This is a genomic window from Faecalimonas nexilis, assembly GCF_059731825.1.
In genome coordinates this window covers 1672474-2133846 of sequence record NZ_AP029189.1, presented here as the reverse complement: position 1 = coordinate 2133846, position 461373 = coordinate 1672474, and the positions used below count along the sequence as shown (strand labels likewise).

The window sequence follows — 461373 nt, the reverse complement described above, 5'->3', positions numbered from 1 at the left end:
AGAACGAGAATGTAATATACAAAAAGAAAATGCAGGTTGCCTTTCTTGTGATGAAGTCTTCCAGGCGTCTGCCGAACACTTCGGTAGATTTTCTGCTGCGAAATGTCGTGATGACAGAAAGAACCAAAACGGCAAAAGTTGTTGTTTTGATTCCGCCGGCGGTAGAGCCAGGGGAACCGCCAATCAGCATCAGACTGATAATCAGAAATCGACCAGTCTGAGTCAGAGCAGACAGGTTAACACTGTTGAATCCGGCAGTTCTTGCACTGACAGACTGAAAAGCTGATGCTGCGACCTGTTCGGAAAGTGTCAGATCCTGATAGGCACCTGTCCCACGTTCACATACAAAAAGCAAAAGCGTGCCGGCTGCGATCAGGAAAAGTGAGACACTCAAAACAAGTTTGGTGTGAAGCTGCATTTTGTGAAAATGTAATTTTGTTGCTAATATGTCCCGCCAAACGAAGAAACCAAGTCCCCCGATGATAATAAGCGCCATAATGATAAGATTCACATACCAGTTTCCAACTTCTCCTGTCAGTGAGGAAAATGGCTGTACACTCCCCATTAAATCAAATCCTGCATTGCAAAATGCGGAGATGCTGTGGAAAATGGAGAACCAGATTCCTTTTGAGAGCCCAAACTTGGGACAAAAGTGAAAGGCAAGTAAAAAAGCCCCTAAAAATTCAATAGAAAACGTACCTATTATGATAAAGCGTGTCATTTTTACAATTCCGCCAATTTGTGGAGCAGAGACCGAGTTCTGCATCAATGATCTGGATACCAAACCAATCTTTCGCTTCGTGAGTGTCATGATCGAAATGCAAAGTGTCATGAATCCGATTCCGCCAATCTGAATCAGACAGAGAATGACACCCTGACCGAAGAAAGACCAATGGGTGTATGTATCAACCTGGATCAGACCGGTCACGCACGTTGCAGACGTGGCTGTGAAAAAACCGGTAAATAAATTGGCTGCATCCGGATTTCTTGTAGAAATAGGAAGAGCCAAAAGTATAGAACCGATACATATGATCGCGCAGTATCCAAATAAAATAATCTTCATAGGCGAAAGGTGAAGAAAATGATGATAAAGTTTTTGTATAGAAGATATAAAAATCACCTCTTTGATTATTTATAAACTATATAGATTATAAGAGATAGTAAATTAAAAACACATTAAGAAAGAAAAATTAATATAAAGATTATATAAAGAAAAAAATGTTTTAATACAATCTTTACGGAAACAGATTTGTTTTTATCAGATTTTAACAAGAGGATTGCTAGAATACAGTGTAGAAGAAGAGGTGAGTGAGAATGAGAAACTTTATATTAATTTTAGCATTGATTCTTTTGTTTGTGATTGGATTTGTCATCATGAGAAGTATAGACAATTTTATTGAAAGTGGCGGATTTAAAACTGAATAAAATGCAAAAATTACGAAAAAATATAAAATAAAAACAAAAGTACGTGACTTATGGACAGAAAGGTGCTATAATGCTTTGTGGAGATAAAGCATTAAAATAATAAAGAATGGGAGAGAAAAGGATGGATAACAAAAAAGATTTTAAACCATTTATTTCCGCTGACAAAATAGTACCAGAGTTCACATTTACATCGCTGTTCATTGGTATTCTTTTGGCGGTAGTCTTTGGTGCGGCGAATGCGTACCTTGGATTGAGAGTTGGAATGACTGTGTCTGCATCAATTCCTGCGGCAGTTCTTTCCATGGGAATTATTCGTGTGATTCTCAGAAGAGATTCTATCTTAGAGAATAACATGGTACAGACAATCGGTTCAGCTGGTGAATCAGTTGCGGCCGGAGCAATTTTTACATTGCCTGCATTATTCTTGTGGGCAGCAGATGGTGTGGAAGGAATTGAAGCACCTGGACTTTTTGAGATTTTCTTGATAGCACTTGTCGGTGGTACATTGGGTGTTTTATTCATGATTCCGCTTCGTAAAGCGTTGATTGTTGAAGAACACGGTGTGCTTCCATATCCGGAAGGAACTGCCTGTGCAGAAGTACTTCTTGCAGGTGAAGAGGGAGGATCAAAAGCATCTGTCGTATTTTCCGGACTTGGGATTGCGGCAGTATACAAATTTGTGGCTGACGGTTTGGGAGTGTTCCCAAGCAGTGTAAACTATGATATTAAGGCATACAAAGGGTCGGCAGTCGGTATGGATGTGCTTCCTGCACTTGTAGGCGTTGGTTACATCTGTGGACCAAGAATTGCAAGCTACATGTTCTCCGGTAGTGTGCTCAGCTGGTTCGTATTGATGCCATTGATCAGCTTGTTTGCAGGGGATGCGATCATCTTCCCTGGAACAAAACCAATCAGTTCGCTTGCGCCAAGTGAGTTATGGGGAACTTACATTAAGTACATAGGTGCCGGTGCAGTTGCAACAGGTGGTATCATCAGTTTGATCAAATCATTGCCATTGATTGTAAAGACGTTCTCTCAGGCAATGAAGAGTATGTCTAATAATAAGGGAAAAGCAGCAAGTGGACTGAGAACAGATCAGGATATGCCGATGCCGGTTATCTTAATCGGTGTTGGAGTCATTGCAATTGCAATTTGGTTGCTTCCTACATTCCCAATCAATTTATTGGGAGCAGTTATCGTCGTAATCTTTGGTTTCTTCTTTGCGACAGTATCATCTAGAATGGTTGGTCTGATCGGAAGCAGTAATAACCCGGTATCCGGTATGGCAATCGCAACACTTTTGATTGCGACAATCTTATTAAAAGCAACAGGTCTCGATGGTGCGACAGGTATGAAAGGTGCAATCGCAATCGGTTCTATTATCTGTATCGTAGCAGCAATTGCGGGTGATACATCTCAGGATTTGAAGACTGGATTTATCGTTGGTGCCACACCAAAGAAACAGCAGTGGGGAGAATTGATCGGTGTTCTTACATCTTCACTTGCAATCGGTGGAGTACTTTACCTGCTCAACGAAGCATGGGGATATGGTTCAACAGAACTTCCGGCAGCGCAGGCTACAATGATGAGAATGATCGTGGAAGGTGTTATGAATGCAGATCTTCCTTGGGGATTGATCGGAGCCGGTGCAGCAATCGCAATTGTAGTTGAGATTTTGAGAATTCCGGTACTTCCGTTTGCAGTAGGTATGTACTTACCACTTTCTTTAAATGCCGGTATCATGGCAGGTGGTCTTGTAAGACTTGTTGTTGAAAAGAAACGCGGTCTTTCAGAAGAAAAGAAAAAAGCTGCTATCGACAGAGGTATTCTCTATACTTCAGGTATGATTGCCGGTGAAGGTCTTGTCGGAATTTTACTTGCGGTATTCGCTGTAGTGGAACTTGATCTGACAAAATTGTTAGGAGGATTCTCACTTGGACAGATTGGCGCGATTCTCATCTTCTTAGTTGTAGTTATCGGTTCACTGTTCAAAGTAACACTGTTTTCAAAAGAAAATAAAAATTAATTAGAAGAGTAAAGTGTTCATGCAGCCTTTTGACAGGCTGCATGAAATTTGTTATGATATAAAAAACTCTATTTTAACGGAAAGGCTGATAGAGCTATGGGACGGAAGAAAGAAAAGAAAGAGAATTATTTGGATTATGTGTTTATGAAGAATCCGGCTTATGCATGGAAGGAAAAAGAGGATGGTTTGGTATGCCTGATCATTGAGTGGAAAGGATTCTATCATTGGCTTGCACAGAAAGTATTTCACAGACCAAAGCAGAGCGAGATTGCGATGGATGCACTCGGAAGCTTTGTGTGGAAACAGTTAGACGGAAAAAGAGATATGCATGAGGTTGCCGAGCTGGTGAGGCAGGAGTTTGGGAAAAAAGCGGATCCGGTTTATGAAAGACTGATTAAATTTGTTGAGATTATGAGGGACAATAAGTTTGTGTTGTTGAAAGAGGAAAGAAAAGATGCTTAGTAGATATGTAATCTATATTTTAATGTTTGCGGTTCTTGGGGCAGTTCTCTATGCGTGGGGACTGAAAAAAGCACAGAGCCAGTCACAGGAGCTTGCAAGGATGCTATATGCAAAGTGCTGCAAGATTGTGAAAAAGGAACTGAAAAAGAAAGAATATCTTCGGAAAAATGAGATTGAACAGTTGATCAAGGATGTTCAGGTGGGACAGTTTTACAGTAAAAATAAGATGGGTGTGACGAATCCGAAAGAGTTTATCAATCCGTTTCTTGAATACATGACAAAGAACGAGATTTTGAGAGAGGATATGATAAAAGGAAAAAAAGTATATTATCTAAAAAAATCTTGACTTTCATAGGACAACACGTTATACTGATAAAGTGTAATGAGGCAATGGGGCCGTGCAGATGGATTCTGTGCGGCTAATTTTATTATTTAGGAGGAAAACAATATGTCATATGTAGATGAGGTAATTGCATTAGTTGTGAAAAAAAACCCAGCAGAACCTGAATTTCATCAGGCTGTAAAAGAGGTGTTGGAATCTCTTAGAGTTGTTGTGGAAGCGAATGAAGAGAAATTCAGAAAGGACGCGCTTTTAGAAAGACTTGTTGAACCAGAAAGACAGTTCAAATTCCGAGTGCCTTGGGTAGATGATAACGGACAGGTTCAGGTTAACACAGGATACCGTGTACAGTTCAACAGTGCGATCGGACCATACAAAGGTGGATTACGTCTTCATCCTTCTGTAAACTTAGGTATTATCAAATTCTTAGGTTTTGAACAAATTTTCAAAAACTCATTGACTGGACTTCCAATCGGTGGAGGAAAAGGTGGTTCTGATTTTGATCCAAAAGGAAAATCAGACAGAGAAGTAATGGCATTCTGCCAAAGCTTTATGACAGAATTGTGTAAATATATTGGAGCAGATACAGACGTTCCAGCAGGAGATATCGGAACAGGAGCAAGAGAGATCGGTTACATGTTCGGACAGTACAAACGCATTCGCGGAGTATACGAAGGTGTGCTTACAGGAAAAGGATTAAGTTATGGTGGATCTCTTGCGAGAACAGAAGCAACAGGATATGGTCTGTTATATCTGACAGAAGAGATGCTGAAATTAAATGGAATCGAACTTGCAGGCAAGACAGTTGCAGTGTCAGGTTCTGGTAATGTTGCAATCTACGCAACACAAAAAGCACAGGAGCTTGGAGCAAAAGTTGTGACAGTGAGTGATTCTACAGGATGGGTATACGATCCGGAAGGAATTGATGTTGCGGCATTGAAAGAGATCAAAGAAGTAAAACGTGCGCGTTTGACAGAATATAAAAATTATCGTCCAAACTCTGAATATCATGAAGGACGAGGCGTATGGAATGTGAAAGTGGATATCGCTCTTCCATGTGCAACTCAGAACGAATTACATTTAGAGGATGCAAAAGCGTTAGTTGCCAACGGTGTTATTGCAGTGGCAGAAGGTGCAAACATGCCTACAACAATGGAAGCTACGGAATATCTTCAGGCAAATGGTGTATTGTTCGCACCAGGTAAGGCTGCAAATGCTGGTGGAGTTGCTACATCTGCGCTTGAGATGTCACAGAACAGCGAACGTCTGAGCTGGACATTCGAAGAAGTTGACAGCAAGTTGAAAGGTATTATGGTAAATATTTGCCACAATATGGCAGATGCTGCTGAGAAATACGGAGCAAAAGGAAATTACGTAGTAGGTGCCAATATCGCCGGATTTGAGAAGGTTGTAGAGGCTATGACAGCACAGGGAATTGTGTAAAAATTTGAAAAAATAAAAAAAATTAAAAAAAGTGTTGACATTTTGTCGAAGATGATAGTATAATAGCAGAGCGGGTTAGAGATAACCCGCAAGCATATGGGATCATAGCTCAGCTGGGAGAGCATCTGCCTTACAAGCAGAGGGTCATAGGTTCGAGCCCTATTGGTCCCATGATATTACCATCATATTATCGAATGTGGTAATATAGCATCGACTACTAAGTTCGAAAGAACCTCACTAAGGGCGTCGATGTGCATCGCACGTAAGTGACAAGAGAACTGTCACTAAGTGTTCACAGCAAGGCGGGATAGCTCAGTTGGCTAGAGCACACGGTTCATACCCGTGGTGTCGCTGGTTCAAATCCAGTTCCCGCTACTATATGGGATCATAGCTCAGCTGGGAGAGCATCTGCCTTACAAGCAGAGGGTCATAGGTTCGAGCCCTATTGGTCCCATAACATTTCACTTAGCAGTGAGGTGTATTTCAAACAGAATATGGCGGGATAGCTCAGTTGGCTAGAGCACACGGTTCATACCCGTGGTGTCGCTGGTTCAAATCCAGTTCCCGCTACTAAGAAGAAGGGGTTGATGCTGGTGCGTTAGCCTCTTTTTGCGTAATAAAAAATTCCATAAAAAGGAGAGTGGCATAGATGAGAGTAGGATTAGGATATGATGTGCATAAATTGACAGAGGGAAGAGATTTAATTTTAGGGGGCGTGAATATTCCATACGAGAAAGGACTGCTCGGTCATTCTGATGCGGATGTGCTTGTTCATGCAATTATGGATGCACTTTTGGGAGCAGCGGCACTTGGAGATATCGGAAAGCATTTTCCGGACAGCGATGAGCGATATAGAGGAATTTCCAGTATTCTCCTGCTTCAGCATGTGGGAAAACTTTTGGACGAGCATCTTTATGTGATTGAGAATATTGATGCTACGATTATTGCACAGCGCCCAAAGATGCTGCCGCATATAGAGATGATGAGAAAAAATATTGCCGAGGCGTTGAAAATCGAGGTGGATCAGGTAAATGTAAAGGCGACGACAGAAGAAGGTCTTGGATTTACAGGGAATGGAGATGGAATTTCTTCTCAGGCAATCTGTGCGATTGAAAAGATTACAAATCTTGCCAGCTATAAAGTGGCTGACAGTGAAGAAAAAAATTGCGTCGGTTGCAGAGGGTGTGTAAGAAGCAATGGTAAGGAAGCGTAAAGAATGAATCTGAGAAAATTAGAAAAGACGGAACATGAGAAGACGCGGAGACTTTGGGAGGAGATTTTTACCGAAGATACGGAGGCGTTTTTGGATTATTATTATAGTATTAAAACAGCTGAAAATGAGATTTTTGTCATGGAAGAAGATCAAACGATTCGGTCAATGCTCCAACTGAATCCTTACCGGCTGCGTGTGAACAAAGCCAGCTTTTCTACGAACTACATTATTGCGGTTGCGACAGATGAAAAATACCGGAAACGTGGGCTGATGGGACGGCTTTTAAAACATGTGATGCGAGAAATGTATGACAGAAAAGAACCATTTACGTTTTTGATGCCGGCTGCGGAGGCAATATACTATCCGTATGATTTTCGATTTGTCTACAATCAAGGGCAATGTGAAGTGTCGGGGAGAGAGAAAAAAGAAGAGACGCTAAAGATTGTCCTTGCAGATGAGAAGGACTGTGTAAAACTTGCAGAATTTGCAAATCAATTTCTGGAGGATGAGCAGGTTGTGGCAGTGCGGGATGAGAAGTATTATAGAACGGTTCTCGCAGAGCAGAAAAGTGAACAAGGTGGAATTGTCATGGCAAAGAGAGATGATCACATCGTGGGAATGTACTGTTATGCGAAAGGGGAGCGGTATGAGATTCGTGAACCACTGTTTTTGAGAGAAGAAGATTTTTTGCATGCCGTTTATACATTAACTGGAAATGAACAGGAACGTGTAAAATGCGGTGCATATGGAACAGAAAAAGAAGTGCCGATGATCATGGTGCGGATTTTGCATTTAGAGACCTTCTTAAAATGCTTTTCTTTAAAAGAAGATGTGGATTTTTATGTACAAGTTATAGATTCATTTTTGGAAGAGAACCATCATATCTTTCATATTGTTGGAGATGCACTGAACGGCGTGACTGTTGTGGGAAGATGTGAAACACCGGAGCATTCCTGCGGAGCAATTTCTGTTGGAGAACTCACAAATTTCATGTTTGGCTATCCCTCCAAAGAAGATAGGCATCTCGAAAAAGAATTAAAAGAAAATCTTAAAAAATTTATTCCGTTGTCAAAAGTTTTTTTGAATGAAGTAGTATAAAGGTTGACAAAACAAAAAAATTTTCATAAACTGTATAAATATAGTGAGAAAGACTTAGAACGAAAAGAGTAGTATATTTGGAACTGACAGAGAGAGATTGCCATCGGCTGAAAGCAATTTTGAGGAAAGAATATATGAAGTGCATTCGGGAGTTGGTTTGGCGAACAGACAGTAGCCGAATTCGGGCAGCATACGTTACATGCATCAAGTGAAGGAAGGAGATTCCTTTATTAGAGTGGAACCGCGGATTGAACTTCGTCTCTAGAGTATTAGAGGCGAAGTTTTTTATTGCACAGGAAATTTCGCCTGTGCAATAATTGCGACATAGAAGATCTGTGAATTTGGGAGGAACGTTGATGGGAATGATATCATATATAAAAGAGGAATTAAACGTAATCAAAGAACGAGATCCTGCCATCAAGACAGGGATGGAGGTGCTTCTTTATTCCAGTTTTAAAGCCATATTGAGTTATCGGGTGGCACATAAGCTGTTTTTGAACAAACACTATTTTCTTGCGAGATGGGTTTCGCAGCGTGCTGCCAGAAAGACCGGGATAGAGATTCATCCGGGGGCGACCATCGGAAAAGGGCTCTTTATCGATCACGGAAGCGGTGTGATCATAGGAGAGACGACGGTGATCGGTGACAATGTGACACTGTATCAGGGAGTCACACTTGGAGGAACCGGAAAGGAAAAGGGGAAACGGCATCCGACGTTGGAAGACAATGTTATGGTGAGCGCCGGAGCGAAGATTCTTGGCTCTTTCACGATAGGGGAGAACTCAAAGATAGGTGCAGGCTCAGTTGTTCTGGAAGAAGTCCCGCCAAATTGTACGGTGGTCGGTGTACCGGGAAGAATTGTGAGAATGGGTGATAAAAAAATCCCGAGAACAGATATGGATCAGGTGCATTTACCGGATCCGGTACTGAATGACCTAAGAGAACTTCATCAGGATAATCTGAAATTGAAAAAACAATTAAAAGAATTAGAAAGTCAGCTCAGATGTGTCACTAAGAAGGACGCAGATGATGCACAAGAAGGAGGACATTATGAAATTATATAACACATTATCAAGAAGAAAAGAAGAATTTATTCCGTTGGAAGAAGGAAAAGTTAAGATGTATGTCTGCGGTCCGACGGTATACAATTTTATCCATATCGGAAATGCAAGACCGATGATTGTATTTGATACAGTGAGACGTTATTTTGAGTACAAAGGCTATGATGTGAACTTTGTATCAAACTTTACAGACGTCGATGATAAGATTATCAAAAAAGCGATTGAGGAAGGTGTATCTGCAAATGAGATTTCGCAGAGATACATTGCAGAATGCAAAAAAGATATGGCTGGGATGAACGTGAAGCCTGCCACAAAGCATCCGCTTGCAACAGAAGAAATCTGTGGCATGATCGAGATGATTCAGGAATTGATCGATAAGGGGTATGCTTACGAAAAGAATGGTACGGTGTATTTCCGCACAAGAAAGTTTGATGAGTATGGAAAGCTTTCTCATAAGAATTTGGATGATCTGCAGTCAGGAGGACGCTCTCTGTTAGTGTCAGGGGAAGCTGAAAAAGAAGACCCATTGGATTTTGTTCTTTGGAAACCGAAAAAAGAAGGAGAGCCGGCGTGGGAGTCGCCTTGGTGCGACGGACGTCCTGGATGGCATATTGAGTGTTCTGTGATGTCGAAAAAATATCTCGGAGATCAGATTGACATCCATGCGGGAGGGGAGGACCTTGTATTCCCGCACCATGAAAACGAGATTGCACAAAGTGAGGCGGCAAATGGAAAAGAGTTTGCAAGGTATTGGATGCACAATGCATTTTTAAATATTGATAACCGTAAGATGTCAAAATCGCTTGGTAACTTCAGAACAGTGAGAGAGATCAGCGAACAGTATGACCTTCAGGTGCTTCGTTTCTTTATGCTGAGCGCACATTACAGAAGCCCGTTGAACTTTAGTGCTGATTTAATGGAAGCATCAAAAAATGGTCTCACACGTATCGTGACCGCTGTGGACAATCTGAAACATTTGGAAAATGCAACTTCGGCTGAGGCGATGACAGATGTGGAGAAGGAAACCTTCGAAAAGACGAAAGAATTCGTGGAAGGCTTTGAGACGGCGATGGAAGATGATTTTAATACTGCCGATGCAATTGCTTCTATTTTTGAACTTGTAAAATTTGCAAATACGACTGCGACAGCAGAAAGTTCAAAAGAGTATTTGAAAGGACTTCATGATCTGATTGTGAAGCTGGCAGATGTACTTGGATTGATCGTAGAAAAAGAAGAGGAGCTGCTTGCGGAAGATATTGAAAAGCTGATCGAGGAGCGCCAGGCGGCGAGAAAAGAAAAGAATTTTAAACGTGCAGATGAGATTCGTAACGAGTTGTTGGAAAAAGGAATTATTTTAGAGGATACACGTGAAGGAGTAAAATGGAAAAGAGCATAGGGTTTGAATTTGATTCCTATATGCAAGAAGTTTTTCAAATGAAAGAGGTGGATGTTAACAGTTATTCACCTCTTACATTGGCATATATAGGAGATAGTATATACGATTTGATTATCAAAAGCCTTGTGATCAATCAAGGCAACCGCCAGGTGAATAAGCTGCACAAGGAGACCAGCATGTATGTTCAGGCGTCCACCCAGTCTCTCATGATGCGCGCGATGCAGGAAGAGCTGACAGAAGAAGAACATGCTGTTTACAAGCGTGGAAGAAACGCAAAATCGGTATCTCCGGCAAAAAATCAATCGATTACCGATTATAGAAGAGCAACCGGATTCGAGGCGTTGCTCGGATATCTGTATTTGAAAAAAGAATGGAAACGAATGTTGGATTTGGTGAAAATCGGTCTGGACAGTTTGAAAGAAAAAGAAGTGTAGGAGGCTTATATGAGCGAAGAGATAAAGGTAGAAAATTTGATGGTTGAGGGACGCAATGCAGTGATTGAGGCATTTCGCTCCGGTAAACCTGTGGATAAGCTGTTTGTGCTTGACGGCTGTCAGGATGGTCCGGTCCGCACAATTATCAGAGAGGCGAAAAAACATGATACTATCATTAATTTTGTGACAAAAGAACGATTGGATCAGATTTCTGAGACAAAGAAACATCAAGGTGTGATTGCATATGCAGCGGCCTATGAGTATTCAGAAGTGGAAGACATGTTGGAACTGGCAAAGAAGAAGGGCGAAGATCCGTTTTTGATTTTGCTTGATAACATTGAAGATCCACATAATCTTGGTGCGATCATCCGTACCGCAAACCTTGCAGGGGCACATGGCGTGATCATTCCAAAGAGACGTGCAGTCGGGCTTACAGCTACTGTTGCAAAGACATCTGCGGGAGCGCTTAATTATACTCCGGTCGCAAAGGTGACAAATCTCGCAAAAACAATGGAAGAGCTGAAAGAAAAAGGGTTATGGTTTGTCTGTGCAGATATGGGCGGCGAATCCATGTACCGACTGAATCTGACAGGTCCAATCGGGATGGTTATTGGAAATGAAGGAGATGGAGTAAGCCGGCTTGTGAAAGAAAAATGTGATTTCATCGCATCTATTCCGATGAAAGGTGACATTGATTCTTTGAATGCATCTGTGGCGGCAGGTGTATTAGCATATGAGATTGTAAGACAGCGTTTGCAGTAGTTTTAGGAGAAAAAGAATGTCTGATTATGGAAAAATGACAGATGAGCAGCTAATCTGCAATCTGCGGGCAGGGGAACAGGAAATTACCGATTATGTCATGGATAAGTATAAATTTCTTGTGAAGAAAAAGGCGAAAGAGATGTATCTTCTCGGTGGGGAAAACGATGACTTGATTCAGGAGGGGATGATCGGACTTTTCAAAGCGGTGCGTGATTATGACAGTGAGCAGGGAACGTCCTTTGCAAGTTTTGCGGATCTTTGTATATCAAGACAGATGTACAGTGCAATCAAAGCGTCTCAGAGGCAGAAACATATGCCGTTGAACTCTTACATTTCCCTGTATGAGCAGGGAGAGGATACACAGGAAGAAAAACAGCAGCCTCTGATCGAGACGATTCAGACAATGAAAGACAATAATCCAGAGGAGTTGTTCCTGAATAAAGAATATCTGCAGATGATTGAGCAGGAGTTAAAACAAAGGTTGAGTGATCTGGAAAATCGGGTACTGCATTTGCATTTGTTGGGAATCGATTATCAGACGATTGCAAAGCTTTTGGATAAAAGCCCGAAATCCATTGATAATGCACTGCAGCGAATTAAAGCGAAAATGGCAGGGATTGTGCAGATATAGAAGCTACCCGGCGAAATATGTATTACAGAATAGCGCTACACTTTGCGGGTGTGGCGCTATTTTTGCGTTTGTTGTTAGTTACAAGGGTAATCACTGCACAAAGCATAGCAATAAAGGAAAACAAATCAGACCATGTTACCATAAGCACCAACCCCCTTTCTACTGGGTGGCTGGCATAGCACCTCATCAGCTCCCTGGGTAAGTATACTATTACCAATGTACAGTATTTCTTATATTGTAAAAAATCGTGGAATTTTGAATTTGATATGATAAAAAGAAAAGAACCATTGAAAAATCAAAGGTTCTGAGTACAGCTGCTGGCGGGACTTGAACCCGTGACCTCCGCCTTACCAAGGCGACGCGCTACCGACTGCGCCACAGCAGCATATATTTTTACAACAAATTTATATTACTATAGCTTGTTTCATCTGTCAATGTTATTTTTAGTAAAAAATTTTCGAAGTGAAACCATTTTAGGGAATTCGCTGTCTAATAGATGAAGACAATTTTATGGAGCATGGATGTACCTACGTGAAAGTTACAGAGAAATCATAGCAAAATGCAGATTACGTGTTGTTCCAAACTTTATTTTATGGTATCCTATAGAATAAAGTGAATCTTCTGTGAAGTGGTCTTGGATTTTACGGAAGAAGAATAGATAGTGGAGGAATGACATGGAAAACGAAGTAGTTTCAAAAAATTTTATAGAACAGGAAATTGAAAAAGATTTAAGAGAAGGTGTATATGATACGGTATGCACAAGATTCCCGCCGGAGCCGAATGGATATCTTCATATCGGACATGCAAAATCTATTTTGCTGAACTATGGATTGGCACAGAAATATAACGGTACATTCCATATGCGTTTTGATGATACGAATCCAACAAAAGAGAAAGTGGAATTTGTAGAGTCTATTAAAGAAGATATCAAATGGCTTGGAGCAGACTGGAAAGACAATCTGTTTTTTGCATCAGATTATTTTGACCAGATGTATGAATGTGCTGTGAAATTAATCAAAAAAGGAAAAGCATATGTATGTGATCTGACAGCGGAAGAGATTCGCGAGTACAGAGGAACTTTGACAGAACCGGGAAGAAACAGCCCGTACCGTGAACGTACGGTGGAAGAGAATTTAGAGCTGTTCGAGGCGATGAAAAATGGAGAGTTTGAAGATGGGGAGAGAGTGCTCCGTGCAAAAATCGATATGGCATCACCGAACATCAACATGCGTGACCCGATCATTTACCGTGTGGCACATATGACGCATCACAATACAGGTGATAAATGGTGTATTTACCCAATGTACGATTTCGCACATCCGATTGAAGATGCGATTGAGAAAATCACACATTCTATCTGTACATTAGAGTTTGAAGATCACAGACCACTGTATGACTGGGTTGTAAGAGAATGTGAGTTTGAACCGGCACCAAGACAGATTGAGTTTGCAAAATTATATTTGACAAATGTGGTGACAGGAAAGAGATATATCAAAAAATTAGTCGAAGACGGTATTGTAGATGGATGGGATGATCCAAGACTTGTATCAATTGCGGCACTTAGAAGACGTGGATTTACACCGGAATCATTGAAGATGTTCGTAGATCTCTGCGGAGTGTCTAAGAGCAACAGCTCTGTGGACTACGCAATGTTAGAATACTGTATCCGTGAAGATTTGAAGATGAAAAAATCACGTATGATGGCAGTGCTTGATCCGATCAAGCTGATCATCGACAATTATCCGGAAGGACAGGTTGAATATTTGGATGTGGCAAATAATTTGGAAAATGAAGAATTAGGATACCGTAAAGTACCTTTCTGCAGAGAGCTTTACATTGAGAGAGAAGACTTTATGGAAGAGCCACCGAAAAAATATTTCCGTTTGTTCCCAGGAAACGAAGTGCGCCTGATGCATGCGTATTTTGTAAAATGTGAAAGCTTTGTAAAAGATGAAAACGGTAATATCACAGAGATTCACTGTACGTATGATCCAGAGACAAAATGTGGAAGTGGATTTACAGGAAGAAAAGTAAAAGGTACGATTCACTGGGTACCAGCTCCATATGCAGTGAAAGCAGAAGTACGTCTTTATGAAAATATTGTTGACGAAGAAAAAGGTGTTTACAATAAAGAGGACGGTTCTTTGAACTTGAATCCAAATTCATTGACAATCTTGAAAGACTGCTATTTAGAGCCAAGCTTTGACGATGCAAAAGCATATGACAGCTTCCAGTTTGTGAGAAACGGATATTTCTGTATTGATGCGAAAGATTCAAAACCGGATGCGCTTGTATTTAACCGTATCGTATCCTTGAAGAGCTCTTTCAAACTGCCAAAATAAACAGATGAATGAATTGACAATCAATTTGAAGACAAAATCGGATGTGCCACTGTATGAGCAGATTTACCGGCATATTAAGACAGAGATTCAAAGTGGGCGGATTGCCTGCAGAGAAAAACTGCCTTCTACACGGGCTCTCTCCAGACATTTGGAGGTGAGCCGAAGTACGGTAGAGCTGGCATATGAACAGCTTTTGTCGGAAGGGTATATTGAGTCGGAGCCGTGTAAAGGCTTTTTTGCCGCGCAATTGGAAGGATTGTATCAATTTGCGGAGCTTAACATGGTATCAAAAGCAGGAGAGAAAACCGAGAAGAAAAAATATCGTTATGATTTCAGCCCGCGTGGAATTGATTTAAGCAGCTTCCCGTATAATGTGTGGAGAAAATTATCAAAAGAAATATTGGTGGACGATCGAACGGACTTGTTCCGTCTCGGAAATTCACAGGGAGAAGAGGGGCTTCGAAATGCAATCCGTAACTACCTGTATCAGGCACGTGGAGTGAATTGTCAGCCGGAACAGATTATTGTCGGTGCGGGAAATGATTATCTGCTTATGCTGCTTAGCATGGTGATGGGAGAGCAACGAAAGGTTGCATTTGAGAATCCTACTTACAAGCAGGCGTATCGTTTGTTTCGAAATCTTTCCTGTGAAGTGATGACGATTGATATGGATAAATATGGAATGGAAGTCTCAAAATTGTGTGAATCGAATGCAGACACCGCATATGTTATGCCGTCTCACCAATATCCGCTTGGTATCGTTATGCCGATCAAAAGAAGAATGGAACTGCTCAGATGGGCGGGAGAATCCGAAGAAAGATATATTATAGAAGACGATTATGACAGTGAGTTTCGGTACAAAGGAAGACCGATTCCGGCATTGCAGGGATATGATATGAATGATAAAGTGATTTATCTTGGGACTTTTTCAAAGTCGCTGGCGCCGGCAATCCGAATCAGTTACATGGTACTTCCAAAACGACTTCTTACAGCATATAATGAAAAGTGCAGATTTTTAAGCTCGACGGTCTCAAAAGTCGATCAGTTTATTATCCAACGGTTTATCGAAGAAGGATATTATGAGCGTCATCTGAATAAAATGAGAGCACTTTATAAAAACAGACATGATATATTAATGGCTGGGTTAAAACCGTTGCTTACGAGATGCAGCATTTCGGGAGAGCATGCAGGAGTACATTTACTTTTAACGTTTCCATCGGGAGAAAAAGAAAAAGAACTGATCAGACAGGCGGAAGAAAAAGAAATCAGAGTTTATGGATTGTCAGAATATGATATTGATGAACAAAAAAACGCAAAAGCAACGATATTGCTCGGATATGCAAATATGAGTGAAGAAGCGATTCGAGATGCGAGCAACATCCTGTGTGAGATATGGAAATAAAAGGAGTTCCAACTGTGGAACTCCTTTTATTTCTTTTATACTTCTGCGTCCTGTTCAGATGAGGTTTCTTCCTCGGCGGGTGTCTCCTCTGTCTCCTGATTGAGCGAAACATAAGATCTTTGGGTGACTGGTTCTAAGTCACTGTCCAGATCAAAATCCTCATCTTCAAAATCATCTGAAAATTCACTGTTATCGTCAAGTGTATGTTGCTTTTTCTTGAAAAATGCAATTCCAATGCCGATTGCAGCACCAATGCCTGCAAGTGCTAATAAAAATTTACTCCATTTTTTTGACATATGATGACTCCTTTCTGAAAATAATATGATTCATTGAAAAACATTATAATACTTTTGTCGGAAAAATGAAAGGGGAATTCAGCCGATTGTTGTTTCTGTATCAGAATTGTGTTAGACTAACTCTTATATAGTAGAAAAGGAAGTGAGAGTATTGAACAAAGAACCTGTAAAAAAAGCGAAAAAGGGAATATTGAGTATTGTATTTAGCAGAATTTCGTTGCTTGCGGTATTATTGATCATCCAGATTGCTTTGATTGTAGGGACAGTCACATATTTGGAAGACTATGCAACTTACATTTATGTGATTTTTATCGTGTTGGAAGTGATTTCTGTCGTTTATATTATAAACAGTAAAAGCAATCCTGCGTTTAAGACTTCGTGGATATTGTTTATCCTTTTAATTCCGATTGTGGGAACAGTGTTTTATCTGTTTATGAAAATACAGCCTGGAACAAGTTATTTGGACCATCGCCTCAGGACATTGAATGATGCGACATCGCCATTTATGAAACAGGATAAGGAGACGGTGGAGGCGCTTCGTGTATCGAAGCCTGCCAATGCCAATCTTGCACATTATCTGACACATCAGGCGGCATTTCCTGTGCATCGCAATACAGAAGTGACGTATTTTCCCCTTGGTGAAAATAAATTCAAGGAGATGAAAAAGCAGTTAAGACTTGCAGAAAAATATATTTTTCTAGAGTATTTTATAGTGGAAGAAGGTATCATGTGGAATGAGATACTGGATATTCTCATTGATAAGGTCTCGAAAGGTGTGGAGGTCCGTTTCATGTATGACGGAATGTGCAGTATGGTACAACTGCCTTACCATTATCCGAAGACGATGAAAAAATATGGAATTAAATGTAAGATGTTCAGCCCGATCAAACCGGTTCTCTCTTCACATCAGAATAACAGAGATCACAGGAAAATATGTGTGATCGATGGACGTGTTGCGTTTACTGGGGGAATCAATCTGGCGGATGAGTATATTAATCAGAAAGTCCGTTTCGGACACTGGAAGGATACGGCAGTCATGTTAAAGGGAGAGGCAGTTCAGAACTTTACGATGATGTTTCTTCAGATGTGGAATGTCAGCGAGCGGGGAAAGGAAGATTATGCGAAATATCTTACCCCTAAGTCACTTGACATCAGAAGAGAACTTGGTTTTGTGCTTCCGTATGCAGACAGCCCATTTGATCATGAAAATATTGGAGAGCAGGTGTACTTTCATTTGCTGAATCATGCAAAAAAATACGTGCACATTATGACGCCATACCTGATTTTAGATAATGAGATGGTGACAAATCTTACTTATACAGCAAAATGTGGAATTGAAGTTATCATTATTATGCCGCATATTCCGGATAAGTGGTATGCGTTTGCAGTAGCGCAGACCTATTATGAAGAACTGATCAGTGCGGGAGTGCAGATTTATGAATATACACCGGGATTTGTACATGCGAAAGTGTTTGTGTCCGACAATGATACTGCGACGGTCGGGACGATCAATCTTGATTATCGCAGTTTGTATCACCATTTTGAATGTGGTACATTCATTTATAACAATCCGGTCGTGTGGGAGATTGAACGTGATTTCCAAAATACTTTAAAAGCATGTCAGAAGATTACGATGCTTGATGTGAAAGCAAGAAGAATCGGTATGAAGATGGTCGGAAGAGTTTTAAGACTGATTGCACCTTTGATGTAAACAAATATCGAAAAAAATATTGCATAACACGGAGAAAGTATAGTATAATTCTATCGGTGCTTTATAAGCAGTGCTAAAGTATTTTATAAGAAGACACAATAATAAAGTGATTTGTAAATGCGTGACATTACAAAGTAAGATGGGAGAGAAAAACACATGGAAAGAAAAGTTGGAACAATTTCAAGAGGAGTTCGTTGTCCAATCATTAGAGAAAATGATAATTTAGCTGATATTGTAGTAGAAAGCGTATTGGACGCTGCAAAAAGCGAAGGATTTGAACTGAGAGACAGAGATGTTATTTCTGTTACAGAGTCAATTGTAGCAAGAGCACAGGGAAATTACGCTTCTATTGATGCCATTGCAGAAGATGTAAAAGCAAAATTAGGCGGAGAGACAATCGGAGTAATCTTCCCAATCTTATCAAGAAATAGATTTGCTATCTGTCTCAGAGGAATCGCTGCCGGAGCAAAAAAAGTTGTTTTGATGTTAAGCTACCCAAGTGATGAAGTGGGAAATGAACTTGTATCATTGGATAAATTAGATGAGGCAGGAATCAACCCATACAGCGATGTTCTTACATTGGAAAAATACAGAGAATTATTTGGCGAGAACAAGCACGAATTTACAGGTGTAGATTATGTAGATTACTATGCAAATATCATCAAAGAAGCAGGGGCAGAAGTAGAAGTTATTTTTGCGAACAATCCAAGAACAATCTTAAACTATACAAAGAATGTGTTGAACTGTGATATTCATACACGCGTTAGAACAAAACGTATTTTACGGGAGAATGGCGCAGAAAGAGTATGCGGATTAGACGATATTTTGAATGCATCGGTAAATGGAAGCGGATACAATACAAAATATGGATTATTGGGATCTAATAAATCGACAGAAGACAAAATTAAATTATTCCCGAATGAGTGTTTTGATTTAGTAGAAGATATTCAGAAACAGATTTTGGATAAGACTGGAAAGCATGTAGAGGTTATGGTATATGGAGATGGTGCGTTCAAAGATCCACAAGGAAAGATCTGGGAACTTGCTGATCCGGTTGTATCACCAGCTTACACAGAAGGTCTGATTGGAACACCGAATGAAGTGAAGTTAAAATATCTTGCAGATAATGATTTCAAAGATTTAAGTGGGGAAGCATTGAAAGAAGCAATTTCAAAGCGTATCAGAGAAAAGAGCGATAATCTTGTTGGAGATATGGCGTCTCAGGGAACAACTCCGAGACAGTTGACAGATCTTATCGGTTCTTTGTGTGACCTTACAAGTGGCTCAGGAGATAAAGGAACACCGGTTGTATTGGTTCAGGGATATTTTGATAATTATACAAACTAATAAAAAAATGGTGCTGCATAATATATGCAGCACCATTTTTAGGTGTACCAGAAATTATAATAACCGAATTCCGTTAGCAAAAGCTGTGTCTACAATCTCTTCCGGCCATGTAGAAGACTGTACTTCTCCGATATGAGCTTTTCTTAGGCAGTACATACAAATACGGGACTGTCCAAGACCTCCGCCGATTGTATATGGAAGTTCATGATTCAAAAGAGCTTTTTGGAAATCAAGTTCCGCCCGTTCCGGACAGCCGGCCAAGCCAAGCTGACGTTCTAATGCTTCCTCATCAACACGGATTCCCATGGAAGAAAGTTCTAATGCAATGTCAAGAACCGGATAATATACAATGATATCGCCGTTCAATTCCCAGTCGTCATAATCCGGTGCACGCCCATCATGCTTCTCGCCGGAAATCAATTCTTTTCCGATCTGAGAGATGAAGACAGCTCCCTTTTCTTTGACAATCTTATATTCTCTTTCCTTAGGAGTGGAAGAAGGATATAGATTTTCCAATTCCTGTGAAGTGATGAAAGTGATCTCTTCCGGAAGAATCGGATCTATGTAGTTATATCTTCTCGAGATATATTCTTCTGTCTCGCGAAGCGCAGCGTATACTTTGCGGACAGTGTACTGCAATGTCTCCATATTGCGTTCTTCTTTAGAAATTACTTTTTCCCAATCCCATTGATCGACATAAATCGAATGTATGTTATCGGTATCCTCGTCTCTTCTGATTGCATTCATATCTGTATATAAACCCTCACCTGAGTGAAAACCGTAGCGCTTTAATGCATAGCGTTTCCATTTTGCAAGGGAATGTACAATTTCCACCGGGGTATCGTTCTGCTCTTTGATTCCAAACGCTACTGGACGTTCCACACCATTTAAGTTGTCGTTCAGTCCAGACTCCGGTTTGACAAAAAGTGGAGCGGATACACGTGTCAGATGCAGTGATTTTGCGAGGGCACGCTCAAAGTGGTCTTTGATTTCTTTGATTGCAACTTCTGTCTCACGAATCGTAAGTGGTGCAGTGTATCCTTCAGGGATGATTAAATGTTCCATATGCAAGTCTCCTTTTTACTAAGATTATCGAACGTGTGGATTTGAATTACACAAACGATAGTAATAGTGTAGTGTCAGTAATGGCAATGTGTCAAGAGAAAATAAGGAATTCGCATAGAAAAACTTAAGAATTGAGTTAGAAAGATTTTATATAACTGACACAAGTTAGTCATGAATTGTTGTTAAAATAAAATTGTTTCAAAAAGGAATATAAATGTAAGAGTATGAATATAATGATAAAGTTGGAAATAGATATAGATGGAGGAATTTAGTATGCAGAAAGAAAAGAAACAGAAATATCAGGAAATGATATCGATTGAGGAATACCTGATGAAGAGACGAAAACAAAAAGAAATCGAAGACAGACAATTCAGACAAGAAGAAAGCCCTGCCTTTTTTGCGGCAGAGCTATATGTGTAACACAGAGTTAGTCATCCTTATTCTTGTGCGACAATCTGTAAAACAGTGAGTATGCATATAAAAGAACCGGAAGCAGGATTGTCGCAGCAATAGAAGCTTTGAATAGCCACATTGTATTTGGTGAATCAAAAATTGCAAAGAAAAGAGTGCTCAGATAAAGCGCTGCTAACAGAATAACGCCTAAGAGCGCAAGAATTCGTTTTGTCTTACTCATAACTATCGTCTCCTCATATATGATAGTTTGATTATAGCGATAGATTTTCAAAAATGCAAATAGAAACTATTGACCAGAAAGTTGTATGGTGATATTCTATAAAAAAGAAGCTTTTAAATGATGAAAAACTATACAAAATGGTGAAAATGTAAAGAATCAAGGAGGTTTCGACAATGAAAAAAATTATGAACAATGTGGATGCGGTAGAGAATGAAATGGTTTTGGGAATGGTAAAAGCATATCCGCAATATATAAAAAAATTAGATTGCGGAAATGTAGTAGTAAGAGCCAGAAAAAAAGAAGGAAAAGTTGCTCTGATCAGTGGTGGCGGAAGCGGGCATGAGCCGGCACATGGTGGATTTGTAGGAGAAGGTATGCTGGATGCTGCCGTTGCAGGACCGGTCTTTACTTCTCCGACACCGGATCAGATTTATGAAGGTATCAAAGCGATAGAGACGGACAAAGGTGTCTTTATGGTTGTAAAGAACTACACCGGGGATGTTATGAATTTTGAGATGGCAGCAGAGATGGCGGAGATGGACGGTATTCCAGTCAAATATGTTGTTACGAATGATGATGTTGCGGTTCAGGACAGTTTGTATACAGTTGGGCGCCGTGGTGTGGCAGGAACAATTTTTGTACATAAAATAGCAGGCGCGAAAGCGGAGGAAGGTGCAGAGCTTGAAGCGGTACAGGCAGTTGCACAAAAAGTGGTCGACAATGTGAGAACCATGGGAATGGCAATCAAGCCTTGCACGGTTCCGGCAGCAGGGAAACCGGGATTTGAGCTGAGTGACGATGAGATGGAGGTAGGAATCGGAATTCACGGGGAACCGGGGACGCACAGGGAATCGTTGAAAAAGGCAGATGAGATTGTAGATATGCTGTTGGAAAAGATTCTGGCGGATATCGATTATGCGGATAGCGAAGTGGCTGTTTTGATCAACGGCGCAGGAGGAACTCCTCTTATGGAATTATTTATTGTAAACAACCATGTGTCAGATGTACTTGCTGCGAAAGGAATCAAAGTATATAAGACGTTTGTCGGAAATTATATGACATCGATTGAAATGGACGGATTTTCAATTTCTCTGTTGAGATTGGATGACGAGATGAAGAAACTGCTGGATGCAAAGGCAGATACACCCGCATTTAAGGCATAATGTAGAAAGAAGGAACGACTTATGGTAAATCAACAAAAGGTAATTGAAATTTTAAGAAACATCGGAGAGACGATTGAGAAAGAAAAACTGTTTTTGACGGAACTTGATAATGTAATCGGTGATGGGGATCATGGAATTAACCTTTCACGCGGTTTTCAGGAGGTGGAAAAAAAGTTAGATACGCTTGCTGATAAAGACATTGGAACGATTTTAAAGACGGTTGGAATGACACTTGTATCTACGGTGGGAGGCGCATCAGGACCACTTTATGGGACTGCATTTATGAAGGCAGGGCAATTGATGGCAGGAAAAGATGCGGTGGACATCAATGATTTTGTGGAAATTCTAAGGGTTTCCATAGAGGGAATTAAAATGCGCGGCAAATCCACAACCGGTGAAAAGACGATGCTGGATGCAATGGTTCCGGCGCTTGCTGCAATGGAAGGTGCTCTTAAGGCGGCAAAAGATCCGAAAGAAATATTGTTGGAAGGAGTGGAGGCAGCAGAGGATGGTGTCGCATATACGAAGACTATCATTGCCACAAAGGGAAGAGCAAGCTATTTGGGAGAACGCAGTATTGGGCATCAGGATCCGGGAGCTACTTCGTTTACATTAATGCTAAGCGTGATTGCCAAAAGTTTGTAAGGAGGGTAAGTATGGTAGGAATTGTAATTGTATCTCATAGTCGGGAGTTGGCGGACAGCATTGTGGAGTTTACAAAGATGATGGCTCCGGAAGCGCTTATCCGTGCGGCGGGAGGTATGGATGACGGAACACTCGGGACGAGTTATGAAAAAATATATCAGGCAATCGAGGACGTTTATTCCGAAGACGGAGTGCTTGTGATGATGGACATGGGCAGTGCTGTTATGACAACAGAGATGGTTCTGGAGGAGATGTCTGACAAGAAAATTGAGATGATAGACTGCCCGATTGTAGAAGGAGCAGTGGCGGCCACGGTTGCAGCATCCGCAGGAGCTGATTTTGAAGAAGTGAAACAAAATGCATTGGAAGCAAAAACAGCTGCTAAATTTTGAAGTGTAAAACAAAGCATACTGAGAAAAAACAGTTTCGGTATGCTTGTTTTATGAAGAAAAATGAGATATAATAAAGCGATAAGAATGAAAATACAAAGGAGTTATAAACATGGCATTATTAGAAGAATGGAGAGCAGTTGCATATTCAAAGGAGATGGATCGTGCAGCATTACAAAAATTTTGGGGAACCTATTTTCAAATTGAAAAAAATATCTATGAGAAATTATTGACAAATCCGGATGAGGAAGTAAAAGGAACAGTCAAAGAACTTGCAGAAAAGTATGAAATTGACGTGTTTACAATGACAGGATTTTTGGATGGAATCAATGAAAGCTTAAAAGAAGAGAATCCAATTGAGACAATGGAAGAAGATACAGTTGTAAACCTGATCTTTGACAAAGAAAAGTTATATAAGAATATGGTGGATGCAAAAGCTGACTGGCTGTATGAATTACCACAGTGGAATAACATCTTTACACCAGAACGCAAGAGAGAATTGTATAAAGAACAGAAAAATTCGGGAACAGTCCGCAAAGAAAAGAAAGTTGGAAGAAATGATCCTTGTCCATGTGGAAGCGGGAAAAAGTATAAAAAATGCTGCGGTAAATAGTCCATGGCATCAGGATTCATTGCACTTGGAATTTTAAGTATCCTGTATTATGGATTTGTTGTATGGTATACGAAGCGATGGAATGGAACGTTTACATGGTTCTGGGCGGTGTTTGGATTGGCGAATATCGGAATCGGAATACTGACCAGGGGAATTCCGGTTTGGCTTGAGTATATTTTAACCGGTATTTTTATTGTTCTGTGGATGATTTTTTTCTGTGTGGAAGTGTTGATTCTTTGTGCGATGATATCAGTTGCTCCGAAAAATATGAAATACATTATTATTTTAGGGGCACAGATTCGCGGGAAAAGAGTGACTGAGGCATTGAAAAGAAGACTTGACCGTGGAATTCGTTATCTCAATGAGAATCCAGAGACGATTGTAATCGTATCGGGAGGCAGAGGGAAAGGTGAGGATATCACGGAGGCAGAAGCGATGGCAGAATATTTGGAAAATTGTGGGATTGATGCAAACAGAATCTGCCTGGAAGAAAAATCGACGTCAACATATGAGAATCTGAAAAAAAGTCTTGCTTTTATAGATGATGAGCGACGGGATAAAATAGGAATTGTTACAAATAACTTTCATATTTACCGAGCTGTGAAATTGGCAAAATCAATCGGATACAGAAAAGTTTACGCGATTACAGCAAGCAGTAATCTTGCTGTATTTCCAAATTATATGGTGAGAGAATTCTTTGCAGTGCTCGCTCTGTTTCTGAGACTGCGAAAGCACAAGACAGAAGAATAGATGTATAAAATAAAAACAGGTGTGAAATACTATCTCTGATAGAATTAGAAAAAATATAAGGAGGTATGATCATGCCAGAGTTGAAATGTACAGTACAGACATGTACGCACAATAAGCAATTTTATTGTGACCTTGATGCTATCGAGGTTCAGGGGGATTCTGCAAGAAAGTCAGATGAGACATGTTGTGGAAGCTTCGTGAAGCGAAAAGGAGATTCTTACAGCAATGTAACAGGAGAGGCGTCTCCGACAAGCAATGTCGACTGCAAAGCAGTTGAATGCATGTATAACAATGCGTGCAGATGCCATGCGGGTAAGATCAGCGTGGAGGGCAGCAACGCATGCAAATGCGGCGAGACCGAATGTGCAAGTTTTGAATGCAGTAAATAGTGAATAAGGTTGGGCGCAGTAAAGGTTTGAAACTTTTGCTGCGCCCTTAACTGTGTTCTTGTTGACGTTTTTAAGAAGGTAGCGTTATAATGAAACATAGATGTAAATTGAGCGAGGAAAGGATTCGAATACATATTATGGAAAATTCAAAGGAAACGAAAACTTATCATGATAAAAGACCTCAGTTTCGAAATAAAGGTCCTTCAAAATTAAGACAGCAGTTTGGAAAAGGAATGACAGCATTTCTTGTTGTTGCAGCAAGCATTGTTTTTTATTTTGCATTTTTGCGTTTTAATGGAATTTCTAATATTTTTGAAAAGATATTTCAGATATTAAAACCAATTATATATGGTCTTGTGATTGCATATCTTCTGAATCCGATTGTGAAATTGGTGGAAAGACATCTTACTCCTTTTTTGGAGAAAAAACTAAAGAAAAAAGAGACGGCACATAAAATTGGGCGGGGGAGCGGAATTTTCGCAGCTTTGATTTTTTCGGTGTTTGTGATTGTGGCACTGTGCAACATGCTGATTCCGGAATTATATAAAAGTATCCGAGATTTGATTGTGACACTTCCAGAGCAGATGAATAGCTGGGCACAAGATATGAATGCATTTTTAATCAGTAACTCAACTTTGGATACGATGCTGAAGAATATCATTACAGAGGGAACAGATACGGTGGAAAACTGGCTGAAGACGGATTTACTCCAACAGGCGAACACTTTAATGTCGAATCTGACGGTAGGAGTAATCAATGTTGTGAGTGAGATTATGAATGTGTTGATCGGGTTTATTGTCTCTGTCTATGTACTGTTTAGTAAGGAACTGTTTTCCGGTCAGTGCAAAAAGATTGTATATGCACTGATGAAACCGGATCACGCAAACATGACACTTCATATTACGAAAAAGAGCAATGAGATTTTTGGCGGGTTTATCATTGGAAAAATCATTGATTCTGCGATTATCGGAGTATTGTGTTTTATAGCACTTAGCATTATGAAGATGCCATACACCCTTATTGTCAGCGTGATTGTCGGAGTGACGAACGTAATTCCGTTTTTCGGACCTTATATCGGAGCAATACCGAGTACGATTCTGATTATGATTGCAGAACCGATACAGGGGCTGTATTTTGCTATTTTTATATTGATTTTGCAGCAGATTGACGGGAATATCATTGGACCGAAGATTTTGGGAGACTCTACCGGTCTGTCCGCTTTCTGGGTTGTCTTTTCCATACTGCTTGGAGGAGGACTTTTCGGGTTTGTCGGAATGATCATGGGAGTGCCGACTTTCGCTGTCCTATATTATATTGCGCAAATGTTTATCAACCAAAAGTTGGAGCGCAAAAAACTTCCAACATCATCTGAAAGGTATGGCAGTGAAAGCTATGTGAATGATGAAGGAGAATTTATTGAATGTGAAGAAAAAGGAGAATAATTTATGCCGATTCGTGTACAAAATGATTTGCCGGTAAAAGAAATACTGGAACAAGAAAATATATTTGTGATGGATGAACATCGTGCGATGCATCAGGACATCCGTCCGATCAAGATTGGTCTGTTGAATCTGATGCCCTTGAAGGAGGATACAGAACTTCAGATTTTAAGATCACTGTCAAATACACCATTGCAGGTAGATGTGGTTTTTGTGAATGTGTCCAGCCATAAATCGAAAAATACATCGACCAGCCATCTCAACAAGTTTTATGTGTCGTTTGAAGAAATCAAAGACCAGAGATTTGATGGCTTTATCATCACAGGCGCTCCGGTAGAACAGATGCCGTTTGAGGAGGTTGACTACTGGGAAGAACTGAAAGAGATTATGGAATGGACAAAGACACATGTGACTTCTACAATGCACTTGTGCTGGGGAGCGCAGGCGGGACTTTACTATCATTATGGAATTGAAAAAGTACAGTTGGATGAAAAGGTATTTGGCGTGTTTGAACATCGTGTAAAAAATCGGAAAACACCATTGGTGAGGGGATTTGATGATGTGTTTTATGCACCGCATTCTCGTCATACAACGGTTCCGACAGAAGCAATTGAGAGTGAAGAACAGCTGATCATTCTTGCGGAATCAGAAGAAGCCGGAGTATTTCTGACGATGTCATTGGATGGAAAACAGATCTTTGTGATGGGTCATCCGGAATATGACCGTGTGACATTGAATAACGAATACATGCGAGATAAGAATAAGGGATTGGAGATTGCACTTCCTAAAAATTATTATCCAGATGACAATTTTGAGAACAGACCGCTTTTGACATGGCGCTCACATGCAAATAACTTATATACAAACTGGGTGAATTATTATGTATATCAGGTGACGCCGTATGACTTGTACGGAACACCGTTTTAATGCGGGATCTACGGGATTTGTTGAAAAGTCAAAGTATCGTAAAATGATGTTAAATATCGGGCAGTATTGCAAAATTGGGAGTACAAAGGGAGTATAAAAAAGCCCTTATGGGAGTACAAAAAGTATGATATAAACTGTCTTTTGGAACAATATTATGAGGGCGTATTGTGTAAGTGCAATATGCCCTTAAATTTATGAGAAAAGTAATGCTAAAGACTAGGAAATGTGATAGAATGGCAGGAATAAACAGATTTGAAATTATGGAGGTGTAGTAATGCACAAAACTATATTGATTGAAGAAATTACCATTGAGAATGTAACAGAAAAAATAAATGAAAAAGTACAAGAAATGGGAAAAGACGGTTATCAGATTAAAACCATGTCCTTTTGGGGAACAGATAAAGTTGTGTTGATTTTCAAAAAAGGGCTAAAAGGAAGTTTGCTATAACTTCCAGCTTGTAGAACTGAAAAGCATAAAATTATAGAGAAAAGTACCTGTCAAAGAATCTTTGCGTAACTATATATGTAATGTAAGATGTTGATTGCTTTACTTTAGATATTATTTTGGGGATAATAATATTCAAAGGAGGACGAAAATATGAACAAGGTAACAACACAGGAAAGGGCGAGATATTATGAATATAGGAAATCAAATATTGAATATTCGTAAAGAAAAACAATTAACACAAGAGGAGTTTGGCAGATTATTTCATGTTACTCGACAAACTGTTTCAAATTGGGAAAACGGAAAAAGTTATCCTGATCTGCAAATTCTTGTAAGCATGAGTAATCAATTTGATATTTCTCTTGATACATTATTAAAGGAGGATTCGAAGATGGTACAATCTATGGATAAAGAAAGAGCAATGGGCATAATAAAACATGAAAAATCAATTGTAGATTTTTTTACAGGTGCTGGAACAGGAATTGCTGTATCTTGTTTATTTTCCCCAGATTCATCGATAAGAACTACAGTCATTATTGTTGCAATTATAATGATAGGTATAGGTTGGTATAAAAAATCAAAGAATGATAAAAAGGTATTTCAATATATTAAAGAACATGATTAAATGAATTTTGGTAATAACAAATTTCAGTTGTAGCAGACAGTTTTTTGATTGACTGTCTGCTTTTCTCTTTTTAATCATAATTGATAGTGGTGCTATAAAATGGTTCATATCCGTTGTGAAAAGACCATTTAGAGTGATATAGATTGATTGCAAGGATAGTGGGAGTTCCATTGATTTGGTTATGTTCTGCTTCGATTTCCGCTACCACTTCATCGGTATTCCAGTATTGATATACGATAACTTGTAATTCGGTATCACGATTAGCGCCAGAGCATGGGAGTACAAAGAACTTCAAAATAGGCTGTCAATAGATGACGGCCTATTTTTTTATCCAAAAATATGGAAGAGAGAATCTGATATTTTTGTCTATTATTCCGATTTGACGAAAGACCATCAGAGTGATAGTATTAGTATTACACGGAAATACTGTATATAGTGATTTGAAATTGGATTAACACTAAATATAGATGATAATATAAAATGGAAAGGAAGAGACGGATGATCAGAGTAATCAAAAAAGATGGGACAAAAGAAGAGTTTAACGTACAGAAAGTGGTTGTTGCGGTCAATAAGTCAGCATATCGTGCGTTGATCAAGTTTACAGATGAGGAGCTGCAATTTATCTGCCAGTTTGTAGAAGAAGAAGTAGAAAAGATGGACACAGAAGAGATCCGTATCGCACAGATGCACAATGTTGTGGAGGGAGCTCTTGAAAAGGTCAACCCGACTGTTGCAAAAAGTTATAGAGATTACCGCAATTATAAGCAGGATTTTGTTCAGATGTTAGATGAGGTTTACAAAAAAAGCCAGTCTATCATGTATATCGGAGATAAAGAGAACAGTAATACAGACAGTGCGCTTGTGTCTACAAAAAGAAGTTTGATTTTTAACGAACTGAATAAAGAGCTTTATAAGAAATTTTTCCTGACAGTGGAAGAAATTCAGGCAATCCGTGAAGGTTATATTTATATTCATGATATGTCTGCGAGAAGAGATACAATGAACTGTTGCCTGTTTGATGTGCAGAATGTTTTGAGCGGCGGATTTGAGATGGGTAATCTTTGGTATAATGAGCCGAAGACATTGGATACAGCATTTGATGTAATTGGAGATATCGTGTTAAGTGCTGCGAGTCAGCAGTACGGCGGATTTACAGTGCCAAGCGTAGATGATATTTTAGAGCCATATGCAGAAAAATCTTATAAAAGACATTTGGAAAAATATATATCTTTAGGACTTCCGCAAGAAAAAGCTGAGGAAGTAGCGTGGAAAGATCTGGAAAAAGAGATGGAGCAGGGATTCCAGGGATGGGAATATAAATTTAATTCCGTGTCATCCAGCCGTGGGGATTATCCGTTTATCACTGTGACAGCAGGGACAAACACTTCAAAATATGGAAAACTTGCCACGATCAAGATGCTTCAGGTGCGTCAGGAAGGACAGGGCAAGGAAGGACATAAGAAGCCGGTTCTTTTCCCGAAACTTGTATTTTTATATGATGAGAATCTTCATGGACCGGGGAAACCGTTGGAAGATGTGTTTGAAGCGGGAATCGAATGCTCCAGAAAAACAATGTATCCGGATTGGCTGAGTCTGACAGGAAAAGGGTATGTTGCAAGTATGTACAAGCAATACGGAAAGATTATCAGCCCGATGGGATGCCGTGCATTCCTTTCACCATGGTATGAAAGAGGAGGCATGACTCCGGCGGATGAAAAAGATACACCAGTATTTGTGGGACGATTTAATATTGGTGCGGTAAGTCTGCATCTGCCTATGATTTATGCAAAAGCAAAACAGGAAAGCAGAGATTTCTATGAGGTGCTGGATTATTATTTGGAACTGATTCGTCAGCTTCATATCCGCACATATGATTATCTTGGAGAGATGAAGGCATCAACGAACCCGCTTGCATATTGTGAAGGCGGTTTCTATGGCGGACATTTGGGGCTGTATGACAAAATCAAGCCGTTGTTAAAATCAGCAACTGCATCTTTCGGAATCACAGCATTCAACGAATTGCAACAGCTGCACAATAAAAAATCATTGGTAGAAGATGGGGCATTTGCACTTGAGGTGCTGGAATATATTAATAAGAAAGTCAATCAGTTCAAAGAGGAAGATGGTCACTTATATGCAATTTATGGAACACCGGCAGAAAATCTGTGTGGAGTGCAGGTTCAGCAGTTCCGTAAAAAATACGGCATTATCGAGAATGTATCTGACAGAGAATATGTAAGTAACAGTTTTCACTGTCATGTAACGGAAGATATTACGCCGATTGAAAAACAGGATTTAGAAGGACGTTTTTGGGATTTGAGTAACGGTGGTAAGATCCAGTATGTCAAATATCCGATTAACTATAATAAGGAAGCAATCAAATCGCTTGTAAGAAGAGCGATGGATATGGGCTTCTATGAGGGGGTTAATCTGTCGCTTGCATATTGTGATGACTGCGGACATGAAGAGTTGTCGATGGATGTATGTCCGGAATGCGGAAGTACTAACTTGACAAAGATTGAGCGTATGAATGGATATTTATCTTACTCCCGCGTCAAGGGAGATACACGTCTGAACGACGCAAAAATGGCGGAAATAGCGGAAAGGAAGAGCATGTAATATGCGTTATCATAATATTACAAAAGATGATATGTTAAACGGAGATGGTCTTCGTGTTGTACTATGGGTATCTGGTTGTGTGCATTGCTGTAAGGAATGCCATAATCCTATCACCTGGGATCCGAATGGAGGATTGGAATTTGATGAGTCGGCAAAACAGGAGATTTTTGATGAATTAGAGAAAAGTTATGTCAGCGGTATCACTTTTAGTGGAGGTGATCCGCTTCATATCAACAACGTGTATGAAGTGACAGCGCTTGCAAAAGAAATCAAAGAAAAATATCCGACAAAGACAATTTGGTTATATACCGGATCTACGTGGGAACAGATTCAGACGATGAAACTGATGAAATATGTAGATGTGCTTGTGGATGGAGAGTTTGAAGTAGATAAAAAGGATGCTACGCTACATTGGAAGGGAAGTTCCAATCAGAAGGTGATTGATGTACAAAAGACATTAGAAAAAGGAGAAATTGTATTACATGAAGAGGATTGCTAAGTTTCACAAAGTAAGTTTTGAACAATTTAAAGAAGGATGGATAGATACATTTGGTGAGGCGGGAGAAAGCGAGATCCAAAAGATTTATGATGCTGTCAAACTGCCGAAAAGAGCAACTTCGGGTTCGGCGGGATATGATTTCTATACCCCGATATCGTTGACAATTCAACCGGGAGAGACAGTGAAGATTCCGACCGGAATCCGTGTGGAGATGGAAGAAAACTGGGTTTTAAAATGTTATCCGAGAAGTGGACTTGGTTTTAAATTTCGTCTGCAGCTTAATAATACGGTTGGTATTATCGACAGTGATTACTTTTATTCGGACAATGAAGGGCATATTTTTGCAAAACTGACAAATGATACGAATGAAGGAAAGATTGTAGAACTTTCTGAGGGAACCGGATTTATGCAGGGAATCTTCGTAGAATATGGGATTACAATAGATGATGATGTGACCGAAGTAAGAAACGGTGGATTTGGAAGCACAACAAAATAAGAGGAATGCAGTATAAAACCTCCACATTTGGGAATTCTAACCAAGAGATGACAAATGTGGAGGTTTTTGTATGGTAGATAAAAAAGTGACAAAACAGGTGAAAGCATCGCTTCAGGAAAATGTGACGTATTTAAACAGCATACTTCCGGTCAGTGAAAGTTTTGACCTGATTCAGCGTGATATGATTATCGGAGAAAAGCAGAGTACATTTTACTTCATTGATGGATTTACGAAAGATGAGACAATGCTTAAAATCATGACATCTTTTTTTGCGTTGAAAAAAGACGATATGCCAAGTAATGCAACCGGGTTTTCAAAGATGGCGCTTCCGTATGTGGAAGTGGACATTATTGCTGATTTTGATATGATCATCCGAAATATATTGTCCGGAGTCACCTGTCTGTTTATTGACGGATATGAGGCTTGCATTGCGATTGACTGTCGCACATATCCGGCAAGAGGAGTAGAAGAGCCAGATAAGGATAAATCACTCCGTGGATCAAGAGATGGGTTCGTGGAGACGATCGTGTTTAATACGGCGTTGATGAGGAGGAGAATACGAGATCCTCATCTTGTGATGAAGATGATAGAGATTGGAAATAGTTCGCGAACCGATGTAGCAGTCTGCTATATGTCGGACAGAGTGGACCAGGAACTGTTAGACAATTTATTGAAAAGGCTTGATACAATCAATGTGGATGCGCTGCGGATGAATCAGCAAAGTCTTGCGGAAGAATTGTTCAAACGAAAATGGTTCAACCCGTTCCCGAAATTTAAGTTTACAGAGAGACCAGATACGGCGTCCGTGTGTTTGCTAGAAGGGAAAGTCGTACTTTTAGTTGACAATTCACCGTCTGCGATGATTCTTCCGACTTCGATTTTAGACATTATTGAGGAGGCAAACGACTATTATTTTCCAACTCTTACGAATGTATATTTGAAGGTATCGAGGGCGATTATTACCTTTGCAACAGTTTTTCTGACACCGGCATTTTTGTTGTTTATGCAAAATCTCAATTGGCTTCCGGAGGCATTTCAGTTTGTGTCATTGAAAGATACGGTCAATATTCCGCTTATTTTCCAATTGCTGATATTGGAGCTTGCAATCGATGGTCTTCGACTTGCGGCGATGAACACGCCAAGTATGTTAAGTACGCCGCTCAGTGTAATTGCCGGTATCGTTATGGGGGAATTTTCGGTCAAATCAGGATGGTTCAACTCAGAGGTTATGCTCTATATGGCGTTTGTCGCTGTGGCGAATTATACACAGCCGAATTTTGAGCTTGGATATGCGTTGAAATTTATGCGTCTGTTGCTTTTGGTTCTTACAGCGTGCTTTAACTGGATTGGATTTTTGGCGGGAACAATCATTATTATCTGCTCTATTGCATTTAACAAAACATTATCAGGAAGAAGTTATTTGAATATTAAATTGAATTAAAAGTACGCTTCGGCGTACTTTTTGCGAAAATCTCTTATTTACACCATGAAAAACTTTTTGCGAAAGAAAAGAAAAAGTGATAGAATAGAGAAATAAATATTGGCAAACAGGAGGGAAAAAGATGAATGAGTTTGTAATTGTATCAGACAGTACTGTGGATTTACCAAAAGAATATTTACAGTCCAAACAAGTTCCGATCATCTCACTGTCTTACATTATGGACGGAGTTACATATGAAGAGATGGATGGGCTGTCGCATAAAGAATTTTTTGAAAAGCTGAGGGCGGGTTCGCTTCCCACAACGTCTCAGATTAATCCGGAACAGGCGCGCGAAGCGCTGGAGCCGTTTGCAAAAGAAGGAAAAGATATTCTTTATATCGGCTTTTCTTCCGGATTGAGTGGAAGTTATAACAGTGTACGGATGGCGGCAGAGGACTTGAAAGAAGAATATCCGGACATCAACATTATTGCTATAGACAGTCTATGTGCATGCATGGGAGAAGGATTACTTCTATATAAAGCGTTAGAATTGAAGGAACACGGGATGTCAATGGAAGAGATTGCAAAATGGGTGGAAGCGAATAAGCTTCATATCTGTCACAATGTAACTGTGGATGACCTTAATCATCTTCACAGAGGAGGACGTATCTCTAAGACGACTGCGGTTGTTGGCTCTATGATTAAGATTAAGCCGATCATCCATATGAGCGATGAGGGAAAGCTGGTTGTCATTGGCAAAGAGCGAGGAAGAAAGAAGTCATTGGTTTCGATTGTAGACCGTATGGAAAAGCAGATGCAGGGATATGATAACGATATCGTGATGATTACGCATGGTGATTGTATAGAGGACGCTGAATTTGTGAAGAAACAGGTAGAAGAACGCTTTGGGATTCACAACGTGATGATTAACGGAATCGGTTCGGTTATTGGAAGCCACACCGGTGCCGGTGTTGTGGCCGTATTCTTTATGGGGGATAAGCGTTGAGTGCAGTATGGGAAATCTGTAAAGATGTGCTGATTGATGGGGCGAGGATGATCCCGTTTTTGCTTTTTGCATTTTTACTGATTGAATTAGTAGAAAAGTATACAGGAGAGAAACGAGACCGGATTCTGATGAAGGGAAACAAAGCAGGACCGATCATCGGAGCGCTGTTTGGGTGTATACCGCAATGTGGATTTTCCGTGGTGGCGGCAAATCTGTATGCAGAGCGGCTTGTCTCGGTTGGAACGCTTCTTGCTGTGTTTATGTCAACATCAGATGAGGCAATCATTGTTATGTTGGGATATCCGAAGAGTGGAGGTAAGATTCTTACAATTTTAGGTCTCAAAGTTGTCATTGCAATTGTTGTTGGATATCTCGTAGATTTATTTTGCAAAAGAAAGCGCTTTTCTGTAAAACAAGAAAGCGTATGGGAAGAGCGGGGATGTTCCTGCTGTGGCGGACATGACGGAATCTTGAAAGCGGTCGTATCTCATTCTTTGAAAACACTTTTGTACATTATGTTGTTTTCGATGGTATTGAATGTGGTTATCGAGGGAATTGGAATTGAAAGAATTCAAGAGATCTTGATGAATGACTCGCCGTTTCAGATTATTCTAAGCGCATCGGTAGGCCTGATTCCGAATTGTGCCTCATCGATACTGATTACAGAGCTATATATGAAAGGAGTTCTTGCGCTTCCGGCTGTGATGGCAGGACTGTTGGCAAGCGGCGGAATGGGACTGATTGTATTGTGGAAAAATAATCGGGACAAAAAAGAAAATTTAAAAATAACAGCAATGTTGTATATTGGTTCGATTGTGATCGGTGTGATCTTACAGATTTTATTTATCGGCATGAAATATTAAAAGGAGAAATTCAAATGAATTTCTCCTTTTTAATGGAATATTAAATTGTCCACCATCCCATTGCATTTCCTACGGAACTTACAAGGATTGCAATTAAGCAAATCGGTGCGATCCATTTGATCATAACTACGAATAACTTCTCGCCTTTGAATGTTCCGTCTGAGCTTTTTACTTCGTCGATAACAACTTTTGGCTTGATGACAAATCCGACAAAAATACAAGTGAAGAATGCAAGGATTGGCATCAATATGCTGTTGCTGAGGAAATCGAATGCATCCAGGATTGACAAGTTAAGGAATGTGATGTCGCTCCAGATTCCAAATCCTAAAGAAGATGGGATACCCATTATCAATGCAATTACCGTAACGATAATACAAGTAAATTTACGGCTCCAGTGGAATTTATCTCTTAAAATAGAAACAATTGTCTCCATCAGTGAGATGGAAGAGGTCAGTGCAGCAAAAAATACCAGAATAAAGAAAAGAGTTCCGATTGCACCACCCATTGGCATGCTGTTAAATACTTTTGGAAGCATTACAAACATAAGTCCAGGTCCTTGTCCCAATTGCTCTGCTGTTCCGCCTGAGAAAGCGAATACTGCAGGGATGATCATAAGTCCTGCCATAAATGCAATACCGGTATCAAAAACCTCGATTTGGCGAACAGAACTTTCCAAATTATTATCTTTTTTCATATAAGAACCATATGTAATCATAATTCCCATCGCAAGAGACATTGAGTAGAATAATTGTCCCATTGCTGCTATGACAGTCATTCCGGAGAAGTTTTCCATACTTGGTTTTACGTAATAAATCAGACCATCAATTGCTCCGTCCACTGTAAGTCCGTATCCTGCGATAATGACAGTTAAGACAACTAATACAGGCATCATAAATTTACTCACTGTCTCGATTCCTTTTTCTACACCGAGAAGAACGATGATCGAAGTGAATGCAATAAAGAGACAGAACCATCCAATTGGTTCCCCTGTAGTGCCGATGAAATTATTAAAATAAGCATCATCGGCAGCTGCCTGTACATTACCTGTTACAAATGTAACAAAATACTTGATTACCCATCCGCCGATTACACTATAATAAGGAAAGATGATAATCGGTATGATTGCGGCGAGTACTCCTAGAAAACCAAAGCGTTTATCTAATTTTTTGAAAGCGCCAATTGCGCTGAGCCCTGTCTTTCTTCCGATTGCGATTTCAGCAATCATTAATGAAAAACCGAATGTGACTGCAAGAATCAGATATACAAGAAGAAATGTTCCTCCTCCATATTTTGCTGCGAGATACGGGAATCTCCAAAGGTTACCAAGCCCTACAGCAGACCCGGCAGCAGCAAGTACAAATCCAATCTTGCTGGAAAAATTACTTCTTTGTGACATAAAAAATCCTCCTCAAAATTCATTTAGACTAAGTTAAGTAGCCTTATTATTGCATAAAAGTGAAAAGAATGCAAGAAAAAAAGAGCGCAATCTGTTTTTTAATGCGAACAATTTTGAGAATGGTGTAAGAATAATAAGAAAAAATGAAAAAAACGTTGACAAAAATGGTGAGCTGTGATATGTTAATACATGCGTAAGGCAAAAAGAAAGCAGAGTTCCACTCTCACCTTAGCACAAGTGGGTGACTAATGGTTGATATTGAAGCATAAAAATAGAATTTCTATTTTGTGTGCAGAAATGGAGTGGATAGCTGTGAGCTATTCATTTTTTTTACGCATCAATTATATGAAAAAATTAGAGTAAAGTAAAGATTATTTTATTTATGGAGGTGCACTACAATTAGCGATTTAATGATCAACGAGCAAATCAGAGACAAGGAAGTACGTTTAATAGGAGAGAATGGTGACCAGTTAGGCGTTATGTCTGCAAGGGAAGCTTTGAAGCTGGCAGAAGAGGAAGAATTGGATTTGGTTAAAATTGCTCCAACAGCAAAACCACCAGTTTGTAAGATTATTGATTATGGTAAATACAGATATGAACTGGCGAGAAAAGAAAAAGAAGCGAAGAAAAAACAAAAAACTGTTGAGGTAAAGGAAGTGCGTCTTTCGCCGAACATCGATACGAATGATTTGAACACGAAAGTGAACAACGCAAAGAAATTTATCCAAAAAGGAAATAAAGTAAAAGTTACTTTACGTTTTCGAGGAAGAGAGATGGCTCATATGCAGACGAGCAAACATATTCTGGATGATTTTGCAGAGATGTTAAAAGATGTTGCAGCCATTGAAAAACCTGCAAAACTCGAAGGCAGGAGCATTAGTATGGTTTTAACTGAAAAACGTTAAAAATAAATACCTAAATATTAAGGAGGAACATATCATGCCAAAAATTAAAACAAATAGAGCTGCTGCAAAGCGCTTCAAAAAAACAGCTACAGGTAAATTAAAAAGAAACAAAGCTTACAAGAGCCATATCTTAACTAAGAAATCTACAAAAAGAAAAAGAAATCTTAGACAGGCAACTATTACAGATGCTACAAATGTAAAGAACATGAAAAAAGTTTTACCATATCTGTAAGATTTTGGAAGAATTGAAGGAGGATTAGAAGGACATGGCAAGAATTAAAGGCGGAATGAACGCTAAAAAGAAACACAACAGAACATTAAAACTGGCAAAAGGTTACAGAGGAGCCAGATCAAAACAATATAGAGTTGCAAAACAATCAGTAATGAGAGCTTTAACATCTTCATATGCTGGTAGAAAACAACGTAAACGTCAGATGAGACAGTTATGGATTGCTCGTATCAATGCAGCAGCTAGAATGAATGGTTTATCATACAGTAAGATGATGCACGGTTTAAAATTAGCAGGTGTTGAGATGAACAGAAAAATCTTAGCAGATATGGCAGTAAATGATGCAGCAGGATTTGCTACATTAGCAGAAGTTGCAAAGTCTAAATTAGCTTAGGAAAAAATCATATCCCCGGAAACCTTGAGTTTTCGGGGATTCTTTTATGCGTAAATGGCTTGAAAACGTACTGATTTTTTGCGGTAATATACTGGTGAATAAATGTGTATAATGTGTGGGAAATAGAAAAAATAAGAAAAATAGCAAAATAAGTGAAAAAAATAACAAAATTGCTTGACAAAAAGGAAAGAATTGGTTATACTTGTACTTGTCTTTGAGAGATGCAAAGAATGATAACGGGGTGTGGCTCAGCTTGGCTAGAGCGCCTGGTTTGGGACCAGGAGGTCGCAGGTTCGAATCCTGTCACCCCGATTGGAAGATTAATAATTGTAATGAAAATTCAATAAAGTAACGGGGTGTGGCTCAGCTTGGCTAGAGCGCCTGGTTTGGGACCAGGAGGTCGCAGGTTCGAATCCTGTCACCCCGATTAAAAAAGAATAGCGAATGCTATTCTTTTTGAGTTATAAAAAGGGAAAATAGTATCAGTTAAAAGAGAGTACAAAAAAGAAATCTTTCTTTGAAAGATTTCTTTTAAGATGCAGGAGATGGGACTTGAACCCACACAAGCGCATTGCTTACAAGATCCTTAGTCTTGCTCGTCTGCCAGTTCCGACACTCCTGCGTAACAGCTCCTTGCTACTTGATTATAATACTATGATTTGTGTGAAATGTCAACACTTTTTTTAAAATTTATTAAATATAGATAATTATGGAAAAGAAAAGATAATTGTTATATAATTGTATAATAAATCGCGTAATTGCATAAAAATATCTGTAATGGGAGGAATATTTATGCTGGAAAAGATAGATTTGACAAAGAAAATGGAGAAAGACGAATATCAAAGAAGAATCAGTGTGCTGGAGAGAAAGCTTGCACAGTTACAACGAGTGTGCAGAAATTTAAATATTCCGATTATGATTGCCTTTGAAGGATTTGGCGCATCTGGAAAAGGAATTCAGATTGCAGAATTGATTCGTCCATTAGATCCGAGAGGATTTGAAGTGTATGCAGTAAAGAATGAAAGTGAGGAAGAAAAGAAATATCCGTTTTTATGGAGATTTTGGACAAAAATGCCGGAAAAAGGAAGAATCGCAATTTATGACAGCAGTTGGTACCGTAAAGTCCTGATTGATCGGTTTGAAAAGAAAGCAGGAGAAAAAGAGGTTCTGTCTGCGTATGATTCGATTCAGTCTTTTGAGCGGCAGTTGACAGACGATGGTATGGTTTTGATCAAAATATTTTTGTGTATCAGCCAAGAGGAACAGAAAAAGCGATTCGATAAATTATTGGCTAGGAAAGAGACAGCGTGGCGAGTGAGCAAAAAAGATCTGAAGCGGAATCGAGAGTTTAAAAAGTATAAAAGAATGAATGAGGAGATGCTGCAGAAAACCGATACAGACTATGCACCGTGGACAATCGTGGAAGCGACAGACCGAAGATTTGCAACAATAAAAATCTACACGACAGTAATCAATTGCCTTTCGGCGGAAATAGAGAAAAGAAAACAGGAAAAACAAGAAGAAATCATGCCGGATAAAGTGCTTGTAAACAATGAAATATCGGAGACAGTCTTGGCAAAAGCCAATTTGGATTGTTCTTATACGAAGGCGGAATATAAGAAGAGATTAAAGAAACTGCAGAAAGAGATAGAAAAACTGCATGGAGAACTATACCGGAAAGGTATTCCGGTTGTATTAGGATTTGAGGGGTGGGATGCGGCTGGCAAGGGTGGCGCAATCAAGAGACTGACGGAAAAAATGGATCCGAGAGGATATGTGGTGCATCCGACAGCGTCACCGAATGATATGGAGCGGTCACATCATTATCTTTGGCGATTTTGGAGAGCAATGCCAAAAGCAGGGCATATTGCTATTTTTGACAGAACGTGGTACGGAAGGGTACTGGTGGAACGGATTGAAGGATTTTGCAGTAAAAAAGAGTGGCAGAGAGCGTATAAGGAAATCAATGACATGGAACGGGATTTGGTGAATGCCGGTACGGTTGTCCTGAAATTCTGGCTTCATATTGATAAGGAAGAACAGGAGAGAAGGTTCAGGGCACGTGAGAAAAATCCGGACAAGCAGTGGAAGATCACGGAGGAAGACTGGAGAAACCGAGAAAAATGGGATCAGTACGAAGAAGCTGTAAATGAGATGCTGATTCGAACTTCCACAGAAAAAGCACCTTGGATTGTAGTGGAAGGAAACTGCAAGTATTATGCGAGAATCAAGGTGCTTGAGACGGTTGTAAATGCGATAGAGGAACGACTGAAAAATAAGGGAGAGTAAGATGACGATTCGAGAACAATTAGAATTACGAGAAATTGAGTATTTGAGTCCATATGCGACGTTGAGCAAGGATTCCAAAGGAAGAAAGGCAAAAGAAGAGGAATGTGATATCCGACCGGTATTTCAAAGAGACAGGGATCGAATTTTGCACTGTAAGGCATTTCGAAGAATGAAACAAAAGACACAGGTGTTTTTGCTCCCGAAAGGAGATCATTATCGGACGAGACTGACGCATACGCTGGAAGTCTCGCAGAATGCCCGCACGATTGCAAAAGCACTTCGCTTAAATGAAGATTTGGCAGAAGCCATCAGTCTCGGACATGACCTTGGGCATACCCCGTTTGGTCATGCCGGAGAGCGGGCGCTCAACCAGATCTGTCCGCTTGGGTTCAAGCATAATGAGCAGAGTGTTCGTGTTGTAGAATGCATAGAAAAACGAGGAGAGGGACTGAATCTGACGGAGGAGGTTGTTGACGGAATTCGAAATCATCAGACATCGGGAAAGCCATTTACTTTGGAAGGGCAGATTGTGAGATTATCTGATAAGATTGCATATATCAATCATGATATTGATGATGCGATACGCGGCGGGATACTGAGTGAAGCAGACATTCCGCCAAAATATCGGAAAATATTAGGGAACACAACCCGAGCAAGATTAAATACGATGATACACGATGTGATCATACATAGTATGGATCAACCAAAGATTCAGATGTCAGAAGAAGTAGAAGCGGCACTTATGGGACTGCGTAAATTTATGTTTGAAAATGTCTACAGGAATCCTCTCGCAAAAAGCGAGGAGGAAAAAGCAATCAAATTGGTACAGAATCTCTATGAGTACTATTCGGAGCATTTCGAAAAACTTCCTGAGCCGGAGTTGCAACGTGCAGTGCTGAGAGGTGACGGCAAAGAACAGATTATCTGTGATTATATAGCTGGGATGACCGATAATTATGCGGTAAAAAAGTTTCAGGAAATTTTTGTGCCGGAATCTTGGAAAATTTAAAGGAAATCAAAAGGATTTGTCGAATAAGTATAAATGTAGGGTAATTTATTTGGAAGGAAGGACAACATGTACTTTTCAGAAGACTTAATAGAAGAAGTAAGACAAAAAAATGATATTGTGGACGTCATTTCCGGATATGTAAAGTTACAGAAAAAAGGAAGTTCTTATTTTGGACTTTGTCCGTTTCACAATGAGAAATCCCCATCTTTTTCAGTCAACCGCGGAAAGCAGATGTATTATTGCTTCGGATGTGGTGCGGGAGGCAATGTATTTACGTTTATTATGGAATATGAGAATTATTCTTTCGTGGAAGCGTTTAAGATGCTTGCTGAGCGGGCAGGAGTGGATATTCCGGAAGTGGAGTATTCTAAAGAAGCAAAAGAGAGAGCTGATCTGAAGGCGACACTGCTGGAGATCAATAAGCTTGCTGCAAAATATTTTTATGCCCAGTTAAAGACCGAGCAGGGGAAACTGGCACATACCTATTTGACTGGCAGAGGACTGAGTGAGGAGACGATCACCGCTTTTGGTCTGGGATATTCGAATAAATACAGTGATGATCTGTATCGGTATTTAAAGACAAAAGGCTATAAAGATGAACTGCTTGTAAAAGCGGGGTTAATCAGTGTTGATGAAAGGCATGGGGCACACGACAAATTTTGGAATCGTGTGATGTTCCCGATCATGGACGTCAATAACCGGGTGATTGGATTTGGCGGAAGAGTTATGGGAGATGCAAAGCCGAAATATTTGAACTCGCCGGAGACGGAAGTGTTTGACAAGAGCAGGAATCTCTATGGATTGAATCGCGCCAGAACATCCAGAAAACCTTATTTTTTGATCTGTGAGGGATATATGGATGTGATTTCGCTTCATCAGGCAGGATTTACGAATGCGGTTGCATCGCTTGGGACAGCGCTGACTACCGGACATGCATCGCTGATCAAGCGGTATGTGAATGAAGTTTATCTGACCTATGACAGCGATGAGGCCGGAACAAGAGCAGCACTTCGTGCAATGCCGATTTTAAAAGAAGCAGGCATTACAGCTAAGATTATCCGGATGGAGCCGTATAAAGACCCGGACGAGTTTATCAAGAATCTTGGAACAGAGGCGTTTGAGGAGAGGATCAATAAAGCAAGAAATGGATTTTTGTTCTCCCTGGAGATTCTGGAAAAAGAGTATGATATGAACTCACCGGAGGGAAAGACTGCGTTTCATAAAGAAGCAGCAAAACGTCTCACCATGTTTGAGGAAGAGATTGAGCGCAACAATTACATAGAAGCAGTTGCTGAAAAATATCGGATTGGATATGAGGAATTGAAAAAACTGGTGGGTAAGATGGCGATCCAAATGGGGCAGGCGACACCTGCGGAGCGGCCAAAACAGACGGCGAACAGGGAAAAGCAAAAAGAAGATGGGAATCTGAAGTCTCAGAAGATATTACTGACGTGGCTGATAGAGAATGAGGCGTTGTTTGCACAGATTAAAAAGTATATTGTACCGGAAGATTTTACAAAAGAACTTTACCGCACAGTTGCTGAGATTCTGTATGAGCAGTATGAAGCGGGAGAGGTCAATCCGGCAAAGGTGATGAATCATTTTACAGATGAGGAAGAACACCGGGAAGTGGCAGAGTTGTTCCATACGAAGATTCGAGAACTCACCACGAAAGAAGAGCAGGAGAAAGCGTTGAAGGAGACGATTATCCGCGTAAAATACAACAGCATCGAGTTTGCGACAAAGATGTTGAACCCTACGGATATTGTGGGGCTGCAGAGACTGATGGAGGCAAAGAAATCTCTTCAGGACTTGCAAAAAATGCATATTTCTATTGATTAAGGATAAAATATAAACAAGCTATGAGAGGATGGACACTACATGGAAGAAAGAGCTATAAAATTTGAGGAAAAATTGAAAAATCTGGTTGCTTTAGGGAAGAAGAAGAAAAGTATTCTTGAGATACAGGAGATCAATGAAGTTTTCTCAGATATGGAGCTGGAAGCAGAACAGATGGAGAAAATATTCGAGTATTTGGAATCGCAGAATATTGATGTACTCAGAATCAGTCCGGACACGGATGATGCAGATGATGTGGAGATTTTGTTGACGGATGAAGATGAAGTTGACATGGAAAAGATTGATTTGTCTGTGCCGGATGGAATCAGCATCGAAGATCCGGTGCGTATGTATCTGAAAGAAATCGGTAAAGTGCCATTGTTGAGTGCAGAGGAAGAAATTGAACTGGCGAAACGGATGGCAGAAGGTGATGAAGATGCGAAAAAGAGGCTTGCAGAGGCAAATCTTCGTCTTGTTGTCAGCATTGCGAAACGCTATGTGGGACGTGGAATGTTATTTCTTGACTTGATTCAGGAAGGAAATTTGGGATTGATCAAAGCGGTTGAAAAGTTTGATTATCAGAAAGGATTCAAATTCAGTACGTATGCGACATGGTGGATCAGACAGGCAATTACGAGAGCGATTGCAGATCAGGCGAGAACCATTCGTATTCCGGTTCATATGGTGGAGACAATTAACAAATTGATTCGCGTATCAAGACAGCTGCTGCAGGAATTGGGGCGTGAGCCGTTGCCGGAGGAGATTGCAGAAGAACTGGACATGCCGGTGGAAAGAGTACGCGAGATTTTGAAGATTTCTCAGGAACCTGTATCTTTGGAAACACCGATCGGTGAAGAAGAGGACAGTCATTTGGGAGATTTTATTCAGGATGACAATGTTCCGGTGCCGGCTGAGGCAGCAGCAGCAACGTTGCTGAAAGAGCAATTGGGAGAAGTGTTGGATACGTTGACTGACAGAGAACAGAAAGTATTGCGTCTTCGTTTTGGTATGAACGATGGACGTGCACGTACATTGGAAGAAGTCGGAAAAGAATTTGACGTCACCCGTGAAAGAATCCGTCAGATTGAGGCGAAAGCGCTTCGAAAACTCCGTCATCCAAGCAGAAGCCGTAAACTTCGTGATTATTTGGATTAGGGTATTTGTATGGAGCTATCAAAGAGATTACAGGCAGTTGCAGATCTTGTGAGCAATGGAGTGACAGTCGCGGATGTCGGAACAGACCATGGTTATATTCCAATCTATCTGGTAGAGTCTGGAAAAAATAAATGCGCGATTGCGATGGATATCAATCGGGGACCTTTGGACCGTGCAGAAGCACATATTCGGATGCACGGTTTGGGGGAGCAGATTAAGACTAGACTGTCAGACGGGGTTCAAAAACTACAGATAGGAGAATGTGACTGTGTCATTGTCGCCGGAATGGGTGGTGGTCTTGTCATAAAGATCATGGAGGATGGAGAAGAGATTTTCAGAAATCTGACGGAATTCATTCTGCAGCCACAGTCTGAAATTGCAAAGGTGCGCCAGTATCTGTGTGAACATAATTACCGCATTATAGCAGAAGATATGGTTTTGGAGGATGGAAAATTTTATCCGATGATGAAGGTGGCAAACGGGTCTGCTGAGGAATACAGTACATTAGAACTGCGGTATGGGAAGTTGTTACTCAGAGAAAAACATCCTGTTTTAAAATTGTTTTTAGAAAAGGAAGAAAAGACAAAAGAGCAAATTTGCAGACAGCTAAGGAAGGAAGAAGGAATACATATTGCATCCCGGATAGCGGAACTTGAAAATGAGACAGCACAGACAAAAGAGGCGCTTGGAATTTATTAAGAGAGGGAAACATATGCTTTGTAGAGAGATAATTGATGTGATTGAGGGTACATATCCAAAAGAGGCAGCGTTGGCTTGGGATAACGTCGGACTTTTGGTGGGACGCACTGAAAAAGAAGTAAAGCGTATTTATGTGGCGCTGGATGCGACCGATGAGATTATTGAGGCGGCGATAAGGGGAAATGCAGATATGCTTGTCACGCATCATCCACTTATTTTTTCGCCGTTGAAAACGGTTACGGATGAGCATTTTATCAGCAATCGCGTTGTGAAATTGTTACAGCATGACATATCATATTATGCAATGCACACGAATTACGATGTGCTTGGCATGGCGGAGCTGTCGGGAAAAATGATGGAACTTGTGCAGGCGGAGCCTTTGGAGGTGACGATTCCGGAAAATAATCAGGGGATTGGAAGAGTAGGGCTTTTAAAACATGAGATGACTTTGGGTGAGTGCTGTGAACTGGTAAAAGAGAAGTTTCATCTGCCTGATGTAAAGGTATTTGGTGATATAGAAAGGAAAGTGACACGTGCAGCAATTTCTCCGGGGTCGGGTAAGAGTATGATTGACACTGCACTTCAGACGGGAGCAGAGGTACTTGTGACTGGAGATATTGGACATCATGAGGGAATTGACGCAGTTGCAAGAGGACTTGACATAATAGATGCAGGGCACTATGGATTGGAGCATATTTTCATAGAAGATATGGCGATGTTTTTAGAGAGTCATCTGTCGTGCGTTAAGATAGAAAAAGCAGAGATTGTACAGCCGTTTCAGACAGTATAGCTGTAAGAAAGGAGTAGCACATGGATAGAAAGGTATATCAGGTAAAAGTAGGGAATGAAGTAAAGCAGTATGAGGAAGGGACGACTTTTGCGAAAATTGCAAAGGAATACCAAAAACAATATGAAAATGAGATTGTCTTAGTGTTTGAAGATAAAAAGCTTCAGGAGTTAAGAAAAGGAGTCACAAAAGACTGTACTTTACGATTTGTTACGACGGGGGATTCCGTGGGAAACCAGACATATCGAAGAAGCATGTGTTTGATGCTTGTAAAAGCAATCTATGATGTCTGTGAACATAAAGATATTTGGAAGGTACGTATTCATTTTTCTTTGAGCAAGGGGTATTATTGCACAATCGAAGGGGATGTCGCAGTAGATCAGCGGTTCCTTGACAAGGTGAAGAGCCGCATGTTAGAGATGGTTGTGGAAAAGATGCCGATTGACAAACGTACGATTCATACGGATGAGGCAATTGCTTTATTCCACAAACATGGAATGCACGATAAAGAAAGACTTTTTGAATACCGAAGAGTGTCAAAAGTCAATATTTATAGTATGAATGAGTTTGAGGACTATTATTATGGATATATGGTGCCGGATGCATCGTACCTGCCATACTTTGAACTGCATCTGTATGATGAAGGCTTTGTAATTCAGATGCCGGAAAAAGATGCGCCGACAGTCGTTCCGCCTTTCAGACCACAGCATAAATTATTTCAGGTTCTGAAAGAATCGACCAAGTGGGGAGACATACAAAATATTGAGACAGTAGGCGCGCTGAATGACAAGATTACTAATGGGGATATTCAGGATATGATCCTTGTGCAGGAAGCGATGCAGGAGAAGAAGATTGCGGAGATAGCGGAGATGATTGCAAATAAATCAGACATCAAATTTGTGCTGATCGCAGGGCCGTCTTCTTCAGGAAAAACAACCTTTTCGCATCGGCTTTCGATTCAGCTGCGGGCGAACGGACTTGTTCCGCATCCAATCGCCGTAGACAATTATTTTGTTGAACGGGAAAAGACTCCGAAAGACAAAGATGGCAATTATAACTTTGAATGTTTGGAAGCGATTGATGCGGAATTGTTCAATCAGGATATGTTAGATCTTTTGTCAGGAAAAGAAGTGGCGCTCCCTACATTTAATTTTAAAACAGGAAAAAGAGAATATTCCGGCGAGACTAAAAAGCTTGGGGAACAGGATGTGCTTGTGATTGAGGGGATTCATTGTCTGAATGATGCCATGACGTATAAACTCTCCAAAGAAAATAAGTTTAAGATTTATATCAGTGCATTGACACAGTTGAATATCGATGAACACAATCGCATTCCGACAACGGATGGGCGCCTGATACGGCGCATGGTCAGAGATGCAAGAACCCGTGGCGCTTCTGCAAAACAGACAATCGCGATGTGGCCTTCCGTGAGAAAAGGGGAGGAAGAGAATATTTTTCCTTATCAGGAGGATGCAGATGTAATGTTTAATTCTGCGCTCATTTATGAGTTGGCAGTGTTGAAATTATATGCGGAACCGATTTTGTTTGGAATTGAGAAAGACTGCGAGGAATATGTGGAAGCGAAACGTCTGTTGAAGTTTTTGGACTATTTTATTGGTGTGGGAAGTGAAAATATTCCGGCGAATTCTCTTTTGCGGGAATTTGTTGGTGGAGGATGTTTTAACGTATAAAAATATAAGAAATATAGTTGGGAGACAGTCAATTGACTGTCTCCTGATTTGTATTATTGAAAAAAATTGCCATATCATCTGGAAGAGGAGAGGAGAATGTCAGCGGTTCTTTGGTGATTGGATGTTCGAATGACAGACAGTGAGAATGCAGCGCCTGACGTTTGATGACGTGGTAGTTGGGATTGTATAAGAAATCACCGGGAAGCGGATGACCAATGTGTTTCATATGTACGCGTATCTGGTGGGTACGGCCGGTCTTTAATGTCAGGGATACAAGTGAATATCCGTTTTTATAGCAAAGACGTTTGTAATGAGTGCAGGCATAGTCACCTTGTTCATAGTCAACCTGACGCTCGATAGTGGAACCGTCTACTCTTCTGATTGGCGCATCAATGATGCCGGATGAAGGGGTCTTGCCTTCCGCAACTGCGAGATATTCCCGGTGGATTTTTCGGTTTTTTACCATGTCCGAGAGGAGGGAGGCACTATACATATGTTTTGCGAGAATTAAAAGTCCGGTTGTATCACGATCTAAGCGGTTGATACAGCGGTAAGTGAAAGGCTCCCCTTTTTGTGCATAATAGTAAGCGACTGCATTGGCAAGCGTGTTGTCGTAATTGCCCTGTGAAGGGTGGATCGGCATATCTGCCGGTTTATTTATAACCATCAAATCTTCATCTTCATAGACGATATGAAGTGGAAGAGGCGATGCAACGATATTTTCAGAAGAAGTCTTTTCTTCTAATGTGATGGTTAAAATATCATCTGTGTGCAGGATATCGCGGACTCTTGCCCAGGTCTTGTTTAATAAAATTCCGTTCTCTGTGTGTTTTAAATGTGTGATCACCTGACTGGAATACCCTGATTCCTTTAGAAAAGAAATCAGGGTACAATTGTTGTATTTAGCCGAGATGGTATAGGAAAAAATTCGTTTCATAAAAACTCTCTTTCTGCCTCAAAAGAAGCTATTGGGATTTGATTTCGCGCCAAAGCTTATTATAAATGGCATCGTTTTTATCTCCCAGGAACTGAAAGGTCTCGCAGCGTTCCAGTTCGCTTGCATCAGGAAATGCGATTTTGCTGTTTCGGATAGCCGGATCTTCGATCAGTTCTCGAGCAGCGGTGTTTGGTGTGGAATAGGTAATATAATCAAAATTCATTTTGGCGATGTCCGGTCGACATAAAAAGTTGATGAAAGCTTCTGCATTTTCTTTGTGCTTAGCATTTTTTGGAATTACCCAGGAGTCGATCCAAACATTGGAACCCTCCTTTGGAATGACATATTCCAAATTTGGATTTTCCAGTTGTGTATAAATTGCTTCGCCGGAATAAATTACTCCGATAGCCGCTTCGTTTCCAATCATTTTGTCGCGAACCTGATCGATTACATAAGCCTGCACGAGTGGTTTCTGTTCGATCAGAAGTTCTTTTGCCTCCTCTAATTCGTCGAGATCTGTCGAATTTAAAGGGTGCCCTTTATATTTAAGAGCTACAGCAAAGGCGTCACGGACGCTGTCCTGCATTAAAATGTTATCTATATATTTTTCATCCCACAGAACGCTCCAACTGTCGATTGGCTCATCAACCATTGTTTTATTGTAGAGAATTCCAACAGTTCCCCAGCAATAAGGCACCGAATATTTATTTTCGGAGTCAAACTGTCTGGATTGCTTGAAATATTCTTGACCAATGTTTTTGACGTTCGGAATGTTATCAAAGTTCAGTTCTGCTAGAAGATCATTTTCAATCATACGTTGGATCATATAGTCAGATGGGCATACCACATCGTATGCGATAGCGCCGGACTGTACTTTGGGGTACATGATCTCATTTGTCTCAAATTCTTCATATACGACATTGATCCCGGTCTCTTTTTCAAACAGAGTGATAACTTCCGGATCGAGATATTCTCCCCAGTTATAGACGATGACCTGATTGGTTCCGCTTAAATCTTCTTTGGAACTATAGAAAATTCCACCGGCAATGACCACGACTGCCATAATCGCCGGAACAACTTTGCGAAGTACAAAGTGAACGGCTTTCTGAGATTTTTTCACATTCAGTGTTTTGTCGGTGCTGCCTTTTTTGTTTGGTGATACGTTGATCAGAATCAGCAGAATCAGCACGGACACAAACAACAAAGTGGAAAGTGCATACATTTCCGGTTTGATTCCTTTGCGGACTTCACTGTAAATTTTGGTTGATAACGTATCGACACCCGGACCTTTTGTAAAGTGGGTGATGACAAAATCGTCCAAAGACATGGTAAATGCCAGCAAAAATCCTGAGAACACGCCCGGCAGAATATCCGGAAATACAACTTTAAAAAAGGCGTAAATCGGAGATGCGCCGAGGTCGAGTGCGGCTTCATAAGTGCTGCGTTTGGTTTGTTTGAGCTTTGGCATAACACTCAAAATGACGTATGGAATATTAAACGTTATGTGTGCGATCAGCACAGTTGCAAATCCCAGTGAAAAATTAATACCCAGATATTTTAAGCCGGATCCGACAGCGATAAATAAAAGCATCAATGAGATACCGGTCACGATATCTGCATTTAACATCGGAATATTGGTGATTCCCATTGCAATCGTGCGGGATTTTCTCTTCATTCCCTGAATGCCGATCGCAGCGGCAGTGCCGATCAGGGTTGCAATAAGAGCAGACAACAGTGCGATGACAAGCGTTGTATAAAGAGCGCTCATAATCTGCTCGTTTTGGAAAAGGGAAATATACCATTTTCCGGTAAAGCCTCCCCATTTTGCACGTGTCTTTGAGTTGTTAAAGGACAAAACAACAAGTGTCACGATTGGGGCGTATAACAAAAAGATGATTAGTGATAAGTAAATATTTTGTAATGTCTTTTTCATTAGAATGCGGTTCCCTCTCCATCTTTATCGTATTTGGCAATCAGTGCCATGCTTGCGATAATGAATATCATCAGCACAAGTGAAAGCCCGGAACCGACGTTCCAGTTACTGCTCTGCTTAAATTCCTGCTCGATGACATTTCCAATCAACAGAATCTTACTTCCGCCGAGCAAATCCGAGATAACAAAGGTAGTGAGAGCAGGCACAAATACCATCGTAATCCCACTGATGATCCCAGAAGTAGTAAGCGGCAGTATGATTTTCAAAAAAGTCTGTACATTGTTTGCGCCTAGATCTTTTGCCGCAGAAATGACATCTTTGTCAATTTTTACAATGACATTATAAATTGGAAGCACCATAAACGGCAAAAAATTATATACCATACCAAGAATGATCGCAGAAGGCGTATTGATCATGGACTGCGTCGGCAGATGTAAAAAAGACAATACGCTGTTGATAACTCCGTTTTTCTCAAGCAATGTCTGCCATGCAAGGGTACGAAGCAGGAAATTCATCCACATCGGGAGGATGAAGATCAAGACGATAAAGCTTGTCTGATTCATGCTTTTTGAAGCGAGTATCATAGCAAGCGGATACGCCAGGATCAGACAGATCGCAGTGCTGACAAGCGACAGCAGAAGCGCCAGACCAAGTGCTTTTAAATTTTCCGGAGTCGTTATTTTTGCAAGATTCAGTAAGGTGAATTCTTTCTTTTCATTTGTCAGACCATAATAAAGTATCATAAACAATGGAATGATAATGAATGAGACAGCCCAGAATAAGTAAGGTCCTGTCAAAAGTTTTTTCTTATTCTTCAATGATAACAGCCTCCTCATCTTTGGATTCTGGTTTTTTCATAATCTGGATATCGAACGGATCCACTTTAATGCCGACCGGTGTTCCGACAGGAACCATATCTGTACTGTGCACCAGCCATTCGAAATTATTTGCAGTGACTTCCATCTCATAATGGACACCTTTGAAAATCAAATGTGTGACAATTCCTTCCAAAATACCTTCTTCCGGCTTGACTAAATCAATATCTTCCGGACGGATGACCGCATCTACCGGTTTATTTTTTCCAAACCCAGTATCCACGCATGGAAAATTCACGCCGAGAATTTTTACCAGTTTATCTTCAACCATGATTGCAGGGAGAATATTACTTTCACCAATAAAATCTGCAACAAATGCATTTTCCGGCTCGTTGTAGATGTCTTCCGGTGTCCCGATCTGTTGGATGTAACCCTGATTCATGACGACAATAGTGTCAGACATCGTAAGCGCCTCTTCCTGATCATGTGTGACATAGACAAATGTTATGCCGAGTTCGTTCTTTAAGCGGATTAACTCATACTGCATATCCTGGCGAAGTTTTAAATCCAGTGCGCCTAAAGGCTCATCCAACAGTAGTACTTTCGGTTCGTTTACAATTGCCCGTGCAATGGCAATTCGCTGCTGCTGACCTCCGCTTAGAGAATCCGGAGTTCGATTTTCAAATCCATCTAAATTTACAAGTTTTAATGCATACTTGATTTTATCGTTGATATAAGCTTTTGATTTGCCTTTGATTTTCAATCCAAATGCAATATTATCAGCAATAGACATATGGGAAAACAATGCGTATTTTTGAAATACCGTATTAAGCTGGCGTTTATTTGGGGCAAGGTTGGTGATATCCTTTCCGTCAAAAATAATTTTCCCGTTGTCCGGAGTCTCAAATCCTCCCAGGATACGGAGCAGTGTAGTCTTTCCGCAGCCGCTTGGTCCCAACAGTGTTAAAAATTTGTTTTCATTAATATATAGGTTCAAATCGTCCAACACAAGGTTGTCTCCGTACGATTTCGAAATGTGTGAAATGTCAATTAATTTTCTCGCCATATAAAATCCTCCTTGTATTAAAAACTCGGTGGGGTTGTCACCCATATAATCTTTGCACCGTTTGTTTTATTTGCTGTTATATAATGTTCCGAATGGGGAATGAAGTAAAAAGATTCCCCTTTTTTGGCAGTGTGTACTTTCCTGCCCACATGGATCTGAATGCTTCCCTGCAGAACATAACCGAATTCTTCCCCTTCGTGGGGGACGTCTAAGTAAGTGGAGCCTCCAGCTTCCAATGTAAGCAGGATTGGTTCCATCATATTCTTTTGAGCGTTTGGAATGATCCATTCAATGGTGTTGCGAAGTTCTGTGTCCTTTTTTACAAAAAAATCATCTTTGCGAAAGACGATCTGTTCATCGGACTCTTCGGCAAAGAATTCGGTCAGATTTGTACCGAGGCACTGAAGAATATCAATTAAAGTTGCGATAGAAGGGGAAGTCAGATTTCGCTCTAACTGTGAGATGAATCCCTTCGACAGTTCTGCTCGATTAGCTAATTCTTCCTGTGTCAAATTTCTTTCGATTCGAAGTTCTTTGATCTTATTTCCGATATTCATAAAGTAATCCTTTCTAATCTGCAACAGAGTAGTAGAGTGCGCCTGTAAAAGTAAAAATAAACAAAAAGTTTAGTATTTCTTAACTGAAGGCACACAAATATTATTATACATGAATTGGAGAAAAAAGCAATTGTTGTTCGTGAAATGTAACAATTTTATTAAGTATTATTAATGATTTTGTACTGTACTTTTCCATATGTTCGTATTATAATATCAACATATGGATTAAGGATAAGAGGAGTTATACTAAATGAGCGATAAAGAACGACAAAAAGAAGAAAGATCATCAGACGAGATCGTAGAAGAAACTATGAAAGAAATCATGGAAAGCATTGCTGACTCAGAGGACGAAGAGACGCCAAAAGCTTCGGAATCAGAGGAGACTGCCGAGTCGAAAGAAGAGGAAGAATCAGAGGAAGAGACGGAGAGTGAGATTTTCTTCTTGAATGATGACACAAGCTTCGATAAGGAAGTCAAAAACCATGGGGAAAAGCATGGAAAAAAGAAACGTGGCAGAATCATTATCGCAGGCATCTTAGGAGCAATAGGTCTTATTTATTTGGGATTTTCCCTCTTTTTTATCAACCATTTTTACTTTGAAACAAAGATCAATGATGTCAGTTTTTCAGGAAAGACTGTGAAAGACGTAGAAAACTATATGAAGAAACAGGTGAGTGATTATACGCTGACATTAAAAGAAAGAGATGGAAAGACCGAGACCATTCAGGGAAGTGCGATTGATCTGCAATACAAGAATGGAAAAGGTGTCGAAGAAGTAAAGGAGAATCAGAATCCATTTTTATGGTTTACGGCATTTTTTGGAAATGACAGCGCACAGGCAACGGTGGAAGTAAGCTACAATGAAGACAAGCTGAACCAGGCAATGGCATCTCTGGACTGTTTGAAAGAAGAGAACCAGACAGCGCCGGTTTCGGCACAGCCGGTTTTTAACGGGGAGCAGTTTGAGATTCAGGCTGAGACGCTTGGAACGCAGATTGATCAGGAAACATTTTCAAAAGTTTTACATGATTATGTAGGACAATTTAGAGCAACATTAGATTTGGACAAAGAGAAGTGCTATGTGGCACCGAAGTTCACTACGGAATCAAAAGAAGTTATTTCTGCAAAAGACAGCATGAATAGTTATTTGAACGCTTCTGTTACATATACGGTAGAACCGAAAACAGTTGTAGATAAATCTCTGATCTCACAGTGGATGACGGTAGATGAGAATATGAATGTCACATTCTCGGAAGATGCGATGAGAGCGTACATTGATGAACTGTGCAATCAGTATAATACGGTTGGAAAAGTCAGAACGATTACAACGCCGACGGGAAAGACTGCAGAGGTGTCCGGCGGAGGATATGGCTGGGAGATTGATAAAGACGCGGAATACGAGACTTTGGTGAATAATATCAAGTCCGGTGAAGGGGTAGAAAGAGAGCCGGTGTATTCGCAGACAGCGGCATCACATGGAGCACAAGATTTTGGAACGACATATTTGGAAGTAGATTTGACGACACAACATATGTGGTATATCGTGGATGGAACTGTGAAGCTTGAGACGGATGTAGTGACCGGAATCCCAGTGCCGGAACGTGTGACGCCACAGGGTACATATACTATTTTGGAGAAGATGAGAAATAAAACACTTCGCGGTGACAAAAAACCGGATGGAACTTATGAATATGAGACACCGGTAGAGTACTGGATGCGAGTTACATGGACGGGAATTGGGTTCCATGATGCCAAATGGCAGACAGCGTTTGGCGGTGAGATTTATAAGACGAGAAAAGGTTCTCACGGCTGTATCAATATGCCGCCGGCTTTGGCAGGACAATTGTATGATATGCTTCAAGTGGGGTGCCCGGTCGTGATTCATTATTAAAAGTAAAGAGGTAAAGACATGTATAAATTATTAAAACGAGATGGACTCGCAAAACGAGGCGAGTTCCATACAGTGCACGGGGTCATTCAGACCCCTGTATTTATGAATGTAGGAACTGCGGCGGCAATCAAAGGCGCCGTATCTACAGAAGATTTACAAGGAATTAAGACGCAGGTAGAGTTATCCAATACGTATCATCTGCATGTGAGACCCGGAGATCAAGTGGTGAAAAAGTTAGGCGGTCTTCATAAATTTATGGTATGGGATAAGCCGATTCTGACAGATTCCGGTGGGTTCCAGGTGTTTTCGCTTGCGGGACTTCGTAAGATTAAAGAAGAAGGTGTGTACTTTAACTCTCACATTGATGGCAAAAAAATCTTTATGGGACCGGAGGAAAGTATGCAGATTCAGTCCAATCTGGCTTCTACGATTGCAATGGCATTTGATGAGTGCCCATCCAGTGTGGCGACAAGAGAATATATTCAGAACTCAGTGGAACGTACAACAAGATGGCTTGCAAGATGCAAAGCCGAGATGGCAAGATTGAATACGCTTCCGGATACGATCAACCAGCACCAGATGCTATTTGGAATTAATCAAGGCGGAATTTATGAAGATATTCGTATTGAACATGCGAAAGAGATTGCAAAGATGGATTTGGATGGATACGCAGTCGGAGGGCTTGCGGTAGGAGAATCCCATGAGGAGATGTATCGCATTTTGGAGGCGGTTGTGCCGTATCTTCCGATTGAGAAACCTACGTATCTGATGGGTGTAGGGACTCCGGCAAATATTTTGGAAGCGGTTGACAGGGGTGTTGACTTTTTTGACTGTGTATATCCGAGCCGAAACGGAAGACATGGACATGTATATACAAATCAGGGGAAATTAAACTTGTTCAATGCAAAATATGAGCTGGATGACGCGCCGATTGAAGAGGGCTGCCAGTGTCCTGCATGCCGCACATACAGCAGAGCGTACATCAGACATCTTTTGAAAGCAAAAGAGATGCTTGGAATGAGACTCTGTGTGCTGCATAATTTGTATTTCTATAACAATATGATGGAAGAGATCAGAGCTGCGATTGAAGCAGGACGCTATAAAGAATACAAAAGAGAAAAACTTGCAGGAATGGGAATTCAGGAAGTATAAAAAAATTATGAAATCTAAAAAAACACTTGATGTATGTCTATAGATTGTGTATGATGGTCATAGTGTTTAAAAATAGTAGGAGGAAATAAGATGAATAATCCAATATTTTTGCTTATTTTTTATGCAGTAATTCTTGGGGGATTTTGGTTCTTACTGATGCGTCCGCAAAAGAAAGAACAGAAGAGAATACAGTTGATGTTATCTGAACTGGCAGTAGGTGATACTGTGTTGACAACAAGTGGATTCTACGGAGTAATCATTGATATTACAGACGAGGATGTAATTGTAGAGTTTGGTAATAACAAGAACTGCCGTATTCCGATGCAGAAAGCAGCGATTACGCAGGTAGAAAAAGCAAATACAGAAGAATAAGTGAATGTAAAGGGAAGGCTTAGCCTTCTCTTTTTTTGGCCTTAAAACAGAGTATACTCTAAAAAAATACACTTTTCCGTATTAAAGGGTTGAAACGTGAATAAAAATACGATATGATTAGACCTATAAACTTTTGCAAGAGAAGGGAAGAGATATATGGAATTGAAAGTTGGAATTATCAAAGGGGATGGGATTGGTCCTGAAATTGTAGAAGAGGCAATGAAAGTATTAGATAAGGTCGGAGAAGTGTACGGCCATACATACAGATATAAAGAGTTATTGCTTGGAGGCGCCTCGATTGATGTACATGGGATACCATTGACAGATGAGACTGTAGCGGAAGCAAAATCATGTGACGCTGTTTTGATGGGCTCTATCGGAGGAGATGCAAAAGTTTCACCGTGGTATCAGTTGGAACCAAACAGACGCCCGGAGGCAGGACTTTTAAAGATTCGAAAAGAATTGAATCTCTTTGCAAACTTAAGACCGGCAGTGCTGTATGATGAATTGAAAGGAGCATGCCCGTTAAAAGAAGAGATTACCGAAGGTGGATTTGATATGATGATCATGCGAGAACTAACGGGTGGATTGTATTTTGGAAATCGAAAGACGGAAGAGATAGATGGTGTTATGACCGCATGTGACGAACTTACCTACAATGAGAATGAGATTCGAAGAATTGCAAAGAGAGCATTTGAGATCGCGATGAAACGAAGAAAAAAAGTGATCAGTGTGGATAAAGCGAATGTCCTTGATTCTTCCAGATTATGGAGAAAGATTGTTGAGGAGATTGCAAAAGAATATCCAGAAGTTGCTTTGGAACATATGCTTGTCGACAACTGTGCGATGCAGCTTGTAAAAGATCCAAAGCAGTTTGATGTGATTTTGACAGAAAACATGTTTGGAGACATTTTGTCCGATGAGGCAAGCATGGTGACAGGTTCAATCGGAATGCTTGCCTCGGCAAGTTTGAACGATACAAAATTCGGTCTATATGAGCCAAGCGGCGGTTCGGCACCGGATATTGCAGGCAAAGGAATTGCTAATCCGATTGCCACAATACTGTCTGCGGCGATGATGTTAAGATTTTCATTTGACTTAGATAAAGAGGCGGATGCAATTGAGAAAGCAGTCAGTCAGGTATTAAAAGATGGGTACCGTACCATCGATATCATGTCAGAAGGAAAAGAACAGGTTGGCACTGCGAAAATCGGTGATCTGATCTGTGAAAGAATTGCGTAACGAAGGGAGAGACAGATATGAGAAGTGATACAGTAACAAAAGGAATGCAGCAGGCACCGCACCGTTCGTTGTTCAATGCATTAGGATATACAGAAGAAGAGTTGGAAAAACCGTTAGTGGGAATCGTGTGTTCTTACAATGAGATTGTGCCGGGGCATATGAATCTTGACAAGATTGCCAATGCGGTAAAAATGGGTGTGGCAATGGCTGGTGGAACGCCTGTTATGTTTCCGGCAATTGCAGTCTGTGACGGAATTGCAATGGGGCATATCGGTATGAAATATTCTCTTGTCACAAGAGACCTGATCGCAGATTCCACGGAAGCGATGGCTATGGCACATCAGTTTGATGCGCTTGTCATGATTCCGAACTGTGATAAAAATGTACCGGGACTTTTGATGGCAGCAGCAAGAATCAATGTGCCGACGATTTTTGTGAGCGGAGGTCCGATGCTTGCGGGGAGAGTGAAGGGATGCAAGACAAGCCTTTCGAGTATGTTTGAGGCAGTTGGTTCCTATGCGGCGGGAACGATGACTGCAGAAGATGTACAGGAATTTGAGAGCAAAGCATGTCCGACTTGTGGTTCCTGCTCCGGTATGTACACGGCAAACAGCATGAACTGTCTGACGGAAGTGCTTGGTATGGGATTGAAAGGAAATGGAACGATTCCGGCGGTGTATTCCGAACGAATCCGCCTTGCAAAACACGCAGGAATGAAAGTGATGGAGCTGTGGGAGAAAAATATCAGGCCAAGAGATATTATGACAGAAAAGGCGATTTTGAATGCACTTACTGTGGATATGGCGCTGGGCTGTTCGACAAACAGTATGTTACATCTTCCGGCGATTGCACATGAGATTGGAATGGATTTTGATATCACATTTGCAAATGAGATCAGTGCAAAGACCCCGAACCTCTGTCATCTCGCACCGGCAGGACACACGTATATGGAAGACCTGAACGAGGCAGGCGGTGTGTATGCAGTGATGAATGAGTTAAATAAAAAGAATCTTTTATATACAGAGTGCATGACCGTAACTGGAAAAACAGTTGGTGAGAACATTGAGGGCTGTGTCAACAAAGATCCGGATGTCATAAGACAAATTGAAAATCCATACAGTGAAACAGGTGGTCTTGCAGTGCTCACAGGAAACCTTGCACCACATGGCGGCGTTGTAAAACGTTCGGCGGTTGTGGAAGAGATGATGGTACATGAAGGTCCGGCGAGAGTGTTTGACTGTGAGGAAGATGCGATTGCCGCAATCAAAGGCGGAAAAATTGTCGCAGGTGATGTGGTTGTCATTCGCTATGAGGGACCGAAAGGAGGACCTGGAATGAGGGAGATGCTCAATCCGACATCGGCAATTGCCGGTATGGGACTCGGCTCCAGTGTGGCGTTGATTACGGATGGGCGTTTCAGTGGCGCATCAAGAGGTGCATCCATCGGACACGTGTCTCCGGAAGCAGCAGTGGGAGGTCCAATTGCGTTAGTGGAAGAAGGCGATATCATTAAGATCAATATCCCGGAAAATAAAATAGAGCTGGCTGTTTCGGATGAGCTGCTTGCAAAAAGGAAAGCAGAGTGGAAACCAAGAAAACCAAAGGTTACAACAGGTTATTTGGCAAGATATGCGGCGCTGGTGACATCCGGAAACAGAGGAGCTGTATTAGAAATCCCAAGATAAAGAGAAGGAGAAAGACAGATGCAATTAACAGGAGCAGAAATCGTGATCGAATGTTTGAAAGAGCAGGGAGTGGATACTGTATTTGGATATCCGGGAGGTGCGATTTTAAATGTATACGATGCGTTATATAAACATAGCGATGAGATTTGTCATATATTGACTTCCCACGAACAGGGAGCTGCACATGCAGCAGACGGATATGCAAGAGCAACCGGGAAAGTAGGTGTCTGCCTTGCAACAAGTGGACCGGGAGCCACGAATCTTGTAACCGGGATTGCGACGGCGTATATGGATTCCATTCCGGTAGTGGCGATTACCTGTAACGTAGGTGTTTCCCTGCTTGGAAAAGATAGTTTTCAGGAAATAGATATCGCAGGCATTACAATGCCGATTACAAAGCACAATTATATCGTCAAAGATGTCGATAAATTGGCGGATACGATTCGAAAAGCGTTTTTGATTGCAAGGACAGGAAGACCGGGACCAGTTCTGATCGATATTCCGAAAGATGTGACTGCAAATCTGAGTGAATATCAAAAAGTAGAAATTGACGTCACAGATATTCAGAGAAAGAAAATCGATGAAGATGAGATTGAAACAGCGGTGAAAATGATTCAGAGAGCCAAGAAACCATATATTTTTGTGGGTGGCGGAGCAGTTTTGTCAGGAGCAAGTGAGTCTTTAGTGGAATTTGCACATAAAATTGATGCGCCTGTGGCGGATTCTCTGATGGGAAAAGGAGCATTTCCGGGAACAGATGAGCTGTACTCTGGAATGCTTGGAATGCATGGAACGAAAGCGTCGAATTTTGGAGTGAGCCAATGTGACCTTTTGGTCGTGGTCGGTGCAAGGTTCAGTGACCGTGTGACTGGAAATGCAAAGAAATTTGCACATCATGCGAAAATTCTGCAAATTGATATTGATCCGGCAGAAATAGATAAAAATATTCTCACAGATGCGAGTGTGACCGGAGATATCAAAGAAGTTCTGATAATCCTGAATGAAAAGGTGGAACAGCAAAGTCATGAGGAATGGAAACAGCAGATTGAGGAATATAAAGAGAAACATCCTCTGACGTATCATCCGGAAGGACTTACAGGACCGTATATTGTGGAAGAAATATACAGACAGACTAACGGAGACGCAATCATTACAACAGAAGTCGGACAGCATCAGATGTGGGCTGCACAATTTTATAAATACACAAAACCGAGAACGTTTTTAACTTCGGGAGGTCTTGGGACAATGGGCTATGGACTTGGCGCTTCGCTCGGAGCAAAGATGGGGATGCCGGACAAGACCGTGGTCAATGTTGCCGGAGATGGATGTTTCCGAATGAATATGAATGAGATTGCAACAGCGGCAAGATACAATATTCCGATCATTCAAGTCGTGGTAAATAACCATGTACTTGGCATGGTGCGTCAGTGGCAGACGCTGTTTTATGAAAAGCGTTATTCTGCAACCGTGTTAAATGATGCGGTAGACTTTGTAAAATTGGCAGAAGCAATGGGGGCGGTCGGAATACGTGCGGCGACACGGGAAGAGTTTCAAAAAGCTTTCCAGGAGGCGCTGGCTATGGGGAGACCGGTTGTGATTGACTGCCAGATCGACAGTGATGAAAAAGTATGGCCGATGGTTGCACCAGGGGCTGCGATCAGCGAGGCATTTAGTGAAGAAGATTTAGAAAAATAAAAATGAAGTGGAGGAATAAAAAATGAGCAGAGTGTATAATTTTTCAGCAGGACCGGCAGTATTGCCAGAAAGTGTTCTAAAATCAGCAGCAGAAGAGATGTTAGATTACAAGGGATGCGGAATGTCGGTTATGGAGATGAGTCATAGATCGAAAGCATTTGAGGAGATTATCAAAACGGCGGAGTCGGATTTAAGAGAGCTCATGCATATTCCGGATAACTATAAAGTGCTGTTTTTGCAGGGAGGAGCGTCACAGCAGTTTGCGATGATTCCGATGAACTTGATGAAAAACAAGGTGGCGGACTACATTGTGACTGGACAATGGGCAAAAAAAGCATACCAGGAAGCAGCAAAATATGGTAAGGTCAATAAAATTGCTTCTTCAGAAGATAAAACATTTTCTTACATACCAGATTGTTCAGATCTTCCAATCTCAGAAGATGCAGACTATGTGTATATTTGTGAAAATAATACGATTTATGGAACCAAATTTAAGGAACTGCCAAATACAAAAGGAAAGACACTTGTAGCCGATGTATCATCCTGCTTTTTATCAGAGCCGGTAGATGTCAGCAAATATGGAATTATTTATGGTGGTGTACAAAAGAATATCGGACCTGCAGGTGTAGTTATTGTGATTATCCGCGAAGATTTGATTACAGAAGATGTGCTCCCGGGAACACCTACGATGCTCACATATAAGACACATGCTGATGCAGATTCTCTTTACAACACTCCGCCTGCTTATGGAATTTATATCTGTGGAAAAGTATTTCAGTGGCTGAAAGAGATGGGTGGTCTGGAAGCGATGAAAGAGAGAAATGAAAGAAAAGCAAAGATTCTTTACGATTTTCTTGATCAAAGTAAATTGTTCAAAGGAACAGTGGAAAAGAAAGATCGCTCTCTTATGAATGTGCCGTTTGTTACAGGAAGTGACGAGTTAGATGCAAAATTTGTAAAAGAAGCAAAGGCGGCAGGACTTGAGAATTTAAAAGGTCACAGAAGTGTTGGAGGTATGAGAGCAAGTATCTATAATGCGATGCCGGAAGAAGGCGTTCAGGCACTGGTGGACTTTATGAAAAAATTTGAGGAGGAGAATCTGTAGATATGTATAAATTTCATTGTTTAAATCCAATTGCAGAAGTAGGCTTAAACCAGTTTACAGGCGAGTATGAAGCTGAAGGAAAGTTAGAAGGTGTAGACGCAGTGCTTGTGAGAAGCGCTGCAATGCATGAGTTGGAATTTGATAAAGAGTTAAAAGTAATCGCACGTGCAGGAGCAGGCGTGAATAACATTCCACTTGACAGATGTGCAGAAGAAGGAATTGTTGTATTTAATACACCGGGAGCAAATGCAAATGGTGTAAAGGAACTTGTGATTGCAGGTATGCTGCTCGCATCCAGAGATATTATCGGGGGAATCAACTGGGTGCAGGAGCACGAGGAAGACGGTGATGTGGCAAAACATGCGGAGAAACAAAAAAAGGCATTTGCGGGCTGTGAATTGGAAGGAAAGAAACTTGGAGTGATCGGTCTTGGCGCAATTGGTGTTCTCGTTGCAAACGCAGCAGCTCATCTTGGCATGGATGTATACGGTTATGACCCTTATATTTCGGTAGATGCAGCCTGGAAATTATCAAGAAATATTTATCATGCAAAAACAGTGGATGAATTGTATAAAGAATGTGATTACATTACAATTCATGTTCCGGCACTGGAGAGCACAAAAGGAATGATCAATAAAGATGCGATCAGTTTGATGAAAAAAGATGTGGTTGTATTGAACTTCGCACGAGATGTGCTTGTGAACGAAGAAGATATGATCGACGCACTGGAAAGCGGAAAGGTGAAACGGTATGTCACAGATTTCCCGAATCCATTGGTAGCAGGCGTGAAAGGAACGATTGTGATTCCGCATTTAGGGGCATCTACAGAGGAATCGGAGGATAATTGTGCAAAGATGGCAGTAAAAGAAGTGATGGATTTCCTGGAAAACGGGAATATTAGAAATTCTGTCAACTATCCGAACTGCGATATGGGATACCGTGATGGAAAGACAAGAATCACGATTCTCCATCACAATGTACCGAATATGATTGGTCAGTTCACAACCTTGCTTGCAGAGGCAGGAGTGAATATTTCTGACATGACAAATAAGAGTAAGAAGGAATACGCTTATACGATGATTGATATTGAAGGCGGATTGAACGAAGAGATTAAAGAAAAATTGGGCACGATAAAGGATGTTTTAAGAGTTCGTGTGATTGAATAGGAAAAAGGCTGCAAGTTCAGAGATGGATTTGCAGTCTTCTTTTTTTACAACAAAATTGTAGCAAAACGTAGCAAATACGTAACATTTTTTTAAGGGGTTCTTAAATTTGCATGGATTTCTAAAAAACCCGTGGTTGACTGGAAAAATGCAACAAACCTGTCAACCACGCCGTTTTCAAGTGATAAGATTTCACAAAATACAGTGGTATATAATGATATATAACGAAACGGTTTACAACACGTTTACAACAAATCTACTTTTATCTTTTCGATTTGCTCTCTCAGATCTTCTGATTCTCTGTGGCCGTATTTTTTATTTGTTATGTCTTTAAAGGAATGACCAAGCATTCTCTTCCTGTCATTTTCTCTTATACCGTATTTTTCACACAGCGCTGAAAATGTGTGCCGGCAGTCATGTGGTGTGTGTTTTTCAATTCCGAGGGGTTCTAGTGTATTATACATTTGCGTCCTGAATTTATGAATTTCAATCTCCATTAATCTACCGCGCCGTTTCATCCGGCGTTTGACGAGTGGAAGAATGGCAGAGTGGATTGGAACAATTCTATCTTTTCCGGCAGCGGTCTTTACACCACCGCGGAAGTAATTATCCTTTAAATTAACTTCTAACGTCTCGTAGGCGGATATGCGGAACCCGGAATAGCACATGATCAGTAGGAACTCAACGATTTCATCATCCTTGTTTTCCCATAATATTTTCAAGTCATTTGCGGAAAATGGAACTCCATTTTCATCGTCATCCGGTTTTTCGATGCTAATAAATTGTGAGTAGTCCTTTTCGCAAATATCATTTGCGAGAGCGTATCGGTACATTTGATGATATAGAGTTACGATCAGTTCGAGAGAGGAGTGTTTCAGATTACACTCATCCACGATTTTTTGCAGATCATTTTTCGTAAGAGATATAAATTCCCTGTCATGCAGTTCTGCGCAGTTCTTATAAGCTGCGATCATGCTGTACTCCATGCTCTTTTTCTTTCCACTATGTCCGTATTCCAGCTTAAATTTGTCTAAATAGTATTCTTTAAAGATTTCCCCGAACGTCTTGCCTTTTTCCTGCTTTTCCTCGATTCCCTGCATTAGATTGTAATTTGCAAGGAGCGCCTGTATAAAAGTATCTGCATTCTGCTTGTTGTCGATGGCAGCAATGTCCTTTTCCATTCCCTGTATGTATGTGCCAGCTCTATAGGCTGTCAGGACTGCAAAGCCTGTTGGCCAGTCAGGCACGTAGCAGAGTGCTTTCTGTGGCTTCATTTGGCCATTAGGGTATTCTTCTGTTGCCGGAGGATAAACACCGTAGGGATTACGCCGATTAGAGCCTAAATAGCGAATTTGCCCGTAGCCGTTTGGTAATTTTGGATATTTCTTTCTTTTTCTTGGCATGAAATCATCTCCTTTTGAATTTTGGGTATAAAAATAACAGCTAACAAACAGAATGCATGTTCTGATTGTTAAACTGTCTCGAAGATGATACAATATAACTTGCAATATGGATGTACATCTTCGGGTGTATGTTGACCGTTCGGTATTGGCGTGCCGGGCGGTTTTTAGTTATCTAGGTAAAAATATTGTTTTGTTGTTTCTCTACATGCCGTGGAGAACCTTAGATAGCTTTATTGAAATATATATATTCTTGTGATATATTAAAGTTGACAGTCAACAATATGTATTTAAGGTACTAATTTTCGAACTGCATTAACTATGGAAGATGTATTCCATCGAACCATTTCATCTGCCGCGTTAGTTACTGCTATAGGTGCACGATCTTGTCCCCAAGGGTAAATACCTAAAATAGGTTTTCCCATTCGAACAGATTCACTGATTTCATACTGCATCCAATCGCTATATGCAGCATACATTCCGGAAATCACGATTGTAATTTGAGATGGTCGTATTTTTGCTGTAATTAGCTCTTGTATTTCTAAATTGGTTTTTGGAGTTCCTGGTGGGAACAATGGCTTTTGGGTTGGTGCTGAATAATTAAAATAGGAGAAATAAGATGCATTATCTAGTAAATCAATTAATCGGTTATAGTTTTCTCCGTATTTCCATGCGTGACTAATAAATAAACGATAATCATATAAATTTGGCATATAAATCAATCCTTTCTATGTGAGGTGATACTGTGAATAAAGTTAAAAAAAAATTTATAAAACGACCTGTAATCATCGAGGCTTATCAGACTGATAAGGAAATGGTGATTCATACTCTTGAAGGTGATATGAAAGCATCTCCAGGAGACTGGATTATAACAGGTGTAGAAGGGGAACAATACCCTTGCAAGCCGGATATTTTTGAAAAAACATATCAAAGAATTAATTAGTGGGTGGAGTGTCATTTGATTCTTCTTTCATAGTATTTATATTTTTCCACTGATTATTTTCCGATGATATGATATTTTCGATATTACGAATAAAAATATTTTCAATAGTTTCATCTTCTTTATTGTAAGGTGCAGATCCGGTTATATATAAATGCTTTTGATATCGAAGCATTTCACAGGTAGACCGGTATTGTATCCAATTTTCATGAAATTTGTAAAGCTTTGATACAGATTCAATTATTGCAATAATTGCTCCAAATAATCCTATAATAATGGATAGTTTTTTACAAGAAGATGTATATCCGGATAATAATGGTATAAGTGAAGCAAGTATAATTTCTATGATTTGCAGAAGCTTATACCATTTTTGTGCTTCTTGAGATTTTTTGTCATACCAGTTTATTTGGTCGTCTACTCGTTTTACGATGTATTCATTTATGTTCAATACAAATTCTCACTCTCTTTCTCTTTAGCTCACATCTAAGGGGAACCAACCCTTTATATAACGCCGTAGCGGTTATATCATTTGTTACTATTGTGTTCTGTTATAACACTGTAATGCAGATCAATAGCAGATTCTCCTTTTTTCGATACTTTCATTTCAGATGTCAAATACCCTTGCTTGTACAAAAAGTCTTGCTCGTCTGTAAAGTTTATTCCATATTTATACTCAAAATAAGATGGAATTCTTTTTCTATGAATTTCTCTAATCCAATACAGCATATATACATGTCCCGGAAGAAGTCCATCGGAATATCGTGTCATCATTTCCTTGGTAGGGCTTGCGCCAAACATTTGCGCCTGATTAATCCAATTAGTGTTCAATTCACGATCTTGTGAAATGAACGGCATCTCTGGATAACCCTTGTAAAACATTTTATAAAGTTTATCGCAGTAATGCTTACTGGCTTTAATTCGTTGCATGGCATCAATCTGTTCAGAAGGAATTGATTTACGACTATTTGCAGGTGTTATCTTATTTTCTGATTCTGAATATGATTGTTCAGAGGTTTCATTTTGAAAGCTATTCATCAAAGAAGTTTCTTCTTTGGAAGCGTCTCTTCCAGCTTTAGAAATCATAGATTTCATTCTAGCTGTTTCATTTATTCCTAAATTGCATGCAAGTTTGCAAGCTGTAATAGATTTTTCGTAATTTTTTTGACGTTCATATAAAATTGCAAGACGTTTAAATACTTTCGATCCAGACATGGGTGTTTCCCCGTATTTCAAATCAATTTCACGGAGTTTTCCAAACAATTTAATAGCTTCATAACACTCTTTTTCAATTTCACAAGCTAATTTACAGGTATAATCTTTGGAATGATATACAGTAGACCATTTAGTTTCAATCTTATTTATCAAATCATAGTATTTGTTAAATACAGGACGGAACTCTTTTTCGTGTTTCATGTGCTTTTCTACCGGATCTGACTTGAAAGTCCATTTATTTTGTTTCTTTAAAATTTTCCATTTTTCTGTGGTTCCGCCTTGACTTAAATATTCAAGCCAATTATCATATTCTGTTTTGGAAAAATGCGGTTGGAATGAAAATGCATTTTTAGTAAATAGTTTAGATAACAATCCCATTAAACACCCCTCCAATTATTGGGTTTTTGTAAACTTATGTGAATTCCATAACTGCTAAATTTGGAATAAAATAAATAACATAGTTATCTACAGTGATATACTCTCCATATTTTCCTTTGTAACAGTCAATGGCTTCTTGCAGGTATTCTTCCGTGACATGTAGATGTTCTGCAACTTCATATCTATTCTGGCATCCAGCATTAAAAGCTGATATGATGCCACGCAATCCGATCATCCGATTGTATGCGTGCAATCTTCCTTTTTGCTCTTGCTTCATATTTTCAATATCTTGCAGATTGAATATATCACCGACAGCAGTATGGTGATGTCCGATTTCTTCAGCTAAGACGCAAGCCTTTTCTGCGGATGTTTTCAACCTGTTGGATATCGCAATTCTATTTTTATAGATCAATCCGTCACTACCGGAAAGAGCCTTTTCGCGGACAATCAGCCCGCTGCTATTCGCCTCTTCCAATAGTTCTTCATAAACTGTCATTGTATCACTCCCATTCAGAGTCATCCATCATGATGTCTTTATCGTGTTTTCTCATTTCATCGGTTACTTTAATATCGGTGCGCTCATGAGCTGCTAATACTTCTAAATGATCGTTGGATTCTATAAAGTTCGGATTTCCAAGTAATATTTCAGAATAGTTCAAAAGACTTTTCTTTCCGTTATTATTCAACTTTCTCATGTTCTCTAAAAGTCTATATTCTAATCTATTTTTTCTGAGCACACTTTGATCGTAAGCTTTCTTGAATTCCTCTACATTATTAAATGATAGGTTGTCAGGACCAATCGTATCTTTAAATTCGTAGTCATTACGTCCCATCGGTACGTCAAATCCCATCAGCCATGACTCGCTTACATTCAATGCTTTTCCTAAAACGAACAATTTTTCTTGATTAGGTTCATTTTTTCCGGAACAGTATTGACTTATATCTGATTTGTTCATTTTTATCCCATATTGTTTGCAGTATGGTGCAGTCAATTTCAGAACATCTACTTGTCTAAGTCCCTTTGTCTCCATAATCTTTTTTAGCCTAGTAGCAGTGCTTTCTTTCTTCATATAAATGTACCGCCTTTCTGATTATAAATATATCACACACTTAACAAAAGTTCAATATGAAAAACAAAAAAGTTCAAAAAAATTAACTTTTGTATTGACAAGGGTACAAGTGGGTGTTAAGATACAAGTAGTTCAAATATTTGAACAAAGCGGAAGGAGGATAATATGGCATTCAATTATGACAAATTAAAAGGTCGGATAATTGAGAAGTTTGGAACTCAGTATAGGTTTGCGGAAGCTATGAAATGGTCGGAAAGAACGCTTTGCTTGAAATTAAGTAGTGAGAGACCGTGGAAGCAGACAGATATCTGTAAAGCAGTAGAACTTCTAGATTTGGCACAGGAAGACATACCTAAATATTTTTTTAAAGAAGAAGTTCAAAATATTGAACTTTGAAAGGATGGTCAAATGAACGATTTAAAAATTACAGAGTACAAAAATATTCGTGTACTAACAACACAACAGATTGCAGAGGCATACGAAACAGAGCCACAAACTATTACAAATAACTTCAATAGGAATAAAGACCGGTATATCGAGGGGAAACATTTTATCTGTTTAACTGGGGAAGAGAAAATGGAGTTTATCAAGAAAAATCAAAATGAGTTTTCTTCTTTCATAAGAGCAAAAGCAATTTATCTTTGGACAGAAAAAGGAGCATTCTTACATGCGAAGTCATTAAATACAGATGTTGCATGGGAAGTGTATGACAGGCTGATAGATACATACTTTGAGGTCAAGAAACCTCTAACACAGCTTGAAATCTTGCAACAGTCTGTTGAAATTTTAAATCGACATGATAAGGAACTGCGACAAATTGACAGCCGTATGGATAAGTTGGAATTTGACATTCCCTTATACGGAAGTGAAGCAGATGAGCTTTCCAACCATGTAAAACGAAAAGGCGTGTCGGTACTAGGTGGAAAGAAATCAGACGCATACAAGGATAATAATATCCGTTCCAAAGTATACCGAGATATTTACGACCAAATCAAAAGAGAGTTCGGTATTTATTCGGATGACGGAAAGCCGAAATCATACAAAGCGTTGAAGCGTAAGTATCTCTATGAAGCTCACGAATGTATTGATATGTACGAAGTACCTACATATCTGAAAGAAATGATTGATAATGCAAATGCACAGATTTCATTAAATGAAATTGCGTAGCTGATTACTTCGGAGTAAGCATTGAGTATTTCTTAGAGTAGGGAGGTGATAAGCGTGAGCGAAATCATACAAGCACCGGCAATCGCAAAAATAGTAGGGTGCGACAAAAATAAAGTTCGTTACAATATGAAAAATGGTTTTTGGGAATTTGGTCGAGTTATTAAAACCGGACCGAAGAAGCACAGATACGAAGCTACAATAACCGAAGTGGCAAGATATATCGAGATTAGCAGAGAAGAGGCAATTCGTAGGCTTGAAGGGAGGTGAGAAAGAACTGTGACATACAAAGAATACCAGCGTTACAAACGCAATAAAAACAGGGCGAAGAAAAGGAGAAGGAAAGATGGAAGAAATTAGAACAGAGGAGCAGATGAAGAAGATTCAGGAGGCGATTACATATTATCATGAATTGCTTGAGCGTAATGAGATGTTAGAGAAGAGAAATCAAACAATGTTGAAAAAGATACGACAGGAAAAGAGGGACAAGCTCAAAGCCGAGTTATGCTGCAAGATATATGCAATCATAGCAGTTGTGGCTACGATATTTGGATTTGGAATGGCGGTTGGAAGATGCCTTGCATTTTTAACTACAATGGGATTCTAAAAAAGTGCCCAAGGTTTGCAGACCTTTTTCGGGCACAAGTTTAAAAACACAGTTAAATTGTAAAACAGAAGAGAGGGAAAGTCAAATGGCAAAATATAAATTTAATGATGATATTCCAGCAGAAGAAGCTACTGCAACTATTCGCGCAGTAGAACGATATGCAAACGCAGCGGGATATGTTGACGCAGGCATAGTATTGGCGATTCTAGGAATAGAGGAAGTAGAGGGGAAAAACAATGAAGAATAAGAAAGCGAAAGAATTAGTTGTTGGAGATGTGATTCGCATCGAATACGGAGATTATGACAATTTCGTAAATTTCGAAGTTGACGAAGTTGTTAATAAAGAAAATAAAACAGAGGTAAAGTGCCATAAGGGCAGAGTTGAAAATACTTTTTGCTTTGACGCAGAACAGGAAATGGAGTGCGTGTAATGGGTGATGGAAAGATACATATTCCAGCAAGGAAGAAGAAAATGGTAGAGGAGCAAGCGATTATCCGGTTGACTCCACAGGCTTATAATGCTTTGGTGGAAATCTACAACGAATCCACTCTCTCTATGAAAGAGATTGCAAGTTTAATCATTTTAGAATCAGTAGACAGAGTGGTTTATGACAAGGAGGAATCATAAATGAGCAAGGTGATTTGCATCGCCGGAGAATCAGGATCCGGCAAAACAACAAGTATGAGAAATTTAGATCCAAAGACGACAATGTATATAGATTGCGACAAAAAAGGGTTGTCTTGGAAAGGTTGGAGAGAACAGTATAACTCTGAAAATCAGAATTACATTAAGACAGACTTTGCGCAAGTTGTACAGCAAACGCTTCAAAAAATCGATAAAGTCGAAAAATGGAAGCATATTAAAGTTGTTGTTGTCGATACGATTAACGGTCTCATGGTTGCTGACGAGATGAGGCGGAGTAAGGAGAAGGGATACGACAAGTGGGTAGATTTAGCAGCATGTGTTTGGGATCTAGTGAATGAAGCTTATGAATATCGTGATGACTTAACTGTTATTTTTACAGCTCACACCCAAACAGATCATGACGAGAATGGCTATATGTTCACTCGTATTAAGACATCCGGCAAAAAGTTGGACAAGATTGTGCTTGAAAGCAAATTTACGACCGTCCTTTTGAGCAAATGTGTGGATGGACAATATAAATTTGAGACACAAGCGAATAACAGCACGGCAAAATCTCCACTTGGAGCATTTGAGCAGATGGAGATTGACAACGACATCGTAGAAGTAATTAAAGCATTGGAGGAATTTTAATATGCAGAAACCTAACAATTTTGAAACCACACAAGCACAAGGAGAGTTTACTCCAGTAGAGCTTGGAGGTCACTATCTTGTAATCAAGGAAGTGTCGGAAATGAAGTCCAAGAATGGGAAAGATATGATTAAAGTATCTTTCGATTTTGCAAAGAATGATAAGCAACCGGGATATTTTGAAAAAGCATTCAGAGACGATATCAGACCGGAAAAGAAGTGGCCGAATCAGGCAACTCAATACATCTTAACAGAAGATGCTGAAGGAAACTGTAGCAGATCATTCAAAACATTTATCACTTGCGTGGAGCATTCCAACAAGATGGAAGTACAGTGGGGAGACAACTTTGAACAGCAGTTTAAGAATAAGGTAATTGGTGGTGTATTTGGACCGCAGATGGATTATTACAATGGCAAAGAAATTGAAAAACGAGTTCTAAGATGGTTTATATCTACAGACAAGGTGAATGATGCACAGGTACCGGATATGTCAGAAACGCAAGCTTATAAAAACCGTACGAATGGATATCATCCAAGTGCTACACCTGCAGGAGATGGATTCATGAATATTCCGGACGGAATTGATGAGGAATTGCCATTTAGTTAGGAGTGATTTTTGTGGATATACAGATTGACAGCAGGGAAAAAGCCCGGGCAATCAGAAAGATTATTAAGACATTCGATGAGCAGGGCGTAAATCATTTTTCAAGCAAATTATTAGTTGGGGATTATATGTCTTTAGACAATCCCCGGCTGATTATCGATAGGAAACAAAACCTGCAGGAGTTATGCGGAAATGTCTGCCAGCAACATGAACGTTTCAAGAAAGAGCTGATCAAGGCGATGCAGGCAAATATTCAGTTGATCGTTTTGATTGAGCATGGACCGGATGTACAGAGCTTGGAAGATGTTTATTTTTGGAAGAATCCACGAAAGCATGAAGTCCGGTGGAGAATAGTGAACGGGAAGAGGGAAAAATATATTGTCTCTGCCAAGGCGGTGGACGGGAATCAATTATACAAATCTCTTTGTACAATCCGGGACCGATATAATGTCCGGTTTGAATTTTGCGAGAAAAAGGATACCGGAAAGAAAATCATTGAACTACTCGGAGAAACGGTATGAATAAGGACGAAGTAAAGCAATCACATAACATGAGGAATGTAGTGGAGAGTTATGGCTTTCGGGTAAACAGGGCGGGGTTTATTCCCTGTCCGTTCCATAAAGGCGATCGGGAACCTTCTATGAAAATCTATAAAGATTCGTATCATTGTTTTGGCTGCGGAGCGAGTGGGGATATCTTCTCATTCGTACAGCAGATGGATCATTGTGATTTTAAGACGGCGTTTTATAGTCTTGGCGGAACTTATGAAGAACCTACTTTCCATTCAAGGTTGTCAGTTTACAAAGCAAAGAAGCAGGCAGCGCAACGCGAAAAAACTAAAGAAAAACTAAGAAGAAAAAAAGAGCTTAATAATATACTGATTGATATTTATAGAGACTATATGAAGAAATCAGAACCCTACAGTGATGTATGGTGTGATTGTTACAATGCTCTACAATATCAGTTATACATACATGAGATATTGAACAGAGAAGAGGTGATGACGTGAAGGAATTGAATGAACTGGATGCAGATTCCATTTTGGACGATGAGGTTTTCATTGAACTGTATGAAATTGAAGACCCTATTGAACACTCAAAGAGAAAAGTTCAGCTTGGAAGGAGGGCGAAAGCGCTTGGTGTTAAATCCGATTTCGATGAGATGATAAAGGGATATAATCAGGCAGATCGAGAGATGAAGCGTCAGGAAAAAGAGACAAGAGCGGTGTGCTCTCTTGACAATTTCACAAATTTTTCAGGTAAGTACGACAACATGTTTTGTGGCGGTTGGATTGCAAATGACACAGGGATATATGCTCAGACATCCGGTGGAATCGAAGAAGTGGCGTGTTATCATCCAATTCTCCCAGTAGAGCGGTTAAAAAATCTTGAAACAGGAGAAGAGCAGATAAAGCTTGCATACAAAAGGAACGGCAGATGGAACGAAATTGTAGTTCCAAAGATTATGATCACATCGGCAAGTAAAATTGTAGCATTGTCAGGAAGAGGAATTGCAGTTACTTCTGAGAATGCAAAGCTACTGGTTAAATATCTTGCAGATGTAGAGAATGGAAACGATGATTACATAGATGTGCAGTATTCTACCAGTAAACTTGGTTGGATAGAGAATGAGTTTATCCCTTATGACACGGACATTATATTCGATGGAGATTCGCGATTTAAACAGACGTTTGAGAGTGTTTCGGAACGTGGAAACTATGAGACATGGTTGGATCACGTGAAAGAGTTGCGAAAAAGCGGAAGAATCGAAGTGAAATTTCTTCTCGCTGCATCGTTTGCGAGCGTGCTTGTGCACTTACTTGGTGGACTTCCGTTTTTTGTAGACTTATGGGGCGAGACAGAGGGTGGAAAGACAGTGTCTTTAATGGTAGCAGCATCTGTTTGGGCAAATCCTGATGAGAGCAGGTACATAGGAGACTTTAAAACTACGGACGTTGCACTGGAGGCGAAGGCGGATATGCTGAATCATTTACCTATGTTTTTAGATGATACAAGTAAAACATCAGCGCGGATCAGAGACAATTTTGAGGGAATTGTTTATGACCTCTGTTCCGGAAAGGGGAAGAGCCGTTCCAATAAGGACCTTGGAATTAATCGGGAAAACCGTTGGCGAAACGTTATGATCTGCAATGGTGAGCGACCTTTGAACAGCTACGTCAATCAAGGCGGTGCAATCAACAGGATCCTTGAGGTAGAGTGTGGAGAAAAAGTATATGAAAATCCACAGAAAACGGCTGACATTGTAAAGAAAAATTATGGGTTTGCAGGCAAGAGATTCATTGAGATTATCAGGAATCTTGGAGTAGACCGCATTAGGGAAATACAAGCAGAGTTTCAAAAGAAGCTGTTTAATACCGACAAAATGCAGAAACAAAGTCTGTCACTTGCAATTGTCCTTACGGCGGATAAAATCGCCACAGAATACATTTTTGAGGACGGACAATACATTTCAATAGAAGATGCAAAAAAGGTTCTAATAGACCGAAATGAGCTTTCAGACAATGAAAGGTGTTATCATTTTATACAAGACAAAGTTGGAATGAACAACCAGCGCTTTGATACTGTGACAAATTGTGAGAAATGGGGAGTGATAGACGGTGGATATGCAATTTTTTATAACTCTGCATTCGATCAAATATGTAGAGAAGGCGGATTTTCAAAGAAATCATTCTTATCATGGGCAGATAAGAAATGCTTGATTCAGACACAGGGAGGACAGCAGACGAAGGTTAAAAAAATCAATGGAACGGCTGCGAGATGCGTGTGGTTGAAGATAGATGAAAGCATGGATAATGACGGATTTAAGCCTGTTGACGAGGGACGGGAAGAGCTGCCGTTTAAATAAGCGGTTACAAGTTACACGAGTTACACGGCTTTTTTACGCTATATATTAGAGAAAAAGTGTGAATGAAATCCATACACCGAGGGTGCTCTATATAAGAAAAGTGCTTGTAACTTTGTAACCTAGATGTAAAAACGCTTACAAACGCAGTAAATACAAGGGATTCAGCGGATACAAAAAAATGTAACTGGAATAAGATTTTTGTATCTTCTGTAACGAAAGGTGGATAAATGTGGACATAGATGAATTAGATGAGAGAATAAAGACGCTATATAATGCATGTTGGAATTCGTTCCGGCAATACACAAGAGATCATGATGTTAATGCTTACTCGGAAAGATGCCAGCAATTGCTTACGAAGAATAAAGACAGTGTCTTAATGAGCAATGTGTGCGAGGGCATTAATTGGGAACTGGCAAAGGTAGTGAATGCGATGCATGAAAAACACCTAGAAAGAAGGACAGGATAAATGATGCGAACGGAATTATTAAAAGGCAGATTCGACTCCCTCGAAGACTATGAGAAATTCGCAGCAGAATGGACAGAGGTATGCTGTATGGTGAATCAGAATAGTCGGAATATGGGGAACAGGGAGCGATTTAAGAAGATTGTAGAAATACGGAAGAGGAGGATTGAGGATGAGTAGATTAACACATAAGCGGAATAATGGAATAAAAGAGGGATACTGGTCTCCGAATAAGAAAGAGGAACTTGTACAACGACTGGCGGAATACGAAGATACAGGTTTGGATCCGGAGCAGGTGCAGCAGTTAAAAGAACGTGATACGGCGAAGAAACCGATTATCATCGGGGTGAATGGAGCCATTGGATGCAGAGTGGGGAAATGTCCAAAATGCGAAGGAATACTTAGAAGTTATATGAGGTTTTGCGACGAGTGCGGACAGAGATTAGATTGGTCATAATTAGTTGAGTTATCTTGCGAGTCAACTCAAAAGAAAACTCGCAAGGGAATCGGAAAGGAAAAGAGGAAGAATGCGAGAAATACTTTTTAAAGCAAAGCGGTTGGATAACGGCGAATGGGTGGAAGGGTATTATGTTAAAACAAGACTTGGCACAGATATAAAACCAAGCGATGTAATCTTTGTTCCGTTTAAAATAAACAGGAATGAAGAATGGGGATGGATGAAAGTAGACCCGAATACCCTCTGCCAGTACACAGGACTTATGGACAAGAACGGTCAGAAGGTTTGGGAGAATGATATTTGTGAAATGGTATATGACGGGAAAATACATATATATGTTGTTGTTTGGGATAAAACAGAACTTGATTTTAAAGGAACAAATGGAAAAGAAAACTATGGACGTAATTTTGAGTATCTCGGATGCTGTGAAGAAATTGTTGTAATCGGAAACATTTTCGATAATGCAGATTTGTTGGAGGTGGAGTAGGAAATGGATAAAGAACAATTTAAAAGAGAAGAGTGGAAGGAAGAAAAGAGAAAGAAAAAGGCAAGGTTTACAGCCATGCAGAATCTGCCTTACGAAGTTAAAGTAAAACGAGCAGAATTAAGAGCGATAGAGTTTGTAAATGAACTTGACAATCGAGGTCTGAATGCTCATGTAAGCGTTGGCGGATTAGATAGTATTGTGCTGTTATGTTTCCTTAGGAAAATTGGAATAGATATACCTGCGGTATCTGTTTCGTCTTTGGAAGATAAAAGTATCCAAAATGTGCATAAGGAATTAGGAGTAATTTCAATTGCACCCGGAAAGTCGAAAGTTGAGATTCTAAACGAAGTAGGATTTCCGGTAATATCGAAAAAGATAGCCGGAAGAATAGATACATTGCAGCATCCGACAGATCGGAACAAAACAGTACGACACGCGATTATTACAGGAGAGTGCGGAGCACAGGGGCATTATGCGAAGAATAGTAGGATGAAGTTGCCGAATAAATGGTTAGAGTTATTTGGAGGATATGAGAATGAAAATGAAGGAGTAAATTACCAAATAGCACCATTTAAGGTATCTAACAAGTGCTGCAAATACATGAAAGAAGACCCTTGCAATAAATGGGCGAAAGAACATAATAGCCGTCCGTTTTTAGGATTAATGGCATCGGAGGGAGGACAAAGGGAAGAAGCACTAGTGGAGCATGGTTGCAACTATTTTGGAAAAACGGTTATTCGAAGTGCTCCGTTCGCACCATTTCTTCGACAGGATCTGTTGCAGTTAGCACTTGATCTAAATGTACCAGTGCCGGAAATATATGGAACGATAGAACGAAAAGAAGATGGAACACTTTATACTACAAAGGCACAAAGAACAGGATGTAGCATGTGTGGATTCGGAATCCATATGGAAAAACGACCACATAGATTTGACCAATTAAGAGAACGCAATCCGAAAGAATGGGAATTTTGGATGTATCGTTGTTGCACGGATCCGGAAACGGGAGAGAAGTTTGGATGGGGGCGCGTCTTAGATTACATAGGAGTTGAGTGGGGAGACCTTCCGACAGATATGATTCCAGGACAAATGAACATAGAAGACTTTTTGTAGTAGAGGACAGCGGAGCACGGTCTTAAGTGCCGTTGCCCCGACCTCAAACTTATTTTCTCCTCTACTATATATACACATAAGTCGAGGGAAACTAACGCTATTTTTAAAAAAATATAAAATTTGAAGGGAAGTGATAATTTGAGCTATGGAAGAACACGGAAACAAGCAAAGCTGGACGAAGAAAATACCTTTGATGATATTATAAAGCGAGGACCGAGTGAAACTGCAAAGTGGCACATGCAGCACGAAGCATATCAGAGTATCGAGGTAATGGATTACATCAGGAAAATACATAAGGGAGGTGGTGCCGGTGGACAAGTTAAAACTAAAAAAGTATATACCGAACAAAGCAAGACTTAAAAGAATTGATGCGAGGATATCAGAACTCTGTGAGACTGAGCCGGCAGGAGAAGTGATGGGAAAGGTTCGTGGGTCAAGTAAAGATTTTCCCTATACGGAAGTTAGGACATCTGTGATGATACCTGATCCGGATGAGCAGGAGCGAATAAACAAGCAGATCAGGAAAAAAGAAGCGGAACGCCTGCAGGTAGTAACAGAGATTCAAGAGGTGGAGGAATTCCTTGCAGGGATAAAAGATATTGAGATTAAGGAGATTTTTGAATTGCTGTACGTGGATGGGAAGAAGCAGAGAGATGTTGCAGACATCATTGGATATAGCAGAGGAAGAATTTCGCAAATAACAAGTGAATACTTGAAAGATTAACACAATTAACATTTTAGATATGTTATAATTATTCTAGAAAAGTTATAATTAATTTTGACTTTTCTCCCCAAAACACACTTATATATCGAAAAGGGCGCCTTGCAAATTGTGAGGTGTCTTTTTTGTGGATTTTGTCAATAGACAAAATAGAACAAATGTTCTATAATGAATTTACTTCATATGTGAAATAAATGTCAAACCATGTTGAATGATATCGAAAAATCTTGTATTATGTTTATAGGGTTTTGTTTATGTAAGTGTGTGGAGGAAATAGTATGGGAATTACGGTGTATTTTGGTAAAGTGAATTTGAAATCTGAGCATATTTATGATGTGTATTCTGGTAAGATTAATATACGAGATTTGCTAATAAATACGTTGATCAGTTTTTATGATGGATTAGAATTGCAAGAGGAATATTCCTATATCGGAAATGATGGAGAAGTTTATAGTGATGTTATAGATTATCACGTGAGTTTAAAAGAAAAAACAGATACATATTTGTATGGAACACTTTATAAAAAATCAAAATTGTATTATAAGGAGCTTAATTCTGCAACTAATGAGCTGGAGACTAAAGCGGTTTCCAATACGGATGGAATCACATTTTATTTTGATGTTTTTAATGAAATTGTTGGATATAATACCACAAAGAGATTTGGTCACAAAAAATTTTTAGATATTTTTGCAAAATTAATTAATAAGTGCGTGACAGAAAAGGGATATGATTATGAGTTTTCAGTGAATAGATATGTAAATGGTTTGAACATTTCCGAAATAGAAGATGAGTTACGCAAGATTAAAAGTATTCAAAAATTAACATTCTCTTTTCAACCGGCTAATCCTAATGAGAGTATTTTAAAATCTATTGAAAAAAATGGAAAGGGACAGTTGCAAGAGTTCGAAGATGCAAATTTGTCGACAAAAAGTGTTATTTTAACTTCATCAAATAAATTGGGATTAAATATAAATGCTCAAATTATACAAGAACAAATCGCGTCTGTAGATAATTTGCAGAAAAGTATTTCATCAAGAATTGCAACTCAAAATGGATATGTAAAGGTAGAGGCTGTTGGAAGAGATGGAGTTGTACATAGTACAGCAGACAAAGCACCAGTCAAGAAAAGTATTAATCGAATAGTAGAATTTAAATCTGCATGTGAAGAAATAATAAAAAGAAGGATAGCCACAAGTATTTCAGAAAATGAAAAGGAATGATGGGTGTGAAAAAGAGAAATAGAATTTATGATTTGATTGATATAAGAGAGTGGGAAGTTAAAGTATCAATCCTTATTACAATAATTTTTATTATGTACTTCTGTTGGTTAAAGTTGTATACGGATTTTGAAACTTTTGAAAATACCTTACCAGATTTAATGCTTTGTATTTTGGGAGCCATGTTTGGAATGTTGGGATTTTCATTAAGCGGGGTTGCCATTATTGTTAGTTTATTTAGTAATAACGAGATTAAAAAAATAGATGAAATTAATGGAACTGGAACAATAGAATATATTTTATCAAGTTATATTTTTCTTGCTATAAATATTGCAGTGCAATGTACAGGGATAATATTAATATATATGACTTTTTCTAGTAATAGGTTTTTAGTAAATGAGGTGGCTTTTTGGGTTATAACTACTATTGAAATTTACCATGTAGTTTTTATAATATTTTATACGGTAGCATTGATAAAAAATTGCATAGATTTATATAAAATCAAAAAGATTTATGCGGAAATTATTAATAAGGATAAAACCATTTATAATGTTGTAAATGAAATAAAAATAGATTTTATATTTACGACATTAATGAATATCTATGGATTCAGTTTAGAAGATATAAAGGGAAATTTATTATCTTTTGTTCAGAATTCGGAGTTGAAAAATAAAGACGAAATTATGGAATATATAAAAAAACAATATGAAAATTAAGTTAAGGCGTCCATTAGGGCGTCTTTTCTAATGCGGAAATTTAAGAATTGCTTTCTTACAAAATGTATTGACATATGGTAAACCATATAGTATAATATAATTGTAAGGAGGTGAAAGACAGATGAGTAAAAAACGAAAGAAAAAGAAACACTCCATTGATTGGATTGAAGTGCTGGTTCAAACAATCGCAGGAGTGGTTTCGGGAGTGATAGCCGGAATTATCACATGGCTAATCACAAAATAACACGGAAGGGCGAAAGCCCTTCTATCAAGAAAAATATAACATAAATACTCATCTGTGTAAAGCTATGAGGATAGAGATAATTATAGCGGTAGTAGTTGCTGTGGTTGCAAGTATCATAGCAGGAAGAATGTATCGAAAATGGAGGGATAAAGATGCCAAAAGGTAGTCCGAAGCCTCAGACGATTGCGTCAGAGAAGTACCAAAAGAAAGCCGGTTGGATGACAAAAGGCTTTAAATTAAAAAGAGAGTTGGTAGAAGAATTTGAAGCAGCATGTGAGAATGCCGGAGTAAGTCAGGCAGGGCAGATAACAGCTATGATGAAACAATTCATCGAAGAAGTGAATAAGGAACGGGGAGAGACGTCTGAATAGGGCGTCTTTTCTTTATTGAATTTTGAAAGGAGTGTTGCGGAATGGGAATGACCGCAAAACAAAAGAGATTTTGTGATGAATACCTGATTGACCTGAACGCAACACAGGCGGCAATAAGATCAGGGTATTCGAAGAAAACGGCGAGTGTTATCGGAATGGAGAACCTAACGAAACCTTATTTGAAAGAATATATTGCAGAACGCATGGCAGAAAAGGAATCTGAACTGATAGCAACGCAAGACGAGGTACTTAAGTATTTAACGAGTGTACTCCGAGGAACGTCTACATCTGAAATCGTAGTCGTGGAAGGAATCGGAGAAGGAATGTCACGGGCAAGCCGTATGGAGAAAGCACCTGACGAAAGGGAACGTCTGAAAGCTGCGGAACTCCTTGGAAAACGCTATGGACTCTACACGGAGAAAGTCGAGCAGGCGGTTGATATGGAGTTAAGCATCAATATTGATTATGGAGAAGAGCAATGAAAAAAGTAAATGTTTTAGGAACTGAATACAAGATTGTCCAGAAGAAAGCGGAAGAAGATGAAATTTTAAAAGCAGCAGATGGTTATATCGACAGGACAACGAAAGAAATAGTACTTCTTGAACTTACAGAGAATAACTGTGAAATTAAGAATATTGATTGGTACAAAAAGAAAGTATTAAGGCATGAAATCATCCATGCATTTTTCTATGAATCAGGACTTGCGGAATCAAGTAACAATGTTGATTCGTGGGCGTTAAATGAAGAAATGGTGGATTTCTTTGCATATCAATTCCCAAAGATGTTAAAAGCATTTGAAGAAGTTGATTGCTTATGAACATAACCGTACAAATGAATCCCGGCTTCAAAGAAGTTGATGCATGTAAAAAGCGCTATATCATCATGAAAGGCTCTGCCGGGTCGGGTAAGAGCGTAGACACGGCGCAGCATTACATATTAAGACTTATGAAGGACAAAGGGAGAAACCTTCTATGCGTCAGAAAATCAGATATCACGAACAGAGACAGCACTTTTGCAGAATTGCAAGGTGCTCTTTTTCGTATGTTTGGAGATAAATACAACCTGTATTGGGACATTAAGCAATCGCCTTTAATGCTTGAATGCAAGCACAATGGGAATCAGATTATATTCCGAGGAGTGAATGACGAGAAGCAGCGTGAGAAGTTGAAATCTATTACATTCAAGAAAGGAAAGCTGACTGATGTATGGATAGAAGAAGCAACAGAGATTACACAATCCGATTTTGAAATCATAGATGATCGTTTAAGGGGACAATTGCCGGATGGACAATTTTATCAAATTCGGTGCACTTTCAATCCAGTCAATAAAAATCACTGGATTAAGAAAGTGTTTTTTGATATTCCCGACCAAAATGTTATGACGCATCACAGCACGTATTTAGAGAATAGATTTATTGATGATGCATATCGGCAGCGTATGGAAAGAAGAAAGATTGTAGACCCAGAAGGCTATCAGATTTATGGCCTGGGTGAATGGGGTGAAATTGGTGGACTTATCTTGTCGAACTACATCATAGAAAAGTTTGACACATCCCCGGAGCGTTTTGATTACATGGTAAACTCTCAGGATTTTGGCTTCAACCATGCGAACTGTATCGGAGAGGTAGGATTTAAAGACGGTGAATTGTATTTGTGCCGTGAAATCTATGAATTTGAAAAAGACACGTCTGAACTGATTAAGATTGCCGACAAAAAGGGAATAAGAAAAGATATAAAGATGTGGTGCGACAGCGCAGAGCCTGACCGAATAAAGATGTGGAAAAAGGCGGGGTACAGGGCGATACCAGTAAAGAAACACCCAAACAGCGTAAAAGCACAGATTGATTATCTGAAGCAGCACACGATCCACATTCACCCGTCTTGCGTGAACACAATAAAAGAGATTCAGCAATGGAAATGGCAGAAGAACGAAAAGACAGGGGAGTATTTAGATGAACCTGTGAATTTCTTTGATGATGCTATGGCTATGCTGCGTTATTCTATTGAGGATGAGCGAAGAGGAAAGCCGAAAATGAACAGAAGTTTATTAGGAGGAATATAATAGATGTTTAAACTACCGAAAGGAACAGAAATGACAAAAGTGTTGCTTGCGCAATTTTTGGACAAGCACCAAAGAGAAATAAATGATAGATATGAAAAGTTGTATGATGCATATACAAGCAATCACGAAATATTGCATGAGCCAGTAAAGCCAGCTTACAAGCCCGACAACCGTATCGTTGTGAATTTCCCGAAGTACATCGTGGACACAATGAACGGTTTTTTTATTGGAAATCCGATTAAAATAACATGTGATGATGAAAAAGTGTCGGAATTTGTAGAGTACATTGAGCAATACAATGATCAGGACGACAACAACGCAGAACTATCAAAGATATGCAGTATCTACGGAAAAGGGTATGAAATGTATTATACAGATGAAGAATCGGAATTATGCATCACATACCTTTCGCCGCTTGAAGCATTTATGATTTATGACGAATCTATCATTGAGCGCCCTATGTTCTTTGTGCGTAGATATACAGATAATGACAACACAGAGTGGGGAAGTATTTCAGACGGATATGGCGTGCGAAACTTTAAAATCACAGGCGGTATCAATTGGTTAGAAGATGACTGGAAACCACACTATTTTGACAGTGTCCCAGCTACAGAGTACATAGAGAACACAGAGCGACAAGGAATTTTTGAGCCTGTGATGTCGATGGTAAACGCTTTTAATAAAGCGATATCGGAAAAATCCAATGATGTAGATTATTTTGCAGACTGTTACTTAAAGGTTCTTGGCGCAGAAGTAGAAAATGATGACGTGCGTTTTATTCGCGATAGTCGGATTGTGAACTTTTACGGTGATGATGTCGAAAAAATTGTCGCGGAGTTTATGGACAAGCCTTCAAATGATACTTCACAAGAAAACCTGCTAAACAGGTTGGAACGGCTCATCTTTCAAATTAGCATGGTAGCGAATATTTCAGACGAAAACTTCGGTGCAAGTTCCGGCATTGCTTTGAAATACAAACTGCAGGCTATGAGTAATCTTGAAAAAACCAAGGAAAGAAAGTTTACAAGCGGAATGAATCGCAGATATAAGCTGCTTTTTGGACATCCTGCTTCTAAAGTTCCGTCGGATGCATGGGTGAAACTGAAATACACATTCACACCTAACTACCCGGCAAACTTACTTGAAGAAACGCAGATTGCCGCACAGATGGAAGGAATCACAAGTCACGAAACACAGTTGAAGGTAATTTCTGTTGTTGACAATGTGAAAGAAGAGATGGACAGAATCGAGGGAGAGAACGCACCGCAGGAAGAAACTGTTGTTGATCGTGTGATGTTTGGTAATACCGGATATTTGGAAAATGATCCTGATAGCAAGAATGGTGTAGGGGGTGTAACGGAAGTGCAAGGAAAGATGCTGAACGGCGCACAGACGCAAAGCCTTCTTGCTATAATGTCGCAGTTTGTTGGTGGCAAGATTACGGAAGGGCAGGCGGTAAAACTTATAAAGACCGCTATTGGAATCAGCAAGGAAGAAGCAAAGGCAATATTGAAAGGTGAAATGAATGAGCAGTAGAGATTACTGGAATAAACGTGAAGCGGAAGCCTTGAAGCACTACATAACAGATGAAAAGGAATATGACAAACGCATAAATGAAATTTATGACAATATGTTAGACGCTATTCAGAAAGAGATAGACGGCTTTTTTGGACGTTATGCAAAGGCGGAGAGTATTTCTATAGCTGAAGCAAAGAAACGTGCTTCGGCGCTTGACGTAAAGGGATATGAGCGTAAAGCAAAGCAGTATGTAAAGAACAGAGAGTTTTCAAAAACAGCAAATGAAGAGATGCGTCTTTACAATCTAACTATGAAAGTGAATAGGTTGGAACTCTTAAAGGCGAACATCGGCATCGAACTGATAAAGGGGTATGACGAGTTAGAGAAGTTTATGCAAGAAATCTTGCAAGGCAGAACAATAGAAGAACTGGAACGGCAAGCCGGGATTCTCGGTGCGACAATAGGAAACAATAGCAAATTGGCAGAATCAATTGTAAATGCTTCTTTCCACAACGCCAAATTTTCGGATCGAATATGGATGTATCAAGACCTTTTGAAAGCAGACCTTGCCAAATTGCTACAAAGCGGACTGATACAAGGCAAGAACCCACGTGTACTTGCGAAAGAAATACGAAAAAAATTCGGGGCAAGCAAACACAATGCAGAACGCCTTATGCGAACAGAACTTGCAAGAGTACAGACAGCAGCACAAAAGAAGTCGTTTGAAGAAAATGATTTTGAATTGTATGAGTTTGTTGCAAATGCGAACTGTTGTCCTATATGTGCAAAGCTGGACGGTAAACATTTTAAAGTAAAAGACATGATGCCCGGAGAAAATGTTGCACCGATGCATCCACATTGCCGATGCAGTACAGCAGCATATATGGACGATAAAGAGTATAGTGAGTGGTTGGATGGGGATTCTAAACATAGAATGAGTTTTGAAGAATGGAAGAAGTTGAAAAAACATAAGAAAAGAAGTATACTAGAAATAGATGACAAGGAAGATTTATATACAAATCTTAATAGTATGTCAGATGATTTGTCAGAGAAATCCTTACAAGTAAACCGTTATTTAGACACACTTAATCTACCAAAAAGTAAATGGAGTGGCATCACAAAGATTGTAACCAGTGATGAGTTGCCACATTCCCTTGGAAGGACAAAATCAAATGGAGACATACTTCTTAGAAAAGATGCAAGCACTAAAACGATAGTACATGAGCATTTGCATACTCGTTCGGTTTTACATAACAAAGGTGCGTATCGAAGGAATAAATGGTTTGAAGAAAATGCTTGTGAAATGCTTGCTGAGGAATTGTGCAATAAAAATGGCATAAGATACAAACGGACATATAAAAATGTGACAGAGCCACTTAGGGATATAGCAAGTGTTACGAGTCAGTATATATCAGATTATGATTTTGCATTAGATTATTTTAACGCTGGAATCGAGAACAGAGAGCAGTGGTTGATAGAATTGGCAAATAGAGAAACTGATAACTCCATAAGAAGGCGCATTTTGGATTTGATAGGAGAGATTAAAAATGCTTAGAAACCTAAATGAGTTGAAAGAAATTATATTTGGCGAAGATATGACGGATAAGGAATGGTTAGAGTTAAGCAAAGAAGTGGATGATGCTTGGAAAAATGCAACAGACAATGAAAAACAGGAATTTGAGGACAGTGGAGCCGGAGATATGCTGGGACAGATATTAGAATTTATGGATTGACCATCAGTCAAAAATGATTGGTGGTTTTCTTATGCAAATTTTTAGGAAAGGAGTGATGCAAATTGATTGAGGTACATATCATGCAGGACAGTTTGATGGTAAAAGGTCATGCTGGATATGCGCCAAGCGGGCAAGATATCGTCTGCGCTGCCATATCCACGCTTGTACAAGTTTTTATTGCTTCGGTGGAACAATTAACCACGGATAATTTAAAATGCGATATATCGGCAGGAAATGCCGTTATACGATATAGGAATTTAACAGAGAGTGCGCATATTCTGTTAGATTCCTTTTTTATCGGGATTCGAGCCGTAGCGGACGAGTACCCGGACTATGTAAAGATTGAGCAGGCTTGTAACTCATAAAAAGGTAAGGATGACAAAGAAGCAAAACTTTTAAAAATATGGAGCAAAACAAAAAAACAAGGAGAAACAATATGAAGAAGAAATTGTTTTTACAGCTTTTTGCGGAAACAGGAAGCGAGACGAAAGGAACTGACCCAAACGGTATGGGAACAGAAGGAAAAGAAACGGAAGAAATCAACTCAAAAGGTGAAGGCGATGAAAAGAAGTACACGGACGCAGACATTGATGAAATCATCAGCAGAAAGTTTGCGAAGTGGCAGAAAGAGCAGCAGAAAAAGACGGATGAAGCAGCAAAGCTTGCAGAAATGAATGCAACAGAGAAAGCGAAGTACGAAAAAGATAAACTTGAAAAAGAATTGAACGAGTACAAGCGCAAAGATTCTATTGCAAAAATGACGAAAACGGCAAGAGGTATGCTTACAGAAAGCAATATTTCTGTGTCTGATGATTTGCTCGCAATGCTTGTTAGTACAGACGCAGAACAGACTAAAGCAGCAGTAGAAGCATTCGCAGACAGTTTTTCGAAAGCTGTCGAAAACGCAGTGAAAGAGCGTTTGAAAGGTGAACCGCCACGCAAGGGGACCGGCGAAACAGCCAAAATGACGAAAGAAGAGATTATGAAGATTCGTGATCCTGAACTCCGTCAGCAGAAAATGCTTGAAAACAGAGAATTATTTAATTTTTAAGGAGAGAACAACATGAACAGAAACAGAAAATTAAACTTACAGTTATTCGCAGTTGATGCGAACATGCAGAAATCAGCAGATTTTGCAAAAGTGAGAGACGTAGATTTTACGGAAAGATTTGTGTCCGGCATCCAAACTTTACTTAAAATGCTCGGCACAACTCGTAAAATTGAGAAAAAAGCCGGAGAAAATTTGAAGGTTTACAAAGTAACAGGAACGCTTGCAAGCGGAACTGTAGCAGAAGGAGAAGTAATCCCACTCTCTAAATACAAAACCACATACACTTCCATCGGCGAAGCGGTGTTGAAAAAATGGAGAAAGCAGACAACAGCGGAATCTATCTCTGAAAAGGGATATGGACAGGCTGTGAATGATACAAACAGCAAAATGCTGAAAGATATCCAGCAGGGAATCCGCAAAGATTTTGTTGCAATGTTGGGAAAAGGAACAGGGAAAGCGACAGGAGAAGGCTTGCAAGCTGCAATGGCGCAAGTTTGGGGACAAATGCAGGTGTTATATGAAGATACAGCAGTTGAAACAGTGTATTTTATGAATCCGCTTGACGTTGCTGACTACCTTGGAAAAGCGCAGATTACGACACAGACAGCGTTCGGAATGTCTTACATCGAGAATTTCCTCGGAATGGGAACTGCAATCCTCGCATCTGATATTCCGAAAGGCAAGATTTATGCAACAGCAGCAGAGAACATTGTGCTCTATTACATCCCTGTTACATCGCAGGACATGGGTCTTGCTTTTAACCTTACAGCTGACACAACAGGACTGATTGGTATCCACACAGAAGCGGTGTACAACAACCTAACAGCAGAGACGGTTGCAGCTTCCGGCGTTGGATTATTTGCAGAAAATCTTGGTGGAATTATAATCGGAACAATTACTGCACCTGCAGCAGCCGCAAACACAGGAGCGTAGGAGGTAATTAAGTATGCACAAAGTGATTAAATACTTTACAGATTTACAAGACAAAAACCATCCGTACAACGTGGGAGATACATTCCCACGTGAAGGAATAGAGGTAACAGAAGAACGTCTTGCAGAACTTGCCGGAAGTGGCAACAAGCAAGGTGTACCACTTATTGAGAAGGTGGAAGAAGAAAAAGTTCCTGTAAAAAAAGCCGCAAGAAAAGCACCTGCAAAAAAGAAAGAAGAATCTGCCGGAAAGTAGGTATTGTGATGGATAATAATTCGATTTTAGAAGAATTAAAAAAATTGCTGGGATTTGATCAAGCGGATAAAGATGAAGAGCGAGATGAAAGGCTTTTGCTAATCATACAAAACGTGATTGCAAGGCTTAAAATTCTTCTTGGTGGAATCGAACCTCCCAAGGAAATGCAGTACATTGTTGTAGATGTTTCTGTTAAGCGGTTTAATCGCATCGGTTCAGAAGGTCTTTCAAGTCATTCTGTGGAAGGTGAAAGCACAAGCTATGCAACGAATGATTTTGATGAATTTAAGGATGATATTGAAGCATTTCTTGAGCAGCAGAAAGACAGCAGCCGAGGAAAGTTGAGGTTTTTATAATGAGATACGACACACCAGTCTATTTCCAACACAGCACACCAGGCGCATATGATCCAGACACCGGAGATTATGCGTCTGATACAGTAAAAGAAGTGAAGCGTTACGCATCTGTGACGGATTCCGGTGATGAAACAAAACTGCAACTATATGGCAGCATCAAGGAAAAATCCGTTACAATCCGATTGCAAAATCATTATAAAGAGACGTTTAACTATATCCGTGTAGGAAACACGGTATATCGTGTGGATCAAGAGCGCAAATTGCGGACAAAACACACGTTCATAGCGAGCGAGGTGCAGTGATGGCGAAGATTAAACTGGAAGGACTTACTGAGCTACAGAATAAGCTGAAAAAGAATGTGAAAATGGATGATGTGAGAAAAGTTGTCCGTAAAAACGGCGCAGATATGGCTAACAAAATGATAAAAAGCGCAGATTTTGATAAAGGCTATCAGACAGGGGCAACCAAACGAAGTATTGAACTGAGTGTATCAAGCAACGGTTTAACAGTAATGGCAGAACCTACGACGGAATATTCGCCTTATTTGGAATATGGTACAAGATTTATGGATGCACAACCATTTGTAAAACCAGCATTTGACGAGCAGAAAGAAAAGTTTAAAAAAGATATGGCAAAATTAACAAAATAGGGGGTGAAAACGTGGAATATGTTGACCCACAACAGGAGTTATTTTCAAAATTGAAAATTGAAATTGAATCATTAGGATATGACGTATATGACGGTTTCTTACCGCCGGAAGGTACGCCGTATCCTTTTGTTTATCTAGGAGACATGACACAGACAGACGACACAAATAAAAGTGCCGTGCTTGGTAATGTGTTCCAAACAATGCATGTGTGGAGCAACACTCCACGCAATCGTGGAACAGTGTCAAAAATGCTATACAGCATTAAAAATATTTGCAGAAACATCGAGCATACAAAAACATATGCTTGGGATTTGCTACATGTGACACAAAGAATCATACCCGATAAAACAACCAAAACTCCTCTTCTTCATGGCGTTTTGGAAGTGGAGTTTAAATTAACAGGAGGACAATAAAATGAAAAAGTTAGATTTACAACTTTTTGCCGAAGCAGTTTCCGGCAAGAAAATTGTATATTTGTACAGAATTGCAAGTAAAGCATCTACAACAGACGGTGCAGTGCTTGCGTTTACAACGGAAAACAGCCGTACAAAATCGAAAGATTCTGATGCAACTGTAACAAAGGATGGTTCTATTAGAACACCGGGAGCAGCAGAGACAGAAATTACAGCAACATCTATTCTTGCGAAGGGCGATAAATTTATTGATGAATTGGAAGCTGCAATGGATGCAGACGAATTAATCGAAATTTGGGAAGCGAACTTGGCAGAACCAGCACAATCAGGTGGCAACAAGTTTAAAGGCATGTATTTTCAGGGATATTTGACAGAAATGGAAAAATCCTCAAACGCCGAAGACATGGTCGAAATCTCTCTGACATTTGGCGTGAATGGATCAGGTGCAAAAGGAGATGTAACGGTATCTTTAGAGCAACAGGAAGTTGCAAACTATGTCTTTAAAGATACAAAGAAAACAGGTGCTTAATCGAAAGGAGCAAAAACATGTTAGACGGTAAGAAAAGTATTACAATCGAAGAGAAATCTGTTGTAAACGGCGTAGAAATTGCAAGATTACGAGCAATTATAGAAGAACAAGGAGGCAAAAAATGTTTGAATTAACAATCAATGATGCAGTGTACCAATTTAATTTTGGTATGGGGTTTTTACGGGAATTGAACAAAAGAGTAAGCACCCCGGTAGATGGATTGCCGGACGTGAAGAAAAACATCGGCTTGCAATACGTGATTGCAGGAGTGATTGACGGAGATTTAGAGGACTTGGTTGACGTGCTTGACTGTGCAAATAAAGGACAGTCGCCACGTGTAACAAGAACACTGTTAGACTCTTATATCGATAGCGAAGAAACAGACATCGATGTTCTGTTTGAAAGTGTGATCGATTTTTTAAAGAGAACGAATGCTACCAAAAAAGTGACAATGAATCTGCTGGAAGAAGTAGCGAAGCAGAAAGAGAAAATGAGAAAGGAACAAGAAACAGCATAGAAGAACTGTATAACGAAGTTGCTTTAAATTGCTTCCGCTATCTTGATTACAAAAGTTTTGCGGAAGTAGACAGTCTTACAATCCCGGAATACAAAATGCTTATGCAAGGTGTACGATTAAAGCAAGTAGATTGCGACTATAGAGTGCACCAGCAAGCATTTTTAAACTTTGCCGTAAAAGCAGAGAAGAAGGCGGGTAAGAACAAAACGAAGCCTATTTACTCTACGTTCGAAAAATTCTTTGATTACGACAAGGCGATTAGGCAGGCAAAGGGGGAAAGTAAGAAAGAAAGCAAGTTTGTAGGTCTTAGTAGGTTTTTAAAAGAAAGGGGAGAAAAATGTCAGAAAGCTACTCAGTAAGAGCAATATTATCGGCACAAGATAGAGGATTTTCTTCCACGATAAAAGGAGCTGTAAGTGCTACAAAGGCACTAGGAAATGAACTTAAAAGCGGTCTTGCGTTTGGAGTTTTTGCAGGAATAGGGCAAAAGGCATTTGATACTGTAACAAAAGGGGCAAGAGATTTAATCGGAGAAATTGACACATCAAATGCTGCTTGGAAAACATTTAACTCTAACATGAGTATGTTTGGGAAAAATTCAGACGAGATCAACAAGGTAAAAAGCGAATTACAGTCTTTTGCACAAGATACAATTTATAGTTCTTCTGATATGGCTTCTACATTCGCACAGTTGGAAGCTGTCGGCACAAAGAACACATTAAGCCTTGTGAAAGGTTTTGGCGGTCTTGCGGCTGCGGCAGAAAACCCGACACAGGCAATGAAAACCTTATCCATGCAAGCTACACAGATGGCGGCAAAACCAAAGGTAGCATGGGAAGACTTTAAATTGATTTTGGAACAGACACCTGCCGGAGTTGCGGCTGTTGCAAAAGAAATGGGAATGAGTACGCAGGAAATGGTAACAGCTGTTCAGGATGGGAAAGTAAAGACGGAAGAGTTTTTCGATGCAATCTCAACAGTTGGAACAAATGATGCATTTACAAAGCTTGCAACGGAAGCTAAAACAACAGGACAGGCAATGGACGGATTAAAAGAGACGTTGGGGAATAAGTTAACGCCTGCTTTTGATGTCTTGTCACAAAAAGGCATAACAGCGATCGAAGGAATTACAAGTAAGCTGGAAGGCATAGATGGTGAAGCACTAGCAGCAAAAGTATCTGCTGGGATCAAAGCAGCGCAGCCATATTGGGAATCATTTAAAAAAGTGGCTTCTGAGGTTGGAGACATTATTAAAAAAGTTGCCGGATTTTTTGTGGAACATGCAGATGCTATATCGGCGGCGTTACCATATTTGCTTAAGGCAGCAGTGGCATATAAAGCATTTAAGATTGTAAAATCAGTAGCTCCGTTTGTAGGCGCATTCACCAGTGCGATCGCAGGACTTGCTGGGAAAGGAATTTCAAAATTAGGCTCAAAATTATTTGGAATTTCAAAAGGACAGGAAGCTTTAGGGAAAAGCAGTGCCGGGAGTTCTAAAAAGATATTGGCATCAGCAAAATCTTTTATGGTACTAGGTGCCGGAGTAGCTTTAATCAGTGGTGGATTCTTTCTCCTTGCAAAAGGGGCAAAGGCGGTAGCAGATTCGGGGCCATTGGCTGCGGGAGTTTTGGCAGGAATGGCAGGTGCAGTGTTGGCTTTAAGTTTTGGTTTTATGAGTTTCTTGAAGAATATTAAGACATCGCCCCAAAAGATGAATGCTGCCTCCAAATCATTCGTAAAGATGGCAGGTGCGGTGGCTCTTGTATTAGCTGCACTTGCCGGTGTGGCATTGGCACTTGTCCCACTTGGAAAATTAGGAGATACTGCAGTTCCGGCACTTGCAGCGTTTGGAATAGTAATCGGTGGATTAACGGCGATATTTGGAGTGTTTGGGAAGAAGTTGCAGGAAAGTGCTATGGGAATTGGGGTGTTTGCAGTATCTGTCGCAGCAATGGCTTTAGCGATGGCTCCTATCGCTAAAACAGGGACAGATGGTGCAATCGCAATGGCTGCGTTTGGTGTGGTGGTTGCTGCTTTAGTGGCAGTGTTTGCAATTTTTGGAACGGCTTTAACGGCTGCAATACCAGCTATGCTTTCGTTCGGAGCTACAATACTTATGGTTGGTGCCGGAATGAATCTAGCATCTTCTCTCATTAGCGCCTTGATTCCGTTTGTAAGGCAGTTAGGCGATACGGTTTCACAGGTCGCCACATCAATTGCGTTTTCAATCTCGATGATATTATCGGCATTTGGAGATTTGGTTTCCACTGTAGCAGATGCAGTAGGGACAATTGTGGCAACAGTCGGGAATACGCTTGTGAATGTGGTAAAAACAGCAGGGGATGTCATAAGTGATGTGGTGGAATCGATCAGTGACGGATTCCGCACGATTACGGATGGTATATCAGGTGTGATTGATGCAATAGGAGGTGCTTTTAGCAGTGTATTGGAATCAGTGGCAGATGTCATAAATTCCATTGGAAATTCGGCGAAAAATGCTGGAAAAGGATTTAAAAGTGTTGCAGAGGGAATTCAGATCATCTCGGAACTATCCATTATTGATATTGCGAAGTCTCTCGGAGCAGTTGCAATAGGTTTGGGAGAAATTTCGTCAAAAGGAAAGGGACTGAAAGAAGCGGCAGCCGGTGTTGAGGTTATGGTTGTCTCTATCACATCGGCATCTACACAGCTAGCCTTATTCAATGTGTCTTTACAGAAGATGGGTTCGTTGTCGGTATCAGTCGCTTCTGGTATTACGGCAATCAAAAAAGCATTTGCCGGGTTTTCAGTTCCACCAGTTGATACAAGTAGGATTACAGCGTCATTTCGTTCCATTGTTTCGAGTGCCAATATGGTAGCGGTTCAGGTGTCAGCAACAGGTAAAAACACTGCAAACAATTATGCAAGTGCGATGGCTTTTGGTTTCAGGAAGGCTGCTACGGAAACGATGAGCGGGGTAAGCAAGATAAAAGATGCTGCAGGTAAACTGGCTACCTTGTTGCCGAAAACAGCTGTACAGGCTATGAATGGATTTAATAATGCATTTTCTTCTGGAAAGACGAAAGCGATATCCATTGCGAAAGCAATGGCAACTTCCGTTGTATCTGCTATGAAGTCGGCACAGGAAGGAGCGTATAACAGTGGATATTATATTGGTGTAGGTCTTGCGAACGGCATGGAGGCTTCTTTGGGGCGAGTACGGAGTATTGCAGCACAGCTGGCCGAGGCGGCAGAAAAGGCAATCCGTGCAAAAGCGAAAATTCATAGTCCTTCAAGAGTTTCGGAGGAGCTTGGGGAATACTATGGCGATGGCTGGATTGGCGGAATTCAGCGGAGAATGAAGGAAGCATATCATGTTGTGAAGGAATTGGTGTCAATTCCAGCAGTGGATGAGCCAAGGCTCGCTGTTGCTGGATATGGAACTGTTAAAGACTTGGATGAGGGGTACAGTTATAACAGGAATGCGACATATACAATTGTTGTTCCAGTTGAGGTGGATGGTCGGGAAATCGCAAAAGTGACAGCACCATACACACAGGAAGAACTGAATAAATTGGAAAAGAGAAATAACAGAAAAAGGGGATTTAGATAAGGAGGGCAAATGTACAATTTTATAGACACGACAGAAAGTCAGAGTGGCGGTACACTGCCCTCTGAGGCCCTGAATTTTGATGGGGAATATATAGAGAATCTGATTCCTGGCTACCGGACATTGTATGTATCTGGCAGGGAAGTGATTGATACAGAACTTTTGACGGATGAAGTAGGTGTGAGGGACGGAACAAGGTACCGGAGAAAAAGATACCCGGAAAGGATTATCACAGTAGGCTATCAGTTGATTGCAAAAGATGTATTATCGTTCCGAGCAGCTTACAATAAGTTGAATGCAATCTTAGATACAGATGAAGCAAAACTGATATTTGCGGATGAACCCGACAAGTATTTTATAGGGACCAAGGAAGGGACTGATGATGTTCCGACTGGAGTCAATGCAGTAAAAAGTGAACTGACATTTCATTGTGCTGATCCATTTAAGTATTCTGTGAAAGAAAAAGAAGTCATTCCGACAATGGATGAAGATACGACCTTTGTGGTTGATTACAGAGGAACACATAAATGTTTTCCAGTGCTGGAAGCGGAAGCAAATGGCGATATTGGATTTGTTGGATTTATAAAGCAGAATGGGAAAGTTATACAGATCGGGAATGCAGATGAGCTTGACGGAGAAAATTATGAGATGTCACAGACTTTGGTGGACGAAGAATTTGTATCCATTTCACCAGAATGGAAATTAAATTCCGCAAAAATTATAGAATTTACGAATAGTTCAGGTGGAACAGTGAGCACGATACAGACTGGAACGGTAACAGTTGGAAAAGATAGGAGTGGAAAAACTATTTTAGGTCCATCTAGTTACGGGAATATTGTTGCGTATGGTGGTCCAAGCGTAACCCGGCAGATACCCGCTGATCAAAGTGGTCATGTCGGTGCAAAGAATTGGACGTTTTCGTGGCATCATAACTTCACGCTTACCCATGCAAAGCAGTTGGGAGCGGTGGAATTCCTTGTGACCGGTCTTAAAAATGGGAAAAAGGTCACAATTGCATCTGTGACATACTCACGAAATGCGATGAATACGAAAGCGTGGGGATGGTTTTATGTAAATAATAAATGTGTAAAATCGTATATCACAATCGATGATGTGACTGCGGAAAACAAAGTGACTGGATACAGCGGAGGGCGTTCCGGCATCCGGAAATTTGGTACGAAAGTTGCGTTTGATTTTGCGGGTCAGGTATTTGAGTTTACAGACCCGGAAATTGTGGATGTAGAAGCAACTGAAATAAGTGTTTTTTTCCTGGCAACAAAGGGGTATGACAGTATGAACTTAAATGGTGTTTATTCTGTAAAATTTGTTTCGCATTCCGTAGAGTCTTGGCGAAATGTACCGAATAAATTCGGGGAAGGCGATGTAATATTAGCGAACTGTAAAGCAGGAACTATTTTAGTAAACGGTGTGGAGATGCAGGGGCTTGGGGCTCTTGGAAATGATTGGGAACAGTTTTTTCTTCATCCAGGTACAAATCAGATCAACTGTGTATATTCCAATTGGGCAGAAAAACCGCATTTCAAGTTGAAATATAGAGAGGTATGGCTATGATCTTTTATTTCGCAGACAGACATATGAATATATTAGGACAAGCAAGTACAAATCTTCCTGATGGAATCCTAGTTCGGGATGACAAGAAGGTAGAAGAGATTGATACCGGTGTGGCGACGTTGGAATGTTATATTTCTGCTACTGGAAAAGACAAAAAAGGGGCGGAAATATATACAACAGTAGGAAACTATATATTAAAGAAAGATCGAGATGAGACAAGAGCATATACCATTATCGAGCGTGAAAAGGATACAAAAAACGAAGAAATTTGTATTTACGCAGAGGATGCAGGGCTGGATCTTCTGAATGAGGTTGTTGGAGAGTATGAAGCAGATCGGGATTATCCAGTCGTGTATTATACTGAAAAATTTGTTGGAAATAGTGGATTTGAAATCGGTCTGAATGAGATTAGTGATCGCTCCAGGAAACTGAAATGGGAAGGTGAAGCGACTGCGACAGAAAGACTTGCAAGTGTAGCAACACAGTTTGATGCGGAAATCTCATATAGTTTTGAAATAACTGGACTTCAAATTTCGAAAAAATATATCAACTTTTATAAAAAACGTGGAAAGGATATTGGTACAGAATTACGCTTGAATCGAGATATAGACAGGATTCGTACGAAAGAGTCTATTGCGAATATTGCGACAGCCCTTGAAGTGACTGGGGGAACACCGGAAGATTCCGAAGAGCCTATTACGTTACAAGGATATCAATATGATGATGGTGATATTTATATTGACGGAACAAAGGTGAAATCACGAGAAGCATTGAAGCTTTGGGGACGTTATATGATGAAAGATAGCGATATTGTAGGGCATATCACAAAAACGTATAGTTATGATACGATGAGTCAATCGGAGCTTTGTACTAGATCTGTAAATGAATTGAAAAAAGCTTGCAAAATGGAAGTGAATTATGAAATTGATATCAGCAGACTGCCAGAATGTGCACGGGTAGGAGATTATATTAACATCGTAGATGATGAAGGTGGATTGTATTTAAAGGCAAGAATTTTGAAACTGGAAAGTTCTGAGACAAACGATGAACATGTGGCAACTTTGGGAGAATATCTGATAAAGGATAACGGGATATCACAACTTCTTGAGGATTTGGCAGAGCAGTTTAAACAGTTGGCGGCAAATAGAACATTTTATACTTGGATTGCTTATGCGGACGATAATAAGGGAAATGGAATTTCTTTGAACCCGGATGGCAAGAAATATATTGGAACAGCAGCAAACAGAACAACGAAAACACCGGATTTGAGTGACGCAACAATATATTTATGGATGCTGGCAAAAGGAGATGATGCTGTTACGCTCCACATTGATTCGAGCAATGGAAGCATCTTTAAAAATAGCGGGGTGGCAACAACTCTGACAGTAACAATTCTTGTTGCAGATGAGAGAATTGATACATCTAAAAAAATGAAAGATTATTTCGGACAAGCAGCTTATTTAGAGTGGGAATGTAAGCGATTAGGAGAGACGGAATTTAAACCGATTTCACATACTGACAAGAGATTATCAGATGAAGGTTTTATTTTCACATTGACGCCCGAAGACGTGGATGTCAAATCAACATTTAATTGTAGTTTGAATTATTAGGAGGATTTAAAATGGCAAAAAAAGCAAGTAATCAGGTAGACTTACTCGATCTTACAGATGGGTATTCAATCATAATGACAAATGACTCATATACATTTTTGGGAACAGAAACAAGCGTAAATGGGACACAGACAACATCGACACAGATTATGGCTCTTTGTGGTGCAGAACAAGTGGCTTGTAAAATAGGTGCGATAGAGTGTCCAGAAGGGTTAAGTGCAGTTTCTGATGGAAAGACACCAACTCCAACGGTTACGATTACAGCAACATCAGCACTAAAAAAGACAGGATCCATTACAATACCGGTTGTTATCGGGGAGATTACGGTTAATAAGGTGTTTAGTTTTTCCATTGCATTTAAGGGGCAAAACGGTCAGGATGGTACAAGTGTTACAGTAAAAAGTACATCGGTCACTTATCAGATTTCAGCTTCGGGGACGACGACGCCAACAGGAGAGTGGCTGACTTCTGTACCTAATGTGCCGGCGGGGCAATACTTATGGACTAAAACAGTTGTAACTTATAGTGATGGAAAATCTACGACAGCATATAGTGTATCGCGTAGCGGAACGAATGGTTCAAATGGATCAAGTATTACTGTTACGAGTCAGGAAGTAACTTATCAAAAAGGAAACTCAGGAACAACACCGCCTACTGGAGAGTGGTTATCTACCATTCCAGCAACAAATCCGGGAGAATTTCTGTGGACTAAAACGGTTGTAACTTATAGTGATGGAAAATCTACAATTTCCTATAGTGTTTCGCGGAACGGAACGAATGGCACGGATGGACAGGATGCGCTTAATCTTGTTATAGAGTCCTCAGCTGGAACAATTTTTAAAAATACAGCAATTGCAACTACATTGACAGCACATGTCTATAAAGGAGGTACTGAGGTGATTGGCGGTGCACTTTCGGCACTTGGAACAATTAAATGGTATAAAGATGGTGGATCTGTGCCAATTGCTACAGGCTCTACATTTACAGTGTCAGCGGGAGATGTATCAAATAAAGCCACTTATACAGCGATACTGGAGGGATAGGTATGGCTATAAAGTCAATAGCTGAAATTACTTTAATCCGTGTGAATGATGGCTCTGACGGAAAAGGGATTAAGAGCATAATGGAATATTATATGGTATCTACCGTTAATTCTGGAATCACAACTGGAAACAGTGGGTGGAGTACGGAAATTCCTACTATGACAACTATAAATAAATATTTATGGAATTATGAGATTGTTGTATATACAGATGGGAGCAAATACACATCTGCTCCATGCATCATAGGGGTATACGGTGACAAAGGAGCCGCAGGAGAAAATGGAATGAGTGGAATTATTGTATCAGATACAGCACCATCAAATCCAGAAGTAGGTCAATTATGGCAGAAAGCATCCGGTCAACCAATACAACGCTGGGATGGAAAGAAGTGGACTATTCATTATATTTCGGTAGATAATTTGGATGTGGATACATTGAGTGCCATTTCAGCAAATCTAGGAGATGTTTCGTTCGGAACAATTACAAATTATGTGGAAGGAAAAAGGGCACTTGCAGTAGGAAATAATAGTGTTGATTTTTATAATTCAAATGCTGAAAGAGAGCATATTGGATATATAAGACCGTACACGGATGGAGGTTATGACAAATATGGAATTGAGATTGTAGGAGACAACAGATTTCTATTTGGAGTAGCTGGCAATATCGTACATATGGATAATCAGACATTGAACTATGATGGATTGTTTAATTTAGGTGGCAAGCCAATGAATTATGAAATTATAACATTATCAAATACAATCGCCATAAAGTATGCGAACGGATTGTTGATATGTGCTGGACACACTTCTTTTGCAGCTACAACAGCTATTACAGCAAAAGCGGATGTGGTATTCCCGGTTCCGTTTAAAGATACAGGCTATTATTTTGTGTCAAACGTGCAAAGAAATGGAAGTATTGTTACGTCTTACTGGGAGGGAGATGTTGGTGGAAACAATATACGTACAACAGCAAAAACCAGTATTTCTCACTCGAAAACAAATGGAAATTATGGAATTGCCTACAACTGGTTTGCAATAGGATTTTGGAAATAGTGAAGGAAAATTTATAAATGAAGAATGAAGAAATCAGAGTGAGACCGTAAGGGTCTTTTTATTTTTGTTGCATAAAAATAGTAAAGGAGATGAAGAATTGGAGACGATTATTTCAGCGTGCATATCAGCATGCGTGACGTTATTGGTGTGTATCATAAGCAATCGTGCACAACAGGAGAAAACAAGAGCGTTAATGCAGTACAAGCTCGATGAGCTTACGAAAAAAGTCGAAAAGCATAATTCAGTTGTGGAAAGGACTTTTTTATTGGAAGAAAAAATTAAGGTAGCAAATCATAGAATTGAAGATTTAGAGGGAAAGGTAGGATAAGACTATGGAACAACTTATTATGAATACAACATTGATTATTGGAATTATTGGAGTACTTGCGTTTGCGGTATCCGTCATTACACAGGTATTTAAAGGAGTATCGGGGCTTAAGAAGATTCCTACAGACATCTTAGTATTTGTACTGTCTATCGGAATCACGGTGATGGCGTTTATTGCATATATGCAGTACATACAACAAGCGATTTTGTGGTACATGATCATTGCTGCTATTATGGCAGGATTCTTGGTGGCATTTGTGGCTATGTACGGATGGGAAAAAGCAGCAGAGCTTTGGAAGAGATTTTACAAGGGTAGCGTAGACAGATAATTCAGAGGGCGAGTAATCGTCCTCTTTTGTGAAAGGAGATTTAATATGGAAAGAAAGATTATTGATGTAAGCTATCATAACGGTACAATTGACTGGAATGCAGTAAAAGTCAGTGGAATTGAAGGAGCAATTCTCCGATGTGGATATGGAGATGATATTGTCGGACAAGACGATAGTCAGTGGTTTCGTAATGCAGACGAATGTACAAGGCTTGGAATTCCATTTGGGGTGTATATTTACTCTTATGCAAAATCAGAAGCGCAGAGTAGGAGTGAAGCAGCACATGTGTTACGTCTGATCAGCGGATACAAGTTAAGCTATCCAGTCTATTTGGACTTGGAGGAATCAGGCACTGAAAGCCATGCAGTTGCTGGTGCGAAAATTTTCTGTGATATTATTGAAAAAGCTGGATACGTGGTCGGTATCTACGCGAATCAAAATTGGTTTCAGAATATCATCGGAAATCAGCTTGATAGATACACAAAATGGATTGCAAGATACTCATCAAATAAACCGACCGTAGCGTGTGATATTTGGCAGCACACAAGTGATGGAACAGTAAGTGGAATTAACGGAAGAGTGGACATGAATATCTGCTACAGAGATTTTCCGGCAGAAATCAAAGGAGGTACAAACAATATGAGCAAGAGACAATTTTATCCAGGAGAAGCCTACACTGCAAATCAAGCAAATGTATATACTACAGGCGATTGTAATGCAGTAAGACAGACATTGGCGCAGGGAAGTAAGGTGAAAGTGTTAGACACCGGAACAGAAGTGGTAACTGTAGAAATCACACAGAAGGGATACATGAAATGCAATGATTTATTGCCATTGTTCAAAAAAGGGGATAAAGCGAAACTGGTGGAAGATGTAACAGTTACAATTCCAAAAGGAACGGTAATCACATCGGACGACAGCGGATATGGAGGAATTAAAGCAACAGTACAGGGTGTTGTTGATTGTAGGAAAATCGAGCATGTAAAACATTAAATTAACAGCCCCACCTCTTCGGAGATGGGGCGAAAATATTGTATCATCTTACAAAACTTAATAGAATATAATAAAACCGTTTACAACACGTTTACAACAAAATTGTAGCAAAACGTAGCAAATACGTAACATTTTTTTAAGGGGTTCTTAAGGGCAGAAACATTGCAATACAAACAGAAGTGGACTATAATAAATTTTGCAAACAAAAGTAGGAGTACGAGTGATATGTTTAGGGTGAGAAAAGGAATAAGGTACAGAAGAAGAAAAAAGATTGCAGTTGGGATTGTATTGGTTACAATATTGCTTATCTTGTTAGGGGGACTGATTTTTAGAATCGCAAAGAGAACGATTCCGGAAGTGATTTTAAAAGTGAAAAATGTGTCAATTCTTCAAGATGAGGAGATTCCGCAGATTCAGGCTGCCGCTTCTTGTAAGGACGAAAAATACAGTGAGAAAGAACTGGAAAAAGGATATACTGTGAAAGATTTTGTGAAGGATTTGAATGCGGGGAAAGGATATCGGCTAACATATGAGATTGATCAGACAAAAGAAGGAGAGTATCCAATTACCATTTCTTTTGAAAAAGATTTGAAGAAAAAAATAGATAAGAAATGGAGAAAAAAGCTAAAGGTTCAGGTGAAAAACGGCACTTGCCAAGTTAAGAATAAATACGGGACTTGGGAAGATAAAAAATTTAAAAAGTGGGACGGTACCTATGCGGCATCAGAATTTGTTCTTTCAAAAGAGAAGACATATTACATAGATGAGAATGGAGAGATGGTAACAGGATGGAAAGATATCGATAATTTCCGCTATTTTTTCGATGAGAATGGAGAGATGAGTATTGGTTGGAAAGAGACAAAGGAAGGTACTTACTATTTTCAGGAAGATGGGAAGATGAGTGTTGGCTGGCAAAAGATAGGGGAAGATACTTATTACTTTGACAAAGAGGGAAAGATGCTGACAGGAAAGCAGAGAGTATTTCAGTTGGACTGCGTATTTGGCAAAGATGGGAAATTACAGTCAAAGGCGAGCAAGGTGGATCCGGAGAAACCGATGGTTGCGTTGACATTTGATGATGGACCGGGAAAATACACGGATTCTCTTTTGGATAAATTGGAGGAGTATGGTGCAAGGGCTACCTTCTTTATGGTTGGAACGAATGCGGCGAAGTATCCGGATACCATTAAGCGAATGGAAGAGATTGGATGCGAAATTGGTAATCATACGACGAATCATAAAAATCTCGTCAAACTAGATGATGCAAGTGTCAAAGAAGAGATTCAGTCTACAGATGCAGCGATTGCGGCAGCAGTGGGACATGGAGCAAGTCTGTTGCGTCCGCCGTTTGGCTCTTATAACGACAAGGTGAAGAGTTTGGCAGGAAAGCCGGTCATCATGTGGTCTTTAGATACGCTTGACTGGAAGAAAAAGGATGCGGCATTGATTAGAGATTACGTCCTTGAGACGGTCAGTGATGGAGATGTGATTTTGCTTCATGATATACATGACTTTTCCGTAAATGCGGCATTTGAGTTAATCCCAAAACTGATTGAACAAGGATATCAGCTGGTGACAGTGAGTGAGCTTGCAGAAGCAAGAGGAATCTCGCTGGAAAATGGAGTGCGTTATTCACAGTTTTATAAACAATAGAAAAAGCTTGTAAGTATGTTTGAGGTACTTACAAGCTTTTGCTTAATTATTGTTGATCTTTCTGATGTTTTTCAAGCAATTTATGAATCTTATCGGTTGGATTCATGACAGAACCGATGGTAATGTCATGATTCAAAGAATCAATGATAAGTGCAAGGAATTTGCTCATATCTGCCATAACAAAATATGGTTTTTCATATAATTCGGATGGAAGGTATGTCAAGTTCGTTGTAATGACACGATCGATGTAGCCTTTTTCGTAATAATCGTCAAATTTTGCAAAGCCATCTGTAAATAATCCAAAGGTTGTGCAGACAAATACACGGTTAGCGCCGCGTTCTTTAATCTGTTTTGCAACATCTAACATACTTTCTCCGGAAGAAATCATATCATCGATAATGATTGCATTCTTTCCGGCAAGATCATCACCTAAAAATTCATGTGCCACGATTGGATTTTTTCCATTTACAATTGTAGAGTAGTCGCGACGTTTGTAGAACATACCCATATCTACGCCTAAAACGTTTGAAAAATAAACGGCACGGTGCATAGCGCCTTCATCCGGACTGATGATCATCAGGTGATCCTTGTCCACTTTCAAATCCGGCTCTGCGCGGAGCAAAGCTTTCATAAACTGATATGGCGGTGTAAAGTTATCGAATCCTTTGAGCGGAATTGCATTTTGTACACGTGGGTCGTGCGCATCAAATGTGATGATATTCGATACACCCATTGCTGTAAGTTCTTCTAATGCAAATGCACAGTCAAGAGACTCTCTCTTTGTCCGTTTGTGTTGACGACTTTCATACAAGAATGGCATAATAACGTTGATGCGGCGTGCTTTTCCGGTAGCAGCCGAGATAATACGTTTTAAATCCTGATAATGGTCATCTGGTGACATGTGGTTTTTATGTCCGTTTACAGAGTATGTAAGGCTGTAGTTACATACATCTACCATGATGAATAAGTCTGTGCCGCGGATGGATTCGCGAAGCATACCTTTTGCTTCACCTGAACCAAAACGAGGGCACGCGCTGTCGACTAAATAGTTCTCCAGACGGTAATTTGCAATTGAAGCGGAATCCGGCCATTTTTCAACTGCATTCTGGCGAAAGGAAACGATGTAGTCATTTACTTTTTGACCAAGTTCTTTGCAACTATCCAATGCGGCTATTTTAAGAGGAGCAATTGGAAGTGCTTTTTCTAATAATGTGATATTTGCCATAGGGGCCTCCATAAAAATAAATTCTTTTAACATACCCATATTAGCAAAAAAAATCATTTGCTTCAAGAATTTCATGTGGAAATTGCTTTTTTTCGAAAAATTTAGTATGATAGAGATTAGAATTAGTATAAATAGTAATTAATAGGAGAAAAAATATGAGTAAACCAATTGTAGCAATCGTCGGAAGACCGAATGTAGGGAAGTCGACATTATTTAATGCACTGGCGGGAGAGATGATTTCCATCGTAAAAGATACGCCGGGTGTGACAAGAGATAGAATCTATGCAGAAGTAACATGGCTGGATAAAGAATTTACAATGATTGATACCGGAGGAATCGAACCGGACAGCAAAGATATTATTTTATCGCAGATGAGAGAACAGGCTCAGATTGCCATTGATACAGCTGATGTCATTGTTTTTATTACAGATGTGAGACAGGGACTTGTAGATGCAGATTCCAAGGTTGCAGATATGCTAAGACGCTCCGGAAAGCCGGTTGTGCTTGTTGTCAATAAAGTGGACAGCTTCCAGAAGCTTATGCCGGATGTGTACGAATTTTATAATTTAGGAATCGGTGACCCAATCCCGATTTCGGCAGCATCCAGACTTGGTATCGGTGATATGCTTGATGAAGTAGTGAAATTCTTCCCGGAGAGAAATGCGACGGAAGAAGAGGATGAAAGACCAAGAATTGCAATTGTGGGTAAACCAAATGTTGGAAAATCTTCTATTGTCAATAAATTGCTTGGTGAGAACCGTGTGATTGTATCCGATGTTGCAGGCACGACACGTGATGCAATTGATACTGCAATCAAATATCATGGAAAAGAATATGTGTTTATTGATACAGCAGGTCTGCGAAGAAAGAATAAGATTAAAGAAGAGCTGGAGCGATATAGTATCATTCGTACTGTGACAGCGGTGGAACGTGCCGACGTTGTCTTAATGGTGATCGATGCGGTAGAAGGAATCACAGAGCAGGATGCAAAGATCGCCGGAATTGCCCATGAAAGAGGAAAAGGAATTATCATTGTTGTCAATAAATGGGATGCGATTGAGAAACATGATAAGACAATGTACGAGTATGAGAAAAAGATTCGTCAGACATTGGCGTATATGCCATATGCAGAGATTATGTATGTGTCTGCAGCGACAGGACAGCGCCTGAACAAGCTTTATGAGATGATTGATGTCGTGATGGAGAATCAGACGCTTCGTGTGGCTACAGGTGTTCTCAATGAGATCATGGCAGAGGCAGTTGCGATGCAGCAGCCGCCGTCGGATAAAGGAAAGCGTTTGAAATTGTACTATATTACACAGGTAGCGGTAAAACCGCCGACATTTGTTATCTTTGTGAATGATAAGGAATTGATGCACTTTTCATATACAAGATATTTGGAGAATAAGATTAGAGAAGCGTTTGGCTTTAAGGGAACTTCACTGAAATTTTTCATCCGCGAGCGAAAGGAAAAGGAGCGTTAGTAGTATGGAACGTTTGATTTGTGTTGTAATCGGATATCTGTTTGGCTTGTTTCAGACAGGGTACTTTTATGGAAAATTAAAACACATTGACATCAGACAACATGGAAGCGGCAATGCCGGGACGACAAACGCTCTCAGAACGTTAGGGTGGACCGCGGGGGCAATCACCTTTTTGGGCGATTGCCTGAAATGTGTTGCAGCAGTTGCAGTTGTGTACTGGCTGTACGGCTCTACACATGATAATATCAGTCTGCTTGCAATGTATGCCGGGATGGGCGCAGTACTTGGACACAATTTTCCCTTTTATTTAAAATTCAAAGGAGGAAAAGGAATTGCGGCGACAGCAGGATTGATTCTTGCTACGAATCCGATTATGATGCTGATTGCGGCTATTGTATTTATTTTGGTTGTGGCAGTGACCCGATACGTTTCGTTGGGGTCACTTATTCTAGTGGTATTGTTTTTGGCTGAAGTGATTGTGTATGGTCAGATGGGAGGATTTTCTCTGACACAGCCAGAATTATATGAAATGTATATGATTGCGTTTGTTTTGATGCTGATGGCATTTTACAGACATCGTGCAAACATCAAGCGTCTTTTGAACGGGACGGAAAATAAATTTGGAGCAGACAGGAAAACGAAATAGAGGCAGGAGGATATGGCATGGCAAAAGCAGGCATCATGGGAGCCGGAAGCTGGGGAACAGCGTTGGCGTTATTACTGTATAAAAATGGGCATGAGGTTACTTTGTGGTCAATCAACAATGACGAGGTAGAGGAATTAAAAAAAGAAAGGGAACACAAGAGCAAATTGCCGGGGGTGAAGATTCCAGAAGATTTGAGGATTACAAACAGTATGGAAGAAGCCGTTGCAGAGAAGGATTTTGTTGTCCTTGCAGTACCTTCACCATTTATCCGAAGCACAGCGAGAAATATGAAGCCGTATGTGGTTAAACATCAAAAGCTTATCAATGTGGCAAAAGGAATTGAGGAGACGACGCTTAAGACCCTTTCGGAACAGATTGAGGAAGAACTTCCGATGGCGGATGTAGCTGTGTTATCAGGACCGAGTCATGCAGAGGAAGTGGGCAGAGGACTTCCGACAACATGTGTTGTAGGCGCGAAGACAAAAGAGACAGCTGAATATCTTCAGAAGATGTTTATGAACGAAACATTCCGTGTGTATACAAGCCCGGATATTCTCGGAATAGAGGTAGGTGGAGCACTGAAAAATGTCATTGCACTCGCGGCTGGAATTGCGGATGGTCTCGGATACGGTGATAATACAAAGGCGGCGCTTATCACTCGTGGAATTGCGGAGATTGGAAGACTTGGTATCCAGATGGGCGGTAAGATGGAAAGCTTTACCGGACTTACCGGAATTGGAGATTTGATCGTGACCTGTGCAAGTGTACACAGTCGAAACCGAAAAGCCGGATACCTGATTGGACAGGGAAAGACGATGCAGGAAGCAATGGACGAAGTAAAGATGGTCGTGGAAGGTGTTTATTCTGCGAAGGCAGCAATGAAACTTGCAGAAAAATATGAGGTGTCCATGCCGATCATTGAGCAGGTAAATCAAGTGCTCTTTAAAGGAAAAGATGCCGCAAAGGCAGTTAACGAATTGATGTTAAGAGATGGAAAAATTGAACATAGTGACTTGCCGTGGGAGTAAAAGGAATTAAAAACAAGAGAATATAGTACATATCAAACCAATTGGCTGCATACACTGTACAAGTGAATAGCAGGAGGGATCATATGGAAGTATTCGATGTTTATAAAGATATACAGGCGAGAACCAACGGAGAAATTTATCTTGGGGTGGTGGGACCGGTAAGAACCGGAAAATCTACTTTTATCAAACGATTTATGGACTTGTTAGTTTTGCCAAAGATAGAGGATGAACATAGTAGACAGCGGACAAAAGATGAGTTGCCTCAGTCTGCATCCGGGAAAACAATCATGACGACGGAACCGAAATTTGTACCGAAAGAGGCAGCGGAAATTTCACTCATGGATGATGTGACAGTAAAAGTACGCCTGATAGACTGTGTCGGCTATATGGTGAAAGGTGCGGCGGGACACACAGAGAATGAGGAAGAACGCCAGGTAAAGACACCGTGGTTTGACTATGAGATTCCATTTACAAAAGCAGCAAGCATTGGAACACAGAAAGTGATTCATGATCATGCCACGATTGGAATCATAATCACAACAGACGGAACAATCTGTGATCTTAAGAGAGAGAATTATATCGAGGCAGAAGATAAGACAATCCGGGAACTGCAATCTATCGGGAAACCGTTTGTCGTACTTGTAAATTCAAAAAGACCATATGGGGAAGAGGCAAAGCAGGCGGCGGAAAGTATAAGGCAAAAGCATGGGGTTACGGCGATGGCGCTTAACTGTGAACAACTGCGGGAGGAGGATATTCACCGGATCATGGAAAATGTACTGTTTGAATTTCCTATTTCGGAAGTGGAGTTTTATATTCCAAAGTGGGTGGAGATGTTGTCTCGGGAACATAAGATCAAAGCGGATCTGCTTTGGCATATAAAAGAGATGATGAAAGATTTTTCGGAAATCAAAGATGCGGTAAGAGGAATAGCAAGACCAGACAGCATGTACATAAAAGAGATGAAGGTAGATGATGTGGCGTTGGATACCGGATGTGTAAAAGTACGGATTCAGGTGGCGGATAATTATTACTACGAGATGTTAAGTGAGTTGACTGGAACGTCTATTGAAGGAGAATACGAACTGATCCGTACGATGAAGGAGATGGCGGCTCTTCGCAAAGAATATGAAGGCGTAAAAGATGCGATGGAATCGGTAAAAATGAAGGGTTATGGCGTGGTGAGCCCGAGAAAAGAAGAAATCCAATTGGAGGAACCGGTTATTATCAAGCAGGGGAATAAATATGGTGTGAAAATTCATTCCGAAGCACCGTCGATTCATATGATCCGGGCAAATATAGAGACGGAGATTGCACCGATTGTGGGCAGTGAGCAGCAGGCAAATGATTTAGTCAATTATATCAAAGATGCAAGTGCAACAGAAGAAGGTGTGTGGGGCACTAACATTTTCGGAAAATCCATTGAAGAGCTTGTGACGGATGGCATGCGTAATAAGCTTATCGCAATCAACGATGAGAGCCAGTCGAAATTGCAGGATACAATGCAGAAAATTGTAAACGACAGCAATGGGGGAATGGTTTGTATTATCATTTGAGATAAAGCTCTTGACGTTTGCGGCAATAAAAGTAAAAAAACACACTTAAAGACGGGGGAAAAAAGTTTTCTCCCGTCTTTAAGTGTGTTATACTATAAAAACAGGAGGATGAAAAAGATGATTCGTTTTAATTGTGATTATAATGAGGGAGCACACCCTCGTGTTTTAGAGGCACTTGTAAAAACTAATATGGAGCAGACACCGGGATATGGTGAAGATCCATATTGCGAAAAGGCAGCAAAAGTAATCAAGGATTTGTGTAAAAAGGAAGATGCAGCAGTGCATTTTCTTGTGGGAGGCACACAGGCAAATCTGACGGTAATTTCATCAATTCTTCGCCCGTATCAGGCAGTGCTTTGTGTGGAAGAAGGTCATATCAATGTGCATGAGACAGGAGCTATTGAGGCATGTGGGCACAAGGTAATGACAGTTTCGGGGAAAGATGGAAAGATTGATGCAGAACAGATTAAAGAAGTATATACACAGCACTGGTCCGACAGTTCACATGAACATATGACACAGCCAAAGCTTGTGTATATTTCCAACCCGACAGAACTTGGAACGATGTACAGCAAGGCGGAACTGGAAGCAATACGAAATGCATGCAATGAATGTGGACTGTATTTGTTTTTAGACGGTGCAAGACTTGGATATGGGCTGATGGCAGAAGGAAATGATCTGACATTGGAAGTATTGGCAGAGAATTGTGATGTGTTTTACATCGGCGGAACGAAAGTGGGAGCATTGTTCGGAGAAGCGGTTGTTATCTGCAATAAAGCGCTTCAGGAAGATTTTAGATATCTGATCAAGCAGAAGGGTGGTATGCTTGCAAAGGGAAGATTGCTGGGAATCCAGTTTTTAGAACTTTTAAAAGATGGCTTGTATTTTGAAATCGCAGGGCATGCAATCCGAATGGCAATGATCCTGAAAAAAGGACTTGAGGAAGCCGGATATTCATTTTTCATCGACAGTGAAACCAACCAGCAGTTCGTGATTGTGTCTGATGAAAAATTGGAACAGCTGAAAGAAAAATATGCATATACATATCAGCAGCGATACGATGCGACATCCAGCGTGATTCGTCTTTGCACAAGCTGGGCGACAAAAGAGGAAGATGTTTATCAATTACTAGAGGATATGAGGTAGGGAGACAAAAGATGCGTGAAAAGCTGACACATTTTGATGAAAAAGGAAATGCAGTGATGGTAGATGTCTCAGAAAAAGAGGTGACATCAAGAGTCGCGGTGGCGTCTGGAAAGATCCGTGTCAATGCAAAGGTGATGGAGGCGGTTAAAAAGGGTACTTCCAAAAAGGGAGATGTGCTTGGGGTGGCACGTGTGGCGGGAATCATGGCGGTCAAGCAGACGGCGAATCTGATTCCAATGTGTCATACACTTCTGATCAGCAAATGCGAGATTGCCTATGAGATTTCAGAAGATACTTTGGAAATTCTGGCAAGATGTACTGTGAAAGTAGAAGGGAAGACCGGAGTTGAGATGGAAGCGCTGACCGGAGTCAGTGTCACGTTGTTGACGATTTATGATATGTGCAAGGCAATTGATCGTACCATGGAATTGTCAGAGATACATTTGGAAGAAAAAAAAGGCGGAAAAAGCGGACATTTTAGGAGGGAAAATAATATGAGAGTTGCAATTATAACAGCAAGTACTTTAGGATACAAAGGGGAAAGAGAAGACAAAAGCGGACCATATATTAAAAAAGTCGTAGAAAATGCAGGATTTGAAGTAAAGGTGATGAAGGTGCTTCCGGATGACCGCAGGATTTTGGGAGAAGTGATGAAACGGCTGGCAGACAGTAATATTGTCGACTTAATCATCACGACAGGTGGAACTGGATTTTCAGAAAGCGACATAACACCTGAGGCGACGTTGGATATTGTAGAGCGACAGGTGCCTGGAATACCGGAGGCAATGCGTGCCTACAGTATGCAGTTTACAAAACGGGCAATGCTGTCAAGGGCCGCGGCTGGAATCCGCAAACAGACATTGATCGTAAACTTTCCGGGAAGTCCGAAATCTCTGAAAGAATCACTGGAATATATTTTGCCTGAACTAATACACGGCGTAGAGATTTTACAGGGAATTGCGAAAGAGTGTGCAGCTCCAAAGGAAGCGTAAAAGATGAAAAAGATTGAGACAAAAGATGCGGTAGGTCATGTGATTTGTCATGATATTACAATTATTGTAAAAGATCAGATTAAAGATACTGCATTTCGAAAAGGACATATTGTGCGGGAAGAAGATATTCCCAAACTGTTATCTATTGGAAAAGACCATCTTTATGTGTGGGAGAAAGAAGAGGGAATGCTGCACGAGAATGAGGCGGCAGAGATTCTGGCATCTGTATGCGAAAGCGCATATATGAAGCGGAGCCCGGTAAAAGAAGGAAAGATTGAGTTGTCGGCAACACAGAGAGGACTTTTTCAAATTGATTTGGAAAAGCTTTCTGCCATCAATGAGCTGGAAGATATCATGATTGCATCCAGACATCATAACCAGCCGGTGAATGTCGGGGACAAACTGGTTGGGACAAGGGTGATTCCGCTGGTCATTTCGGAAGAGAAGATGAAGCAAGTTAAAGAAATCGGTGGAAAAGAGCCATTATTTCGGATTTTACCATATAAGCGAAAAACAGCCGGAGTGGTGACGACTGGAAATGAAGTGTACTATGGGCGGATACAGGACACATTTACTCCGGTTATTCGAGAAAAACTGAAAGCATATGATGTGGAAGTGTTGGTTCATAAAACCGTACCGGATAAAAGAGAAAAGATTGTGGAAGCAATTCGGGAGATAAAAGGCAAAGGAGTAGATATGGTACTTTGTACCGGAGGAATGAGTGTCGATCCGGATGATATGACACCGAGTGCAATCAAAGAAAGTGGAGCGCAGATTATTTCCTACGGGGCTCCGGTTCTTCCGGGGGCGATGTTCCTGCTTGGCTGTTTTTCGGATGGAACACCGGTTATAGGACTGCCAGGATGCGTGATGTATGCAAAAGCGACCATTTTTGATTTGCTTCTTCCACGGATACTTGCAGATGTACCGATTACGAAGAAGGATTTGGCAAAGATGGGAGCAGGAGGCTTATGTCTTGGCTGCGATATCTGTACGTATCCGAACTGTGGATTTGGAAAAGGAGTATAGAGATTTATGGGAGTTGTGAGAGCTGTTTGTATCAGTGAAAAGAAAGGAACAGAAAAGCAAAATGTACATAAGGCAAAGCTGGTTGCGGATTCTGGTCTGAAAGGAGATGCGCATGCAGGTAACTGGCATAGACAGGTGAGTCTGTTGTCTTATGAGCAGATAGAAGCGTTTCGGCAAAGAGGGGCACAGATAGAATTCGGTGCGTTTGGAGAGAATCTTGTCGTAGAGGGATTTGATTTAAAAACCCTTCCGATTGGAACAAGATTTCGCTGCAACGATGTGATTCTTGAGATGACGCAGATAGGAAAGGAATGCCATCACGGGTGCAGGATTTTTCAGACGATGGGAGACTGCATCATGCCAAGAGAAGGTGTGTTTGCAGTTGTAATTCACGGCGGGGAGATTTCAGAGGGTGACTGTATAGAGATTTTGACAGATAAGGAGGAGTAAATGAAAATCACATATATTTCACACAGTGGGTTTGCGGTGGAACTGGAAAACCATATTTTTCTGTTTGATTATTACAAAGGGGAGATACCAAAGTTTGATCCGAAAAAAAGTATAGTTGTATTTGCAAGCCATGTCCATCATGATCATTATGTAGAAGAAATTTTTGAATTGAGAGAACAATATCCGGATGTGCACTATGTTCTGTCTTCGGATATTCGAAGGTCAGCGAAAAAAATTTTGGAAGAAAAGCAAATCGAAGCTCAGGTCTCTTTTTTGAGAATCCATCAGGAGCTTGAACTGGGAAAGGTGCGGATTCAGACTTTGAAGTCAACAGATGCAGGTGTTGCTTTTTTGGTGGAGTGCGAAGGAAGAACAATTTACCATGCAGGAGATTTAAATTGGTGGCATTGGGAAGGAGAGCCGGATGCGTATAATGAACATATGAAGATGGCATATCTGAAGGAAATTGAAAAATTGAAGGACACACCGATCGATGTGGCATTTGTGCCCGTAGATCCAAGGCTTGGCGAGCAGTATTATTATGGAATAGATGGATTTGCAAAACGGGTGGATGCAAAAGCATTGATTCCGATGCATTGCTGGGGGGACTATACAGTTTGTGAAAAACTGATGCATCAGGAGGAGACAAAGGAGTATCGAGAGCGGATTTATCCGATCACAAAAGAAGGAGAGGAAATATGTCTCAAGATATCATAGTCGTAGCAGGATTGTTTGCTGTTCTTGCCGGCATTTGGGTGGTGAACATGGTAAGTCGTAAAAATCGAATGGGATGTATACAGGCAATGCTGAAAGAAGAGTGGGGCAGTGGACATCCAAAAGAATATACATATGAGGAATTTGAATGGATTTCACATTATTACAAGAACCGACAGGAGAGAAGATGTGCCAAAGGGGCGTTTATCGATGATATCACATGGAATGATCTGGAGATGGATGATGTATTCTTAAAGTTAAATCATACTTATTCCAATATTGGCGAGGACTATTTGTATGATCTTTTGAGGAGACCACAAACGGAGGAATCTGTGCTGAGAGAGCGAGAGCGTCTGATTACTTATTTTGCAGAGCATGAAAAAGAACGCAGAATTTTTCAGACCAAATTCTATGAAATTGGGAAATTATTAAAAGTTCCGGTCAGTGATTATATTTACCGTTTATCTGAAGTGAAAAAGAAAAGCAACACACCGCACTATCTGGCGATTGGAGGGATTTTTGCCGCCATTGTTTTGGCAATTTTCAACATTACTGCCGGAGTGATTGCGTTACTTGTGGTGATGGGTGTAAATATCAACAGTTATTATAGAGAGAAGAAAGAAATCGAGGCGTATATCAGTACATTTTCTTATATCATGAAACTGCTTGATATCAGCGATCAGTTTGAACATGTTGATATTCCTGAAGTGGAACAATATGTGCAGGAGATTATCAGAGCAAAGAAACAGTTTGGCAAGTTCAAAAAGGGTTCCTCTTTGGTGGTGTCCGGACGGCATATGGGAGCATCTGTTACAGAATCCATCATGGATTATTTCCGTATGCTGTTTCATGTGGATTTAATTAAATTCAATTCGATGCTGGAAGAGTTTCAAAAAAATTTGGATGCGATTGAGTGTATGATGGAAAATCTTGGACTTTTGGACAGTATGATCGCAATCGCCTCTTATCGGGAGTCATTGTCATATTATTCTGTGCCGGAACTTGTGAAGCAGGAAAAGGCATTTTTAGAAAGTGAAGACATGTATCATCCTATGCTTGAGAATCCGGTTGCAAATACGATCAAAGAAGAACGAGGCGTGTTGGTGACGGGCTCCAATGCATCTGGAAAATCAACATTTTTAAAGACGGTGGCAATCAGTGCGGTTTTTGCACAGACGATCCACACCTGCCCGGCAAGACAGTATCGCGCCTGCTATTTTCAGATTTATTCATCTATGGCGCTCAAAGATAATCTTCAGGGGAATGAGAGCTACTACATTGTGGAAATCAAATCTTTAAAAAGAATCTTGAACCGCGTAGAGGAGAAGACACCGCTCTTATGTTTTGTGGATGAGGTGCTTCGGGGAACGAACACGATTGAGCGTATTTCAGCATCGGCTCAGATTTTAAAGAGTCTGGCAAAAGTGCATGTAATGTGTTTTGCGGCAACACATGATATTGAGTTGACACATCTTTTGGAAGAGTTTTATAGTAATTATCATTTTCAGGAAGAGGTAAAAGAAAATGATATTTTGTTTAATTACATGTTGTACAGAGGAAGAGCGGTATCCAGAAATGCTATTAAGCTGCTTGGGATTATCGGATATGACGGGGAAATTATCAAAGAGGCTGAGAAGACGGCAGAGAATTTTGTAAATACCGGAATATGGAGTTTGTAGAGAAAGTGAGAGCGATATGAAAGTAAAGATTTATACAGATGGTGCGGCACGAGGAAACCCGGATGGACCGGGAGGATACGGCACTGTGTTGGAATTTATAGATTCAAAAGGGCAGCTTCATACAAAAGAGTTGTCCTGCGGATATAAGAAGACGACGAACAACCGTATGGAATTGATGGCGGTGATCGCAGGGCTGGAGGCGTTGAACCGTCCCTGTGAGATTGAGTTATATTCGGATTCAAAATATGTGGTCGATGCATTTAATCAGCACTGGATTGATGGCTGGCTGAAAAAAGGCTGGAAACGCGGAAAAAACGAACCGGTCAAAAATGTGGATTTGTGGAAACGATTATTAAAGGCGAAAGAACCGCATCAGATTACGTTTATTTGGGTAAAAGGACATGATGGACATCCGCAGAATGAGCGCTGTGATACACTTGCAACGACAGCGGCGGACGGCGGAAATCTTTTGGATGATGTAATCGGGGGATAAAAGTACTTTACAAGTTTTGAAGAAAATGATAAAATCACAGAGGTGTAAAAGTAAGACAGACGGTCGCAGCTGCAAGTGTCGAAAGACCGCAGGTGAGGAAAGTCCGGGCTTCATAGGGCAGGATGCCGGATAACGTCCGGTGGAGGCGACTCCAAGGCTAGTGCAACAGAAATGTACCGCCCAGATTGACTCTGGGTAAGGGTGGAAGGGCAGTGTAAGAGACTACCGCCCCTTTGGTAACAAAGGGGGCATATGTAAACCCCATTCGAAGCAAGACCGAACGAAAACGATGTGGCGGCCCGTCACGTTTTAGGTAGGTTGCTTGATCTTACTGGCGACAGTAAGGCTAGATAGATGACCGTTCAACGACATAACCCGGCTTATCGTTTTGCTTTTACACGATATATTTTTAGAATTTATGAGACAATCGCTTTGAAGTGATTGTCTTTTTGCTATTAAAAGTTGCTACATATACTATAATCAGAAATATTAAATTTAAACAAACTATTGACTGATAAATTTGAAAGGAGTAGTATAAAGATAACAATAGAAGTAAACAGAAAGGGGCGTTTTTTATGACAACGTATTTCATGATTTTTTTAACAATTGTCACAGTTTTTGTTGTTGCAGCAGGATTGATTAAAGTTGGAAAAGTACCGAAAATGCCTGCTTTCTACCGCAACATGATTAGAGAAGGTGTTTTCAACCGATTGATTTTCAAGAATTATTTTTTCAGAAAAGTGTTAGAACATGGAAAACAATTGCCGGAAACAGAGATTGAAAATGTGTGTAGTTTATACAGAGGAGGGGACTGTGGGGAAAAAGAAAATTTAGCGAATATGTAAAATATTTTTTAGCAAAGGACTGGGTGGCAAATTAGCCATCCAGTCCTTAAATAATGCTTGTCTTTATTATCTGCTATACTTTTCTTCACAATATTTGCAGCGGTATACTTCGTTTTCAGGATCGGTCAACACGAACACGTGATCCAGTTCCTGCTCAATAGAAGTGATGCAGCGAGGATTTTTGCATTTGATTACGTTTGTGATTTCTTTTGGAAGTTTCAAACGTTTTTTCTCAACAATTTTTTCATCCTGAATGATGTTGATTGTGATATTGTGATCAATAAAGCCGAGGATATCCAAATCGATTACGTCGATTGGGCATTCGATTTTCATAATGTCTTTTTTCCCCATCTTATTGCTTTTTGCATTTTTGATGATTGCAACGCAGCAATCTAATTTATCCAGTCTCAAATAGTGATAGATGTCCATGCTTTTTCCGGCCTGAATATGGTCAAGTACAAAGCCTTCGGAAATACCACTGACATTCAATGTATTTTTTACCATGATATATTTCCTTTCTCTCTATGGTTAATTATTATTATGAAACTTTGATCTCCAGCAAAGTGAGTATGAGTGCCATACGTACATACACACCGTATTGTACCTGTTTAAAATAAGCGGCACGTGGGTCTTTGTCTACTTCGACAGAAATCTCGTTGACACGTGGAAGTGGATGAAGCACAAGCATATCCTTTGGTGCAAGTTCCATCTTTTTCACATCCAATATATAAAAATCTTTCATACGAACGTAATCATCTTCGTTAAAGAAACGTTCTTTTTGCACCCTTGTCATGTAGAGCAGATCCAGTTCCGGAAGCGCTTCTTCCATACGAACTACCTCTTTGTAAGGCACGTTTTGTTTGTCTAACACATCTTTGCGGATATAACTTGGCAGACGCAGCTCTTCCGGTGAAATCAAAACAAATTTGATGTTCGGGTAACGTACCAGTGCGTGAATGAGAGAGTGAACCGTACGTCCGAATTTCAAATCACCACAAAGACCGATTGTGAGATTGTCAAGTCTGCCTTTTAAAGAACGGATTGTCAAAAGGTCGGTTAAAGTCTGTGTCGGATGTTGATGTCCGCCGTCACCGGCATTGATGACAGGGATAGAAGAATGTCTGCAGGCAACCATAGGCGCACCTTCCTTTGGATGTCTCATCGCACAGATATCTGCATAGCAGGAAATCATGCGGATTGTGTCAGATACGCTCTCCCCCTTGGCGGCGGAACTGGAATTCGCGGAAGAAAATCCTAAAATACTTCCCCCCAAATTTAACATTGCGGCTTCGTGACTAAGTCTTGTTCGAGTGCTCGGTTCGTAGAATAAAGTTGCAAGCTTTTTGCCGTCGCAGGCGTGTGCATATTTTTCAGGATTGGCTTCAATATCGTCTGCCAAATCCAAAATTTCATCTAATTCTTCGACTGTAAAGTCTAATGGACTCATTAAGTGTCTCATGGTAACCTCCTAGTTTATCGATAAGTTAATAAATCTTGTACAGATTTTCGCTTTGGAGCTTCGGGAGCAACATCAGGATAACCGATGGCAATCAAGGCAGCCAGTTCCTGTCCTTCCGGGATGTCCAACAATTCTGTGATTGCATCTTCGTCCCAGATTCCCATGATTACAGTGCCAAGACCGGCTTCATGTGCAGCAAGACAAAATGTCTGGCAGGCAGCACCGACATCGAACATCTGCCAACGGTCTTCCTTTTTGGTTGAAAAAGAACCATCTCGCTCATAACCGCAGCGCCCTTTGATAAAAGTTACAGCAATTAATGTTGAAACTTGTCTGATAATATTCGAGTTATAGTCTGGGGTGAATTCATCGGCAATTTTATTGAGAATAGAAGTGTCTTCAATTGCGATGTAACGAGTAATCTGAGTGTTTTTCCAGGAAGGAGAATAAGATGCTGTAGAGATAATAGATTCTAATAATGAATGGTCAATACAGCCTTTCTTGTACTTACGAATACTTCTTCGCCCTTTAATACATTCTGTTGCGTTCATATAAAATATCCTCCTATTTGAAAATCTATTTTTATTATCATATAATAAACAGATTTTTTTTTCAACTCTTATATTTATCAAATATAGATTTTGTCTGAAAAATGTATTATAATAATTTTTAATTTGGGCAGGAGGAGAGAAGGATGGCGACTTTAGAAGAGTTAAGAGCACAGTTAGATGGAATTGATAATGAGATCATCGAATTATATAAAAAGAGAATGGATGTCTGTATGGAGATTGGAGACATCAAGATCAGCGAGGGCAATAAAGTGTTTGACAAGCAAAGGGAGCGGGAAAAACTGGCAGCAGTTGCCGCAAAGGTGACGGAGGAGTTTCACAAAAAAGGAGTGCAGGAACTGTTTGAACAACTGATGTCTTTAAGCCGCAAGCTGCAGTATCAGCTTTTGACAAAACGGGGGGGACTAGGAAGGCTGCCGTTTATCGGCGTGGACAAATTAGATTGGGAGAATTCCAGAATTGTCTTTCAGGGAACGGAAGGAGCATATAGCCAGGCGGCGATGGAGATGTATTTTGGAAAAGATACCAATAGTTTTCATGTGCAGACTTTTCGAGATGCGATGGAGGCAATCGAAGAGGGATCGGCCGACTTTGCGGTACTTCCGATTGAGAACTCTTCTGCGGGTGCAGTCAATGAGGTGTATGATCTGCTTGTGGAATTTGAAAACTATATCGTAGGAGAAGTGGTTCTCCCAATCAATCATACATTATCAGGATTGAAGGGAACGACATTAGACCAGATTGAACGTGTATATTCTCATCCACAGGCATTGATGCAGAGTGCAAAATTTTTGGACGCACACAGAGACTGGCAGCAGATCAGCGTGGCAAATACTGCTGTTGCCGCAAAAAAAGTACTGGAAGATCAAGATCAGAGAAAGGCTGCAATTTGCAGCGAATATGCAGCGCGCCTGTATGGATTGGAAATTTTGGAGGAGAAGATTAATCATAATGATAATAATTCCACGCGTTTTATTATCGTGACGAACCAAAAGATTTTTTTGAAGGATGCATCGAAGATCAGTATTTGCTTTGAAGTGTCACATGAAAGCGGAACGCTGTATCATCTGTTATCTCATTTTATTTATAATAATCTGAGCATGACAAAGATTGAGTCAAGACCGGTGGAAGGACGTACCTGGGAATATCGGTTCTTTGTGGATTTTGAAGGAAATATGGCAGATGGGGCTGTGAAAAATGCGATCCGGGGGTTGCGCGAGGAGTCTAAAAGCTTGAAAATTTTAGGAAATTATTCATCGAAAGAAGGCGTATAAAATGAGAACAAAGGAACTGATGCTGTACAAACATATGGAACATGAAGAGCTTTTGCGTGATATGACATTTTTAATGGAAAATTGTGACAGCGACTATTACAATAAAGAAGATATGGCAGGACTTTTATTTGAATGTGTGAATGAACTGCTGGAGCTGGCAGCGGGATATGGGTTTGAAGGAAACCTTTGGCATAATTACCTGACATTTCTTTTGGTAAATGACGAGAATGCATACAGTACAGAGTGTGAGATTGTAGGCGAAATTGAGGGAAGCATCAACACGATCACGCTGCATGATTTTGAGATTTTCCGAGAGCTGTTTGCATATGATTTTACTATTTTAGAGAAGGCGCTGGGGGTGAACTGCCTTTCTGTACTGATGCATTATGAGAATGTCAAAGGACATGGGAAGGTATTCAATAAAAGAATCCGAGACCGTATCTGTGAGCTGAGCGAAAAGCTTGGAACATGTGAGAATGCAGAGGAATTCAAATGTACGATGACACAGTTTTATAAAGAATTCGGAGTGGGTAAGTTTGGGCTGCACAAGGCATTTCGTATCGAGCATACAGAAGCTGGGGCAGATATTGTCCCGATCACGAAGATTGCCCATGTACATCTGGATGACCTTGTGGGATATGAAATTGCAAAAAAGAAACTGATTGAGAATACAGAGGCATTTGTGAAAGGGAAAAAGGCGAATAACTGCCTGCTGTTCGGAGATGCAGGAACAGGAAAGTCTACTTCAATCAAGGCAATATTGAATCAGTATTATGATCAGGGACTTCGAATGATTGAGGTGTATAAACATCAGTTTCAGGATTTAAACGATGTGATTGCTCAGATAAAAAACAGAAACTATAAGTTCATTATCTATATGGACGATCTGTCTTTTGAGGAGTTTGAAATTGAATATAAATATCTCAAAGCAGTGATTGAGGGCGGATTGGAAAAGAAACCGGATAACATTTTAATCTATGCGACTTCAAACAGGCGGCATCTTGTGAGAGAAACATTTCGCGATAAGTCTGACCGAGATGAGGAATTGCATACGAACGATACTGTTCAGGAAAAATTATCACTGGTGGCAAGATTTGGAGTGACAATCTATTTTGGAGGTCCGAGTAAGAAAGAATTTCAGCAGATTGTGAAGACATTAGCTGAGAAAAATCAAATTAAGATGCCGGAGGAAGAGCTTCTTCTAGAAGCCAATAAATGGGAGTTAAGTCACGGTGGCCTGTCAGGCAGAACAGCGCAGCAGTTCATAGATTATCTTCTTGGGAAATAAAGAAAGGGGTGAAAGTTTCGAATGGCTTTCACCCTTTTAAATGCTTTAATCAATCTGTTGAATTCCGGAAATATCGGAATCGATCATCAGAGAATAGTTGGTGTAATATACGACAAATCCAGGTTTTCCGCCGGACGGTTTTTTGACATGTTTTTTCTCAATGTAGTCAATCTCTACTTTTTCATTTCCGCGGTTCTTAGAGTAGTAGGCAGCAAGTTTTCCAGCTTCCTCAAAAGTCCGGTCTGGCAGCTCCTCGCCATTGGTTTTCACGATGACATGAGATCCCGGACAGCCTTTTGCGTGGAACCACCAGTCGTTTCCAACAGCGAAATGGAAAGTCAGTTCGTCGTTTTGCAGATTATTTTTTCCAACATACATATGATAGCCATCGCTGGAAATATAGTGGAATGGTTTACTTGTAATCTTTACTTTTTTCTTTGTGAATTTTCGCCTTACATATCCGGCGCCGATTAATTCTTCTTTAATCTGAGTCAGATCGTCTTCACTCAATGCAATGTCAAGTGCGTTGCTGACAGATTCAAGATAAGTGATATCTTCCTGCGTTTCCTGAATTAGAGAGGAAAGCACCTCGAAAGTTCGTTTCTGTTTATTATACTTGTCAAAATATTTTTGCGCATTTTCGCCAGGTGTCTTTGTAGGATCAAGTGGGATTTTCACCATCTCATTTGTATAGTAGTTCAAAGCATCCAGCTGTTTTGCACCGGGCTCTAAATTGTAGCCGTAGGTGTTGATCAATTCTCCGTATATGCGGTATTTATCACGGTTCAGAGTGTCTTTGAGTTGTTTGGACTGCAAATCATATTTTTTCCGGTTTCGTTCTAATGCGGTCTGCACAATTTTCCGAAGGTCTACCGATTTTTGGCGAATGCGGGTCAACGTGTTTTTGGAAGCATAATAAGTCTCCAGTACATTTGACATGGAGTCGAATATTTTTGCCTCATACATCGGAAAATGCGATAATGGCAGTGCACAGAATTCTTTTGGTTCCGCACCGTCATAGTAGATTACCGGATGAAAATCACCTTTGATTACCGGGTCAAAAAATAAAGTAAATTGTTTATATAAATGAATCAATACATCTTCTGACAGCTCTTTTGGTGTGATTTCAGAATCAATTCCGGCAATATAGCAGATTTCTTCTGCTACAACAGGGCTGATGCCGGTAAAGCTTGTGTAGATCGCTTTTCCAAGAGGGGTAGGCTTTGCAATCAAAGTTGATACAAAGTCGGCGAAAGAAATATCCAGTGGATCTGATTTTTCCATCGTATCCGGAATGAAATACTCGCGCCCCGGAAGTACTTCGCGAACAGAACTCATCTGTGCGGAGACGTGTTTGATACTGTCGATAATCTTGTTGTCTTCCGTACAGAAAATGATGTTGCTATGTTTTCCCATAATCTCAATGATCAGATATTTTTTGCACAAATCACCAAGTTCATCCAGATGTTCGACTTCAAACCGAATGATACGTTCTAATTTAGGTTGTGTAATTGCCGTAATTCGCCCGTTATTAATGTGTTTTCTTAAAAGCATACAGAAATTCGGTGCGGTCATTGGACTTGGCTTGTTGGTCTCAGTTAGATAAATAAGCGGAAGTGAAGCACTTGCGGATATGGAAAGCCTCTTTTGCCCTTTGGGTGTCTTGATTGTCAGAAGAAGCTCATCGGTCTCAGGCTGTGCAATCTTATTGATTCTGCCGTCTAATAGGTTCTCTCTTAATTCATGTACGATATTTGCAATTGTAATTCCGTCAAAAGCCATAATGTAAATCGTCCTTTCATATTTTAGAGGTACTGTTCACTCCTAACCACCATATGCGCACTCGTCGTGCTTTCGCACTCCAGTCCCGCACTTTGTGCTAAGACTGCTTATTGGGTGGCGGTTACGAGTTACACTTCGTAGCAAAAACAGAAATTCGCCTTTTACATGCAGGCATGACAATGCAAATCTCTGTTTTAGCTGCGGAGTGAACAGTAACCATATAGATGTTAGTATACACGAAATGAAGGGGAGTTTCAATTGACGTTTGTTTTTAAATGACTTATAATGAAATGTAACATAAAAAGACAAGCAAAGAGGTTAACAATATGATGAAAAGTATGACAGGCTTTGGAAGATGTGAGGTGTCTGAAGGACAACGTAAATTTACGGTAGAGCTAAAGGGCGTGAACCACAGATACTTAGATGTCAATATCCGTATGCCGAAGAAATTGAATTTTTTTGATGCCTCCATCCGCAGCCTGCTGAAGCAGTATGCACAGCGAGGGAAAGTAGATATTTTTATTACATATGAAGACATGTCAGAGAATCAGGCCGCATTAAAATATAACGCTGCATTGGCTGAGGAGTATCTGCGGTATTTTAAGCAGATGGAAGAGGCATTTTCATTGGAGAATGATATTCGTGTTTCTACCTTGTCGCGTTGTCCGGAAGTACTTACGATGGAAGAGCAACCGGAGAATGAGGAAGAACTTTGGAACGGATTGAAGAAGGCCTTGGAAGGAGCGTTTACACAATTTGTGGAGACAAGAATTGTGGAAGGCGAGAATCTGAAAAAAGACATTAATGTGAAATTGGATGAATTGCTTGCATTAGTTGAAGCAATCGAAGAGCGCTCACCGGAGATCATTTCTGAATATCGTGCGAAGCTGGAATTGAAAGTGAAGGAACTTTTGGAAGATGTACAGATGGATGAGAGCAGACTGGCTGCCGAGGTGATTCTGTTTGCGGACAAGATCTGCACAGATGAGGAGACGGTCAGACTGAGAAGTCACATTGAACATATGAGAACCACATTAGAAGCGGGAGAGGGAATCGGTCGAAAACTGGACTTTATTGCACAGGAGATGAACCGTGAAGCGAACACGATTTTGTCAAAGGCGAATGATATTGAAGTATCGAATCATGCGATTGATCTGAAGACAGGAATTGAAAAGATCAGAGAGCAGATTCAGAATATCGAATAAAGGGAAAGGATAAGAAGGATGAAAAAGAGAGGAATTTTGATCGTAGTCTCAGGATTTTCAGGAGCAGGGAAAGGGACTGTGATGCGAGCGCTGCTTGAAAAATATGATAATTACGCATTATCTATCTCAGCAACTACAAGAAATCCGCGAGAAGGAGAAGTAGATGGAAGGGAATATTTTTTCAAAACGACAGAAGAATTTGAAAAAATGATTGCACAAGATGAGTTAATAGAGTATGCTAGATACGTGAATAATTATTATGGCACACCAAAAGCCTATGTGGAAGAACAGCTTGCAGCCGGAAAAGACGTGATTCTGGAGATTGAGATTCAGGGTGCTTTGAAAGTGAAAGAAAAATTTCCACAGACACTGTTGTTGTTTATAACTCCACCGAATGCTTCGATTTTGAGAGAGCGTTTGATTGGAAGAGGAACGGAGACGATGGATGTCATTGAATCCAGAATGCAAAGAGCAGCAGAAGAGGCTGAGGGAATGCAGGAGTATGACTATCTGATCATCAACGATGATTTGGATACCTGCGTGCAGGAGATGCATAATATTATTGAGGGTGAACACAACAGAAGTTTCCGCAATGGAAATTTTATGTGTCAGATAAAAGAAGAATTAAATGGGAATTTGAAAGGAGAATAATACATGTTACATCCATCTTACACAGATTTGATGAAAGTAGTCAATCAAGACGTAGAGGAAGGGGCAACTAAGATTGTAAACAGCCGTTATTCGATTGTTTTGGCAACTTCAAAAAGAGCAAGACAGATTATCGGCGGAGAATTACCTTTAGTACCAACAAAGCATGGTGAGAAACCACTTTCGATTGCAATTGATGAATTGAATAATGGAAAGATTAAGATCATTGCAGAAGATACAGAAGAATAGATAAAAGATATGATGAGGCGGATGCGTAGTGGAGTATCTGCCTCAATAACTATATAGGAGAAATGAGACTATGAATATATTATTTGTATCACTAGGATGTGATAAGAATCTTGTCGATACGGAGGTGATGCTTGGACTGTTGGCGTCTAGAGGACACCAGATGGTGGACAGCGAAGAGATCGCAGATGTCATTGTCATTAATACATGCTGCTTTATCCACGATGCAAAAGAGGAGAGTATCCAGACGATTCTTGAGATGGCAGAATATAAGAAAGCCGGTTCATGCAAGGCGTTAATTGTCACAGGTTGTCTTGCACAGCGATATAAGCAGGAGATCATCGATGAGATTGAGGAAGTGGATGCAGTGCTTGGAACGACTTCTTACGATAAGATTGTGGAAGCGATTGACGAGGCACTTGCAGGGCACACAAGTGTGGAGATGACTGACATTGATGCGCTTCCGCTTGTGGAGAGCAAGCGCCTTGTGACGACAGGAGGACATTTTGCTTATCTGAAGATTGCAGAAGGGTGTGATAAACACTGTACATATTGTATCATTCCCAAAATCCGCGGAAACTTTAGAAGTGTTCCTATCGAACGACTTCTGAAAGAGGCGGAAGATCTGGTGGCACAGGGAGTAAAAGAGATTATTCTAGTGGCACAGGAGACAACACTTTATGGAAAAGATCTCTATGGTGAAAAATCATTGCACAAGTTGCTGAGAGAGCTTTGCAAAATCAGTGGATTACGCTGGATCCGTATTTTATACTGCTATCCGGAAGAGATTACAGATGAATTGATTCAGGTAATCAAAGAAGAGGATAAGATCTGTAACTACCTGGATCTTCCGATTCAGCATGCAAGTGATGGAATCTTAAAACGAATGGGCAGAAGGACTTCAAAAGAACAGCTGGTTGAAATTATTGGAAAACTGCGAAAAGAAATACCGGATATCGCAATCCGTACTACATTGATTACCGGTTTCCCGGGAGAGACACAGGAACAACACGAAGAATTGATGGAGTTTGTAGATGAGATGGAATTTGACCGCCTTGGTGTGTTTACATATTCACCGGAAGAAGATACGCCGGCTGCTGTGATGCCGGATCAGATTCCAGAGGACGTCAAGGAAGACCGTCAGGCAGAACTGATGGAATTGCAGCAGGAGATTGCGTTTGATCTTGCGGAAGAGATGATCGGGCGGGAAGTGCTTGTCATGATCGAGGGAAAAGTGGCAGATGAAAATGCATATGTAGGAAGAACTTACAAGGATGCTCCAAATGTAGATGGGCTTATCTTTGTAGAATCAGAAGAGGAATTAATGTCGGGAGATTTCGCACGTGTCAGAATCACCGGCGCATTAGAATATGATTTGATGGGAGAGATTATATAATGAATTTACCAAATAAGCTGACGGTACTGAGAGTTTTAATGATTCCATTTTTTGTTGTATTTATGATCACACCTTTGGCAGAAGGGAATGGAAAGTATATTGCACTTGCACTGTTTTGTATTGCAAGCCTGACAGATATGCTGGATGGAAAGATTGCCAGAAAGCATAATCTTGTGACGAATTTTGGAAAATTTATGGATCCGCTTGCGGATAAATTACTAGTATGTTCTGCGATGATCTGCCTGATCGAGACAGGAAAGTTGCAGGCATGGATTGTTTTGATCATCATTGCACGTGAGTTTATCATCAGCGGTTTCCGACTTGTAGCATCTGATAATGGGATTGTCATTGCCGCAAGCTATTGGGGAAAATTTAAAACAGTATCTCATATGGCGATGATCATTCTCTTGATATTGGATATTCAAAATCCGATTATGCAGACAATTACAACTGTTGTTGTATGGATTGGACTGATTTTGACAGTGGTTTCTCTTTTGGATTACATTGTGAAGAATAAACAGGTATTGACACAGGGTGGAATGTAAAAGAAGGATGAAGATCATGTTGGAAGAAGAAATTGTAAAAAAATTATTGGAAAAGCAGTATACAGTGACAACGGCAGAATCCTGTACGGGCGGTCTTCTGGCAGGAAGAATTTTGAATGTTCCGGGAGCATCGTCTGTGTATAACGAAGGACACATTACCTATTCCAATGAGGCAAAAGAGCGCCTGTTGGGGGTTTCGCATGAGACACTCGTAAGATACGGAGCGGTCAGCAGGCAGACAGCCGAGGAGATGGCACGTGGAGCAGCGAGGGCGGCGAAGGCAGAGATAGGACTTAGCACGACCGGAATTGCGGGCCCGGGAGGCGGAACAAAAGAAAAGCCGGTTGGTCTTATCTATGTGGGATGTTGTATTGGTACAGAGACCTATGTCAAAGAATGTCGTTTTCATGGAACAAGAGAAGAAAACAGAAATGCGGCTGTGGAAGCGGCGCTGAAATTGTTGGAGGAAAATTTATAGTCATATTCAACAAGGAAAGTGTTTTTACAGAAAAACAATGTTTTATAATGTCGAATTATAAAAAATATGAAAAAAAATATAGACGAAAAGAGAAGTTTGTGAGAAAATAAGAATATATATGGCGTTAAAGTTCTAACAAACACCATAGAGAAAAAATCATACATATTTGAAAGGAGTTTTATCATGATTTATTCACATGAAGTACAAACTATGTGTCCAGTAGCTCAAGGCGTTAATCACGGACCAGCTCCAATCCCAGAAGAAGCAAAATGGGTAAAAGCAAAAGAAGTAAAAGATATCTCAGGCTTAACACACGGTGTGGGCTGGTGTGCACCACAGCAGGGAGCCTGTAAATTAACATTAAATGTAAAAGATGGTATCATTCAAGAAGCATTGGTTGAGACAATCGGATGTTCAGGAATGACACACTCAGCAGCTATGGCATCTGAGATTCTTCCAGGAAAAACAATTTTGGAAGCTTTAAATACAGACTTAGTATGTGACGCTATCAATACAGCTATGAGAGAATTATTCTTACAGATCGTATATGGTAGAACACAGAGTGCGTTCTCAGAAGACGGACTTCCAGTAGGAGCAGGTCTTGAAGATTTAGGAAAAGGACTTCGTTCACAGGTTGGTACAATGTACGGAACATTAGCAAAAGGTCCTCGTTACCTTGAGATGGCTGAAGGATATGTAACAGGTATCGCTTTAGATGCAGACAATGAGATCATCGGATACCAATTCGTAAGTCTTGGAAAATTAACAGATTTCATCAAAAAAGGTGATGACCCTAACACAGCTTGGGAAAAAGCTAAAGGACAATATGGCCGCGTAGATGACGCTGTTAAGATTATTGACCCAAGAGCAGAGTAAGAGAAGGAGGACGTAAAAAATGGCTTTATTTGAATCATATGAAAGACGTATTGATAAAATCAATAGCGTGTTAAATAGCTATGGAATCGCTTCTATCGAAGAAGCTGAAAAAATCACAAAAGACGCTGGACTGAACGTTTACGATCAGATCAAAGGAATCCAGCCAATTTGTTTTGAAAACGCTTGCTGGGCTTACATCGTAGGTGCTGCAATCGCAATCAAAAAAGACTGCAGAAGAGCTGCTGATGCTGCTGCAGCAATCGGTGAAGGTCTTCAGGCTTTCTGTATCCCAGGTTCTGTTGCTGACCAGCGTAAAGTAGGTCTTGGACATGGTAACTTAGGAAAAATGTTATTAGAAGAAGAGACAGATTGTTTCGCATTCTTAGCAGGTCACGAATCATTCGCAGCAGCTGAAGGTGCTATCGGTATCGCTGAAAAAGCTAACAAAGTACGTAAAAAACCTTTACGTGTTATCTTAAACGGTCTTGGAAAAGACGCTGCGCAGATCATCTCAAGAATCAATGGATTTACATATGTTGAGACAGAGATGGATTACTACACAGGAGAAGTAAAAGAAGTATTCAGAAAAGCATACTCTGACGGACTTCGTTCAAAAGTTAACTGCTACGGCGCTAACGATGTAACAGAAGGTGTTGCAATCATGCACAAAGAAGGTGTTGATGTTTCTATCACAGGTAACTCAACAAACCCAACACGTTTCCAACATCCAGTAGCTGGTACATACAAAAAAGAATGTATCGAACAAGGTAAAAAATACTTCTCAGTAGCTTCAGGTGGTGGTACAGGACGTACACTTCACCCAGATAACATGGCAGCTGGTCCAGCTTCTTATGGTATGACAGATACTATGGGACGTATGCACTCTGATGCACAGTTTGCTGGTTCTTCATCAGTTCCTGCTCACGTAGAGATGATGGGATTAATCGGCGCTGGTAACAACCCAATGGTTGGTATGACAGTAGCTGTTGCAGTTTCTATCCAGGAAGCAGCAGAAAGCGGAAAATTCTAAGAAACCGCGTAAATACGGGATTCTTAAATGCAATAAAAAGTGATAAAGCAGGCAGAGTGATAAACTCTGCCTGCTTTGCTTTTCAATATCTTTTCAGTCGATTATAGCTCTATTTTTTCAGGAAATGCTTCTTCTCTTAGAATTCCCCACATTTTTTCAATATAAGAAAGTGTATAGAAATTTTCATAATAATGATAATAAAAGGCTCCTTTTAAAGTCATCGTGTAAATACCGTTTTCTTCTGTAAGAAAACCTAAAAGCTTTGCTAAGTTCAATTCAATCCCATAGACACTTTTTAGGGATACACCAAAGAAGTTTTCAAAATCTTTGGGATTTATTTTGGTACTGTAGGCAGTCCAAAATAAATAATACAGCATTCGTTGACGCAAAGAAAATCGAGTTGTTAATGAAGTTGGAAGTTTGTTTTCTTTACATCTTTCGCAATAAGCTTCTACAGAAAACGTGTTGATTTTGAATTGGTCATCTAATAAAGTTGCGGCAGAGCACCCAAAGCCTAAAAAATTATCTCTGGTCATGGAAGAATAGGATGCCTTTTTCTCATTTGAGAATGTCCAAATGGAAGTGCGGATATACCCTTTGTCTAAACAGTAATGTGTAACAGCATTTAAAAGTAGTTGTTTTTCCTTTTTAGACATCGCTGCTACTGAACTTGACGTAAAAGCAAAATCAATGAACGGATAAATGGCTATATGATTCGCTCCGCTTTGAAATGCTTTGTCGATATCAGATTTTAAATCATCAAACGTTTGATTTGGAAGTGCAAAAATAAAATCCATTGAAACTGTTTCAAATGGAACTTCCGATAGTGTTTCTTTTAGTTTGACAGCATCAACAGTTGTTCGACCTAAAATATTTTGGAATTTATTTTGGAAGGATTGGATTCCAATGCTGATTTTTGTTACTCCGGCATCTCTTAGAGTCTGTAAAACTGTCGGAGTTACATTATCAGGATGTAATTCGACGCCAATTCCTTCTGTGATGATAAAATGTTCTTGGACAGCATCAATGATTTCTTTGATCCGTTCTACTGTAAGAGCCGGTGTGCCGCCACCAAAGTATAAGCTGGTAGCCTTTTTTCTTCCGATATGTTGACTTCCGACAAGATGAATTTCATGGAGCAGAGAATCGATATACCGGTCACATAGTTTTGCTGAATACAGAGTTTTGCAATAAGGGCAGAAATTGCAAATGCTTCTGCAAAATGGAATATGTACGTATAGTCCTAAATTTTGACAGTCAGAATAGGGTAGCTTTTGATCATACTCATTTTGAAAGATAAATGGTTTTGTTGACCGAGTCAGCCACATTCTGGTGAGGGTTGTTATTGTTTTCATATTACTCCTAAATATATTTTAAATAAGTTTTCAGCATTTCAAAAATAATTTTTGGTGTTCCTTTAAATAAAAGAGTGTATTCTGCAACAAAGAAATATCCACATTCGTTACAAAGTCCCGGAATATCAATACAGCGTCCGCAGGTTGAAAGTTTGCCGTTCTCTATGACAACACATTGGTCGCACGGTGTTGGAAAGTTATTGTTGATTAAATATGGAAAGGCACTTTGTAAATTAAATACGGGCACGTTTTCTTTCATCATTTTTTTAATGACTTCACAGCAGTCTGCTTTTTCTTTTTTGGAAAGAGCCAATTCTTTTGTATCAGGATACGGTGTATGAAAGTTAAAAGAAACCGCACGGACATTTTTAGTATCGCGTGCGGCAATACAAACATCTTGCACCGTATTTTTGTTTATTTGGTTGATTGCCATATAAAAGCAGATATTGTCGAAAGTTGCATTTTTAATATTTTCCATGATGATGTCATAAGTGTTCCCGCGAATTGCATTATGGTGTTCTCTATCGTCATCAATACTGAGTAAAATTAAATCGGCTTCCGGCAAATCTAAAGGGAATGTTCCATTTGTAACTACGTTTACAATTAAGAATCCCATTTCCTTTGCTTCTATGACTAAATCCCGCAAACAACGGGTTCCGTCTTTCCACAGAAATGTTTCTCCTCCGCAGAAAAAAAGTATACGGATTCCCATATCATACAGCTGCTGCATTTCCTTTCGAATTTGCGAGTAAGGATGAATGATTGCTGTGACGTTATTGACAGAACAATGTTTGCATTTTAAATTACATTTATCTGTAACAATAATCGTGCCGAGGATAGGCTCTTTTTTCTTGAATAGGATAGTTTTGATACCAAAATTTGCGAAATATATAAAGGAAGAAAGTTTCATATCATTTCTCGCTTTCTTAGTGTCTGTTTCGTTCAGGCATACAGTGCGGACAATCGTTTCTGGTTACAGCAAGCATGGACGCAAAAAGAACCGCTTCTGTATAGGTGTCGCAGCTAAAAATATGTTCTGGATTAATTTCATCGATATGGCAATCCGGTGTCTCACGGTCCAGATCATGGATTTCTCCGGTGTTTTTGTTTAAAATAAATTGTTTTCCATTAAAAGGTGTGTGATTTCGTCTCATATAAAATAGTCCTCTTTCTCTTTTGTTTGGCATTGAAGATGCATATAAATAAATTATAGGAGATTTCAAGAAAGAAAACAAGAAAAAGTATTTAGAAAAACTTCTAAATACCTATTGCAAATGAAACGAAAAGGTGTTATTGTATTCGTAAGCTATTTAGAAAAAAATCTAAATGCTTGCGAAAGAAAGGTGGGATGTCATGAGTTTTGCAGAAACATTCAAAGCGCTTTCAGATCCTGTTCGACGAGAAATTTTAATATTGTTGAAGAAAGGAACATTATCCGCCGGAGAAATCGGCAGTCATTTTGATATGACAGGTGCAACTATTTCTTATCATTTGGGAATTTTGAAAAAGGCAGATCTGATATGTGAGACAAAGTATAAAAACTATGTGTATTATGAGTTGAATATTTCAGCAGTGGAAGACATTATGCTCTGGCTGGCAGATTTGAAAGGAGAGGTGTAGTGTGAAAGAGTACAGAGGAAAAATTATTTTAACAAGTGTAGTGACGGTTCTTCCGATTGTAATCGGATTGCTTTTATGGAACCGGCTTCCGGATACGATAGCGACGCATTTTACGTTTGATAATGTCGCAAATGGGTGGAGCAGTAAGCCATTTACTGTTTTGGGCCTTCCAATTATTTTGACAGTACTTCACTTGGTTGCAGTGACAGTTTCGTTAAATGATCCGAAGCGAAAAAATATTGGCGGAAAGATGCTTTCGGTTGTATTTTGGATTGTACCGATTGTTTCGTGGGTTATGTTTTTGTCTATTTATACAAATGCATTAAATATGTCAATTAATATCAGCATGATTTCGGGAGTTTTGGTCGGTACGATTTTTCTTGTTACGGGAAATTATATGTCTAAGAATCGACAAAATTATACAGTCGGAATCAAGCTTCCGTGGACTTTGAACAGTACGGAAAACTGGAATCGGACAAACCGGTTTGCCGGAAGATTATGGCTGGTAGCAGGTGCTATTATGCTTGTCAACATATTCTTGAATCAAACTGCAATTTTGATTGGAATGATTGTTGTGATTGGGGTTGCTCCTGTCATTTATTCATTTGTATTATATAAAAAGGGAATTTAAAAGAGATGTCTGTGCCAAGAATGGTACAGACATTTTTGCTGGTAAAATCGAAACAGATAGGATATAATGAAAGCAGAGATATTGTGAAAAAGTAAGGGGTAATTATGCTGGATAAAAAGAGATTTTTGGAAGAATATAATATTACAGAAGAAGCTTTTCGGGAAGCAGATATTGAATGGGAAGAACTTGCGAAAATTTATGAGAGCTATCAGAAGATTGAGGGGGATTTGCGAGATATCGGAAAGGATTTTGTAGATGACTACCTGTATGATATCGAAAAAGCGGGAATCCATTCTTATCGTTATCGAACGAAAGCGCCGGGGCATCTGATTGAAAAAGTCATTCGGAAACGAAGAGAAGCTCCGGAAAAATTTGCGTTTTTGAATCATGAAAACTACTATAAATATTTTACCGATTTAATCGGAATACGTGTGTTTTTCCTGTATCGTGAGGATTGGATTTATTTTCACAATTATATTACAAAGGTGTTTGAGAATAATCCGGATATCTATGTGGAGAACAGATTAGAGGATTTTGATGAAAATCCGGCACATTATTATATTGCAGAGCGGCCGAAGGTATATAAACGTTCAGGGGACAGTAAGATTTATGATGAACGATTAATCGATATTAAAGCGGGAGGAATTTATCGGTCTCTTCACTACATTATTAAGTACAAAGGATATTATGTGGAAGTGCAGGGAAGAACGCTGTTTGAAGAGGGCTGGAGTGAGATTGACCATGATATTGTCTATCCGTATTTAAAAAATGATCCAATGTTGTGTGATTTTTCAACATTGCTGAACCGTTTGTCCGGAATGGCGGACGAGATGAGTTCTTATTTTCGAAGAATGAAAGAAGAAAAAGTAAATATGGAGCGTGAAAAAGCGCGTGAGAAAGAATAGGATGTAGGAAACTACATTCTATTTTATTAGAGGAAATTCTTTTTACACCGATAAAGAAATTTGTGCATATGATAAACAAAAAAGGAAATTTGATCGTTGAGAACAGATTTATATCAGTTTGCTGTTGTGGGAGGAGATTTGCGGCAGTGGTATCTTGCGGATATTTTGGCTTCAAAAGGGCATGGTGTATTGGCATATGGTTTGTGTAAAGATGAGAAGATTGAAAATGTAAAATATGTTTCATCGGTAAAAGAACTGATACAGGAAGCAGAGGTATTAGTGTATCCGATTCCCTTTTTGAGTCCAAATCGAATGTCTGGGGCAGAATTAAAAGAGCGAAAGGAAATGTTGTCCTGCCTTCGGAAAGGACAGATTTTTTTTGCGGGGTGCATTCCAAGAACGGTCATGCAACAAATGGAAAGTCAGAAAGTTCGTGTTTTTGACTTGATGGAAGACCATTGTCTGGCAGTGGAAAATAGTGTTGCAACAGCAGAAGGAATGATAGCAGAAGCGATGATACGAAGTCCTAAAAATCTTCGGGGGAGCAGGTGTCTGATATTGGGATATGGAGTTTGCGGAAGAATGCTTGCTTCTTATTTGAAAGGGATTCGATGTGAAGTCGGAGTCGTAGATAAAAGCCAAACAGCCTGCGCCTGTGCAAGAGCTGATGGAATGTATGTTGTAGAAACAGATCGTTTTTTGCAGGAAATGAAAACAGCAGATATTATTTTTAATACCATTCCGGAAAGGATTTTATCGGCAAAACAACTGTCGTATGTGAGAAAGAGTGCATGGATTTTGGATATTGCTTCCGGAGATGGCGGAGTGGATTATGCGGCTGCACGAAAAATGGGCGTGCAGGCGGTGAAACTTCCGGGGCTTCCGGGAAAATATGCACCGTATACTTCTGCCCGGATTATTGCGGATACGATTTTTCAAAAATTGAGAGAGTCTGTTGCTCAATAGAAGATTTGAGGGAGGGGATATAATGGAATTGGCCGGAAAAACGATAGGGGTTGCCATGAGTGGCTCCTTTTGTACTTATGAGAATGCATTTCAGGAACTTCAGAAACTGGTGGAGGCGGGGGCAAAGGTGCAGACCATTTTTTCAGAGGCGGCTCAGACGATTGACAGTCGGTTTGGAAAGGCAGAGGAGTTTGTGCGAAGAGCGGAGATTCTGACCGGAAGAACACCAATGCTTACAATTGCAGAAGCGGAGCCGATTGGGCCCAAAAGTCTTTTGGATCTTTTGATTGTTTTGCCATGTACAGGAAATACGATTGCAAAACTTGCAAATGGAATCACCGATACGCCGGTATTGATGGCGGCAAAGGCGCATCTTCGAAGCGAAAAACCACTGCTGTTATCTATATCTACCAACGATGCACTTGGTATGAACATGAAAAATATCGGTCTGCTCTTGAATGCGAAACACGTTTATTTTGTGCCGTTTGGGCAGGATAATCCGGAAAAGAAGCCAAATTCGATGATTGCACATACCGAATTACTGCGTGAAGCGGCGGAAGCGGCATTGGACGGGAAACAGTACCAGCCGATTCTTCAATAAGGTTGGAAATGCTCTGAAAAACTCGCTGCAGTTCAGGGCATTTTACATATTTTGTACTAGAAAAAATGAAAAGAGAGCGATATAATGAAATACATATGAAAAAAGGGGGAATACGATGGCGAAAAATATGACAGAAGGGAAACCTTTAAAATTGATACTGGCTTTTATGTTTCCGGTTTTATGCGGAAATCTATTTCAGAATTTTTATAATATTGTAGATTCAATGATTGTCGGAAGATTTTTAGGAGTAGATGCGCTGGCGGCAGTTGGAAGCACCACTTCTTTAAATTTTCTTGTAGTCGGCTGGATTACCGGAATGACGAGTGGCTTTGGAATTTTGATTTCACAGGCGTATGGTGCAAAAGATGAAAAACGGTTAAGACATTATGTGGCGATGTCGACTTATTTGTGTGTAATACTGGCAATTATTATGACAACAGGATTGCTGCTGGCGAATGGCTGGATCTTGACGACAATGAATACACCGGAAAAAATTTATGCAGATACATGGAAATATATTGCGATTATTTATGCGGGACTTCCGGCAACGATTCTTTACAATATGCTTGCTGCGATTGCAAGATCTTTGGGAGACAGCAAGACACCGCTTGTTTTTCTTGTGTTATCTTCTATTTTAAATATCGGGCTTGATTTTCTTTTGGTGGCGGTAATTCCGCTTGGAGTATCAGGCGCTGCTTATGCGACAGTCGCAGCTCAGGCAGTATCTGGTGTTTTGTGTTTGGTTTATGTATGGAAAAAATATGAGATTGTACATTTCGGAAAAGAGGAGAGAGCGATTTCATTGCGGAGTATTCTGAAACTTTTGGCGATGGGAGTTCCGATGGCACTGCAGTTTTCTATTACAGCGATTGGAACGATGATTGTACAGTCTTCGTTGAATCTGCTAGGCTCTATGTACATTGCATCTTATTCTGCAACAAGTAAGATTCAGAATATTGTAATGCAGGTATATATGGCGTTGGGAGCAGCGCTTGCTACATATGCAGGACAGAATTATGGAGCGGGAAAAGTTGACAGAATCAAAAAAGGATTGAATGTCAGTATTGGCGTGACTGCTGTTTACAGTATTGTCATTATGGTCGTGGCATTTTTCTGGCTGCCTTCTTTTGTCAAGATATTTGTGGCAGATCCAACGGGGGAACTTCGGGCGATTGCGGAGCAGATGTTTCATATCAGTCTTTGGTTTTATTTCCCGCTTGGGCTTATTTTCTTATATCGAAATACACTTCAGGGTATTGGAAATGGGTTGGTGCCGATGCTTGGAGGTGTGTTTGAATTACTTGCAAGGGGACTTGCTGTATTCTTACTGTTTGAACCGCTTCAGTTTACCGGAATCTGTATCTGCGATCCGGCTGCATGGGTAAGTGCATTGATTCCGCTTATCCCGTATTATTATTGGTATGTGCGGAAAATGACGTCAGGCGCGAAAAAATAAGTGAAGACACTTACGCTTTTTTTACAGAAGGTATATACAAGTTTTACTGTTCAGTGATATACTTTTATAATAAAAACAAGTGAGGAGTGATCATATGCCTGCATTTTATGCACACGAACGATTCGGGAAAAAAGTCTGGCAACAGACAGAGGGGGATCTTAAGGAAATTATTCGGAGTCATTATCCGCAGTTCCGGATTGGACTTCAAGGTCCGGATATTTTTTTCTTTTATCGTTTATATACGAATAATAAAGTTTCAAAATACGGAACAGATATGCATGCGGTTTCGGCATACCCATTCTTTTTACGAGCGTTGGAAATCGTGCGCCGAAAAGGGAGAGAGACGAAAGAATATGCATATCTCTTAGGTTTTCTTTGCCATTATATTTTAGACAGCGAAAGCCACTCCTATGTAGATGAGATGATTCGAAAGACGGGAGTGGAACATGTGGAAATCGAAGAAGAGTTTGAAAAGAAACTGCTTCGTATTGATAACAAAGATCCACTTGCTTATCCGATTGCAAAACTTGTTCCAACAGATTGGAATACGGTGGAAGCAATTGCGCCATTTCATCCGGCAGTTGATAAAAAGCAGATTCGAAATTCGTTGTTTTATTTAAAAGGTTTAAAGCACCTTTTCACAGCGCCTGGAGCAGTTAAGCAGACAGCAATTAATTCGGTGCTAAAGCTTACCGGAAAGTATGCTTCGCTGAAAGGAATTATGAACCAGCGGATTGACAATCAAAAATGTGTTGAGAGTAATATAGGACTTTTGCGTCGATTTGACAATGCTGTTTCTGTGGCGGTTCAGATGATACAAAGTTTTGATGAGAGTGTGAAAATGGGAAAGGAACTGGATGAGCGATTCGAACGTACATTTGAGTAAAAGGGAGAGCGTATGGAAAAACAAAAACTGACGAACAAGGAAAAGTATTGGATTCTTTATGATGTGGGAAACTCTGCATTTGTATTGCTTGTTTCCACGATCATACCGATTTATTTTAATTATTTGACCGGAACTGCAGGCGTATCAGAAGTTAATTCTTTGGCTTATTGGGGATATGCGGCTTCCGCGGCAACTATCATAGTAGCATTGATTGGACCGATTCTTGGAACAATTGCAGATACAAAGAATTATAAGAAGCCGCTGTTTACGATCAGTATGATGGTCGGTGTGATTGGTTGTGCGGCGTTAGCATTTCCGACTTCGTGGGTTGTGTTTTTAGCTGTTTTTGTCATTGCAAAAGTCGGATATAATGCAAGTTTAATTTTTTATGATTCTATGCTGGTTGATGTTACAGAGCATGACCGAATGGATGTGGTATCTTCTTACGGATATGCGTGGGGATACATCGGAAGCTGTGTACCGTTTATTATTTCGCTTGTCTTCGTGCTGATGTACGATAAAATCGGAATTACGATGGGGACAGCTATGATGATTGCCTTTTTCTTAAATGCCGCATGGTGGTTTATCGTGACGATTCCGCTGCTGAAAAATTATGAACAGGTGAATTTTGCACAGATGCCGGCGCATCCGGTGAGTGACAGTTTTCAGCGATTGGGTCATACTTTAAAAGATATTAAGAGAGAAAAAAATATCTTTTTATACTTGCTTGCTTTTTTCTTCTTTATTGATGGGGTGTACACGATCATTGAGATGGCTACTGCGTATGGAAGTGCGTTGGGACTTGATTCTACCGGATTGCTGCTTGCACTTTTAGTTACACAGATTGTAGCGTTTCCGTTTGCACTTATTTTTGCAAAATGTTCTAAGAAATATGCGACTGATTTATTGATTAAAATTTGTATTTTGGCGTATACGGGAATTGCATTGTTTGCGATTCAATTGGATAAGCAGTGGGAGTTTTGGCTTCTTGCTGTTTTGGTAGGAATGTTTCAAGGAGCAATTCAGGCATTGTCACGTTCTTACTTTGCAAAAATCATTCCGGCTGAAAAAGCAGGGGAGTATTTCGGCATTTATGATATTTGCGGAAAAGGAGCGTCTTTTCTTGGGACGACGCTCGTGGGAGTGATTGCTCAGCTTACAAACACAGCGAATGCGGGAGTTGCCATGATTACGATTTTGTTTGTCATTGGTTTTATATTATTCTGCAAAGCTGCAAAATTGAATAAATAAGAGGGTTGATGAAAATGATTAAATTACTTGCAGTGGATATGGATGAGACTGCTGTAAATAGCAGACACAGAATGACAAAGGTAACGAAAGAGGCTTTGCGTGAGGTGTATGCGAAAGGAATCCACGTTGTTCCGGTAACCGGACGATGTCTGGAAGGGCTGCCTGCAAATATGCGGGGAATGGAGGAACTTTCGTATATTATTACGTCAAACGGTGCAAAAGTTTATGACTGGAAAGAGAAAGAGGTTTTATACCGGAAACTTATTTCCAATGAAACAGCGTGTGATGTTTTGAAAATTTGTCAACAAGACGCACTTGGGATTGCCATTCATCAGGAGGGGAAATGTTATGACAATTCCAAAGTGCAGGCGCTTTATCGAAAGCTGGCATATCACGGAGATTTTAAAATGCGTGAGGCAATCAAAGATTTGTGTGGGTTTGTGAAAAAAAGCGGAAAGCCGATTGAGAAGATTCAAGTATTTTCTGGAAAGAAAGAAAAATTAGAGAGTATCAAAAATAAATTGGAGCCGTTTGATGATCTGGAATTGGCGATTTCTACCAGTGGCTATATAGAAATTACACAGAAAGATGCACAAAAAGGGAAAGCGTTGGAGCATCTTTGCAGATATTTGGGAATCCACATGGAGGAAGTGATGGCAATTGGTGATAATGAGAATGATCATTCTATGCTGGTGAGAGCCGGATATCCAATTGCGATGGGAAATGCCAATGAAGAAATCAAGAAGATTGCAAAATATGTGACGGCAAGTAATGATGAAAGCGGGGTTGCCAAAGCGATTTATGAAAAATTGTTATAAGAAAAAGTGGTGCCTTGGAGTTCTTTTGTATATTTTGGTATTGTTGTTTGTTGCGAATGATGCGTGGATTTATAAAACACCGATTGCAAAAATCACGCATGTGAAAGAAGAACAGACCGCATCTAGAAAGGCAGTGCGGGGCGGAAAAGAACTCTATTATAAACAGACTATGGAAGCCAGAATACTAAATGGAACAGAAAAAGGACAGAATATCGTATTGAAAAATACATATACCTCTTCGATGATTACCGGACAAAAGTATCATAAAGGGGACAAGGTGCTGCTTAATTCAAATGGCGGGAAGGCAACCGGCACGATTAAAACATTAAAGAGAGATACGTATCTGGCGGCAATTTTCGGTGTGATTTTATTCTTGCTTATTGGAATTACAAAAAAGCAAGGGCTGCGAACGATCTTTACAATGATTGTCAATCTGGTGATTTATAGCGCCGGATTTTTGTTGTATTTGCGGGGATATGATATTTTAAGAGTCTGCAATGTGCTTGCGGTTGTGTTTACACTGGTCACGATATTTTTTTTAACCGGACTGGACAGAAAAACAGTGGCGGCTATATTATCGACGCTTTGTGTTCTGGCGCTGATTATGGGAATTTTCCTATTTACTATGAATCATACCGCGGCGCTTGATTATTCCATGATGGAGTATCTTGGAAGTACGGAGCATCCGGAAGATGTGTTTGTCGCAGAAGTTCTGTTTGCGGGGCTTGGTGCTATTATGGACGTTGCTGTTACATTGTCGGCGGCAATGGGAGAACTGATTCGGAAAAAGCCGGATATCTCTATAAAAAAACTGTATCTTTCCGGAAGGGAAGTAGGATACGATATCATGGGAACTATGATCAGTGTTCTTCTATTTACGTTTGCAGCTGGTTTGATTCCATCTTTTTTGATTCGCATGAACAACGAAGTTGCGTTTTTCACAAATGTAAGATTGTATATTCCGTTTGAGATTTCAAGATTTTTGATTGAGAGTATCGGAATTGTGGCAGCGATACCGATTTCAATCGTAGTTGCTTCCGCTTTGTTCAAACTGCAGATTAGAAAGGGGAGAGAAAAATGATAGGAGTACTTGCACTTGTATTGTTCCTTCTCCTGATTTTAATCGGAGGAGACCGAGGCGCGGTGGCTGTACTTGCACTGTGCGGCAATATTGCTGTACTTGCGTTTACCGTGATATTATTGGCAAATGGAGCGCCTCCGTTTTTGGTGATTTTTGCGGCGACACTCAGCATCAGTTATATTACTTTGCTGAAACAGAATGGAAATAATTTGAAAACTCGTTCGGCATTGTTGTCGGTTGCTTTGATTATGTTTGCTTTATCCATCTGTATTTATCTGGGTGTATGGAAAACAGGAAGCGGTGGACTAAACGAGATTCAAATGATACAGGAAGATGTTCAGCTCTATTATACGATGGATATTGATATTCATATGCAGCAGATTGCAGCAGGCATTGTTATTTTAAGTGCATTGGGAGCTGTGATGGATACAGCGCTTTCTGTGACTTCGGCTGTTTATGAAGTGTCTGTGCATAAAAGCGGGCTTGACCGGAGGGAATATTTTCATTCCGGACTTCAAGTTGGAAAAGACATCATCGGAACAACCGTTAATACGTTGCTGTTTGCATATTTTGGGGAGTCGATGATGATGTTTGCGTATTTACAACAGGGGAAATATAATTTAGAAATGGTTCTAAACTCTAAATTTTTATTTCAAGGTCTGGCGATGATGTTTGTCGGGGTAATCGCATGTCTTTTGGCGGTTCCGATTTCTGCCTGGACGGTGTCTCAGATGTTGACAAAAGAGGAGGAAAAAAATGATAAAAGCAGTGCTGTTTGATATGGATGGAGTTTTGATTGATACAGAGAAATATTTGACGCAGTTCTGGCAGCAGGCGGCAGCAGAAGCAGGATTGTCTTTGACGATGGAAGACTGTTATCAATTTCGAAGTTTTGCAAGTAAGTTCGCATCTGTGGCGTTTCAGGAAAAATACGGAAAAGAATATGATTATTTTTCAATTCGTGCACGAAGAAAAAAATTGATGAAAGACCATATTGAGAAGAATGGGATTGAGATAAAACCGGAAGTGAAAGAGACACTTCAAAAGCTCAAGGAAAAAGGACTGCAGCTTGCAGTTGTAACGGCGACAGATGAAGAGCGGACCAAACAATATTTGACAGAAATCGGAATTTACGATTGGTTTGATTCGATTATCTGTGCGACGATGGTAGAACGGGGAAAACCGTTTCCAGATGTATATCTTTACGCGTGTGAAAAAATCGGATATCGTCCGGAAGAATGTATGGCGGTAGAAGATTCGCCGAATGGGATTCGGTCCGCATCAGATGCCGGGTGTAAAACGGTAATGGTACCGGATTTGACAGAACCTGATGCGGAAAGCCAGAAAAGAGTTGTTGGCGTAGCAGACACATTGTGTGGTGTGCTTAAATATATTGATTAAGACTTAGCTATTTTGTTTTTTCATATCTGCTAGGATTTCTCTGGCAAATGTATCAAGCATGTGAATCGTTGTGCGCATATCATCTCGAGTCGTTTCGGGATGGAGTGCGCAGATTCGCAATACTTTTTTCCCATTTAAGACAGTTGTAAATACGGCAGCATATCCGCTTGCGAGAATGCGTTCAGAAATACGTTCGTGTAACAAATCTAAAGCTTCTTCGCTTATTTCATCGGAAGTATAACGGAAATTTATCATAGCAAGCTGAGACTTAGAGACAATTTCCCAGTGATCTAATTCACGGAGAGCTTCTTCTGCCCAAGTGGCAAGTTCAAAACCATGTTCAATTGCACTTCCAATTAAATCTGTTCCTAAAACCTGAAGAGTCAGCCATAATTTTAAACCGCGCGCAGGGCGGGTGAGTTCCATTCCGATATCCCATGGATTGATGTGTTCCGCATCGCCTTCGATGTCTTTTAAATATTCCGGATTTACATGAAAGCTTTTAAAAAGGTGTTTGATGTCTTTGACAAGAACCATTGCACAGCCGTATGTTTGAAACAGCCATTTGTGTGCGTCCCAGCTCATACTGTCAGCAAGTTCTGTGCCTTTCAATAAATGGCGGTATTTTGGACTTAATAAGACAGAAGCACCATAGGCGCCGTCAATATGGAACCATAGATTGTATTTGGAACAAATTTGGGAGATTTTTTCCAAAGGATCAATGCTTCCGGTGTTTGTTGTTCCGGCTGTTCCAATGACGACAAAAGGGAGTAAACCGTTTTCGAGATCTTTTTGAATTTGGGATTCAAGAAGGTCTGTTTTTAATTGGAAATTGGAATTGGTAGGGATTTTGCGAATCCTTGTATTCGGAATTCCAATAATACGAAGACCTTTTGCAACAGAACTATGTGTTTGATCTGAGATATACGCAACACCAAGATGCAGTGTCTCCTCATTTAATTTATTGTCTCGTGCGGCAGTTAAAGCAGTAATATTTGCCATAGAACCTCCGCTGACAAATACACCACCCGGATTTTCGCAAAAACCGGCTTGGTGACAAAGCCATTGGATTACTTCCTGCTCAATACAATTGACGGTTGGTGCCAATTTACTTCCGCCGGCGTGGATGTTATATGCAGAGGTCATAATATCTCCAAGCCAGGATACGGAAGAGGCAGGCCCCGGAACAAATCCGAAAAAGCGAGGGTGGTTAGCATCTCCTCGGTAACGGTAAACTTCTTTCACCATTTCTGTAATCACATCATCTACAGGGCGTCCGTCTTTCGGGATTCCGATTTGCTTGATTTTTTCTGCCTGTCCTTCGTCGGTATGCCATGTTACTTTTTGGGAATGTATATCGTGTTTTTCTAAACAAAAAGTATGTACAAATTTTTGAATTGCTTCTTCTAATTGCGTACTATTTAATACATTTTCGCTGTTAATCATAGGTATCGTTCCTTTCTGTAATTTTATATAATCAAAAGCTTTACGCTTACGAGAGATTATTGTATACTACTTTCATATATTTGTTAAATTCATAAATTTCATTATATATATAAAAAATATTTATTTATCTTTGAATAGATATGTAAAGAATTGAGGGATTGAATGGAACTTAGAAATATCAATACATTTTTAAAAGTGGCAGCAACACAAAATTTTTCAAAGGCAGCAGAACAATTGGGATACTCTCAATCTGCTGTGACGATTCAAATACGGCAATTGGAAAAAGAACTTGGGATATCACTGTTTGAAAGGATTGGAAAACGGGTGTATTTAACAGAAAGAGGTGCGGAATTTACTTCTTATGCGAATGAAATTATGCGAGTGACAAGTCGGGCTTCTTTGTTTGCCAAAGATAAAAAAGAAGTGAGCGGAACAATCCGGATTGGAGGGGTGGAATCTGTCTGCACAGCATTGCTTCCGGAACTATTGCTTTCTTTTCACAAACAATATCCGAAAGTGAAAACGGTTATAAAATCAGGGACAACAGAAAAATTGATGGAGATGGCAAAAAGTAATGCGATTGATTTTGTATTTACCCTAGATCGAAAGATATGCAGTGCGGAATGGGTAAAAGCAGTGCAGAAAAAAGAAAGAATATCATTTGTGACTTTAACTGAAGAGGGAACATATGAGAAAGAACAGATGACGATTCAAGAACTCGTAGAAAAACCATTTTTATTAACCGAACAGGGAGCTGCGTATCGATATGAGCTTGAGAGATTATTAGCTGATCGAGATTTAGAAATTTTTCCGATTTTAGAAATTGGAAATACAGAAACGATTATCCATCTGTTAAAAAAAGGAATGGGGTATTCTTTTTTGCCGGAATTTACAGTCAGAGAAGAATTGAGGAAAAAGCGTTTATCAGAAATTCAGACAGATATTCCTACAGTTGAGATGTATAGTCAGTTGTTATACTGTCGAAATAAATGGGTAACACAGGAGATGGAAAGATTTATTGAACTGGTAAAACAATATGAAGGGCAGAAAACGAAAATAGATTGACAATAAAACATTCGTTCTGTATCATGTCTTTATAAAAGAATGAGAGACAGGAATTAAGAAGTTAAGAGAAGGAGAAAAGAATTGGAATTTTTAAAAGAGGTCTTTTCACTTTATGGAGAGCGAAAAGAATGGTTTATCCAGTTGATTTTAGAACATATTGGTTTGTCTATGACAGCTATTTGTTTAGCCGGAATTATTGGATTGCTTTTGGGAATATGGATTTCCGAGCATGAATGGGCAGCAGCTCCAATTTTAGGTATAGCCAATATATTTTATACAATTCCGGCTATTTCACTTTTAGGAATGCTGATACCATTATTTGGGATTGGAAATACTACGGCAGTGATTGCACTGACACTCTATGGAATTATGCCGATGGTAAGAAACACCTATGCAGGAATGAAAGGTGTGAGCAGCGAAATAATCAGCGCGGCAGAAGGAATGGGCAGCACAAAGCTTCAATTGATGATGAAAATTAAGCTTCCGCTCGCACTAGATGTGATTATTGCAGGGATTCGCAATATGGTTGTTATGACTATTTCAGTTGCAGCGATTGCATCGTTTATTGGAGCAGGCGGGCTTGGAGTTGCCATTTATCGCGGGATTACGATGTATGACACGGCGATGACTTTTGGAGGAAGCCTTGTGATTGCCGCAGTTGCTTTGCTAAGTGATTTACTACTTGGACAATTAGAAAAATATATTAAAAGAAGGAGAAAAATGTAAAATGAGAATATTAAAAAAAGTGGCTGCATGTCTGTTAGTTGTAGTGATGACAGTTTCGGCAGCAGGATGTGGAAGTGAAAAAAAAGAAACAGGAAAGGGGATAACAGGAACGATAAAAATTGCTACTAAACCGATGACAGAGCAGTATATTTTAGGGGAAATGTTAAAGCAATTGATTGAAAACAAAACGGATTATAAAGTTGAAGTGACAAAAGGAATTGGAGGAGGAACGAGTAATATTCATCCGGCAATGGAAAAAGGTGAGTTTGATCTGTATCCGGAATATACTTCAAGTGGCTGGGTAATGGTACTGGGAAATCAGGCAGGCGAGGTGTCAGATGACGAAATACTTGAAAAATTACAGAAAGAATATCAGGAAAAGTTTCAAATGACATGGCTTGGACTTTACGGATTTAATAACACATATGCTCTTGCAGTTAGCAAAAAGGTTGCAGATAAATATCAGTTAAAGAACTGTTCTGATCTTGCGAAAGTTTCAAAAGATCTGGTGTTTGGAGGAAATCCGGACTATATTGAAAGAGAAGATGGTTTTCCGGGTGTGTGCAAAGCATATGGATTGGAATTTAAAAATGTAAAAGATATTGATATCGGATTGAAATATAAAGCAATGGAAAATGATGACATTCAGGTGACGAATGGATTTACGACAGATGCTCAGATTTCTAAAGATAATATAGTGGTGCTTGAAGATGACAAAGGATATCAAGTGAACTATTTTTGTTCTACAGTTGTAAGAGAAGAGACATTAGAAAAATATCCTGATTTAGAGAAAACGCTTATGTTGATGAACGGAATTTTATCTGATCAGGAGATGGCAGAATTGAATTATCAGGTGGAAATAGATGGAAAAGATGAAGCGGTTGTTGCAAAAGATTTCCTTATCAAAAAAGGACTGATCGAGGAGTAGAACTATGGAAATGATAAGACTGGAACATGTAACAAAAAGCTTTGGAGAGCATACGGTATTAGATGATTTTTCTATTTCTATTCCGGAAGGTGAGTTTTTAACGGTAATCGGACGTTCTGGCTGCGGAAAGACTACGATGTTAAAAATGATCAATGGTTTGAATTGTCCGGAAAAAGGGAAAGTTTATATTGGTGGAAAAGATATTGGCGAAGAGAACATCATTGAGCTTCGGAGAAAGATTGGCTATGTGATTCAAAATAAGGGGCTTTTCCCTCATATGACAGTGGAAAAGAATATAACGTATGTTCCGGTAATTAGTGGAAAGAAAGATAAAAAGACAAATCATGAATTGGCGTGCAGATTGATTGAGACAGTAGGGCTGGATCAATCGATGCTCTCAAGATACCCTTCTGAACTGTCGGGAGGACAGCAGCAAAGAGTTGGGATTGCACGTGCTCTTGCAGCAAATGCAAGAATTATGCTGATGGACGAGCCTTTTGGAGCTTTGGACGAAATTACCAAACAGGCAATGCAGGACGAAATTTTAAAACTTCATCGTAAACTTGGTATTACGATTGTTTTTATTACGCATGATATCAGAGAAGCGATGAAACTTGGTGACAGGGTGCTTGTGATGGATCAAGGGAAAATCGTTCAGCTTGATACACCGGAGAAGATAAAGAAAGAACCGGCGAATGAGTTTGTTTATCAGTTAGTGGGACAGAATTTGTTGTAAAAAATTAGAAGGTCTATGTGGTGAAAGTTTGAAAAAGAAAGAGACAGATTCAGATATACTTGAGTGGTGTGTTTTGAATTTGTCTTTTTTGATTCTGTAAAAGCATTATAATAGAGTTGCAAATTTAAAAAGCAATGAAAAAAGATTGCTATTTAAAAAAGCAATTAAAATCAGTTGCTTTTGTACTGTAAATGCGATATGATTTACGTAGAAAAAGGGGTGATTTGTATGAGATATGCTGCTGTTATGTTTGATGTGATAGAATCACGAAAATATAGTGAGCGATATGAAGTGCAACAGATGTTAATGAATTGTATCGATTATCTAAATGGTATATATCGCGATAGCATAAAAAAAGAAGTGGTATCTAGTGCGGGAGATGAATTCCAAGGATTATTTTTAGATCTGCAATCGGCATTTGTATATATTCGAAAACTACAGATTTTGATTTATCCAATTAAAATAAGATGTGGAATAGGGTATGGAGAAATAAAGTATGATGTGGAAGAATGGACATCGGCTGCATTTGATGGAGAAGCATATTATCTGGCAAGGGCTGCAATTGTTTCAATTGGCAAACAAAAAAATAATGCGATATGTTTTCATACAAAATCTTTATATGACAAATATTTAAATGTTTTGTGTTCCTCAGATATGCAGGTGAAAACAAGTCAATCACAGACTGCGCAGCTCATAGAACTTGTTGCAGATATTATGTTACCGCTTGTCTATCGGGAAGAAGATAAAAAATTTTATGAATTCATATTGGAAAGCAGGCAGATTTTGATAGAACAAGGGCAGAAAAATAAGGGGAAAGACAAATATAGAGAAAATATGATCTTAAACGTAGAGTATGCTTTTGCTTTTGAAAACAGGGAGCACTATATGAAGAAAGAGAATAAAGAAGTAACGTTTTGTATGGATGAATTCTGGGCATTTGGAATGGCGACAGAGATTGCCCGAATTATGAATACAACACGTCAAAATATCGATAGATATATTTCTTCGGGAAAGATAAAAGAAAGTAGAACAATGGATAAAGCGATATTTGAATTGCTTGGGGAGGATATATGGTAAATTATTTACTCTTGATAGTTTTGCATTTGTTAGGTGATTTTTATTTGCAGACAACTAAGGTTGCACGGTGCAAAAATGCGAAAAAGAGCTCGGCTTGCGGGAAATGTAAGAAATGTGGAAAACACTCATGGGTAAACTGGAAGTATCTGATGCTGCATTCGTTGTTATACATAGCACCTTTTGTTGTTTTATACTTTATTATGGGGGCTGTATATGCAACTGCTATGATTACTGTATTATGGGTAACACATATATTGATTGATACCGGAACTTGTTATTTTAATCGAAAGAATAAGCAAACGTTAGTGTTTTTGGCTGATCAGGCATTGTATATCGGAATGATAGGTCTGCTCCTTCGATTTGTAACATTCAGCTGTTATATTGACGATTATTACGTAGCCTTAAAAGTAGTGTTTGTCGGTCTTATGTTGTTGATGCCTTGTTCAATTTTAATTAATAAATTGCTGCAAGATATATATCCAGAGAGCGAGGAGATGGGTATATTTGATATTGGATCGATGATTGGAATTATGGAAAGAATTTTGACTGTAATTTTCGCGTATTTTGACAATTTTCCGGCAGTAGCAATTATTATTACAATAAAAACCTGGGCTAGAACAAATGATCTTAAAGAATCAGAGTTCAGAAATAAATACTTATTGGGAACTTTAACAAGTATGGTTTTAGCTCTGGTAATCTTTATCATTTATAAATTATTGTAGAAAAGAGAGGATTAAAATTATGAATATTCAAATATTTGGAACTAATAAATGCTTTGATACGAAAAAAGCGATGCGTTATTTTAAGGAACGGAATATTAAGTATCAATTTGTTGATATGAAAGAAAAGGGACTTAGTAAGGGAGAATATAATAGTATCAAACAGGCAGTAGGCGGATTGGAAAAAATGCTGAATCCTAAATGTAAGGACAAAGATGCACTGGCAATGATTCAGTACATTGCAGATGAAGATAAAGATGAGAAGGTGTTAGAGAATCAGAAAGTTTTATTGACGCCAATTGTAAGGAATGGGAAACAGGCAACAGTTGGATATCAGCCGGAAGTTTGGAAAGAGTGGAAATAGATTGGAAAAAGTTGAAGAAAGACGAAAGGAACTGAAAACCATCGAAAAACTATCTATGACAGAGATTCATAAATTAGCTGATCTTGCTTTAAAGGTCATTTCAGTGAAAGTAAAGCATTATGCCGGTTTGATGAATGTTCAGTATGGGCGAATTACAATTCGAAATCAGAAAACCAGATGGGGAAGTTGCAGCAGCAAAGGGAATCTGAATTTTAATTGTTTATTGATGTTGGCGCCGGATGAAGTGGTAGATTATGTGGTGATACATGAATTGTGTCATTTGATAGAAATGAATCATTCCAAAGCATTTTGGAAACAGGTGGAGCAGATGATGCCGGATTATAAGAAGCATAGGAAATGGCTTAAGGATCATGGGAATGAAATAATGGAACGGATGAGTTGAAAAGGTACTATTAGCGCTTGAGATTAAATTATAGGCACCATGGGTTATTTATTGAAAGAAAATTATCAAATCATCGTTACTGGAGTAGGGGCTATTGTAGTCCATCAGGCACAGGCTAATAGCATGGCAGAAGAGAAGGTAAATGAGGTATATCGGTTTGAAGATTGGATATGAGATAAAGTGGAAAAAGAAGATTTTAGAAATTAGAAAAAGACAAGATTATATTTTGTAATATTGAGAAATTCAAAAGTTAAATATGACTTTGCTTTGGGTTAATGTTTATAGAGATGACTGGTAAGAGATAAAAAATGCTTGAGTTATATCAGACGTAATGATTGATAGTTTGATGAGAAGGGAGAGGAAAAGGGTGATATACAGAATTGGTTCATTTAACATGTATAAGTTTCAGGCATATCGGTCTGACAAAGAAATAAGTAAAGACTTAAATAAAATAGCGGAGATTATTAGAACAGAACAGTTTGATATTATTGCGCTTCAAGAAATTTTTAGTAAAACAGCAATGAATATGCTTCTTAGTAGGCTTGGGCGGAATTGGAATGGAAGTTGGGAAAGTCCTCAGTCAACATCAATACAAGCAGCAGAAGGATATGCTTTTTTATGGAATACAGATCGCATTGAACTTGCGAAAAGTGTAACTGTAAATGGGAAAAGAACATATTATCCTAGAATTTATAATCAGTATCGAGTAGATAGAACGAAAGGTCAACATGCTTTGGTTAGAAATCCGTATTACGGTCGATTCCATCCAATTCATACATTTTTAGAAATAAGGTTGATTAATATTCATATCATGTATTCGAAAAAGCGTGATAGTACGAGTGAGAATTTAGGAGATGTGATAATGCGCAAAAATGAACTGGATACTGTAGTAAAAAGTATTTATGTAAAAGAAGCAGATAAAAGATATGGAAATAATATGCCTGCATATACATTTATTTTAGGAGATTATAATCTTAATTTAGAGAGTAGTATGGCATCATGGCCATATGTAGATGAAATTATAGAAGTAATCTCCAACTTGCGTATAAGTACCGCCCATTTGTTCAAATAATGACTTTTCCATAGTATTTTCCTCCTGTATTTTAGTGTACTTTTATTTTAAATAAAGACAGGTAATAACACCAATGTGCCGATAAAAAATACAGCGTACCTGCTATATCACAGATACGCTGTATTTTCATATATTTATTTCGGGATATGTATTTACTAATTGCCGAAACATTTTTCTTGACGGCTGTCGTGAACCGCCCTCCCACTTAGAATAGATACTCAAACTAATACCTGCTTTTTCAGCAAAAGTTGCTTGATTTAATCTGTGTGCTTTTCTGATTTCACGAAGTCTATCTGTACTGTGCCGACTGTGGCAGGAGAATGACTTTGCAAACGCATTATAGCAAGAAAGACGGTTCTGTTCAGTATTCTTACCGTTGCGGCGGGTATGCAAGCAGGGTTAATTCCTGTACTTCCCATACGATTAGTGCTGATAATGTTGAAGCCTTGATATTATCGGCAGTTAAACGCTTTTCAAGATTTGTTCTGAATGATGAAAAAGCCTTTGCTTTGGAACTGCAATCCCTTTGGAAAGATAAGCAAGAGGAAAAGCCGAAGCACAATCAATCGGAGTTGAAACGCTGTCAGAAACGCTATGACGAACTCTCTACGCTCATTCGTGGCTTGTATGAAAATCTTATATCGGGATTGCTACCCGAAAGACAATACAAGCAACTGATGAAGCAGTATGACGATGAACAGGCTGAATTGGAAGCGAAAATGGAAACGATGAAAAAGGAACTTTCTGAAGAAAAAGACAGCACTATGGATATTCAGCATTTTATATCGCTGATACGCAAGTACAAAAATCCTACGGAAGTTTCTGATTTGATGTTTACCGAACTCATTGACAAGATTGTGGTGTATGAAGCCGAGGGTGTGGGAAAAGCAAAGACACAAAAGGCAGGATAAGACAAAAGCCGATAGAGAAGCGGAAAAAGGAAGTCATTATTATCGTCAGCGTGTATGTGCTGTGTGTGGCAGTACTTACTGGCCTACACACAGTCAGCAGAAATTCTGTTCCGAGGAATGTAAAAAGGTAAATCACAATAAGAAAACCTTGGAGTTTTACTACAAGAAGCAAAAGGAGAAAGAACTATGCAAAGATTTATTACAGACGAAAGAACAGGTATCCGATACGAACTCATCGGAGATTACTATTATCCCTGCCTGACAGTAGAGAAAAGTCCTCCCCTTTCAAAATATGGTCGATTGCGGCAACGATATTTGAGGGAACATAAGCGTGTGCTATATTTTAATCTGCTGACAAGCGGAAAGTTATATGAACACCTTGCCGAAATTGATACTTCGGCTCGTGATATGGCGGAATATCTGATAAAGGAAATGGCAAAGAAGCAGGGTGTAACGGAAGAACTGAAAGCAACGGATATGATGAGATGGATAGGATTGATGAATAACATTCGAACCTGTGCCGATGAGATTGTATTGAATGATATTGTGTATTCCTAACGGATACCAACCGAAGAAGAACTGCTGTCAAACCGATGGCAGTTTTTCTTTTTCGGCAAGTATTCAAGAAGTCATTAAGTCGTGAGTATAATCGAAGTGGTAGAAAAATTCGTAAAGATGTGGTACAATACTTTTGCTTGTGAGCGACAAATCGGAAGTTGAGGTGATGAAACTATGGCTAAAATGCAAATTGCATGGTTAGAATTGATGACAGTTGGAGGTCTTGGTGTAATATTAGTTCTACTAGGAGTTACTTTCAATATCATTGTAAAAAGACAGAATAAATTGTGTACAAAAAAGACAGACGGTATTGTTAAACAATATGGGCTTCCTGGAAATGGAAGAGTGTACCCAATCGTTGAGTACTTTGTGAATGGAACTTGTTATAAAGCAAAGAAAAAATTTCGAGGAATTATAACAACGCAACTATCAGGAGTACCTGTACCGATGAAATCAGAAGTCTATGAAGATGAAAAAGGATGGCTACATGTAAAAACTGGAGCTATTGCAAATTTGCGTCAATTTGCGGAGCAGTTGTGGCCTATCAACAGTAAGATGACAGTTTATTATAATCCAAACAATCCTAAAAAGTGTTATGTTGATAGACCAATTTCAAAAAGTTTTACTTCCATGATGTTTATCATAATGGGGACAGTAACAATACTCTCGAGTGTACTGGTATTCTTTTTGATGCAGTTATAAATTGCAAAAGATAATTGCTAATCAGACAACTTCAAGTTTGGAGAATTGAGAAAATCGGAAGTTGAGGAAAAGAAAGAATGGAAGATAAAAAGATATTGCTTGATAATATTGATAAAATTCATACAACCGAAATGGGAATTGATAGAATTAAAAGAAACCTAAAAATAGATACAGCAGATGTTGTTGAGTATTGCAAAAATAAGGTATTAGATAAAAATTGCAATATATACAAACAGGGTAAAAATTGGTATTGCGAGGTTGAAAATATCAAAATTACTATCAATTCATATAGCTATACAATCATTACAGCACATATTGTTAAGTAATTTCAAGTTTTTGAAACTGAGAAATATGAATTTGAGGTGGAAATATGGCATCAAGCAAGGAATACTTAGAGTTTATTTTAGGGCAGCTATCTGAGTTAGAAGAAATTACTTATCGAGCTATGATGGGAGAATTTATTATTTATTATCGTGGCAAGATTGTAGGCGGTATCTATGATGATAGATTACTTGTTAAACCAGTAAAATCAGCAATTAGTTATATGCCGACAGCTCCGTATGAATTACCCTATGAGGGAGCAAAAGAGATGTTGTTGGTAGATGAAGTTGATAATAGGGAATTTTTGACAGGCTTGTTTCATGCAATGTATGATGAACTGCCAGCCCCAAAACCGAAAAAGAAGAAATAAACAACTTCAAGTTTGGAGAATTGAGAAAATCGAAGATTGTGATGGTAGATAATATGGAATGGTTTAATGTTTTTGGGCTGATTTTTATTGCAGTCATTATGATACCCAATGTTGTATTTGCGATTAAGTGCAAAGATGGATTTGATAATAAGTGGAACAATAAATATGTTGAGGTCACAGAACAAGTAGGGAGATTGGGTTGTTTCGGATTCATGATAATCAATATTCCGGGAACTTGGTTCGGGTGGTGGTCTGACGAAGCATTTGTACTATATTTGATTGTAGATACCATATTGGTAATGCTTTATTGTGCTATTTGGATTATATGTTTTAAGAAAAACAGCGTTTTCAGAGCATTAGCACTTTCTATTATTCCTTCAATGTTGTTCTTGTTTAGTGGGATTATGAGTAGGTCAGTGCTATTGATTATTGCATCAGTATTATTTGCACCAAGTCATATTGTAATTTCATATAAAAATGTAAAATGATATTTACAACTTCCAGTTGTGCCAGTATCTTAGACAGAATATGAACAACGAAAAACATCGTAGCAATACGGTGTTTTTTTGTTACCTAAAACCAACAAATTCATACATAACCACAGGTTAGTACAAATACCTTGTGTGATTTTTTGAAAGGCTTAGAACGGGGATTTTCTCCGATTTTCGCCCCTAAAAGATACACAAAAAGGTTTCAAGTATCTTTCCTGTGGTTTTTTTATTTTCAAACGGAAAGGTGGATTGATATGCCAAGATGAAAAGTCTTTATCCTTTGGGGATAACCGTATTCGTGAAGCGATTGAGATGTACCACGCAAAACTTTTAATTCTTGACCCGATGAGTTCCTATATCGGAGAAATCTGTTCGATGAACAATGCCAACGAAACACGAGCCGAGTTTAATCATCTGATAGCGGTTGCGAAAGATACTGGCTGTGCGATTGTGATTATCGCTCATGGAAAGATAACCATTTCCATTATACTCACGACTTAATGACTTCTTGATATATTGAAAATCTGCGGTTACTGGGTGCTCTAATGTGAATGCCCAGCAATCAAATTTTATGAAAGAGAGGAACTGACTATATGAAAGAACAGAAATATTCTTATTCACAGCGAATTGGAAAGACAACATTCATCGTAAATGTAAAGCAGTCCGAAAGTGCCAAAAAGCCTTTGAATACGGTGTTTCAAGACATCTGCAAGCACGAGGTTTTGGGCGATTTCTTTACGGACAAATCATTTAATTTAGAAAATCCACAAAAAGTATCTTGACAAACTCGACCCCGATGGAACAGGATACCGTACTAAGATGATATTTGTTAAAGAGAAACTATTGATGGATAGAATGTCGGATATTCAGTTACGATTTTTCAATATAGGGTTAGAAAGTTTTTTTGATGAAGTGTAATAATATGTGGTTATATGCTTCGTAGAAAAATCCGTAGGAATTAAAATTTTTTGTTTTGTGGAAAGATTATAATTATGATATACTGAAAGAAAATGATAAATTAGAATTTTTGAGGAGATAGATATAAAATGACCTTCCAATTAGTTTGTATAGAACCAAAAGAATTAACGCAATACAAGGCGGATATGCAGGAAGCATTTCAGAAAGGTTTTGAAGATGCTTTTGGGAAAACAGATGCTGTTATTCTGCCTGAAAAGGACATTGACCAGTCGCTGAATGCGGAGGGTTCTGCTGTCTATAAAGCCGTTGTCGATGGAGAAATGGTGGGCGGTGCTGTTGTTATTATCAATGAGAGTACACAGCATAACCATCTTGACCTGCTTTTTGTAAAGAACGGAGTTCAGAGCAATGGTATCGGTAAGAAGATATGGTTTGAATTGGAACGAATATATCCGAACACGAAAGTATGGGAAACCTGTACGCCGTACTTTGATAAGCGCAACATTCATTTTTATGTGAATGTCTGCGGCTTTCATATTACAGAATTTTTTAATGAAAAACATCCTATGCCGGATACACCGGACGATTTTGTCGGTGATGGCAATGAGGGAATGTTTGCGTTTAAGAAGCAAATGCGTTTATGAAATTCCAGTTTGGAGAATTGAAAAAAACGGAATTTACCTATTAGGATATATAAACTGTTGACAATAAAGCTCCTATATAGTATGTTTTTGGTAAACTACTATATAGGAGCTTTTGTATGGAAATGAATGGAGGATTTCTTGTCACCAAAATAAAACAGCTTGGAGACCGGATTTTCGAGAAGATTCTCAGTGAAAAGAATATTGATGCGTTTAATGGAGCACAGGGGCGTATTCTTTATGTGCTGTGGCAGGAGGATGGTATCTCAATCAGGTCACTCTCGACTAAATGCGGATTAGCGATAACATCTCTTACTACGATGCTGGAAAGAATGGAAAATCAAGGGCTGATAAGCCGTGTTCAGTCTGAAACGGACAAAAGGAAAACACTCCTGTTTCTGACTGAGAAAGCACATGCCTTAAAGGGTGAGTACGATTCTGTATCTGATGAGATGGGCAGTATTTACTACAAAGATTTTTCAGAGGAAGAAATTACCTGGTTTGAGGAATGCCTCGACCGCATCAGAAAGAATCTTGAGGAGTGGCAGAAGTCATGAGTATTTGTATCAAAGATCAGATTCAGAACATGAATATCGTCATTGGCTGCACAGTGGGGTGTGCATATTGCTATGCCCGCAACAACGTGAAACGCTGGCATATGATTGATGACTTCGCTGACCCTGAATTCTTTCCGGGTAAGCTTAAGATGATGGAAAAGAAACGTCCGCAGAACTTTCTTCTTACCGGCATGAGCGATCTCTCCGGATGGAAGCCGGAATGGAGAGAAGAGGTATTTGTAAAGATCCGTGAAAATCCGCAGCATCAGTTCCTGTTCCTTACCAAGCGACCTGATTCGCTGGATTTTGATACCGATCTGGAAAACGCATGGTTTGGCGTTACGGTGACGAGGAAAGCAGAACTGTGGCGTATCGACGCCCTTCGGAAAAACGTCAGAGCAAAACATTACCATGTTACCTTTGAGCCGTTATTTGATGATCCCGGCACAGTTGACCTTTCCGGAATCAATTGGATCGTTGTCGGCACCATGACCGGAGCTCAGAGCAGGAAGATTCATACGGAGCCGGAATGGGCATGGTCTCTGACGGATCAGGCACATAAGCTCGGCATTCCGGTGTTTATGAAGGAAGACCTTGTCCCTATCATAGGGGATGAAAATATGATTCAGGAAATGCCGGAAGAATTTAATAAAGTGTTAGAGGTACAGAAATCATGGAAGAAGTAATGAAAGGAATCCTCGTTCGTGAGGTGGAAACAAAGAACATCATGACTAAGTCTAGTCTGCCGGTAGGCGGTTACTCGGTCAATCCCTATGTGGGCTGTACACATGCCTGCAAGTATTGCTATGCTTCTTTTATGAAGCGCTTTACCGGGCACAAGGAGGAATGGGGCACTTTCCTTGATGTGAAGCATTGGCCGGAAATTAAAAATCCGAAGAAATATGCCGGACAGCGGGTGGTCATCGGTTCTGTGACAGATGGCTACAATCCACAGGAGGAGCAATTCGGGAATACCAGAAAACTTCTGGAGCAGCTGATCGGCAGTGACGCAGATATTCTGATCTGCACAAAGTCGGATCTTGTGGTACGGGATATTGATCTGTTGAAGAAGCTTGGACGTGTAACCGTTTCATGGTCGATCAACACACTAGATGAAAATTTCAAGAACGATATGGATTCTGCTTCGAGCATTGAGCACCGTATCGCTGCTATGAAGCAGGTATATGAGGCAGGTATCCGTACAGTCTGTTTCGTATCCCCGGTATTCCCTGGTATCACGGATTTTGAAGCAATCTTTGAGCGGGTAAAGGATCAGTGCGATCTGTTCTGGCTCGAAAATCTCAATCTTCGAGGCGATTTCAAAAAGACAATTATGGATTATATCGCCGGAAAATATCCTGATCTTGTACCACTTTACGACGAGATCTATAATAAGCATAACCGCAGCTACTTTGAAGCACTTGAAGTAAAAGCTGAGAAAATGGCTAAGAAGTATGATTGTGCCTTTGTGGATAATGAAATGCCTTATGGCAGAGTCCCGCAGGGGCATCCGGTGATCGTAGATTATTTCTATCATGAGGAAATCCGTGGGACAGAGAATACCGGAAAAAGAAATCGCTAAATTCAAGTTTGTTAAATTGGAAAACTAGAATTTATCAAGCTGTTAATTTTGAAAATTTCTTTGAAAAACTATTGACTCCTACGCAACGTAATAGTTTACGATATGTTTATCGAGAGGAGGAAATGACAATGATGACAGTGAATGAGGTAAGTAAATTAACAGGAGTGAGTATACGCACTCTGCAGTATTATGATACCATTGGTCTCTTAAAACCTATTGAATATACAGAGTCAGGTTATAGGTTGTATGACGATACATCCTTGGAAAGGCTGCAACAAATTTTACTGTTTAAAGAATTGGAATTTCCGCTTAAGGAGATTAAAAAGATAATTGATGCCCCTAACTTTGACAGGAACAAAGCATTAGAGCAGCAGATTGAATTGCTAACTATGAAAAAAGAGCATCTTGAAAATCTTATTATTTTCGCTCGAGGAATAAAAGGAATAGGAGTGAAATATATGGATTTTAAAGTATTTGATACAACAAAGATTGATGAGTATTCTAAACGAGCAAAAGAACAATGGGGACAAACCTCTGAGTATAAGGAGTTTGAAGAGAAAACAAAGAACTGGACGAAAGACGATGAAGCTACTGTTGCAAATGAGTTTATGCAATTATTTGTTGAATTCGGACAAATGAAAGAAATGGACCCAGAAGATGAACAGGTGCAGTTGCAGGTAAGGAAACTTCAGGATTACATTACAGATCATTTTTATACATGTTCTGATAAGATTTTATGCGGTCTTGGAAGAATGTATGCCGGTGGAGGAGAACTTACGGAAAATATTGATGATGTTGGAGGAGTTGGCACAGCAGAGTTTGCAAGTAAAGCTATTGATATATTTTATATGAGCAGAAGGTAAATTCCAGCTGTGCGCCCAGCTAAGGGTGTGTAACCAAGTCGGTGGGAATCCGATTTATCCAAGGTCTAGCCAGCCAGATAATAGCGAGTCTTGGGATGTTGTTGGTAACAGCAACTGACAAGCGTAGACAGCAAGAAAGCAGGGTTGCAATGCTATTGAGCCTCGAAAAGTTAACTTCAGTAGGCCGACGTCTTAACTGGTGCGGAAGGCAACAGCACACAAGTCATTATGGCGAGAATTGTGTGGCGCTGCGGGGTCAAAGGGCCAATCATGCTTGACATTGTGGGTACACATCAACTGGGGAGAACCTGTTGTCTCTCGTATAAGAGTATGAAGTATCAACTGAAAATGGAGAGCTTCAAATGGATAACAGGTAGTCGGACAGTCTCATAGTACTGATGAAATCGGGTAATGCCGATGGAGGGAAGGGGACTGCATAGTAACGGTCTTTCTGAGGACACATTATCCGTACTCAGGGACGGAGGAAATAATGGGAACGAAATTAGAAAGAATAGCTGAAATATCGGCAGAAACAAAGAAACCTGTATTCACATCCATATATCACTTGATAAATGCAGAATTGCTGAAACAATGCCATAAAGAATTAGATGGCAAAAAGGCAGTTGGTGTTGATAAGGTGACAAAGGAAGAATACGGAAAGAACCTCGATAGAAATATCGAAGACTTAGTACAGAGGTTAAAGAACAAATCTTTTAAACCACTCCCATCATTGAGGGTATATATTCCAAAGGGAAATGGAAAAATGCGACCGCTGGGAATAGCCTCTTACGAGGATAAGATTGTCCAAATGGCAGTAAAGAAAGTACTAGAAGCAATTTACGAGCCAAGATTTCTGAACTGTATGTATGGATTTAGACCAAACAGAGGTTGTCACGAAGCGGTAAAAGAAGTATATCAGAGAATCAGTTATGGGAAAATCAGCTACATAGTGGACGCTGATATTAAAGGATTTTTCGATCACATTAACCATGACTGGATGATGAGATTTCTGGAATGGCATATTCAAGACCCAAATCTGCTCTGGCTGATAAAGAAATATTTAAAAGCTGGAATAATGGAAGATGGAAAATTTGAATCAACAGAGGAAGGTTCAGCACAGGGTTCAGTCATGAGTCCGATGCTAGCAAATATATACATGCATAACGTGTTAACGCTGTGGTTTAAATTTGTGGTGAAAAAGACGTTAAAAGGAGACTGTTTTCTGGTGAATTTTGCAGATGATTTTGTAGCTGGATTCCAGTATAAATCAGAAGCAGAGTGGTATTATTCAGCCCTGAAAGAGAGGATGGAACAATTCAATCTTGAGCTGGAAAGCAGTAAAAGCAGGTTGATTGAATTTGGGAGATTTGCAGAAACCAACAGACTATCCAGAGGAATAGGTAAGCCAGAAGCATTCGATTTTCTAGGTTTTACTTTCTATTGCGGGAAAACAAGAAAGGGAACATTTGCATTAAAGTTGCAGACATCTCGAAAGAAGTTTGAACGTAAGCTGAAAGAATATAAACTATGGATATATGATAATCGGAACCGTCCGGTCAGAGAAATCATAAAAGAGCTGAATGTAAAGCTTGTAGGTCACTATCGCTATTATGGAGTAACATGGAATTATAGAAGATTATGTGCATTCTTACACAGAGTACAACAATTCCTGTTTAAAGCGGTAAATCGTCGAGGTTGCAGAAGAGCCTATACATGGGGTGGTTTTTGGGAAATGCTAAAGTGTTATCCGCTTGCGAAACCAAAGACGTACTATTGCTTATATTAAAGTGAATGTTATTATGAGGAGCCGTATGCGGGAAAGCCGCACGTACGGATCTGTGAGGGGCTAAAGTTGCAAGGCTTTAGTCTACTCGACTGTCGAACTGAAAAACACTGTAATAACATGTGTAAAACAAAATGTAAAACACCCCACTGAGTAGGTAGGACTAAATACTCCTATGATTTCGATTTTGAAGTCATAGGGGTATTTTTTGTGCAGAAAAATAAAAAAATTCATTTTCCACCCTGTATTTTCCCCTCTGAGCCTTTCGTTATATGAGAGCAAAAAAATAAAATTCCTTTTTTATTTGTAAAAAGCCCTCTCTACGTTCTGATATATGAGGAACAAATTACATTTGCCTTAAAAGAATCGGGCCTGATTCAAGAACAAACAAAAACGAAAAGAGAAAGGAGAAACTACATGAACAAAACAATCTTAATGGGAAGGCTGACAAAAGATCCGGAGGTGAAATATCTCCAGGATGAAAACAGTACTGCAATGGCAAGATACACGCTGGCAGTAGACAGGCGATATCGAAAGGATGGAAAGGCAGAAACAGATTTTATTTCTTGTGTTACCTTTGGGAAGAATGCTGAGTTTGCAGAAAAATATCTGCAAAAAGGTTTGAAGATTTTAGTAAGCGGACGGATCCAAACAGGAAGCTATGTGAATCAGGAGGGGAATAAAGTTTATACCATCAATGTGATCGTAGAAGAACATTATTTCGCAGAAGGGAAGAATCCAGAGGAAAAGGACAGTCTGCCATTGCCAGTGCTGCTTACCGAGCCGGTACAAAACTGGAATGTACGTATTATGGAGAAGTAAGTGATTATACGAGAAAAGGCGGTGTGGTATTAGCGGAGATCCATCTTCCCAAACAGGCTCTGGAGAGATTCAAAGACAGGGAGACCCTTTGGAATGAGGTGGAATGGATCGAAGGGAATAAGAAAGCACAGCTGGCACACAGCTTTGATATTGCCTTGATGAATGAGTTTTCCATGGAAGAAAATATTGAGCTTGCAAGAAGATTTGTAGAAGAACAGTTAGTCGCAAGAGGGATGATCGCAGATCTGGCGATCCATGATCCGAAGAAGGCAAAGGATAAAATACCCAATCCACATATGCACATCATGGTTCCCATCCGCCCTTTACAGGAAGATGGTACCTGGGGACAAAAACAAAAAAAGATTCCAGTACTGACACCGGATGGACAGCCGGTTTTGAATCAGAAAGGACAACCGGTATTTCGGGCGGTACATACAACGGATTGGAGTAGGAAAGAAACCTTGGAAGAATTGAGAAGTGCCTGGGCGAAGATGTGTAACGAACTGTATGAAGAAAAAGGACTTACAGAAAGAGTCGATGCCAGGTCTTATGAGGAACGGGGGATTGATAAGATCCCGATGGTGCATGAAGGACCGAATGTACAGGCAATGGAAGCAAGAGGGATTTCCACTGCACTGGGAAGTTTAAACCGGCTCATCCGTGCCTTGAATGATATGAAGGAACGGGCAAAGAATCTTCTTCAATGGTCGTTGCTTCGACAAAGCCAGTTGATGGAACGGATGCTGTCCTTACATCAGCCAACCTTAGCGGATTATCTAAGAAACTATTACGACAAGAGAAATGCAGTTGCAGAATCCTACGCTTATGGAACACAAAAGGCGAAGAATACAAATCTGAAACAATTTGCAGAGACGATTCGCTTTCTGGAAGAGCAGGATGTGAGAACCCCAGAACAGCTGACAGAGAAAATCCAGGAATTAGATACTCAGCTAAAAGAGGTAAGTCAGCGGTTGAATCAACAACTGTCTGCTCTGAGAAGTGTCAACACCAACCTTTATGCAATGAAAGAGTATTTTGAAATGAGACCTGTTTATCTGGAATTAAAGAACAAATATTTTGGCAGGGGAAAATTCAAAGAGGAACATAAGAAGGAACTTAGCGGATATTATCGTTCGGAAAGAATCTTAAAAGAAAATCTAGACCCAAGTGGGAAGATTCCGGAAGGACAATGGAAACGAGAAGCCGCTCGTTTATCAGAAGAGATAGCTGCTTTACGAAAAGAAGATAAACGGATCCATGCCATGTTACGAAAGTATGAGGGAATCAAAAATAATGTGGAAGCTTTGATGGCAGAGGAAGGAGAAGGTGTCTCTCTTCCAGAAACAAACAAACGGGAGCAATCCACAGAAACAAAAGAAGCAGTGAGAACCATGAAACCAAAGAAGAAACATCATGGAATGGAGTTATAGGAGGAATTTTAGAAGATGGAAGAATATACAAGAGAACAGATTCAAAGAGCAGATGATACTGATTTATATGTTTTTCTTTCTGGGAGAGGAGAACAGTTCAAACGATGTGGGAAGGAATACCGATGGTTGCGACATGACAGTGTGATGATCAACAAGAACGAATGGTATCGTTTTAGTCAGAATAAAGGTGGTCATGCCATTGATTTTATGAAAGAATTCTACGGTCTTTCTTTTGCAGAGGCAGTTAAAGAATTATTAGGAGAAGAGGGAGTTGGAGACACCAACAGAAGAACGGCGAAGGAAGATGCAGGCAGACAGAAGGTCTGCCCCATCCCCTTGCCTGGATTGGAACTGCCAGAAAGAAATGAAAGCTGTGAGATTGCAAGGAAGTATCTCATTGAACAGAGAAAACTATCGGAATATTTGGTGGATCAGATGATCGAAAAGGGAGATATTTATGAAAGCAAAGCATATCACAATGTGGTGTTTGTTGGAAGAGACAAAGAACAGAATCCCAGATATGCAGCTATGCGGGGAACTGATGAGAACCGATATCGTGGGGAGGCAAGAGGTTCAGAAAAAGCCTATGGATTTGGCCATATAGGAACGGATGAAAAACTATTTGTGTTTGAATCCCCCATTGATCTCTTGTCTTATATCACTGCAGTTCCGGAAGAATGGGAAAAGCATAGTTATATTTCCCTGGGAGGATTGAGTGAAAAGGCAATGAAACGGATGTATACAGAATATCCTCATATCCATTCCATCTACTTGTGTCTGGATAATGATGAGTCTGGAAATGAGAGATGCAGGCAGTTTGTTTCCATGATTCCAGAGGAATTTTGTGTATTTCGTTTAGAGTCAGCCAAAAAAGACTGGAATGAATGTCTGGTGGAAGGCCTACCTGTAAAAGAAATGGCAAAACAAATCTGCTTGCGAGACAACAGGGAAAATCTGATTCCAGTCACTAAGATGTCGGAGGTTGAGGAAACGGTGGTTCAGTGGTTATGGTATCCCTTCATTCCTTTTGGAAAGGTTACTTTGATCCAGGGGAATCCGGGAAAAGGAAAAACATGGCTTGCAATGGCAATTGCCGCATACTGTACGAATGGAAAAGAACTTCCCAATGCACTTCCCATAGAACCTTTTAATGTGTTGTATCAAACAGCAGAGGATGGGATTGCAGATACCATTAAGCCTAGATTAGCAAAATGTGGTGCAGATATGACAAGGGTGCGATTCATCAATGAAGATGAAAAACAGCTTTCTATGACGGACGATCGGATTGAAAAAGCAATCCGCCAGAATAATGTACGACTCATGATCATGGATCCCATACAGGCTTATCTGGGAGCCAATGTGGATATGAACCGGGCAAATGAGATCCGGCCCTTATTTCGACATCTCAGTACGATTGCAGAGAGAACTGGATGTGCCATTGTTCTCATTGGACATTTGAATAAGTCATCGGGAAGTCAGAGCGATTACCGTTCCCTGGGATCCATTGATATCGCAGCGGCAGTACGAAGCATCTTATTTGTAGAAAAGGTGGAAAAAGAGAAGGAACAGGATATCCGAGTGGTATATCAGCAAAAGGATTCTCTTGCTAAAAAAGAAAATCCGGTAGCGTTTTCTTTAGAAGAAGAAGGCTTAAAATGGTTAGGAGAATACGATATATCCATTGAAGATTTGCTAATGGGGAAAGCAGGAACGAAAAAGGAAACGAAACTGGAAAAGGCACAGAAATTGATCCTGGAGTTATTAACCAAACGGAAAGTAATGTGTTTAGAAGAATTAGAGGCAGAACTACTAGCCTATGGGATTTCTTCTAGAACAGGAAGAGATGCAAGAAAGCAGCTGGAAAACAGATTGAGCTACGACTGGTGTCAGGGAAGAAAAACAGTTGCGTTAATCACAGAATAAAAGATGACATTGTCAAAAAAATACTTTGGCATTGGCAGTCTTTATAGATACCTTTGCCAGCCGCCAATGTCAAAAACAAAGATAATAGAAGGAGGCATACAAATGACAAGTTATGATATACCTTATTGGAAGAAGTATACATTATCCATTGAAGAGGCAGCATCCTATTTTCGTATTGGAGAAGGAAAGCTTCGTAAGTTAGTCAGTGACAATCCAAATGCAGAGTATTTGCTTTGGAATGGGAATCGTGTACAGATAAAACGAACAAGATTTGAAAATTTTATTGATACACTCAGTGCGATATAAAATGAAATTTAAAAGAAGGAGGTGTTCGAATTAGGGGTTACATGATATACTAACAATATCATGTTGCGTCCCCTTGGAGGTAGGATATGATTTCAAAGAGACGTGATGATAAAGGCAGAGTTCTCCAGCAAGGAGAATGGCAGGAACCAAGTGGACGTTACCGCTATAAATATACAGATTCACTTGGTAAGCGTAAAATATTATATAGTTGGAGATTGACAGAAGCAGATAAGATGCCGGAAGGTAAACGGGCAGATCTTTCTCTCAGGGAAAAAGAAAGAAAAGTTCAGTCCTTACAGATGCAAGGGATTACAGGAAGTAACATTACAGTGCTTGAACTTGTGGAACGATATCTTTCCCTGAAAACAGGAGTAAAGCATAATACTTTAGCGAATTACAAATTTGTGGTGAATGTATTGAAAAAGGAAGAATTCGCTTATAAGAAAGTGGATGATGTGAAACTTTCTGACGCAAAGATTTTTCTGATAAAACTACAAAGAGATGGTAGAGGATATAGTTCCATTCATTCCATCAGAGGTGTTTTAAGACCTGCTTTTCAAATGGCTGTGGATGATGACTTGATTCTAAAAAATCCATTTGGATTTGAATTAGGTACAGTACTTGTTAATGACAGTCAGAAAAGACAAGCTGTTTCTCCGGAAGATGAAACTAAATTTCTTGATTTTGTAAAGAATGATCCGCATTATAATCAGTATTATGATGCATTTTATATCTTATTCAAGACAGGTCTTAGAATATCTGAATTTTGTGGACTTACTGTAAAAGACTTGGACTTTAAAGAAGATATTATCAATGTGAATCATCAGTTGCAAAGAACTCGAGAAATGAAGTATATCATCGTATCTACAAAGACAACAAGTGGTACGCGGTTACTTCCAATGGAAGCGGATGTAAAAGAAGCATTTCTTCGAATCTTGAAGAATAGAAGGAAACCAAAACGTGAGCCGATGGTGGATGGATATGGAGGATTTCTGTTTCTGGACAAGAATGGAAGGCCAATGGTTGCACTTCATTGGGAAAAGTACATGCAGCATGCAAGAGAAAAATATAATCGTGAGAATTTGTTGCAATTGCCGCCAGTTACTCCACATATATGCAGGCATACTTATTGTACAAATATGGCCAATTCAGGGATGAACCTAAAGACACTGCAATATCTGATGGGGCATTCAGATGTATCTGTAACACTTAATATTTATACGCATACCGGCTATGATGATGCAAAGAAAGAACTTGCCAGATTAAAAGAAGCAAGGGATGAACTGGAAAAGAAAAAGTTTATAACCCAAAAACATGCACAAACAACTCATGTAAGCCTTATCTCATAAGGAATTTGGGACTTTAAAAATAACCCATTTGTACCACAAATGCCCGAAAAAACATGAGAAAATACAAGAATTTATAAGAAAAAGAACCTTTCAAGTAAAAAATGCACAAAGGCTGAAAAGCCAGTATTAGCAAGGCTTTGATAAGGATGGTAGTAGAAAACCAGTAAAATCAAGGCTTTGCAGACAGCAGGCAGACGGTGCTTTTATAAAAAATGAATATGAAGATGGAAAAAGACGCATTTTGAGATTTGCGTCTTTTTCTATTGGGCTTTCTGCTTTACCTTGAGAAATGAGCAGACAACAGCAAACGCCATTGAATGGACTTCCATTGATGGTGTTTTTTTATTGTCTGGAAAGGAGCAGAAAAATGGAAACAACACATGAAAAAGCAAAACGAAAGGCGGTCTATGTGTGCCCTTAAATTAGGAAGCCTGTTTGACGGAATCGGCGTGTTCCCTCTTGCGGCTTCCCGTAATGGAATTATTCCCGTTTGGGCAAGCGAGATTGAAAAATCCCCGATAGCCATAACCAAACGCCACTTCCCAGACATGGAACATTTAGGGGATATTACAAAGATACACGGAGGAAACATCTCTCCTGTTCACATTATTACATTCGGTTCGCCCTGCCAGAACCTTTCTAAAATCGGAAAGCGTGAGGGACTGGCCGGAAGCAAATCAGGACTGTTTTTTCAGGCTATCAGAATTATAGAAGAAATGAGGTGTGCTACAAATGGGTTATATCCAGTTATCGCTGTTTGGGAAAACGTCATGGGAGCGTTTTCTTCAAATGACCGGATGGATTTTAGAGCCGTGCTGCAATCATTTTCCGATACCGAAATTTCAATGCCTCCTACTGGAGGATGGGCTAACGCCGGTATGGTGCGAGGGGGAAAGACTGACCTGTGCTGGCGGCTCATGGATGCCCAGTATTGGGGAAAGCCCCGGCTTGTTCAGCGAAGAAAAAGAATCTTCCTTGTGGCAGATTTTAGAGGACAGCGTTCCGCAGAAATACTATTTAAGCCCCGCGATATGTTCCCGCTTCCTCCGCCTTGCACAGACTACGGGCTGCCCACCGCCGGAGCCAGTCGAATATCTCTTGATAAAACAAGGGGGAAAATACCCGTCATCCGCCCCTTTCAGGAACGGCGTATGCGGAGTGCCGCAAAATCAGGAAATCAGTCTGCTTTCCTCACAAGTTTCGGACGACCAGATGAACCTTTTCCAACTCTGTTGGCAAAAGCAGTCAATATGATTTCATTCTGGTATGAGGGAGAAGAAAAAGACGGAGTTCTCCGAAATTTGACACCCGTAGAGTGTGAGCGTTTGATGGGATTACCGGATGGGTGGACAGCATATGGAAATTTAGGACAGCCCATTAGCGATAATGCACGGTGCAAAGCACTTGGAAACGCAATCGCCCTGCCGTGTGCTGATTACATCATGGCAGGAATAGCAGAAACCATACATGAATAAGAAAGGCGGTCTTGTATGACAGAGAAGAATCGTTCCCCTCCGCTGTCGGATGGAACATCAACAGAAACTATCGAACCAACTATATTATTTCAGAAAGGACAGGTACATCTATATGGAATTAAAATTCGTTATCCCCAACATGGAAAAGACATTCGGCAACTTGGAGTTTGCCGGAGAAGACAAAACAGAACAGAGAAGAATCAACGGACGCATGGCGGTACTCTCCCGAAGCTTCAACCTTTATTCAGACGTACAGAGGGCGGATGATATTGTGGTTATCCTCCCTGCCGAAGCCGGAGAAAAACATTTTGACTTTGAGGAACGTGTGAAGCTCGTCAATCCCCGTATCACCGCAGAGGGCTATAAAATCGGCACAAGGGGCTTTACCAACTACATTTTACACGCTGACGATATGGTAAAAGCATAAGGAAAAGGAGGACATCAGACTATGAGATTAGCAAACGGAATCGTGATTGACAAGGAAGCAACATTCGGGGCATTGAAATTTTCTGCCCTCCGCCGTGAGGTTCACCTCCAGAATGAAGACGGCTCGGTATCAGAAGAAATCAAGGAGCGTACCTATGACTTAAAATCCAGAGGACAGGGGCGTATGATTCAGGTTTCTATCCCTGCCAGCGTGCCGTTAAAGGAGTTCGATTACAACGCAGAGGTGGAACTTATCAATCCAGTGGCAGATACCGTGGCAACGGCTACCTTTCAGGGAGCAGAGGTGGACTGGTACATCAAAGCAGAGGATATTGTCCTGAAAAAAGGGGCTGCCATGAATCCCCAGACACCGAAGAAAGACGTTCCCCCTGTAAAATAGCAGCTAAATAAGAGAAAAGCGAAAGGAGGATTGTTCCCATGAAGCAGCTTTTCCCCCGTGGAAAACGTATCCGCCCCACGGATAAAGACCTTGTGTTCCATACTGCCCTTGCCGCCCTGTTCCCTGTCTTCCTGCTGGTTGTCCTGCTGTTTCATATCCGGCAAATTGCCGGAACCGACTGGCAGGAAGTGTCCCTCTCCCAGATAGTACAGGATGTAAATATCCCTTACCTGTTATTCAGCATGGGCGTGGCAGGGCTGGTGTGCCTTACAGCAGTTCTTCTGTTCTGGCGATACCGCAGGGATGAAGTAAAGCAACTCATCCACCGCCAAAAGCTGGCAAGGATGGTGTTGGAAAACAAGTGGTATGAATCGGAGCAGAGAAAGGAGGACGCTTTTTTCAAGGACTTGTCTTCCAGCCGTTCCAAGGAAACCATCACTTACTTTCCAAAAATCTATTACCGGATGAAACAGGGTTTGCTCCATATCCGTGTGGAAATCACCTTGGGTAAATATCAGGAACAGCTCTTAAACTTGGAGAAAAAGCTGGAAAGCGGCTTGTACTGTGAGCTGACGGATAAAGAATTAAAGGATTCCTACGTGGAGTACACCCTGCTCTATGATACCATTGGAGGCCGTATCTCCATTGAGGACGTACAGGCAAAGGACGGCAGGCTCCGGCTCATGGAAAATGTCTGGTGGGAGTATGACAAGCTCCCCCATATGCTCATTGCCGGAGGAACCGGCGGCGGAAAGACCTACTTTATCCTGACCCTCATTGAAGCCCTGCTCCGCACCAACGCCGTCCTGTCCGTGTTAGACCCGAAGAACGCCGACCTTGCGGATTTACAGGCGGTTATGCCAGATGTGTACTACAAAAAGGAAGATATGCTCGCCTGCATTGACCGTTTCTATGAAGAAATGATGAAACGCAGCGAAGACATGAAGCTCATGGAGAATTACCGGACAGGGGAAAACTACGCTTACTTGGGGCTTCCTGCAAATTTCCTTATCTTTGATGAATATGTAGCATTTATGGAAATGCTCGGCACAAAGGAAAACGCCGCTGTCCTCAACAAATTAAAGCAAATCGTTATGCTTGGGCGGCAGGCTGGTTTCTTCCTGATTCTCGCCTGCCAGCGTCCGGACGCAAAGTATCTGGGGGACGGAATCCGTGACCAGTTTAATTTCCGTGTAGCTCTGGGGCGAATGTCGGAAATGGGTTATGGAATGATGTTCGGGGAAACCACAAAGGACTTCTTCCTCAAGCAGATAAAAGGGCGTGGCTATGTGGATGTGGGAACCAGCGTTATCTCGGAGTTTTACACGCCCCTTGTCCCAAAAGGACACGATTTCCTCAAAGAAATAAAAAAACTGACAGACAGCAGGCAGGGAGTGCAGGCGGCGTGCGAAGCGAAAGCCGCAGAAACGGACTGACCTGCTGTGGCTGGTGTGCCGCAAGGCACGCCAGCATAAACCCCTCGTATCTAACAGAGGGGTACAAATCGACAGGCAACAACCAAACAACAGGGCAAAATCCCACGGTACACAAGGGATTTTCCCCATATCCGGCGTGTGTCAACAAGGCTCTGAAAGTTGACATACGCTTTTTTAGACAGGAGGGATTTTCACTGAATGAAGAAACATGGGTACGGGACATCAAAGAAAAACGGGAAATTTATGGTATCTCACAACAGAAACTTGCGTTAGCTGCCGGAATCACACGTCCGTACCTGAGCGATATTGAAACGGGCAAGGCTCACCCGTCCGAAGCATTACAGGAAGCCATCACGGAAGCTCTGGAACGTTTCAATCCAGACACTCCCCTTGAAATGCTCTTTGATTATGTGCGGATTCGTTTTCCCACTACGGATGTGAAGCATATCGTGGAAGACGTGCTTCGGCTAAGGCTTCCCTACTTTATCCATGAAGACTACGGCTTCTACTCTTACACAGAACATTACTATCTTGGGGATATTTTCGTTTTGGTATCGCCGGAACTGGAAAAAGGGGTGCTGCTGGAACTGAAAGGGCGTGGCTGCCGCCAGTTTGAAAGCTATCTGCTGGCACAGGAACGGAGCTGGTATGAGTTTTTCATGGACGTTCTCATGGAGGACGGCGTGATGAAGCGGCTTGACCTCGCCATCAATGACAAAACGGGAATCCTGAACATTCCCCATCTGACAGAGAAGTGCCGGAATGAGGAATGTATCTCGGTCTTCCGCAGCTTCAAAAGCTACCGCAGCGGCGAACTGGTACGGCGTGAGGAAAAAGAATGTATGGGGAACACCCTGTATATCGGCTCCCTCCAAAGTGAGGTGTACTTCTGCATTTACGAAAAAGACTATGAGCAGTACAAAAAGCATGATATTCCCATTGAAGACGCAGAGGTAAAGAACCGTTTTGAAATCCGGCTGAAAAATGAGCGTGCCTTTTACGCCATCCGTGACCTGTTAGAACATGACAATCCAGAACGGACAGCCTTTCAAATCATCAACCGTTATGTCCGGTTCGTGGATAGGGACGATACGAAGCCCCGTTCTGACTGGCGTATCAATGAGGAATGGGCGTGGTTCATTGGAGAACACAGAGGAATCCTGAAACTGACAACCAAACCGGAACCCTATTCCTTTGAACGTACCCTGCACTGGCTCTCCCATCAGGTAGCCCCCACGTTAAAGCTGGCTCTCCGTCTGGATAAGATGAACCACACCCAGATTGTCCATGACATCATCACCCATGCAAAGCTGACGGAGAAACACGAAAAAATCCTGAAGCAGCAAGCCGCCGCTGCAAAGGAGGTGGTGCTTTAACGGCGGCAATCTTGGAACCTAAGAACTCTTACAGGAAAGAAAGGAGCTTTTATGAATTTCGGACAGAATCTTTATAACTGGTTTTTATCCAACGCCCAGTCCCTTGTGCTGCTGGCAATCGTGGTGATTGGACTGTACCTCGGATTTAAGAGGGAATTTTCCAAACTTATCGGTTTTCTGGTGGTGTCCCTTGTAGCGGTCGGTCTGGTCTTCAATGCGGACGGTGTAAAGGACATCTTACTGGAACTGTTCAATAAGATTATCGGTGCATAGGAAACCCTTGTTACACTTCCGTTATGGAGCAAGCTCTGATTGCTTCATGGCGGAAGTCCACTAGGGGCTTGGGGAGCGTAACTCCCCAAAAGAAGCATGACAGAGAATGAAGGTGACACTATGGAAGAAATGCGGATTTACATTGCCAACTTAGGCAAATACAATGAGGGCGAACTGGTAGGGGCATGGTTCACGCCGCCTGTGGATTTTGAGGAAGTCAAGGAACGTATCGGCTTGAATGATGAGTATGAGGAATACGCCATCCATGATTATGAGCTGCCTTTTGAGATTGACGAATATACCCCCATTGAGGAAGTCAACCGCCTGTGTGAAATGGTGGAGGACTTACCGGAGTACATTCAGGAGGAACTATCAGAGCTGCAATCCTATTTTGGCAGTATCGAAGAACTCTGTGAGCATGAAGACGATATTATCTGCCATTCCGGCTGTGACGATATGGCGGATGTGGCTCGCTGCTATCTGGAAGAAAGCGGACAACTTGGAGAACTTCCGGCACACTTACAAAACTATATCGACTACGCCGCCTATGGGCGTGACATGGAATTGGAGGGAACCTTTGTTGTCACGAACCACGGCGTATATGAAATCATACGGTAGACCCGTCTGTATCTCTTTCAGGAAATACAGGCGGATTTTTTATTCAGGGGCGGCTCTTTTGCTGTCCCCATCTTTTAGAAAGGACGGACAACATGAAGAAAATACGAAGCTATACCAGTATCTGGTCGGTGGAAAAGGTACTCTATTCCATCAATGATTTTAAGCTGCCATTCCCCATCACGTTCACACAGATGGCGTGGTTCGTGGTATCGGTGTTTGCAGTTATGCTCTTGGGGAACCTCCCTCCCCTTTCGTTCATTGACGGGGCATTTTTAAAATACTTCGGCGTACCCTTTGCCCTCACTTGGTTCATGTGCCAGAAGACCTTTGACGGGAAGAAGCCTTACGGCTTCCTGAAATCCGTACTGGCATATCTGGTACGCCCGAAACTGACCTATGCAGGAAAGCCCGTGAAGCTGGAAAAGAAATATCCGGCACAGCCCATCACGGCAGTAAGGAGTGATATTTATGGCATATCCGATTAAATATATCGAAAATAACCTTGTGTTCAACCATGACGGGGAGTGCTTCGCTTACTATGAGCTGCTTCCCTACAACTATTCCTTTTTAAGCCCTGAACAGAAATATCAGGTACACGATTCGTTCCGGCAGCTTATCGCCCAGAACAGGGACGGAAAGATTCATGCCCTGCAAATCAGCACCGAATCCAGCATACGGGCGTCACAGGAACGCTCCAAACAGGAAGTGACGGGCAAGTTAAAGGATGTTGCCTGTGCAAAGATTGACGCACAGACCGAAGCCCTGATTTCCATGATAGGGGAAAATCAGGTGGACTACCGCTTTTTTATCGGCTTCAAGCTGCTTGTCAATGAGCAGGAAGTCACCATGAAACAGTTTGGCAGGGAAGCAAAGACCGCCGTTTCCGATTTCCTCCATGAAGTCAACCACAAACTCATGGGGGATTTTGTTTCCATGAGCAATGAAGAAATCTGGCGGTTTCAGAAGATGGAAAAGCTGCTGGAAAGTAAAATCTCACGCCGCTTCAAAGTCCGGCGGCTTAACAAGGACGATTTTGGCTATCTGATTGAGCATTTATACGGGCAGACCGGAACCGCCTACGAAGATTATGAGTATTATCTTCCGAAGAAACGGTTTCAGGAGGAAACGCTGGTGAAATACTATGACCTCATCAAACCCACCCGTTGTCTGATAGAGGAAAACCAGCGGTATCTGAAAATCGAACAGGAAGACGGGACAGTTTATGCCGCCTACTTTACCATCAACAGCATTGTAGGGGAACTGGACTTTCCATCTTCGGAAATCTTTTACTATCAGCAGCAGCAATTCACTTTTCCCATTGATACCTCTATGAATGTGGAGATTGTGACAAACCGGAAAGCCCTCTCCACGGTGCGGAACAAGAAAAAAGAGCTGAAAGATTTGGACAACCACGCATGGCAGAATGACAGTGAAACCAGTACAAACGTGGTGGACGCTTTAGACAGCGTAAATGAGCTGGAATCCACCTTAGACCAGAGCAAGGAATCTATGTATAAGCTGTCCTATGTGGTGCGCGTGACGGCTACCGATTTGGAAGAACTGAAACGCCGCTGCAATGAGGTGAAAGATTTTTATGACGATTTGAACGTGAAGCTGGTTCGCCCCTTTGGGGATATGCTGGGGCTGCATGGGGAATTTCTCCCTGCCAGCAAACGGTATCTGAACGATTACATCCAGTATGTCACCAGTGACTTCCTTGCTGGTCTTGGCTTCGGGGCAACCCAGATGTTAGGGGAACCGGAGGGCATTTATATCGGGTACAGCCTTGATACAGGAAGAAACGTCTACTTAAAGCCTGCCCTTGCCAGTCAAGGGGTAAAAGGCTCCGTCACCAACGCCCTTGCTGCCGCTTTTGTCGGCTCCCTCGGCGGTGGAAAATCATTCAGCAACAACATGATTGTCTATTATTCCGTATTATTTGGGGCACAGGCTCTCATTGTTGACCCGAAAGCGGGTGCGAAACGTTCCTACTTGAAAAGAGTAGGCACAGCACTTCATTAAATCAATATTTAATGTGTGTTGGAGAACTAAACACACGAATAGTCGAATGACGGGGTAACGCCCTGAAAGGCTACTTTAATACTCCGACTGGCAGAAACTTGAGTAAACAAGGCTCTGTCAGAAGCTCGGTGAAGTCGGCAGACAGACACCGTAACAGATAATGCTGACGAAAGATTCCCAGAGGTGGGCGTTGTGTCCTATATGCCGGAAGTCTATAAAATATCTATGGTTAGAATGTAGATGAGAGGTCTACTGACGAATCCTTGAATGTACAGGTCTATATCGGGGCTGGATAGAAATGTCCAGTGACACAAACAGTGTCGCTACTGTGGGTGAGTAAGACTCCGCATTTATGAAAATCCATATAACGTTAAAGGCGTTATCAAGGTAGCAGGCTTATAGAGGAAACCTAAGGATATATGTACAGATAGTGTGTTTGGAACGTTGAAAGCTGACAACATGGAGATTTTACTGTCTGTGAAGTGTTCACATCAGAAAGTTATTGTGAGATTAGCAATGATATAAGGTGTGTTAATGTCAGTGAGAGTGGTGGCACAGTACCTATGAAACCGTGATAACAAGCGGTGGAGGGATAGCCACTAGTCATATGAAGAATAGAATTACTAAGAAAAATGGTATGGGTTCGAGTAAGACTAAGAGATGTACTTGCTCCTGCAAACAAGGAGGGTACAGACCATGCTAAAGAAAAACAAGCTCCGCTATAACGAGTATTATGATATGCAACATATTTATGACGAGTTATACGCACAGAGCAAGAACGGTAATAACTTTTATAAGTTACTTGAAATTATTGGTTCGGAACAAAATATTTGTTTAGCTTACCGTAATCTGAAATCAAACAGTGGCAGTAAAACGGCTGGAACGGATGGAATGACGATAGACGATATAAAACAACTCAGCAATGCTGAGATTGTTGCTACCGTTCGGGAAAGCCTTAGCAACTACCGCCCCAAATCAGTCAGACGTGTTTTCATTCCAAAAGCTGGGAGCGATAAAATGCGTCCATTGGGGATTCCGTGTATCTGGGACAGGCTGGTACAACAATGTATCCTGCAAGTCCTAGAGCCGATATGCGAACCAAAGTTCCATAATCATTCCTATGGATTCCGTGCGAATCGAAGTGCCCACCATGCAGTCAGCAGAGTAACGACACTGATAAATTTATCAAAATATCATTACTGTGTTGACGTAGACATTAAAGGATTTTTCGATAATGTCAATCATGGAAAACTATTAAAACAAATCTGGACACTTGGTATTCGGGATAAAAGATTGATTTGCATTATCAGCAAAATGCTGAAAGCCGAAATTGACGGCGAGGGTGTCCCAGAAAAAGGAACGCCACAAGGCGGTCTGTTAAGTCCACTGCTCTCCCTCATAGTCCTTAATGAATTAGACTGGTGGGTAAGCAGTCAGTGGGAAACATTCCAGCCGAAGAACCGCAGTAAAAATGGGTGGCTTCAATACGCAAAGAAATATACCAAACTGAAAAGCGGTTTTATTGTACGTTACGCTGATGATTTTAAAATCATGTGTTCAACCTATGGAGAAGCACAAAGATTTTACCACAGTACCGTAGATTTTCTTAATAAAAGGCTGAAATTAGAAATCAGTCCAGAGAAATCAAAGGTAGTAAATCTGAAGAAAAATTCATCAGATTTTCTGGGGTTCAAAATCAAAGTCATTCCAAAAGGAAGAACGAAACACGGTTATGTTGCCAAAACAGATATGAACCAAAAAGCATTAAAGAAAGCGAAAACAAATCTAAAGTTAAAGGTAAAAGATATAGCCAGACATACGACTGGCTTCAATATCAGCAGATATAATCTGACAGTTATCGGTATGCAGAATTACTACTGCATAGCAACTAACGTATATAACAACCTGACAGAAGTAAGTTACGCTCTCTTACCGACCATACGAATCCGTTTAAGGAACATTGCAAAATCAGTTCCATTTGAAAGTACAAGTTCAGAATTTCAGAGCAGGACAAAAGGAATCAGACCAAAAACAAAAATAGTGATGATTGCGGATAATCCGCTATTGCCGATTCAAGGAGTACAACACAAAAATCCTATGAATTTCTCGCAAGATATTTGTAATTTTACAAAGCAAGGGAGAAACAAGGTGCATGAGGACGTTGTAGTTGTAACAAAAGAAGAAATCCGAGCGTTGTTGGAAAATGAAAACCCTGCCGATAGCGTAGAGTTTAACGACAATCGTATTTCGGCATATATCGCACAACAAGGCAACTGCTATGTAATGAATCGTCGAGGAACTCCGTCCACTCTGATATGTATTCACAAATCAGACAAAGGAGATAACCTTGACAGATATTCTAATCTGGCATTTGTGGAAATTCCCATTGCAAAGGCAATCCTAACAGAATCAGCAGACGAAGCAAAATCACTGTTAAAAGGTTATGTTCTTAATAGTCAGCAGAAGAAAAAACTGAACAGAATACGGACGAATTACGGATACCAGACAATAACTGGGAAATAACTTATAAATCTATTTGGATATGATGGAACGCCGTATGAAGCGAAAGTTTCATGTACGGTGTGAAGCGGGGGAAAACTTGGAGATAACATCAAAAAGTTACCTATCGCTATAACGGGGACGCTGGAAAGAAACCCTGCCGGAAATCGCCCATGAAATCAATATCGTAAACCTGACCTCAGAGGAACAGAACAGGGGCTTGCTCGACCCCTATGTGATTATGGAGAACCCAAAGGATTCCGAATCACTGGCAATCGACATCCTGACCTTTTTAACAGGCATTTCCAGCCGTGACGGGGAAAAGTTCCCTGTTCTTCGGAAAGCCATCCGTGCAGTAACAAACAGTGAGGAACGGGGGCTTTTCAAAGTGATTGAGGAACTTCGGGCGGAGGGAACCACCATCAGCACCAGCATAGCCGACCATATCGAATCCTTTACGGACTATGACTTTGCACACCTGCTCTTTTCGGATGGGGATGTCACACAGTCCATCAGCCTTGAAAAGCAGCTCAACATCATTCAGGTGGCGGATTTGGTGCTGCCGGATAAGGAAACCTCGTTTGAAGAATACACCACAATGGAACTGCTTTCCGTGGCAATGCTCATTGTAATCAGCACCTTTGCCCTCGACTTCATCCATACAGACCGCAGCGTGTTTAAGATTGTGGATTTGGATGAAGCATGGAGCTTCTTACAGGTGGCACAGGGCAAGACCCTTTCTATGAAACTGGTTCGTGCCGGACGTGCCATGAACGCAGGCGTTTACTTTGTCACCCAGAACACGGACGATTTGCTGGATGAAAAGCTGAAAAATAATCTGGGCTTGAAGTTTGCGTTCCGTTCCACGGACATCAACGAAATCAAGAAGACCCTCGCCTTTTTCGGGGTGGATTCCGAAGATGAAAACAACCAGAAGCGGCTCCGTGACTTGGAAAACGGGCAGTGCCTTATCAGTGATTTGTACGGGCGTGTGGGAGTGATACAGTTCCATCCTATCTTTGAAGACCTGTTCCATGCCTTTGATACCAGACCGCCCGTAAGAAAAGAGGTGGAGGTATGAAGATAAGAAAGCCCATCCAGCAGGGGACAGCCCTTGTCCCTTGCCGGACAAAGGGAGAAAACTCTTTTAAAAAAATCGGGAGTATAGCAGGAAAAGTGCTTCTGGCACTCCTGCTCATCCTCCTGCTGCTGGCAGTCTTCGGCACAGCCGCCCACGCTGCCGGACTGGTGGATGATACGGTGGACGCTGCCAACGAATACAGCAAATATCCTCTGGACAACTACCAGCTTGATTTTTATGTGGACAGCGGATGGGACTGGCTCCCGTGGAACTGGCTGGACGGTATCGGAAAACAGGTGATGTACGGGCTGTATGCCATCACAAATTTTATCTGGACAATCAGCCTGTACCTTTCCAACGCCACGGGGTATCTGATTCAGGAAGCCTACTCGCTGGACTTTATTTCCTCTACGGCGGATTCTATCGGGAAAAATATGCAGACCCTTGCAGGCGTTACCACAGGCGGCTTGTCCTCGGAGGGATTTTATATCGGGTTCCTGCTGATTCTCATTCTGGTGGTGGGGATTTACGTTGCCTACACAGGACTTATCAAACGGGAAACCACAAAAGCCATCCATGCCGTTGTGAATTTCGTGGTGGTGTTCGTGCTGTCCGCTGCCTTTATCGCTTATGCTCCTGATTATATTGGGAAAATCAATGAATTTTCCGCAGACATCAGCAATGCCAGCCTGACCCTTGGCACAAAGATTGTGCTGCCGAACTCGGAAAGCCAGGGAAAAGACAGCGTGGATTTGATACGGGACAGCCTGTTTTCCATTCAGGTCAAGCAGCCGTGGCTCCTGCTGCAATACGGCAACTCGGATGTGGAAAGCCTTGGGGCTGACCGTGTGGAACGCCTGCTCTCAACCAGTCCAGACGAAAACAACGGGCAGGACAGGGAAGAAATCGTAGTGGAGGAAATCGAAGACAGGGAAAATACCAACCTTACCATCACAAAGACCATCAACCGCTTGGGAACCGTATTCTTCCTGTTTATGTTCAATATCGGTATCTCCGTTTTTGTATTCCTGCTCACGGGGATAATGATTTTTTCACAGGTGCTTTTTATCATCTACGCCATGTTCCTGCCTGTGAGCTTCCTCCTCAGCATGGTTCCCTCTTTTGAGGGGATGTCCAAACGTGCCATTACAAAACTGTTCAATACCATCCTTACCAGAGCCGGAATCACCCTGATTATCACGGTAGCGTTCAGCATTTCCACCATGCTCTACAACCTGTCTGGGGAATATCCGTTCTTCCTGACGGCGTTCTTGCAGATAGTGACCTTTGCCGGAATTTATTTCAAGCTGGGGGATTTGATGGGGATGTTCTCCTTGCAGAGTGGGGATTCCCAAAGCATGGGGAGCCGTATCATGCGAAGACCCCGTATGCTCATGCACGCCCATATGCACCGTTTACAGCATAAGTTAGGACGTTCTGTGGCAGCTCTTGGGGCTGGTACGGCTGCCTACCATGCAGGAAAACAGGCTGGCTCAGACCAGAGAACTGCTTCCAGCTCCGGTTCTTCCAAACGGACACAGGCAGACCACAGCAGACCAGACGGGCAGGCAGCACCGGAAAAGGAATCTGCATGGAAACGGGCTGGCTCTGCGGTAGGTGCGGTGGCAGATACCAAAGATAAGATAGCCGATACTGCCGGACAGCTTCGGGAGCAGGCAAAGGATTTGCCCGTCAATGCAAAGTATGCCCTTTACCACGGGAAAACACAGGTATCAGAGGGAGTACGGGACTTTACTTCCAGCGTGACCCAGACCCGAACTGCCAGAGCCGAACAGCGGAACGCACAGGCAGAACGCCGCAGACAGACCATTGCAGAACGCAGGGCGGAACTGGAACAGGCAAAACAGCCGCAAAAGACAGCTTCCGAATCCCCCAAAGGGGCGGCTCCCGTCCATGAACGCCCTGTTACTGCAAAGCAGCCGGAAGATTTCCGAAACCATACCATTCATGTAGGAAAACCAGCCATGCAGCCAGCTTCCCCATCCATCAGGGAACAGGGACAGGTTCCTTATGGGGGAACTGTGGCAGAACGGGCTTCGGTTCCGGTGGTAAAAGCGGCTTCCATCCACCATGAACAGACACCGCCTGTAAGGACAGAACACCAGATAGTCCCTCCGGCTTTCCCAGACAAACCAGAGGAAAGACAAAAGACAACTACTACACCTGCTGCTCCCCATCCGGCAAGACCTGTCCAGAACGATACGGCTCCTGTGATACCGGAAAGAAAACGGGCTGCCCCTGCGGTAAAAGAATCGAACTTTACCATCCGGCGTACCACCGCCAGAAAGGAGTGGACAAAAACGGTAACAGCGGCTGCCAAACAAAAGAAAGGGGAGAAACCATGAAGTTAAGACACCTTTTCTTTGCCTGTTCCGGCGTGTTCGTGATGATGTTCTCCCTGCTCCTTTTGGTGGTGATTGTCTTCTCGGATGAGGAAGACGGCGGAAGCGGCGGAAACCTTATCTATGGGGGCGTGAGCGTATCACAGGAAGTCCTCGCCCATAAGCCTATGCTGGAAAAGTATGCAAGGGAATATGGCATAGAGGAATACTTAAATGTGCTGCTCGCCATCATTCAGGTGGAATCCGGCGGCACGCTGGAAGACGTTATGCAGTCCTCGGAATCTCTGGGGCTTCCCCCGAACTCCCTTAGCACAGAGGAATCCATCAAACAGGGCTGCAAATATTTCTCGGAACTGCTCGCAGCGGCAGAAACAAAGGGCTGTGACTTAAACAGTGTGATTCAGTCCTACAACTACGGCGGCGGTTTCCTAGACTATGTGGCAGGACGTGGAAAAAAATACACCTTTGAACTGGCAGAGAGCTTCGCAAGGGACAAATCCGGCGGAAAGAAAGTCACCTACACTAACCCTGTTGCGGTAGAGAAAAACGGGGGCTGGCGGTATTCCTACGGGAATATGTTCTATGTCCTCTTGGTATCGCAATACCTGACCGTGGCACAGTTTGATAATGAAACGGTACAGGCTATCATGGACGAAGCCTTAAAGTATGAGGGCTGGACGTATGTGTATGGGGGCGATTCCCCCTCCACTTCCTTTGACTGTTCGGGACTGGTGCAGTGGTGCTATGGCAAGGCAGGAATCGCCCTGCCACGGACAGCACAGGAACAGTACAATGTGACGCAGCACATCCCCCTGTCCGAAGCAAAAGCAGGGGATTTAGTCTTTTTCCACTCCACCTACAACGCCGGAACCTACATCACCCATGTGGGGCTGTATGTGGGAAATAACCGGATGTACCATGCCGGAAATCCCATTGGTTACGCAGACCTGACAGGCTCCTACTGGCAACAGCACCTTGCCGGAGCCGGACGAATCAAACAATAAGAAAGGATGACCCGATATGATTCAGATTAGAAAAGAGGAAAACCAGAAAAAGCAGAAAGAAAAGAAACTGAAAGTCTACAAAGTCAATACCCATAAAAAAACCGTGATTGCCCTGTGGGTGCTGCTGGCAGTGAGCTTCCTGTTTGCCGTCTATAAGAATTTCACGGCGATAGACATTCATACTGTCCATGAAACCAAAGTAATTGAGGAAACCATCCTCGACACCCACAAGATAGAGAATTTTGTGGAGAATTTCGCAGAAGTCTACTATTCATGGGAACAGTCCGCTGCTTCCATTGATAACCGGACAAATGCTTTAAAAGGCTATCTCACCGGAGAACTGCAAGCCCTGAATGTAGATACTGTCCGAAAAGACATCCCCGTATCGTCTGCCCTGACCGATTTTCAGATATGGGAAATCACAGAAGAAAAGGAGCAGCATTATCAAGTGACCTATACGGTGGAACAGCGTATCACAGCGGGAGAATCCAGTAAAAACGTCCGTTCCGCCTATCAGGTGACGGTCTATGTGGACGGCTCTGGAAACCTGACGATTATCCAGAACCCAACCATCACCAGCGTTCCCGTAAAATCCGGCTATACGCCAAAAGCAGTACAAAGTGACGGTACGGTGGATTCCATCACCACGGAGGACATCAACGAATTTCTCACTACCTTTTTCAAGCTGTACCCTACGGCAACCGCAAAGGAGCTGACCTATTATGTAAATGAGGGTGTGCTGAAACCTGTGGGAAAAGAATATATTTTCTCCGAACTGGTAAATCCGGTCTACAATCGAAACGGAAATCAGGTGACCGCTTCCCTTGCAGTGAAATATCTGGATAACCAGACCATGACAACACAGGTATCACAGTTTGACCTTGTGCTGGAAAAGAACGGGGAAAACTGGAAGATTGTTGGATAACATTAAATAATAAAGGCTTGTATCTTGCTTTTTAGTGGCATACAAGCCTTTTTATAAAACTAAAAATAGTTGGAAATTTATTTTTTATCGTGTTATTTTATGTGTAAATGGAGGATAGCATATAGAATTATCACATTGACTTTACCCTTACGGCAAGGTGTACTATAAGTGTGGAAGTAGTAAATTGAAAGGATGAGATTTATGTTATCTATTGGTGAATTTTCAAAGATATGTAAAGTTTCTACAAAAACACTTCGTTATTATGATGAAATCGGACTTATAAATCCCAGTAAAATCAATCAAGAGAACGGTTATAGATATTATTCCATTGAGCAATTAGAAACCATGTTATTTGTTAACCGTCTAAAACAATATAATTTTTCTTTGGAAGAAATTAGAGCAATTATTACATCTGAAGAAATACCAAATGAAAAATTATCCATAGAACTTTATAAGAAAAAGGTAGAATTAGAAAAACAAATACAGATATATTCGCAAATTACAGAACGATTAAATGAAGATATAGCGGCTTTGAAACAAGGAAAATCAATTATGTCTTATTTGAATAAGATTGATGTACAACTTGTTGAATTACCGGTTATGTATTTGGTTTCTATTCGTAAAATGGTTTATAAGTTTGAAATGGAAGAACAATACGCTTATTGTTTTAATTCAATATTAAGGAAAATTCAATATGACAAATTAACCGCCACTGCTCCGCCTATGGTACTTTTTCATAGTGATGAGTTTACTCCTTTGGGATTAGATACCGAATTTGCTATTCCAGTAAAGCAATTTGTCACGGGAACAAGAGATTTTTATCCGGGACTATGTTTAAAAACAACTCTACATGGCGGATATTCTAATTTGCCATCTATTTATACGAAACAATGTAAATGGGCAGAACAGAATGGTTATGAAAACAATGGTCCCCTTTATGAAGTTTATATTACTGACCCAACACAAACTTCAAACGAAGATGAATTTATAACTGAAATTTATTATCCAGTAAAAAAGAAATAGGTATACATCAAAGATTAAAATTTTTGTGAATAGAAGTTTCAGATACGATAACGTGAAATGGAGATGAGATTGATACTATGAATAGAAAAGAACTACACGATTTTATTGAAGAAAAACAGCCTAATATCTGTCAAATATCATGCTATAAAGACGGTAAAGAAGTTTATTCTGATGAATGGAATAATTATAAAAAAATAGATACTTGCCATGTTATGTCTGCAACCAAAAGTATCGTAGCACTACTTGTAGGGATAGCACTTGATAAAGGATTTATAAAAAGCACAGACCAACCTGTACTAGATTTCTTCCCTGAATACAAAATTAAAAGAGGAGAAAAAACAATTCAAAAAGTTACAATCAAACATTTACTGACTATGACTGCACCATATAAGTATAAGTACGAACCGTGGACTAAAATTTGTTCAAGTGATGATTGGACGGTTTCAGCTTTAGATTTTCTAGGTGGAAGAAAAGGATTGACTGGACAATTCAAATATTCAACTTTAGGCATACATATACTAACTGGTATTATATCAAAAACGAGTGGTCTGAAAGTCGTGGACTTTGCAAATAAGTTTTTATTTGAACCTATTGGAGTAGAAAAACATATAAATTATTTAGCAGAAACTGCCGAAGAACATAAACATTTTACTATATGTAAAGAACCGCAAAAAAATATATGGTTTTGTGACCCAAAAGGAATAGGTACGGCTGGATATGGTTTATGCTTTTCTGCAATAGATATGGCGAAAATTGGACAACTTTGTTTAGATAAAGGTGTTCATAATGGAAAACAACTTGTATCATCTAAATGGATTGAAGAAATAACAAAACCAAATTATAAATGCGGAGAAGAATTTAGAAATATGTCTTATGGGTATCTTTGGTGGATTGTGAATGAAAATGTATATGCAGCCATAGGAAATAGTGGGAATGTTATATATGTAAATTCATTAGAAAATATAGTGATAGCAGTTACATCATATTTTAAGCCAACCATATTCGACCGTATAGATTTTATACAAAAGTATATTGAGCCGTTTATTTCAATTTAATTCTGAACTGCTGAATCCGGTTTGCACCCGAAGCGGAAATTAGGTAGCATCTTACTTTTCAAGTGAAATATTTGTGATAATTTTAACTTGCCTATTGACTTTAACGTTACGTCATAGTATATGATAAAATCAAAAGGAGGAACTAGAATTATGAAAATATCCGCTATCCGTTCTGACAAAGTTTATTCAAAAATTATGAGTGCACCGTTAGACAAAAAAAATGACATTTATAGATATGAACTTATGAAGCCTTTTGAAAAAAAGTGGGCTTGTTATAGTGTTCCTATGAAAGCTCTAACGCCTAATGGATATGATGTAATTATGGCAAGCGAAATGCTTGGACATATCGCCCCAACCGCTGTTGACCAAAAGCAACAAAATAATATTAAGCTAATTTCTGATAATACACTCTGGGAAAAATGTGAGTTATCCATTCAGCAGTCGTTGAATTGCTTTGTTGAACACGGTGTTAATCTACCCATTAAAGAATATGCGTTTACAATTTTACTTGCAAATGCTAAAAATCCTTACATTATTTTAAATGATGGTTACTGTGGTGATGGTGGTATTCCAGGATATATTTTTTCTTGGTTACTACCTAATGAATACACTTTATCACATCTTCATGTAGCATTAGCACATGAAACTAATCACAACGTACGATTTCAATTTATTAAATGGAAGAATGACATCACTCTTGGTGAAATGATAGTCAATGAGGGATTGGCAGAAAACTTTGCAACATTTCTGTATGGTGAAGATAAAGCAGGTCCTTGGGTAACAAAAACTGATATAGAAACCTTAAATGAATATATTAAGCCTATTATTCGGGACGGTTTAAATGTTCAAGGATTAGAAAATCTGAATGCATACCTTTATGGTGATGAAATGGCAGCATTACAAAACTATCCTCAGGTCGGATTACCCTATTGTTCCGGATATGCGTGTGGCTATCACTTGATTAAACACTACTTGCAAAAGACTGGAAAAAACATTGTCGAAGCAACTCTATTACCTGCAAAAGAAATTTTAAATGCTACGGAGGATTTTTGGAATGAATGAAAAAGCTAAAACAGTCCATGAAGTTGCTAAATTAACAGGTATTACTGCTCGAACACTACATTATTATGATGAAATTGGTTTATTAAAACCATCTATTATAACCGAAGCAAAATACCGTCAGTATACAGACGACGATTTAACTAGGCTTCAGGAAATTTTGTTTTTTAGAGAAGTTGGATTCGCCCTAAAAGAAATTAAGGAACTGCTGGATTCACCTCATTATGTTCGTTCAGAAGCATTAGAGCGTCATGTACTGATTTTGGAAGCTCAGAAAGAACGAATAGAAGCTTTGATTTCACTTGTAAAAGACACAATCAACGGAAATAAAGAAATTAAATTTTCTGCATTTTCAAATGCAAAAATACTTGAGTTACAATCGCAATTTCAAGAAGAAGTATTAGAACAATGGGGAAATACTGAAAGTTTCAGAGAATACAAGACTATGTTTTCTTCCCATTCAAAGCAAATACAAGAGAAAGAAATAGAATCTTTTTATTCAATGGCTCGCAATATTTTTGAAAAACTAGCTATGTATGAAAATAGTCCTGCGGAAAGTTCAGAAGTACAAGCAATAGTACATGAATGGCAACAATATATTTCTGAACACTTTTATGAATGTAATAAACAAATTTTATCTAATTTGGGAGTTCTCTATATTACAGATGAAAGATTTACCACTTTTATAAATAGATTTAGTAGTGGAAATCTTGCAGCTTTTTTTAATGAAGCAATACAAATTTTTTGCAGAGGTTCAGAATGAATATGATGGAGTGGGTTATTTGTCCTATATGCAACAATAAAACAAGGATTAAAATACGAAAAGATACACAGCTAAAAAACTTTCCGTTGTATTGTCCAAAATGTAAAAAAGAAAGTTTGATATGCGTAAATAACTTCAAAATAGAAATTATCAAAGAGCCAGACGCTTAGACGCAGAGCCGATAATTTATAAGCTATTACAGCTTATAGACTATCGGCTCATTTTAGTTTCAGTCCTATTCTTGCAGACAATAGAAGTTATTTATCTTCCATTTCCTTGTATTTGACAATACCATCCGCAACGCTTTCCATGATAACAAGGTCTGCGTCTGTAAAATTGTCAATTTTACTTTCAAGCTGTCTTCGTCTGCTGCTTTTTACCGGATTATCAGAGGACAAAAAGAACTCATCCACTGATACATTCAGCAGAGATACAAGGTCGTAAAGCACCTGTAAACTGGGGTGCTGCCCTTTATTCTCAATATTGGTTAAATAGCGTGGGTCAATTTCAATCATTGCTCCCACCTGTTCACGGGTCAAGCCCTGTTTTTTACGGGCTTCTTTTATGGCAAGCCCAAACGCCCTGAAATCATATTTATCTTCTTTTTTACGCATAATACACCACCTCTATACATTTTACTGTTCCTGTTGTAATAGTGACAGGTACAGAAAAACGTATCGTATAGTTGTACAGTTCCTATTATGCGTATCAAAGATAAAACTATGCTGTCGAAACGGAAATAAAAAAAACCGTTATTTGGCAGCATACTTTCCCTGCGTCAAAAATTACATCATCATTTCCAGACGACGGTTTAACAAAAGCCGCCGTCTTTTTTTGCCTGAAATATAGATGATTTTTAAAGTCTACTACTTTATACAGACAGCGGCTTACAGGAGGAAGCCGCTATGCAAAATATTTTCTTAAATATATCTACATTCGGTAAACCGTTAAAAAAAGCCATCCACCTACACTAGAAAAATCTGACCCTCAATGTGGTTTTTCAGAATACATAGCAAGAACTATCGAAGCACACAAGCAGAAATATCGTCTGTTTGCGTGCTTTTTTAGTTGGAAGAAAAAGTTTTTAAATTTTTCTTCTCAAAACGCAACTGCACCCCCTGTCCTGTCGGGACTAAGAGCGAAAAGGGGGAAAGAAGCAGAAATTCCTATCAACTCGCTCCCTTTCAAGGCTGGAAAGGGGGTGAGCAATGATGAAGCCATCTGAATTTCAGACAACCATAGAGAACCAGTTTGATTACATCTGTAAAGTCGCTATGGAGGATGAACGCAAAGACTATCTCAAAGCGTTGTCCAGACAGTGTAAACGGGAAACCCTGTTCTGTGATATGGACGATTACACCGTCAACTTGTTTTCTTCCGAAGACACCTATCCATCCCACTTCCATACTTTTGAAATGGATGGATTTACTGTCCGTATTGAAAACAGCCTATTAGCAGAAGCATTAGAAAATCTGGATGGAAAGAAACGTGATGTTATCCTGAGATATTATTTTCTTGGATTTGACGATACGGAAATTTCAAAAATTCTGGAAGTCAACCGTTCTACTATCCAGAGAAGAAGACACGCCGGACTGGAATTTATCAAAAAATTTATGGAGGAAGAAGCATGACAGCAAAGCACCCTATGATTCCGTTTCCTGTGATTGTAAGGGCTGCGGACGGTGATATTGAAGCAATCAACCAGATTGTACGCCATTACAGCGGTTTTATTGCCAGCCGTTCCATGCGTCCCATGAAAGACGAATATGGCAATACCCACATGGTTGTAGATGAAACCCTACGCCGCCGGATGGAAACACGTCTGATTGCAAAGATTTTATCTTTTGAAATCAGGGAACCAAAGTAAAAATAACGCTCTCCTGTGGAAGCATGGACAAGCCCATGCTTCCCAGACAGAGCTTGCCAGCCTATTAAAGTGCATTATCACCAGTGCATTTTAACAGGCTGACAAAGCCAGATTGTTCATTGAAAAAGAAAGCGTCTAATCAACGCAGCATAAAGCAGCCGAATACGTTTCGATAGAAAGAGAGCCGTTGGGCTGGCACGCCGTAACCCACCAAAGGAGGGATGAAACCGGATAGCGATTCCTGCCAGCGTTCCATAAGCAGCTTACCGCAAAAGCTGCCGCCATGACCTTTCTATCGTGATAATGATACTTCCGTACAGCCTTAGTCCGTGTGATGATGTAGCACCGCTGGCAAAGGGTACGGCTGGATGAGAACCATGCAGGGGTGAGATTCCCATGAGCTTTAGCGAAAGCTGTTCGGTTTGCTTCAAAGAAAATAACAGGAGGTTGTTATCTTATGGAAAATACAAAGAATCCTGACCCTGAAATGATACGAGAATACCAGATAGGAAACACCTGCTATGTGGTAAAATCCCGCTCAAAAGAACAGGCGCAGGAAGACGCAGTAACGAAAGTAAAAAGGCTTATCCGCAATGATTTGAAACAATAATTTTAAGATAAAATAAGGCAGACAGGAAACAGAAAATGCGGTACAATAAAGTTGTAAAAGCATTGTCTGTTTGACTGTCGGATAGGAGGTACTTATGTTACAGCAGTCAAACAGCACTATCACTTCCATTTATCCGATGGGAAATCAAACAGAGGAATTAACCGCATTATACTGTCGGCTTTCACAAGACGATAAACAGGAGGGTGATTCAAACAGTATTATTAACCAGAAAAAAATCCTGAAGCGTTATGCAATCGAGCACGGGTATCAGCCTTATGTGTTTTTTGTAGATGATGGATTTTCTGGTACAAACTTCAACAGACCGGATTTTCAAAGAATGATTGCAGAGGTCGAAGCAGGAAGAATCAAACGCGTTATAGTCAAGGATATGTCAAGACTTGGACGTGATTATTTGCAAGTGGGAATGTACACAGAAATTATGTTCCCGAACATGGATGTCCATTTTATTGCTGTCAATGATGGCGTGGATAGTCATGTGGGAGATAATGAATTTACCCCATTTCGTAACATAATCAACGAATGGTACGCAAAGGACACCAGCAAAAAAATACGTGCAGTCAAGCGTTCTAAAGGAATGGCAGGTGAACATATCGGTTCTCACGCTCCTTATGGCTACATGAAGAATCCAGACAATAAAAAGGAATGGCTTATAGATGAAGAAGCCGCCGAAGTAGTTCGGGAAATCTTCCGTTTATGTGTCAATGGTTACGGACCGACACGAATTGCCAATATTCTAACGGAAAGAAAAATTCTTTGCCCTACTTATTATGCGCTAGAGCATGGGGAAAAGCCACGAACCGTTCTTCCACCTGACAAGTATCTGTGGAGCGCAACTGTGGTATCTCATATCTTAGAAAGAATGGACTATTTAGGACATACTGTGAATTTTAAGACCCATGTTAAGTCTTATAAAAATCGCAAAAAAATTGATAACAGTCCTGAACAATGGAAGATTTTTGAGAATACCCATGAAGCAATCATTGACAAGGAAACCTTTGAGATTGTACAGAAAATCCGTTCTGGAAAACGCCGCCCTACCAAAATGGGGGATATGCCTATGTTCTCTGGTTTGCTCTACTGTGCAGATTGCGGAAGCAAAATGACATTTCATAGGCAAATGGCACAGAGTGCAGAGAAACATAATTTTGTATGCAGCAATTACCGACACAATTCAAAATCATGTACTATGCACTATATTCGTAATGTAGTAGTTGAACAAATTGTACTGGAAAACCTGAAAGAAGTTATCCGCTATGTGTCAGATTATGAAGATGAATTTGTTCAGATGGTAATGGACACGGATATGCGGCAAAGAAATAAAGAACTGCTGCAAAAGAAGAAGCGGCTTACAGAAATTCATTCCCGTATTCAGGAGTTGGACAAAATTTTTCAACGGATTTATGAAGACAACATTAGTGGAAAACTTTCAGATGAACGCTTTATGAAACTTTCAAGAGGATATGAGGAAGAACAGCATACTTTGCAGGAAGAACAGACTTCCTTAGAGAAAGAATTACAGAAAGAAGAAAAACAATCTGTGGATGTAAAGCAATTTCTTTCAGTAGTCCGCAAGTACACTAACCTTACAGAACTCACACCAGAAATTGTGCATGAGTTTATCGACAAAATTATTGTCCACGCTCCGGATAAGAGCAGCGGTAAACGCTTACAGGAAATTGAAATTATCTATAACCATATCGGAGTATTCGACCATTCAAAGGTCACTTTGTGGAAAGGAAAAGCGGTATAGTACACAATATACTATACCGCAAAACCTAAATCTTAAAAACATCCTTACCAAACCCTCACATTTATAAGGCTTTGAGAGGATATGAGGAGATAAAATGGAGAAAATAAAGGTACTATTTATCTGCCACGGCAACATCTGCCGCAGCACCATGTCCCAATTTGTATTCCAAGACATGATTAACAAGCAAGGTCTCACCGACCAATTTTATATTGATTCCGCGGCAACAAGCCGCGAGGAAATCGGCAACGGTCCACATTACGGAACGGTAAACAAGATGCGGGAAGTAGGGATTCCGGTACTTCCGCATCGCGCTGTACAGATGACAAAAAAAGACTATGAGAAATATGATTATCTCATAGGAATGGACGAAGCGAACATTCGCAATATGACAAGAATCGCAGGTGGTGATCCGGATGGAAAGATCCACATGCTTCTTGATTTTGGAAAAGCTCCAAGAGCGATTGCAGATCCATGGTATACCGGAAATTTTGATGTTACCTATCGGGATGTGAAAGAAGGCTGTGAAGCGCTGCTCGTTTATATTAAACAACATGATTTGTAAGGACGATTTTTCAGTCTCTCCAAAACGGAATAAAAGTTCCGGTTGGAGGGACTGTTTTGTTATCTGTTGTCCTTATAGATTGATTTTCAAAATTGACGGGAAATGAAAAATCCTTTATGATATTTTGGAAGAAGAAAAATAGTAACAGTTCAGCCATAACAGCTCAAATTGGCTGTTACACAGCCTTTTTCGATGCTAACGAAGCTGAAATCCTGCTTATGGAAGAACGCTATATACAAAGTCCACAAAAAATCTTCGTTTTCAAATTAGTTTGAACTCAGTTTTTTGTGACTTTGTGCACGGCTGAACTGTTACGAAAAATAGGAGTGTTGAAAATGAATATATTGAATATAGAACACGTCAGTAAAGTATTTGGCGAGAAGACAATTTTCGATGATGTTTCATTCGGGATTCAAGAAGGAGACAAAATTGGCATTATAGGAATTAATGGTACAGGGAAAACAACGCTGTTGCGTATGATTGCGGGAGTGGAAGAGCCTGACAGCGGACAGATTATAAAACAGAATGGGATTCGATTGGCGTATCTTTCGCAGCATCCTTCGTTTCCTGAGGGAGCGACTGTTCTTTCGTATGCATTTGACGGAATTGCGGAGAATGACTGGGCGCTGAAAAGTGAAGTGAAAAGTGCACTCAATAAACTTGGAATTACGGATCATGATATGAAAATGGAGCATCTTTCCGGCGGGCAGAAGAAAAAAGTAGCGCTTGCGAAAACGCTGACATCTTCGTTTGAAATTTTGCTTTTGGACGAGCCGACGAACCATTTAGATGGAGAGATGATTTCCTGGCTGGAAGATTATTTGAAACGTTATAAAGGTGTTGTGATTATGGTAACGCATGACCGTTATTTTTTAGATAAAGTGACAAATCGAATTTTGGAAATCAGCCGTGGAAAATTATATGGGTATGAGGCGAATTATTCGAAATTTTTGGAAATGAAGGCAGAACGGGAAGAGATGGAGCTTGCTTCAGAGCGAAAACGCCAAAGTGTGTTGAGAATGGAATTAGAATGGGCAAAGCGCGGCTGCCGAGCAAGAACAACAAAGCAAAAGGCAAGATTGGAGCGATTAGAGCTTTTGAAAAACGGAAAAGCTCCGGAGACGGATCGTTTGGCAGAGATTGATTCTGTGGAAACGAGAATGGGCAAGAAGACGATTGAGCTCCACCATGTCAGCAAGAGCTACGGGGAGCGAAAGCTGATTGACGATTTTGATTATATTGTATTGAAAAATCAGAATCTTGGAATCGTGGGTCCGAATGGCTGCGGAAAGTCGACACTGCTAAAAATGATTGCGGGACTTGTTGAGCCGGATGAGGGAACGATTGAGATTGGTGAGACGATTCGAATCGGCTATTTTGCACAGGAACTTCCGGAAATGAATACGAGCCAGAGGGTAATCGATTTTGTGAAAGACATCGCCGAGTATATTCCGACGAAGGATGGAAGAATTACGGCTTCGCAGATGTTGGAGCGGTTTTTATTTACACCGGATATGCAGTATGCACCGATTGAAAAATTATCGGGCGGTGAAAAGAAGAGACTTTATCTGTTAAGTGTCCTGCAGGCTGCGCCTAACGTGCTCATATTTGATGAAGCGAACAATGATATTGATATTCCGACAATGACAATTTTAGAGGACTATCTGAACTCGTTTCAGGGAATTGTGATCACGGTATCGCATGACCGCTATTTTCTGGACAACGTGGTGGACCGCATTTTTGAATTTGATGGAAATGGACATTTGCAGCAGTACGAGGGCGGATACACGGATTACATAGAGGCGAAGCAGAAGCGGGAAGTGCCAAAAGAGGAAGTGAAGGCGAAAAAGAGTACCGGAAAAAATGATTGGAAACAGAATCGTCCGACAAAGTTGAAATTTTCATATATGGAGCAGAAGGAGTTTGAGACAATTGATGAAGACATTGCCAAGCTGGAGGAAAAACTCGAAAAGCTGGATGCGGATATGATGGCGAATGCAACGAACTCTGCGAAACTTTCGGAACTTACTTTAGAAAAAGAGTTCGCAGAAAAACAGTTGGAAGAAAAGATGGAACGGTGGGTTTATCTGAATGATCTGGCAGAGCGCATTGCAGCGCAGTAAAAAGTTAAAGTGACATTTAGAAAAAGTATTGACAAATAGGTTTCTAGTTGATAATATATAAAAACAGAACGCACTCTGTTTTTTAAAAATAAGAAAGTAGAGGGATGTTATGAGGAAACAAGTATTTTCATTATTGGTAAATAACAATGCGGGATTGTTAAGTCGCGTTGCCGGATTATTCAGCAGAAGAGGATACAGTATTGACAGTATCACAGCGGGAATTACAACGGATGAACGGTTTACAAGACTTACGGTTGTTGCAAGCGGGGATGAGTTGATCTTGTCTCAGATTGAGAAGCAGCTTCGCAAATTGGAAGATGTCGTTGATATTAAGATTTTGGCGGATGGAGAGTCGGTTTGCAGGGAGCTTATTATGGTCAAAGTGATGGCAGATGCATCTGAGAGAGCAGAGATTATTTCTGTTGCTGATATTTTCAGAGCGAAGATTGTCGATGTGGAGAGAGAGTCGCTGATGCTTGAGATGACAGGAAATCAGTCGAAAGTAGAAGCTTTTTTGAATCTCCTGCAGGGATATAAGATTTTAGAGCTTGCAAGAACAGGAATCACGGCCTTGTCAAGAGGGTCAAAAGGTATCAAAGTAATTGATGATTAATGTAGAAAGCTAGGGGCAAAGGTCCTTAACTATATATTCATGAGAAGGGTTTAGGAGGTAACAGCTATGGCAAAAATTTATTATCAGGAAGATTGTAACTTATCATTATTAGAAGGAAAGACAATTGCGGTAATCGGTTACGGAAGTCAGGGACATGCGCATGCATTGAACGCAAAAGAATCCGGATGCAATGTCATTATCGGTCTTTACGAAGGCAGCAAATCATGGAAAAAAGCAGAAGAACAAGGATTTGAGGTATACACAGCGGCAGAGGCGGCAAAAAAAGCCGATATTATTATGATTTTGATCAATGATGAAAAGCAGGCTGCATTATACAAAAACGATATTGAACCAAACCTTGAAGAAGGAAATATGTTAATGTTCGCACACGGATTTAACATTCATTTTGGATGTATCGTACCTCCAAAGAATGTAGATGTTACAATGGTAGCGCCAAAGGGACCTGGTCACACAGTAAGAAGCGAATATCAAGTAGGAAAAGGTGTTCCTTGTCTTGTGGCAGTAGAACAGGATGCGACAGGAAAAGCACAGGATATCGCACTTGCATATGCGCTTGCAATCGGTGGAGCAAGAGCAGGTGTGCTTGAGACAACATTCCGTACAGAGACAGAGACAGACCTTTTCGGTGAGCAGGCAGTACTTTGTGGTGGTGTTTGCGCATTGATGCAGGCAGGGTATGAGACATTGGTAGAAGCAGGATATGATCCAAGAAATGCTTACTTCGAATGTATCCACGAGATGAAATTAATCGTAGACTTGATTTACCAGAGCGGATTTGCCGGAATGAGATACTCTATCTCAAACACAGCAGAATACGGTGATTACATTACAGGACCAAAGATCATCACAGAAGATACAAAGAAAGCAATGAAGAAAATCTTATCAGATATTCAAGATGGTACATTTGCAAAAGACTTCTTATTAGATATGTCATCAGCAGGAAGCCAGGTACACTTCAAAGCAATGAGAAAACTTGCGGCAGAACATCCATCAGAAATTGTCGGAGAAGAAATCCGTAAATTATACAGCTGGAGCGACGAGGATAAATTGATCAATAACTAGTCGTTATAATGAAAAGTAGGTAGATGCATTAAATGCGCTACCTACTTTTTGTGTGCAGTATATTGGGTGATGCTTTTCCAAATCTCTACAAGTTTCTCCAGTGAATAGACTGCGTTTGCGGGACTTGTGGATGGCAGTTTTATTGCGTCCATATGTGTCTGGCTTTTGCAGTATTTTTCATAAAGCTGGAATGCGGCGTTGCCGTTTGTATAAATCTGCTCGATATGGGAGACAGACAAGATTCGATTCAGATCATTGGGAACGACGTGTTTGATGCTGCTGTCGCTGGAGCCTTTGATTTCGCAGGAAGCAATCACATCCCAGACCGCAATCTGATTATTCAGCAAAAATTGTTTCTTTTCTTCGATTGTTTGAGGTACTTCGCAGTTGAAAATTTTTGCGAGCACCTTCCAAAAACGATTTTGTGGGTGGTTGTAGAAGAAGTGTCCTTCCCGTGACTTTACAGATGGGAAAGAGCCGAGAATCAATATTTTTGAGTCCCTATTAAAAATCGGTTCGATTTCGTGAAAAACAGTGTCCATAAAAAACTCCTTTATTTTTAAAGTGCAATCAAAAAGACAACCACATGACGGTATGGTTGTCTTATAATATATTTCCTAATAAAAATTAAGCAATTCCGTTAACAGCTTTTGTTAAACGAGAAACTTTTCTAGCACAAGTATTTTTGTGGTAAACACCTTTGCTTCCAGCCATGTTGATTTCTTTGATAGCAGCTTTTAATGCTTCAACAGCAACAGCCTGATCTTTTGCTTCAACAGCAGCATCTACTTTTTTAATAGAAGTTTTTACTCTTGATTTAATTGCTTTATTTCTAGCAGCTTTTGTTTCGTTTACTAAAATTCTTTTTTTTGCAGATTTAATGTTAGCCAATCTGAACACCTCCAATATATGTGATATAAAATTCATCTTTTGTTCAGCAGACCCGGACACGGAACGTTCTACTGAAACATACTCATTCATTGTAAAATAACTATTGTGGCTTGTCAATACATAATTCTCTTTTTTTTGTGAAAACTAAAAAATAAAGTTACAAGGAGAAGTTGAGATGTTGGAAAAGTATAGTATTCATACAGATTTAGCATTGGAGGAAAAAGAGCGATTTGAATCGGATCATGTGGAAGTTCAGGGAGTTATCTTGGAAGAGGAGTATGACAAAGAGCGGGAGATACGAATCACGAAAGTAAAGATTGAGACGGAAAAAGGGGCTCGCGCGATGGGGAAACCTGTCGGCACATATATTACGATGGAAGCACCGAATATGGCCGTCCCAGACGAGGAATATCACAGGGAAATTTCAGAAGAACTGGCAAAATATATCAAAGAGCTCATAAAAATCGAAAAAGAGGACTATGTTGTATTGGTGGCAGGTCTTGGAAACCGTCAGGTGACACCGGATGCATTAGGACCACATGTAGTCGATAATCTGGCAATTACAAGACATATTGTAAAAGAGTATGGTAAATACGCAATGGGGGAAGATGCTGTGCACATGACAAGCGCAATCGTTCCAGGGGTTATGGCGCAGACCGGTATGGAGACATTAGAGATCATCAAAGGGATTGTAAAAGAGACAAAACCGGATTTGGTCATTGCGGTGGATGCGCTTGCCGCAAGGAACAGCAAGAGACTGAATCGAACCATTCAGATTGCAGATACGGGAATTAATCCGGGCTCCGGTGTGGGAAATCACAGAAACGGAATTACAGAAGGGACAATCGGGGTTCCGGTCATTGCCATTGGTGTGCCGACGGTTGTAGATGCAGCTACGATTGTCAATGACACGATGGAAAATTTGATTGCGGCACTGGAGACATCCGAGACACTAAAAGGTGTCGGGGTCGTTTTGCAGGGATATAATGCGACGGAGAAATATGAGCTGATAAAAGAACTGATTTCTCCGCATTTAAATGGAATGTTTGTGACCCCGAAAGATATTGATGAGACAATCAAACGAATCGGATATACGATTTCTGAGGGATTAAATATTTTGTTTTCGGAGAGGACATGCTCATAATTATCAAAAAGGCAACATATATTGTTAAAGCTCTAAAGATTCTGTTAGGAGAGAAATATGAGAAAAAATAGGAGTTTAGCAATATTGTCGGGCAGTTTGATCTTTTGTCTTGGCATATATATATTATTTCAAGGTGGAACGCAGATTACGGAAGAATGGAAGGGGAGTCTGCGGGAAAATCTTGTGAGAATGACGGAAAGGTCTTTTATGCCAGGACTTTTTTATGCGGAAAAAGAAGAAAAGACAGATTGGAATACATGGATTGCAAAAAAAGCGATGCAGATGATTCCGCTTGGAAGTTATGTGGAAGGGAAAGGAACTTATGAATCTGAAATTGAAGATACTGCGACCTATGAAATGATCATGGCAAGGCAGGCGGCAGATGAAAATGAGGTGGACGAGAATGGAAATCTGATCAACGGGGACGGAAGTCACGCAGAAAAAGATGCCAAGGAAGTGAAAACGGAACCAGTGACCGTATCAATAGAGCAGCTGAGAGATTTTAACTATCTGGTGAGCCATTACTATACGGTGGACAGTACAACGATGATCGGGCAGGAGCAGTTAAATGTGGATGAGCTTCTCGCAAAAGATATGCATATTGACACAAGTGGGGAAGGACCAAAAGTACTTATCTTTCATACTCACTCGCAGGAGACTTTTGTGGATTCTGTCGAGGGAGATGTCGGAACAAGTATCGTCGGGATGGGAGCATATTTGTCAGAGCTTTTGAATGCGAAGGGAATTTCAACCATCCATCATGACGGCGTGTATGATTTGATCGACGGGAAATTAGACCGAAGCAAAGCGTACGAATTTTCGGAAGTGGGGGTCAGAAAAATATTGGAAGAAAATCCAAGTATTGAGGTTGTGATTGATCTGCACCGTGATGGGGTCGGCAATGATACACATCTGGTGACGGAGGCAAATGGAAAACAGGCGGCAAAGATCATGTTTTTCAATGGACTTAGCAGAACAAAAGCCAATGGAGATATCGCATATCTTCCAAATCCTTATATTCAGGATAATCTGTCGTTTTCTCTACAGATGCAGCTTGCATCAGAGAGTATGTATCCGGGATTTGCAAGGAAAATCTATCTGAAAGGGTACCGTTACAGTCTCCATATGATGCCAAAATCTCTTTTGATCGAGGCAGGTGCCCAGACAAACACTGTGGAGGAAATGCGAAATGCGATGGAGCTGTTGTCAGACGTTTTAGCAAAAGTCATCATGGGGTAGAAGAATTTATTTGAAACGAACCTTTGTTTGTGTTATGATGGGTGCAGTATGAAAAAGAGAGGGTTTTAAGTAAATGGCGAAACAAAATACATATGATGCAGATAGTATTTCTATATTAGAAGGACTGGAAGCGGTCAGAAAAAGACCGGGAATGTATATTGGAAGTGTGTCTACGAAGGGGCTCAATCATTTGATCTATGAGATTGTGGACAATGCGGTAGATGAACATCTTGCGGGGTACTGTGACAAGATTCAGGTCATACTGGAAAAAGATGGTTCTGCAACGGTGATCGACAATGGGCGAGGTGTCCCTGTCGGGATGCACCAAAAAGGGGTATCCGCAGCGCGTATTGTATATACGACACTTCACGCAGGTGGAAAATTTGATGATACAGCTTATAAGACAAGCGGCGGGCTGCACGGGGTTGGCTCTTCGGTTGTAAATGCACTTTCTATTTATATGGACGTCAAGATCAGCAGGGAAGGTGCAATTCATCACGACCGATACGAGCGGGGGATTCCGGTTGTAGAGCTTGAAAACGGGTTGCTTCCGGTTATTGGAAAGACGAGAAAAACGGGGACAGAAGTGAATTTCCTGCCGGACGACACGATTTTTGAGAAGACGAGATTCAAGGCGGAGGAAGTAAAAAGTCGTCTCCATGAGACTGCGTATCTGAATCCGAATCTGACGATTATTTTTGAGGACAGACGCGGAGCGCAGACAGAACATATTGAATATCATGAGGAAGACGGAATACTTGGATTTATCCGTGATCTGAATCAGAAGAAAGAGGCGATACATGAGCCGATTTATTTTAAAGGTGAGTCAGAAGGAATTGAAGTGGAAGTTGTATTCCAGTATGTAAATGAGTTCCATGAGAACGTACTCGGATTTTGTAATAATATTTACAATGCAGAGGGTGGAACACATTTGACGGGATTTAAGACGACGTTTACGACGGCGATGAACCAGTACGCGAGAGAACTTGGCATTTTAAAAGAGAAGGACAGCAATTTTACAGGAGCGGATATTCGCAACGGGATGACGGCGATTGTTTCAATCAAGCATCCGGATCCGCGTTTTGAAGGGCAGACGAAGACAAAGCTGGACAATCCGGATGCAGCAAAGGCGACCGGAAAGGTGACCGGGGAGGAGATTGTGCGCTATTTTGACCGGAATCTGGATACGCTTAAAAAAGTAATCAGCTGCGCGGAGAAGGCGGCAAAAATCCGTAAGACGGAGGAGAAGGCAAAGACGAATCTGTTGACGAAGCAGAAATATTCGTTTGACAGCAATGGAAAGCTTGCGAACTGTGAGAGCAGAGATGCGAGCAAATGTGAGATTTTTATCGTGGAGGGAGATTCTGCGGGAGGTTCCGCAAAGACGGCGAGAGACCGCTCTTATCAGGCAATCCTGCCAATCCGCGGAAAGATTTTGAATGTGGAAAAAGCAAGTATCGATAAGGTACTTGCCAACGCGGAGATCAAGACGATGATCAATGCCTTTGGCTGTGGATTTTCGGAAGGGTATGGTAATGATTTCGACATCACAAAACTCCGTTATAACAAGATCATCATTATGGCTGATGCGGACGTGGATGGCGCTCACATTTCTACATTATTATTGACATTGTTCTATCGGTTTATGCCGGAATTGATTTTTGAAGGACATGTCTATATTGCGATGCCTCCGCTTTACAAGGCGATGCCGAAAAAAGGGGAAGAGGAATATCTGTACGACGACAAAGCGCTGGAGCGCTATCGCAAACGTCAGAAAGGACCATTTACGCTGCAAAGATACAAAGGTCTTGGCGAGATGGATGCAGACCAGTTGTGGGAGACAACGCTGAATCCGGAGACGAGAATGCTAAAGCTTGTCGAGATTGAAGATGCGAGAATGGCATCTTCTGTGACGGAGATGCTGATGGGAAGTGAAGTGCCTCCGAGACGTGCGTTTATTTATGAAAATGCGACAGAAGCAGAGTTAGATATATAGGAGGCAACAAAAGATGCAGGATTCACAAATTATAAGAACCGAATATTCGGATATCATGAAAAAATCATATATCGATTATGCGATGAGTGTCATTGTGGCAAGAGCGTTGCCGGATGTCAGAGATGGTCTGAAGCCGGTGCAGAGAAGAACACTTTACGATATGCATGAACTTGGTATCCGCTATGATAAACCATATCGAAAATGTGCGCGTATCGTCGGGGATACGATGGGTAAATACCACCCGCATGGAGACAGTTCCATCTACGAATCACTTGTCGTAATGGCACAGGAATTCAAAAAAGGAATGATTCTTGTGGACGGACATGGAAACTTCGGCTCTATCGAGGGAGACGGCGCTGCTGCGATGCGTTACACGGAGGCTCGTCTTGCAAAACTGACACAGGAGGTATTTCTTGCAGACTTGGACAAAGGAGTTGTGGACTTTGCTCCGAACTTTGACGAGACGGAAAAAGAACCGGAGGTGCTTCCGGTACGTATCCCGAATCTTTTGGTAAACGGTGCAGAGGGAATCGCAGTCGGAATGGCGACAAGTATTCCAACACACAATTTAGGCGAAGTGATCGATGCGGTGAAAGCGTATATGAAAAACAGTGAGATCACGACAAAGCAGTTGATGAAACATATCAAAGGACCGGATTTTCCGACGGGCGGTATCGTAGTCAACAAAGACGATCTTTTGAACATTTATGAGACGGGATCCGGAAAGATTAAGATTCGCGGAAAAGTGGAAGTGGAGGAATTGAAAGGCGGAAAGAAACGTCTTGTGATTTCAGAAATTCCTTACACAATGATCGGTGCAGGAATCGGAAAATTTTTAAACGATGTGGCGTCCCTTGTGGAGAGCAAAAAGACGAATGACATCACAGATATTTCCAATCAGTCATCCAAAGAAGGAATTCGGATTGTGCTCGAACTTCGAAAAGATGCAGATGTGGAAAACTTAAAGAATATGCTTTACAAAAAGACTCGTCTGGAAGATACATTTGGAGTGAATATGCTTGCCGTTGCAAATGGGAAACCAGAGACGATGGGACTGAAATCAATTATCGAGCACCATGTAGATTTTCAGTTTGATGTTGCGACGAGAAAATACAAGACACTGCTTGCAAAAGAGTTGGATAAAAAAGAGATTCAGGAAGGTTTGATCAAGGCATGTAATGTCATTGATTTGATTATTGAAATTTTGCGTGGCAGCAAGTCGATCAAAGAGGCAAAAGCGTGTCTGACTGACGGTATCACAGAGAATATCAAATTCAAATCTAATATTTCAAAAAAGATGGCCTCGATGCTCCGGTTTACAGAAAGACAGGCGACAGCAATCCTGGAGATGCGCCTGTACAAACTGATTGGTCTGGAGATTGAGGCATTGCAGGCAGAACATGAGCAGACACTTAAAAGTATTGCCCGCTATGAAGATATTTTGAATAATTATGATTCGATGGCGGAAGTAATTATAGAAGATTTGGATGCGATTAAAAAGACATATGCAAGAAAACGACGGACGATTGTCGAAAATGCAGAAGAAGCAGTGTTTGAAGAAAAGAAAATCGAAGAGCAGGAAGTTGTATTTTTGATGGATCGTTTTGGATATGCGAGAACGGTGGATGTGTCGACCTATGAAAGAAACAGGGAAGCAGCAGACTCGGAGAATAAATATATAGTTTCCTGTCTCAATACCGGAAAAATATGTTTGTTTACGAATGCAGGAAAGATGCATCAGGTGAAGGTGCCGGATATTCCATATGGAAAATTCAGGGATAAAGGAACTCCGATTGATAATTTGAGTAATTACAACAGCACCGAAGAACAGATTGTGTTTGTGTGTGATGAGGGAAGTCTCTCTATGGCAAAGCTGTTGTTTGCGACAAAACAAGGTATGTTAAAGCAGGTGGATGGAAGTGAATTTCAGGCGGCAAAACGAACCATCGCAGCGACAAAGCTTTTAGAAGAGGATGAAGTGATCTGTGTACAGGTTGTGACAGAGGGACAAAGCATTGTGCTTCAGACGATGAATGGATATTTTCTGAGGTTTGCGTCGACAGAGGTGCCGGAAAAGAAAAAAGGTGCCGTCGGAGTGCGCGGAATCAAACTACAGAAAAAAGATGAACTGGAACAGGTATATCTGCTTGAAGAAGGAGTTGAGCAAAAGGTTCTATATAAAGAAAAAGAAGTGACATTGAACCGTCTGAAACTGGCAAGACGTGATGGAATCGGAACAAAACGATAACCCTGAAATGAGAAATTTTGAAAATACCCTTGCATTTATTGAGAATGAGTGCTATAGTGTATGTTAGTTACATAAGAAATCGGCAGAAGAGTGGACGTAATGTTCACTCTTATTTGTTGGTATAAGAAAGGAAGGTTGACAGTGTCTAAAAGAGAAGTATACGAACAAAAAACAGAAGAACTTCTATTACCAATCGTTGAAAGCAATGGATTTGAGTTGGTGGACGTTGAGTATGTAAAAGAGGGAGGAAACTGGTATCTTCGGGCATATATTGATAAACCGGGAGGAATTTCGGTAGACGATTGTGAAGTGGTAAGCAGAGCGTTTTCAGATATTTTGGATGAGAAAGACTATATCGAAGATACGTATATCTTTGAAGTGAGTTCTCCAGGACTTGGAAGACCTTTGAAAAAAGAGAAAGACTTTGCAAGAAGTATCGGAGAAGAAGTGGAGATCCGTACTTACCGTGCGATTGACAGACAGAAAGAATTTATCGGAATTCTAAAAGAATACGATCAGGATACCGTGACGATTGAATATGAAGATGAGACAACAAAGACATTTGAACGAAGCGAGATCGCTTTGATTCGTTTGGCATTGGATTTTTAAATCAGGAGGAAAGAAAAAATGAACACAGAATTATTAGAAGCGTTGACAATTCTTGAGCAGGAAAAGGATATCAGTAAAGAGACTTTATTAGATGCAATTGAGAATTCTCTGATTAACGCATGTAAAAATCATTTTGGAAAAGCAGATAATATCAAAGTAGTGATGAATCGTGAGACTTGTGACTACTCTGTGTTTGCGGAAAAGACAGTTGTAGAAGAAGTGGAAGACGATGTGATGGAGATCAGCCTTGCAAATGCAAAAATGATCGACTCAAAATTTGAGCTCGGCGATATTGTTCAGATTCCGGTGGAGTCAAAGGAATTTGGACGTATTGCAACACAGAATGCAAAGAACTTAATTCTTCAGAAAATCCGTGAAGAAGAGAGAAAAGTAGTGTACGATCAGTATTTTGAAAAAGAGAAAGATATCGTGACTGGTATCGTGCAGCGTTATGTTGGCAAGAATGTAAGTATTAACCTTGGAAAAGCAGATGCGATGCTGACTGAGAATGAGCAGGTAAAAGGCGAAGTGTTTAAGCCTACAGAACGTATCAAACTCTATATCGTAGAAGTGAAGAATACAACAAAAGGACCAAAGATTTTAGTTTCCCGTACACATCCGGAACTGGTGAAACGTCTGTTTGAGTCTGAGGTTGCAGAAGTAAAAGAAGGAATTGTTGAGATTAAGAGCATCTCAAGAGAAGCCGGTTCCCGTACAAAGATTGCAGTGTGGTCAAATGACCCGGATGTAGATCCGGTCGGAGCATGTGTTGGTATGAACGGTGCGAGAGTCAATGCAATCGTAAGTGAGCTTCGCGGAGAAAAGATTGATATCATCAACTGGAGCGACAATCCGGCGATCTTGATTGAGAATGCACTTAGTCCGGCAAAAGTCATCTCTGTAATGGCTGATCCGGATGAAAAGACAGCAAGTGTGATTGTGCCGGATTATCAGTTGTCACTTGCAATCGGAAAAGAAGGACAGAATGCGAGACTGGCTGCACGTCTGACAGGATACAAGATTGATATCAAGAGCGAGACACAGGCGATTGAAGCCGGTGAACTTCCGGAAAATTATATGAATCTTTCCACAGAAGTGTCTGAGGAAGCAGATGAAGAGATGCCAGATGAATTAGTGTAGTCAGGAGTGATTTGTTGAGTAATAACAAAAAGATTCCTATGCGAAAATGTGTAGGATGTCAAGAGATGAAAAGTAAAAAAGAAATGATGCGTGTTTTGAAAACTTCCGAAGATACATTTGAACTGGATGCGACAGGAAAAAAGAACGGGCGCGGAGCATATCTTTGTTTTTCAAAAGAATGTTTTGAAAAAGCGGTGAAAAACAAAGGGTTAGAGCGGTCTTTTAAGCAGGCAATTCCAAAAGAAGTTTATGAAAAGCTGGAAAAGGAGATGAATGCGCTTGAAATCGAGTAAAGCATTATCGTTAGTCAGCCTTGCCACGAAAGCAGGAAAGACGGCAAGCGGTGAATTCTGTACCGAAAAAGAAGTAAAGACCGGTATGGCAGAGCTTGTGATTGTGGCGGAGGATGCATCGGCGAATACAAAGAAGAAGTTTAAAAATATGTGTGATTTCTATGAAGTGCCAATTTATTTTTATGGGGATAAAGATACCTTGGGGCATGCAATGGGAAAAGAATTCCGGGCGACACTTGCAGTGACAGATGCAGGGTTTGCAAAAGGGATCAAGAAACATTTGGAAACAGAAGGATATACGATTGCATAGAGGAGGTAGTTAGTATGACAAAAGTGCGAGTGCATGAATTAGCAAAAGAGCTAAATAAAACAAACAAAGAAGTACTTGATGTTCTGAGAGAAAAAAATATAGAGGTAACCAGCCATATGAGTTCATTGAGTGATGAGCAGATTGAGGCTGTAAAAAGCAGCTTTGGCGGTGGGGATACAAAAGAAGAACCGAAGAAAAAGCATATTGTGCAGGTGTTCAGGCCGCAGAATTCTCAAAATGGTTCCCGTCAAGGCAATCGTCCAACACAGAGACGAGATGGACAGAACAACAATCAAGGACAGAGAAACGGAAACAATCAGGGTCAGAGACAGAATGGTCAGAGACCAAATAATAACCAGGGTCAGAGAAACAACAACGCAGGTCAGGGACAAAGACAGAATAATAATGCACAGAGAGCAAATAATAATCAAAGACCGAACAACAATTATCAGGGTCAAAAACGCGATGACAACAGACGTGATGACAGAAGAGATGACCGCAGAGATGATAATAGAAGAAACGACAGAAGAAACGATAACAGAAAGAGCGCGCCTTCAATTCCGGCACCGGTAGTTCCTGAGCAGAAGCCACAGCGTCAGAAACAAAAAGATAATTTTAATAAGAAAAAAGATTATCGCAAAGATGACCATGAGGAAAGAGGACCAAAAGGGAAAAAGACAAAAAATGTGCCGTTGCAGCAAAAGCCGCAGCCAAAGGTAGAGGAAAAAGTGGAAGAAAAGATTAAGATGATCACGATCCCGGAAGTACTTACAATCAAAGAACTTGCAGATGCGATGAAGATTCAGCCGTCTGCAATTGTAAAAAAATTGTTTTTACAGGGAAAAATCGTGACAGTAAACCAAGAAATTGATTACGATACTGCAGAGGAAATCGCAATGGAATTTGAAGTGCTCTGCGAAAAAGAAGAAGTAGTAGATGTCATTGAAGAATTGTTAAAAGAAGATGAAGAAGACGAAAGCAAGATGAAAAAACGTCCGCCGGTTGTGTGTGTTATGGGGCATGTTGACCATGGTAAAACTTCCCTTCTGGATGCAATCCGTAATACAAATGTGATCGACCGTGAAGCAGGTGGTATCACACAGCATATTGGTGCATATGTGGCGACAGTAAACGGAGAGAAGATTACATTCTTAGATACACCTGGACATGAGGCGTTTACAGCAATGCGTATGCGTGGCGCTAATTCCACAGATATTGCGATTCTTGTTGTTGCGGCAGATGACGGCGTAATGCCTCAGACTGTAGAAGCAATCAACCATGCGAAAGCAGCTGGAATTGAAATCATTGTTGCAGTAAACAAGATTGATAAACCTAGTGCAAATATCGATCGTGTAAAACAGGAATTGACAGAGTATGAGCTGATTGCAGAGGACTGGGGTGGAAGCACAATCTTTGTACCGGTTTCTGCAAAGACAGGAGAAGGAATTGAAGACTTGATGGAGATGATCCTTCTGACAGCGGAAGTATTGGAATTAAAAGCAAATCCAAACCGCCGCGCAAGAGGTCTTGTGATCGAGGCAGAGCTTGATAAAGGAAAAGGTTCTGTGGCGACAGTACTGGTACAGAAAGGTACACTTCGTGTCGGAGATGCCATCGCAGCAGGTTCTGCTTACGGGAAAGTAAGAGCGATGATGGATGACAAAGGAAGAAGAGTAAAAGAGGCAGGTCCTTCTACTCCGGTAGAGATCCTTGGTCTGAATGATGTGCCGAATGCCGGAGAAGTATTTGTCGGATGCGGCAATGACAAAGAAGCAAGAAACTTTGCAGAGACATTCATTTCACAGGGAAGAATGAAACTGTTAGACGATACAAAATCAAAGATGTCCTTAGATGATCTGTTCAGCCAGATTCAGGCAGGAAATGTCAAAGAACTTGGTATTGTTGTAAAAGCAGATGTACAGGGTTCTGTGGAAGCAGTAAAACAGAGTCTTTTGAAATTGTCAAATGACGAGGTCGTTGTAAAGATCATCCACGGTGGTGTCGGTGCAATCAACGAGTCTGATGTCACACTTGCATCTGCATCCAACGCAATCATCATCGGATTCAATGTAAGACCGGATGCAACTGCGAAAGAGATTGCGGAGCGTGAAGGTGTGGATGTAAGATTATATCGTGTCATCTACAATGCGATTGAAGACGTGGAAGCTGCCATGAAAGGTATGTTAGATCCGGTGTTTGAGGAAAAAGTACTCGGTCATGCAGAGGTTCGTCAGACATTTAAGGCTTCAGGCGTAGGTACGATTGCTGGTGCATATGTGCTTGACGGTACATTTGAGAGAGGATGTTCTGCACGTATTATCCGTGATGGAGTTGTAATCTTTGATGGAGGTCTTGCTTCGTTAAAACGTTTTAAAGATGATGTAAAAGAAGTAAAAGCAGGTTATGAATGTGGATTTGTATTCGAGAAATTTAATGATGTAAAAGAAGGCGATCAGGTAGAGTCTTATAAAATGGTAGAGATACCAAGATAAGAAAAGAGGAAAAGAATTGAGAAAAAACAGTATTAAAAATACAAGAGTAAACGGAGAGGTGCAAAAAGAATTAAGCAACATTATCCGCGGGGGCATCAAAGACCCTCGTGTTGCACCAATGACCTCCGTTGTGGCGGTGGAAGTAGCGCCGGATTTGAAGACATGCAAAGCATATATCAGTGTGCTCGGTGATGAGAAAGCGCAGGAAGACACAATCAAAGGTCTTCAGAGCGCAGAAGGATATATCCGAAGAGAGCTGGCAAGGAAGCTGAATATGAGAAACACGCCGGAAATAAAATTTGTGATGGATCAGTCTATCGCATATGGTGTGGCAATGTCGAAAATGATTGATGATGTGACAAAGGATTTAAAAGAAGAGGAAGAATAAGATGTTAAAGGAAGTCTTGAAACATGTAAAAACAGTCGCCATTGGCGGTCATGTGCGTCCGGATGGTGATTGTGTCGGCTCCTGTCTTGGGTTGTACCAGTACATCAAAGAAAACTATGAAGAGATTCAGGCGGATGTCTATCTGGAAGACATACCAGATAGTTTTCATTTTATCAAGGCGGCGAAAGAGATTCGTCACGAGGTGCCGGACAAAAAAGAATATGATCTGTTTATTGTGCTTGACTGTGGTGATAAAGAACGTCTCGGATTTTCAAAGGCGCTTTTTGAACATGCAAAAGAGACGTTCTGCGTAGACCATCATATCAGTAATCTTGCGTTTGCAGATCAAAATTATATTTTCCCGGAAGCAAGTTCTACTTCGGAGCTTGTATACCGGCTTTTGGATTTAGAAAAGATCACAAAAGAGACGGCTGAATGTCTGTATCTTGGAATTGTGCATGATACAGGAGTGTTCCAGTATTCATGTACGGCGCCGGAGACGATGGAGGTGGCAGCGAACCTGATGCGGAAAGGGATCAATGCCTCTGAGATCATCGAAAAGACATTTTATGAAAAGACGTTTGCTCAGAACCAGATTTTGGGGAGGGCATTGTTTGAAAGTTTTCTGTTTATGGATGGAAAATGTATTGTATCCTATATTACACAGCGTATGATGGAATTTCATGGTGTCACACCGAAAGATTTAGAAGGAATTGTCAGCCAGCTTCGGGTTACGAAAGGTGTGGAAGTTGCCGTTCTTTTATATGAGACTGCTCCGCATGAGTACAAAGTGAGCCTGCGTGCATCTGGTGATGTGGATGTCAGCAGAATCGCACAGTATTTCGGTGGAGGAGGCCATAAAAAAGCAGCCGGTGTGACGATGAAAGGAACGGTACATGATGTGATCAACAATCTGTCCGGACAGATTCATTTACAACTATAAAAAGGAAGAAAATATGGTACACGGAGTCATTAATATACGTAAAGAAAAAGGATTTACATCACATGATGTAGTCGCAAAACTAAGGGGAATTATCGGACAGAAAAAAATCGGGCATACCGGTACATTGGATCCGGATGCGACGGGCGTTCTTCCGGTCTGCCTTGGAAAAGCGACAAAATTATGCGATATGCTGACGGATAAGGATAAGACATATGAGACAGTACTTTTACTTGGAAAGGCAACGGACACTCAGGATATATCCGGAACAGTGTTATCCGAAAAAGCGATGGATGGAATTGACAATGATGCCGTAGAAAGATGCATCGGGGAATTTGTAGGAGAATACTTACAGGTACCGCCGATGTATTCTGCGTTAAAAGTCAATGGGAAAAAATTATATGAACTGGCGAGAGCAGGAATTGAGGTTGAGAGAAAAGCTCGTCCGGTTATTATCTACGAGATTCGGATTAAAGAGATTTCGCTTCCGCGCGTGCGGATGGAAGTCTCCTGCTCTAAAGGAACCTATATCCGCACATTGTGCCATGATATCGGAGAGAAACTCGGCTGTGGTGGCTGCATGGAGGAACTCACCCGCACAAAAGTAAGCAGGTTTACTTTGGAGGACAGCTATACATTGGAGGAAGTCAGACAGAAAAAGGAAGCGGGATTACTTTCAGAGATATTAGTTCCAATTGATGAAATGTTTGGGCAGTACGAGGCGGTGACCCTTAAACGCCCTTATGAAGCGCTTGTGTGTAATGGGAATATGTTTTTTGAAAAGCATATCAATGAGTCAAAAGATCTGATTGACGGGGAATATGTGAGAGTTTACAGTAATTCCGGACAGTTCATTGCGATTTACGCATATCAGCAGAAACAAAAGATGTTTAAAATAGTCAAAATGTTTTTTGATAAAAATGAGTAACGATAAGAGGAAAAAACATGCAATATATCAAGGGAATGCAGTTCTATCAAAATGACAAAAAGACTGCAATTACATTGGGGAAATTTGATGGTCTTCACAGAGGACATGAGACATTGATCGAGCGGGTCATTGAGCATCAGAAAAATGACGGTGTAGACAGCGTTGTGTTTGCATTTGACATGGCACCCTTGTACGAAAAAATAAAAAAGAAAAAAGAAAGTCTGATTACGAACGAAGAACGCGCAGGACGCCTTTTTGGCAGGGTGGATTATCTGGTGGAATGCCCATTTGTCGAGGCAGTTTCGAAAATTGAGGCGGAGACTTTCATAAAAGAAATTTTGGTGAAACAATTTCATGCCGAGTATATTGTAGTTGGCACGGATTTTCACTTTGGATATCAGAAAAAAGGTGATTATCATATGTTGCAGCAGTATAGTGGGGAATACGGGTATGAGGTGGAAGTGATTGAAAAGAAGTGCTATGAAGATAGAGAAATAAGCAGTACTTACATTAAAGAAGAAGTGAAAAAAGGGAATATGAAACTGGTTACACAGCTTCTTGGATACCCGTATACCGTCACAGGAGAAGTACAATATGGTAAGCAGCTTGGGAGAAAGCTTGGATTTCCGACGATGAACATTGTTGCAGAAAAAGAGAAACTGCTTCCGCCTAACGGAGTCTATGTCAGTTCAATTCGCATTGATGGCATGCTTTATGGAGGAATCTCTAATATCGGCTGCAAACCGACAGTTTCAGAGAAAGAACAGATGGGAATTGAAACATTTGTATTTGACTATCACGGGGACGCTTATGGAAAGAAAATTGAGGTAGCGCTTTACGAGTATGTGAGACCGGAAAAAAAATTCGATTCTGTAGAGATGCTTCGCGAGCAGGTGGAACAGGATATCGCATATGGGCGTAAGCGGCTTCAAGGTTTCGACAGTAATTTTTAAAAATAAGTAGTTTACACTGGTGTAAAAGTATGATATACTCATCAAGTATGAAAAAACCGATGTTCGGTGACAGGATACTCCAACCGTCACTTAATGTCAGGTGTTAAATTAAAGAAAAACAGGAGGGTCATAGCATGATCGCAAAAGAAAAGAAACAAGCTATTATGGCAGAATATGCTAGAACAGAAGGCGACACAGGTTCACCGGAAGTTCAGATCGCTGTATTAACAGCAAGAATCAATGAGTTGACAGAACACTTCAAAGCTAATCCAAAGGATCATCATTCAAGAAGAGGTCTTCTTAAAATGGTAGGACAGAGAAGAGGTTTACTCGCTTACTTAAAGAAAACTGACATTGAAAGATACCGTACATTAATCGAGAGATTAGGATTAAGGAAATAGTTAAAAGTTTTATACAGACCACAACACAACAATGCAAAGGGGCAGGCGAATATCGTCTGTTCCTTTTTTTAGTTGCGAGTTGGGGGTATCCTTTTTCTTGACAAATAAAAAGAAAAAAGGTATAGTGATTCTAATTTGACGTATGAAGGGAGAGCCATTGATGAATAAAGTACCGTTTGTTACAAAAGAAAAATTAGATGAGATTGTAAAAGAATTTCCGACACCGTTTCACTTGTACGATGAAAAGGGAATTCGTGAAAATGTAAAAGCATTGAAAGAGGCTTTTGCATGGAATAAAGGTTATAAAGAATATTTTGCAGTAAAAGCAACTCCGAATCCATTTTTGATTAATATTTTAAGAGAATACGGCTGCGGCTGTGACTGCTCATCTTATACAGAATTGATGCTGTCTGAGGCGCTTGGAGCAGTAGGGAAAGATATCATGTTCTCTTCCAATGCAACTCCGGCGGAAGAATTTGTCTATGCAGACAAACTGGGGGCAATTATCAATTTAGATGACTTCACACATATTGAATTTTTGGAGAATGCAATCGGGCATATTCCGGAGACGATTAGCTGCCGTTATAATCCGGGAGGATTGTTTAAAATCAGCAATGACATTATGGATAATCCTGGGGATGCCAAGTATGGAATGACAACGGAGCAGTTGTTTGAGGCATTTAAGATTTTGAAAGCAAAAGGGGCAAAAGAATTCGGAATTCACGCATTTTTGGCGAGCAATACGGTTACGAATGAATATTACCCGATGCTTGCGAAGATTTTGTTTGAAGTGGCAGTGAAATTACAAAAAGAGACAGGAGCGCACATTAAATTTATCAACCTGTCAGGCGGAATCGGAATTCCGTATCGACCGGATCAAGAGCCGAATGATATCAGAGCGATCGGAGAAGGAGTCAGAAAAGTGTACGAGGAAGTACTTGTTCCTGCCGGAATGGGAGACGTGGCAATCTACACAGAGCTTGGGCGCTACATGATGGGACCTTACGGCTGCCTTGTGACAAAAGCAGTTCATGAGAAGCACACGTATAAAGAATATATCGGATGTGACGCATGTGCGGTAAACCTGATGCGACCTGCAATGTATGGAGCATACCACCACATCACAGTGATGGGAAAAGAAGATGCACCTTGTGACCATAAATATGATATTACCGGATCACTTTGCGAAAACAACGATAAATTTGCAGTAGACCGTATGTTGCCAAAGATTGATATCGGAGATCTGCTAGTCATTCATGACACAGGAGCACATGGATTTGCAATGGGATATAACTATAATGGAAAATTGAAATCAGCAGAGATTTTATTACAGGAAGATGGTACTCCGAAGCTGATTCGAAGAGCCGAAACACCGGCAGATTACTTTGCGACATTCGACTGCTTTGAGATTGGTCAGAAATTGAAATAAGGGAAATGTCAGCTGCTGTTCACCGCTGTGTGCGGAGATGCTCATTTGGGTGAACAGTAGCAATTGTTAAAAAAATTGAAAAAATTTCAAAAAAGACTTGCATTTCATAGTGGCATATGGTAATATACATTGTGTTGAGACAACAACTTAATAAAAAGAAGTAAAAATGCTTCTTGGGTAAGCAGGTGTGGCGGAATGGCAGACGCACAAGACTCAAAATCTTGCGGGGGCAACCTCGTGTGGGTTCAAGTCCCACCACCTGCATTTGATGTAAACTCTTTAGAAAATTCTAAAGAGTTTTTTTGCAAATTTGGGTGTATATACTTGAGGTGGGAAATGTATCAGATTGGAATATGTGATGATGGAAAAAATACATGTGCTTTTATAGAAGATGTTGTTTTGAAGTATGGGAAAAAGAGAAATGTAAAGATGGATATCCATGTCTGGAATTCCGGGGAAGAACTTTGTGCTTATTTAGAAACGGGAAAACAGTTGGATATTCTGTATTTGGATATCGAATTGTTTGAAGTGAGTGGAATTGATGCGGGGATATTTATCCGAAAGCAGATGGAAAACCATACGATGCAGATTATCTATATATCGGGGAAACAGTCGTATGCACAGCAGTTGTTTAAGGTGCAGCCGATGGATTTCATTGTAAAGCCGATTGAGGAAGAAAAGATTGAAGAGACGCTTGCATTGGCACTAAAGATTGTCGGGCGAAACACAAAGCGCTTTGAATTCCAATTGGGTAAAGAGTATTATTATGTGCCTTATGGAGATATTCTTTGCTTTGTGAGTGATGGACGAAAAGTTAGATTGCTCACTACAAGTGGCGAAAAGGAATTTTACGGAAAGCTGAAAAATATTATCAAGGAATTGCCGGAAGATTTTCTTGTAATTCATAAATCGTATGTGGTAAATAAGCAGCGTATCGCACGGTATACATATGAAACTGTGGAATTGGACAATGGGAGAGTACTGACGATCAGTCAGGCGCAGCGAAAACAGGTCAGAGAAAAATTGTTAAAGGAATTATAAAAATATGATGGATATCATTGTGTGTGCGGGGTCGAATTTATTTCGAATGTATGTGACGTATCGATTTATCCGCATCTTTTTGGAAGAGACAAAGTTAAGCAGGGTGAAAGAAGTTGCATGCTATTTGCTCTTTTGGATTGTGAATACGGCATTGTATTTATTGTTTCAACGTGTTTGGATAAATATTATGTGCAATCTAGTGGGCATTGCTTTGCTAGTAAGAATGTATACAAAAGTATGGAAAGAGAATATTTTTGTGACAGTTTCAATTTATGTGGTTGGTATGATGTGCGACGCTTTTGTTACATTTCTTTTCATACCATATAAAGACGGAAATATGTATAATCAAGTGTATGGGGCAATCGGAATATTATTGATGTTTGTTTGTGAGTTGATTGCAGGAAGAATTGTATCCGGACAAAAAAACAGGACAAGAACTTATCATTTATCTTTGATTTGTATATCATTATGCAGTATTTTATTGGTAACGATATTGATTTATACAAAAAGCAGCACTTATAGAGGGATTACTATTATATGCTTGGGATTGTTCTTGATTAATTTTTTGATGTTTTATTTTTACAGCCTGTTTTTGAAATTGTCAGAAGAAAAGCATGAGGCAGAGCTATTGGAATATCAGATGATGGCATATCGGAATCAGATAAATGTAATGTTGGAGAGTGTAGAAAAAATGAAGATGTTTCGGCATGATATGAAACATCATTTGGCGGAACTGAGATTTATGGCAGAGAGAAAGGATTTTTCGGAATTTCGGAGATATCTGAATGCTATGGAAGAATTTTTTGAGAAGCCGAGTGAGATTGTATCGTCCGGAAATATGGAAGTAGATAGTGTTCTGAACTATATGCTTCAGAAGGCAAAGAAAATGCAGTTGAATACAACTGTAAAAGTTGCAATACCGGAAGATATGAAACATTCCTTTGATTTGAATATCATCATTGGAAATTTGTTGCAAAATGCGATAGATGCAGCAGTGGAGACCGAAGAAAAATTCTTGGGTGTTGAGTTTTCTTTGAAAAATGGAATTCTTGTTTTGAAGATAGAAAATAGTTTTTTGTCAGAGAGAATAAGACAAGATAAATACGGCGATTTTCTTACAACAAAAAAAGATTCGGAGTCCCACGGTATCGGGTTAAAAAGTGTAAAACGAATGGTAGAAAAATATCATGGAGATATGAGTATAAAAGTACAGGATGCACATTTTTGTGTAAAATTGATGTTGTACATATAATAAGATGGATAAGACATGGACTTTTTGAGGTCTGTGTCTTTTGTTTTACGGAAAACTATACTCATCCGAGCATCCCGTAACACATGCCTTCGGCGTGCGGACTTCATCCGACAAAGTATGAGTTATGACAAAAATCTATATGAATTATGACATGTTTCGGCACAGAGAGATTTTATGTGATATGATGCACTTAGAAAAACAGAGAAGGGAGGAGATAGCAATGCAGAAGAAAAAAAGAGCTTCGGAGAAAGTAAAAAAAGCAGTTGTCAAATTATCAAGAAAAGTTGCAGAAATGGAAGCAAATACAACATGTACGTTCACTTTTTATCAACCGAAAGAAGTTGAAAGTGTTAAGAAGTTGCGGAAGTTTTGAGTTTGACAACATATCTGACAGATTATTTAGCAGATGGTAAAAATATACCTGATAGTGAGCGTGAGGTTATAAGATATGGGGTAGAAGGTATTTTAAATAATCTGTTGGGGATTTTCATCACAGTAACTGTTGGTATCTTTTGTGATTGTGTATTTGAAAGTTGCGTGTTTTGGATTTCCTTTTGGACACTGCGAAAGCATGCAGGTGGATTTCATGCGAAGACAAAATTTCGATGTCTGATGATGTCCGTAGTATTGTTGTTTGTTGCTTTCGAATTCCTATTGAAAGCAGGATGGATAATAGGTGTATATACGTGGATTATGGTAATCGGAAGTGGGTGTATCTTTTGCCTTGCACCTGTAGGAACACATAATAAGCAGTTGGATGAAGAGGAGGTTCGTGTATATCGGAAAAGAACCAGAATGATTCTTAGTATACAATTGATATTGTATTTTCTGTCTTTGATTTTGGGTGGAGAGCAATTATGTAGGATATTGGCGGTAAATGTGTTGGTGGTTAGTTTTTCATTGATGTTAGGTGTGATTCTGAAAAGAAGAAATTAGGAGGAATATGTTATGAAGAAAAAAGTATTGGCAGTATTGATGGTTATAGGTATTGGTTGTGCAGGTATCTCGGCTCAAGCGGCTGGGAACGTTTCGGATACAGCATTGCCGACAAAGAAAATAGAATTTGCTTATTCTAAAGCGGCACAGACACCGTTACGGACAAAAGAAGATAAAACTTCTCATTATATTAAAAATAACTCGGGGTTCGATTTATGGGTGCGCTCTCTTAGTTCATCAAATGTGAATTGTACACTTAGAGATCATGCAATTGTAAAAGGTGGTGAATGGTTTATATACAATAAAGTTAAAGAAAATGGTTATTCCAGTTGTAAACTTGATATTACGACCGCAAGAGCGGGTGTGTCAGGGACATTAAGAGGATTATGGAGTCCGGACAGTGTTGGAAACTATCCTGTGGCAAATCCATAGTATGAATGAAAAACAATAAGAAGGGAAAGTCAGAAGAAACACTGACCTTCTTAATAATATAAGAGAGTTGGAGGTTGAGTATAAGGGATGTTCCATAGAAATTATAGTTTTATTTTTTGTATTGCCTTAATTTTAATATCAATTACAGGATGTTCAAAAATATCAAAAGGGAAAGGTAAAACAATTGAACAAAAATATTATGTAAATCAAGAACGGGAATTCCAACTGGGGGACATCGTGGAGAAGAAGGAGCCTCTTCAGGGAAATGAAGAGAATATTTCGATAAGATATACAGTAAATCAGGCGACTTTGTATAATAATCCGACAGAAGCGAGTGTGCGGAAAGAAGAGATTATGCCAATTATTGAATATCCCAAAAGTGGAGTTTTGGTGTCGGTAGATGAGGCGATGAATAGTCCTATGTTGATTTTGGATGTGATGGTGACGAATGTAAATTCTGAAGATTGCAATATATCTATTTTTCAATTAGTTGAAAAAGGAAAAGACAATGAAGTTATATGGATTGGAAGTCCGTGTTATTATTCGGAAGGTAAAGATGTGGAAAGTCCTGAATATTATCATTTTCCGTTGCTTCCGGCACAGAGTGTAAACATGAAAATTGGTTGGTATATTAATCCGGATGATTGTGATCTGGGGAAAATATATTTGACAGATAATTTAAATGGAGGAGAAGAATATACTTCTTATGTGAATTTGAAATTGTAAAGTAGGGAGTGAGAATATGTGTTCAGTATTGAAATTAGAGCTTAAGAAAGCTTTCAAAAATAAATTTTTTTGGATATCTGTTGTTTTAGGGTGTCTTATTACCTTGTTGAGTTTTGAACATATGGTAAATATGTATTATGAGGGAATGTCTGCTATATCTGGTAATTCAACGGATATCATATACGATCCTCATATAGGGATTAATACGGTGTTCAATTGCTGGATAGGAGGCGAACCATTTTCGCTAGGAAGTTCTATTTATTTCTTTGTATTTCCGTTGTTGATAGCATTGCCTTATGGCTGGTCATATAGTGAAGAAAGGAAATGCGGATATCGAAGAATGATGATCACAAAGACAGGAAAGAAAAAATATTATTGTGCAAAATATGTAGCAGTATTTTTATCGGGGGGAGTTGCAATGGTTCTTCCGCTGATTTTTAATTTTTGGATGACTTTACTGGTTGTTCCAGCTATTTTGCCTGATGTGACTATGAATATGTTTTATGGTGTGTTTGGAGGCTCTTTTTTAGCTGAATTATATTATACAGTACCTTTTTTGTATGTGGCAATATATTTGTTTATAGACTTTGTATACTGTGGTTTTTTGGTTTGTATTTGTATGGCAGTATCTGGAATTGTGCGACAAAAGTGGGGAGTCGTACTTATCCCGTTTTTGTTGTTGCTATTTGTACATGTGATTACAGATTATATTTATAGTGATCCATCTGTTGCATATAAGGAGCTTTCGCCATTATATTTTTTGCGAGGTGTAGAAGTTAGGTATTCTTTTTCAGGAAGTATTATTCTTTTGTTTGCGATTGGATTATTGGTGATTTCTCTAATTGGTATTATAAAGGAGTATCGGAATGAAATTTATTAAAGTATTGTGGTTTGACTTGAAAAACGGATATTTTAAAGGAGTATCATGTTATATTTTTCCGTTATTTATTGCAATTATTGGTTTTTTTTGAGTTGCATAGAAGAATTGCGATATGGGGAACAGAAGTGGCATTAGGAGACTATTGGATGTATTTGTATGGCGGAATGAAAGAATATATACCGACTACAGGTAATCCGTTTCAATTTCCAACTATGTGGATTGCTGTTTTTTTGTTTAGTTCGTTTGCTGTTCTAAATTATCCGATGAAAGATTTACAAAACATGGGAACACAGATTTTGGTACATGTTCAAGGACGAACAAAATGGTGGATATCAAAATGTTTGTGGAATGTTTTATCTACCGTTTTGTATCATGGAATTATTTTATTGGTATTAGTGATTCTATGTATTTGTTTTCAAGAACCACTCTCGTTTGAAGCACATGCAGACAGTATTGCAACGATGTTTGGCTTGTGGGTATCAGAGTTTCGAGGGGGTGGAGTGATTCCAATCGCTGTGATTCTAACACCAGTGATATTGTCGATTGCAATTAATTTATTGCAGATGGTATTATTGCTTTTTACAAAACCTGTGTTCAGTTTTTTGGTAATATGTATTATGATGCTGTCTTCAGCTTATTTCTTATCCGATATAATGATAGGGAATTTCGCAATGCCAATTCGGTATGAATGGGCAATAGAAAATGGCGTTAGTTATCAAAAAGGATTACTGTTTTCGTTTGGAATTTTATTTATTGCATTCATATGTGGAATTATGAAATTTCGTAGATATGATATTTTGAATAAGGAGGAAGGCTAAAAATGAGAATGGAAGTGATAGAAGTATCAAAGGTAATTCGTAAACATACGGTGTTAGATCGAGTAAGCTGCTCTATGCACTCAGGGAAAATTTATGGAATACAGGGCATTAACGGATCAGGGAAGACAATGTTGATGAGAGTGCTGATTGGATTAATTCATCCATCATCAGGAAAGGTATTGATAGATGGAAAAGAATTGGGAAAAGAGTTGGAATTTCCTAAAAGCATAGGGTTTTTGTTAGAAAATCCGACATTTTTAGATCGATATTCAGGATATCAAAATTTAAAGATGCTAGCATCTGTAAAGAAAATAATATCTGACGAAGAAATAAATAAAGTTCTGTGTTTGGTTGGTTTGGATGAAGAGGCGGCAAAAAAGAAATACCGAAAATATTCATTAGGAATGAAACAACGTTTGGGAATTGCAGCAGCACTTATGGAAAAACCAGATATAGTGATATTGGATGAACCGACGAATGCCCTGGATACTTCTGGTGTGGAATTAGTAAAAGAAATTGTTCGAGGGGAGAAAAAAAGAGGTGCATTAGTTATCATTTCCTGCCATGATCTTGCGGTTTTGGAGGAATTGTCAGATGAGATTATTAAATTGGAAAGCGGAAAAGTAATTGAACACATAGGTAGGGCTTAAATAAGGATGTGAATAATAGATGATAAGTAAGAAAAAAATAGTGATAGGTATAATGATATGTCTTTTGATAGGCTCGGGAATTCGGATTTATGCTTTGAATAAGAAGGCTGAGAGACAGAAAAAAGAATATTTTCAAGTAAATGAGACAGTGGAGTTTGGTCGAGATTTTAACAATAGTTCGGATAGTATTATTGACGGCTATACTGTAAAAGTGTTAGGTGCTGAGCTTTTCTCAATGAAAGAATTTTATAAGAACTATAATCTTGTTTCAGAAGATGAAGAATTGGCGGAAGACACAGCTGTAAAATATTATTATGTAGTGAAAGCGTTATTTTCAAACGAAGATAATGAAGATGTGGAAAAAGTGGGAGTTAACTTGAGTGCCATGACATTGGTAGGGACTGATTATAGTGCTGTGGTTAATCAAATGTCGTATGAATTAATCAATCCGGATATGCCGAAAGGTTTGGGTTTTTCTCTTTTGCAAGGCACTTCTAGGGAAGTTCTTATACCTTATGCAATTATTCCTGATAATATAGCAGCAAATGAAAAGAAGGCATATGAAACATTGAAGGAAAATCCACCAATGTTTCAAATAACTTCTTATCCGGTTAAAAAATTAATTGAGACAAAATGAGGACAAAAGTGCCTTTTCTGATATAATTATAATGTTACTAGAAGCAATTGAGAACTCTCCCATTCATGTGCTATATGAATAGATATGAATGCGGGAGTTTTGTAAATATAAAAATGTTTTATGGTATAGGCGCATCTGTTGAAATCTGTTATAATAAATCCAAAGTGACGACAAGGAGGTTCGTATTATGTCAAGAAGGGTATCGATCGGATATCAGGAATTTGCAGACATTATATCAAACGACCTATTCTATGTAGATAAGACATTATTTATAAAGGAATGGTGGGAGAGAAGAGATTATGTCACATTGATTACTCGGCCAAGGCGTTTTGGGAAGACGTTGACAATGAGTATGATAGAGAATTTTTTTTCTATAACACATAAGAAGAACGCGGGTTTATTTCACCATTTGAATATATGGAAAGAGGAGTCCTATCAAAAACTGCAGGGGACATATCCGGTGATCAGCATTACTTTTGCAAATGTGAAAGAACGCACTTTTCAAATGGCAAAGCAAAGGATTAATCAGATTTTGACGGATTTATATAATAAACACATTTTTTTGCTGGGTGGAGATTTATTAACGGAAGAAGAAAAGATATTTTTCAAAAGTGTTACCATGAATATGGATGAAACAATTGCCACATTGGCTATTCATAAGATGTCGGATTTCCTTAGCAGATATTATGAAAAGAAAGTGATTATCTTGTTGGATGAATATGATACTCCTATGCAGGAAGCTTATGTAAATGGATATTGGGATGAGTTATCATCATTTTTGCGAAGTTTATTGAATGCAGCATTTAAAACAAATCCATATTTGGAGCGTGCAATTATGACTGGGATAACACGTGTCAGTAAAGAACCTATTTTTTCAGACTTGAATAATTTAGAGGTTGTCACTACTATCTCAGAAAAATATGCAGACGCGTTTGGGTTTACGGAAGAAGAGGTTTTTGCTGCATTGGAAGAGTACAATTTATCTGATAAGAGCAGTGAGGTAAAACGCTGGTATGATGGATTTACATTTGGACATAAGAAAGATATTTATAATCCGTGGTCTATTCTTCATTATCTTGACAAACAAAAAGTAGGGACATACTGGGCGAATACAAGCAGCAACAGTTTAATCGGAAAAATAATTCGTGAGGGTTCCTGCCAAGTGAAAGAGTCTTTTGAAGAATTACTTGCCGGGAGAAATATTATCACGCAGATTGATGAACAAATTGTGTATAATCGACTGGATTTAGATGAAAATGCAATTTGGAGTCTTTTTTTGGCAAGTGGGTATCTTAAGATTGTAAACGAAGTGAAGTGCGATGCATCGAGCAATGAGTGGAAGGAATTGTATGAGTTATCAATAACAAACTTTGAGGTTATGGTTATGTTCCGAAATATCGTGCGTGATTGGTTTGCTTTGACGGCATCTAACTATAATGCATTTATCAGAGCGTTTTTGCAGGATGACTTGAAAGCGATGAACGCATATATGAATAAAACAGCGCTGGCAACGTTTAGCTTTTTTGACAGTGGGAGCAGACCATCCGGGGAAGAACCGGAACGATTTTATCATGGGTTCGTCTTGGGACTGATGGTGGAACTTGAAAATCGATATATGATCACTTCAAACCGAGAAAGCGGTTTTGGACGCTACGATGTAATGTTGGAGCCGAGAAATAAGATAGATGATGCGATGATATTGGAATTTAAAGTGCAGGACAGTGACGAAAAATCTTTAGAAGATACAGTCAAAGCAGCGTTGAAACAAATTGATGAGAAGCAATATGCGGTATCATTAATTGAAAAAGGAGTGCCGGAAAGCCATATTAGAAAGTATGGATTTGCTTTTTGCGGCAAACGGGTTCTGATAGGAAAATAGAATTCTGTCACCGAAAAGCTCTTATGTTCATATACTATATTGATAGATATGAGCATAAGAGTTTTTTGTGTCGTAAAACAGCAGGAGGATATAGGATGAGTGGGATTTCTGGGTGGTATGATTCATATGAAAAAAGATTTGTCGGAGAGCAGTCTGTGACAAGAACCTTTGGTGAAAAAAGATATACAGTTGTATACAGCGGAGAACTTTATAATTGTGGAGAACTAAGGCGAGAGTTGGAAAAGAGGGGGCAGCGTTTTGAGACGACAAGTGAGATGGAAGTTGTTCTGAATGGATTGTTTACATACGGAACGGATTTCGTAAAACAAATGAATGGGGTATTTGCGTTTGCCTTTTATGATGAAAAACTGGGAGTGTTGCATCTGTTTCGGGATCGCATTGGAGTGAAACCTTTATTTTATACAAGGCAGGGAGATACGATTTTTTTTGCATCAGAGATAGAGACGCTATTAGCCAATTCGGGCGTGAAACCGGTACTGGATCGGAAGGGATTAAATGAAGTATTCAGTATCGGACCGGCAAAGACATATGGCTGCGGTGTATTTAAAGGGATTGATGAGGTACTTCCGGGACACCTGTTAAGCTATATGGGGGCAGAAATGAAAAATTCCTGCTATTGGAAGTTGGAAAGCAAGGTACACGAGGACAACTATGAGCAGACTGTTGAGAAAACAGCGTTTCTGTTGGAGAATGCAGTGAAGAATCAGATGATTTCAGGTGTGCCCGTTTGCACCTTTCTGTCGGGAGGGTTGGATAGCAGCCTTGTATCCGCAATCTGTGCGAGGGAGTTGAGAAAAGAGGGAAAGAGACTGCACACGTTTTCGTTTGACTTTGTGGGGAATGACAAGAATTTTCAAGCGAATATGTTTCAACCATCACAGGACAGACCCTATGTGGAAAAAATGGTAACTTTTCTGGATTCGGAACATCACTACTTAGAATGTGACTCTCGCACACAGGCGGACTATCTTTATGCATCAATTGATGCGAAAGGATTGCCGGCAATGGCAGATGTAGATTCTTCGCTTCTTTATTTTTGCTCTCAGGTGGCAAAGGAATATAAAGTGGCGCTGACCGGTGAATGCGCGGACGAGATCTTTGGAGGATATCCGTGGTTTCATAAAAAAGAATGTCTGGAAGCGCATACGTTTCCGTGGACGATGGATTTAGCGCCGAGAAAAGCAATGCTTTCCGATGAATTTTTGGAAGCGCTAAAAATGGATGCGTATGTGCAGGAGACTTATGCCAAATCAGTGGCTGAAACACCAAGGCTTGCAGGAGAGTCAGCTTTGGAAACGCGAAGAAGAGAAATTTCCTATCTGAATCAGAAATGGTTTATGCAGACACTCTTAGACAGAATGGGCGGAACGAGTGCGCGTTATGGTTTGTCAGCGAGAGTGCCGTTTGCGGATTATCGGATTGTGGAGTACTTGTGGAACGTACCATGGGAGATGAAGGCAAAGGGAGGCGTTGTAAAGGGACTGCTTCGGGAGGCAGGAAGAGGATTGCTTCCGGATGACATTTTATTCCGAAAGAAATCTCCTTATCCAAAGACGTATGATAAAGCATATGAAGCGATCCTGGTGCAGAAAATGCGTGCAATTATGGCAGAGACCGACTCGCCAATCCGTCAATTTTTGGATACAAAAAAGGTAGAAAGATTCCTTTCCAGTCCATCTGATTATGGAAAACCGTGGTATGGTCAGTTGATGGCGGCGCCGCAGATGATTGCCTACCTCATTCAGGTGAATTACTGGCTTGAAAAATATCATATAAAAATAGAACTTTAACCTAAGCAGAAAATCGTTTATAATAGAAAAGATAAGAGAATTTGGAAGAACGGGAGGAGAAAACATGTATTATAAACAATATGGAAATACTGATATGAAAGTGTCTGCAATCGGACTTGGAACGATGCGCTATGATGAGGAAGATATCGCTGCGGGAAGACTGGAAAAATGTGCGGAGATTCCGTTGTATGCATTTGAGAAAGGCATTAACTACTGGGATACCGCACCATTTTATTGTGATGATAAAAGTGAGATTGTGACGGGAATCGCACTCTCTCAGGTGAAAAGAAGTGATGTTTATGTGACATCTAAGACAAATTTTAATACGATTGGTCAGAACCCTACGAGAGATGATTTCCGCAGAAGACTGGAGATGTCGTTGCAACGCCTTCAGACAGACTACATTGATTTTTATCATATGTGGTGTATGTTGAATCTGGAATCCTGGGAGAGACATATGGAAGTGATCTACCGATTTTTTGAGGAGGCAAAGGCCGAAGGACTGATTCGAAATATTGTTTTTTCTTCTCATATGGAGGGAAATGATATTGAGAAAGTGGTAGAGACCGGAAAATTCAAAGGGATGCTGATTGGATATAATGCATTGAATTATCGATTCCGCCAGAGTGGAATTGAGGCGGCGCATGCAAAAGGAATGGGGGTTGTCATGATGAATCCGCTTGGCGGTGGAATGATTCCGCAGAATCCGGAGGCATTTTCGTATCTGACAGAAAGAACTGATCTGACTGTACCGCAGGCAGCGCTTCGGTTCGTGGCATCCCATAAAGAAATTACGATTACACTTGCCGGATGCACAACAAAAGCACATGTGGATGATGCAGTAAAAGCGGTAGAAAACTTAGAGGAACGTCCGGCAAAAGAGATCGTAAAATTGTATGAGGACAAGGGAGTTGCACTGAACAATCTCTGCACAGGATGTGCTTACTGCAAAGGCTGTCCGAAGGAAATTGAGATTCCTAAGTTTATGGATGCTTATAACCAGCAGATTTTGACAGGAAAGGAGACAGCTGCAAAAGAACGTCTGAACAATCACTGGGGACTCGATGCAAAGAAGGCAGCCGAATGTATCGCATGTGGGAAATGTGAGCGCGCATGTACACAGCATCTGCCAATCATTGAACGATTGAAAGAGATTGCATTAAAATAAAGACAAAAGGAAGAAGAATGATGATAGAAGAGAGAACAAAAGCGAATGTCAGAGTGTTGAAACTGGCGTATGGCGGACTGCTTGTGGCACTTGGAATTTTGCTGCCGCAGGCGTTCCATATTTTCGGACAGAATGCAGGGATGATTTTTTTACCGATACAGATTCCGGTACTGTTTGCAGGGATGTTGCTTGGACCGTATTATGGAGGACTGATCGGAATTCTGGTACCTCTTTTCAGTTCTGTACTGACAGGGATGCCACCGGTGCCGAAGGTCTATTTTATGTTTGTGGAGTTGATGGCATACGGGATTGTGATCGGATGGATGATTAAGAAAACAAACGTATATGCAAGTCTCCTTACGGCAATGATTTTAGGGAGAGCGGCGTATGGTATTTCTTTAGTCGTGGGAGCGCAGCTTTTGCATATACAGGCGCCCTTTCTAAATCGGGCGGCATTTTTATCGGGGATTATCTCCGGTGTACCGGGAATGCTGATTCAGATTGTGATTCTTCCGGTATTGTACCTGACGTTAAAGCGAGGAGGTCTGACATTTGAACGATAGATTAGAACAGGCGGTGGCACTTTTAAAAGAAAAGCAAGTGAGCTGTGTCATATGGATAGAGGGAAAGGAACCGATTCTTTCGGATGAAATCGGGATTAAACCGCTGATGAAAGAACTTCGAAAAGAAAGACATGCCTTTGAGCACGGCGTGATCGCGGATAAGGTTATAGGAAAAGCGGCGGCGCTTATGGCTATTTTAGGTGGTGCAAAGGCAGTTTACGGGCAGGTTTTAAGTGAAAGTGCAGAAAAAATCCTACAGATATATGGGATTGAATACGCTTATGAAGAAAAGGTGCCCTACATTGAAAACCGCACAAAAACGGGACAATGTCCATTGGAAGAGTCGGTGGTTTCTGTGGATGATCCAGAAAAAGCATTTGAAGTGTTGGAGGAAACGATTGCAGGACTGATGAGAAAGGACTTCCAAAGACCGGCGAAATAGTGTATAGTATTGCTTAGTATGTAACAGACAGGAGAGACGAAATGAGTGAAAAAATCGTTTTAATCGATGGACATAGTATTTTAAATCGGGCATTTTACGGGGTTCCGGATCTGACGAATTCCGAGGGGCTTCACACGAATGCAGTGTATGGTTTTTTGAATATTATGTTCAAGATTTTAGAGGAAGAAAAACCAGAGTATCTGACAGTGGCGTTTGACGTGCATGCGCCGACATTCCGGCATGAGATGTTCGCGGAGTATAAAGGAACCAGAAAACCAATGGCGGATGAGCTGCGTCAGCAGGTTCCGGTTATCAAAGAAGTGCTGCAGGCAATGGGAGTCAAGACGATTGAAAAAGCGGGTTTGGAAGCCGATGATTTACTTGGAACGCTTGCAAAAAGATGTGAGGAGATGGGCATGGAAGTGTCTGTGATCTCAGGAGACCGCGACCTTTTGCAGCTTGCGACAGAGCATGTAAAGATTCGAATTCCAAAGACGAAGCAGGGGAAGACAGAGATTGAAGATTATTATGCGGCAGATGTCAAAGCACGTTACCAGGTCACTCCGGAAGAGTTTATTGATTTAAAAGCGCTGATGGGAGATACGTCGGATAATATTCCGGGTGTCCCAAGTATCGGAGAAAAAACTGCGACAAAGATTATTACAGAATATGGTTCAATTGAGAATGCATACGCACATGTGACAGAGCTAAAACCACCTCGTGCAAGCAAAGCACTTTCCGAGCATTACGATCTTGCACAGATGAGTAAGGTGCTGGCAACGATTCATGTGAATGCAGATTTCGAGTATGAGATTGCGGATGCAAAGCTTGGAGATCTTTACACGGAGGAAGCATATGTGTATTTTCAGCGTTTGCAGTTTAAAAACCTGTTGTCTCGTTTTGAGGTGACAGCGCCGGCAAATCGTATCGAAGATGCCTTTCGGGTTGTTACAGATCAAAATGAGGCGAAGAAGATATTTGAAACGGCAAAGAAACAAACGTGTGTCGGTGTTTCTTTTTATAAGGATACGAAGAATGTGCTGCCGTTGTTTGTGAATGAGGCAGGGCTTACCGGAGTCGGGCTTGCCTTTGGGAAAGAAGATATCTATGTGTTTACAACAGAACAGGGAATGGAGATTTCCGAGCTGCTAGAACAGGTGGAAACGCTTTCAAAAGAGGTAGATGTGCTTGCAATCGCCGATGTAAAGAATGCGATGCAGTATATTCCGAATGTGAATCAATCTGTTTGTTTTGATACGATTGTTGCGGCATATCTGTTGAATCCATTGAAGAACGACTATGAGTCTGCAGACATTGCAAGAGAATATCTGGATATATTAATTGATGACAACCAGATTGATGAGGCGCAGAAAAGCTGTTATGAGGCGTATACGGCATATGAATCCAGCAAGATTTTACGTGATAGACTCAAAGAGACAGAAATGGAGCAGCTTTTTGATGAGATTGAGATGCCACTTGTATTTACACTCTATGACATGGAACAAAATGGTGTAAAAGTGGCTGCAGAGGCACTTCATATCTACGGAGAGCAATTAGGCCAAAAGATTGTAGATTTGGAAAAAGACATTTACGAACTGACCGGAGAGACGTTTAATATCAATTCGCCAAAGCAGCTCGGCGTGATTCTGTTTGAAAAGCTTGGACTGCCACATGGTAAAAAGACAAAGACAGGATATTCGACTTCTGCGGATATTTTGGACAAACTGGCGCCGGAGTATCCGGTCGTATCCAAGATTTTGGAATATCGCCAGCTTACAAAGTTGAAATCCACCTATGCAGATGGACTTGCGGGATATATTAAAGATGACGGACGAATTCATGGAAAATTCAATCAGACGATCACGGCGACAGGACGAATCAGCAGTACAGAGCCGAATTTACAGAATATACCGGTTCGCATGGAATTGGGACGTCTGATCCGAAAAGTATTTATTCCGGAAGACGGTTATGTGTTTGTGGATGCGGACTACTCGCAGATTGAACTTCGCATATTGGCACATTGTTCCGGCGATGAGCAGCTGATCAACGCCTACAAAGAGGCGAGAGATATTCACAGAATTACCGCCTCTCAGGTGTTCCATACGCCGTTTGAGGAAGTAACTGATCTTCAGAGAAGAAATGCCAAGGCGGTCAATTTTGGAATTGTATATGGAATCAGTTCGTTTGGATTGAGTCAGGATTTGAGCATCACAAAAAAAGAGGCAGCTCAGTATATCGAAAGTTATTTTGAGACATATCCGAGCATCAAGGGATTTTTGGACGATGCGGTAGAACATGCAAAAGAAAACGGATATGTGACAACGGTGTTTGGCAGACGAAGACCGGTACCGGAGTTATCTTCCAGCAATTTTATGCAGCGCTCGTTCGGGGAACGTGTCGCTATGAATGCTCCGATTCAGGGGACAGCAGCGGATATTATGAAGATTGCCATGAATGGTGTAAACAGAAGACTGAAAGAAAACAATATGAGATCAAAACTGGTATTGCAGGTGCATGATGAACTTCTGATCGAGGCATATGAGGAAGAGTTGGAAGATGTAAAGGAGATTCTTTCCCATGAGATGGTGAATGCGGCAAAACTTCATGTGCCATTGGAAGTGGATATGCATACCGGAAAGAACTGGTACGAGGCAAAATAATGAGAATTATTGGAATTACAGGAGGAGTGGGATCTGGAAAAAGTCAGGTCCTCTCCTTTATGAAAGAACGATATGGCGCTGTTATCTGTCAGGCAGATCAAGTGGCATGGAAATTGCAGGAGCCGGGAAGTGTGTGCTATGAAAAAATCGTCGCACATTTTGGAACAGATATTTTGCGGACAGATAGGACGATTAACCGAGAAATTCTAGGCGGAATCGTCTTTGGAAATGCTGAAGAAATGGCAGTGCTAAATGGCATTGTGCATCCAGAAGTGAAAGCACATATCAAAGAAAAGATAGCGACAGAAAAAAACATGGGCACGTCATGTTTTGTGTTGGAAGCGGCGCTTTTATTGGAAGATCACTATGATGAAATCTGTCATGAACTCTGGTATATTTATACGGAAGAGTCCGTTCGGCGAATTCGCCTGAAAGAATCCAGAGGATACAGTGACGAAAAAATATCAGCGATGATAGCCTCGCAGATGCCGGAAAATGTGTTCCGACAGAAGTGTCAGGTTGTGATCAACAACAGTAACTCGTTTGAGATGACACAAAGAGAGATTGAAAAAGCAATGAACAGGCAGGAGAAGAGAAAATGAGATTATGCAGCATAGCCAGCGGCAGCAGTGGAAACTGTATTTACGCAGGAAGTGATAAGACACATTTGCTGATCGATACAGGAATCAGCAAAAAGAGGATTGAGGAAGGGCTACATGAGATTGGAATCAAAGGGGAAGAACTTGGAGGTATTTTGATTACCCATGAACATTCAGACCATATTCAGGGGCTCGGAGTGTTCAGCCGGAAATACGAAATTCCGATTTATGCGACGAGAGGAACTATAGAGGGAATCAAGGCATATAAAGGAATCGGGAAAATGCCGGAAGGTCTCCTGAAAGAAGTCACAGTGGATCAGATGTTTTCCATTGGAAATCTTGATATCAGACCGTTTGCAATCTCGCATGATGCGAATGAACCATCCGGATTTCGAATTGAACATGACGGAAAATCATTGGCCGTTGCGACAGATCTTGGCATTTATGATGCGTATACAGTCGAGAATTTAAAAGGGCTGGATGCGATATTGCTTGAGGCAAACCATGATGTACATATGCTGGAAGTGGGAGCATACCCGTATTATTTAAAACAACGTGTGCTTGGAAATCGTGGACATTTATCGAATGAATTGTCAGGACGCCTGCTTTGTGATATACTACATGACAATATGAAATATATCATGCTCGGGCACTTAAGTAAGGAAAATAATTATGAAGAGCTTGCCTATGAGACCGTGAAGCTGGAAGTGACAATGGGTGACAATCCATACAGAGGAGAAGATATTCCTCTTATGGTTGCAAATAGAGATACTATTTCAAATATATTACAGATTTAATCACAGGAGGTAGAAGATGAAGAAGAGCATTATAACAGTTGTAGGAAAAGATACCGTAGGAATTACAGCAAAGGTGTGTACATACCTTGCAGAGAACAATATTAATATTTTAGATATTTCCCAGACAATCGTTCAGGGATATTTCAATATGATGATGATCGTGGATATGAATGAGGCGAAAGAGGAATTCAGAGAAGTTTCTGAGGAACTGAATAAAATCGGTGAAGAAATCGGTGTTACTATCCGTTGCCAGAGATCTGAGATTTTTGAAAAAATGCACAGACTGTAAAACAGCCAATTCGAGCTTTCATGGCTGAACTGTTACTAATTTTTAGAAGAGAAAGGCGAAAGAAGACGATGATTAATATTTATGAAGTAACCGAGACGAATCAGATGATTGCAGAGGAAAATTTAGATGTGCGTACGATTACGCTTGGTATCAGCCTGATGGACTGTATCGATTCTGATCTGCAAAAACTGAATGAAAATATTTATAACAAGATTACGACAATGGCAAAAAATCTCGTATCGACAGGGGACGAGATTGAGCATGAATTTGGTATCCCGATTGTAAACAAACGTATTTCTATCACACCGATCTCCCTGATCGGTGCAGCTGCCTGCAAGTCACCGGAAGATTTTGTTACAATTGCAAAAACGCTTGACAGGGCTGCAAAAGAAGTGGGTGTGAATTTTATCGGCGGTTATTCTGCTTTGGTGTCAAAAGGAATGACAAAGAGTGAGGAAAATCTGATCCGTTCCATTCCGGAGGCACTTTCTGTGACAGAGCGTATCTGCAGCTCTGTGAATGTAGGTTCTACGAAGACAGGAATCAATATGGACGCAGTCAGACTCTGTGGAGAGATTGTAAAAGAGACAGCAGAAGCGACAAAAGAGAATGACTCGCTGGGATGTGCAAAGCTCGTGATTTTCTGTAATGCGCCGGATGATAATCCGTTCATGGCAGGTGCATTTTTGGGAGTGACAGAGGCAGATGCAGTGATCAATGTAGGAGTCAGTGGACCGGGTGTTGTGAAACATGCAATCGAACAAGTGCGTGGAGAAGGATTTGAAGTGCTCTGCGAGACGATTAAAAAGACGGCGTTTAAGGTAACTCGTGTCGGACAGCTTGTCGCAGGCGAAGCATCCAAACGTCTTGGAATTCCATTTGGTATTATTGATTTGTCACTTGCTCCGACTCCTGCAGTGGGAGACAGCGTAGCTGAGATTTTAGAAGAGATTGGTTTAGAGAGAGTTGGAGCTCCGGGTACGACAGCGGCACTTGCCATGTTGAATGATCAGGTGAAAAAAGGCGGTGTCATGGCATCTTCTTATGTGGGAGGACTAAGTGGTGCATTTATTCCGGTCAGCGAGGATCAGAGAATGATTGATGCTGTGAATGCCGGTTCGCTGACACTTGAAAAATTAGAAGCGATGACTTGCGTATGTTCGGTAGGACTTGATATGATTGCGATTCCAGGAAAGACAAAGGCGACAACAATCTCAGGAATCATAGCAGATGAGATGGCAATCGGTATGGTGAATCAAAAGACAACAGCAGTGAGAGTGATTCCGGTCATTGGAAAAGATGTTGGAGAAGTAGCTGAATTTGGTGGTCTGCTCGGCTATGCACCGATTATGCCGGTGAATGAATTTGACTGCAGTGATTTTGTGAATCGTAACGGTAGAATTCCAGCTCCGATTCACAGCTTTAAGAATTAGAAAGAGAGTAAAAAGCAATATGGGAAAGATAGCGGTAGTAACAGACAGCAATAGTGGAATTACACAGGAAAAAGGAAAAGAACTGGGTGTTCATGTTATTCCGATGCCGTTTTATATTGATGGCGAATTGTTTTTGGAGGATATCACGCTGACACAGGAAGCGTTTTATGAAAAGCTTGCCAGTGACTGTGAGATCAGCACTTCTCAGCCAGCTCCGGGAGAAGTGATGGAATTTTGGGACAAACTGTTGAAAGAATATGATGAGATTGTGCATATTCCGATGTCAAGTGGGCTAAGCAGCACCTGCGAGACGGCGATTATGCTGTCAAAGGACTATGACGGCAAAGTAGAAGTGGTAAATAACCAGAGAATTTCCGTGACGCAAAAGACTTCTGTGCTAGATGCTGTGAGACTGGCAAAAGCAGGGAAAAGTGCACTGGAGATTAAAGAGAGTCTGGAAGCTGAGAAGCTGGAAGCCAGTATCTATATTACTGTTGACACTTTAAAATATCTGAAAAAGGGCGGGCGAATCACACCGGCTGCGGCTGCGATCGGAACAGTGCTCAATCTAAAGCCGGTGCTTCAGATCCAGGGGGAAAAGCTGGATGCATTTGCCAAAGTAAGAGGTTGGAAGCAGGCGAAAAAGACGATGCTGGATGCGATAGAAAAAGATCTGCTGCATCGTTTTGGCGGTAAAAAGATGTCCTTGCTTGCCGCTTACACATGCAGCGCCGAGGAAGCGAAAAGCTGGAAAGAAGAATTGGAGGATCGTTTCCCGAATTATACAATTGATATGGATCCGTTATCACTGAGCGTGGCGTGCCACATCGGACCGGGAGCACTGGCGGTAGCGTGTGCAAAAGAAGTAGACTTATAGAAACATAGATATGAGCAGCAGATGTACTAGATACGTACAATCTGCTGCTCATATTCGTTTTGAAATGGTGTATCGAATTTTTCTGTAATGACAGATTCGTATAGATCTGCTGCAAATAAGTCAGCATTAAGCATCTTCTGTCCAGGTAAAGAGAGGGTATCTTTCGCGGTGAGTTTAGTCAGGAGTGGAACGTCTGCACATTTTTTGATCTCTGACAAAACAGCAGCACTTTCTTTTCGGAATCCTAATATACGAAAGTAAAAAGGAGCTTTGGCGGTACACAAAGAAAAATCATCCTTTTGAATCTGCAGCAGAATGTGCATGAGTGCTCTGCTGACCCTTGCGTAAGTCGATTCTTTTGTATTCAGAAGATGACAGAATTGCTCAAAACTGCGAAATTGACTGCGACATCGGATAATCCGATTGGCAAGCTCGACAGAGACATCGAGATATTGCGTGAGTGTGTCAGCAGTCTCACTTAACAGACGGTATTTCAGCAATAGAGAAAAATCATTTAAAAATACAGGAAAACGAACCTGATAATTTTCTTTTAAAAGAGTAAGGGCGGAATCAGGAACATGTCCGGAAAGAGATTCCAGTTCTTTTGTTGTTGACACTGTCTTTCGGATGGCTGAGGCAGAGCTGTATATTTTGTGAAGATCTGTCTCATGGTAACCAGAACCGATTCGTGAGATTGCAAATGGCTGAATTGAGCTGTTTAATCTAGAGAGCGCCTTTAAGTACTCAATCCCTAAAATATTGTTTGGCTGTTTTAAAATAGAAGCAATCCCTTCTTCTTTCGTGAAATCCTGAAAGGCTTTTTGACGTGCAAGCGGGAAACGATAGCCATCCCTAAGATAGGACTGAAGACTATGCTTATATGCGTCTGGTTCCTCCGCCATAATATCTGCCGCTTTTTGCAAAAGTGTAAGGTCTCCACATTCACTTCCAAAACAGATGCTGTCCACGCAGCGGAGGGCATGAAGGAGTGAGACAGCACCGTATGCAAAATATTCGGCACTGGCACAGGCATAAAAAACCGGCAACTCAATGACCAAATCTGCGCCTGATTTTAAAGCCATCTCTGCGCGAAGATGCTTTGGCAGCAGTGCAGGAGCACCACGCTGTACAAAGTTTCCACTCATAACGACAACCACTTTGTCTGCTTTTGTCAATTTTTTTGCTTTTTCAATATGGTACTGATGTCCATTGTGAAATGGATTATATTCTGTAATTAACCCTGTGATTTTCATAAAAAATTCCTCACAATCAGATTTTGTAGGTGTATTATACTATACAATCAAAAAAATCGCAAAATATTCTGTTATTTTATTTGACAAAAAGAATGAAAAAAGGTTAAACTAAAAATAGCGTTTGGAGACGGGAGGTAATTATTGATGAATGAAGAGCAGATTTTAGAGATGCTTGAAAACAGAGAATATAAGGAATTAAAAATAGAATTAGAGAAAATGTATCCCGTCGACTTGGCTGAGTTGCTGGAAGAATTTGACGAGAAACAGCGAATCATCGTATTTCGTCTTTTGTCAAAAGAATCTGCGGCAGATACCTTTACGTATCTTAACAGTGACATGCGAGAAGTGCTTATCAACGCTTTGACAGATTCGGAGATCAAAGAAGTGATGGACGAGATGTATCTGGATGATACGGTCGATGTGCTGGAAGAGATGCCCGCGAATGTGGTCGACAGACTTTTGATGGTGACAGATGAGGAGACACGTAAACAGATTAATGAGCTTTTGCAGTATCCGGAGGATAGTGCGGGAAGTATCATGAATGTGGAGTATATTGCTCTCCGAAAAGAGATGACAGTCGCAGATGCGATATTAAAGATTCGTCAGGTTGGAATCAACCGTGAGACAATCTACACATGCTATGTGACGGAAAAGCGAAAACTGATTGGTGTTGTCGATGTGAAAGATCTGCTGACAACCGGTGAGAATCGTCTGATTGAAGAGATTATGGAGACGAACATGCTCTATGTCAATACACATGATGATCAGGAAGAGGTGGCAAGTCTGATCAATAAATACGGTCTGATCGCAATTCCGGTTGTGGATTATGAGATGTGTATGGTCGGTATTGTAACGGTAGACGATGCCATGGCAGTCTTGCAGGAAGAGGCGACTGAAGATATGAGCATGATGGCCGGTATTGCGCCAAGTGAGGACTCTTACTTTGGGACATCCGTTTGGAAGCATGTCAGGAACCGTTTCCCGTGGCTTTTATTTCTGATGTTGTCAGCAACAATGACAGGTCTTTTACTGGGACATTATGAAGGAGCGCTGGCAGTGATGCCGATTTTAAATACATTTGTTCCAATGCTTACCGGAACCGGCGGAAACTGTGGTTCGCAGAGTTCGACGTTGATCATCCGTGGTCTTGCTGTCGACGAGATTGAGTTTGGCGATATTTTTAAAGTGTTGTTTAAAGAAATTCGGATTGCTTTATTAGCTGGATTTTTACTTGCGATTGTGAATGGAATTCGTATTGTTTTAATGTACAAAGATACAATGCTTGCATTTGCAGTAGGACTCACTTTGATGTGCACCGTAATCTTATCAAAAACAATCGGATGTTCGCTTCCGCTAATTGCGAAAAAATGCGGTCTTGACCCGGCGATTATGGCAGCCCCTCTGATCACAACACTTGTGGATACGGGAACAATTTTTGTATACTTTACGATTGTGACGAGAATTTTTCATATATAATGACAGCAGGCAGTTATCCAGTGTGATAACTGCCTGTCTTTGTATTGTACTTAAAAAGAGACATGAAACCCTCTTGTATACAAAATACGTTTGCGTTATAATACAAATATGTGAGAAAAATGGAAAGATGGAAAGGAGTCTTTAAATCATGGGATTTATTGATGTAATTAAAGAAAAAGCGAAAGCAGACAAAAAAACAATTGTACTTCCGGAGACAGAAGACAAGAGAACTTACGAAGCAGCAGAGGCAGTGCTCAAAGAAGGTACAGCTAATCTTGTTCTCGTGGGAAGCAAAGAAGAGATTGAGAAAAACGGAGCGGGATTTGATATCAGCGGAGCAACGATTGTTGATCCGGCAACATATGAAAAAACAGAAGCATATATTGCAAAATTGGTAGAATTGAGACAGAAAAAAGGAATGACAAAAGAGCAGGCAAGAGAATTGCTGCTTACAAACTATCTGTACTATGGGGTTATGATGGTGAAAATGGGAGATGCTGACGGTATGGTATCCGGAGCGTGTCATTCAACAGCAGATACATTGAGACCATGCTTACAGATCTTAAAAACAAAGCCTGGAACAAAATTAGTATCCGCATTTTTCGTAATGGTAGTACCGGATTGTGATATGGGAGCAAACGGAACATTTATCTTTGGTGATTCAGGGTTAGAGCAGAATCCGGATCCGGAAAAATTAGCTGCAATTGCGCTTTCTTCAGCGGAATCATTCAAATTGTTGGTTGGGGAAGAGCCAAAAGTTGCTATGCTTTCTCATTCTACAAAGGGAAGTGCAAAACATGCAGACGTTGACAAAGTGGTAGAGGCTACACGTCTTGCAAAAGAGATGGCACCGGAACTTCAGTTGGACGGAGAACTTCAGCTAGATGCTGCAATCGTTCCGGAAATCGGAGAATCAAAAGCTCCTGGAAGCAAGGTTGCAGGACATGCTAACGTACTGATCTTCCCTGACTTGGATGCAGGAAATATCGGATACAAATTAGTACAGAGACTTGGAAAGGCGGAAGCGTACGGACCTTTGACACAGGGAATTGCAAAACCGGTTAACGATTTGTCACGTGGATGCAGTGCTGCTGATATCGAAGGTGTAGTAGCAATCACAGCTGTTCAGGCGCAGGCTCAATAATAAAAGTACGGAGGAAAGAAACATGAATGTTTTAGTAATCAATTGTGGAAGTTCATCTTTGAAATTCCAATTAATTAATTCAGATACAGAAGCAGTTTTGGCAAAAGGACTTTGCGAGAGAATCGGAATTGACGGAAGTCTTACTTATCAACCGGCAGGCGGAGAAAAGAAAACAGAAGATAAGGCAATGCCTACACACACAGAGGCAATTCAGTTCGTGATCGATGCATTGACAGATGCGGACAGAGGTGTTGTGAGAAGCCTCGATGAAATCGGTGCTGTTGGACATCGTGTTGTACATGGTGGAGAGAAATTTGCAAGTTCAGCAGTGATCACAGATGAGATGATCAAAGCAGTAGAAGAGTGCAATGACCTTGCACCACTTCACAATCCTGCAAACTTGATCGGTATTCGTGCATGTCAGGAATTGATGCCTGGAACACCTATGGTTGCAGTTTTCGATACTGCATTCCACCAGACAATGCCTGAAAAAGCATATATGTATGGACTTCCATACGAATACTATGAAAAATACAAAGTAAGACGCTACGGTTTCCATGGGACAAGCCACAGCTTTGTTTCAAAAAGAACAGCAGAATTGTTAGACAGACCTTACGAAGAAACAAAGACAATTGTCTGCCACTTAGGAAACGGCGCAAGTATCTGCGCAGTAGAAAATGGAAAATCTGTAGATACTTCTATGGGACTTACTCCATTGGAAGGACTTGTAATGGGAACACGTTCGGGAGATATCGATCCGGCAATTTTAGAGTTCATTGCGAAGAAAGAAGATCTTGATATTGACGGACTGATGACAATGTTAAATAAAAAATCAGGTGTATATGGTCTTTCCAACAACTTGTCAAGCGACTTCAGAGATTTGACAGCCGGAGCAGCACAAGGAAATAAACCGGCTCAGATCGCCTTAGATGTATTCTGCTATCGTGTGGCAAAATATGTAGGAAGCTATGTCGCAGCAATGAATGGTGTAGATGCAATTGCATTTACGGCAGGTATCGGTGAGAATGTATGCATCGTAAGAGAAAAAGTATGTGCTTACTTAGGATACTTAGGAGTAGAACTTAATAAAGAAGCAAATGCAAAGCAAGGAGAAGAAGTTACAATCTCTACACCAGATTCAAAAGTAAAAGTCATGGTTGTTCCTACAAATGAAGAACTTGCCATTGCACGTGAGACAGTTGCTTTAGTGTAAATAGAATTTTCTGATAAAAGTGTTGACAAATATCATTTACATGCTATAATAGTTTAGGTATGAATAGGAGTAACAATATGTTAATAAACCTATCAGACGTATTGTCTGAACATCACAAGACAATTGATAAGACTACTTCGGTAGAGATGACAGAATTTCATTCAGAATTAGGACGTTTTCCGGTTCTTGAGAAAGAGGATGTTCACATTGTTGTAAAACACGTGAAGAATCGCGAACTTATGATTACCGGAGAGGGAAGACTGGTGCTGGAGATTCCGTGTGACCGTTGCTTAGAAGCGGTTCCAACAGAATTTATTTTGGAATTTACGAAGAATGTAGACTTAGATGAGTCGAGTGAAGAACAGGCAATGGAATTAGATGAAAAAAATTATATTGACGGATATAATCTTGACGTAGACAAATTACTCTATAATGAGATTTTGATAGGATGGCCGATGAAAATTCTGTGTCGCGAAGACTGTAAAGGAATTTGCAACATGTGTGGTCAAAACCTAAATAAGGGAACTTGTGACTGTGAAGATACAAGCCTTGACCCTAGAATGTCAGTTATCCGCGATGTTTTTAAGAATTTTAAGGAGGTGTAATCTATGTCAATCTGTCCAAAGAATAAATCTTCTAAAGCTAGAAGAGATAAAAGAAGAGCAAACTGGAAAATGAGCGCTCCAAATTTAGTGAAATGCAGCAAATGTGGAGAATTAATGATGCCACACAGAGTATGCAAAGCTTGCGGATCTTACAACAAAAAAGAGATTGTTAGCGTTGACTAATGAAAAGCGAAGAAAGAGAGTCGTCTGTTGACGGCTTTCTTTTTTTGAAAAAAGTTTATATTGATTTTTAGAGTGATGTCTAGTAAAATTACTGTTAGCAGTGCAGGAGGTAATAGCATGTCAGAAATTACAAAAGTAGCATTAGATGCCATGGGTGGAGATAACGCACCCGTAGAGATTGTAAAAGGTGCAATGGATGCCATCAGCAAGAGAAAAGATATTAAGATCTTTCTTGTAGGGCAAGAGAATGTTGTACAAAAAGAATTAGAAAAATATACTTACGATAAAGAACAGATTGAAGTTGTAGATGCGCCAGAAGTGATCGAGACAGCAGAGCCGCCGGTCATGGCAATTCGTAAGAAAAAACAATCATCAATCGTAGTCGCAATGAATATGGTAAAAAAAGGAGAGGCGGATGCATTTGTCTCTGCCGGAAGTTCAGGGGCAATTCTTGTCGGAGGACAGCTTTTAGTCGGTCGTATCAAAGGCGTGGAGAGACCACCGCTTGCACCATTATTGCCGACAGAAAAAGGCGTTTCATTGTTGATTGATTGTGGCGCTAATGTAGATGCAAGACCTTCTCACTTGGTACAATTTGCAAAGATGGGTTCTATCTATATGGAGCACGTTATGGGCGTGAAGAATCCGAAGGTTGCGATTGTGAATATTGGTGCAGAAGAGGAAAAAGGGAACGCACTTGTAAAAGAGACATTCCCGCTGCTGAAAGAATGTGAGGATATCAACTTTATAGGAAGTATTGAAGCCCGTGAGATTCCACATGGAATGGCAGATGTAATAGTATGTGAGGCATTTGTCGGAAACGTTATCTTAAAACTCTATGAAGGAGTCGGCGCAGTACTGATCAGCAAAGTGAAAAAAGGAATGATGACTTCGCTGCGGAGTAAGATTGGTGCTTTGCTAGTGAAACCAGCACTGAAGGAGACATTAAAAAGCTTTGATGCAAGTGAACATGGAGGTGCGCCGCTGCTTGGACTGAACGGACTTGTAGTAAAGACGCATGGAAGTTCCAAGGCAAAAGAGGTATCCAACTCAATTATTCAATGTGTAACGTTCAAAGAGCAGGGAATTAATGAAAAAATAAAAGAACGTATACAAAAACAAGAAAATGAGAATCAGGAATAAAAGATTCTGAGACAAAGGGAGAGAAAGAAATGGAATTTGAAAAATTACAAGAAATTATTGTGGATGTATTAAATGTAGGAGCAGAAGATATCACAATGGATACAACATTTGTGGATGATCTGGGCGCAGATTCGTTAGATATTTTCCAGATTATCATGGGAATTGAAGAAGCATTTGACATTGAGATCGACAATGAAGAAGCTGAAAAAATCGTTACAGTTGGTGACGCAGTAGAACAGATTAAGAATGCAATTAATTAATCGAATTATGAAAAAGCCCTGCGTAGGGCTTTTTCGCGTTTAGAAAGGGAGAGTTTATGGAACAGACAATGAGAGAGTTACAGGAAAGAATCGGATATACTTTCCGCAGACAGGAGTTGTTAAAATCAGCATTGATGCACAGTTCTTATACGAACGAGACACATTTGCCGAAATATAAGTGCAATGAACGTCTGGAATTTTTGGGAGATGCGGTATTGGAACTTGTTTCCAGCGAGTTTTTGTTTTTTGCAGATCGAAAGATGCCGGAGGGAGAATTGACAAAGACGAGAGCAAGTATGGTCTGTGAGCCTTCACTTGCGTTCTGTGCAAGAGAGATTGAGCTTGGCAAATATTTGTTTATGGGACGAGGAGAAGAGAATACAGGTGGAAGAGAGCGGGATTCCATCACATCCGATGCGCTGGAGGCACTCATCGGTGCGATTTATTTAGATGGTGGTTTTGCTAATGCAAAAGAGTTTATCTTAAAATTTGTCCTGAACGATCTGGAGCATAAAAAACTCTTTTATGATAGCAAGACTATCCTGCAGGAGATTGTGCAGGCACATTTTCCGTATGGAGTGGTGTATCATCTTATAAAAGAGGAGGGACCGGATCATAATAAATCGTTTACGGTTGCTGTTCATATTGGCGAGGAGTGTTATGGAGAGGGAACCGGAAGAACGAAGAAAGCGGCAGAGCAGGAAGCGGCATACCATGCGATTTTAAAGTTGCATGAGAAGAACATAAAGTAGGTGTAGGATGTATTTAAAAAGTATTGAAGTACAGGGCTTTAAGTCCTTTGCGAATAAAATTCTATTTGAGTTCCACAATGGAATCACCGGAATTGTAGGGCCGAATGGAAGTGGAAAGAGTAATGTCGCAGATGCCGTGCGCTGGGTGCTTGGTGAACAGCGCGCAAAGCAGCTTCGAGGTGGGAACATGCAGGATGTTATTTTCTCAGGCACTGAGAATCGAAAACCATTAAGCTATGCATCTGTTGCAATCACTCTGGACAATTCAGATCATCAGCTTGCGATTGATTTTGAGGAAGTGACAGTTGCTCGTAAGATTTACCGCTCCGGTGAGAGTGAATATCTGATCAACGGAAGTCCGTGCCGGTTGAAGGATGTCAATGAATTGTTCTACGATACCGGAATTGGAAAAGAAGGATACTCAATTATCGGACAGGGGCAGATTGATAAGATTTTAAGTGGAAAGCCGGAAGAACGAAGAGAGCTGTTTGACGAAGCAGCAGGAATTGTAAAATTCAAAAAGCGGAAAAATATGTCTGTGAAGAAGTTGGAGGAAGAAAGGCAGAATCTCGTTCGTGTAAATGATATTCTTGCGGAACTGGAAAAACAGATCGGACCTTTGGAAAAACAATCCGAAGTGGCAAGAGAATATCTGAAAAAGAAAGAATCTTTGAAGACATATGATATCAATTTGTTTTTGCTGGAGACAGAGCGGCTCAAAAAGGAAATTGCTGCGGTTGATCATAATTTAGAAAATACGACCAGAGAGCTTGCGGATGCAACGACACGATATGAAAATACGAAGACAGAATATGAGGCGATTGAACTAAAGACTGATGAGATTGACGCTGCGATGGAGAAGGCTAAGAGTCAGTTGAATGAGACCACATTATTAAAGCAGCAGCTGGAAGGTCAGATTGAGGTCCTGAAAGAGCAGATTAACACGGCACGAATGAATGATGAGCACATTGAACAGCGCTCTAAGACGATTTATAACGAAATATCTGAGAGGGAAAAGAATCTTTCGGCGATGGGAAAAGATAAGTTTCAGATTCAGGAAAAGTTGTCAGAGCAGGAGGAGCAGGAGAAGGCAGCACAGCAACAGCTTTTGAAAATCCAAACAAAAAGTGCGGAACTTACAGAGGCGATTGATGAAAATCAGAATCAGATCATGGAGATTTTGAATAATCGCACAGCTACGAAGGTAAAGAAGCAGCGTTATGATTCGATGCTGGAACAGATTCAGGTGCGCCGTTCGGAAATGCACCAGAAATTAATCGCAGTGGAAAGCGAGGCGTCCGAACAGGATGAGCTCATCGCAAAGTTTGAGGCAGAGCTTCAGGAAATTGCACAGACGATTTCCGGATATGTCACAGAGAATAGGACATATGAAGAAAAGATAGCCGCCCTACAGCAGACGATTGCCAAAAAGAACGAACAGCTGCGTATTGGACAGACGGCATTTCACCGGGAACAATCTAGATTAGAGTCGTTAAAGAATATTACAGAACGCTATGACGGATATGGGAACAGCATCCGAAAAGTCATGGAAAAGAAAGAACAGGAAAAAGGACTCTTAGGTGTTGTTGCGGATCTGATCAAAGTGGACAAAGCGTATGAGATTGCGGTGGAGACTGCCCTTGGAGGAAGTATCCAGAACATCGTAACAGATAATGAAGAGACGGCAAAACGGATGATTACGTTTTTGAAGCAGAATAAATTCGGTCGGGCGACATTTCTTCCGCTGACGAGTATCAATGGAACTGCCGGTATTCGGCAAAACGAGGCTCTTCAAGAGGAGGGGGTGATCGGGCTTGCGAATACACTTGTCAAGGTGGAAGAAATATACAGGGGGCTTGCCGAACATCTGTTGGGAAGAACAGTTGTTGTAAAGCATATTGACCACGGGGTGGCGCTGGCAAAAAAATATAAGCAGACACTTCGCATTGTCACTTTAGAAGGAGAGTTGATTAATCCAGGCGGAGCAATGACCGGTGGAGCCTTCCGCAATTCCAGCAATCTTTTGAGCAGACGTCGTGAGATTGAAGAATTTGAAAAGACTGTCGAGAAGCTGAAAAGCGAAATGGATCAGATGGAGCAGGAAGTGGAACACGAAAAAGAGGCAAGAGCGGACTACTACAGTAAGATAGAGGCTATCAAGCAGCAGCTTCAGAAGGCTTATGTCATTCAGAATACGGCAAAGATGAATGCAGAGCAGGTTAAGGCAAAGAAAGCAGATGCGAAGGCGGTTTCAAGCAAGATTCATGAAGAAGGAGCTGAGCTGGAACAACAGATAAGGGAAATTCGGGAAAATCATGAATCGATTCAGGTAGAATTGGAAACTTCTGAAAAATTAGAACAAGAATTGACGGAACAGATTGCAAGCTATCAAAAAGAGTTAGATCAGGAACGTGAACGAGAAAGTAAACAGCTTTTAGAATCTGAGAAAGTGCATCTCGCTTATGCTGCAATGGAACAGAAATATCAGTTTCTGTTGGAAAATGAGCAGCGTATTCAGGAAGAGATCACAAAATTCAACGTGGAATTGTCTGCACTTCGTGCCAATAAAGGGGATACATCCGAAGAGATTCAGAAAAAAGAGACCCAGATTGAAGATATTCGGCTGACGATTGCAAATTCGAAAGAACTGTTTGAGGAGATTCAAAAAGAGATTGCATCTTATAGCAGTCAGAAAGAAGAACTCACAAAGAAACATAAAGCATTTCTTGCAGAGCGAGAAGCACTTTCCAAACACATGTCGGATCTGGACAAAGAATCCTTTCGTTTGAACAGCCAGAAAGAGGCGTTTGAGCAGGCTTCTGAAAAGCAGATCAACTATATGTGGGAAGAATATGAGCTGACTTACAATATGGCGCTGAAGATCAAAGATGAGAACCTGACGGATCTTACGTTTATCAAAAAACAGATACAAGCTTTGAAAAATGAGATTCGTTTACTTGGAAATGTCAATGTTAATGCGATTGAGGATTTTAAAGAAGTATCAGAGCGATATGCATTTTTAAAGAATCAGCATGACGACTTGATTGAGGCGGAAGCAACATTAAAACAGATTATCGAGGAGCTGGATGCAGCCATGCGAAAGCAGTTCAGAGAACGTTTTGCGGAAATCTGTGTGGAATTCGATAAAGTGTTCAAACAGCTATTCGGAGGCGGAAAAGGGACATTGGAACTTCAGGAGGAAGAAGATATTCTGGAGGCGGGAATCCGCATCATTGCACAGCCTCCCGGAAAGAAACTGCAGAATATGATGCAGCTTTCGGGTGGTGAAAAAGCATTGACAGCCATTTCGCTGTTGTTTGCAATTCAGAATTTAAAACCATCTCCGTTTTGCCTGCTTGATGAGATCGAGGCGGCATTGGATGACTCGAATGTCGACCGTTATGCGAGATATTTGCATAAGCTGACAAAAAACACGCAGTTTATCGTGATTACGCATCGTAGAGGAACGATGACTGCGGCAGACAGACTATATGGAATTACGATGCAGGAAAAAGGGGTATCGACACTCGTGTCGGTAGATTTATTAGATAAAGATTTGACGAATTAGAGGAGGAACTTATGGGAGAAAAAAAGGGATTTTTTAAACGACTGGTGGAAGGACTCACCAAGACAAGAGACAATATTGTCTCCGGAATTGACAGTATTTTTAATGGATTTTCAAACATCGACGATGACTTTTATGAAGAACTCGAAGAGATTCTTATTATGGGAGATTTGGGCGTCCATGCGACAATGGAAGTTATTGAGGATCTGAAGAAAAAAGTCAAAGAAAACCATATTAAGGAGCCAGCAGACTGTAAGCAGTTTTTAATTGACAGCATCAAAGAACAGATGGATGTCGGGGAAGCCGCATATGAGTTCGAGGATCGTACATCGGTTGTATTGATCATTGGAGTAAATGGTGTCGGAAAGACGACGACCATCGGAAAACTTGCCGGGAAACTACGGGCGCAGAATAAGAAAGTTGTACTTGCAGCAGCAGATACATTCCGTGCGGCAGCAGGAGAGCAACTTAAAGAATGGGCAAACCGTGCGGAGGCAGAATTGATTGGCGGTCAGGAAGGATCTGACCCGGCTTCGGTTGTATATGATGCGGTTGCAGCGGCTAAGGCACGAAAAGCAGATGTTCTTTTGGTGGACACGGCAGGACGTCTTCATAATAAAAAGAACCTGATGGAAGAACTTCGAAAAATTAACCGTGTCCTGGAGAGAGAATATCCGGATGCGTATCGTGAGACATTGGTTGTGTTGGATGGAACAACTGGTCAAAATGCGTTAGCACAGGCAAAAGAATTTAAAGATGTTGCAGATATCACAGGTATCGTGCTGACAAAGATGGACGGAACAGCCAAAGGCGGAATTGCAGTAGCCATTCAATCAGAACTTGGTATCCCTGTAAAATACATCGGTGTCGGGGAAAGTATTGATGATCTGCAGAAATTTAACTCCGATGATTTTGTAGATGCACTGTTTCTCACCAAAGAGTAATAAAAATAAAGAAAGAAGGAATCCATATGTTGACATTAGAAAAATTTGAGCAGGCAAGTGAAATTGTAAAACGAGTAACGAATCCAACAAAGCTGGTATACAGTGACTACTTAAGTCAGCAGACAGGCGGAAAAGTGTATTTAAAACCTGAGAATATGCAATATACCGGAGCATATAAGCTGCGCGGTGCATATTATAAAATCAGCACCTTGTCTGAAGAAGAAAGAGCAAAAGGTCTGATTACAGCTTCTGCCGGGAACCATGCACAGGGCGTCGCGTATGCGGCAAAAGCATTTGGCTGCAAAGCTACAATTGTTATGCCGACTGTGACACCACTTATCAAAGTCAATCGTACAAAGAGTTACGGGGCAGAAGTGATTTTGCATGGGGATGTATATGATGACGCCTGTGCAAAAGCATATGAACTGGCAGAAGAACACGGATATACATTTGTACATCCGTTTGATGATTTGGACGTTGCAACCGGACAGGGAACGATCACAATGGAAATTATTCAGGAACTTCCGACTGTTGACTATATTTTGGCACCAATCGGTGGTGGCGGTCTGATCACAGGCGTGTCAACACTTGCAAAAATGCTGAATCCCAAAATTAAAGTCATCGGTGTAGAACCTGCGGAGGCAGCAAGCATGAAAGCGTCGCTCAAAGCCGGACATGTTGTGACTCTGCCAAGCGCGAATACAATTGCAGATGGTACTGCTGTAAAAACAGTCGGTGAAAATACATTAGAATATGTGAAAGAAAATGTAGATCAGATTCTGACTGTGGAGGATGATGAATTAATCGGAGCATTCCTTGATATGGTTGAAAACCATAAGATGATTGTAGAGAATTCGGGATTGTTGTCTGTTGCCGCTTTAAAACAGCTTGATTTGAAAGGAAAGAAAGTCGTATCGATCCTAAGCGGCGGAAATATGGACGTCATTACCATGTCCTCAATCGTGCAGCACGGTCTGATCCAAAGAGACAGAATTTTTTCTGTATCTGTACTGCTTCCGGATAAGCCGGGTGAATTGGTACGTGTTGCGGATACAATCGCAAAGGCACAGGGAAATGTCATCAAATTGGAGCACAATCAGTTTGTCAGCACAAACCGTAATGCAGCAGTGGAGCTTCGTATTACGATGGAATCATTCGGTACAGAGCATAAGAAAGAAATCTTAAAAGCATTGGAAGATAATGGATACAAACCAAAGAGCATCAGTGCAAAATTATATTAGAAATCATCCGGAAAGGAAAGATATATGGAGTATAATAGAAGACCAAAAGAAGGGGAATGCTACCGACACTTTAAAGGAAGACGGTATCAGGTCATTGGAATCGCAAAGCATTCGGAGACGATGGAGGAATTAGTCGTATACAGACAACTGTATGGGGAACAGGAGCTGTATGTGAGACCATTGGAGATGTTTATAAGCAAAGTGGATAAAGAAAAATATCCAGAGGTAGAACAAGAATACCGATTTGAATTAGAGGGAGAGGAGGACGGTCAAAGAGAAGATGACCGTTCTCTTATCTGGGAGTTTTTAGACTTGTCTTCGTCAAAAGAAAAAATGGACTTCCTGCAGAAAAAGAAATCTGAGATTACGGAAGAGTTTATCGGAATCGCAGCACAGAGTCTTGACTTTGTGGAAAATGACGGAACTGTTGAGGAGAGGTACGAGGCGGTGCTGCAGTATCTGCGGACTGTGATGCGGTATGAGAGCGGAAGATTACGGTAATAGACTGGAGAAAATGGGAATAAAAAATGAGAGATAAAGTATGGAAGATTGCAGTCTGTGATGATGAGACTGTATTTTTAGAAAAGATACAACAGTTGGCAGCACAATATTATTCTGAAAGAAATATACAGGCAGAAATCCATTGTTACGACAATACAGATGCTTTTTTGCAGAGCAATCTTGTGGAGTATGATTTGATTTTGCTGGATATGAATATGCAGGAGAAAAACGGGATTGAAGTGGCGAAAGAGTTGCGCAGCCAAAAGATAGAGACACCGATTATTTACATTTCCGCATATATAGAAATGGCGCCGTATGGATATGTAGTCAATGCATTCCGATATTTGCTAAAAAACGATTTGGAAGAGACATTTTGTTTTGCGATGGATGATGTGATGAAAGAATTAAAACATCATTTAGAAACAATAGAAGTACGGACAGAAAATGTGCAGATAGAGCTTCGGCTTTCTGATATTGTATTTGTGGAAAGCTATAAACGGTATGTGCTGATACATACGAAGAAGGACGAATATAAGCAATATGGCAAGATATCCGATATGGAAAAAATGCTTTGTCAAAAAGAATTTTTGCGGGTACACAAAAGTTATCTCGTCAATTTAGACCATGTGGTAAAAATCAAAAACCGGATACTCTTTTTGGACAATGGAGAGGAAGTACCATGCAGCAAAGAGCGGTATTCAGAAATTGTACATCGGTATGTGATTTGGAGGGGATGTTAGTATTGGACATATTTTTTGATTGTATACTTCTTACAATAGAAATTATTGGACTTTTTATTATTGCGGATGTATTTTTTGAGAGAAAATTCAAAAGGATAAAGTCAATGCTATTTGTGATAGCAGGTTATGTCTTTTGTTTTCAGTTGCTCGGTCAATTTTTAAATTTGATTGGAACAACAACGATAAAATCTATAATAGTTGTGATTACTTTCTATTTTTTGATTATTTTATTATATCAAGGGAGAAAGATAAGACAACTGTTTTTTGTCGCGATGTTTTATATTTTGTTATATACAATCGATTATCTTGTGATTGCGGGCAGTTTATTGTTTTTACAGATAGATATAAGTGTATTATATAACAGCCAATATGCATATGTTGTGGCGGCACTTTTGGCAAAAAGTATATTGCTTTATAGTTGTATCATGTTTTCAAAAAAGATAGAAGCCAGTAGAAGACATGAAAAATTTTCTATTTTAGAATGGGGACAACTTTTAATTGTTCCGATTTGTATGATTTTGAATTTGACGATTGTTGTGTATGATCTGATTCAAAATAATAATCTCACGTTTGTCCTATTTTTGGATATTGGATTATTGCTCTTAGGAACATTTATTTATGCATATTTAGAGACAGAACTGGAAAAAAAGAAACAAGTGGAAATCCAAAATCTGATTCTCACCAAACAAATACAGGCAGAGGAAAAACAAGCTGAATTAGTGCGAAACCACTTACAAGAACAAAGGAAGTTGACCCACGATTTCCAAAACCATTTATATACCTTGCGAGGATTATTGCAAAACAAAAATCATACGGAAGAAGCTTTGGAATATATTCAGAAATTAACAGGGAAAAATGAATCAGGAATACAAATTGTCCATACAAAGAACGCAGTCATTGACGCATTATTGAACCAAAAGTATGATGTCTGCAAAAGAGAACGGATTCCTATCTTCTTTGAAGTAAGCGATTTGCAGAAGCTTCATCTCAGTCAGGAAAAAATTGTCGTGATTTTATCGAATATTTTAGATAACGCAATTGAGTCCTGCAGAAAGCAGAATACGGGGCGGTATATCAAAGTAAAGTTTTTGATGGATGATCTCGGAACGATTTTGTCAGTTCAAAATACAGCGAGTTTAAAGAAGTCCAGTAACTTAGAAACATTTACATCCACAAAGGAGAATCAGATACTTCATGGGTATGGTTTGAAAAATGCATTGCATACAGTGGAAGATAGTGGTGGAATGGGAGAGGTATCGTGTGAGAATGGTGTGTTTCAATTTACTGCTATTTGGAATTGAGGTCGTTTGGGAACAAAAACTGTCGTTTGGGAACAAAACACTTGATAAAAGTCAAAAAAATGTTATTCCAGTGTTACGAAGGAGAAGAACATATGCTTCTAAGAGTAACAGAAAGAATAGCATTTTTTTTATATGATAAGAAAATAATACAGAAAGAGGATATAAGATGGTGTGTCTATTTATTTCAAAAGTGGATATTAAATACTGTAAGCTATACCATATTATATTTTATCGGATGTTATATCGCTACGCCAGTACAAGTGATTTTGTATTTATTGAATTTTGAGGTTTTGCGGAGAAAAAGTGACGGTTATCATGCAAAAACACCTTTTAGATGTATCTTGTTATCAACCAGTATAGAAATTGTTGACGACTAAAAATGAATATAAAATCAACAAGAGAAAGTCAAAATGTCAGGAGGGACTGAATATGTTAAGAAACAAAAGAAAAAGAGTAGCAGCTTTGCTAGCTGGATGTATGGTAATTGGAAGTAGTATGAGTGTGTATGCAGGAACGGCAAGTGGATATGTTGGTAAGCAAAGAACACATTTGAATGTAACAGTCAGGCATGCTTATGCTTCCACCGGCGGTAACAATGCAAAGACTTCCATTGCAGCAAAAAGATATGTGACGGGTGGAAGTATGAATCAAATGGTTGCGATGCCGACCCAAACCGGAGCAAATGAACTGACTGTATATGCTCCAAATGGATGGGATATAGGTACTGCAACAAGTTTTCATACATATGAAGGCGCAACAAGTAATCTGACAGCGCATTCATAAAAACTGTTTAATGACATGCGAGAAATAGAGTATTTTATACTCTATTTCTCGTGCAAGTGAAACGGATAAACTATTAATTTATGAGATTGGAGGAATGTTTATGCGGAAACACAGATGGAAAATGTTATTGCTCTTACTATTTTCAGTAACACTTATCGGCTGCAGCGAAAAAAAAGATGGTGAAAGTTCCAAATCAGAAAAATTCCAGTCTGATTACATTGACATTTCCGGGAGGGATATAAAAGTGAACGGTGGATTTTTCAGTGCCATTCATGGAATGTCATATTTTACGGATTTTAAGACGAATACAGCCGTTCCAATCTGTAATAAACCGGATTGCCGCCATCTTTCCAATTATGAGGATGCAGAGACTGCCTGCAATGCCGCAAAAGGTTCCAACAATATATTTCCATATAAAGGGAAGCTATATGGAATGATGAGTGATGAAGATGGAACGAGGCTTGTTGTGTCAGAATTTGACGGAAGCAACCGGAAGGAAAAAGATTATTTTATCGATGCAGGCTGTGTCTTTCATGCAGGGGTTGTTGTCGGAGATGAATTATACTATTTTTATTCTGATATTTTGGATGCGGCAGAAGAAGAGAATATTCAGGATACAAAATACCAACGTCATTTTAATGTGCTGAATTTGGATTCCATGAAACAGGAGGAGATTTTCACAGAAGAAGCCGATTTTGTGAACGTTCTTGGGGTAACAAAGGACTATTTGATTTATTCTCTGATAAATGGAGACACTCCATTGTTTTATAAATTTGAGTATCAAACAAAAAAATCAGAAGAGATTGTGCTGCATAATAGTGGGTATGAGCTGATATACTTTAGTCCTGACAAAAGCAGTTTTTACTATGCCGGAACGGAGAAAAACGAATTGGATACCATTTATCAATATCATCTTGATACGAACGAAAATGAAATATATCTGAACCGGTCTGAACTGAAAGAGTTTGTTGGCGAAGAAACAGGCTATCTGTCACTGGATGGTATTTTAGAGGAAGGGGTTGTTTTCCGTTTGTCTGATTATCCAAAGCAATGGATGTTCTTTAAAGAGAAAGAAAGCGGGGCAATCCGGGAGTTGTCTCTGCCGCAGAACCTTCCGGCGGAGGGGGCTGTACTGAGTAACTTTATCTGCCAGACAGAAGAAGGAGTATATCTGAATTATTACACTATCGGCGAGACGGAAGGCGACTTGATTGAATGGTATGGATATATTCGCTGGGAGGATTTGTTGAGTGGAAAGAACGATGTGGAAGTTGTTTTGAAGCCAAGTGTCTCTTCAACGGGAAATTTAGTGGATAAGGATGGGAAGCTGATTGGGGATTAGAAAGATGGAGGCAGTATGGAATGTGTAAGGTATGAGTGGAAGAAGTTCATTGCATTTCGTTTCTTTTGGCTGCTGTGCGTGGTGGCGTTCCTGTTTAATCTGTGGAATCTTTCTGAGCAGGCAAAGATGAGCTGGCCTCCGGCGGAGGCAGTAAAAGAGCTGTACGCGGATTTGAAACGACAGCCGGAGGAAGAGCGGGAACGTTGGCTTAAGGAGCTGAAGGAGAATAAAATATCATCATACACCGGCAACCCTTATGCGGAGGAGGAACTGTATAAAAAAGTTCTGCACGAGTATGTGCAGGCTGGACAGTATGAATCTTATTTGGATGAGATTGAGCAAAAAAGCACAAATATGTCGAGTGCGATTTTCTCAGAAGAAAGTTCTTTTGCATATCGGAATGCACAGAAAACACCGGAAGCATTTGAAAAGCTGCATGGTTTAGAGTTGGCGGTGGATATTTCGGATGGTGTGATTTTTGCAGCACAGACAGAATTTACGGACGTCTGCATGGTTCTTTTGCTGACTGCAATGACATATTTTTTGGTGATTTATGAGAAAAAGAATCAGTTATACCGGCTTTTAAAATCTACATATAAAGGACGGAAGTATGTAATTCGGGCAAAATTGCTGATTGCAGCCGGAATTACATGCTTTCTTGTCTTGTTTTTATATGGCGGAAATTACTTGTTTTCCATGCATCAATATGGATTTGGGGATTTGGAAAGACCGGTTCAATCCGTGACTGCAATGTATGAAAGTCCATACATGCTTTCGGTTGGCGAATATTTGATGCTTTATCTGCTTTAAAAAATGTTTGTCTGTTATGTGATTGCACTGGCTATGATGTGGCTGGCGCAAAAGGCGGGCAGTTCTTCGGGTGCAGTTTTAGGAATTGGATTTATTGGGATTGGGGAGTATCTGCTCTGTCTGCTGCTGCCGTCTGTCTCTTATATGGACGTGCTGAAATATGTAAATCTTGCGCAGTATATCAAGGTATATCCACTGTTATCCCAATATCATAATTTGGACGTCTTCGGATATCCGGTCAACGCAATGCACATATTTTTGGCGCTTCTGCCAGTATGCCTGTTGCTGCTTTTGGCTGTCAACATCCGAAAATTTTCCCACTGCGACAAAGTAAAGGCGCGATGGAGAAGGAAGAAGCCGAAGAGCGTACCTGCATTTGTGACGGATAAATTGTGTCTGCATGAGCTGTTTAAAAACCTGTTCACGAACAAAACAATATGGCTCTGTGCCGCTGTTCTATATGGTGCTGTTTTAGTTGGAAACGGCATGAAGTTTTACAAAGATGTGGAGGAAGAGTACTACCAAATGTATGTGGCGAAACAGCAGGGGCACATTACGGAGGACAAGCTGAAATACTTTTCGGAAGAAAAGAAAAAATACGAGGAAATCATGGCGTTGACCCCGGAAAAATCGGGACTTTCGGAACAGGAGATTGCACAAAAACAGAATAATATCCGCTATCCATATGCAGGTTTCAGGAGGGCTTATGCCCAGCTTCAATATGTGGTGGGCAACAATTCCATGCGCGGCGTCAATGAGCAGGAACTCGTATATGACACCGGGTATGAAAAGATGTTCGGCAGCAGCCTCGCAAGAAGCCGCCTGATTCTACTCAGCCTGTGTGTGTTTGTCGCCGTCTACAGCGCATCCTCGGCGCTTGGCATGGAATATGACTTGAAAGTGATGAATTTGCTTCGGAGTACAAAGCGGGGACGGCTGCCGATTTTGACTACGAAGATAGGCACGGTATTCAAAATTACATTTTTGATGGCAGTTTTGATTCACCTCCCTTTCATTTTGAAAATAGTGAAGTCGTATCCGATGGATAACTGGGGGGCGAAAGTGCGCTCCATGCCGTTCGCAGGAGAGTCAGTCTTAAACTGCACGATTGGGGAATATGTTTTTTTGCTGGCACTCTCCCAGTTTCTTTCGCTGTTTGTTATTGCACTGGCGGCTGTGGCGCTGTCTGCACTGTTAAAAGATACGATTTTGACAAATATTTCAGGGATTGTAATCTTTATAGGACCGCTTGTCATGGAATGGGGCGGGCTTTATAAAATACATTTTTGGAGCATGAACGCGCTGCTGGATGCGCATCAACTGTTACAGGGGCGGTGGGATATGATTGTGTTGCAGGTGCTGGTTTTTTGGATTTATCTCCCTGCTGCGAGTTGTTATATTCTCTATGAAATCTATGATAAAAGGAAGTGAGACGGATGAAATTAGTGATAAGAGGACTCAACAAAAACTATGGGGCAAAAGTTGCGTTGCAGGATTTCCATGCAGTATTTGAAAATGGAATTTATGGGATATTAGGTCCAAATGGAGCCGGGAAAAGTACATTGATGAATATATTGACGGATAACCTGCTGCGTGATTCGGGGAGAATCCTGTGCAATGAAACAGAGATTACGAAGATGAAAGCACAGTATCGGAAAATCATGGGGTATATGCCGCAGCAGCAACAATTATATGATTCTTTCACCGTAAATCATTTTATCAGCTACATGGGAACACTGCGCGGTATGGATAAAAAAGAAATCAGGAGGCGCATGGAGGAACTTCTTCCACTTTTGAATTTAAGCGAGGTGAGAAGAAAGAAGATAAAAGAACTGTCCGGCGGGATGAAACAGAGGGTTCTCCTTGTGCAGGCTCTTTTGGATGATCCACAGATTCTGATTTTAGATGAGCCGACTGCCGGTTTGGATCCAAAGGAGCGTATCCGTATCCGAAACCTGATCTCGGATTTGAGCGGCGACAAAATTGTCCTGATTGCTACTCATGTGGTGTCTGACATTGAGTTTATCTCAAAAGAAATTCTTTTGATGAAAAACGGAAAGGTTGTGGACAAAGACTGCCCGGAGGCATTGCAGAAAAAAATTGCTGGGAAAGTATTTGAAATCAGGATTTCACAGGATGAATTGAATCAGGTAAAACAAGAATTTGAAATCAGTAACTTATTTCGGACGGACGGGGAGATTGTCGAGCGTGTTATCTCAGAGCAGCGCCCGGAAAAATACCGGTGGACAGAAGTCAGCCCGACACTTGAAGACGTCTATCTGTATGAATTTGAGTGCCTGTGCAGGGATGCTTAAAATAAGCTGAAAAAGAAGCATAATGAAAGTATCGATTGTTATGGTTTTGATTGGAAATTCAAAGCTCATTATTTTAGATGAACCAAAATATATGTAGATTATAACTTTGGGAGTAAGGAAATTTTGAAAATATATCCAATTTATTTATATAATATGATACAATGGGGCTGAAAGCGGAAAGTGAAGACATAAAAAGTTTGTATAATTGATATTGGTAACCGTGGGGATAGTTATAAGAGATATTAGAAATAGAAATTAAAAAAAGGGCGCAAGCTCTTTTTTTTGATGCAAATAAGATGCATCTCTCCGGTATAGTCATATTAGAAAACAATACAAGGAGGGATAGCAATGAGAAAAGAAATCGGAATCTTACTGGCATGGGTGGTGTTTTTATCCGGTTGTGTGGGAAAGCCGATGGAGAAACAAAATGAACAAACAAAGAAAGAAGATGCAGTGCTACGTTTGTATACCCTAAAAGAAAATGAGAATTTGTGGCAAAGCGCAAAGTTATTTATGGAGAAATATCCTAAGTATCCGGTTGTGATAGAGGTGGGGATATCAGAGGAAGACGGAAAGACGGTATCCGATGCAATCCGAAGTCTGAACACCGAGATTATGGCGGGAAATGGACCGGATATCATTTTGATGGATGGACTTCCAATTGAGGACTATATCGAAAAAGGGGGATTGGAAGACTTAAGTGACATGATGGAGAGTGTGAAAGAAAATGGGGAAGAATTTTTTGAAAACGTACTTTCCTCATATGAAAAAGGGGAGAAAGTGTATGCAATCCCATCCCGTTTTTCCGTTCCGATTATTATTGGAAAAGAAGGTGCGGTGACACCAGAGGAAGTAAAAACTCTATCAGGCACATTGAAAACACGGACGGAAGAGCAGATAAAAGGGATCGCACGGAATGCAACGAAGAGTATTCCGTTACTTCTATTGACTTTTTGGAACGATATTATTTCAGAAGAGAGTGTGGTAGATCAAGAGGCACTGTCCACATTTTTAGAAGAGGCAAGGATGCTTTTTGATGCATCTGAGATTGATTTGGAATTGCCGTACTATTCCGGAGACGCCGGGGTAACAATGGCATTTCAAAAGGATATTTTGTCGGTTGATGAAATGGATATGGGGCAGACGCTGGCGCAATTGGAAAGTGTGAGTGCGAATAGTCCCGTGTTCTATGATTATTTAAACAGCGAAAGTGGGAAAAAGTTTATCCCGAAATGGATATTTGGCATAACTGCGTCCAGTGAGAAGAAAGAAGCTGCGAAAGCGTTCCTATCGTACTTTTTATCTTCCGAGAATATGGATCAGTATGACTGGACATTGAGTGTGAATAAGACAAGCTTTCGAAAGACGCTTCCGATATCAGAGACAAAGGAACAGATGACAGTCATGTATCCGGAACAGGATAGTGCAGAAGGGATTCGCATTCAGAAATTAAATGCAGAGGAAGCGGAGGAATTTGTAAATTTCTTAAGTGAAGCAGACACGAAAATTGCAGTGGAGCAGGCACTGTTTGAGGAGATTCTGACACAGGCGGAGCATTATGTGTATGGAGAAGAATCGTTGGAATCTGCTGTGAATGCAATTGTAGAAAAAGTAGAGATTTATCAGGCGGAATAAGTGATGAGAAAGAGAAAAATGTGGGTGGGATATCTGTTTATCCTGCCAAGCTTTGTCGGTGTATTGCTCTTTGTGTTGATTCCGTACATTGATGTCGTAAGGAGAGCATTTATGCAGACTGCTTCCGGTCAGTTTGTAGGTCTTTTGAATTTTAAATCTATCTTACACAATAAAGCGTTTTTGTTGGCATTCACAAATACGGGACGTTTTGTGGGAGTCTGTATTCCTGTTTTGCTTGTCTTATCATTAGGAATTGCGGTGTCCCTCGCAAAACAGACTGCGTATGCGGAAATTTTAAAAACTGGATTTGTGGAAAAGCAGCTTTCAGCGTTAAAAGAGCTCCAGAGTGCGGAAGGGAAGGTAGTGTCTCCTATGGATGGAGTTGTATCAGCTGTGAATATACAGGTAGGTGGTATGACTTCTGGAACGGCAGATATTTTAATTGCTGATACATCTGCTGAAATGATGCTGAAAGTACAGTTTTCGGAAGAGAATAAAGAACATGTGATAGTCGGTGCAAATGTAAAGCTGATTTCTGATGTGCTTATGGAAACAGAGAAAAATGCAGTTGGGAAATTAAAAATTACAGCGATACAGCAAAATACAGAAACGGGGGCAGGGGTAGAGGCAAGTATACGGATTCCACCAAATACGCTTCCGATTGGCACCTCAATAGGTGTGCAAATAGAGACAAGCAAAAAAATGTATTCAGGGTGTATACCTTTAGAAGCGCTGCATCAAGAAGAGGGAAATCAATATTATGTGTATACCACCGATGAAAAGAAAACAATCCTTGGAACAGAAGTCATTGCAAGACGTGTGGATGTGACTGTCGAATACAAAGGAGATCGATATGCAGCAGTGAAAGGTCTGAGTGTCAATCAGAACATTATCCTATCCTCGTCAAAACAGATTTCTGATGGCGGCCGCATCAAGCCGCAGAAGCAGTGAAAGCGCATAGAAAGCAGGTGGTTGGTGTTCTGGCAATTGCACTGATAGCCTGTTTCTATATATTGGCGGTACATGCTATGCAGAGGTTGGAAGAGGAGATGCAATTTGTATCGTTTGTTCAGACAACAGAAGGTGGGATCCCGGTACAGGAATATCAAGAGGAAAAGCAATATGAGATTGCGGGAGTGATCGAACATAAGGAAAATTTGTTTGTATACGAGCCAAAAGAGGGAGAAACGGCTACGTTTCAGCGGGTAGTTACCAAAGTGAAAGAAGATGAATCCATGCGTGTACTGGAAGAGACACTTCAGATGAAATTTGGGTCAGGGAAAGTATTGGATTACACATGGCTGAAAATGATTTTAGATTTGTACTTGATATGATTCCGGAGCGCTGGTCTGATTTTGAGTTTTGGGCAGATTATGTGAGTTATCAGCGCGAAAATCTGGAAAGACTGATTCAGATGAGAAAAACGTTACTCGATATGCGATTGGTGAGGGCGATGAGACAGATTGTGTTCTGTAATACGGCAGCAATACTTTTGTTTTGCGGAAACTCATGTTATACTAAAAGACAAAGAAAGCAAGAAAGGATATGATACGATGCCATTATTAAAAACAAAACTATATACAATCGATGATATTTATGCCCTTCCGGATGGTAAGCGAGCGGAATTGCTTGACGGGAGAATTTATGACATGGCGCCCCCTTCTCCTTTGCATCAGGAACTTGTTGCAGTACTGACAACTTCGCTGCAAAACTACATTGCAAAAAAACATGGGAACTGCAAAGTTTATCCAGCGCCATTTGCAGTGTTTATCAAAGAGGATGATTCTAATTATGTGGAACCGGATATTAGTTTGGTATGTGACCATAATAAAATTTCAAACCGTGGCTGTGAAGGAGCGCCTGACTTTATTATTGAAATTGTTTCTCCAAGCAGTCGGAAAATGGATTATTCTACAAAAAATGCGCTTTATGCAGATGCAGGAGTTCGAGAATACTGGATTGTCGATCCGGCTAGAGAACGCACTACCATATATCGTTACGAAGAAGATGTCGCGCCTGTTATCATTCCTTTTGGCGATACAATTAAATTAAAAGTATATGAGGATTTTCAAATCTGCATTTCTGATTTGTTAAAATAGGTATTGAAAGGAAAGGTTTATTACAGAATATGGATGATGCATACAAGAGAAAATGGAAATAAGTTATAGGAGTATTTCTCTGAAATATGAAAGTGAAGAAGGGGAACAGATATTTTGCAAAGGATCAGGAGAGGATTATCTGTACACGATCAGTTATAAGGCAGTTGGAGATCAGATAGAAAAAGTATCACTTTGGTTTTCGGAAAAACAACTGCTTTCTGATGGAGAAAAAGAGAGAAATTTTCAATATAATGAATCTTTGTTTGCACTAGACTCTTTTGAGACAGAGAGTGTCAAATACTGTTTAGATAAAATGCGCAAAAAGGACAATTTTATATAAATGTGGCGAAATAAGAGTAGCAGAGTGGGAAAAAATATTCTCACTCTGTTATTTTATTTCGGTAAAGTATTGACACGAAATGTATAATTGTATACAATTATACAAAACTGGAATAAAGAAAAGAGGATGACCATGGAGAATAGAAAAGTATTTATGAATCAACATAATAATCTGTTAGAACTTGAGGAACATATGTATCCTCTGGTGGATGTGGAGACACCGAACATTTTCCGCAATCTATTTCCGTATGATGAGATTCCAAAGATTGCCTTCAATGACCGAATCGTGCCTCATCACATGCCGGATGAAATCTGGATTACCGATACGACATTCCGTGATGGACAGCAGTCGAGAGCGCCTTATTCTACAGAACAGATTGTCACATTGTATGATTATTTTCACAGACTTGGTGGTCCGAAAGGAAAGATCCGCCAGTGCGAATTTTTCCTATATAGTAAAAAAGACCGGGACGCAGTTTACAAATGTATGGAGAGAGGATACGAATTTCCGGAGGTGACAAGCTGGATTCGTGCAAGCAAGAAAGATTTTCAACTTGTAAAAGATATCGGAATGAAAGAGACTGGGATTTTGGTCAGCTGTTCTGATTACCATATTTTTTACAAACTGAATATGACAAGAAGACAGGCGATGGAGCATTACCTTTCGATTGTAAGAGAATGTTTGGAAATTGGTGTCAGTCCGAGATGTCATCTGGAGGATATTACACGTTCGGATATTTATGGATTTGTCATTCCGTTTTGTCTGGAATTGATGAAATTGCGTGAGGAATATCAAATTCCCGTAAAGGTGCGTGTTTGTGATACAATGGGATACGGTGTCAATTATCCGGGGGCTGTGATTCCGCGATCAATTCCGGGAATCATATACGGTCTGATGGTTCACGCAGGTGTGCCAAGTGAGTTGATTGAATTTCACGGACATAATGACTTTTATAAGGCGGTCAGCAACTCCACGACAGCTTGGCTGTATGGTGCAAGCGGCGTAAACTGTTCTTTGTTTGGAATCGGTGAGCGTACAGGAAATACACCGCTTGAAGCAATGGTGTTTGAATATGCGCAACTTCGTGGAACTTTAGACGGAATGGATACGACAGTCATCACAGAGATGGCGGAGTATTACGAGAAAGAGATTGGATATCGTGTGCCGTCAAGAACTCCGTTTGTCGGAAAGAACTTTAATGTGACAAGAGCCGGTATTCACGCCGATGGACTTCTGAAAAATGAGGAGATTTACAATATTTTTGATACGGATAAATTCCTGAACCGTCCGGTTCTTGTTGCGGTATCCAACACATCGGGGCTTGCGGGAATTGCACATTGGATCAATGCATATTACAAGTTGAAAGGTGACCGTGCTATTGACAAAAATTCACCATTGGTAGCGAAGGTAAAAGAATGGGTAGATGCAGAGTATGAATCCGGACGTGTGACTGTTTTGACAGATGACGAATTGGTACGTGTGATCACAGATGCCTGTCATGAGTTGCAGATAATTTTATAGTGGAGGCAGAAGATGGAAGAATATCAGGAGTATTCGCTCCGTGGAAGAGTCTTTCAAAAAATCAGAGATGGTATTTTGAAGGGCGAATACAAAGAAAATGAAGAATTGCGGGAAAGCACAATCGGGAAAAAGCTTGGGGTGAGCAGAACTCCGGTGAGAGAGGCGTTAAGACAGCTTGAACTGGAGGGACTTGTAAAAATCGTACCAAACAAAGGCGCATATGTGACCGGAATTACAGGGAAAGATGTGAAGGATATCTATTTGGTACGCTCCCTCCTGGAAGGACTTTGCGCCAGATGGGCGACCGAGCATATTACAGAAGAACAGATAGAAAAACTAGAAGAGATTGTTTTACTCTCAGAATTTCATGCAAACAAAAATCAAAAAGAAAAATCGGGTCAGGTTGTAGAACTTGATGGAAAATTCCATGAAGTATTGTACGAAGCATCAAATAGTCGTATACTAGAACATGTATTATCCGATTTTCATAAATATGTCCAGATGGCAAGGCAGGCATCTGTTACAAGAGAACATCGGGCAGAAAAATCAATCAAAGAACATAAAGAGATTTTGGAAGCAATCAAACAGAAAGATGCAGATAAAGCAGAACAACTTGCCAATGAACACATTTTGAAAGTAATGCAAAATTTAAATATCGAAGCGTAGAGCAGGAGGAAATGGAAGATGGATAAAATTAAGATGACAACACCACTTGTAGAGATGGACGGAGATGAGATGACAAGAATCCTTTGGAAGATGATCAAAGAGAATCTGTTATTACCATTTATTGATTTGAAAACAGAATATTATGATTTGGGATTGGAGTACCGCAACGAAACAAATGACCAGGTTACCATTGATTCTGCAAATGCAACGAAGAAATATGGAGTCGCTGTAAAATGTGCGACCATCACTCCGAATGCTGCACGAATGACAGAATATGACTTAAAAGAGATGTGGAAAAGCCCAAATGGAACAATCCGTGCGATGTTAGACGGAACAGTTTTCCGTACACCGATTATTGTAAAGGGAATTGAGCCATGTGTGAAAAACTGGAAAAAGCCAATTACAATTGCAAGACATGCATATGGAGATGTCTATAAAAATACAGAGATGATCATTCCGGGACCGGGAAAAGTGGAGCTGGTATATACGGCAGAAGACGGAACAGAGACAAGAGAGTTGGTACATAATTACACAGGAGCCGGAATCGCACAGGGGATGCACAACTTGGATGCTTCTATTGAAAGTTTTGCGAGAAGTTGTTTTAACTATGCGCTTGATATCAAACAGGATTTGTGGTTTGCAACAAAAGATACAATCTCTAAAAAATACGACCATACATTTAAAGATATTTTCCAAGAGATTTATGATAAAGAATATGATGAGAAATTCAAAGCTGCCGGAATTGAGTATTTCTATACACTGATTGACGACGCAGTAGCACGTGTCATGAAAGCGGAAGGTGGATTTATCTGGGCTTGTAAGAACTATGATGGGGATGTAATGAGTGATATGGTCTCTTCCGCATTCGGTTCTCTTGCGATGATGACTTCCGTGTTGGTATCTCCACAGGGATATTATGAGTACGAAGCTGCTCACGGAACAGTGCAGCGTCATTATTACAAACACTTAAAGGGTGAAGAAACTTCTACGAACTCTGTTGCAACCATTTTTGCATGGACCGGTGCACTCCGTAAACGCGGTGAATTAGATGGCAATCAAGAATTGATGGATTTTGCAGACAGACTGGAAAAAGCAACTATCGATACGATCGAGAGCGGTAAGATGACAAAAGACCTTGCTTTGATTACAAGTATTGAAAATCCAACGGTATTGAACAGCGAACAATTTATCAAAGCAATTGCGGAATTATTGTAATGAATGTAAAATGTCCGAATGACCTGAGACACAGGAAATTCGGGCATTTTCTTTTTTAGCATACTTTTTATTCCGCGAGTTCTTCCCAACGCATGTAAAGTGTTTCCAATTCCTCAGCGATTTTTGCTTTTTCCTCAGATAATTCACGGCATCTCACAGAGTTGGTGAAGACTTCTTCCTGAGTCATTAACTCATCAATTTCAGAATCCCTTTCTTCCAGTTTCGCAATTGCATCTTCAGTCTTTTTTAAATCGTTTTGACGTTTCCGTTCTTTTGCCTGTGCTTCTTTTTGGGCTTTCCAGTCCAGCTTTGTGTCGGATTCCACAGACGTGGAAGAGACGGAAGGAGTGGAAATTTCAGAAATGCCGGCATACGCTGCTGTCAATTCTTCTTTCTTTTCCAAGTAGTAATCATAGTTTCCGATATAATTAACAAATGTGCCATTGACAAGATCTAAAATACGTGTCGCCGTCTGATTAATAAAGTAACGGTCGTGGGACACATAAAGTACAGTCCCGATGTAATCATTCAGCGCTTTTTCCAAAATCTCTTTGGAAGCAATATCCAAATGGTTCGTTGGCTCATCGAGGATGAGGAAGTTTGCCTCAGACAGCATAAGTTTTGCAAGAGAAACACGACCACGCTCGCCACCGCTTAAATCACTGATCAGTTTGTAGACATCATCGCCCGTAAATAAAAATGCGGCGAGTGTATTTCGAATCTGTGTGTTGTTAAGACTTGGATAATCATCTGAGATTTCATCAAAAATATTTTTTTCCATATGTAACACGTGGTGTTCCTGATCATAATAGCCAATCTGTACTTTGGAGCCGAGCTTGAAAGAACCGCTATCAGCGGCGACTACCTGATTCAGTATTTTTAAAAGTGTTGTCTTTCCGGTTCCGTTGTCTCCGATGATGGCAACGTGTTCCCCACGCTTGATCTCAAAGCTGATATCCTGAAATAGTTTGTGGTTTCCGAATGTCTTGCTTAAATGTTCAACTTCTAACACATCGTTTCCGCTGACGCAGGATGGCTCTAATGAAAAGTGGAGTTCTTGCGGATCCCCCATCGGCTTTTCAATGACGTCCATTTTTTCAAGCATCTTTTCACGACTTTCTGCACGACGGATTGATTTTTCTCGATTGAAAGAGCGAAGTTTTTCGATTACTGCTTCCTGATGCTTGATTTCCTGCTGTTGATTTAAGTATTCTTTTAATTTTGCTTCACGAATCATCTTTTTCTTTTGTGCATAGTCTGAATAGTTCCCCATGTAAGTCATAATGCTGCCATATTCAATCTCTACCACTTTTGTGACAACACGGTTCAGAAAATAACGGTCATGGGATACGATTAAGACAGCACCGTCATAGTTGAGCAAATAGGTCTCGAGCCATGAGATGGAGTTCATATCCAAATGGTTTGTCGGCTCATCGAGCAATAAAATATCTGGTTTGGTAAGAAGCAGCTTTCCGAGAGACACACGGGTCTTTTGCCCTCCTGAGAGCGTGTCCACCTCTTTTAAAAATTCATCTTCACGAAAGCCAAGTCCTTTTAAGACACCGACCAATTCACTCTGATAGGCGTATCCGTTGGCGTGTTCAAAACGCTCTGTCAGTCGGTGGTATGTCTGAAGCCGGTTTTCTAAATCTTCGCCGTGAAGATGTTTCAATTCCATCTCAATCGTGCGAATCTGTTTTTCCATCTCAATGATATCTGCTTTGGCAGTCTTTAACTCTTCCAGAATTGTGTTTCCGCTTGAAAGCTCCTGATGCTGTGACAGATAACCGATTGTCTTTCCTTTTGTCAGGATAATATCGCCACTGTCTGTATCGAGTTCTTTCATGATCATTTTTAAAATAGTAGACTTTCCGGCACCATTTGGTCCGATCAGTGCCGTTTTTTCGCGATCTTCTATATGAAAAGAACCAGATTTGACAATCACTTGTTCTCCAAATGCTTTTGAAATATTATGACATGCGAGAATCATATATATAACCCCTCCCTTTTTGGTACAATAATTTTATTATAACTAAAATGTAAGAAAATACAACTAAAAGTTTGACTTTGATGCGGTGATTCTATATAATGATTCTTAGAATGGACAGGAAAACAGAGGAAGGTGAAGAAAAAATGGAAGAAAGACAAATCTCCCAGGCAGTTATCAGAAGATTACCCCGCTATTATCGTTACTTAGGTGAGTTATTGGAAAATAGTGTGGAGCGTATTTCTTCTAATGAATTAAGTAAAAGGATGAATGTAACAGCTTCCCAGATCAGACAGGATTTGAATAATTTTGGTGGCTTTGGACAACAAGGTTATGGATATAATGTAAAGTATTTATATACAGAGATTGGAAAGATTTTAGGTCTGGATGTCAATCATAATATGATTATACTCGGAGCAGGTAATTTAGGACAGGCACTTGCCAATTATGCTGCTTTTGAGCGAAGCGGATTTGTCTTAAAAGGAATTTTTGATGTGAACCCAAGACTTGAGGGCGTTACAATTCGAGGTATTGAGATCCGGATGATGGATGAGTTAAGCGACTTTATCAAAGAAAATAATATCGAGATTGCAGTGCTCACTATTCCAAAGACAAAAGCAATTGAAGTTGCAGACATGCTTGTGGAAAGCGGTATCAAAGCTATTTGGAACTTTGCGCATACAGATTTAGAACTTCCGGAGGATGTGATTGTTGAGAATGTACATCTTTCAGAAAGTTTGATGAGACTTTCTTATAATGTCAATCGTTATCATGTGGAGCATACGACGGAAGAATAATTTCCTGCTTTTGCGGGAAATAAGATAAAAGAGACGTGTAGTGGAGGCATGCAGCAGGCAGGTTTCCTTTACACGTTTTTTTCAAGAATAGAAGGTGAACAAAAATGATATATTTGCCAACCGGCGAACAGATGCGAAGAGCGGATCTGTATACAATTGAAGAAATCGGAGTTCCGTCTATGGTTTTGATGGAACGTGCGGCACTGGAAGTGGTAAGATGCATGGAAGAAGAACAACTGGATTTTCGCAAGGTGCTTGTAATCTGTGGGAGCGGCAACAATGGTGGAGATGGATATGCAATTGCCCGCCTGTTACACTTAAAGGGGCATGATGTGACTATTTTTTTTGCCGGGAATTCTCAAAAACGAAGCGAGGAAAATGCACAGCAGGCAAAAATTGCAGCACATTATGAAATTCCGGTGATAACCAATCTGGGTACAGAGGAATATAGTGTAATTATAGATGCACTCTTTGGAACCGGATTGAAACGTGAAGTTACAGGCCATTACAGGGAGGTTCTTTGTTCTGTCAATCAGATGGCCGGCAAGAAGGTGGCGGTTGATCTGCCATCGGGAATTCATGATACGACCGGAGCCCGGATGGGGATTGCTTTTTGTGCAGATCTGACAGTTGCAATTGCCTTTCCAAAGAGAGGTCTGTTTTTACAGGAGGGAAATGTGTGTGCAGGAAAGATTCTCACAGGTGACATCGGCATTTCCTCGGAAACATTCTCAGAAGGAACAGTTACATTTGGCTATGAAAAACAAGACCTATTTCTGGGATTTCCAAAAAGGAAGAAAAATTCACATAAGGGAAGCTATGGAAAAGTGTTGATGATTGCAGGCAGCAAAGGGATGTCAGGAGCTGCTTATTTAAGTGCAAAAGCCGCTTATGCAGTGGGGGCAGGACTTGTGCAGATTTATACACACGAAGAAAACCGTGTGATATTACAACAGCTTTTACCGGAAGTGATTATTACAACATATGACACGTTTGATTCTGAGCAATTAGAAAAATTGATTCAATGGGCAGATTTGATTGGAATTGGATGCGGACTTGGGAAAAGTGACACAGCAGAACGAGTGATGCAATATACGTTGAAACGTGCGCTGGTTCCTTGTGTGGTGGATGCAGATGGTATCAATATCCTGTCAAAACATATGGAATGGATTGAAGAAACGAATGCTCTGATTGTTTTGACACCACATATGAAAGAGATGTCCAGAATGCTGCAGTGCAGTGTAAAAGAACTGATAGAACAGCGAATGGAAAAGCTGCATGCGTTTGTGGAACGATATAAGGTTGTCTGCGTGCTAAAAGATGCGAGAACGCTTGTTGCGAAAGAGCATCAAAATACATATTTGAATTTGTCCGGGAATGCGGCGATGGCAAAGGCAGGCTCCGGAGATGTGCTTGCGGGAGTTATTGTGGGGATTTTGGCACAACAGTGTGAACCGTATACATCTGCATGTCTTGGGGTGTTCCTCCATGGTCTTGCAGGTGATATGGCCCGGGACAAAAAGGGAGCATACAGTGTACTGGCAAGTGATTTGGTTGCGGAAATCAGCAGTGTATTAAAGAATATATAAGAGAGGCGACAGAACAGATGAAGACTTATAGCAGAGTATATGCAAAGATTGATTTGGATGCAATTGCATATAATATGGAACAGATGAAACAAAACATCAGACCTGAGACGAAAGTAATGGCGGTCATAAAAGCGGATGGATATGGGCATGGAGCCGTTCAGATTGCGGAGATGATGGAGCGTTGGAACTACATATGGGGCTTTGCGGTAGCGACTTTAGACGAGGCAGTTGTGCTTCGCACAGAAGGGATTCAAAAACCGATTCTGGTGCTTGGATGTGTGTTCCCAGATCAGTACATGGAGATGTTAAAGCATGAGATTCGAATGAATATTTACACAGAAGAGATGGCAGAGTCAATCTCTCGAATGGCGGCAAGAGAGGGGAAAACAGCTTATATGCACATCAAACTGGATACCGGAATGTCGCGGCTGGGATTTGGAATCAATGAACAATCAGCAGAGACGATCAAGCGAATCAGCAAGATGCCAAATGTCAATATGGAAGGGATTTTTACACATTTTACCAAAGCAGATGAGAAAGATAAAAGCTTTACAAAAAAACAGATACAGGAATTTGTATGGATGACGGAACGCCTGAAAGAAAAAAATGTCCGGTTTACATATGAGCACTGCTCCAACAGTGCAGGCATCATTGATGTCCCGGAGGCGAATTTCGATATTGTAAGAGCAGGAATTTCTACATATGGACTCTATCCATCGGAAGAGGTAGACAAGACAAACGTAAAATTAAAACCGGCATTGGCATTAAAGAGTCATGTGGCATTTGTAAAGGAGATAGAGAGAGGGACTCCTGTGAGCTACGGAGGCACGTTCGTGGCCAAAGAGAAAATGAAGATTGCAACAATTCCGGTCGGATATGCAGATGGATATCCAAGAAGCTTATCAAATAAAGGATACGTGTTGATCCGTGGAAAGAAAGCACCTATTCTCGGGCGGGTCTGCATGGATCAGTTTATGGTGGATGTGACACAGATTGAAGGCGTAAGCTTTGGCGATAAAGTCACAATGATTGGAAAAGACGGAAATGAGATTTTGCCGGTGGAAGTGCTGAGCGAACTTTCCGGGCGATTTAATTATGAATTTGTGTGCGACCTTGGAAAACGTATTCCGCGTGTATATGTGCGGGATGGGAAAATAGCAGAGCAGGTGGACTATTTTGCATAAACGAGAATTCAGGTTCTAACTGGAATACATCCGAAAAAGATGGAAATACTAATTTTATCTTAAAAAATCGGAGTGTGAATAGAGTGCAGATTAGACGTGGTGATATATTTTATGCGGACTTAAGTCCGGTAGTCGGTTCAGAACAAGGTGGAATACGACCTGTTTTGATCATACAAAATGACATTGGGAACAGACACAGCCCGACTGTGATCTGTGCTGCGATTACATCAAGAATGAACAAGGCAAAGTTGCCGACACATGTTGAAATTGATGCAGGAAAATATCAGATTGTAAAAAATTCAGTGGTGCTGTTGGAACAGATTCGCACGATTGACAAGCAGAGGCTAAAAGACATGGTTTGTCACGTGGACAAAAAACTGATGACAAAAGTTGATGAAGCGTTGAGAATCAGCTTGGAGCTTCATACATAATAAAAGGAGAAAAAAGAAATGGAAGATGAGGGTAATCTATTATCGCGAATGAGAAAAATATTTTCAGGAGAGATGGAAGAGGGAGAAGATGCGGCGGAGGCTGTGATGGATATGGTCGATGAGGGGTATCGGCAGGGTGTGTTCCTGAGCAGTGAAGCTCAGATGATACGAAATATTTTCGCATATGGGGAAAAGGATGCGAAAAGTATTATGACGCACCGGAAACATATGGTTGCGTTGGATGGCGAAGAGACGCTTGAAAATGCGTTGACGTTTATATTAGAGCAGAATAAATCCAGATTTCCGGTCTATGAAGAAGATATTGATTCTATCATCGGAACGATTCATCTGCGGGATGCAATGAAATGCTACTTTAACGAACAGCTTCGTCATATTCCGATTAAACAGCTGGAGGAATACATAAGACCAGTAAGCTTTATACCGGAGACGAGAAGTATTGATAAACTGCTGAAAAAGATGCAGGAAGGGAAATATCATATGGCGATTGTCATTGATGAGTATGGTCAGACTGCAGGACTTGTGACAATGGAAGATATCATAGAAGAAATTGTCGGAAACATTCAGGATGAATACGACGAGGAAGAAGAACTGATCAGGCAGGAGGCAGATGGAAGCTATCTTGCAGATGGAATGACAGAAGTTGAAGATTTGGAAGAACTGCTTGGAATTCAATTTGAGGAAGAGGACTATGAGACACTTAATGGATTCCTTATCTTTCATTTAGAAAGAATTCCGACAGAGGAGGAAAATTGTGTTGTATCCTATGGAGGTTATGATTTTCAAGTGCTGTCCATGGAAAATAATATTATAAAAACTGTACAAATAAAAAAAAGAGTGCTAGAATAGACAAGTGATTTTTAAAAGAAAACAAGGAGAGGAATAAAAATGTCAGGACATTCAAAATTTGCGAATATTAAACATAAAAAGGAAAAAAATGATGCGGTCAGAGGAAAGATTTTCACGAAGATCGGTAGAGAACTTGCCGTTGCAGTAAAAGAGGGAGGCGGTCCGGATCCGGCCAACAACAGCAGACTGCGTGATGTAATTGCAAAAGCAAAGGCAAACAATATGCCGAATGACAACATCGAGAGAAGTATTAAAAAAGCAGCCGGAGATGCGGATGCTTCCAACTATGAACATGTTACATATGAGGGATATGGACCAAACGGTACTGCAATTATTGTAGATGCACTGACGGACAATAAGAACCGTACTGCTTCCAATGTGAGAAATGCATTTACAAAAGGAAGTGGTAATGTCGGAACACCTGGATGTGTGTCATTCATGTTTGACAAAAAAGGACAGATTATCGTTGCAAAAGAAGAGTGCGAGATGGATGCAGATGATTTGATGATGACAGCACTAGATGCGGGGGCAGAAGATTTTGTAGAGGAAGAGGACAGCTTTGAGATTCTGACAGATCCAGATTCTTTCAGTGAGGTGCGTCTGACTTTGGAGGAAGCAGGCATTCCTATGGCGAGCGCAGAAGTAACTATGATTCCACAGACATGGGTACAGCTAACAGACGAGACAGATCTGAAAAATATTCAGAAAACACTTGATCTGTTAGAAGAAGATGACGATGTACAAGAGGTTTACCATAACTGGGAAGAATAGACAGTAAGTGATATGAGGAGGAATGTTTATGAGCAGTAACTACAAAATTGAAACAAAATGTATCCAGTCAGGATGGCAGCCGAAAAAAGGAGAACCAAGAGTGCTTCCGATTTATCAGAGCACGACATTCAAATATGAGACAAGTGAGCAGATGGGAAGACTGTTTGATCTTGAAGATAATGGATATTTTTATACAAGACTCCAAAATCCGACAAACGACACAGTCGCTTCGAAGATTTGTGATCTGGAGGGCGGTGTGGCAGCTATGCTGACATCTTCCGGTCAGGCAGCAAATTTCTATGCTATTATGAATATTGCAGAAGCAGGAGACCATATTGTGTGCGCTGCAGCAATTTACGGCGGTACATATAACTTATATGCTCACACATTGAGAAAGATGGGAATCGAAGCTACGTTTGTGGATGCAGATGCAAGTGAAGAAGAGTTGCATGCTGCGTTTCAGGAGAATACAAAAGCAGTATTCGGAGAGACGATCGCCAATCCGGCATTGGTGATTCTGGATATTGAGAAATTTGCAAAAGTTGCTCATGAACATGGAGTGCCTCTAATCGTAGACAATACATTTGCGACACCAATCAACTGTCGTCCGTTTGAGTGGGGAGCTGATATTGTGACACATTCTACGACGAAATACATGGACGGACATGCGGCATGTGTCGGCGGCTGTATTGTGGATAGTGGAAATTTTGACTGGGAAGCATATGGTGATAAATTCAAAGGTTTGACGACTCCGGATGAGACTTATCACGGTATCGTATATACTGAAAAATTTGGTAAAGGTGCTTACATCACAAAAGCGACAGTGCAGCTGATGAGAGATTTGGGTTCTGTTCAGTCTCCGCAGAATGCGTTCTTATTGAACCTTGGTCTAGAGACACTGCATTTGCGTGTGCAGAGACATTGTGAAAATGCACAAAAGGTTGCGGAATATCTTGTGAATCACGAAAAAGTTGCGTGGGTGAATTACGCAGGGCTTCCGGATAACAAATATCATGCGCTGGCTCAAAAATATATGCCAAACGGCACTTGTGGTGTTATCTCCTTTGGCTTGAAAGGTGGACGGGATGCGTCTGTAAAAATGATGGATCAATTGAAACTTGCCGCAATCGTAACACACGTTGCAGATGCGCGCACTTCTGTGCTGCACCCGGCAAGTCACACACACCGCCAGATGAATGAGCAGGAATTATTAGAGGCCGGAGTACAGCCGGATTTGATTCGTTTCAGTGTCGGAATCGAGAACGCAGATGATATCATTGCAGATTTAGAACAGGCGTTTGCCACAATTTAGATGAAAAGATATAAGGCGGGAAGCAGGAAATGCTCTCGCCTTATTTTGTGAAGAGATTTTTGTATATTTCTTTCAAACTGCTGCATACTAAAAGAAAACAATGAAAAGGAGCAGGCGTATGGAGGAAGAAAAAAGAGAAGAGATTAACGAAACCGGAAGTATTGAACTGACACACAATAACAGAAAGCACAATATTCAGTTACTGACAATTATCGGAGAGATTGAGGGGCATGAGGCGGTGTCCGGCAACACAAAAGCGACGAAATACGAACATCTGCTGCCAAAACTTGCTGAAGTGGAGGATAATGAAGAAATCGAAGGACTTCTCATTTTATTAAATACACTTGGAGGTGATGTGGAGGCGGGACTTGCGATTGCAGAGATGATTGCATCACTCAGCAAGCCGACTGTGTCTTTGGTTCTTGGCGGAAGTCATTCCATCGGAGGGCCGCTTGCTGTTTCAGCCGATTATTCTTTTATTGTTCCCAGTGGGACGATGATCATTCATCCGGTCCGTTCAAATGGGATGTTTATCGGAGTGATTCAAAGCTATCGGAATATGGAACGAACTCAGGATCGTATTATACGCTTTCTGGCAGGACACTCTCATATGACCCAGGAACGTATTGAAGAGCTGATGCTTGATTCTACACAACTTGTCAAAGATGTCGGCACGCTTTTAGAAGGAGAAGAGGCCGTAAAAGAGGGACTGATTGATGCCGTTGGCGGGATGAGCGATGCTTTGACGAAATTACATGAGATGATAGAAAAAAAGATCAATAAAAATAGATGATGACATGAGATTTTATTGATGATATACTATATTATAGTATGTTTAAGATACAAGGGGGAGTTTCATGGCAGCAAGGAAGAATACTAGCAGAAAAAGAAACAAAAAACAAACGAAAAAGAAGCAGGACAGCCAAAGTTTTTTGAAAGATGAGATTATCATTTTATCAGCTTTGGCTGCCGGTATTTTACTATTGATAAGCAATTTTGGAATTGGGGGCTTTGTAGGCGATGCCGTTTCTTCCGTATTATTTGGACTTTTTGGGACAATCGCATATATCATACCGATTCTGTTGTTTATAGGAATTGCTTTTGTAATTTCAAATAAAGGGAATTCTATCGCGTACATAAAGACTGCAGCAGGAGCGGGATTCACACTGATGGTCTGCACATTGTTTCAGTTGATCATGAATGAATATACAGCAGGCACAAGATTGTTCTCTTATTATAAAATTTCCAGTATGCATAAAGACGGCGGTGGTCTTTTGGGAGGAATTGTCGTTTCTGCGCTCTGTCCTGCAATCGGTGTCATCGGTACATATGTGATTGTAATCATTCTCTGCATCATTTGTCTTGTCATCATTACAGAGAAGTCATTTATACGCGGGGTGAAAAAAGGCAGTGAAAAAGCCTATTCTTCCGCAAAGCAGGATGCAAAGAAACGAAAAGAGCAGGCAGAATTGAGACGCGAAAAAAGAGCACAGGAGAGGGAACAAAAAGCAGCTGAGAAAGAACGCAAGCGAAAAGATAATACGGTCTCAGGGGTATCGTTTGACACAACACTTGTGAAAAAGTCACCGGAGATGAGAGAGATTACACCTCCGGAAGATGTACCGGATTTATTTGCGGAAGAAATACCGTCATATGATGGGAGAGAAGCTGAAGTTTCAAAAAATATTGTTCCGGACGATATTACGATCAATCGGGCACAGCCGATTATGGAAGAAGAGGCTCCGATTCCGGAACCTGTTCCTGAGAAACGAAAGACAAAAGAAAGTAAAAAGCAAGTTGAGACGGCGACAGCAAACGTGGAACAAGAGATTAAAAAGAGCGAGGAAAAACGGGCAAAAGAATATGTATTTCCGCCACTATCTTTGCTGAAACATGGAAAGAAAAGCGGAGGAGATTCCGATGCTCATTTACGTCAGACTGCAATGAAACTTCAGCAGACGCTTCAAAATTTTAATGTCAATGTAACTGTGACTAATGTAAGCTGCGGTCCATCGGTGACCCGCTATGAACTTCAGCCGGAGCAGGGGGTAAAAGTCAGCAAGATTGTCGGTCTTGCAGATGATATCAAATTGAACCTTGCAGCTGCGGATATTCGTATCGAGGCACCAATCCCAGGAAAGGCGGCTGTTGGAATCGAAGTCCCGAACAAAGAGAATACGGCTGTTATGCTCCGAGATCTTTTAGAGACGGACGAATTTCAAAACCATGAATCGAAGATTGCGTTTGCTGCGGGACGTGATATTGCAGGAAAAGTTGTCGTGGCAGATATTATGAAGATGCCGCATGTATTGATTGCGGGGGCGACAGGCTCTGGTAAATCTGTCTGTATCAATACGCTGATAATGAGTATTTTATATAAAGCCGATCCAAAAGATGTGAAGTTAATTATGATTGACCCTAAGGTCGTTGAGTTAAGTGTCTATAATGGAATTCCGCATCTGATGATTCCGGTTGTGACAGATCCCAAAAAAGCGGCAGGTGCCCTGAACTGGGCTGTCGCTGAGATGATGAAACGGTATGATCTGTTTGCACAGTACAATGTGCGTGATTTGAAAGGATACAATGCAAAAGTTGAGACAGTCGAAGCGATTGAGGAAGAAGGAAAACCAGAAAAATTACCTCAGATCGTTATTATCGTGGACGAGCTTGCGGATCTTATGATGGTTGCACCGGGAGAAGTAGAAGAATCTATCTGCCGCCTTGCACAGCTTGCAAGAGCCGCCGGAATTCATCTTGTTCTTGCCACACAGAGACCATCCGTCAATGTCATCACCGGTCTGATCAAGGCAAATATGCCGTCGAGAATCGCATTTTCAGTTTCGTCAGGTGTAGATTCCAGAACGATCATTGACATGAACGGTGCGGAAAAACTGCTTGGAAAGGGTGATATGCTTTTCTATCCGGCAGGATATCAAAAACCGGCGCGTGTACAGGGAGCGTTTGTGTCAGATAAAGAGGTGCAGGCTGTTGTAGACTTTTTGGTAAAGAACAGTGAAAGTGTTCAGTATAATGAAGAGATTACAAACCATGTAAATAGTGCCAGTGTCGCTGCGGGAGGCACGGTTTCCGGAAACAGCGGTGCGGATGACCAGGATGCCTATTTTGTAGATGCCGGAAAATTTATTATTGAAAAAGATAAGGCATCCATTGGAATGCTGCAGCGCGTATTTAAAATTGGCTTTAACCGTGCAGCAAGAATTATGGATCAGTTGGCAGAGGCAGGTGTTGTAGGAGAAGAAGAAGGCACGAAGCCAAGAAAAGTATTGATGTCAATGGAACAATTTGAGCAATATATTGAAGAACATGTATAATTCAAAGGAGGAAGAAAGATGAAAACAGACATTCAGATTGCACAGGAGGCAGTGATGAAACCAATCAAAGAGGTGGCTGCAAGTATTGGGATTCAGGAGGATGATTTGGAATTGTATGGAAAATACAAAGCCAAGCTTTCTGATGAATTGTGGGAGGCAGTAAAAGACCGACCGGATGGGAAACTTGTACTTGTAACTGCAATCAACCCAACTCCTGCAGGGGAGGGGAAGACTACAACCTCTGTGGGACTTGGACAAGCTATGGCAAAGTTGAATAAAAAAGCATTGATTGCGTTGCGTGAGCCTTCGCTGGGACCTTGTTTCGGCATCAAAGGTGGTGCTGCAGGCGGCGGATACGCACAGGTTGTACCGATGGAAGATTTGAATCTTCATTTCACAGGAGATTTTCATGCAATCACTTCGGCAAACAATCTTTTAGCGGCTCTTTTGGACAACCATATCCAACAAGGAAATGTGCTTCAGATTGATCCGAGACAGGTTGTATGGAAACGCTGTCTTGATATGAATGATCGTGTGCTTCGCAATATTGTAGTTGGCCTTGGGAATAAGATGGACGGTATGGTTCGTGAGGATCATTTTGTCATCACGGTTGCATCTGAGATTATGGCAATTCTCTGCCTGGCTGATGACATCAAAGATTTGAAACGTCGCCTTGGAAAGATTGTTGTTGCATATAACTTTGCGGGAGAGCCGGTGACTGCCGATGACTTACAGGCGACAGGTGCGATGACAGCTCTGCTAAAGGACGCCATCAAGCCAAATCTGATTCAGACATTAGAGCATACACCGGCATTAGTACACGGCGGTCCATTTGCAAATATCGCACACGGATGTAACAGTATCCGCGCAACAAAAATGGCATTAAAATTAAGCGATATTGCAATTACAGAAGCAGGGTTTGGCGCTGACCTTGGTGCAGAAAAATTCATGGATATTAAGTGCAGAATGGGGAACCTGAAACCGGATGCGGTAGTGATTGTCGCAACTGTGCGGGCCTTGAAATACAACGGTGGAGTTGCTAAGAAAGACCTGAATGAAGAGAATCTGGAAGCATTGAAAAAAGGTATTGTGAACCTGGAAAAACATATTGAAAATGTTCAAAAATTTGGTGTTCCGGTTGTTGTGACACTAAATTCATTTGTGACAGATACCGATGCAGAAAATGAGTTTATCAGACAATTTTGCGAAGAAAGAAACTGCGAATTTGCACTTTCAGAAGTATGGGAAAAAGGTGGCGAAGGCGGTATCGCATTAGCAGAAAAAGTTTTGAATACATTGGAGACAAAAGAGAGCCATTTCCATACATTGTACGAAAACAGTCTTTCTCTGAAAGAGAAGATCGAGACGATTTCAAAAGAAATCTATGGCGCAGACGGTGTGGAATATACTCCGGCAGCGGAAAAACAACTTGCTAAGATTACGGAGCTTGGATATGGAGAGCTTCCAATCTGTATGGCAAAAAATCAGTATTCCCTCTCTGACGATGCGACACTTCTGGGAAGACCGGAACACTTTAAGATCCATATCCGTGAAGTGTATGTCAATGCGGGAGCAGGCTTTGTAGTCGCACTTACAGGTGCAGTGATGACGATGCCTGGGCTTCCGAAGGTGCCGGCGGCAAATGGCATTGATGTGAATGAGGAAGGAACTATTACAGGATTATTTTAGGGAGAGATTGAATGGCAAAATTAATTGACGGAAAACTGATATCAACACAAATTAAAGAAGAATTAAAAGAAGAAGTGGCAAAATTAAAACAAGAAGGAATTGTTCCATGTCTTGCAGTTGTGCAAGTTGGAAAAGATCCGGCATCATCTGTCTATGTAAATAATAAAAAAAAGGCATGTGCGTTTATCGGAATAGAGTCTTTATCATATGAGCTGGATGAGACTGTGACAGAAGAAGAACTGCTTTCACTTGTTCAGAAATTGAATGAAGATGAAAAAGTAAACGGAATTTTAGTTCAGCTTCCACTGCCTGCTCATATTCGTGAGGATGCTGTGATTCAGGCGATCGCTCCGGAAAAAGATGTGGATGGGTTCCACCCGGAAAGTGTGGGAAATATGTGCATTGGAAGAAATGGTTTTCTTCCTTGCACTCCGGCAGGAATTATCGAACTTTTAAAACGTTCCGAAATTGAAATTGAAGGAAAAGAATGTGTGGTTGTCGGAAGAAGTAATATTGTAGGAAAACCGATGGCATTGCTGTTACTCCGTGAAAATGGAACGGTTACGATTACCCACTCTAGAACAAGGGACTTGAAAGAAATTACAGGACGTGCAGATATTCTTATTGCGGCAATCGGAAAACCAAAGTTCATTACATCTGACTATGTAAAAGAGGGGGCTGTTGTGATTGATGTAGGTATCCACCGCAATGCAGAAAATAAACTTTGCGGAGATGTAGATTTTGATGATGTGATTGAGAAAGTGAGTGCAATCACACCGGTTCCGGGTGGGGTTGGACCAATGACGATTGCCATGCTTATGAACAATTGTATAGAAGCTGTTCGAAAGTAATTTTGATAGATAATTTGTACTAAAATAAATACAATTTTTTTCTCTAAATCTGTTGCGTTAAATAATTAACAGAGTTAGAATACTGTTAAAAGGTTAACAATACATATGCAAAAGGAGAGATTGAAATGAGTAGATTTTGTTTACCAAGAGATATTTATCACGGAAAAGGATGTTTAGAAGAATTAAAGAATCTGAAAGGGAAAAAGGCGATTCTTGTAGTTGGCGGCGGCTCCATGAAACGTCAAGGATTCTTAGATAAAGCAGTGAATTATCTGAAAGAGGCTGGAATGGAAGTACAGCTGTTTGAAGGTGTCGAGCCAGATCCATCTGTGGAGACTGTTATGAAAGGTGCAGAAGCAATGCGTGCTTTTGAACCAGATTGGATTGTAGCAATGGGCGGTGGATCACCAATCGATGCTGCAAAGGCAATGTGGGCTTTTTATGAATATCCAGATGTAACATTCGAAGATTTATGTATCCCATTTAACTTCCCGGAATTAAGACAGAAAGCAAAATTTGCAGCAATTCCTTCTACATCAGGAACAGCAACAGAAGTAACTGCATTTTCTGTTATCACAGATTACGCGAAAGGAATCAAATATCCATTAGCTGACTTTAATATCACACCAGATGTTGCAATCGTTGACTCAGAATTAGTAGAAGGGCTTCCTGCTCATCAAGTAGCTTACACAGGTATGGATGCACTTACACATGCAATTGAAGCATATGTTTCTACACTGAACTGTGCATATACAGACCCACTTGCAATTCAGGCAATCGAGATGGTGTTTGATTATCTGCCAGCTTCTTACAAAGGCAACATGGATGCAAGAGCACATATGCATGATGCACAATGTCTTGCAGGTATGGCATTCTCCAATGCATTACTTGGTATTGTACATTCTATGGCACACAAAACAGGTGCAGCATTCTCAACAGGACACATTACACATGGTCTTGCAAATGCCATGTATCTGCCATATGTAATTAAATACAATGCGAAGGATCCTGTTGCAGCAAAACGCTATGCAGAAATCGCTCGCAGAGTAGGATTGGAAGGAGCTTCCGAGAAAGCACTTATCAACAGCTTATGTAAGAAAATTGACGACTTTAACGTGATCCTTGGAATTCCGGCTACTTTGAAAGAATTCGGTATCAAAGAAGACGAATTCAAAGAAAAAATTGCATCTATTGCAGAGCTTGCAGTTGGCGATGCCTGTACAGGTTCTAATCCACGTGCAATTGATCCGGCTACTATGGAAAGACTATTTACATGCGTTTACTACGGAACAGAAGTGGACTTCTAGAAGTAATATACATAAATTTACAAAAAGCGGGTGTATTGTGCACTCGCTTTTTATCTAATATAATAGAGTGTGAAGCAAAATTGAGAATACCGCTTGAAATTTTCAAAGTTTTGCTTTATCATAGTGAAGTATAAAAGAAAATGGGAGGCGTAAAATGTATAAGATACAAAAAGCAGAAAAGTTAGCAGATAAAATTTTTCTCATGGATGTAGAAGCAAAAAGGGTAGCAAAGCATTGCGAACCGGGACAGTTTGTAATTGTAAAGATGGATGAGAAAGGTGAAAGAATCCCTCTCACGATTTGTGATTATAATAGAGAAGCAGGAACGATTACCATTGTATTCCAAACAGTTGGTGCATCTACAGAAAAGATGGCAGAATTAAAAGCAGGAGACAGTTTCCGCGATTTCACAGGACCTCTTGGATGTGCTTCGGAGTTCGTTCATGAAGATATAGAAAGTTTAAAGGGCAAGAAGATGTTGTTTGTTGCCGGTGGTGTTGGTGCAGCTCCTGTATATCCGCAGGTAAAATGGCTCCATGAGCATGGAATTGAAGCGGATGTTATCGTTGGTTCTAAGACAAAAGACATGTTGATTCTGGAAGATGAGATGAAAGCAGTTGCTGGGAACTATTATCCTTGTACAGATGACGGTTCTTATGGACATGCCGGAATGGTTACAACAAAGATTGAGCAGTTAGTGAAAGAGGAAGGCAAAAAGTATGATGTCTGCGTGGCAATCGGTCCGATGATCATGATGAAATTTGTCTGTCTTTTAACAAAAAAATTGGAGATTCCAACTATTGTAAGTATGAATCCAATCATGGTAGATGGAACCGGTATGTGCGGGGCATGCAGACTTCAGGTTGGAGATGAGATCAAATTTGCATGCGTAGATGGACCGGAATTTGATGGACACTTAGTTGATTTTGATCAGGCAATGAAAAGACAACAGATGTATAAAACAGAAGAAGGCCGTGCGATGTTAAAACTTCAGGAAGGCAATACACATCACGGCGGATGCGGAAATTGTGGAGGTGACAACTAATGGCTGATGTATTAAAAAAAGTACCTGTAAGAGAACAGAATCCGAAGGTACGTGCAACGAATTTTGAGGAAGTGTGTCTTGGATACAATCAGGAAGAAGCGATGGAAGAAGCGACAAGATGTATTAATTGTAAAAATGCAAAATGTATTCAGGGCTGTCCAGTCTCTATCAATATTCCAGCATTTATCAAAGAAGTAAAAGAAGGAAATATCGAAGAAGCCTATAAAGTAATTGGAAAATCCTCTGCGCTTCCGGCAGTTTGCGGACGTGTATGCCCACAGGAATCTCAGTGTGAAGGTCAGTGTATCCGTGGAATTAAAGGAGAGCCTGTTTCCATCGGTAAATTGGAGCGATTTGTCGCAGATTATGCATTGGAGCATGACATCAAACCGGAAAAAGCAGAAAAAACAAATAGTCATAGAGTAGCTGTGATTGGTTCCGGTCCTGCAGGACTTACTTGTGCCGGAGACCTTGCGAAACTTGGTTACGAGGTAACTGTGTTTGAAGCATTACATGAACTTGGAGGCGTTCTTGTGTATGGTATTCCGGAATTTCGTCTTCCAAAACATAAAGTTGTGGCAAAAGAGATCGAAAAAGTAAAAGAACTCGGCGTAAAATTTGAGACAAACGTTGTGATCGGTAAATCTACGACAATTGATCAGCTGATTGAAGAAGAAGGATTCGAGGCAGTATTTATCGGATCCGGAGCTGGACTTCCGAAATTTATGGGAATTCCAGGGGAAAATGCGAACGGCGTATTTTCTGCAAATGAGTATCTGACAAGAAGTAATCTGATGAAAGCATTTGATGATTCTTATGACACACCAATCGTTGCAGGCACGAAAGTAGCTGTCATCGGCGGCGGTAATGTTGCGATGGATGCAGCAAGAACAGCAGTACGTCTTGGTGCAGATGTACATATTGTTTACAGAAGAAGTGAAGAAGAACTTCCTGCCAGAGTGGAAGAAGTCCATCACGCAAAGGAAGAAGGAATTGTGTTTGATCTATTGACAAACCCTACAGAAATTCTTGTGGACGAAAATGGCTATGTAAAAGGTATGAAATGTGTGAAGATGGAACTGGGAGAGCCAGATGCTTCTGGAAGAAGACGTCCGGTTGTAATTGAAGGTTCTGAGTTCGAGATGGAACTGGATACAGTCATCATGTCACTTGGAACTTCGCCGAATCCATTGATTTCTTCTACTACAGAAGGATTAGAAGTAAACAGATGGAAATGTATTGTTGCCGATGAAGAATTTGGGAAAACAACAAAAGAAGGCGTTTATGCCGGCGGTGATGCCGTAACAGGTGCTGCGACAGTTATTCTTGCTATGGGAGCAGGAAAAGCAGGGGCACGAGGTATTCATGAGTACTTAAAAGATAAATAAACTTCATTTGGGGACGTAGTAAAATTCAATTTTACTACGTCCCCAAATTGTAAAAAATATGTTATAATACCTCCTACGAACAAATTATGACTAGGAGGTTTTGTTTATGGAATTGGCACTGATTTCGGCTTTTGGTGTAGGTGGTGCGACTATCGTTGGTGTTATCATCGGTTTCTTTTTTCGGAAAGTACCACACAAATTTAACGATGCGATTCTTGGATTTGCGGCAGGAATCATGCTTTCAGCTGCAATTTTAGGACTGATTATCCCATCCCTTGAAGAAGGAAATGTGTGGGTGACAGCAGTCGGTATTCTTGCAGGCGCCATTTTTTTGAATTTGGCAGATAAGCTGACTCCACATCTGCATCATATCACAGGAGTAGATCATGAAACGCATGCAGACAGACAAAGTAATTTGAACAAAGTGATGTTGTTTGTCATGGCAATTGCAATCCATAATCTTCCGGAAGGGATTGCGGCCGGTGTTGGATTTGGAAGTGAAAATATCAGCAATGCAATTACAGTTGCGCTGGGTATTGCTTTACAAAACATTCCGGAAGGAATGGTAATTGTATCGCCTTTGATTATGGCAGGTGTTGCCAGGAAAAGAGTCTTTTTTATTGCCTGTTTTACAGGCGTGGTGGAGATTGTCGGAACGATGATCGGATTTGGAGCCGTTTCTATTGCAACAGTAATTTTACCTTTTGCTTTGGCGTTTGCCGGAGGAACGATGCTTTATGTTGTGAGTGATGAGATGATTCCGGAAACGCATAGTCATGGATATGAACGTATGGCAACGTATTCATTGATTATCGGGTTTCTTACGATGTTGATTATGGATTTTTATATTGGGTAGGAGTGTGTCTATGAAAATAACTGTTTTGATTGAAAATACGGCTCCGGAGTACTTAAAATGTGAGCATGGATTGTCGATATATATAGCATATAATGAGAAGTGCTATTTGCTTGACACTGGTTCTTCCGATATTTTTATGGATAATGCAGAAGTTTTGAAAACGAAATTGGAAAATGTAGATGCGGCATTTTTATCGCATGGACACTATGATCATTCAGGAGGCTTTGAGGCGTTCTTTGAGAAAAACAAGAGCGCAAAAGTTTACTTACAGGAGAGTTCTAAAGAACTTTGTTACAAAAATGTAGATGGTGTGCAAAAATATATAGGGCTTCCGAAAGATTTGTTACAAAGATATTCTGACCGTTTTGTATATGTGACAAAAAAATGTCAGGTAGATGATGGAGTTTGGATTGTACCGCATAGTACAAAAGGATTGGAGGAATATGGAAAACGTGCACATATGTATCGCAAACAGGGAGAGGGGTATGTGGTTGATGATTTTGCGCATGAACAAAGTATTGTAATAGAATCTCAAAAAGGGTTGATTGTATTCAATAGTTGTTCTCACGGAGGAATTGTCAATATTGTAGATGAAGTACATCACGCATTTCCTAACGAACAGGTTTATGCTGTTGTGGGAGGTTTCCATTTGAAAGGAATTCACGGGGTAGATTCTTTGTCTGTTACAGAAGAGGAAGTAATAGACATAGGAGCATCGTTGTTTCAACGGGGAGTCTCCTATATTTATACAGGACACTGCACAGGACGTCCGGCTTTTGATATTTTAAAACGTGAATTTGGTGAAAAAGTCCAATATTTGTGTACGGGAACAACAATTACGTTTTAAGGAAAAGGGGAGTAAATGAAGATTACATTAATTACAGTCGGTAAAATAAAAGAAAAGTATTTGAAAGATGCAATTGCAGAGTACAGCAAACGTTTGAGCAAATATTGTAAACTCGAAATCGTGGAAGTGGCAGACGAAAAGACACCGGATCAAGCAAGTGAAAATGTGGAACGTCAAATTCGTCAAAAAGAAGGGGAGCGTATTTTACGTTATGTGAAAGACGATGCCTATGTATTTACTTTAGAAATCGGTGGAACTATGCTGGATTCGGTCGCATTTGCAAAAAAGATGGAAACCTTGGGAATACAAGGGAAAAGTCATTTGATTTTTATAATTGGAGGTTCCATTGGTTTGGGAGAAGAAGTATTGAGACGTTCCGATTATGCATTGAGTTTTTCAAAGATGACGTTTCCACATCAATTGATGCGGGTGATTTTATTAGAACAGGTGTATCGTGGCTATCGGATCATTGAAGGTGCACCTTATCACAAATAGTGGAGGAAGATTGAAAATGGTTAAAATTATTTCAGATAGTACATGTGATTTGTCTCAGGAGCTATTGGACAAATATGAAATTTCTATTTTGCCGCTTCATATTTTGTTGGGAGATACAGAGTGTGAAGATGGCATCAATATTACACCTGATGAGATTTATAACTGGTCAGAAGAGCATAAAATGACACCGAAAACTTCTGCTCCGGCAATGGATAGGGCGGTTGATTTGTTACAGCCTTATGTTGAGAAAAGGCAAGAAGTTATTTGTTTTGCAATTTCCGGAGAGATGTCTACTTCTGCAAATGTATTTCGTTTGGCAGCAAGCGATTTGGAAGCAGAAGAGACTGTTTTTGTGATTGATTCAGAAAATTTGTCTACAGGTATTGGGCTTCTTGTAATAGAAGCGGCAATTATGGCAAACAAAGGGAAAAGCGCAAAAGAAATTGTAGAATATATTGAACGACTGAGACCATTTGTGCGTGCAAGTTTTGTTGTAGATACGCTTACTTATCTTCATCGAGGTGGAAGGTGCAGCGGCCTTGCGGCAATGGCAGGCGGTGTTTTAAAGTTACATCCTAAAATTGTCGTGGAAAACGGAAAAATGTTACCTAAAAATAAGTATCGAGGCAAAATGAATAAAGTTCTTTTGGAATATGTGAAAGAAATGGAAATGGATTTGCGGCATGCAAAGAAAGAACGTGTATTTATTACACATTCCGGATGTGATGCGGAAACGATTCAGCAAATATATGATTATTTAAAAAACTTAAATATTTTTCAGGAAATTGTTATCACAAGAGCTGGCGGTGTTATTTCTAGTCATTGTGGTCCTGGAACATTGGGGGTGTTATTTATTGATGGACATGCAGAATAAAAGTGATGAAATAGAAGAGATTTTTTCATATTATAGTCAACAGCCGGATAAAGGAAGCCAGGAGATGGTTGTAGCTCTTTTACGAGAGCTGCAAGATGCTCATGGATTTATATCCTTGGAATTAAAAGAACGTGTGGAACAGGTAACAGGTGTTTCTCCCAATTATCTAAAATGTTTGATAAGAATGTATCCAACTCTCAAAGAGGAAAATACAGTACATGAAATAATTGCCTGTACAGGGGAGCGATGTGGGAAAAAAGAGGGCGGAGCGATTTTAAACGCATTAAAAAGAGAACTCCGGATTCAAAAAAATGGAGTATCTATCGATGGAAAATTTAAACTTCGAACACAAAACTGCCTCAAAAAGTGCGGAACAGCTCCCAATATTATAATTGATGATGTGGTATATTCTGGGAGCGAGCTGAAAGATTTAAAAAAATTATTGGAAAAATTTATGTAAATTGTAGGAGAAACTATTTTTTTGTTGTGCGATTTGTCCCGAAATGTTGTAACAAACAAAAAAATGTGATAGAATTTTAAAATATATATAAAAAAATTATCGAGAGGATAAGAGAATGAAAAAGAGACAACAATTAATAACAGGAATTTTGATTTCCGCAATGGCATTTTCAACCATTACAAAACCTGAAGTAGTACAAGCAAGCCCTCAAAAGTCGGTAAGTGCTTATGAATTACAACAAAAAGAGCGTGATTTAGAACATAACCAGGCAGCTATTGATTTTATTTCTTACTGTGACGAAAATCAATTTAGAACATGGGATCAGTCGCTTGGAGCGCTGAAAGACGAAGACGCGAAAGAAATTGAAAAATGTGTAGAAGATATCGTTAAAGGCGAGACAGAAGACTATAAAAAAGCAAAGTTAATATATGAATGGATTGTTAAAAATATTCGTTATGCGCAACCAACCGAAACTCCGGGATTGGATCCATATGAAGTATTTACGACAAAAAAAGCTGTATGTGGAGGATTTTCAAGACTTTATAAAGCAATGCTGAATTTAGCGGGAATTCCGGCTGTCACAATTGCCGGAAACACACCGTATGGAGCGCACGAATGGAATCTTGTATATGCAGATAAAGAATGGTTTTATTCTGATAGTACATGGGGTGCCAGCAGCATGGATTATTTCCATAAAACATTAGAAGATTTTTCTAACGAGCATCGGGTGCAAAGACTTGTTGCTGTTACCCAGAAAGGCGAAAACAATACAATTATCGGATTTTGGGAAGGCGTTGCGGTTGTCGATGTCGAAAAGAATGTAAAAGACGTTATTGTGCCGGAAAAATTTAGGGATTTGGATATTGTCGCAATTTCCAGTGATATTTTTAACGGAACTGGAATTGAGAAGTTGAAGGTATCAAAGAATGTTACAATAATAGATGCGCAAGGAGCGTCTAACGCAACAGAGTTAAAAGAGATTACGGTAGATTCAGCCAATACTGTATATGCATCTGCGGCCGGTGTACTCTTTACAAAAGATTATTCGGAAATTTTACATTATCCAATGAAAAATACGTCGAAACTGTTTACGATACCAAAAGAAACAATATCTTTCGATATAAAACAGACATTTATCAGTCCTTATTTGGAAAATATATATGTAGAAAAAGAAAATGAAAAGTATTCGTCTTATGAGGGTACTGTATACAATAAAGACAAGACAGAATTGATTATTATTCCTGAAGGGAAAAAATCGGTAACTGTATTTGGAAATGTCGATTTTAGTAAAAGCGAATTGAGTCCGTTTAACTCTAAGCGGAATCTAGAAGAAATTGTTCTTTTAGACGGAATTAAAGAAATTCCGGCAGATACTTTTAATAGTTGTACAGGACTGCAAAAAATCACAATTCCAGAAAGTGTAAATAAAATTGATGAATGGGCATTTACTAATGTTAATTTGAATCAACTTACAATTTTAGGTAGATCCGGAACAGAGGCAGAAACTTATGCAAAGAACCATAATATTAAGTTTTCAGCATTAGATACAGCAACGCCAAAGCCGGAAAAACCGGAAGCAGAATTAAAAACATTAAATGAAGTGATTGCAGAAGCGGTAAAAGTAGACGTTTCTCTTTACGCAGAAGAAAGCGTTGCAAAATTCAATCAGGCATTAAAAGCAGCAAAAGAAGTTGCTGTGAAAGAAGAAGTGACAAAAGAAGAAGTTGTGGAAGCAACCGAAGCACTTCAGAAAGCAATGAAAGGTTTGGAAGAAAAACCTGCACCGAAGCCGGAAAAACCGGAAGCAGAATTGAAGGAATTAAACGCTGTGATTGCGAAAGCAGCGAAGGTAGATGTGACTCTTTATACAGAAGAAAGCGTTGCAAAATTCAATCAGGCATTAAAAGCAGCAAGAGCAGTTGCAGCGAAAGAAGAAGTGACAAAAGAAGAAGTTGTGGAAGCAATCGAAGCGCTTCAAAAAGCAATGCGTACTTTAGAGAAAAAAGTAATAAAAGCTCCTGAAAAAGAAACTGAGAAAGAAACAGAAAAAGAAAACGGGAAAAAACCGGCACCTGTGACAAGTGATGTTGCATTTCCTGGTTTGCCAGCAGGATGGGTGGCTTTAAGTGGAGCAATCGCACTCTTGCTTTCTAAAAAGAAAAAATAAATTACTGCGTAAAAAAGCACGACGGAATGTCGTGCTTTCCTATGAAATAAAAATAAAAGGATACAAGATTAATATGTCCAATGAATTAGAAAAATATTATAATAAGTTTTGCGAAGAAAAACGACTAACAAGACGGCATGGTAATGTCGAATATATTACATCTATGAAATACATTCACAAATATTTAAAAGATAAAAATGCAAAAATATTAGATGTTGGAGCAGGAACGGGGCGATATTCCGTTCAACTTGCCACGGAAGGCTATGATGTTACCGCAGTTGAATTAGTCAAATATAATCTGGGAATTTTAAAATCAAAAGGAAGCAGTGTGAAAACATATCAAGGAACTGCTTTGAATTTGTCGCGCTTTGAAGAAGAAACCTTTGATATGACACTGGTTTTCGGACCGATGTATCATTTATATACGTTTGAAGATAAGGTAAAAGCGCTTGAGGAAGCAAAACGAGTCACAAAAACAAATGGTATCATTCTTGTTGCATATTGTATGAATGAGTATAGTATTTTGACTTATGGTTTTAAAGAAAACCACATTTGTGAAAGTCTGAAAAACGGAAAGGTAGATCAAACTTTTCACGTTGTGGCAGAGCCAAAAGATTTATACGACTATGTTCGAGTGGAAGACATTGATGCGATTCGGCAAAAAGCAGGTTTAGAAAGACTTCAGTTGATTGCTGCAGACGGACCGGCAAATTATATGAGACAAATTTTAAATGCCATGGATGAAGAAACTTACCGACTTTTTATAGAATACCATTTATCAACGTGTGAACGTCCGGAATTGCTTGGTGCATCAGCACATACGTTGGATATTTTAAAAAAAGTATGAAAAATGATTGACATTATACCTGCTATATCCTTTATAAGAGAGGTAAGAGGAGGCGATAACAATGTTAAATATCAAAGAAGTAGAGAAATTAACAAACATTACAAAACAAAATATTCGTTATTATGAGCGGCAGGGACTGATTTTTCCAAAGAGGAATCCGGAAAATGATTATAGAGAATATTCAGAACAGGATATTCGCCAACTGAAAATAATCAAAATTCTACGGAAACTGGATATGCCAATAGAAGAGATTCGGAGATTATTACATCATGATATTATTCTTTCTGATGCGATGGAACTTCAAAAAGAACGGTTGGAAAAAGAAAGAAACAGACTGGAAGATGCTTTGGAATTTTGCAGTCAAATCAATGAAAAAGAATTAGAACAGTTAGATGTAGATGATTGTTTGTTGAAAATGAAAAATGCAGAAGAAAGAGGTGCTGTATTTGCAAATCTTCTGAATGATTATAAAAAAGTAGTACAATTGGAAGAAATGAGAGAATTTCGATTTATGCCGGATTCGATGTGTATGAATCCTTCCGAGTTTACAGAAGAATTGTGTAAATTTGCGAATAAAAAGCATTTGAATTTAGTTATTACAAAAGAAGGAATGTATCCGGAATTTACAATCGATGGAATAGAGTATGAAGCGGAACGAGAATTTTCCAGATATGGTGCAGTAATACATTGTCATATGAAATATTTCGATGAAATTGTACCTTTGGAGATGCCGAAGAAAAAGTACAAACAAATGAGTATGTTTCATAAACTGCTGCCCCTTGCCATCGTAGCGATTGTTTTAGTGCTGCTTGTCATAATAAGATTTGAAGATGTTGGGAATTGGGCAGATAAATCAGTCATTATAATAGGAGCGTTGGTTGAAATATTCGTATTTCACCGATACTATTATAATATGGAAGAGTAAAAAGAGAGGTATTTATGAAACGTGAAATAGATATGAGAGAAATATCAGACGGGAAGTTATATGGTCCCAATGATCTTGTCAAAGCAGACTGTGGCGATTGCCACGGCTGTTTTGCGTGTTGTCAAAAAATGGGACAATCAATTGTATTGGATCCCCTCGATATTTATAGATTAACGAAATATTTAAACGTGAGTTTTGAACAGCTTTTAGCAGAGAAAATTGAATTGAATGTAGTCGACGGTCTGATTCTTCCAAATTTAAAAATGTGCGGTACAGAGGAACGATGCGCATTTTTAGATGAAAATGGGAGATGCGGCATTCATCAAATTCGTCCGGGGATTTGTCGATTGTTTCCGCTTGGAAGGTATTATAACAATGGCAGTTTTCAGTATTTTTTGCAGGTACATGAATGTAAGAAAGAAAATCGTACAAAAGTAAAAGTAAAAAAATGGATTGATACGCCGGATTTGAAACGGAATGAAAAATATATTTTAGAATGGCATGATTTTGTGATAGAATTACAGGAGCAGCTCATGAAAATGACAGATGAATCCTATAGCAAAAAGATAAATCTATTTGTGCTGCAATCTTTTTTTGTAGAGCCGTACGATATGCAGACTGATTTTTATATACAGTTTGAGAATCGGCTTGCAAAGACAAAAACCGTGATTCGACAATTGCAAAAAGGACAAAAATAATGATAAAAACATATGTAGTATTTGATTTGGAGACAACCGGATTGGATGTGGAGAATGACAATATTATTGAAATTGGAGCATTGAAGGTAAGAGAAGGAAAAGTAACAGACCGCTTTATGGAGTTTCTGAAACCGGATATGCCGATTTCCCCTATGATTACCGGAATTACAGGAATTACGAATGAGATGGTTAAAAATGCAAGGGATACGAAAACAGTTATACGTGATTTTGTAAATTTTTGTGAGGACCATATTTTAGTGGGGCATAATATTATGTTCGATTACAAATTTATGAAAAAGTATGCATCACAATACGGCGAGTCTTTTGAAAAAAAGGGAATTGATACACTAAAAATAGCCAGAAAAGTACATAAAGATTTGGAATCGAAAAGTTTAGAAGCCTTGTGCGAGCATTATCAAATTGTAAATACTGCTGCACACAGGGCTTATCATGATGCTTTGGCAACTGCAAAAGTATATCATATGATGGCGCATTATTTTGAAGAGAAAGGACCAACAGTTTTTGAGCCGGAACCATTATTGTATCGTCCTAAAAAAGTACAGCCAATTACACCAAAGCAAAAAACATATCTGGAATCACTTCTTTTAAAGCATCCTTTTCCGTTAGAAAAGCAAATCACAGAACTGACAAGAAGCGAAGCTTCTAAAATAATTGACCGGATTATTTTGCAATATGGAAAGTAATATTTATGATGAGGAGAGTGAAATATGATTATTAAAGGTAATTTTATATATATGACTTCCAGAACGGATATGCAGATTCGACAACAACAGTTTTTGCATGTTGAGGATGGAATTGTACAGTCGTTTTATACAGAACTTCCAAAGCAATTTTGCGAGGAGGAAGTGAAAGATTACGGAGATGCTATTATTATTCCGGCATTTTGTGATTTGCATGTGCATGCTCCGCAGTATTTGAACCGAGGAATCGGTTTTGACAAAGAATTGCTGCCGTGGCTTGAAACATATACGTTCCCTGTGGAGGGAAAATACAAGGATCCTGTGTTTGCCAAGAGGGCGTACAAGCTGTTTCTCAACAGACTTTGGGCATCCGGAACGATGCGGTTTTCGGCATTTGCAACGCTGCATCATGATGCGACATGGGAGTTGATGAGGCTTACAGAAGAATCGGGATTACATGCATTTATCGGAAAAGTCAATATGGACCGGAATGCGCCGGATTATCTGATGGAAGATACGGGAAAGGCGTTGGAGGAAACAGAAGCTTTGATTTTACGAGCAAAAGAGGAGTTACAGCATGTGCGTTATATTGCGACTCCGAGATTTGTTCCGTCCACGACAGAAAAGATGATGGTTGGGATTGGAAAATTGTGTGAGAAATATAATTTGCCGGTACAGTCTCATTTGTCTGAAAATCGAAATGAAATTGCATGGGTAAAAGAGCTGCACCCGAAAATCAATTCTTATACGGAAGTATATGATTACTATGGACTGCTGCGAAAAAATCAGACAATTATGGCGCATGCGATTTATTTGGGAGAGAAAGAAAAAGAATTGTTAAGAGAGAAACAAGTATTTCTTGCACATTGTGCACACTCTAATGCAAATCTATCGAGTGGAGTCATGAGCCTTAGAAAAAATCTGGAGAGTGGATTGAACTGTGTTATCGCAAGTGATGTAGCAGGAGGACATACGCCTGCAATGAACCAGAATGCAGTGATGAGCGTGGAAATTTCTAAAATCAACGCTTTGTTCCATGAAGATGAGCCGGCGTTATCACTTCCGGAAGCATTTTATCTTGCGACAAAAGGCGCAGGTACATTTTGGGGAAAGGTCGGAAGTTTTGAATCCGGATATGAATTTGATGCTCTCGTAATTGATATGGATGAGATGGGCGATTTATTTGTGAGAACTGTCACAGAAAAATTGGAACAGTTTTTCTATGATGGTGATGATCGGAACATTATAGACCGTTATTGCCAAGGGAAACAACTTCCGAAACCTTTTCCGGAAGTTGAGAGAGTAAAGAAGGGGTAGTCTGATGAAAAATACAGAGAAAAAGGGGAAAAAAGAGCATATTTGTGTTGGTTTGCTGGCCCATGTAGATGCCGGAAAGACAACCCTTGCAGAAAGTATTTTGTATGTAAGCGGAAAGACGAGAACACTTGGGAGAGTGGATCATGGGAATGCATATTTAGATACCTTTGAGCTGGAACGTGCAAGAGGTATCACGATTTTTGCAAAACAGGCAGAGGTAGATCTAAAAGAGAAGGAGGTCACCTTTTTAGACACACCGGGACATGTCGATTTTTCTGCGGAAATGGAGCGGACACTGCAGGTGCTGGATTATGCGATTCTTGTCATTGGCGGTGCAGATGGCGTACAGGGACATGTGCAGACATTGTGGCATCTTTTAAAGAGATATGAGATTCCAACGTTTCTGTTTGTCAATAAGATGGATCAATCCGGAACAGATAAGGAAACGTTACTTGCGGAACTTCAGAATCGTCTTTCTGCTTCCTGTATAGATTTTACCTGTGAGAAGGATAGCGAGGCTTTTTTGGAAGCGGTCGCTATGTGTGATGAAGAGGTATTGGAAAATTATCTGGAAGGAGAACCGATTACAGACTGCAAGATTCGTAAATTGATTCAAAAACGAAAAATTTTCCCTTGTTATTTTGGCTCTGCCTTAAAACTGGAAGGAATTGATACCTTTTTAGAAGCGTTTGACCGGTATACAATCTGTCCGGAATATGCGGATACATTTGGTGCAAAAGTATATAAAATATCAAGAGATGCACAAGGAATGCGGTTGACACATCTGAAAGTGACAGGTGGTTCGCTGCGGGTAAAGATGGTTTTAAAAGAAGAAGAAAAAGTGGATCAAATCCGTATTTATTCCGGTTCGTCTTATCGGACAACAGAGGAGGTGGAAGCCGGAAGAATCTGTGTGATTGCCGGACCGGATACGACTCGTGCCGGAGAAGGACTTGGTGCAGAATCAGAAGCAGCAGCTCCGATGCTGACACCAGTGCTGAATTATCAGATTGAACTGCCGGAGGGCTGTGATGTCCATGGTATGTTTTTAAAGTTAAAACAGTTGGAAGAAGAGATTCCGGAGCTGCATATTGTTTGGGACAGACAATTAAATGAAATTCATGCTCAGGTTATGGGAGAGGTACAGATTGAGATTTTAAAAAGCATGATTTTGGAACGATTTCAAGTTGATGTAGAATTTGGAACGGGAAATATTGTGTATAAAGAAACGATTGCAGAACCGGTGGAGGGGGCAGGACATTTTGAACCGCTCCGCCATTATGCAGAAGTCCGTCTTGTACTGGAACCGCTTCCCTCCGGAAGTGGACTTGTTTTTTCATCGAATTGCAGTGAGGATGTGCTAGAGCGCAATTGGCAGAGACTGATTATGACGCATTTGGAAGAAAAAGCGCACAAGGGAGTTCTGACCGGTTCTGAGATTACGGATATGAAGATTACGTTGATTAATGGAAGGGCGCACCAGAAACATACAGAAGGTGTTGATTTCAGGCAGGCAACGTATCGTGCTGTACGACAAGGTTTGAAGAAAGCAAAGAGCATTTTACTGGAACCGGTTTATGAATATCAGTTGGAAATTCCGGCAGATCAGGTTGGACGTGCTATGACAGATTTGCAGAGAATGCATGCCGTCTTTGAACCGCCAAAGATGGAAGTGGATATGGCAATCTTAAAAGGGACGGCTCCGGTTGTCACTATGCGGGATTATCAGCGGGAGATGATTGTGTATACAAGGGGACATGGAAGGTTGTTCTGTTCTCTGAAAGGCTATGAGCCGTGTCACAATGCAGAAGAGGTTATCGATTCCTGTGGATATGATTCGGAGGCGGATACGGAAGAACCGACAGGGTCTGTATTTTGTTCTCACGGATCCGGATTTTATGTAAAATGGAATCAGGTCGAGGAATATATGCACACGGAAAGCCGTGAAAAAGCAGTGTCAAAAGAAAAACAGACAGTTGTTTATGAGTTGCCTCCTGTGATTGACGAAGAAGAATTAAGAATGATTTTTGAGAGGACATATGGTCCGATGAAACGGGAGAGGAATGTGTTTGCCAAACGTGTGCAGGCACCGGAACCTTCTGTGAAACGCCCCAAAAAGCAGACGGATGAGAAAGAATATCTGTTGGTGGACGGATATAATATCATCTTTGCGTGGGAAGATTTGAAAGAGTTGTCAGAAATTAATATTGAAGCTGCCAGAATGAAATTGATGGATATCCTGAGCAACTATCAGGGGTATCGGAAACAGACATTGATTCTGGTGTTCGATGCTTATAAGGTACCGGGGAATGTGGGAGAAGTTCAAAAATATCACAATATTCATGTGGTGTATACGAAAGAAGCAGAAACTGCCGATCAGTATATTGAGAAGACAGTACAGGAAATCGGGAAGAAATATCATGTGACAGTGGCGACATCCGATGCGTTGGAGCAGATGATTATTCTCGGACAGGGAGCGCAACGAATTTCAGCGAAAGGGCTGTTGGAGGAAATTTTGACAGTCAATCAAGAGATTCGAAGAGAGCATTTGAATCGTCAGCAAAATACGGCATCACAATATTTGTTTGAGAGTCTTCCGGAGGAGATGGCAAATCTGATGGACGAGGTAAGGCTTGGAAGAATTGAATTTGATGAGATAGGAAAGAGATATGAGGAAAAAAACAGGGGCAATTGACCTGACAACAGGCAATGAGATGAGAGCGATTGTAGTATTTGCACTGCCTTTGATCGCAGGCAATTTATTTCAACAGTTATATAATTTGATGGATACGATGATCGTGGGAAAATTTATCGGTGCAGATGCGCTGGCCGCAGTCGGTTCTTCGTATATGACGATGAACTTTCTTACTTCAATCATTATCGGACTTTGTATGGGGAGCGGGATTGTATTTTCCTGGTTTTACGGCTCAAGACAGAGAGAAAAGCTGGAACAAAGTATGTTTCAGTCTTTTCTGTTTATTTTGGCGGTTACTGTAATGATCACGGGTGCCAGTCTTTTATTTCTTGACCAGCTGCTGCATCTTTTGAATATCGAATCGAGTATCTTTCAGATGACAAGAGCATATTTATTTATCATTATCTGTGGTATGGGATTTGTGTTTTTATATAATTATTTCACCGCCGTACTTAGAAGTATGGGAAATTCGTTTACGCCACTGATTTTTTTGGTGATTTCGTCGGTGATCAATATCGTATTGGATTATATATTTGTAGTTCCGCTTCAGATGGGAGTATCCGGAGCAGCTTATGCCACGGTCATCGCGCAGGCAGTATCGGCAGCAGGAATTGCAGTCTATACACTGTGGAAGGTAAAAGAGGTAAGTATTTCCAAGCGGATGCTAAAAGGCGAGAGAGAATTGTTCTGTATGATCGTGAATCAGTCACTTTTGACAAGCGTGCAGCAGTCGATTATGAATTTCGGTATTTTGATGGTACAGGGTTTGGTGAACAGTTTCGGCGTGATTGTCATGGCTGGTTTTGCAGCTGCTGTGAAAATTGACAGTTTCGCATACATGCCGGTGCAGGACTTTGGGAATGCATTTTCCACCTATGTGGCACAAAACCGTGGAGCAGGAAAGATGGAACGTATCGAAAAAGGGAAAAATTCTGCATTGAAATTGATTGTCGGTTCCTGTGTGGTTATTTCCACACTGGTTGTCCTGTTTGCGGGACCTCTCATGCGTTTATTTATTGATGCATCTGAGACACAGGTCATTTTTGAAGGGGTTCGCTATTTGCGGATTGTATCTCCTTTTTACTGTCTGATCGGATTTTTATTTTTACTGTATGGTCTTTACAGAGGAATTGGGAAACCACAGTTTTCTATTGTATTGACAATAATTTCGCTGGGGACACGTGTCCTTTTGGCATACGTCCTTTCTGCAATCCCGGCAGTCGGAATTGTGGGAATCTGGTGGGCAATCCCAATTGGATGGTTCCTTGCAGATACAGTCGGGTTTCTCTATTATCATTTTATGAAAAAATAGATATTTTTCAGGAGCCACACATATACTACTATAAAAGTATATGTGTGGCATTTTTATGGAAAAGAAAACATTCATAAATCGCATGGCAGATGCGGCAAATATGCCGAAAGATGTAGTGCTGGGTGTCCCGATTCTCACCATGACCGGACAGAACGAAGTGAGTGTGGAAAATTATAGAGGCATTATTGAATACACCGACTTATTAATTCGCATACAGACAAAAATCGGTCAGATTAAAATTATTGGGAAATCACTTCAAATTGACTATTACACAAATGATGAGATGAAAATTACCGGTCGTATCACTTCAATAGAATATCATTAAGGGGGATAAGGAGTGTTAAATACAATCATTCGATATATACAAGGGTATCTGCTTATACAGGTAACCGGATATTCCCCGGAGCGATTCTTAAATTTGTGCAGCCGTAAGCAAATCTATCTGTGGGGGCTTGAGCCAAAAGAAAACAGCTATGAGATGTTTATTACTATCCGGGGATTTAGAAAATTAAAACCGATCCTGAAAAAGACAAGGACAAAGGTGACAATTTTAAATCGGCTTGGACTGCCGTTTTTTTTTCACAAGTATCGAAAACGAAAGGTATTTTTTTTCGGGATACTCTTTTGTGTGATATTTATTTATGTCATGTCTTTATTTGTATGGAATATACATATTGAAGGAAATTTCACAAGGACAGATGAGGTTATTTTGGAGTTTCTGGAGTCCAAACACATTGAACATGGAATGTTAAAAAAGAAAGTGAATTGTGAGCGTATCGTAAAAGATATCAGAAAAGAATTTGATGATATCGTGTGGGTGTCCGCATATGTGACCGGAACCAGACTGATGATTCAGGTCAAAGAAAATACAGACACATTCCCGATGGAGGCTGCAAAAGAAGAGCCGCCGAATGACATTGTGGCCGAGAAGGACGGACGGATTACGAGTATCGTCACAAGAAATGGAGTTCCTCTTGTCAAGCCGGGCGATGAAGTAAAAAAGGGGGACATATTAGTCTCCGGAAAAGTCGAAGTAAAAAATGATGCAGGAGAAGTTGTCAATTATCACTACCAGAATGCAGATGCAGATATTGAGGCGGAAACTACTCTGGAATATGAAAATGAGCATCGTTTCTCTCACTCGGAAAAAAAGTATACGGATGCTAAGAAAAAAGCTTTTTATATCAAGATCGGAAACTATTTCGGCATTTTGGGAGGGTGGAAGAACCATTATCAGGAAGCGGAGATCTATACAAGTGAGTGGCGTTTGAAAATCGGGGAGCATTTTTACATTCCCATATCATTTGGAGTTAAAGAAATCCGCCAGTATGAATCAAAAGAAAAAGTATACACACAAGAAGAAATGAGGATACTTTTAAGCGAGGAGTTTCAGTTGTTCTGCAAGGAACTGGAAGAAAAGAAAATAGAGATATTGCAGAAAGATGTGAAGATTTATTTACAAGAAAATAGTGCAAAAGCCAAAGGAACGCTCCGAATTCAGGAGAAAATTGGTCAACACAACGAAACGGAAATGATTGATTTCTAGTGATTTTCTGTGATACAATAAAAAAGATTATGAAAATAGAAAGGGATAGGCAAATGAGTATACTGGAAGAATTCATTGAAATACCTGTTGCACATGAAAAGAATATATTCGGGCAGTTTGATGCATTTGCAAAGAAGATAGAACGTACTTTACAAGTGACATTAATCGCACGGGATGGACATACGAAAATTTTAGGAGAAGCCCAGCGTGTGAATCAGGCAAAACGAGTGCTGGAGCAGCTTGCGGAGCTGTCAAAGCGAGGCAACACCATTACAGAACAGAATGTAGACTATGCGATTTCACTGGTCTTTGAGGACAATGAAAAGGGAATCGTAGAGATTGATAAGGATATTATCTGTCATACTTTGCAGGGGAAACCAATTAAGCCGAAGACGCTCGGGCAGAAGAAATATGTGGATGCAATCCGAAAGCAAATGATCGTATTCGGACTTGGACCTGCGGGAACCGGAAAGACATACCTTGCGATGGCAATGGCAATTACGGCGTTTAAAAACAACGAAGTGGGAAGAATCATCTTGACACGTCCGGCTATTGAAGCGGGAGAAAAACTTGGTTTTCTTCCGGGCGATCTGCAAAGTAAGATTGATCCGTACTTAAGACCATTGTATGATGCTCTGTATCAAATTATGGGGGCAGAGAGTTTTATCAAAAATTCCGAAAAAGGGTTGATTGAAGTGGCTCCTTTAGCGTACATGAGAGGGCGTACGCTAGACAATGCATTTATTATTTTGGACGAGGCACAAAATACGACACCTGCTCAGATGAAGATGTTTCTGACCAGAATCGGTTTTGGCTCAAAAGTGGTAATTACAGGAGACTCCACACAAAAAGACCTTCCATCCGGAATGGTGTCCGGATTGGATATTGCGACAAAAGTAGTTCGCAATATTGATGATATTACAATCTGTAATTTATCCAGCAAAGATGTTGTCAGACATCCTTTGGTGCAGAAGATTGTAAAAGCGTACGAAGAATTTGAACAAAAGAAAGAACGTCCGAGAGACAAAAGGAGAAAATAATGACTTTATTATTTGAAGAAGAGGGCAGTTTGAAGCTTTCGCTTCCTTGCGAAGAACTTGCGGTAAAAGTAATTGAGATGGCTTTGGATTATGCAAAATGCCCGTATGAGGCAGAGGTGAATCTGCTTTTGACAATGAATGATGAGATTCAGGAGATGAACCGTAATTTTCGTGGAATTGACCGCGCGACGGATGTACTTTCCTTCCCGATGGTAGACTATGAGACAGCAGGATCATTTTCTTTTCTGGAAGATGCCCTTGAGTATTTTAATCCGGAGAGCGGAGAGCTGATGCTTGGAGACATTGTCATTTCAAAAGAAAAAGTAGTTTCACAGGCAGAAGAATACGGACATTCCATTGAACGGGAATACGCTTTCTTGATTGCGCACAGTATGCTTCATCTGTTTGGTTTTGATCATATGGAAGAAGAAGAGCGGGCGGTGATGGAAAGAAAGCAGGCGGAAATATTAGAACGTCTGCAAATATTGCGTTAGCAGAAGGTAGTGAGGAGATTTATGATAGAAAAACAAAAGAAAAACAATAGTTTCTTAATGCAGGGAATGATTCTCGCTGTTGCAGGAATTATTACAAGAATCATCGGGATTGCATATCGCATTCCGGTAACAAATATTTTGGGGACAGAAGGACAGGGATTTTATGCCACTGCGTTTTCTATTTACAACATTGCACTGCTTCTGACTTCCTACAGTCTTCCGTTAGCAGTTTCAAAGCTGATCTCTGCAAGGGTGTCTAAAGGTGAGCGGAAAAATGCTATGCGTATTTTTAAAGGTGCACTTTGGTTTGCTTTTATCGTCGGGAGTGTTGTTGCCTGCATCGTTTTCTTTTTCTCAGATTTTATTGCGAAAACGATTATGTCCATGGAACTGAGCGCCTATGCACTTCGTGTGTTGGCACCGGGACTTCTGATTGTAGCTGTAATGGGAGTCTTACGTGGATTTTTCCAGGGAATGGGGACGATGATGCCAACTGCAATCTCACAGATTTTAGAACAGATTGTCAATGCTGTCATCAGTATTATCGGGGCGAGCTATCTGCTTGAGATGGGGAAAAAAGTGGCAGAAAAAGCGAGCAATGACTCTGTGGCATATGCATATGGAGCAGCAGGAGGAACGCTTGGAACGGTGTGCGGAGCGCTGTTTGGATTATTGTTCTTACTGTTTGTCTTGAAAATTTATTCGCCGACAATCAAAAAGCAACTCAAACGAGATCGCAGCCTTAAAACAGAAGGGTATAGCGAGATTTACAAAATTCTCCTGATGACAATTGCTCCTGTTATTTTGAGTACGGCAATTTACAATATCAGTGAGACAATTGACATAGGGATGTTTGGAAGCATCATGGCGGCACAGGGACATTCATTGGCAGAACGTTCGGACTTATTGGGACGTTTCAGTGGACATTACAATGTGTTGATCAACATTCCGCTTGCAGTGGCAAACGCACTAGGAGCATCTTTGATTCCAAGTCTTACAGCTGCGGTGGCAATCGGAGATAAAAAACAGATTCACAGTAAGATTTCAATGTCTATTCGATTTTCCATGATGATTGCCATTCCGAGTTTTGTAGGATTCCTTGTATTGGCGAACCCGATTTTAGCGTTGTTATTTAACGGAAATATCGATATTTCAGCGAACATGCTGAGACTTGGAGCAATCACAGTTGTATTTTATTGCATGTCTACTGTGACAAATGCAATTCTGCAGGGATTAAACAAGATGACAACACCGGTAAAACATGGCGCGATTTCCCTTTGTATCCATTTGGCCGGTCTGTTTATCATGCTTGTGATTTTTAAGATGGGAATCTATGCGGTTGTGGCAAGTAATATCATCTTCTCGCTTTCAATGTGTATTTTAAATGCACGTGCACTTAAGCGCGAGGCTGCTTATCATCAGGAGGTGGAGAAGACATTCCTGATTCCTGCTGTTGCAGCAGTTGTTATGGGAGTTGTGGCATTAGTAATCTACTTCCTGTGTAATCTTGTGATGAGTCAAAATATTGCGGTGATCATTGCTTTGCTTGTAGCTGTGGTTGTATATGGTGTGTCATTGCTGAAGTTTGGAGGTCTTTCCCAAGAAGAGATCTTAGCACTTCCAAAAGGAAGCACACTGCTTTCCTTGTTTCAAAAATTACATTTGGTAAAAGAGGAGTATGCATAAAATGAGACCAGTAAAAAAGGTGGCATTGTTACATGATTTATGCGGCGTCGGAAAAGCGGCGTTGACCAATATGGTTCCGGTTCTGAGTGTCATGGGGATTGAGGCTTGCCCAATTCCGACGATTTTACTATCCACCCATACAGGGGGATATGGAAAACCTGCCATGGAAAAGATATCGACAACATATATTCGGGAATGTGCGGATCACTATGTTGCAAATCAGGTGACGTTCGATTTGATATTTGTCGGATATTTAGGCAGTGAGGGTATGATTGAGGCAGTTGAATATTTTCTTTCCTGCTTTCCCGACACAGAAGTTATTATTGATCCGATCATGGGAGATCACGGCAGATATTATACGAATTTTGACAGCTCTTATGGCGAATCTATGAGACGGCTCCTTCCGTATGCAAGTATTATCATGCCGAATATTACAGAAGGATGTCTTCTCACCCAAACTTCCTGCTCAGAAAATATGATACAGGAAACAATTCTTACAATTTGTCAGGATTTGGAAAAAGCCGGAGCAAAAAAAATTGTTATGACAAGCGTTCCCTGCGCTTCTGGAAGAAAGGGAATTGTCCTCTACGAGAACGGAGAGATGCAACTGTTTGAAAAAGAGTGCCTTGCCTGTGAATACCACGGAACCGGGGATACGTTTGACGGTGTATTTGTGGGGGCATATTTAAACAATAAGTCACTTGAAGAATCATTAGAGCTTGCTCATGCATTTGTATATGCATGTATGAAAGAAAGCGAGCGTTATGATTATGAAGAACGAGAAGGATTGATCATAGAAAGAAATCTCTATATGCTTGTATAAAATAGAAAAGAAAACCAATACTGTATAATAAAAAGGAGTTGTCCTTATGAAAAAAAGATATGGTATTGGTTTTTTGATTGGAATGATCGTGTTTACGTTAGTTCTTGTATGTGCATATCAGTTGAGTTATGATCGTGCAATGCGTAAATTGGAGGTAAAACAAAAATCGATTCAGAAAAAGCAGGAAAACGTAATAGAGACAAAAGGATCTGCTCAAAAAGAAGAAGGGTATTTTATCAAAGAGAAAGACGGCTATATTATCGTATATTTATCCGATGAAAAGACGGTCTATGAATATACGACAATTGAAATACAGTATCTGCCGGAGCGGATTCAAGAGGAAGTAAAAAAAGGGAAAAAGGCAGATACTATCGGAGAAGTTTACGGATTCTTAGAAAATTATTCCAGTTAAAATATTTTACTGCCCTGGAATAGATGGTAGACTTCAAAAAGAATATAGTGTAATATAAGAGAAGTATTAGAAGGAAGGAACAAAAGAAAATGACAGACGAAAAAATTCAGCGAATTAATGAACTATATAAAAAATCCAAAACAGTCGGACTGACCGATGCAGAAAAAAAAGAGCAGAAAGTGTTAAGAAGAGAATTTGTTGATTCTTTCAAGCGAAATCTGCGGGGACAGTTAGATAATATCTCTATCCAGGAATTGGACGGTTCGATTACAAATCTTGGTGAGAAATATGGAAACAAAAAGGGACATTAGAGCACGCATTTTAGAAAAGCGAACGCATATGACGCAGGAAGAATGGGAGTTCAAAAGCGATCTCATTGTGAAACGTTTGATGGAACACCCATTCTTTGTGGAAGCAAGAGAGATTTATTGCTACATGGATTACCGTCGTGAAGTCGGTACTCGCCGTATCATAGAAAAAGCATGGGAACTGAACAAAAAGACAGCAGTTCCGAAAGTATGTGGAGATGATATGGAATTCTATTATGTGCAAAGGTTTGATGAGCTTGAAAAAGGATATTCAGGTATTTGGGAACCTGTCACGAAAAAGAAGGCGAAAGGTGACTCGGTGCTTGTGCTCTTACCTGGAAGTGCGTTTGACCGGAATCGGAACCGGATCGGATATGGAAAAGGATTTTATGATAAATATCTCATAAAGCATCAGCAATATCGAACACTTGCTCTTGCGTTTGAATTTCAGGTAGTGGATTCCATTCCCACAGACAGTTATGATATTCGACCGGACGGAATTATTACGGAGGAGACTTATTATGTTTGAAGAATTACCAAAAGACCCTATGCTCCTGTTGAGTGTAATCAACACTAAACTGCGGGATTATTATTCCAATTTGGATTTGCTTTGTGAGGAACTTCAGATTGACCGGAAAACCTTGACAAAGCGACTTGCAGAGATTGACTATGAATATGATCCGGCACAGAATCGGTTCATATAATAAATTACGAAAGGATACATATACATTGAAAAATATAGAGACTTATTTAGAGACAATCGATATAACAAATGAGGCGCCGGTTAATGAGCCGGAGCGCCAATATTATTTTATGAAAAAGGCACGTGCTTATGTGAAACAGATATCAGATGAACTGCAAAGACCATTGACGTTTTGTGTGACAACATTCGGATGTCAGATGAATGCAAGGGATTCAGAAAAACTTGTCGGTGTGCTCGAACAGATTGGATATGTGGAGGAACCTGATGAAGACAAAGCGGATTTTGTCATTTACAATACATGTACAGTACGTGAAAATGCAAATATGCGTGTTTACGGACGTCTTGGTCAGCTGAAACATGTCAAAAAATCCAATCCACACATGATGATCGGACTTTGCGGATGCATGATGCAAGAACCGGAAGTTGTAGAAAAATTAAAGAAAAGTTATCGCTTTGTAGATTTGATTTTCGGAACACATAATATTTATAAATTTGCAGAACTTATTGCCACTCGTTTCGAGTCAGGGAGAATGGTCATTGATATCTGGAAAGATACGGATAAGATTGTAGAAGATCTTCCAAGTGAGCGTAAGTTCTCATTCAAATCCGGAGTCAATATCATGTTTGGATGCAATAATTTCTGTAGTTATTGTATCGTTCCATATGTCCGTGGGCGTGAGCGGAGCCGAAATCCAAAAGATATTATTCGGGAGATTGAAGCGCTTGTTGCCGACGGTGTTATGGAAGTGATGCTGCTTGGACAAAATGTCAATTCTTATGGGAAAAATCTGGATGATCCGATGACTTTTGCTGAGCTTTTGCAGGAAATTGAAAAAATTGAAGGATTGGAACGAATCCGTTTCATGACTTCTCATCCAAAAGATTTATCCGATGAATTGATTGAGGTGATGCGCCACTCTAAGAAGATCTGTAAACATCTACATCTTCCGGTTCAGTCAGGAAGTACTGAGATTCTGAAAAAGATGAATCGGCATTATACAAAAGAGCAGTATTTGGAGTTAGTCCGCAAAATCAAAGAAGCTGTGCCGGATATCTCGCTGACAACGGATATCATTGTCGGATTCCCAGGAGAGACAGAGGAAGATTTTCTAGAGACAATGGATGTCGTGAAAAAGGTTCGTTATGACAGTGCATTTACCTTCATCTACTCCAAACGTACTGGAACACCTGCTGCCATTATGGAGGAGCAGATACCTGACGATGTTGTGAAAGGTCGTTTTGACCGTCTGCTAAAAGAAGTTCAGGAGATTTCCGCAGCGGTGTGTAGTGTACATGAAGGAACCACACAGCCTGTTTTGGTCGAATCTATGAACGATCATGACGACTCACTTGTGACAGGTCGTCTGAGCAATAACATCTTGGTTCATTTTAAGGGGGATGAAAGCCTTATCGGGAAAATTGTTGATGTCAATCTGAAAGAATGCAAAGGATTTTATTATCTTGGAGAAATGAAATAACTTCCAACTATAATTTAAAAAAAAGCGTCCAAACTATGTAATATGGAAATTACATGGGAAGGACGTTTTTTAATGAAAAAACTCAGTGAATATTTATTTTTATGGACGCTTGGAGGGACTCTGTACTACACGTTTGAAATGATTTTTCGCGGTTTTTCGCATTGGTCTATGTTTTTGCTTGGAGGATTTTGTCTGCTGTTTTTTGGAGTACAGGGGATGGCAGTAAAATGGAGTGATCCTCTTTGGATGCAGGTACTCCGATGCACGATATTCGTGACTGCGGGAGAGTTCATCACAGGAATAATCGTCAATAAATGGCTTGGTTGGGCTGTCTGGGATTACAGTGATCAGCCATTTCAGCTGTTCGGTCAAATCTGTCTTCCGTTTACAATTATTTTCTCCGGTCTATGTGCACTTGGGATTTTTTTGAGTGGCTATCTTTTACATTGGATTTATGGAGAGGAGAAACCGAAATATCATGTGCTGTAAAAAAATCTGGTTTTCCATTTGTATTTTTTTTGATTTTCCGCTATACTTTACTCTGTATCATTAGAATGACAGAATACAAAGGAGAAACAACGTGGCAGAATTAACCCCTATGATGCAGCAATATATGGAGACAAAAGAACAGTACAAAGACTGCATCTTATTTTATAGATTAGGCGATTTTTATGAAATGTTCTTTGATGATGCGCTTACCGTCACAAAGGAGCTGGACATTACATTAACCGGAAAAAACTGTGGACTTGAGGAACGGGCACCGATGTGCGGCGTTCCTTATCATGCTGTGGAGGGATATCTTACAAAACTGGTACAAAAGGGTTATAAAGTAGCAATCTGCGAGCAGGTGGAAGATCCAAAACTTGCAAAAGGTATCGTGAAACGTGAAGTGGTCCGCATTGTGACACCGGGAACCAATATTAACACACAAGCGTTGGATGAGACAAAAAATAATTATATTATGTGTATCGTTTACATTGCCGACCGCTATGGACTTTCGGTAGCAGATGTGTCTACCGGAGATTATTTTGTGACAGAACTCGACAGTGGGAGAAAGCTTGGGGATGAGATTGCAAAATTTTCTCCCTCTGAGATCATCTGCAATGAATCTCTTTATATGAGCGGATTGGATCTTGAGGATCTGAAAAATCGGCTGGGGATTACGATTTATTCGTTAGATACATGGTATTTTGATGATGCGATGTGTACAAAAGTATTAAAAGATCATTTTAAAGTATCTTCTTTGGAAGGGCTTGGACTGACAGATTATAACTGTGGTCTGATCGCTGCCGGAGCACTGCTTCAATATCTGTATGAGACGCAGAAGACTTCACTTGCACATTTGACAGGCATCATCAGTTACACAACCGGAAAATACATGCTGCTTGACAGCTCATCCAGACGAAATCTGGAGCTGTGTGAGACTTTACGTGAAAAGCAAAAAAGAGGATCTCTGTTATGGGTGCTTGATAAGACGAAGACTGCAATGGGAGCCAGAACACTTAGAAGTTTTGTGGAACAACCACTTATTCATAAAGAAGAGGTCATAAAGCGACTAGATGCAGTAGGTGAGTTAAAAGATGATGCGATTTCCAGAGAAGAGATCCGGGAATATTTAACACCGGTATATGACTTGGAACGTCTGATCAGTAAGATCAGTTACCAGTCAGCAAATCCAAGAGATTTGATTGCATTTAAAAGTTCTTTGGAGATGCTTCCGCATATCAAATATATTTTGGGAGATATGAAGACTCCACTTTTGAAAGAATTATATGAAGAACTGGATACACTTGAAGAGTTGTGCCAGTTAATTCAGCATGCAATCTGCGAGGAACCGCCGCTTGCAATGAAAGAGGGCGGTATTATCAAAGAAGGCTATCACCCGGATGTAGATAAGCTTCGCAATGCAAAGACGGAAGGAAAGACCTGGCTTGCTGAACTGGAAACAGAAGAGCGGGAAAAGACAGGCATCAAAAATTTAAAAATCAAGTACAATAAAGTATTTGGTTATTATTTAGAGGTGACGAATTCTTACAAGGAACTTGTCCCGGATTACTATACAAGAAAACAGACACTCGCCAATGCAGAGCGCTATATCATTCCGAGATTGAAAGAATTGGAAGATACTATTTTAGGCGCAGAAGATAAGCTGTATGCGTTGGAATATGAACTGTATTGCAATGTTCGAGACACGATTGCAGATGAGGTCGTTCGAATTCAAAAGACAGCGAAGGCAATCGCGCAGATCGATGTGTTTGCATCATTGGCACTCGTCGCAGAACGCAACAACTATGTGCGTCCGAAGATTAACGAAAAGGGCGTCATCGACATAAAAAACGGACGTCATCCGGTTGTGGAGAAGATGATTCCAAATGATATGTTTATTGCAAACGACACCTATCTGGATGATAAAAAGAATCGTGTGTCCATTATTACAGGACCGAATATGGCAGGAAAGTCCACTTATATGCGTCAGACAGCGCTGATTGTTCTCATGGCACAGATCGGTTCTTTCGTGCCTGCGGAGACAGCGAATATCGGAATTGTAGATCGTATTTTTACCCGTGTGGGAGCATCTGATGATCTTGCATCCGGACAGAGTACATTTATGGTGGAGATGACAGAGGTTGCAAATATTTTGCGAAATGCCACAAGCAAAAGTCTCTTAATCTTAGATGAAATCGGACGTGGGACAAGTACTTTTGACGGTCTTAGTATTGCCTGGGCAGTTGTGGAACATATCAGTAACGGTAAACTGTTGGGGGCAAAGACACTTTTTGCAACACATTATCACGAACTGACAGAACTGGAAGGAAAGATTGACAGTGTGAATAACTATTGTATCGCCGTCAAAGAAAAAGGAGACGATATTGTTTTCCTGCGAAAAATTGTGAAAGGCGGAGCAGACAAAAGCTATGGAATTCAAGTTGCAAAGCTTGCCGGCGTGCCGGAATCTGTTATTGCACGGGCAAAAGAAATTGTAAGTGAACTAAGTGAGGCTGATATCACAACAAGAGTACGTGACATTTCCGTGCAGTCTGCGGATACGAAAAAGAAAATGAAAAAATACGATGAGGTGGATCTGGCACAGATGTCGCTGTTTGACACGGTAAAGGATGATGATGTCTTAAAAGAACTGGAAGAGCTTGATGTTGCACATCTGACTCCGATGGATGCACTGAATACGATTCATCGTCTGCAGAACAAGCTGAAGAACAGATGGTAATTGTGAAAAGAGGAAGCATTTATGGTAAATATTCAAGTTTTAGATCAAATTACAATCGATAAAATTGCAGCGGGAGAGGTAATTGAGCGTCCTGCTTCTATTATAAAAGAGTTGGTAGAAAACGCTATTGATGCAGGGGCAAGTGCGGTCACTGTGGAGATTAAAGAGGGTGGCATTTCTTTTATACGCATTACAGACAATGGATGCGGTATTCCAAAAGGAGAAGTTCCGCTTGCGTTTTTGCGTCATTCTACCAGCAAAATCCGCTCTGTAGACGATCTGAGCACGGTGGCTTCACTTGGATTCCGAGGAGAGGCGCTGTCAAGTATTGCTGCGATCGCACAGGTAGAACTGATTACAAAGACAAAAGATGAAGTTACCGGTACCCGTTATCGGATTGAGGGCGGCGCAGAAAAATCTATAGAAGACACGGGTGCACCGGATGGAACGACTTTTCTTGTACATCAGATTTTTTATAATACACCTGCAAGAAGAAAATTTTTAAAAACGCCGATGACGGAGGCAAGTCATGTCAGTGAACTGATGACAAGACTTGCATTGTCTCATCCGGAGGTATCTATACAATTCATCAACAATGGTCAGGAAAAACTGCACACTTCCGGAAACGGGAAATTAAAAGATATTATTTATCATGTATTTGGGCGGGATATTGCCAATAATCTATTGGAAACCAACGAAAGGATTGACGGAATACAGGTACAGGGATTCATCGGAAAACCGATCATCTCCCGCGGGAATCGAAATTACGAGAACTATTTTATCAACGGACGTTATGTCAAAAGCAACATCATTGCAAAGGCAATCGAAGATGCTTATAAAGATTTTACGATGCAGCACAAGTATCCGTTTACGGCGTTGCACTTTACAATGGACGGAACCGACTTGGATGTCAATGTGCATCCGACGAAGATGGAACTTCGTTTCAGCAATCAGCAGGGCGTGTACAATTTTATCTACAATGCTCTGAAGCAGACATTAAGTGAACCGGAACTGATTCCAAGAGTGGAGCTTCCTGAGGCAAAAGAAGTTCCTGTGAAAGCAGAAAAAATTGTCGAGCGAAAACAAGAACAACCAATGACGCCAGTCAGAGAAGAAAGAAAAACACCGGTTATAGAGGAAGAAAAAAATCTGGATTATTTTATGAAAAAAATGCGGGAGAGGGTAACAGCATACCATCAGCAAGTGACGAAAGTAAAACCAACTCCTGCGCCATCAGTCGTTCAAGAAAACGTGAACTATGAAGCTTTGCCTGCAAGCCAAGTGGCAGCTGTAAAACAACCGGTGCCTGAACAGCGGACAGTTGCAAAAGAACCAATGCCTGAACAGGCGGTTGCGCCAAGAGAGGAGAAGTCGGTTGTAACAGAAAAGCAGTTGGATTTCTTCGAGGAGAAGCTGCTTACAAAAAAAGCAGCACAGGAATACAAGATTATCGGACAGCTATTTGAGACTTACTGGCTTGTGGAGTTTCATGAACAGCTTTATATCATTGACCAACATGCAGCCCATGAACGCGTGTTGTATGAAAAGACGCTTCGCGGCATGAAAGACAGGGAGTTTACTTCTCAATATTTAAGCCCGCCTATCATCCTGAATCTTTCCATGCAGGAGGAAGAAGCGCTGAATACACATATGGATATTTTTACAAATATTGGATTTGAGATTGAGCCGTTTGGTGGAGATTCATACGCAATTCGAGCGGTTCCTGACAATCTGTTCAGCATTGCAAAAAGAGAATTGTTTACAGAGATGCTGGACCAGCTTGTCGACGGAATTCATTCGTCTCTTGCACCGGATATTGTTGCTGAAAAAGTTGCATCGATGTCCTGTAAGGCAGCAGTGAAAGGAAATTCCCGTCTATCTGCCGCTGAGGTAGAAACTTTGATCGGCGAACTTTTGGAGCTTGAAAATCCATATCACTGTCCGCATGGAAGACCGACGATTATCGCCATGACAAAACGAGAACTGGAAAAGAAATTCAAAAGAATTGTGTAGGGATAACTATGAAGAAACCAATTATTATTTTAACAGGACCGACGGCAGTCGGCAAAACAAAAGCGTCTATCGAGCTTGCAAAGAAAATCGGTGGGGAGATCATTTCAGCCGATTCCATGCAAGTTTACAAATATATGGACATCGGTTCCGCCAAGATCCGCTCAGAAGAGATGCAGGGAGTACCTCATTATTTGATTGATGAGCTAGAACCGGATGAAGAATTTCATGTAGTGCGTTTTCAGGAGATGGCAAAACAGGCAATGGAAAAGATTTACGCAAATGGACATATTCCAATTGTGGTAGGTGGAACCGGATTTTACATTCAGGCATTACTCTATGACATTGACTTTACAGAAAGCAATGAAGACTCTTCTTACCGAGAAGAATTAGAACGGCTTGCAAAAGAAAAAGGTGCCCAATATCTCCATGAAGAACTTCGAAAGGTGGATGAAAAATCTGCTGAAACGATTCATGCAAACAATGTAAAACGTGTTATTCGGGCATTGGAGTTTTTCAAGCAGACCGGACAGAAAATCTCCGAGCATAATGAGACAGAACGTACAAAGGAGTCACCTTATGATTTCTGCTACTTCGTTTTGACAGATGATCGAAAACTTTTGTATGACCGCATCAATCTGCGTGTGGATCAGATGGTGCAGGATGGATTATTGGAGGAAGTTCAGTCGTTAAAAGAACGGGGATATACAAAAGATATGGTCTCCATGCAAGGACTTGGTTATAAAGAGATTTTGGACTATCTTGACGGCGATTGCACGCTTGAGGAAACAATCTATATTTTAAAACGAGACACACGGCATTTTGCAAAGAGGCAGCTCACTTGGTTTCGAAGAGAACGTGATGTGATCTGGATCGATAAAAGTCAATATGATCATAATGAAGCCAAAGTCGTAGATATGATGATTACGAAAATACAAGAAAGGATACCTTATATATGTTTGAAATGACAGAGATGTATAGAGAGCTTGGAATCTCAGAAAAAGTATATCAGTTTGGAAAAGAAATAGAAAAGTCACTGGAAGATCGTTTTGATCAAATTGACAAGGTGACAGAATTTAATCAATTGAAAGTGATTCGCGCGATGCAGGAAAGTCGTGTCAATGAAGCCTGCTTTAATTATGCAAGCGGATACGGATACAATGATCAGGGACGTGACACGCTGGAAGAAGTTTATGCAAAAACATTTCACACAGAATCTGCTTTGGTACGTCCGCAGATTACCTGTGGGACACATGCACTTGCACTTGCACTGAGCGCCAATCTAAGACCGGGAGATGAATTGCTCTCTCCGGTTGGAAAACCGTATGACACACTGGAGGAAGTAATTGGGATTCGCAAATCAAAGGGTTCTCTTTCGGAATATGGAATCACATACCGACAGGTAGATCTGTTAGCGGATGGCACATTTGACTATGAAAATATCAAAAAAGCAATTCATGAGAAGACAAAACTGATCACAATTCAGAGATCGAAAGGATATCAGACACGTCCAAGCTTTTCCGTTGCACAGATTGGACAATTGATCTCATTTGTGAAGAAGATTAAACCAGATGTAATCTGTATGGTCGACAACTGTTATGGAGAGTTTGTGGAGACAATCGAGCCAAGTGATGTGGGGGCAGATTTGATTGTCGGATCACTTATCAAAAATCCAGGTGGCGGACTGGCGCCGATTGGCGGTTACATAGCCGGTAAAGAGGAATACATTGAAAACTGTGCTTATCGTTTGACGTCGCCGGGACTTGGAAAAGAAGTAGGGGCTTCACTTGGGGTGATGCAGTCTTTTTATCAGGGCTTTTTCCTTGCACCAACGGTTGTCGGAAGCGCATTAAAAGGCGCCATTTTTGCGGCAAACATCTACGAAAAACTTGGCTTTTCTGTGATTCCAAACAGCACAGAAAGCAGGCATGACATTATACAGGCAGTGGAACTTGGCACACCGGAAGGTGTTATCGCATTCTGTCAGGGAATTCAGGCTGCCGCACCGGTTGACAGCTATGTATCACCGGAACCTTGGGCAATGCCTGGATATGACAGTGATGTGATCATGGCTGCCGGAGCATTTGTACAAGGTTCATCTATTGAACTAAGTGCCGACGGACCGATCAAACCTCCATATGCAGTTTATTTTCAGGGAGGACTTACCTGGCCGCACGCAAAACTTGGGATTCTCATGTCTTTGGAACATTTAGTGAGAAAAGGAATCGTACAGTTATGAAAAAAAGACATGTAATCATCGTAGGCGGAGGAGCTTCCGGAATGGTCGCTGCAATTTCGGCCGCAAGAGAAGGCGCGAAGGTGACAATTATAGAACATCAGAATAAACTCGGAAAAAAAATCTTATCTACCGGAAACGGAAAATGTAATTTGACCAATGAGTATATGGTAGCAGAATGTTTCCGCGGTGAAGATCTCTCGATTGTCGATACTGTGTTAAAGAAATTTGGCTATAAAGAGACAGTTTCCTTTTTTGAGTCGTTAGGTGTTCTCACAAAAAGCAGACAGGGGTATATCTACCCTGTTTCAGAACAGGCATCCGCAGTGTTGGATGTCCTTGTGATGGAATTGGAAAAACTTTCAGTCGATGTTATTCTAAATGAGCATGTAACTTCCGTTTCACAAAAAAAAGAGCAATTTACAGTTGTGGCGGGAAACAAAAAATATTGTGCGGATGCGGTAATTTTGGCGACAGGTGGTAAGGCAGCCGCAGTATTGGGGTCTGACGGAAGTGGCTATGCATTGGCAAAACAATTTGGTCATACGATTTCTCCGGTTGTCCCTGCACTTGTACAACTTCGCGGGAAAGGCACCTATTTTAAACAGGTGGCGGGCGTTCGCACAAATGCGAAGGTATCCGTGCTGGTCGACGGAGATTGTCAGGCTGCTGACACAGGAGAGCTTCAGCTTACAAACTACGGTATTTCCGGCATTCCTGTTTTTCAGATCAGCAGATTTGCAGCAAAGGCGCTCAAAGAGAAGAAGTTGGTAGAAGCAGAGATTGATTTTTTCCCTGAGGCTGATGACAACGAGTTTTGCATATTGATGGAAGAACGAAAACGACAACATGCTGATAGAACGGCAGAGGATTTCTTTGTAGGGATATTTAATCGTAAGCTAAGCGAGTTGTTTTTAAAGCAGGCATATATCCCATTGCATATAAAAGCTTCCGAAATCCGATCTGATAAATGGGAAAAATTGTTTTCTCTGTGTAAGCATTTTCAGGTGGAGATCGAGGAGACAAATCCTTTTGAACAGGCACAGGTTTGTGCCGGTGGAGTACGCACAGATATGATAAATCCGGCTACGATGGAGTCTGTTCTTGTGAAAGACTTATATATCACAGGAGAACTGATGGATATTGACGGAATCTGCGGAGGATATAATTTACAATGGGCGTGGGCAACTGGTTTTCTTGCCGGGAAGCACGCGGCGAAAGGAATGGAAAGATGATTCGAATCAATCAGATAAAACTGACTCCAGATAAGGGCAAAGAGGAGTTGGTTCAAAAGGCAACAAAAATACTTCGTATTTCTGAAAAAGAGGTACTATCTTTAAAAATTCGCAAACAGTCCATTGATGCCCGAAAGAAACCCAATATTATGTATGTCTACACCGTGGATGTGGAGGTTTCAAATGAGCAAAAGATTATGAGACGTCAAAAAGGAAATCAGGTGACACTCATCCACGAGACACCTTATGACTTTCCAAATTCCGGTACCAAGAAGATGGAACACCGACCGGTGGTCATCGGAAGCGGACCGGCAGGATTATTTTGCGCATATTTGCTTGCCGAGCATGGATATCGTCCGGTTGTATATGAACGTGGCGCTTCTGTAGAGGAACGAAAAAAAGATGTGGAACGATTTTGGAACGAACAGATTCTAAATCCGAACTCCAATGTACAGTTCGGAGAGGGCGGTGCAGGAACATTTTCAGATGGAAAACTAAATACACTTGTCAAAGATCCAGTTGGAAGGAACCGGAAAGTGCTGGAAATCTTTGTGGAAAACGGTGCGCCAAAGGACATCCTGTACAGTCATAAACCACATATTGGAACCGATCTTTTGATTACAGTTGTAAAAAATATGAGACAGCGGATTTTAGATTGGGGCGGTGAAGTACATTTTCACAGTCAGATGACGGATATTCATGTGGAAGACGGAAAGCTTACGGCAATCACGGTGACAACTGATGCTGAAAGTATCCGCTGCCCGGCAGAGATACTTGTACTGGCAATCGGGCACAGCGCCAGAGACACTTTTTCCATGCTCTATGAAAGACAGATTCCGATGATCGCTAAATCATTCGCAGTAGGTGTCAGAGTTGAGCATGACCAGGAAATGATAAATTGTGCTCAGTATGGTGAAAATGTACCTTACGATCTCCCTGCCGCTCCATATAAAGTGGCAGCAAATTTGGAAAATGGAAGAGGTGTTTATTCGTTCTGCATGTGTCCGGGAGGATATGTCGTCAATGCTTCCTCTGAGGAAGGTCGGCTCGCCGTAAATGGAATGAGTTATCATGCGCGGGATGGGAAAAATGCAAATAGTGCGATCATTGTGACAGTAACACCTAAAGATTATGGTTCGGAGCATCCACTGGCTGGCGTTAGATTTCAGCAATTGCTGGAAGAACGGGCGTATCAGGTGGGAAAAGGAGCGGTCCCGGTACAGTGCTTTGGAGATTTTTGTGAGAATAAAGTTACAGAGCATTTCGGAAAAATTGAACCTCAGATAAAGGGAGCGTACACGTTTGCGAATGTTCGTGCAATTTTTCCAAAAGAAATTGGTGATTCTATTGAAGAAGGAATAAAAGTGTTCGACAGACAAATACATGGTTTTGCAAAAGATGACACGGTGTTATCTGGCGTGGAGAGCCGTACATCTTCTCCTGTTCGAATTCCTAGAAATCAGGAACTTCACCTTGAAAATCTGCGGATTTACCCGTGTGGAGAAGGTGCAGGATATGCAGGCGGAATCACTTCGGCAGCGATGGATGGAATAAAAGTGGCTGAAATGATCGCAAAGGAATTTACATTTTTCGACTGATTCGTCACAATTTATTCAGAAAAATTTAATGTGTTAACTATGTACACCAATTTTAAATTGTGGTAAAATAAGTAAAGTTTGTGGAGTAAGAAACGAGGTGGAGTACAAATGAAGAGGGCAGGAGGGAAGAATTCCTGGGCGTTATTTCTCTTAATGTTGGCAGGGATTGTTCTTGGCGGGTTTATAGGAACGCTTACAGCAGATATGCCTGGATTTGCCTGGTTGAACTATGGGCAGTCTTTTGGATTTGATAACCCAATTGTGTTAAATCTCGGTATATTGGTTATTACATTCGCATTAAATATCAAAATAACAATCGCAAGCATTATTGGACTTGTTATATCTGCAATTATTTATCGCTTCTTATAGCAATGCTATCGTGTCAAAGAGTCTGTACAAGAGAATGAATCAAACATGCACAATCAAAGAAATGTTGGAAGATGAGCGGCCGTATGAAAAGTGTCTCCGCTATGGAGTCGAGAACTTGTCAAACGCAGAGCTGCTCGCGGTTCTTTTGAGAACTGGGACAAGAGGTACAAACTCTTTGGAGATGGCGCGTAATATTTTACGCACATCGGAGCAGGAAGAGGACAATATTTTGGCAGTGCACCAGCTTACAATGGAAAAGCTGAAGGCAATCAAAGGAATCGGAACAGTAAAAGCAACTCAGATTTTATGCCTCTCGGAATTGGCAAAGCGTCTTTCGAAGGCCAGTGTAAAAGAAAGTCTGATTTTTACGTCTCCGTCTACAATCGCAGATTATTATATGGAAGATCTGCGTCATCGGAAGCAGGAACACATGAAACTTCTGATGCTGAATACGAAATCAAAACTCATTGGTGAGACTGATATTTCAAAAGGAACAGTTAACGCTTCTTTAGTCTCTCCAAGAGAATTATTTATAGAAGCTCTTGAGAAAAATGCAGTTTCCATTATACTGATGCACAATCACCCAAGCGGTGATCCGACACCAAGTAAAAATGATATACTGCTGACTAAAAGAGTGACAGATGCAGGTAATCTGATTGGAATTGAATTATTAGATCACATTATTATTGGCAATAATTGTTATATCAGCTTTGCTGAACAGAGGCTTTTATGACAATCGAAAGGATATACAATGTTTGGAAATATATATGGACTGGATCTTGGCACTTATGAGATCAAAGTTTATGATAAAAAAAAGAATGCCATATGGCGAGAAAAAAATACAATTGCTATTGCAAATGAAGATGAGATTTTTTCTGTGGGTGACGAGGCATATGAGATGTTTGAAAAAGCGCCTGACAATATAGAAGTCGTCTTTCCGATGAAAGAAGGCGTGATTTCTCACTTTTATGATATGCAATACTTATTGAACAATCTGCTGAAAAAGGAACGCCATTTTGCACGTGGCTCAAAATATATAGTAGCCGTTCCGACTGATGTGACGGAAGTTGAAAAAAAGGCATTCTTTGATTTGGTTGTACATTCTACTGCAAAGGCAAAAGAAGTCAATGTTGTAGAGCGGGCAGTCGCAGATGCGATCGGGATTGGGCTGGATATTCAGAATTCTCCTGGAATATTTATTGCCAATTTCGGTGGTGAGACAACAGAGCTGTCCGTCCTCGCATCAGGCGGTATGGTCTTGAATAAATTAGTAAAGACCGGAGGTGCTATGCTTGACAATGCAATCAGCAGCCTTGTACGTCATACTACAGATTTTTTGATCGGACGACTGACTGCGGAAAAATTACGGCAGCATTTTGATGTCTTCGATGAAAAGACGGACACTTCCATGGAGGTTGCCGGCAGGGATTTGATTACCGGTGTTCCACAGCAGAAAGAGATTTCCGTCAATCTTGTAAGAGCGGCGGTTAAAGAGCCTTTGGCTGCCTGTATTCGAGAGATTGACCTCCTATTGGAACGAACACCGCCTGAAGTCCGAAAATCAATTGAGATGAACGGGATTTATGTTACAGGCGGGCTCGCTCATATGAAAGGACTTGCCGAATACATAGAAGGAAGAACCGGTATTAAAGCACAAGCTGTCAAGAATCCTGATGTTTGTGTGGTGGAAGGTCTCAAACAGATCATTCAATCAAAAGAATTGAGAAAATTGACATTTTCAATGTTAGATGAAAATTATAGGTGGATGGGATAATATGAAAACAAAAAATCAAACGACATTAGCAAGTAAATATTGGTTATTGATTCTTTCATTAATCTGTATCATTTTGATGGGACTGTCACTTGTGACAGATAAAGTGAATGGGCCGCTTCGGACAGTGGCAAATTACACGATTGTTCCGATGCAGAAAGGAATCAATAATATTGGATTGTGGATGAGCGATCTAACTCAAAATTTTGAAACATTAAAAGAAGTAAAAAGCAAAAATGAGAAACTGCAGAAAACTGTGGACGAATTAACGATTGAGAACAATCGTCTGCAGCAAGAGCGTTATGAATTAGAACGCCTTCAGGAACTTTATGCGCTTGACCAAAGTTATGCGGATTATAAAAAAGTCGGTGCACATGTCACCGCGAATGATTCCGGTAACTGGTTCAGTTCTTTTACCATTGATAAAGGAGAAAAAGATGGTATCAAAAAGGATATGAATGTCATGGCTGGAACCGGTCTTGTGGGAATTGTGACAGAAGTCGGACCGAATTGGGCACGTGTACGCTCGATCATAGATGATTCCAGCAATGTCAGCGCGCTGATTTTGTCGACTTCGGATAAATGTATTGTAAAAGGGGATTTAACGCTGATGAACGATGGGAAAATTCGTTTTGAACAGCTTGCAAATAATGGTTCCGAAATAAAAGAAGGAGAACAGGTTGTTACTTCACATATCAGCAGCAAATATCTGCAGGGAATTTTGATCGGGTATGTCAGTGAAATCACAACGGATGCAAACAACCTTACAAGATCGGGATATATTACACCTGCTGTTGACTTTCAACATTTACAGGAAGTACTTGTCATTACAACTACAAAAGAGGAGATGCTGGAGAAAGAAGAATAGTAGAAAGGAGTACTGTTTTGAAAAGAAGAGTCATCACTGTTTTAATTATTGTTGTATGCTTTTTATTAGAGTGTACCGTTTTTCAAAAAATTGCATTTGCATCCATCACACCGAATCTTTTGATTGTAATCACATCAGCATTTGGATTCATGCGCGGTAAAAAGGAAGGTATGTTTGTCGGCTTTCTTTCCGGTCTGCTTGTCGATATATTCTTTAGTGAGCTGATTGGATTTTACGCTTTAGTTTTTATGCTGATTGGCTATGTAAATGGTTTCTTCAAGCGGATTTTTTACGCTGAGGATATTAAACTTCCATTGATTTTGATTGCGGCAAGTGACTTTATTTATGGACATATTGTGTGTATTTTCATGTTCATTATTCGAAGTCGGTTCAATTATCTATATTATTTGAACCATATCATTATGCCGGAATTAATATATACTATTTTAGTAACATTAATTTTATACCAGCTTATTTTGCATATTAACCAAAAATTAGAAGCAGAAGAAAAAAGGAGTGCAAGTAAATTTGTTTAATCGTCTAAAAGATTCTATTCTAGAAGTATTAAAGTCAAGATTATTTGTTTTGATTGTTGTTTTTTGTATTTTATCTGCAATTTTGATTCAGCGTGTATTCTATTTACAGATTGTAAAAGGGGAAGATTACCTGAACAACTACAAATTGAAGATTCAAAAGACAAAAACCATCCAAGGAACTAGAGGAGTTATATATGACCTCAACGGGGAGGTGCTTGCTACAAACAAGCTCGCTTATTCCGTACAGATTGAAGATAATGGTTCTTATGAAGATACCAAACAGAAAAATAAACTTATTAATAAAACAATCAATAGCGTCATTGATATGGTAGAAAAAAATGGAGATTCGATTGTAAATGATTTTGGAATTATTCTAAACTCTAATAATGAATATGAATTTCTTTACTCGGAAGGTACCAGAAGACTGCGTTTTCTTGCCGATATTTATGGATATACAACAATTGATAAGTTATCGGAAGATGAAAAAAATTCTACGCCGCAGGAAGTCATGGATTTTCTCTGTGCGAATAAGCGTGGAAAATCTTGGGGATTTGGTATTGATCAGGAAAAATACGAAGAAAAATATGGAAAATCCCGTGTCCTTCAGCTTGTGACAATCCGATATGGAATGCATTTAAACAGTTTCCAGAAGTATATTCCAACAACCATTGCTTCTGATGTCAGTGACCAGACAGTGGCGGTTATCATGGAAAATCTATCTGATCTTCAAGGAATCAGTATCGGAGAGGAATCTCTGAGAGAATATCCGGACAGTAAATATTTTTCATCCATTCTTGGATACACCGGAAAGATCTCTCAGGAAGAGTACGACGATCTGAGCGAAGAACAGCAGAAATCGTATTCTCTGACAGATATTGTAGGAAAATCAGGTATCGAGCAGACAATGGATGAATATCTGCAAGGTGAAAAAGGAAAAGAAACGGTATATGTCGACAGTGTGGGAAAAGTTATTGAAAGCAAGAAAGATAAGGAGCCGAAGGCAGGCAATAACCTTTATCTTTCTATCGATAAGAATCTGCAGATTACGGCGTACAATTTAATAGAGGAAAAGCTTGCAGGTATTATTTTGAAAAAAATGACGACGGCTCTTGATTATACCAGAGATCCAGAGGGAAATTCCGATATTATTATTCCGGTCGGTGATATCTATAATGCATTTTTCGCAAATGAGATTTTAGATATTGATCACTTTGCGACGAGTGAGGCACAGGCGACTGAGCAGGAGGTCTATGCTGCATACAGTCAAAGACTGGATACTGCCATTAATGAGATTATAACAGAGCTGCAATCTTCATCAGCAGAACCATATGAAGATCTGTCGAAAGAGATGCAGGCATATATGAATTATATTGAGGCGGATCTACTTACTTCCAAGACGGAAATTATTATGAAAGATAAAATTGATACGAACGATGAGACCTATAAAGCTTGGAAAACAGATGAATCAATCAGTTTGAAAGAGTACTTGAATTATGCCATTTCAAAGAACTGGATTGATACTTCTGTCATTCAGGATTACGTATCTTCCGACGAAAAATATTCAAATGCCGGAGAACTGTACCAGGGAATATTAACGTTTATCAATGACTATCTGAAAACAGACAGCAATTTTGAAAAACTTATTTACCAGTACATGATCAAAGATGGAACGCTTCGTGGAAGTCAGGTATGTATGCTGTTATATGAACAAAATGTACTTCCGCTTGATGAACAACAGGATCAATATAACAGACTTGCATCAGGATCAATATCGGCGTATGATTTCATTCGCAGCAAGATTGAAAGTCTGGAAATTACCCCAGGGCAGTTAGGTGTTGAACCGTCCACCGGATCATTTGTTATGACTGAAGTTGCGACAGGAAAAACACTTGCACTTGTCTCTTATCCGGGATATGACAACAATCGACTTGCCAATACAATGGATTCAGACTACTACAATAAATTGTATGTAGATCTTTCACAGCCGTTTTACAATAAAGCTACTCAAGAGACAACCGCACCTGGATCTACCTATAAGATGGTATCCTCAGCGGCGGGGCTTTCAGAAGGTATTATTACCGGAAGTACTACGATTGGATGTTATGGACCATATAAAAATATTACCCCTAGTCCGAAATGTTGGATTTATCCTGGAGGGCACGGCAACTTAACCGTAACCGGTGCGCTGGCACATTCATGTAACAACTTTTTCTTTGATGTCGGATATCGTCTTGGTTTATCATCTGAAGGAAATTACTCTTCGGATGTCGGAACTGACAAACTTGCGAAATACGCGGAGATGTTTGGTCTTGGAGAGACTTCCGGTCTTGAAATTCCAGAATCTGAACCTCGTGTCAGTGATGAGGATGCTGTCCGTTCTGCAATCGGACAGGGTACAAACCTCTTTACAACAAGCCAGCTTGCAAAATATGTGACAGCTATTGCAAATCGAGGTACCGTGTATGATCTTACACTTTTGAGTAAAATTGAAGATGTTGACGGTAATCTTGTCAAAGAGTTTGAGCCTACATTATATAAACAGATTGAGGAAAGTGAAATTAGCAGTAGTAGCTTTGATTTGATTGAAGAAGGTATGGAACAGATGGTAGAACGCGACAGCCGCTTTAAAAGCGTGCGGGATGGCGGAATCCAAATGGCAGGAAAGACCGGTACTGCACAGCATAGCAAAGCGCATGCGGACCACGTATTGTTTGTGGGATACGCACCAGCTGATGAACCGCAGATTGCAGTCAGTGCACGTATTGCATATGGATATAATTCTGGTTATCCTGCTGAGATCGGAAGAGATATGGTTAGAAAATATTTTAATCTGGCAGATGATGCCGATCTTGTAACCGGAACTGCTTCTTCACTTGGTTCAGAGATACGAGGAGATTAACCGGAAAATACGTTCAGAACCCTTTTTAAAGCACAAAAGAAAAATGTCAAACAGACCCGCAGATATAAAAAAGCATGTAGGAGGAATTTAAAATGGGTGAAGTTATTGTAGTTACATCAGGGAAGGGTGGCGTTGGAAAGACAACAACGACTGCCAATCTAGGAGCAGGGCTTGCAAAATTAGACAAAAAAGTTGTGGTGATTGATACGGATTTAGGACTTCGAAACTTAGATGTTGTCATGGGACTTGAAAATCGTATCGTATATAATCTGGTAGATGTCATTGAGGGAAATTGCCGTATGAAACAGGCGTTGATCAGGGACAAGCGATATGACAATCTCTATCTTCTGCCATCAGCGCAGACAAAAGATAAGTCTGCAATCTCTCCACAGCAGATGAAAAAACTGACGGAAGAATTAAAAGAAGAATATGATTACATACTTTTGGATTGTCCTGCCGGAATTGAACAAGGATTTCAAAATGCAATTGCAGGAGCAGATCACGCAGTCATTGTAACAACTCCGGAAGTATCAGCAATCCGTGATGCAGACCGCATTATCGGATTGCTGGAAAAAAATCAGATAAAAAAAATTGACCTGATCATCAATCGTATCCGAATGGATATGGTAAAAAGAGGAGATATGATGTCAGTAGAGGATGTTACTGAGATTTTAGCAGTCAATCTTTTGGGAGCAATTCCGGATGACGAACAGATTGTGATTGGAACAAATCAGGGAGAGCCTGTTATCGGACTTGACTCCATGGCAGGAAAAGCATATTTTAATATTTGTAAGCGGCTTTTAGGTGAAGAAGTTCCGTTCCTGAATTTAGATTCCAATACCGGTTTCTTCACCAAACTGACTCGTATTTTTCAGAAACATTAGGAGGTGCTGCAAAGATGGCCGTATTTGAAACAATCAAAAGAAAACCTTCTGTTTTAATTGCAAAAGACAGGCTGAAAGTATTACTTGTTTCAGACCGCGTAAACTGTACACCCGATGCATTAGAAAAAGTACAATTGGAATTGTATAAGACAATTTCAAAATACATGGAAGTAACTCCGGAGACGTTTGACGTTCAATTTACACGTTCAACAATATTTATTAAACTTACAGGAGAAGAATCGTGAAACTATCGAAACCCTATCATATAAAAGATTTTAAATTTTTATTAGTGTTGTCGGTGCTTGCACTTTCCATAATTGGCGTTTTAGCTGTCGGAAGTGCCGAGCCATCATCGCAGATGAAACAGATTATTGGTATCATAATGGGAATTATTGTTATGGTGATAATCTCTATGATTGATTATGAATGGCTATTAAATCTATATTGGCTGATTTATGGTTTTAATCTGCTTTTATTGTTATATGTACACTTTTTGGGAATGGAATTAAATGGTGCAAAGAGGTGGATCAATTTAGGTTTTACAACATTGCAGCCTTCTGATTTTACTAAAATTTTTATGATTTTGTTTTTCGCAAAATTTTTGATGAATCATGAAGCGCGTATGAAGGAACCACTTACAATTGTAAAGTCTGTTTTACTGATTGCACCTTCTCTGCTTTTAATTTATAAACAGCCAAACCTTTCAAATACACTTTGTATTGCGGCGCTGTTTTGTATTTTGATGTACATCGGTGGATTGAGTTACAAGTTCATTGGCACTGCACTTGCAATTGCAATTCCGGCAGCAATCATTGTTGTCAGCATCGCTGTTATGCCAAACCAGCCATTTTTGAAAGAATACCAGCAAAAACGTATTCTTGCCTGGCTGGAACCGGAAAAATATGCGGATGATACTGCTTATCAGCAACAGAATTCTATTATGGCAATCGGTTCCGGACAGCTGAAAGGAAAGGGACTAAATAACAATACGACAACCTCTGTAAAGAACGGAAATTTCCTTTTGGAGGCTGATACAGACTTTATTTTTGCAATTATTGGTGAAGAATTAGGATTTGTGGGTTGTTGTATCGTCATAATTTTGTTATTATTAATTGTAATACAATGCATTTTAATAGGGCTCCGAGCCCAGAACCTTGCGGGGCGGATTATTTGCGAGGGAGTTGCCGCACTGATAGCGATTCAAAGTTTTATCAATATCGGTGTGGCTACAGGAGTATTGCCCAATACCGGACTCTCTCTTCCGTTTGTCAGTGCAGGTTTGACATCTATTGTATGTTTTTATATGGGAATTGGATTTGTTTTAAATGTAGGATTACAACCGAAAAAATACCAGTAAGGAGTGGGAAATATGAATATAGGATTAATTGCACATGATTCTAAAAAAACTTTAATGCAGAATTTTTGTATCGCATACAGAGGAATTCTAAGTAAACACAATTTGTTTGCAACAGGCACAACAGGACGATTGATTGAAGAGGTGACGAACCTGTCTATTCACAAGTATTTAGCAGGACCTTTAGGTGGAATGCAGCAACTTGGAAGTCAGGTAGGACAGAATGATATTGATGCGCTGATTTTCTTGAGAGATCCATTGGCGCCAAAACCGCATGAACCGAATGTAAATGATGTAGTGCGTTTGTGTGATATGCACAATATTCCTATGGCGACTAATTTGGCAACAGCTGAATTGATTGTACTTGCACTTGACAGAGGAGATTTGGACTGGCGTGAGATGTATAGATAAAAAAAGACGCCTACTGTCCATCATTCTTATCATTGCGATATTGTCAGCTGGGTGTATTTCAAAAAAAGAAAAAATTGTAACAGAATATGAAACTACAAACTATGATCGATATTTGTATGAAGGGGAATTGTTTGCGAATCAATTATGTGTTTCCAATGAAAATGTTTCGCTGAATGACTTCGAAGTAGCTTCTTCTTTGCATGCAGCTGCATTATTCGGTGTAGATCAGAAGAAAGTATTTTTGTCGGAACACATGCATGACCGTTTGTTTCCGGCAAGTACAACGAAGATTCTTACTTTGTATTTAGCATTGAAATACGGCACACTTTCAGATGAGGTTACGGTAAGTAAAAATGCAGTATCTGTACCATCTGATTCTTCTGTAGCAGGTCTTCGAGAGGGCGAACAGCTTACGTTAGAAGATTTATTGTATGGACTAATGCTTCCATCTGGGAATGACAGTGCTGTTGCAATTGCGGAACATATTTCTGGCAGCGTCGATGCGTTTGTACAGTTGATGAATCAGGAAGCAAATGCATTGGGGGCTACAAATTCACATTTTGTGAATCCGCATGGCTATCATGATAAAGATCATTATACAACTGCATATGATTTGTATTTAATTTTTAATCAGGGAATTCAGAATGAGAAATTCGTTGATATTATATCTTCGCCAAGTTACACTACAGACATCAAGGAACCAGACGGTTCTGTAAGAAGCGTGACTTGGAGACAATCCAATTTATTTGTGAACGGAACCCGAACGGCACCGGAGAATGTGACAGTGGTCGGTGGGAAAACCGGAACTACAGATGAGGCCGGAGCATGTCTTGTTTTATATGAACAGGATAGTCAGTCGCGTCCGTATATTTCTGTTGTCATGGGAGCCGAATCGAAAAATGCACTTTATACTACAATGGATTCATTACTATCTACCATACCAGGGCTCTCACAATGAGAGCCCTATTTATATAGTTAAGAATCTCCCATATTGCCAATTCTGCCATAAAGACTGATCAGATACAGACCACACAGACCAATGACAGTATAGATGATTCTTGAAATCCAGCTTAAATTTCCAAAAAGAAATGTAACTAAATCAAATCGAAAAATACCGATTAGAAGCCAGTTGACTGCACCGATAATGACAAGTGTCAGACTTGTGTTATCAAACCATTTCATGTATATTTCCTCCTTATTTATCATCTATACAGTAGTATTCACTTTTGATAAAAAAATATACAGACGAAAAGGAACTATTTAGAGATGAAAGAACAAAGATTATATTATAAATATTCAGATTACTTAAAAGAAAAATATGGCGAAAAAGTTTATAAATTGCCTATCAATCTTCCAATCACCTGTCCTAACCGTTTAGACGGCAACGGGTGCAGCTTTTGTTCTGAAGTAGGAACTGGATTTGAAGCACTAGCTTCTCAGGTTTCTGTGACAGAACAGCTTGAACGTACCAAAATACTTATTGAAAAAAAATATAAGGCAAAAAAATATATTGCATACTTTCAGAATTATACAAATACATTTATGAAATTGGATGTCTTTCAGGCATATATTTGCGAGGCTGCAGCCTGTCTGGATATTGTGGAAATTTCAATCTCCACACGACCTGACTGCATTCAAAAAGAATATTTAGATGTCTTAAAATCTATAAGTGAAAAATATCAAGTTGCTATCAGCATTGAACTAGGTTTGCAGACAGTTAATTACCATACATTGGATACTATTAACCGCGGTCATGGATTAGCCGAATATATTGATGCAGTACTTATGATACAGTCATATGCCTTTCCAATCTGCACACATATTATTTTGAATCTTCCGGGAGATTCGATGCGAGATGCAATTGAAAGTGCAAAAATATTATCTGCTTTAAAAATAGATATTGTAAAAATTCATTCTTTATATATTGCAAAAAATACAAAGTTGTCCTATGAGTATGAAAGTGGTACAATCAAAATATGCAGCAAAGAAGAGTATATCCAAAGACTGATTGCTTTTTTAGAACATTTATCACCGGAAATTGTTGTAGAACGTTTATTCAGTCGTGTTCCGGAAAAAGACTCTCTTTTTTCTAATTGGAATACCAGCTGGTGGAAACTGCAGGATGAAGTGATTGCTAAAATGAACGAGCAGGAGTCTTATCAAGGAAAATGCTTCTGTTACCTTAATGGTAGTGCAATGAAAAAATTATCTTAGGAGGATTGGTTTTGTCATCATATACATCAAATATCAGAACTTATCGAAAAAAGAAATATATAAATATCGGATTGATTATTTTTGGAATCATTTTTTTGTATCTGATCGTGACTATTATTCTGTACCTGACAGCCCCTCGCATTACTCCCTATGAGGTGCGGGAAGGTTCAATTCTAAAGGATAATGCATACACTGGAATCGCTATTCGTACGGAAAACGTAACCTATGCTGATAATAGCGGATATATCAATTATTATACGACGGATAATAGTAAAGTACGTGCAGGAACTAATATTTATACACTGTCCAACGAAAAACTAACATTTTCCAATGGATCTTCTGAGGATAATGTCACATTAAGTGAAGAACAAAAAAATGCCTTGTCTTTAAAAATACAGACATTTAGTGAAAGCTTTAAAGATGCTTCTTTTTCAGACATGTATTTATTTAAGAATGAAATGGAAAGTTCTCTGCAGAGTATTTCCAGTCAAAGTAAGATGGATCAACTGAATAGCGCTTTGAGCAATGGAACTCTTTCAGACATGAATCTGTATTCAACTGCCGAGGATGGGATTGTAGTATATTCTGTAGATGGGATGGAAGGGTTGACAAAAGACACGGTAACTTTGGAATCTCTTGATAAGAGTAATTACCAAAAAACAGAATTTGCCAACAATACGAAAGTGAATGCCGGCGATCCTGTTTATAAGCTGGTTACGGATGAATCATGGACATTAGTAACAGAGATTTCAAAAGAAACCTATGATGTACTAAAAGAAAAAAAATCGGTAAAAGTCCGTTTTTCAAAAGATAATCAGACATTATGGGGAAATTTAGAAATTAAAGAGCTTGACGGACATATTTTGGCTTATCTCGGATTTGACAACTCCATGATTCGATATGCAAACGAACGTTATTTGGATATTGAATTGATTTTGGAAGACCAATCCGGGCTTAAGATTCCAAAATCTGCTGAGACAAAAAAAGATTTTTACGTAGTTCCTAAATCTTATATTACACAGGGCGGCAATAGCTCTGAGCAGGGGGTACTCCGGCAGACTACAGATAAAAATGGGGAAAGTATTACCGAATTTTTACCGGTTAATATTTATTATGAAGAAAACGAAACGGTATATTTAGATCCGAATGTATTTCAAGAAAATGATGTGATCATTAAACCGGAGTCTACAGAAACTTATCAGCTAAAAGAGAAAAAATCATTAAAAGGCGTTTATAATATCAACAAAGGATATGCAATGTTTAAGCAGATTAATATCTTAAGTGAAAGTGAAGAATATTACATTGTCGAAGAGGGAAACAGCTATGGGCTTTCCAATTATGATCGGATTGCATTAGACAGTACCGGAATCAAAGAAAATGATATTGTTTTTTAAAAGGAGTTTTTAATCATGTTATCAGAGAATTTACAACAAGTAGAAGAAAAAATTGCAGATGCTTGTAAACGAGCAAAAAGAGAACGAAGTGAAGTCACTTTGATTGCCGTGAGCAAGACAAAACCAATTTCTATGCTGCAAGAAATTTATAACGAAGGAATACGATGTTTTGGTGAAAATAAAGTACAGGAGCTGACTGAAAAATATGAGCAGCTTCCATCAGACATCAAATGGCATATGATTGGTCATTTGCAAAGAAACAAAGTAAAATATATCGTCGATAAAACAGAATTGATTCATTCTGTGGATTCTCTGCGATTGGCAGAGACAATCAATCAGGAAGCAGCTAAAAAAGACGTGGTTTCCAACATTTTAATCGAAGTAAATGTGGCGGAAGAAGAGAGTAAATTTGGAGTAAAAGTAGAGGAAGTACTTCCTTTGATTGAGAAAATTGCATTATTTCCAAATATTCAAATCAAAGGTCTTATGACAATTGCCCCATATGTGAAAAATCCAGAAGAAAACAGACCTATTTTTAGACGTTTACGCAAATTATCTGTTGACATCAACGCCAAAAACATTGATAATGTTAATGTGAGTATTCTTTCGATGGGAATGACCAATGATTATGAAGTTGCTATTGAAGAGGGTGCAACTATGGTTCGTGTGGGAACCGGGATTTTTGGTGAACGAAATTATACCACAGTATAGAAGTAAGATAGGAGATTAAAATAATTATGGGCGTACTAGACAAATTCTTAGATATTTTGAAGTTGAGTGATGAGGACGAGGATTACGATGAAGAGTTCTTTGATGATGAAGAATACGATGATATAGAAGAGAAGCCAAAAAGAAATTTTTTCAAGAAAGAAAAGCAGATGGAAGAAAATGAAGAACAATACAATGTTCCAGAAGAGAAGCATAGCCAGCATGCAAAACCAGCAAGCAGCAAAGTAACACCTATGCGTCAGCCTGCAAGAAAGACAACCGGAATGGAAGTCTGTGTGATTAAGCCGACAAATGTTGACGATTCCAGAGAAGTTACAGAGACTCTGCTTAGTGGACGCACTGTTATCCTGAATTTGGAAGGATTAGATTTAGAAGTGGCACAGCGCTTGATAGATTTTACTTCCGGTGCGACATTTGCTATTGATGGAAATCTGCAAAAGATTTCAAATTATATTTTTCTGATTACACCGGCTAACGTAGATATCTCCGGTGATTTACAGGATCTATTGAATACATCTTTTGATGTTCCATCTATTAAGACAAGATATTAGGACAAGTATTATGCAAAAAGAAGAACTTATGTTACAAAAGAGATTGATTGAGCTTTCAAGGCTATCCTATCAACGCGGAATTGTTACATATTCTGATTTTTTAAATTTGAATGAATTAAATATTCTTCATACAATGCCAAAGACAGAATTATATACAACATACAAAGTTTTTGGCGGTTATGATTTCTCAGAGCGTCAGATGGTTGCATTTCTACCTGATGCTTTTTGTTATGAGTATTTTTATCCAATTTCTGTTTTGAAAATCAGACCGTTGCAGAAAAAATTTTCTGAGGCACTTTCTCACAGAGACTATTTAGGCGCTGTTTTAAATCTTGGTATTGAACGTAGCAAAATCGGTGATATCCTTGTACAGGAAGATTCTGCAATTCTGTTTGTTCATCAGTCTCTGGAACAATTCATCCAAGATGAATTAAAAAGAATACGTCATACTTCTGTTATGGCAGAGCCGGAAAATTTTGAGAAGTTTTCTTATACTCCTCAAATAGAAGAAAAAAAAGGCACCGTGTCGTCTTTGCGGCTAGACAGTCTTTTAGCTCTTGCATTTTCTTCTTCCAGAACAAAACTGGTACCATACATTGAAAATGGAAAAGTATTTGTAAACGGAAAATTAATCACATCCAATGGATACCAAATTAAACAAGACGATATTATTTCTGTTCGAGGACTTGGACGTTTTCAATATAAAGAAATGCTTTCTCAGACAAAAAGGGGACGTTATTTAGTGACGATACATCTATACATATAATGAAACAGGAAGGGAGAATCTTATGAAAAAGAAAACAAATCATTACCTCAGCCATTTATTAGCTACTTTAAGTATGATTTTTGCAATTTTTTTAGATCAATACACAAAACTACTTGCAGTGGAAAATTTGAAAAATCAAGCTCCAATTGATATCATAGAAAATGTTTTCCAGCTTCACTATCTGGAAAATCGTGGAGCGGCTTTTGGGATACTCCAAAACCAAAAAATTTTCTTTGTTATTATCGGTATTATAATTCTGATTGTAGCACTTTTTTTCTATTTAAAAATGCCGCACGAGAGACATTTTATTCCATTGCGAATCTGTCTGCTTCTGATTGCATCCGGGGCAATTGGAAATATGATAGACCGGATACGTTTGAATTATGTAATTGATTTCTTTTATTTCGAATTGATCGATTTCCCAATTTTCAATGTGGCAGATATTTATGTAACATTGTCAGCTGGACTTCTTATCGTATTAATTTTATTCTATTACAAAGAAGATGATCTTGAAATGCTGTTTAAGCTATTCTCGCGTAAAAAGAACAAGGAACAGGAGAGTTAATTATGATACAGACCGTTACTGTAGAAAAAGAATTTTCTGGAAACCGAGTAGATAAATTTCTTTCAGAACAATTTCTAGATCTTTCTCGTTCTTATATTCAAAAATTAATTAAAGATGGACATGTGACTGCAAACGGGAAAATAGTCAAAGCAAACTACAAACTTAACGCACTTGATACATTGGCTCTGGATAAACCAGAGCTTCAAGAGCCGGATATTGTGCCAGAGAATATCCCAATTGATATTTTATATGAGGATGAAGATATTTTGATTGTTAACAAACCAAAAGGAATGGTGGTACACCCATCGGCAGGACATTATTCTGGCACTCTTGTAAATGCCCTGATGTATCACTGCAAAGATCAATTATCTGGAATCAATGGAATAATGCGACCTGGAATTGTACATCGAATAGATATGGATACAACCGGATCACTGCTTGTCTGTAAAAATGATTTTGTCCACCAGGATTTAGCAGAACAGCTAAAGGAACACTCCATACAACGAATATATCACGCAATCGTACATGGGGTTATAAAAGAAGATGAAGGGACAATTGACGCTCCAATTGGAAGACATCCGATTGAGCGAAAAAAAATGAGTGTCAACTATAAAAACGGCAAGCATGCAGTCACTCATTATAAAGTAATCGAACGATTTAAAAATTATACATACATAAAATGTCAATTGGAGACAGGTAGAACACACCAGATACGAGTACATATGGCTCATATACGCCATCCTCTGTTAGGAGATGCTGTCTATGGACCGGCAAAATGTCCTTTCAAATTACAGGGACAGACATTACATGCAAAAACATTGGGTATTGTTCATCCACGTACGCATGAGTATATTGAGGTGGATGCTCCACTTCCGGATTATTTTATCTCTCTGCTAAACAAACTAAAACAAACGTCTTAAACTGTAAAATTCATATAAAAATATATACTTTTCTCATAAATTGTTGTATAATAATTATATGTTAAAACAATTCGTATTCAGACTTAAAGGAGAGTGACAGATATGAGTGAATTTAATACAATTATTACAATCGGAAGACAATTTGGAAGTGCTGGGCGTGAGATCGGGAATGTCATTGCTAAAGATTATGGTATCAAATTATATGACAAAGAGATGTTAAAGAGAGCGGCAAAAGAAAGCGGTATCTGTGAAGAATTATTTGAGACACATGATGAAAAACCTACGAATAGTTTTCTCTATTCATTAGTGATGGATACTTACTCTCTTGGATATTCTTCTGGAAGTTATTCAGATATGCCGATTAATCATAAGATCTTTTTGGCTCAATTTGATGCTATAAAGAAGATTGCTGACGAAGGACCTTGTGTTCTTGTAGGAAGATGTGCCGACTATGCTTTGGAAAACTATGACAATGTTGTAAATGTATTTATTTATGCTGATTTGGACATTCGTGTCAGAAGAATTGCAAGACTCTATAACTTGACTGATGCAAAAGCAAAAGATATGATCTTAAAAACGGATAAAAAAAGAGCAAGTTATTACAATTATTACACGAATAAAGAATGGGCAGAAGCGAAGAGTTATGATTTATGTCTAAACAGCGGAAAGCTCGGTGTAGAAGGAACTGCAAAAGCCATCAAAGATTATGTTTCACTTAGAAATAATATTACAGATGCAAAATTATAAACGGTAGGGACATGGGAATTTTTCTCATGTCCCTGTTTTGTAAAATTATCTTTTATGTAAGATTCTTTCTGGCCATCCTTCGATATCACCGTTCAAAATTGCAGTGAACATTCTATTTTTTGCCCCTGGGTGCTCAGTATTTAATTGTCTTACAAGTTCTTTTGCATACTGGCGTTTGGTGTAGCCGTCAACTGGGCACTTACTTTTTACAACCGGCAGGTTGTATTTATTCTTAAATCCAATAACATCTGCTTCATCTACAAACATAATTGGACGAATAACTGTCAAATCCATACGATCCAAATATGTTTTCGGCGAAAATGAATGAAATCTTCCTTCAAAAATCAGAGAGAGAAGCATTGTTTCAATAATATCATCTTTGTGATGCGCATAAGCAACTTTATTGCAGCCCATTTCTTTTACAGCATCATTCAATGCGCCTTTTCGCATCTTTGCACAAAGAGAACAAGGATTGCTTTCTTTTCTCTCTTCGAATAAAATGTGAGCAATATCCGTTTTCACTACCTTATACGGCACTCCGAGTTCTTGACATAATTCATGTACTGGATCTAAATCGAATTCTTCGTATCCTAAATCAACTGTAATGGCACTCAATTCAAATTTGTTGGGATAGAACCGTTTTAATCCATGAAGTGCATAGAGCAGTGTCAAGCTGTCTTTTCCGCCAGAGATTCCAACTGCAATATGATCTCCTTCCTGGATCATCTGGTATTCATCCACTGCTTTTCTCGTAAAACTCAATAACTGTTGTAATTTCATCTATAAAATCCTTTCTTACATTCTATTTTACTGTTTCTACCTGCTTAATACTATTATATTTTTCTTATTTTTACAATAGGAAAATAAACAACTTCACAAATCTATCAGAATCATGTAGAATAGTTTTAGATGAGATTTAGGAGGATGGAAGAACATGAAATTTGTGATACAACGTGTTACAGAATCATCTGTAAAAGTAGATGATAAAATAATCGGACAAATCGGAAAAGGATTTATGGTACTAATTGGAGTCGGGCAGGAGGATACAAAAGAAATTGCGGACAAACTGATAAAAAAAATGATCGGACTTCGCATTTTTGAAGATGAAAACGGAAAAACAAATCTTTCACTTGCTGATGTGAATGGAGAGCTTTTATTGATTTCACAGTTTACACTATATGCAAATTGTAAAAGAGGAAATCGTCCAAGCTTTATTGAATCTGGAGATCCTGCATTAGCGGAAGAACTTTATGAATATATTATTTCCAAATGCAAGGAAAATGTACCAGTTGTTGAAAAAGGAAGTTTTGGGGCGGACATGAAAGTAAGCCTGATTAATGATGGACCATTCACAATTGTATTAGATTCTGATTGTATGTAACCAAAAGCAAAAATAGACATTGAGCATTGGGAAATTCAGGAGAGAAGAGCAGAGTTAATTTCGCTCTTCTCTTAATTTTACAGCACTGGCTGCCTGTCTTCGCCGCATATCATCAATAGCCGCATAGTGTTTTTTTGTCGTATTTACATCCTTATGCCCCAATACGTCGGCTACAAGGTAAATATCGCCTGTTTCCTTGTATAAGGACGTCCCATAGGTACTCCGAAGCTTATGAGGTGTTATTTTTTTGTTTGGAGTCACTTGTTTGGCATATTTTTTCACCATATTCTCAATTGCCTGAACTCCCATTCTTTTTCTTTGGGTCGATAAAAAAAGAGCATTTTCATGGTCGGGTAGGGGAGTAGCGCTGGCTCTTGTTGTCTCAAGATAATTCTCCAAAGCATTACGTACTTCCTCACCGAAATAGATAACCATCTCACTTCCACCTTTTCTAGTCACCTTAATGCCATTATTCTTAAAATCAATATCATTGATATCAAGACCTACACATTCTGAAACACGAATCCCCGTTCCAAGCAATAATGTCAAAATAGCCAAATCGCGAGTTTTTGTTTTTTCATAATAAACTTTTTTTTGACCCGTCAATTCTTTCCCACAATTTTCTACATAATCAAGCAGCAAAGCAACCTCATCAATATCTAAACGTATAATTGCTTTATCATGTAACTTTGGCATATCCACAAAAATAGTCGGATTTTTTTCAATCATCTGATGACGGTAAAAATACCGGTAAAAGCTCCTGAGAGAAGAAAATTTTCGTGCCAGTCCTTTTTCTCCATTTGTGATCACCTGATTATCATCCGCTTTATATACCTTTAAATACTCTAAATATTCCTCGATATCGATCGGTTCAACACGTTCTAAGTCCTGAAGGGTAAACTGGGTTGTTGTATAATCGTGATAAATTGGATTGTTCTCAATTAAAAAATGAAAAAATACACGGATGTCATAAGCATAAGAAATTCTTGTCTTAGCCGATGTAGTCGGTTCTACAGCACGAAAATAATCTTTTGTAAATGATGGTAATGTCTGTAAAACTTCACGTAATCGAAGTGTATTGTCAATATAAGATTGTTCATAATATGTTTTTATGTCTTTAGCCATGAAACAAGATTCCTTTCGTAAATACTGGATTTTAAGTATATTTTACACTATACGACAGTAAATGTCTATATCTTTTGGAAAAATCAGTATTTGTCGTATAGATATATTTCTATTATAAAAGACCGATATAGCATCTATTTTCACTAATAAGACTCGCTGCTATATCGGCATGGTATCTTTTATCGAAACTCTTCGTCGTAATATGCAATCATTAAATATTGGCTTTCCTGTATCGAATCAGATTCTAAGGAATTAATTTCTTTCAGCTCATCTACATATTCCTGAGTGCTTCCGTAATCATCTGTTTTATATTCAAGAGCGATATCCCAAAGAGTGTCTCCTGGTTGAATTACTATACTTTTATAGTACTTATAAGTAATTGGGCTTTCCTGTGCATTCCCATGTGCATCGGAAAAGGAACTTCCAAATACGGCACTTCCAATGGTTATAAATAAAATAGTTGCCAAGAGCATCCACATTCTCCGTTGTGCAAATCGTTGTTTCTCATAATATCTTTTCTCTTTTGTCATTATCTCATATACCTCTCTTCCACTATATGCGAACGTATTTTTCGAACAACTGTTCTTGTATCGAATTATAAAACAAGAACAAATGTTTGTCAATAGATTTGAAGAAAAATACGAACATATTTTCTAAACATTTGTTTGCCTTTTTTGTGTATTTATGGTAAAATATTTTTAATTAAAATAACTTCATTCTAGGAGGTCGTCTAAATGGCATATGGAAAAATAAGTAAAAAACAATTAGAAATATTAGAATACATAAAATCTGAAATATTAAGAATCGGTTACCCTCCTGCCGTACGTGAGATTTGTGAAGCCGTAAATTTAAAATCGACATCATCTGTCCACTCTCATCTTGAAACTTTAGAAAAAAATGGATATATCAGACGAGATCCTACGAAGCCACGTGCAATTGAGATTATAGATGATACATTTAATCTCACAAGGCGAGAGATGGTAAACGTGCCAATTGTAGGTCAAGTAGCTGCAGGAGAACCAATTCTTGCTGAACAAAACATTACCAACTACTTTCCTATTCCGATAGAATTTATGCCGAATAATGAAACATTCTTACTGACTGTAAAAGGAGAAAGCATGATTAATGCTGGTATTTTAGATGGTGATATGGTATTGGTAGAATCTACTTCTGTCGCTTCTAACGGAGAGATGGTTGTTGCGCTTGTAGATGACAGCGCAACGGTGAAGACTTTTTATAAAGAAGAAGGTATATACCGTCTGCAGCCTGAGAATGATACAATGGAGCCTATTATTGTATCAGAAGTAGAGATTTTAGGAAAAGTGATTGGTGTATTTCGTTTCTTTCAATAAGATATTTTTGCAGACTGGCAGATTAATCATCTGTCAGTCTGCTATCACATGTTTCTTTTAATTTTTATTTCTCTCCTCTTCTGTTCCCTGAGTTTTATTCATCATATTTCCAAAATTCTTTCATAATTCTCATAAAAATTATAAAAATATAATATATTTTTAGATTGTATCTTGTTTTTCATTGTAAACAGTCAAAAATTCTTTCTCAATTTTCTAAATAATATATATTTTTTTCATAAGTTGTTTCTGTCTCATTTTTTTACTCTAAAATTTACCTCTTGACTAATAATGATTACTATTATTAAAATATAGTTAAAGAAAAGAATAAAATTAAATGAAAGAAGGGATTTATTTGAATTTGAACAAAAACTATAGATTTTATATTGATGGTATGTGGGAAGAAAGCAAAAGCAAAGAAGTTATTAAAATCATGTCACCTTATAAAGATGAACTTGTCGGTACGGTACAGGCGATTTCAAAAGACGAGGCAGATAAAGCTATCCAAAGTGCAAAAATTGCACAAAAGAAATGGGAGAAACTTTCTATCAGAGATCGCGGTAACTATTTATATCATTGGATTGAAGAGCTTGAAAAATCAAAGGAAGATATTGCAACGACTATTATGCAAGAAGTCGGTAAAGGATTTCAGGATGCCGTCAAAGAAGTGGAGCGCACAATTGATTTGATTCGTTTTACAATTGAAGAAGCAATTCATTTATATGGTGAAAGTATGCTCGGAGAAAATTTTCCTGGGGGAAATCGTTCTAAAATTGCCATTAGTCACCGTGTTCCTCTAGGTGTTGTGCTTGCTATTTCTCCGTTTAACTACCCTGTTAATCTATCAGCAGCAAAAATTGCTCCGGCTCTGATAAGTGGAAATGCCGTCGTCTTCAAGCCGGCAACACAAGGTGCGATCAGCGGAATCAAAATGATTGAAGCGCTAGATCGGGCTGGTCTTCCAAAAGGTGTTCTAAATGTGGTGACAGGTCATGGTTCTGTGATAGGAAATTATCTGATCGAACATCAAGGGATTGACATGATTTCTTTCACGGGTGGAAGCGGTACAGGAAAACGTATCGCAAAATTGGCAAACATGATTCCACTTGTCATGGAATTGGGAGGAAAAGACCCTGCCATTGTTGTAAAAGATGCAAATTTAGATTTGGCAGCAAAACAAATTGTATCCGGTGCATTTTCTTACTCCGGTCAACGCTGCACTGCTATTAAACGTGTTTTCGTTGACGAGATGATCGCTGATGAATTAATTGAGAAATTATCTGAAGAATTAAAAAATGTAACAATTGGTTCTCCAGAAGAAAATAAAATGATTGTACCACTGATTGATCAGAAATCAGCTGATTTTGTACAGCGTCTGATTGATGATGCACTTGAGAAAAATGCAACATTAATTACTGGAAATCAGCGAGAAGGAAATTTAATCTATCCTACGCTGCTTGACCATGTGACACCAAATATGCGTTTAGCTTGGGAGGAACCATTTGGTCCAGTATTGCCGATTATTCGTGTAAAAACAGTCGATGAAGCCATTGAGATGAGCAATCAATCGGAATATGGATTACAGGCAAGTATCTTTTCTCAGGATATTGATCAGGCATTCACAATTGCAGAAAAAATACAAGCAGGTTCTGTACAGATTAACGGTCGAACAGAACGCGGACCAGACCACTTCCCATTTATCGGAACAAAGGGCTCTGGTATGGGAACACAAGGTGTTCGTCGCAGCATTGAATCTATGACACGTGAAAAAGTGACTGTAATCAATATTAATTAAAAAACAAACGGCATCTGCTCAGATGCCGTTTATAAATTATAATTCCTCAATATTTATCATCTTTCCGTCACTCCAGATTCTTTCCAAATCATAGAAAAGACGATTTTCTTTGTCAAAGACATGAACAATCACTTCGCCGAAGTCCAATAACACCCAGCTTCCAAGTCCATAGCCTTCTCTTTGTTTTAATGTGAATCCGGCTTTTTCAAGCTCTTCTTCTACACTATCTACCATAGCATGTACTTGGCTGTCATTGGTTCCGTTTGCGATAATAAAATAATCTGCCAAAACTGATACATTTGAGATATCAATGACTTTGATATCTTCTCCTTTTTTATCAGCTAATGCTGCACAGGCTATTTTTGCCATTTTTCTTGACTCTTCCATCTTTAAATTCTCCTTTCATTGTAGTACAGATAAGTCTGTTCTGTCAGTGGATCAATCACTTCACTTTTGCTCTTCAAATACTCTAATGAGGCATGAAGAATCGTATAAAGACACTCATCGATATCTGTAAATGCCAAACGTCGAATCTCCTGCAAATCAGGCGCCTCGCATCTTCCTGGCTCAATATAATCCGCAATATAAATAATCTTGTCCAGCAGTGTCATATGTGGGCGACCGGTTGTATGGCAGGAAATCGCATCAAGAATTTCTGTATTCTCTATCTGATATATCTCTTTTGCCAAATATGCTCCTAATTTTGCATGTAAAAGTCCAGGGTTTTTCTGCTCTGCCTCAGAAATGTTTAAATTATATTTTTTACACAATTCTATTTTTTGAGCAGATGGAATACATTTCGCACAATCATGTAAAAGCCCCGCGATCATAGTATCTTCCAAATCAGCCCCATACCGCATCGCAAGTGCGCCTGCAGTATACATAACACCAAGCGTATGCTCATACCGATTCTGATCCAAATGCATCTTTACTTCTTCCTTTATTTTACGTATTGTCAACTGCTTCATTTTGTTCTTCCTCAAATAAATGTTTTTCTGCAATATACTTTTCAACTGCCTCTGGTACAAATTCGCTGATTGGAAGTCCTTCTTTGATTCTTTTTCGAATATCACTGGAAGAAACCTCCAAATCCGGAGTATTCATAAGACGGATATCACATTCATATTTTCTTGCTAAATAATGAATCTGACTTAGCATCTCCTGTGTTCCTTTGCCATTGCGATATGCCGCTAAAAGGATACAGGTTCTCAGCAATTTCTCCGGATGTACCCATTTTTCAATAGAAAATAAAGAATCTGCACCAATAATAAAATAGAATTCATGTTCCGGATATCGGTCTTGAAAGTACTGCATCGTCTGATAGGAATAGGAAATCTCTTTTCCTTCTACTTCATATTTTTCCAGACGAAAATACGCATATGGCTGAATTGCTTTTTGCACCATCTCTACCCGATTCACAGTCATGGACTCAATGGCAGCACTCGACTTATGCGGTGGATTTCCGTTTGGCAGGAACCATACCTGATCGAGTCGAAAAAGTTTATATGCATAATTTCCAAGCATCAAGTGTCCATTATGAATGGGGTCGAATGTCCCCCCCATAATTCCAATCTTCATATTATTTCCTCTTTCATGATTCACTAAGGAAGTACGATTTTCTTCTTATCATCTTTTCCTTCTTTGTATAACACAATCTTTTTGCCTATTACCTGAACAACCTGGGAGCGGGTACGTTCTGCCAAGATCTGTGCAATTTCTTTCGGATCATCGGCACAGTTTTGAAGTACATTGATTTTAATTAATTCTCTGGCTGTCAACGCTTCTGCAATTGCATTGGTAAGTTCTGGCGTCATGCTTGATTTTCCAACCTGAAAAATCGGATCCATAACCATTGCAAGACTTTTCAAATACGCTCTCTGTTTTGATGTCATAATTTTCCTCCTCTCTTATTTATAATAATCGAATTGCAACCCGTACATGCGCACTGTATCGCCTTCTTCAATTCCTGCAGCTTCCAATTCATCTAGTATTCCTGTATCTTTTAGGAATTTTTGGAAGAATGCAAATCCTTTTTCTGAGTCTAAATTTGTGTATCCAAGCATCTTTTCAATCTTAGGCCCTTCCACTACATACATGCCATCTTCTTTTTCAACCGTATATGGCAGATCAATATGAATGAGTTCCTCTTCTGGGAAGTATTCCTGTTCGAAAGTAATCGGAGCCTGTTCTAATTGTTTCAACTGATCATTTACATAATACAAAAGCTCTTTGATTCCTGCGCCGGATACCCCGGAAATTGCGAATACCTTTACTCCCTTTGGTTCAAATTCTGCCCGGATACGCTCAACTGGATCTTCGTCCTCTGAGTATATCAAATCTGTCTTATTTGCTGCAATGACTTGAGGCCGTTTTGCAATCTCAGGATTATATGCTTCTAATTCTTCATTAATCTTATAAATGTCATCAACCGGATCACGTCCCTCTGACGATGCAGCATCCACTACGTGAATCATCATCTTTGTACGCTCGATATGGCGTAAAAATTCGTGTCCAAGTCCAACACCTTCTGAAGCCCCTTCAATCAGTCCGGGAATATCAGCTATAACAAAACTTTCCCCATCTCCTAAATCTACAACTCCGAGATTTGGATTTAATGTTGTAAAATGGTAATTGGCAATCTTTGGATTTGCATTTGTAACACGGGATAAAAAGGTTGATTTCCCAACATTCGGAAATCCGACAAGCCCAACATCTGCAATCACTTTCAACTCTAATTGTACGTTCAATTCCTGAGCTGGCTGTCCTGGCTGCGCATACTTTGGAATCTGCATGGTAGAAGTTGCAAAATGTTGGTTACCAAGACCTCCTTTTCCACCCTTTAAGATGACCTGTCTGCGGTTCTCACCTGACATATCTGCGATAACTTTCCCGGATTCCGCTTCTTTCACCACAGTTCCTTCAGGAACTTTCAAAATGATATCTTCTGCATCTTTCCCGTGGCAGCGTCTTTTTCCGCCCTGCTCGCCGTCCTTTGCCGCAAATTTCCTTTTATGTCGGTAATCAGCAAGGGTATTCAATCCTTCATCCACTTCAAAGATAACATCTCCGCCGCGTCCTCCGTCACCACCATCCGGACCGCCGTTTGGTACATATAGTTCACGTCGAAAACTGACATGACCATCTCCGCCTTTTCCTGAGCGGATATATATTTTTGCTCTGTCTGCAAACATCTTTCTCACCTACTTTTCTATACATTGTTTTTATTATAATATAAACCGATGGAAAAAAACAAGGCTTCAAACCAATAAGATTTGAAGCCTAATCTTTTATAATTCGTAAAATTCTTATTCAGCTACTGGATAGATAGAAACTTGTTTCTTATCTCTTCCTTTTCTTTCGAATCTTACAACACCGTCAACTAAAGCGAATAAAGTATCGTCTCCACCACGTCCTACGTTAGTACCTGGGTGAATCTTAGTTCCACGTTGTCTGTAAAGGATATTTCCAGCTTTTACAAATTGTCCGTCAGCTCTTTTCGCACCTAATCTCTTAGATTCAGAGTCTCTACCGTTCTTTGTAGAACCAACTCCTTTTTTATGAGCGAAAAATTGAAGGTTTAATTTCATCATGGTCTTACACCTCCTCAAATGTTAAATCGATATATTTCTCGTAATTCTCGTCATCAGCCATCTCCTCTAAACCAAGAATCATAGCTTTCAACAACAGCGTCGTCTCTTTAGTAGGTCTTCCCGATATTCTATAATCGATTAAGCCCTGCTCATCATCAGATACAAGTGAGGCTTCATTCTGAGTAAAAATCTCAATTGCATTCACAGTATTGATTGTCAGCACAGAAACAGCTGCACAGACAACATCCTGACCATTCTCACTGTAACCTGCATGACCCAACGCCTTAAAACCAACACATTCATGTTTTTCGTTTTTATAAATGGTTACCCTAATCATTCCGACACCAGATTAAGCATTGATTTTTTCAATCTTAACAGCTGTGTACTGCTGTCTGTGACCGTTTTTCTTATGGTATCCAGTTTTTCTTTTATACTTGTAAACGATTACTTTTTTTGCTTTTCCGTCTCCAATTACAGAAGCTGTAACTGTAGCACCTTCTACTGTTGGATTTCCAACTTTTAATTCAGAATCGCTAACTGCAAGTACCTGGTCAAATGTAAAAGTTTCTCCAGCTTCTACACCAAGTTTTTCTACTTTAATGATATCGCCTTCGGCTACTTTGTACTGTTTACCACCTGTTGCTATAATTGCGTACATATGGCACCTCCTATTATCATTACTCGCCAATTACGGTGTCTGCATTGCAGAACTTGCAAACCTCATTGTGCGGCATACCGTTGTATTATAACATGTGACTTTATAGGCGTCAACTATTTTTTATACTATTTTAGACAGATTTTGTAAAAAGTTCAGCTAGTACCGTAATTCCATAGATTACAAATAAACCGATAAACAACTTTACAGGACTGAACTGTAAAAAATAGTAACTGATGAAAAAGATTCCTAATGCAATGCCGGCAGCGCCATTGATTCTGGCGTACATTTTTACATCTCTAATATCCTTTTTCCGAATCAAAGGCATATCTCCCTTTATGATTGCATACAAACCTATAAGTATACATATAACTGCTAAAATCAGAATACTTGTCATTTTTTCTCCTAATCCTTCAAAATATTGTTTTGAAAATTTTATTTTTCTTTATCGGAAACTACTAATTTGTCATAGAAATAACCGATAATATCTTTTCGCGTGATAATTCCGGAAAAATTTCCCTGATCATCAACTACAGGAACAAAATTCTGTTCCATTGCTTTTTCCATTAGGTCTTCCATTTTTGCTTCTGCTCGAACCGGTTTGTAGTCAAGGCGTCTTCCAACTTCCTGTATGGAAACCATCTCTGCAAGTTTTAAATTTAGATTGTGATTTCCTTTGAGCCACCAAAGTAAATCGCCTTCCGTAATGCTCCCAACATATTTCCCCTGTCTGTTGAGCATTGGGATACACGAATATCTGTGATATTCCATACGTTCCAGAACTTGTCTGACCGTATCGTCATCATAGATATGGGCAACCTCACTTTTAGGTTTTAAGAAAAACATGATATTCATATCATTCACCTTTCCAACTAGAGTTTTGCTGTCACAAAAATATCGTAAATTGCTTTAATCGCATTTTCGAAATCATGATTGCGCACACCAATTACAATATTCAATTCGCTGGAACCCTGATCAATCATCTTTACATTTACATTTGCATGCGCAAGTGCAGAGAAAATACGGCCTGCTGTACCTCTTGTAGCACGCATTCCCCGACCAACAACAGCAATCAATGCAAGATCTGATTCCAATTCGATGGAGTCTGGCTGTACTGCATGATGAATTCCGGCAAGTACTTTCTGTTCTGTCTCTTCAAATTCCGACTGATGTACAAAAACTGTCATCGTATCAATGCCGGATGGCATGTGCTCGAATGAAATATGATTATCTTCAAATACCTGAAGCACTTTTCTTCCAAATCCAACTTCTGAGTTCATCATTGCCTTCTCGATTGTGATAGAAGCAAATCCTTGCTTTCCGGCAATTCCGGTAATCGTGTATTTTGGATGTCTGCAAGTAGCTTCAACAATCAACGTACCTTTATCCTCCGGTGCATTTGTGTTGCGGATGTTGATTGGAATTCCTTCTTTTCGAACAGGGAAAATAGCATCCTCATGAAGAACGGTAGCTCCCATATAAGATAACTCTCTTAATTCTTTATATGTAATTGCTTCGATAGACTTCGGATTCGAGATAATTCTCGGATCTGCAATCAGAAAACCGGACACATCTGTCCAGTTCTCGTAAAGATCTACTTTTGCCGCTTTCGCAACAATCGAACCGGTCACGTCCGAACCACCCCTTGAGAATGTTTTGATTGTCCCGTCCGGTAAAGAACCATAAAATCCTGGAATTACTGCACGTTCGGCTTTATTTAAACGTTCTGACAGGATTTCATCTGTCTTATCTGCATCAAATTTTCCTTCTTCATCAAAGAAAATAACTTCTGCCGCATCAATGAATTCATATCCAAGATAGTTTGCCATGATAATCCCATTCAAATATTCTCCACGTGAAGCAGCGTAATCTCTGCCTGCTTTTTTTGCAAAGTTATCACGGATTATCTCAAACTCTTTTTCAAGTGAAAGCGTCAACCCTAATCCTTCAATGATCTCATTGTATCGCTCCTGAATATCTTTCAGTAAATCTGTGAATTTTTTCCCTTTCACAGCTGCTCCGTAACATTTATATAACATATCTGTCACTTTTACATCGTCTGAAAATCGTTTTCCTGGCGCTGATGGAATGACATACCTTCTACTTTCTTCTGCACGGATAATATTTCCCACTTTTTTAAACTGCTCTGCACTCGCAAGTGAGCTTCCGCCAAATTTTACTACTTTTTTCATCTTCGCACTCCTCCATCTGTCTTATCTTGCATAATTATTCTGCTGTTTGTATATTACAATCTATCTTTACAAAAAACAATGCTTTTTTACATTCTTTTACATTTTTTAAGATCATCTGTGGATAATATCTGCATATTCTGCATCGGCAGCTCGTTTTAAATCTTCCGGAAGCAGTATGAGTTGCAGGCCGATTTTCCCACCGCTTACAATGATCTTGTCTAACTTCTGTGCGTCCTCCTGAATGATTGTCTTAAATTTTTTCTTCATCCCAATGGAGGTGCATCCACCTCGCACATATCCTGTCACAGCAGTGAGTTCTTTTAAAGGCAGCATCTCAAGCGATTTCTCTCCAACAGATTTTGCAGCCTTTTTAAAGTCAATTTCTTCGGCAATCGGAATGACAAAAACATAATATGCTTTACTTTTTCCAACTGTCACAAGTGTTTTATACATTGTTTCATATGAAATTCCAAGAAGATCCGCGACATGAATACCGTCTGTAAATTCGTCACATTCATAAGTCCGCATTTCATATGGAATTTTCATTCTTTCCAAAATCCGCATTGCATTTGTTTTTGTTTCCTTTTTAGACAAGGTTATCCCCTCCTTAAATATCCATGCTCTTACGTTTCTCTCTTGCAATCTTCGCCATATAAGTGTTATTTCCATGCTGATCCAAATACACCAGACATTCTTTTATTTTGTCCTCATTTTGTTCAAGCTCATAAGCTGCAAGTAAATGATATTTGCACCATATTTTTTCAGAAAGATTTCTGGTTCCTTTTGTAAAAAGCTTCTCATAATATTCTTTTGCAACTTTCTGTTCGCCTGTCCTTGCGTCTAATACAAGAACAGCATTGGCAAGTTTTTGTCTGAGATGCTTATTTTTCGGTTTTTTTCGAACCATATCACGCATATCTTCTATCAATCGTGCTGCTCTTGGATAATCATTTCCCATCACTGCACACAGAACTCCCAGATTTTTTACATTCTCTTTATATTTGCCTGCAAGCTTTTGTTTGCTCTCCATGTAAGCAAGCCATTTCCTCGCAGAAGCAAAATCTCCATTGACAAGATATGCGCTGATTAGATCTTGCACGAGAGCATAATAGCTGTCTGTATCTGCCTTTTTCTTTCTTTCCAACTGTTCACACTGCTCTAAAAATTTTTTCGCATCGCAGGTCTTCAGATAGTCTGACATGTACGGAGTTTTCGACTTCTGATAGCGGTCGAGCAAAAACATTGTCGCAAGAAAACATATCAGCAGTATCAGGCAGACTGCTGCCATATAAAATAAAATCTGTTTCCCATTTGGAAGGAAACTGCCCAGAATAAATAAAAAAGCAACAATCAACATCGGTTTCCAAACATCTTTTAATCTCTTTTTCATCTTATCGCCTCTTTTAACGGTTTTCTTACCTTTTTCCGTGTCACTTCCACAAGCTGCAGCTTCGTGATATCCACAAGTGTAGTAGAAATCGGATCTTTCCGAAGTTCCTTTTGAAATACATCGACCAGCTCAGCCATCAGCTCTTTTCCGGAAAGATTAATAAAGTCCACCAAAATGATTCCAGAAAGATTGCGAAGACGTATTTGTTTTGCCACTTCTTTCGCCGCTTCTATGTTAATTTTTAAGTAGGTCCGTTCATCTCTTTTCTTGCTGATACATTTCCCGGTGTTTACATCGATCACAGTCAATGCCTCCGTCGGCTGTATGACAAGATAAGCTCCCGACTTTAACCACACGCGTTCTTTTAGTGCGTCTTCCAGCTTCCGTTCAATATTATGCAGCTTATCTAAAGGAAGCAGAGTATCTTCATAACGATGTACTTTTCCCAGATCTTCCGGTTGATACATTTTCAGATAAGCGATGGTCTCTTCGTAAAGTATTGGATCTTCTATCACAATTTCTTTCAAACCGTCCTGGTAAATATTTTTCAGCTCGCTCAAATATTGCTTCGGCGCCTTTTTTAAACAGGAATAGCATACACGCGTCCCTGCAATTTTTACGAGTTCTTTATACTCTTGAATTAATTGTTCAAGTTCAGCTTTCAGCACTTCTTCCGCTACATCTTTTGCATTTGTACGAATGATAAAGCCATATGCATCTGATTGATAAGAAGCTGCCAGTTTCTGAAAATGTTCTCTCGATTCTTTTGGAAGCTTTGACGAAATTCCGATTCTGGTATCTCCGGTTGTCAAAACTGCATATTTCCCTGTAAAACTAAGTTTCCCGCTGACGGTAGGTACTTTTGTCTTGACCGCCTCCTTTGAGACTTGAACAAGCAATTCATCACCGATGCAAAGTAGTTTTTTCCCAATTTTCTGAGTGAAGATCGGCGTTTCATTCTCATCAAGGGCATAATAGCATTCTACACCTTTGGCAACTTCCACGAAAGCCGCACCGATATTCGGAACAATATTTTTTACTTTTCCAACATAAATATTTCCAAGCACTGCCTGTTCTTTCGTCTCATTCGGAGAACAATGGAACTCTACAATTTCTCCATTTTCCAGAAGCGAAGTCAGGACCTGTTCTTTCCATCTTGTAATGATTAATTTCCGCTCCATTATGACACCTGATCGAGACTCACTAGTTCTCGGTTATCCTCTGTTCCGATATTTGCGTACACTTCAAGACGGTGATGTACAAATGTGATTTCTTCCGCATTCAATCCTAAAAATTGCGAAAATGCCTGCATAACAAGTTCCGGTTTCAGATTTTCCACACTTCCTGTGGCAACCTGCATGTAGATTTCTTCATCTCTCGCTTCAAACTGATAGATCATCGGTTTGATATCCACTTCCTTTTCACTCTTCTTCGTCTTTTTCACAATCATAATCTGCGGTTGATCCAAAAAGATGTCTGCTTTTTCCTTCCAGTCATCCGGAAAAGCATGATTTTTTGCAAAGGACAAATAATCTGCTGCCGCCACAATGGACATTCCTGTACGCTTTTTATCATCAGAAATCTCTACCATATTGACCACCTCAATGCCTTCTACCATCGTTGCATTCATCCGTTCAACAGCCGCATCAAAGTCAATCGGCTCTGTAAGTTCAATATCAAAATATTCTCCGTCGCTTGTCAAACCAACCCCGAGCGGATTGGCAAAGGACATGATCATATGTGGGCTGTATCCACCTGTAAACGCAATCGGAATATCCGCACGGCGCATTACTTTTTGAAAGAAACGCATAATATCCAAATGTCCGATGAATTTCATCACCCCATATTTACGAAATTTAATTCTTGCCTTCAAAACAAACACCTCCTCCATAGATTGCCGCGCCACATCCGGAACACTGCATCCGGCAGTTTGGTGTAACCTTTCCTTCCAATGCATTTTTCCATTCACGTTGCAGGAATTTCTTTGTCACTCCGATATTGATAAAATCCCACGGCAGGATTTCATCCAGATCACGCTCTCTCAAATTATAGAAAGCGATATCTACTCCCGTATTTTCAAATGCCTGAAGCCAAAGGTCATTCCGGAAATGTTCACTCCAGGAATCATATAGACAACCAAGTCGGTACGCCTCCAAAAGTGCTTTGCCGACACGCCTGTCTCCACGGGCAAATACTCCTTCCAGAACTGTGACATCCGCTTCATGCCAGTTATATTTCAAGCTTTTTTTATTGAGTTGTGCTTTCATCTCGTTATTTACGATATGTGCTTTTTGAATGTAATCTTCCTTGTTGCACATTTTTGCCCACTGAAATGGAGTGAATGGCTTCGGAATAAAGAATGAAGTACTTGCCACAATCTGACATTTTCCATTTCTTTGATCTTTCGGAATTTCGTAATAGCGTCTTGCTACTTTTTCTGCGAGATGAGCAATTTCCTTCATATCTTCTTCCGTCTCGGTTGGCAGTCCGAGCATAAAGTATAATTTTACACGAGTCCATCCGCCCTCAAATGCCTGTCCGGCACCTTCTAAGATAATCTCCTCGGTGAGCCCTTTATTGATAACATCGCGTAATCTTTGAGATCCTGCTTCCGGTGCAAATGTCAGACTGCTCTTTCGAACATCCTGTACTTTACTCATAACATCCAGCGAAAAGGCATCGATACGAAGCGATGGAAGTGATACGTTAATCCCTTTTCCCTTAAATTCATCAATCAGAAAATTTACAATTCCCTGGAGCTGTGAATAATCACTGGAGCTTAATGAACTCAAAGAAATCTCCTCATGTCCAGTGCTTTTTAGCATCTGATACGCATATTTTTTTAGTCTCTCCAAATCTCGTTCACGCGTCGGGCGATAAAGCATACCCGCCTGACAGAAACGACATCCGCGAATACAACCTCTTTGAATCTCCAGTACAACACGGTCCTGTGTCACTTTGATAAATGGCACGACCGGTTTCTCCGGATAGTAAGTATTTGTGATATCCAGCACCATCTGTTTTTCAATCGTACGTTTTGCATGTACGTTGTTCGGCTCAAAAGATGCAATTGTTCCATCTTCATTGTAAGTCACATCATAAAAAGCCGGCACATAAAGTCCCGGAATCTCTGCTGCACGCTCCAAAAACTCTTTTCTAGGTGCGCCGGAAGCTTTCCACTCCTTATAAGCGTCCAACAGTTCATTGTAAACGGTCTCGCCTTCCCCGATATAGAAAATATCAAAAAAGTCTGCTAAAGGCTCCGGATTGTATGTACACGGACCACCGCCAATGACAATCGGATCATCATTTCCACGATCTTTTGCAAACAGTGGAATCTGGCTTAAGTCAAGCACCTGTAAAATGTTCGTGTAACACATCTCATATTGAATTGTAATCCCAAGAAAATCAAATTCTTTGATAGGATCCTGAGACTCTAATGCAAACAATGGGATATTCTGTTTTCTCATAATCTCGTCCAAATCCGTCCATGGAGAATAGACACGTTCACACCATACATCCGCTCTGTGGTTGAACATATCGTATAATATCTGAATTCCAAGATGGGACATACCGATTTCATAGACGTCCGGAAAGCACATGGCAAAACGGATATCCACCTCATTTTTGTTTTTCATCACCGAGTTCACTTCGTTCCCGATATACCGGGCCGGCTTCTCGATTTTTAGTAATATTTCATCATTTAAAGCTAGTTTTCTCATATTTCTCCTTTCATTTTTGTTTAATATATACAAAAAAGTAATCTTATTTTCTTTTTCGATTTTCACGAAAAATAGCTGTTTTTTTATGATTTTCAGGGACGCTTTTCAGTATGAAAAATGCTGTTTTTCATCTGATTTTTGCCCTTGCGTAACAAATTTACTTTTTTTCTACTGTGCAGCACTATGCATAATTATACACCATTTTCATGGTCTTGCATAAAATACATAGCACTGCATAACATAATTTGATACTATAAATCACCTATTTTATAATTAAATTCTTAAAAATTTTGTCCTGCTTTTCCTATCATTTAACACCCTATATGAGAATATGATATTGTTTGATATGAAGCAGCAGAAAACATTCTGAAACAGCATGTTAACCCACCGTATTATATACTTTTTGCGGAAGGAGTTCAAGCAAATCTTTCTCAGATATCTGAATGTCGAATACAAAATCTGTTTGAGGCAGAATATCTATTATAAAATTGCCAATCACCTTCTCACAGTCATATATTTCTTCAGGAAGATTGATATAAACATCCTTTGTAACCCCTGTTCCATTATGTCCCATACAGACAGATATCGCTTTCAAACTAATATCATTTTCCTTTAAAACAGTTGCGTATGTATGTCTCAAATCATGCCATCGCATTTTGGGCAAATTGCAATCTGCTAACAGTTCTTTAAAAGATTTCCCCAAATTACCCCTGTTATAGGGCAAACCGTTTTCTCTAAAACATACAAAGTCCAGATCCTGAAATTGGGGATTGGATTTCTGCACTGTTTCATACTTATGGCGTGCCACAATCAATTCATCTATAACAAAATCACCCAAAGGAATATCACGTTCTCCTGAATGAGATTTTGTTTTCACCTCTTGTGTACATAATCGGTTGTCTGCCTCACCATCATTTGAAGTTGTTCTCCCTAACTGTCGTCTGACATGTAATTCCCCTTCCCACCAATCAATATCCGAGAATTTGATTGCAATCACTTCAGATATTCGAAGGCCGGTTGTTAACGTCAAAAGTAATGGTATATACATTTCTGCTTTGGTTTCTTTACATTTTAACAGCAATAATGAAATTTGCGGAATGGAAAGAATTGGATACTCCTTTTTTTGATGTTTTATAGTGCCTTCTCTTAACGCTTGATTATAAGCTTTTTTCACAGCCTTTTTTTTCATACGAATTGCAGTTAGAACAGGATTTATTCGTATCATCTGATGGTTTTTTGCGTATGTAAAAGCACCTTTCAAAACAGTATAGGATAAAAGCAAAACACTCACTTTTTCAATAGAATCCAGCCCTTTTTTAATATCGTCACGTTCGATATCTGTAATTTTGCTGTTTGGATCCCATGTTTTTAAAAAGTAATTGTAGATTACATTGCGATAGCTACAAAATGTATGATAGGATATCTTTCTTTCATCAATCATATAATAATATAGCCAGTAGTCAAAAAATTCTTTTAGCGTGTATTCAAAAGGAATAAACCTTTTTGAATGCAACTCAGCAATCGCAAATTCCTTTGCTTTCAGCGCTTCTGTTTTCGTACTATATCCACCTTTTTGCATAGGAATTACAATTCCAGTGGAAAACGTCAGAGAAAAACGGTATGCAAATTTTCCTCTTACAGGAGTAATTGTATCTCTAAATTTCCATGAAACGATATCACCATATTGAAAACTTTCTTTAACATCAGGTTTTATAATTGGCTTTTTATTCATGTGTACACCCTCCCGCAGCAGATTTGGAAGCGGCATTAATTGGATCAAATGAGGAATCAATCAATGCTGAAATTTTCCCTTTCGCTTCAATAATGCCACAATAAATTTCAAAGGTTGTTGCAATACTTTTATGCCCCATTATTTTAGAAATTTCTTCCAACTGCATTCCTTGCTCAATTAAAATTGTTGCAAATATATGACGCAAATCATGCATACCGATTTTGGGAAGTGAGTTTCTTTCACACATACGCTCTAAAGCAGCGTTACAGGTAGTTTCTCCTTTTATATTTCCTTTTGGTCCAATACAGATAAAATCTTTCCATTCTGGTTCATCTTCTCCAAGTTTTTCAAACAACTGCATATTTTCCTTTTTTCGAATTTCTAATTCTTGAAAAATAATGTTATGGATACGCAGTGTCCGATAACTACATAATGATTTTGGCGGTTTTACAGATTGCTTTGAAGATAGTATCTTATAAGATAAATTTCCTTTTACAACAATTTCATAATCTCTCGTAACTGTCGTTCCACTTTAACCGTTTGATTTTCCGAATTAAAATCCGAATATTTTAAACCTAAAATTTCACCTTTGCGTAAACCTACAAACAAAGCCAGTAAAATCTCTAAATAAACAGAATGGTATTCATATGCTGCTTGAAGCAATGTCTGTATCTGTTTTTTAGAATATATAACCATTGCAGGAACATCCCAATAATACTTTTTCATATCTAGCAACGGATTGGTCTCAAGATAGCCATCATCAAGAGCATCTTTCAAGGCTACATTAAATACTTTGTTTATCATTGGCCCTGCACTTTTACAATAGTCTTTACAATTCTCTAAAATTTCATTTAGATAATTGGAAGATACCATGCCTATTAAAATATCCTTCGGTGTATTTGGAATAATGATTTTATAAATCGTCCATGAATACCCCACTTTAATAGAACTATCTGCATTAGGAAGAAATATTTTTTGACACCAGTAATCTAAATATTCAAAGAACGTATATCTCATATTTGTCAAACTTTTAATTCGTTTCATCTGTTTTTGATATCGTTCATTTTCCTGCTCTTGTGCCTGCTTTGCCTCTTCAATAGAGGAAAATCCTGTTTTTTTTCATATTCAATTGTATAGGTATTACAGTTAACTGTCTTTGTCAGAAAACTCCATGTGCCATTTTCATAAAATACAGCTCCTTTATTAATCATTGATTTTTCCATATAAAGTACCTCCTGTTTGGTAGGTGCTTATATGCTTTCTTTTGCCATATAAGCACCGTAACATAATTGATTTGTGTGTGTCAATACCTGCATCTATGTTTGTAAACATGCTTTAGTTTCCTTCATCTAGCCAACGGTCAAATGAAGCTTTGGGAATACGATAAATATTTCCAATTTTTATAACTTTGAAAGGTTTCTGTTTTACATACACCTCTTGTATAAAAGCATAGGCTTTTGTACGACCAATATTTAAGATTTCCTGAATATCTTCTACTTCGTATACACGTTTTTCTTCTGAATGTGTACCTATATGCTCACCTCCTAAGATGCCAATTTCATTTGGATTTTCTGATTTTTAGTTATTTGTAAATAATTGGATTTTATTTTAGATACATTTAGACAACATGAATTCTTTCTGTAAGATTTGTAATCTGAATTGAATTTATTAAAACCTAAAAATAGTTAAATAACCCTTTCTCTGTTCCCTCTTTTAAGAGTTTACAAATAGTAAAATATCGATTCTAACGGATTTTCTGCTCACCCCATTGAATTTGAAGTTTCCCTTCCTGATCCACACCAGTTGTCATTAAAAGAGAAAATATCTGAGGATTGATACCGAATTTTTCATATAATTCTCCGTTCTCTATTAATTGATTTTTCATGAACAAATTAATTTTCTCCTTTGCCAATATCATTTTTAGCAGATTCACTTCAATGGAATTTTCGTAAATCAAAAATACCACTTGTTTAAAATTTTGAGATGTATAACGAATAAACCGAAAATAGTATTGTTCCATAGCTGCATGGTTATAATGAAGTTCAGGCAAAATAATTTTATCCACATCATCAATATTCATGGACTCTGATAAGCTTTGCTGTGTAGAAAGCAAAATTCCATTCTCTGTCTTTCTCAGTTCTTCTACAATCCGCTGCCGCTGTTTACAAGGATTTTTCTTTCCTGTGATCATAAAAATTGGCCTTTTCGGAAATGCCTGTTTTAAATAGTGGTAATAGGACTCCGCTACTTCTATCTTGCGAACTCCAATGGCAACTCTTTCTTTTTCCCACATCTGTAAAAGATGTATTGCTTTTTTAACTTTTGTAGGCGGTTCATTACTGTTATATTCGTATGCAAGAGAGGGATCTGCACATATTTTCAGAAGCAGCATCAATTGTTGTAAAATCCGAAACATAGCATCTTTTCTTGCGTTTTTACAAGCCACAAAGTATTTCCTGCGGATTTTATCAAATTCTTTTATGGCAGTCAGATAAACTTCCTTTTCTGTCTGATTAAAAGAGCAAGTTCCTTGATAAATTTTATAAATTTTTCTACCAACTACTTCCTCAAAATTTTTCGTTATTACGGTTTTTTCTAATAATTCATCTAAAAATGAGGAATTATAAATGTCTTGGTTTGCCTTTTCAAGGCCAAACACCGTAATCTTCTTTGGCAAATAAGAGAAAGAAAATAGTTCATATCCCTTTTTATAGGCAGGAAATGGTTGATTAAAAAAAGGGTTCGCATATTTTTCCATCTGTCCATTCCCGAATCGGAAAATCCACTCATTTTTTGCAAGATAATGAATCGAATTATTATAAAGCAGCTCTAATTGTGGAGCAGCTTCTACAACATTGTTTCGCGTCATTGTTCCAGTCGCCAGCACTTTATATCTGCACTTTCGGAAGACAGAAAGCATTGCTTTTGTCCTCTTGGAACTTCCATTGCTGATTGTATCGCTTTCGTCGAAAATCAACATGACCTTCTGACAACGGATACGGACCAGTTTTTTCATCTCTCTTTTTAAGTCTGTCAGTAGGTTGACTGTCAAAAGTACAATCTGCCCTTTCTGCACCCTTTTAATATCTTCTCTTTTTCGGATACGGTAAAAATCAATCTGATAGTCTGTAAGTATTTCTTCCCATGTATTATTGATTGCCAGAGCTGTGCTAACAATAAACACATTCCGAACAGGGCTATATTTTATTCTGTACTGTGCCATCGCCAGCGTACAAAGGCTTTTTCCGGTTCCCATAGAAAACTGTAGGGCTGCATATCGTTTCTGCAACAGTTTATTCACTTCTTGTTTCTGTATAGGATTTAGATATTTGACTTCTCCTGTCATCTGGCTTTTTACATGCCACTTTTCCAGATATTCTGCAATTTTCTGATCCTGTTTTATTTTTTTTAATGGTATTTCCTGTAGTTCAAAGTTCCGTCGTTTCTTTTCCAAAAACTTTTCAAATCCTGGAACTTCCGCTTTTGTTAAAACAAACGAATGGATAGAACCTAACTCTACACCACTTCCATTTTCGCGATAATCTTTTACTTTAAATCTATAATTTGTCTTTACAATCCGAGTTTCATTCCTGTAAGTCTTATTCGCAGAAGATAAAATTTCCTTTAATTTCCGTAAAACATCTTCCGGCTGTATCTTGATTTTTTCCCACTCCTGCCAGGATAGTTCCTCTGGTTTTGTTTGTTTCAGGTACTCTTGCAAAATTTTCTCTGCCTGTCCCGTTTTATGAGTAATCTTTCGATTTCTTTTGATATCAAACAACAGTTTCACTGTTTTTTCTTGAAATGCCTGTTTCTGCTTTCCCTCTAAGTCTGTATTCTGGCATTCAAAATAAATATTTGCAGCATTTTTTCTCCGTTCCTGAAGAACCGGTAACACATAAGTTTGATAAATTTCTTGGGGATGTTTCAGAACCACCTTCTTTGTGGTGTAAGGTCTTTCTGTTACATATTGACTCTTTTTCTGTAAGATCATCGCTTTTGTCCGAAAAGATGTCACACCATACTCTTTGAATACATCTGCCGGCAAAGAAAATTGTACAATCAAATTAAACATCTGATTGATTTCTTCAATATCCCCTTTATTTGAAAAATCATCTGAAAGGAAGCTTTCCGGAACCAGCAAAACCAAAAGGCCTCCGTTTTTCAGTACCTGATATGCTTTTTTGCAATAATACATTTGGGAGGATACCGGTGCTTCTTTTGTTCCCCATTCCAAATGAAAGGGCGGATTTCCAAACACAATATCTCCGCTTAAAACAGGGGAATACTGCCGGATATCTCCGTATTGCAGATTTGCCTTCGGATAGAGGTACTGGGCAATCTTTACCGCTTTCATATCAATTTCTGTCCCATAGATATTGTTTTCTGTAGGAAGATAATTGAAGAAATCGCCTTTTCCATAAGTCAAATCATAAATAATATCCTCCGGTTCTGGTTTGACACAGGCAACAAGAAATTTACATACTTCTTGGGGTGTAAAAAACTGTCCCTGCTCTATTTCTTTTTTTGCTTCTGTATAAGCATGAAAATTTTGAAAGTCTTTCCTGTCCAGTCCATGCAGCCCACCATTTCCCGTATATACATTAAAAATATCCTCTGGTGTGATCCCATATAGTTCTGCTTCATGATTTTCCACTAGATACAAAATTTTTTCATTCAATTTTTTCCTTTGCTCCATTGGTATTTGAAGTTCCGTATCTTTTTTGTATTTTTCCATTAGATTACCTCCTTATAGCCCAGGTACTCTTTTGCAAAAGACAATGCATGTACGCCGCTGTCAAAAACGATATCCCATCTACCATTTTTAAAATACTTAAATTTGACAACTTTCTTACCAAGTGCGAGATGCTCATCAAAAATCCCTTCTTTTTCTTTTTTCCCGATGTATGAAAAACTTACAAATCTTTCCAGCCACCCATCATAAATGTTAAACTGTTTTTTTCCAGAGTCAAAAAATGTCAATGCACGTAAAACGGCCTTATATTTTTCATTATCCAGACAAATTTCATATTCTCCCCAAAGATCTGTTTTGCTGTAGACCAGATTTTTGATGGTCAGTTTTTTACTTTGTATATTATATTTTGCGTAGGATAATCCGGCTTTCACATTTTTTTTAATTTCCTGTTCTACCTTTTCTTGAAAACTAAAACCACCAAGATAAGAAAAAATATCATCTACAATAAGCGGATAATCAATTCTGGCAAATAAAACTTCATAAAGATTTTCTTCTTTCTGTTTACGGCATCTCTTCATTTCTTCCCGATAAATTTGTTTCTCTTCTTCTGTTAAAGAAGAAATCCGGTTATGTAATACGGGTTCTGTTGAATCTTGCAGGGAAATATAGCGTTCATACGAATGTATCTGTATAGCAAGGCCATATTTCCGATTAAAGAAAGAAATGATTGTTTTAATAAAATGATTATGTACTTTTTCCATAACTTCTGTTTGCTTCTTCTTATCCATACTAATTAAGTTCTGTTGGTACACCCTATCTGCATATTTCTGTATCCTCCCATAAAAGCTCAGTTCTTGCTGGTGCAGTGTTTCCATATCTACAAACATACTTAAAAAGTGATTCCTAGTACTGTCATATAATTTTTGCTGTATCTGACAAAATCTCTGATCCTCTTCGGAAAGTCTGCTCTTATTTTGGATTTTGACATGTTGTAATTTTTTCAATACGTCCTTCATAACTTGATCCCTTTCATTATAAAAAAGGCAGAAGAATATTCTAATCCCTCTGCCTGTGTTTCTATTCTCTTAAAATTCCCATGTTCCTACGCAGCCTTTTTCTCTTCTTCTCCCTTTAGCAACCTTAATTTTTCTTCTGCATAGCGAACAAATTCTACCATTTCCTGTGGATAATGGATCCGCCCTTTCCCCTGACATTGCACAATCTTCCCTCCTCTCCAGTCAACAGTAAAAAAAGGAGTATCCGGATCTGTTTTTTTCCGGATAAAATACACATCACATTTCCGATTGGCAATATGCGGGATATAGCCGCTTACACAATGTCCTAACGCCTGTCCTTCTTTTTGGATTTCCTGATAATTCCCAGGAACTTTTAAGATATAGTTCTTATCCTGAATTTGTGTATCCAGTAGTTTTATATCTTTCTTTAAAAGGCGGTTCACGGTTCGTCTTTCTTTTGCCTGTTTTTTTCTTTCCATCTTATCTTGTTGTTTTTGATACTCCCGAAAAGTCTTGTCGTGAACATCTTTGAAATTTTTCGGAAACAGAACGTATCGGCTTTTCAGATCATATTCCAACTTTTCTGCCCATCCAATATAATCTTTCCAGCTTCTTATATATGTCTGATAGCATTTCATTTCATCACTACTGATACAAGACACATCACTGGACAACTGATATGCTTTTCCTTTTTCTTTCTTCGCAATCTGTTTTGCTAGATAATTCACAATTTTCCGAATAGATGCATACTGGTGTAATTCCAAAAAATCTTTATTACTCTCAAAAATTTTACAATACCCAAAGATTTCCTGTTCAGACAAATGGATATTTAGTTTCTCCATTTTTTTCAAAACGTCCAATTCCTTCATTCCCATATTATACCTGCTCAGAATAGAACAAAAACGTGAATTTATTCCCAATAGATGCCTGATATTTGTTTCATTTGTTTCTTTCCACTCACTTGGAAGGTGATATAGACATTCCAAAGCAAAATAAAACATATTCTGCTTCACGAACTGTTCAAGCAATGGGAAGTTCAAATATGTCTTCAAATAATATACAACCGGAAATTCTACAGAACGATTATGTTTAACAAAATAATCTAAAGAGCAATACTCAAATGGAGTTCCTTTAAAAACATTTTTTAAATTACATGGATACACCATTCCGGGCATTTGAGTTATCGTCTGATAGACCTTTACGGTATAATTCATATGGTATTTATAATGGAAATAAGGATCTATATATTTCTCTTTCCATACATACTTATGAACAAGACAGCTATAAACTGGGTAATAAAAGCGGAACTTCTCATGAAATACAGCTCGATAGTCTTCCTGATAAGATAATGTATATTCTCCTGTACCATGCGTAACATAAGATTTTCTAACTTCAAAATGGCGTAATATGATTCCTTCTGATGCTTTTTCAATTTTAATAGCTTCTGCTTGATCAGAAAAATATCCTGATTTTCCTTTTGCCTTAAAAATTGATTTCCGCTTGCAAATGGGGCATAGATATTCTTTGTTATGCCTTGGTATAGATTTCTCCAATTGATACTCAGATTTACAATGACTACATGTGCAATCTATCATTTTTTTTCTAGAATACTGATAGAAAATGTACTGACTTTCTTTTAGTACCTCATGTTCCAGCCATTTTTCAAATTTTCTAGTCACTGGTTTCACACTGCGAAATAGATACTCTATATCTTTTGTCATTCTTTTTTTTCTTTCTAATGCCTTTTCTTCTTTTATTTTATACTGTTCTATTTCTATCAACTCTATGCTGTCTACTGCATCATCTGCTCGATGAAAAAATTGTTTAATACTCTTTTTTTCCTTACATGTTCGTATCGCAATCTGAGATATAAATTTCCCCTTTTTAGCTTCCAATATGTCCAAAGTTTTTACAGACCAACGGTTTTCTCTTATAAAATATGTAATAAAGTCTCCATTGGAAAAAAAGATGCGACAGAACGACTGGTATTGCTCCTTTATGATGTCTTCTGCGTCATAAAGATTTAGAATTAAAGTCCGTTTATGCTCTACCGTAGTCTTTTGTACCTTTAACAGATAGTTTTGTCTGCAAAGTTCCATATATTGTTTATCCTTAGTACCAGCTTCTATAACCGGTATCTTTTTAAGTAGTGCTTTCTTCATTTTCCTTCTCTCCATTATTATAAATTTCATCATCTCCAGAGCCTTTTTTCATAGGAATTGCTTCCAAAAAACAGGCAGGTATCTTAAAATGCTCTGCAATTTTCTGCAGTTCTTTTTCACATTCTTCTTCTGCACAAGCCATCTGACATAAGTAAGCAGAAACCTCTGCATTTTTCCAGTATCTTTCAAACTCGCAGGACTGAAAAATATCTATATCGTCTAAGTTCAAAATTTCCTGTTCCATCATATCTTCTGGGCAGAATATCTCTGCATCACGTATATAGATGCTTTTTACCGTAATAATATAATTTTCTCTTTTCATCCTTTACTATTCCTTCCTTCTTTCTTTTACAGGTTCCGTTTCGCTGCATCAAGAAACACTTTTGCAGAATCGCGGATTGCCTCTTTTAGTGCTACATCATGTTCCATACGATAATCCTCATAACATTTCTGGAATAAAGTGATGCACCTTTCCCTATAGTCTTCATTTGCTTTCAATTTGCTATATACCTCTTTGGGAAGATAATCTTCCATATTTTCCAGAATGCTTTCCTTTAAGTACAAATATTTCTGTTCTTCATATGCCTGAAATAATTCCCATTCTGTCAGCAGAATTTTCTGCCCATTTCGAACAATTTCCATACCTTTTTATTCACCCTCTTCTCTCACTTTATGCTGCGGCACTAAGGTTGACCGGAAGAACCAGATACACATAGCTGTCTTTTTCATCTCTTACGGTACATGGTGTTTTCGCATTTGTAAAATACATAAAGACTTCCTCATCATCAATCACTCGTAACATCTCTAATAAAAATTTGGGATTAAACCCAATTCGTAATTTTTCTCCCTCTTTTACAATGAACATACTTTCATTCATAGATCCCATGTTTGAGGCTACTTCCAACGATAAAATGTTTTCCTCAATATTTAGAATAATCGGCTTTTTCGCATCATCCTTCAATAATAAACCTGCCCTGTCAATACATTCCTGTAACTCCTTTTTCTGTACTTTTATTTTTGTTCCATAATCTTTTGATAACAACTGTTCCACTTTTAAATATTCTCCTTCAATCAACCGGGAGATTGCTCTTGTATTTTCTATCTCAAACTGAATATGATTCTCTGTAAAATAAACCGCGACTTCCTTCTCTGGATCCCCACCAATAATCTTGATCATTTCTGCCAGGTTTTTTCCTGGAACAATGACCTTTCGCGGTTCATACTCCTTTTTCAGTTTGACCTTTCTGAGTGAAATACGGTGTCCGTCCAATGCAACGATTTTCAATTCCTTTCCATTAATTTCCCACAATTCTCCTGTCATCGCCTTCTTCGTGGTAGTGCACATTTCGGATAAACGGAGCCCCTTTCCCGCGTCAGCGGTGTAAGAGGCTCGCACCAGCGGTGCGTTATCCGTTTGTTGTTACTTGTTAATAGGTTCCATATCTCTCATGTTCTTACCATTCATCTCCAAACGATAGGCTCCACTAAGCATGCGTGCAAGGCACGCCTCTGCATAAGTATGATCCTGAAACATGTCATACCAGGCAGGTACAGGGAACTGAGAGATTACAAGGATGGATTTATGAGGATCTCTGCTGTCGAATACCTCAAATAAGTTTCGGCACTTATTAACATCCATGTTCATCAATCCAAAATCGTCAACGACAAGAAGATCATAGCCAGCGAACAGATTCAGTTCTTCTTGATAAGTGTCGAGTTTTTCTGCTTTGGACAACTCATTTATCAACTGGCTAGCCTTCATGTACCGGACTGTCTTGAACTGCCGCAAGGCACAAATACAAAGTGCATTGGCAAGGTAGCTTTTACCGGAACTGGTTTTTCCTGTTATGACAAGATTTTTTCCCTGTTCAATCCATTCACATTTGGAAAGTTCCTCTATGATGCGCACATCCAGCTGTCGTTCCGGATTATAAAGCGTTTCATCCAGATCAGCAGCGGGATATTTCAAGGTTGCCTTTTTGATAAAACGATTCAGTTTCTTGGAATAGCGCAGATTCCATTCAGCATCTACGATACGCTGTATTTTTTCTCTGAATGGAAGAAGTTCTGCATTGGGATCTGCAAACACTTCCTCCAATGCTTCTGCCATACCGGAGAACCGCATACTTTTAAGCTTACTGCAGATTTCGTAGTCCTCTGTGGAAAGTTGGTTTTTATTTATCATCGATACTCCTCCTTCCCTCGTAAGTTACTATGCTCTGGAAGTGAGGATGTAGTCGGTACCGAATGATTGTCCTGCATATTTTTCAGGAGCTTTTTGAAATAAGAATACCTACAGGCATTACTTTCCACGCATGTTTTTGCGATATCTTCCAGCAAAAGTCTGGATTGATTCTTACACATATGAAGAATGCCGTTACAACTATTATAGGCTTGTTCTTCGTGCTGAGGTGTAAGAAGCACGGAATCAATAAGTTTACCCATATATGGACCGATACTCGAGGCCCATCGTCTGTAATAAGCGCCATCTTTAGAATTCACTTCTTTGTAGTATTGATGCTCTAGAGCCATGTGCTCCGGCTTGGTGATGTATTTGGGAAAGTCTTTGTAGGACCTTCTATGGGTACAAATCAGCTTGTTATTCCGGTCGCAGATTCGTACCTCTGCCATTGTAGCCTTAAGAATTGCAGGCTGATTATAATACGTGTACAATACTGAATAATAGTGGTCATCATACAACAGATGGTAATTATTCGGTACACGGGCAAAGTATTTATAATCACACAGCGAGAAGGATTCACCGGCAAGTGGCTTCATCTGTGGTTTGTCATATCGAAGGAAACTTTCCATTTTGGAAAGGGACTGGGAGGTCCTTTTCTCGTTGTTGATGTCCGCTATTTTTTGCCGTACATCACGATTGATATCTTCGATACTGTAGTAAACTTTTTCTTTCAGGTCTTCCAACAGATGTGTCTCCAGAAACTGAACGTACTTCTCCACCGTTGGTTTTCCCTTCGGCTTGCGAGGCGGTGGTGGAAGGATTACTACATCGTAGAAATTCTCTAAGTCCTGATAGACACTATTGATTACCAGTTCATCCTTGGTATGCTTGGTGATTGCAGTTTTTAAGTTGTCTGGTACGAGATATTTAGGCACTGCACCATAGGACTCCAATGCATGAACAGTACCGGCAATGAAGTTGGGCAGTTTTTCATCCTCAAAGGCTTCCGCATAAATAAGGTTGCTTACTCCAACAGTTGTAACAAAAAAATGTACCTTTTTTATTTCACCAGTTGATGAATCCACAAGAATTTCCGGTTGATCACCGACCCAGTCGATGTAAACCTTTTCTCCTGGAATCCGTTCCACGACCATGCTGACAGCTTCCGAGCCGTAATGCTTTTCAACGAAGCGTTTAAAATACAGGCAATACTGTGTATATTGATAACCGGAAGGACAGTCCTTCTTGTATTTTAGCCACAGATAAAAGAGATTTGCTTTGCTTCCTGGCATAATTAGCCGCTCATAGACGGCTTGGTAATCAGGCATAACGGAATCATCTTTTCTGCGGAGGTTTTCGGGTGGAAAGAATAGATGTTCCACTTCCTCTGCCGACATTTGTTTCAGCGTATCAAGATCTTTGCCGGATTCTTTGAAGCGGTTCATGATCAGAGTAATTGTGCTGCAGCCAACTTTGTATCGGCTACGGCAATCATCATAGGATATGCCACGTTGACGCATATCGATGATTCCAAGAATTGTAGTACAGTTTTGCATAATTGTATGCTCCTTTCTCATTTGTTTTTACCACGAGAAAACTATACCACAATAAGTCTCACACCGATATTCCGAGCAGGTACACCGGTGGAACAATGTGCTCACACCGTTTCAAACGAAATATTCACACCGGTCGGGCGAAATTTGCATGGTAGTATCTGCTACTGAAAAAATCGTTTGTCGAATTGCCTCTTTTAAATCAAACTCTGAGATCATAACACGATTCTTCCGTTCCACATCTGGTATACAGGTATATTCTTCTGCTGACTTTACTGCAAGATTATACTTGGTTTTCTTACAGCGTACAGTCGCTTGATCTTTTTCTCCTGTTTCTAGGACAACATCTCCCTCTGGAAGTTTTCGTACAATCTCCCCAAATACTTTTGCTTGAATTGCAATACTTCCTTCTTCTTCAATATTTCCTGACATCATCGTTTCAATCCCTAGTTCCAAGTTATTTCCTGTAAGAGTGATTTTCTCTTTTTCTGCCCGAAGCAGAATACATTCCAAAATAGTGGTGGATGATTTCATAGGAACCGCCTTTGATACTGTCTGAACTGCTTTTACTAAATCTGCCTTTTTACAAATAATTTTCATAGGTTATTCGTAAGCGCAAAATAATTCGACGGATTGTGTTGCCCTAAAAATCATTCCATAATAATCAATAGAAAATGCAAGCATTTCACTTCATCTTCTCTTGCTAGAAATGATAGATGCGAGCATTTTACTCTATCCGATTTATGGAGGTGTGCTCATGAGAAGCAAAAGAATACCTACCGAAGAACAATACCGTCTCATCATGGAATGCCGTCAAAGTGGGTTGACAGATCATCAATGGTGTGTGGAACATGACATTAAACCGGGAACTTTTTACAACTGGGTAAAAAGGCTGCGTCAGAAAGGTTGTGTGGATTTGCCAGCGTCAACCGGACGCAGCTATCGTGCACCGGAAAGCCAGGAAGTTGTCAGAGTGGATTTTCATGATACTGACCCGCTCCCATATGAACAGCCATTAAATGTGATTCCGGTAGCTACGGAAAAAAATAACCTTTCCGTAGCAGAGCCAATGAAGCTGTCTGTAGGAAGTTTGCATCTAACAATACCAAATGGAACAGATCCTCAGCTTCTGGCTCAAACGCTTCGCATTGTGAAGGAGTTGGAATGTTAGGGGATATCACAGCCGCCGATGAAATCTATATCGTAACAGGCAGAACGGATATGCGGAAATCCATTGACGGGCTGTGTGCTATTGTAGAGAATCAACTCCATATGGATCCAAGGCGAAGCGCCCTGTATCTTTTCTGTGGAAAACGTTGTGACAGGATCAAAGCTTTGCTTTGGGAATCTGACGGATTTGTGTTGCTGTATAAACGTATGGAAGTCCAGGGCAGATTCCGCTGGCCCAGAAATCAGTTGGAAGTAAAGCAACTGACCTGGCAGCAATTCGACTGGCTCATGTCCGGTCTTGAAATCGAACAACCAAAAGCATTCAAACCTACGGAATGATTGTGTAAAACCTCTATGCCAGCCAACAAAAATGGAGAGCTTTCCACACCCTGTATCATGTCTGCAATCCCTTGTAAATACTGGGTTTTCTGCTTCCTTTTCATTGCTTTTTATGGTATAATAAGAGCAGTAAAAAAGGAGCAGAAGACATATGGCTGGTAATTCAAAAGATTCAAAAATCCTTGCGTACAAGGACATGATCAACCAACTGAATAAAACGATTTCCGCACAGACAGAACTGATCCAGTCTTTACAAAAAACATTGGAAGCAGACCGTCTGGAAAAAGAAAATCTTCGTCAGCAGATTGAATATCTCACGAAGAAGCTCTTTGGTACTTCCAGTGAAAAACGGAAAGATATCGATGGTCAGCTGAATCTTTTTGATGAAGCCGAGCAGGAAGCAGATCCGACATGGAAACAGGAACTTCCTGATGACATCACTGTTCCGGAACATAAGCGAAAAGCACGACGGACACATGCGGATCTCTTTAAAAATGTTCCTTCCTGCGACGAGATCATTTCTCTTCCGGAGGAGGAGCGGAACTGTCCAACCTGCGGAACGCAGATGGAATGTATTGGGAAAGAATTCGTCCGCCATGAATTCCGGTTTACCCCTGCCAAAGGGAAAGTAGTAAATATCTATCGTGAAACCTATAAATGCCCGGAGTGTGCCATATCAGAGGAACACCCGGATGATCAGACATTTGTCAAAGCGCCTGTTCAGGAACCATTGATCCCGGAAAGTTATGCATCGGAATCCGTTGTAGGATGGGCAATGCACCAGAAGTACCAGAATGGTCTGCCATTAAACCGGCAGGAATCGGAATGGAAGCAGCTGGGTGTCCCATTGAGCCGGGCTACGCTTGCTAACTGGATCATTTACTGTACCGAGAATTACCTCTGCCATGTTTATGATTATTTTCACCGTCAGTTACGGATGCGTAAATATCTGATGGCAGATGAAACTCGGGTTCAGGTACTGAATGAGCCGGAGCGCAATCCTGAAACAGATTCCTGGATGTGGCTCTTCCGCAGTGGAGAAGATGGGCTTCCGCCGATCCTGCTCTATCATTACACAGAGACAAGGGCAAAGTTCCATGCAGCATCTTTCCTGCAGGGGTTCCGTGGATATCTGGAGACCGACGGATACCAGGGTTATAACAATCTGCCGGATATCAAACGCTGCTCTTGCTGGGCACATGTGAGACGTTATTTCACAGATGCCATACCGAAAGGGAAAGAGTATGATTACAGCCTTCCGGCGGTGCAGGGAGTACAATTTTGCTCCAAGCTGTTTGATTGTGAGCGGTACTCAAAAGCAAAAAATCATACTGCGGAGCAGAGAAAACAGTTCCGTCTTGAAAAGGAGAAGCCGATACTGGAGGCATTCTGGATTTGGCTGGATCAACAGCGTCCAAACAAGGGAACCCGTTTGGCGAAAGCGGTGAACTATGCCCAAAATCGGAAAGACACCCTGATGACCTATCTGGAAGATGGTCATTGCAGTTTATCCAACAATCTTAGCGAGAATGCAATCAGACCATTCACTGTTGGTCGGAGGAACTGGCTGTTCAGTGCCAGTCCGAAGGGAGCGGCCTCTAGTGCTATTGTGTATACAATGGTTGAGATGGCAAAAGCGAATGACCTGAATACCTACAAATATCTGACATACCTCTTATCACAGCGGCCAGACGATAAAATGTCAGATGAACAGCTGGAACAGCTTGCCCCATGGAGCGAGACTGCGAAAGCAAACTGTCAAAACTAAACATAGAGCAAAACGCTTGCATCTATCATTTTGGTGCAAGCGTGATTCATGGGCAGCGTAGCAATATTTTGCGCTTACGGTTATTCTCCTTTCATACAACTGTAATGTTTACTATAAAAAACTAAATTTTTCCTCCTTTCTTTTTTACATACAAAAAAAGACACAAAAAACCATACGATTTTTCATGTCTCTCTTTATATTTCTTAGGATATTCCTTAAAATACTGCTTTTGGCTTCTGCCAAAATGAAATACTAACTACAAATCTTTCCATTTGTAAAAATATATTCGTTATTATAATAACACAATATATAGCGTTTTACAATCCATTTTTCTATATATTGTATGTGTGATGTTTCTTATAAAATTTCTTTTTGTCCCATATTCCAAAGAAAGGCTTTAAGCGTATCTATCTCCTTTTCTTTGCATAAAATTCTCTTATTCTGATACAAATGAATTATTAGTCCAACCACGCCTATAATAAAATCCTGATTGACGAGATATTCCCCGGAAACATTCAAAAAAGAGGGATTTTTTCGTATTGTTTCCAATACTTTTTCTGTCAGTATATAACCCGATTTTTTCTCTCCTTTTTCTGTATAAATATCCCCTGTTCTTAAATCAATATAAACTACTTCAGACAAACACATAGCCCATGCAGAATCCATGCCCTGATCAAACAGGAAAATCGTTTTCCTTGGAAAATACTTTTTGAAAAAGTGCTGATAGATATTTAAACTTTCCACTTGTTCTTTTTCCGTCAAATAATATGCCGTTCTATATTCATAACCGTAAAAAGCCCGATTAGCAGATTTCCCGAAAAAGTAGAAAGAAGTTCTTTGTTCTTTCTCTCTGATATACCTGGCGACCGCCAGTCCACAATTATCTGTAGTATCTTCCACAAACACAATATCCATAGGGCTTTCTTCATTTGCTTTGCGAAAAGCATCTATCGTAGAATACTCGTAGATTGCATATACGTTATCTGACTGACACGCTTCCTTTCGGATATCATCCAGGAGCTTACTTTCTTTTTGGTAAAATATCGCAATTTTTATCATTGGTATTCCCACCCTTTTTCTTTTAGAATAATATACCCCGGTAAAACTACAAGGTTTTTTGTATAAATTGCCTTTTTTATTGCGTAATTGGCTGTCAACGGTATTTTTTAGGGGCATGTCACCGACATACCCCAACCGTCATCAAATTTCTATGATATAAATGTAAAAAAATTTTCTTCCACATTCACACGACAGACTCTGTCATTTTCTAGTTCACGATACAATACAGAAAATACTTCCACGACTTCCTGAATGCTCAATCCTTGAATTTCTATATTCCGAAAAAGTTCTCCCAAGCATAAATCGGAATCTTTATATGCTTGTTTCACAAGGTTACAGGCATCTTCAATCGTCTTCACCGAAATACAGATTTCTGTTACTATATGCTCAGCCTTTCTTTTTACTGTCTGCTCTGTTTTAGGATTTTTTAATAAAATCCCCATTTTCAGCATGTCCTGTTTCCAACCTTGATAGGAAGGATATTCCTGTTTATCGACATATTTGCGAAACAGTCTGTATACCCCTCTCTCTGTATATGTTCCTTTAACCTTCCAAGAATCCATATTCCTTCTATATGCATCTATACTTTTTATAATGATAAATATTATATGGTTGAATAACGTTTCATTTTTCTCAAAAAAAACTCACAAGCTTCTGTTTCTGTATCAAATACCTTTAATCCAGATTTATGACCTCTCTCACTATAATAAACTTGCCATGTTTCTTCCTTAACAATACATAACTTTTCATTAGGAAACCCACCTATCATTAAAGAGTATAACTCTTTGGGAACTCCTATTTTATTTAATTCTTTTTCCAACTCAACTATTGTCATTTTATTTTACTCTCCTTATTATTCCCGCATCTAATAACTCATCTATTATATCTGGTAACACATATTGTATACCTCCACCAGTTTCATTAAACCACGGTGCAATCTCACCCGCCTTTACCTTCATTGGCTTAAGAACTTCAAATACACTATATGGTTTTAAATCTGTTCCTGGTGCTAATGCTCTCTGACCATAAGATATTCCTTCTGGCGAAGCGAAAGAACCATAATCAGTTCCATATCTATCAATTTTTTCTCCTGGTTTTAAAGTTACCTCATCGAATTTACCATTAAGAAATCCATCTGTATTTTTATCTCCATGTTGACCTGGCCAATTTATTTCACCTGTTGTTTGATTGTAATACTTAGGGTTATCAAATACATCTTTATACTTTAAATATAGTTCTTCATCTGGAGCGTATTTCCAAGAACTTAATTTTAATTTATCAGCTTCACTTACGCCCTCAAAGCCTTTTCTCCGCAAATCTATCAAGTTATCCCCCAGTTCTTCAATATCTGTCTTTCTCGCTACATCTCCAACTTCCGATACTGAGCTATTCGCTGGGTTTCCTGACAAAACTCCTTCTACCACATTGCTTCCCAGCATTGCCAATATACGGCTGTCTGTACTTTGATAGATTGCATCATAAGCTTTATCTTCTGCCACATTGCCAATCAATATCCTTCCACCATCTACGGCGATAGTTTTAAATTTTGTAGCACCTGTTGCTCCTTTTAGGATGCCACCCATCAGCAATGCCATTGCTGAGATCATAGTACTGGCATTTCCTATATTATAATATAATTCTGGATTTCCTGCAAACAGTGTATCACGGATAGGATTTTCTGCCATTGTAAATCCATCCCCGGAAAAGCCAAGAGATATATTATTCATTCCTTCTGTTGCGTTCGATAATCCATATAAGGTAGATGTTCCTCCTACAACAGCTGCACTAAAAAATACAATAGGAGCAGCTGTACCCGCAATTGCTAAGATTTTTTTTTAATCTTCGATGAATATCTGTGTATTCTCCTCAATTGTAACCCCTTGTTGTTTTTTCTTCTGTTTTTTAAAAAACATATCCACCCTAATAAATCAAGTCTCTTTCCTTTAAAATCAAGGATTTTTAAAATTTCTATCTCATCTAACAGTATTCTTCCGCTATCTACGGCAACATCTTAAAAATTACGGTCTTATATGAAAATTTATTACTATTATGAATTCTTACTCTATTTTACCTACCAATTCAGTAATTAATTCAATATGTACTTTTATATTTACTTTCTCTAAACAGTTAGCTTCTTTTTTTCCTCCTAATGGCAATAATGGAACAAATCCAAAGCACTCGTTGTTTTGCAATTTACCATATAATTTTATCGCATCTTCATACAAAGGGATGTCAAAATTTATTTTTTTAAAGCTATCATCTTCCAAAAAACGTATAAATAATGAAATTTTTTTTCCTATAATAGCACTTTCTTTTTCTTTATATTTTATAATACCAATATAGCCATCTTTTTTGTAAACAATAACATCACCGAAAGCCGTAATCATAAATGGTAAAGAGTTTTCCGCATCAAAGTAGGTATCTTTTATTACTTCTTGATATTCAAATGGATTTATAAAGCGAAAATATCCATTTAAAAAATCTCCACTGCCATAATTACATAAAATGTCACTAAGTTCTTTTGGAAATATTTTTTTAATTTTTTCTTCTGTTATATTATCAAATTTATAATTTTCTTTAAAATCACTAAAAATAGACATATACTCATTCCCCTTTCTTTATATATGTTAATTTTATATTTAGTTTTATACTTTCCCATTCGTTTTCAGGTATTTTATTAGCAAAACTCATGATTTGTTTTTCTAAGTCATCTATACGGTAACGCCATTGAGCACCTAATGATGAATTTACATTTTTGTCTCCTAATCCAGTTAAATTCATAGAATTTCCACCAGCAATCTGATCCGGATTATGTAATACTGCCTTTGACTTTATCCATTCATCAGCTACTTTAACAGCATCATCATAACTCATTCCATTTTCAAACAATTCTTCTATTTTGTCTTGTTTAAATTTATCTCTTAATTCTTTTTGAAACTGATTAGCTTTCTTATTTCTTCCTGCAACATTATATTTTTTTCTGTTTTCAACGAACTCAGCAATTGTTAAACTATTTAACCCTTTTTCCTGATTTTCTAATTGTCTAGCAAATTCTTTTTCATCAAATTTCGACTTATAATTGAAAACAGTATTTATTTCTGGCATTTCAACTTTACTAACTTCAGAAATAGGATAGATTGATTCTGATTCGAGTCTATATCTATAATTATCCAAATCTGTTTTTCTCGCTACATCTCCAATTTCCGATACTGAGCTATTCGCTGGGTTTCCTGACAAAACTCCTTCTACCACATTGCTTCCCAGCATTGCCAATATACGGCTATCTGTACTTTGGTAGATTACATCATAAGCCTTATCTTCTGCTACATTACCAATCAATATCCTTCCACCATCTACGGCGATAGTTTTAAATTTCGCAGCACCTGTTGTTCCTTTTAGGATGCCACTCAGCGGCAATGCCATTGCTGAGATCATAGTACTGGCATTTCCTATAGTATAATATAATTCCGGATTTCCTGCAAACAGTGTATCACGAATAGGATTTTCTGCCATTGTAAATCCATCCCCAGAAAAACCGAGAGATATATTATTCATTCCTTCTGTTGCGTTCGATAATCCATATAAGGTAGATGTCCCTCCCACAACAGTTGCACTAAAAAACACAATAGGAGCAGCTGTTCCCGCAGTTGCTAAGATTAATGCTGTTCCCACTGTTGCGGATACAATTCCTGCAAGAAGCTGTTTTAATCCTTCCGCTTTCCTGTCATCAGAAAGTTTATCGTTCATTTTATCTTCAAACTTTTTCATTGCGGCTTCGTACTGAGCCATGTTCTGGGCTACAAAATTTCCACTTGCTTCATAGCCCATCTGCAGCCTTTGATATGCCGGCAGCATTGCAATAGACCAGCCTGATAATTGGTTACTGATACAGCAGAGCTTCCTGTTCTTGCTATCAAAATAGACCTTATAGACTCCATCATAGAGTCCATATTCTGTGTGTCATTTTGATGCGTTTCCTCATAATCACCAATGTCACTGTTTAAAGTTTTAACACGACTTTCCATCAGCTGATAAGAAAGTACTAAAGATAAACCTGAAGGCTGTACAACTGAAACAATATCACTAACATTGGAAATAACACTATTGATTTCTTCTCGTAAATTTTCAAAATCTTCCCGTCCCTTCTCCAATGCTTGCTGTTGTTCCTCCAATATTTCCTGTGGAATTTCAGCCGCATAAGAAGAATCAATTCCATAATATCCCTCTGCATATACTGAAAGTCGTACCTGAAACTCAGTTAATAGCTGCTGCAGTGATCTAATCACAGGAATATGTACTTCTTGTATATAATTTTGTATGCTTCTCCCAGTTTCCCCTTGGATACAGGGTGTTACTACAATCGTTTCTAATGCCTGATAAACGGACTCTAATTGTGTCCCCCATTCGCTTAACTGACTAATCATCTGATTTTGTACTTCCAACAACTCTTCAATTTTCACATGGTATCCCATAACACACCTCCTCCTTGGGTGCTTCTTTTCAAATTCTGTATTTTGCAACCGCTAAATGTCATGGTTTTATTAACGATTGTTCTGCATAAGTCATACAGGTACTGACATCTTGTAGTTTTCCCACATCTTCCTGCAATAAAGTTTTATAATTTCCAAACAATTCCGATAAAGTCTGATAGGTTTCTAAAAATGCTTCTAAAGTTTTCATATCCCCTGTAATTTCCGGCTGTTCTTTACTTTTTTTAATACCTTGGCTGGCTGCAGATAACGCTGCCACATTCGAATTATAGGTTAATTTATTTAATTCAATCATTGACAGTCCCCCTCTACTTAATTAAGCAATGTTTCAATATAATTCCCCAAAGAGTTAATCTGACTTTTTAGCCAGCCAATCACGCCTTCTTGATCATAAATCTGATTTTCCAATCTTGTGATTTCATCCATAATCGCATCTACGGCTCGATCGGTTTCATCATAATATGTTTGATAACAAGGTTTAAGCTGTTCCTCAGCAATTCCTTCATACTTTTCTTTATTAGATCCTTTCCAACTGCTACATGAAAGTTTTTGCGTAATGTCAAATTTCTCCGACTCTATATTGAGTTTATAAGTCTGCAGTTTCTGTTTTGCATCTTCTAAACGCTCAATTTTCTTTTCTAATCCCTAAATTTCATTTTGGCACTCTGAAATCCTATAGTTTGCTTGAGTAATTTCATATTCTGCGGATGAAATAGCAGCTTGATTTTTGTTTGCCATGCATCACACCTCCTCCCTATCCAGAAAGCAAAAGTTTTATGACTCATTTTCTATTTTTAATAATCCATCCAAATGTTCTTTCAAACTTTTCTGCATTCGAAAATCATCTTCATCTTGAAAACCTTTTTGAATTACTTCTTCAATATCCTCATGATTGAGATACAACACGTTTTCCCCAATCAAGCCTTCTGGATAAGTACAAGCAACATAATCAAAATATTTTTGCTCTCCTTTGAGAATTGCCACAACACCTCTTCCAATCAAAACGAGCTTTTTTACACTTCCTTTTACAAGAATTACAGAACCTAATGGTAAAAACTTTTCTTCTTTCATCAATACTTTCCTCCTGCTTTCAAATTACATTAAAATAATTTTATTGATTTTCTTTTCAATTGTAACTCTTCTGCTGCACTTTTGATCTCTTGTACAATTTTTAAAACTATTTGACAATTATTTTTAATCTCCATAAAATTCTCCCTAATATTTTGGAACCCGCACTTTAACATAAGCTCCATTATGGAACAATAAACCATCTTTAAACTGTGGAAGTTCCTTTGCTGAATTAATCGGGAAACATGATCATCTTTGTGTTTTCCACTGCCTGCTGTACCTAGGTAAACTGATCCTGCCACTCTTCTATCTAACCAGATATTGTCTCTAGTGCCCGATATAATTTCTCTGTCCTCACATGATAACTGGAACGCATATGTACTCTCTCCTTCTTAAGTTTACCTATTCCCTTGCTATTTTTCTTATAGGTGTGCAAAGGAATTTATTGTATTACCAATCTTCTGTCAAAATTTCTACCTTTGTAACAATATCTTTTTTAAAATTAATTCTATATACTTTCCACCCAGCAATAAGATTGTCTTCTATTCTGTATTCATATGCTTCTATTTCTTTTGTCCCCTTTTTTGTTTCCGTTTTATTAGGATTTCCAAGTAATGTTTCTATTTCTTCTCTTTTCATTCCTATTACTTCATATTGTTTTTCAAAGCTTTTAATAAATTTATATCTTTTAGAATCAGTACTTGCTTCCCATCTATTAGGCGTAAATTTTTGTTCTTTAGTTTCAAAATATACCGCACATATTCCTATCAAAACTATAAAAAATATTCCATATCCAATTGTTAAAACCACAATTTGTTTCTTTTTATTCACTTATACACTTCTCCTGTTCCAGTTGGTAGTTTTCCATAATCCATTGAACAAATGTTTCCTTCCCTTTTTGGATTTTTTTCTCAATTATAGGATCACTTCCATCTTTAATAAACTCACTTGCAATAGTATCTACCTTCAATATTTCATCTAATTTGATAATTCCGTCACCAATATTTCCACTACCTAAATTAGAAAGAAATTCTGTTTGCCTCTTTGTTTCGCCTGATAGTAGGCCACAATTATACTCATTTATTATATCTAAAACCGAGTCACTATCATCACATTTAATCATACGTTCATAAATATTTATAGCATCTACATCTGATGCAAAATCTCCCCAATCTACTTTTGAATCATCAATTTCCAATCCGTTATTGAAATTCCATCCCCAACGTGTTGAATCTATATCACCTTTAAAACTAATTTCATATTTGGTGTATATCCTTCCATGTTTACTATTAGCCAAATCTACAATTTCTTTCATTGCTTCATCAAGCAAATTATTAGGTTCATAAGAAAATGCGGAATATTGTATCAGCTCATGTGCAAAATCTTTTGTAATCGTTGAAGAATTATATCTAAAAGTATCAGCATTTATGTCACTATATATACTGTCTTCAAACTTAATTCCTGCATCTAATATATCTTGTTCACTAGCACCATGTTGCAAATTAACTAAAACTCTAAAATCTAATATTTCTTGTTCTGATAAACCACTTTTTTCCAATTCTTTTATTGCTTTTTCTAAGCTTAAAGTCCCAGCTGTTATTTGAAAACGTTTTGCATTATAATTAATACAAAGAGGTGCTAAAACGCTAAAAATATAGTGTATTTTTTCCTGAGTTTCCATTTTTAAGCCTGTTTGCCTTTCCAAATTTCTAAATACTTTTGTTATCAAAACACTCTGTTGCTTAGTGAATCCATAATGTGCGTTCATAGTTTCCCACATCTTACTGTCATATACATTTTTTAGATAATTTACATCTTGATTTGGGACTATACCTTCAATTCTATCTTCATTTTTTTCATTGCAGCTTCGTACTGATCTATGCTTTGGGCTACATAATTTCCACTTGCTTCATAGCCCATCTGCAGCCTTTGATATGCCGGCAGCATTGCAATAGAACCAGCCTGATAATTGGTTACTGATATAGCAGGACTTCCTGTTCTTGCTATCAAAATAGACCTTATAGACTCCAGCATAGAGTTCATATTCTGCGTATCATTTTGATGTGTTTCCTCATAATCACCAATGTCACTATTTAAAGTTTTAACACGACTTTCCATCAACTGATAAGAAAGTACTAATGCCAAACCTGAAGGCTGGACAACTGAAACAATATCACTAACACTGGAAATGACGCTATTAATTTCTTCCCGTAAATTTTCAAAGTCCTCCCGTCCATTCTCCAATACTTGCTGTTGTTCCTCCAATATTTCTTGTGGAATCTCAGCCTCATAAGAAGAATCAATTCCATAATATCCCTCTGCATATACCGAAAGACGTACCTGAAACTCAGTTAAGAGTTGCTGTAGTGATCCAATCACAGGAATATGTACTTCTTGTATATAATTCTGTATGCTTTTCCCGGTTTCCCCTTGGATGCATGGTGTTACTACAATCGTTTCTAATGCCTGATAAACCGTCTCTAATTGTGTTCCCCATTCACTCAACTGGCTAATCATCTGATTTTGTACTTCCAACAACTCTTCAATTTTCACATGGTATCCCATAACACACCTCCTCCTTGGGTGCTTCTTTTCAAATTCTATATGTTCCAACCGCTAAATGTCTATCGTTTTATTAAGGATTGTTCTGCATAAGTCATACAGGTACTGACATCTTGTAGTTTTCCCACATCTTCCTGCAATAAAGTTTTATAACTTCCCAACAGTTCTGATAAAGTCTGATAGGTTTCTAAAAATGCTGCTAAAGATTTCATATTTCCTGTAATTTCCGGTTGTTCTTTACTTTTTTTAATACCTTGGCTGGCTACAGATAACGCTGACACATTCGAATTATAAGTTAATTTATTTAATTCAATCATTGACAGTCCCCCTTACCTAATTAAGCAATGTTTCAATATAATTTCCCAAAGAGTTAATCTGACTTTTTAGCCAGCCAATCACTCCTTCTTGATCATAAATCTGATTTTCCAATCTTGTGATTTCATCCATAATCGCATCTACGGCTTGATCAGTTTCATCATAATATGTTTGATAACAAGGTTTAAGCTGTTCCTCAGCAATTCCTTCATACTCTTCTTTATTAGATCCTTTCCAACTGCTACATGAAAGTTTTTGCGTAATGTCAAATTTCTCCGACTCTATATTGAGTTTATAAGTCTGCAGTTTCTGTTTTGCACCTTCCAAACGCTCAATTTTCTTTTCTAATCCCTGAATTTCATTTTGACACTCTGAAATCCTATAGTTTGCTTGATTAATTTCATATTTTGCAGATGAAATAGCAGCTTGATTTTTATTTGCCATGAATCACACCTCCCTGTCCAGAAAGCAAAAGTTTTATGACTCATTTTCTATTTTTAATAATCCATCCAAATGTTCTTTTAAACTTTTTTGCATTCTGAAATCATCTTCATCTTGAAACCCTTTTTGAATTACTTCTTCAATATCCTCGTGGTTTAGATATAACACGTTTTCTCCAATCAAGCCTTCTGGATAAGTACAAGCAACATAATCAAAATATTTTTGCTCTCCCTTGAAAATTGCTACAACACCTCTTCCAATCAAAACAAGCTTTTTACACTTCCTTTTACAATAATTACAGAACCTAATGGTAAAAACTTTTCTTCTTTCATTGCATTCATACCTCTCATATTTAAAATAAAACAGAACGTTTCTTAATTATTTAGAAAATTTCATTCGCATTAAAGTTATTCCTTCATCAAGTAAACTCATATCATTCGCATGTGACACATCATATTCTCCAATTTTTTCGTTAATGTCTGTCAATGTAACCATAAGTGTATCAATTTTCTCTGGAACTTGAAACTCGATGGAATAACTGAATAAATCATCTACTTTACTAAGTTCATCTACGATATTCTCATAAATGTCAGTATAACTTTCTTTATATAAGTTTAATTGTTTCTGCTGTCTTTCTAACACATCTTGTTTAATAATTGCTGTATTTGACTCCTCAAGTTCCATAAATCCTAGTACGTATTTAGAATAATTTTCTTGGAATAGATCTAGAAGAGCTTCTATCTCTGTTTTTATTGGCATATGAATATTTTTTATGTTATCTTTTAATTTTGTACCAGCTTCACCTTGCAATTCGTTTGTATCTCCTAAAACTTCCAGAGTTTTTCCAACCTCTTGTAGCTCTTCTTTCCAACGCTCAATTTGTTCCTGCGATTTAAGCTGTAAGCTTAAAATTTCTTCCATTCTAAGATAATATCCCACATTCTTCCCCCTCTCTTATAATATATCTTTTTCTTTAAGAAGCATAAGTTTTCCCGCTTCTCTATAAGAGTCTGCACTTGCTATAAGAAATGTTTTATACATTTTCATCAAATGATCCAGGTTCTGATATGTTTCTGTCATATTGTTAAGAGATATAAGTTTACTTTCCATATCCAAATGCCCATAAGTACTTGTAATCCTCCCCGCTTTCTTTTTGAAATCATTTACTTGTCTAAAATATGGATTTTTAAATAGTGCAATAAAATCCACACCTGCTGCCGCCCATTTAGAAATTCCTCTTTCAATGGAATCCCAAATTTCCATTCCTATATGGACGCCATTTTGAAATGTATCTATAAAGTACTTGCATACTTTCTTTCCAAATTCCTTTGTATTTTCGGATTCTTTTGCCAAAAGAAAAAGATTTATTAAGAAGATTCCATCTACAGCCAAATTCCGTACTACTCCAGGGGCTTCATTTTCTATTTTTCTTATGACTACACCAACCGTTTTTGCAAAGTCATCCATCTTACCATTTTGGAAAAATTCTGTATCGTGTTCCATCATCCAGCGCCAGACAAAACCGGTATCATGTTTTTGAAACAGAGCGCCATCTGTCAATTTTTCCAAATCATATATTTCATAAACCCTATCGTCTGTTCGTATAGATTGGAACATTTCATCTGGCATTTGATTAAGTAAATTTCCGATAAAAGACCATTGATAGTGTTTCACATGGGAAGCCATATTATCAATTTCTAAAGCATGTGACAAAAGATATTCATCGGAGTATCCTGGTCCGTCCAAATTGTAAATCGTTCCCACTTTGTTCTACATGTTTGCAGGCACTGTAATTCCAGCATGCTGTGACAGATTTCCACCTAGAGAATGCCCCGAAAAATCAAATGTTGTATAATTATCCCCATATTTTTTATTCATATCTTTCACAAAGTTCTGTGCTGCTTTCTGCTGTTCCGTTAAAATATTATTGAATAAAGCGATATCTGCATTGATCCAGTCTTGACGTAGCTGATGCGTAGTGTCACTTTCACTTCCTCGGAAACCGAATATCGACTGACCTTCTCCACAATCAATCATACATCCATAAAATCCCGAATTTGCATTATCATCTTTTACTTCCACGATCTCCCACTGTGCATATTCTGAATTTTTTATCTCCTCTATAAATGCCTTTGCTTCCTCGAAACGCATCTGCTCGTATTCACTCAATTTTGTCGTTTTGGGATCTTTATTTCCATATACTCGATTAATATACTGTTTTTCAATATTGTCGTTAGATACTTTGAAAATATTTTCTAATGTTGCTGAACCATATTCTTTCTTTGCATCACGTATGTCTTTTTCTTCAATATTCATATATGCTATTTGTGAAGCCACCAGTGCATCTTTATCTGTTGTTGGTCTCATACAAATTTCTTCTCCTATTGAAATATTTCTTGTTCTTCTCCCCGTTTAGCTGCTTTGAACACCTCTAAAGAATCATCAAATGTCTTTGAATTACTTCGCATGATTGTTCCAAAGTAAGGTTGATTTTCAATAATCTCTTCAAAGCTACTTCCTTCATCTCCAGGTGCTCTTACTTCTAGTATTTTCTCTGCCTGTTGAAAATTCTTTTTATCTAAATAATAAACATAAAATAAAGCTTGCCCTCCCATCTCTTTTTGGAATACTTCCTCATACATCTTATATTCTTCTTCATCTGTCGTTCCAGTCATCGTGGTAGCGTCAAGATAAACCCAAATAGTCCCTAGTGTTTTATAATCTGGTTCGCTTTGGTTTCGAAGTGCAGCATAGTTTTCCCACTTTGAAATTTCTTCTATAGATATACCCTGCCATTCTTCCATTATTCCTCTAATTTGCCCTTGAATATAGTAGTTCTCTGCCACCAGTGAAACTGCTTTCTCTACCTTAGATTCCATCTGCTTTGCCAAAAGACGTTCTGCATATCCATCATCAATAACCTCTATTTTTGCATTTTTCTCTTCTGGATAAAAATAGCTTCCTTCAAATGGATGTTTTGGATCACTTTTTGCAATACATGTTGCATAAATTGCTCCATTATCTGATGGTAACAGTTTAGGTTGGTTCCAAGACAGTACTTCAAATTCTTCTCCGTATTTTTCCTGTAAATAACTCTCTATCGCCTTGGTTATAACTTCTTTTTTCGTATCCATTCCACATCCTCCCAACATTATGATTAAGAAAAAACTCACTAATAGTACTGATTTATATCCTCCTCTTTTCAAACCGATTTCCTCCTATCTGTGGCACTTTTCTAATGAATAGTTACATGACTTTTACTAATTTAGTAATTTGGTAAGCCAATTATCCAAATCATTAAGTACCATCTTCAATTGTTCAATGATGCCTTCATGCTCATATCGCTTGTTCTCCAATTGTGTAATTTCATCATTCAATGCATCTTGTAAGCTATCTACATCCTGGTTGAAAGCATCACAATCTTCCAATGCTTTCTTATGCAATCTGGTAATCTTGAAGATACTCTTCCAAAATTCTTTTACAGTCCATTTTCTTCTGAACAGTTCCCATATCTATATCATAAAACAAAAGTTTACAGGTTTCTAATTCTGTATATCGTTCAATGTAGGTTTTGAATTCATTTTGGATTTCGATTTCAATACCTATAACATATTTTCCCGGAAATAAAAAAGGAACCACATCTCTATCTACATCTTCAGGCATAAAGTAGGACCATTCTTCATTTTCATTGTAACTATTCCATTCTTGTCTATTCTTTTTTGTAGAGCAACCTGACAGCAGAAAGGCAAACACAAGAGTCAATGCTATAAATTTCATTCTATTTTTTAACATTTTTTCTTATCTTTTCTCTGTAACTCAATCTGATGTTTCATCAGTTCTAAAGTCTGTTCCACTAATTTTTCAGAAGGTTTATTCTTATCCATTCTTTCTTTATATTTTTCTACCCAGTTTTCTATATTATCCATAACGATCACCTCCCCATCTAATCAACATCATAGTACATATATCCGTTCTCATTTTTGCATTTTTCAAAACTCTTGCCATTTCAAACAAAAGTCCAAACGTATATGTGAATGGTTCTGAATAATTTTTTGAATTCTTAATATTTACTTTTTTATTTGTTTCTACGCTCACATATATTTTTCGTCAAATCTATATCTTTCAAGAGCTTCAGAAATATCAATAACTGTGTTTGCAATTATTTCTCCTTCTTTATAAACAATGGCCACATTCACAGAATGATTCCAAACACATGATGTAATAGAAGTGTTTCGAACCTTTAAATGTATATCACATTTTCTCCAAAAATGAAGTGACAATCCCTTGAAAAATTATTCCAAATAGCCCACATATAGACTACTCCCGGATAATTTTAATCATTACACATATATTTCAATTCATTCTATATAGAATTTAATATGAATTTTTATGCACTTACTTCCGAGCCGCAGTCTATTTTCTCCTTCAGCTTCGCCACCACAACCTTCACAATGCAATACGCTTTTTTCCCTCGTGGAACAATTTCGTGATAAAAAGGTGAGATAATCTTCATACCATTATTCCTTGCCACTTTCATCAATTGCAGATATGCCCCTTCCATATTCGTTTCATAATCATTTTTCACAACAACACTAGTCATGTGTGAAATCATAAGATAACTTCGATAGGTCAGTTTCTTTACGCCTTTATGCCTACTCTCCTTTGCACACAACATGAATTCTATAGACAATTTTTCTTCATCTATTTTATTCAGAGCATAAATTAAATTGCCATCTGCTATCAATCCGGCATTCCGAAACAAACGGTAAAATTCCTCAATACACTTCCCGACATCCGATGGTGCAATATCATCATATCTTTTGGAATATACATTCATATATTGAATACTCTCATACTTGCTCATGCCTGACTCTCCCCTTCTACCGGAACATAAATATCCACTACTTTACCACCAGGAATATTAAAAATGGCATAGAAAACTTCCCTGCTCCATAATTTCTGGCGATTCAACTCTTCCTCAATCTCCTGTGGCACCTCAAGAATCGTTTTTTCCCCCATAAGTCTACGCAGATACACACAATCCTCATAGATAATCTGCCTATAAAATCTCTCCTGCCCTTCTTCCTCAATCCCTTCCGTCCTGTTCACTGATATTAAGAGTTCATAATCTGTATTCTGCACATCTCGATTATGCAGGATAACTGGTCCTGTCATATAAATTCCTTTTTCAAGCAGTTTTTCTTCCAACCGGTGTAACTGGTTCTTGTCAAAGAGATTTTTCTCCTTTGATCGAAATACAGCAATATTTTCCAAATATAAGTTTTTTCTTTGTAGCATTATTCCTCTCCTGTTCCTCATCTTGTTTCAGTCTTACCTTAACATTACTTCTATGCACTTTGCATATCAAACATATCAAAGTTGTATACGGTTTAAATATCAAAATTTATTTAGAAAAAGCCATGCAAAGTAAACAAAAAATATGATGACCACAATGAAAACTATAAACACCAGTTCCACCATATTGGAAGTAATGTCGGTTCTTGTCCTACATTACAAACTTTTAACTCTGCATTCAATCGTAAATTTTTTCATTTTAAACATACTCATTTACAATTCTTTCGCACAAATAGTGGGATTATAGTCGCAACAATTATTTTTCCGCATATCTACATCTTCTTAATAAAATTCATCAATTCTATGCCTTTTTGTATTGTTTGTTTCTACTTTCCACTATTGAATGCTCCGTGCCACTTCTTCTTCTCTCTGCTGAATTATTGTAATCGAAGTGTTGATATTAGATGCATCCTTTGAAAGAAGATTCTTGTAATCTAAGATTAGTTGTAACATCTTATCATAAGTCTCTAGGAAAGCAGCCATTGATGGCACTCTTCCCGTTACTTCCACATTCCTTCCCTGTCCATTCAATGCACTGGCCGCATTTGATAGGTCACCCAACTGTGCCCTAATTTCTGATGATTCTATTGCGATATGTTCCGACATCTTCATCCCTCCTATTAATATCCGAGTGTATCCAGCCAATTTTCCAAATTGTTAATCACAATCTGTATCTGTCCAATAATTCCGTTCTGCTCATACTTTTCGTTCTCGTATCTAGTAATTGCATCATTGACTGCATCTAATGCACTATCCAATTCACTATAATACAGATTATAACCTTCTACTAATCCCGCATCTACAGAACTTGTAAATTCTGTTTTGGTACTTCCCTGCCATTCCACGATATCAGTCCTGTGTACAGTCTTCGCAGTGTTTCTCTGAGTATTTACTTCGACCTTGTTATCTTCTAATATCTTTTTTACCGGTCTCAGGCGCTCAATCTTCTCATTTGCATCGTTAATGATACTTTCTGCCGCTGCTCTATTAGCTTCATACTGCGCAATCTGGTTCTTAATCTGCGCCATCTCCATTGCATTATAAGCTGACATTTTCTTTCTCTCCTCTGACTCTTTCTCCCCTTATACTCCGCCTTCAGTTGTCATTTTTTTCTTTACTAATTTTATATCTTGTTTTATCCTCTTCATCGCCAAATTTCTCCATCAACAACATCCTGATTTCGTCTACATGTTTCATTCTCTCATAAAAATTCATTTTGCCAAACTTACTGTTGTTAAGATATTTTCTCGCTATTTCCGTATTTTTTTCATGCCACGGGATTCCCGCAGCGTTGCCCCCTAAAATCCCTGCCCTTTTCCATAAATACGCATATAGTTCTGTGCTTCTTTCATAATATAGGTCAGACAAAATGATTTCTCCAATCCCTCCGTCCACATACATCAATTTAATTCGTGAATGCATATGATTAGGGGCTGTCCTCAATCCGAAATCAATTGCCACCACCATCTTCTTGTGTAACAACAACCCACCAATCCAGAACCAATTTCTACTTTCTTTTACGTATGGATAGATGGACATTTCTTTAAATTCCTCTACTCCTTGAAAATCTTCATCCACCAACATCTTGTTTAGTTCCGCTTTGCTAAGCATATCTCCAACATAAGGAAGGCAATGATATCTGGGACTTACATACTTCCTCATGGGTGAAAATGTACCAATTGTAGTTATTATAAAAATGATGTAGCCAAACAATATCTGAGAAATTGATTCTTGCTCAGAAAAATAAAGTATCGTACTTATCAATACTGTAAACAAACAGATATTCCATAATAGAAAAACAACAAATTTCTTTAATGGATATCGCCTTTTCCACTCTATTTGTAATATAATGTTCTTTTGTTTTCCATACTTTTCTTTGATTAAAGCACGATCCGCATATGGTCTATACAGTACTCTATAAAAGGCATCGCCAATTACCATGAACATGATTCCGAATGTCAATAACAATATTTTTACCAGTATATATTGATTATTTAATCCTATACGTATATAAACCTCTTGCGAACATATTGCACCAATTATAAACAACTGCATTCCTACAATTACTAATATCGCTCCTGCTTTTCTTTTCACTGTAACTCTCCTTCTCTTCTTTTTCTATAATCCTAATAAATTTCCTACCCGGTCGCAAAAACTATCTACTCCCAGTTTTGTAATATCTACTAGACTGTCTTTTTCCCCATCTCCATCCATATCTTTCACATCCAAATTTGCTATACCGTTAATTGCCCCACCTATTACAAAACCGATAACAGCTCCCGCAACTGTTCCTACTCCTGGAAAAGCAGCCGTTCCAATAGCCATTCCTGCCGCCATTGCTCCTGCACCGGACACAATATCTACTGCTGAATCTGATATTGTGTCCTGTACTGAGTCCGGCGTAATATTTAGATTTCCATAATCATCTATCATATTCTCTGATACATTACTACCCACGGTAACTAGTGTTCCAATTGCGCCTAAAACATGTCCCGCTTTCCCTATCTTGCTTACTTTTTTATATACCTCTGGGCTAAAATCATCCCAAATAGATATTCCTTCTCTAAAGACTCCCCGAGCCATTTTACTAGTCATTGCCGCTCTGCTTCCCCCTGTTTCTGCCAGTGCCTTAATCCTATCTATAGTTTGATTTGGTGTGTCTATTTGCAAATTTTTTATTGCAATACCATCCATACTCCAATTTTTCAAGCTGCTTTTATTGAAGCCTTCTGTTCCTATCTCAACTCCTAATTCCTTTAATACCTTTCCTATTCCCTGCTCATCCCACTTATGTATCGTTCCATTAGCATCCTTAATTCCGTCCATAATCTTACCACTCAGATGTACCTTCCCAGTGTCATCCACTATAAATGTAACGCCGTTTACTAATAACGAAATATCTTTATGGCCAATTGCCGCAGATTTAATTGCATCATATACCGGATTGTCGGTTACAATTCCTAGTTTTTCTAGAATATCATCCAATTCACTTAGGTCTATCTCCATCGACACTTCCTGTAGAATTGGCACATTCTCAATATCTTCCTTCGTATACTTATTACTCGTCTCCATCTGCTGTTTCAGCTTGCTATAAGCTGGATTTAGGACATAACTTCCCGGCACATACGTGGATGCACTCGTGTCAATACCTGTTCTGGACGCTATAATACTCTGAATAGTTTGTATCATCTCGTTGACTGGCTGACAATCATTCTTATGAGTCTCCTCATACTCTCCGATCTGCTGATTCAGGTTCTGTACATACATTATCAACCCACTATAAGAAGAATCAGCTGTGCTTCCATCCGGCTTGGTCACAGATGCTATATCATTGATGCCTGCAATCGCAGAATTCACACTTTCTACCACTTTCTGGAAGTTCCCTTGATTGCTCAAAAGTTTCTCGTACTGGTCTTCGAGGGATGACTGACATAACTCCGCATCCATCTGGGTATCAATGCCCTGATATCCGATAATATACCCCGCTAGCCGCATCACATATTCCTCCAATACCTGCCGGATTCCTTTGATGACTGGCACCTGTACCTCCGTCAAGTAACTCCTTATACTGTCTCCTGTTTCTCCTTGTACAGACATGGTCATCTTTGTGGTTTCCACTGCCTGCTGTACCTGGGTAAGCTGATCCTGCCACTCTTCTATCTGACCAGATATTGTCTCCAGCGCCCGATATAATTCCTCTGTCCTCACATGATAACTGGAACTCATATCTACTCTCTCCTTCGTAAGTTTACCTCTTCCCTTGCTATTTTTCTTATAGGTGTGCAAAGGAATTTATTGTATTACCAATCTTCTGTCAAAATTTCTACCTTTGTAACAATATCTTTTTTTAAATTAATTCTATATACTTTCCACCCAACAATAGATTGTCTTCTATTCTGTATTCATATACTTCTATTTCTTTTGTACCCTTTTTTGTTTCCGTTTTATTAGGATTTCCAAGTAATGTTTCTATTTCTTCTCTTTTCATTCCTATTACTTCATATTGTTTTTCAAAGCTTTTAATAAATTTATATCTTTTAGAATCACTACTTGCTTCATAGCCCATCTGCAGCCTTTGATATGATGGCAGCATTGCAATAGAACCGGCCTGATAATTGGTTACTGATATAGCAGAGCCTCCTGTTCTTGCCATCAAAATAGACCTTATAGACTCCATCATAGAGTCCATATTCTGTGTGTCGTTTTGATGCGTTTGCTCATAATCACCAATGTCGCCGTTTAAAGTTTTAACACGACTTTCCATCAACTGATAAGAAAGTACTAAAGATAAACCTGAAGGCTGTACAACTGAAACAATGTCACTAACATTGGAAATGACACTATTGATTTCTTCCCGTAAATTCTCAAAGTCCGCCCTTCCATTCTCCAATACTTGATGTTGCTCTTCTAGTATTATTTTTTATACAGTTAAATCACCATTTATTATGCATTAAGTTTTAATCTAGCATGTCTAAATAATAATTATCATCTTCCTGAATTTTTATTAAAAATTCTTCTAATGAGTCTGCAATCTTAACATCATAATAAAAGATATTGCTTGAATTATCATCTGTCAATTCTATTGATATTAATGCTGATTCACTACCTTCAAAAAATATTAATTTACCCTCTTCATACTCATCATATATCTCAATATCAGGATAAAATTCAAAATCACCTTTTCTTAATCTAAAATCTCTTATTGAATCAGTATCCATAATACGATTTACATTATTTTCCGACCCCTTGATAAATCCATATCCAATCTCTAATAATAAATCCTTTAACTCTCTTGGAACAGTTAAGTTTAGCTTTTTTTCCAATTCATTTATCTCTTCTACTTTAACTGGATAAAATTCACTTCCATTATGGTATTTTAAAAATTCAAATTTCACTACTTGTTACCTCCTTTAAATAATTTATTTGCTGGAGAACCAGCTCCATGTATTCCTGATTGATGCTCATTAGGGAATTTTGCTGGATGTATATTCCACCACTCATTTTCTCCTCCGAATGAATTTTCAATCACATGATGTGCATCATACTTATCCCCAGCTTTTCTAACAACCTTTCCTGTGTTAGGAGAAATCACATCTTCTGTGTATGTTGGCCATTTTTGTCCTGTATTGCGTTCCCACTCTTCAATTAAATTACTCTTAATTTTATTAAATTCATTTCTATGCTTTGCAGTTTCTTTTGGCGTTAATTTTGAGTATTCCTTATTTCTTAATGCATTTTTTAATTCTTCAACTTGATTTTTAGGTAATTTAATTCTTGTTCTTGATTCAATGTCTCTCACATAATCTTTAATTAAATTATAATCTATTTTAGGGTTACTTACCCCATCAACGGCTTTTCTCTGCAAAGTTATCAAGTTATCTACATCCCCGACTTCCGATACCGAACTATTCACTGGATTTCCTGATAGAACTCCTTCTACCATATTGCTTCCAACATTGCCAATATACGGCTATCTGTACTTTGATAGATTACATCATAAACTTTATCCTCTGCTACATTACCAATCAATATCCTTCCACCATCTACGGCGATAGCTTTAAATTTTGCAGCACCTGTTGCTCCTTTTAAGATGCCACTCATCGGTAATGCCATTACAGAAATTATAGTACTGGCATTTCCTATAGTATAATATAATTCCGGATTTCCTGCAAACAGTGTATCACGGTCCATGGAACGAACACGTTCAGGAACTGTGTAAATAAATGGAGTAAAATGCTTGTTTTCCTAGCATCTAGTCGTAGATGCTAGGATTTCTTTTTTTATATCTATCCCGAAACTAAGCACTTACTAAAAAACGCACCTCTTTCGCAATAAAAAATTGTTTTGAAAGAAGTACGTTTATATCAGCGTTTTGGAACTCAATATGAAGTTTTCATTCTCCTTATATGTACCCAGAGGCAAATTTTCGCCCTAAGAGTGTCTTTATAACACCTTTCGCTATTGCCATTACTTCGTAAGGGCAAGACGAAAGCTGTTAGTAAAGACAGTTGGGTAAAGGGAACGGGAGGTTGGCGTGTCCTTATGTGGAGACATAATTAAATACTTATTGAAGCATTAATATCCAGTCAAAAAAAGCTTTCCCTTCATTCTCATAATTTCCTCTATTACCATTATTAACTGAATCTTGTGCTACTTTTATAGCCTCCTCAGTTTTATTCATATGAATATACGCTAAACACTTTAGTATTTCCTTATCCATACCATTTTCATAATTGATAATATACTCATCAACATCATACTTTTCCATGAAATTACGACTACATTTTTCCACCAATCCAACAAGATATTCTGCTTGTTCCTCATATTTCTCCGCAAGGTCTACTTCCCCCTTTTTCAACAAAACCGAAGGAGCCTTAAAAGCACCACATGCCCTTAGCGAATCATTTTTTTTACTATTAGATTGCATTTGCATAATCTTCCAAAAAATATCGTCATAATCATAATTTTTTATATAAATTCTATAAATTAATTTCTGCGAATTTATAATAAGGAAATCGCAATGGATAAACGCCTTATCTATTACCCTGTAAATGGTGTTTGCCTTTGCTTTGTATCCTCTGCTATCCGAGGAGACGTATATCGCACTAATTAATTGCTTTTGCTGATTTTTATCTAATTTCATCTGTTTCCTCCTGTGAAACACAATATTGTATCTTTATACCCAGTTCAGCAACTTGATTTTGAACTGATTGTAAAAATTTTTCTGCATTAACGGTTAAATTATATAAGAAATGAATCTCTATAACTCCATATACTATTTCTTCTCCTTTGTAGATTTCTTCATATTGCTTCTCTTCAAGAAAGGTAATATATACATTAATCTTTCTTTGCAACATCATCAGATGCTGATATTCATCACTCCAATCTAAATGGTCAGCTATCAATAAAATTATCCCATTCTTATCATTAGTTAATGCAACACCATCTATCGTTTTATTATCAACTACCGACATAATGCCTCCTACTCTGGTCGAATTATTGTTACTTTTGTACCTGACGGAATTTGGTATCCACCTGTGAATATGCCTTTTCCTTTTCCAACAACAGTTGCCCCACTTTCAAAAATCTCTGGAAATGCTATTTTTTGATTATTTGTTAACGGTGCTGCCAAAGATGATTTAAATTCATTTATTACAACATTTCCATTTGCATCCAATCCAATTGCATCAACTCTTGTTCTAACACCAGAAGATGTTTTAACGGTAATCTGCTCAACTGCATTGTTATTTTTAGAACTAAATTTAGCAAATTCTTGTTGTTCAAAAACTCTTCCATTTGCCCTATTTTGTGCTAATACATCAGCTTTACTGCCACTCTCTACAACTTCTGCAACATCATCTAGCTTATTCACTTCTACATTACTTAAAACTTTTTCACCTAAGGCAATGTCATCGGAGTTCTTGAATATCGTTGTATGGCTTAGTTCTTCAATATCCACCTTTCTCGCCACATCTCCAATTTCCGATACTGAGCTATTCGCTGGGTTTCCTGACAAAACTCCTTCTACCACATTGCTTCCCAGCATTGCCAATATACGGCTATCTGTACTTTGGTAGATTACATCATAAGCCTTATCTTCTGCTACATTACCAATCAATATCCTTCCACCATCTACGGCGATAGTTTTAAATTTCGCAGCACCTGTTGTTCCTTTTAGGATGCCACTCAGCGGCAATGCCATTGCTGAGATCATAGTACTGGCATTTCCTATAGTATAATATAATTCCGGATTTCCTGCAAACAGTGTATCACGAATAGGATTTTCTGCCATTGTAAATCCATCCCCAGAAAAACCGAGAGATATATTATTCATTCCTTCTGTTGCGTTCGATAATCCATATAAGGTAGATGTCCCTCCCACAACAGTTGCACTAAAAAACACAATAGGAGCAGCTGTTCCCGCAGTTGCTAAGATTAATGCTGTTCCCACTGTTGCGGATACAATTCCTGCAAGAAGCTGTTTTAATCCTTCCGCTTTCCTGTCATCAGAAAGTTTATCGTTCATTTTATCTTCAAACTTTTTCATTGCGGCTTCGTACTGAGCCATGTTCTGGGCTACAAAATTTCCACTTGCTTCATAGCCCATCTGCAGCCTTTGATATGCCGGCAGCATTGCAATAGACCAGCCTGATAATTGGTTACTGATACAGCAGAGCTTCCTGTTCTTGCTATCAAAATAGACCTTATAGACTCCATCATAGAGTCCATATTCTGTGTGTCATTTTGATGCGTTTCCTCATAATCACCAATGTCACTGTTTAAAGTTTTAACACGACTTTCCATCAGCTGATAAGAAAGTACTAAAGATAAACCTGAAGGCTGTACAACTGAAACAATATCACTAACATTGGAAATAACACTATTGATTTCTTCTCGTAAATTTTCAAAATCTTCCCGTCCCTTCTCCAATGCTTGCTGTTGTTCCTCCAATATTTCCTGTGGAATTTCAGCCGCATAAGAAGAATCAATTCCATAATATCCCTCTGCATATACTGAAAGTCGTACCTGAAACTCAGTTAATAGCTGCTGCAGTGATCTAATCACAGGAATATGTACTTCTTGTATATAATTTTGTATGCTTCTCCCAGTTTCCCCTTGGATACAGGGTGTTACTACAATCGTTTCTAATGCCTGATAAACGGACTCTAATTGTGTCCCCCATTCGCTTAACTGACTAATCATCTGATTTTGTACTTCCAACAACTCTTCAATTTTCACATGGTATCCCATAACACACCTCCTCCTTGGGTGCTTCTTTTCAAATTCTGTATTTTGCAACCGCTAAATGTCATGGTTTTATTAAAGATTGTTCTGCATAAGTCATACAGGTACTGACATCCCGTAGTTTTCCCACATCTTCCTGTAATAAAGTTTTATAACTTCCAAACAGTTCCGATAAAGTCTGATAGGTTTCTAAAAATGCTTCCAACGTTTTCATATTTCCTGTAATTTCCGGCTGTTCTTTACTTTTTTTAATACCTTGGCTGGCCACAGATAACGCTGCCACATTCGAATTATAAGTTAATTTATTTAATTCAATCATTGACAGTCCCCCTTTACTTAATTAAGCAATGTTTCAATATAATTCCCCAAAGAGTTAATCTGACTTTTTAGCCAGCCAATCACGCCTTCTTGATCATAAATCTGATTTTCCAATCTTGTGATTTCATCCATAATCGCATCTACGGCTCGATCGGTTTCATCATAATATGTTTGATAACATGGTTTAAGCTGTTCCTCAGCAATCCCTTCATATTCTTCTTTATTAGATCCTTTCCAACTGCTGCATGAAAGTTTTTGCGTAATGTCAAATTTCTCCGTTTCTATATTCAGTTTATAAGTCTGCAGTTTCTGTTTTGCATCTTCTAAACGCTCAATTTTCTTTTCTAATCCCTGAATTTCATTTTGGCACTCTGAAATCCTATAGTTTGCTTGAGTAATTTCATATTCTGCGGATGAAATAGCAGCTTGATTTTTATTTGCCATGCATCACACCTTCTCCCTATCCAGAAAGCAAAAGTTTTATGACTCATTTTCTATTTTTAATAATCCATCCAAATGTTCTTTTAAACTTTTCTGCATTCGGAAATCATCTTCATCTTGAAAACCTTTTTGAATTACTTCTTCAATGTCCTCATGGTTTAGATACAACACGTTTTCCCCAATCAATCCTTCTGGATAAGTACAAGCAACATAATCAAAATATTTTTGCTCTCCCTTGAGAATTGCTACAACACCTCTTCCAATTAGAATGAGCTTTTTTACACTTCCTTTTACAAGAATTACAGAACCTAATGGTAAAAACTTTTCTTCTTTCATCAATACTTTCCTCCTGCTTCCAAATTATGTTAAAACAATTTTATTTTTTATTTTCTTGTTTCCATTTTTTATACTCTTTTATTGTATTACTATTTTTACGAGTATTATTGATTTCCTCTTTTAGCAACTCCTCTGTATATTCATTCATATTTTTTTCTCCACTTTCAAATTCTTCATCAAATATTACTATGTTTAAATCTTCTATCTTTACAAGTACTCGCATACTGCATTCCAATTTTGATAGAGTCATTAACCAGTCTGAAATTATCTCTGCATATTGTTCATCTGTTTGATTATTCTCCAGATAAATCATAGGCTCTATAGTGTATTCTTCTTTTTTTATATATTCATCTATATCTTCTTTTCCTGTCCATTTTGTTTCTGACAAATTTCCTGAAATATCAATTTCATACTTTTTAATATATTTTTTTTCTTGGCATAACGGTTCAATCATGTTATATAATTTTTCTTTAAAAAAAGTAATATGGTAGGAATCTTTAAAAAGCCCGGTATTTCTTGCATATACCTGAAAAATATCATCTTGATTTTCTGCCTTTGCTTCTGCTTGTATCCAATTAATTCCTATCTTCTCTTCCTTATATTTTTTTACTTTAGTTATGTCAAAGTTTTCTCCATATTTATCCTCTAAATTCTGTAAAATAAATTCCTCAGCTTCTTTTTGATTGTTAAACCCTTTCATTTTACATCCTCCTAACGTTATTACTGATAAAATTAATACAATTATTAAAAATATAGTTTTTTTCCACACAATTACCCCTCCCATATAATTTCTAAATACTTTTCTCCATTATTCTCTTCTATAGTGCAATAAATTCCTTTTTCTTTAAACGCATCGGTCGCTGCTTCTAGCATTCCTTCGTCTTCAATATAGAACCTATGTACCGAATACAATTCTTCTTTCGTATATGCTTTTTCAGTTTTTATTGAAAGATTCCAAAAGTGTTCACCGTTGTTTTCTGAATATATACTTGTATCATTTTCTAGGAGAGGCTTGTCATCATCATTTTTATCATATATAAGTTGCACTGTTCGAAACTGTTCTTCGTCATTTAAGCAATGATACAACGTATATCGACTTTGTTGACTATCTTCTGCATATGGATTTGCCAAAGCATCCGATATATCTCTATAATAAATTCCAAATTCCCCGCCAAAAGCATTACCAAATCCATAGTTTCCCTTCCATAATTCTATACGATATTCCCGATTTCCATACTGAAAAGTAACAATTTCATCATCAAGATCCATACCTAAAAGTGCTCCAGCTTCATCGTAAAAATCCATAAAGCCAAATTTAGATTGTAGCGATCCTTTTTGGGTAATATAATAATCTTTTTCAGTTCCTATATAATCAAATCCTAAAAGCCTTGTGATCTCTCCATTTTCATTAATAAAATTCCAGAGTTTTGATTCTAGTTCCGGTTTACTAAGTATCTGAATTGCTTTTTCTCCTCCGTGCTGTAAAATACTAATAACCGCTTTTCCAAAAGGTAGAAAAGAAACAACTTTGGCACCACGTTTCTCTGCCTCTCCTATAAACTCCCATATATTCCCTTGAAGCTCGTCTAATATCATTGTGACAGCAATTATTTCTTCTTCAGATAGATTGAATTTTTCCAAATCTTCCATGTGCACTTTATTTAATAATCCTACCCATAAATTCCAATCCGCTTTTTCCCAGTCTATTTCCCCATTTTCTCCAAATGGATTTAACTTATCATAAATCTCTTGAATTTTGTCTAGTTTTTTCCGATATTTAGAATAAGCTTGTATGTACTTGAACCATTCAGGATCTATACCATTTAATTCATAACATTTGGTTTCTGAATTATAAGAAATTTTCGCCATGTTCATTTTCGTTTGTTGCAAAATTCCCATTACACCTTCAGCAGCAACATATAAATCTTGTGTTGTATTTAAAAATTCATCAATCGCTTCTAATTTTTGTTGAATTTCTTCTATCATTTGGTCGCACAAACGGATTCCCCAGAAATTTAACACAGATCCCAGAGGAAAATCGTATAACCTTTGACGTTGTGCCTGCCATTGTTCTAATTCATTATTTAAAATATCTTGATTTAATTCTGACACTTGCGGAAGCATACTTCCTGCATTCTGATATCCGTCATTCCCCTCTTTTTGATATTCACCCCATAACCGATAAGATTGTAAAATCGGTTGATGTACGGAAGCAATGTAATCTTTCGTATTTCCCCATGCAATACCACTTAGTTCCTCTGTATGTATTTTCTCCATGACCCGTGATGCAGTAACTATTTTCCCCATTAATGCTTCTAATTCCGAATTCATTTTTGATAATTTATCTTGTATTTTACACGGATAAATGATTACTCCCATATTTACACCTCCGCTTACCAATTTTTCTTAGTGATTTCTTTCAAAAAAATTGCCAATTTCTTCTTCCATTGCTTTCAATTTTCTATATTGTTCCTCTAATGCTTCTTCTTCACGCTGGCATTCACGCATAGCTTGCTTTTCAAATTCTTGGACAGCATCTTGCAATTTATAAATTTCCTGACACTCTCCCCATTGCTGATACAATATTTCCATGGAACTTTTAGATAGAAGAAGCAGTTGTTTTATTTCCGCTTCTGTGTCCTCCTGTTTTTTCACATTTTTTCTATATTCATTCTCATATTCTTCTATTTCTTGCCATTCTTTTTGATTTATATGAAAATCCTCTTTCACCATTAATTCTATCTCCATCTTTATTTTTGAAGTAAGTTTTTATCTGCATCTTCTAAATCGACACCAATTTCTTTAATGTTTTCTCCTAATTCTTCCATAAATATATGATAATCAGCTAAGGTCGTTTTCCCGTTTTCATAGGATTGACTACATTCCATGTCTACCTGTGTCGTGCCAGCTTGGCACGACACAGATGATAATTGTAACTCTCTCGCTGCACTTTTGATCCCCTGTGCAATCTCTAAAACTATTTGACAATTGTTTTTAATATCCATAAAATTCCCCCTAATATTTTGGAACCCGCACTTTAACATAAGCTCCATTATGGAACAATAAACCATCTTTAAACTGTGGAAGTTCCTTGGCTGAATTAATCGGGAATATTGCTGTTGTTCCCTGATTTCCAAGAAGTAAACCTTCTGTTGTGTTTTTCGCAAATTTCGTCACTTCGTCAAATCCTTTCATCTTTCCGGAATGTGCAGTCAAAATGATACTGATACCAACACCTGCTGCCTCATTCAGAATAGGAGCCAAAGTTATCGCCTGTGTTTTGGTCAATTCCACAAAATTATCCCAATCGTCTACAATCAAGCTAAACGGCTGCAATTCCCGGCAGATTTCCTTTGGATTTAACGTCGGATCCATTTCTAATGATTCCTTGACTTTTTGATTTCTTTCTGTGATCTCTGCCTTGAGTGCATCTATGAGCAGTGGCACCATTGCCTGATTTTCTATATAAACAACTTTTTCTGATGTTTTATAGGAATAAAGTTCCATAGCTTTGGAATCTACCAGATAGATTTTTCCTTTTCCTAGCATCTGATCGAGAATGACCTTCAATACGTTTGTCTTACCTCTTGCTGCTTCACCAAGAATCGTAAATGGTGTATTTCCAAGCTGGAATCCGCAGGCACACACAGCTTCTTTTTCGAGTCCAACATAAATATCCTGCTCTGTATGAGGATATTCTTTCATATCTGCAAAGAACAAGTTTTCTGGAAGAACCGGAATTCTTGGAGCTTGTTCACCTGGATACAGAGCATCAATATTCTGTATCAATTCTTTAATTTTATCCTTATATTCCAATTCTGTTTCAAACTTGACCATGCTGTAAAGCTGCATTACACTTATCATATTGTCATATTTCAAAAGAGCTCGTCCTTTTGTTTCTGATTGTTTATAAGTGCTTCTTCCAACAATTAAATTTACATCTGACTCATCAAACAGATATCCCGCCACTTTGTTTTTAAAATTGTTGTAGGTAGAATATTTCATACTATTGCTTCTGGTAGCAGTTGCAATTACAAAAATCCCAAGTCCATAACCATCACGGGAAATCTTTTGGAAAAATTCTTCAGCCTCATATCCAAGTTCTTTTACTACATCAAAATTGTCAATCACAAGAACAATTGCTTTCATTTTCTCTGCAGAAACCTGATTGTAAACTTCAAAATTCTGTACTACTTCATCTGCCAGTTTTTTCTTTCTCTCTCTGATTTCTTTCTGCAAAATCCCCATTAACTTCTGGAATCTTTCCGAGTCATCAAATACAATATAATCTGCCACATGAGAAAGTTTGTTTAATGGCATCAGACCACTGTTTCCGAAATCCAAAATATAAAAATTCAAATCCTGCACGCTATTCTGCATAGCCAAGGACAAAACCGCAGTTGTCAAAAAGACGGTTTTCCCATATCCTGCTGAAGCAATATACAGCAAATTCCCATCTTTGATAAAATCAACATCATATGGAATCTGTTCCTGTTTTTCCGGAATATCAATGAGTCCCATAGCAATTTTCATGTTCAATTCTTTTGGGGTTGCACGAATCAGTTCCTGTGGGCTTACAAGTTGTTCCGGTAGTGGTGGAAGCCAAGGTTTTTTCACCTCTTTTACATCTTGTGTTTCATAATACTCGTGAATATAGCGTACTACTGCGTCCAACTGCGTTTTTACTACTTTGTTGTTTTCTTTCGTATCACTTAAATCTTGATTTACCAATTCCCCTTGTCCGATTTCATTGAGTACATAAACCCGGTCATCGACTTTTTCTTTCTGTTCTTCTTCATTATAAGCAGCTCCACTCCACGCAGATTGGAACAATTCATAGATTTCATTATTACCCACTTGCAGATAGGCACGTCCAGGCAGCGTAATGTTTGCTGCATCTGCCGTTTTTAAAATTTCTTTACTGTCTGCTTCGTTCTGTACTTTAAGTGCCAACTTAAATTTTGAGTTTGACCAAATCTGATCATCTACTACACCTGTAGGTTTCTGAGTTGCCAAAATCAAGTGTACACCAAGGCTTCGTCCAATACGGGCAGCAGATACCAGCTCTGACATGAATTCCGGCTGTTCCTTTTTTAATTCAGCGAATTCATCACTGATCAGGAATAAATGTGGAAGAGGTTCTTCTGCCTCTCCATTTTTAAATAACTTATTATAGTTATTGATATGGTTCACATCATATTGATTAAAGATACTTTGTCTTCTTGCTAGTTCACTTTTGATAGATGCCAACGCACGCATACTCTGGGAACCATCCAAGTTCGTAATCGTCCCCAATAAATGTGGAAGGGCTGTAAACATCTTAGACATACCGCCTCCCTTATAGTCAATCAAAAGGAAGGCAACCTCATAAGGATTGAAATTTACAGCAAGTGAAAGAATATACGATTGTAAGATTTCTGATTTTCCGGAACCTGTTGTACCTGCAACCAGACCATGCGGTCCATGAGCTTTCTCATGAAGATTCAAATACACATAATCTCCGGCTGCTCTTGCACCAAGCGGTACTGCCAATGATTTTGAAGAATTATTTTTTCTCCATCTTTCTTCAATCCGAAGTTGTGATGGTCGTTCCACCTGATACATTTGGAAGAAAGTAATACTGTTCGGTATCTGTGCACTAATCCCCTGCATGTGTTCTAGCACACCCAGATTTCTTCCAAGCCACTCTAAAGGAATTTCCTGCATATTATGAAGCCTGAACTTTTCCTGCTTTTCTTCCCGTTCATCAATCAGCAGAAGTCCATCTTCTGAGTTTTTCAGCATTGCAATAGTTCCTATATTTTCTGGCAGATTTGCCCTTAAATGAGAGGTATAAATGATAGAAAATCCTAAATTATACCCTTCCTTTTCCAAATACTCCATGATGGAATGATCCATAATCCATTTTGGCTCATCAATCAGAAAGAGAAAGTGTGGTAGAAAAGTACTCTCTTTTTTGCTTTCCTCTTCTTTTTGCTTCCTGTCTTTTAAAATCTGATATAGACTTCCTAAAATCTGATCTCTTTTGTTTTCTGAATTGATCATTGCAACGCTGTTTACCGTATGGATTTTAAAATGCGGATACCAGCGCATCCACTGGAAATCTTCCTGATAAGCTTCATCATAGATTGCAATAATTTCCAAATCATGATAACTGTGAAAGAACGTGAGCTGGCAAATGAGTGCCTTTATTTGCTCATGTATTACACTTTTTTCTCCTACCAGGCCAAGATGAGCCTTTTTCAAATCGATAACTACCGGTTTTTCAATGACAGAAAATTCTTTTTGAATCGCTTTTGCCTCATCTTCCAATATATCTGGTTTCGTTTTTAATTCATCAAGTTTCAGCTGAATTTGAAGCTGTGGATGTGTTTTTTCTACTCCCAATGATACTTTTAGAAAATCTTCGTCATTATAATTTCGCTCATAAATTCTAGGGCTGTATTCTTCAATCATATTCCGGATTTCAGATACAGACGGATAATTATATTCATAGGCTTCTTTTTCTTTACAATAGGCATGATAGATTTCTTTTCGTTTCCGCAATAGATACTGCTTATAGGTTTTTTCTCTCAGAATTTTGTTTTCTTTTAATTCTTTCTTATCACTGAAAAAACGCATAATGGAAACAACTAAAGACATCCCCGTACCGGCAACCGCCATCACTACAAATAATCCACGCTTCATAATCACACTAATTGCAATGGTAATGCAAATCATAATCACAGGTGGCAATATTAGCTGAACAAGTCCGCCTTTTTTACGATCCATCAATTCTTTTGGCTTCTCTAATTGAATTTTTTCTTCCTGTACTCTTTTGATAATTCTTGGAGAACGTTTATACTTCGGAAAACCTTCAAAGGGAACTCTGGAATCTTTTATAACAGGAAGCTGTGTATGTATTTCAGCAATATTCCCTTCTATAAGAATTGCATTTTCCACTAAAATGACAGAAATATCTCCAATTGTTAAAACATCTCCATTTTCCAGAAATATCTTGTCTTGCTGTATCACCTTATCATTGATAAGCAAAACATCTTCCGTTTCTTTATGAATGGAAATTTCTTTCCCTTTTACAATAATATCGACCTTACACTGTGGAAAAACGATATCTGCTTTCCTTGAACCTATCGTAAAGTAATCGGGACGAAATAATCTTATTCTTCCTGTTTCCATTTTCATTCTCCATCCCCCTCAGTATCCCCTGTAGCTGTACCTTCATAATTGTTTGTAGCTTCCGTTTCATATTTTTCCATCAAGGGTTCCATTTTCTTTGTAATTTCATTCAGCTTATCGGATTTTTCTGCACCTGTTAATTCTGTATTTTCTTCTGTTATTGCTTTTTCTTTCATATATGCATATAAAAGTAATTGATCATCCGAAAGTCGTAGTGCAATATCAGCAGCCTGTTCTGTATCGCTTCTTCCCAGATAAATCCAGTAATCTAATTTCGACTCCGTATCATTCAATGTCATTTTAGCTAAAATATTATCTTTTTGCTCTTGTGTAAGGTTTTCACTACGGACATATGCATTCGCAAGCATAAATTTCTGTGGAGACGTCATCTTCTGTACCTTGACATTTCTCATACAGTCTATACATGCAACATAATCTGACTGCACATAGGCATCACTAAGCTCTATAACGGCTCTTTGATAAGGTTCTTTTACTATACGGTCATAGCCTATGTATCCAACTGTTCCCAACAATACAGCGCCTAGAATTGCTGCTGTTATTTTTAATGTTGTCACTTTGTTTTTTGGTATCAGAACTTTCTTCTCTCTCCGGTCTTTCTTAATTCGTTCATATTCTTCACAAAGTATCTTTTGTATGTCCTCTACTGATGTTCCTGACTGTACCTGTCCTAACACTCCTTCTTTCCCTAAAAGCTGCATACCTCCCTGCAAATAATCTTCAAATGTATATTTATTCTGCAAAGCAAATCCGATAACCGCTTTATAGGCATTTAAGAACTGTTCCTCCTGCTCTGTACTTGCAGACAGAACATCTCTGCTTTTCGCTTTCACACTTCCATGAAGATCGTAAAACAGATTTTGGGGCTGCAAAGAAAAAGAATATTTTTCTATGTATTTTTTAAGATTTCCAATATCGTCTAAAACTAAAAGGATATCAGGAAGGTCTTCTTTTCGAATCTCCGTGAACGATCTTCGGTTTTCTAAATCATACGTAATTTCTAATTCTTCTGTCTTTTCCTCTATATGTGACTGTAAAAAGCCATATTCCGGATAGGTAATCCATTGATATTCATATGCATCTTTTGCTGCAAGTTCTGATTTTTTAATAACTTCTTTTATTACTGTATCTTCCATAACCTTCCTCACCTTCAAGTTTCTTTTTTATTATATAAGAGCTACCGCCTGACAAAATTTCTCTACATTCTCTTTTTGATTCTGTATATCTGATCCAATCGCATTATTCATCAATGAAATTTTCATTTTTGTTTTTCCAAAATGAAGTAAAACTACTTTCCTTCCCGGAAGAAGTCCACCTTTCACTTCTGCTTTTGTAATACTGCTTTTCGGAATAGATATGCTGTTTTTAATTTTGCTTACATTTACTGAGTCCACAATTACAAAATTGATATTATTTTCTGTCATACCCAAATAGCAATAAGCATTACTTAAAGCACCTAAGGCCGCTGCTCCACTTCCAGCAATAAGTGATATCCCACCAATAGCTGCATATGTCTTCGCATCAGCCATAATAGTTCCCCATAATTTGCATTGATAAGTTTCTCCTTCAGCTAAAATTGCTCCTAACATTTCATTTTTGTCCTTTTCATTCATTGTCATCATAAACACAAACCTCCTATTTTAACATGTTCTATAAACCGCTTTCTTTCAAAAAGTCTTCTTTATTTATAACCCGTTTATAAAATTCTTGCTTTATTTCTTTTCTTAAAATTCTATTTTGAATTTTTCTCATATTATTAAAATCCAATGTAAACTCTTCAAAAATTTCTTGCAAAGAATTTATGATTTTTTCTGCTTCTTCAATATCAATCATGGCAAATACAATATTTTCTCCATTTTTTGTTGCTATTGATAATTTTTCAAATGATGAATATAAAGATTTGCGTTCTTCTATCAAATCCAAAACTAATTTTCTTGGTATATAAACTTCATCAGCATAAATCCATTTAGAGGAATAATATATTTCAATCTTTCCAGATTTCTTCTCGTCAATAACGACTTTTGAAAACGATTCATTATTAATTCGATTTTTCAATTCTCTGAAAGATAAATATTTTTTTACTACTGTCATACACCTAAAACTTTTAGGTATTAATAGTTTATATAAAAGGTAAAGGAAACAAATAAGCACAACAATGAAAAAAAATGCGACTCTAAAATCTCTTTGTAATTTATCTGTTCCCATAATACTTTTTTGCAATGAGATTGCGAAAATTATAGTACACATAAATATAATTATTGCTAATATAATTCTTTTAAATGTCCATATTCTTTTAATCATTTTCTTCTCCAAACTTTTTAATAAATTCTAAGTCTTCTTTATCGCTGTATCCTTCAAAAATAACCTCTTCAATATCGTCATCATTAAAAAGGAATGTATATTCCGCGCCTATATTTCCTTCTGGATAAAGGCAGGCCACATAATCAAATAATTCACCTGTAGAAGCTAAAATTTGTTTTCTTCCATAAATCATAACTCTTTTTGTTCCATTTTTTAATAATACTACGCTACCCAATGGTTTATATTTTTTCATTTTTTAATTCTCCTTTTTCATTTTTTTACCATGTACCTATTGCCTCACCTACTTTTGAGAAAAACCCACCAACACAATCTTTTATATATTCTGCACCTTCTTCCACAAATTCGCTAGCCATTTCTTTTAAATCCTCTGTAACTATACTATCATAAACTTTAGCTCCTATATATCCTATCCCAAAACCAGCTACTGCACCAACTACTGTACCAACCACCGGAATCGGAATAGCCGTTCCAAGTGCTGCTCCAACTTTCGCACATCCTGCACTAACAGCCATACTCCCAATGCCTGCTACACCTTCTACAACTGCGTCAGATATATATTCACTAACTTCTGTTTCACCTTCTAAATAATTATCATACATTTCCTCCCCAATATTACTAATAACAGAAAGGTATCCCACTGCACGTCCTGCATTACCCAGTATGTCTTTTTCTTGAAATGTAAAAGTTTCCTTTAAAAATCCAGTTCCTTTTAGCGTTGGAAATCCATTTTCCCGCAAATTAGACGTAGTTTTTGATATTATTTTTGAAAAATTTCTTTCATTTTTCGGCAAAAATTGATTTAGATGAGCATTAAAATACGCCGGACTATTAATTTTATATCTAGTGCCTTTAATATCTTTTAACACCTCAATATCCTTCCTCAAGCCAACTGTACCTTTTACAATGATATAGTCACCCTCTCTTACTAAATCACATTTTGTTGCTAAAGCTTTAATCGTCGTCCACAGTGTACTAGATGTGTCAATATTCAGTGAACTCATTGTTAAAAGTTCTGTTATGATGCTTGGCGTTACATACTTATTTTCTATATTTTCTTTCCTTTCCTTCCATTCGTTTCTGATTACATTCCGCCATTTTTTATTAATTTTAGACACATCAAATTGACCAGTGCTTGCATTCCATGCAGTTTGAATAGACAAAAGACCTGATTCAACTGCTTCATACAAACCTTTGCTTTCCGAATATAATGAATTTGTTTGTCCTTCAATTTGATACAACTTTTCAATTTTTCCTGTCAACTCATTAATTTTAAGTATGTTTGCCTGGATACAAGATTCATAATATGAAATAGAATTAAAATAATTAAAACTTTCTGTTCCTGATAAAATTGCATTATTCAAGCATAATTCTAAATTTTTAGTTATAGTTTCAAAACTATTATTTAAATTTTTAAGGCTTACTATTTGTGCATTTAACTCATCCTCATCTATATTTTCTTCTCCAATAGATACGCAAAGAGTTTCGCTATTTTGAATGACAATATCGTTTGCACAAATTAATCCCTGAATAACAGTTTCATGATCATCCATATGTGCTTTCATACTATCCCAAGCTTCGCTTTTTAAATTTGGGTTTCCTGTAAAATGGCCAATTACCTCCAAGATACAAACTAAGTTTTCATTATCATCTTTCAAACTATCAGCGATAGATTTTACCTGTTTTTTTAAAGCTGATGGATAAAGTTTTAATCCCATACTTTTACCACTCCTCGTTTTCCTGCTCTTTCTCTAGTTTTTTTAGATTACTTTTCAAATCACTTTCTATTTCTGAAAATTTTGAATCTTTAAATGTCTTTGCCTCCCATACCGATTGTTGAAGCTTAGAGATACTCTTGCAAAATTCTGTATCATGCTTAAATTGAAGAAACATATCTGAAAAAATATTTTCTATTATTTTATCCTGATAATTGATTTCATCTTTACTTTCTTCTAATGTTCTTATCGCTTTTTTATAGTCGTCAATTTTATCCTGTAACTGTCTTTTTTCATTATCTTCCATATTAATCACCTAATAAACCAGCAGTTAATATATTAGCAATACTCTGATCCACTTGCTCAAATGTCTTACCTAAAGTTTTTATATGTTGTGCATCTTGCTCTAACGCATATCTATAAGCTGATTTTTGAGTCTGGCTTGTTTCATATGCCGTAATAGAATTTCCTTTGGCAGTAATATTTGACTCTGTATCTTTTGATATTTCTTTCTCCTGTAAACTATTTGCACTTGCTGAAATTGTATCTGAACTGCTTGAAGCAACCTGCGTATTGCTTTGTATGTTATTCATATCTCATTACCCCTTTCCATTTCTTATTTTATAATATTTGCAATATATCACCATAGAATATCCCAGCTTCTTCATAAGTAAATTCTTGCGGCACAAACATCCCTGTACGCATAGATCTTAATTTGACTTCATCACCAACAGCTATATTTATTTGACCTGCTTCCTTTAAAATCTGTAAGGTTTCACAAATCTTTTGTTCAGAATTGACCATAATATCTTTATTGATTTGATATTTAGTACTCGTAAGTGTAATTGTTAATTGCATCTTCACGTCTCCTTTTCCTTCTTTTGTCAAAAATCAGGAAGAAAATAAAAAAGAAAAGTATGAGCATAATACCTGTTATGGCAATATTTACGCCCAACGCATTATCTTCTTTCTCAATTTCTTCTTTCTTTACTTCTGAACCTGTATATAAAAACAGTTGATCCTGTATTCTTTCGTATTCATCTTTTCCACTTTCTAAATCTGTTTCAAACAACTTTTTTTCTATTTTCTGATAGGCATCATATTCTTTTAAATGCACCTTTTCAATTTTCTCTTCATATTGATCTGTAAACAAATCTATTCCATAAGTATCCGTTAAGGAAGAATAGGTTTCATTCTTTTCCTGTAATACAGAGGTATCGAACTCAATGTTGCTATTAATATTTTTTTCAAGTGCTTTTCCTGTGTCATCCATTTTTCCCATACATACGTTCCTCATATTTTCAAAAAGCCGTCGGGAAAATCCCGACGGCTCTCTGCTACTACATCGCTCCAATTTTCCCTGCGATTTCCTGGTCGATGCTCTGCATTGCTGCGGATACATCACGTAACTGCTGTGCAATTGATGTGATAAGATCTGATGTAGCTGTAAAACTTGGTTCTAAAGATTGGAACTGGTCATAAAATGCCTGGCTGCTGTGACCGGCCCATTCATCACATAAGGATGTTACCATGTTTCTCATCGTAGAAACCACTTGGTTGAACTCCTCACATCTGGTATTAAATTCTGCTGCCTTTGCCTCCATCTGTTCCGGGCTTAATTTAATGTTGTTTACATCTGCCATAATGTACCTCCTTTGAATGCTTCTCCTTTTTTTATATGCAATGCTGCCAAACAGCTTATTGCTCTGGTTTTTTATTTCTAAAGTATCTCAAAATCAAGAATATAATAAGTGCTGTTAAAAGTACTGCAAAAACAATATAAATGAAATACGATGTTATATTACTTTCCTTTTCTGTATTCGCAGAAACTGCTTTTGCCGAAGATTCTTTTACTTCTTCTCCGCCCACTATCTTTTCCTTTTCTTTTGAAACATCATTTAAAGCTACTGGCTTAGCGATAAATTGATAAGCCTGTGTATATTCCATACTTCCCAATCTTGTATATGGAAGCTTTGCTGAAAAGTCAGCTAATATATTTTGATTTTCTTTACTGGTGGTTGTCTTGGTATTTTTTGCTGCACTCAAGCCGTCTTCCACCGCTTGATTTGAGGCGTCTTTTGCATCCTGAATACCTTTCTGAAGAGTATTGATATTTTCTTCTGTTGTAGTATAGACTTTATTTGCATAATCCACATAAGACATATTATTTTCTATCAAACTCTTCTGAAGCAGTCCGTTATTCTGTTTTATTCCATTTACATTTTCTGCAATATATTCATCTTGTACAGATGGTGCAAATGACTTCAGCTTTTCATTAAACTCGTGGATATAGACTGATTCAGCCTCATATTTTTGTTGCAGGATACCATTGAAGTTTTCTTGGTTCTTCTGCATTGGATCTACATAAAAATCCTGGAATACATTTTTTATTTCCTGCCCATTTGTTGTCTGCTCATTCCCAAGTTCTGTTTCAAAGGCTTTCACCTGCTTTCCATAATGCTCCAGTCTCTCTTGAATTGTAGTAGGTTGATTTGTCCCTGGATCAATAATCATATTCCCTGCTTCATCATATCGATAATCTTTATATTCCTGCAATGCAGTCACCTCTCGCGGTACATTTTCAATCACGGAATTAATGTACTGCTGAAAAGCATTCAAATCACCATCAAACACAATTTCATGAGTTTTGTCAAGCGCCAAACTTCCATTTCCTGCGTCACTCACAAAAGCACTTATAGAAGAATACCCAAGACTATTACACATAGCTATCATATTCGGATCTTGCTCACATTCCGCAAGTGCTGTCTGCACCGATTTTGCAGTTGTATATACTTTCGGAATTTCTATACCCAAATCAGGATCTTTCTCTATAATTTCAATAGTTTCCTGCTCATTTGCTGCCGCTGCAAGTTTACTGGTAATAGCACTCCATAACTGTTTTGTCGTATCTGCCTTTTGATTTTCTTCGGAGTCGGGAACATCTGCAAGGGTTATAGATAATTTTGGTGAATCCGAAGTAGCGTAATGTAATTCAAAAACCCCTTCACTTTTTTCCTCTAAAATCAATCCCGGATTTGCTGCTTCAATTTTCTTTGCAAACTCAGCTAAGCGGTCAGTCAGCTGATTTGGTAATCCCTGATTATAAGTCTCTATCGATTTTCCTAATTCACCTGCTATAATATCCGGCTGCCGTTTCAAATCTTCAAGCATAGTATCAACTGTATTTCCTGGTTTTTTGTTCAAAACTTCGTCCAGTTTGTTATTTGCAGAATCAACTACGGAATTTCCATCTTCATCTTTAAACACATCTAACTGTTCCGTATATTCAGCTAAGGACGTAAGCTGTTCTGAAAGGCTTCCTCCTTCCGTCTGCATATCTTGCAGTTGTAATTGTGCCTCTTCTACACACTTTTTGTACTGTGAGTCAAGATCTGTTGCTAAAGCAGTATTTTTTTCTACATAATCTTCTACATTTAATGGCTCTGTTGTATTTTCTTCTCTTTTTAACTCTGGAATCTCAACTAATTGTACCAAATCATGCGACTGTATACTCTCAATGGCATCTTTATCTTTTAAATCATTATTCATAACTGTAGCAGCACCATCTTGAGCCTTATGGAACTCAGAAAGAATATTGTTCAAATACATATAGCTCAAACTGTCATTCAAAGAATTTCCAAAACTCATCACATCATATAACAAATGATACTGAGACTCTCCTGAAAGATTTTTATTTAAAGCATATTCAAGTTGAGCTGCTTGTGGTGTTGTATTAAGACTAACAACATTTTGTGAAAATCCGGCTGGTATGATTATGTATGCACCATATTTTCCGTTTGCTAATCCTGTTCTTGCTTCCTCTAATGATGAATATTCAAACGAAGAACTAGGGAATTGAACAATCTTATCAGCATAATTTATTTTTTCTTCTGCTTCTGTTGTCCCTTCATCCAGATTAACTACCGCAATTTTTCTTGATTCCTGTTGCTTGGTTTCTGTTTCTTTGACTGGGGCAACCGTCTGTTTTACGGCGTTTTTTTCTTGATTTGCTTGTCCTAGGAAATATCCAAGACCACCTACCAGACCAATACAGCCAACAGCAAGCAATGTTGCAATGACTTTTTTATATTTCATTCCAAAACCTTCCCCTCCTTGTCTCGGGAATTACGAACCCCCATGTTTTTCACTTCTATTTGTTTGTCTTAATTTTAACACAAAACAGTTCCTTTCACAATATTTTTATCACATTTTAAACAATTTTTTCATCTTTCGAAAACTATTTTTTTGTATTTTATATGAATTTTACACAAAATATAATTTTCAAAAAATAAAAGAAAGATTCTATTTTTTTACTTTTTTTGTAAAATATTAGTACAATTTTTCATAGCGAGAACTCACATTTTTTACTTTTTCCAATCATTTCTGTCTGAAATAAGCTTCACCGCTGGAAGTACTAGCCCCAATTTTGTTACAGCATATAAATTCTCCTTTACTTTGTGTATACCTTGATATCCAAAAAATTCCAAATATTCCTCATGCGACACTCCCTCAAAATCAAATTTTCTTGTATCAATTTCGATTAGATACATCTAAAATCCTCCTTTTTCGAATCTTATTTCTCAAAATATCTTGTGGTCCTATTCAGGATTAGTCTTTCTTTAGACTGGCTTTTACAATGATTCTGATACTTGTTCTTGCACTACAGGTAGACAATATGATTTCATTTCCCTTATTATCCTCAACATATCCTCTTTCTATCTGATAAATCTCACTATCTGCCGACACCTGTTCACAAGTTGTAATCTGATAGTTCAAAGTTCTTCCATCCGGTAAATAAACCTCCATATCCGTGTGCTTCTGGAAAAAATCAATATCCTGATAATTTCTCAATACATGAAACATACTTCCATCTTTCATATTATGGCCATAGATAATATTCTTACTATCTGAAAAGTCCCGTTCATTCCGGTAATCTAAAAAAATACTGCCCGCAATATTGTAAGTTTTTTGCACCGTATGGTTCAAATAATAGGAATTGTCTCCCCCTCTTACCACTGGATATTCCAGTACCCCTGGAATTCTGATCCATGCTACAACATCTGGATTGATTTCCTGTAAAGCTGCAAAATCGACCGTTACGGTTTCTTCCGGCTTTTCTTTTTCCTTATCATCTTCTGTAGTTTCCGGCTTCATATCTTCTGGTTCTTTTGTATTCTTTTCTACTTTCACATATTCTTGCAACTTTTCATATTCCTGTTCTGATTTTTGGTATTCACTGATAATCTGACAAATCCAGACTCCTGCTACCAGCAAGATCACGCTTAATATCCCAAGTAAAAAGTATTCTTTTTTCATCTGCTTACCTCCAACGTAAAAAAGCGGTAGCATACCAAAATTGATATACTACCGCCTACACTTATGTCTCTTATTTTCTTAAATTGCAACAATCCACTGGGTTTGGATTGATATGCTGCTTCCAATATTCATAATGTTCTGTGACATCTTCACAGACCGTTAACGGAAGATGAATTTTTTCCAATATCCTGATTTTTTCTTCCAACGGTAAATGCCAGTATCCACTCTGACACAAAACATAGTTCTGATAGTCTAGATCCGGAAACCATTTTTTCATCCACCCATTTACCCGAAGAAATTCTACCAAAACTTTATTTACCGGTAGCCTATTTAAGTAATCAAAATCCAAATATTCTTCAATCAGAGGACTCAATCGTAACGTAACATCAAAGCCCTCTTCCTGTAGCTTTAACAATGCCCTTAACCGCTTTGACGGACTGCTTGCATTTTCATATCCAAGCGCCTTTTTATCATCAAAGCAGGTAATGGTAATCTGGATATGTGCCAGTTTCGGATCATAAAGTTTCCGGTATCTTTCCTCTCCTGCCAGATGGGATTTTGTCACAATCAGATACCCAATGCCATATTCATTTAACTGTTCTATGGTTTGATAGGTAACCTGTTCCTGACGTTCCACCGGCTGAAAGCAATCTGTCATGCCTCCAAGTCTTAAAATGGTTCCCGGTGGCACTTTTTCCAATTTTCTCCGGATTTTCTGGATATCTGCCACTCTCGGATTTTCTGCATTCCAAAGCCCGCGGAAATCCAAAAGGCTGCGTGCATAACAATAGGAACAATTGTGCATACAGCCACAGCCATAGGTATCCAGTCTGATCGGATATTTGCATTTTTCCGCTTCATTCCCACTTACTCTTTTATAAAAACTTTTAAATTCTTTTCTTTCGCTTCTGCATCACCTTTCCTTTCACTTGCGGGGTCCGGTACCGCCCCGAAATCTTCTGGTAAAGCATCCAGAAATGTTCTTTACACCACCCCGCAGGTCTAGTGTTCTATCATTTCCAAATACTTTTTATCTCTTAGTGCGTCTGATTCTCCAAAGGACAATACCGATACCAGCTACTGTCAGTACTGCAATACCAATCGGTAACAGAATCATGGTAGTATCTCCTGTTTTTACTTCCTCTGATTTTTCCGGTGTCTTTGGAAGTTTCTTGTTCTGGATTTCTTTTACCACTTCTATGACTTTTGTTTTGGCATCTGCATAACTGAATGTGATTTCATAAGTTTCCGTATGTTTTTCATATCCGTCCAATGGTTTTGTCTCCGATAATACATAAGTGATCGGTGCTACTGCCTTCCCATCTTCATAAGTAGCAATTGGCAGCAGTTCACTGGTTGCAACGCCATCTTTATCTGTAGTAAGTTTTCCAACTACTTCTTCTGTTTCTTTATTTTTCAGTTCAAATTCTACATTGGCAAGTGACGTCTGATCTTCTGCATCTGTTTTCTTAATCACCAACTGTCCCATTGGTACTTCATCTTTCATGGAAACTTTCTGTACTTCTCCAGTTTCCTCTACGGTAAATTCTACATCTTCTGCAATCAAAAATCCTTCCGGTGCAGCTTCTTCATGAAGGACGTAGGTTTTCCCCGGCTGCAGATATTCGATACGATATGGTTCTTTGGTAGAGATCCATTCTTCTACCACATTTCCTTCTTCATCCAGTACTTGCAGCTTAGCACCTTCGATTTCTTGTTCTCCGGTAATATCCGTCTTTGTAATTTCAATCTTGCTATGATCGTCTTTCATGGAAACTTTCTGGATTTCCCCGGTTTCCTCTACGGTAATTTCTACATCTTCCGCTTTCACATATCCATTTTCTGTTGGAGCCTGTTCTTCATGCAATATATATTTTCCCGGTTTCAATGCATAAATAAGATGCGGTTCTTTGGTAGAAGTCCATTCTTCCACTACATCTCCTTCTTTATCTAAAATTTGTAATTTGGCACCTTCTACTTCTTTTTCTCCTGTAATATCTGTTTTTGTAATCTCCACCTTTGTCGGTTGGTTTTCTACCTCTTTTTGTATGGAAATCACCTCCAGTTTCGGATCTGTATAAGAAGCGTCAATTTCAATCTTCTCTTCAAACGGAAGATATCCCGGCAGGTTTTCCAGTTCCTTCAGATAATATTTCCCATGTGGAATGGTATCCTGATACTTCAGTTTCCCTTCTTCATCTGTTTTTCCAACTGCTACCAGTTCATCTTTTTTCACCACAATTTCTCCTGCTGCATTTAAAAGATCTTCTCCTGCATACAATCCAAACGAAACCCCAGCAAGCGGTTCTTTTGTGGCTTCTGATCTTTTCAGCACTTCAATTTCCACCTTCTGCCGCTGGTTCTTGATTTCCTTTGTAACATAATCAACAGCCACTTCTTGTCCCTGATAGGTAATCTCAAAATCCTGTTCTTTTGGATCCAACACGAAAGAATCTCCTGTTTTAGTCTCTTTGATATAGAATTTGCCAATCGGAAGATTATTTAAAGTTCCCTTTCCTTTTTCATCTGTTACAATTGTTCCAACCAATGCATCTTTTTCAAAACGTATGATCCGGTTGCCCTCACTGTCCATCTGCCCATCTGGCGAATAAATGGTTTCTCTTGCATGGATAGAAAATTCTGCCCCAGCAAGCCCCTGTTCTTCATACTCAAACTCATATCCTTTTTCCGTTTCCATAGCATCTTCTCCAGTAAACAGGTTGGACACTTTATTGACTACTTTTGCCAGACCATTTTTTAATTTTGTCAGCATCTGGTCTGTTATTTTTTCGGCACCTATAAGCACCTCTCCTGTTTTTTGGATTGTCAGGCTTCCTACTGCCTCATCGTTTTTTACTTCCACGACTACAATATACTTTCCAGTTTCTTCTTCCACCTCATGTACGGTATTGCTGTCTACTTTGATGGTAATGGATTTTCTTGGAGCTTTTTCATAAGTTCCTTCTTTTGTCACCTCATTTAAAGGAAGTATTTCCTCTCCCTTTTTTAACACCTGCTCAAATCCTGTCTGCACAAACAGTTCTGGGCTTTTTACTTCTTCAATCCGGTAGGTACCCATTTTTAACGGTTCTGGTGTCAGAAGATAGCCTTCCTCATTTGTTTCAAACACCTCAATGGTTTCCGGTTTTGGATACCGTACTTTCATCGTGACATATTTCTTTTTCTCCACATCATAGATTTTATAATGGGCACTATTCTTTAAAATCGGGAGATCAGTCTGAGCATCCTTTTTGATGATTTTAAAATAGAATTGCATTGGACGGTCATTAAAGACACGCCATACCTGTGGTTCTCTGCTGTCCTCATCAATGGTAACCAAAAACGGCTGAATCTCTTCCATATTTTCCGGAACGGTACTTTCGATACATACATATTTTCCATACGGAAGTTCCGGGGAACATAAATATCCCTTTTTGTCCGTAAACATTTCTTCTGTCTGTATCTTCTCTCCATTTTGATAATAAGAAGCAGTTTCCTCTTTACTAAAATCATATCCAATAAAATCCTGTGGAACAAATTCTGCTCCATTGTCTGGTTTTAGGGTACCATCTTTTACTTTTGAAAGCTCGCTGATCAGATACACTTTAAATCCGGCACCCTCCAGTAATTCTGTTTCTGTCTGGTTTCCGTCATCACTGATTTTAATCAATTGGAATGCCTGTTTTTTTATGGTCTCCAAAACCGTTACATTTTTCTTTACGATTTCCACATCCTGTCCTTCATACGCAAGTTCCACCGGATATTTCGTTTTATCCAATAGATATGCATTGGACGGCGGTGCAGATATTTCCTGTACATAGTATTTTCCAAGATACAAGTCTTTGAAATGCAGGACACCTTTTTCTATAGTTCCCTGCATGACTAACTGATCCTTTTTATAAAGCAGTCCTGTCTTTCCATTTGGATGTTGGATATCTTCTGCAGCATATAATCCATAAACTGCCCCATTTAAATCTCCGTCTCCCTGGCTTACTGAGTCCTGTGTATCTTTGTCTATTTTCTTGATATGGACTTCTCCACGTACCTCTTTATTTTGGAAGGTATGTGTAAAGGTGTATGTATACGTTTTGTCATTTTTATATTCATAAAAGAATTCATAACTGCCATTCCCTTTGAAGTACAACGAAGGAGCCTGAATTTCTTCTACTTCATAATGAAAACCGATTGGGATATCCGCAGTAAATATAGCCTTTCCATTCTCGCCGGACTCTGCTTTCTGGATCAAAGTTCCCTTTGTGACCAGAACAGAACCATCTGCACCGGTAATATCTTCTTTTGCATACAGACCAAAAATTGCCCCTTTCAGAGCCGCCTCATCATTGATTGATTGTTTCAGTACTTCCACAGATACCTTCGGTCTAGCATTCTCATACTGCGTTTCTTCCTCAACGACTTCTACTGTCTGCCCCGCATAAGAAATGGTTACTACATGGGTACGTTCTTCTTCCGTTTTCCCTATGGTCAGCGTATCTGGTGCCTGCTGTTCTACTACTTTATAAGTTCCAAGGTACAGCATACCCGAAGAACAGCTTCCATCTTCTTTCGTCTCCATTTCTGCTGCCAAATCTCCTGCTTGATAGATTTTTGTCTGTTTATCCTGACTGTAAATATCTTCAGCGGCATAAATCTTATATTTTGCTCCTGCAAATGCTGCATTTGTATAAAGGAACTGAAGGTTTCCTTCCTCTCCGGATACTCCAGTCAGTTTCTCTCCCTGCTTATGTACAACTATTTTCCCTTTCTGTTCCTCATTTTTCACAGTCAGCATCTGTGTTTTTGCCACTTCCAGATTGACATTATAAGAATTCGTATTCAGTTTATACCCTTTCGGTGCAGTGATTTCCTTGATATACACCGTATCCTGTGTCTTTGTCAGTTCCGCTTTGGTTGCTCCTTTTTCATTGGTAGGAGGCATCTTCAGTATCAGATCTGTACAAGCCTGATCTCTATAAATTCCAAAAACAGCCCCTGCAAGTTTTACACTGCTCTTTGCGTCTTCTTTGATCACTTCAACCCAAGCGATATCCATCCATTGAATGGAAAAGGAAACCGATGCACTCGGTTCTTCATAAAAATCCCCATATCCAATATCCTGATTTCCAGATCCAGTTGAAACAACCAACGTTTTCCATTGTGCCCCTACCTGGCCACCCAGATTACCGCTTTCCCATGTTCCATGTACCGTTTTTAAAGCTGTAAAATAAAAAGTGGTTCCTCCATGGATTTTGACTGTGCCACCTGTTTGTTCTTTTCCGGCTGTATCATGATAGGTAATTCCTTCTGGCAAAGGCAAGGTGATATAATTTCTATGGTCTCCATTCAATGTAATATTCTTTGTCTTCTGCATATCTCTTTCCAAAAAAGCTGTTTCTTTTGTGGAAGAAAGGCTGATGGCAGCACTTGGCGGTGCTTCCTGCCCGCAAAGGTAATTGATATATTCCATGACGCTATAGCGTTTCAATCCGTCCTGCGTGCAGCCCACGAATGCCACCTCCGCTCCGCCGTAACAATAACTTGCTGCTAAATGTGTCAGGACATATTTGATGTCATTGCTGTAGTTCTTTAGATATTCCCCAGTTAAATCTCCCGGTCCTCCATATCCGTAATACAAAACCTTCTGTAAGTTTAAATTGCTTTCATAAAGTTCAGCAACATAATCGGAAGAAGGCGGGGACTGTAAGTTTGATTCCAGACAGTATGCAATCCGGTCATTGACATAGAAATAACAGGTACTGTAAGAACCTAAATCACTTGGATATACAATCTTCTTTCCTTTCACTAAAGAAGCTTTTTCTCTTGCCTGTTCTATGGAAGATGGTACAACAGAAAATAAAACCCCCGTTTCTTCCTTTAACGCACTGGTATCAATATTGGCGCCATCCGGCTCTGTATCTTCCTCCCCGCTTTTTTGTTCTTTCTTCTGTTTCCTGTCCTTTTTCGGACTCTCTCCTTCTTTTCCCGATTCCTTTACAATGATTTTTCGTGTAATCTCATAAGATTCCCCGGAAGGTTTATGCACCTGATAAATGCAGTCATACATTCCAGGTCTATCTGCATCAAACAATTTTCCATCTTTATCTGCTGCCAAAACAAAGGAAATTTTTTCGCCTTCCTTTACAGAAATACCCGTAAAGTCTGAATCCGGGTCAAAAGTTTCCCCCTGCTTGATGGTAATGTCCTCTGCCTGTGTTTCCTCTTTACTCTCTGTCTGCTCTATTGATGCTGCCATAGTACTGCTTGCCCCTGTCAAAAGGGAAGAACACCCTAATAAAACTGCTAAAAAACCTGCTGTGCATCGGTTTTTCCATGTTGTTTTCAATAAACAATCTCTCCTTTCTCTTTGTTGTTTTTTCAAATGGGCAGTTCCATTTTCGGGAATATGCTGCATATCAAAAACTGCCCTGCTTCCCATTTTTCTTTAAGGTCTATCCCGAATCATCCACTTCTCTCCTTTCTCATGGCACTTTAAACCATGCAAAAAAGGAACTGCTTTTGCAATTCCTCTTTTGCACATTTTAAAAATAGCTATTTTCTATTTTCCCTGATTTCCTTTGTCAGCCAGTCATCAATCCCTTTTTCATGTTCTGCCCATAAACCGTCCGGATCCAGGTCCCACTGATTACGGTTGCAGGATAGAGAAAGTTCCTCACAGATATGGTATGTATGGTTACAGCCTTTTCGTATAGTATCCCGTTTCAATCTTTTTTTCGGACATTCAAAATCCGGATTCCCTTTTTTCTTCCTGTCTTCACACTCCTCACAGATTTCACTATACTTTTGGTCGCAGACAAGCCTAAGCTGCTTATCCATGTCATATACTTCCTCCACATGAGAAAGTCCACGTTTTTTTAATACTTGCAAAACCTCATACAAATCTCTCCAATTTCCAATCCCCGGATTTCCAAGGAATGTTTTTCCGGATACCTGATGGGCTATCTCTGCTTTTAAAATTCCTTCCGTTACATAAATCTCACTGCCTTCAGTTTTTCCAGATACTCCTACAATACTGCTGATTCCACACCCTTTCTTCTGGTTTGCACTAGAAAGCCATACATATTTATTTTTTCCTTTGGGATGATCCAAACGTATCTGAAATCCTGCCAGATATTTATCTACCGTATAAACAGGGCAAAGATATCCTCTGTTTCCTTCATAAAAATTAAGATCCCAGTTTCCTTCCCAATTAATATAAAAACTTGGAACACCTTCCAATCGGAATCCTTCTTTTATCAGCCGTCTCGCGATCTGTTGCGAATCCTCCTCACTGGTACTTTTATATCCCTTTTCTTCCATGTGCAGGATCATCTCCCTATCTGCCCCTCTTCTCTCCAGATCTTTGCGATGATACTCCTTCAGTTCCAGATAAGAGAGCATTTTTTTATAAACCTGATGCCGCTGTTCCAGATTCACTGGTTCAGCCAGATATTCTTTCTGTTTTCTCGCCCGTTTCTTAATCCCCTGGCTTTCTTCCTGCATTGCCTGCCGCGTCTTTTTCTTTCTGCCGGGTTCTTTCTGCTTTCTTCTATAAATTTCCCGGTATGCCTTTTTATACCGGTCTTTTCCTGTCAGATGACAAAGTTCCGCATAAAGTGTCAGCATATTATGGCCGGTTCCACAATCAAAACAATGAAAGACATTCATGATTTTTCCCTCTGCACAGATACAGATGCTTGCCTTTCCTCTTGCATCACCACAAAATGGACATACAACATTTGCTGCATTCTGGGTATCTTTTACCTGGTATCCACTTTTACAGTTTTCTAAAAATTCCATATCCAGCATCTTTGCTACATCAAAAATAGTGAACGGGGCAACCGGATCAGATTCTGTACACTTTCTTTTTTTCATACCATTTTAACCTTTCTGGAAATATCCCCTTATAAAAACGGAAAAGGCATGACCTGCACGCCTCTTCCTTATTCTTTAACTTTCTAAGCAGCTTTTTGTTCACAGCTTTCCAATAAAAGCTGTGCAGCTTCTTTCATTTTAAAATCTGACCCCCTGTATTCCTTCGCAAACCATTGCAACTGCCGGTAACCCGCTTCTGTTTCAAGCATCTCCCCAAATGTTTTTCCTTCAAACAAAGCATAAGGGCAGATTACTTTTTTGGCTTCTTCTACCGTCAGAGGTTTCTTCTCTGTTTCACTTTCCATATCTCTTTGTAACTGCAAGAAAAAGTCATCTTCATCTACCTCTTCAAAGGGAACCTCTTCTTTTACCGCTTCAAAATCTTCTGACTGCTCGGAAATAACCGATTCTTCTTTCCTGTCCTCTTCTTTATCAATTTCTTGAGATTCATCTGTCCAAAATCCTCCTCATTTTTTTGAGATTTTAAAGAAGAACTTTTTGTTTCTTTCTTCTTCTCTTCTTTTATCTTTTCTCCTGAAACATTTTCTTTTTTCTCAGGTTCCTGTACTGCTTTGTCGGCTTTCAAATCTTTTGTAGAAAGATGCTCAGATATGCCTTCTCCATCTTTCCCTAAAAATTCTGGCTGTATATCCCCTGCCTCTGATTTTTTTGTCTCTTCTTCTGTTTTCAAAGGTTCCAATGTTTCCGACAGTTCCAAGTATTGTTGTTCTTCCCTCTCCACCTCGTGATATTCTGCATCTTCTCCTGTATCTTCTGCTTCGTTTTCTTTCAAAAAATCTGCAGGATCTGGAAGGAAATCTACTTGTTTGATGTTTTCCTTCTTTTGATTCATATCTGTCACTGGTGGTTGTGATAAAGGGCTGTCTGCTATTACATCAGAAGACTCTTTCGCTGATTTCTGTGGTTTTACCGGCACTTCTATTTTTTTCTGTTCTGCATTTCCTTTCGATTTGTCCGGCCCATTTGGTGGTGTACCTTTCATATCTGGATCTTCTGTTTCCTGTTTCATACGGAATTTATATAAAAAGAAGTATTTAAACCCATACGTCCATGCTGCCCCTTTCGCTTTTGCAGGTGAATCCAGATGATCGCCTACCAATTGGATACTCACCCGTTCTTTTTCATTCAGACAATCTGCATTGACAATAAAGAAGGTAAGTTTTGCCGTATAAATCCAACTGCCATCAACTTTGCTGTAAGTTGCATCTGTTTCTTCCAATTCCTGCAAACAGATGTGATACTTTGTAAACGCTGGATTTAAAAGTTCAAAGATATCATCAATCTTTACAAAATCGTAATCTACTTCGTCTGAATAATGCTTTTTTAATAGTTTGGGCATTTCATTTGATATTGCAATCAATTTTTGCTGTAAATTCATCGTTTCTTTGTTTTCCATCCTTTGTCCTCCTATTCTTTTCATTAAGCAGCCTGTTTCTGCTCGGCCATAACATTGTAATACCAGATATTCCTTGCCCCTACCTGATAAATCTCTTCTACATCCCAGATTTTATCTACCCCATACTTTTCTTTCAGACGTTTCCTTTCTTGTCCGGATATCTGACTAAGCGGGTACTTTCCGTTTGTATTTTTTAACACCTCTGCATCGATATGGAAATATTCAAAAACACCTTGTTTCCCTCTAACAACTACGATTACGGTATGATGTACTTTTTCCAACGCATTTCTCAGCGTCCTGATTTTTTCAATCCGTTCTGGCTGTTTCTTCAATAAAAGTTGCACTTTACTGTTTACTTCTGTTTCAAAAATCCGGCGCATGGTTTCCCGATGCTGCAGTTCTCTCGCCCAGGCTTTTCCTAATTTTCGAATAACAGTCTTACGCTTTTTTAAATAACGAAAATACAGCCGGTTATCGAACACATACGTTTCTCCATTAAATGCAAATTCCGGTTGTGGAATCAGCTGGTCTGCCACAGATGTTTTTTCAAAGATCACATCTCCTGCAGCCTGTTCGATCAATTCCCGGTATTTCCATGCAACTGCTGCTCTTTCAACTGCGGTAATTGAAATCTCCTTGTTTTCCTTCTCCAGTTTCTTTTGTGCATACTCCTGAACTTTATGTTCCAAACAATGCATACAACCACGTTGGAAGCGGAATTTTTTCCCTTCTGGGATATTTAGCAAAGTACGCAGAGAATATGCAACATCTGTAAATTCAAAAGTCTTCTGGTTAAAAAGTCCGACAAAATCCATGCCCTGATATAAGTGACTAGCTCTATTTTCCATGTCTGGTCCCATATACACAAAAGTAAAACCTCGACTGGAAACCTTAGTAAACACCGCATCTCCTGTCAGAAGAGCTGGATTGTTCTTTTTTCTAAGCCATTTGAAAAATCGTTTTGCAAATGCATTGCCCTTTGCCCACTTTGGTACATTTCTCATATTCTTTTTCTCCTTTTCTGTTTGTTTTTTATACAAATGGAAGACAGTATGAAGATGCCCAATACCGTATCTTTTCCATTGTCTGCTCTTTCTCACATTCCACCCACAGCCACTCCAATAGAAATTCTGTGAGTATTTGCTGTTTCTCCTTATCCATAGTTACAAGTTCTAACCAGAAAGCTTTCATAAACCGATCTTTTTCAGAATCTGTCAATTGACCTAAAATGATTTCCAGCTGCTTTTCTGGTTCTCCTTTGATTTTCCGTATTCTGAAAATACGCTTTCTTCTGCATGTTGGAAGCGTCATAGGACAGGAGAATGCTTCTTTTGCCATATCTACTGCCCACAATTCTTCATCGTCCCATGGTGTGAATAACGACAGCCTGTAGATCCAGTGTGTAACCAGATAGGCCATATTTTTTCTGACTGTCCCTCCACGCCTTTGCAAAGCAGAAAAGATTTTCTGTATTCCCGCTTTCTCTTTACCGGCATTTTTAGCAGAAATCTCTTCTGCAATGGAAACCAGCGTCTTTGCATAATAAATGCCAAGTTCTTTCTTTCCCTTTTTGTAACCCATATTCTTTTCTCCTATATACATGGCAGCCAAATTTTAATTTCTCTAATCCAGGAAAGTTTCGGATTTTTCTTTCCTGCATCCCGAAGCCACCTCATTGCAAATCTGGTAAAATTCTGTTGTAAAGTACGATGTTCCTTCCGAAGTTTTAAGAGAAATTCCTGATACCCATTTACCGCATCTTCTTCCAGATATACGGAAAAAACAGCAGCTACCTCATTTGCATTTAACCCGTTCAGTTCAGGATACTTTCTTGTTTCTCCTTGTTTTTCTTCTAGTACCGGAAACTCTATGTCATGTTCAAAAATTTTTTTCGCAAGTATGACTGATGCTTCGTTTCTTGCATCTGTTGTTGTAAAAGCAGATAATTCCTTCATCCAATTCAGACATAAAAATGTAAACCTGTCACAAACAGGGTATTCAAGTAAGTTCCTACCAACAGATTTTCTATTGTCTGCCCATTCCATTTTATTTCCATACAGTTCTTTCTCCTTTCTTCTGCTGACTCTTAATATACAAGATCACCTGGAATGTCATATTCTCTCCACTTCACACTCAGACATTTGGCAACTTTTTCTTCCAGTTCCACCATAGCTCTACCAGATACCCCTTTACTCTGAGCAAGAAAAAGAATTTCTCCAATCCCACAATACACTTCGTATGCCGTACATGGTACATCACCAAAGGTTGCTTTATAACGATCCACAATCTCTGCAACATTCTTTTTTCCAAACCCTTGTTTTGTCATGATTCCGATTATGGTATTGACCGGATACTCTATGGAAATAGCACACAATTTTTCCACAGTTCCTTTCAATGCATTTTTATAGCATTCGAAGGTCGAAAGCAGATTTTCTGTAAACTGTTGAAATTCTACGGAATTATTATGTCGCATCCGCATATCCGAACCCAATGCAATCTTTCGTTTTCCTTCCATCAGGCTGTAAAAGATATTCGCACCTGATGCTGCTACATCAGAAGATGTAATGCGTATAGTCGCTGTGAGCTTTTCCTTTACCTGCTTTCCATACTTTTCCATGATTTCTTCATACACCTCTTCCAACCGCTTGTCTTCAATCTGCCAAGTTGCTGATACCATAGTCTGGTCTGCATAGCCCTCTAAAAAGGTGCTCTTTTTATACTCTCCGCGTATGTAAACACTGGCAAGCATAAATACTTCTGGTAAGGGATATACTTGATACCCATTTTTTTCCGCAGAGTGTACTGCACGTACCTTTCCTTCTGAAACACGAAGTAATGCTTTCCCTTTAGCAACTTTCAGACACTGATTCAATATTTCTGCAAGTACGGCAGGCCTTACATTTGACAATGCTGCACCGCTGATTCGTGCCCTGTTTTCTAAAGTCGAGATTGCAGAACTTCCCAACTGGTAAACTTCTTCCTTATCCGTTTTCAGCAAAAGGTGTGAATGGTTTTTTGTATCTTTTAATACTTCCATACAGATACATTCATCCTCACCTTTAGGACTTTCTAATAGTTGTCCTACTTCATATACACGCAGTTTTTTACTTGGAACTTCAAACCATATTGCATGCTTTTCAACCTGTTCCAGATATCGATGCAGTTCCACTTCTTTCGAAAATGATTTTGAGAAACTGTCTGCAAACCATCGTCCCGTAGGTGTATTATGCAATTTCAGGCAAATCTTCCATCCACCGTCTACTGACCGGAACTGATAGCCTTCCCGTTTCATGTGTTCTATTTCCTCCTTACTTGGCAGACTCCCTTCCCATAGAATACTTGTCTGCATACATTCGCCTCCTTCCATTTGGCTGATATACAAAAATCTCTCTGTTCCGTATAAAATACAACTGGTAATTTTCCAGACAAAGAAAAACATCAAGTCCTGTCTGTTCCTGTACTTTCTGCAGCCTGTCGATTTCTTTCTCATCATTTAAAATCTTTTTCATAGGAAGATAGCCTTCCCCTTCTTTTTCTTCCTTCTTTCCCACTGGAAAAAGGTGCATTCCCTGATACAGCAGACACTCCTTCGAATTTGAAACTGCCTTATTTTTCTGTTCGAGGATTGTAGCAATGCATTTCTTCAGATAATCCGGTATTGTCCATCCTGTCAAGACTTCAAAACAAGTTTCCACTGATTCCCGGTCTTTACTGTTCTGATGTATCTTTAAAAGATCAGCTGCAATTCCGGTAATTTCAAAATCTGCTTCTTCTAAAATATCTGCCAGCACTGTGTCTGCATCCTGAATGACCGCTTCATCGTTCATCTGCTTTTCTAAAAAAGTAAGTGTTTCAAATAATCTTCCTGTTTTCTGTTGTTTTCTTAGCTGCTCTACATCGTTCCTTTGACACATTCCTTTTTCTCCTTTCTTTTCGTTTTTTTCATGTGTTCCTCCTTTCACGCACAAAAAAAGACACAAAGAAGAACCATTGTCTTTTTGTGTCTGTCTATCTATGCGTTTTAAAACGATTGTTAAAAGTTCTCTTCCGGAAACAAATCCGGAACAAAATTTGACTTATGGAAATCATTATATTGTTTCCATATAAAATGAAGTCACCTAAAGATTAACACAATATATAGTATGTGTCAATCTCTCTATGTGCATATTTAGTATTTAACATGAAACTTCTTTCTTATCCCATATACTTGCCTAATTTTTCCCATTCAGGAGCAGAGGCATTCAGCATCTGCTCCTTTTCGTTCAACTACTCTCGTAGTCTTCTGTGATATCATTTCTTTGAACCAATACAATCTTGTTCTCCTCATCATAATATCGACAGACAATCTCTTTTCTTCTATATCCGCCCATGTCATCTGACACTCCAAAAGAAATTTGATATTCACCGTCTTCTTTGTCAAGGCGATTTATCATGTACTCCGGCTCCATACATGCGATTACCCAGTCCTGATCTTCTGAAACAACACATTCTTTGGAATACTCAATCATTGCGTTTCTATAATCTGGTGTTGTATCATAAAAGTTGACACCCTATTCTCAAGGATTTTGATATATAATCATAATCAATACGAGAACAGGAGAAAAACCTATGGCACAGAATCAAAAATCTTATGACAATGAATTTAAAGCACAGGCGGTAAAGCTTGCCCAGGAAATCGGCGGTCATAAAGCTGCTCAGGAATTAGGGATTCCAAAGGGTACTATGTACACTTGGATAAAAGCCTTCAAAGAGGGGCGTCTCAGTGCAAATGAAGCAGTTCATACGCCCAAGAATGCTTTATCCCTTAACGATGAGCTTATTGAACTCAGAAAGCGTGTAAAAGAGCAGGATAAGGAAATTCGTCGCTTAAAAGAAGAAAATGAATTCCTTGAGGAAGCAAGTGCTTTTTTCGCAGCCAGCCGTCGGAAGTCAGCAAAAAACAGAGATTAATGTTTATTGCAATCAAAACGGATGACGGCCGGATTAAGGGTAAAATTTCTTTTTATTGCAAAGTGCTTCATGTTTCAAGGCAGGCATTCAACAAATTCCTAAAAACAAAAGATACCCCTTGGAAATATCAGGCACTGGCAGATGCAATGCTTGATATTTGCAGCGAAGATGAATGCAATGACACTTATGGAAGAATCCGTATGTATCAGGCCTTACAGCTCAAACAGCCTGAGGGAGTACATATTCCCGGTGAGAGAACTGTTTATCGTGTCATGGCAGAAATTGGTCTTAATCATAAACCAAAACGTAAGCCGAATGGTATTACCAAAGCTGATAGAGAAGCCAGTAAATCCGACGATTTAATCAAGCGTGACTTCGCTGCTGAAAAGCCTCTTGAAAAGTGCATTACCGATATGACTGAAATAAAGGCTTCTGACGGGAAGCTCTATGTTTCAGCTATCTTTGACTGCTATGATTTAGCAGTATTGGGACTTGCTATGGATACAAATATGAGAGCTACCCTATGCGAACAAACCTTAGAGAATGCTTGCAAAGCTTACCCGATGCTCCGTGGAGCTATTCTTCACAGTGACAGGGGAACCCAGTATACCAGTGAGCTATATCGTAAAGCTATCAACAGATATGGCATTGTTCAAAGCATGAACAGTGCCGGTGGCAGATGCCATGATAATGCCAGATGCGAAAGCATGTGGGCACGCTTCAAAGAGGAATTACTTTATGGTCGTTACGATCCTACCTCAATGACCGTAGAGCAGTTAAAGACGCTCATCTGGAGATACTTCATCAGCTACTGGAATAATCGGAGGATCTGCTCTGCTAATGGTGGACTACCTCCAATGGTTAAGCGACAACAATACTATGCTTCGCTACAGGAGGCAGCATAAGGTCGAACATTCTTGAGAAAAAAGTGTAAACCAATATTGACAATATCAATCCCATCCTTCTTCCGGTGGCAGCGTATGTTCATCTGCGTTTCCTGAATATCGGATAAAATAGTCATTTTTCAAATCCAAATAGTAGAACCAGTCGCTGTTTTTGTATACAAACTTCTCTGCGATTGAATTTAATACATGTTCCTTATCACTGTTTCCAAATACAACATATATTTTGTCTTCTCGCCCTGGCAAGTATAAGATCTTAATCTGGATCCATTCAAACTGCTTATTTTCTTTTTCAAAACGTAAATCCAAACTCTGCTCCTTTTTTAGTGCTGCCATTTCTTTCAAATGTTTGATTTCAAAAAATTCAAGCAACTCCTGTCTTTCTGATTCTATATCCAACTGCTCTAACATTTTGGGCAACTGATCCGCTAGTTGAAGCGTATTGTCTTGATACAATTGTGTTTGAACGCCCATCGTCTTCAAAACCTGCACTTTTTCAGTGAGCAGATCAACTTCTAAAATTGCTTTATATAAATTAATAAAAGCATCTAAAATTGCATTTTTTTCTTTTGCAAGCAAAGACATTTGTTTCTTTGATTCAATATCATAAGTGATAAACAATATTTTTTTTAAATTTCCTGTCTTTACATAAAGAGCTTTTCCTTCCACCCATGTATACGTATCAAAACGTGTTTTCGTACGAAATTCTATTTTAACAATTTGATTCTCTTCTACAATCTGTGTAAGTCCTCTCTCAGAAAATACTGCCTCCACTTTCTGTATATCATCAGGATGCACGAATCTTGAAATGACAGAGAAGATATCTGTCTCCTCTGTTATTTCCGAATATTTATCTTTTCTATAAAAAATAGTGCGGATTGTGAGGTCGACTGCATCTATCTCAAATAGTTCATCACACATCTCTATGAAATAAGGAGAATACATTTTCAATTTTTTCAAATCAACAACCTTGTGTTTGTCATCCTCCCGGATTTCCAACTCCATCTGCTCTGTTACATCTTTATGAAATCCTTTTATTCTTACTCCCGCTTTATACGATTCATCCCTGAAAGCACCACATCGAACAAAAGTCCATCCTTTTTTCGGATGATACCAAGGATATCTCGCTTCTGTTGTATAATTTTTTTCAGATTATTTATAGCTTCTTCTATCATCTGAACGTAGGTAGAATCAATTCTTTCAAACCAAAATTGATGCATCTCTTCCGGTGACATTTCCTTGTCATTCCCCATGATCAAATGCATCATCGGATCTCCATACATTCTCGGCTGTCCTTCTTCGGGATACTCAATGACCCAGAAACCAACTTTCATCTTGCTGATAATATCTGTTTTATCAATGATATCCATCAGCATATCCTGATTCTTAAGAAATTCCATTTATCCTCCATTCTGTAAGTTATTTCTTTTCACTCACAAATTAAGACTTTCATCTTATAACTAACCTACCATATTATATACACTTCAAGAGAAAACTTCAAGTAAAGAAAAAGGACAGAACTTACACATTCCACCCTTTTCTCACAGTACTCTACAGCATCTCAATAAACGCTGCAATCCTTGTATTCAATTGACCAATATCTGCCTGTGAGTAATCTGTCTCCACGCTGATATATGGAATATTCTTTTTCTCGTTTACAAATCTGCGGATTCCAAGCGACTCCACATTATATGTGTGACAGGCCTGCAATATCATCTCCACAACACCGTCTACCTTGTATTCATCAATCAGTCTTCCGAGCAGCTCTAAACGATTTGGATTCGGTGTCATCACAGAACATCCTATATTTAGATATCGTCTTGCCAGAGCATCATAGATATCCGGATTCTCTTCATCTACCAGCTTATCAATAGATTTTGCACCTGTACAGCTTTCGTATGTAACAACGATTCCGCCATTCTCCTCGATTGCTTTGATGACCTTTTCTGTCGCTCCGCCAATTGGACATCCGGTCACAAGAATACGCGGTTTCTTTTCTTCCATCTTCCCTTCTGCATACTCCTGATTGATCTTAGCGACAAGTGCGTCAACTTCTGCCGGAATCTGAGAACGGTCAAACTTGAATGTACTTCCATACAATACCTTAAAAAGATCATGACCTTTGATCGGAGCCGGATCATGTTTCATTACTTCATACAGCCTTTTTAAAGAACGTCTTCCTGCATTATTCATCTTCACCGCATCACGAATCTGCTCTTCTGTAATCGTAGTGTTGAATTTTTTCTCTAAATATTCTTTGAATTTGATAATCTCTTTCTTCCAAAGCTCTAATGCATCCTCACTTTGCGAGTTTGGAAGTTCCATCAGGTATACATCTTTGAATTCTGACATATATTCATACATTTTCTTTTTCCCATCACAGGTTGTCTCCCCGACAACAACATCAGAAAAATAGAAGAACGGACATTTATCTGTCTTTGCAAAACCATAACTGGATTTGATCAATGGACATAAGTTTTTCGGCAAATCTTTTTCTGCTTCTGAAATAGTCTCGTCAGACGTAGAACATAATCCCACTGTTGCAGCGCCCATTGCAAGTGCAATCTCCTGCGGAAAATAGGTACAATAAGCCCCCACAACCGGAACACCTTTGTCTTTTAATTCTTTTACTGCCAAAAATGAATTTTTTCTCTGTTCTGCAAATTCCTCAAATACTTCTGGTAATTCTTTAATAATTTCCATGATTTTTTCCCTCTCTTGTGCTGAAATCTTATAAAATGATTGTAGCAAAACGGAATTTTCAAAGCAAATAGAATTTCCCGATAAATCTATAGGAATTTTGAATATATTTTTACATTCTCGTATTCATTTTTTCAGAATGACTTTCCATACAAAATATGTTAAAATAAAGAAAAAACCAAAGAAAGGATTGCCTATTAAGGACAAAAGAGAAAATGATGTATCAATTATTTAACAACTATTTGAATACCACTCAGCTGATCATGACCGGTATTCTCTTTACGTTTTTCATTACATTTCTCGCGCTGAAGTTTCCACTTCCTTTTTTGCCGGTGGATCAGGGACGCGAGTTTGCAATCAACGGAAAACTTTCAAAAGGAAAGATTCGAGGCGTGGGATTGACTTTTGTACTCTGTTTTATCATCAGTAGTATATTGTTTCTGCCAATTGACCGTGAGTATATCATCTATCTGATATTACTTTTCTGCGTCATGTTAAGCGGATATCTGGATGATGCAGCGGACACCCCATGGAGTGATTACAAAAAGGGATTCATAGACCTGATCATCTCAATCGTGACTATGCTGACATTCGTAAATTATAATACTACGGTGATCCACTTTTTCGAGACAGAACTTGTCATTCCGAAAGCGGTGTATGTCATACTTGGAATTATTTTGATCTGGGTATCGATCAATGTGACAAACTGCTCTGACGGAGTGGACGGACTTTGCGCAAGTCTGTGTACTGTATCACTGATTTCTTTCAGTTTGATCTTTAAAGATGTACTTGGTATGTATACAAATGCAAACTTCTTATTTGTCGCAGTTTTACTTGCCTATTTGTATTTCAACACCTCTCCGAGCAGTATGCTTATGGGAGATGCCGGATCGCGTGCGCTTGGGTTTTATCTTGCAATCATCACAGTCAAATCAGGACATCCATTCCTTTACATCCTGCTGGCAGCAGTGTTAATTGTTGACGGTGGACTAGGACTTGTGAAGATATTTTTAAAACGTTTTTTAAAAATATCAATTTTAAAAAATACTCGTACTCCGATTCATGACCACTTGAGAAAAAATCACAACTGGTCTGATACGCAAGTCGTAATTCGATTTATTATCATCCAAGTGATTTGCTCTGTACTTGCATTTCTTTTGCTTGTATAACGTATATAAAAAAATAGAATGTGACCACATTGGCACATTCTATTTTTTCTATTTGCGTTTTCCCTCCAGCGTCTGCTCAATGATATTTTTCATCATATCTTCATTCAGAGCGCCACTCACATATCCAAAAACATTCCCCTCTCGGTCAATCATAAACGTAGTAGGGAAAGAGGAAATCCCATATTCCGAGAAAAGATCTCCGGTTGTATCCATAAGTGTCGGATACGTATAACCACTTTCATCTAAAAATGCTTTAATGCCTGCTTCATCTTTTTCCTGGCCTAGTCCGGGTGCAGCTACACCTAGAATGATGACAGCATTGTCCCCTTCCGTCTCATAGGTCTCATAAAGCTTTTGAATATCCGGCATCTCGCTTCGGCACGGTCCACACCAGGTAGCCCAAAAGTTCAAAAATACAGTCTTTCCTTTATAATCAGAAAGCGTATGCTCATTTCCGAACTGATCTTTCAGTGTAAAATCAATTGCCGGAACGACAGTTTCTTTGGATTCCTCTTCCTTATTTTCTTCTTTGTCTTCCGACGCATCCTCTGATTCCTTCTCTGTCTCTTCCTGTGATTCTAAATTTGCATTTGTGCCTCCGGACAAGTAGCCGGTAAATGCATTCATTTTTCCGGTAAACATCAAAACACCCATCAGGATCATCAGCGCGCCACCTACTTTTACCGTGTATTTGACTACATTCATATGACTTTTAAAAAATTCCAAAAGCGTTGTTGTGAACAGACCAACGGCAAGAAATGGAAGTACAAATCCTACCGTGTATACGCCGATTAACATAAAACCCATAACCTTTGTGTTTGCAGACGCCGCCATTAACAAAACACTGGTAAGCGCCGGACCCACGCATGGTGTCCACGCAAAGCTGAATGTAAATCCCATGATCAATGCAGTGAGCGGAGACATCGCCAGCTTGTCCAAATGAAATGGAAGTCTGCGCTCTTTTCCAAGCACACGGCTGTTTCCAAATACGCCAAGCTGATAGAACCCAAATAATACAATAATAACACCACCGATTCTGGCAAATAGCATCTGATTTTTATTTAAAAAACTTCCAAGTGCCGATACCCCAAGACCAAGCGCAAAAAAAGCAAAACTGACGCCTATGACAAAGCAGAGCGTATGAATCATTACTTTGCTTTTTTGATAGTGTATTTTCCCATCCGCTCCCCGTTTTCCTGTACCTCCTGACAGATAGCCGATATAAAGCGGAATCAACGGCAATACACATGGGGAGAAGAAACTAAGGAGTCCCTGAAAAAATACAGTTAATGCAGGAACACTGACATCCAGTGAAAAATTCATACTTTTCTATTCCTTTCCTGATATATTTGATTTTGAAACGGAGTTTTTAAACACCTCACGATCCAGCATCTTATTTTGATGTGCCACAATTGTTGTGCAGACTGCATCCCCGGTAATATTTACTGCAGTCCTTGTCATATCCAGAATTCGGTCAATTCCCATAATCAAGGCAATACCCTCCACCGGGAGATTCACTGAATTAAATACCATAGTAAGCGTAATCAGACCAACTCCTGGAACACCGGCTGTTCCGACTGATGCAAGCGTTGCTGTTCCGATGACTGTCATGTAATCCATCATATCCAACTGAATTCCAAATGCCTGTGCGACAAACACAACTGCAACTCCCTGCATGATCGCGGTTCCATCCATATTGATGGTCGCACCAAGCGGCACTGTAAAAGAAGAGATTTTTTTGGATACACCCATCTTTTTTGCCAACGTATCAATCGACAACGGAATCGTTGCATTGGATGTCGCTGTCGAAAAAGCAAACGCCATAACCGGAAAGAAGTTCTTGATAAAAATAATCGGATTCAAACCAGTAAAAATTTTAAGCATTCCAAGATAAACGATAAAACATTGCATCGCCAGTCCAACCAGTACTGCCAGCATATATTTTAACATCGGGATAAACGCATCAAATCCGATGCCCGCAAATGTCTTTGCAATCAAGCAGAATACACCAATCGGTGCAACTGCCATAACCATCATTGTCATTTCCATCATAATGTCATTGAACTGACCAAAGAAATTCGATACAGTCTCCACCCGATCTCCGAGCTTTGCAAGAATAATTCCCACAATTAGGGCGAATACAATAATCTGCAGCATCTCACCATTGGCAAGTGCAGAAAATGGGTTCGTCGGAATGATGTTTAGCAGCGTATCTGCAAAATTGGTTGCCTCTGCGCTTCCGACATCTTTTGCCGCCTCAATGGATGAGATATCCAACCCGATTCCCGGATCGATCACATTGGCAACCGAGAGCGCCAACGCAATTGCACAAGCAGTTGTAGCAAGGTAAAACAGCATTGTTTTTACGCCGACCTGTCCCAGTTTTTTTGTATCCCCGATAGACATACTTCCGCAGACAAGCGAACAAAACACAAGCGGTGCGACAAGCATCTGCATCAATCGAATGAAGCCTTGTCCTACTACATAGAATATTCCATTGATAATAATGTCATCTCGAATCTGCCCAGACGGCACAAAATAGTGCAGAAGAACACCTGCAATCGCGCCAAGAATCAGACTTATGAAAATACGTGTGGTCAATCCAACCTTTTTCTTCTCTGTTTTACTCATCCCGTGTACCTCCATAATTCTCTTTCAAAAATATTTTTAGAGACTCCCTCCACTCTGGCATCTCCTGCATATTCAAAATTCGTAAAATAAAATTATCGAGCACCGCATATGCCGGGCGGACAGAAGAAAATTCGGATTCCTTTGTCGGTACCGGCTGAATCGTCACGTCATGATCTGTCAACCTCAGAATCTCTTTTGCAAACTCGTACCGGCTGCAGGTTCCCTTCGCCGTAATATGGTAGGTGCCATATTCGTTGGTATCCATAAGTTCCAATAACAATCTTGCGAGATCGTTGGCACTTGTCGGCGAACCAAACTGATCTGATGCAACCGGAAGCACATGCTCTGTCTTTACGCGCTCCAATAGATTGCTCACAAAATTTTTGCCTTTTCCATAAATCCAATTGCTTCGAATAATAAAATGCTTTTCTGTAAACTCTTTTACATAATTTTCACCGGCACGCTTTGAACGCCCGTAAACCGTTTTAGGATTTGTATCGTCAAACTCGCAGTATGGTTCACTACTCTGCCCGTCAAACACATCATCTGTAGAAATCTGAACTAATTTTGCACCAATCTTTCTAGCTGCAATACTCAAATTTCTTGCTCCAAGTGCATTGACTTTATATGCCAGCTCCGGATTTTTCTCACATAAAGCAACATCGGTAATTCCCGCACAGTTGATGATCACATCCGGTCTGTTGAGCTCTGCAAAATTCAACACCTCGTCAATCTCTGTAATATCTAATTCTTCCACATCTGTGTTTAACAATTCAAATGCAAGTGGATCGGCGACATCTGTAATTGCAGTTCCCACTTGTCCGCTTGCACCTGAAACCCAAATTTTCATCATGGCTCTCATGTTTTTTCCTCCTTGTATATGATAACTATTCTCAGTATAACAAATAGAACTAATCTATGTCAATTTGACGTTCAATCTCCTGAATAATCTTTTTGCTGTCAACTGCCGCGTATTGCGCTCCTTTATAGTCCATTGCAACAAACAGGGCAAACAACAAAATAGCAATAAACATGCGCACTCCAAATGTACTGTGTGATCCTGTCATCTCATGTTCCTCCTGTGTATCATACAATTTCGTATAAAACGACTGATATCTTGGATGTACCGCAGGCGGGATTTTTTTGTCACTGTAAATCGTCCTTGCCCGCCTAAGCAGTTCCTCTCTCCTTTTTTCGGATTCCGTCATATTTTTTCTCCATTATAAAAAGCATACATCATTTATTCTAATGTATGCTTTCCGAAGGTCTTTTAGACACCTATCTGTCTGCAAGTTCTTTAATGATATCTTCCCATGTCACACCACGTTCCACCATAAGCACCATCGCATGATACAGAAAATCAGACAGTTCATATTTTACTTCTTCCGGATTCGGATTCTTTGCGGCAATGACAAGTTCTGTCGCTTCCTCACCGACTTTTTTCAGTATCTTATCAATTCCTTTGTCAAACAGGTAATTCGTATACGAGCCTTCTTTCGGATTCTTTTTCCGATCCACAATTGTCTCGTACACTGTCTCAAATACCTGCAGCGGATTGGTCTCATCATAATCCGTTCCGACTAAAGGCTGGAAAAAACAAGTCGGATTGCCAGTATGGCACGCCGGTCCCACCTGATCTACTTTTGCGAGCAACGTATCCCTGTCACAATCAATAGTCAATGATTTTACATATTGATAGTGCCCGGATGTCTCACCTTTCACCCACTGCGTTTTACGGCTCCTGCTGTAATAAGTCATTTTGCCTGTTTTAATTGTATGATCAAACGCCTCTTCATTCATATATGCGAGCATCAGAACTTCTCCGGTCTTATAGTTTTGAACAATGACAGGAATCAGTCCGTCTGAATTCAGCTTAAACTCTGTGAATTCCATGATGCTTTCAAAAGAAGTCATCTTGATATTTTCCTGAGAACATTTCTTCTTAAATTCTGCAAAATCCAGGTCCGGCTGGCTGATAAATTTTCCAGATACGCCTTTGATTCCCGGACACTTCAAAATTTGGAGAATCTCTTCCTCCTCCATCGCATCTGTCAATACAACACTTGGAATATCTGTAATGTTCATCACAGAATCCAAATCCAGCCTGTGCATAAATAAGATCGAGCTGGAACACTCTTCAATCAGGTGCTGCTGCTTAAATAAGGCATCGAAGTCATTTAAGGAGACTGCTATCTTTTCTTTCCCGAAACGTTTTGAGACATCCTCAATCAACTCTACAGATAATGCCTTTGAAAAATTCAAAATTGCCCGTTTTGCACCTGTATATAAAATCTTTTTCACATCTTCCTGACGTCTTATGTTTCCTCCGGCAACCATTGGAATTCGGATTACCCGATTCATTTTTTTCATAAGATCAATTGCATGATCATGTTCCTCATCTGTGGTAGACAAATCAAACACAAGCAATTCATCTGCCCCCATGTCATTATATTTTTTTGCAAGTTTCACTACATCATCGGAAAGTATTTCCAAATTGTCAAACCATTTTACTGCTTTCCCCTGATAGATAAAAATACAAGGAATCAACCTTTTATAATTCATTATGCCAAACTTCCTTTCGTAGACCAAACTTCTTTTATACGAGGTTCTTTCATCACTGCCTCGTCCAGTGCTTTTCCAAATACTTTAAACAAAGCCTCTGCCATATGGTGATTATTTCCACCATCGATTACTTTCAGATGCAGGTTCATAGCCGCGCTGTAGGAGACTGCATAAAAGAATTCCCGAATCATCTCTGTGTCAAGCGCACCGATTTTCTCTGCCGTAAACTCTGCTGAAAAATTCAGATACGGTCTTCCGGAAAGATCAATTGCACAGAGGACAAGCGTTTCATCCATCGGCAGCATGAAATTTCCATATCTTCTGATCCCCTTTTTCTCGCCGAGTGATTGAAGAATTGCCTGACCAAGCACAATGCCTGTGTCCTCTATTGCATGATGACAATCAACCTCTAAATCACCTTTTACAGAAACACTGAGATCAAACAGACCATGTCTTGCAAACCCATCCAGCATATGATCAAAAAATCCAATGCCGGTATGGATATCTGTTTTCCCAGAACCGTCAAGATTCAGCGTCAAAGAGATATCTGTCTCTTTTGTTTTTCTTGTACAAGTAACTATTCTTTCTTCCATATCTTTTCCTCTATTTTTCAAATCGGACTTTGATCGAATTAGCGTGTGCCGTGAGTTTTTCTGCCTCTGCAAATTGCTCTATATCGCTGTGAATTGCCTCCAGCGCTTCTTTCGAATATGCGATGATGCTTGATTTTTTAATAAAATCATCCACCCCAAGCGGCGAGAAAAATTTCGCAGTTCCATTCGTCGGCAATACATGATTCGGTCCTGCAAAATAATCACCAAGCGGCTCACTGCTGTACTCTCCGATAAAAATCGCACCTGCATTGCGAACCCGCATCATCACATCATACGGGTTCGCTGTCATGATCTCCAAATGTTCCGAGGCAATCTCGTTCGCAATATCGATCACTTCCTCCATCGTATCTGCAACGAGAATGTAACCATAATTTTCCAAAGATTTTTTCATGATCTCTGTGCGGGACAATTCTTCCACAAATACTTCTACCTGCTTGGACACCTCCTTGGCAAGTGTCTCACTTGTCGTCACGAGAATTGCCGATGCCAGTTCGTCATGTTCTGCCTGTGACAACAAGTCAGCCGCCACATATCTTGGATTCGCTGTCTCATCTGCAATGACAAGGATCTCGCTTGGTCCTGCAATTGAGTCGATGCTCACATGACCATATACCGCTTTTTTTGCCAATGCTACATAAATATTCCCAGGTCCTACAATTTTGTCAACTTTTGGAATGGAATCTGTCCCGTAAGCAAGTGCTGCAATCGCCTGCGCACCGCCGACCTTATAAACCACATCTACTCCTGCCTCATTCGCTGCCACCAGTGTGTTCGGATTGATCTTCCCATCTTTCCCAGGGGGAGTGACCATCACAATTTCTTCCACTCCTGCTACCTTTGCCGGAATGACATTCATTAGTACAGAAGACGGGTAGACTGCTTTTCCGCCTGGTACATAGACACCCACCCTTTGCAGCGCAGTTACCTTTTGCCCAAGCATGGTTCCGTCTGGTTTGCTGTCAAACCAACTATACTGTTTCTGCTTTTCATGGTAGATACGAATATTTTCTTTTGCTTTTCGTATGATTTCCACAAGAGATTCATCTACCAGATCATATGCCTGCGCAATCTCTTCTTTTGTCACAGTAATTGTATCCGCTGTAATATCCGCACCGTCAAACTGTTTTGTATAATCAAAAACAGCCTGATCCTTTTCATTTTTTACATGTTCCAAAATTTCCAAAACACGGGATTCGTATTGGGTATACTGGTTCGGACTTCTTTGCAACAAATCTTCCAGCAGATTTGTCTTTGTCTCATAGTTCAATTTTTGTATTCTCATCTCATGCCTCCTGTAAAATCATTCTCAATTTTGTCAGCAATTCTTTGATCCGCTCATTTTCCATTCGCATACTAACCGGATTGACAATCATTCTTGCAGACAATGGACATACCTCTTCTAACACTTCCAAACCATTTTCCCGAAGTGTAGATCCGGTCTCCACAATATCTACGATAACTTCCGACAATCCTACAAGCGGTGCAAGTTCTATCGAGCCGTTCAGCTTAATGATCTCGACTGTCTGATGCTTTTTGTTATAAAAATAATCCTTCGCGATATTCGGATATTTTGTCGCAACACGAATCAGCTCATGATGATTTAAAAGCTCCTTTGCTCTTGAGGGACCACACACACACATTCGGCAATTTCCAAACTGTAAATCTAGTACCTCATATGTTTTTCGTCCTTCTTCTAATATCGTATCTTTTCCAACCACACCAATATCAGCTGCTCCATATTCTACATAAGTGGGAACATCCGGACCTTTTGCAAGAAAAAATTTTAATTTTAGTTCTTCATTTACAAAAATTAATTTTCTGGAATCTTTGTCCTTCATCTCCTCGCAAGTGATGCCAAGCTGCTCTAACAATTCCAGTGTTTTTTTCGCAAGCCGACCTTTTGTCAATGCAAATGTTAAATATCTCATATGATTTCCTCCCAACCGACTGTTTTTTTCTCATCTGTCAAAAGATTCGTCATTAAAATCTCGTCTTCTCTCTTCAGGTAGAACATTCCTCCACAGAAGTTCTGTCTCGCATATGACACATACTCATCCAAAAATCTGTCATCTGATTTTTTCACGAGCTCTGTCGGTTTCTCGGCAAGCCGAAATTCTTTTGCCAGCGCAATTGCTCTGCTGCGCTCACTTTCTTCATACAAGATCAACGTATTTTTCTGATGATACGGTATCTCCAGTTTCTGTCTTGAAATTGCGCCCATCAGTTCATCAATAACGATTGCAAATCCGATGGAAGGGAATTCCTTTCCAAATTTTTCTACAAGATGATCATAGCGTCCACCTTTCACAATTGCATCTCCCGTACCATATGTATAACCGCGGAATATAATGCCCGTATAATACCCATAGGTGCCGCTCATGCTGAGATCAAAGGTGATATATTTTTCAACTCCGTATGAAACCAAAATCTCATATGTCTCTGACAGGCGTTCCACTGCACGCAACGCTTTCTCACAAGAAACGATTTTTTTTGCGCATTCCATGATCTCGATTCCACCTGTCAGCTCCTCCAGCACTCGGAAAGCCGCCTTTGTCTCTTCTTTTACACCACAGTTATCCAGCAGCTCTTCCACACCGAAATAATTCCTGTTTGCAATCAATTCACGAAGCCTTGCCTCTTTTTCTTCTTCCAGACCTGCATCCTCCAACAGACTTTCAAAGAAATCAACATTTCCGATATAAATCTGAAATTCATTTAATCCGGCTGCCTTCAGACAGTCTGCAGCCAATGCAATCATCTCCGCATCCGCCTCCAAAGAATCAATTCCAAGGAGTTCCGCACCCATCTGCGTACTTTCCTTTAATTTTCCACGATAGCTTGAATGATTGATAAATGTGTTTCCATTATAACATAGACGGACCGGAAGTCCTTTTGAATCCAAAAAAGTTGCTGCAACTCTTGCGATTGACGGCGTAATATCCGGTCTCAACACAAGTGTATTCCCATCTCTGTCAAAAAGTTTATAAAGTTCCTTTGAAGAGATTGTACCAATCTCTTTTCCGAAAACATCAAAAAACTCGAACATCGGTGTCTGTATATCTTGATATCCGTATAAGTGCAGAATCTCTTGTAATTTTTCCTCCAACATAAGCTTTCTTCTGCATTCAATCCCATAGATATCCCGAACTCCTTCCGGAGTATGTAAAATCTGCTGTCTCATAATCTCCTCCAATACTTTATTACGCTACCATATTAAAATAATGCTTATTATAACATTTTTTGAAAGATTGTCAATCCCTGAGATCCAAATCCTGCTGCAATGCTTCCAAATATGATACCAGACATCCATTTTTTAACTGGATAAAAAATGTCTGAGAAAGCTCTTCATATCGGATACTTTTTCTGCCTCCTGTTTTTGCGCGTTCCCAAAATTTTTGAATTTCAGAAAAACGCATATAATATAACTCGTTTCTGGTGCTGTAATAGATAATCAAGAATGCAATTCCTCCCTGCTTTTCAAAATTACTCATAAACGTCACCTGATGTTCATGAATATTTTGCAGCGGAAACGTGTCTGTATTACATTCCTTCGCATCAAAGCATACCGGAATCCCCTGTACCGCCCCAATGTAGTCAACAGTACTTCTCTGATCAAAATATGCCAGCGTGATATGACGATGCTCCTTATCAATCCGAACAGGAGTGATTGGCGTCGGAATTTTTTGAATCAACGCCAGTCCCTTTTCCAGATAACGTTCATTCGTCCGGTTGATCATATCCTCCAGTGTAGAACCGCGAAGTCCTCTTGAATTCCATGTCCCCATTTTTCTATTCCTCACTGTATTTTTCTGCTTTTAAAATATTCTGAAACAATTTTGGAAGTGGTGCCACAAATTTTCTTTCACTTAGATTCGACAACTCACCTGTACAGGCTGGCATTTCCAGCCGATAAGCATGTAACAACTGACTTTTCAGTCCATACTGCTCTTTTAGTCTATCGTTGACCTTTTTGCTCCCATACTTGTAGTCTCCGATAATCGGATATCCAATCGATGCCAGATGTGCCCTGATCTGATGCGTTCTACCGGTGATCAGATGCACTTCCAAATATGTATATTTTCCATTGCTCCACAAAGGCTCATATTCTGTCTCAATCGGCAGGCAATCCCCTTTTTCTGCCTTTGACACCGTTACTTTATTTGTCTTTTCGTCTTTTACAAGATATCCGCTCACCGACTGAGAATGTTTTACCTCACCTGCCACAAGACAGCGATAATATTTTCTCAGAGAACGATTTTTAAAAAGTGTTCCCATCTCCTGCAGCCCTGCAAGACTTTTCCCTGCTGCCACCAGTCCACTCGTATTGCGGTCCAAACGGTTGCAGACAGACGGTCTGAATTTTCTAAGTTCTTCCTCTGTCAATTGTCTTGTTTCAAGCATATATGAAATAATATGTTCCACAAGCGATTCATCATCGGCCGCTGCCTTTTGTGACAGCATCCCAACCGGTTTGTTGATCAGCAGTACATTCTCATCTTCATAGATAATATCAAGCGTTACATTGGTATGAACTGCATGGATATTGGAAAATTTTGCAATCGTCTCATCAGCCAAAAACAATTTTACAGAATCACCGACCGCCAGCTTTTCGTTTCCGGTTGCCTTTTTCCCATTCAATACAATATTTTTTTTTCGCAGCATTTTATATAAAAAGCTCTTTGGTGCCTCGTTTAAATACTTCGCCAGCATCTTATCCAGTCGCTGGCCGGCCTCATTTGCCGCTACAATAATTTCCTGCATAGTACTCCTCTATAATGAAATCTGAAATAACAGATGTCGAATTCCTTCTTCTTTTTTCTTTGTGTCAGGTCTGTTTGTTTCCGCCATATGCTGCATACTTTCTGCCCTTGCAAGGAATGCAGTATAATCCGTAAAAATTTTCACAGACACTTTTGTATACTGATTTTGCTCCAGCATCTGACGTAAATGTTTTCCGGTATAGACAGGATCTATTTTTTTCCCGGAAGAATACCCACAGATCGTATTGTCCAATATAATGATACTGTCAACGGGCATAAATTTGTCCTTACTCGTAAATACCAAATCAAATGCAGCCGTCAAATCCTCTGTATGTTTCTGAATCTCTTTCGCTCGTTCCTCTGCAATCGAGTGATACGGAGAGATTGTGATTACCTCCACCAGCGCTTTTGCCGCCGGAAGGCATCCAAGTACGGCGACAACTGTCAAAAGATTCAGTCTTGTATGCGTCTGCCAGATACCAAGTATCAAAAGCGCGATGACAATTCCAAATTCCAGTACCGCTTTCAATATCAGTTGTTTTTTTCGTGCCTGAATATAGCCGGCTTCTCCTTTTGTAGCTTTCATTTCTTCGTTCCTTTCCTTACCAGAATTTTTTCATCGCTTTTAGAATCACACTGTGCGGAAGCAGCTTTGTTGCCGCCTCTGCTCCCTTCATCGCCGTCCCGTACACAGACAGTTCTTTGCCCTCTCGTGCATCAAGAAGCGCCTGTTTTACGACCGCTTCCGGTCTTGCCATCACCGCAGCCTTCATTTGATTTTTTTCTTTTTGTCCGGCAATTTCAAAAAACTCTGTCTCAACCGGTCCTGGACAAACTGCGGTCACAAAAATCTCTTCATCGCAAAGTTCTGTGCGAAGACTTCTGGAAAAACTAAGCACATAGGATTTTGTAGCTGCATAGACACTGAAAGACGGCTGCGGGCAAAATGCTGCCGCCGAGGCAACGTTCACAATTCTGCTTCCTCTTGTCATATATGGAATACAGATCTTTGTCATATGAGTCAGTGCTTTACAGTTTAACTCTATCATATCTAACTGATCCTCAGCAGAAAGTTTTTTCACTTCCCCAATTTTACCAAATCCTGCTGCATTCACAAGCATACGGATATCCGGATCTTTTTCTTTCAAGAGAACTTTTAGTTCTTGATAAATGTTTTGCTCACACAAATTACCTTCTAAAATACGCACATTGGTAAACATACAGCTTTTTAATTCTTCCAGCCGTTCTCTTCTGCGGGCAATCACCCATATCTCATCTAATTCTTTATACAAGTGCTCAATCTGTTTTACAAACTCTTTTCCAAGTCCAGAGGATGCGCCTGTTACAATCGCAATTTTCAATTTATTCACTTCTTTCTGATGCTGTTTTTATTTTGTCTTTTTCCGGTGTACGTTTCGGATTGCTTTTTTCTTCTTTGCAGCAGGTTTTTTCTGTTCCTGCCTTTTATAATCCGGTTTGCCCTGATATTTCTTCTCCTGTCTCGGACGAATCAGACAATGTTTGTCAAATCCAACTAAGTCCATTCGGTCTGCCATGCGAAGAGCCTCCATGACAAGCTGATAATTCTTCGGATTCCGATATTGGATCAACGCTCTCTGCATCGCTTTTTCATGTGGATTTTTCGGTACATATACAGGTTCCATCGTCCGCGGATCCACTCCCGTATAGTACATACAAGTCGATATCGTCGACGGTGTCGGATAGAAGTCCTGTACCTGCTCCGGCATATAGCCAAGATCCCTTAAGTATTCTGCAAGAGCCACGGCTTCTTTCATCGTTGAACCCGGATGCGAAGACATCAGATACGGAACCAGATACTGTTTTTTCCCAAGTTTTTCGTTGATCTGTTTATATTTTTTCGAAAATGCCTGATAGACACTGTTTTCCGGCTTACCCATCTTTTGAAGAACAGGATCTGCTACATGCTCCGGGGCTACTTTTAGCTGTCCGCTTACATGATACTCACACAGTTCCTTGAAAAAAGTATCATCTTTATCTGCTATCAGATAATCGAATCGGATACCTGAGCGAATAAATACCTTCTTTACATTCGGAAGTGTACGAAGTTTTCGTAAAAGCTTCAGGTAGTCTTTATGATCCACCTTCAAATTTTTACACGGCCGCGGAAATAGACACTGCTTTTGCTTGCACACTCCTTTTGTGAGCTGCTTATCACAAGAAGGTGCTCTAAAGTTCGCAGTCGGTCCTCCAACATCATGAATATAGCCTTTGAAATCCTTATCCCAAATAAATTTTTCTGCCTCTGCGACCAAAGATTCATGGCTTCGCGTCTGAATGATTCTCCCCTGATGAAACGTAAGAGCACAAAAATTGCATCCGCCAAAACATCCACGATTGCTGATCAGACTGTATTTTACCTCCTCGATTGCCGGAACTCCTCCAAGCGCCTCATAGGACGGATGGTATGTTCTCATATAAGGATAGCTGTAAGTGCGATCCATTTCCGACTGGCTAAGCGGTTTGGACGGTGGATTCTGGACTACATATAAATGGTCCGAGTATGGTTCCACAAGTCGTTTTCCTGAAAAAGGATCTGTATTGCAATACTGCGTATAAAAACTCTTCGCATAGTTTAGCTTGTCCTGCTTTAATTGTTCGTAAGATTCCAACATGATCGCATCGTAGACACTGTCTAAAGACTTCACCTTACAGACAGTTCCGTCGATGTATGTGATATCCTCCACTGCAATACCACTCTCCAGCGCTTCGGCAATCTCAAGAATCGAGCGTTCTCCCATTCCATAAGAAAGAATATCTGCACCCGAATCCAATAAAATCGAACGTTTTAATTTATTTGACCAGTAATCATAATGAGCCATTCGGCGCAGACTCGCCTCAATCCCACCAATAATGATCGGCGTCTTTTTATAAACCTGACGAATCAAATTACTGTAGACGACCGTCGCATAGTCCGGACGTTTTCCCATAACGCCGCCCGGCGTAAATGCATCTGTCTGACGTCTCTTTTTCGACACAGAGTAGTGATTCACCATAGAATCCATATTCCCACTGGATACAAGGAATCCAAGGCGAGGTTCACCGTATTCTGTAATGCTGCTTTTATCTTTCCAGTCCGGTTGACAGATCAACCCAACTTTATATCCATTCGCCTCCAAAAGGCGTGTGATGATCGCATGCCCAAAAGACGGATGATCCACGTAAGCATCTCCGGAAACATAGACAAAATCCAACTGTTCCCAGCCTCGCTCCTCCATATCTTTTCTGCAAATCGGTAAAAATCCATTTCTCATTTCAGTACCTCATAGGTGTTATTTTTAATATCTTCATAATCTTTTATATAATAGTCTGCGAGCGCACGTTTTTTTTCATCCTGATTTTTTGAAAAATCGTCTTCCACTGCACAGACTTTCATTCCGGCATTGACACCTGCCAAAATTCCGTTTGGCACATCTTCAAAGACAAGACAACGTTTCGGTTCCACCTGCAAAGATTGTGCAACTCTTAAATACACATCAGGAGCCGGTTTCCCTGCTTTTGCTTCGCACGATGTCCATATAGAATCAAATAACGGCAATACTTTTGTTGATCTTAAAACTGCCTCTGCAAGCTCGCGTTTATTGCTTGTAGCGATTCCAAGCTTAATCCCTCTTTGATGAACTTCCTGTAAAAAGTCAAATGCTCCTTTTTTCAGTATAAGCTCATTTGCATATTTTTCATATGCCATTCCATACCATTCTTCCATCAATTCCTCTAATGTGTGTGGAAGGTTTGGAAACAATTCCAGAAAATATGCTGCTGTTTCCGAATAACTTTTTCCTTCCATTCCTTCATGAAAATTCTCCGGCTGTGTCAAACCATATTTTCCTAAAAATTCATCGTCGATTGCAGTCCAGACCCACATGGAATCCACCAGTGTGCCATCCAGATCAAAAATAATCGCCTCTATATTCTCTAACATAATCGCTTAAGTTCCTCCTTCGTAAGAGCCCGGTATTCACCGCTCTTTAATGTCTCATCCAACAGAAGTGTTCCCATAGAAAGCCTTTTCAAATAAATTACTTCTTTCCCCACGGCATGAAACATCCGCTTCACCTGATGGAATTTTCCTTCCTGTATCGTAACTCTTATCTCAGAAATCTCTCCGGAATACAAAATTTCAAGCTTTGACGGAAGTGCAGTCTCGCCGTTTCCGATTGACATTCCTACGGCAAAGATTTCTTGATCGACCTCATCTACAATCCCCTGCACCTTTGCATAATACACTTTATCCACATGTTTTTTCGGTGACAAAAGCCGATGCGCCAGCTCTCCATCGTTTGTGATCAAAAGAAGACCTTCTGTGTCTTTATCAAGCCTTCCTACCGGGAACAAATCTCTGCGCTTTTTTGAGGAAATCAACTCCACTACTGTCTTATCCTGCCTGTCTGTTGTGGCTGAGACAACTCCTGCTGGTTTGTTTAGCATATAATACTCGTGCGTTTCATAGGAGACCGCTTCGCCCATACAGCACACTTTTTGATGTGAAATGTCAATCTTTCGCTCTGGAGATTTTTCAATACTTCCATCCACTGTTACTTTTCCCTGACGGATCAGTTTTTTTACTTCTGTTCTCGTCCCAACGCCCATATCTGCGAGATATTTATCTAATCGTATCATTATGACTGCCATCTCCATCCAGGTAAATATTTGTTCTTCAAAGTTCCGTTTGCAAGTTTCCCAAAGCCTAGCGGATAGCCGTCCACAAGGACAAGCTGCCAGCCTTTTTCTTTGTGATCAACAAGATCGTCAACTTCGATCGTCTCACCTTTCAGATAGCGGATCACACGCTCATCCTCCACGGAAAGTGAGATTGTGCGGCGGTATTCTTCTTTTTTCAGACACATCGCAAGTGACTGACTCGGCTCAAACCGGTTCTTTTTCACATCTCCAAGATACAGTCCTGTCCGAAGGAAACGAATACCTTTTACATTCGGGATATCTTCCGGCATATAGTAGACTTTCTCGCTGTAAATCTCCAGTCTGCTCCAGTCCATCTCCCATGTGATGTCCTCAAAAAATGCAAGCAGTTCTTCCGGCACTTTTTTCGCGCGCTTTTTCTTTTCTTTGACCACTAGTTTCTCCGACTTTTCCCCTTTTTGAAGCAATGCCAGATAATGTCCCTCTCCGTGCATCTTATACGGCCAGATACGGACTGTTTTTTCAAATGCAGGCTCTTTTGATTCAGTCACTTGCGGCATTCCTTTTGCAAATCCCTCATATGGCCGAATCTCTTTTATCTCAAATTCCGGATATTGTTGTCTTAAATATTCAATTGTTCCCTCATTCTCTTCCGGATCAAATGTACAAGTAGAATAGAGCATCATTCCACCCGGTTTTAACATTCTTGCAGCCTGCGTGACAATACTTCTCTGAATCTTTGCAAAAAATTCCGGTCCATGTTCTTCCCAGGCTTTCACCATCTTTTTATCTTTTCGGAACATTCCTTCGCCGGAACATGGTGCATCGATCAAAATCTTGTCAAAATATTCCGTAAAATACTCTTCAATTTTACCTGGCTCCTCACTGAGCACAAGCACATTGCCGATGCCGAACACTTCAATATTTTTTAATAAGCCCTTTGCTCTGGAATTGCTGATGTCATTTGCCACAAGCACACCTTCCCCGCAAAGTTTTGCTCCAAGCTCAGTCGCCTTTCCTCCCGGTGCTGCACAGACATCCAGCACCTTATCCCCCGGTTCAATCGGAAGGCGGTTTGCCGGTGTCATGGCGCTAGGCTCCTGTAAGTAAAAAAGTCCGGCAAAATAATATGGATGCTTTGCCGGCTGCACGTGCTCTCCATCATAATAAAATCCATTCTCAATCCATGGTATCGGTTGAATCTCAAACGGACAAATCTTTTTAAATTCTTCCACACTGATTTTTTTTGTATTTACGCGGAGACCATAAAGTCTTTTCTCCTCATAACACTTTATATAATCATCAAACTCTGCTCCAAGCAGTTCTCTCATCTTTTTTTCAAACGCAATTGGTAAATTCATTTTTCATCCTCCATGTCAATTTCATATTATACCATAGCCATACTATTTTCTCCACAAATATTAGTCAGAATACGCACATTTCAGCTTATGCGGTTCCAGATACCGCATCACCCAATATGGATTGACACTCATTTCCTGACCGTTCGGATACACATAAATCCCCACATGCAGATGCACCGGAAATTTCCCTTTTGTACCTTCCTCTCCATAGCCTGTATCCCCCATGAATCCAATCACATCCCCGGCTTTCACTCGGTCTCCCTCTTTAATATCCGCATAGGAATCCAGATGTGCGTAATAAAAGTATCCACCGGAAGGCGCCAGAATACCGATACGGTATCCCCCTTTCGGAAGCCACCCTTTACTTTGTATGACACCGTCCGTCATGCTGACGACCGGATAATATCCTGGGACATCTTTTTTTGCCATCAAATCACATCCCTCATGTCCGCGTTTTCCACCATAGTTTCGTTCTTTCATCCATCCATTTTCAAAGACCACCGTTGCATCTTCATCCGTCGTTGATTCTGGTACCGGAAAATATTTCACATCATCCCAGATTGCCTGATTGATTTTCAGATAAGTATTCCATGCCTTTTTCTGTTCCCATGTCTTCTTTCGTTCGCAAAACGTTTTTTCTGTACATGTATACGGAAACGGTTGATAGCCAAACTTGCTTTCCAACAGATAGATTCCTGCCTGCATCCCTCTGCTTAGTCCATCACAAAAACTATTGATCATTTTTTCACCTAACTGCTGATCTCGAAATTCCATCTTCATAACTGTATTTTCATGCAACCGTTCCATTCTGCTTATCGACAGCAGTCTGCCAATCCATATTTCTGTAACAAAAGAAAATAGTAATACAAAAAGAAGTAATTGATATGCCTGTCTCTTTTTCACGACAAACTCCTTTTTGTATTACTATATGTTTTTCTTATCTTCAAATATGTATTGTTTTATTTACAATTTTTTAAAACTGCAAGCAGATAATCCCACATGCGCTGCACAGATGCAACTTCCAGTTTTTCATTCACAGAATGCACGTCAAACATATTTGGACCAAAAGATACGCAATCCAGTTCCGGAAGCTGTCCGGATAAGAGACCACATTCTAACCCTGCATGAATTGTAGCAACTACAGGAGCTTTTCCGAACATCTGCTCATAAGTATCGATCATGATCGGGCGAAGTTTTGAATCTGACTTGTACATCCATGCCGGATAGTCACAGGATACTTCTCCTTTTCCTCCTGTGAAAACAGCATACGCATTCAGCATCTCTTCGAGTTCTTTCTTTTTACTCTCCACAGAACTTCTCACCATAAAGATCAACTCGATACTATCCTCTTTTGTAGATACGATTCCAAGATTCAAAGAGCTCTCTACAAGTCCTTTCAATTCACGGCTCAATCCTTGCACTCCATATGGTGTAGAAATTAACAGGAATACAACTTTATCTGTTGTATCTGCTGTGCATACATTCAGTGTAGTTTCTTCAGAAAGTACAACTGAAATTTCCAAATTCGGCTCGTCTTTTCCAAATTCAGTTTTCACAGTTTCTGCAAGTTCTTCCACATATGCTTTGACGGCATCTTTCTGTGTTGTGTCCACTAAGATTTTTGCTTTCGATAACGGCGTGATAACATTGTCTTTTGTTCCGCCATTCATCTCAATCAGTGCATATGAAAATTGTGTTTTAAGACTGTTTAAAATTCTTCCGAGTACTTTGTTAGCATTTCCCCTTTGTTGATTGATCTCGATTCCAGAATGTCCGCCTCTCAATCCTCTCACAACGATCTCAGCCGCAACCCCTGTTTTTTCTTCTTTGGCCAGCGGAAGCGTAATCGTATGGCGGAAACCGCCTGCACATCCTGTCAGTAATGTTCCCTCTTCCTCGGAGTCAATATTGATCAGCATACGACCTTTTAATACAGAAAGATCGATTGCTCCTGCGCCACCCATTCCAACTTCTTCATCTGTGGTAAAGACTGCTTCAATCGGCGGATGTTCAATCGTGTCACTGTCAAGAATTGCAAGTGCATATGCGATGGCAATTCCGTCGTCTCCCCCAAGACTGGTATCTTTCGCCTTTAAAAATCCATTCTCCTCATATACTTCAATTGGATCTGTGTCAAAGTTATGTGCAGAATCATCCGTCTTTTCACATACCATATCCAAATGTCCCTGAATGATCACCGGTTCACTGTTTTCAAATCCTGCTGTTCCGGCTTTTTTAATAATCACATTGTTCGCCTCATCCTGAATGCATTCCAAGCCTCGCTCTTTTGCAAAGTCTACACAATAATCACTGACTCTTTTTGTGTCAAATGTTGCCCTCGGAATCCGGCAAAGTTCTTCAAAAAAATGAAAAACCGATTTTGGTTCTAAATGTTCTAATGCTGACATAATAAATTCCCTCTTTCCTTTAAAATTTTCCTATAATCTATTGTGTCACATCAGACATAAAAAATCAAGCATATCCATATATTATAAAAACAAATTGGAGGTCTGTTATGAGACGCTATGCCTTCCCATTCAGTGTGATTTTATTATTTTTTATTATGCTTTCTTTCCCACAGGAAGTATTCGACGGAGCAAGCGAAGGACTACTGCTTTGGTTTCAGATTGTCCTCCCTACTTTACTTCCGTTTATTATCATCTCAAATATCCTGATACAAACAAATTCTATCTCCATGTTATCCCGCATATTTGGTCCTGCTTTTCAGAAAATCTTCCGTATTTCAACTGACGGAAGCTTTGTGGTACTTGCAGGATTTCTCTGTGGTTATCCGATGGGCGCTAAAGTGACCTCAGATCTCATTTTGGCAGGACGTATAACCAAAAGTGAAGGCAGCTATCTGCTTTCTTTTTGCAACAACACAAGCCCCATGTTTATCATAAGCTATGTGATCTGGCAAAATCTGTACGATCAGACTCTGCTTTTTCCATCCTTACTGATTTTGTTTGCCTCACCGATATTGTGCAGTTTTGTTTTTCGAAACATTTATAAAAAAAATCTGCCAGCCAAAACAGCGGGAAAAACCAGTATATCTTCCCGCATCCATTTTAACTTTGAGATCGTTGATACCTGCATCATGGATGGGTTCGAAACCATAACGAAAGTCGGAGGATATATCCTATTATTTTCTGTTCTGTTATCTCTTTTGCAGATGCTTCCGGTAAAATCAGCTTTGATATCAAACATATGCCTCCCGATTCTGGAAATCACCAATGGAATACCTATGTTATCTAAAAACATACTGTCCCAAACAGAAAAATATGTTTCTATACTTGCACTGACTTCTTTTGGGGGATTCTGTTCTGTCGCACAGACAAAATCCATGATTCGTCAATCCGGTCTCTCTATTGTCCCTTACATAGCAGAAAAACTGGTCACCGCATTGGTAACCAGTTTGTTAGCTTTCTTTTATATGACGTTTATTCATCCATAGAATCGCTGCCGAATTCCGCTTCCATACCACGGTCAGACTTATCTGGCACTTCCAGCTCCGCACGATTAGTCTTGACGATGTCGTAACACTCTCTCAAAGAATTCACAAGACCATCGTATTTTGTTGTGTAGCTGTCCAAAGTATGCCCGATAATATTTTCCACGTTCGACATAATATCGTCTGTGTACTGCATCGCACCAATTCGGATATCATTCGCATCATTTGTCGCATTATCCAAAATCTCCTGCGCCTGCTCTGTCGCTGCTGTCACGATATCATTCGCCTGAGCATATGCCTGCTGCATGATCTCATGTTCGCTTACCAGTTCGTTTGTATGAATCTGAGCTTCCTCCAGCATACTCTCGGCTTTCGCGCGTGCATCCGCTAAAATCGCATCCTTATTGGCAATGATCTTCTGATAACGCTTAATCTCGTCCGGCGTCTTCATGCGAAGTTCACGCAAAAGCTCGTCCATCTGATCTTTATTTACAATAATCTTTGTTGTAGATAATGGCTGAAATTTACAACTGTCAATATATTCTTCAATTTCCTCAATAATTTGTTCAATACGACTGCTCATAATTTACACTCCTTTTCTTTCTTCCATCTTCTCTTTTATTTTTTTCACAATCACTTCCGGTACAAACTGTGTAATGTCTCCCCCAAAGCTCGCAACTTCTTTTACCGTTGTCGAACTCAAAAAGGAAAACTCCAGACTTGTCGTCAAAAACAAGGTCTCAATCTCCGGTTCAATTTTGTGATTCGTCTGTGACATCTGTAATTCATATTCAAAATCTGTAATTGCACGCAATCCCCGAACAATCACTTTCGCATCCATCTGCTTTGCAAATTCTACTAACAACCCCTCAAATGGAATGATTTTGACATTTGGGAAGTCTTTTGTCACTTCCTCTAACATTTTAACACGTTCTCCTACAGAAAACAACGGCGTTTTCGCTTTATTATTCAATATTCCGACAATTAACTCATCCGCGATGGCGGCGGAACGTCGAATAATGTCCAAATGACCAAGCGTCACCGGATCAAAGCTTCCCGGATAAATGGCTCTTAGCATTCTTTAAGCCTCTCTTTCTAAAAATATATGTTTATTAGTCTTATATATCTTTTCTTTAATAACAGAAAAACCAAGTTCCTCCACATAAGAAAACTCTGTATCCAAAGAACTTTCCACAATCACGACAGCATCTTGCGAAAGAATAGTTGATTCAGAAAGATATTCTAACACCTGCTTTTCCAGCATCTTACGGTACGGTGGATCCATAAAAATATAGTCAAACTGATACTTTCCTTCCAGACGTTTTAGCGCGCTCAAAACATCCATCTCCAAAAGCACCGATTGTTTTGCAAGCTTTGTAAATGTAAGATTCTCGCGAATACAAGCCATCGCCTTACGGTTCTGTTCTACAAACACCGCTTCTTTTGCTCCTCTGCTGAGGGCTTCTATTCCGATTGCTCCACTTCCGCTGAACAAATCCAAAAAACAGGAATCTGCAATCTCATGCGAAATCATATTAAACAGTGTTTCTTTGATACGATCTGTTGTCGGTCTTGTGTCAAGCCCATCTATTGTTTTTAACTGTAAGCGTTTTGCGCTTCCTGCTATAACTCTCATAATGTTCCTTTCCTGAATAAAAATATCATTTTTCATTATACGAATTCCCTCGAAACTTGTCAATTACTGCACAGAAAAAACGTGCAAACCTTTTCTGATTTGCACGTTTTTCTAATTACATCTGCCAATTATTTCTCTGACATTTGTTTTTCCTGCTGCTCGATCATTTTTTTCACCATATAACCACCAACAGATCCGTTCTGTCTTGATGTTAAGTCTCCGTTGTATCCTTCTTTCAAAGGTACTCCGAGCTCACTTGCCACTTCATATTTAAATTTGTCTAAAGCTGCTTTTGCTTCCGGTACTGCTGTTCTGTTTGATGAACGACTTGCCATAATTCATTTCCTCCTCTAAATCTCTTTCCTTTTATTTTGTAACTGTTTTGTTACAAGGATAGTATATGGAGAATTCATAAACTTACACTAGAAATAGTTTCTTTTTTTGACAAATTCTGTCATGTGATTTAAAGCGTTGTTTCAAGCATTCCTTCCCGGATATATTTCTGTAAATACTCCCTAATATTCTGGTGATTTTGCTTTTCCAAGTTTTCATCTTCCGAAATCAGCTGTTCCGCCGCCTCGCTCGCACGCTGCAAAATCTTTGCATCCTGAAATACATCACCTAATTTAAAATCCAAAATCCCGCTTTGACGAATACCAAACAAATCTCCCGGGCCGCGAAGCTTCAAGTCTTCACTCGCAATAAAAAATCCATCATTCGATTTATTCAAAATAGAAAGACGCTCTTTCGTCTCTTTCGACTTTGATGCACTCATAAAAATGCAGTATGACTGATATTTTCCTCTCCCCACACGTCCTCGAAGCTGATGAAGCTGTGCAAGCCCAAAACGTTCTGCATTTTCCACCATCATCACCGTCGCATTCGGAACATTGATTCCTACTTCAATAACGGTCGTAGAGACAAGAATCTGAATTTCCCGTTTCCCAAACTGCTCCATGATCACATCTTTTTCTGACTGCTTCATCTTTCCGTGCAGATATGCCACCTGAATGTTGTCCCCCATCTCTTCTTGCAGTGTCTTCGCATAATCTATTACATTTTCTGCCTCCAGATTTTCATTCTCTTCTATCATTGGGCAGATGACATAGCACTGTCGTCCTTCCAGCACCTGTTTTTTCATAAACTGATAGGCCGTCTTTCGATAATTAGTATCTACCACACAATTTTTAATCGGTAGACGGTTGGCTGGAAGCTCATCGATGACAGAGATGTCCAAATCCCCATACAGGATAATTGCAAGTGTCCTCGGAATCGGAGTTGCACTCATCACAAGAATATGTGGTGTGTTTCCTTTTTCAGCAAGCTTTTCTCTTTGTTTCACGCCAAATCGGTGCTGTTCATCTGTCACTACCAACGCCAGAGAATGGTATTTCACCTTTTCTTGAATCAGTGCATGTGTTCCAACAATAATCTGTGCTTCTCCTGATGCAATCCGCTCATATGCCATCCTTTTTTCTTTTGCAGTCATAGACCCTGTCAAAAATTCCACACAAACCGGAATCTGATGTTCTTCTAACATTTCACAAATAGACTCAAAATGCTGTTTTGCAAGCACCTCTGTCGGCGCCATCAATGCTCCCTGATAGCCGTTGACAGCGGCAAGCAAAAGACCAAGCAAGGCAATAATCGTCTTTCCGGAACCGACATCCCCCTGCACAAGCCTTGACATCACATGCGCTCCGTTTAGGTCTGCCTTAATTTCCTCCCAGACTTTTTGCTGAGCGCCTGTCAGTTCATATGGCAGTTTATGCATGAATTGTTCCACCGGTTCGGCAATCGCAAATGAAAATGTATTTTTACTTTTTTCATTTTTCTCCTTCATTTGCCGCAGTGCCAAAATAAACACAAGAAATTCTTCAAACACAAGACGCTCTCTGGCAGTATAAAATTCCTCTTTGTCTACCGGAAAATGAATTCCCTGTATCGCATAATTATATTCCGCAAGATGATAGCGGGTTCGAACATCCGGCGGAAGGAAATCCTGCTTCAAATCCAAATAGGAAATTGCCTGTTTCATCGCTTTGACGACAGCATTGTTCGTAAGTCCGGCTGTCAATGCATAATTGGGCTGCAACGTGTTTATCTTCTCCTCATACAACTCACTCGGATAAAAAATTTCCGGCTGTTCCATAAGAAGTGTTCCTTTTCGCCGCACGACTTTTCCACGTAGTGTGACCACACCCCCTTTTTGAAACGTATTTCGCAAAAAAGGCATTCGGAACCAGACAACACGCAAAGTTCCAGTGATATCCTTCACATAAATGGTTGTAACCTGCATACTTGTTCTGCCAGAGACCTGTACTTTCCCGTAAATCGCACCTGTGACCGTCACAGTTCTGCCCTCGTCTATCTCTGCAATCGGGGTTGCTTCCTCATACACTTCATATCCTTTCGGAAAATGTCGAAGCAAATCTCCAATCGTAAAAATATTTAATTTTTGGAATAATTTTTCTGTCTTCTCGCCAATCCCTTTCAGTGAGCTGATCGTTGATTGCTCATTCATATTTCTGTCTCCTGTTTCAGAAAAAACGGGAGATATCACTTCTCCCGTTTTTGTCACTCTTATTCTACTGCCAATACATAATAGTAAATCGGCTGACCTCCAAAATGTGTGTCCACATCTACACTTGGATACTTTTCTTCAATCTCCGCTGTCAGTTTTTCTGCGTCTTCTTCGCTGACATCTGCTCCATAGTAGATACTGATCAATTCCGAATCCTCATCCACAAGTGTTTCCAGCATCTCTTTTGTCGTCGCTTCGATATCAGTTCCCACTGCAATAATACCGGAATCACCAATTCCCATGATATCATCTTTGTGGATCTCCTTGTCATCGATATGTGTATCTCGCACTGCATATGTTACCTGTCCGGTCTTGACATTCTTGATCTCTTCTAACATGACTTCTTCATTTTCTTCTGCCGATAAATCCGGAACAAAATTAATGATTGCAGTAATTCCCTGCGGAACCGTCTTTGTAGGAATAACAATTACTTCCTTATCTTTCACTAAAGATTTTGCCTGGTTTGCCGCTAATGTAATATTTTTGTTATTTGGGAAAATAAATACATGTTTTGCATTGACTTCATCAATCGCATTCAACATGTCGTCTGTACTTGGATTCATTGTCTGACCACCTTCAATGATATAGTCCACTCCAAGCTCTTTAAAAATCTCATTCAGACCTTCTCCGATGGAAACGGCAATAAAGCCAAACTCTTTCTGAGCCTCTTTTTTCTTTTCTTTCTGTTCTTTCGCAAGCTTCTGCGCATCGCGGATCAATTTTTCTTCATGCTCTTCGCGCATATTGTCAATCTTCATACGAGAAAGCTGCCCATATGTCAGTGCCTTTTGAATTGCAAGTCCAGGGTCATTGGTGTGTACATGTACTTTTACAATTTCATCATCTGCCACACATACGATTGAATCACCGATAGACTCCAGATATGCCTTGAACGTTTTCTCATCTTCCTCTGTAAATTCTCTCTCTGCCATAATGATGAATTCTGTACAGTAACCGAATTTGATCTCTGTTGCCGCCTCTGCGCTGACCTTTGTCACAGCAGCACCTGTGCTGGAAGCAATCGCACTGTAATCAATCTCTTTCCCTAAAAATGCGTCATATGCACCCTTTAACACTTCTAAAAGTCCCTGTCCGCCGGAATCAACCACCCCAGCTTCTTTTAATACCGGAAGCATATCCGGAGTCTTCGATAACACATGTTCTGCATGCTTGATAATCTCTGGAATGAACACTTCCAAATCATCTGTCTCTTCTGCAAGTTCCCAGCCTTTATCTGCAATTCCACGTGCAACAGTCAGGATCGTTCCCTCTTTCGGCTTCATAACCGCTTTGTAGGCAGTCTCCTTTGCCTTATCAAGTGCGTTCGCAAGAATCAAACAGTCAATCTCTTTGACTTCTTTGATTGCTTTTGTAAATCCTCTGAAAAGCTGTGAAAGAATTACTCCTGAGTTCCCTCTGGCTCCTCTTAAAGACCCAGATGAAATCGCCTTTGCCAAATCCTTCATATTAAGTTTTTCCAATGCCGAAACTTCTTTTGCCGCTGCCATGATCGTAAGCGACATGTTCGTTCCTGTATCCCCATCCGGTACCGGAAAAACATTCAATTCATTTATAAATTCTTTTTTTGCCTCGATATTTCCGGCGCCTGCCAAAAACATCTTTGCGAGCATCTCTACATTTATTGTCTTCGTTGCCACAATCACTTCCTCCTTAAATTAATCGATTACTCTTACGCCTTCAATATAAATGTTAATCTTATCCACTGTCATTCCGGTGAACTCTTCTACTTTATATTTTACGTTGCTGATTAAATTATCGGTAACGGCTGAAATACTCACACCATAGGATACGATTACATGGAAATTCAAAGTAATCTTATTATCTTCTGAAATTTCCACCTGAATTCCATGTGTCAGGCTTTCCTTTTTCAAAAGCTTTACAAGACCATCTTTTACACTTACTGCCGCCATACCAACGATTCCAAAGCATTCCACAGCTACAGTTCCCGCATATTTTGCAATGACTTCCGGTGCAATTGTAATGATTCCTAATTCTGTACTCATACATCCTTTCATATCTATTCCCTCCAATTTTTGTTATGGATTTTCTTTTTTATGCATACTTAACGTTTATATTATACTCTGTTTTGCCAGTTTTTACAACAACTTATAAAACCTTTCTTCAAATTGTTAAATAAGTACTTGCAAATTAAACTTTTTTCTGCTAAAATAATTTGTGTTGTGAGTCTGGTATGACTATTAATATCGTTAGGAGGTGCAATCATGGCTAAATGTGCTATTTGTGAAAAGGGTGCTCATTTCGGAAATAACGTAAGTCACTCTCATAGAAAAACACCAAAGATGTGGAAATCAAACGTAAAATCAGTAAGAGTAAAAGCTGAAGGTGGAAATACAAAGAAAATGTATGTATGTACTTCATGTTTAAAATCTGGCAGAGTTGAACGTGCTTAATTTTACACAGAATGAAACGAGATGAAGAATCATCTCGTTTTTTTGTGCATCTATTATTATCCACAAAATAAATTATATCCAACTATGAGACATATAAAAATCAACACAAGACCAACAAAGACATTTGGCAGCATCAGCATAATCAGCATTCCAACTGCAATAAAAAATAATGCAAACCCAATTACTTTTTTCATTGCTCTACTCCATGTAGTGTATCCTCTTTTTATTATATGTCTCATTCTTCCAAATTATTCTGCGTCGTTCAACATATCCGCAACATCCTTTTCCGTTACTTTCTCCTCTTTTTTAGAAGAAAACCGATCAACCACATCAGGAACCATATCTAAAATTTTTGTAATCGTATCCTGATTTTTGATATTTACAAGTTTTGTCTTTCCGTCTTGAATCACAAGCACCGCACACGGTGACATCTTTCCGCCAAGTCCACCGGCGCCTTTTTCCTTTTTATCTCCCTGAAATGAACCGGCTCCCACCGCAAATGAAACGTCTACCAATGGTAAAATGATAGTATCGCCAATGTGAATTGCATCACCGACAACAGTCTTTGACGAAACAACACTGTCCATCCCACGAAATAAAGCTTCTACTGTTGCATTAAATTTGTTATCCTCCATTTTGTATTCCTCCTCGCATATTTTATAATTTAAACGTTTTTATATGTTCATATGTGGTTCTGACCTGTTTATCAAAAAATAAATTCCACAAAACAATCACTGCATAAATTCCTCGGATACGCCCTTTAATCAGAAGGTGCCCTTCTAAAATCCGATATTCGAAATCCGGATAGATATCTATATGTTCTCCATAAAACGGATAAAGCATACTCAGCACAGCCAGTATCCTCCCCGTATCGTAGGGATCCTCCAATCCAAATCGCACAGCGCCTGTAAATTTCCTCGGTCTTAAAAGCCGAAGAATTCTGAACAATTCTTTTTTCAAACGCCCCCATGCCGCTTTGTGAATGGGCTCCGCAAGAAACTCTGTTAATTTTTCTTTTTTCTCCAAAAGCACTTTTATCTTATCACACATTGTCTGATATGTATATTTTATCTTTTGAAGCAAAGATTGTTTTTCCTTTTTCTCACTTTCTGCCGTTTCTCCACACTTCTTTGCTGTGCGGTTTCTTTTCACTTTCTTTTCCTGCGGTTCTTTTTTCGTTGGAATGTTTGTCGGCTCTGCTTTCCGAGGCACTTCTTCGTCTCTTTTTTCTTGTTCCTTCTCAGACTCTTTTTCTCTGTATGTCTCATTTTGGAGCGTTTCAATGTGCTCTGTCTGGTTCAGTTTTTTCCAGCCGATTCGAATCTGCCAGCAAAATTCGCCATTTTGATATTTAAAATATCCGGAAAACAAATGTAAAAGCCACGAAAACCGAGCATGCGCGTCGATACTTTCAAATGTCCCTGCACTTTCCGCCTCAATTCGATACCGGACAGGCACAAAAAGCACAATGCAAATGAGCAATACTGCAATTCCCAGTATTGCTGCCAGAAGAATTCCTATGATTTTCAAAATCCATAATATAATCTGGAACATGTCTGCACCTACACTTTTCCCTCTTCAAACTTTTTTTGCTGTTCTAGCAAATACTTGCGTATTTTCATATCTCCTGTCACATCATACACTTCCTGTGCAATCTTTTCCACTAAGTACAGTGCCTCTTCAAAACCATCTGCAATGCCAACCACAAGTAGCCTTCGCTTTTTCCAGCCCCTTTGCAGCAACAATGCCGTATCGTAAAACTCAAGATTATTATTCGCATTTTCTGCAAGAACAATCACATATTTATTTAACTGTATTTTATCATGCTCTAACTTATATATGATTCCCTCTTTTTTTTCTTTTAATTCATCACTTAAATACAGATTATGATAATATTTCATATGGATCCCTCAATTATTTAATAGTAATACGCATTCAAAACCTGTTTTGCAACCGATACTGCACTCATTCCGGAATTGTCTGCACTTTCTACCACCGCACTGATTACAAGTTCTGGATTGTCTACATTGGTAAACCCTGTAAACCACGAATGGGATTTTTCTTTATCACTGCTGTATTCTGCTGTCCCTGTTTTTCCGGCTACCGTATAGCTTTCTCCGCTAAGCGCCGTCCCCGTTCCATGATCGATAACACCTTCCATATACTCTTTCAGTTTTGCTGCTTCTTCCGAAGTCATAAGCGTTTCGTATATCTCCGGAACATTTTTCTTAACTGTCGTTCCTGTATAATTTTCGGTATGATCAACCAAATATGGTTTCATCAATGTCCCTCCATTTGCAATTGCAGCCGAAATAAGCGTCATATGGTACGGACTAATCTGTGTTTTTCCCTGACCAATTGCTGTCATCATAATTTCACTGTCTGTTGTGTTTTTGTCCACACGAAATTTGCTTTGGCTGTAAGGCAGTACAGACGGAAGCTTTTTATTAAACAACAACTCTTCTGCCGTTTTTCTGTACGCTTCTTTATCCAACATCAGACCAATATTAGAATAAGATGCGTTACAGGAGTTGGCAAGCGAATCCGCTAAATTTTCCTCACCATGCGCCCTGTTTCCCGCACAGTGAATCGTCGTCCCTTCATGGGTGATCTCACTTTCACAATAATAACTATAATTTTCAAAATCCGAATATTCACGCATATACTCTAATGTTGTGACTAACTTAAAGGTAGATCCCGGCGCATACGCTCCCTGTGTCGCACGATTCAGAAGCGAACTGTTTTCATCTGTAGTAAGCCATTCCCAGTCTTCCGAAATGGTATTTGGATCAAATGTCGGTTTGGACACCATGGCAAGTATCTTTCCTGTGCTTGCTTCCATGACAACAACTGCCCCCTTATGGTCTCCCAATGCATCATAGGCTGCTTGCTGAAGTTTGCTCTCAAGCGTTGTAACTACATTGTCGCCAATATTTTTTTCTTCTTTAAATTCTTTTACAATCTTCTCTACAAAAAAAGCATTTGATGTCAGCAAATCAAAATTTTCCACGGATTCCAGTCCTGACTTCCCTTTTGAATCATATCCTACTACATGTGCATACACATCTCCATAAGGATAATTTCTTGTCTCGGTTCCATCCTCCGCAACTACTGTCTCAGCCAGCACCTCTCCGTTTTTATCTAAAATACTTCCTCTTACAACTCGGTCAGAAAGGGAATCCATACGCACATTATAAGGACTGTTGATAATTTCTTTGCTTCGCACAACATTAAAATATACAAGATACCCCATCATTACCAGAAAAAGTGTCACAAAAAAATATGTCACCCTAGCGAATTCTTTGTTTGTTGATTTCTTTTTCTTTGTTCGTTTTTTCTCTTCTCTGCGGCCGTCTTGCTGCATCTTTTTCGCGCTCGTTCTTTTTTTCACCGGCGGTACTTCTTCTCTTGATTGTTGTCCTTTGCGTGTCTTGCGGACTCTTTCGTCTTCCTGTCGTCTCCTGCCGTCTTGTCTGATTTTTCTGTGCTCGTAATTGTTGTTCTTTTCTTCTCTCAATATCTTCTTCCTCGTCTTCTCTTAAAATATACAATCCCTGAATAATTGCAAACATAATCAAAGTGCTCAATACAGAACTTCCTCCATAACTGATCAGAGGAAGTGTCACACCTGTTGACGGAATAAATTTTGTCACACCGCCAATAGTCAGAAATGACTGAAAAATGAAACAAGTTCCAAGTCCCAGTGCCACCAGCTTATAAAAGCGGTTATGAAGCTGCATTGCAATATTCAAAAACATCACATAACAGCTTAGGAAAATTAATATGATGCAAAGCGCAAAAATCAGTCCCATCTCTTCGCAAATTGCTGAGAAAATAAAATCCGTCTCCGCTACCGGAATCGCATCTGCCTTTCCCTGAAACAATCCGGTTCCAAACCAACTCCCTGTTCCAATCGCAAACAAAGACTGTGCCACCTGATATCCACCATTCTGATAAGAAGCGAAAGGATCTTGCCATACGATCACACGGACACGAACGTGGTTAAACAAATAATAAGCCACGACAGACGCTGCCGCTCCCGCGCCAAGGCCGGCAAATACATATAACGGCTGGCTTGTGGCCACATACAGCATAACAAGATACACAATAAAAATAATCAATGCCGCACCCAAATCCTTAGATGCGACCAGAATCAACACATGAAAAGCCGCTAATGCCGTTGTAATCACAATATCTTTAAATGCTCTGGAGTGATAAAAGCTGGATGCAACAAAAAACACAAACAATATCTTTACAAATTCGGAAGGCTGGACTCCAACACCTCCCACCATAAATCCCAGCTTTGCTCCAAATTGTTCAGTTCCCACAACAACAACTGCAGCCAATGCAACAATTCCCACACCACAGTACAGCCATCTCCACTCGGAGAGTTGTTTCACTTTCCGGATGATCACCGGAACTGCCAGACTGATTGCCACACCGCCCGCTGCAATAACACATTGCTTCACCGCCTTATTATAAGACAATCTTGTGATCATGATAAAACCGATTGTCATAAGCATACACATATTATTGACTACAAGGCGTGAAGCCTTTGGATAAATCCATGTATACAGCAGTATGATTGCCAAAAGCAGTACTACCTGTACCGCATAAAATATCAAAATCTTTATTTCTCCGATTTTCAAATACATTCCTGCAAACGCAAGAAAATGTATCATAAACATCAATTTATTCTGGTTCCGCAAAATACGCCGCTTTTTGTCTCCGTCCGCATATCCGAAGACAGTGAAGCATTCGTATGTATACATCGTAATCAAAATGATCATGAGGTATTTCGCACATTCTACTATAATATTTGCCAATTTCTCACCTACTTTATTCCCCTCTTAAAATGTCCTCTTGTAAATTCCATATCTGGTTCTCTTGCTGCCTGATTTTCCAAAAAGACGGCTCGATATAAGTCCAATACTTTCCTTACGTTCTCTTTCTTTTCAACTGTAAACTGGAGACGCATAGCCTTTGGCATCAAGTCCTCAATTTCTTGTTTTTGATCTGTCAGAACGACCGGCAAGGAATTATATATGATATTATAACAATAATCACAATTGTTTTTCACAAAAAACTCTTTTTGGTATCGGTCCTTCATCACAAGTATTCCTTTTTCTTTTCGACATCCTGCTACCGTCTTTGTCACACATTGTGCTGACACCATCATCGGCACATGTCCATAGACGACCAGTTCACTGCTTTCCAGCCCTACTTCTCTTAATTCATTATAATTTAATTCCAGTGGCGCTGTTGTTGCCTCCACCTCTTCTTCCATCCAGAATTTCTTTGCATATCGATTGAATTGATACAGATTATAGTCTGTGACAATGTTGCCTTGGTAGCCATGTGCCTTCAGAAACTGATAACTCTCATAATTTCGTATCAGCACACCATCCCAAGCCGCTTCAAAAATATGGGCATAACAAGCTTCATACTTTACGTTTGCATCTGTCCTGAAAATATGTGGCATTCCAAGATAAATTGTTTTTCCCCGTTCATGCACACTTTGAATCATGTCATTCAGATTCGGATTTTCCCATATGCGCTCCGCAAGATTACAATCCAGATAAATTCTCTGCACAGAAGACTCTTTTAAAACTTCCAAAAGCTGTTCGCTCGTTTCTACAGAAACATAAAAGCAATTGCATTTTGTGTCTGCAGCGACTGATTTTTCCATGTATTTTGGAGCATCAGAACTTTTTCTTCTTGTCTTTTGCAGAATCTGATCTTCCAATGTATCTAATGCTTTCCTTCTAAGTTCATTCAGACTCTGCATCGGCAGGAACACATTCCCCAAAAGCTCTATCTGTAAATGTTCAAATTCAAACTCCGTGTTCCCGGTTTTTCGCATCTGCTTTTCAATTCTTTCTATTTGCATCGGCTGATTCAAAGCCTCCTGTACGGGCTCCCCAGTCAAATCCACTGTACAATCCTGATAGACCACTTCTAGTTTAGCAGGTTCTCCAACAGAAAGTATTAATTTTCCATTGATTTTTTCTTTTACTTTTCTTGATATGATAGTATCATGGATTTTGTTTATCAGACTTTCGTTTCGTGTTCGATTCAAAATCTGCCCTTTTTTCATATTCTGGCGTTTATGAGAATAAAACGTAATTGTCTGCCCCTTCTTTGTACTATCAGAAAATGTATAATTCTCATTCTGTGTCGGAAGCTCCACAACATCTCCTGCATGAATGTCCGTAATTGCTTTTGCCGTCACAGTCTTCCCACTCTGTGAAACTACCTGCAATGCCGGCACTCCCGCGTGGTTCGGTCTGTCTAAGGACAGCATCTTGCGTCCATTTTTTGTGTGATAATAACCGCCATGAGATCCTCCGCGGTTGTATAAATCCATGAGCATCTGTCTGTCTTTGGGATCTATACAAAACGCTTTCTCCCCATGTTCCAAATATTGATCTGTATACTTTCGATACATTGCGGTGACAAGTGCAACGTATTCCGGCTTTTTCATGCGTCCTTCGATTTTAAACGAATCAATTCCCGCTTCCACAAGCTCCGGTATATACTCCAAAGTACAAATATCCTTCAGACTCAGCACATACGAGCTTTCCTTGCTGCCATTTACTTTATACGGCAGTCTGCAAGGCTGTGCACACTGACCGCGATTTCCACTGCGCCCTCCAAGCATACTGCTATATAAGCATTGACCCGAATAGCAATAGCAAAGCGCTCCGTGTACAAAACTTTCAATCTCGACGTCAGTCTTTTCTCTGATATCTTTAATCTCTTCCAGCTGAAGTTCTCTGGCTGTCACAACTCGCTCTACTCCCTGCTCTTCCAAAAAACGGGCGCCGAGCGCATTCGTGATCGTCATCTGTGTACTTGCATGAATCGGCAAATCCGGAAAATGTTCCTTTACAAATTGCAGAACACCGATATCCTGTACAATGACCGCATCCAGCCCTCTCTCATAGTATGGGCGCAAATATTCATAAAATGACTCCCTTAATTCTTTCTCTTTCAAAAGAGTATTTACTGTCAGATAAATCTTTCTTCCGTGCAGATGCACATAATCAATTGCTTCTAATAGTTGTTCTTCGGTCAGGTTGTCAGCATATGCTCTTGCACCAAATCGACTGCCGCCAATATAGACTGCATCTGCTCCTGCCGCAATTGCCGCTTTCATGCTTTCATAAGATCCTGCCGGCGATAAAATTTCAATTTTTCTTTTCATATATTTCCTTATCCCTTAAAAAAGGCTGTCCCATGACAGCCTATTTTTTATGATTCTTCATCTCTGCTTCCAACTTCACAATTTTCATCTGCAGCTGTTGATTTTCATTCTTTTCTTTTTCAAGATCACGCTCCAGATTCTCGAACTTGATCTGTGTAGAAATCAGCTCATGCTTTAAATCATACATTTCCTTATCTTTTTCTTCCACATCACTTTCAAGCGCAATGCTCTGCTTCTTTTCTTTAAAATAATCATCTGCGATATTCAGCGCCAACAAAATATTCCTTGTCTCTGCACTCTGTCTTCCATATCCTTCACTGCTCGCACACTCTGAAATCTTATGATTTAAGTATGTAGATACTTGCTGCAGATATTCTTCGCTCTCAAATCCACTCAATGTAAAAACTTTTCCGTCTATGATAACTTCTGTGTAATTTTTTGAAGATGTCATGGAAACCTCCTTGAAACTTTCCTAATTATCTTTCTATTATAAACCATCTATGAAAAAAAACAACTCTTTTATTCTTTTTCATAATGAATTCCAAGATGATGGTATGCGAATTCTGTGACAACTCTTCCTTTCGGTGTCCGCTGGATAAATCCATTCTTCAGTAAATAGGGCTCATAAACATCCTCTATTGTCCCTGAATCTTCTCCAATAGATGCCGCCAGTGTGTCAAGCCCCACCGGGCCTCCCTGAAATTTTTCTATAATTGTAAGAAGAATATTCCGGTCAATGTGGTCAAGCCCATATCTGTCCACCTCCAGTAAATCCAGTGCATACATCGCCACCTCTTCCGTAATGACGCCATCATACTTCACCTGTGCGAAATCCCGCACTCGCTTTAAAAGTCGATTGGCAAGACGTGGTGTTCCTCTAGATCTTTTCGCCATCTCCAGCGCACCATTCGGTTCGATCTCAACGCCTAAAACATCTGCTGAACGCATAATAATCGTCTGCAGTTCCTTTTCTGTATAAAATTCCAGACGATTGACCACACCAAACCGATCTCGCAGCGGCGCTGTGAGCATACCGGCTCTTGTTGTCGCTCCCACCAAGGTAAACTTCGGAAGATCCAAACGGATGGAACGTGCACTTGCTCCCTTACCGATCATAATATCAATCGCATAGTCTTCCATCGCAGGATAGAGTACTTCCTCCACCTGTCTGTTTAAACGATGTATCTCATCTACAAAAAGGACGTCTCCTTCCTGAAGATTGTTTAAAATAGCTGCAATCTCCCCCGGCTTTTCAATCGCCGGTCCCGAGGTGACTTTTAAATTCACATTCATCTCATTTGCAATAATTCCCGCCAATGTAGTCTTTCCAAGCCCCGGAGGTCCATAAAAAAGAACATGATCCAAAGATTCTTTTCTGGATTTTGCCGCCTCAATATAAATTTTTAATGTTTGCTTGGCCTTCTCCTGACCAATATAATCAGATAACAGCTGTGGGCGAAGATGATTTTCTATCTTTACATCTTCTTCCAGATTTTCTGTTGTAATAATTCTCTTTCCCATTTTCATTCTCCGCCTTTGTTAAAACATCATGTACTTCAGCGCTTGTTTCAGTACATCTTCCACAGTAGTCTCCTCTGTGACTGTCACTTTTTTCACAGCTTTCATAGATTCTGTACTTCCATATCCAAGGGCAGTCAGTGCTTGAACTGCCTCTGCCTGTACTTCATTCGCAGTATCTGCCACACCTGCATATTCAACTGTCTCCGAATTTTTTTCCAAGATGTCTTCCACACTCAGTTTATCTTTCAATTCAATAATAAGTTTTTCCGCCGTTTTCTTTCCGATTCCCGGCGCCGCCGAGATCGCTTTCGCGTCATTCGCCAGCACGGCAAATCTCAAATCATCCGGACTCAGCTGAGACAGAATGCTCAATCCGCCTTTCGGACCGATACCACTTACACCGATCACCAGTTTAAAAATCTTTAAATCGTCTCTCGTCAAAAATCCAAATAATTGCATCGCATCTTCACGTACATTCAAATAGGTGTGAATCTTCACTTCCTCGCCAATCGGCGGGAGCATTCCCATAGATTGCCCCGGCATAAAAATTCCATATCCTATTCCATTCACATCTACAATAATCTTATCTTCTTCAATTGCAGAAAGTTCTCCTCTTATATACGAAATCATATTTCCTCCATTACATTTCTATTCTGTTCAATCTTTTTAACATCTCACCAGAGATGATACCAATCAAAATTCCTGTCACAAGCCCCGATATAAGTAAAACCGGAAGATAATATCCAATGCTCAAACTCTCCAATACAAGAGCAGCCATGATTAACTGGCCAACATTGTGAAAAACGCCTCCCATCGCACTGATTCCAAGCAAACTGAACGCTTTTGTCCTTTTTAAAGCGACCATCACCGTCAGACTGAGAAGTCCGCCGGCCAAACTATACACAATGCTAAATAAATTACCAAATAAAAAACCTGATAAAATCACCCGCACAACTGCCAAAGTATAAGCCTCTTTGATTCCCATCTTATATAAAACGACTACAACCACAAGATTCGCCAGACCAAGCTTCACCCCAGGTATTCCGACTTGAATCGGTATCAGTGTCTCCACATAGCTGAAAATCAATGCAAGTGCGATAAATACTCCGAAATATGCTGCCTTTGATTTCAAAACGTGCCTCCTAATTTGCAACCGAATCCATCTCTGCCTCTTCTCCTGTTCCTGTAGTAATCTCAATCACCACCTTATTTGGCAGACAAACAATCGTCTCTTTGTTTTTCGAAATTGCTTTATGATGTACGCAAATCTGATCCGGACAATTAGCTTCCTTCATCTTTACTTCTCGATCCTCAATGACAAATGTATTCGTATCGTTAATTTGCACTTCCGTGTTATCCGACAGACTGTAAGTCCCTTTCACTTTTCCATCAACAGTCACTACCACTTTTCCAACGCTCTCTCTTCCGAATCTCATATATAAAAGCAAGCAGGAAGCCGCCACACACACAACAACCAGAATCAATACAATATCACTTTTCTTTATCTTCATTGTTTTTGTTCCTTTCTTTCCGTCTATTTTAGCATATCACATTCTTTTATGCAACCACACGTTCGATTTCATACTTTCTTTTGCGAAAAAACAGGACTACCGAAAATAGTCCTGTCCACATTTTAATAATATCCGTAATATCCGCTTCCACTGATCATATTGAATATCATTGCTCCAAAGAAAATGAATACAATGATACCAAGCACAGTAGTAATTGCCCAATAAATCAAGTATGCTCTACAATAGTTTTTACGGTTTTCATTCTCGTTTTTTCCAAACGCCCATACAAAATATAAAATAATTCCAGCACAAGGAATTAAAAGAGCTAACAATGTAATCAGCCAATCTCCCATTGACATTACGCTTTTGTCCGGTTGATTATACTGATTCGATCCATTCTGATTATCGTATCCATTTGGCTGGTATTCGTTATTTCCATATGAATACTGATAATTTTGATTCATGTTTTCGTTCGAGTTTGAATACTCTGAATTTGTACTTTCCTCGTTCTGAGGAGCCGGCTGTGTTGACTGTGTTTCTTCCTGTGGTGCATTTTCATAGTTATTTTCCATAGTGTGCCTCCTTATCAGATTTATACATTGATATCATACCATATTTTCGCTGCGCTCACAATTTATTTTAATACTTTATCGAAAAAAAG

Annotated in this window: 504 protein-coding genes, 9 tRNA genes, 1 other RNA gene, 2 pseudogenes and 1 other annotated feature (2 of these 517 cut by a window edge); of the genes and pseudogenes, 337 read left to right on the top strand and 179 right to left on the bottom strand. The window is 39.5% G+C overall.

All coding sequences use genetic code 11. The features are described 5' to 3' along the window. Window positions 1-1063, bottom strand: the 5' portion of a protein-coding gene (locus tag AC6I5B_RS10920; RefSeq protein ID WP_004611233.1) for a TrkH family potassium uptake protein. The gene continues 251 nt to the left of window position 1, outside the view; only the first 1063 of its 1314 coding nucleotides appear in the window; its start codon is at window positions 1061-1063; its stop codon lies off the left edge, out of view. Window positions 1064-1546: 483 nt separating this feature from the next. Here AC6I5B_RS10920 and AC6I5B_RS10915 point away from each other — a divergent pair, with 483 nt between their 5' ends. The 15 genes from AC6I5B_RS10915 to sigH all read left to right on the top strand — a co-directional run bounded on the left by AC6I5B_RS10915 (window position 1547) and on the right by sigH (window position 12291). Beyond that, window positions 1547-3451 (top strand): OPT family oligopeptide transporter, encoded by a 1905-nt coding sequence (locus tag AC6I5B_RS10915; RefSeq protein ID WP_022249943.1) that lies wholly within the window; start codon window positions 1547-1549, stop codon window positions 3449-3451. A gap of 96 nt (window positions 3452-3547) precedes the next feature. Beyond that, window positions 3548-3913 carry a PqqD family protein gene (locus tag AC6I5B_RS10910; protein ID WP_004611230.1) on the top strand — a complete coding sequence of 122 codons (366 nt, stop codon included), beginning with the start codon at window positions 3548-3550 and terminating at the stop codon, window positions 3911-3913. Then, window positions 3906-4259, top strand: a complete 354-nt coding sequence (locus AC6I5B_RS10905) for a hypothetical protein (RefSeq protein ID WP_022249944.1) — start codon at window positions 3906-3908, stop codon at window positions 4257-4259. Before AC6I5B_RS10910 ends, AC6I5B_RS10905 begins: the two co-directional genes overlap by 8 nt. A 102-nt stretch (window positions 4260-4361) precedes the next feature. Continuing rightward, window positions 4362-5696, top strand: a complete 1335-nt coding sequence (gene gdhA / locus AC6I5B_RS10900) for an NADP-specific glutamate dehydrogenase (protein WP_004611228.1) — start codon at window positions 4362-4364, stop codon at window positions 5694-5696. 98 nt (window positions 5697-5794) lie between these two features. Next, a tRNA-Val gene (locus tag AC6I5B_RS10895) sits at window positions 5795-5867 on the top strand. A gap of 130 nt (window positions 5868-5997) precedes the next feature. After that, window positions 5998-6071: transfer RNA gene (locus AC6I5B_RS10890), tRNA-Met, on the top strand. 6 nt (window positions 6072-6077) lie between these two features. Beyond that, window positions 6078-6150, top strand: a tRNA-Val gene (locus AC6I5B_RS10885). A gap of 42 nt (window positions 6151-6192) precedes the next feature. Further along, a tRNA-Met gene (locus AC6I5B_RS10880) sits at window positions 6193-6266 on the top strand. A gap of 79 nt (window positions 6267-6345) precedes the next feature. Then, the gene (gene ispF, locus AC6I5B_RS10875; protein ID WP_004611227.1) at window positions 6346-6909 is read left to right on the top strand and encodes a 2-C-methyl-D-erythritol 2,4-cyclodiphosphate synthase; all 564 of its coding nucleotides are present in this window, start codon (window positions 6346-6348) and stop codon (window positions 6907-6909) included. Between the two features lie 3 nt (window positions 6910-6912). Continuing rightward, window positions 6913-8007 (top strand): GNAT family N-acetyltransferase, encoded by a 1095-nt coding sequence (locus AC6I5B_RS10870; protein ID WP_004611226.1) that lies wholly within the window; start codon window positions 6913-6915, stop codon window positions 8005-8007. 46 nt (window positions 8008-8053) lie between these two features. Next, window positions 8054-8273: a binding site (T-box leader), on the top strand. A 90-nt stretch (window positions 8274-8363) separates the two neighbouring features. Beyond that, window positions 8364-9071 carry a serine O-acetyltransferase EpsC gene (gene epsC / locus AC6I5B_RS10865; RefSeq protein WP_004611225.1) on the top strand — a complete coding sequence of 236 codons (708 nt, stop codon included), beginning with the start codon at window positions 8364-8366 and terminating at the stop codon, window positions 9069-9071. After that, entirely contained in the window at window positions 9058-10464 is a 1407-nt protein-coding gene (cysS, locus tag AC6I5B_RS10860; protein WP_118208586.1) for a cysteine--tRNA ligase, read from the top strand. The genes epsC and cysS overlap by 14 nt, the downstream gene beginning before the upstream one ends. Next, window positions 10449-10898: a Mini-ribonuclease 3 gene (locus AC6I5B_RS10855; RefSeq protein WP_118208585.1), complete on the top strand. Its 450-nt coding sequence runs from the start codon at window positions 10449-10451 to the stop codon at window positions 10896-10898. Before cysS ends, AC6I5B_RS10855 begins: the two co-directional genes overlap by 16 nt. A gap of 9 nt (window positions 10899-10907) precedes the next feature. Next, window positions 10908-11660 (top strand): 23S rRNA (guanosine(2251)-2'-O)-methyltransferase RlmB, encoded by a 753-nt coding sequence (rlmB, locus tag AC6I5B_RS10850; RefSeq protein WP_004611222.1) that lies wholly within the window; start codon window positions 10908-10910, stop codon window positions 11658-11660. Window positions 11661-11676: 16 nt separating this feature from the next. Beyond that, window positions 11677-12291: an RNA polymerase sporulation sigma factor SigH gene (gene sigH, locus AC6I5B_RS10845; RefSeq protein WP_118208584.1), complete on the top strand. Its 615-nt coding sequence runs from the start codon at window positions 11677-11679 to the stop codon at window positions 12289-12291. Window positions 12292-12603: 312 nt separating this feature from the next. On the opposite strand, the gene AC6I5B_RS10840 is transcribed toward sigH, so the two are convergent. After that, window positions 12604-12676 (bottom strand) — tRNA-Thr (locus AC6I5B_RS10840). Between the two features lie 289 nt (window positions 12677-12965). On the opposite strand from AC6I5B_RS10840, the gene AC6I5B_RS10835 reads away from it, so the two are divergent. Both AC6I5B_RS10835 and pdxR read left to right on the top strand, forming a co-directional pair. Continuing rightward, the gene (locus tag AC6I5B_RS10835) at window positions 12966-14633 is read left to right on the top strand and encodes a glutamine--tRNA ligase/YqeY domain fusion protein (RefSeq protein ID WP_004611219.1); all 1668 of its coding nucleotides are present in this window, start codon (window positions 12966-12968) and stop codon (window positions 14631-14633) included. Between the two features lie 4 nt (window positions 14634-14637). Next, entirely contained in the window at window positions 14638-16035 is a 1398-nt protein-coding gene (gene pdxR, locus AC6I5B_RS10830) for a MocR-like pyridoxine biosynthesis transcription factor PdxR (RefSeq protein ID WP_117787767.1), read from the top strand. A gap of 35 nt (window positions 16036-16070) precedes the next feature. On the opposite strand, the gene AC6I5B_RS10825 is transcribed toward pdxR, so the two are convergent. After that, complete coding sequence (locus AC6I5B_RS10825; protein WP_004611217.1) at window positions 16071-16331, bottom strand: hypothetical protein; 261 nt, start codon at window positions 16329-16331, stop codon at window positions 16071-16073. Between the two features lie 151 nt (window positions 16332-16482). Between AC6I5B_RS10825 and cls the strand changes: the two genes are divergently transcribed. Then, the gene (gene cls / locus AC6I5B_RS10820) at window positions 16483-18042 is read left to right on the top strand and encodes a cardiolipin synthase (protein ID WP_022250314.1); all 1560 of its coding nucleotides are present in this window, start codon (window positions 16483-16485) and stop codon (window positions 18040-18042) included. 156 nt (window positions 18043-18198) lie between these two features. Then, complete coding sequence (locus tag AC6I5B_RS10815) at window positions 18199-19389, top strand: coenzyme F420-0:L-glutamate ligase (RefSeq protein WP_022250313.1); 1191 nt, start codon at window positions 18199-18201, stop codon at window positions 19387-19389. Window positions 19390-19443: 54 nt separating this feature from the next. Here AC6I5B_RS10815 and asnA read toward each other — a convergent pair whose 3' ends face one another. After that, window positions 19444-20454, bottom strand: a complete 1011-nt coding sequence (gene asnA, locus AC6I5B_RS10810) for an aspartate--ammonia ligase (protein WP_004611214.1) — start codon at window positions 20452-20454, stop codon at window positions 19444-19446. A 273-nt stretch (window positions 20455-20727) separates the two neighbouring features. On the opposite strand from asnA, the gene AC6I5B_RS10805 reads away from it, so the two are divergent. Next, window positions 20728-20874: a hypothetical protein gene (locus AC6I5B_RS10805; protein WP_022250312.1), complete on the top strand. Its 147-nt coding sequence runs from the start codon at window positions 20728-20730 to the stop codon at window positions 20872-20874. Window positions 20875-20881: 7 nt separating this feature from the next. On the opposite strand, the gene AC6I5B_RS10800 is transcribed toward AC6I5B_RS10805, so the two are convergent. Beyond that, entirely contained in the window at window positions 20882-21088 is a 207-nt protein-coding gene (locus AC6I5B_RS10800; RefSeq protein ID WP_004611212.1) for a hypothetical protein, read from the bottom strand. Window positions 21089-21261: 173 nt separating this feature from the next. Between AC6I5B_RS10800 and dhaK the strand changes: the two genes are divergently transcribed. From dhaK to AC6I5B_RS10720, 16 genes are all read left to right on the top strand, one after another. Then, a complete protein-coding gene (gene dhaK / locus AC6I5B_RS10795; protein ID WP_004611211.1) occupies window positions 21262-22251 on the top strand; it encodes a dihydroxyacetone kinase subunit DhaK in 990 nt (329 codons plus the stop codon). Window positions 22252-22272: 21 nt separating this feature from the next. After that, window positions 22273-22896, top strand: a complete 624-nt coding sequence (dhaL, locus tag AC6I5B_RS10790; protein ID WP_004611210.1) for a dihydroxyacetone kinase subunit DhaL — start codon at window positions 22273-22275, stop codon at window positions 22894-22896. Between the two features lie 11 nt (window positions 22897-22907). Next, entirely contained in the window at window positions 22908-23288 is a 381-nt protein-coding gene (gene dhaM / locus AC6I5B_RS10785; protein WP_004611209.1) for a dihydroxyacetone kinase phosphoryl donor subunit DhaM, read from the top strand. Between the two features lie 109 nt (window positions 23289-23397). Then, window positions 23398-23898, top strand: a complete 501-nt coding sequence (locus AC6I5B_RS10780) for an SEC-C metal-binding domain-containing protein (RefSeq protein ID WP_004611208.1) — start codon at window positions 23398-23400, stop codon at window positions 23896-23898. Between the two features lie 3 nt (window positions 23899-23901). Beyond that, window positions 23902-24648, top strand: a complete 747-nt coding sequence (locus AC6I5B_RS10775) for a YdcF family protein (protein ID WP_004611207.1) — start codon at window positions 23902-23904, stop codon at window positions 24646-24648. Window positions 24649-24719: 71 nt separating this feature from the next. Further along, entirely contained in the window at window positions 24720-25037 is a 318-nt protein-coding gene (locus AC6I5B_RS10770) for a DUF1540 domain-containing protein (protein ID WP_044986573.1), read from the top strand. An 89-nt stretch (window positions 25038-25126) separates the two neighbouring features. Beyond that, window positions 25127-26479 (top strand): AI-2E family transporter, encoded by a 1353-nt coding sequence (locus AC6I5B_RS10765; protein ID WP_022250310.1) that lies wholly within the window; start codon window positions 25127-25129, stop codon window positions 26477-26479. Window positions 26480-26482: 3 nt separating this feature from the next. Beyond that, a complete protein-coding gene (metA, locus tag AC6I5B_RS10760; protein ID WP_004611204.1) occupies window positions 26483-27403 on the top strand; it encodes a homoserine O-acetyltransferase MetA in 921 nt (306 codons plus the stop codon). Window positions 27404-27677: 274 nt separating this feature from the next. Further along, on the top strand, window positions 27678-27851 hold the full coding sequence (locus AC6I5B_RS10755; RefSeq protein WP_004611202.1) for a hypothetical protein: 174 nt from the start codon (window positions 27678-27680) through the stop codon (window positions 27849-27851). Between the two features lie 187 nt (window positions 27852-28038). Further along, entirely contained in the window at window positions 28039-28473 is a 435-nt protein-coding gene (locus tag AC6I5B_RS10750) for a helix-turn-helix domain-containing protein (protein WP_022250306.1), read from the top strand. A gap of 498 nt (window positions 28474-28971) precedes the next feature. Continuing rightward, window positions 28972-31092, top strand: a complete 2121-nt coding sequence (gene nrdD / locus AC6I5B_RS10745; protein ID WP_044987615.1) for an anaerobic ribonucleoside-triphosphate reductase — start codon at window positions 28972-28974, stop codon at window positions 31090-31092. A gap of 1 nt (window position 31093) precedes the next feature. Further along, on the top strand, window positions 31094-31591 hold the full coding sequence (nrdG, locus tag AC6I5B_RS10740) for an anaerobic ribonucleoside-triphosphate reductase activating protein (protein WP_004613571.1): 498 nt from the start codon (window positions 31094-31096) through the stop codon (window positions 31589-31591). Continuing rightward, entirely contained in the window at window positions 31575-32087 is a 513-nt protein-coding gene (locus AC6I5B_RS10735) for a dCTP deaminase/dUTPase family protein (protein WP_004613570.1), read from the top strand. The genes nrdG and AC6I5B_RS10735 overlap by 17 nt, the downstream gene beginning before the upstream one ends. A 70-nt stretch (window positions 32088-32157) precedes the next feature. Further along, window positions 32158-33528: a spore germination protein gene (locus AC6I5B_RS10730; RefSeq protein WP_004613569.1), complete on the top strand. Its 1371-nt coding sequence runs from the start codon at window positions 32158-32160 to the stop codon at window positions 33526-33528. A 121-nt stretch (window positions 33529-33649) separates the two neighbouring features. Next, on the top strand, window positions 33650-34513 hold the full coding sequence (locus AC6I5B_RS10725; RefSeq protein ID WP_071143884.1) for a DegV family protein: 864 nt from the start codon (window positions 33650-33652) through the stop codon (window positions 34511-34513). After that, window positions 34510-35376, top strand: a complete 867-nt coding sequence (locus tag AC6I5B_RS10720; RefSeq protein ID WP_004613567.1) for a putative manganese transporter — start codon at window positions 34510-34512, stop codon at window positions 35374-35376. Before AC6I5B_RS10725 ends, AC6I5B_RS10720 begins: the two co-directional genes overlap by 4 nt. Window positions 35377-35416: 40 nt before the next feature. On the opposite strand, the gene AC6I5B_RS10715 is transcribed toward AC6I5B_RS10720, so the two are convergent. Continuing rightward, complete coding sequence (locus tag AC6I5B_RS10715; RefSeq protein WP_071143885.1) at window positions 35417-36772, bottom strand: sodium-dependent transporter; 1356 nt, start codon at window positions 36770-36772, stop codon at window positions 35417-35419. Window positions 36773-37182: 410 nt separating this feature from the next. Here AC6I5B_RS10715 and infC point away from each other — a divergent pair, with 410 nt between their 5' ends. The 5 genes from infC (at window position 37183) to AC6I5B_RS10690 (ending at window position 38727) form a co-directional block, all read left to right on the top strand. After that, a complete protein-coding gene (infC, locus tag AC6I5B_RS10710) occupies window positions 37183-37677 on the top strand; it encodes a translation initiation factor IF-3 (protein ID WP_004613564.1) in 495 nt (164 codons plus the stop codon). 34 nt (window positions 37678-37711) lie between these two features. Next, window positions 37712-37909, top strand: a complete 198-nt coding sequence (rpmI, locus tag AC6I5B_RS10705) for a 50S ribosomal protein L35 (protein WP_004613563.1) — start codon at window positions 37712-37714, stop codon at window positions 37907-37909. 34 nt (window positions 37910-37943) lie between these two features. Beyond that, entirely contained in the window at window positions 37944-38300 is a 357-nt protein-coding gene (rplT, locus tag AC6I5B_RS10700; RefSeq protein ID WP_004613562.1) for a 50S ribosomal protein L20, read from the top strand. 237 nt (window positions 38301-38537) lie between these two features. Continuing rightward, a tRNA-Pro gene (locus tag AC6I5B_RS10695) sits at window positions 38538-38612 on the top strand. Between the two features lie 40 nt (window positions 38613-38652). Continuing rightward, window positions 38653-38727, top strand: a tRNA-Pro gene (locus AC6I5B_RS10690). 110 nt (window positions 38728-38837) lie between these two features. Here AC6I5B_RS10690 and AC6I5B_RS10685 read toward each other — a convergent pair. Next, a tRNA-Leu gene (locus tag AC6I5B_RS10685) sits at window positions 38838-38922 on the bottom strand. 170 nt (window positions 38923-39092) lie between these two features. Here AC6I5B_RS10685 and pap point away from each other — a divergent pair. The 7 genes from pap (at window position 39093) to AC6I5B_RS10650 (ending at window position 47769) form a co-directional block, all read left to right on the top strand. Then, window positions 39093-40589, top strand: a complete 1497-nt coding sequence (gene pap / locus AC6I5B_RS10680; RefSeq protein WP_071143905.1) for a polyphosphate:AMP phosphotransferase — start codon at window positions 39093-39095, stop codon at window positions 40587-40589. A 1-nt stretch (window position 40590) separates the two neighbouring features. Further along, window positions 40591-41598 carry a deoxyguanosinetriphosphate triphosphohydrolase gene (locus tag AC6I5B_RS10675; RefSeq protein ID WP_071143906.1) on the top strand — a complete coding sequence of 336 codons (1008 nt, stop codon included), beginning with the start codon at window positions 40591-40593 and terminating at the stop codon, window positions 41596-41598. A gap of 66 nt (window positions 41599-41664) precedes the next feature. Further along, window positions 41665-43440 (top strand): DNA primase, encoded by a 1776-nt coding sequence (dnaG, locus tag AC6I5B_RS10670; RefSeq protein ID WP_270651327.1) that lies wholly within the window; start codon window positions 41665-41667, stop codon window positions 43438-43440. Window positions 43441-43479: 39 nt separating this feature from the next. Further along, window positions 43480-44592 carry an RNA polymerase sigma factor RpoD gene (gene rpoD / locus AC6I5B_RS10665; RefSeq protein WP_004613558.1) on the top strand — a complete coding sequence of 371 codons (1113 nt, stop codon included), beginning with the start codon at window positions 43480-43482 and terminating at the stop codon, window positions 44590-44592. A gap of 9 nt (window positions 44593-44601) precedes the next feature. Beyond that, entirely contained in the window at window positions 44602-45291 is a 690-nt protein-coding gene (locus tag AC6I5B_RS10660; protein ID WP_071143907.1) for a tRNA (adenine(22)-N(1))-methyltransferase, read from the top strand. Between the two features lie 13 nt (window positions 45292-45304). After that, the gene (locus tag AC6I5B_RS10655) at window positions 45305-46081 is read left to right on the top strand and encodes a Nif3-like dinuclear metal center hexameric protein (protein WP_022250299.1); all 777 of its coding nucleotides are present in this window, start codon (window positions 45305-45307) and stop codon (window positions 46079-46081) included. 20 nt (window positions 46082-46101) lie between these two features. Further along, a complete protein-coding gene (locus tag AC6I5B_RS10650) occupies window positions 46102-47769 on the top strand; it encodes a nucleoside kinase (protein ID WP_071143908.1) in 1668 nt (555 codons plus the stop codon). A 28-nt stretch (window positions 47770-47797) separates the two neighbouring features. Here the strand turns inward: AC6I5B_RS10650 and AC6I5B_RS10645 are convergent, their stop codons facing one another. From AC6I5B_RS10645 to AC6I5B_RS10625, 5 genes are read right to left on the bottom strand one after another with little or no spacing between them, the layout of a single operon-like run. Continuing rightward, a complete protein-coding gene (locus tag AC6I5B_RS10645) occupies window positions 47798-48706 on the bottom strand; it encodes an RluA family pseudouridine synthase (protein ID WP_071143909.1) in 909 nt (302 codons plus the stop codon). Window positions 48707-48734: 28 nt separating this feature from the next. Then, window positions 48735-50639 carry an extracellular solute-binding protein gene (locus tag AC6I5B_RS10640; RefSeq protein ID WP_071143910.1) on the bottom strand — a complete coding sequence of 635 codons (1905 nt, stop codon included), beginning with the start codon at window positions 50637-50639 and terminating at the stop codon, window positions 48735-48737. Beyond that, on the bottom strand, window positions 50639-51475 hold the full coding sequence (locus tag AC6I5B_RS10635; RefSeq protein WP_044987609.1) for an ABC transporter permease: 837 nt from the start codon (window positions 51473-51475) through the stop codon (window positions 50639-50641). Before AC6I5B_RS10635 ends, AC6I5B_RS10640 begins: the two co-directional genes overlap by 1 nt. Continuing rightward, entirely contained in the window at window positions 51447-52520 is a 1074-nt protein-coding gene (locus AC6I5B_RS10630; protein WP_022250295.1) for an ABC transporter ATP-binding protein, read from the bottom strand. Before AC6I5B_RS10630 ends, AC6I5B_RS10635 begins: the two co-directional genes overlap by 29 nt. Window positions 52521-52537: 17 nt before the next feature. Beyond that, window positions 52538-53077, bottom strand: a complete 540-nt coding sequence (locus tag AC6I5B_RS10625; RefSeq protein ID WP_071143911.1) for a helix-turn-helix domain-containing protein — start codon at window positions 53075-53077, stop codon at window positions 52538-52540. Between the two features lie 250 nt (window positions 53078-53327). Here AC6I5B_RS10625 and AC6I5B_RS10620 point away from each other — a divergent pair, with 250 nt between their 5' ends. From AC6I5B_RS10620 to AC6I5B_RS10585, 8 genes are all read left to right on the top strand, one after another. Continuing rightward, window positions 53328-54968 (top strand): L,D-transpeptidase family protein, encoded by a 1641-nt coding sequence (locus tag AC6I5B_RS10620; RefSeq protein ID WP_270651326.1) that lies wholly within the window; start codon window positions 53328-53330, stop codon window positions 54966-54968. An 18-nt stretch (window positions 54969-54986) separates the two neighbouring features. After that, window positions 54987-56120: a tRNA guanosine(34) transglycosylase Tgt gene (gene tgt / locus AC6I5B_RS10615; RefSeq protein WP_004613545.1), complete on the top strand. Its 1134-nt coding sequence runs from the start codon at window positions 54987-54989 to the stop codon at window positions 56118-56120. A gap of 90 nt (window positions 56121-56210) precedes the next feature. Next, window positions 56211-56492, top strand: coding sequence for a preprotein translocase subunit YajC (yajC, locus tag AC6I5B_RS10610; RefSeq protein ID WP_004612336.1), 282 nt, complete (start codon window positions 56211-56213; stop codon window positions 56490-56492). Between the two features lie 156 nt (window positions 56493-56648). Continuing rightward, window positions 56649-57734, top strand: a complete 1086-nt coding sequence (gene leuB / locus AC6I5B_RS10605) for a 3-isopropylmalate dehydrogenase (RefSeq protein ID WP_004612337.1) — start codon at window positions 56649-56651, stop codon at window positions 57732-57734. Window positions 57735-57751: 17 nt separating this feature from the next. Continuing rightward, window positions 57752-59419 carry a dihydroxy-acid dehydratase gene (gene ilvD, locus AC6I5B_RS10600; RefSeq protein ID WP_004612338.1) on the top strand — a complete coding sequence of 556 codons (1668 nt, stop codon included), beginning with the start codon at window positions 57752-57754 and terminating at the stop codon, window positions 59417-59419. An 18-nt stretch (window positions 59420-59437) separates the two neighbouring features. Then, entirely contained in the window at window positions 59438-61114 is a 1677-nt protein-coding gene (ilvB, locus tag AC6I5B_RS10595; protein ID WP_004612339.1) for a biosynthetic-type acetolactate synthase large subunit, read from the top strand. A gap of 22 nt (window positions 61115-61136) precedes the next feature. Then, window positions 61137-62219: a 3-phosphoserine/phosphohydroxythreonine transaminase gene (gene serC / locus AC6I5B_RS10590; RefSeq protein ID WP_004612340.1), complete on the top strand. Its 1083-nt coding sequence runs from the start codon at window positions 61137-61139 to the stop codon at window positions 62217-62219. A gap of 2 nt (window positions 62220-62221) precedes the next feature. Continuing rightward, window positions 62222-63385 carry a phosphoglycerate dehydrogenase gene (locus AC6I5B_RS10585; RefSeq protein ID WP_004612341.1) on the top strand — a complete coding sequence of 388 codons (1164 nt, stop codon included), beginning with the start codon at window positions 62222-62224 and terminating at the stop codon, window positions 63383-63385. Between the two features lie 242 nt (window positions 63386-63627). Here AC6I5B_RS10585 and AC6I5B_RS10580 read toward each other — a convergent pair whose 3' ends face one another. Beyond that, the gene (locus AC6I5B_RS10580; RefSeq protein ID WP_497773340.1) at window positions 63628-64785 is read right to left on the bottom strand and encodes a tyrosine-type recombinase/integrase; all 1158 of its coding nucleotides are present in this window, start codon (window positions 64783-64785) and stop codon (window positions 63628-63630) included. Between the two features lie 287 nt (window positions 64786-65072). After that, complete coding sequence (locus AC6I5B_RS10575) at window positions 65073-65495, bottom strand: TIR domain-containing protein (RefSeq protein ID WP_071143678.1); 423 nt, start codon at window positions 65493-65495, stop codon at window positions 65073-65075. 32 nt (window positions 65496-65527) lie between these two features. Here AC6I5B_RS10575 and AC6I5B_RS10570 point away from each other — a divergent pair, with 32 nt between their 5' ends. After that, complete coding sequence (locus AC6I5B_RS10570) at window positions 65528-65725, top strand: hypothetical protein (protein ID WP_071143679.1); 198 nt, start codon at window positions 65528-65530, stop codon at window positions 65723-65725. Here AC6I5B_RS10570 and AC6I5B_RS10565 read toward each other — a convergent pair. The 4 genes from AC6I5B_RS10565 to AC6I5B_RS10550 form a co-directional block, all read right to left on the bottom strand. Next, a complete protein-coding gene (locus AC6I5B_RS10565) occupies window positions 65718-66170 on the bottom strand; it encodes a DUF4231 domain-containing protein (protein WP_083382662.1) in 453 nt (150 codons plus the stop codon). The two genes, AC6I5B_RS10570 and AC6I5B_RS10565, sit on opposite strands and share 8 nt — an antisense overlap. Window positions 66171-66247: 77 nt before the next feature. After that, window positions 66248-67312 (bottom strand): hypothetical protein, encoded by a 1065-nt coding sequence (locus AC6I5B_RS10560; protein WP_497773339.1) that lies wholly within the window; start codon window positions 67310-67312, stop codon window positions 66248-66250. Window positions 67313-67346: 34 nt separating this feature from the next. Next, window positions 67347-67808, bottom strand: a complete 462-nt coding sequence (locus AC6I5B_RS10555) for an ImmA/IrrE family metallo-endopeptidase (RefSeq protein ID WP_497773338.1) — start codon at window positions 67806-67808, stop codon at window positions 67347-67349. Between the two features lie 4 nt (window positions 67809-67812). After that, window positions 67813-68382: a transcriptional regulator gene (locus tag AC6I5B_RS10550; protein ID WP_497773337.1), complete on the bottom strand. Its 570-nt coding sequence runs from the start codon at window positions 68380-68382 to the stop codon at window positions 67813-67815. Between the two features lie 165 nt (window positions 68383-68547). On the opposite strand from AC6I5B_RS10550, the gene AC6I5B_RS10545 reads away from it, so the two are divergent. The 49 genes from AC6I5B_RS10545 to AC6I5B_RS10305 all read left to right on the top strand — a co-directional run bounded on the left by AC6I5B_RS10545 (window position 68548) and on the right by AC6I5B_RS10305 (window position 102865). Further along, window positions 68548-68778 carry a DUF739 family protein gene (locus tag AC6I5B_RS10545; RefSeq protein ID WP_004844206.1) on the top strand — a complete coding sequence of 77 codons (231 nt, stop codon included), beginning with the start codon at window positions 68548-68550 and terminating at the stop codon, window positions 68776-68778. A 12-nt stretch (window positions 68779-68790) separates the two neighbouring features. Then, window positions 68791-69549: an ORF6C domain-containing protein gene (locus AC6I5B_RS10540; protein WP_497773336.1), complete on the top strand. Its 759-nt coding sequence runs from the start codon at window positions 68791-68793 to the stop codon at window positions 69547-69549. A gap of 54 nt (window positions 69550-69603) precedes the next feature. Continuing rightward, complete coding sequence (locus AC6I5B_RS10535; protein WP_412363491.1) at window positions 69604-69816, top strand: hypothetical protein; 213 nt, start codon at window positions 69604-69606, stop codon at window positions 69814-69816. A gap of 76 nt (window positions 69817-69892) precedes the next feature. After that, window positions 69893-70153 (top strand): hypothetical protein, encoded by a 261-nt coding sequence (locus tag AC6I5B_RS10530; RefSeq protein ID WP_497773335.1) that lies wholly within the window; start codon window positions 69893-69895, stop codon window positions 70151-70153. A gap of 85 nt (window positions 70154-70238) precedes the next feature. Continuing rightward, complete coding sequence (locus AC6I5B_RS10525) at window positions 70239-70400, top strand: hypothetical protein (protein ID WP_497773334.1); 162 nt, start codon at window positions 70239-70241, stop codon at window positions 70398-70400. Continuing rightward, window positions 70390-70584: a phosphatase gene (locus AC6I5B_RS10520; RefSeq protein WP_497773333.1), complete on the top strand. Its 195-nt coding sequence runs from the start codon at window positions 70390-70392 to the stop codon at window positions 70582-70584. The genes AC6I5B_RS10525 and AC6I5B_RS10520 overlap by 11 nt, the downstream gene beginning before the upstream one ends. 41 nt (window positions 70585-70625) lie before the next feature. Next, a complete protein-coding gene (locus AC6I5B_RS10515) occupies window positions 70626-70781 on the top strand; it encodes a hypothetical protein (RefSeq protein ID WP_497773332.1) in 156 nt (51 codons plus the stop codon). Further along, window positions 70782-71429: an ATP-binding protein gene (locus AC6I5B_RS10510; RefSeq protein ID WP_497773331.1), complete on the top strand. Its 648-nt coding sequence runs from the start codon at window positions 70782-70784 to the stop codon at window positions 71427-71429. A 1-nt stretch (window position 71430) separates the two neighbouring features. Beyond that, window positions 71431-72033, top strand: coding sequence for a hypothetical protein (locus AC6I5B_RS10505; protein WP_497773330.1), 603 nt, complete (start codon window positions 71431-71433; stop codon window positions 72031-72033). 11 nt (window positions 72034-72044) lie between these two features. After that, window positions 72045-72551: an ERCC4 domain-containing protein gene (locus AC6I5B_RS10500; RefSeq protein WP_497773329.1), complete on the top strand. Its 507-nt coding sequence runs from the start codon at window positions 72045-72047 to the stop codon at window positions 72549-72551. Continuing rightward, a complete protein-coding gene (locus AC6I5B_RS10495) occupies window positions 72548-73039 on the top strand; it encodes a CHC2 zinc finger domain-containing protein (protein WP_497773328.1) in 492 nt (163 codons plus the stop codon). Before AC6I5B_RS10500 ends, AC6I5B_RS10495 begins: the two co-directional genes overlap by 4 nt. Next, window positions 73036-74895 (top strand): DUF927 domain-containing protein, encoded by a 1860-nt coding sequence (locus tag AC6I5B_RS10490; RefSeq protein ID WP_497773327.1) that lies wholly within the window; start codon window positions 73036-73038, stop codon window positions 74893-74895. Before AC6I5B_RS10495 ends, AC6I5B_RS10490 begins: the two co-directional genes overlap by 4 nt. Window positions 74896-75124: 229 nt before the next feature. Then, window positions 75125-75361, top strand: a complete 237-nt coding sequence (locus AC6I5B_RS10485) for a hypothetical protein (RefSeq protein ID WP_497773326.1) — start codon at window positions 75125-75127, stop codon at window positions 75359-75361. Then, entirely contained in the window at window positions 75362-75538 is a 177-nt protein-coding gene (locus tag AC6I5B_RS10480) for a hypothetical protein (protein ID WP_497773325.1), read from the top strand. Continuing rightward, window positions 75531-75815, top strand: coding sequence for a hypothetical protein (locus AC6I5B_RS10475; RefSeq protein WP_412854512.1), 285 nt, complete (start codon window positions 75531-75533; stop codon window positions 75813-75815). Before AC6I5B_RS10480 ends, AC6I5B_RS10475 begins: the two co-directional genes overlap by 8 nt. A gap of 70 nt (window positions 75816-75885) precedes the next feature. Further along, window positions 75886-76302, top strand: coding sequence for a YopX family protein (locus tag AC6I5B_RS10470; RefSeq protein ID WP_497773324.1), 417 nt, complete (start codon window positions 75886-75888; stop codon window positions 76300-76302). A 3-nt stretch (window positions 76303-76305) separates the two neighbouring features. After that, window positions 76306-77415, top strand: coding sequence for a hypothetical protein (locus tag AC6I5B_RS10465; RefSeq protein ID WP_412854510.1), 1110 nt, complete (start codon window positions 76306-76308; stop codon window positions 77413-77415). Between the two features lie 138 nt (window positions 77416-77553). Then, window positions 77554-77775, top strand: a complete 222-nt coding sequence (locus tag AC6I5B_RS10460) for a hypothetical protein (protein WP_497773323.1) — start codon at window positions 77554-77556, stop codon at window positions 77773-77775. Next, the gene (locus AC6I5B_RS10455; RefSeq protein ID WP_497773322.1) at window positions 77726-78139 is read left to right on the top strand and encodes a hypothetical protein; all 414 of its coding nucleotides are present in this window, start codon (window positions 77726-77728) and stop codon (window positions 78137-78139) included. The genes AC6I5B_RS10460 and AC6I5B_RS10455 overlap by 50 nt, the downstream gene beginning before the upstream one ends. Window positions 78140-78414: 275 nt before the next feature. Further along, window positions 78415-79356, top strand: a complete 942-nt coding sequence (locus AC6I5B_RS10450) for a DUF4747 family protein (protein WP_497773321.1) — start codon at window positions 78415-78417, stop codon at window positions 79354-79356. A 5-nt stretch (window positions 79357-79361) separates the two neighbouring features. Beyond that, the gene (locus AC6I5B_RS10445; RefSeq protein WP_497773320.1) at window positions 79362-80069 is read left to right on the top strand and encodes a hypothetical protein; all 708 of its coding nucleotides are present in this window, start codon (window positions 79362-79364) and stop codon (window positions 80067-80069) included. Window positions 80070-80190: 121 nt separating this feature from the next. Continuing rightward, entirely contained in the window at window positions 80191-80313 is a 123-nt protein-coding gene (locus AC6I5B_RS10440; protein ID WP_497773319.1) for a hypothetical protein, read from the top strand. A 152-nt stretch (window positions 80314-80465) separates the two neighbouring features. After that, a complete protein-coding gene (locus AC6I5B_RS10435; protein WP_497773318.1) occupies window positions 80466-80684 on the top strand; it encodes a chemotaxis protein in 219 nt (72 codons plus the stop codon). Between the two features lie 41 nt (window positions 80685-80725). Next, the gene (locus tag AC6I5B_RS10430) at window positions 80726-81166 is read left to right on the top strand and encodes a terminase small subunit (RefSeq protein WP_497773317.1); all 441 of its coding nucleotides are present in this window, start codon (window positions 80726-80728) and stop codon (window positions 81164-81166) included. Then, window positions 81163-81501, top strand: a complete 339-nt coding sequence (locus tag AC6I5B_RS10425; protein ID WP_497773316.1) for a hypothetical protein — start codon at window positions 81163-81165, stop codon at window positions 81499-81501. The genes AC6I5B_RS10430 and AC6I5B_RS10425 overlap by 4 nt, the downstream gene beginning before the upstream one ends. After that, complete coding sequence (locus AC6I5B_RS10420) at window positions 81498-82745, top strand: PBSX family phage terminase large subunit (RefSeq protein WP_497773315.1); 1248 nt, start codon at window positions 81498-81500, stop codon at window positions 82743-82745. The genes AC6I5B_RS10425 and AC6I5B_RS10420 overlap by 4 nt, the downstream gene beginning before the upstream one ends. A 3-nt stretch (window positions 82746-82748) precedes the next feature. After that, window positions 82749-84281: a phage portal protein gene (locus AC6I5B_RS10415; protein WP_497773314.1), complete on the top strand. Its 1533-nt coding sequence runs from the start codon at window positions 82749-82751 to the stop codon at window positions 84279-84281. Continuing rightward, the gene (locus AC6I5B_RS10410; protein ID WP_497773313.1) at window positions 84271-85818 is read left to right on the top strand and encodes a minor capsid protein; all 1548 of its coding nucleotides are present in this window, start codon (window positions 84271-84273) and stop codon (window positions 85816-85818) included. Before AC6I5B_RS10415 ends, AC6I5B_RS10410 begins: the two co-directional genes overlap by 11 nt. Beyond that, window positions 85811-85996: a hypothetical protein gene (locus AC6I5B_RS10405; protein ID WP_497773312.1), complete on the top strand. Its 186-nt coding sequence runs from the start codon at window positions 85811-85813 to the stop codon at window positions 85994-85996. The genes AC6I5B_RS10410 and AC6I5B_RS10405 overlap by 8 nt, the downstream gene beginning before the upstream one ends. 62 nt (window positions 85997-86058) lie before the next feature. After that, complete coding sequence (locus AC6I5B_RS10400) at window positions 86059-86361, top strand: ribosomal-processing cysteine protease Prp (RefSeq protein ID WP_497773311.1); 303 nt, start codon at window positions 86059-86061, stop codon at window positions 86359-86361. Between the two features lie 71 nt (window positions 86362-86432). Beyond that, on the top strand, window positions 86433-87047 hold the full coding sequence (locus AC6I5B_RS10395) for a DUF4355 domain-containing protein (protein WP_497773310.1): 615 nt from the start codon (window positions 86433-86435) through the stop codon (window positions 87045-87047). Between the two features lie 12 nt (window positions 87048-87059). Continuing rightward, window positions 87060-87980, top strand: coding sequence for a hypothetical protein (locus tag AC6I5B_RS10390; protein WP_497773309.1), 921 nt, complete (start codon window positions 87060-87062; stop codon window positions 87978-87980). 13 nt (window positions 87981-87993) lie between these two features. Next, window positions 87994-88233 carry a hypothetical protein gene (locus AC6I5B_RS10385; protein WP_497773308.1) on the top strand — a complete coding sequence of 80 codons (240 nt, stop codon included), beginning with the start codon at window positions 87994-87996 and terminating at the stop codon, window positions 88231-88233. A gap of 8 nt (window positions 88234-88241) precedes the next feature. Next, window positions 88242-88589, top strand: coding sequence for a phage head-tail connector protein (locus AC6I5B_RS10380; RefSeq protein WP_497773767.1), 348 nt, complete (start codon window positions 88242-88244; stop codon window positions 88587-88589). Then, a complete protein-coding gene (locus tag AC6I5B_RS10375) occupies window positions 88589-88891 on the top strand; it encodes a hypothetical protein (protein ID WP_497773307.1) in 303 nt (100 codons plus the stop codon). Before AC6I5B_RS10380 ends, AC6I5B_RS10375 begins: the two co-directional genes overlap by 1 nt. Further along, entirely contained in the window at window positions 88891-89238 is a 348-nt protein-coding gene (locus AC6I5B_RS10370; RefSeq protein ID WP_497773306.1) for an HK97-gp10 family putative phage morphogenesis protein, read from the top strand. Before AC6I5B_RS10375 ends, AC6I5B_RS10370 begins: the two co-directional genes overlap by 1 nt. An 11-nt stretch (window positions 89239-89249) precedes the next feature. Continuing rightward, window positions 89250-89651: a gp17 family tail completion protein gene (locus AC6I5B_RS10365; protein ID WP_497773305.1), complete on the top strand. Its 402-nt coding sequence runs from the start codon at window positions 89250-89252 to the stop codon at window positions 89649-89651. Window position 89652: 1 nt separating this feature from the next. Then, a complete protein-coding gene (locus AC6I5B_RS10360) occupies window positions 89653-90180 on the top strand; it encodes a phage major tail protein, TP901-1 family (RefSeq protein ID WP_497773304.1) in 528 nt (175 codons plus the stop codon). 121 nt (window positions 90181-90301) lie between these two features. Further along, a complete protein-coding gene (locus AC6I5B_RS10355; RefSeq protein WP_497773303.1) occupies window positions 90302-90697 on the top strand; it encodes a tail assembly chaperone in 396 nt (131 codons plus the stop codon). 101 nt (window positions 90698-90798) lie between these two features. Then, complete coding sequence (locus AC6I5B_RS10350; RefSeq protein WP_497773302.1) at window positions 90799-91056, top strand: hypothetical protein; 258 nt, start codon at window positions 90799-90801, stop codon at window positions 91054-91056. Continuing rightward, on the top strand, window positions 91035-94289 hold the full coding sequence (locus AC6I5B_RS10345; RefSeq protein WP_497773301.1) for a tape measure protein: 3255 nt from the start codon (window positions 91035-91037) through the stop codon (window positions 94287-94289). The genes AC6I5B_RS10350 and AC6I5B_RS10345 overlap by 22 nt, the downstream gene beginning before the upstream one ends. 9 nt (window positions 94290-94298) lie before the next feature. Then, complete coding sequence (locus AC6I5B_RS10340; RefSeq protein ID WP_497773300.1) at window positions 94299-95858, top strand: distal tail protein Dit; 1560 nt, start codon at window positions 94299-94301, stop codon at window positions 95856-95858. Further along, window positions 95855-97468, top strand: coding sequence for a phage tail spike protein (locus AC6I5B_RS10335; protein ID WP_497773299.1), 1614 nt, complete (start codon window positions 95855-95857; stop codon window positions 97466-97468). Before AC6I5B_RS10340 ends, AC6I5B_RS10335 begins: the two co-directional genes overlap by 4 nt. Window positions 97469-97479: 11 nt before the next feature. After that, entirely contained in the window at window positions 97480-98511 is a 1032-nt protein-coding gene (locus tag AC6I5B_RS10330) for a hypothetical protein (protein WP_497773298.1), read from the top strand. Window positions 98512-98513: 2 nt separating this feature from the next. Beyond that, window positions 98514-99563, top strand: coding sequence for a hypothetical protein (locus AC6I5B_RS10325; protein ID WP_497773297.1), 1050 nt, complete (start codon window positions 98514-98516; stop codon window positions 99561-99563). A 97-nt stretch (window positions 99564-99660) separates the two neighbouring features. After that, complete coding sequence (locus AC6I5B_RS10320; RefSeq protein WP_071143722.1) at window positions 99661-99891, top strand: hypothetical protein; 231 nt, start codon at window positions 99661-99663, stop codon at window positions 99889-99891. A gap of 4 nt (window positions 99892-99895) precedes the next feature. Further along, on the top strand, window positions 99896-100219 hold the full coding sequence (locus AC6I5B_RS10315; RefSeq protein WP_071143723.1) for a hypothetical protein: 324 nt from the start codon (window positions 99896-99898) through the stop codon (window positions 100217-100219). 45 nt (window positions 100220-100264) lie between these two features. Then, window positions 100265-101212, top strand: a complete 948-nt coding sequence (locus AC6I5B_RS10310) for a glycoside hydrolase family 25 protein (protein ID WP_497773296.1) — start codon at window positions 100265-100267, stop codon at window positions 101210-101212. Between the two features lie 225 nt (window positions 101213-101437). Beyond that, window positions 101438-102865: a polysaccharide deacetylase family protein gene (locus AC6I5B_RS10305; protein WP_022250287.1), complete on the top strand. Its 1428-nt coding sequence runs from the start codon at window positions 101438-101440 to the stop codon at window positions 102863-102865. Window positions 102866-102911: 46 nt separating this feature from the next. Here the strand turns inward: AC6I5B_RS10305 and AC6I5B_RS10300 are convergent, their stop codons facing one another. Further along, on the bottom strand, window positions 102912-104090 hold the full coding sequence (locus AC6I5B_RS10300; protein WP_022250286.1) for a ribose-phosphate pyrophosphokinase: 1179 nt from the start codon (window positions 104088-104090) through the stop codon (window positions 102912-102914). A 155-nt stretch (window positions 104091-104245) separates the two neighbouring features. Here AC6I5B_RS10300 and der point away from each other — a divergent pair, with 155 nt between their 5' ends. The 13 genes from der (at window position 104246) to AC6I5B_RS10235 (ending at window position 116152) form a co-directional block, all read left to right on the top strand. After that, window positions 104246-105574, top strand: coding sequence for a ribosome biogenesis GTPase Der (gene der, locus AC6I5B_RS10295; protein WP_004612344.1), 1329 nt, complete (start codon window positions 104246-104248; stop codon window positions 105572-105574). Between the two features lie 4 nt (window positions 105575-105578). Next, window positions 105579-106220 (top strand): glycerol-3-phosphate 1-O-acyltransferase PlsY, encoded by a 642-nt coding sequence (gene plsY, locus AC6I5B_RS10290; protein WP_004612345.1) that lies wholly within the window; start codon window positions 105579-105581, stop codon window positions 106218-106220. Window positions 106221-106237: 17 nt separating this feature from the next. Beyond that, window positions 106238-107248 (top strand): NAD(P)H-dependent glycerol-3-phosphate dehydrogenase, encoded by a 1011-nt coding sequence (locus AC6I5B_RS10285; RefSeq protein ID WP_004612346.1) that lies wholly within the window; start codon window positions 106238-106240, stop codon window positions 107246-107248. Between the two features lie 83 nt (window positions 107249-107331). After that, window positions 107332-108804: a stage IV sporulation protein A gene (gene spoIVA, locus AC6I5B_RS10280; protein ID WP_004612347.1), complete on the top strand. Its 1473-nt coding sequence runs from the start codon at window positions 107332-107334 to the stop codon at window positions 108802-108804. 108 nt (window positions 108805-108912) lie between these two features. After that, window positions 108913-109950 (top strand): threonine aldolase family protein, encoded by a 1038-nt coding sequence (locus AC6I5B_RS10275; protein ID WP_004612348.1) that lies wholly within the window; start codon window positions 108913-108915, stop codon window positions 109948-109950. Between the two features lie 11 nt (window positions 109951-109961). Continuing rightward, complete coding sequence (gene moaCB, locus AC6I5B_RS10270) at window positions 109962-110942, top strand: bifunctional molybdenum cofactor biosynthesis protein MoaC/MoaB (RefSeq protein ID WP_497773295.1); 981 nt, start codon at window positions 109962-109964, stop codon at window positions 110940-110942. Window positions 110943-110945: 3 nt separating this feature from the next. Beyond that, window positions 110946-111971: a molybdopterin-binding protein gene (locus tag AC6I5B_RS10265; RefSeq protein WP_004612350.1), complete on the top strand. Its 1026-nt coding sequence runs from the start codon at window positions 110946-110948 to the stop codon at window positions 111969-111971. Between the two features lie 6 nt (window positions 111972-111977). Continuing rightward, window positions 111978-112421 carry an MOSC domain-containing protein gene (locus tag AC6I5B_RS10260; protein WP_004612351.1) on the top strand — a complete coding sequence of 148 codons (444 nt, stop codon included), beginning with the start codon at window positions 111978-111980 and terminating at the stop codon, window positions 112419-112421. Then, window positions 112422-113138, top strand: a complete 717-nt coding sequence (locus AC6I5B_RS10255; RefSeq protein WP_004612352.1) for an MBL fold metallo-hydrolase — start codon at window positions 112422-112424, stop codon at window positions 113136-113138. Continuing rightward, entirely contained in the window at window positions 113120-114814 is a 1695-nt protein-coding gene (locus AC6I5B_RS10250; RefSeq protein ID WP_004612353.1) for a MutS-related protein, read from the top strand. The genes AC6I5B_RS10255 and AC6I5B_RS10250 overlap by 19 nt, the downstream gene beginning before the upstream one ends. Window positions 114815-114830: 16 nt before the next feature. Next, window positions 114831-115307, top strand: a complete 477-nt coding sequence (rnhA, locus tag AC6I5B_RS10245) for a ribonuclease HI (RefSeq protein ID WP_004612354.1) — start codon at window positions 114831-114833, stop codon at window positions 115305-115307. 47 nt (window positions 115308-115354) lie between these two features. Then, window positions 115355-115706, top strand: an RNA gene (gene rnpB, locus AC6I5B_RS10240) — RNase P RNA component class A. A 176-nt stretch (window positions 115707-115882) separates the two neighbouring features. Beyond that, window positions 115883-116152 (top strand): hypothetical protein, encoded by a 270-nt coding sequence (locus AC6I5B_RS10235; protein ID WP_022250281.1) that lies wholly within the window; start codon window positions 115883-115885, stop codon window positions 116150-116152. Between the two features lie 66 nt (window positions 116153-116218). Here the strand turns inward: AC6I5B_RS10235 and AC6I5B_RS10230 are convergent, their stop codons facing one another. From AC6I5B_RS10230 to AC6I5B_RS10220, 3 genes are read right to left on the bottom strand one after another with little or no spacing between them, the layout of a single operon-like run. Continuing rightward, window positions 116219-116656 carry an aspartate carbamoyltransferase regulatory subunit gene (locus AC6I5B_RS10230; protein WP_004612356.1) on the bottom strand — a complete coding sequence of 146 codons (438 nt, stop codon included), beginning with the start codon at window positions 116654-116656 and terminating at the stop codon, window positions 116219-116221. A gap of 34 nt (window positions 116657-116690) precedes the next feature. Next, window positions 116691-117611, bottom strand: coding sequence for an aspartate carbamoyltransferase (pyrB, locus tag AC6I5B_RS10225; RefSeq protein WP_044987087.1), 921 nt, complete (start codon window positions 117609-117611; stop codon window positions 116691-116693). Between the two features lie 14 nt (window positions 117612-117625). Continuing rightward, the gene (locus AC6I5B_RS10220) at window positions 117626-118162 is read right to left on the bottom strand and encodes a nitroreductase family protein (protein WP_004612358.1); all 537 of its coding nucleotides are present in this window, start codon (window positions 118160-118162) and stop codon (window positions 117626-117628) included. Window positions 118163-118305: 143 nt separating this feature from the next. Here AC6I5B_RS10220 and pheA point away from each other — a divergent pair, with 143 nt between their 5' ends. Continuing rightward, entirely contained in the window at window positions 118306-119454 is a 1149-nt protein-coding gene (gene pheA / locus AC6I5B_RS10215) for a prephenate dehydratase (RefSeq protein WP_004612359.1), read from the top strand. Between the two features lies 1 nt (window position 119455). Next, window positions 119456-120742 (top strand): ATP-binding protein, encoded by a 1287-nt coding sequence (locus AC6I5B_RS10210; protein ID WP_004612360.1) that lies wholly within the window; start codon window positions 119456-119458, stop codon window positions 120740-120742. Between the two features lie 45 nt (window positions 120743-120787). Here the strand turns inward: AC6I5B_RS10210 and AC6I5B_RS10205 are convergent, their stop codons facing one another. Then, window positions 120788-122524: an Rqc2 family fibronectin-binding protein gene (locus tag AC6I5B_RS10205; RefSeq protein WP_004612361.1), complete on the bottom strand. Its 1737-nt coding sequence runs from the start codon at window positions 122522-122524 to the stop codon at window positions 120788-120790. Between the two features lie 326 nt (window positions 122525-122850). On the opposite strand from AC6I5B_RS10205, the gene AC6I5B_RS10200 reads away from it, so the two are divergent. From AC6I5B_RS10200 to AC6I5B_RS10165, 8 genes are all read left to right on the top strand, one after another. Continuing rightward, on the top strand, window positions 122851-123729 hold the full coding sequence (locus AC6I5B_RS10200; protein ID WP_004612362.1) for a YicC/YloC family endoribonuclease: 879 nt from the start codon (window positions 122851-122853) through the stop codon (window positions 123727-123729). A gap of 18 nt (window positions 123730-123747) precedes the next feature. Further along, on the top strand, window positions 123748-124380 hold the full coding sequence (gmk, locus tag AC6I5B_RS10195) for a guanylate kinase (protein WP_004612363.1): 633 nt from the start codon (window positions 123748-123750) through the stop codon (window positions 124378-124380). 3 nt (window positions 124381-124383) lie between these two features. Continuing rightward, a complete protein-coding gene (gene rpoZ, locus AC6I5B_RS10190; protein ID WP_022250277.1) occupies window positions 124384-124626 on the top strand; it encodes a DNA-directed RNA polymerase subunit omega in 243 nt (80 codons plus the stop codon). Window positions 124627-124696: 70 nt separating this feature from the next. Beyond that, window positions 124697-126019, top strand: a complete 1323-nt coding sequence (rimO, locus tag AC6I5B_RS10185) for a 30S ribosomal protein S12 methylthiotransferase RimO (protein WP_004612365.1) — start codon at window positions 124697-124699, stop codon at window positions 126017-126019. Then, complete coding sequence (gene pgsA, locus AC6I5B_RS10180) at window positions 126019-126564, top strand: CDP-diacylglycerol--glycerol-3-phosphate 3-phosphatidyltransferase (protein WP_004612366.1); 546 nt, start codon at window positions 126019-126021, stop codon at window positions 126562-126564. The genes rimO and pgsA overlap by 1 nt, the downstream gene beginning before the upstream one ends. Window positions 126565-126571: 7 nt before the next feature. Continuing rightward, on the top strand, window positions 126572-127042 hold the full coding sequence (locus AC6I5B_RS10175; RefSeq protein WP_004612367.1) for a CinA family protein: 471 nt from the start codon (window positions 126572-126574) through the stop codon (window positions 127040-127042). Between the two features lie 183 nt (window positions 127043-127225). Then, a complete protein-coding gene (locus AC6I5B_RS10170; RefSeq protein ID WP_004612368.1) occupies window positions 127226-127918 on the top strand; it encodes an iron-sulfur cluster assembly scaffold protein in 693 nt (230 codons plus the stop codon). 19 nt (window positions 127919-127937) lie between these two features. Next, window positions 127938-128948, top strand: a complete 1011-nt coding sequence (locus AC6I5B_RS10165; RefSeq protein WP_004612369.1) for a GGGtGRT protein — start codon at window positions 127938-127940, stop codon at window positions 128946-128948. Between the two features lie 101 nt (window positions 128949-129049). Here the strand turns inward: AC6I5B_RS10165 and AC6I5B_RS10160 are convergent, their stop codons facing one another. The 3 genes from AC6I5B_RS10160 to AC6I5B_RS10150 are packed head-to-tail and all read right to left on the bottom strand — an operon-like array spanning window position 129050 to window position 131457. Then, on the bottom strand, window positions 129050-130303 hold the full coding sequence (locus AC6I5B_RS10160) for a coproporphyrinogen-III oxidase family protein (RefSeq protein WP_004612370.1): 1254 nt from the start codon (window positions 130301-130303) through the stop codon (window positions 129050-129052). 7 nt (window positions 130304-130310) lie between these two features. Beyond that, the gene (locus AC6I5B_RS10155; protein WP_004612371.1) at window positions 130311-131213 is read right to left on the bottom strand and encodes a radical SAM protein; all 903 of its coding nucleotides are present in this window, start codon (window positions 131211-131213) and stop codon (window positions 130311-130313) included. 16 nt (window positions 131214-131229) lie between these two features. Further along, window positions 131230-131457, bottom strand: a complete 228-nt coding sequence (locus AC6I5B_RS10150) for a hypothetical protein (protein ID WP_004612372.1) — start codon at window positions 131455-131457, stop codon at window positions 131230-131232. A gap of 199 nt (window positions 131458-131656) precedes the next feature. On the opposite strand from AC6I5B_RS10150, the gene AC6I5B_RS10145 reads away from it, so the two are divergent. The 12 genes from AC6I5B_RS10145 to AC6I5B_RS10090 all read left to right on the top strand — a co-directional run bounded on the left by AC6I5B_RS10145 (window position 131657) and on the right by AC6I5B_RS10090 (window position 141919). Beyond that, on the top strand, window positions 131657-131923 hold the full coding sequence (locus AC6I5B_RS10145; protein ID WP_071143919.1) for an autorepressor SdpR family transcription factor: 267 nt from the start codon (window positions 131657-131659) through the stop codon (window positions 131921-131923). A 1-nt stretch (window position 131924) separates the two neighbouring features. Beyond that, on the top strand, window positions 131925-132554 hold the full coding sequence (locus AC6I5B_RS10140) for an SdpI family protein (protein ID WP_004612374.1): 630 nt from the start codon (window positions 131925-131927) through the stop codon (window positions 132552-132554). 104 nt (window positions 132555-132658) lie between these two features. Next, window positions 132659-133459 carry a RelA/SpoT-related domain-containing protein gene (locus AC6I5B_RS10135; RefSeq protein WP_497773294.1) on the top strand — a complete coding sequence of 267 codons (801 nt, stop codon included), beginning with the start codon at window positions 132659-132661 and terminating at the stop codon, window positions 133457-133459. A 96-nt stretch (window positions 133460-133555) separates the two neighbouring features. Next, window positions 133556-134425: a dipicolinate synthase subunit DpsA gene (locus AC6I5B_RS10130; RefSeq protein ID WP_270651313.1), complete on the top strand. Its 870-nt coding sequence runs from the start codon at window positions 133556-133558 to the stop codon at window positions 134423-134425. A gap of 22 nt (window positions 134426-134447) precedes the next feature. Further along, complete coding sequence (locus AC6I5B_RS10125; protein WP_004612377.1) at window positions 134448-135026, top strand: dipicolinate synthase subunit B; 579 nt, start codon at window positions 134448-134450, stop codon at window positions 135024-135026. A gap of 115 nt (window positions 135027-135141) precedes the next feature. Beyond that, window positions 135142-136482, top strand: a complete 1341-nt coding sequence (locus AC6I5B_RS10120) for an MATE family efflux transporter (RefSeq protein WP_004612378.1) — start codon at window positions 135142-135144, stop codon at window positions 136480-136482. 94 nt (window positions 136483-136576) lie between these two features. Then, window positions 136577-137368, top strand: a complete 792-nt coding sequence (locus AC6I5B_RS10115; RefSeq protein WP_004612379.1) for a zinc dependent phospholipase C family protein — start codon at window positions 136577-136579, stop codon at window positions 137366-137368. Window positions 137369-137380: 12 nt separating this feature from the next. Then, a complete protein-coding gene (locus AC6I5B_RS10110) occupies window positions 137381-138619 on the top strand; it encodes an MFS transporter (protein WP_004612380.1) in 1239 nt (412 codons plus the stop codon). A gap of 8 nt (window positions 138620-138627) precedes the next feature. Next, window positions 138628-139437 carry a Cof-type HAD-IIB family hydrolase gene (locus tag AC6I5B_RS10105; protein ID WP_004612381.1) on the top strand — a complete coding sequence of 270 codons (810 nt, stop codon included), beginning with the start codon at window positions 138628-138630 and terminating at the stop codon, window positions 139435-139437. Next, complete coding sequence (locus AC6I5B_RS10100; protein ID WP_243132344.1) at window positions 139391-140518, top strand: YibE/F family protein; 1128 nt, start codon at window positions 139391-139393, stop codon at window positions 140516-140518. Before AC6I5B_RS10105 ends, AC6I5B_RS10100 begins: the two co-directional genes overlap by 47 nt. Next, window positions 140515-141297: a YibE/F family protein gene (locus tag AC6I5B_RS10095; RefSeq protein ID WP_004612383.1), complete on the top strand. Its 783-nt coding sequence runs from the start codon at window positions 140515-140517 to the stop codon at window positions 141295-141297. The genes AC6I5B_RS10100 and AC6I5B_RS10095 overlap by 4 nt, the downstream gene beginning before the upstream one ends. After that, complete coding sequence (locus AC6I5B_RS10090) at window positions 141275-141919, top strand: HAD family hydrolase (RefSeq protein WP_004612384.1); 645 nt, start codon at window positions 141275-141277, stop codon at window positions 141917-141919. The genes AC6I5B_RS10095 and AC6I5B_RS10090 overlap by 23 nt, the downstream gene beginning before the upstream one ends. A gap of 3 nt (window positions 141920-141922) precedes the next feature. Here AC6I5B_RS10090 and AC6I5B_RS10085 read toward each other — a convergent pair whose 3' ends face one another. After that, complete coding sequence (locus AC6I5B_RS10085) at window positions 141923-143365, bottom strand: pyridoxal phosphate-dependent decarboxylase family protein (RefSeq protein ID WP_004612385.1); 1443 nt, start codon at window positions 143363-143365, stop codon at window positions 141923-141925. Between the two features lie 162 nt (window positions 143366-143527). Between AC6I5B_RS10085 and AC6I5B_RS10080 the strand changes: the two genes are divergently transcribed. The 9 genes from AC6I5B_RS10080 (at window position 143528) to AC6I5B_RS10040 (ending at window position 150455) form a co-directional block, all read left to right on the top strand. Further along, window positions 143528-144430, top strand: coding sequence for a LysR family transcriptional regulator (locus AC6I5B_RS10080; protein ID WP_117787850.1), 903 nt, complete (start codon window positions 143528-143530; stop codon window positions 144428-144430). Between the two features lie 81 nt (window positions 144431-144511). Further along, window positions 144512-145156 (top strand): ABC transporter permease, encoded by a 645-nt coding sequence (locus AC6I5B_RS10075; protein WP_022250267.1) that lies wholly within the window; start codon window positions 144512-144514, stop codon window positions 145154-145156. 1 nt (window position 145157) lies between these two features. Next, window positions 145158-146084: a glycine betaine ABC transporter substrate-binding protein gene (locus tag AC6I5B_RS10070; protein WP_004612388.1), complete on the top strand. Its 927-nt coding sequence runs from the start codon at window positions 145158-145160 to the stop codon at window positions 146082-146084. Between the two features lie 4 nt (window positions 146085-146088). Next, a complete protein-coding gene (locus tag AC6I5B_RS10065) occupies window positions 146089-146820 on the top strand; it encodes an ABC transporter ATP-binding protein (protein WP_004612389.1) in 732 nt (243 codons plus the stop codon). 228 nt (window positions 146821-147048) lie between these two features. Next, window positions 147049-147897 (top strand): SatD family protein, encoded by an 849-nt coding sequence (locus AC6I5B_RS10060; protein WP_022250265.1) that lies wholly within the window; start codon window positions 147049-147051, stop codon window positions 147895-147897. Beyond that, complete coding sequence (locus AC6I5B_RS10055) at window positions 147891-148619, top strand: DUF3307 domain-containing protein (protein ID WP_117787846.1); 729 nt, start codon at window positions 147891-147893, stop codon at window positions 148617-148619. Before AC6I5B_RS10060 ends, AC6I5B_RS10055 begins: the two co-directional genes overlap by 7 nt. Window positions 148620-148638: 19 nt before the next feature. Beyond that, window positions 148639-148980: an arsenate reductase family protein gene (locus AC6I5B_RS10050; protein WP_004612392.1), complete on the top strand. Its 342-nt coding sequence runs from the start codon at window positions 148639-148641 to the stop codon at window positions 148978-148980. A 1-nt stretch (window position 148981) separates the two neighbouring features. After that, window positions 148982-149383, top strand: a complete 402-nt coding sequence (locus AC6I5B_RS10045; RefSeq protein WP_004612393.1) for a M48 metallopeptidase family protein — start codon at window positions 148982-148984, stop codon at window positions 149381-149383. A 367-nt stretch (window positions 149384-149750) separates the two neighbouring features. Then, window positions 149751-150455 carry an endonuclease/exonuclease/phosphatase family protein gene (locus tag AC6I5B_RS10040; protein WP_044987092.1) on the top strand — a complete coding sequence of 235 codons (705 nt, stop codon included), beginning with the start codon at window positions 149751-149753 and terminating at the stop codon, window positions 150453-150455. Between the two features lie 126 nt (window positions 150456-150581). Here AC6I5B_RS10040 and AC6I5B_RS10035 read toward each other — a convergent pair whose 3' ends face one another. Further along, window positions 150582-150848: a helix-turn-helix domain-containing protein gene (locus AC6I5B_RS10035; protein ID WP_207662465.1), complete on the bottom strand. Its 267-nt coding sequence runs from the start codon at window positions 150846-150848 to the stop codon at window positions 150582-150584. On the opposite strand from AC6I5B_RS10035, the gene AC6I5B_RS10030 reads away from it, so the two are divergent. The 38 genes and pseudogenes from AC6I5B_RS10030 to AC6I5B_RS09845 all read left to right on the top strand — a co-directional run bounded on the left by AC6I5B_RS10030 (window position 150782) and on the right by AC6I5B_RS09845 (window position 185950). Continuing rightward, entirely contained in the window at window positions 150782-151366 is a 585-nt protein-coding gene (locus AC6I5B_RS10030; protein WP_052536480.1) for a DUF4368 domain-containing protein, read from the top strand. The genes AC6I5B_RS10035 and AC6I5B_RS10030 overlap by 67 nt on opposite strands. Before the next feature lie 186 nt (window positions 151367-151552). Further along, window positions 151553-151924, top strand: a complete 372-nt coding sequence (locus tag AC6I5B_RS10025; protein ID WP_004612398.1) for a TnpV protein — start codon at window positions 151553-151555, stop codon at window positions 151922-151924. Window positions 151925-152098: 174 nt separating this feature from the next. Then, window positions 152099-152626: a DUF3592 domain-containing protein gene (locus AC6I5B_RS10020; protein ID WP_004612399.1), complete on the top strand. Its 528-nt coding sequence runs from the start codon at window positions 152099-152101 to the stop codon at window positions 152624-152626. A 77-nt stretch (window positions 152627-152703) separates the two neighbouring features. Beyond that, window positions 152704-152952 carry a DUF3781 domain-containing protein gene (locus tag AC6I5B_RS10015; RefSeq protein WP_005921256.1) on the top strand — a complete coding sequence of 83 codons (249 nt, stop codon included), beginning with the start codon at window positions 152704-152706 and terminating at the stop codon, window positions 152950-152952. A gap of 44 nt (window positions 152953-152996) precedes the next feature. Continuing rightward, window positions 152997-153317, top strand: coding sequence for a TfoX/Sxy family protein (locus tag AC6I5B_RS10010; protein WP_004612401.1), 321 nt, complete (start codon window positions 152997-152999; stop codon window positions 153315-153317). Window positions 153318-153358: 41 nt separating this feature from the next. Next, a complete protein-coding gene (locus AC6I5B_RS10005) occupies window positions 153359-153805 on the top strand; it encodes a hypothetical protein (protein ID WP_004612402.1) in 447 nt (148 codons plus the stop codon). A 252-nt stretch (window positions 153806-154057) separates the two neighbouring features. Further along, complete coding sequence (locus tag AC6I5B_RS10000) at window positions 154058-154309, top strand: AAA family ATPase (protein WP_243132342.1); 252 nt, start codon at window positions 154058-154060, stop codon at window positions 154307-154309. 92 nt (window positions 154310-154401) lie between these two features. Continuing rightward, window positions 154402-154590: a transposase gene (locus AC6I5B_RS09995; RefSeq protein ID WP_055173307.1), complete on the top strand. Its 189-nt coding sequence runs from the start codon at window positions 154402-154404 to the stop codon at window positions 154588-154590. A 264-nt stretch (window positions 154591-154854) separates the two neighbouring features. Beyond that, complete coding sequence (locus tag AC6I5B_RS09990; protein WP_009244780.1) at window positions 154855-155370, top strand: GNAT family N-acetyltransferase; 516 nt, start codon at window positions 154855-154857, stop codon at window positions 155368-155370. A 116-nt stretch (window positions 155371-155486) separates the two neighbouring features. Then, window positions 155487-155924 (top strand): radical SAM mobile pair system MarR family transcriptional regulator, encoded by a 438-nt coding sequence (locus AC6I5B_RS09985; RefSeq protein ID WP_004612404.1) that lies wholly within the window; start codon window positions 155487-155489, stop codon window positions 155922-155924. After that, a complete protein-coding gene (locus tag AC6I5B_RS09980) occupies window positions 155921-156610 on the top strand; it encodes a radical SAM mobile pair protein A (RefSeq protein ID WP_004612405.1) in 690 nt (229 codons plus the stop codon). Before AC6I5B_RS09985 ends, AC6I5B_RS09980 begins: the two co-directional genes overlap by 4 nt. After that, window positions 156598-157506: a radical SAM mobile pair protein B gene (locus AC6I5B_RS09975; RefSeq protein ID WP_004612406.1), complete on the top strand. Its 909-nt coding sequence runs from the start codon at window positions 156598-156600 to the stop codon at window positions 157504-157506. Before AC6I5B_RS09980 ends, AC6I5B_RS09975 begins: the two co-directional genes overlap by 13 nt. Before the next feature lie 128 nt (window positions 157507-157634). Further along, on the top strand, window positions 157635-158369 hold the full coding sequence (locus AC6I5B_RS09970) for a MerR family transcriptional regulator (protein ID WP_497773293.1): 735 nt from the start codon (window positions 157635-157637) through the stop codon (window positions 158367-158369). Window positions 158370-158859: 490 nt separating this feature from the next. Next, complete coding sequence (gene ltrA / locus AC6I5B_RS09965; protein WP_004615792.1) at window positions 158860-160155, top strand: group II intron reverse transcriptase/maturase; 1296 nt, start codon at window positions 158860-158862, stop codon at window positions 160153-160155. 414 nt (window positions 160156-160569) lie between these two features. Then, complete coding sequence (locus AC6I5B_RS09960) at window positions 160570-160974, top strand: single-stranded DNA-binding protein (protein ID WP_004612416.1); 405 nt, start codon at window positions 160570-160572, stop codon at window positions 160972-160974. Then, window positions 160914-162404, top strand: a complete 1491-nt coding sequence (gene mobQ, locus AC6I5B_RS09955; RefSeq protein WP_052536482.1) for a MobQ family relaxase — start codon at window positions 160914-160916, stop codon at window positions 162402-162404. The genes AC6I5B_RS09960 and mobQ overlap by 61 nt, the downstream gene beginning before the upstream one ends. A gap of 15 nt (window positions 162405-162419) precedes the next feature. Continuing rightward, window positions 162420-164327: an AAA family ATPase gene (locus AC6I5B_RS09950; RefSeq protein ID WP_270651641.1), complete on the top strand. Its 1908-nt coding sequence runs from the start codon at window positions 162420-162422 to the stop codon at window positions 164325-164327. Between the two features lie 102 nt (window positions 164328-164429). After that, window positions 164430-164633 carry an excisionase gene (locus tag AC6I5B_RS09945; protein ID WP_044987098.1) on the top strand — a complete coding sequence of 68 codons (204 nt, stop codon included), beginning with the start codon at window positions 164430-164432 and terminating at the stop codon, window positions 164631-164633. A gap of 86 nt (window positions 164634-164719) precedes the next feature. After that, complete coding sequence (locus AC6I5B_RS09940; RefSeq protein ID WP_004612420.1) at window positions 164720-165982, top strand: site-specific integrase; 1263 nt, start codon at window positions 164720-164722, stop codon at window positions 165980-165982. Between the two features lie 380 nt (window positions 165983-166362). Continuing rightward, window positions 166363-167457: a DNA cytosine methyltransferase gene (locus tag AC6I5B_RS09935; RefSeq protein WP_227359797.1), complete on the top strand. Its 1095-nt coding sequence runs from the start codon at window positions 166363-166365 to the stop codon at window positions 167455-167457. Between the two features lie 112 nt (window positions 167458-167569). Further along, window positions 167570-167884 carry a YdcP family protein gene (locus tag AC6I5B_RS09930; protein WP_002578441.1) on the top strand — a complete coding sequence of 105 codons (315 nt, stop codon included), beginning with the start codon at window positions 167570-167572 and terminating at the stop codon, window positions 167882-167884. A 21-nt stretch (window positions 167885-167905) separates the two neighbouring features. Continuing rightward, window positions 167906-168283: a YdcP family protein gene (locus AC6I5B_RS09925; protein WP_058965470.1), complete on the top strand. Its 378-nt coding sequence runs from the start codon at window positions 167906-167908 to the stop codon at window positions 168281-168283. A 38-nt stretch (window positions 168284-168321) separates the two neighbouring features. After that, window positions 168322-169719 (top strand): FtsK/SpoIIIE domain-containing protein, encoded by a 1398-nt coding sequence (locus AC6I5B_RS09920; RefSeq protein WP_058965469.1) that lies wholly within the window; start codon window positions 168322-168324, stop codon window positions 169717-169719. Window positions 169720-169871: 152 nt separating this feature from the next. Beyond that, window positions 169872-171095: a MobT family relaxase gene (mobT, locus tag AC6I5B_RS09915; RefSeq protein ID WP_058965968.1), complete on the top strand. Its 1224-nt coding sequence runs from the start codon at window positions 169872-169874 to the stop codon at window positions 171093-171095. 51 nt (window positions 171096-171146) lie between these two features. Beyond that, window positions 171147-171368, top strand: a complete 222-nt coding sequence (locus tag AC6I5B_RS09910; RefSeq protein WP_002570387.1) for a hypothetical protein — start codon at window positions 171147-171149, stop codon at window positions 171366-171368. A 120-nt stretch (window positions 171369-171488) separates the two neighbouring features. After that, window positions 171489-171986 carry an antirestriction protein ArdA gene (locus AC6I5B_RS09905; protein WP_117498076.1) on the top strand — a complete coding sequence of 166 codons (498 nt, stop codon included), beginning with the start codon at window positions 171489-171491 and terminating at the stop codon, window positions 171984-171986. 92 nt (window positions 171987-172078) lie between these two features. Continuing rightward, window positions 172079-172471, top strand: a complete 393-nt coding sequence (locus tag AC6I5B_RS09900) for a conjugal transfer protein (protein WP_173879871.1) — start codon at window positions 172079-172081, stop codon at window positions 172469-172471. Further along, a pseudogene (locus AC6I5B_RS09895) lies at window positions 172455-173960 on the top strand (ATP-binding protein); the annotation flags it as partial. The gene AC6I5B_RS09900 and the pseudogene AC6I5B_RS09895, both read left to right, overlap by 17 nt. 744 nt (window positions 173961-174704) lie before the next feature. Next, a complete protein-coding gene (gene ltrA, locus AC6I5B_RS09890; RefSeq protein WP_002298631.1) occupies window positions 174705-176531 on the top strand; it encodes a group II intron reverse transcriptase/maturase in 1827 nt (608 codons plus the stop codon). 112 nt (window positions 176532-176643) lie between these two features. Continuing rightward, window positions 176644-177588, top strand: a pseudogene (locus AC6I5B_RS09885) (ATP-binding protein); the annotation flags it as partial. Further along, window positions 177585-179954 (top strand): CD3337/EF1877 family mobilome membrane protein, encoded by a 2370-nt coding sequence (locus AC6I5B_RS09880; protein WP_497773292.1) that lies wholly within the window; start codon window positions 177585-177587, stop codon window positions 179952-179954. The pseudogene AC6I5B_RS09885 and the gene AC6I5B_RS09880, both read left to right, overlap by 4 nt. Beyond that, complete coding sequence (locus AC6I5B_RS09875; RefSeq protein ID WP_077715687.1) at window positions 179951-180955, top strand: bifunctional lytic transglycosylase/C40 family peptidase; 1005 nt, start codon at window positions 179951-179953, stop codon at window positions 180953-180955. The genes AC6I5B_RS09880 and AC6I5B_RS09875 overlap by 4 nt, the downstream gene beginning before the upstream one ends. A 16-nt stretch (window positions 180956-180971) precedes the next feature. Continuing rightward, on the top strand, window positions 180972-181880 hold the full coding sequence (locus tag AC6I5B_RS09870) for a conjugal transfer protein (protein ID WP_117467747.1): 909 nt from the start codon (window positions 180972-180974) through the stop codon (window positions 181878-181880). Between the two features lie 201 nt (window positions 181881-182081). After that, the gene (locus AC6I5B_RS09865) at window positions 182082-182903 is read left to right on the top strand and encodes a MerR family transcriptional regulator (RefSeq protein WP_077715691.1); all 822 of its coding nucleotides are present in this window, start codon (window positions 182082-182084) and stop codon (window positions 182901-182903) included. 77 nt (window positions 182904-182980) lie between these two features. Further along, complete coding sequence (locus AC6I5B_RS09860; protein WP_077715693.1) at window positions 182981-183958, top strand: serine hydrolase domain-containing protein; 978 nt, start codon at window positions 182981-182983, stop codon at window positions 183956-183958. A gap of 150 nt (window positions 183959-184108) precedes the next feature. Next, complete coding sequence (locus AC6I5B_RS09855; protein WP_117467746.1) at window positions 184109-185020, top strand: DUF2268 domain-containing putative Zn-dependent protease; 912 nt, start codon at window positions 184109-184111, stop codon at window positions 185018-185020. Continuing rightward, window positions 185013-185780, top strand: coding sequence for a MerR family transcriptional regulator (locus tag AC6I5B_RS09850; protein ID WP_055058896.1), 768 nt, complete (start codon window positions 185013-185015; stop codon window positions 185778-185780). Before AC6I5B_RS09855 ends, AC6I5B_RS09850 begins: the two co-directional genes overlap by 8 nt. Then, the gene (locus tag AC6I5B_RS09845; RefSeq protein ID WP_055058897.1) at window positions 185777-185950 is read left to right on the top strand and encodes a cysteine-rich KTR domain-containing protein; all 174 of its coding nucleotides are present in this window, start codon (window positions 185777-185779) and stop codon (window positions 185948-185950) included. The genes AC6I5B_RS09850 and AC6I5B_RS09845 overlap by 4 nt, the downstream gene beginning before the upstream one ends. A gap of 87 nt (window positions 185951-186037) precedes the next feature. Here the strand turns inward: AC6I5B_RS09845 and AC6I5B_RS09840 are convergent, their stop codons facing one another. Next, window positions 186038-186394: a helix-turn-helix domain-containing protein gene (locus AC6I5B_RS09840; protein ID WP_032547022.1), complete on the bottom strand. Its 357-nt coding sequence runs from the start codon at window positions 186392-186394 to the stop codon at window positions 186038-186040. A gap of 594 nt (window positions 186395-186988) precedes the next feature. On the opposite strand from AC6I5B_RS09840, the gene AC6I5B_RS09835 reads away from it, so the two are divergent. The 8 genes from AC6I5B_RS09835 to ilvC all read left to right on the top strand — a co-directional run bounded on the left by AC6I5B_RS09835 (window position 186989) and on the right by ilvC (window position 194409). Continuing rightward, the gene (locus AC6I5B_RS09835; RefSeq protein WP_022615780.1) at window positions 186989-187411 is read left to right on the top strand and encodes an RNA polymerase sigma factor; all 423 of its coding nucleotides are present in this window, start codon (window positions 186989-186991) and stop codon (window positions 187409-187411) included. Beyond that, window positions 187408-187647: a helix-turn-helix domain-containing protein gene (locus AC6I5B_RS09830; protein ID WP_074133949.1), complete on the top strand. Its 240-nt coding sequence runs from the start codon at window positions 187408-187410 to the stop codon at window positions 187645-187647. The genes AC6I5B_RS09835 and AC6I5B_RS09830 overlap by 4 nt, the downstream gene beginning before the upstream one ends. A gap of 457 nt (window positions 187648-188104) precedes the next feature. Next, window positions 188105-188257 carry a transposon-encoded TnpW family protein gene (locus AC6I5B_RS09825; protein WP_077715702.1) on the top strand — a complete coding sequence of 51 codons (153 nt, stop codon included), beginning with the start codon at window positions 188105-188107 and terminating at the stop codon, window positions 188255-188257. A 94-nt stretch (window positions 188258-188351) separates the two neighbouring features. Continuing rightward, window positions 188352-190028, top strand: coding sequence for a recombinase family protein (locus AC6I5B_RS09820; RefSeq protein ID WP_117467745.1), 1677 nt, complete (start codon window positions 188352-188354; stop codon window positions 190026-190028). Window positions 190029-190122: 94 nt separating this feature from the next. Then, entirely contained in the window at window positions 190123-190590 is a 468-nt protein-coding gene (locus tag AC6I5B_RS09815) for a low molecular weight protein-tyrosine-phosphatase (RefSeq protein WP_117787592.1), read from the top strand. Between the two features lie 335 nt (window positions 190591-190925). Further along, on the top strand, window positions 190926-192713 hold the full coding sequence (locus tag AC6I5B_RS09810; protein ID WP_004612448.1) for an ABC-F family ATP-binding cassette domain-containing protein: 1788 nt from the start codon (window positions 190926-190928) through the stop codon (window positions 192711-192713). A gap of 109 nt (window positions 192714-192822) precedes the next feature. Further along, a complete protein-coding gene (ilvN, locus tag AC6I5B_RS09805; RefSeq protein WP_004612449.1) occupies window positions 192823-193326 on the top strand; it encodes an acetolactate synthase small subunit in 504 nt (167 codons plus the stop codon). 66 nt (window positions 193327-193392) lie between these two features. Continuing rightward, window positions 193393-194409, top strand: coding sequence for a ketol-acid reductoisomerase (gene ilvC / locus AC6I5B_RS09800; protein WP_004612450.1), 1017 nt, complete (start codon window positions 193393-193395; stop codon window positions 194407-194409). Window positions 194410-194450: 41 nt separating this feature from the next. Here the strand turns inward: ilvC and AC6I5B_RS09795 are convergent, their stop codons facing one another. Together AC6I5B_RS09795 and rpsT are read right to left on the bottom strand one after the other, a co-directional pair. Further along, entirely contained in the window at window positions 194451-194951 is a 501-nt protein-coding gene (locus AC6I5B_RS09795) for a DNA-deoxyinosine glycosylase (protein ID WP_004612451.1), read from the bottom strand. An 85-nt stretch (window positions 194952-195036) separates the two neighbouring features. Further along, window positions 195037-195300, bottom strand: coding sequence for a 30S ribosomal protein S20 (rpsT, locus tag AC6I5B_RS09790; protein ID WP_022250056.1), 264 nt, complete (start codon window positions 195298-195300; stop codon window positions 195037-195039). A 175-nt stretch (window positions 195301-195475) separates the two neighbouring features. Between rpsT and gpr the strand changes: the two genes are divergently transcribed. From gpr to AC6I5B_RS09605, 37 genes are all read left to right on the top strand, one after another. Further along, complete coding sequence (gene gpr / locus AC6I5B_RS09785) at window positions 195476-196444, top strand: GPR endopeptidase (RefSeq protein WP_270607058.1); 969 nt, start codon at window positions 195476-195478, stop codon at window positions 196442-196444. A gap of 57 nt (window positions 196445-196501) precedes the next feature. Continuing rightward, window positions 196502-197683, top strand: coding sequence for a stage II sporulation protein P (locus AC6I5B_RS09780; protein ID WP_004612454.1), 1182 nt, complete (start codon window positions 196502-196504; stop codon window positions 197681-197683). A 73-nt stretch (window positions 197684-197756) separates the two neighbouring features. Next, the gene (locus AC6I5B_RS09775; protein ID WP_004612455.1) at window positions 197757-199679 is read left to right on the top strand and encodes a DNA gyrase/topoisomerase IV subunit B; all 1923 of its coding nucleotides are present in this window, start codon (window positions 197757-197759) and stop codon (window positions 199677-199679) included. Between the two features lie 13 nt (window positions 199680-199692). Next, window positions 199693-201927, top strand: a complete 2235-nt coding sequence (locus AC6I5B_RS09770; RefSeq protein WP_497773291.1) for a DNA gyrase/topoisomerase IV subunit A — start codon at window positions 199693-199695, stop codon at window positions 201925-201927. A 141-nt stretch (window positions 201928-202068) separates the two neighbouring features. Further along, window positions 202069-202536: a ribosome maturation factor RimP gene (gene rimP / locus AC6I5B_RS09765; RefSeq protein WP_044987108.1), complete on the top strand. Its 468-nt coding sequence runs from the start codon at window positions 202069-202071 to the stop codon at window positions 202534-202536. A gap of 18 nt (window positions 202537-202554) precedes the next feature. Next, window positions 202555-203676 (top strand): transcription termination factor NusA, encoded by a 1122-nt coding sequence (gene nusA, locus AC6I5B_RS09760; RefSeq protein WP_022250059.1) that lies wholly within the window; start codon window positions 202555-202557, stop codon window positions 203674-203676. 38 nt (window positions 203677-203714) lie between these two features. Beyond that, window positions 203715-203969 (top strand): RNase P modulator RnpM, encoded by a 255-nt coding sequence (gene rnpM, locus AC6I5B_RS09755; protein WP_004612459.1) that lies wholly within the window; start codon window positions 203715-203717, stop codon window positions 203967-203969. After that, on the top strand, window positions 203950-204279 hold the full coding sequence (locus tag AC6I5B_RS09750) for a L7Ae/L30e/S12e/Gadd45 family ribosomal protein (RefSeq protein ID WP_071143952.1): 330 nt from the start codon (window positions 203950-203952) through the stop codon (window positions 204277-204279). Before rnpM ends, AC6I5B_RS09750 begins: the two co-directional genes overlap by 20 nt. A gap of 14 nt (window positions 204280-204293) precedes the next feature. Then, window positions 204294-206771, top strand: coding sequence for a translation initiation factor IF-2 (infB, locus tag AC6I5B_RS09745; protein WP_022250062.1), 2478 nt, complete (start codon window positions 204294-204296; stop codon window positions 206769-206771). Window positions 206772-206787: 16 nt separating this feature from the next. After that, window positions 206788-207159: a 30S ribosome-binding factor RbfA gene (gene rbfA, locus AC6I5B_RS09740; RefSeq protein ID WP_022250063.1), complete on the top strand. Its 372-nt coding sequence runs from the start codon at window positions 206788-206790 to the stop codon at window positions 207157-207159. 1 nt (window position 207160) lies between these two features. Next, complete coding sequence (locus AC6I5B_RS09735; protein WP_118208449.1) at window positions 207161-208102, top strand: DHH family phosphoesterase; 942 nt, start codon at window positions 207161-207163, stop codon at window positions 208100-208102. A gap of 13 nt (window positions 208103-208115) precedes the next feature. Then, a complete protein-coding gene (gene truB, locus AC6I5B_RS09730) occupies window positions 208116-209027 on the top strand; it encodes a tRNA pseudouridine(55) synthase TruB (protein WP_022250065.1) in 912 nt (303 codons plus the stop codon). A gap of 17 nt (window positions 209028-209044) precedes the next feature. Next, complete coding sequence (locus AC6I5B_RS09725; RefSeq protein WP_147611828.1) at window positions 209045-209980, top strand: bifunctional riboflavin kinase/FAD synthetase; 936 nt, start codon at window positions 209045-209047, stop codon at window positions 209978-209980. Window positions 209981-210114: 134 nt separating this feature from the next. Then, window positions 210115-210381, top strand: a complete 267-nt coding sequence (gene rpsO, locus AC6I5B_RS09720; protein ID WP_004612466.1) for a 30S ribosomal protein S15 — start codon at window positions 210115-210117, stop codon at window positions 210379-210381. Between the two features lie 160 nt (window positions 210382-210541). Then, entirely contained in the window at window positions 210542-211810 is a 1269-nt protein-coding gene (locus AC6I5B_RS09715; RefSeq protein WP_022250067.1) for a diaminopimelate decarboxylase, read from the top strand. A gap of 181 nt (window positions 211811-211991) precedes the next feature. Further along, window positions 211992-212074, top strand: a tRNA-Leu gene (locus AC6I5B_RS09710). Between the two features lie 72 nt (window positions 212075-212146). Next, on the top strand, window positions 212147-212851 hold the full coding sequence (locus AC6I5B_RS09705; protein ID WP_270651167.1) for a LytR/AlgR family response regulator transcription factor: 705 nt from the start codon (window positions 212147-212149) through the stop codon (window positions 212849-212851). 4 nt (window positions 212852-212855) lie between these two features. Then, entirely contained in the window at window positions 212856-214103 is a 1248-nt protein-coding gene (locus AC6I5B_RS09700; protein WP_270651168.1) for a sensor histidine kinase, read from the top strand. A 220-nt stretch (window positions 214104-214323) separates the two neighbouring features. Next, on the top strand, window positions 214324-214476 hold the full coding sequence (locus AC6I5B_RS09695) for a cyclic lactone autoinducer peptide (protein ID WP_117787599.1): 153 nt from the start codon (window positions 214324-214326) through the stop codon (window positions 214474-214476). Further along, window positions 214473-215039, top strand: coding sequence for an accessory gene regulator B family protein (locus AC6I5B_RS09690; protein WP_004612472.1), 567 nt, complete (start codon window positions 214473-214475; stop codon window positions 215037-215039). Before AC6I5B_RS09695 ends, AC6I5B_RS09690 begins: the two co-directional genes overlap by 4 nt. A gap of 12 nt (window positions 215040-215051) precedes the next feature. Next, window positions 215052-215471 carry a DUF2712 domain-containing protein gene (locus tag AC6I5B_RS09685; RefSeq protein ID WP_004612473.1) on the top strand — a complete coding sequence of 140 codons (420 nt, stop codon included), beginning with the start codon at window positions 215052-215054 and terminating at the stop codon, window positions 215469-215471. A gap of 237 nt (window positions 215472-215708) precedes the next feature. Continuing rightward, the gene (locus AC6I5B_RS09680; RefSeq protein ID WP_159431675.1) at window positions 215709-216197 is read left to right on the top strand and encodes a DUF5027 family lipoprotein; all 489 of its coding nucleotides are present in this window, start codon (window positions 215709-215711) and stop codon (window positions 216195-216197) included. 16 nt (window positions 216198-216213) lie between these two features. Next, complete coding sequence (locus AC6I5B_RS09675; protein ID WP_004612475.1) at window positions 216214-217077, top strand: ABC transporter permease; 864 nt, start codon at window positions 216214-216216, stop codon at window positions 217075-217077. A gap of 146 nt (window positions 217078-217223) precedes the next feature. Then, window positions 217224-217895, top strand: coding sequence for a hypothetical protein (locus tag AC6I5B_RS09670; protein WP_497773290.1), 672 nt, complete (start codon window positions 217224-217226; stop codon window positions 217893-217895). Between the two features lie 2 nt (window positions 217896-217897). After that, window positions 217898-218545, top strand: a complete 648-nt coding sequence (locus tag AC6I5B_RS09665; RefSeq protein ID WP_004612477.1) for an ABC transporter ATP-binding protein — start codon at window positions 217898-217900, stop codon at window positions 218543-218545. A gap of 19 nt (window positions 218546-218564) precedes the next feature. Beyond that, window positions 218565-219182, top strand: a complete 618-nt coding sequence (locus AC6I5B_RS09660; protein ID WP_004612478.1) for a DUF5028 domain-containing protein — start codon at window positions 218565-218567, stop codon at window positions 219180-219182. A gap of 187 nt (window positions 219183-219369) precedes the next feature. Then, complete coding sequence (locus tag AC6I5B_RS09655) at window positions 219370-221061, top strand: AAA family ATPase (RefSeq protein WP_004612479.1); 1692 nt, start codon at window positions 219370-219372, stop codon at window positions 221059-221061. Window positions 221062-221156: 95 nt separating this feature from the next. Next, a complete protein-coding gene (gene asnB / locus AC6I5B_RS09650) occupies window positions 221157-222872 on the top strand; it encodes an asparagine synthase (glutamine-hydrolyzing) (RefSeq protein ID WP_497773289.1) in 1716 nt (571 codons plus the stop codon). A gap of 64 nt (window positions 222873-222936) precedes the next feature. After that, the gene (locus AC6I5B_RS09645; RefSeq protein ID WP_144166957.1) at window positions 222937-224040 is read left to right on the top strand and encodes an aldo/keto reductase; all 1104 of its coding nucleotides are present in this window, start codon (window positions 222937-222939) and stop codon (window positions 224038-224040) included. Window positions 224041-224057: 17 nt separating this feature from the next. Then, window positions 224058-224603: an ECF transporter S component gene (locus tag AC6I5B_RS09640; protein WP_118208443.1), complete on the top strand. Its 546-nt coding sequence runs from the start codon at window positions 224058-224060 to the stop codon at window positions 224601-224603. Further along, the gene (locus AC6I5B_RS09635; protein ID WP_022250079.1) at window positions 224593-225045 is read left to right on the top strand and encodes a DUF1893 domain-containing protein; all 453 of its coding nucleotides are present in this window, start codon (window positions 224593-224595) and stop codon (window positions 225043-225045) included. The genes AC6I5B_RS09640 and AC6I5B_RS09635 overlap by 11 nt, the downstream gene beginning before the upstream one ends. Before the next feature lie 41 nt (window positions 225046-225086). Next, window positions 225087-227705: a DNA polymerase I gene (gene polA, locus AC6I5B_RS09630; protein WP_004612485.1), complete on the top strand. Its 2619-nt coding sequence runs from the start codon at window positions 225087-225089 to the stop codon at window positions 227703-227705. Beyond that, window positions 227705-228307, top strand: coding sequence for a dephospho-CoA kinase (gene coaE / locus AC6I5B_RS09625; RefSeq protein ID WP_004612486.1), 603 nt, complete (start codon window positions 227705-227707; stop codon window positions 228305-228307). The genes polA and coaE overlap by 1 nt, the downstream gene beginning before the upstream one ends. After that, the gene (locus tag AC6I5B_RS09620) at window positions 228304-229101 is read left to right on the top strand and encodes an MBL fold metallo-hydrolase (protein WP_004612487.1); all 798 of its coding nucleotides are present in this window, start codon (window positions 228304-228306) and stop codon (window positions 229099-229101) included. The genes coaE and AC6I5B_RS09620 overlap by 4 nt, the downstream gene beginning before the upstream one ends. A gap of 16 nt (window positions 229102-229117) precedes the next feature. Next, window positions 229118-229390, top strand: a complete 273-nt coding sequence (locus AC6I5B_RS09615) for an ACT domain-containing protein (protein WP_004612488.1) — start codon at window positions 229118-229120, stop codon at window positions 229388-229390. A gap of 68 nt (window positions 229391-229458) precedes the next feature. Further along, complete coding sequence (locus AC6I5B_RS09610) at window positions 229459-230823, top strand: PFL family protein (RefSeq protein WP_144166956.1); 1365 nt, start codon at window positions 229459-229461, stop codon at window positions 230821-230823. 19 nt (window positions 230824-230842) lie between these two features. Further along, the gene (locus AC6I5B_RS09605; RefSeq protein ID WP_144166955.1) at window positions 230843-231700 is read left to right on the top strand and encodes a DegV family protein; all 858 of its coding nucleotides are present in this window, start codon (window positions 230843-230845) and stop codon (window positions 231698-231700) included. A gap of 26 nt (window positions 231701-231726) precedes the next feature. On the opposite strand, the gene AC6I5B_RS09600 is transcribed toward AC6I5B_RS09605, so the two are convergent. After that, window positions 231727-232953, bottom strand: coding sequence for a nucleotidyltransferase (locus AC6I5B_RS09600; protein ID WP_144166954.1), 1227 nt, complete (start codon window positions 232951-232953; stop codon window positions 231727-231729). 144 nt (window positions 232954-233097) lie between these two features. Between AC6I5B_RS09600 and mgtE the strand changes: the two genes are divergently transcribed. The 29 genes from mgtE (at window position 233098) to AC6I5B_RS09455 (ending at window position 260747) form a co-directional block, all read left to right on the top strand. Beyond that, window positions 233098-234429, top strand: a complete 1332-nt coding sequence (gene mgtE, locus AC6I5B_RS09595; RefSeq protein WP_004612494.1) for a magnesium transporter — start codon at window positions 233098-233100, stop codon at window positions 234427-234429. A gap of 148 nt (window positions 234430-234577) precedes the next feature. Then, a complete protein-coding gene (gene pta, locus AC6I5B_RS09590; protein WP_497773288.1) occupies window positions 234578-235573 on the top strand; it encodes a phosphate acetyltransferase in 996 nt (331 codons plus the stop codon). A 22-nt stretch (window positions 235574-235595) separates the two neighbouring features. Beyond that, window positions 235596-236786, top strand: coding sequence for an acetate kinase (locus AC6I5B_RS09585; RefSeq protein ID WP_004612496.1), 1191 nt, complete (start codon window positions 235596-235598; stop codon window positions 236784-236786). A 77-nt stretch (window positions 236787-236863) separates the two neighbouring features. Beyond that, the gene (locus AC6I5B_RS09580) at window positions 236864-237391 is read left to right on the top strand and encodes a YceD family protein (protein ID WP_004612497.1); all 528 of its coding nucleotides are present in this window, start codon (window positions 236864-236866) and stop codon (window positions 237389-237391) included. A gap of 3 nt (window positions 237392-237394) precedes the next feature. Further along, window positions 237395-237574 (top strand): 50S ribosomal protein L32, encoded by a 180-nt coding sequence (gene rpmF, locus AC6I5B_RS09575; RefSeq protein ID WP_004612498.1) that lies wholly within the window; start codon window positions 237395-237397, stop codon window positions 237572-237574. Window positions 237575-237691: 117 nt separating this feature from the next. Continuing rightward, window positions 237692-238717, top strand: a complete 1026-nt coding sequence (gene plsX / locus AC6I5B_RS09570) for a phosphate acyltransferase PlsX (RefSeq protein ID WP_022250081.1) — start codon at window positions 237692-237694, stop codon at window positions 238715-238717. Between the two features lie 29 nt (window positions 238718-238746). Beyond that, on the top strand, window positions 238747-238977 hold the full coding sequence (gene acpP, locus AC6I5B_RS09565) for an acyl carrier protein (RefSeq protein ID WP_004612500.1): 231 nt from the start codon (window positions 238747-238749) through the stop codon (window positions 238975-238977). A gap of 56 nt (window positions 238978-239033) precedes the next feature. Beyond that, entirely contained in the window at window positions 239034-239729 is a 696-nt protein-coding gene (gene rnc / locus AC6I5B_RS09560; protein WP_022250082.1) for a ribonuclease III, read from the top strand. 7 nt (window positions 239730-239736) lie between these two features. Continuing rightward, entirely contained in the window at window positions 239737-243297 is a 3561-nt protein-coding gene (gene smc, locus AC6I5B_RS09555; protein ID WP_497773287.1) for a chromosome segregation protein SMC, read from the top strand. Between the two features lie 11 nt (window positions 243298-243308). Continuing rightward, window positions 243309-244238 (top strand): signal recognition particle-docking protein FtsY, encoded by a 930-nt coding sequence (ftsY, locus tag AC6I5B_RS09550; protein ID WP_004612503.1) that lies wholly within the window; start codon window positions 243309-243311, stop codon window positions 244236-244238. A gap of 26 nt (window positions 244239-244264) precedes the next feature. Further along, on the top strand, window positions 244265-245479 hold the full coding sequence (gene ilvA, locus AC6I5B_RS09545) for a threonine ammonia-lyase (protein WP_497773286.1): 1215 nt from the start codon (window positions 244265-244267) through the stop codon (window positions 245477-245479). A gap of 24 nt (window positions 245480-245503) precedes the next feature. Then, complete coding sequence (locus tag AC6I5B_RS09540) at window positions 245504-245980, top strand: DUF1653 domain-containing protein (RefSeq protein ID WP_022250085.1); 477 nt, start codon at window positions 245504-245506, stop codon at window positions 245978-245980. Between the two features lie 26 nt (window positions 245981-246006). Continuing rightward, window positions 246007-246720 carry a LytR/AlgR family response regulator transcription factor gene (locus tag AC6I5B_RS09535; RefSeq protein WP_144166951.1) on the top strand — a complete coding sequence of 238 codons (714 nt, stop codon included), beginning with the start codon at window positions 246007-246009 and terminating at the stop codon, window positions 246718-246720. Window positions 246721-246824: 104 nt separating this feature from the next. After that, window positions 246825-248021, top strand: coding sequence for a sensor histidine kinase (locus tag AC6I5B_RS09530; RefSeq protein ID WP_186278422.1), 1197 nt, complete (start codon window positions 246825-246827; stop codon window positions 248019-248021). A 92-nt stretch (window positions 248022-248113) separates the two neighbouring features. Continuing rightward, complete coding sequence (locus tag AC6I5B_RS09525; RefSeq protein ID WP_022250089.1) at window positions 248114-248398, top strand: accessory gene regulator B family protein; 285 nt, start codon at window positions 248114-248116, stop codon at window positions 248396-248398. Between the two features lie 52 nt (window positions 248399-248450). After that, window positions 248451-248804, top strand: coding sequence for a hypothetical protein (locus AC6I5B_RS09520; protein WP_022250090.1), 354 nt, complete (start codon window positions 248451-248453; stop codon window positions 248802-248804). 100 nt (window positions 248805-248904) lie between these two features. Beyond that, window positions 248905-250146: a hypothetical protein gene (locus AC6I5B_RS09515; protein ID WP_071143965.1), complete on the top strand. Its 1242-nt coding sequence runs from the start codon at window positions 248905-248907 to the stop codon at window positions 250144-250146. 15 nt (window positions 250147-250161) lie between these two features. Continuing rightward, window positions 250162-250956: a hypothetical protein gene (locus tag AC6I5B_RS09510; RefSeq protein ID WP_243132340.1), complete on the top strand. Its 795-nt coding sequence runs from the start codon at window positions 250162-250164 to the stop codon at window positions 250954-250956. Between the two features lie 3 nt (window positions 250957-250959). Then, on the top strand, window positions 250960-252387 hold the full coding sequence (locus AC6I5B_RS09505) for an ABC transporter permease (protein ID WP_270607103.1): 1428 nt from the start codon (window positions 250960-250962) through the stop codon (window positions 252385-252387). A gap of 5 nt (window positions 252388-252392) precedes the next feature. Then, window positions 252393-253271 carry an ATP-binding cassette domain-containing protein gene (locus tag AC6I5B_RS09500; protein WP_270651179.1) on the top strand — a complete coding sequence of 293 codons (879 nt, stop codon included), beginning with the start codon at window positions 252393-252395 and terminating at the stop codon, window positions 253269-253271. 348 nt (window positions 253272-253619) lie between these two features. Further along, a complete protein-coding gene (locus tag AC6I5B_RS09495; RefSeq protein WP_118208724.1) occupies window positions 253620-254906 on the top strand; it encodes an ABC transporter substrate-binding protein in 1287 nt (428 codons plus the stop codon). Window positions 254907-254909: 3 nt separating this feature from the next. After that, the gene (locus tag AC6I5B_RS09490) at window positions 254910-255857 is read left to right on the top strand and encodes a hypothetical protein (protein WP_144166950.1); all 948 of its coding nucleotides are present in this window, start codon (window positions 254910-254912) and stop codon (window positions 255855-255857) included. Continuing rightward, window positions 255854-256240: a hypothetical protein gene (locus tag AC6I5B_RS09485; protein ID WP_144166949.1), complete on the top strand. Its 387-nt coding sequence runs from the start codon at window positions 255854-255856 to the stop codon at window positions 256238-256240. Before AC6I5B_RS09490 ends, AC6I5B_RS09485 begins: the two co-directional genes overlap by 4 nt. Next, complete coding sequence (locus AC6I5B_RS09480; RefSeq protein WP_144166948.1) at window positions 256204-256455, top strand: hypothetical protein; 252 nt, start codon at window positions 256204-256206, stop codon at window positions 256453-256455. The genes AC6I5B_RS09485 and AC6I5B_RS09480 overlap by 37 nt, the downstream gene beginning before the upstream one ends. Window positions 256456-256459: 4 nt before the next feature. Beyond that, the gene (locus AC6I5B_RS09475) at window positions 256460-257005 is read left to right on the top strand and encodes a Uma2 family endonuclease (protein WP_022250098.1); all 546 of its coding nucleotides are present in this window, start codon (window positions 256460-256462) and stop codon (window positions 257003-257005) included. Between the two features lie 52 nt (window positions 257006-257057). Next, on the top strand, window positions 257058-257345 hold the full coding sequence (locus AC6I5B_RS09470) for a hypothetical protein (RefSeq protein ID WP_004612518.1): 288 nt from the start codon (window positions 257058-257060) through the stop codon (window positions 257343-257345). A gap of 132 nt (window positions 257346-257477) precedes the next feature. Beyond that, window positions 257478-258866, top strand: coding sequence for a hydroxymethylglutaryl-CoA lyase-like TIM-barrel protein (locus tag AC6I5B_RS09465; RefSeq protein ID WP_044987127.1), 1389 nt, complete (start codon window positions 257478-257480; stop codon window positions 258864-258866). A 12-nt stretch (window positions 258867-258878) separates the two neighbouring features. After that, window positions 258879-259532 (top strand): GntR family transcriptional regulator, encoded by a 654-nt coding sequence (locus tag AC6I5B_RS09460; protein ID WP_004612520.1) that lies wholly within the window; start codon window positions 258879-258881, stop codon window positions 259530-259532. A gap of 18 nt (window positions 259533-259550) precedes the next feature. Further along, window positions 259551-260747 carry an NADP-dependent isocitrate dehydrogenase gene (locus AC6I5B_RS09455; protein WP_004612521.1) on the top strand — a complete coding sequence of 399 codons (1197 nt, stop codon included), beginning with the start codon at window positions 259551-259553 and terminating at the stop codon, window positions 260745-260747. A 67-nt stretch (window positions 260748-260814) separates the two neighbouring features. Here the strand turns inward: AC6I5B_RS09455 and AC6I5B_RS09450 are convergent, their stop codons facing one another. After that, window positions 260815-262737 carry an ABC-F family ATP-binding cassette domain-containing protein gene (locus AC6I5B_RS09450; RefSeq protein WP_022250100.1) on the bottom strand — a complete coding sequence of 641 codons (1923 nt, stop codon included), beginning with the start codon at window positions 262735-262737 and terminating at the stop codon, window positions 260815-260817. Window positions 262738-262880: 143 nt separating this feature from the next. On the opposite strand from AC6I5B_RS09450, the gene AC6I5B_RS09445 reads away from it, so the two are divergent. From AC6I5B_RS09445 to AC6I5B_RS09170, 56 genes are all read left to right on the top strand, one after another. Then, a complete protein-coding gene (locus AC6I5B_RS09445; RefSeq protein WP_022250101.1) occupies window positions 262881-263531 on the top strand; it encodes a redox-sensing transcriptional repressor Rex in 651 nt (216 codons plus the stop codon). Window positions 263532-263635: 104 nt separating this feature from the next. After that, window positions 263636-265120, top strand: a complete 1485-nt coding sequence (locus tag AC6I5B_RS09440; RefSeq protein ID WP_497773285.1) for an NAD(P)H-hydrate dehydratase — start codon at window positions 263636-263638, stop codon at window positions 265118-265120. Between the two features lie 17 nt (window positions 265121-265137). Further along, entirely contained in the window at window positions 265138-266304 is a 1167-nt protein-coding gene (gene alr / locus AC6I5B_RS09435; protein WP_004612525.1) for an alanine racemase, read from the top strand. Window positions 266305-266387: 83 nt separating this feature from the next. Next, entirely contained in the window at window positions 266388-266735 is a 348-nt protein-coding gene (locus AC6I5B_RS09430) for a type II toxin-antitoxin system PemK/MazF family toxin (RefSeq protein WP_004612526.1), read from the top strand. 18 nt (window positions 266736-266753) lie between these two features. Further along, complete coding sequence (locus AC6I5B_RS09425) at window positions 266754-267602, top strand: hemolysin family protein (protein ID WP_004612527.1); 849 nt, start codon at window positions 266754-266756, stop codon at window positions 267600-267602. A gap of 39 nt (window positions 267603-267641) precedes the next feature. After that, window positions 267642-268373, top strand: coding sequence for a YebC/PmpR family DNA-binding transcriptional regulator (locus tag AC6I5B_RS09420; RefSeq protein WP_004612528.1), 732 nt, complete (start codon window positions 267642-267644; stop codon window positions 268371-268373). 28 nt (window positions 268374-268401) lie between these two features. Further along, window positions 268402-269685: an O-acetylhomoserine aminocarboxypropyltransferase/cysteine synthase family protein gene (locus tag AC6I5B_RS09415; protein WP_022250103.1), complete on the top strand. Its 1284-nt coding sequence runs from the start codon at window positions 268402-268404 to the stop codon at window positions 269683-269685. A gap of 118 nt (window positions 269686-269803) precedes the next feature. Then, window positions 269804-270478, top strand: a complete 675-nt coding sequence (locus tag AC6I5B_RS09410; protein ID WP_022250104.1) for a ClpP family protease — start codon at window positions 269804-269806, stop codon at window positions 270476-270478. 64 nt (window positions 270479-270542) lie between these two features. Further along, window positions 270543-273017, top strand: a complete 2475-nt coding sequence (locus tag AC6I5B_RS09405; RefSeq protein ID WP_004612531.1) for a DNA translocase FtsK — start codon at window positions 270543-270545, stop codon at window positions 273015-273017. 18 nt (window positions 273018-273035) lie between these two features. Beyond that, window positions 273036-274706, top strand: coding sequence for a formate--tetrahydrofolate ligase (locus AC6I5B_RS09400; protein ID WP_004612532.1), 1671 nt, complete (start codon window positions 273036-273038; stop codon window positions 274704-274706). Between the two features lie 11 nt (window positions 274707-274717). Continuing rightward, complete coding sequence (folD, locus tag AC6I5B_RS09395; RefSeq protein ID WP_004612533.1) at window positions 274718-275557, top strand: bifunctional methylenetetrahydrofolate dehydrogenase/methenyltetrahydrofolate cyclohydrolase FolD; 840 nt, start codon at window positions 274718-274720, stop codon at window positions 275555-275557. 125 nt (window positions 275558-275682) lie between these two features. Then, the gene (locus tag AC6I5B_RS09390; RefSeq protein WP_004612534.1) at window positions 275683-276864 is read left to right on the top strand and encodes an iron-containing alcohol dehydrogenase; all 1182 of its coding nucleotides are present in this window, start codon (window positions 275683-275685) and stop codon (window positions 276862-276864) included. A gap of 154 nt (window positions 276865-277018) precedes the next feature. After that, the gene (locus AC6I5B_RS09385; protein ID WP_004612536.1) at window positions 277019-277909 is read left to right on the top strand and encodes a sulfide/dihydroorotate dehydrogenase-like FAD/NAD-binding protein; all 891 of its coding nucleotides are present in this window, start codon (window positions 277019-277021) and stop codon (window positions 277907-277909) included. After that, window positions 277909-279297, top strand: coding sequence for an NADPH-dependent glutamate synthase (gene gltA / locus AC6I5B_RS09380; protein ID WP_144166944.1), 1389 nt, complete (start codon window positions 277909-277911; stop codon window positions 279295-279297). Before AC6I5B_RS09385 ends, gltA begins: the two co-directional genes overlap by 1 nt. Window positions 279298-279403: 106 nt before the next feature. Then, the gene (locus AC6I5B_RS09375) at window positions 279404-280153 is read left to right on the top strand and encodes a ZIP family metal transporter (protein WP_004612538.1); all 750 of its coding nucleotides are present in this window, start codon (window positions 279404-279406) and stop codon (window positions 280151-280153) included. 10 nt (window positions 280154-280163) lie between these two features. Beyond that, complete coding sequence (locus AC6I5B_RS09370) at window positions 280164-281000, top strand: MBL fold metallo-hydrolase (RefSeq protein WP_022250107.1); 837 nt, start codon at window positions 280164-280166, stop codon at window positions 280998-281000. A 15-nt stretch (window positions 281001-281015) separates the two neighbouring features. Continuing rightward, on the top strand, window positions 281016-281495 hold the full coding sequence (rlmH, locus tag AC6I5B_RS09365; protein WP_004612541.1) for a 23S rRNA (pseudouridine(1915)-N(3))-methyltransferase RlmH: 480 nt from the start codon (window positions 281016-281018) through the stop codon (window positions 281493-281495). 16 nt (window positions 281496-281511) lie between these two features. Further along, a complete protein-coding gene (locus AC6I5B_RS09360) occupies window positions 281512-282369 on the top strand; it encodes a DegV family protein (RefSeq protein WP_004612542.1) in 858 nt (285 codons plus the stop codon). Beyond that, a complete protein-coding gene (locus tag AC6I5B_RS09355; protein ID WP_004612543.1) occupies window positions 282353-282829 on the top strand; it encodes an NADH-quinone oxidoreductase subunit NuoE family protein in 477 nt (158 codons plus the stop codon). The genes AC6I5B_RS09360 and AC6I5B_RS09355 overlap by 17 nt, the downstream gene beginning before the upstream one ends. A gap of 115 nt (window positions 282830-282944) precedes the next feature. Beyond that, window positions 282945-284996, top strand: coding sequence for a transglutaminase domain-containing protein (locus AC6I5B_RS09350; protein ID WP_497773284.1), 2052 nt, complete (start codon window positions 282945-282947; stop codon window positions 284994-284996). Between the two features lie 73 nt (window positions 284997-285069). Beyond that, window positions 285070-285843: a class I SAM-dependent methyltransferase gene (locus AC6I5B_RS09345; RefSeq protein ID WP_497773283.1), complete on the top strand. Its 774-nt coding sequence runs from the start codon at window positions 285070-285072 to the stop codon at window positions 285841-285843. Between the two features lie 61 nt (window positions 285844-285904). Continuing rightward, window positions 285905-286768 (top strand): MerR family transcriptional regulator, encoded by an 864-nt coding sequence (locus AC6I5B_RS09340; protein WP_022250112.1) that lies wholly within the window; start codon window positions 285905-285907, stop codon window positions 286766-286768. A gap of 14 nt (window positions 286769-286782) precedes the next feature. Beyond that, window positions 286783-287466, top strand: a complete 684-nt coding sequence (locus AC6I5B_RS09335; protein ID WP_004612547.1) for a YkgJ family cysteine cluster protein — start codon at window positions 286783-286785, stop codon at window positions 287464-287466. Then, window positions 287466-288170, top strand: a complete 705-nt coding sequence (locus AC6I5B_RS09330; protein WP_004612548.1) for a 3'-5' exonuclease — start codon at window positions 287466-287468, stop codon at window positions 288168-288170. Before AC6I5B_RS09335 ends, AC6I5B_RS09330 begins: the two co-directional genes overlap by 1 nt. A 24-nt stretch (window positions 288171-288194) precedes the next feature. Then, window positions 288195-289484 carry an amidohydrolase family protein gene (locus tag AC6I5B_RS09325; protein WP_004612549.1) on the top strand — a complete coding sequence of 430 codons (1290 nt, stop codon included), beginning with the start codon at window positions 288195-288197 and terminating at the stop codon, window positions 289482-289484. 4 nt (window positions 289485-289488) lie between these two features. Further along, complete coding sequence (locus AC6I5B_RS09320; protein WP_497773757.1) at window positions 289489-292179, top strand: NYN domain-containing protein; 2691 nt, start codon at window positions 289489-289491, stop codon at window positions 292177-292179. Beyond that, window positions 292154-293491, top strand: coding sequence for an MATE family efflux transporter (locus AC6I5B_RS09315; protein ID WP_004612551.1), 1338 nt, complete (start codon window positions 292154-292156; stop codon window positions 293489-293491). The genes AC6I5B_RS09320 and AC6I5B_RS09315 overlap by 26 nt, the downstream gene beginning before the upstream one ends. Window positions 293492-293531: 40 nt before the next feature. Next, window positions 293532-293816 (top strand): sporulation protein YqfC, encoded by a 285-nt coding sequence (gene yqfC, locus AC6I5B_RS09310; protein ID WP_004612552.1) that lies wholly within the window; start codon window positions 293532-293534, stop codon window positions 293814-293816. A gap of 12 nt (window positions 293817-293828) precedes the next feature. Next, the gene (locus AC6I5B_RS09305; protein ID WP_071143975.1) at window positions 293829-295037 is read left to right on the top strand and encodes a sporulation protein YqfD; all 1209 of its coding nucleotides are present in this window, start codon (window positions 293829-293831) and stop codon (window positions 295035-295037) included. A 53-nt stretch (window positions 295038-295090) separates the two neighbouring features. After that, the gene (locus AC6I5B_RS09300) at window positions 295091-296077 is read left to right on the top strand and encodes a PhoH family protein (protein WP_022250118.1); all 987 of its coding nucleotides are present in this window, start codon (window positions 295091-295093) and stop codon (window positions 296075-296077) included. Beyond that, the gene (gene ybeY, locus AC6I5B_RS09295; protein ID WP_004612555.1) at window positions 296077-296571 is read left to right on the top strand and encodes an rRNA maturation RNase YbeY; all 495 of its coding nucleotides are present in this window, start codon (window positions 296077-296079) and stop codon (window positions 296569-296571) included. Before AC6I5B_RS09300 ends, ybeY begins: the two co-directional genes overlap by 1 nt. A 21-nt stretch (window positions 296572-296592) precedes the next feature. Beyond that, on the top strand, window positions 296593-298257 hold the full coding sequence (locus AC6I5B_RS09290; RefSeq protein ID WP_004612556.1) for a putative polysaccharide biosynthesis protein: 1665 nt from the start codon (window positions 296593-296595) through the stop codon (window positions 298255-298257). A gap of 1 nt (window position 298258) precedes the next feature. Beyond that, window positions 298259-299080 (top strand): pyridoxamine kinase, encoded by an 822-nt coding sequence (locus AC6I5B_RS09285; RefSeq protein WP_071143976.1) that lies wholly within the window; start codon window positions 298259-298261, stop codon window positions 299078-299080. 46 nt (window positions 299081-299126) lie between these two features. Beyond that, window positions 299127-299492, top strand: coding sequence for a hypothetical protein (locus AC6I5B_RS09280; RefSeq protein ID WP_497773756.1), 366 nt, complete (start codon window positions 299127-299129; stop codon window positions 299490-299492). A gap of 89 nt (window positions 299493-299581) precedes the next feature. Next, a complete protein-coding gene (locus AC6I5B_RS09275; protein WP_004612560.1) occupies window positions 299582-299803 on the top strand; it encodes a DUF896 domain-containing protein in 222 nt (73 codons plus the stop codon). Further along, window positions 299781-300329 carry a 5-formyltetrahydrofolate cyclo-ligase gene (locus AC6I5B_RS09270; protein ID WP_004612561.1) on the top strand — a complete coding sequence of 183 codons (549 nt, stop codon included), beginning with the start codon at window positions 299781-299783 and terminating at the stop codon, window positions 300327-300329. Before AC6I5B_RS09275 ends, AC6I5B_RS09270 begins: the two co-directional genes overlap by 23 nt. Next, window positions 300322-300504 carry a DUF4250 domain-containing protein gene (locus AC6I5B_RS09265; protein ID WP_004612562.1) on the top strand — a complete coding sequence of 61 codons (183 nt, stop codon included), beginning with the start codon at window positions 300322-300324 and terminating at the stop codon, window positions 300502-300504. Before AC6I5B_RS09270 ends, AC6I5B_RS09265 begins: the two co-directional genes overlap by 8 nt. A 25-nt stretch (window positions 300505-300529) precedes the next feature. Then, window positions 300530-301981: a tRNA (N6-isopentenyl adenosine(37)-C2)-methylthiotransferase MiaB gene (miaB, locus tag AC6I5B_RS09260; RefSeq protein ID WP_497773755.1), complete on the top strand. Its 1452-nt coding sequence runs from the start codon at window positions 300530-300532 to the stop codon at window positions 301979-301981. A gap of 72 nt (window positions 301982-302053) precedes the next feature. After that, a complete protein-coding gene (locus tag AC6I5B_RS09255; RefSeq protein ID WP_044987133.1) occupies window positions 302054-302470 on the top strand; it encodes a putative ABC transporter permease in 417 nt (138 codons plus the stop codon). A gap of 91 nt (window positions 302471-302561) precedes the next feature. Continuing rightward, a complete protein-coding gene (mutS, locus tag AC6I5B_RS09250; protein WP_497773754.1) occupies window positions 302562-305207 on the top strand; it encodes a DNA mismatch repair protein MutS in 2646 nt (881 codons plus the stop codon). Window positions 305208-305228: 21 nt separating this feature from the next. Then, complete coding sequence (gene mutL, locus AC6I5B_RS09245; protein ID WP_022251051.1) at window positions 305229-307220, top strand: DNA mismatch repair endonuclease MutL; 1992 nt, start codon at window positions 305229-305231, stop codon at window positions 307218-307220. A gap of 8 nt (window positions 307221-307228) precedes the next feature. Next, the gene (gene miaA / locus AC6I5B_RS09240; protein WP_071143979.1) at window positions 307229-308185 is read left to right on the top strand and encodes a tRNA (adenosine(37)-N6)-dimethylallyltransferase MiaA; all 957 of its coding nucleotides are present in this window, start codon (window positions 307229-307231) and stop codon (window positions 308183-308185) included. Beyond that, window positions 308173-309456 carry a methionine gamma-lyase family protein gene (locus AC6I5B_RS09235; protein ID WP_022251053.1) on the top strand — a complete coding sequence of 428 codons (1284 nt, stop codon included), beginning with the start codon at window positions 308173-308175 and terminating at the stop codon, window positions 309454-309456. Before miaA ends, AC6I5B_RS09235 begins: the two co-directional genes overlap by 13 nt. Then, window positions 309453-310688, top strand: a complete 1236-nt coding sequence (locus AC6I5B_RS09230; protein ID WP_004612571.1) for a BaiN/RdsA family NAD(P)/FAD-dependent oxidoreductase — start codon at window positions 309453-309455, stop codon at window positions 310686-310688. The genes AC6I5B_RS09235 and AC6I5B_RS09230 overlap by 4 nt, the downstream gene beginning before the upstream one ends. Continuing rightward, a complete protein-coding gene (locus tag AC6I5B_RS09225; RefSeq protein WP_004612572.1) occupies window positions 310685-312286 on the top strand; it encodes an NAD(P)/FAD-dependent oxidoreductase in 1602 nt (533 codons plus the stop codon). The genes AC6I5B_RS09230 and AC6I5B_RS09225 overlap by 4 nt, the downstream gene beginning before the upstream one ends. Before the next feature lie 108 nt (window positions 312287-312394). Further along, window positions 312395-312655 carry a DUF4321 domain-containing protein gene (locus AC6I5B_RS09220; protein WP_004612573.1) on the top strand — a complete coding sequence of 87 codons (261 nt, stop codon included), beginning with the start codon at window positions 312395-312397 and terminating at the stop codon, window positions 312653-312655. 34 nt (window positions 312656-312689) lie between these two features. After that, window positions 312690-313388: a RadC family protein gene (radC, locus tag AC6I5B_RS09215; protein ID WP_004612574.1), complete on the top strand. Its 699-nt coding sequence runs from the start codon at window positions 312690-312692 to the stop codon at window positions 313386-313388. An 18-nt stretch (window positions 313389-313406) separates the two neighbouring features. Further along, window positions 313407-314429: a rod shape-determining protein gene (locus AC6I5B_RS09210; protein WP_004612575.1), complete on the top strand. Its 1023-nt coding sequence runs from the start codon at window positions 313407-313409 to the stop codon at window positions 314427-314429. Window position 314430: 1 nt separating this feature from the next. After that, a complete protein-coding gene (mreC, locus tag AC6I5B_RS09205) occupies window positions 314431-315294 on the top strand; it encodes a rod shape-determining protein MreC (protein ID WP_022251056.1) in 864 nt (287 codons plus the stop codon). A gap of 17 nt (window positions 315295-315311) precedes the next feature. Then, window positions 315312-315830: a rod shape-determining protein MreD gene (mreD, locus tag AC6I5B_RS09200; protein WP_022251057.1), complete on the top strand. Its 519-nt coding sequence runs from the start codon at window positions 315312-315314 to the stop codon at window positions 315828-315830. After that, a complete protein-coding gene (locus AC6I5B_RS09195; RefSeq protein ID WP_004612578.1) occupies window positions 315811-318729 on the top strand; it encodes a penicillin-binding transpeptidase domain-containing protein in 2919 nt (972 codons plus the stop codon). The genes mreD and AC6I5B_RS09195 overlap by 20 nt, the downstream gene beginning before the upstream one ends. Before the next feature lie 92 nt (window positions 318730-318821). After that, on the top strand, window positions 318822-319613 hold the full coding sequence (gene minD, locus AC6I5B_RS09190) for a septum site-determining protein MinD (RefSeq protein ID WP_004612579.1): 792 nt from the start codon (window positions 318822-318824) through the stop codon (window positions 319611-319613). 14 nt (window positions 319614-319627) lie between these two features. Beyond that, window positions 319628-319858 (top strand): cell division topological specificity factor MinE, encoded by a 231-nt coding sequence (gene minE, locus AC6I5B_RS09185; protein WP_004612580.1) that lies wholly within the window; start codon window positions 319628-319630, stop codon window positions 319856-319858. After that, window positions 319855-320970 (top strand): FtsW/RodA/SpoVE family cell cycle protein, encoded by a 1116-nt coding sequence (locus AC6I5B_RS09180; RefSeq protein ID WP_173690988.1) that lies wholly within the window; start codon window positions 319855-319857, stop codon window positions 320968-320970. The genes minE and AC6I5B_RS09180 overlap by 4 nt, the downstream gene beginning before the upstream one ends. Window positions 320971-320982: 12 nt before the next feature. Continuing rightward, entirely contained in the window at window positions 320983-321378 is a 396-nt protein-coding gene (locus tag AC6I5B_RS09175) for a methylglyoxal synthase (protein WP_022251060.1), read from the top strand. Further along, complete coding sequence (locus tag AC6I5B_RS09170; protein WP_022251061.1) at window positions 321362-322336, top strand: D-alanyl-D-alanine carboxypeptidase family protein; 975 nt, start codon at window positions 321362-321364, stop codon at window positions 322334-322336. The genes AC6I5B_RS09175 and AC6I5B_RS09170 overlap by 17 nt, the downstream gene beginning before the upstream one ends. A 17-nt stretch (window positions 322337-322353) precedes the next feature. Here AC6I5B_RS09170 and AC6I5B_RS09165 read toward each other — a convergent pair whose 3' ends face one another. Further along, window positions 322354-322560 carry a DUF378 domain-containing protein gene (locus AC6I5B_RS09165; protein WP_022251062.1) on the bottom strand — a complete coding sequence of 69 codons (207 nt, stop codon included), beginning with the start codon at window positions 322558-322560 and terminating at the stop codon, window positions 322354-322356. An 84-nt stretch (window positions 322561-322644) separates the two neighbouring features. On the opposite strand from AC6I5B_RS09165, the gene mnmL reads away from it, so the two are divergent. The 8 genes from mnmL (at window position 322645) to AC6I5B_RS09125 (ending at window position 329264) form a co-directional block, all read left to right on the top strand. Next, entirely contained in the window at window positions 322645-323592 is a 948-nt protein-coding gene (gene mnmL, locus AC6I5B_RS09160) for a tRNA modification radical SAM protein MnmL/YtqA (protein WP_004612585.1), read from the top strand. Between the two features lie 11 nt (window positions 323593-323603). Next, the gene (locus AC6I5B_RS09155) at window positions 323604-324986 is read left to right on the top strand and encodes a biotin/lipoyl attachment domain-containing protein (protein ID WP_044987138.1); all 1383 of its coding nucleotides are present in this window, start codon (window positions 323604-323606) and stop codon (window positions 324984-324986) included. Window positions 324987-325001: 15 nt separating this feature from the next. Continuing rightward, window positions 325002-325697 (top strand): YggS family pyridoxal phosphate-dependent enzyme, encoded by a 696-nt coding sequence (locus AC6I5B_RS09150; protein ID WP_004612587.1) that lies wholly within the window; start codon window positions 325002-325004, stop codon window positions 325695-325697. A 26-nt stretch (window positions 325698-325723) separates the two neighbouring features. Beyond that, window positions 325724-326266 (top strand): cell division protein SepF, encoded by a 543-nt coding sequence (locus AC6I5B_RS09145; RefSeq protein ID WP_004612588.1) that lies wholly within the window; start codon window positions 325724-325726, stop codon window positions 326264-326266. 10 nt (window positions 326267-326276) lie between these two features. Further along, window positions 326277-327032, top strand: coding sequence for a YlmH family RNA-binding protein (locus AC6I5B_RS09140; protein ID WP_022251065.1), 756 nt, complete (start codon window positions 326277-326279; stop codon window positions 327030-327032). A gap of 22 nt (window positions 327033-327054) precedes the next feature. Beyond that, complete coding sequence (gene lspA, locus AC6I5B_RS09135; protein WP_004612590.1) at window positions 327055-327597, top strand: signal peptidase II; 543 nt, start codon at window positions 327055-327057, stop codon at window positions 327595-327597. 2 nt (window positions 327598-327599) lie between these two features. Beyond that, window positions 327600-328517 carry an RluA family pseudouridine synthase gene (locus AC6I5B_RS09130; protein ID WP_144166938.1) on the top strand — a complete coding sequence of 306 codons (918 nt, stop codon included), beginning with the start codon at window positions 327600-327602 and terminating at the stop codon, window positions 328515-328517. Between the two features lie 102 nt (window positions 328518-328619). Then, on the top strand, window positions 328620-329264 hold the full coding sequence (locus AC6I5B_RS09125; protein ID WP_004612592.1) for a cytidylate kinase-like family protein: 645 nt from the start codon (window positions 328620-328622) through the stop codon (window positions 329262-329264). 45 nt (window positions 329265-329309) lie between these two features. Here AC6I5B_RS09125 and AC6I5B_RS09120 read toward each other — a convergent pair whose 3' ends face one another. Beyond that, the gene (locus AC6I5B_RS09120) at window positions 329310-330044 is read right to left on the bottom strand and encodes a tRNA 2-thiocytidine(32) synthetase TtcA (protein WP_004612593.1); all 735 of its coding nucleotides are present in this window, start codon (window positions 330042-330044) and stop codon (window positions 329310-329312) included. Window positions 330045-330198: 154 nt separating this feature from the next. On the opposite strand from AC6I5B_RS09120, the gene dtd reads away from it, so the two are divergent. Continuing rightward, window positions 330199-330645 (top strand): D-aminoacyl-tRNA deacylase, encoded by a 447-nt coding sequence (gene dtd / locus AC6I5B_RS09115; protein WP_004612594.1) that lies wholly within the window; start codon window positions 330199-330201, stop codon window positions 330643-330645. A 54-nt stretch (window positions 330646-330699) separates the two neighbouring features. Here the strand turns inward: dtd and AC6I5B_RS09110 are convergent, their stop codons facing one another. Beyond that, the gene (locus tag AC6I5B_RS09110) at window positions 330700-331770 is read right to left on the bottom strand and encodes a tyrosine-type recombinase/integrase (RefSeq protein WP_004612595.1); all 1071 of its coding nucleotides are present in this window, start codon (window positions 331768-331770) and stop codon (window positions 330700-330702) included. A 179-nt stretch (window positions 331771-331949) separates the two neighbouring features. Then, window positions 331950-332300 (bottom strand): LysM peptidoglycan-binding domain-containing protein, encoded by a 351-nt coding sequence (locus tag AC6I5B_RS09105; RefSeq protein WP_071143985.1) that lies wholly within the window; start codon window positions 332298-332300, stop codon window positions 331950-331952. A gap of 204 nt (window positions 332301-332504) precedes the next feature. Between AC6I5B_RS09105 and lexA the strand changes: the two genes are divergently transcribed. Together lexA and AC6I5B_RS09095 are read left to right on the top strand one after the other, a co-directional pair. Next, window positions 332505-333122, top strand: coding sequence for a transcriptional repressor LexA (gene lexA / locus AC6I5B_RS09100; RefSeq protein WP_004612597.1), 618 nt, complete (start codon window positions 332505-332507; stop codon window positions 333120-333122). A 334-nt stretch (window positions 333123-333456) separates the two neighbouring features. Further along, window positions 333457-334914, top strand: a complete 1458-nt coding sequence (locus tag AC6I5B_RS09095) for an NADP-dependent glyceraldehyde-3-phosphate dehydrogenase (protein ID WP_004612598.1) — start codon at window positions 333457-333459, stop codon at window positions 334912-334914. 36 nt (window positions 334915-334950) lie between these two features. Here AC6I5B_RS09095 and rsfS read toward each other — a convergent pair whose 3' ends face one another. The 30 genes from rsfS to AC6I5B_RS08945 all read right to left on the bottom strand — a co-directional run bounded on the left by rsfS (window position 334951) and on the right by AC6I5B_RS08945 (window position 360404). Continuing rightward, a complete protein-coding gene (rsfS, locus tag AC6I5B_RS09090; protein ID WP_004612599.1) occupies window positions 334951-335301 on the bottom strand; it encodes a ribosome silencing factor in 351 nt (116 codons plus the stop codon). A gap of 2 nt (window positions 335302-335303) precedes the next feature. After that, window positions 335304-335882: a bis(5'-nucleosyl)-tetraphosphatase (symmetrical) YqeK gene (yqeK, locus tag AC6I5B_RS09085; RefSeq protein WP_004612600.1), complete on the bottom strand. Its 579-nt coding sequence runs from the start codon at window positions 335880-335882 to the stop codon at window positions 335304-335306. After that, window positions 335860-336492: a nicotinate-nucleotide adenylyltransferase gene (gene nadD / locus AC6I5B_RS09080; protein ID WP_044987140.1), complete on the bottom strand. Its 633-nt coding sequence runs from the start codon at window positions 336490-336492 to the stop codon at window positions 335860-335862. The genes yqeK and nadD overlap by 23 nt, the downstream gene beginning before the upstream one ends. A 23-nt stretch (window positions 336493-336515) precedes the next feature. Continuing rightward, the gene (gene yhbY, locus AC6I5B_RS09075) at window positions 336516-336806 is read right to left on the bottom strand and encodes a ribosome assembly RNA-binding protein YhbY (RefSeq protein WP_004612602.1); all 291 of its coding nucleotides are present in this window, start codon (window positions 336804-336806) and stop codon (window positions 336516-336518) included. A 15-nt stretch (window positions 336807-336821) separates the two neighbouring features. Next, the gene (obgE, locus tag AC6I5B_RS09070; RefSeq protein WP_071143987.1) at window positions 336822-338105 is read right to left on the bottom strand and encodes a GTPase ObgE; all 1284 of its coding nucleotides are present in this window, start codon (window positions 338103-338105) and stop codon (window positions 336822-336824) included. Window positions 338106-338219: 114 nt separating this feature from the next. Next, complete coding sequence (gene rpmA, locus AC6I5B_RS09065; protein ID WP_004612604.1) at window positions 338220-338504, bottom strand: 50S ribosomal protein L27; 285 nt, start codon at window positions 338502-338504, stop codon at window positions 338220-338222. Between the two features lie 4 nt (window positions 338505-338508). After that, window positions 338509-338841, bottom strand: coding sequence for a ribosomal-processing cysteine protease Prp (locus AC6I5B_RS09060; RefSeq protein ID WP_004612605.1), 333 nt, complete (start codon window positions 338839-338841; stop codon window positions 338509-338511). A gap of 12 nt (window positions 338842-338853) precedes the next feature. Next, entirely contained in the window at window positions 338854-339162 is a 309-nt protein-coding gene (gene rplU, locus AC6I5B_RS09055; protein ID WP_004612606.1) for a 50S ribosomal protein L21, read from the bottom strand. Between the two features lie 130 nt (window positions 339163-339292). Then, window positions 339293-339556 carry a hypothetical protein gene (locus tag AC6I5B_RS09050; protein WP_022251072.1) on the bottom strand — a complete coding sequence of 88 codons (264 nt, stop codon included), beginning with the start codon at window positions 339554-339556 and terminating at the stop codon, window positions 339293-339295. A 38-nt stretch (window positions 339557-339594) separates the two neighbouring features. Further along, a complete protein-coding gene (locus AC6I5B_RS09045) occupies window positions 339595-340014 on the bottom strand; it encodes a CBS domain-containing protein (protein WP_022251073.1) in 420 nt (139 codons plus the stop codon). A gap of 17 nt (window positions 340015-340031) precedes the next feature. Further along, the gene (locus AC6I5B_RS09040) at window positions 340032-341351 is read right to left on the bottom strand and encodes an aspartate kinase (RefSeq protein WP_004612609.1); all 1320 of its coding nucleotides are present in this window, start codon (window positions 341349-341351) and stop codon (window positions 340032-340034) included. A gap of 111 nt (window positions 341352-341462) precedes the next feature. Then, window positions 341463-341945, bottom strand: a complete 483-nt coding sequence (gene ybaK / locus AC6I5B_RS09035; protein WP_022251074.1) for a Cys-tRNA(Pro) deacylase — start codon at window positions 341943-341945, stop codon at window positions 341463-341465. Between the two features lie 13 nt (window positions 341946-341958). Next, the gene (locus AC6I5B_RS09030; protein ID WP_497773753.1) at window positions 341959-342741 is read right to left on the bottom strand and encodes a hypothetical protein; all 783 of its coding nucleotides are present in this window, start codon (window positions 342739-342741) and stop codon (window positions 341959-341961) included. Beyond that, window positions 342738-343922, bottom strand: coding sequence for a ribonuclease E/G (locus tag AC6I5B_RS09025; RefSeq protein WP_117788047.1), 1185 nt, complete (start codon window positions 343920-343922; stop codon window positions 342738-342740). Before AC6I5B_RS09025 ends, AC6I5B_RS09030 begins: the two co-directional genes overlap by 4 nt. Beyond that, window positions 343922-344632, bottom strand: a complete 711-nt coding sequence (locus tag AC6I5B_RS09020) for a TIGR03936 family radical SAM-associated protein (RefSeq protein WP_004612613.1) — start codon at window positions 344630-344632, stop codon at window positions 343922-343924. Before AC6I5B_RS09020 ends, AC6I5B_RS09025 begins: the two co-directional genes overlap by 1 nt. Then, window positions 344598-346463, bottom strand: a complete 1866-nt coding sequence (locus AC6I5B_RS09015) for a TIGR03960 family B12-binding radical SAM protein (RefSeq protein ID WP_071143988.1) — start codon at window positions 346461-346463, stop codon at window positions 344598-344600. Before AC6I5B_RS09015 ends, AC6I5B_RS09020 begins: the two co-directional genes overlap by 35 nt. Window positions 346464-346842: 379 nt before the next feature. Further along, window positions 346843-348195 (bottom strand): tyrosine-type recombinase/integrase, encoded by a 1353-nt coding sequence (locus AC6I5B_RS09010; protein ID WP_004612622.1) that lies wholly within the window; start codon window positions 348193-348195, stop codon window positions 346843-346845. Beyond that, window positions 348188-348550 (bottom strand): tyrosine-type recombinase/integrase, encoded by a 363-nt coding sequence (locus AC6I5B_RS09005; protein ID WP_497773752.1) that lies wholly within the window; start codon window positions 348548-348550, stop codon window positions 348188-348190. Before AC6I5B_RS09005 ends, AC6I5B_RS09010 begins: the two co-directional genes overlap by 8 nt. A gap of 137 nt (window positions 348551-348687) precedes the next feature. Further along, window positions 348688-349239: a site-specific integrase gene (locus AC6I5B_RS09000; protein ID WP_497773751.1), complete on the bottom strand. Its 552-nt coding sequence runs from the start codon at window positions 349237-349239 to the stop codon at window positions 348688-348690. Next, the gene (locus AC6I5B_RS08995) at window positions 349236-349418 is read right to left on the bottom strand and encodes a hypothetical protein (RefSeq protein WP_117788054.1); all 183 of its coding nucleotides are present in this window, start codon (window positions 349416-349418) and stop codon (window positions 349236-349238) included. The genes AC6I5B_RS09000 and AC6I5B_RS08995 overlap by 4 nt, the downstream gene beginning before the upstream one ends. A 112-nt stretch (window positions 349419-349530) precedes the next feature. Then, on the bottom strand, window positions 349531-349728 hold the full coding sequence (locus tag AC6I5B_RS08990; protein ID WP_083864358.1) for a helix-turn-helix domain-containing protein: 198 nt from the start codon (window positions 349726-349728) through the stop codon (window positions 349531-349533). Between the two features lie 211 nt (window positions 349729-349939). Continuing rightward, window positions 349940-352933, bottom strand: a complete 2994-nt coding sequence (locus AC6I5B_RS08985; RefSeq protein WP_004612625.1) for a DEAD/DEAH box helicase — start codon at window positions 352931-352933, stop codon at window positions 349940-349942. Further along, window positions 352933-353907: a hypothetical protein gene (locus AC6I5B_RS08980; protein WP_177503409.1), complete on the bottom strand. Its 975-nt coding sequence runs from the start codon at window positions 353905-353907 to the stop codon at window positions 352933-352935. The genes AC6I5B_RS08985 and AC6I5B_RS08980 overlap by 1 nt, the downstream gene beginning before the upstream one ends. Before the next feature lie 86 nt (window positions 353908-353993). After that, window positions 353994-356069 carry a PcfJ domain-containing protein gene (locus AC6I5B_RS08975; protein ID WP_181989695.1) on the bottom strand — a complete coding sequence of 692 codons (2076 nt, stop codon included), beginning with the start codon at window positions 356067-356069 and terminating at the stop codon, window positions 353994-353996. After that, complete coding sequence (locus AC6I5B_RS08970; protein ID WP_004612639.1) at window positions 356050-356391, bottom strand: hypothetical protein; 342 nt, start codon at window positions 356389-356391, stop codon at window positions 356050-356052. Before AC6I5B_RS08970 ends, AC6I5B_RS08975 begins: the two co-directional genes overlap by 20 nt. 26 nt (window positions 356392-356417) lie before the next feature. Beyond that, window positions 356418-356711: a hypothetical protein gene (locus AC6I5B_RS08965; RefSeq protein ID WP_004612640.1), complete on the bottom strand. Its 294-nt coding sequence runs from the start codon at window positions 356709-356711 to the stop codon at window positions 356418-356420. 28 nt (window positions 356712-356739) lie between these two features. After that, window positions 356740-357414 carry a DNA polymerase III subunit beta gene (dnaN, locus tag AC6I5B_RS08960; RefSeq protein WP_497773750.1) on the bottom strand — a complete coding sequence of 225 codons (675 nt, stop codon included), beginning with the start codon at window positions 357412-357414 and terminating at the stop codon, window positions 356740-356742. A 75-nt stretch (window positions 357415-357489) separates the two neighbouring features. Then, window positions 357490-358254: an ATP-binding protein gene (locus AC6I5B_RS08955; protein WP_022250343.1), complete on the bottom strand. Its 765-nt coding sequence runs from the start codon at window positions 358252-358254 to the stop codon at window positions 357490-357492. Beyond that, window positions 358251-359807, bottom strand: a complete 1557-nt coding sequence (locus AC6I5B_RS08950; RefSeq protein WP_118724013.1) for a Mu transposase domain-containing protein — start codon at window positions 359805-359807, stop codon at window positions 358251-358253. The genes AC6I5B_RS08955 and AC6I5B_RS08950 overlap by 4 nt, the downstream gene beginning before the upstream one ends. A 111-nt stretch (window positions 359808-359918) precedes the next feature. After that, window positions 359919-360404, bottom strand: a complete 486-nt coding sequence (locus AC6I5B_RS08945) for a hypothetical protein (protein WP_497773749.1) — start codon at window positions 360402-360404, stop codon at window positions 359919-359921. 157 nt (window positions 360405-360561) lie between these two features. On the opposite strand from AC6I5B_RS08945, the gene tnpA reads away from it, so the two are divergent. From tnpA to AC6I5B_RS08930, 3 genes are all read left to right on the top strand, one after another. Continuing rightward, on the top strand, window positions 360562-360975 hold the full coding sequence (gene tnpA / locus AC6I5B_RS08940; RefSeq protein ID WP_172590409.1) for an IS66 family insertion sequence element accessory protein TnpA: 414 nt from the start codon (window positions 360562-360564) through the stop codon (window positions 360973-360975). Further along, entirely contained in the window at window positions 360969-361313 is a 345-nt protein-coding gene (gene tnpB / locus AC6I5B_RS08935) for an IS66 family insertion sequence element accessory protein TnpB (protein ID WP_119636218.1), read from the top strand. Before tnpA ends, tnpB begins: the two co-directional genes overlap by 7 nt. Window positions 361314-361464: 151 nt before the next feature. Continuing rightward, window positions 361465-363081, top strand: a complete 1617-nt coding sequence (locus AC6I5B_RS08930; protein ID WP_119636217.1) for an IS66-like element ISRgn2 family transposase — start codon at window positions 361465-361467, stop codon at window positions 363079-363081. A 357-nt stretch (window positions 363082-363438) separates the two neighbouring features. Here AC6I5B_RS08930 and AC6I5B_RS08925 read toward each other — a convergent pair whose 3' ends face one another. From AC6I5B_RS08925 to AC6I5B_RS08585, 69 genes are all read right to left on the bottom strand, one after another. Further along, the gene (locus AC6I5B_RS08925; protein WP_022250345.1) at window positions 363439-364140 is read right to left on the bottom strand and encodes a hypothetical protein; all 702 of its coding nucleotides are present in this window, start codon (window positions 364138-364140) and stop codon (window positions 363439-363441) included. Window positions 364141-364289: 149 nt separating this feature from the next. Further along, window positions 364290-364703 carry a hypothetical protein gene (locus AC6I5B_RS08920; RefSeq protein ID WP_004612643.1) on the bottom strand — a complete coding sequence of 138 codons (414 nt, stop codon included), beginning with the start codon at window positions 364701-364703 and terminating at the stop codon, window positions 364290-364292. 41 nt (window positions 364704-364744) lie between these two features. Continuing rightward, window positions 364745-364975, bottom strand: coding sequence for a hypothetical protein (locus AC6I5B_RS08915; protein ID WP_004612644.1), 231 nt, complete (start codon window positions 364973-364975; stop codon window positions 364745-364747). Window position 364976: 1 nt separating this feature from the next. Continuing rightward, window positions 364977-365867, bottom strand: a complete 891-nt coding sequence (locus AC6I5B_RS08910) for a TNT domain-containing protein (protein ID WP_004612645.1) — start codon at window positions 365865-365867, stop codon at window positions 364977-364979. Window positions 365868-366197: 330 nt separating this feature from the next. Then, window positions 366198-366740: a T6SS immunity protein Tdi1 domain-containing protein gene (locus tag AC6I5B_RS08905; protein WP_004612646.1), complete on the bottom strand. Its 543-nt coding sequence runs from the start codon at window positions 366738-366740 to the stop codon at window positions 366198-366200. 4 nt (window positions 366741-366744) lie between these two features. After that, the gene (locus AC6I5B_RS08900; protein ID WP_497773748.1) at window positions 366745-367968 is read right to left on the bottom strand and encodes a polymorphic toxin type 15 domain-containing protein; all 1224 of its coding nucleotides are present in this window, start codon (window positions 367966-367968) and stop codon (window positions 366745-366747) included. Next, a complete protein-coding gene (locus AC6I5B_RS08895) occupies window positions 367938-368612 on the bottom strand; it encodes an LXG domain-containing protein (protein WP_497773743.1) in 675 nt (224 codons plus the stop codon). Before AC6I5B_RS08895 ends, AC6I5B_RS08900 begins: the two co-directional genes overlap by 31 nt. A 58-nt stretch (window positions 368613-368670) precedes the next feature. Continuing rightward, window positions 368671-368925, bottom strand: coding sequence for a DUF5344 family protein (locus tag AC6I5B_RS08890; protein ID WP_144167005.1), 255 nt, complete (start codon window positions 368923-368925; stop codon window positions 368671-368673). A 17-nt stretch (window positions 368926-368942) separates the two neighbouring features. Continuing rightward, window positions 368943-369230, bottom strand: coding sequence for a DUF5082 domain-containing protein (locus AC6I5B_RS08885; RefSeq protein ID WP_497773766.1), 288 nt, complete (start codon window positions 369228-369230; stop codon window positions 368943-368945). Window positions 369231-369404: 174 nt separating this feature from the next. After that, window positions 369405-369701, bottom strand: a complete 297-nt coding sequence (locus tag AC6I5B_RS08880) for a DUF4176 domain-containing protein (protein ID WP_004612649.1) — start codon at window positions 369699-369701, stop codon at window positions 369405-369407. A gap of 447 nt (window positions 369702-370148) precedes the next feature. After that, complete coding sequence (locus tag AC6I5B_RS08875; RefSeq protein ID WP_004612651.1) at window positions 370149-370529, bottom strand: hypothetical protein; 381 nt, start codon at window positions 370527-370529, stop codon at window positions 370149-370151. Further along, window positions 370522-371466, bottom strand: a complete 945-nt coding sequence (locus AC6I5B_RS08870) for a hypothetical protein (RefSeq protein WP_118208726.1) — start codon at window positions 371464-371466, stop codon at window positions 370522-370524. Before AC6I5B_RS08870 ends, AC6I5B_RS08875 begins: the two co-directional genes overlap by 8 nt. Before the next feature lie 59 nt (window positions 371467-371525). Then, complete coding sequence (locus AC6I5B_RS08865; RefSeq protein ID WP_497773747.1) at window positions 371526-372263, bottom strand: T7SS effector LXG polymorphic toxin; 738 nt, start codon at window positions 372261-372263, stop codon at window positions 371526-371528. A 59-nt stretch (window positions 372264-372322) separates the two neighbouring features. Next, on the bottom strand, window positions 372323-372577 hold the full coding sequence (locus tag AC6I5B_RS08860; RefSeq protein ID WP_144167008.1) for a hypothetical protein: 255 nt from the start codon (window positions 372575-372577) through the stop codon (window positions 372323-372325). Window positions 372578-372593: 16 nt separating this feature from the next. Continuing rightward, the gene (locus AC6I5B_RS08855) at window positions 372594-373019 is read right to left on the bottom strand and encodes a DUF5082 domain-containing protein (RefSeq protein WP_021739116.1); all 426 of its coding nucleotides are present in this window, start codon (window positions 373017-373019) and stop codon (window positions 372594-372596) included. Window positions 373020-373052: 33 nt separating this feature from the next. Then, window positions 373053-373280: a DUF4176 domain-containing protein gene (locus AC6I5B_RS08850; RefSeq protein ID WP_497773413.1), complete on the bottom strand. Its 228-nt coding sequence runs from the start codon at window positions 373278-373280 to the stop codon at window positions 373053-373055. 114 nt (window positions 373281-373394) lie between these two features. Further along, a complete protein-coding gene (locus tag AC6I5B_RS08845) occupies window positions 373395-373955 on the bottom strand; it encodes a T7SS effector LXG polymorphic toxin (RefSeq protein ID WP_022250348.1) in 561 nt (186 codons plus the stop codon). 15 nt (window positions 373956-373970) lie between these two features. Beyond that, window positions 373971-374780 carry a hypothetical protein gene (locus AC6I5B_RS08840; RefSeq protein WP_497773746.1) on the bottom strand — a complete coding sequence of 270 codons (810 nt, stop codon included), beginning with the start codon at window positions 374778-374780 and terminating at the stop codon, window positions 373971-373973. Between the two features lie 6 nt (window positions 374781-374786). Further along, a complete protein-coding gene (locus AC6I5B_RS08835; protein ID WP_497773745.1) occupies window positions 374787-375383 on the bottom strand; it encodes a DUF6792 domain-containing protein in 597 nt (198 codons plus the stop codon). 14 nt (window positions 375384-375397) lie between these two features. After that, the gene (locus AC6I5B_RS08830; protein ID WP_243132350.1) at window positions 375398-376222 is read right to left on the bottom strand and encodes a DUF5037 domain-containing protein; all 825 of its coding nucleotides are present in this window, start codon (window positions 376220-376222) and stop codon (window positions 375398-375400) included. A gap of 229 nt (window positions 376223-376451) precedes the next feature. Next, complete coding sequence (locus AC6I5B_RS08825; RefSeq protein WP_004612662.1) at window positions 376452-376808, bottom strand: hypothetical protein; 357 nt, start codon at window positions 376806-376808, stop codon at window positions 376452-376454. Beyond that, window positions 376802-376942, bottom strand: coding sequence for a hypothetical protein (locus AC6I5B_RS08820; RefSeq protein WP_004612663.1), 141 nt, complete (start codon window positions 376940-376942; stop codon window positions 376802-376804). The genes AC6I5B_RS08825 and AC6I5B_RS08820 overlap by 7 nt, the downstream gene beginning before the upstream one ends. A 165-nt stretch (window positions 376943-377107) precedes the next feature. Beyond that, the gene (locus AC6I5B_RS08815; RefSeq protein ID WP_442872470.1) at window positions 377108-377212 is read right to left on the bottom strand and encodes a hypothetical protein; all 105 of its coding nucleotides are present in this window, start codon (window positions 377210-377212) and stop codon (window positions 377108-377110) included. Between the two features lie 191 nt (window positions 377213-377403). After that, window positions 377404-377880, bottom strand: coding sequence for a DUF5085 family protein (locus AC6I5B_RS08810; protein ID WP_004612665.1), 477 nt, complete (start codon window positions 377878-377880; stop codon window positions 377404-377406). Further along, on the bottom strand, window positions 377877-378314 hold the full coding sequence (locus AC6I5B_RS08805) for a hypothetical protein (RefSeq protein WP_044987157.1): 438 nt from the start codon (window positions 378312-378314) through the stop codon (window positions 377877-377879). The genes AC6I5B_RS08810 and AC6I5B_RS08805 overlap by 4 nt, the downstream gene beginning before the upstream one ends. Window positions 378315-378707: 393 nt before the next feature. After that, the gene (locus AC6I5B_RS08800) at window positions 378708-378977 is read right to left on the bottom strand and encodes a DUF5344 family protein (RefSeq protein WP_044987159.1); all 270 of its coding nucleotides are present in this window, start codon (window positions 378975-378977) and stop codon (window positions 378708-378710) included. 14 nt (window positions 378978-378991) lie between these two features. Then, on the bottom strand, window positions 378992-379423 hold the full coding sequence (locus tag AC6I5B_RS08795) for a YwqH-like family protein (protein WP_004612668.1): 432 nt from the start codon (window positions 379421-379423) through the stop codon (window positions 378992-378994). A 43-nt stretch (window positions 379424-379466) separates the two neighbouring features. Further along, complete coding sequence (locus AC6I5B_RS08790) at window positions 379467-380465, bottom strand: hypothetical protein (RefSeq protein ID WP_004612669.1); 999 nt, start codon at window positions 380463-380465, stop codon at window positions 379467-379469. Between the two features lie 24 nt (window positions 380466-380489). Further along, window positions 380490-382097, bottom strand: a complete 1608-nt coding sequence (locus AC6I5B_RS08785; RefSeq protein WP_044987161.1) for a T7SS effector LXG polymorphic toxin — start codon at window positions 382095-382097, stop codon at window positions 380490-380492. A gap of 121 nt (window positions 382098-382218) precedes the next feature. Continuing rightward, a complete protein-coding gene (locus AC6I5B_RS08780) occupies window positions 382219-382761 on the bottom strand; it encodes an LXG domain-containing protein (protein ID WP_004612671.1) in 543 nt (180 codons plus the stop codon). A 67-nt stretch (window positions 382762-382828) separates the two neighbouring features. Further along, entirely contained in the window at window positions 382829-383266 is a 438-nt protein-coding gene (locus tag AC6I5B_RS08775; RefSeq protein ID WP_004612672.1) for an SMI1/KNR4 family protein, read from the bottom strand. Next, on the bottom strand, window positions 383266-383814 hold the full coding sequence (locus AC6I5B_RS08770) for an HNH endonuclease signature motif containing protein (RefSeq protein WP_004612673.1): 549 nt from the start codon (window positions 383812-383814) through the stop codon (window positions 383266-383268). The genes AC6I5B_RS08775 and AC6I5B_RS08770 overlap by 1 nt, the downstream gene beginning before the upstream one ends. After that, on the bottom strand, window positions 383808-384062 hold the full coding sequence (locus AC6I5B_RS08765; protein WP_004612674.1) for a hypothetical protein: 255 nt from the start codon (window positions 384060-384062) through the stop codon (window positions 383808-383810). The genes AC6I5B_RS08770 and AC6I5B_RS08765 overlap by 7 nt, the downstream gene beginning before the upstream one ends. A 373-nt stretch (window positions 384063-384435) precedes the next feature. After that, window positions 384436-385014, bottom strand: coding sequence for a hypothetical protein (locus tag AC6I5B_RS08760; protein ID WP_004612675.1), 579 nt, complete (start codon window positions 385012-385014; stop codon window positions 384436-384438). Continuing rightward, complete coding sequence (locus AC6I5B_RS08755; protein WP_004612676.1) at window positions 385001-385345, bottom strand: DUF6572 domain-containing protein; 345 nt, start codon at window positions 385343-385345, stop codon at window positions 385001-385003. The genes AC6I5B_RS08760 and AC6I5B_RS08755 overlap by 14 nt, the downstream gene beginning before the upstream one ends. Before the next feature lie 8 nt (window positions 385346-385353). Continuing rightward, a complete protein-coding gene (locus tag AC6I5B_RS08750) occupies window positions 385354-386418 on the bottom strand; it encodes a hypothetical protein (RefSeq protein WP_497773744.1) in 1065 nt (354 codons plus the stop codon). Between the two features lie 29 nt (window positions 386419-386447). Then, window positions 386448-387122 carry an LXG domain-containing protein gene (locus AC6I5B_RS08745; protein ID WP_497773743.1) on the bottom strand — a complete coding sequence of 225 codons (675 nt, stop codon included), beginning with the start codon at window positions 387120-387122 and terminating at the stop codon, window positions 386448-386450. A 58-nt stretch (window positions 387123-387180) separates the two neighbouring features. After that, window positions 387181-387435, bottom strand: a complete 255-nt coding sequence (locus AC6I5B_RS08740) for a hypothetical protein (RefSeq protein WP_497773742.1) — start codon at window positions 387433-387435, stop codon at window positions 387181-387183. Between the two features lie 17 nt (window positions 387436-387452). After that, window positions 387453-387878, bottom strand: coding sequence for a DUF5082 domain-containing protein (locus tag AC6I5B_RS08735; RefSeq protein ID WP_497773741.1), 426 nt, complete (start codon window positions 387876-387878; stop codon window positions 387453-387455). A gap of 36 nt (window positions 387879-387914) precedes the next feature. Next, window positions 387915-388211, bottom strand: coding sequence for a DUF4176 domain-containing protein (locus tag AC6I5B_RS08730; protein ID WP_004612698.1), 297 nt, complete (start codon window positions 388209-388211; stop codon window positions 387915-387917). Window positions 388212-388251: 40 nt separating this feature from the next. Beyond that, complete coding sequence (locus tag AC6I5B_RS08725; RefSeq protein WP_044987171.1) at window positions 388252-388911, bottom strand: hypothetical protein; 660 nt, start codon at window positions 388909-388911, stop codon at window positions 388252-388254. Between the two features lie 71 nt (window positions 388912-388982). Next, window positions 388983-390590: a DUF4474 domain-containing protein gene (locus AC6I5B_RS08720; protein ID WP_004612700.1), complete on the bottom strand. Its 1608-nt coding sequence runs from the start codon at window positions 390588-390590 to the stop codon at window positions 388983-388985. 27 nt (window positions 390591-390617) lie between these two features. Next, a complete protein-coding gene (locus AC6I5B_RS08715) occupies window positions 390618-390944 on the bottom strand; it encodes a hypothetical protein (RefSeq protein ID WP_044987174.1) in 327 nt (108 codons plus the stop codon). Window positions 390945-390961: 17 nt separating this feature from the next. After that, window positions 390962-391216, bottom strand: a complete 255-nt coding sequence (locus AC6I5B_RS08710; protein WP_044987176.1) for a hypothetical protein — start codon at window positions 391214-391216, stop codon at window positions 390962-390964. A 10-nt stretch (window positions 391217-391226) separates the two neighbouring features. Beyond that, the gene (essC, locus tag AC6I5B_RS08705) at window positions 391227-395393 is read right to left on the bottom strand and encodes a type VII secretion protein EssC (protein WP_071144186.1); all 4167 of its coding nucleotides are present in this window, start codon (window positions 395391-395393) and stop codon (window positions 391227-391229) included. Next, window positions 395390-396541, bottom strand: coding sequence for a type VII secretion protein EssB/YukC (locus AC6I5B_RS08700; RefSeq protein ID WP_004612706.1), 1152 nt, complete (start codon window positions 396539-396541; stop codon window positions 395390-395392). The genes essC and AC6I5B_RS08700 overlap by 4 nt, the downstream gene beginning before the upstream one ends. Window positions 396542-396571: 30 nt before the next feature. Further along, window positions 396572-397027, bottom strand: a complete 456-nt coding sequence (locus tag AC6I5B_RS08695; protein WP_004612707.1) for a hypothetical protein — start codon at window positions 397025-397027, stop codon at window positions 396572-396574. 28 nt (window positions 397028-397055) lie between these two features. Beyond that, window positions 397056-397706 carry a hypothetical protein gene (locus AC6I5B_RS08690; RefSeq protein ID WP_004612708.1) on the bottom strand — a complete coding sequence of 217 codons (651 nt, stop codon included), beginning with the start codon at window positions 397704-397706 and terminating at the stop codon, window positions 397056-397058. After that, complete coding sequence (locus tag AC6I5B_RS08685; RefSeq protein WP_004612709.1) at window positions 397699-397959, bottom strand: DUF4176 domain-containing protein; 261 nt, start codon at window positions 397957-397959, stop codon at window positions 397699-397701. Before AC6I5B_RS08685 ends, AC6I5B_RS08690 begins: the two co-directional genes overlap by 8 nt. Window positions 397960-397984: 25 nt before the next feature. Beyond that, the gene (locus AC6I5B_RS08680; protein ID WP_497773740.1) at window positions 397985-399442 is read right to left on the bottom strand and encodes a T7SS effector LXG polymorphic toxin; all 1458 of its coding nucleotides are present in this window, start codon (window positions 399440-399442) and stop codon (window positions 397985-397987) included. A 4-nt stretch (window positions 399443-399446) separates the two neighbouring features. Further along, entirely contained in the window at window positions 399447-399746 is a 300-nt protein-coding gene (locus tag AC6I5B_RS08675) for a hypothetical protein (protein ID WP_044963412.1), read from the bottom strand. 1 nt (window position 399747) lies between these two features. Then, on the bottom strand, window positions 399748-400032 hold the full coding sequence (locus tag AC6I5B_RS08670; RefSeq protein WP_004612712.1) for a TIGR04197 family type VII secretion effector: 285 nt from the start codon (window positions 400030-400032) through the stop codon (window positions 399748-399750). Window positions 400033-400060: 28 nt separating this feature from the next. Next, entirely contained in the window at window positions 400061-400297 is a 237-nt protein-coding gene (locus AC6I5B_RS08665) for a hypothetical protein (RefSeq protein WP_004612713.1), read from the bottom strand. Beyond that, complete coding sequence (locus AC6I5B_RS08660) at window positions 400266-400721, bottom strand: type VII secretion EssA family protein (RefSeq protein WP_004612714.1); 456 nt, start codon at window positions 400719-400721, stop codon at window positions 400266-400268. Before AC6I5B_RS08660 ends, AC6I5B_RS08665 begins: the two co-directional genes overlap by 32 nt. A 58-nt stretch (window positions 400722-400779) precedes the next feature. Further along, on the bottom strand, window positions 400780-401082 hold the full coding sequence (locus tag AC6I5B_RS08655) for a WXG100 family type VII secretion target (RefSeq protein WP_004612715.1): 303 nt from the start codon (window positions 401080-401082) through the stop codon (window positions 400780-400782). Between the two features lie 55 nt (window positions 401083-401137). After that, on the bottom strand, window positions 401138-403534 hold the full coding sequence (locus AC6I5B_RS08650) for a hypothetical protein (protein ID WP_497773739.1): 2397 nt from the start codon (window positions 403532-403534) through the stop codon (window positions 401138-401140). Between the two features lie 269 nt (window positions 403535-403803). Continuing rightward, the gene (locus tag AC6I5B_RS08645) at window positions 403804-403989 is read right to left on the bottom strand and encodes a hypothetical protein (RefSeq protein WP_004612718.1); all 186 of its coding nucleotides are present in this window, start codon (window positions 403987-403989) and stop codon (window positions 403804-403806) included. A gap of 58 nt (window positions 403990-404047) precedes the next feature. Then, entirely contained in the window at window positions 404048-404755 is a 708-nt protein-coding gene (locus AC6I5B_RS08640) for a class B sortase (protein ID WP_497773738.1), read from the bottom strand. Between the two features lie 70 nt (window positions 404756-404825). Next, on the bottom strand, window positions 404826-405560 hold the full coding sequence (locus tag AC6I5B_RS08635; protein ID WP_022250363.1) for an SPL family radical SAM protein: 735 nt from the start codon (window positions 405558-405560) through the stop codon (window positions 404826-404828). Between the two features lie 225 nt (window positions 405561-405785). After that, window positions 405786-411095 carry a SpaA isopeptide-forming pilin-related protein gene (locus AC6I5B_RS08630; RefSeq protein ID WP_497773737.1) on the bottom strand — a complete coding sequence of 1770 codons (5310 nt, stop codon included), beginning with the start codon at window positions 411093-411095 and terminating at the stop codon, window positions 405786-405788. Between the two features lie 206 nt (window positions 411096-411301). Further along, window positions 411302-412624, bottom strand: a complete 1323-nt coding sequence (locus AC6I5B_RS08625; RefSeq protein ID WP_004612723.1) for a hypothetical protein — start codon at window positions 412622-412624, stop codon at window positions 411302-411304. An 83-nt stretch (window positions 412625-412707) separates the two neighbouring features. Next, window positions 412708-412929 carry a hypothetical protein gene (locus AC6I5B_RS08620; protein WP_004612725.1) on the bottom strand — a complete coding sequence of 74 codons (222 nt, stop codon included), beginning with the start codon at window positions 412927-412929 and terminating at the stop codon, window positions 412708-412710. 62 nt (window positions 412930-412991) lie between these two features. Further along, entirely contained in the window at window positions 412992-414041 is a 1050-nt protein-coding gene (locus AC6I5B_RS08615; protein WP_044987180.1) for an ERF family protein, read from the bottom strand. A 23-nt stretch (window positions 414042-414064) separates the two neighbouring features. Continuing rightward, window positions 414065-415045: a hypothetical protein gene (locus AC6I5B_RS08610; RefSeq protein ID WP_022250367.1), complete on the bottom strand. Its 981-nt coding sequence runs from the start codon at window positions 415043-415045 to the stop codon at window positions 414065-414067. 28 nt (window positions 415046-415073) lie between these two features. Beyond that, entirely contained in the window at window positions 415074-415622 is a 549-nt protein-coding gene (locus tag AC6I5B_RS08605) for a hypothetical protein (RefSeq protein ID WP_022250368.1), read from the bottom strand. 11 nt (window positions 415623-415633) lie between these two features. After that, window positions 415634-415996 (bottom strand): hypothetical protein, encoded by a 363-nt coding sequence (locus tag AC6I5B_RS08600; protein ID WP_136017819.1) that lies wholly within the window; start codon window positions 415994-415996, stop codon window positions 415634-415636. A 131-nt stretch (window positions 415997-416127) separates the two neighbouring features. Then, a complete protein-coding gene (locus tag AC6I5B_RS08595; RefSeq protein ID WP_083382813.1) occupies window positions 416128-417390 on the bottom strand; it encodes a hypothetical protein in 1263 nt (420 codons plus the stop codon). Then, window positions 417350-417955: a hypothetical protein gene (locus AC6I5B_RS08590; RefSeq protein ID WP_022250371.1), complete on the bottom strand. Its 606-nt coding sequence runs from the start codon at window positions 417953-417955 to the stop codon at window positions 417350-417352. The genes AC6I5B_RS08595 and AC6I5B_RS08590 overlap by 41 nt, the downstream gene beginning before the upstream one ends. Before the next feature lie 348 nt (window positions 417956-418303). Continuing rightward, a complete protein-coding gene (locus AC6I5B_RS08585) occupies window positions 418304-418549 on the bottom strand; it encodes a hypothetical protein (RefSeq protein WP_497773736.1) in 246 nt (81 codons plus the stop codon). Between the two features lie 100 nt (window positions 418550-418649). On the opposite strand from AC6I5B_RS08585, the gene AC6I5B_RS08580 reads away from it, so the two are divergent. Both AC6I5B_RS08580 and AC6I5B_RS08575 read left to right on the top strand, forming a co-directional pair. Further along, the gene (locus tag AC6I5B_RS08580) at window positions 418650-418991 is read left to right on the top strand and encodes a transposase (RefSeq protein ID WP_004615554.1); all 342 of its coding nucleotides are present in this window, start codon (window positions 418650-418652) and stop codon (window positions 418989-418991) included. After that, on the top strand, window positions 418991-419896 hold the full coding sequence (locus tag AC6I5B_RS08575) for an IS3 family transposase (protein WP_117788463.1): 906 nt from the start codon (window positions 418991-418993) through the stop codon (window positions 419894-419896). Before AC6I5B_RS08580 ends, AC6I5B_RS08575 begins: the two co-directional genes overlap by 1 nt. Window positions 419897-419941: 45 nt before the next feature. Here the strand turns inward: AC6I5B_RS08575 and AC6I5B_RS08570 are convergent, their stop codons facing one another. The 3 genes from AC6I5B_RS08570 to AC6I5B_RS08560 form a co-directional block, all read right to left on the bottom strand. Beyond that, window positions 419942-420898: a PAS domain-containing protein gene (locus AC6I5B_RS08570; RefSeq protein ID WP_497773735.1), complete on the bottom strand. Its 957-nt coding sequence runs from the start codon at window positions 420896-420898 to the stop codon at window positions 419942-419944. A gap of 35 nt (window positions 420899-420933) precedes the next feature. Further along, window positions 420934-421293 (bottom strand): hypothetical protein, encoded by a 360-nt coding sequence (locus AC6I5B_RS08565; RefSeq protein WP_004612733.1) that lies wholly within the window; start codon window positions 421291-421293, stop codon window positions 420934-420936. A gap of 151 nt (window positions 421294-421444) precedes the next feature. Next, entirely contained in the window at window positions 421445-422596 is a 1152-nt protein-coding gene (locus AC6I5B_RS08560) for a double-cubane-cluster-containing anaerobic reductase (protein ID WP_004612734.1), read from the bottom strand. 212 nt (window positions 422597-422808) lie between these two features. Here AC6I5B_RS08560 and AC6I5B_RS08555 point away from each other — a divergent pair, with 212 nt between their 5' ends. Further along, window positions 422809-423762 (top strand): phospho-N-acetylmuramoyl-pentapeptide-transferase, encoded by a 954-nt coding sequence (locus AC6I5B_RS08555; RefSeq protein WP_004612736.1) that lies wholly within the window; start codon window positions 422809-422811, stop codon window positions 423760-423762. 48 nt (window positions 423763-423810) lie between these two features. On the opposite strand, the gene AC6I5B_RS08550 is transcribed toward AC6I5B_RS08555, so the two are convergent. The 19 genes from AC6I5B_RS08550 to AC6I5B_RS08460 form a co-directional block, all read right to left on the bottom strand. Beyond that, window positions 423811-425085 carry a redoxin family protein gene (locus AC6I5B_RS08550; protein ID WP_022250373.1) on the bottom strand — a complete coding sequence of 425 codons (1275 nt, stop codon included), beginning with the start codon at window positions 425083-425085 and terminating at the stop codon, window positions 423811-423813. A gap of 6 nt (window positions 425086-425091) precedes the next feature. After that, complete coding sequence (locus AC6I5B_RS08545; RefSeq protein ID WP_004613738.1) at window positions 425092-426393, bottom strand: dicarboxylate/amino acid:cation symporter; 1302 nt, start codon at window positions 426391-426393, stop codon at window positions 425092-425094. Beyond that, complete coding sequence (gene rfbD, locus AC6I5B_RS08540; protein ID WP_044987799.1) at window positions 426386-427246, bottom strand: dTDP-4-dehydrorhamnose reductase; 861 nt, start codon at window positions 427244-427246, stop codon at window positions 426386-426388. The genes AC6I5B_RS08545 and rfbD overlap by 8 nt, the downstream gene beginning before the upstream one ends. 58 nt (window positions 427247-427304) lie before the next feature. After that, the gene (locus AC6I5B_RS08535) at window positions 427305-427601 is read right to left on the bottom strand and encodes a hypothetical protein (protein ID WP_004613740.1); all 297 of its coding nucleotides are present in this window, start codon (window positions 427599-427601) and stop codon (window positions 427305-427307) included. 70 nt (window positions 427602-427671) lie between these two features. Then, window positions 427672-428955, bottom strand: coding sequence for a bifunctional phosphoribosyl-AMP cyclohydrolase/phosphoribosyl-ATP diphosphatase HisIE (hisIE, locus tag AC6I5B_RS08530; RefSeq protein ID WP_004613741.1), 1284 nt, complete (start codon window positions 428953-428955; stop codon window positions 427672-427674). After that, complete coding sequence (hisB, locus tag AC6I5B_RS08525; protein WP_044987698.1) at window positions 428955-429548, bottom strand: imidazoleglycerol-phosphate dehydratase HisB; 594 nt, start codon at window positions 429546-429548, stop codon at window positions 428955-428957. The genes hisIE and hisB overlap by 1 nt, the downstream gene beginning before the upstream one ends. A 10-nt stretch (window positions 429549-429558) precedes the next feature. Beyond that, the gene (gene hisD, locus AC6I5B_RS08520; RefSeq protein WP_004613743.1) at window positions 429559-430851 is read right to left on the bottom strand and encodes a histidinol dehydrogenase; all 1293 of its coding nucleotides are present in this window, start codon (window positions 430849-430851) and stop codon (window positions 429559-429561) included. 1 nt (window position 430852) lies between these two features. Beyond that, window positions 430853-431497, bottom strand: coding sequence for an ATP phosphoribosyltransferase (hisG, locus tag AC6I5B_RS08515; protein WP_004613744.1), 645 nt, complete (start codon window positions 431495-431497; stop codon window positions 430853-430855). Beyond that, window positions 431494-432750, bottom strand: a complete 1257-nt coding sequence (gene hisZ / locus AC6I5B_RS08510; RefSeq protein WP_497773734.1) for an ATP phosphoribosyltransferase regulatory subunit — start codon at window positions 432748-432750, stop codon at window positions 431494-431496. Before hisZ ends, hisG begins: the two co-directional genes overlap by 4 nt. 70 nt (window positions 432751-432820) lie before the next feature. Next, window positions 432821-433354, bottom strand: coding sequence for a Holliday junction resolvase RecU (locus AC6I5B_RS08505; protein WP_004613746.1), 534 nt, complete (start codon window positions 433352-433354; stop codon window positions 432821-432823). Between the two features lie 4 nt (window positions 433355-433358). Continuing rightward, complete coding sequence (locus tag AC6I5B_RS08500; RefSeq protein WP_004613747.1) at window positions 433359-434330, bottom strand: RluA family pseudouridine synthase; 972 nt, start codon at window positions 434328-434330, stop codon at window positions 433359-433361. A 9-nt stretch (window positions 434331-434339) separates the two neighbouring features. Then, window positions 434340-434915: a hypothetical protein gene (locus AC6I5B_RS08495; RefSeq protein WP_144166756.1), complete on the bottom strand. Its 576-nt coding sequence runs from the start codon at window positions 434913-434915 to the stop codon at window positions 434340-434342. A gap of 16 nt (window positions 434916-434931) precedes the next feature. Then, complete coding sequence (locus AC6I5B_RS08490; RefSeq protein WP_071144242.1) at window positions 434932-435690, bottom strand: SDR family NAD(P)-dependent oxidoreductase; 759 nt, start codon at window positions 435688-435690, stop codon at window positions 434932-434934. Window positions 435691-435717: 27 nt separating this feature from the next. Beyond that, window positions 435718-437622, bottom strand: coding sequence for a YgiQ family radical SAM protein (locus tag AC6I5B_RS08485; RefSeq protein WP_004613750.1), 1905 nt, complete (start codon window positions 437620-437622; stop codon window positions 435718-435720). Continuing rightward, window positions 437619-438290, bottom strand: coding sequence for an HAD family hydrolase (locus tag AC6I5B_RS08480; protein WP_004613751.1), 672 nt, complete (start codon window positions 438288-438290; stop codon window positions 437619-437621). Before AC6I5B_RS08480 ends, AC6I5B_RS08485 begins: the two co-directional genes overlap by 4 nt. Further along, the gene (locus AC6I5B_RS08475) at window positions 438284-438988 is read right to left on the bottom strand and encodes a pseudouridine synthase (protein ID WP_181989657.1); all 705 of its coding nucleotides are present in this window, start codon (window positions 438986-438988) and stop codon (window positions 438284-438286) included. Before AC6I5B_RS08475 ends, AC6I5B_RS08480 begins: the two co-directional genes overlap by 7 nt. Beyond that, window positions 438988-440370, bottom strand: coding sequence for an RsmF rRNA methyltransferase first C-terminal domain-containing protein (locus AC6I5B_RS08470; protein ID WP_117787172.1), 1383 nt, complete (start codon window positions 440368-440370; stop codon window positions 438988-438990). The genes AC6I5B_RS08475 and AC6I5B_RS08470 overlap by 1 nt, the downstream gene beginning before the upstream one ends. A gap of 60 nt (window positions 440371-440430) precedes the next feature. Beyond that, window positions 440431-441273, bottom strand: coding sequence for a M23 family metallopeptidase (locus tag AC6I5B_RS08465; RefSeq protein ID WP_004613754.1), 843 nt, complete (start codon window positions 441271-441273; stop codon window positions 440431-440433). Between the two features lie 56 nt (window positions 441274-441329). Next, the gene (locus AC6I5B_RS08460; protein WP_004613755.1) at window positions 441330-442778 is read right to left on the bottom strand and encodes an aminoacyl-histidine dipeptidase; all 1449 of its coding nucleotides are present in this window, start codon (window positions 442776-442778) and stop codon (window positions 441330-441332) included. Window positions 442779-442885: 107 nt separating this feature from the next. On the opposite strand from AC6I5B_RS08460, the gene AC6I5B_RS08455 reads away from it, so the two are divergent. After that, window positions 442886-443824, top strand: coding sequence for a transporter (locus AC6I5B_RS08455; protein WP_497773733.1), 939 nt, complete (start codon window positions 442886-442888; stop codon window positions 443822-443824). Here AC6I5B_RS08455 and AC6I5B_RS08450 read toward each other — a convergent pair. From AC6I5B_RS08450 to AC6I5B_RS08420, 7 genes are all read right to left on the bottom strand, one after another. Continuing rightward, window positions 443811-444404, bottom strand: coding sequence for a hypothetical protein (locus AC6I5B_RS08450; protein WP_004613757.1), 594 nt, complete (start codon window positions 444402-444404; stop codon window positions 443811-443813). The genes AC6I5B_RS08455 and AC6I5B_RS08450 overlap by 14 nt on opposite strands. Before the next feature lie 3 nt (window positions 444405-444407). After that, window positions 444408-444899 (bottom strand): pantetheine-phosphate adenylyltransferase, encoded by a 492-nt coding sequence (coaD, locus tag AC6I5B_RS08445; RefSeq protein ID WP_004613758.1) that lies wholly within the window; start codon window positions 444897-444899, stop codon window positions 444408-444410. Window positions 444900-444902: 3 nt separating this feature from the next. Next, window positions 444903-445493, bottom strand: a complete 591-nt coding sequence (gene rsmD / locus AC6I5B_RS08440) for a 16S rRNA (guanine(966)-N(2))-methyltransferase RsmD (protein WP_004613759.1) — start codon at window positions 445491-445493, stop codon at window positions 444903-444905. Window positions 445494-445585: 92 nt separating this feature from the next. After that, window positions 445586-445792, bottom strand: a complete 207-nt coding sequence (locus AC6I5B_RS08435) for an alpha/beta-type small acid-soluble spore protein (RefSeq protein ID WP_004613760.1) — start codon at window positions 445790-445792, stop codon at window positions 445586-445588. A gap of 128 nt (window positions 445793-445920) precedes the next feature. Beyond that, the gene (gene recG / locus AC6I5B_RS08430) at window positions 445921-447981 is read right to left on the bottom strand and encodes an ATP-dependent DNA helicase RecG (RefSeq protein WP_044987705.1); all 2061 of its coding nucleotides are present in this window, start codon (window positions 447979-447981) and stop codon (window positions 445921-445923) included. Window positions 447982-448040: 59 nt separating this feature from the next. Continuing rightward, a complete protein-coding gene (locus AC6I5B_RS08425) occupies window positions 448041-449699 on the bottom strand; it encodes a DAK2 domain-containing protein (protein ID WP_497773732.1) in 1659 nt (552 codons plus the stop codon). An 18-nt stretch (window positions 449700-449717) separates the two neighbouring features. Beyond that, the gene (locus AC6I5B_RS08420; protein ID WP_004613765.1) at window positions 449718-450077 is read right to left on the bottom strand and encodes an Asp23/Gls24 family envelope stress response protein; all 360 of its coding nucleotides are present in this window, start codon (window positions 450075-450077) and stop codon (window positions 449718-449720) included. Window positions 450078-450284: 207 nt separating this feature from the next. Between AC6I5B_RS08420 and rpmB the strand changes: the two genes are divergently transcribed. After that, window positions 450285-450473 carry a 50S ribosomal protein L28 gene (rpmB, locus tag AC6I5B_RS08415; protein ID WP_004613766.1) on the top strand — a complete coding sequence of 63 codons (189 nt, stop codon included), beginning with the start codon at window positions 450285-450287 and terminating at the stop codon, window positions 450471-450473. Window positions 450474-450529: 56 nt separating this feature from the next. Here the strand turns inward: rpmB and AC6I5B_RS08410 are convergent, their stop codons facing one another. The 14 genes from AC6I5B_RS08410 to AC6I5B_RS08345 all read right to left on the bottom strand — a co-directional run. Continuing rightward, a complete protein-coding gene (locus AC6I5B_RS08410; protein WP_022250390.1) occupies window positions 450530-450667 on the bottom strand; it encodes a hypothetical protein in 138 nt (45 codons plus the stop codon). Between the two features lie 54 nt (window positions 450668-450721). Continuing rightward, entirely contained in the window at window positions 450722-451108 is a 387-nt protein-coding gene (locus AC6I5B_RS08405) for a GerW family sporulation protein (RefSeq protein WP_004613768.1), read from the bottom strand. Window positions 451109-451130: 22 nt separating this feature from the next. Next, window positions 451131-452027, bottom strand: a complete 897-nt coding sequence (locus AC6I5B_RS08400; RefSeq protein ID WP_497773731.1) for a DUF2953 domain-containing protein — start codon at window positions 452025-452027, stop codon at window positions 451131-451133. A gap of 8 nt (window positions 452028-452035) precedes the next feature. After that, window positions 452036-452374 (bottom strand): hypothetical protein, encoded by a 339-nt coding sequence (locus tag AC6I5B_RS08395; RefSeq protein WP_004613770.1) that lies wholly within the window; start codon window positions 452372-452374, stop codon window positions 452036-452038. A gap of 17 nt (window positions 452375-452391) precedes the next feature. Further along, a complete protein-coding gene (locus tag AC6I5B_RS08390; protein WP_083382964.1) occupies window positions 452392-453726 on the bottom strand; it encodes a peptidoglycan D,D-transpeptidase FtsI family protein in 1335 nt (444 codons plus the stop codon). A gap of 37 nt (window positions 453727-453763) precedes the next feature. Next, entirely contained in the window at window positions 453764-455299 is a 1536-nt protein-coding gene (locus AC6I5B_RS08385; protein ID WP_022250392.1) for an FtsW/RodA/SpoVE family cell cycle protein, read from the bottom strand. Between the two features lie 8 nt (window positions 455300-455307). Further along, window positions 455308-457680 (bottom strand): U32 family peptidase, encoded by a 2373-nt coding sequence (locus AC6I5B_RS08380; RefSeq protein WP_497773730.1) that lies wholly within the window; start codon window positions 457678-457680, stop codon window positions 455308-455310. 40 nt (window positions 457681-457720) lie between these two features. Then, window positions 457721-458131, bottom strand: coding sequence for a cell division protein ZapA (locus tag AC6I5B_RS08375; protein WP_004613774.1), 411 nt, complete (start codon window positions 458129-458131; stop codon window positions 457721-457723). Between the two features lie 68 nt (window positions 458132-458199). Then, window positions 458200-459201 carry a Holliday junction branch migration DNA helicase RuvB gene (ruvB, locus tag AC6I5B_RS08370; RefSeq protein WP_022250394.1) on the bottom strand — a complete coding sequence of 334 codons (1002 nt, stop codon included), beginning with the start codon at window positions 459199-459201 and terminating at the stop codon, window positions 458200-458202. Window positions 459202-459219: 18 nt separating this feature from the next. Continuing rightward, complete coding sequence (ruvA, locus tag AC6I5B_RS08365; RefSeq protein ID WP_004613776.1) at window positions 459220-459831, bottom strand: Holliday junction branch migration protein RuvA; 612 nt, start codon at window positions 459829-459831, stop codon at window positions 459220-459222. A gap of 10 nt (window positions 459832-459841) precedes the next feature. Beyond that, window positions 459842-460333 carry a Gx transporter family protein gene (locus AC6I5B_RS08360; protein WP_044987707.1) on the bottom strand — a complete coding sequence of 164 codons (492 nt, stop codon included), beginning with the start codon at window positions 460331-460333 and terminating at the stop codon, window positions 459842-459844. Between the two features lie 10 nt (window positions 460334-460343). Further along, entirely contained in the window at window positions 460344-460712 is a 369-nt protein-coding gene (locus tag AC6I5B_RS08355; RefSeq protein WP_118208364.1) for a NusG domain II-containing protein, read from the bottom strand. 122 nt (window positions 460713-460834) lie between these two features. Next, window positions 460835-461284, bottom strand: coding sequence for a hypothetical protein (locus tag AC6I5B_RS08350; protein WP_004613779.1), 450 nt, complete (start codon window positions 461282-461284; stop codon window positions 460835-460837). A gap of 75 nt (window positions 461285-461359) precedes the next feature. Beyond that, on the bottom strand, window positions 461360-461373 hold the final stretch of the coding sequence (locus tag AC6I5B_RS08345) for a DUF2752 domain-containing protein (protein ID WP_117787176.1). Its footprint extends 433 nt past the window's final position; the window shows 14 of its 447 coding nt (coding positions 434-447); the start codon falls outside the window, past its right edge — the gene reads right to left on this strand; its stop codon occupies window positions 461360-461362.

What these genes read in the sequence shown, in the direction of transcription:
- AC6I5B_RS10915 (WP_022249943.1), top strand. Translation starts at nt 1,547, where the DNA reads ATGGATAACAAAAAAGATTTTAAACCATTTATTTCCGCTGACAAAATA.
- AC6I5B_RS10910 (WP_004611230.1), top strand. Translation starts at nt 3,548, where the DNA reads ATGGGACGGAAGAAAGAAAAGAAAGAGAATTATTTGGATTATGTGTTT.
- AC6I5B_RS10905 (WP_022249944.1), top strand. Translation starts at nt 3,906, where the DNA reads ATGCTTAGTAGATATGTAATCTATATTTTAATGTTTGCGGTTCTTGGG.
- gdhA (WP_004611228.1), top strand. Translation starts at nt 4,362, where the DNA reads ATGTCATATGTAGATGAGGTAATTGCATTAGTTGTGAAAAAAAACCCA.
- ispF (WP_004611227.1), top strand. Translation starts at nt 6,346, where the DNA reads ATGAGAGTAGGATTAGGATATGATGTGCATAAATTGACAGAGGGAAGA.
- AC6I5B_RS10870 (WP_004611226.1), top strand. Translation starts at nt 6,913, where the DNA reads ATGAATCTGAGAAAATTAGAAAAGACGGAACATGAGAAGACGCGGAGA.
- epsC (WP_004611225.1), top strand. Translation starts at nt 8,364, where the DNA reads ATGGGAATGATATCATATATAAAAGAGGAATTAAACGTAATCAAAGAA.
- cysS (WP_118208586.1), top strand. Translation starts at nt 9,058, where the DNA reads ATGAAATTATATAACACATTATCAAGAAGAAAAGAAGAATTTATTCCG.
- AC6I5B_RS10855 (WP_118208585.1), top strand. Translation starts at nt 10,449, where the DNA reads ATGGAAAAGAGCATAGGGTTTGAATTTGATTCCTATATGCAAGAAGTT.
- rlmB (WP_004611222.1), top strand. Translation starts at nt 10,908, where the DNA reads ATGAGCGAAGAGATAAAGGTAGAAAATTTGATGGTTGAGGGACGCAAT.
- sigH (WP_118208584.1), top strand. Translation starts at nt 11,677, where the DNA reads ATGTCTGATTATGGAAAAATGACAGATGAGCAGCTAATCTGCAATCTG.
- AC6I5B_RS10835 (WP_004611219.1), top strand. Translation starts at nt 12,966, where the DNA reads ATGGAAAACGAAGTAGTTTCAAAAAATTTTATAGAACAGGAAATTGAA.
- pdxR (WP_117787767.1), top strand. Translation starts at nt 14,638, where the DNA reads ATGAATGAATTGACAATCAATTTGAAGACAAAATCGGATGTGCCACTG.
- AC6I5B_RS10825 (WP_004611217.1), bottom strand. Translation starts at nt 16,331, where the DNA reads ATGTCAAAAAAATGGAGTAAATTTTTATTAGCACTTGCAGGCATTGGT.
- AC6I5B_RS10815 (WP_022250313.1), top strand. Translation starts at nt 18,199, where the DNA reads ATGGAAAGAAAAGTTGGAACAATTTCAAGAGGAGTTCGTTGTCCAATC.
- asnA (WP_004611214.1), bottom strand. Translation starts at nt 20,454, where the DNA reads ATGGAACATTTAATCATCCCTGAAGGATACACTGCACCACTTACGATT.
- AC6I5B_RS10805 (WP_022250312.1), top strand. Translation starts at nt 20,728, where the DNA reads ATGCAGAAAGAAAAGAAACAGAAATATCAGGAAATGATATCGATTGAG.
- AC6I5B_RS10800 (WP_004611212.1), bottom strand. Translation starts at nt 21,088, where the DNA reads ATGAGTAAGACAAAACGAATTCTTGCGCTCTTAGGCGTTATTCTGTTA.
- dhaK (WP_004611211.1), top strand. Translation starts at nt 21,262, where the DNA reads ATGAAAAAAATTATGAACAATGTGGATGCGGTAGAGAATGAAATGGTT.
- dhaL (WP_004611210.1), top strand. Translation starts at nt 22,273, where the DNA reads ATGGTAAATCAACAAAAGGTAATTGAAATTTTAAGAAACATCGGAGAG.
- dhaM (WP_004611209.1), top strand. Translation starts at nt 22,908, where the DNA reads ATGGTAGGAATTGTAATTGTATCTCATAGTCGGGAGTTGGCGGACAGC.
- AC6I5B_RS10780 (WP_004611208.1), top strand. Translation starts at nt 23,398, where the DNA reads ATGGCATTATTAGAAGAATGGAGAGCAGTTGCATATTCAAAGGAGATG.
- AC6I5B_RS10775 (WP_004611207.1), top strand. Translation starts at nt 23,902, where the DNA reads ATGGCATCAGGATTCATTGCACTTGGAATTTTAAGTATCCTGTATTAT.
- AC6I5B_RS10770 (WP_044986573.1), top strand. Translation starts at nt 24,720, where the DNA reads ATGCCAGAGTTGAAATGTACAGTACAGACATGTACGCACAATAAGCAA.
- AC6I5B_RS10765 (WP_022250310.1), top strand. Translation starts at nt 25,127, where the DNA reads ATGAAACATAGATGTAAATTGAGCGAGGAAAGGATTCGAATACATATT.
- metA (WP_004611204.1), top strand. Translation starts at nt 26,483, where the DNA reads ATGCCGATTCGTGTACAAAATGATTTGCCGGTAAAAGAAATACTGGAA.
- AC6I5B_RS10755 (WP_004611202.1), top strand. Translation starts at nt 27,678, where the DNA reads ATGCACAAAACTATATTGATTGAAGAAATTACCATTGAGAATGTAACA.
- AC6I5B_RS10750 (WP_022250306.1), top strand. Translation starts at nt 28,039, where the DNA reads ATGAATATAGGAAATCAAATATTGAATATTCGTAAAGAAAAACAATTA.
- nrdD (WP_044987615.1), top strand. Translation starts at nt 28,972, where the DNA reads ATGATCAGAGTAATCAAAAAAGATGGGACAAAAGAAGAGTTTAACGTA.
- nrdG (WP_004613571.1), top strand. Translation starts at nt 31,094, where the DNA reads ATGCGTTATCATAATATTACAAAAGATGATATGTTAAACGGAGATGGT.
- AC6I5B_RS10735 (WP_004613570.1), top strand. Translation starts at nt 31,575, where the DNA reads ATGAAGAGGATTGCTAAGTTTCACAAAGTAAGTTTTGAACAATTTAAA.
- AC6I5B_RS10730 (WP_004613569.1), top strand. Translation starts at nt 32,158, where the DNA reads ATGGTAGATAAAAAAGTGACAAAACAGGTGAAAGCATCGCTTCAGGAA.
- AC6I5B_RS10725 (WP_071143884.1), top strand. Translation starts at nt 33,650, where the DNA reads ATGAATGAGTTTGTAATTGTATCAGACAGTACTGTGGATTTACCAAAA.
- AC6I5B_RS10715 (WP_071143885.1), bottom strand. Translation starts at nt 36,772, where the DNA reads ATGTCACAAAGAAGTAATTTTTCCAGCAAGATTGGATTTGTACTTGCT.
- infC (WP_004613564.1), top strand. Translation starts at nt 37,183, where the DNA reads ATGATCAACGAGCAAATCAGAGACAAGGAAGTACGTTTAATAGGAGAG.
- rpmI (WP_004613563.1), top strand. Translation starts at nt 37,712, where the DNA reads ATGCCAAAAATTAAAACAAATAGAGCTGCTGCAAAGCGCTTCAAAAAA.
- rplT (WP_004613562.1), top strand. Translation starts at nt 37,944, where the DNA reads ATGGCAAGAATTAAAGGCGGAATGAACGCTAAAAAGAAACACAACAGA.
- pap (WP_071143905.1), top strand. Translation starts at nt 39,093, where the DNA reads ATGCTGGAAAAGATAGATTTGACAAAGAAAATGGAGAAAGACGAATAT.
- AC6I5B_RS10675 (WP_071143906.1), top strand. Translation starts at nt 40,591, where the DNA reads ATGACGATTCGAGAACAATTAGAATTACGAGAAATTGAGTATTTGAGT.
- dnaG (WP_270651327.1), top strand. Translation starts at nt 41,665, where the DNA reads ATGTACTTTTCAGAAGACTTAATAGAAGAAGTAAGACAAAAAAATGAT.
- rpoD (WP_004613558.1), top strand. Translation starts at nt 43,480, where the DNA reads ATGGAAGAAAGAGCTATAAAATTTGAGGAAAAATTGAAAAATCTGGTT.
- AC6I5B_RS10660 (WP_071143907.1), top strand. Translation starts at nt 44,602, where the DNA reads ATGGAGCTATCAAAGAGATTACAGGCAGTTGCAGATCTTGTGAGCAAT.
- AC6I5B_RS10655 (WP_022250299.1), top strand. Translation starts at nt 45,305, where the DNA reads ATGCTTTGTAGAGAGATAATTGATGTGATTGAGGGTACATATCCAAAA.
- AC6I5B_RS10650 (WP_071143908.1), top strand. Translation starts at nt 46,102, where the DNA reads ATGGATAGAAAGGTATATCAGGTAAAAGTAGGGAATGAAGTAAAGCAG.
- AC6I5B_RS10645 (WP_071143909.1), bottom strand. Translation starts at nt 48,706, where the DNA reads ATGAAACGAATTTTTTCCTATACCATCTCGGCTAAATACAACAATTGT.
- AC6I5B_RS10640 (WP_071143910.1), bottom strand. Translation starts at nt 50,639, where the DNA reads ATGAAAAAGACATTACAAAATATTTACTTATCACTAATCATCTTTTTG.
- AC6I5B_RS10635 (WP_044987609.1), bottom strand. Translation starts at nt 51,475, where the DNA reads ATGAGGAGGCTGTTATCATTGAAGAATAAGAAAAAACTTTTGACAGGA.
- AC6I5B_RS10630 (WP_022250295.1), bottom strand. Translation starts at nt 52,520, where the DNA reads ATGGCGAGAAAATTAATTGACATTTCACACATTTCGAAATCGTACGGA.
- AC6I5B_RS10625 (WP_071143911.1), bottom strand. Translation starts at nt 53,077, where the DNA reads ATGAATATCGGAAATAAGATCAAAGAACTTCGAATCGAAAGAAATTTG.
- AC6I5B_RS10620 (WP_270651326.1), top strand. Translation starts at nt 53,328, where the DNA reads ATGAGCGATAAAGAACGACAAAAAGAAGAAAGATCATCAGACGAGATC.
- tgt (WP_004613545.1), top strand. Translation starts at nt 54,987, where the DNA reads ATGTATAAATTATTAAAACGAGATGGACTCGCAAAACGAGGCGAGTTC.
- yajC (WP_004612336.1), top strand. Translation starts at nt 56,211, where the DNA reads ATGAATAATCCAATATTTTTGCTTATTTTTTATGCAGTAATTCTTGGG.
- leuB (WP_004612337.1), top strand. Translation starts at nt 56,649, where the DNA reads ATGGAATTGAAAGTTGGAATTATCAAAGGGGATGGGATTGGTCCTGAA.
- ilvD (WP_004612338.1), top strand. Translation starts at nt 57,752, where the DNA reads ATGAGAAGTGATACAGTAACAAAAGGAATGCAGCAGGCACCGCACCGT.
- ilvB (WP_004612339.1), top strand. Translation starts at nt 59,438, where the DNA reads ATGCAATTAACAGGAGCAGAAATCGTGATCGAATGTTTGAAAGAGCAG.
- serC (WP_004612340.1), top strand. Translation starts at nt 61,137, where the DNA reads ATGAGCAGAGTGTATAATTTTTCAGCAGGACCGGCAGTATTGCCAGAA.
- AC6I5B_RS10585 (WP_004612341.1), top strand. Translation starts at nt 62,222, where the DNA reads ATGTATAAATTTCATTGTTTAAATCCAATTGCAGAAGTAGGCTTAAAC.
- AC6I5B_RS10580 (WP_497773340.1), bottom strand. Translation starts at nt 64,785, where the DNA reads ATGCCAAGAAAAAGAAAGAAATATCCAAAATTACCAAACGGCTACGGG.
- AC6I5B_RS10575 (WP_071143678.1), bottom strand. Translation starts at nt 65,495, where the DNA reads ATGCCAAATTTATATGATTATCGTTTATTTATTAGTCACGCATGGAAA.
- AC6I5B_RS10560 (WP_497773339.1), bottom strand. Translation starts at nt 67,312, where the DNA reads ATGGGATTGTTATCTAAACTATTTACTAAAAATGCATTTTCATTCCAA.
- AC6I5B_RS10555 (WP_497773338.1), bottom strand. Translation starts at nt 67,808, where the DNA reads ATGACAGTTTATGAAGAACTATTGGAAGAGGCGAATAGCAGCGGGCTG.
- AC6I5B_RS10550 (WP_497773337.1), bottom strand. Translation starts at nt 68,382, where the DNA reads ATGAAGAAAGAAAGCACTGCTACTAGGCTAAAAAAGATTATGGAGACA.
- AC6I5B_RS10545 (WP_004844206.1), top strand. Translation starts at nt 68,548, where the DNA reads ATGGCATTCAATTATGACAAATTAAAAGGTCGGATAATTGAGAAGTTT.
- AC6I5B_RS10540 (WP_497773336.1), top strand. Translation starts at nt 68,791, where the DNA reads ATGAACGATTTAAAAATTACAGAGTACAAAAATATTCGTGTACTAACA.
- AC6I5B_RS10530 (WP_497773335.1), top strand. Translation starts at nt 69,893, where the DNA reads ATGGAAGAAATTAGAACAGAGGAGCAGATGAAGAAGATTCAGGAGGCG.
- AC6I5B_RS10525 (WP_497773334.1), top strand. Translation starts at nt 70,239, where the DNA reads ATGGCAAAATATAAATTTAATGATGATATTCCAGCAGAAGAAGCTACT.
- AC6I5B_RS10520 (WP_497773333.1), top strand. Translation starts at nt 70,390, where the DNA reads ATGAAGAATAAGAAAGCGAAAGAATTAGTTGTTGGAGATGTGATTCGC.
- AC6I5B_RS10515 (WP_497773332.1), top strand. Translation starts at nt 70,626, where the DNA reads ATGGTAGAGGAGCAAGCGATTATCCGGTTGACTCCACAGGCTTATAAT.
- AC6I5B_RS10510 (WP_497773331.1), top strand. Translation starts at nt 70,782, where the DNA reads ATGAGCAAGGTGATTTGCATCGCCGGAGAATCAGGATCCGGCAAAACA.
- AC6I5B_RS10505 (WP_497773330.1), top strand. Translation starts at nt 71,431, where the DNA reads ATGCAGAAACCTAACAATTTTGAAACCACACAAGCACAAGGAGAGTTT.
- AC6I5B_RS10495 (WP_497773328.1), top strand. Translation starts at nt 72,548, where the DNA reads ATGAATAAGGACGAAGTAAAGCAATCACATAACATGAGGAATGTAGTG.
- AC6I5B_RS10480 (WP_497773325.1), top strand. Translation starts at nt 75,362, where the DNA reads ATGATGCGAACGGAATTATTAAAAGGCAGATTCGACTCCCTCGAAGAC.
- AC6I5B_RS10475 (WP_412854512.1), top strand. Translation starts at nt 75,531, where the DNA reads ATGAGTAGATTAACACATAAGCGGAATAATGGAATAAAAGAGGGATAC.
- AC6I5B_RS10470 (WP_497773324.1), top strand. Translation starts at nt 75,886, where the DNA reads ATGCGAGAAATACTTTTTAAAGCAAAGCGGTTGGATAACGGCGAATGG.
- AC6I5B_RS10465 (WP_412854510.1), top strand. Translation starts at nt 76,306, where the DNA reads ATGGATAAAGAACAATTTAAAAGAGAAGAGTGGAAGGAAGAAAAGAGA.
- AC6I5B_RS10450 (WP_497773321.1), top strand. Translation starts at nt 78,415, where the DNA reads ATGGGAATTACGGTGTATTTTGGTAAAGTGAATTTGAAATCTGAGCAT.
- AC6I5B_RS10440 (WP_497773319.1), top strand. Translation starts at nt 80,191, where the DNA reads ATGAGTAAAAAACGAAAGAAAAAGAAACACTCCATTGATTGGATTGAA.
- AC6I5B_RS10435 (WP_497773318.1), top strand. Translation starts at nt 80,466, where the DNA reads ATGCCAAAAGGTAGTCCGAAGCCTCAGACGATTGCGTCAGAGAAGTAC.
- AC6I5B_RS10430 (WP_497773317.1), top strand. Translation starts at nt 80,726, where the DNA reads ATGGGAATGACCGCAAAACAAAAGAGATTTTGTGATGAATACCTGATT.
- AC6I5B_RS10425 (WP_497773316.1), top strand. Translation starts at nt 81,163, where the DNA reads ATGAAAAAAGTAAATGTTTTAGGAACTGAATACAAGATTGTCCAGAAG.
- AC6I5B_RS10420 (WP_497773315.1), top strand. Translation starts at nt 81,498, where the DNA reads ATGAACATAACCGTACAAATGAATCCCGGCTTCAAAGAAGTTGATGCA.
- AC6I5B_RS10415 (WP_497773314.1), top strand. Translation starts at nt 82,749, where the DNA reads ATGTTTAAACTACCGAAAGGAACAGAAATGACAAAAGTGTTGCTTGCG.
- AC6I5B_RS10410 (WP_497773313.1), top strand. Translation starts at nt 84,271, where the DNA reads ATGAGCAGTAGAGATTACTGGAATAAACGTGAAGCGGAAGCCTTGAAG.
- AC6I5B_RS10405 (WP_497773312.1), top strand. Translation starts at nt 85,811, where the DNA reads ATGCTTAGAAACCTAAATGAGTTGAAAGAAATTATATTTGGCGAAGAT.
- AC6I5B_RS10395 (WP_497773310.1), top strand. Translation starts at nt 86,433, where the DNA reads ATGAAGAAGAAATTGTTTTTACAGCTTTTTGCGGAAACAGGAAGCGAG.
- AC6I5B_RS10390 (WP_497773309.1), top strand. Translation starts at nt 87,060, where the DNA reads ATGAACAGAAACAGAAAATTAAACTTACAGTTATTCGCAGTTGATGCG.
- AC6I5B_RS10385 (WP_497773308.1), top strand. Translation starts at nt 87,994, where the DNA reads ATGCACAAAGTGATTAAATACTTTACAGATTTACAAGACAAAAACCAT.
- AC6I5B_RS10380 (WP_497773767.1), top strand. Translation starts at nt 88,242, where the DNA reads ATGGATAATAATTCGATTTTAGAAGAATTAAAAAAATTGCTGGGATTT.
- AC6I5B_RS10375 (WP_497773307.1), top strand. Translation starts at nt 88,589, where the DNA reads ATGAGATACGACACACCAGTCTATTTCCAACACAGCACACCAGGCGCA.
- AC6I5B_RS10370 (WP_497773306.1), top strand. Translation starts at nt 88,891, where the DNA reads ATGGCGAAGATTAAACTGGAAGGACTTACTGAGCTACAGAATAAGCTG.
- AC6I5B_RS10360 (WP_497773304.1), top strand. Translation starts at nt 89,653, where the DNA reads ATGAAAAAGTTAGATTTACAACTTTTTGCCGAAGCAGTTTCCGGCAAG.
- AC6I5B_RS10355 (WP_497773303.1), top strand. Translation starts at nt 90,302, where the DNA reads ATGTTTGAATTAACAATCAATGATGCAGTGTACCAATTTAATTTTGGT.
- AC6I5B_RS10350 (WP_497773302.1), top strand. Translation starts at nt 90,799, where the DNA reads ATGCAAGGTGTACGATTAAAGCAAGTAGATTGCGACTATAGAGTGCAC.
- AC6I5B_RS10345 (WP_497773301.1), top strand. Translation starts at nt 91,035, where the DNA reads ATGTCAGAAAGCTACTCAGTAAGAGCAATATTATCGGCACAAGATAGA.
- AC6I5B_RS10340 (WP_497773300.1), top strand. Translation starts at nt 94,299, where the DNA reads ATGTACAATTTTATAGACACGACAGAAAGTCAGAGTGGCGGTACACTG.
- AC6I5B_RS10335 (WP_497773299.1), top strand. Translation starts at nt 95,855, where the DNA reads ATGATCTTTTATTTCGCAGACAGACATATGAATATATTAGGACAAGCA.
- AC6I5B_RS10330 (WP_497773298.1), top strand. Translation starts at nt 97,480, where the DNA reads ATGGCAAAAAAAGCAAGTAATCAGGTAGACTTACTCGATCTTACAGAT.
- AC6I5B_RS10325 (WP_497773297.1), top strand. Translation starts at nt 98,514, where the DNA reads ATGGCTATAAAGTCAATAGCTGAAATTACTTTAATCCGTGTGAATGAT.
- AC6I5B_RS10315 (WP_071143723.1), top strand. Translation starts at nt 99,896, where the DNA reads ATGGAACAACTTATTATGAATACAACATTGATTATTGGAATTATTGGA.
- AC6I5B_RS10310 (WP_497773296.1), top strand. Translation starts at nt 100,265, where the DNA reads ATGGAAAGAAAGATTATTGATGTAAGCTATCATAACGGTACAATTGAC.
- AC6I5B_RS10305 (WP_022250287.1), top strand. Translation starts at nt 101,438, where the DNA reads ATGTTTAGGGTGAGAAAAGGAATAAGGTACAGAAGAAGAAAAAAGATT.
- AC6I5B_RS10300 (WP_022250286.1), bottom strand. Translation starts at nt 104,090, where the DNA reads ATGGCAAATATCACATTATTAGAAAAAGCACTTCCAATTGCTCCTCTT.
- der (WP_004612344.1), top strand. Translation starts at nt 104,246, where the DNA reads ATGAGTAAACCAATTGTAGCAATCGTCGGAAGACCGAATGTAGGGAAG.
- plsY (WP_004612345.1), top strand. Translation starts at nt 105,579, where the DNA reads ATGGAACGTTTGATTTGTGTTGTAATCGGATATCTGTTTGGCTTGTTT.
- AC6I5B_RS10285 (WP_004612346.1), top strand. Translation starts at nt 106,238, where the DNA reads ATGGCAAAAGCAGGCATCATGGGAGCCGGAAGCTGGGGAACAGCGTTG.
- spoIVA (WP_004612347.1), top strand. Translation starts at nt 107,332, where the DNA reads ATGGAAGTATTCGATGTTTATAAAGATATACAGGCGAGAACCAACGGA.
- AC6I5B_RS10275 (WP_004612348.1), top strand. Translation starts at nt 108,913, where the DNA reads ATGAAAAAGATGATTCGTTTTAATTGTGATTATAATGAGGGAGCACAC.
- moaCB (WP_497773295.1), top strand. Translation starts at nt 109,962, where the DNA reads ATGCGTGAAAAGCTGACACATTTTGATGAAAAAGGAAATGCAGTGATG.
- AC6I5B_RS10265 (WP_004612350.1), top strand. Translation starts at nt 110,946, where the DNA reads ATGAAAAAGATTGAGACAAAAGATGCGGTAGGTCATGTGATTTGTCAT.
- AC6I5B_RS10260 (WP_004612351.1), top strand. Translation starts at nt 111,978, where the DNA reads ATGGGAGTTGTGAGAGCTGTTTGTATCAGTGAAAAGAAAGGAACAGAA.
- AC6I5B_RS10255 (WP_004612352.1), top strand. Translation starts at nt 112,422, where the DNA reads ATGAAAATCACATATATTTCACACAGTGGGTTTGCGGTGGAACTGGAA.
- AC6I5B_RS10250 (WP_004612353.1), top strand. Translation starts at nt 113,120, where the DNA reads ATGTCTCAAGATATCATAGTCGTAGCAGGATTGTTTGCTGTTCTTGCC.
- rnhA (WP_004612354.1), top strand. Translation starts at nt 114,831, where the DNA reads ATGAAAGTAAAGATTTATACAGATGGTGCGGCACGAGGAAACCCGGAT.
- AC6I5B_RS10235 (WP_022250281.1), top strand. Translation starts at nt 115,883, where the DNA reads ATGACAACGTATTTCATGATTTTTTTAACAATTGTCACAGTTTTTGTT.
- AC6I5B_RS10230 (WP_004612356.1), bottom strand. Translation starts at nt 116,656, where the DNA reads ATGGTAAAAAATACATTGAATGTCAGTGGTATTTCCGAAGGCTTTGTA.
- pyrB (WP_044987087.1), bottom strand. Translation starts at nt 117,611, where the DNA reads ATGAGACACTTAATGAGTCCATTAGACTTTACAGTCGAAGAATTAGAT.
- AC6I5B_RS10220 (WP_004612358.1), bottom strand. Translation starts at nt 118,162, where the DNA reads ATGAACGCAACAGAATGTATTAAAGGGCGAAGAAGTATTCGTAAGTAC.
- pheA (WP_004612359.1), top strand. Translation starts at nt 118,306, where the DNA reads ATGGCGACTTTAGAAGAGTTAAGAGCACAGTTAGATGGAATTGATAAT.
- AC6I5B_RS10210 (WP_004612360.1), top strand. Translation starts at nt 119,456, where the DNA reads ATGAGAACAAAGGAACTGATGCTGTACAAACATATGGAACATGAAGAG.
- AC6I5B_RS10205 (WP_004612361.1), bottom strand. Translation starts at nt 122,524, where the DNA reads ATGGCTTTTGACGGAATTACAATTGCAAATATCGTACATGAATTAAGA.
- AC6I5B_RS10200 (WP_004612362.1), top strand. Translation starts at nt 122,851, where the DNA reads ATGATGAAAAGTATGACAGGCTTTGGAAGATGTGAGGTGTCTGAAGGA.
- gmk (WP_004612363.1), top strand. Translation starts at nt 123,748, where the DNA reads ATGAAAAAGAGAGGAATTTTGATCGTAGTCTCAGGATTTTCAGGAGCA.
- rpoZ (WP_022250277.1), top strand. Translation starts at nt 124,384, where the DNA reads ATGTTACATCCATCTTACACAGATTTGATGAAAGTAGTCAATCAAGAC.
- rimO (WP_004612365.1), top strand. Translation starts at nt 124,697, where the DNA reads ATGAATATATTATTTGTATCACTAGGATGTGATAAGAATCTTGTCGAT.
- pgsA (WP_004612366.1), top strand. Translation starts at nt 126,019, where the DNA reads ATGAATTTACCAAATAAGCTGACGGTACTGAGAGTTTTAATGATTCCA.
- AC6I5B_RS10175 (WP_004612367.1), top strand. Translation starts at nt 126,572, where the DNA reads ATGAAGATCATGTTGGAAGAAGAAATTGTAAAAAAATTATTGGAAAAG.
- AC6I5B_RS10170 (WP_004612368.1), top strand. Translation starts at nt 127,226, where the DNA reads ATGATTTATTCACATGAAGTACAAACTATGTGTCCAGTAGCTCAAGGC.
- AC6I5B_RS10165 (WP_004612369.1), top strand. Translation starts at nt 127,938, where the DNA reads ATGGCTTTATTTGAATCATATGAAAGACGTATTGATAAAATCAATAGC.
- AC6I5B_RS10160 (WP_004612370.1), bottom strand. Translation starts at nt 130,303, where the DNA reads ATGAAAACAATAACAACCCTCACCAGAATGTGGCTGACTCGGTCAACA.
- AC6I5B_RS10155 (WP_004612371.1), bottom strand. Translation starts at nt 131,213, where the DNA reads ATGAAACTTTCTTCCTTTATATATTTCGCAAATTTTGGTATCAAAACT.
- AC6I5B_RS10150 (WP_004612372.1), bottom strand. Translation starts at nt 131,457, where the DNA reads ATGAGACGAAATCACACACCTTTTAATGGAAAACAATTTATTTTAAAC.
- AC6I5B_RS10145 (WP_071143919.1), top strand. Translation starts at nt 131,657, where the DNA reads ATGAGTTTTGCAGAAACATTCAAAGCGCTTTCAGATCCTGTTCGACGA.
- AC6I5B_RS10135 (WP_497773294.1), top strand. Translation starts at nt 132,659, where the DNA reads ATGCTGGATAAAAAGAGATTTTTGGAAGAATATAATATTACAGAAGAA.
- AC6I5B_RS10125 (WP_004612377.1), top strand. Translation starts at nt 134,448, where the DNA reads ATGGAATTGGCCGGAAAAACGATAGGGGTTGCCATGAGTGGCTCCTTT.
- AC6I5B_RS10120 (WP_004612378.1), top strand. Translation starts at nt 135,142, where the DNA reads ATGGCGAAAAATATGACAGAAGGGAAACCTTTAAAATTGATACTGGCT.
- AC6I5B_RS10115 (WP_004612379.1), top strand. Translation starts at nt 136,577, where the DNA reads ATGCCTGCATTTTATGCACACGAACGATTCGGGAAAAAAGTCTGGCAA.
- AC6I5B_RS10110 (WP_004612380.1), top strand. Translation starts at nt 137,381, where the DNA reads ATGGAAAAACAAAAACTGACGAACAAGGAAAAGTATTGGATTCTTTAT.
- AC6I5B_RS10105 (WP_004612381.1), top strand. Translation starts at nt 138,628, where the DNA reads ATGAAAATGATTAAATTACTTGCAGTGGATATGGATGAGACTGCTGTA.
- AC6I5B_RS10100 (WP_243132344.1), top strand. Translation starts at nt 139,391, where the DNA reads ATGATGAAAGCGGGGTTGCCAAAGCGATTTATGAAAAATTGTTATAAG.
- AC6I5B_RS10095 (WP_004612383.1), top strand. Translation starts at nt 140,515, where the DNA reads ATGATAGGAGTACTTGCACTTGTATTGTTCCTTCTCCTGATTTTAATC.
- AC6I5B_RS10090 (WP_004612384.1), top strand. Translation starts at nt 141,275, where the DNA reads ATGATAAAAGCAGTGCTGTTTGATATGGATGGAGTTTTGATTGATACA.
- AC6I5B_RS10085 (WP_004612385.1), bottom strand. Translation starts at nt 143,365, where the DNA reads ATGATTAACAGCGAAAATGTATTAAATAGTACGCAATTAGAAGAAGCA.
- AC6I5B_RS10080 (WP_117787850.1), top strand. Translation starts at nt 143,528, where the DNA reads ATGGAACTTAGAAATATCAATACATTTTTAAAAGTGGCAGCAACACAA.
- AC6I5B_RS10070 (WP_004612388.1), top strand. Translation starts at nt 145,158, where the DNA reads ATGAGAATATTAAAAAAAGTGGCTGCATGTCTGTTAGTTGTAGTGATG.
- AC6I5B_RS10065 (WP_004612389.1), top strand. Translation starts at nt 146,089, where the DNA reads ATGGAAATGATAAGACTGGAACATGTAACAAAAAGCTTTGGAGAGCAT.
- AC6I5B_RS10060 (WP_022250265.1), top strand. Translation starts at nt 147,049, where the DNA reads ATGAGATATGCTGCTGTTATGTTTGATGTGATAGAATCACGAAAATAT.
- AC6I5B_RS10055 (WP_117787846.1), top strand. Translation starts at nt 147,891, where the DNA reads ATGGTAAATTATTTACTCTTGATAGTTTTGCATTTGTTAGGTGATTTT.
- AC6I5B_RS10050 (WP_004612392.1), top strand. Translation starts at nt 148,639, where the DNA reads ATGAATATTCAAATATTTGGAACTAATAAATGCTTTGATACGAAAAAA.
- AC6I5B_RS10025 (WP_004612398.1), top strand. Translation starts at nt 151,553, where the DNA reads ATGCAAAGATTTATTACAGACGAAAGAACAGGTATCCGATACGAACTC.
- AC6I5B_RS10020 (WP_004612399.1), top strand. Translation starts at nt 152,099, where the DNA reads ATGGCTAAAATGCAAATTGCATGGTTAGAATTGATGACAGTTGGAGGT.
- AC6I5B_RS10015 (WP_005921256.1), top strand. Translation starts at nt 152,704, where the DNA reads ATGGAAGATAAAAAGATATTGCTTGATAATATTGATAAAATTCATACA.
- AC6I5B_RS10010 (WP_004612401.1), top strand. Translation starts at nt 152,997, where the DNA reads ATGGCATCAAGCAAGGAATACTTAGAGTTTATTTTAGGGCAGCTATCT.
- AC6I5B_RS10005 (WP_004612402.1), top strand. Translation starts at nt 153,359, where the DNA reads ATGGTAGATAATATGGAATGGTTTAATGTTTTTGGGCTGATTTTTATT.
- AC6I5B_RS09995 (WP_055173307.1), top strand. Translation starts at nt 154,402, where the DNA reads ATGAAAGAACAGAAATATTCTTATTCACAGCGAATTGGAAAGACAACA.
- AC6I5B_RS09990 (WP_009244780.1), top strand. Translation starts at nt 154,855, where the DNA reads ATGACCTTCCAATTAGTTTGTATAGAACCAAAAGAATTAACGCAATAC.
- AC6I5B_RS09985 (WP_004612404.1), top strand. Translation starts at nt 155,487, where the DNA reads ATGGAAATGAATGGAGGATTTCTTGTCACCAAAATAAAACAGCTTGGA.
- AC6I5B_RS09980 (WP_004612405.1), top strand. Translation starts at nt 155,921, where the DNA reads ATGAGTATTTGTATCAAAGATCAGATTCAGAACATGAATATCGTCATT.
- AC6I5B_RS09975 (WP_004612406.1), top strand. Translation starts at nt 156,598, where the DNA reads ATGGAAGAAGTAATGAAAGGAATCCTCGTTCGTGAGGTGGAAACAAAG.
- AC6I5B_RS09970 (WP_497773293.1), top strand. Translation starts at nt 157,635, where the DNA reads ATGATGACAGTGAATGAGGTAAGTAAATTAACAGGAGTGAGTATACGC.
- ltrA (WP_004615792.1), top strand. Translation starts at nt 158,860, where the DNA reads ATGGGAACGAAATTAGAAAGAATAGCTGAAATATCGGCAGAAACAAAG.
- AC6I5B_RS09960 (WP_004612416.1), top strand. Translation starts at nt 160,570, where the DNA reads ATGAACAAAACAATCTTAATGGGAAGGCTGACAAAAGATCCGGAGGTG.
- AC6I5B_RS09950 (WP_270651641.1), top strand. Translation starts at nt 162,420, where the DNA reads ATGGAAGAATATACAAGAGAACAGATTCAAAGAGCAGATGATACTGAT.
- AC6I5B_RS09945 (WP_044987098.1), top strand. Translation starts at nt 164,430, where the DNA reads ATGACAAGTTATGATATACCTTATTGGAAGAAGTATACATTATCCATT.
- AC6I5B_RS09940 (WP_004612420.1), top strand. Translation starts at nt 164,720, where the DNA reads ATGATTTCAAAGAGACGTGATGATAAAGGCAGAGTTCTCCAGCAAGGA.
- AC6I5B_RS09935 (WP_227359797.1), top strand. Translation starts at nt 166,363, where the DNA reads ATGAAAAAGCAAAACGAAAGGCGGTCTATGTGTGCCCTTAAATTAGGA.
- AC6I5B_RS09930 (WP_002578441.1), top strand. Translation starts at nt 167,570, where the DNA reads ATGGAATTAAAATTCGTTATCCCCAACATGGAAAAGACATTCGGCAAC.
- AC6I5B_RS09925 (WP_058965470.1), top strand. Translation starts at nt 167,906, where the DNA reads ATGAGATTAGCAAACGGAATCGTGATTGACAAGGAAGCAACATTCGGG.
- AC6I5B_RS09920 (WP_058965469.1), top strand. Translation starts at nt 168,322, where the DNA reads ATGAAGCAGCTTTTCCCCCGTGGAAAACGTATCCGCCCCACGGATAAA.
- AC6I5B_RS09910 (WP_002570387.1), top strand. Translation starts at nt 171,147, where the DNA reads ATGAATTTCGGACAGAATCTTTATAACTGGTTTTTATCCAACGCCCAG.
- AC6I5B_RS09905 (WP_117498076.1), top strand. Translation starts at nt 171,489, where the DNA reads ATGGAAGAAATGCGGATTTACATTGCCAACTTAGGCAAATACAATGAG.
- AC6I5B_RS09900 (WP_173879871.1), top strand. Translation starts at nt 172,079, where the DNA reads ATGAAGAAAATACGAAGCTATACCAGTATCTGGTCGGTGGAAAAGGTA.
- ltrA (WP_002298631.1), top strand. Translation starts at nt 174,705, where the DNA reads ATGCTAAAGAAAAACAAGCTCCGCTATAACGAGTATTATGATATGCAA.
- AC6I5B_RS09880 (WP_497773292.1), top strand. Translation starts at nt 177,585, where the DNA reads ATGAAGATAAGAAAGCCCATCCAGCAGGGGACAGCCCTTGTCCCTTGC.
- AC6I5B_RS09875 (WP_077715687.1), top strand. Translation starts at nt 179,951, where the DNA reads ATGAAGTTAAGACACCTTTTCTTTGCCTGTTCCGGCGTGTTCGTGATG.
- AC6I5B_RS09870 (WP_117467747.1), top strand. Translation starts at nt 180,972, where the DNA reads ATGATTCAGATTAGAAAAGAGGAAAACCAGAAAAAGCAGAAAGAAAAG.
- AC6I5B_RS09865 (WP_077715691.1), top strand. Translation starts at nt 182,082, where the DNA reads ATGTTATCTATTGGTGAATTTTCAAAGATATGTAAAGTTTCTACAAAA.
- AC6I5B_RS09860 (WP_077715693.1), top strand. Translation starts at nt 182,981, where the DNA reads ATGAATAGAAAAGAACTACACGATTTTATTGAAGAAAAACAGCCTAAT.
- AC6I5B_RS09855 (WP_117467746.1), top strand. Translation starts at nt 184,109, where the DNA reads ATGAAAATATCCGCTATCCGTTCTGACAAAGTTTATTCAAAAATTATG.
- AC6I5B_RS09850 (WP_055058896.1), top strand. Translation starts at nt 185,013, where the DNA reads ATGAATGAAAAAGCTAAAACAGTCCATGAAGTTGCTAAATTAACAGGT.
- AC6I5B_RS09845 (WP_055058897.1), top strand. Translation starts at nt 185,777, where the DNA reads ATGAATATGATGGAGTGGGTTATTTGTCCTATATGCAACAATAAAACA.
- AC6I5B_RS09840 (WP_032547022.1), bottom strand. Translation starts at nt 186,394, where the DNA reads ATGCGTAAAAAAGAAGATAAATATGATTTCAGGGCGTTTGGGCTTGCC.
- AC6I5B_RS09835 (WP_022615780.1), top strand. Translation starts at nt 186,989, where the DNA reads ATGATGAAGCCATCTGAATTTCAGACAACCATAGAGAACCAGTTTGAT.
- AC6I5B_RS09830 (WP_074133949.1), top strand. Translation starts at nt 187,408, where the DNA reads ATGACAGCAAAGCACCCTATGATTCCGTTTCCTGTGATTGTAAGGGCT.
- AC6I5B_RS09825 (WP_077715702.1), top strand. Translation starts at nt 188,105, where the DNA reads ATGGAAAATACAAAGAATCCTGACCCTGAAATGATACGAGAATACCAG.
- AC6I5B_RS09820 (WP_117467745.1), top strand. Translation starts at nt 188,352, where the DNA reads ATGTTACAGCAGTCAAACAGCACTATCACTTCCATTTATCCGATGGGA.
- AC6I5B_RS09815 (WP_117787592.1), top strand. Translation starts at nt 190,123, where the DNA reads ATGGAGAAAATAAAGGTACTATTTATCTGCCACGGCAACATCTGCCGC.
- AC6I5B_RS09810 (WP_004612448.1), top strand. Translation starts at nt 190,926, where the DNA reads ATGAATATATTGAATATAGAACACGTCAGTAAAGTATTTGGCGAGAAG.
- ilvN (WP_004612449.1), top strand. Translation starts at nt 192,823, where the DNA reads ATGAGGAAACAAGTATTTTCATTATTGGTAAATAACAATGCGGGATTG.
- ilvC (WP_004612450.1), top strand. Translation starts at nt 193,393, where the DNA reads ATGGCAAAAATTTATTATCAGGAAGATTGTAACTTATCATTATTAGAA.
- AC6I5B_RS09795 (WP_004612451.1), bottom strand. Translation starts at nt 194,951, where the DNA reads ATGGACACTGTTTTTCACGAAATCGAACCGATTTTTAATAGGGACTCA.
- gpr (WP_270607058.1), top strand. Translation starts at nt 195,476, where the DNA reads ATGTTGGAAAAGTATAGTATTCATACAGATTTAGCATTGGAGGAAAAA.
- AC6I5B_RS09780 (WP_004612454.1), top strand. Translation starts at nt 196,502, where the DNA reads ATGAGAAAAAATAGGAGTTTAGCAATATTGTCGGGCAGTTTGATCTTT.
- AC6I5B_RS09775 (WP_004612455.1), top strand. Translation starts at nt 197,757, where the DNA reads ATGGCGAAACAAAATACATATGATGCAGATAGTATTTCTATATTAGAA.
- AC6I5B_RS09770 (WP_497773291.1), top strand. Translation starts at nt 199,693, where the DNA reads ATGCAGGATTCACAAATTATAAGAACCGAATATTCGGATATCATGAAA.
- nusA (WP_022250059.1), top strand. Translation starts at nt 202,555, where the DNA reads ATGAACACAGAATTATTAGAAGCGTTGACAATTCTTGAGCAGGAAAAG.
- rnpM (WP_004612459.1), top strand. Translation starts at nt 203,715, where the DNA reads ATGCGAAAATGTGTAGGATGTCAAGAGATGAAAAGTAAAAAAGAAATG.
- AC6I5B_RS09750 (WP_071143952.1), top strand. Translation starts at nt 203,950, where the DNA reads ATGCGCTTGAAATCGAGTAAAGCATTATCGTTAGTCAGCCTTGCCACG.
- infB (WP_022250062.1), top strand. Translation starts at nt 204,294, where the DNA reads ATGACAAAAGTGCGAGTGCATGAATTAGCAAAAGAGCTAAATAAAACA.
- AC6I5B_RS09735 (WP_118208449.1), top strand. Translation starts at nt 207,161, where the DNA reads ATGTTAAAGGAAGTCTTGAAACATGTAAAAACAGTCGCCATTGGCGGT.
- truB (WP_022250065.1), top strand. Translation starts at nt 208,116, where the DNA reads ATGGTACACGGAGTCATTAATATACGTAAAGAAAAAGGATTTACATCA.
- AC6I5B_RS09725 (WP_147611828.1), top strand. Translation starts at nt 209,045, where the DNA reads ATGCAATATATCAAGGGAATGCAGTTCTATCAAAATGACAAAAAGACT.
- rpsO (WP_004612466.1), top strand. Translation starts at nt 210,115, where the DNA reads ATGATCGCAAAAGAAAAGAAACAAGCTATTATGGCAGAATATGCTAGA.
- AC6I5B_RS09715 (WP_022250067.1), top strand. Translation starts at nt 210,542, where the DNA reads ATGAATAAAGTACCGTTTGTTACAAAAGAAAAATTAGATGAGATTGTA.
- AC6I5B_RS09705 (WP_270651167.1), top strand. Translation starts at nt 212,147, where the DNA reads ATGTATCAGATTGGAATATGTGATGATGGAAAAAATACATGTGCTTTT.
- AC6I5B_RS09700 (WP_270651168.1), top strand. Translation starts at nt 212,856, where the DNA reads ATGATGGATATCATTGTGTGTGCGGGGTCGAATTTATTTCGAATGTAT.
- AC6I5B_RS09695 (WP_117787599.1), top strand. Translation starts at nt 214,324, where the DNA reads ATGCAGAAGAAAAAAAGAGCTTCGGAGAAAGTAAAAAAAGCAGTTGTC.
- AC6I5B_RS09685 (WP_004612473.1), top strand. Translation starts at nt 215,052, where the DNA reads ATGAAGAAAAAAGTATTGGCAGTATTGATGGTTATAGGTATTGGTTGT.
- AC6I5B_RS09675 (WP_004612475.1), top strand. Translation starts at nt 216,214, where the DNA reads ATGTGTTCAGTATTGAAATTAGAGCTTAAGAAAGCTTTCAAAAATAAA.
- AC6I5B_RS09670 (WP_497773290.1), top strand. Translation starts at nt 217,224, where the DNA reads ATGTATTTGTATGGCGGAATGAAAGAATATATACCGACTACAGGTAAT.
- AC6I5B_RS09665 (WP_004612477.1), top strand. Translation starts at nt 217,898, where the DNA reads ATGAGAATGGAAGTGATAGAAGTATCAAAGGTAATTCGTAAACATACG.
- AC6I5B_RS09660 (WP_004612478.1), top strand. Translation starts at nt 218,565, where the DNA reads ATGATAAGTAAGAAAAAAATAGTGATAGGTATAATGATATGTCTTTTG.
- AC6I5B_RS09655 (WP_004612479.1), top strand. Translation starts at nt 219,370, where the DNA reads ATGTCAAGAAGGGTATCGATCGGATATCAGGAATTTGCAGACATTATA.
- asnB (WP_497773289.1), top strand. Translation starts at nt 221,157, where the DNA reads ATGAGTGGGATTTCTGGGTGGTATGATTCATATGAAAAAAGATTTGTC.
- AC6I5B_RS09645 (WP_144166957.1), top strand. Translation starts at nt 222,937, where the DNA reads ATGTATTATAAACAATATGGAAATACTGATATGAAAGTGTCTGCAATC.
- AC6I5B_RS09640 (WP_118208443.1), top strand. Translation starts at nt 224,058, where the DNA reads ATGATGATAGAAGAGAGAACAAAAGCGAATGTCAGAGTGTTGAAACTG.
- polA (WP_004612485.1), top strand. Translation starts at nt 225,087, where the DNA reads ATGAGTGAAAAAATCGTTTTAATCGATGGACATAGTATTTTAAATCGG.
- coaE (WP_004612486.1), top strand. Translation starts at nt 227,705, where the DNA reads ATGAGAATTATTGGAATTACAGGAGGAGTGGGATCTGGAAAAAGTCAG.
- AC6I5B_RS09620 (WP_004612487.1), top strand. Translation starts at nt 228,304, where the DNA reads ATGAGATTATGCAGCATAGCCAGCGGCAGCAGTGGAAACTGTATTTAC.
- AC6I5B_RS09615 (WP_004612488.1), top strand. Translation starts at nt 229,118, where the DNA reads ATGAAGAAGAGCATTATAACAGTTGTAGGAAAAGATACCGTAGGAATT.
- AC6I5B_RS09610 (WP_144166956.1), top strand. Translation starts at nt 229,459, where the DNA reads ATGATTAATATTTATGAAGTAACCGAGACGAATCAGATGATTGCAGAG.
- AC6I5B_RS09605 (WP_144166955.1), top strand. Translation starts at nt 230,843, where the DNA reads ATGGGAAAGATAGCGGTAGTAACAGACAGCAATAGTGGAATTACACAG.
- AC6I5B_RS09600 (WP_144166954.1), bottom strand. Translation starts at nt 232,953, where the DNA reads ATGAAAATCACAGGGTTAATTACAGAATATAATCCATTTCACAATGGA.
- mgtE (WP_004612494.1), top strand. Translation starts at nt 233,098, where the DNA reads ATGAATGAAGAGCAGATTTTAGAGATGCTTGAAAACAGAGAATATAAG.
- pta (WP_497773288.1), top strand. Translation starts at nt 234,578, where the DNA reads ATGGGATTTATTGATGTAATTAAAGAAAAAGCGAAAGCAGACAAAAAA.
- AC6I5B_RS09585 (WP_004612496.1), top strand. Translation starts at nt 235,596, where the DNA reads ATGAATGTTTTAGTAATCAATTGTGGAAGTTCATCTTTGAAATTCCAA.
- AC6I5B_RS09580 (WP_004612497.1), top strand. Translation starts at nt 236,864, where the DNA reads ATGTTAATAAACCTATCAGACGTATTGTCTGAACATCACAAGACAATT.
- rpmF (WP_004612498.1), top strand. Translation starts at nt 237,395, where the DNA reads ATGTCAATCTGTCCAAAGAATAAATCTTCTAAAGCTAGAAGAGATAAA.
- plsX (WP_022250081.1), top strand. Translation starts at nt 237,692, where the DNA reads ATGTCAGAAATTACAAAAGTAGCATTAGATGCCATGGGTGGAGATAAC.
- acpP (WP_004612500.1), top strand. Translation starts at nt 238,747, where the DNA reads ATGGAATTTGAAAAATTACAAGAAATTATTGTGGATGTATTAAATGTA.
- rnc (WP_022250082.1), top strand. Translation starts at nt 239,034, where the DNA reads ATGGAACAGACAATGAGAGAGTTACAGGAAAGAATCGGATATACTTTC.
- smc (WP_497773287.1), top strand. Translation starts at nt 239,737, where the DNA reads ATGTATTTAAAAAGTATTGAAGTACAGGGCTTTAAGTCCTTTGCGAAT.
- ftsY (WP_004612503.1), top strand. Translation starts at nt 243,309, where the DNA reads ATGGGAGAAAAAAAGGGATTTTTTAAACGACTGGTGGAAGGACTCACC.
- ilvA (WP_497773286.1), top strand. Translation starts at nt 244,265, where the DNA reads ATGTTGACATTAGAAAAATTTGAGCAGGCAAGTGAAATTGTAAAACGA.
- AC6I5B_RS09540 (WP_022250085.1), top strand. Translation starts at nt 245,504, where the DNA reads ATGGAGTATAATAGAAGACCAAAAGAAGGGGAATGCTACCGACACTTT.
- AC6I5B_RS09535 (WP_144166951.1), top strand. Translation starts at nt 246,007, where the DNA reads ATGAGAGATAAAGTATGGAAGATTGCAGTCTGTGATGATGAGACTGTA.
- AC6I5B_RS09530 (WP_186278422.1), top strand. Translation starts at nt 246,825, where the DNA reads ATGCTATTTGTGATAGCAGGTTATGTCTTTTGTTTTCAGTTGCTCGGT.
- AC6I5B_RS09525 (WP_022250089.1), top strand. Translation starts at nt 248,114, where the DNA reads ATGCTTCTAAGAGTAACAGAAAGAATAGCATTTTTTTTATATGATAAG.
- AC6I5B_RS09520 (WP_022250090.1), top strand. Translation starts at nt 248,451, where the DNA reads ATGTTAAGAAACAAAAGAAAAAGAGTAGCAGCTTTGCTAGCTGGATGT.
- AC6I5B_RS09515 (WP_071143965.1), top strand. Translation starts at nt 248,905, where the DNA reads ATGCGGAAACACAGATGGAAAATGTTATTGCTCTTACTATTTTCAGTA.
- AC6I5B_RS09510 (WP_243132340.1), top strand. Translation starts at nt 250,162, where the DNA reads ATGGAATGTGTAAGGTATGAGTGGAAGAAGTTCATTGCATTTCGTTTC.
- AC6I5B_RS09505 (WP_270607103.1), top strand. Translation starts at nt 250,960, where the DNA reads ATGTTTGTCTGTTATGTGATTGCACTGGCTATGATGTGGCTGGCGCAA.
- AC6I5B_RS09500 (WP_270651179.1), top strand. Translation starts at nt 252,393, where the DNA reads ATGAAATTAGTGATAAGAGGACTCAACAAAAACTATGGGGCAAAAGTT.
- AC6I5B_RS09495 (WP_118208724.1), top strand. Translation starts at nt 253,620, where the DNA reads ATGAGAAAAGAAATCGGAATCTTACTGGCATGGGTGGTGTTTTTATCC.
- AC6I5B_RS09490 (WP_144166950.1), top strand. Translation starts at nt 254,910, where the DNA reads ATGAGAAAGAGAAAAATGTGGGTGGGATATCTGTTTATCCTGCCAAGC.
- AC6I5B_RS09480 (WP_144166948.1), top strand. Translation starts at nt 256,204, where the DNA reads ATGGCTGAAAATGATTTTAGATTTGTACTTGATATGATTCCGGAGCGC.
- AC6I5B_RS09475 (WP_022250098.1), top strand. Translation starts at nt 256,460, where the DNA reads ATGCCATTATTAAAAACAAAACTATATACAATCGATGATATTTATGCC.
- AC6I5B_RS09470 (WP_004612518.1), top strand. Translation starts at nt 257,058, where the DNA reads ATGGAAATAAGTTATAGGAGTATTTCTCTGAAATATGAAAGTGAAGAA.
- AC6I5B_RS09465 (WP_044987127.1), top strand. Translation starts at nt 257,478, where the DNA reads ATGGAGAATAGAAAAGTATTTATGAATCAACATAATAATCTGTTAGAA.
- AC6I5B_RS09460 (WP_004612520.1), top strand. Translation starts at nt 258,879, where the DNA reads ATGGAAGAATATCAGGAGTATTCGCTCCGTGGAAGAGTCTTTCAAAAA.
- AC6I5B_RS09455 (WP_004612521.1), top strand. Translation starts at nt 259,551, where the DNA reads ATGGATAAAATTAAGATGACAACACCACTTGTAGAGATGGACGGAGAT.
- AC6I5B_RS09450 (WP_022250100.1), bottom strand. Translation starts at nt 262,737, where the DNA reads ATGATTCTCGCATGTCATAATATTTCAAAAGCATTTGGAGAACAAGTG.
- AC6I5B_RS09445 (WP_022250101.1), top strand. Translation starts at nt 262,881, where the DNA reads ATGGAAGAAAGACAAATCTCCCAGGCAGTTATCAGAAGATTACCCCGC.
- AC6I5B_RS09440 (WP_497773285.1), top strand. Translation starts at nt 263,636, where the DNA reads ATGATATATTTGCCAACCGGCGAACAGATGCGAAGAGCGGATCTGTAT.
- alr (WP_004612525.1), top strand. Translation starts at nt 265,138, where the DNA reads ATGAAGACTTATAGCAGAGTATATGCAAAGATTGATTTGGATGCAATT.
- AC6I5B_RS09425 (WP_004612527.1), top strand. Translation starts at nt 266,754, where the DNA reads ATGGAAGATGAGGGTAATCTATTATCGCGAATGAGAAAAATATTTTCA.
- AC6I5B_RS09420 (WP_004612528.1), top strand. Translation starts at nt 267,642, where the DNA reads ATGTCAGGACATTCAAAATTTGCGAATATTAAACATAAAAAGGAAAAA.
- AC6I5B_RS09415 (WP_022250103.1), top strand. Translation starts at nt 268,402, where the DNA reads ATGAGCAGTAACTACAAAATTGAAACAAAATGTATCCAGTCAGGATGG.
- AC6I5B_RS09410 (WP_022250104.1), top strand. Translation starts at nt 269,804, where the DNA reads ATGGAGGAAGAAAAAAGAGAAGAGATTAACGAAACCGGAAGTATTGAA.
- AC6I5B_RS09405 (WP_004612531.1), top strand. Translation starts at nt 270,543, where the DNA reads ATGGCAGCAAGGAAGAATACTAGCAGAAAAAGAAACAAAAAACAAACG.
- AC6I5B_RS09400 (WP_004612532.1), top strand. Translation starts at nt 273,036, where the DNA reads ATGAAAACAGACATTCAGATTGCACAGGAGGCAGTGATGAAACCAATC.
- folD (WP_004612533.1), top strand. Translation starts at nt 274,718, where the DNA reads ATGGCAAAATTAATTGACGGAAAACTGATATCAACACAAATTAAAGAA.
- AC6I5B_RS09390 (WP_004612534.1), top strand. Translation starts at nt 275,683, where the DNA reads ATGAGTAGATTTTGTTTACCAAGAGATATTTATCACGGAAAAGGATGT.
- AC6I5B_RS09385 (WP_004612536.1), top strand. Translation starts at nt 277,019, where the DNA reads ATGTATAAGATACAAAAAGCAGAAAAGTTAGCAGATAAAATTTTTCTC.
- gltA (WP_144166944.1), top strand. Translation starts at nt 277,909, where the DNA reads ATGGCTGATGTATTAAAAAAAGTACCTGTAAGAGAACAGAATCCGAAG.
- AC6I5B_RS09375 (WP_004612538.1), top strand. Translation starts at nt 279,404, where the DNA reads ATGGAATTGGCACTGATTTCGGCTTTTGGTGTAGGTGGTGCGACTATC.
- AC6I5B_RS09370 (WP_022250107.1), top strand. Translation starts at nt 280,164, where the DNA reads ATGAAAATAACTGTTTTGATTGAAAATACGGCTCCGGAGTACTTAAAA.
- rlmH (WP_004612541.1), top strand. Translation starts at nt 281,016, where the DNA reads ATGAAGATTACATTAATTACAGTCGGTAAAATAAAAGAAAAGTATTTG.
- AC6I5B_RS09360 (WP_004612542.1), top strand. Translation starts at nt 281,512, where the DNA reads ATGGTTAAAATTATTTCAGATAGTACATGTGATTTGTCTCAGGAGCTA.
- AC6I5B_RS09355 (WP_004612543.1), top strand. Translation starts at nt 282,353, where the DNA reads ATGGACATGCAGAATAAAAGTGATGAAATAGAAGAGATTTTTTCATAT.
- AC6I5B_RS09350 (WP_497773284.1), top strand. Translation starts at nt 282,945, where the DNA reads ATGAAAAAGAGACAACAATTAATAACAGGAATTTTGATTTCCGCAATG.
- AC6I5B_RS09345 (WP_497773283.1), top strand. Translation starts at nt 285,070, where the DNA reads ATGTCCAATGAATTAGAAAAATATTATAATAAGTTTTGCGAAGAAAAA.
- AC6I5B_RS09340 (WP_022250112.1), top strand. Translation starts at nt 285,905, where the DNA reads ATGTTAAATATCAAAGAAGTAGAGAAATTAACAAACATTACAAAACAA.
- AC6I5B_RS09335 (WP_004612547.1), top strand. Translation starts at nt 286,783, where the DNA reads ATGAAACGTGAAATAGATATGAGAGAAATATCAGACGGGAAGTTATAT.
- AC6I5B_RS09330 (WP_004612548.1), top strand. Translation starts at nt 287,466, where the DNA reads ATGATAAAAACATATGTAGTATTTGATTTGGAGACAACCGGATTGGAT.
- AC6I5B_RS09325 (WP_004612549.1), top strand. Translation starts at nt 288,195, where the DNA reads ATGATTATTAAAGGTAATTTTATATATATGACTTCCAGAACGGATATG.
- AC6I5B_RS09320 (WP_497773757.1), top strand. Translation starts at nt 289,489, where the DNA reads ATGAAAAATACAGAGAAAAAGGGGAAAAAAGAGCATATTTGTGTTGGT.
- AC6I5B_RS09315 (WP_004612551.1), top strand. Translation starts at nt 292,154, where the DNA reads ATGAGGAAAAAAACAGGGGCAATTGACCTGACAACAGGCAATGAGATG.
- yqfC (WP_004612552.1), top strand. Translation starts at nt 293,532, where the DNA reads ATGTGTGGCATTTTTATGGAAAAGAAAACATTCATAAATCGCATGGCA.
- AC6I5B_RS09300 (WP_022250118.1), top strand. Translation starts at nt 295,091, where the DNA reads ATGAGTATACTGGAAGAATTCATTGAAATACCTGTTGCACATGAAAAG.
- ybeY (WP_004612555.1), top strand. Translation starts at nt 296,077, where the DNA reads ATGACTTTATTATTTGAAGAAGAGGGCAGTTTGAAGCTTTCGCTTCCT.
- AC6I5B_RS09290 (WP_004612556.1), top strand. Translation starts at nt 296,593, where the DNA reads ATGATAGAAAAACAAAAGAAAAACAATAGTTTCTTAATGCAGGGAATG.
- AC6I5B_RS09285 (WP_071143976.1), top strand. Translation starts at nt 298,259, where the DNA reads ATGAGACCAGTAAAAAAGGTGGCATTGTTACATGATTTATGCGGCGTC.
- AC6I5B_RS09280 (WP_497773756.1), top strand. Translation starts at nt 299,127, where the DNA reads ATGAAAAAAAGATATGGTATTGGTTTTTTGATTGGAATGATCGTGTTT.
- AC6I5B_RS09275 (WP_004612560.1), top strand. Translation starts at nt 299,582, where the DNA reads ATGACAGACGAAAAAATTCAGCGAATTAATGAACTATATAAAAAATCC.
- AC6I5B_RS09270 (WP_004612561.1), top strand. Translation starts at nt 299,781, where the DNA reads ATGGAAACAAAAAGGGACATTAGAGCACGCATTTTAGAAAAGCGAACG.
- AC6I5B_RS09265 (WP_004612562.1), top strand. Translation starts at nt 300,322, where the DNA reads ATGTTTGAAGAATTACCAAAAGACCCTATGCTCCTGTTGAGTGTAATC.
- AC6I5B_RS09255 (WP_044987133.1), top strand. Translation starts at nt 302,054, where the DNA reads ATGAAAAAACTCAGTGAATATTTATTTTTATGGACGCTTGGAGGGACT.
- mutL (WP_022251051.1), top strand. Translation starts at nt 305,229, where the DNA reads ATGGTAAATATTCAAGTTTTAGATCAAATTACAATCGATAAAATTGCA.
- miaA (WP_071143979.1), top strand. Translation starts at nt 307,229, where the DNA reads ATGAAGAAACCAATTATTATTTTAACAGGACCGACGGCAGTCGGCAAA.
- AC6I5B_RS09235 (WP_022251053.1), top strand. Translation starts at nt 308,173, where the DNA reads ATGTTTGAAATGACAGAGATGTATAGAGAGCTTGGAATCTCAGAAAAA.
- AC6I5B_RS09230 (WP_004612571.1), top strand. Translation starts at nt 309,453, where the DNA reads ATGAAAAAAAGACATGTAATCATCGTAGGCGGAGGAGCTTCCGGAATG.
- AC6I5B_RS09225 (WP_004612572.1), top strand. Translation starts at nt 310,685, where the DNA reads ATGATTCGAATCAATCAGATAAAACTGACTCCAGATAAGGGCAAAGAG.
- AC6I5B_RS09220 (WP_004612573.1), top strand. Translation starts at nt 312,395, where the DNA reads ATGAAGAGGGCAGGAGGGAAGAATTCCTGGGCGTTATTTCTCTTAATG.
- radC (WP_004612574.1), top strand. Translation starts at nt 312,690, where the DNA reads ATGAATCAAACATGCACAATCAAAGAAATGTTGGAAGATGAGCGGCCG.
- AC6I5B_RS09210 (WP_004612575.1), top strand. Translation starts at nt 313,407, where the DNA reads ATGTTTGGAAATATATATGGACTGGATCTTGGCACTTATGAGATCAAA.
- mreC (WP_022251056.1), top strand. Translation starts at nt 314,431, where the DNA reads ATGAAAACAAAAAATCAAACGACATTAGCAAGTAAATATTGGTTATTG.
- minD (WP_004612579.1), top strand. Translation starts at nt 318,822, where the DNA reads ATGGGTGAAGTTATTGTAGTTACATCAGGGAAGGGTGGCGTTGGAAAG.
- minE (WP_004612580.1), top strand. Translation starts at nt 319,628, where the DNA reads ATGGCCGTATTTGAAACAATCAAAAGAAAACCTTCTGTTTTAATTGCA.
- AC6I5B_RS09175 (WP_022251060.1), top strand. Translation starts at nt 320,983, where the DNA reads ATGAATATAGGATTAATTGCACATGATTCTAAAAAAACTTTAATGCAG.
- AC6I5B_RS09165 (WP_022251062.1), bottom strand. Translation starts at nt 322,560, where the DNA reads ATGAAATGGTTTGATAACACAAGTCTGACACTTGTCATTATCGGTGCA.
- mnmL (WP_004612585.1), top strand. Translation starts at nt 322,645, where the DNA reads ATGAAAGAACAAAGATTATATTATAAATATTCAGATTACTTAAAAGAA.
- AC6I5B_RS09150 (WP_004612587.1), top strand. Translation starts at nt 325,002, where the DNA reads ATGTTATCAGAGAATTTACAACAAGTAGAAGAAAAAATTGCAGATGCT.
- AC6I5B_RS09145 (WP_004612588.1), top strand. Translation starts at nt 325,724, where the DNA reads ATGGGCGTACTAGACAAATTCTTAGATATTTTGAAGTTGAGTGATGAG.
- AC6I5B_RS09140 (WP_022251065.1), top strand. Translation starts at nt 326,277, where the DNA reads ATGCAAAAAGAAGAACTTATGTTACAAAAGAGATTGATTGAGCTTTCA.
- lspA (WP_004612590.1), top strand. Translation starts at nt 327,055, where the DNA reads ATGAAAAAGAAAACAAATCATTACCTCAGCCATTTATTAGCTACTTTA.
- AC6I5B_RS09130 (WP_144166938.1), top strand. Translation starts at nt 327,600, where the DNA reads ATGATACAGACCGTTACTGTAGAAAAAGAATTTTCTGGAAACCGAGTA.
- AC6I5B_RS09125 (WP_004612592.1), top strand. Translation starts at nt 328,620, where the DNA reads ATGAGTGAATTTAATACAATTATTACAATCGGAAGACAATTTGGAAGT.
- AC6I5B_RS09120 (WP_004612593.1), bottom strand. Translation starts at nt 330,044, where the DNA reads ATGAAATTACAACAGTTATTGAGTTTTACGAGAAAAGCAGTGGATGAA.
- dtd (WP_004612594.1), top strand. Translation starts at nt 330,199, where the DNA reads ATGAAATTTGTGATACAACGTGTTACAGAATCATCTGTAAAAGTAGAT.
- AC6I5B_RS09110 (WP_004612595.1), bottom strand. Translation starts at nt 331,770, where the DNA reads ATGGCTAAAGACATAAAAACATATTATGAACAATCTTATATTGACAAT.
- AC6I5B_RS09105 (WP_071143985.1), bottom strand. Translation starts at nt 332,300, where the DNA reads ATGACAAAAGAGAAAAGATATTATGAGAAACAACGATTTGCACAACGG.
- lexA (WP_004612597.1), top strand. Translation starts at nt 332,505, where the DNA reads ATGGCATATGGAAAAATAAGTAAAAAACAATTAGAAATATTAGAATAC.
- AC6I5B_RS09095 (WP_004612598.1), top strand. Translation starts at nt 333,457, where the DNA reads ATGAAAGAAGGGATTTATTTGAATTTGAACAAAAACTATAGATTTTAT.
- rsfS (WP_004612599.1), bottom strand. Translation starts at nt 335,301, where the DNA reads ATGGAAGAGTCAAGAAAAATGGCAAAAATAGCCTGTGCAGCATTAGCT.
- yqeK (WP_004612600.1), bottom strand. Translation starts at nt 335,882, where the DNA reads ATGAAGCAGTTGACAATACGTAAAATAAAGGAAGAAGTAAAGATGCAT.
- nadD (WP_044987140.1), bottom strand. Translation starts at nt 336,492, where the DNA reads ATGAAGATTGGAATTATGGGGGGGACATTCGACCCCATTCATAATGGA.
- yhbY (WP_004612602.1), bottom strand. Translation starts at nt 336,806, where the DNA reads ATGACATCAAAACAGAGAGCGTATTTGAAAAGTCTTGCAATGGTTATG.
- obgE (WP_071143987.1), bottom strand. Translation starts at nt 338,105, where the DNA reads ATGTTTGCAGACAGAGCAAAAATATATATCCGCTCAGGAAAAGGCGGA.
- rpmA (WP_004612604.1), bottom strand. Translation starts at nt 338,504, where the DNA reads ATGATGAAATTAAACCTTCAATTTTTCGCTCATAAAAAAGGAGTTGGT.
- AC6I5B_RS09060 (WP_004612605.1), bottom strand. Translation starts at nt 338,841, where the DNA reads ATGATTAGGGTAACCATTTATAAAAACGAAAAACATGAATGTGTTGGT.
- rplU (WP_004612606.1), bottom strand. Translation starts at nt 339,162, where the DNA reads ATGTACGCAATTATAGCAACAGGTGGTAAACAGTACAAAGTAGCCGAA.
- AC6I5B_RS09050 (WP_022251072.1), bottom strand. Translation starts at nt 339,556, where the DNA reads ATGACAAGTATTCTGATTTTAGCAGTTATATGTATACTTATAGGTTTG.
- AC6I5B_RS09045 (WP_022251073.1), bottom strand. Translation starts at nt 340,014, where the DNA reads ATGAATATCATGTTTTTCTTAAAACCTAAAAGTGAGGTTGCCCATATC.
- AC6I5B_RS09040 (WP_004612609.1), bottom strand. Translation starts at nt 341,351, where the DNA reads ATGAAAAAAGTAGTAAAATTTGGCGGAAGCTCACTTGCGAGTGCAGAG.
- AC6I5B_RS09030 (WP_497773753.1), bottom strand. Translation starts at nt 342,741, where the DNA reads ATGAAAAAGAGATTAAAAGATGTTTGGAAACCGATGTTGATTGTTGCT.
- AC6I5B_RS09025 (WP_117788047.1), bottom strand. Translation starts at nt 343,922, where the DNA reads ATGGAGCGGAAATTAATCATTACAAGATGGAAAGAACAGGTCCTGACT.
- AC6I5B_RS09020 (WP_004612613.1), bottom strand. Translation starts at nt 344,632, where the DNA reads ATGGAGGAGGTGTTTGTTTTGAAGGCAAGAATTAAATTTCGTAAATAT.
- AC6I5B_RS09015 (WP_071143988.1), bottom strand. Translation starts at nt 346,463, where the DNA reads ATGAGAAAACTAGCTTTAAATGATGAAATATTACTAAAAATCGAGAAG.
- AC6I5B_RS09010 (WP_004612622.1), bottom strand. Translation starts at nt 348,195, where the DNA reads ATGAATAAAAAGCCAATTATAAAACCTGATGTTAAAGAAAGTTTTCAA.
- AC6I5B_RS09000 (WP_497773751.1), bottom strand. Translation starts at nt 349,239, where the DNA reads ATGAAACGAATTAAAAGTTTGACAAATATGAGATATACGTTCTTTGAA.
- AC6I5B_RS08995 (WP_117788054.1), bottom strand. Translation starts at nt 349,418, where the DNA reads ATGGAAAAATCAATGATTAATAAAGGAGCTGTATTTTATGAAAATGGC.
- AC6I5B_RS08985 (WP_004612625.1), bottom strand. Translation starts at nt 352,933, where the DNA reads ATGGAAAAATACAAAAAAGATACGGAACTTCAAATACCAATGGAGCAA.
- AC6I5B_RS08980 (WP_177503409.1), bottom strand. Translation starts at nt 353,907, where the DNA reads ATGAAGGACGTATTGAAAAAATTACAACATGTCAAAATCCAAAATAAG.
- AC6I5B_RS08975 (WP_181989695.1), bottom strand. Translation starts at nt 356,069, where the DNA reads ATGAAGAAAGCACTACTTAAAAAGATACCGGTTATAGAAGCTGGTACT.
- AC6I5B_RS08970 (WP_004612639.1), bottom strand. Translation starts at nt 356,391, where the DNA reads ATGAAAAGAGAAAATTATATTATTACGGTAAAAAGCATCTATATACGT.
- AC6I5B_RS08965 (WP_004612640.1), bottom strand. Translation starts at nt 356,711, where the DNA reads ATGGAAATTGTTCGAAATGGGCAGAAAATTCTGCTGACAGAATGGGAA.
- dnaN (WP_497773750.1), bottom strand. Translation starts at nt 357,414, where the DNA reads ATGTGCACTACCACGAAGAAGGCGATGACAGGAGAATTGTGGGAAATT.
- AC6I5B_RS08955 (WP_022250343.1), bottom strand. Translation starts at nt 358,254, where the DNA reads ATGATAAATAAAAACCAACTTTCCACAGAGGACTACGAAATCTGCAGT.
- AC6I5B_RS08950 (WP_118724013.1), bottom strand. Translation starts at nt 359,807, where the DNA reads ATGCAAAACTGTACTACAATTCTTGGAATCATCGATATGCGTCAACGT.
- AC6I5B_RS08945 (WP_497773749.1), bottom strand. Translation starts at nt 360,404, where the DNA reads ATGAAAATTATTTGTAAAAAGGCAGATTTAGTAAAAGCAGTTCAGACA.
- tnpA (WP_172590409.1), top strand. Translation starts at nt 360,562, where the DNA reads ATGAGAAGCAAAAGAATACCTACCGAAGAACAATACCGTCTCATCATG.
- tnpB (WP_119636218.1), top strand. Translation starts at nt 360,969, where the DNA reads ATGTTAGGGGATATCACAGCCGCCGATGAAATCTATATCGTAACAGGC.
- AC6I5B_RS08930 (WP_119636217.1), top strand. Translation starts at nt 361,465, where the DNA reads ATGGCTGGTAATTCAAAAGATTCAAAAATCCTTGCGTACAAGGACATG.
- AC6I5B_RS08925 (WP_022250345.1), bottom strand. Translation starts at nt 364,140, where the DNA reads ATGATAAAAATTGCGATATTTTACCAAAAAGAAAGTAAGCTCCTGGAT.
- AC6I5B_RS08920 (WP_004612643.1), bottom strand. Translation starts at nt 364,703, where the DNA reads ATGGATTCTTGGAAGGTTAAAGGAACATATACAGAGAGAGGGGTATAC.
- AC6I5B_RS08915 (WP_004612644.1), bottom strand. Translation starts at nt 364,975, where the DNA reads ATGACAATAGTTGAGTTGGAAAAAGAATTAAATAAAATAGGAGTTCCC.
- AC6I5B_RS08910 (WP_004612645.1), bottom strand. Translation starts at nt 365,867, where the DNA reads ATGAATAATATATCTCTTGGCTTTTCCGGGGATGGATTTACAATGGCA.
- AC6I5B_RS08905 (WP_004612646.1), bottom strand. Translation starts at nt 366,740, where the DNA reads ATGTCTATTTTTAGTGATTTTAAAGAAAATTATAAATTTGATAATATA.
- AC6I5B_RS08900 (WP_497773748.1), bottom strand. Translation starts at nt 367,968, where the DNA reads ATGGGCTATGAAGCAAGTGGAAATTTTGTAGCCCAGAACATGGCTCAG.
- AC6I5B_RS08895 (WP_497773743.1), bottom strand. Translation starts at nt 368,612, where the DNA reads ATGGGATACCATGTGAAAATTGAAGAGTTGTTGGAAGTACAAAATCAG.
- AC6I5B_RS08890 (WP_144167005.1), bottom strand. Translation starts at nt 368,925, where the DNA reads ATGATTGAATTAAATAAATTAACCTATAATTCGAATGTGGCAGCGTTA.
- AC6I5B_RS08880 (WP_004612649.1), bottom strand. Translation starts at nt 369,701, where the DNA reads ATGAAAGAAGAAAAGTTTTTACCATTAGGTTCTGTAATTCTTGTAAAA.
- AC6I5B_RS08870 (WP_118208726.1), bottom strand. Translation starts at nt 371,466, where the DNA reads ATGAACGCACATTATGGATTCACTAAGCAACAGAGTGTTTTGATAACA.
- AC6I5B_RS08865 (WP_497773747.1), bottom strand. Translation starts at nt 372,263, where the DNA reads ATGGGATACCATGTGAAAATTGAAGAGTTGTTGGAAGTACAAAATCAG.
- AC6I5B_RS08860 (WP_144167008.1), bottom strand. Translation starts at nt 372,577, where the DNA reads ATGATTGAATTAAATAAATTAACTTATAATTCGAATGTGTCAGCGTTA.
- AC6I5B_RS08855 (WP_021739116.1), bottom strand. Translation starts at nt 373,019, where the DNA reads ATGGCAAATAAAAATCAAGCTGCTATTTCATCTGCAAAATATGAAATT.
- AC6I5B_RS08835 (WP_497773745.1), bottom strand. Translation starts at nt 375,383, where the DNA reads ATGAGACCAACAACAGATAAAGATGCACTGGTGGCTTCACAAATAGCA.
- AC6I5B_RS08825 (WP_004612662.1), bottom strand. Translation starts at nt 376,808, where the DNA reads ATGTTAAAAAATAGAATGAAATTTATAGCATTGACTCTTGTGTTTGCC.
- AC6I5B_RS08820 (WP_004612663.1), bottom strand. Translation starts at nt 376,942, where the DNA reads ATGGATAATATAGAAAACTGGGTAGAAAAATATAAAGAAAGAATGGAT.
- AC6I5B_RS08810 (WP_004612665.1), bottom strand. Translation starts at nt 377,880, where the DNA reads ATGAGCAAGTATGAGAGTATTCAATATATGAATGTATATTCCAAAAGA.
- AC6I5B_RS08805 (WP_044987157.1), bottom strand. Translation starts at nt 378,314, where the DNA reads ATGCTACAAAGAAAAAACTTATATTTGGAAAATATTGCTGTATTTCGA.
- AC6I5B_RS08800 (WP_044987159.1), bottom strand. Translation starts at nt 378,977, where the DNA reads ATGTCGGAACATATCGCAATAGAATCATCAGAAATTAGGGCACAGTTG.
- AC6I5B_RS08795 (WP_004612668.1), bottom strand. Translation starts at nt 379,423, where the DNA reads ATGTCAGCTTATAATGCAATGGAGATGGCGCAGATTAAGAACCAGATT.
- AC6I5B_RS08785 (WP_044987161.1), bottom strand. Translation starts at nt 382,097, where the DNA reads ATGAGTTCCAGTTATCATGTGAGGACAGAGGAATTATATCGGGCGCTG.
- AC6I5B_RS08770 (WP_004612673.1), bottom strand. Translation starts at nt 383,814, where the DNA reads ATGGTAGAAGGAGTTCTATCAGGAAATCCAGTGAATAGTTCGGTATCG.
- AC6I5B_RS08765 (WP_004612674.1), bottom strand. Translation starts at nt 384,062, where the DNA reads ATGGACCGTGATACACTGTTTGCAGGAAATCCGGAATTATATTATACT.
- AC6I5B_RS08760 (WP_004612675.1), bottom strand. Translation starts at nt 385,014, where the DNA reads ATGAAATTAGATAAAAATCAGCAAAAGCAATTAATTAGTGCGATATAC.
- AC6I5B_RS08755 (WP_004612676.1), bottom strand. Translation starts at nt 385,345, where the DNA reads ATGTCGGTAGTTGATAATAAAACGATAGATGGTGTTGCATTAACTAAT.
- AC6I5B_RS08750 (WP_497773744.1), bottom strand. Translation starts at nt 386,418, where the DNA reads ATGAAAAAGTTTGAAGATAAAATGAACGATAAACTTTCTGATGACAGG.
- AC6I5B_RS08745 (WP_497773743.1), bottom strand. Translation starts at nt 387,122, where the DNA reads ATGGGATACCATGTGAAAATTGAAGAGTTGTTGGAAGTACAAAATCAG.
- AC6I5B_RS08740 (WP_497773742.1), bottom strand. Translation starts at nt 387,435, where the DNA reads ATGATTGAATTAAATAAATTAACTTATAATTCGAATGTGGCAGCGTTA.
- AC6I5B_RS08735 (WP_497773741.1), bottom strand. Translation starts at nt 387,878, where the DNA reads ATGGCAAATAAAAATCAAGCTGCTATTTCATCCGCAGAATATGAAATT.
- AC6I5B_RS08730 (WP_004612698.1), bottom strand. Translation starts at nt 388,211, where the DNA reads ATGAAAGAAGAAAAGTTTTTACCATTAGGTTCTGTAATTCTTGTAAAA.
- AC6I5B_RS08725 (WP_044987171.1), bottom strand. Translation starts at nt 388,911, where the DNA reads ATGAAAGGGTTTAACAATCAAAAAGAAGCTGAGGAATTTATTTTACAG.
- AC6I5B_RS08720 (WP_004612700.1), bottom strand. Translation starts at nt 390,590, where the DNA reads ATGGGAGTAATCATTTATCCGTGTAAAATACAAGATAAATTATCAAAA.
- AC6I5B_RS08715 (WP_044987174.1), bottom strand. Translation starts at nt 390,944, where the DNA reads ATGGTGAAAGAGGATTTTCATATAAATCAAAAAGAATGGCAAGAAATA.
- AC6I5B_RS08710 (WP_044987176.1), bottom strand. Translation starts at nt 391,216, where the DNA reads ATGGATATTAAAAACAATTGTCAAATAGTTTTAGAGATTGCACAGGGG.
- essC (WP_071144186.1), bottom strand. Translation starts at nt 395,393, where the DNA reads ATGAAAATGGAAACAGGAAGAATAAGATTATTTCGTCCCGATTACTTT.
- AC6I5B_RS08700 (WP_004612706.1), bottom strand. Translation starts at nt 396,541, where the DNA reads ATGGAAGATACAGTAATAAAAGAAGTTATTAAAAAATCAGAACTTGCA.
- AC6I5B_RS08695 (WP_004612707.1), bottom strand. Translation starts at nt 397,027, where the DNA reads ATGATGACAATGAATGAAAAGGACAAAAATGAAATGTTAGGAGCAATT.
- AC6I5B_RS08690 (WP_004612708.1), bottom strand. Translation starts at nt 397,706, where the DNA reads ATGATTAAAAGAATATGGACATTTAAAAGAATTATATTAGCAATAATT.
- AC6I5B_RS08685 (WP_004612709.1), bottom strand. Translation starts at nt 397,959, where the DNA reads ATGAAAAAATATAAACCATTGGGTAGCGTAGTATTATTAAAAAATGGA.
- AC6I5B_RS08680 (WP_497773740.1), bottom strand. Translation starts at nt 399,442, where the DNA reads ATGGGATTAAAACTTTATCCATCAGCTTTAAAAAAACAGGTAAAATCT.
- AC6I5B_RS08675 (WP_044963412.1), bottom strand. Translation starts at nt 399,746, where the DNA reads ATGGAAGATAATGAAAAAAGACAGTTACAGGATAAAATTGACGACTAT.
- AC6I5B_RS08670 (WP_004612712.1), bottom strand. Translation starts at nt 400,032, where the DNA reads ATGAATAACATACAAAGCAATACGCAGGTTGCTTCAAGCAGTTCAGAT.
- AC6I5B_RS08665 (WP_004612713.1), bottom strand. Translation starts at nt 400,297, where the DNA reads ATGCAATTAACAATTACACTTACGAGTACTAAATATCAAATCAATAAA.
- AC6I5B_RS08660 (WP_004612714.1), bottom strand. Translation starts at nt 400,721, where the DNA reads ATGGGAAAAATGGATGACACAGGAAAAGCACTTGAAAAAAATATTAAT.
- AC6I5B_RS08655 (WP_004612715.1), bottom strand. Translation starts at nt 401,082, where the DNA reads ATGGCAGATGTAAACAACATTAAATTAAGCCCGGAACAGATGGAGGCA.
- AC6I5B_RS08650 (WP_497773739.1), bottom strand. Translation starts at nt 403,534, where the DNA reads ATGAAATATAAAAAAGTCATTGCAACATTGCTTGCTGTTGGCTGTATT.
- AC6I5B_RS08645 (WP_004612718.1), bottom strand. Translation starts at nt 403,989, where the DNA reads ATGTATCTAATCGAAATTGATACAAGAAAATTTGATTTTGAGGGAGTG.
- AC6I5B_RS08640 (WP_497773738.1), bottom strand. Translation starts at nt 404,755, where the DNA reads ATGAAAAAAGAATACTTTTTACTTGGGATATTAAGCGTGATCTTGCTG.
- AC6I5B_RS08635 (WP_022250363.1), bottom strand. Translation starts at nt 405,560, where the DNA reads ATGCACAATTGTTCCTATTGTTATGCACGCAGCCTTTTGGATTTCCGC.
- AC6I5B_RS08625 (WP_004612723.1), bottom strand. Translation starts at nt 412,624, where the DNA reads ATGAAAAAAAGAAAGTGTACAGAATCTGATCCGGTTGCCCCGTTCACT.
- AC6I5B_RS08620 (WP_004612725.1), bottom strand. Translation starts at nt 412,929, where the DNA reads ATGGAAAGTGAAACAGAGAAGAAACCTCTGACGGTAGAAGAAGCCAAA.
- AC6I5B_RS08615 (WP_044987180.1), bottom strand. Translation starts at nt 414,041, where the DNA reads ATGGAAAACAAAGAAACGATGAATTTACAGCAAAAATTGATTGCAATA.
- AC6I5B_RS08610 (WP_022250367.1), bottom strand. Translation starts at nt 415,045, where the DNA reads ATGAGAAATGTACCAAAGTGGGCAAAGGGCAATGCATTTGCAAAACGA.
- AC6I5B_RS08605 (WP_022250368.1), bottom strand. Translation starts at nt 415,622, where the DNA reads ATGGGTTACAAAAAGGGAAAGAAAGAACTTGGCATTTATTATGCAAAG.
- AC6I5B_RS08600 (WP_136017819.1), bottom strand. Translation starts at nt 415,996, where the DNA reads ATGAAGGAATTATCTGCTTTTACAACAACAGATGCAAGAAACGAAGCA.
- AC6I5B_RS08595 (WP_083382813.1), bottom strand. Translation starts at nt 417,390, where the DNA reads ATGCAGACAAGTATTCTATGGGAAGGGAGTCTGCCAAGTAAGGAGGAA.
- AC6I5B_RS08590 (WP_022250371.1), bottom strand. Translation starts at nt 417,955, where the DNA reads ATGTGTCAAAGGAACGATGTAGAGCAGCTAAGAAAACAACAGAAAACA.
- AC6I5B_RS08585 (WP_497773736.1), bottom strand. Translation starts at nt 418,549, where the DNA reads ATGATTGAGTATTCCAAAGAATGTGTTGTTTCAGAAGATCAGGACTGG.
- AC6I5B_RS08580 (WP_004615554.1), top strand. Translation starts at nt 418,650, where the DNA reads ATGGCACAGAATCAAAAATCTTATGACAATGAATTTAAAGCACAGGCG.
- AC6I5B_RS08575 (WP_117788463.1), top strand. Translation starts at nt 418,991, where the DNA reads ATGTTTATTGCAATCAAAACGGATGACGGCCGGATTAAGGGTAAAATT.
- AC6I5B_RS08570 (WP_497773735.1), bottom strand. Translation starts at nt 420,898, where the DNA reads ATGGAGTTGGAAATCCGGGAGGATGACAAACACAAGGTTGTTGATTTG.
- AC6I5B_RS08565 (WP_004612733.1), bottom strand. Translation starts at nt 421,293, where the DNA reads ATGGAATTTCTTAAGAATCAGGATATGCTGATGGATATCATTGATAAA.
- AC6I5B_RS08560 (WP_004612734.1), bottom strand. Translation starts at nt 422,596, where the DNA reads ATGGAAATTATTAAAGAATTACCAGAAGTATTTGAGGAATTTGCAGAA.
- AC6I5B_RS08555 (WP_004612736.1), top strand. Translation starts at nt 422,809, where the DNA reads ATGATGTATCAATTATTTAACAACTATTTGAATACCACTCAGCTGATC.
- AC6I5B_RS08550 (WP_022250373.1), bottom strand. Translation starts at nt 425,085, where the DNA reads ATGAATTTTTCACTGGATGTCAGTGTTCCTGCATTAACTGTATTTTTT.
- AC6I5B_RS08545 (WP_004613738.1), bottom strand. Translation starts at nt 426,393, where the DNA reads ATGAGTAAAACAGAGAAGAAAAAGGTTGGATTGACCACACGTATTTTC.
- rfbD (WP_044987799.1), bottom strand. Translation starts at nt 427,246, where the DNA reads ATGATGAAAATTTGGGTTTCAGGTGCAAGCGGACAAGTGGGAACTGCA.
- AC6I5B_RS08535 (WP_004613740.1), bottom strand. Translation starts at nt 427,601, where the DNA reads ATGACGGAATCCGAAAAAAGGAGAGAGGAACTGCTTAGGCGGGCAAGG.
- hisIE (WP_004613741.1), bottom strand. Translation starts at nt 428,955, where the DNA reads ATGAATTATAAAAGGTTGATTCCTTGTATTTTTATCTATCAGGGGAAA.
- hisB (WP_044987698.1), bottom strand. Translation starts at nt 429,548, where the DNA reads ATGGAAGAAAGAATAGTTACTTGTACAAGAAAAACAAAAGAGACAGAT.
- hisD (WP_004613743.1), bottom strand. Translation starts at nt 430,851, where the DNA reads ATGAGAATACAAAAATTGAACTATGAGACAAAGACAAATCTGCTGGAA.
- hisG (WP_004613744.1), bottom strand. Translation starts at nt 431,497, where the DNA reads ATGAGATATTTAACATTTGCATTGACAAAAGGTCGGCTTGCGAAAAAA.
- hisZ (WP_497773734.1), bottom strand. Translation starts at nt 432,750, where the DNA reads ATGAGACAGCAGATTTTACATACTCCGGAAGGAGTTCGGGATATCTAT.
- AC6I5B_RS08505 (WP_004613746.1), bottom strand. Translation starts at nt 433,354, where the DNA reads ATGGGGACATGGAATTCAAGAGGACTTCGCGGTTCTACACTGGAGGAT.
- AC6I5B_RS08500 (WP_004613747.1), bottom strand. Translation starts at nt 434,330, where the DNA reads ATGCAGGAAATTATTGTAGCGGCAAATGAGGCCGGCCAGCGACTGGAT.
- AC6I5B_RS08495 (WP_144166756.1), bottom strand. Translation starts at nt 434,915, where the DNA reads ATGAAAGCTACAAAAGGAGAAGCCGGCTATATTCAGGCACGAAAAAAA.
- AC6I5B_RS08485 (WP_004613750.1), bottom strand. Translation starts at nt 437,622, where the DNA reads ATGAGAAATGGATTTTTACCGATTTGCAGAAAAGATATGGAGGAGCGA.
- AC6I5B_RS08480 (WP_004613751.1), bottom strand. Translation starts at nt 438,290, where the DNA reads ATGTTAGAGAATATAGAGGCGATTATTTTTGATCTGGATGGCACACTG.
- AC6I5B_RS08475 (WP_181989657.1), bottom strand. Translation starts at nt 438,988, where the DNA reads ATGATACGATTAGATAAATATCTCGCAGATATGGGCGTTGGGACGAGA.
- AC6I5B_RS08470 (WP_117787172.1), bottom strand. Translation starts at nt 440,370, where the DNA reads ATGAATTTACCAATTGCGTTTGAAAAAAAGATGAGAGAACTGCTTGGA.
- AC6I5B_RS08460 (WP_004613755.1), bottom strand. Translation starts at nt 442,778, where the DNA reads ATGTCAGCATTAGAACATTTAGAACCAAAATCGGTTTTTCATTTTTTT.
- AC6I5B_RS08455 (WP_497773733.1), top strand. Translation starts at nt 442,886, where the DNA reads ATGAGACGCTATGCCTTCCCATTCAGTGTGATTTTATTATTTTTTATT.
- AC6I5B_RS08450 (WP_004613757.1), bottom strand. Translation starts at nt 444,404, where the DNA reads ATGAGCAGTCGTATTGAACAAATTATTGAGGAAATTGAAGAATATATT.
- coaD (WP_004613758.1), bottom strand. Translation starts at nt 444,899, where the DNA reads ATGCTAAGAGCCATTTATCCGGGAAGCTTTGATCCGGTGACGCTTGGT.
- rsmD (WP_004613759.1), bottom strand. Translation starts at nt 445,493, where the DNA reads ATGAAAAATGATATTTTTATTCAGGAAAGGAACATTATGAGAGTTATA.
- AC6I5B_RS08435 (WP_004613760.1), bottom strand. Translation starts at nt 445,792, where the DNA reads ATGGCAAGTCGTTCATCAAACAGAACAGCAGTACCGGAAGCAAAAGCA.
- recG (WP_044987705.1), bottom strand. Translation starts at nt 447,981, where the DNA reads ATGAATGAGCAATCAACGATCAGCTCACTGAAAGGGATTGGCGAGAAG.
- AC6I5B_RS08420 (WP_004613765.1), bottom strand. Translation starts at nt 450,077, where the DNA reads ATGAAAGGATGTATGAGTACAGAATTAGGAATCATTACAATTGCACCG.
- rpmB (WP_004613766.1), top strand. Translation starts at nt 450,285, where the DNA reads ATGGCTAAATGTGCTATTTGTGAAAAGGGTGCTCATTTCGGAAATAAC.
- AC6I5B_RS08410 (WP_022250390.1), bottom strand. Translation starts at nt 450,667, where the DNA reads ATGAAAAAAGTAATTGGGTTTGCATTATTTTTTATTGCAGTTGGAATG.
- AC6I5B_RS08405 (WP_004613768.1), bottom strand. Translation starts at nt 451,108, where the DNA reads ATGGAGGATAACAAATTTAATGCAACAGTAGAAGCTTTATTTCGTGGG.
- AC6I5B_RS08400 (WP_497773731.1), bottom strand. Translation starts at nt 452,027, where the DNA reads ATGTTCCAGATTATATTATGGATTTTGAAAATCATAGGAATTCTTCTG.
- AC6I5B_RS08395 (WP_004613770.1), bottom strand. Translation starts at nt 452,374, where the DNA reads ATGAAATATTATCATAATCTGTATTTAAGTGATGAATTAAAAGAAAAA.
- AC6I5B_RS08390 (WP_083382964.1), bottom strand. Translation starts at nt 453,726, where the DNA reads ATGGGGTATCTTGTATATTTTAATGTTGTGCGAAGCAAAGAAATTATC.
- AC6I5B_RS08380 (WP_497773730.1), bottom strand. Translation starts at nt 457,680, where the DNA reads ATGAAAAGAAAAATTGAAATTTTATCGCCGGCAGGATCTTATGAAAGC.
- AC6I5B_RS08375 (WP_004613774.1), bottom strand. Translation starts at nt 458,131, where the DNA reads ATGACATCTTCAAAAAATTACACAGAAGTTATCATAGACGGAAAAGTT.
- ruvB (WP_022250394.1), bottom strand. Translation starts at nt 459,201, where the DNA reads ATGGGAAAGAGAATTATTACAACAGAAAATCTGGAAGAAGATGTAAAG.
- ruvA (WP_004613776.1), bottom strand. Translation starts at nt 459,831, where the DNA reads ATGATTTCGTATATAAGAGGAGAACTTTCTGCAATTGAAGAAGATAAG.
- AC6I5B_RS08355 (WP_118208364.1), bottom strand. Translation starts at nt 460,712, where the DNA reads ATGAAGATAAAGAAAAGTGATATTGTATTGATTCTGGTTGTTGTGTGT.
- AC6I5B_RS08350 (WP_004613779.1), bottom strand. Translation starts at nt 461,284, where the DNA reads ATGGAAAATAACTATGAAAATGCACCACAGGAAGAAACACAGTCAACA.